Source organism: Streptomyces pilosus (assembly GCF_014649835.1).
GTDB lineage: Bacteria > Actinomycetota > Actinomycetes > Streptomycetales > Streptomycetaceae > Streptomyces > Streptomyces pilosus.
The window spans coordinates 1-342,738 of sequence record NZ_BMTU01000008.1; the positions used below are offsets into that span (position 1 = coordinate 1).

Consider the following 342,738-nt stretch of genomic DNA (forward strand, 5'->3'; position numbering starts at 1 on the left):
TTCCTCCGGGCGCTTCCCTTCGGTCTTGCGTTTCCGACTCTATCAGATCTTTCCGATCCGATTTCCTCGGTGCTTTCCAGGTTCCCGCTTTCGCGTTTCCCTTTCCGGCGGGACCGACTTTATCAGAGATTCTGAGCCGGTTTTCCCATCCCTCCCGGGACTGGTTCCGGCGCGTGAAGCGTCCGGGTGCCCGATCGGGGGAGCTGTAAACGTACTGGAGCGGGGCGCCCCGATGCAAATCGAGGCGCCCCGCTCCCTGTTCGCCCGTCCGTCGCGTCCGACGGACCGTCAGACCTCGACCACCACGGGCAGGATCATCGGCCGGCGCCGGTAGGTGTCGGACACCCACTTCCCCAGCGTGCGGCGGATGAGCTGCTGCATCTGATGGGGTTCGACGACACCGTCCTGGGCGGAACGCTCCAGGACCTCCGTGATCTTCGGGATCACCGCGCCGAACGCGGAGTCCTCGATCCCGGAGCCGCGGGCCTGGACGTGGGGGCCACCCGTGATCTTGCCGGTGGAGGAGTCCATGACGACGAAGACCGAGATGATGCCCTCGTCGCCGAGGATCTTGCGGTCCTTGAGGGCCGGCTCCCCGACGTCGCCGACGGACAGGCCGTCGACATAGACGTACCCCGCCTGGACCTTGCCGGAGATCTTGGCCTTGCCCTCGACGAGGTCGACGGCCACGCCGTCCTCGGCGATGACGATGCGGTCGTGCGGAACACCGGTCAGGGCGCCCAGCTCGGCGTTGGCACGCAGGTGGCGCCACTCGCCGTGCACCGGCATCAGGTTCTTCGGGCGGCAGATGTTGTAGAAGTACAGCAGCTCGCCGGCCGAGGCGTGGCCCGAGACGTGCACCTTGGCGTTGCCCTTGTGCACGACGTTGGCGCCCCAGCGGGTCAGACCGTTGATCACGCGGTAGACCGCGTTCTCGTTGCCCGGGATGAGGGACGACGCCAGGATCACCGTGTCGCCGTGGACGATGCGGATCTGGTGGTCGCGGTTGGCCATCCGGGACAGGGCGGCCATCGGCTCTCCCTGGGAGCCCGTGCAGACCAGCACGACCTCGCTGTCCGGCAGGTCGTCGAGGGTCTTGACGTCCACGACGAGACCGGGCGGCACCTTCAGGTAGCCGAGGTCACGGGCGATGCCCATGTTGCGGACCATGGAACGGCCGACGAAGGCGACCCGGCGGCCGTACTCGTGGGCGGCGTCCAGGATCTGCTGGATGCGGTGGACGTGGCTGGCGAAGCTGGCCACGATGATCCGCTTGCGGGCACCGGCGAAGACCTGGCGCAGCACGTTCGAGATGTCGCGCTCGGGCGGGACGAAGCCCGGGACCTCGGCGTTCGTCGAGTCGGAGAGCAGCAGGTCGATGCCCTCCTCGCTGAGCCGGGCGAACGCGTGCAGGTCCGTGAGGCGGTTGTCCAGCGGGAGCTGGTCCATCTTGAAGTCGCCGGTGTGGACCGCCATGCCGGCGGGAGTGCGGATGGCCACGGCCAGGGCGTCGGGGATCGAGTGGTTGACCGCGACGAACTCGCAGTCGAAGGGCCCGATGCGCTCACGCTGTCCCTCCGCCACCTGAAGGGTGTAAGGGCGGATGCGGTGCTCCTGGAGCTTCGCCTCGATGAGGGCGAGGGTGAGCTTGGAGCCGATCAGCGGGATGTCCGGCTTCTCGCGCAGGAGGAAGGGGACGCCGCCGATGTGGTCCTCGTGGCCGTGCGTCAGGACGATGCCCTCGATGTCGTCGAGGCGGTCCCGGATGGACGAGAAGTCCGGCAGGATCAGGTCGATCCCGGGCTGCTCCTCCTCGGGGAAGAGCACACCGCAGTCGACGATCAGCAGGCGGCCCCCGTACTCGAAGACCGTCATGTTGCGGCCGATCTCGCCGAGACCGCCGAGCGGGGTGACGCGCAGGCCGCCCTCGGGGAGGGGCGGCGGCGCGCCGAGTTCAGGATGCGGATGACTCAAAAGACTCTCCTCAAACACGCGCGCCACGTACCGGTGGGCACGTGGCGCGCGTGACGTTCGTGCAGAAGCAGTTGTCGTTGTGGGGTGCGGGCACCGGTGTCCCGCTTCTTCAGTTGTGAAGTACGTCTGCGCGAGCCGGCGCGCGAAGTCTGATTAGTGGAGTTGTACCCCACCGGCAGCAAGATCGATCTTGAGCTGCTCGACCTCTTCCGGTGTGCACTCGGCCATGGGGGCGCGCAGCGGGCCGGCGGGCAGGCCCTTGAGGGCGAGGGCCGCCTTGGTGGTCATCACGCCCTGGGTGCGGAACACCCCCGTGTAGACCGGCAGCAGCCTCTGGTGGATCTCGGTGGCCTTCTGGACGTCTCCCGAGGTGTACGCCTCGACCAGGGCGCGCAGCTCGGGGGTGACGAGGTGGCCGACGACCGAGACGAAGCCGACCGCTCCGATGGAGAGCAGGGGCAGGTTGAGCATGTCGTCGCCGGAGTACCAGGCGAGGCCGGAGCGGGCGATGGCCCAGCCGGCGCGGCCGAGGTCGCCCTTGGCGTCCTTGTTGGCGACGATGCGCGGGTGCTCGGCGAGGCGGACGATCGTCTCGGTGCTGATCGGAACGCCGCTGCGGCCGGGGATGTCGTAGAGCATGACCGGCAGCCCGGCGGCGTCGGCGACGGCCGTGAAGTGCCGGTAGAGGCCCTCCTGCGGGGGCTTGTTGTAGTACGGGGTGACGACCAGGAGCCCATGGGCGCCGTCACGCTCCGCGGCGCGCGCCAGTTCCGTGCTGTGGTGGGTGTCGTTGGTGCCGACCCCGGCCACGACATGGGCGCGGTCGCCGACGGCCTCCACGACCGCCCGTACGAGGTCCGATTTCTCCGCGTCGCTGGTGGTGGGGGACTCGCCGGTGGTGCCGTTGATGATCAGGCCGTCGTTGCCTGCGTCCACCAGGTGGGCGGCGAGCCGCTGAGCGCCGTCGAGGTCGAGTGCGCCGTCCGCCGTGAAAGGCGTGACCATGGCGGTGAGGACCCGCCCGAAGGGGGTCTGCGGAGTGGAGGTCGGAGCCATGGGTTACACGCTACTCGTTGCTCAGGTCGGGGTCTTCCCTCGGGGGAGGAGACAAGGTGGGACAAAGGGGGAGCCCGGCACTGCCTGCTCGGGGGTTCAGGCAGTGCCGGGCCCGTTTGATCAGGCTAGATGAAGTTCATGAAATGCCGCAATACGGACACTTCGTGCGGCTGATCCGTACATGTGTACTCGCCGGCAGGAGCCGGGCGCGTCACGGGGCGATACGGCCGTTGGCGTTGAAGGCGGCGTACGTGAGCGGCATGAGCCGGGCCCACTCCGCCTCCATCCTCTCGCCGACCATCTCGATCTCCCGCTGCGGGAAGGACGGGACCTTCGCCTGCTCGTGCTGGGTGCGCAGCCCGAGGAAGTGCATCAGCGAGCGGGCGTTGCAGGTGGCGTACATCGAGGAGTACAGGCCCACGGGCAGCGCCGCACGGGCGACCTCGCGGGCGACCCCCTCGGCGAGCAGCTTCTGGTAGGCCTCGTACGCCTGGCGGTAGGAGTCGCCCAGCACGTCCTGGACGGCCGAGTGCTGGGCCGGGGTGCCCTCGACGAAGACGTACTTGCCCGGGCGGCCCTCCTGGACGAGCTTGCGGGAGGCGTCGGGGACGTAGAAGACCGGCTGGAGCTCGCGGTAGCGCCCGGACTCCTCGTTGTAGGACCAGCCGACCCGGTGCCGCATGAACTCGCGGAACACGAAGATCGGCGCGCTGACCAGGAAGGTCATCGAGTTGTGCTCGAAGGGGCTGCCGTGCCGGTCCCGCATCAGGTAGTTGATCAGGCCCTTGGAACGCTCCGGGTCCTTCTGCAGCTCGCCGATGGACTGCTCCCCCAGCGTCGAGACGCGGGCGGCGAACAGGACGTCGGAGTCGGAGGCGCTGGACTTCACCAGCTCGACGGTGACGTCGCTCCGCAAGGTGACGTCGGTGCGCGGTGACGGCTGGGGGTCGTCGGCGGAGGTCAAGGGGGTCCTTCCCGTCGCGGCTGCTGTGCGGCGCCCACTCTACGGGGCCCCCGGAACCGTGCGGGAAGTGCCCTGCCGTGACGGAGTATGCGTGCGTGGGCACCTTTTGGGGCATCCGCTCGTCTGTATCGGTGACAGTGATCCGTTCGATCCCGAAGGGAGACGCATCCCGATGTTCGGTCGGCGCGAACCCGTACCGTTCGCCTTCGTCGCCGAGGCGGACAGGTTCCGCAGCAACGTCGCCCCGCCGCCCCGTGAGCGGGCCTCCGCCGGACAGCTGGCCGGGCGCTGGCTGCTCGGGCTGACCCTGGTCGCCGGCCTGGTGGGGTCGCTGGTCCTGGGCACGCCCGCGATGTCCACCGCCCCGTCGGGGACGGAGACCGGGCAGTCGCAGGCCACCGACGGCCGCTGAGCCGTCCTGTCCCGACGCACCGGCGCCGTCCGGACCCCCGAGGGTGGTGACGGGTGACACAGATCGGTAGCCTCACCGGGCACTGCCCACGCATGGATCGAGTGAGGACCAGCCGTGCCCCTGCCCTTCCTGACGGCCGACCGCGCCTTCGACACGGCGGACGACGTCGCCCTGCCGTACGACGACCGGGACCGCTGGCGGCGCCCGTACCGTCCCGGGCCCTGGCGGGTGGGGGCGGCGGCGCTCCTGCTGCTGCTCGCCTCGTTCGTGCTGTTCGCCGGGGTGATCATCGCGGCGACGGCGTCGGTGTCGTCCGCCGGGACGGTGTTCGCCATCGCGCTGGCCGGGGTCGCCTGCGCGCTGCGCCTGCTGCGCATGGGCGTCTGGGTCAGCGCCCGGGGGCTGCGTCACGTGGCCTTCGTCAGCACCCGCACGACGGCCTGGGACCAGGTCGCCGCCGTGCGTACCGTGCAGCAGCCGGTGCGCTGGCTGGGACTGCCGCGGACGGTGCAGGGGCAGGCGCTGGTGCTCGACCGGCAGGGGCGTCCGGCGGACTCGCCGCCGCTGCTGACCTCGCACAACGCGGACTTCCTGGGGCGCGACCAGCTGGCCTTCGACCGGGCGGCCGACACCCTGGAGGCCTGGGCGGCCGAGTACGGGCGCGCCTGAGCCGCCCGCTGCCCCGCGTGCTCAGGCCGAGGTCTTGTGCAGGGTGATCGCCCGCTGCATGGCCTTGCGGGCGCGCGGGGTGTCCCGGGCGTCGTGGTAGGCGACGGCGAGCCGGAACCAGGTGCGCCAGTCGTCGGGGGCGTCCTCCGTCTCGGCCCTGCGCCGGGCGAAGACCTCGTCCGCCGAGTCCCGGTCGATCCGGCCGCTGGGCAGGCGCTTCAGCTCGTCGACGGGCAGGCCGCCCTCCGCGTCGAGCAGGGCCGCGAGCCGGTTGGCGTCGCGGACGAACTCGGTGTTCTTCCACAGGAACCAGACACCGATGACCGGCAGGATCAGCACTGCCGCGCCGAAGGTGACGGTGAGCGGCGTGCCGGCCTCGATGAGCAGCACACCCCGGCTGCCGACCAGGACGAAGTAGACGACCAGGACGGCGGCCGTGACGGCGTAGGAGATCTTGGCGCGCATGGGTCTGCCGGTGCTCAGTTCAGGTCGAGGAAGTGTTCCAGGCCGAAGGTGAGGCCCGGGGTGGTCACCACGCGGCGGACGCCGAGCAGGATGCCCGGCATGAAGCTGCTGTGGTGCAGGGAGTCGTGGCGGACGGTGAGGGTCTCGCCCTCGCCGCCGAGGAGGACCTCCTGGTGGGCGAGGAGCCCGCGCAGTCGGACCGCGTGCACCGGGACCCCGTCGACGTCGGCGCCGCGGGCGCCGTCGAGGGCGGTGGCCGTGGCGTCGGGGGCGGGCGGGCTGCCGGCCCGGCGGCGGGCCTCGGCGATGAGCTGGGCGGTGCGCGTGGCGGTGCCGGAGGGGGCGTCGACCTTGTTCGGGTGGTGCAGCTCGACGACCTCGACCGATTCGAAGTACGGGGCGGCGATCTGCGCGAACCTCATGGTGAGGACGGCGCCGATGGAGAAGTTCGGCGCGATGAGCACGCCCGTCTCCGGGGACTGGTCCAGCAGGCCCCGGAGCTGCGCGAGGCGGTCGTCGGTCCAGCCGGTCGTGCCGACGACCGCGTGGATGCCGTGACGCACGCAGAAGTCGAGGTTGCCCATGACCGAGGCGGGAGTGGTCAGCTCGACGGCGACCTGGGCGCCCCGCTCGGCGAGGGTCTCCAGCTTGTCGTCCCGGCCGAGGGCGGCCACCAGCTCCATGTCGTCGGCGGCCTCGACGGCCCGGACCGCCTCGGAACCGATCCGGCCCTTGGCGCCGAGGACCGCCACGCGCAGCTTGCTCATCTTCGTTGCTTCCTTACGGGAGGGGTCAGGCGACGGCGTCGTGCAGGCGGGACGCCTGCTTGTCCTTGAGCGGGCCGATGACCGACAGGGACGGCCGCCGCCCCAGGACGTCACGGGCGACCGCGCGGACGTCGTCCGGGGTCACCGAGGCTATCCGGGCCAGCATGTCGTCGACCGACATCTGCTCGCCCCAGCACAGCTCGCTCTTGCCGATACGGTTCATCAGCGCACCGGTGTCCTCGAGGCCGAGGACGGTGGAGCCCCTCAGCTGGCCGATGGCGCGCTCGATCTCCTCGTCGGGCAGTCCGTGCTCGGCGACGTGGTCGAGTTCGTCGCGGCAGATCTTCAGCACGTCGTGCACCTGGGAGGGCCTGCAGCCCGCGTACACGCCGAACAGGCCGCAGTCGGCGAAGCCGGAGGTGTACGAGTACACGCTGTAGGCGAGGCCGCGCTTCTCCCTGACCTCCTGGAACAGCCGGGAGGACATGCCGCCGCCGAGGGCGGTGTTCAGCACGCCGAGGGCCCAGCGCCGTTCGTCGGTGCGGGCGAGGCCCGGCATGCCGAGGACGACGTGCGCCTGCTCGGTCCTGCGGCCGACGTGCTCGACCCGGCCCGCGGTGCGCAGCGTGCGCAGGCCGCCGCGCGGGGCGACCGGCACGGCGCCGGGGTCCTTGAGGGCTCCGGCCTTCTCGAAGGCGGTACGGACCTGGCGGACGACCTTGCTGTGGTCGACGTTGCCGGCGCAGGCGACCACGAGGTGGGTCGGGTCGTAGTGCTTCTTGTAGAAGCGGCGGATGCGGTCGGCGGTGAGGGCGTTGACCGTGTCGACCGTGCCGAGGACCGGGCGGCCGAGGGGGTTGTCGCCGAACATGGTGTGCGCGAACAGGTCGTGCACGCAGTCGCCGGGGTCGTCCTCGGTCATGGCGATCTCTTCGAGGATGGCGCCGCGCTCGACGTCGACGTCCTCCTCCCGGATCACCGAGCCGGTGAGCATGTCGCACACCACGTCGATGGCGAGCGGCAGGTCGGTGTCGAGGACACGCGCGTAGTAGCACGTGTACTCCTTGGCCGTGAACGCGTTCATCTCGCCGCCGACGGCGTCGAGCGCGGCGGAGATGTCCAGGGCGGACCGGCGGGACGTGCCCTTGAAGAGCAGGTGCTCCAGGTAGTGCGTGGCGCCGTTGAGCGCCGGGGTCTCGTCGCGGGAGCCGACGTGCGCCCAGATGCCGAAGGTCGCCGAGCGGACCGAGGGCAGGGTCTCGGTGACGATGCGCAGGCCGCCGGGGAGGGTGGTCCTGCGGACCGTACCGATGCCGTTCTCGCCCTTGATGAGGGTTTGGGTACGGGCGACGGCCCGCGCCTCCGAGGAGGAGCGGGCCGTCGCCTTGGCGCTACGAGACGTCACTTGTCGGTGTCGTCCTTCGTGTCGGTGTCGCCCTCTTCGCCCTCGATCACGGGGATCAGGGAGAGCTTGCCGCGGGAGTCGATCTCGGCGATCTCGACCTGGACCTTCTGGCCCACGCCGAGGACGTCCTCGACGTTCTCCACGCGCTTGCCGCCGGCCAGCTTGCGGATCTGCGAGATGTGCAGCAGGCCGTCCTTGCCGGGCAGCAGGGAGACGAACGCGCCGAACGTGGTCGTCTTGACGACCGTGCCCAGGTAGCGCTCGCCGACCTCGGGCATCGTCGGGTTGGCGATGCCGTTGATCGTGGTGCGGGCGGCCTCGGCGGAGGGGCCGTCGGCGGCACCGATGTAGATGGTGCCGTCGTCCTCGATCGTGATCTCGGCGCCGGTGTCCTCCTGGATCTGGTTGATCATCTTGCCCTTGGGGCCGATGACCTCGCCGATCTTGTCGACCGGGATCTTCACGGTGATGATCCGCGGCGCGTTGGGGGACATCTCGTCCGGCGTGTCGATCGCTTCCATCATCACGTCGAGGATGTGGAGGCGGGCGTCACGGGCCTGCTTGAGGGCGGCGGCCAGGACGGAGGCGGGGATGCCGTCCAGCTTGGTGTCGAGCTGGAGGGCGGTCACGAACTCCTTGGTGCCGGCGACCTTGAAGTCCATGTCGCCGAAGGCGTCCTCCGCACCGAGGATGTCGGTGAGGGTGACGTAGTGCGTCTCGCCCTCGATCTCCTGGGAGATCAGGCCCATGGCGATACCGGCGACGGGGGCCTTGAGCGGCACACCGGCGTTCAGCAGCGACATGGTGGAGGCGCACACGGAGCCCATGGACGTCGAGCCGTTGGAGCTGAGGGCCTCGGACACCTGGCGGATCGCGTAGGGGAACTCCTCGCGCGTCGGCAGGACCGGCACCAGGGCGCGCTCGGCGAGGGCGCCGTGGCCGATCTCGCGGCGCTTCGGGGAGCCGACGCGGCCGGTCTCACCGGTGGAGTACGGCGGGAAGTTGTAGTTGTGCATGTAGCGCTTGCGGGTCACCGGGGAGAGGGTGTCCAGCTGCTGCTCCATGCGGAGCATGTTGAGGGTGGTGACGCCCAGGATCTGGGTCTCGCCACGCTCGAACAGCGCCGAGCCGTGCACGCGCGGGATGGCCTCGACCTCGGCGGCCAGGGTGCGGATGTCGGTGACACCGCGGCCGTCGATGCGCTTCTTCTCCTTGATGACGCGCTCACGGACCAGGGACTTGGTCAGCGAGCGGTACGCGGCGGAGATCTCCTTCTCGCGGCCCTCGAACTCCGGCAGGAGCTTCTCGGCGGCGAGCGCCTTGACGCGGTCCAGCTCGGCCTCGCGCTCCTGCTTGCCGGCGATGGTGAGCGCCTGGGCCAGCTCGGGCTTGACGGCGCCGGTCAGCGCCTCGAGGACGTCGTCCTGGTAGTCCAGGAAGACCGGGAACTCGCCGGTCGGCTTGGCGGCCTTGGCGGCGAGGTCGGCCTGCGCCCGGCAGAGCACCTTGATGAAGGGCTTCGCGGCGTCCAGACCGGCGGCGACGACCTCCTCGGTCGGCGCCTCGGCGCCGCCCTCGACCAGCTTGATGGTCTTCTCGGTGGCCTCGGCCTCGACCATCATGATCGCGACGTCGCCGTCCTCCAGGGTGCGGCCCGCGACGACCATGTCGAAGACGGCGTCCTCGAGCTCGGTGTGCGTCGGGAAGGCCACCCACTGGCCGCGGATCAGCGCGACGCGGACGCCGCCGATCGGGCCGGAGAAGGGCAGGCCGGCCAGCTGCGTGGACGCGGAGGCGGCGTTGATCGCCACGACGTCGTACAGGTGGTCGGGGTTGAGCGCCATGATCGTGGCGACGACCTGGATCTCGTTGCGCAGGCCCTTCTTGAAGGACGGGCGCAGCGGGCGGTCGATGAGGCGGCAGGTGAGGATGGCGTCCTCGGACGGCCGGCCCTCACGGCGGAAGAAGGAGCCGGGGATCCGGCCCGCCGCGTACATCCGCTCCTCGACGTCCACCGTCAGGGGGAAGAAGTCGAGCTGGTCCTTGGGGTTCTTGGAGGCGGTGGTGGCCGACAGCACCATGGTGTCGTCGTCCAGGTAGGCCACGGCGGAACCGGCGGCCTGGCGGGCCAGACGGCCCGTCTCGAAGCGGATGGTGCGGGTGCCGAAGGAGCCGTTGTCGATGACGGCCTCGGCGTAGTGGGTCTCGTTCTCCACTAGCGATTTCTCCGTTACTTGTCGTCTTTCGTCCCTGCCCGCCCGTGTGGCGGGGGGACGGTGGCGGAGAAGCGCTCCACTGGTGCGGGCCGGTCTTCGATCGAAGCACCCGGGGTTCACTCTCCCGGGGGCCACTACCGAGGACCGGCGGCGGCGAGGTGCGCTTCTCCTCGTACGTCGTGACGTCCGGTGACGTCGGTGGTGTGGTGCCCTTATGCCCGCATACCCATGCGGGGCGGGACATCACACCGTGTCGTGTCTCTTGCGTTGTGCTACCACACTACAAAGGGGCGGTGACAGTCCGCACGTACAGCAAAGGGAGCGGCCCCCTTGTCCCGGGAACCGCTCCCTTCACGGCGTCCTACTTGGCGCCCGCCGCACCGCGGCGGATGCCGAGGCGGTCGACCAGCGCACGGAAGCGCTGGATGTCCTTCTTGGCGAGGTACTGCAGCAGCCGGCGGCGCTGACCGACCAGGATCAGCAGACCACGACGGGAGTGGTGGTCGTGCTTGTGGGTCTTGAGGTGCTCCGTCAGGTCGGAGATCCGACGGGACAGCAGAGCGACCTGGACCTCGGGGGAGCCGGTGTCACCCTCCTTGGTACCGAACTCGGAGATGATCTGCTTCTTCACTGCGGCGTCGAGCGACACGCGTACTCCTCATAGTCTGTGAGTGGCCACCGAGTGCCCCCGGTCTGCTTCTCGGGGGGTCTTCCATGACTCGGAAGGCGGGGATCCGCTGGGCGCGGCCTCCAGGGCGACAGCTCGCTCCGGGGGTGCGTACACAAACGGCCGTCAGCCAGGGTACCAGGGCATCGGCTGCCCCCGGTCCGCGCGCTGCCCCCGCCGCGGGCGGGTCTCAGCCGGTCAGGGCCCGTACGGCGGTGAGGACGCCGAGTGCCGCCAGGCACAGCGGTACCAGGGTCAGCAGCACGGCCGACTCGGTGAGGTCGAGGAAGCGGCCCCAGAACGGGGTCAGCCCCGTGCGGGGCACGACCAGGCCGATGGCGGTGATCAGCGCGGCGCCGGCCGCGACGGCGGCCGTCAGCCAGACCGTCCGCAGGTCGAGCGCTCCCCGGTCGCCGTGCAGCACGAACTCGGCCAGGGCCTCGGACGGCGGGTCGAGCACCAGCCCCAGCAGCAGGGCGGCGACGGCGCCGAGGCCGGCGACCAGGGCGCAGACCACCTGTGAGGTGTAGCGGAACAGGCGGGCGCGGATCAGCATCGACAGGCCGGCGGCGAGTGCGAGCAGCTGACCCCAGACGTTGTCCGAGAAGCCGAGGACGGCGGCGGACGCGACGACGACGGCGGAGGTGCCGCCCACCAGACCCAGCAGCAGTTCGTGGCCGCGCCGGGCCTGCGCCGCGATGCGCTCGGCGTCGAGGGCCTCGGCGTCGGCCGCCTGGGAGGGGTCGGGGTCGAATTCGCCGGCGAGGGCGGAGCGGGGGGCGGCGTAACCGATCGGCAGCCGCGCGAAGCGGGCGGACAGGCCCGGCAGGAAGGCGACCAGGCCGATCGCGCAGGGCGCGCACACGGCGGCGGCGTCACTCGCCGAGGCCTCGGCGGCGATCACGGCGAAGGTGGCCAGGGTGCCCACGGCCGCGACGAAGGTGGCGGCCACGAACGGCGCGTCCGAGCCGGGAGCGAGCGCGAGCAGGGTCACCGACGCCACCAGCACGACGGCGCAGCCCAGCATGAACTGCAGCCGTCCCGGACCCTGTCCGTCCTGGGCCGCGACGATGCCCGACCCGGCGACCAGCAGGAGGGGCAGGGCGCCCAGGCCCAGGGCGACGGCGGAGGCCCGGTCGTCGTAGACCCGCGCGCGGACGCCGGCGAAGGCGGTGAGCAGGAGACCGAGTCCTCCGGCGACGACACCGGGCAGGCCGTGCATGTCGTGGCGCACGGGGTCGGCGGACCACAGCACGAACGCGAGCATCAGCAGGAGGACGGCGCCGCCGGTGAGTCCCGCGGCGCGCAGCAGGCCGTCGCTCCACAGGTGCCGGTCGCGGACGACCGCGGAGGCGACCGCGTCCGGCACGTCGTCGTGGACGGCGGGCGGCAGCGACTGGGCGAAGGGGCGCAGGCTGAGGACGTCCCCGTCGAGGATCCGTTCGTCGGCGAGAGTGCGGGCGGCGTCCAGGACCCTGCCGTCGCGCCGCACGAGGTGGTACCCGGTGGGCGTGCCGGCCTCCTGGGTCTGGCCGGTCAGCCTGAGGATCTCCGGGTGGACGTCGGCGACCGGTATGTCGACCGGCAGCGCCACGTCGATACGGCTGTCGGGTGCCACCACCGTCACTCGGCAGAACCCCGTCGCCGTGGTCGTACTCACCTTCACTGCCCCCCTGCTTCGCGGATGCGTACGCTGCGCCGGGCCACCCTACCGACTGGTGGTGCGGGTGGCGGCACGTAGGATCGCCCGCGTGCGGAGGACGACCGTCACCACGGGGGTGCGGTGTGCAACCGATCGCCCGCACAGGGGGATTGAGCTCCGGTGAGCCAGATCGTCATCAAGCGCCCTCCGCGCACCCTGCCGCCCGAAGTGCCCTCGGACGAGCTGCAGCTGGAGCATCCTCCCGAACTGCCGCGCGGGCAGCAGGAGGGCATGCTCATGCAGGTGCTGCCGACGCTCGGCATGGGCTCGTCGGTGGTGTTCTACTTCGCGTCCCCCAACGCCCATCCGTTCATGCGGATCATGGGCGTGGTGATGCTGGTGTCGACGGTCGCGATGGTCGTCGCCCAGATCATCCGTCACCGCCGCGGTACGCAGGGGCAAATGGCCGACGTACGCCGCGACTACCTCCGCTACCTGGCGCAGACCCGCCGCAGGGTCCGCGGGACGGCCCGCCGGCAGCGGGACGCGCAGCTGTACCTGCATCCCGCGCCCGAACAGCTGTGGGCGGTGGTCGCCGAGGGCAGCCGGGTGTGGGAACGGCGCGTGGGCGACGCCGACTTCGGCCAGGTCCGGCTCGGGCTGGGCCCGCAGCGGCTGGCCACGCCACTGTCCGCCCCGCAGACCGCCCCGGTCGACGAGCTGGAGCCGCTGTGCGCGGGCGCCATGCAGCGATTCCTCGCCGTGCACGGCCAGTTGGACGGTCTGCCGGTCGCCGTGTCGCTGCGCGCCTTCTACCACATGACGGTCTCCGGTGATCCGGACCGCGCCCGGGCCGCGGCCCGGGCGCTGGTGGCCCAGGCGGTCACGCTGCACTCCCCCGACGACCTGGTGCTCGCCGTCGTGACCGCGCCGGGCGCGGTGCACCGGTGGGACTGGACGAAGTGGCTGCCGCACTGCCAGGTGCCGGGATCCTTCGACGGGGCCGGCACCCGCCGCCTCTTCGGGGACGATTTGGGTGAGCTGGAGCAGCTGCTGGCGGACCGGCTGGACGGCCGGCCCCGTTTCAGCCGGGAGGGCAGGCCGCTGCTGGACCAGCCGCACATCCTGATCGTCCTCGACGGCGGCATGGTCCCCCCGATGTCCGCCTTCGCGGCCGCCGAGGGCCTTCAGGGGGTGACGATCGTCGAGGTCGTCCCCGGTGAGCTGGACCAGCCGCGCGGTGACCTGTCCGTCGTGGTCCGCCCGGAGCGGCTCTGGCTCGACTCGGGGGCCGGCATCGCCTACGAGGGTGAGCCCGACGGGCTGTCCCTGCCCGCCGCCGAGGCGCTCGCGCGGCAGCTGGCCCCGCTGCGCCTGGGCGGCGGGGACGACGACGAGCCCCTGCTCGCCAACCTGGACTTCACCGAGCTGCTCGGCCTGGGGGACGCCGCGACGGTGGACGTCGCGCGCACCTGGCGGCCGAGGTCCGTCCCGGAGCGGCTGCGGGTGCCGATCGGTGTGGGCGAGGACGGCCGGCCGGTGATGCTGGACCTCAAGGAGGCCGCGCAGGAAGGCATGGGCCCGCACGGGCTGTGCGTGGGCGCGACCGGTTCCGGCAAGTCCGAGCTGCTGCGCACGCTGGTGCTCGGGCTGGCTGTCACCCACTCCTCCGAGACGCTGAACTTCGTCCTGGCGGACTTCAAGGGCGGCGCCACCTTCGCGGGCATGTCGCGGATGCCGCACGTGGCCGCCGTGATCACCAACCTCGCCGACGACCTCACGCTCGTCGACCGCATGGGTGACGCCATCCGCGGAGAACTGCAGCGCCGCCAGGAGCTGCTGCGCGCCGCCGGCAACTACGCCAACATCCACGACTACGAGAAGGCGCGTGCCGCCGGTGCTCCGCTGGAGCCGCTGGCCTCGCTCGTGATCGTGATCGACGAGTTCAGCGAACTCCTCACCGCCAAGCCCGACTTCATCGACATGTTCATCCAAATCGGGCGCATCGGCCGTTCGCTGGGCGTGCATCTGCTGCTCGCCTCGCAGCGGCTGGAGGAGGGGCGGCTGCGCGGGCTGGACACGTACCTGTCGTACCGGATCGGTCTGCGCACCTTCTCGGCCGCCGAGTCCCGGACCGCGATCGGCGTGCCCGACGCCTACCACCTGCCGTCCGTCCCCGGCTCGGGGTACCTGAAGAGCGGTACGGACGAGATGGTGCGGTTCAAGGCGGCGTACGTGTCGGGGACGTACCGCGCGGGCGGCCCGGACACCGGCCGCGGGGACCGGCTGCCCGTGGAGCGCCGGCCCGCGCTGTTCACCGCCGCCCCGGTGCCGGTGACGTACGCGACGCCGGACCCGGACCGGACCCCAGCCCCCGGCCGGCGGCAGGAGGACGACGCGCTGGCCGACTCCGTCCTGGACGTGGTGGTGCGGCGGCTGGAGGGGCAGGGCGTGCCCGCACACCAGGTGTGGCTGCCGCCGCTGGACCGGGCACCGTCGCTGGACGAGCTGCTGCCCGCCCTCACCGTCTCCCCGGAGCGGGGCGTCCACCCGGCGGACCATCCGGTGCCGGGCGGCCTGACGGTCCCGCTCGGACTGATCGACAAGCCGTTCGAGCAGAAGCGGGAGATCCTCTACCAGGACTTCTCCGCCGCGGCCGGCCACATGCTGGTGGTCGGCGGCCCGCAGTCGGGCAAGTCGACGCTGCTGCGCACCCTGATCACCTCCTTCGCCCTCACCCACACACCGCACGACGTGCAGTTCTACGCACTGGACTTCGGTGGCGGCGGCCTGTCCGCGGTGGCCGGCCTGCCGCACGTGGGCGGGGTCGCCTCCCGCCTCGACCCCGAGCGGGTGCGGCGCACGGTCGCCGAGGTGGCCGGCATCCTCAACCGCCGCGAGCAGTTCTTCCGCGCGCACGGCATCGACTCGGTCGCCACCTACCGCCGGCGCCGCGCGGCGAGTGAACTGCCCGGCGAGCAGTGGGGGGACGTCTTCCTCGTCATCGACGGCTGGGGCAACTTCCGCAACGACTACGAGGGCCTCGAAGGCGTCGTCAACGACATCGCCGCCCGGGGTCTGGGCCACGGCGTCCACGTCGTCCTCGCCGCCTCGCGGTACATGGAGGTGCGGGCGGTCCTCAAGGACCAGATCCTGGGCCGGCTGGAGCTGCGCCTCGGTGACGCCATGGACTCCGAGTTCGACCGCAAGGTCGCCATGAACGTGCCGGCCGGGGTGCCCGGCCGCGGCCAGGTCCCCGCCAAGCTGCACTTCATGACGGCGATGCCGCGAATCGACGCCTCGTCCGCCCCGGACAGCCTCGCCGACGCCACGGCCCGGCTGGTCCGGACGGTCAAGGACGGCTGGCAGGGACCGCCGGCCCCGACCGTGCGGCTGCTCCCCCGCAAGCTGCCCGCCGACCAGCTGCCCAAGGGCTTCGAGTTCCCGCAGCACGGCATCGCGATCGGCATCGACGAGGCCGGCCTGGAGCCGGTGTTCGTCGACTTCGACACCGACCCCTTCTTCCTCGTCTTCGGAGAGAGCGAGTCCGGCAAGACCAACCTGCTGCGCCTGATCGCCAAGCAGATCTCCGAGCGCTACACCCCGGCCGAGGCCCGCATCGTGGTCGGCGACTACCGGCGCACCATGCTGGAGGCGGTACCGGAGAGCCACCTGCTGGAGTACGCGCCCATGGCGTCCGCGATGCAGGTGCACATGGACGCCGTACGGCAGTTCATGGAGAAGCGGGCGCCCAAGCCGGACATCACACCGCAGCAGTTGCGCGACCGCAGCTGGTGGAGCGGCCCGCAGCTGTTCGTCCTGGTCGACGACCACGAACTGGTCGCGGCCAACTCCGGCAACCCGCTTGCCCAGTTGGTGGAACACCTGCCGTTCGCGCGGGACGTCGGAGTCAAGTTCGTCATCGCGCGCAGCTCCGCCGGCGCGTCCCGCGCGATGTTCGAGTCGTTCATGCAGCGCCTGAAGGAACTGGGCGCCCAGGGCGTCGTCCTCTCGGGTGACCCCGGTGAGGGTGACATCCTCGGCAACGTGCGGGCCCGCCCCATGCCGCCGGGACGTGGCGTGTTCGTCTCCCGCAAGCGCGGGACGCCGCTGATTCAGGTGGGCTTGCTTCCGCAACGGCATTAGGGTGATCGACTGGGCGCCCGGAACGGGGCGTTCGGGAAGTAACGGGGAGGCAGTAGACGTGAGTTCGAACGGGGGCGGCGCAGGCACGGGGGGTCCGCCGGACACGGGCACGTCGTTCGACACGCTGGCCCATGTGAACCCCGCCATGGCGCTCGACATCCAGCACAGCGCCATGGCGGGCTTCAAGAAGCGCGTCGACGACCTGCTGCGGGAACTAGACGAGTCCGAGGCCGCGCCGGCGAAGGTCGGCCAGGACCGCCTCGAGCGCGCGCAGCTGGGCGCCGCGGAGTTCAAGGAGGCACAGTTCCTCTACGACTCGTACGCCATCGTCCACGACGAGCTGGAGAAGCTCTCCAAGGCCCTGGGCGCGCAGATCGAGGGCATGGGCCTCGCGGTGCAGGCGTCCCGGGTGGGCTACGAGAACCTGGACGCGGACATCCGGGCGCGGATGAGGGCGGTCAACGCGGAGGCGGAGAAGTACTACGTCGTGGAGCGGGATCCGTACGCGAACCGGCCGGCCGCTGAAGCCGACGCGGCGGGTACCACCTCCGCAGAGGGGGACTACTGATGGCCGAGCAGCCTGGCCGCGCGGCACCACAGCAGGGCCGCACGGACTTCGAGTCCATGACCCACGAGCAGCTGGCCGCGCTGCTCGACTCCGCCGGCTCGGAAGGCGCGTCCCACCTCGCCACGAAGCTGTCCAAGGCCTCGTCGACGATCACCAAGATCGGCGACGACCTCATGACGTACGTCAAGGGGCTCGAGTGGCAAGGCGAAGGTGGTGACGCCTTCCGCGACTGGGGAGGGCAGAGCGCCGCCGCGACGCTGCGGCTGGGTCAGTACGCCGAAGTGGCGTCCCGCTGGATGGCGACGGTGGCCCAGGCGGTCGCCGAGGCCAAGGCGGCGATGCCGGCCACGTCCGAGACCACCCGGGCCAAGGCTGACCTCGCCGACGCGCAGCAGACCATCGCAGCGACGCGGGAACCGGGCGCCCGGAACGACCCCGACGCCCGCAGGCTGGCGCAGACGGCCCAGTCCGACGCGACGGCGGCGCAGCAGCGCATGGAGGCGGCGCGTGCGGAGGCGATCCAGCAACTGCGGAAGCTGGCACAGACGTACGAGTACTCGGCTCACCAGGTGAACAGCGTGCCGCCGCCCACGTTCTCGCCGCCGGCTGAGCACTTGGAGGCGAGCGAATGGCGGAGGCCCGAGCAGCAGGCCATAAGCACGTACGGAGGTTCCTCGGCTGCGAGTGCCTACGTTGCCGGCTCCTCCGCTTCCGAGGGACGCACTGGAGCTCCCGCCGCGGGACCATCGAACAACGATGCGGCTTCGACCGGGGACACGCTGGATGCGGGTAAAGGAACGGCACCGTCACGCCCCGTCGCCATGGAGATCGACGGCCTGACTGCGTTGCCGGACAGCCCGACCGCCGCACCAAGCACTGCGGGCGCACCGCAAGCCAGCACTGGTACGCGTCCCGACATCGGGTACAGCCCTCCATCGGTGCCCGTCCCGCCCGCGGTCCCCGGTCGCAGTGGATTGCCCGGTTCGCCCGGTCCCCGGCAGATCACGGCGACTGCTCGGCCTCCTCTCCAGCCGGGTCCGGCGACACCCGTCGGCAGCCGGGTGCGGGGTCCCGGAGAAACCGGGATCGTCGGAGGGCGCCCGGTGCTCCCTGGCGCCGGAAGGCCGTCCACCGGCCTACCGCGGGGGACTGTGATCGGTAGCGACCTCGGTCACGGGCGCACCCAGCAGAGTCACACGCCCATCGGGCGTGCCCTGTCTCCTGGAATGTCACCGGGTGCGGGTGCAATGGCCGGACAGGTCGGTACGGGTGGAGCCCGTCGTCTCTCATCGGAGTCAGGGGGGATGATCGGCAGTCGGCCGGTCCAGACAGGTCGCTCCGGTACACGGGCCTTTACCCCTGGAGGCACCGGCCTGGTACGCCAGCAGAACACCGGCGATTCATCGCACGGCGCAGCGGCTGCGCGCACAGCAACCGGCTCGCGCCCGGCTGCCCAACCCTCCGCAGAGGGTGACAGCCGGCAGGACCAACGGAAGCGTCCCGATTACCTCTCGGAAGAGGCGGAGACCTGGGAGCGCAGAGACCGTCGCGCAGTCCCGCCTGTCGTTGACTGAGCCCGTCAAGAGCACCCGGCATCCAGGAAGGCACATGTCCATCAGCAGCAAACGAACCTGGCAGCCCCTCTCCATGACAGCGGCTGTCCTCGGCCTGCTGCTGGTGGGCGTCGCCGCGACACCGGCCCATGCCCGGTCGGTTCGTTCGATGCAATGGCATCTCGACGCCATGCAGGCCGAGGAGATGTGGAAGCGAAGCACCGGCAAGGGCATCACCGTTGCCGTCATCGACTCCGGCGTCGATGACACCCTTGCCGACCTCAAGGGACAAGTCCTCAAGGGTAAGGACTACTCCGAGCAACGGGGTGACGAGAACACCGACATCGCCGACCACGGAACATCCACAGCGGCACTGATCGCGGCCACGGGAGCACGGGGAGCGGAAGAGGGGTCCTACGGTCTCGCTCCAGGCGCCAAGATCCTTCCGATCCGGATGCGGTACTCCACGGAGAACTACGGCCAAGTCGACAGCAAAGCGCAGTACTCACGTGTCCTCACGCAGGCGATTCGTTATGCAGCCGACTCCCAGGCCCAGATCATCAACGTTTCCATGGGCAGTACCAACGCACCGGGCAGGAAGAACGTCGGCACCGAGGAACTGGAGTCCGCAGTCCGATACGCCATCGGCAAGGGCAAGCTGATCTTCGCAGCGGTCGGGAACAGCGGGGACAAGTCCAACCTCGAGGAGTACCCGGCCGCGACTCCCGGAGTTGTGGGCGTGGGAGGAACGGATCAAGCCGGCAAGGTCCTGAAGGAGTCCCAGCGCGGGCACCAAGTCGACCTCACCGCCCCCGGTGGCGACATCGTCAACGCCTGTGCTGAGCGTACGCAGATCTGCAAGGGCAGCGGCACTAGTGCCTCCGCAGCCTTGGCCTCGGCCTCTGCCGCTCTGATTTGGGCTCAGCACCCCGACTGGACCAACCACCAAGTGCTCCGCGTCATGCTGAACACCGCCGGGAAGGCCAGGAGCGGCGAGAAGCGCACGGATTCCCTCGGTTACGGCATCGTCCGTCCCCGCATCGCGCTCAAGAACCCGGGTGATCCGGGCCCTGCGGACGAATACCCCTTGCCGGATCTGGGTGCAGCCGCCCCGAAGACCCCGTCGGACGAAGCGTCACCGCCCACCGGCTCCGGAGGAGGCGACACCACGGCAACGGACGCGCCGCAGCCCTCGACTGCCGTCTCGTCCGACGATGGCGGCGTGAGTACTGCGTGGGTGGTGACCGGCGTCGCAGCCGCAACGCTCCTGGCGGCAGCCGTAGCCGTACCCGCCGCTCGCACCCGACGCCGTCGCTCGACCCCAGTACCGGAAGCGCCGCCCTTTCCGCCCGCCTACTCCCCGTACGCACAGCCGCAGCAGCCCCCGGAAGGCCCCGAGCGAAGCCCACAGCTCTGAGACACCACCGCTTCCGAGCCCGAAGGCGGTCGCACACCCGCTCCGGGCTCGCTGTGCGGTTCCACCGCTCCGGCGCATACAGGCGAAGGGGGCCGCCCGGATCGGGCAGCCCCCTTTGTGGTCGGTGTGGTGGCGTGGGTCAGCCCATCAGCATGCGGAAGCGGGCCGCGTTGCCGTGGTCGGTGTCCTTGTAGCCGATGACGGACTCGTCGAGGAGCTGGGCGATGCGGGCCAGCTTCTGGCACATCTGGTCCATCTCGACGCTGCTGCTGCGCTGGATCTCGGTGTAGGCGGTCTTCGCCTCGCCCTGCCAGGTCTCGGCGACGGCCCTGACCTGGCGCATGAGGATGTCGAGCTGCTCGCTCATCTCCTTGGCCGTCTTGCGGACGTCCATGGCGGCCTGGGTGACGGTGTCGAAGTTGACCGCCGTGCGGTCGTAGTTGACGCTCACTGTGTGTTGCTCCCGGATGCGGCGGTGTCGGTCAGGCGAGGTCGGTGATGCGGCTGGAGACCTGGTAGGAGTTGTCCACCCGGCGGATCTCCGAGACGCGCTCCTGCTCGTTGGCGCTGAAGCCCTTGACGCTCATCCGCATGACGTCCTCGAGGTCGACGAGGTCGTCCTGGAGCTTCTTCAGGTGCTGGTTGACCCCGCGCTGGACGGAGTCGAACTCCTTGCCCGCGGCGCCCTGCCAGCCCGCCTGGATCATGTCGACGACGGTGTTGAGGGACGTCACCCTCTTGCTCACGTCCGTGTGGAAGTCCTGGATCTTGTTGGCGAGATCCGTAAGGTCGGAGTCGCTGTAGTCGACGCTCATGTGTCTCTTGCCCTCCTTGTGCAGTGCCGGTGGCCGTCGCCACCGTGACGGGTCGCCATGGACGGATGTCCAGGTGTCCTGGCGGGCAAGAACCGCTGCCTCCCAGCGCGACGCGTGGTCGCAGCGTCGCGCCGCCCCCGTGCGGTACCACACGCGTGGCACCGGGAGCCACTTTAGTCACTTGGTGTGGGTGTTCCAACTGCAAAGCGCGCACAGCCCAGTTCACGGCCGGTACTGTCCGCCAGAACCGTGTGATCCGGTCGTGGGACGGACATGCCCCGCGGGGGCCCAGTACCGTGACCGGGGATCGTTCGTACGTGACGAAAGGACACCGTTCCGCCATGGCTGATCTGCCGGACCGGGAGCGCGAGACGCCCGAGGACATCAAGGCGCGCAAGGAACGTGAGCGGGACGAGCTGTACGCGCTGGACATCTCCGGCGTCGAGTGGCACTGCGCTCCGGGCACGGAGGAGCACGAGGAGCGGGTGGAGATCGCCTACCTGCCCGACGGCGCGGTCGCCATGCGGTCCTCGCTCGACCCGGGGACGGTGCTGCGTTACACGGAGGCGGAGTGGCGTGCCTTCGTCCTGGGCGCGCGGGACGGGGAGTTCGACCTGGAGCCGTCGGCGGGGAACGCGGCCGGCGCCGACTGAGCCCTGCCGGACGTCACGCCTCCCGCTCCCCCCGGCGGCGGCGCAGGTCCCGCAGTGCCACCGCGCCACCGGTGATGACGGTGACCAGGACCGCGGTGACGCCCAGGGCGTAGGCGGCGTGCCGTTCGTCGCGTTCCGCCGCGGTCTCGGCCAGGGAGAACGGGGCGACGTCGGGTGACTGGGCCCTGGCCACACCGGGGTCGGGCGTGGGAGACGAAGGGGGATCGGTGAGGCCGGACTCCTGGACGGCGCGGACCGGGTCGACCACGCCCCAGCCGACGAAGTCGTCGTGGCCGTTGACCGAGCGCTCCGCCGTCTGTTCGATCCGCGTGACGATCTGGGCCGGGGTCCAGTCGGGGTGCTTCTCCTTGAGGAGGGCCGCCACCCCGGCGACGAAGGGGGCCGAGAAGCTGGTGCCGCTGTCCGTGCACTGCCCGCCGCCGGGGACCGTGGAGACGATGTCGACCCCCGGTGCTGCCACTCCCACGAAGGCACCGGCCTGGGAGAAGGCGGCGCGTTCGTTGTTCCGGTCGGAGGAGGCCACGGCCAGGACGCCGTCGAAGGCGGCGGGGTAGGTCTTCTTGGCCTTGCCGTCCAGGCCGTCGTTGCCCGCCGACGCGACCACGACGACGTCACGCGCGATGGCCTTGCGGACCGACTCCGCCAGGGCGGAGGTGGCGGAGAGCGGTTTGGCGGTGTCCTGGGAGATGTTGATGACGTCGGCGCCGCGGGCCACCGCGTGGTCGATGGCCCGGGCCATGCTGTCGGAGTCGCCGCTGCTGTCGGCGTCGTTCTGGCGGATCGGGATGATGGTGGCGGCCGGCGCCAGGCCGACGAACCCGGTTCCTTCGCGGGGGCGTGCGGCGATGATGCCGGCGACCTTCGTCCCGTGTCCCACCTCGTCGTTGGTGGGGTCGGCGCCCTTGCCCGGGGCGAGCAGGTCCAGCCCGGCCGCCTTGTCGACGGCGGCGGTCAGCTGGGGGTTGTCGTCGTCGACGCCCGTGTCGATGACGGCGACCCGGACGCCCTTGCCCTGGCCGGTGTCCTGCCAGAGCTCGTCGAGCAGGACGCGCTGGAGGGACCAGGGGCGGGCCTTGAACTGCTGCTTGCTGGGGTAGGTGCACTCTCCACTGCCGTCGAGTCGGAGCGTCCCGGGCGGCGGTTCGGGCACCGCGTGGGCGGGGGTGGGCGGAGCGCCGCCGAGTGCGGTCAGCAGTGCGGCGGTGGCCAGCAGGGCGGCCTTCGTGGGCGGCACCGGTGCGGTCCCTCTCTTCTCCGTCGTCCGTGGTCCGTGCGTGCGGGGCCGGCGGTTGTCCGCCGCCCGGGGTGCCCGGGTCACGAACCCTGTGGCTGACGTGCGCTGTTGGTGTCCAGCCGCGGGCCCTTGGCGAGGAACTCGGACCAGGCCAGCGGGATCCGGGCGGGCCTGACGTTCTGGTAGCCGAGCTTGACCTGGGCCTCGCTGGGCTCGGGTGCGGTGTCCTGCCCCTGGCCCGCGTCGCCCCTCTCCTTGGCGCCCGCGCCGATGTCGGAGGATGCGCTGTCACTGTCCCCGTTCGCCTGGACGGCGTACCGCAGTCCGGTGTCCGTCACCAGGAAGAGGGACCCGGCGTCGGCGGCCGTGCCCTGGATCTGTGTGTAGAGCTGACCGGTTCCGGGGGTCACGTACGTGCTGGTGCCGTCGGCCGTGATCTCGACGGGGTAGCCGCTGCCCGCCCAGGTGCTGAGCACCGTCGAGTTGTCCTTGCCCACCTCGCGCAGCACGCTGCACACCGTGTCCCGGCCGCCGTCGGGGGAGTTGACCTGCCGGGCCCGGAGTGCGGGCCAGTCGGCGGGCTGCCCGGCGAACGTCCTGGAGTCGGCGGTGAAGTCCTGGAGGCCCACGGTGCGGGCCTTGCCGTCCATGTTCAGCACGGCAGTCTGCGGTGAGGAGATCAGCAGCCAGGCGGTGAACTCGCTGACGGGCTGCACCTTTCCTGGCAGGACGACGAAGAAGCGGGTTCCCTCGCCGGTCTCCGTCCTGAGGACCGTGCCGACCCGGTTCTCGTCCGCCGACAGCTGTCCCGGGACGCCCGCCGGGTCGCCGACGCCGGCGGGGAGCCGAGGGAAGCGGATCGGGTCGCCCGTGTGGAGGGTGGCGAGCCATTCCTCGGAGACGAGCTGGGGTGTGCGGGAGCCGACGAGGGCGATGGTCAGCGGGTCGGATTCCGCGCCGGTGACGGCGTACGAGGTCCCGCGGGCGTCGACGAGGTGGCGCTCGCCGCCGCGGGTCTTGACGTACAGGGTGTCGCCGCCGGTGAGCCGGCCGGAGCCCTCGGTCTTCTTCCTGTCTGCGTCGGCGAGCACGAACGTGGCCTCCTGGACGGTGCTGTCGCCGTCCTTGCCGCCGGGCTGCGCGCAGACGGCCCAGCGTTTGGCGCGGCCGGCCTCGTCCGCGGAGGGCAGCCGGTCGGGGGCGTAGGGGATGCCGAGGATGGGTCCGCGCCGCAGTTCGCCGGAGTCGAGGATCTTGTCGTCGACCTGGACCACCTTGTACCCCGCGTCCTTCATCAGCAGGCGCGCGGAGGCGTGGTTGAGCACCGGGTGCAGGCGGGTGTCGCCGTCCGTCTCGAGGACCACGTACCGGGTCGTCGACTGCTTGCCGACGATCACGCGCGTTCCGGGCTTGTCCCAGTCGGGCGGGGCGGTGGGCTTGAACATGCCCCAGGCCCCGAACACTCCGAGCACCAGCGCGCCGACCACCAGGCTCGGCACGACGGCCCGCAGCGGGCGGGGGGCTCCCTCCTCCGATCCCGAGGGTGAGGGCTGGAGGAACGCGGCCAGCATGCGCCGCTTCGCGAACGTGTAGGCGTTGAGTTCGTCCCGCCGTGATGCCATGAGTGACTGCCGCTCCCCGTTACCGCCCCCGGGGTCCGAGTCCCGGGCCGTCCGTTGTCGGACCGGCCCCCTACTATGCCTGGTGATCGTCGGTGTGCGTGGGGCAGGTAGGGTTCGGGCTCCTTCCGGGCCGCGCGGGGCAGTTGGCCGGGGTGTCGTGAGCAGATCGGGGGATGGTGTGAGGGCTTCGGGGACGCGGGTGCGTGGCCCGGCGGGGGCGCGGGGGCCGTCCGTGGGCGGACCCGAGGGGGCGGTGCCGCCGTCGGTGTCCGGGCAGCCTTCGCGGGCCCAGCCGCGTCTCAGGGAGCGTCCGGGACAGGGCGGTTCGTTTCGGTTGCAACGGCTCGTGCTGCTGGAGATCGCCGGAGCCGTGCTGCTCGTCGGCTGGGTGACCGGTCCGTTCGGGCTGGTGCCTGCCGTGGTCGTCGCGGGGGCGCTCGTGGCGCTGGCCGTGGTCCGTCGCCGTGGCCGCTCGCTTCCCGAATGGCTGGCCACCGCGCGGGCGTTGCGTGCGCGGCGGAAGCGGGCCGCCGTGCTCGAGGTGCCGCCGGGGACGGAGCCGGGGCTGGTGCCGGTGCTCGAATGCGCTCCGGCCCTGCGCACGTACGCGCACGGGGCGCGGGACCGGCGGCCGGTGGGGATCATCGGTGACGGCACGTTCGTCACGGCGGTCGTGCACGTGGAGGCCGACTTCACGGCGCTGCGCGCGGAACGCGGCAGGCGGCCGCTGCCGTTGGGGCTGGTCCGGGACGCTTTGGAGGTCGACGGGATCCGGCTGGAGTCGGCGCAGGTCGTGCTGCACACCCAGCCCGCCCCCGCACTGCATCTGCCCCCGCAGTCCGTGGCGGTCGCCAACTACGCGCCGTTGCAGGAGCAGGTCGAGGCGCCGGCGGTGCGCATCACGTGGGTCGCGCTGAAGCTGGATCCCGAACTGTGTCCCGAGGCCGTGGCGGCGCGGGGTGGCGGATTGGTGGGGGCGCAGAAGTGTGTCGCCCGCGCGGCTCATCATCTCGCCAGCCGGTTGACGGGTGCCGGTTTCCGGGCGTCCGTGCTGGACGAGGAGGAGTTGGTCGCGGCCCTCGCGACGTCGGCGTGCGCCAATCCGCTGGTGACGGCGGAGGCGGGGCGGACGGAGACGAGGGAGCGGCGGACCGAGGAGTCCGGCCGCAGTTGGCGCTGCGACAACCGCAGGCACACCTCGTACTGGATACGCCGGTGGCCGGGGGCCGGTGACGACGGGGGGCCGTCGCTCCCCCGGTTCGTCGCCCGGGTGACCGCGGTGCCCGCGCTCGCGACGACCTTCAGTCTCACCCTCTCCGGCGGGGCGGGGCGGGAGGTGTCCCTGTGCGGGCACCTGCGGGTGACGGGACGCAGTGACGACGAACTGGTGGCCGCCCGGCACGCGCTGGAGGATGCCGCCCGCCGGTCCGGGGCGGGCCTGGCCCGCCTGGACCGGGAGCAGTTGCCCGGCATGCTGGCCACGCTGCCGCTGGGAGGTGCGCGGTGACGACGCCCACGACGGGGACGGCCGGTGGGCCGTCGGCGCAGGGTGCCCCGGACGGGGGCGCCCCGCCCGCGGCCCGGCGGGCGGGGGCGGGCCGGCTGCTCAGCGGCTTCGGGCTGCTCGGGCCGCGGCACGGACGGCACACGCTGTCCGCCGACGAGGTGGACGCGCTGACGCTGCCCATCGGCGACGACGGGGTGATCGCCGGAGTGGACGCCGAGGGCCGGCCCGCGGTACTGGGACTCAACCGGCCCACGCCGTACGACGTCGTCCTGATCGGCGGATTGTGGACGGCGCAGGTGCTCGCGCTGCGGGCGGCGGCGACGGGGGCGCGTGTCGCGGTGGAGACGGGCCGCCCGCAGGCGTGGCTGCAGATGCTGCACGCGATGGGCGGCGGGCAGAACGGTCTGGCGGTGTACGACGTGGGCCGTGTGCCGCCGCAGGGCGCGTCCGCGGGGACGCCCGTCCTGGTGGTGCGGGACTGCGGGACGCGGCCGCCCCGGGGGCGGGTCGTCTCGGGGCCCTGGCAGTCGCTGCTGACCCTGTTGCCGTATCTGAGTCCTGTCGCTCCCGGGCTGCTGCGGCGGGCCAGGCTGGCGGGCATCCAGCGGGTCTCTCCGGACGAGGCGGCGGAACTGGGCCGCGCCATGGGCCTGATACCGGCCGAGGTGGAGTCCCTGCCCACCCTCGCGGACGGTGTGACGCTCTGGTGCGCCGACGGCGACCGGCGGTACGTGACGACCCGGCCCACGGATGCCGAGACCGGGCTGCTCGGCATGCCGCGCCGGATGGACTGACCGGAGCGGGGGAACGCGAGACGCCGTTCCCTCACCCGGTGTTCACCCGGCGCCCACACCGCCGCCGGGCTTGCCCGGTTTGCGGGTGGATGTCGGGCGGCCGTCCCTCGGCGGTGTTCCGCCGGGAACCCTGAGGGCCGAGGGTGGTGGGTGGACGGGCCTGCCGATGTGGGGCGTGTGGTGATTAGGCTGGGAGTGGGCGTGACGCCGGAACCCGTGAACCGGGCGGCGGCGTCCCGGGAGAGGGCGGGGAAGACCGGCGGCGCCGGAGGATCCCGCACGACCTCGACCGGCTCAGGACCACCGCGAAGTACGCCGGACGACAGACACGGTCGCCGCAGCGCGGCATGAGGGTGCACGACCAATCAGGAGGAACTGTGAGCAGCGATCGGGACGGGACGCGCGGGGGCTGGGCCACACCCGGCGATGACCAGCCCGACGCGGAGTCAGCCATCGAGACAACGGGCGAGTTCACCATCGACTACGCGCCGCCGGCCTGGTACACGCAGAACGCCGCGGGGAGTTCGGGCCCGGGGGCGTCGTCCTCGTCGTCCGGTCCCTCCGATTCCCCCGGTTCCGCCTCCCCGTCCTCTTCACCCCACCTTCCGGCGTCCCCGCCCGTCGAGCCGCCCGCGGCGCCGGCCGCCGGGGGGCCCGTTCCGCCCCTGCCCGGGCCTGTCCCGCCGCCGCACGCGACGGGGGCGCCCGACCCGGCGTCCGCGCCGGGCGGTCCCTTCGTTCCTCCCGCGCCGCCGTCCGGGCCGCCGGTGGCCGTGCCCAGGCTTCCGGTGGGAAGCGGGTTCGAACCGCAGCGCCCGGAGGCGGACGCCGTGCCGGACGCCGGGGGCCCGGATCCCGGTGCGGTGGCTCCCGCCGGTCCGCCGGAGGGCACGGGAGACGGCGTCCCGTCGCCGTGGTCCGCGCCGCAGGCCTCCCCCGAGCAGCCGGGACAGCCGGAGGTGACCGGCAACGGTGATCTGGAGAGCGGCGCCACGATCCGCTTCTCCGCCGCCGCGTTGAAGCGGGAGATCGCACAGCGCGAGGCGGACGACGAGGTGTCCGCGGACGCGGGCACCACCGCGGACGCGGACCCCACGACGGACGCGGGGGTCACCGCGGACGCGGGGGCCGCCGCCGGTGGCGAGGCCGCGGCCGACGTCGGCGCCCCCGGTGGGAGCGAGGGTCCGGCGGCCGCCGGCGAGGAGGTCCCGGCGGAGCCCGCGGAAGCCGGGGCTGCCCCCGGTGACGGGCCCGGTGACGCCGGGAGCCCGGCGGAGACCGGGGAGGCCGACGAGCCCTCCGGTGCCGCGGCCGGCGTCGGTTCCCCCACCGGGGACGCGGTCGCGCACGCGGACACTAACGACGAGGAACCCGGCGCGCCGGTGACCGACGGGACCGGCGACGCCTCGGCGGCGGAGCCGGAGGCCGAGCCCGAGGACGCGGTGCCCGCGGAGGACGTGCCGGCCCGGGTGCCCGAGCCGGAGGACGCCGAGCCGCTCGTGCCCGGACCTGCGTCCGCCGACGTGGCTCCCGCCGCGTCCGGTGACGAGGACGGCCCCCGGGACGCCGTCCCGGCACCGGCCGACGCCGCGCCCGCCTGGACTCCCCCGGCACCCCAGGTGCCCCCGGCCCCGACGGCGTACCCCGCCGCGCCCGCGCCCGCCACCGAGTGGCCGGTACAGCCGCCGCAGGCACCGGCGCAGCCGCAGCCCGGGGCAGCGCAGGACCAGCCCGCCGTCCCGGCCGGGCAGCCGCCGTTCCAGCCGCAGGCGCCGCAGCCCGCGCCCGCCGCCTGGAACCCGCCGCCGGCCGCTCCGGCCCAGCCCGGGCACCAGCCCGCCGCGCAGCCCGGTTACGGCTTCCCGCAGCCCGGCGCCGTCGCCCAGCAGCCCACCGCGCAGCCGCCCGCCCAGCCGCCGGCCGCCGCCCCGCAGGCCCCGCAGGCCCCGCAGGCCCCGCAGGCCGGGTACGGCTTCCCGCCCGCCGGTGCGGTCCCCCAGCCGCCCGCGCCCGGCCCGCAGGCAGGACACGGCCTCCCGCACCCCGGCGCTCCCGCGGCCCCCACTCCCCCGGCCGCGAACCCGCCGTCCCCCCAGGCCGGTTACGGCTTCCCGCAGCCGGGCGCCTCCGCGCCCCAGCAGCCGCCCGCCCAGCCGCCGGTGAACCCGTCGGCCCCCGAAGCGGGTTACGGTTTCCCGCCCGCCGGTGCCGCACCGACTCCCCCGGCCCAGCCCGGTGGTTACGGCTTCCCCCAGCAGCCTCAGCAGCCCCAGCACCCCGGCGTGCCGCCGCAGGCGCAGCACCCGGAGGCACAGCCCCCGCAGGCCGGGCAGCAGGTGCCGCAGCAGCCCGTCGACCCGCGGGCCGGTGCCGCCTGGCCGCAGCCCATCCGGCACGACCAGCGGCAGCCGACCAACCCCGGTGCCGCACCGCTCGGTTACACCGCCGCCGTGGAGCTGTCGTCGGACCGGCTGCTCAACAGCAAGAAGCAGAAGGCGAAGAGCAGCCGGCCCGCGTCCGGCGGGTCGCGTTTCAAGCTGGGCGGGAAGAAGGAGGAGGCCGAGCGGCAGCGGAAGCTGGAGCTGATCCGCACGCCGGTGCTGTCCTGCTACCGCATCGCCGTCATCAGCCTCAAGGGCGGTGTCGGCAAGACGACCACGACGACCGCGCTCGGCTCCACGCTCGCCACCGAGCGGCAGGACAAGATCCTCGCGATCGACGCCAACCCGGACGCCGGGACGCTCGGCCGCCGGGTGCGGCGCGAGACCGGGGCCACCATCCGTGACCTGGTCCAGGCGATCCCGTACCTCAACTCCTACATGGACATCCGGCGGTTCACCTCGCAGGCGTCCTCCGGTCTGGAGATCATCGCCAACGACGTCGACCCCGCCGTGTCCACGACGTTCAACGACGAGGACTACCGGCGCGCGATCGACGTGCTCGGCAAGCAGTACCCGATCATCCTCACCGACTCCGGTACGGGTCTGCTCTACAGCGCCATGCGGGGTGTGCTGAACCTCGCCGACCAGCTCATCATCATCTCCACGCCGTCGGTGGACGGTGCGAGCAGTGCCAGTACGACGCTGGACTGGCTGTCCGCGCACGGGTACGCGGAGCTCGTCTCCCGGTCCCTCACGGTCATCTCCGGGGTGCGCGAGACCGGCAAGATGATCAAGGTGGACGACATCGTGGCGCACTTCCGGACCCGCTGCCGGGGCGTGGTCGTCGTGCCGTTCGACGAACATCTGGCCGCCGGTGCGGAGGTCGACCTCGACATGATGCGGCCGAGGGTGCGGGAGGCGTACTTCAACCTCGCCGCGCTGGTCGCCGAGGACTTCGTCCGCCACCAGCAGTCGCACGGGCTGTGGACCTCCGACGGCAACCCGCCGCCGGTCGCCGCCCCGCCGCTGCCGGGCGGGCAGGTCCCCGGCCGGCCGCAGGTCCCCGGCCAGCCGTACGTTCCGGGTCAGGCCGTGCCCGGACAGCCGGACGCGTACCCGCAGCAGCCGCCCGGACAGCCGGGCCCGTACCCCCAGCAGCCGCCGCCCGGGCAGCACTACGCCCACCCGGGACAGCCGCCGGTGCCGCCCGGGCAGCAGTACCCGCAGGTCCCCGGGCAGCCCCATCCCCCGCAGCCCGGCCCGCAGTAGGCCCACGCACGGGCGGCGTCACCGTCCCGAGAACGCCGGAAGCGGCCCCTCGCGAGGGGCCGCTTCCGGCACGTACGAGTCCGGCTAGGCCGGTGGTGCGGCCGCGGCCACGAGCTCCCGGCAGCGCTGGACGTCCTCGGCCATCTGCTCCAGCAGACCCTCGATCGTGTCGAACTTCGCCTGCCCGCGGACGAAGGCCAGGAAGTCGACGGCGACGTGCAGGCCGTACAGGTCCAGGCCGACGCGGTCGATGGCGTACGCCTCGACCGTGCGCTCCGTGCCGTCGAACTGCGGGTTGGTGCCGACGGAGATCGCGGCCGGCATGGCCTCGCCCTGGGCGTGCAGCCAGCCGGCGTACACGCCGTCGGCCGGGATCGCGGTGTGCGGGAGCGTCTCCACGTTGGCCGTGGGGTAGCCCAGGTCGCGGCCGCGCTGGGCGCCCCGGACGACGATGCCCTCGACCCGGTGCGGACGGCCGAGGATCTCGGCGGCGCCCCCGACCTCGCCCTCGGCGACGAGGCGGCGGGTGAGCGTGGAGGAGAACGGCTCGCCGCCGCCCGCCTCACCGCTGACGTACAGGTCGACGACCTCGACGTCGAAGTCGTAGATCCCGCCCTGCTCGGCGAGGAAGTCCACGGTGCCCGCGGCCCTGTGGCCGAAGCGGAAGTTGGGGCCCTCGACGACCGCCTTGGCGTGCAGCTTGTCGACGAGGACCTTGACCACGAAGTCGGCCGCGGACAGCTTCGAGAACTCGGTGGTGAAGGGGAGGATCAGGACCGCGTCCACCCCGAGGCCGGCCATCAGCTCGGCGCGCCGGTGGTGCGGTGCGAGCAGCGGGGGGTGGCTGCCGGGGCGGACGACCTCGCTGGGGTGCGGGTCGAAGGTGACGACGACGGCCGGGACGCCCAGCTCGCGGGCCCGCTCCACCGCATGCCGGATGATCAGCTGGTGTCCGCGGTGGACTCCGTCGTAGGAGCCGATGGTGACGACGCTGCGCCCCCAGTCCTGGGGGATGTCCTCCAAGCCACGCCAGCGCTGCACTGTGCCTGCTCCTTGTCGAAACCTTGCCGGACGGACCCGGGTCCGCGGACTTCTCTGCGCAGGTCTAAGGGTGCCATGCCGCATGCTGTCCGCCCGCATCGGCATGGTCACTGTGTGACGGGGTGCACGCCGGGACGCGGATCAGGCGGGGGCGCCCGTGCACTCCGGGACGCCGGTCAGGCGGGGGCTCCCGCGCCCGCCAGGTCCTCGATCGTCCGCCGCGTCGCGGGGCTTACGAGCGGGGCCCAGGCGCGCGGGGCGTCCGCGAGCCAGCCGGCCACGGTGACGGCGAACCCGGGTACGTGGCGGCCCAGGTCGGTCAGGCAGCGCTCGAAGCGGGCGGCGCCCTCGGGGCTGCGGCCGAGGAGCAGCCCGGTGCGGTGGACGAGGACGCGCGGCTCGGGGCCGGGAGTGCGGGCGGCGGCGCGCAGCACCGCTTCGAGGACGGCGGGGTCGGACTCGCGGGCGAGGAGCGCGTCGAGCAGTTCGCGGCGCAGGGGGCGGGAGGCCCGGGTGCCGGGGGCGGTGAGGACCCCGGCGAGGACCAGCCGGAGTGGTTGCGGCCCGTCGTCGAGCAGGCCGGTGAGCAGGGCGCGGAGTACGGCCCGGTCGGCGGGGCCGCCGTGGTCCAGTCTCCGGTCGGCGTAGGCGGCCACGGTCCCGGTGAGCTCGGGCCGCCGTTCGGTGCTGTCCCGCAGCAGGGCGGCGACGTCGCGGGCGAGGGCGGGGGTGGTGGCGTCGGCGAGGGCGTGGAAGGTGCCGGCCGGGTCCGCCGCCCGTGCCAGCCTCGTACGGAAGGCGTCGAGGACGGGCTCCGGGTGGGTGGCGAGGGCGTCGGTCAGCGCGCTCGGCGGGATGCGGGGGTCGCCGTCCGCGAAGTGGGCCAGCGCCCGGGTGAGATGGCGGTCCCTGCTGTCGGGGTCGCGGACGAGGAGGGCGAGCGCCCCGCCGTGCAGTTCCCGGTCGGTGGCGCGGACGAGCACGGCGAGGGCCGCGTACCTGAGCAGGGTGCGGTCGGCCGCGTCGCGCGCGTACGGCGCGGCCCGCAGGCCGTAGGTGATCGCCGCGGCCCGGCGGGCGGGGCGTTCGTCGCGCGCCCAGCGGTCGGCGGCCCGGCACATCGCCGCGGGCTCCTCCTCGGTCAGTACGGTCAGCAGTTGCCCGGCGCGCCGGTGGGCGCTGTCGGCGAGGGCGTCGGTCAGCGCGTCCAGGGCCTCGTGGCGGTGGGTGTGCAGCAGCGCCTGCGCGGCCGTCGCGACGGTCGCGTGCGGGGTGGCCGGCAGCGGCCGCTCGTCCTCGAACCAGCGCACCAGGTACGGCAGTACGGCGACGGGGTCGGTGGTGAGCAGCCGGGCGGCGGCGTCCAGGAAACGGGGTCCGCTCTCGCACGGGGGGCCGTCGGCGTGGACCAGGCGGCGCAGCAGGGCGCAGCGCGCCTCCACGGGCAGCCGGAGCGCGGTCCAGAAGGCGGGGCCGAGCTCCGGCGGGACGGTCCGGCGCTGTTCCCGCCACGCCACGATCCGGTCGGTCAGCAGGCGCAGCACACCGGTGTACGGGGTCGCGTCGGGCACGCGTGCGAGGGTCGTGGTGAGCAGGCGGGCGGCCCACCAGGAGCCGGGGTCGGCGTCGAGGGCGTGGGTGAGGTCCGCCAGGCGTGAGGCGAGGCGGTCGGTGCCGTGCCGGCGGGCGAGGAGCAGCAGGGCCTCGGCGACGGGCCCGACGCGGTGGTGCGGGAGGGGCTCCGTGGGCGGCGGGGTGCGGTGGCCGTGGTGGACCAGGGCGCGCAGGGCGCCGTCCAGGTCGAGGTGGAGGCCCTGGAGCCAGTCGGCGAGCTCCTGGTGGGCGAACCGGTGGCCGGACCCGGCGGGGACCAGGAGTCCCTCGGCGAGTGCGGCGGCGGCCCAGCCGGTGCCGGGCCCGCCGGGCCGCTCGGGGTCGGCACCGGGCGGGAACAGGGCCTCGGACGCCTCCCGGTCGAGTCCGCCGTGCCCCGTGCCGAGGGCGCGGCGGGCCGCTTCGTGGACCCGTCCGGCCACCGTGGCCGCCAGCCGCCGGACGGCGGTGCCGCGCAGTCCGTGCTCGGCGGCGAGGCGGGTGGCGATCCGCAGGCACAGCAGGTCCAGGTGGGCGGAGAGCACGTCCTCACGCCGGACGGGGACGTCGGGGGCGTCGCCGGCGAGGGCGGACCTGATCTCCGCGAGCAGGCGCAGGGTGAGCGGATGGCGGGCGTCGGTGCCGGTGACGGCGCCCTCGGGGATGCGGTGGCGGGCGCGGACGTCGCGGGCCTCCTCGGGGGTGAGGTCGCCGAGGGTCACGCACGGAGGGAGCCCGTCGGCCCGGCATTGCGCGCGGTGCAGCAGTTCCTCGGGCCATCCCGCCTCCTCCCAGTACTCGGCGCGGCAGGCCACCACCAGCCGCACGCCCGCGTCCCGCAGCCACCGTGTGGTGCCGGCGGTCCACTCCGGGAGGCGGTGGAACAGGCCGGGCGGCATGTGCTCGGGGTCGTCGAGGAGCAGCAGCAGGGGGCGTCCGGCGGTGCGGGCGAGCCGGGCGAGACGCTCCGGGCGCAGATCACCGAGGGCGTCCGGCGTGGCCGGGACGGGGACGCGGGTGGCGGCGACGGCCGCGGCGGCGCGGTCCAGCGCGCGGCGGGCGGCGTCCGCGAGGGAGCGGTCGTGCTCGCGGAGGTCGGCGCCGCGCAGCATCAGGGTGGGGTGTCCGTCCCGCCGGCGGCGGGTGGCGAGTGCCGCGAGCTCCGTGCTGCGGCCGCTGCCGGGGTCCCCGACGAGGCCCAGCACGGTGGCGCCGCCCCGCTCGAAGGCGGCGAACTCCGCCAGGACGGCGGTCCGTTCGACGCACTCCACGGGGACACTCGGAGCTGCCTCCCCCCGCACGGACGGGACCGCCGGTTCTGCCGGAGGGACGGCGGCGAAGACCGTGTCCGGGGTGAACCCGGCTGGGAGGTGCGCGAGTCGCGCCGGGGTTGCCTCGTACCCGGCCGCGCCGGCATCCGGGTGCGTGGCGCTCCGGGTGGACCCTGCCGGGAGGGGCGATCCGGTCGTGCGCCACGTCGGAGCGGTCGAACGCCCGGTCGGAGCGGCCGTGCGCTCCGTCGAACCGGCCGTGAACCCTCGGGCGGCGGGCTGGAGTTCGTTCCACGCGGCCGTCAGTTCCACCAGTCCGGCGAGATTGAGGTCGGTCCCGTGGGCGGGCACCGTCGCCGCGTTCTCGGCGAGCAGTCCGGCGAGGGCGGGAGCCGTCGGGGGAAGCGGCACGGCGAAGCCCACGTCACTGCCGGCCGAGCGGAGGGCGGTGCCGAGGACGCCGAGCACGGTGCCGGTGCGGGCGTCGAGCACCGGTCCGCCGGCGGCTCCGCCGCCGAGCCGCAGCGCGTCCCGGCCCGCGGTGCCGACCGCCAGCTCCAGGGCGTGGGCGACGGGATACGGTCGGTCGGTGGCGGTGTAGGTGACGGCGGTCGTGCCCAGCACCCGCGCCTCGCGCCACCCCCCGGCGGCGATCCAGACGTAGGTGCCGCTCCCGACGCCGCTCCGGGTGGAGACGGGCAGTGGCGTCACGCCCAGCCCTTCGGTACGCACGAGGGCCAGATCGAGCGCGGGCAGCGGGGTGACGGCGTCGGCGGTCACCACGCAGTGGCGGTTCCCGGCAGCGGACAGCACGAGCCGGGGCAGGCCGTCCACCGCTTCGTGGCTGGTGATCACCGTGCCGTGGTGGTCGGCGACGAATCCGGTGCCGCGCGGGCGGCCGGCGAGATCGTGCAGGCGGACCAGACCGTCGTCGACGGACCGGTCGGGAGCGGCCGGGCTGCCGTCGGGCGTGCCGTGGAGGCCGGCCGGGCTGCCCAGCGGGTACGGCGGTCCCGGGGCGTCGAAGACCCCCGAGGCGTCCCGGAGACTCATGAGGGCCCCGGCGGACGGCTCCGAGGCGGCCCAGGCGGGTCGGGGGCGCCCGGACGGCTCCGTGCGCCCCGGGTCCCTCCCGCCGTCGGAGGAGTCCGTGCGGTCCCGGGGTCGCGGAAAGTCGCAGGTCCCCGGGGCCCCGCTGGAAACCGCGGGGCTGCCCGGGACGTCCCGCTCCTCACGGGATCCGATTCGTGACGGCATCCTGGTGCCTCCCGCCGTACTTCCGCGCCCTGGTCTGTGACCTTAGGCCCGAAATGATCAGCGGCACAGATCGGCCGGCGAACGCGCCCCCTTCCGCTCCCCCGGTTCACTCCGAGCGCCCGCACCTACGGGTGAACGGGCGGGCGGGAAGGGATAGACCCTAGGGGTGGGGGAACCGAGGGGGACCGTGGAGCGGCGGCATGTCCATCCCCGTGACGCCGCTCCACGGGCGGACCTCCGGCCCGCCCGCCCGTCAGCCGAAGACGGCCAGGCTCCTGGCTTTCCCCCGCTGTTCCTCGACGAGCGCCAGGAAGCGGCCCCGGGGACCGAAGACGCCCACGGCGCCGGATCCGGCGTACTCCTCGGGCATCTCCAGCCGCACCCCGTTGGTGAGCAGCCTGGCCCGCCGCTCGTCGACGTCCCAGCGCGGGAAGGCGGCCGTGGCCGCCTCGGCGACGGGCATCACCGTGAGGTCCTCCTGGAGCTGCTCCAGCGTCCTGGCGGAGTCCAGCTTGTACGGGCCGACGCGGGTGCGGCGCAGCGCGGTGAGGTGGCCGCCGACGCCGAGACCGGCGCCGAGGTCGCGGGCGAGGGCGCGGATGTAGGTGCCCGAGGAGCAGACGACCGACACCACCAGGTCCAGCACCGGCGTGCCGTCCGCGGCGACGCCCTCCCGGACGTCGTACACGGAGAACGACGAGACGGTGACCGGACGGGCGGGGATGTCGAACTCCTCGCCCTCCCGGGCGCGCTTGTACGACCGCACTCCGTCGATCTTGATGGCACTGACCTTGGACGGCACCTGCATGATGTCGCCGGTCAGCCGGGCGACACCGGCGTCGACGGCCTCGCGGGTGACCGCGGAGGCGTCGGTGGAGGAGGTGACCTCCCCCTCGGCGTCGTCCGTGAGCGTGTTCTGCCCGAGCCGGACGGTGCCGACGTACTCCTTCTCGGTCAGCGCGAGGTGACCGAGGAGCTTGGTCGCTTTCTCGATGCCGAGGACGAGGACTCCCGTCGCCATCGGGTCGAGGGTGCCGGCGTGGCCGACGCGCCGGGTGCGGGCGATGCCGCGCATCTTGGCGACCACGTCGTGCGAAGTGAAGCCCGACGGCTTGTCGACGATGACAAGGCCGTCGGGCGCGGTGTGCTTCTGGGTCATTCGGAGGTGTCGTCCGTCTCGTCGTCTTCCGGCTTGCGGTACGGGTCGGCCTCGCCTGCGTACCGGGCGCCCGCGGACGCCTCGCGCACCTTCGCGTCGGACTGGCGCGCCCGGTCGAGGAGGTCCTCGATGTTGCGTGCCGTGTCCGGCAGGGCGTCCATGACGAAGGTCAGGGTCGGCGTGAACTTCACGCCCGCCGCCCGGCCCACCTCGGAGCGCAGGATGCCCTTGGCGCTCTCCAGGCCCGCCGCGGCGGCCTTCCGCTCCTCGTCGTCCCCGTACACGGTGTAGAAGACGGTCGCCTCCCTGAGGTCACCGGTGACCCGGGTGTCCGTGATGGTGACGTGCGAGCCGAGCCGCGGGTCCTTGATCCCGCGCTGCAGCTTCTGGGCCACCACCTCTCGGATGAGGTCCGCCAGCCTTTTCGCCCGCGCGTTGTCGGCCACTGGTCCGTCTCCCGTTCTTTCCTGTCTGCGTGTTTCTGGGCTGTGGTCGTCAGTCGTCGTCTTCGCCGTGGAAGCGCCGCCTGACGGACAGCAGCTCCACCTCGGGGCGCCCGGCGACCAGCCGCTCGCACCGGTCCAGTACGTCTCTCAGGTGCCCCGCGTCACCGGACACCATGGCCAGGCCGACGACGGCCCTGCGATGGAGGTCCATGTGGTCCACCTCGGCCGCGCTCACCGCGTACTTGCGCTGGAGCTCGGCGACGATCGGGCGGACGACGGAGCGCTTCTCCTTCAGCGAATGTACGTCGCCGAGGAGGAGGTCGAAGGACAGCGTCCCCACATACATGTGCAACCGGTTCACCCGCCGGTACGGGATAGGCGGCCCCGCCATCCGTGGTGGGCAGGGACACCAGAACCGTACATCGAAGGGGGTGCGGCGATCGACGGATATTGCGCCCGCCGGATCGCTCCCCCCGCACACACGAGCCGGCCGGCGGGACCGAGGTCCCGCCGGCCGGTGTGCACCGTGGGGTGTTACGCCCGCGGCTTCTCGCGCATCTCGTACGTCGCGATGACGTCGTCGACCTTGATGTCGTTGAAGTTTCCGAGGTTGATACCACCCTCGTAGCCTTCGCGGATCTCGGTGACGTCGTCCTTGAAGCGACGCAGGCCCTCGATGTTGAGGTTCTCCGCGATGACCTTGCCGTCGCGGATGAGCCGGGCCTTGGTGTTCCGCTTGACCTCGCCGGAGCGGATGAGCACACCGGCGATGTTGCCGAGCTTGGACGAGCGGAAGACCTCGCGGATCTCCGCGGTGCCGAGCTCGACCTCCTCGTACTCCGGCTTGAGCATGCCCTTGAGGGCCGCCTCGATCTCCTCGATCGCCTGGTAGATGACCGAGTAGTACCGGACGTCCACACCCTCGCGCTCGGCCATCTGCGCGGCACGCCCCGCGGCGCGCACGTTGAAGCCGATCACGATGGCGTCGGAGCCCATCGCCAGGTCGATGTCGGACTCCGTGACCGCACCGACGCCGCGGTGCAGGACGCGGATGTCGACCTCTTCGCCGACGTCCAGCTGGAGCAGGGAGGACTCGAGGGCCTCCACCGATCCGGAAGCGTCACCCTTGATGATCAGGTTCAGCTGCTGGATCTCGCCGGCCTTGAGCACCTTGTCCAGGTCCTCGAGCGACACGCGGCGCGTGCGCTTGGCGAACGCGGCGTTGCGCTCACGGGCGGCGCGCTTCTCGGCGATCTGACGGGCCGTACGGTCCTCGTCGACGACGATGAAGTTGTCGCCCGCACCCGGGACGTTGGTCAGGCCCAGGACCTGGACCGGCGTCGACGGGCCGGCCTCGGCGACGTTGTTGCCGTTGTCGTCGAGCATGGCGCGCACGCGGCCGTAGGCGTCGCCCACCACCATCGTGTCGCCGACCCGCAGCGTGCCTCGCTGGACGAGGACGGTCGCCACGGCACCGCGGCCGCGGTCGAGCCGGGACTCGATCGAGATGCCCTGCGCGTCCTGCGTGGGGTTGGCCCGCAGGTCGAGCGAGGCGTCCGCGGTGAGGATGACGGCCTCGAGGAGGCTGTCGATGTGCAGACCCTGCTTGGCGGAGATGTCGACGAACATGGTGTCGCCGCCGTACTCCTCGGCCACCAGGCCGTACTCGGTCAGCTGACCGCGCACCTTGGTCGGGTCCGCGCCCTCGACGTCGATCTTGTTGACCGCGACGACGATCGGGACCTCGGCGGCCTTGGCGTGGTTGAGCGCCTCGACCGTCTGCGGCATGACGCCGTCGTTGGCCGCGACGACGAGGATCGCGATGTCCGTCGACCGCGCACCACGGGCACGCATGGCGGTGAACGCCTCGTGACCCGGGGTGTCGATGAAGGTGATCTTGCGCTCTTCGTCGTTGACCTCGGTCGCGACCTGGTAGGCACCGATGTGCTGGGTGATGCCGCCGGCCTCGCCCGCGATGACGTTCGTCTTGCGGATGGCGTCGAGGAGGCGGGTCTTGCCGTGGTCGACGTGACCCATGACGGTGACGACCGGCGGGCGGACCACCAGGTCCTCCTCGTCGCCCTCGTCCTCGCCGAACTCCAGGTCGAAGGACTCGAGCAGCTCGCGGTCCTCCTCCTCCGGGCTGACGATCTGAACGGTGTAGTTCATCTCGTCCGCGAGGAGCTGGAGCGTCTCGTCGGAGACGGACTGGGTCGCGGTGACCATCTCGCCGAGGTTCATCATGACCGCGACGAGCGACGCCGGGTTGGCGTTGATCTTCTCCGCGAAGTCGGTGAGCGAGGCACCGCGCGACAGGCGAATGGCTTCGCCGTTGCCGCGAGGCAGCATCACGCCGCCGACCGACGGGGCCTGCATGGCCTCGTACTCCTGGCGCCTCTGCCGCTTCGACTTGCGGCCGCGACGCGCGGGACCACCGGGACGGCCGAAGGCGCCCTGCGTGCCACCGCGGCCACCGGGACCGCCGGGACGGCCGCCGAATCCGGGACGGCCACCGCCGCCGCCGAAGCCGCCGCCACCACCGGGACGACCGGCGAAACCGCCGCCGCCACCGGGACGACCGGCACCGCCACCGCCGCCGGGACGACCGGCGAAGCCGCCGCCGCCACCGGGACGACCGGCACCGCCGGGACGACCCGCGCCACCGGGACCGCGGCCACCGGGGCCGCCACCGGGACGGGGGCCCGCAGCGGGACGCTGCGGCATCATGCCGGGGTTCGGACGCGGGCCGCCGGGGCCGCCGCCGGGACGGGGACCGCCCTGCGGACGCGGCATGGAGCCCGGCGTCGGGCGCTGCCCGCCCGGAGCCTGCGGACGCGGACCGCCGCCCTGGCCACCGGGGGCCTGGGGACGGGGACCGGCGCCGGGGGCACCGGGACCGCCGGGACGCTGGCCCTGCGGGCGCGGGGCCTGCGGACGGGCCATGCCGGTGGAGCCACCGGACGTGAACGGGTTGTTACCGGGACGGGGACCGGCCGGGCGGGCACCCGGACGCGGAGCGCCGCCACCGGGACGCTGGCCCTGGCCGGCCGGACGACCGCCCTGGCCACCCTGACCCTGGCCCGGACCGGCCGGACGGCCACCGGGCTTGGGGGCACCGGGGCGCGCGCCGCCGGGCTTCGGCCCGGACGGGGCGGGCGCCGCCGCCGCGGGCGGGGCCTGGAACTCCGGGGCCGCCGGAGCCGGACGCGGCGCGGGCCGCGGGCCCGGCGTCGGGCGCGGACCGGAGGCCGCCGGCGAGGGCGCCGACGGGGCCGCGGGCTGCTGCGCCGCGGCGGGCTTGGGCGCCGGCGGCTTCGGAGCAGCCGGACGATCCCCCACCGGCTTGACGCCGTGGGAGGGGCCCCCAGCCTGCGCCGGGGACGGCGCTGCGGGCCTGGGGGCGGCCTTCCTGGGCGCACCGGGCTTGGCGGCGGACTTGCCGTTGCCGCCGCCCTGCTGGAAGGCGTCTGTCAGCTTGCGTACTACGGGCGCTTCGATGGTCGAAGACGCCGAACGGACGAATTCACCGAGTTCCTGGAGCTTGGCCATGACGACCTTGCTCTCCACGCCGAACTCCTTGGCGAGTTCGTAGACCCGGACCTTAGCCACTTCGCTCCTCTGAGGTCCGGGTTGCGTCCGGACCGTCGCTAGTTCATGGGCGTACTCATCGCGTACTCATCGAGTGCTCATCGCAATCTCGACCTGCTTTCGACTCGCGAGGTACCAGACCGCACGGGGGTTTCCGTGCGGCATGTTCATGCCGTGTTGCTTGCCCAGCCGGCGCGGAGCCGCTGCTCAGCAACCTTGTGCCTGCTCGACGTAGTGGCGCAACGCCTTTACGTCGAGCGGTCCCGGGACGCGCAGCGCCCTGGGAAACGCCCTGCGGCGTACCGCCTGGTCGAGACAGACCGGGGCGGGGTGCACGTACGCACCCCGGCCGGGCAGCGTACCGCGAGGATCCGGGACGCACGCGTCCTCGATCGCCACGATCCGCAGCAGCTCGTTCTTGACCGCTCGCTCCCGGCACCCCACGCAGGTGCGCTCGGGGCATACGCCAGCTCGTGTCCGGCCAGACACTCCTCAGTCTACCTCCCCGGACCGACCTCACCCCTTCGGGGCAAGAATCGAACACCGCCGCGGACAAAGCTGTCGTAATCTCAGCCCACCGCGGCCTGGATCTATTCCCCGGTCTGCTCGGTGTCGGGCCGGATGTCGATCCGCCAGCCGGTCAGACGGGCGGCCAGGCGGGCGTTCTGCCCCTCCTTGCCGATCGCCAGGGACAGCTGGTAGTCCGGCACGGTGACGCGGGCGGAGCGGGCCGCCAGGTCGACGACGTCCACCTTGGAGACCCGGGCCGGGGACAGCGCGTTCGCCACCATCTCGGCCGGGTCGTCCGACCAGTCGACGATGTCGATCTTCTCGCCGTTCAGCTCGCCCATGACATTGCGCACACGGCCGCCCATGGGGCCGATGCAGGCGCCCTTGGCGTTCAGACCCGACCGGGTGGACCGGACGGCGATCTTGGTGCGGTGACCGGCCTCGCGGGCGATGGCGGCGATCTCCACGGAGCCGTCGGCGATCTCCGGCACCTCCAGGGCGAACAGCTTCTTCACCAGATTGGGGTGCGTGCGCGACAGGGTGACGGACGGGCCGCGCACACCCTTGGCCACCCGGACGACGTACGACCGCAGCCGCATGCCGTGGGGGTAGGTCTCGCCGGGCACCTGCTCCTGCACCGGCAGGATGGCCTCCAGCTTGCCGATGTCGACCAGCACGTTCTTGGGGTCACGGCCCTGCTGGACCACGCCGGTGACGATGTCGCCCTCGCGGCCGGCGTACTCGCCGAGCGTCGCGTCGTCCTCGGCGTCGCGCAGGCGCTGCAGGATGACCTGCTTGGCCGTGGTGGCGGCGATACGGCCGAATCCGGACGGGGTGTCGTCGAACTCGCGGGCCTCCTGGCCCTCCTCGAGGTCCTCGGGGTCCTCCTTCGCCCACACGGTCACGTGTCCGGTCTCCCGGTCGAGCTGCACGCGAGCGCGCCGGCGGCTTCCCTCGGTGCGGTGGTAGGCGATGAGGAGGGCCGACTCGATCGCCTCGACCAGCAGGTCGAGGGAGATCTCCTTCTCCCGTACCAAGAGCCGAAGAGCACTCATGTCGATGTCCACGATTACGCCTCCTCTTCCTTCTTGTCGTTCTTCTTGTCGGACGCGTCGTCCTTGCGGTTGAACTCGACCTGGACGCGCGCCCTGGCGATGTCGTCGAAGGCGAGTCTGCGCGTGGTGGGCCTGCGGCCCTTCACTCCGGGCACCTCGACGTCGAGTCCCTCGTCGTCGACCCCGGTGATCCTGGCGACGAGTTCGTCGTCACCGGTCAGCTGGAACCGCACCAGGCGGCCGGTGGCGCGCAGGTAGTGGCGGTGCTCGGTGAGGAGGCGCTCGGCGCCCGGGGTCCCGACCTCGAGGGTGTACTCCGCGCTGCCCATCGCGTCCGTCTCGTCGAGCTTCGCCGAGAGCGCGCGGCTCACATCGGCGATCCGGTCGAGGTCCGCACCGGTGTCGGAGTCGACGACGACGCGCAGCACACGCTTGCGGCCGACCGCGTCCACGGCGATCTCCTCGAGATCCAGGCCCTGGGAGCTGACGAGCGGTTCCAGAAGTTCTCGAAGCCTCTCGCTCTGGGTGGTGCTCATCCGGGTGACTCCTCGGCCGCGTGTGCTGTTGTGGGACGGTGCGCGTGTCTGCATCAAAGGGTATCCGGTTGCGGGGGGTGTTGCCGTCCACCCCGGTCGGGGAGGGTGCCGCTGACGGCCGCGGGGCGGACGCCCGGGTACCGTGATCGCGGGCCAGCGGTCCGCTTCCCTTCCGTCGTCACGTTCGTACGAGTCCCCGAGGACGTCTGCCGTGCCGTTCCCCTCGTCTCCGCCCGCCCGTTCGGGGCCGCGCAGAAGGATCCTGCTCGCCGCCGCCCCGGCGGCCCTGCTGGCGGCGGGCTGTTCCGCCGGGTCCGGGAAGCCGGAGGGCGGCGGCCGCCCTTCGGCCGCCGACCGGGTCCGCGCGCGTGCGGCCGTGGACAGCCGGGAACTCGCCGGGCGGTACGACGCGGTCGTCGCCGCGCATCCCGGGCTGGCGGGGCGGCTGCGTCCGCTGCGCGCGGAGGTCGCCGCGCACGCGCGGGCGTTCGGGGACGGGGGCGGGGACGCGGCGAAGGCGTCGCCGTCACCGTCCGGTTCGGGGACGGCCGCTGCCGCGTCGCCGGCTCCCACCCGGGCCGCCGTGCCGGTGAAGGAGAAGGACGCTCTCGCCGAACTGGCGGCGGCGGAGCGGGAGATCGCCGACCGGCGGACGCGGGAGCTGCTGGACGCGCCGGACGAACTGGCCCGGCTGCTGGCCTCGGTGGCCGCGGCCGGCGCGGCGCATGTCTATCTGCTGACGGAGGCCGGACGGTGAACGAGGCGCGCGAGACGGAGGACGGGGAGCTGCGGGCCCTCCAGGCGGCCCTGGCCGCGGAACACGCGGCGGTGTACGGCTACGGAGTCGTCGGTGGGCGCGTCGGCAAGGAGCGGCGCACCGAGGCACGGGCGGCGTACGACGCGCACCGGGCACGCAGGGACGCGTTGGTGCGCGCGGTGAGGGACACGGGTGGAGCGCCCGTCGCCGCCGCGGCCGGGTACGCGCTGCCCTTCCCGGTGCCGGACGCGGCCGCGGCGGTGCGGCTGGCGGCGGAACTGGAGGGCAGGGTGGCCGGGGTGTACGCCGACCTGGTGCGCGCGAGTACCGGTGAGCGGCGGCGGGGGGCCGCCGAGGCGATGCGGGAGGCGGCGGTGCGGGCGGTGCGCTGGAGCGGGGAGAGCGTAGCCTTCCCTGGGCTCGCCGAGCGGGGCGGTACGGCTTCGGGGACACCGGCGCCGTCCGCGTGACGTGACGGGGCGGCAGGCACCGCGTACAGCAGGAAGGGAACGACTCGCGCATGGTTTTCGAACCGCCGCAGCGTCTGGTGAGGGCGCTCGGTGAGACGGCGCCCGAGGGTGACGACTGGCTGGAGAGGCTGCCGGAGTTGGCGCGCGAGGCCGTCGCACGGCGCGAGTTGACCGTGGAGCGGGTGCAGGTGCCGGGCGGGCGCAGCAGCCTGGTGGTGCTGGTGCGCACGGCCGGCGGGCAGCCCGCCGTGCTGAAGCTGGCGCCGCGCAGGGCCCGTCCGGAGAGCGAGCGGGCGGCACTGGTCCGCTGGGGCGGGCTGGGCGCGGTCCAGTTGCTGGAGGATCCCTCCCCGCCGGCCGGGAACGGGGGTGTGCTGCTGCTGGAGCGGCTGCGTCCGGACGTGTCGGTGCGCACGCTGCCGGAGGCGAAGGCGTTGCTGGAGGCGGCGGGAACGCTGCGCCGGCTCTGGGTGGACCCGCCCGGGGAGCACGGCTTCGAGACGGTCGCCGAGCGGACGGGGCGGCAGGCGCGGGCGATGCGGGCGAGCGCGGTGGCCGACCCGGAGGTGGCACCGCTGGTGGACGCGGCGCTGACGGCGCGGGAGGAGTTGCTGGCCGATCCGCCCGAGCACCGGCTGCTGCACGGGACGTTCCGGCAGAGCAAGGTGCTGGCCGGGGAGCGGACGCCGTGGCTGGCGGTGGGCCCCGACCCGGTGGTCGGCGAGCACGCCTTCGACCTGGCCCGGCTGGTCCGCGACCGCGTGGAGGACCTGATCGCCCAGCCGTCGGGCGCGACGACGACGCGCCGTCGGGTGAAGCGGCTCGCGGAGTCCCTGGACGTCGACCGTGAGCGGCTGCGCGGCTGGACACTGTTCCGCGCGGTGGAGTCGGGCGTGCGGGCGCGGCGGGTGCGGCGGGAGCGGGATGCGGAGTTGTTGCTGGAGTTCGCCGCCTGGCTGTGAGAACCGGTACCGCGAGTGGCCCTGCGGTTCGCGGCAGGGCCGGCGGGGCGTCGGTGCGGGCCGGAAGGCGTCGGTGCGGGCCGGGGGGAACGTCGGCGCGGCCCTGCGCCTTCGGGGTGCCTCCCCCTGAGGGGGCACCCCCGGCGCTCACCCGTGCCGCCCCAGCGGCACGACTGCCCGCGGGTGGGGGCGGCTGGGGCGGCTGGGGCGGCTGCCCGCGGCTTTGTGGGCTGCGGGCCGCGGCGTGCGTCGGGGATCAGGCAGTGAGGCGGGCCACTGCTTCTTCGACGGTGAGTTCCTCGCGTTCGCCGGTGCGGCGGTCCTTGAGCTCGACGATGCCCTCGGCGGCGCGGCGACCGGCGACCAGGATCCGCGGGACGCCGATCAGCTCGGAGTCGGTGAACTTCACGCCCGGGGAGACGCCCGCCCGGTCGTCGACCAGGACGCGGACGCCGGCGGCGGACAGCTTCTCGGAGACGGCGAGCGCGAGTTCCGTCTGGAGCGCCTTGCCGGCGGCGACCACGTGCACGTCGGCCGGGGCGACCTCCGCCGGCCAGCACAGGCCCTTGTCGTCGGCGGTCTGCTCGGCGAGCGCCGCCACCGCGCGGGAGACGCCGACGCCGTAGGAGCCCATGGTCACGCGGACCGGCTTGCCGTGCCGGCCGAGGACGTCGAGCTTGAGGGCGTCGGCGTACTTGCGGCCCAGCTGGAAGATGTGGCCGATCTCGATCGCGCGGTCCAGGCGCAGACCCGTGCCGCACTTGGGGCAGGGGTCGCCCTCCTGCACCACCACGACGTCCACGTACGCGTCGACCTCGAAGTCGCGCCCGGCGACCACGTTCTTCGCGTGCGTGTCGGCCTTGTTGGCGCCGGTGATCCAGGCGGTGCCGGGCGCGACCCGCGGGTCGGCGACGTAGGTCACCTTGTCCAGGCCCTGCGGGCCGACGTAGCCGCGCACCAGGTCGGGGCGGGCGGCGAAGTCCGCCTCGGTGACGAGTTCCACCGCGGCCGGGGCGAAGTGCGCCTCGACCTTGCCCAGGTCGACCTCACGGTCACCCGGCACGCCCACGGCGACGATCTCGCCGTCGACCTTGACCAGCAGGTTCTTCAGCGTGGCGGAGGCCGGCACGCCGAGCGACGCGGCGAGGGTCTCGATGGTCGGGGTGTCGGGGGTGGGGATGTCCTCGGCGGCCGGGACCCCGGAGCCGTCGACGGGCTGTAGGTCGTAGGCGATCGCCTCGGTGTTGGCGGCGAAGTCGCAGTTCGGGCAGTCGGCGAAGGTGTCCTCGCCGGCCTCGGCGGGGGCGAGGAACTCCTCGGACTTGGAGCCGCCCATGGCGCCCGCGGTGGCCGCGACGATGCGGTGGTCGAGGCCGAGGCGCTCGAAGATCTTCTGGTAGGCGGCGCGGTGCAGCGCGTACGACCGGGCGAGGCCCTCGTCGTCCAGGTCGAAGGAGTAGGAGTCCTTCATGAGGAACTCGCGGCCGCGCAGGATGCCGGCGCGGGGACGGGCCTCGTCGCGGAACTTGGTCTGGATCTGGTAGAGCATCACCGGCAGGTCCTTGTAGGAGGACGCCTGGTCCTTCACCATCAGGGTGAAGATCTCCTCGTGGGTGGGGCCGAGGAGGTAGTCGCCGCCCTTGCGGTCCTGGAGGCGGAACAGCTCGGCGCCGTACTCGTCCCAGCGGCCGGTGGCCTCGTAGGGCTCGCGCGGCAGCAGGGCGGGGAGCAGGACCTCCTGGGCGCCGATGGCGTCCATCTCCTCGCGGACGATCCGCTCGACGTTGGCGAGGACCTTCTTGCCGAGGGGCAGCCACGTCCAGATGCCGGCGGCGGTGCGGCGCACGTAGCCCGCGCGGACCAGCAGCTTGTGGCTGAGGACCTCGGCGTCCGCCGGGTCGTCGCGCAGCGTCTTCGCCATCAACTGGGACATGCGCTGGACCGGTGCGTTCGCCATGGTTCTCGTACTCCTGCTGCGTCTCGGTGGATGACAGGGAGGTTAGCCGGGCGGGAGGCGGCGGCGGAAATCCATTGTCCGCCGTCCGCTACCCGCGCGGCAGTGGCAGCGGGGCGCCCATGACGGCGTACGGCCTGGCGGCGCTGGGGAAGTGGACCTGCCGGGCCAGGTCCTGGTAGCCGAGGGAGCGGTAGAGGTGGCGGGCCGGGCTCTCGGTGTCGATGGCGGAGAGGATTGAGCGGGGCTGTTCGGCGCCGTCGGTGATCGTGGTGATCAGGGCCCGCCCGATGCCGTGTTTCTGGTAGCGGGGGTGGACGTGGAGCTCGGTGATGACGAAGGAGTCGTCGAGCCAGTCGCCGTGGCCGCGGGCGCGCAGGTAGGGCTCGACGACCGTGGACCACCAGTGGGTGCGGTCGTTGGGCATGCCGTAGACGAAGCCGACGAGGCGGCCCTCGACCGTGGCGCCGAAGGCCCTGGCGCCGGGGAAGGTCATGTGGCGCAGCACGATCTGCCGGCGGACGGCCACCTCGTCGGGGCCGAGTCCGAAGGCCACCGCCTGCACCGCCAGCGCCTCGTCGACGTGACCGGGCAGGTCGAGGGGGCCGATCACGATGTCGTCGGGCTCGGGGCGGTCGTGACCGGGAAAGCGCAGCATGCCGGGGAGACTACAGGGGCGCGCCGGTCAGAACAGCACGCTCATGAAGGCTCCGACCTCCTGGAAGCCGACCTTCTCGTACGTCCGGCGGGCGGGGGTGTTGAAGTCGTTGACGTAGAGGCTGGCCACGGGGGCGACGTCGGCGAGGGCGTAGCGCAGGACGGCCGCCATGCCCGGGGCGGCGACGCCGTTGCCCCGGTGCTCGGGGGCGACCCACACGCCCTGGATCTGGCAGGCGCGGTCGGTCGCGGCGCCGATCTCGGCCTTGAAGACGACCTTGCCGTCGGTGTCGAAGCGGGCGAAGGAGCGGCCGGCGCCGACGAGTTCGGCGACCCGGGCCTGGTAGAGCAGGCCCCCGTCGCCGGCCAGCGGGGAGATGCCGACCTCCTCGGTGAACATCGCCACGCACGCCGGCATGATCGTCTCCAGCTCGTCCTTGCGGACGCGGCGGACGCGGGGGTCCGGGGCGACGGTGCGGGGCATGCGGTCGGTGACCATGAGGGGCTGGTGGGCGCGGACCTCGCGGGCCGGGCCCCACTGGGGTTCGAGCAGCCGCCACAGTTCGGCGGTGGGGCCGGCCGGGCCGACGACGGAGGAGCAGCGGCGTCCGGCGCGGCGGGCCCGGTCGGCGAAGGCGCGCACGGCGCGGGGGGTGGCGCAGATGGGCACCAGGTTCGCGCCGGCGTAGCAGAGGGAGGTCAGGACGCCTCCTTCGTACCAGCCCCACATCTCACCGCCCAGCCGCCAGGGGTCCAGGCCGGCGATCCGGACCCGGGCCGTCACGAAGGCGTTCGCGACCGGCTCACGGTCCAGTACGGCGAGGGCTGCGTCCAGGTCGCTCGGCTCGAGGACCCGTGAAGTGGTGTGCGTCAACAAAAGCGGGGGCCTCACACAAAGGGGTCTGCCTGATTTCCGCACTGTACCCGCGGAAGCCGGGCAGCGCCGCCCCGGTCCGGCCCGGGACCGGGGCGCTCCCGGGCACCGGAGCGGGCGGTCCGCCCCGGCCTGCGCCCGGACGGGGCGTCAGCCGGCGACCGAGACCTCGGGCTCGCCGGAGGCCACGCCGTCCTTCTCCATCTGTTCGGCGATCTTCATCGCCTCCTCGATCAGCGTCTCCACGATCTTCGACTCGGGGACGGTCTTGATGACCTCGCCCTTCACGAAGATCTGTCCCTTGCCGTTGCCGGAGGCGACGCCGAGGTCGGCCTCGCGGGCTTCACCGGGGCCGTTGACGACGCAGCCCATGACGGCGACGCGGAGTGGGACGTCCATGCCGGTGAGGCCGGCGGTGACCTCCTCGGCGAGCTTGTACACGTCGACCTGGGCGCGGCCGCAGGACGGGCAGGAGACGATCTCCAGTCCGCGCTGCCGCAGGTTCAGGGACTCCAGGATCTGGATGCCGACCTTGATCTCCTCGACCGGCGGGGCGGACAGCGAGACGCGGATGGTGTCGCCGATGCCCTGGGAGAGCAGCGCGCCGAAGGCGACGGCCGACTTGATGGTGCCCTGGAAGGCGGGGCCGGCCTCGGTCACGCCGAGGTGCAGCGGGTAGTCGCACTGGGCGGCGAGCTGGCGGTAGGCCTCGACCATGACGACCGGGTCGTTGTGCTTGACGGAGATCTTGATGTCCCGGAAGTCGTGCTCCTCGAACAGGGACGCCTCCCACAGCGCGGACTCGGCCAGTGCCTCGGGGGTCGCCTTGCCGTACTTCTGGAGCAGGCGCCGGTCCAGCGAGCCGGCGTTGACGCCGATGCGGATCGGGGTGCCGTGGTCCCTGGCGGCCTTGGCGATCTCCTTGACCTGGTCGTCGAACTTCTTGATGTTGCCCGGGTTGACGCGCACGGCGGCGCAGCCGGCCTCGATCGCGGCGAAGACGTACTTCGGCTGGAAGTGGATGTCGGCGATGACCGGGATCTGCGACTTCTTCGCGATCACCGGGAGGGCGTCGGCGTCGTCCTGGGTGGGACAGGCGACCCGGACGATCTGGCAGCCGGACGCGGTGAGCTCGGCGATCTGCTGGAGGGTCGCGCCGATGTCGGACGTGCGCGTGGTCGTCATCGACTGCACGGACACGGGGGCGTCCCCGCCGACCGCGACGGACCCGACCTGGATCTGCCGGCTCTTGCGGCGTTCGGCCAGCCTGGTCGGAACGGACGGCATGCCGAGAGAAATCGCGGTCATCTGCTGTGCAACCCCAAGTCGTGGATCAAGCTCCGGCTCCCCGTGAGCAGCGGGCCCCGGGCTCCGAGATTACGGCACCGGCCGACGCACGGACACACCGCGCCGGTAAACCCGCCCAAAGGGCGACGGCCCGGAACGAAAGGGTTCCGGGCCGTCGTGAACGGCGGGTGACGGGGTGGGGGTCAGGAGATGCGTACCGGGTTCACCACGTCCGCGATCAGTACGAGGAGGGTGAAGCAGACGAAGATCCCGGCCACGACGTAGGCGACCGGCATCAGTTTCGCCACGTCGAACGGTCCCGGGTCGGGGCGGCGCAGCAGTCTGGCGAGGTTGCGGCGCAGCGACTCCCACAGCGCGCCCGCGATGTGTCCGCCGTCGAGCGGCAGCAGCGGGAGCATGTTGAACAGGAACAGGGAGAGGTTGAAGCCCGCGAGCAGCATGACGAACATGGCCATCTGCTGGGAGGCGGGGATCTCCAGGGTGGCGATCTCGCCGCCGACGCGGGCTGCGCCGACGACGCCCATCGGGGAGTCGGGTTCGCGCGGCCCGTCGCCGAAGGCGGCGTCCCACAGGGCGGGGATCTTGGACGGCAGCGCGGCGAGGGAGTCCACGGCGTCGCCGACCCGGTCGGTCATCCAGACCACGGAGTCCCCGAGGTCCTGCTTGACGACGCCGGTGGCCGCGCTGAAGCCGAGGAAGCCGGCCTTGACGTACTCGCCCTCCACGTAGGCGCCGTTGCCGTCCTTCTTGGCGACCAGGTTGGTGGCGATCTTCGCCTGGAGGGTGACCTCCCGGCCGTCGCGGTCGACGACGATCGGCACGCTCCTGCCGGCGCTGTCCCGGATGAGGTCGGACAGGGTGGCCCAGTCGTCGGTGCGGACACCGGCGAAGGCGACGATCCTGTCGCCGGCCTTCATGCCGGCCGCCTCGGCCGGGGACTCGGGGTCGGACTTCCTGCACTCGTCGCGGTTCTCGCTCTGCGAGATGACGCAGGGGGAGACGGAGCTGACGGTGGTGGTCTGCTGCTGGATGCCGAAGCCCATCAGCACGGTGAGGAACAGCACGACCGCGAGGATCAGGTTCATGAACGGGCCCGCGAACATCACGACGACCCGTTTCCACGGCTTGCGCGTGTAGAACAGGCGCTTCTCGTCGCCGGGCCGCAGTTCCTCGAAGGCGGCGGAGCGGGCGTCCTCGATCATGCCGCGCCACGGTGAGGTGGAGCGGGCCTCCACCCGGCCGTCGGGGCCGGGCGGGAACATGCCGATCATGCGGATGTATCCGCCGAGGGGGATCGCCTTGACGCCGTACTCGGTCTCGCCCCGGTGCCGGGACCACAGGGTCGGGCCGAAGCCGACCATGTACTGGGGCACGCGGATGCCGAACATCTTGGCCGTGGACAGGTGCCCGAGTTCGTGCCAGGCGATGGAGAACAGCAGGCCGACCGCGAAGACGACTATGCCGAGGATGAACATCACGATCGTCATGCACGCGCCTCCGCGCTCGCCGTCCGGACTGTCAGTTCCCGGGCCCTGGCCCGGGCCCAGGTCTCCGCTTCGAGGACGTCCGACACGGTCAGGGAGGTTCCCCTCGCCGGGGTGCCGTGTTCCTCGACGACCCGGGTGACGGTCTCCATGATCCCGAGATACGGCAGCGCGCCGGAGCGGAACGCCTCGACGCACTCCTCGTTCGCCGCATTGAACACCGCCGGGGCCGTCCCCGCGAGCTCGCCGACGTGCCGGGCGAGGTTCACCGAGGGGAACGCCTCGTTGTCGAGGGGGAAGAACTCCCAGGTGGACGCCTTGCTCCAGTCGAAGACCGGGGCGGCGCCGGGGACCCTTTCGGGCCAGCCGAGGCCGATGGCGATGGGCCCGCGCATGTCGGGGGGCGTCGCCTGGGCCAGTGTCGATCCGTCCGTGAACTCAACCATCGAGTGGACATACGACTGCGGGTGCACGACGACCTCAATGCGGTCGAAGGGAATGTCGTACAGCAGGTGCGCCTCGATGACCTCCAGGCCCTTGTTGACGAGGGTCGCGGAGTTGATCGTGATGACCGGGCCCATGGCCCAGGTGGGGTGGGCGAGGGCGTCCTCGACGGTGACGCCCGCCAGCTGCTCCCTGGTGCGGCCGCGGAAGGGGCCGCCGGAGGCGGTGACGACGAGCTTCTCGACGTCGGCGCGGGTGCCGGCGGCGAGCGCCTGGAAGAGGGCGGCGTGTTCGGAGTCGACCGGGATGATCTGTCCGGGCTCGGCCAGCTCCTTGACCAGCGGGCCGCCGACGATGAGCGACTCCTTGTTGGCGAGCGCGAGGGTGCGGCCCGCCTTCAGGGCGGCGAGGGTCGGGGCGAGGCCGATGGAGCCGGTGATGCCGTTGAGGACGGTGTGGCAGTCGGAGGCGGCGAGCTGGGTGGCCGCGTCCGGACCGGCCAGGATCTCGGGCAGCCGCTCCCCCGTGCCGTACTGCGCGGACAGCGCCTCGCGCAGCGCCGGTACGACGTCCTCGCGGGCGACGGCGACCGTGCGCACCCGCAGCAGGCGGGCCTGCTCGGCGAGGAGGGCGACCCGGCCGCCGTTGGCGGACAGGCCGGTGACCCGGAAGCGGTCGGGGTTGCGCAGCACGAGGTCGATGGCCTGGGTGCCGATCGACCCGGTGGAGCCGAGGATCACCACGTCCTTCGGGCCGTCTCCCACCACGGGGTCGTACACCAGGTGCGGATCGGCGAGGGGGGCTGGAGCGTCGGTCATGGCCCCCATTGTGTCGGGTCCCGCCCGCCGCCGGGGCCCCGCCCCGGCAGCCGGGGCGGGGCTCGTGTGCCGTGCCGGGGACCGGGGGTCCCCCGGCCGGGCAGGGGACCCGGTCGTCCGGATGCCGCCCTGCCCGGAGGACCCGGTCGTCCGGGCAGTCGCCCTGCCCCCGGGGGGCTCCTGCGGCCTGACGGGGTGCCGCCGGGCGCGGTGGGGGCCGTGCGGCTCAGCGGATCGGCCGGTGCACGTTCTCCCGCTCGGACGGGCCCGGGGTGGCGTCGGCGATCCAGGGTCCGTCGTCGGAGGGGTCGATGACCCCCTGTTCGAGCCATGCGTAGGTGCCGGAGAGCACGCCCTTGACGACCTTGCGGTCGAGGTCGTCGGTGTTGGACCACAGCCGGCCGAAGAGTTCCTCGACGCGGATGCGGGCCTGGTGGCAGAAGGCGTCGGCGAGCTGGTAGGCCTCCCGGCCGTTCTCGCCGCGGCCGCGCAGCAGCTCCGCGCGGACGCAGGCGGCGCTCATCGCGAACAGTTCCGCGCCGATGTCGACGATCCGGCCGAGGAAGCCCTGCTTGGTCTCCATCTTCCCCTGCCAGCGGGACATCGCGTAGAAGGTGGAGCGGGCCAGCTTGCGGGAGGTGCGCTCGACGTAGCGCAGGTGCGCGGACAGGTCGACGCCGTGCTTGAACTCGCCGTAGGAGGTGGGGAGCTGCCCCGGCCCGGCGACGAGTTTCGGCAGCCACTTGGCGTAGAAGAGGCCCGCCCCCGCGCCCGCCCTCGCCTTGTCGCCGAGGGACTTCTCCGGGTCGATCAGGTCGCCGGCGACCGACAGGTGGGCGTCGACGGCCTCACGGGCGATCAGCAGGTGCATGATCTCGGTGGAGCCCTCGAAGATGCGGTTGATGCGCAGGTCGCGCAGCATCTGCTCGGCGGGGACGGCGCGTTCTCCGCGGGCGCGCAGCGACTCGGCGGTCTCGAAGCCGCGTCCGCCGCGGATCTGGACCAGTTCGTCGGCCATCAGGCAGGCCATCTCCGAGCCGTACAGCTTGGCGAGGGCGGCCTCGATGCGGATGTCGTTGCGGTCCTCGTCTGCCATCTGCGAGGAGAGGTCGACCACGGCCTCCAGGGCGAAGGTGGTGGCCGCGATGAACGCGATCTTGGAGCCGACGGCCTCGTGCAGCGCCACCGGCTTGCCCCACTGCTCGCGGGCGGCCGACCACTCGCGGGCGATCTTCAGACACCACTTGCCGGAGCCGACGCACATGGCGGGCAGCGACAGCCGTCCGGTGTTGAGGGTGGTGAGCGCGATCTTCAGGCCCTGGCCCTCCTCGCCGATGCGCTGGGAGGCCGGGACCCGCACCCGGTGGAAGCGGGTGACGCCGTTCTCGAGTCCGCGCAGGCCCATGAAGGCGTTGCGGTTCTCGACGGTGACGCCCTCGGAGGCGGCTTCCACGACGAACGCGGTGATGCCGCCCCGGTGGCCGTCGGACCTGGGCACGCGCGCCATGACGACGAGGAGGTCGGCCACCACGCCGTTGGTGGTCCACAGCTTCACGCCGTCGAGGACGTAGTCGTCGCCCTCGGGGACGGCGGTGGTGGCGAGGCGGGCCGGGTCGGAGCCGACGTCCGGCTCGGTGAGCAGGAACGCCGAGATGTCGGTGCGGGCGCAGCGCGGGAGGAACGTCTCCTTCTGCTCGCGCGTGCCGAAGATCTTCAGCGGTTGCGGGACGCCGATCGACTGGTGGGCGGAGAGCAGCGCGCCGATCGCCGGGCTGGCGGAGCCGACCAGGGCGAGGGCCTTGTTGTAGTACACCTGGGTGAGGCCGAGGCCGCCGTACTTGGTGTCGATCTTCATGCCGAGGGCGCCGAGCTCCTTGAGTCCGGTGATCACCTCGTCCGGGATGCGGGCGTCGCGTTCGATCGTGGCGCCGTCGATCTTCGTCTCGCAGAAGTCGCGGAGCTTGGCGAGGAACTCCTCGCCGCGCTGGACGTCGTCGTCGGCGGGCAGGGGGTGGGGGTGGATCAGGTCGAGCCGGAAGCGGCCGAGGAACAGTTCCTTGGCGAAGCTGGGCTTGCGCCAGTCCTGCTCGCGGGCGGCCTCCGCGACCTCGCGGGCCTCCCGTTCGGTGACCGTGGGCCGGGACGGGGACTCGGGTACTGCGGACATGAGGCTCACCTCGCCGCGAAGTGGGTGGAGTCGTTCGTTACTGACTGGTGCTACCCGATCGTATGTACCCGATTCGTAGCGACGCCACCACCCTTCGTGCGGCCGTTCGGCCGATGCGTCCCCTCGGGGCGGGCGCCGTCAGGGGGCGGGCGCCGGCAGGGCGAGCCGGCCGTCGCGGACCTCGGCGATCCGGTCGGCGGCGGTGAGCAGGCCGCGGTCGTGGGTGACCAGGACGGTGGCGGTGGCGCGCCGGTGGGTGAGCCGGACGAGGAGGTCCACGACGGCGGCGCCGCGCTCGTGGTCGAGGGCGCTGGTGGGTTCGTCGGCCAGCAGGAGGGCGGGGTCGTTCATCAGGGCACGGGCGATGTTCACCCGTTGGCGCTGGCCGCCGGAGAGCTGGTGGGGGCGGTGGCCGGCCCGGTCGGCGAGACCGACGGCGTCGAGCAGCTCCATCGCCCGGCCGCGGGCCCCGCGCGGCCGGCGTCCGTCGATCGCGGCCATGACCTGGAGCTGTTCGGCGGCGGTGAGGGAGGGCAGCAGGCTGGGCTGCTGGAAGACGATGCCGACGGCGCGGCGGCGCAGGTCGGTGAGGTCGCCGCGGCCGAGGCCGGCGGTCGGGGTGCCGTCGACGGTGACGGTGCCGGAGTCGGGGGTGACGAGGGTGGCGGCGACGGCGAGCAGGCTGGACTTGCCGGAGCCGGAGGGGCCGACGACGGCGGTGACGGTGCCGCGGGGGACGTGCAGGGTGACCCGGTCGAGGGCGGTCAGCCGGGTGTCGCCGTCGGAGTAGGTGAGGGTGACGTCGGTCAGTTCCAGGCTCATCGGGTGCTCCCCAGGGCGGTCAGCGGGTCGACGGTGGTGATGCGGCGGACGGACAGGGCGGCGCCGAGCGCGCCGAGGACGACCGTCACGGCGGCGGGGACCAGCACGGTCGCGGGGGTGAGGGCGAAGGGCACGTCGGAGCGGGAGAGGGCGGCGCCGGTCGCGGCGGCGAGGGCGGTGCCGGCCAGGGTTCCGCCGGTCAGCAGCACCAGGGCCTGGCCGAGGGCGTCCGCCAGGAGTCGTCGGGTGGGCGCGCCGAGCGCCTTCAGCACGGCGATGTCGGCGCCGCGCTGGATGGTCCAGACGGTGAAGAAGGCGCCGACGACCAGGGCGGAGATGGCGAACAGGAAGCCGCGCATCAGCTGCAGGGAGCCGTTCTCGGAGGCGTAGGAGCCGATCGCGGACAGGGACGCGTCCTTGGTGACGGTCCGGGTGCCGGCGGCGCGGTCGGCGGCCGGGAGGTCGGCGCCCGGGCCGGTGTCCAGGGCGATGACGGTGGCGGTGGGTCCGCCGTCGCGGCCGGCGGCGGGCGGGGCGACGGTGTTCCAGGTGCGCAGGGAGGTCCAGACGACGGGGGTGTGGCTGAAGGAGGCCCGCCCGCGTGCGGCGGCGACGGTGAGGTCCCGGCCTGCGAGGGTGACGGGGTCGCCCGCGCCGACGCCGAGCGCCTCGGCCGCGGTGGTCGACAGGACCACCGTGCCGTCCTCGATCCGGGTGCCGCCGGGGGCCAGCGGGGAGCCCGGCAGGACGCCGAAGACGGAGACGCCGGTGGTGCGCGCACCGGCGGCCGCCCGGGTGGTGGTGATGCCGAGCGGCTCCGCGCGCGTGACCCCGGGGGTGTCCGCCCACCGCCGCCACTGCGGCTCGGTGACGGTGGAGTCGGCGTAGGAGAGGTCCTGGCCGCCGGCGGGGGCGGCGAACGCGATGCGGTCGGCCGCCAGTCCGGTCACGGCGGAGACGTTCTCCCGGGCCAACCCGGCGGTCAGGCCGGAGAGCAGGCCGACCAGCAGGGTGATCAGGACGACGACGGCGCCCATCAGGGCGAACCGCCCCCTGGCGAACGTGAGGTCCCTCCAGCCGACGAACATGTCCTGGCCTGCCCCTTCGATCGGTGGAAACGGTGTACTCCCACCGTCGCGTCCGGCCCGGCCCGGGGGCATCGCGCCCAGGAGGGGAGTTTGCGAATCAAAGGGTCGGTGCCGGTCTCCACCTTTTGATCGATGCCCGGTATGCGCTGTTCTCCGTAGGCTGGGGTCGATGGACAGCCTCACTCCGACGACCCGGGCCCTGGCCCGGTCCCTGCACCTGCTCGTGGCGGGCCTGCTGGCCCTGGCCGCCGTGCGGGCGGTGCCGGGGGACGTGGCGCACCCGGGTGCCGTGATCGGCGCGTGCGCCGCCGTGGCGGGGGTCTACGCGGCCGGGCCGCTCACCCCGGCCGTGTCCGCCTCGCGCCGCGCCGCCCGGTGGTGGCTGGCGGCGCTGGGCGCGGGCTGGCTGGTGCTGCTGGCGCTGACCCCGGACGGGGTGTGGCTGGCGTTCCCGCTGTACTTCCTCCAGCTGCACCTGTTGTCCCGGCGCGGCGGGCTGCTCGCGGTCGTGGCGACCGCCCTCGCCGCGATCACCGCGTTCGCCGCGCACCGGGGGGTGTTCTCCCCCGCCGTGGCCATCGGGCCGGCGCTCGGGGCGGCCGTCGCCGTCGCGGTGGTGTGGGGGTACCAGGCCCTGTACCGGGAGAGCGAGCGGCGCCGCCGGCTGATCGAGGAGCTCACCGCCGCCCGTGCCGACCTGGCGGCCGCGCAGCACACCGCGGGCGTGCTGGCCGAGCGTGAGCGGCTGGCGCGGGAGATCCACGACACCCTGGCCCAGGGGCTGTCCAGCATCCAGTTGCTGCTGCGCGCCGCCGAGCGGGCCCTGCCCGACCGGCCCGCGGCGGCCGCCTCCCACGTCGTACGGGCCAGGGAGACGGCCGTGGGCAACCTCGCCGAGGCCCGGCGGTTCGTCGCCGCCCTCACTCCGCCCGCCCTGGAGGGCACCACCCTGGCGGGCGCCCTGGAGCGGTTGTGCGCCACCACCAGCGCGCAGCACCCCGTCGCCGTGCGCTTCCGTCTCGCGGGCACCCCCCGCGCCCTGTCCACCGCCGTCGAGGTGGCCCTGCTGCGCATCGCCCAGTCGGCCGTGTCCAACACCGTCCGGCACGCCCGGGCCACCACCGGCGAGGTCACCCTGAGCCACCTCGACGACGGGGTGCGGCTCGACGTGGTCGACGACGGCGCCGGGTTCGACCCCGGTGGGCTGCCGGCTCCGGACCCGGCCGCCGGCGGCTTCGGCATCGCGGCGATGCGGGCCCGGACGCGTGCCCTGCACGGCACCCTGGTCCTGGAGTCGTCCCCCGGCGGCGGCACCGCGCTGTCGGCGCGCTTCCCCCTGGACGCCGCGCGGCGGCGCTCCGACGCACCCGACGAGAACGAGGTCTAGGTGGACGATCCGCCCCTCCGCATCCTGATCGCCGACGACCACCCGGTGGTCCGGGCCGGGCTGCGCGCGGTCCTGGAGACCGAGCCGGACTTCGTCATCGTGGCCGAGGCCGCCACCGCCGAGGAGGCGGTGGAGCTCGCCGGGTCCGGCGCGGCCGACGTCGTGCTCATGGACCTGCGGTTCGGCGGCGGCATGAACGGGTCGCAGGCGACCGCCGCCATCACCGCCCGCCCCGGGGCGCCCCGCGTGCTGGTGGTCACCACCTACGACACCGACGCCGACACCCTCCCGGCGATCGAGGCCGGAGCCACCGGTTATCTCCTCAAGGACGCGCCGCCCGAGGAGCTGGCCGCGGCCGTGCGCACCGCGGCGGCCGGACGCACCGCGCTCGCGCCCGCGGTCGCCGACCGGCTGATGAACCGGCTGCGCGCCCCGCACACCGTGCTGACCAGGCGTGAGACGGAGGTGCTCGCCCTGGTCGCCGAAGGGCTGTCCAACCAGGGCATCGGCGAGCGGCTGCACCTCACCCGGGCCACCGTGAAGTCCCACCTGGCGCACGTCTACGCCAAACTCGGGGTCGACTCGCGCACCGCGGCGGTCGCCGCGGCCCTGGGGCTCGGCATCATCCGCCGCTGAGGGACAATTCTCCCGCGGGGTGTCCCGGGGCACCGGCGGTCAGCAGTGCACTGAAAGAACACTGTCGAAGCGCTTCGACAGCCTCTGGACACCCGTTGTGTCGTGCGGCTACTGTCGAGCCACCCTCACCCGCCCCGGTACGTCCGGCCCTTCTGTCGAAGCGCTTCACACACCTTGGAGTACGTGGATGGTCACCCTCGCCGAGGTCGCCCAGCACGCCGGAGTCTCCGCGAGCACGGTGAGCTACGTCCTCAGCGGCAAGCGGTCCATCTCCGCCACCACGCGCCAGCGGGTCGAGCGGAGCATCCGCGAGCTCGGCTACCACCCGAACGCCGGGGCCCGCGCCCTGGCCAGCAGCAGGTCCAACATCATCGCCCTGATGGTGCCGCTGCGCACGGACATGTACGTGCCGGTCATGATGGAGATCGCCATCGCGGTGGCCACCACCGCCCGCACCCACGGGTACGACGTCCTGCTGCTGACCGGCGAGGAGGGCCCGGACGCGGTGCGCCGGGTCGCGGGCAGCGGGCTCGCCGACGGCATGATCCTCATGGACGTCGAACTGGACGACGAGCGGCTGCCGCTGCTGCGCGGGGCGCGGCAGCCGGCGGTGCTGATCGGTCTGCCCGCCGACACCGAGGGCCTGACCTGCGTCGACCTCGACTTCAAGGCCACCGGCGCGCTGTGCGTGGAGCACCTGGCCGAGCGCGGGCACCGGGACGTGGCCGTCATCGGCGAGGCCCCGGCGGTCTACGAGCGGCACACCGGCTTCGCCGAGCGCACCCTGGACGGGCTGCGCGGCCGGGCGCGGGAACTGGGGCTGCGGCTGCTGCATCGCCCGTGCGAGGGCGGGTACGACGCGATGGCGGTGACGCTCGCCCGGATCCTCGACGAGCGTCCCGGCACCACGGGCTTCGTCGTGCAGAACGAGTCGGCGGTCGAACCGCTGCTCGCCCTGCTGCGCCAGCAGGGCCGGGCCGTGCCCGAGGACGTCTCCGTGGTGGCGGTCTGCCCGGAGCAGGTCGCCGTGCAGGCGTCGGTGCGGCTGACGTCGGTGGCCATCCCCGCCCAGGAGATGGGCCGGCACGCGGTGGAGCAGCTGGTCGCCAAGCTCGGCGGCCGCGGCGGCGACGAGGTCGTGCTGCTCGCGCCGGAGCTGACGGTGCGCGCCAGCTCCGGCCCGGCACCCCTGCCGTAGGAGCCGCCCGCGCGGAGGGCCGGCGCGGGCGGCTCGGGGCCCTCGCGGTCAGCCGCCCGAGACGGTCAGGTTGTTGGTGCGGAAGTCCAGGCCGCCGGACGACGAGGTGATCTCGAAGCCGAACTGCACGTCGCCGATGGTCTCGTTGCCCATCCAGCCCTTGGTGTCCTTGATCCACTTCAGGATCGGGAGGATGTCGACGGTGCCCGAGTTCGAGTCCGAGGTGCGCAGGAACGAGAAGACCTCGTTGTGCCCGTTGCTGCCCTTGTGGACGTTCCAGGTGTGTCCGCCGAGGCTCACCGTGCCCTGGGGGGAACCGAGCGGGCCCACGGCTCCGTGGTGGTTGACCCACAGCATGATCTCGTAGTCGTAGTCCGTGTCCCAGATGTCGTACGAGGTGTTGTACGCGCCCGAGGACGGGACGGTGACGTCGTAGCTGCTGGTGAGCGACCCGAGGGAGGTGATCGGCTTGTTGATCACCTTCTTGGAGTTCGGATAGGACTTGATGCCGCCGGTGTCGGGGTGGTCGGCCCACACACCCCAGTTGGTGCCGGAGTTGGCCCAGAAGCACTGGGCCCCGGCGCCGGAGCCCCAGATGTTGTTGTAGAGCGTGTAGCTGTTCAGGCCGGTGTTGCCCCACTGGTCGCAGGTGCTCCAGACGGCGGCGTGCGCGGGGGCGGAGGCGAGGCCGGCCGTCGCGCCGAGCGCGAGGGCGGGAGCCAGCAGGACCCTGGTGATCCTGCGCAGGGTGCTCGTTGCCATGGTGTTCCTTCCATGGGTGGGGGGAGGTGCGGGGGGTCACCGCGTCCTCGGCGTGAGGACGCGGTCTTCTCCGGCGACCAGGTCGAGCGGTTCGGCGCCGGCGGAAGTCCACAGGGTGACGCGGTGGGTGCGGGACGGCCGGACGACGGCGGTGGCGCCGTCCGGGGACCAGGTGAGGTCGAGTACGGCGCCGAAGCGGGTGCGGATCCCGCTCAGCCGGCCGTTCGGGTACGCGGGGAGGGGGGCGGGGAGCAGGACCAGCCGGTCGGGGGTGGACTGGACGAGCGCCTCGATCAGCACGGCGGGCAGGGTGTGGGCGGCGTCGGCGTTGTAGACGTGGCGGTGCGGGTAGTGCGCGCTCATCAGGGAGTCGTGGAAGAAGTCACCGTCGAGGACCCGGCCGAGCGCGTGGGCGACCCGCCCCCCGTCCCGGAGGCGGGCCGCGATCAGCGCGTGGTGCAGGTGCCCGTGCGCCGAGTCGTTCTCGGCGCCGCGCAGTTCGAGGGCGCGGTGGGCGGCGGCGGCCAGGTCCGGGGTGTCGTAGGGGGTGATCTCGTCCAGGGGCCAGACGCCGTAGAGGTGGCTGAGGTGGCGGTGGTCGTAGGAGTCCTCCAGGCCGGGCCACGCCCATTCGGCGAGCGCGCCGTCGGCGTTGACGCGGTGCGGGGGGAGCCGGTCGGCGAGGGCCCGCCGGCGGTCGGCGTGTTCGGGGTCGTAGGCGGCGGCGGTCCGCAGGGCGTGGCGGGCGGCGGAGAGGTCCATGGCCGCGTTGACGGTGCCCCAGCTCGCGTTGGCGGGCCGGTTCTCCGGCGAGTAGGAGGGGACGACGACCGGCCGGCCGTCGTCATCGGTGCGGGTGAGGAAGTCCTCGTAGAAGAGCGCGACGTCGGCGAGCGCGGCGGCGGTGCGCGGGTCGCGTTCGCCCCGGGTCTCGTCGTGGTCGACGAGGGGCTTGAGCAGCCAGTCGGCGCCCGCCGTCCACAGGTGGAGCGGGTACTCGCGGCTGAAGTGGTACGCGTGCCCGGACTCTCCGTCGCTGTGGGCGGGCGCGACGACGCCCCGGGCGCCGAACACCGTGCGGGCGTTGTCCCGCCAGTCGGGCAGCTGGCGCCGGATCAGGGCGGCCAGCGCCTCGGTGACCTCGGGAAGGGCGGCCGCGGCGGCGGAGGCGGTCTGGAGGTTGAGGTTGGCGTCGTGGGTGAAGGCGCCGGACCAGGCGGTGTCCCAGTCGCCGGTCCACAGGCCGGTGAGCCGGGGCGGCAGCAGGCCGCTGGAGGACAGCAGGTGGTAGCGGCCGGCGGCGAAGAGCCGTTCGAGCAGGGCGGCGCTGCGGGGCCGGGTGAGCAGTTCGGAGCCCGCCAGCGCGCGTTCGTCCGGGTCCGCGGCGAGGTCGAGGGTGACGCGTGCGTAGGCGGTGCGGTGCGGCGGCAGATGGCGGGCGAGGAGGCTGTCGTACGCGGTGCCGGGCGCGTCGTCGAGCAGGTCGCGCAGGGCGCGGCCCTCGGCGAGCACGTCCGCCTCGCCGGTGTGCCGGCGCACCCGGGTGAGCAGCAGCACCGAGCGTGCGCCCGTGACGCGCACGCCGGGCGGGGCCAGGGCGGTCGTGCCGCCGGTGACGGCGACGAGGGTGACGCCCGTGTAGGCGAGGTCGCTGCCGGGGTAGCGGGCGCGCAGGCTCAGCAGGGCGCCCTCCGGGGTGAGGACGGCTCCGTGGCCGACGGCCAGGCCGGCAGGGGCACCGGGGAGCCGGTGGTCGAGGGAGATGTCCAGGGAGAGTCCGGCGCCGGTGACGTACTGGACGATCACGTCGTCGGCGCGGGAGACGAAGACGCGGCTGGTCCGGTCGCCACGGGTGGCCTCCGCGACGCCGGTGGAGAAGTCGACGCCGCGGCGGTACCCGGAGGGGTCCCGGTCGCCCTCCGGGCGGCGCGCCCGGATCCGGAAGGCCGGGTGGAAGGGGCGCACCCAGGTCAGGGGGCGGCCGTCGGTGAACTCCTCGGCGGCGGCCGTGTCGCCCGCCAGCAGCCGGTCCCGGAGGCCTTCGAGCCGTCCGGCCAGCGGGGGCGGCAGCCGGTACCGGTCGTCGCCCTCGCCCGGGCGGACGAGGGTGTGGTGGGTGACGACGGTGCGCTCGTCGTCCGGGTCGCCGAACACGAGGGCGCCGTGGTGGCCGTTGCCGCTCAGGAAGGCGTCCTCCCAGCGGGCGGCCGGACGGGGCTCCCAGGTTCCGTGGACGGGCGTGGCGCTCATGGCCGCAGCACCGCCACGCCGTAGCGGTCCAGGGTGATCCGGTCGGTCACGGTCGTCTCCGTCAGGAGGTCGCGGTGGGTGCCGGGGACGTCCACGGTGACCGGCTCGCGGCCGTGGTGGAGCAGGAACAGCAGCTCGCCCCGGCGCACCGCCTCGACCCCGTCCGGGAGGCCGTCGAGCACCGGGCGCACCCCGGCGCCGGCGGCGACGCGGGCCAGCAGGGCGCGCAGGGCCCCGGGTTCGGGGAGCGTGGAGACGTACCAGGCGCGTCCCTTGCGCAGTACGGCGGGCAGTCCGTCGAGTTCGCCGCCCCGGTAGGCGACGGTCTCGTCCGCGGTGCCGTCGGGCTCCAGTTCCTCGGACCACAGGGTGCCGCGCAGGCCGCCCTCGCACGCGGCGGTCTCCCCCGGCTCCAGCGGCCACCACTCGTGCAGCGTGCGGATGCCGAACAGCTCGCGCAGCCGGGCGTCCATGCCACCGGGCCGCACCCGGTCGTCCTGGTCCGCGACCCCGGTCAGGAACCCGCAGACGAGGGTGCCGCCGCCGCGGACGTACGCCAGGAGGTTGTCGAGGGCCGCGTCCGTGAGGAGGTAGAGCTGGGGGACGACGACCAGCCGGTAGCCGGACAGGTCGTGGACGGGGTGGGCGAAGTCGGTGGTGAGGCCGGCCTGCCACAGGGCCCGGTGCCAGGCGCCCAGGACCCCCGGGTAGTCGACCTCGCGGGACGGGCGGCCCTCCTGGTCGCCCGCCCACCAGGAGTGCCAGTCGTGCAGCACGGCGACGTCGGCGGTGACGCCGCTCCCGCTGACGTGCGGGGCGATCCGGGCGAGGTCCGCGCCGAGCCGCTCGACCTCCTGGAACGTACGGCCCCGCTCGCCGGCGTGGCCGACCATGCCGGAGTGGAACTTCTCGGCGCCCTGCCGGGACTGGCGCCACTGGAAGTAGCAGACGGCGTCCGCGCCCCGCGCCACGGCCTGGAGCGACCACAGCCGGTTGAGCCCGCGCGGCTTGGGGTGGTTCACCCGGCGCCAGTTGACCGGTCCGGCCGCCTGCTCCATGAGCATCCACGGGCCGCGGGCCTGGGAGCGGGTCATGTCCTGGACCAGGGCGCCGCTCTGGGCGCCGGACGGGTCGCGGGGGTCGGGGTAGAGGTCGACGGAGACGACGTCCTCCTCCTCGGCCCAGCGCCAGGCGTCCTGACCGGCCCACAGCGGCATGAAGTTGGTGGTGACCGGGAGGTGCGGGGTGTGCCGGCGGACGATGTCGCGTTCGGCGGTGTAACACTCCAGGAGCATGTCGGACGTGAAGCGCTTGAAGTCCAGCACCTGGGCGGGGTTCTTCATGTAGTGGGCGTGCCGGGGCGGCAGCACCTCGGCCCAGTCGCCGTAGCCCTGGCTCCAGAAGGCGGTGCCCCAGGCGGTGTTGAGGGCGTCGAGCGTGCCGTGGCGGTGGCGCAGCCAGTCGCGGAAGCGGGCGGCGGCCTCGTCGCCGAAGTCGTAGGTGCAGTACTCGTTGTTGATGTGCCACAGGGTGAGGGCCGGGTGGCCGGCGTAGCGGACGGCCAGGTCCTCGGTGACGGCGGCGGCGTAGCGGCGGTAGGTGGCGCTGGAGTGCGAGAAGTGCTGGCGTCCGCCCCACCACTCGGTCCGGCCGTCGGCGTCGCGGGGCAGGGTGTCGGGGTGGAGGTGGCCCATCCAGGGCGGCGGCGATGCGGTGGGGGTGGCGAGGACGACCCCGACGCCGTGTTCGTGCATCAGGTCCATCAGCCGGTCCAGCCAGCCGAAGTCCCGCTGTCCGGGGGCCGGTTCGATCCTGGACCAGGAGAAGACGCCGAGGGTGACGGTGTTGACGCCGGCCCGCTCCATCAGGCGGACGTCCTCGTGCCAGGTCTCCTCGGGCCACTGCTCGGGGTTGTAGTCGCCGCCGTAGAGGAGGCGGCCGCGGGTGACGTCGTTCAGGTGTGGCATCAGGCGGGCTCTCCGTACTGGATGCCGCGCCCGTTGGTGGCGAGGTAGACCCGGCCGTGGACGCGCGGGTCGCCGGTGACGGTCTCGCCGGTCCAGCCCCACTGGTGGTCGTCGTCGTTGATGCGCACCCAGGTTCTCGCCTCGTCGTCGGAGCGGTACACGGCGGTGATCGCCTCGGTGGAGCCGACCTGGTAGACCGCCGGGTATCCGGCGCCGTCGGCGGCCTTGCCGAAGCCGAGGGTGTAGGAGGCCCAGCAGCTTTCCGCCTTCGTGAAGCTCCCGCCCCCGTCGGTGGAGCGGTACAGCCCGTTCCACTTGGCGCTCAGCCACAGGTCGCCGGTGCGGCCGGGTGCCGCGGCCACCTTGAACTGGGTGTCGCCGGCGGGCAGGCCGCCCGCGCGGGCGGCGAAGGACCGGCCGCCGTCCGTACTGGCGAGCAGCGTTCCCGTGCCGGTGTCGTACGCGTAGAACAGGGCCGGGTCGACCGGGTCGGCGACCGGCACGGCGCCCTCGGGGAAGGAGGGGACCTCGGACCAGGTGGCGCCGCCGTCCGCGGAGCGGTGGGCGGGGTACGCGGTGCCGTCCCAGTGCACGAAGGACCACAGCAGCACGCTGCCGTCGGCGTTGACGGCGATCGGGCCCGGTGCGTCCTCGGCGATGCCGGGCTGGCTCGCGAACGGCGCCCAGGTCCGCCCGCCGTCGTGGGAGACGGCGCCGTTGCCGTTCTCGCCCCAGCCCGTCCGGACGACGCAGGACGGTCTGCGGGCCGCCTGGGCCAGGCCCGTCGCCGATCCGAAGACGGGGTTCGTCGCCATGCCCGCGGCGGGGGACGAGGTGAGCCGCTCGTGGTACATCACGCCGATGTCCCGCGAGCCGCTGATCAGGTGCGCCCGCCCGGCCGGGGGCGAGACCAGCTGGGTCACGGACGCCTCCTCCAGGCCGCGGACGCGCGGCGCCCAGTGGCGCAGGTCGCGGGTGGCGTAGAGGGTGGCGCCGGTGCCGTACACGAGGTGCTGCGAGTCGTACGGGTCGAGGGCGAGGGCCTGGATCCACCAGCCGAACTTGGGCTCGTCCCCGCCCCACTTCAGGTAGGGCGTCTCGGAGACGTCGAGCACGGCGGTGTCCTTCAGCGAGCGCCAGCTGCGGCCCCCGTCGGTGGAGCGGTACAGCGTGTCGACCGCCGCCCAGCGGTTGTTGGTGGAGACGACGACGGTGCCGGGGCGGCGGGCGTCCACGGCGACGCCGCCGTAGCCGAAGGTGTCGGCGCCTCCTCCCTCACCGGTCGTGCCGCCCGGCGTGACCGGCGTGACCTCGGTCCAGGTGCCGCCGGCCGTGCTCAGCCGGTGCACGCTGCCGTCGGACTGGCCGTTGGGGCCGGGCGCGTCGGCGTAGGTCACGTACAGCTCGCGGGTGTGCCGGTCGTAGGCGGCCCGGATCGGCACGCGCGCCGCGGTGCCGGACGGCCGGCCCGGGACGGCCTCCCACGTCGTGCCGTCGGACGTGCGGAACAGGTTGGCGGCGCCGCCGTCGCCCCAGCCGGCGTAGACGGTGCGCCCGGCGGCGACGAGGAGCGTGACGCCCTGGCCGGTGGCCAGGGGGGTGGCCGGGAAGCCGTTCGCCGGCGCCCAGGTGGCACTCCGGTCGGCCGACCTGAGCAGCCCGTCGTGCCGGGTGCCCAGCCACAGCGTGTCGCTGTCCCGGGGGTCGACGAGCAGCCGCTCACCGGTGCCCCGGCCGTCCTCGTTGGCGCCGAGCTTCACGGTGAGGTCGGTGCGCCGCCAGGTGGCCCCGCGGTCCTCCGAGCGCAGCACGGCGCCGTTGCTCCCCCACGACTGGGCGTAGGTGCCGCAGGCCAGGTAGAGCCGGTCCGGGTGCGCCGGATCGACCGCCATCGCCTCGACACCGAGGAGGTTCCAGTCGTCCCACCCGATGTGGTCGAGCAGCGGGACCCAGCGCTCGCGCCGGTCGTCCCAGCGGTAGGTGCCCCCGATGTCGGTCCGGGCGTAGGCGAGCCCGCGCACCCGCGGGTGGAACAGCACACCGGTGATGAAGCCGGTCCCGCCGATGACGACGTTGCGCCAGCGGTAGCCGGCGGTCTCGGCGGCCCGCGCGTGACCGGCGGCAAGGGGGACAGCGGCGGCAGCCGCCGCTCCGGCAAGAACGGCACGCCGGCTCAGGGAGGGCGTAAGCATGGCAGAACCTCGCCTGTGAGGGGATGAGTGGGGAAACCGGAAGGGGCGCGGGGAGCGGCGCGATCGGCCACACGGGACCCGCGGCCGGGAGGCGGCGCGACCCGCCCGGAGGGACCAGGGCGTCAGCCCTTCACCGCGCCGGTGAGCATGCCCTTCCTGAAGTGCTTCTGGACGAACGGCGACAACACGGCCACCGGCAGCAGCGCCATCACCATCACGGCCATCTGCACCGCGAGGCCGGAGAGTTCACCCGTCTTGATCGCCTGGCCGAGGCCGACCGGGGCCTCCTGTTTCTGCACCAGCTGGATCATGACGTTCTGCAGCGGCAGCATGTCCTGGTCGTTGAGGTACAGGGAGGCGTTGAACCAGGCGCTCCAGTACCCGACGGCGTAGAACAGCGTGATCACGGCGACGACCGCGCGGGACAGCGGCAGCACGATCTGCCACAGGATGCGCAGGTCGCCCGCACCGTCGATGCGGGCGCTGTCGATCAGCTCCTGCGAGATGCCCATGAAGAAGCCGCGCAGCACCAGGATGTTGAAGACGCTGATCGCGCTGGGCAGGATCAGGGCGAGGTAGGTGTCCGTCAGGCCCAGGGACTGCACCAGCAGGTAGGTGGGGATGAGGCCGGCGCTGAAGAACATCGTGGCCAGCAGCAGCATGAGGATCCAGCGGTGGCCGAGCGACCCGGTGCGGGACAGTCCGTAGGCGCACAGCACCGACACCGTCATCGAGAACGCGGTGCCGACCAGGGTGATCCCGACGCTGACGAGCGCGGCCCGGGTGACCTGTCCGCCGCTGAGCAGTTCCTGGTAGGCGACGAAGGTGATGTCCGTCGGGATCATCACCAGCCCGCCGGCCTCGTCGATGGCCTTGCGCGTGGACAGGCTGGTGACCACGACGATCCACAGCGGGAACAGGATGGCCAGGCAGGCGAGGAGCAGCACCAGTCCCTTGCCGGCCAGTCCGGCCCGGCTGGGCGGCTCCTCCCACACCGGCCGGGGCGGGGCCGCCCAGCGGCCGGGCGTGCGTGCGGACCTGTCGATGACGGCGGTCACTTCTTGTACACCCCCTGCTCGCCCATGAGATGGGCCACCTTGTTCGCTATCAGGACCAGGCCGAGACTGATGACGCCCTTGACGAGCCCCGCCGCGGCCGCGTAGCCGAAGTCCTGGTTGCGCACGCCGTTCCACCACACGAAGGTGTCGAGGACCTCCGCGGCTCCCGGTCCGACGGCGTCGCGCTGCAGCAGGATCTGCTCGAATCCGACCGTCAGGGCGTCGCCGACGCGCAGCACGAGGAGCAGGGCGATGACCGGGCGCAGCGCCGGAAGCGTGACGTGCCACATGCGGCGCCAGCGGTCGGCGCCGTCCATCGCGGCGGCCTCGTACAGGTCGGGGCTGACCGAGGCCAGCGCGGCGAGGAAGACGATGATCCCCCAGCCGGCGTCCTTCCACACGCTCTGCGCGGTGACCAGGAACGCGAAGGTGTCCGGGTCGGTCATGAGGCTGAGCCCGTCGTAGCCGTGGTCGCGCAGCAGTTGGGACAGCAGCCCGGCACCGCCGAACAGCTGCTGGAACACGGCGACGACCAGCACCCACGAGAAGAAGTGCGGCAGGTAGAGGATGGCCTGCGAGACCGCCCGCACCCGGGGCCTGACCACGCTGTTGATGAGCAGCGCGAGCAGGATGGGGATCGGGAAGTACAGCACCAGCTGGAGGAAGAACAGCACCAGCGTGTTGCGCACCGCGTTCCAGAAGGCGGAGTCCTCGAAGATCCGCTGGAAGTTCTCCAGGCCCACCCAGGGGCTGTGCAGCATGGAGACGACGCCGTTGTCACTGATGTAGGGGTCGTACTCCTGGAACGCGACGACGTTGCCGAGGATCGGCACGTAGTTGAAGAGCAGTACCAGCAGCACGGCCGGCAGGGTCATCAGGAGCAGGACGCGATCGCGTCGGAACCTCACCCGGAGACCGAGCTTCCCGGCGGGTGGTTTCCCGGTGGCCCCGGCGGTGCCGCCGTGCGCCGCCGGGGTGTTCTCCTTCGCTTCGGCCTCGGTGTCCGTCCGAGGCACCGTGCTGTGGGACACGGCGGATCTCCTTGCCTCGCCTCGTACCCGGTCAGCCGGCCGCCGTGCCGTTCTCGTCGAGGATCTTCCTGTACCAGTCGCGGAGCTCGTCCCCGCCCTTGCTCTTCCAGTCGGAGACGGCCTGCTGCACGTCGCTGATCTTCTTGCGGCCGCGGACGACGTCGTCCTCCAGCTGCTCGAAGTCGTTGGAGAGGTTGGTGTAGCGGGCGGGTTCGGTGATCTGCATGCCGTAGAAGGACGACTTCCTCGTGAAGGCGCCCATCCGCTGCTGCCACTCCACCTGGCCCTTGGCGACCTCGGGGAAGTCGGGGTGGGCGATGGTCGCGGCGGGGCTCGCGATCATCACGAAGGCGTTCATCACGTCGATGTTGCCCTGGTCGGTCTTGGTGGGCACGCCGTCCTTGACGGTGTAGTGGGTGCCCTCCACGCCGTAGTTGGTGGCCATGTACTCCTTGGTGCCGTACGGCGCGGCGGTGACGTTGGCGACGGCCAGCACGTCACGGATCACGGCCTCGGAGGCCTTCTTGTTGACGAAGGCGAAGATGCCGGCCGGGTTCTTGGCCCACAGCGTGGGGTCACCGCCGTCGTGGCCGAAGACGTCCATCCCCCAGATCTTGAACTCCGGGTTCTGCACCGCCTGTTCCGCGGTGCGGCTCCACCACTGCGAGGAGTCCTGGTTGTAGATGATGAACTCGCCGGCGGCGAACTTGGGGCCGGGGTCGTTGGCGTTGCTCTTGCCCAGCGCGGCGTCGGGGTGCACCACGCCGGCGGCGAACAGCTTGCGCGTCCACTCCAGCGCCTCGAGGTACTCCTCGGTCTCGATGCGGTAGATCAGCTTGCCGTCGACCTCGTTCCAGCCGAGCGACTTCTCCTCGCCGGAGAGCACGCCGAAGGCGTTGAAGGCGGTCCACTTCATGTCCAGGCAGGCCCAGCGCTTGGCCTTGGCGCTGGTGGCCTCCTTGGCCAGGGCCAGGAACTCGTCGCACGAGCGGGGGACTTCGTAGCCCTCCTTCTCGAAGATGTCCTGGCGGTAGAGCGGGACGATGCCGGTGACGTACGAGGACGGCATGGGCAGGCCGCGCAGCTTGCCGCCGAAGATGGACCGCTGCCAGGCGTCGGTGGGGATCGCCGCGAGGTTCGGGTAGTCCTTGACGGCGTCGCCGGACAGGTACGGGCCGAGGTCGGCGAACTTGCTGATGACGGCGCTGGGGATCTTGCCCGTCATGTTCCAGCCGGGCACCACCACCACGTCGGGCACCTCGCTGGAGGCGAGCACCGCGCCCAGCTTCTGGTCGTAGGTGTTGCCGTCCTGGTTCTGCCAGACCACGTCGACGCCGATGAGCTCGTTCATCGACGTGTAGTAGGCGTTGCCGTCCTTGGGCGGGGAGCCCCAGAACGGGGACATGACGGTGACCTTGCCGCCCTTGCCCAGCTTCTCGGGCACCGACGTCTTGAGGCCCGCAAGGTCGAGCTTGCTGGTGAAACCGACCGCGGAGCCGTTCTTGCTGGGGATGTCGGGGGTGACCACGTTGCTCGCCACGTACGCCGGGAGGATCTTCTTGGCGTCCTTGCCGGACGTGGTGCCGTCCCGCGAACCCCCGTCGGATCCGCCGCATGCCGCGAGCAACGGCATTCCTCCCGCCACCGCTGCGGTGGCGACCGCCGTGGAGGCGAGGAAGCTTCTCCGGCTGGGTCCGGAGGAGTGGGAGGCGTTCGGCGTCATTGCGTCAACCCTTCATGGCGCACCAGGACACCCGGCAGGGGGCCGTCGGCTGCGGTGTCTTCAGTGGAACTGGCTGAGCCGAAGCGGTCGTTCGGCGGGAGTCGCACCGCACGCGGCGGGCCTCACAGTCGAAGCGCTTCGATGTTGCTGCGAGGTTAAGTGAACACCCAGGGGCACACAAGGGTCACATCCAAGATTCCTCGGATGTATACGTGATCGCGACGCGGGTGTGAGAGGGGAGAACCGCCTGAGGAGCGCCCGATCCGGTACCCCTGGATCCCTTGACACCCACCCCTGCCTCGAATGAGCATCGAAGCGCTTCGAAAGCGCCTCGCCGCTCCATCCCGAGGGGACCTCCACGTGACCGCACCCACGCCGACCACGCCGCCTTTCCGCGATACGGCACTGCCGTTCGCGAAGCGCATCGACGACCTTCTGTCGCGGCTGACCCTCGACGAGAAGACCCGACTTCTGCACCAGTTCGCGCCGGCCGTCGAGCGTCTGGGCATCGCCGCCTTCCGCACCGGCCAGGAAGCCCTGCACGGGGTCGCCTGGATGGGCCCGGCGACGGTGTTCCCGCAGGCCGTGGGCCTGGGCGCGACGTGGAACGAGGAGCTGGTGCGCCGGGTGGGCGAGGCCGTCTCCCGCGAGGCGCGCGCCATGCGCGCCCGGGACGAGCGCGTCGGCCTCAACGTCTGGGCCCCGACCGTCAACCTGCTGCGGCACCCCCTGTGGGGCCGCAACGAGGAGGGCTACTCGGAGGACCCGAAGCTGACCTCCGCGATCGCCACCGCCTACACCCACGGCCTGCGCGGCGACCACCCCGTGTACTGGCGCACGGCGCCGGTGCTCAAGCACTGGCTGGCGCACAACAACGAGACGGACCGCGACACCTCGTCCTCCTCCGTGCGCCCGCGCGTCCTGCACGAGTACGACCTGCGGGCCTTCCGGGAGGCGGTCGAGGCGGGCGCCGTGGCCGGGGTCATGCCGGCGTACAACCTGGTCAACGGCCGTCCCAACCACGTCTCGCCGTACCTGCGGGAGCAGTTGCGCTCCTGGACCGGGGAGGAGCTGCTGGTCTGCTCGGACGCGGGCGCGCCGTCCAACCTGGTCGACTCCGAGCACTACTTCGACACCCATGAGGAGGCCACCGCGGCGGCCCTGCGGGCCGGGGTCGACAGCTTCACCGACCACGGCACCGACAGCTCGAAGATCATCGGACGGGTGAAGGGCGCGCTGGAGCAGGGCCTGCTGACGGAGGCCGACATCGACGCGGCCGTCCGCAGGCAGCTCTCGGTGCGGTTCCGGCTGGGCGAGTTCGACCCGGGCGCGGACCCCTACGCCGGGGAGCAGCCCTTCGACACCCCGGAGCACCGGGCGCTCGCCCTGGAGGCCGCCGAGCAGGCGGTCGTGCTGCTGAAGAACGACGGCCTCCTGCCGCTCGCCCCGGACACCCGCGTCGCCGTCGTCGGACTGCTCGCCGACGAGTGCAAGCTCGACTGGTACAGCGGCAGCCTCATCCACCGCTCCACCCCGCTGGAGGGCCTGTACGAGCGGTTCGGCGCGGACCGCGTGGAGTTCGCCGAGGGGGTGGACCGGGTCCTGCTGAGGACCTCCACCGGCGCCTTCCTGCATGTGCCGCCCGCCTCCGCCGCCCCCGGGGAGGCGCGCGGCGCCGAGGGCGCCCTCGACCCGGCGCTGCTCGCCGGCCGTACCGACCTGCCGCCGCTGACCTCGGGCGAGGAGGGCACCGAACTGGCCCTGGCCGACTGGGGCGGGGGCGTGCTCACCCTGCGGGCGCCCGACGGCCGCTACCTCTCGGTCGCCGAGGACGGGTACGTCCGCGCCTCCGCCGACCAGCCGGGCGGCTGGGTCGTGCAGGAGACGTTCCGGCTGGAACCGCACGGGGACGGACACCTCCTCAGGCACGTGGGAACGGGACGCCATGTGCAGGTCGCCGCCGACGGCGTGAAGGTTGCCGGGGAGGAACCCGAGGTCTTCGAACTCGTCGTCGTCGAGCGCGGGGAGGACGCGGTGGCACGTGCCGCGGCCGGCGCCGACGTGGTCGTGGTGGTCGCGGGCAACGACCCGCACATCAACGGGCGCGAGACGCAGGACCGTACGACGCTGCGCCTGCCCGCCCAGCAGGAGGCGCTGCTGGGCGCGGCCCGGGCCGCCAACCCGCACACGGTGCTGGCGCTGGTCTCCGCCTACCCGTACGCGGTGGACCCGGCGGACCTCCCGGCGGTCCTGTGGACCGCGCACGGCGGTCAGGCGGCGGGCACCGCCCTGGCCCGGGTGCTCGCCGGTGACGTCTCCCCCGCCGGCCGGCTGCCGCAGACCTGGTACGCCGACGACGCCGACCTGCCGGACCTCCTCGACTACGACGTGATCGGATCCCGGCAGACCTACCTGTACTTCGAGGGCACACCGTTGTTCCCGTTCGGCCACGGCCTGTCCTACGCGTCCTTCTCCTACGGCGGGCTGACCGCACGGGTCGAGGACGGGACGGTACGGGCCGGGCTGGCCGTCACCAACACCGGTGCCGTCACCGCCGACGAGGTGGCCCAGCTGTACGTCCGGGCCGCCGACCCGTCGGTGCCCCGTCCGCGGCGCGAATTGCTGGCCCACCGGAGGGTGACGCTGGCGCCCGGGGAGACGGCCGAACTGTCCTTCGTGCTGCCGTTGTCCGCCTTCGCGTTCCGGGACGTGGCGGCCGGCCGGTGGCGGGTGGAGCCGGGGGCGTACGAGCTGCTGGCCGGGGCCTCCAGCGAGGACGTCCGGGTGCGCGCCACCCTCACGCTGGAGGGCGAGCCGGCCGTCCCGCGCCCCGTCGTCGAACGCGGCCTGGACGCCGCCGACTTCGACGAGGAGAGCGGTACCGTGATCGTCGACCGGACGAGGACGGCCGGCGACTCGGTCACCGCCGTGGCCGGCAAGGAGGGCGAACTGCTCTTCCGCGGCTGTGACTTCGGCTCGGGCGTGACGCGGGTGACGGCGGACGTGTCCGGCGAGGGAACGGTCGAGTTCTCGCTCGCCGACGGCCCGGTGCTCGCCTCGCTGTCGACCCGGGTCCCCACGGCGGGACCGTACGACTACACCACGCTCCGCGCGTCGTGCGCCGCCGTCGACGGCGTGCACGACGTGCGCGTGAGGCTGCGCGGCCCGCTGCGGCTCGCGCGGGCCGGCTTCTCCGGCTGAGGGTCCGGAGGCGGCCGGCACGAAGGAAGGGGCCCGGCACCGACAGCTTCGACGCTGCCGGGCCGGGCCCCTTCCCCTACCGGCGGGACGTCCCGCCTAGAGGTCCAGACCGGTGAGGACCATCACCCGCTCGTAGGTGTAGTCCTCCATCGCGAACCGGACGCCCTCACGGCCCACCCCGGACTGCTTGGCACCGCCGTACGGCATCTGGTCGGCGCGGTAGGAGGGCACGTCGCCGACGACCACACCGCCGACCTCCAGGGCGCGGTGCGCCCGGAACGCGGTCTGCAGGTCGTGGGTGAACACGCCCGCCTGGAGGCCGTACTTGGAGTCGTTGACGGCGGCGAAGGCGGCGGCCTCGCCGTCCACCTTCTGCACGGTCAGCACCGGCCCGAAGACCTCCTCGCAGGCGATCGTCGCGTCGGCCGGCACGTCGGTGAGCACGGTCGGGGCGTACGAGGCGCCGTCGCGCTTGCCGCCGGTGTGGAGGGTGGCACCCGCCTCCACGGCCTCCTGCACCCACGCCTCGACGCGCCGCGCGGCCTCCTCGCTGACCAGCGGGCCGACGTCGGTGGCGTCGTCGTCCGGGTCACCGGTGACCTGCGCCTCGACGGCGGCGACGATGCGCGGCAGCAGCCGGTCGTACACGGAGGCGTCGGCGATCACCCGCTGCACGGAGATGCAGGACTGGCCGCCCTGGTAGTTGGAGAAGGTCGCGATGCGCTGCGCGGCCCGGTCCAGGTCCTCGTCGCCTGCGAAGTCGGCGAGGACGACCGCCGCGCCGTTGCCGCCCAGCTCCAGGGTGCAGTGCTTGCGCGGCACCGAGTCCATGATGGCGTAGCCGACCTTCTCGGAGCCGGTGAAGGAGATCACCGGCAGCCGCTCGTCCTGGACGAGGGCGGGCATGCGGTTGTTGGGCACCGGGAGGATGCTCCAGGCGCCGGCCGGCAGCTCGGTCTCGGCAAGCAGCTCACCGAGGATCAGCCCGGACAGGGGCGTGGCGGGCGCCGGCTTCAGCACGATCGGGGCGCCGGCGGCGATCGCGGGGGCGATCTTGTGGGCGCACAGGTTCAGCGGGAAGTTGAAGGGCGCGATGCCGAGGACGACGCCCTTGGGGAAGCGGCGGGTGAGCGCCAGCCGGCCCTGGCCGCCGGCGTCGGTGTCCAGGCGCTGCGCCTCACCGCCGTTGAAGCGGCGGGCCTCCTCGGAGGCGAAGCGGAACACCGAGACGGCGCGGCCGACCTCACCGCGGGCCCACTTCATCGGCTTGCCGTTCTCGGCGGAGATCAGCCGGGCGATCTCCTCGGTGCGCTCGGCGAGGCGCCGGCTGACGTGGTCGAGGGCGGCGGCGCGGACGTGGGCGGGGGTGGCGGCGAACTCGTCCCGTACCGCGTACGCGGCGGCCACGGCCTCCTCGACCTGGGCGTCGGTCGGCACGCTCACGCTCCCGACGACCCGGCCGTCCCAGGGGGAGGTGACGTCGAAGGCGGCCTCACCGGTGGCCCGGCGGCCGGCGAGCCAGAAGGCGTGGGTGGAAGTCATGTGGAGTCCCGGCCCTTCCGCGTAGGGGGTGTACTGGATTTCTGGGGACCACGGTAGGGGCGCCCCGGCGGACGGACGCTTGTCCGGTGCGTACGGATGCGGCGGGCCAGTGCGCCGCATCGGCACAAAGCGGGGGGGGCGGCCCCACAAGGGCCCTCACGGCCCCGCGGCCCGGACACACCGCCCCACGGCTGCCCGCCCGGTCACACGGCGCACCACCGTGCAGCGCCCCCCGGTGCGCAGGCACATCACCCGGACCACCGCCACCACCCGTAGCCCGGCCCGCCCCACCGCCGCCCACCACCCGCGGCCCGGCCCTCCCCACCGCCGCCCACCACCCGCCACCCGCGGCCCGCCCCGCACCGCCGCCTACCGCGGCCCGGCCCGGGTCACCGCCACCCGCGCGGCCCGACCCGCACCACCCGTTACCCGGCCCGCCCACCGCCACCAGCGGCCCGACCCGCGCCGCACGGCCGCCGCACGGCAGCCCGCTGGGCCGGGCGGCTGCGGCCGTCGCGCCGCCCCCGGGGAATCACCACTTCACGCCGGCCGGCCCCCGCACTCGGGGCTGCCATCGGCCGGGCCGGACGGCTGCCGCTCGGCCGGCTCCGGGCAACACCGCCCGCAGGCCCGGCCGCGGCCCCGTGCGGACGTCCGTCCCACGTCACCCGCGTCACGCGCGGGCCGCCCGCCGCTCAGCCGGTCTCGGGCGAGGTCGCCTTCAGGGCCAGCCAGAGCTCCATGCGGACGTCCGGGTCGTCGAGGGAGCGGCCGAGGATCTCCTCGACCCGGCGCATCCGGTAGCGCAGGGTGTGGCGGTGGACGCCGAGGTCGGCGGCCGCGGCGTCCCACTGGCCGTGCCGGGACAGCCAGGCCCGCAGGGAGGCGACCAGGTCGCCGCGGCCGGTCGCGTCGTGCTCGCGCAGGGCGCGCAACAGCCCGTCGGCGAACGCCCTGACCGCGTCGTCGGCCAGCAGCGGCAGGACGGACCCGGCCGCCATGTGCTCGTGCTCGACCAGCACCCTGCCGCGCCGTCTGGCCACCGAGAGCGCCTGTTCCGCCTGCTTGTAGGCGGCGGACGCGGCGATCGGGCCGGCCGGGGCGGACAGTCCGATCACCAGGACGTCCTCGTCGGTCTTGCGGGCGGTCTCCCGCGCGGCGGCGTGTTCGCAGACGGCGGCCACCGCGGCGCCCCCGTCCGCGGCCAGCACGACCAGCCTCTCCCGCTCCGGCACCACCAGGACCGCCTCGCCGGAGCGGGCGGCGGCGGACTCCGCGGTCTCGGCGAGGGCCCCGAGGCCGTCACCGCCGACGTCACCGCCGACGGCCACCACGATCCGGAACGGGGCGTCCAGCAGGCTGCCGAACAGGTCCCCGGCCACCGCGCGGGCGTGGTCCGGCTCCCCGGCGAGCAGCATGCGCAGCACCGCCGCGCCGATGCGCTGCTCGGCAGCGTGCAGCGAGCGGGAGCGCTCCGTGGTGAGGGTGAGCAGCGCGACGGCGGAGTGGACGGCGTACCGCTCGGCGGTGCCGAGGGCCGCCGCCGTGCCGACGGCGAGCGCCGCGCGGGGGCGGCGTCCGGTGCCGAGGGAGTGCAGTTCGACCCGGTCGTCGTGGTCGGGGCCGGCCACCACGGAGGAGGCGGGCGCGGGACGCTCCCGCAGCCGGGTGACGTCCGCGGTGAGCCGGGCGGCCCGCCGGGCCGCCCATTCCGGTGCCGTGGCGACGAGGGCGCCCGAGGCGTCGTAGAGCGCGGCCCAGCCGTCGACCTGGCCGGCGAGCGCGGCGAGCAGTCCCTCCGGCCCGTCGGTCAGGGTCTGCCGGGTCAGTTCCCGCTGGGCGGCGAAGCCGGCGGTCACCGCGCGGTACTGGTCGGCGGCTATGGCCGCGGACACCGCCTTGCTGATCGCCAGGAAGGGGGTGCGGCGGGGCACCTCCAGCAGCGGCAGTCCCTCCGCGCGGGCCGCCTCGACGAGGGCGTCCGGGATGTCCTCGTAGTGGACGCCGACGGCGAAGCCGAGCCCGACGACACCCGCGCCCACCAGCCGCTTCACATAGCGGCGCATCGCCTCGCGGTCCTCCGCGTCCAGCTTGAGCGCGGTGATGAGCAGCAGTTCCCCGCCCTCCATGTACGGCACGGGGTCGGCGAGTTCGCTGGCGTGTGCCCAGCGGACGGGCGCGTCGAGGCGGTCCTCGCCCGCGCGCACGGTCAGCTTGAGCGCGGTGTGATGGACGAGCGAGGCGAGCGTCGGGGGCATCGGAGCCTTGGGCCTTCGGGTCGGCGTCGGGGGTGAGGACTCGGCGATTTTTTGGCCGCCGCGTATGAACGGCCTGTGTCGATTCTGCCTCACCGTACGGTCACCGGCCGCCCGGGCCGCTCACCCCCGCAGGTCCACCAGGAGCGGCGGCGCGTGCTCGCCCGAGACGGTCGTCAGCGAGAGCACCGCGTGCCCCGCGGGCACCGCGTGCGCGAGTTCGGAGGCGGACCACCGTTCCCGCTCGACCTGGCGCACCGTCACCGCGTCCGTGGTGACCGCCTTGCCCGTCACCAGCTTGCGCAGCGCGTGCAGGGCACGCGTCATCGGCTGGTCGGCGAAGACGGTGTGCTTGGCCACCTCCGTGGTCTCCACCCATTCGGTGCCCCAGGTCTGCGCGAACCTGTTGCCGTCCCAGGTGGTGACCCCGGCGAACGCCATGCGGCAGCCCACGGCTCCGTAGAGGGGGCCGTGCAGTGCCTCGGGGACGTCGGCGACGGTGCGCAGGGCGAGCAGCACGCCCGCGTTCTGCGACCGCAGCCGCTGGATGCGGCGCACCGACTCCGCGGTGACGGTGCCGGTCGCGTCGTCCAGGACCAGGCCGGCGAAGTGGGCGCGTCGGCCCTCCCCCACGACGGCGTGGAACTGCGCGAGCACCAGCCGGGTGATCAGCCGGCCGGCCTCCTCGTGGCCGCGCTCGGGCAGGTCGATCCGCACCCGCAGGGGGTGGTGGGCGATCGCGCGCAGGGAGAACGGCCTGCCGGGGCCGCCCCCGCCGAAGAAGCCGGCGAAGACCGGCCGGTCCAGCAGGGCCAGCCGGTCGGCGAGGGTGCGTCCCGTGTCGCCCGGGGTTCCCGTCTGCCGGGCGCGCGCGTCGAGTTCGCGCCGCATGACGTCGTCGCCGCTCGCGGCGAGCGCCTCCCGCAGCCGGGTCAGCGCGGTCTCGTCCCCCTCCAGCAGTTCACGCAGCTCCGGCAGGGTGGGGAAGCGCCCGTGCACCGCCCGGAACGGGCCGAGCAACTGGGCCAGACCGGTGGCGGCGCTCCGGGTGCCGGCCGTGTCGAGGTCGCCCGCCAGTGCCTCGGCGAGCAGGGCGGCCGCCTCGTCCGGGTCGTCGGACTCGGCGTACGGGTCGAGGTCGTGCACGGAGGACGGATCACCGATCCGCACGATCACGTCGAAGGCGTCGTCCGCGCCGAGCGGGCTCCCGGCGGCGGAGACGGCGACCACGGCGCAGCGCCCGGTGAGCGCCTGGAGCGCGAGCGCCTCGGTCACCGGTTCGACGAGGGTGCGGGTCTTGCCGGAGCCGGAGGGTCCGACGGCGAGCAGCGAGGTGCCGAGGGCGTCCGGGCCGAGGGCCGCGCCGGCGCCGCGGTAGGCCTCGGGAGCGCGGTCGGCCGCCACCCAGCTGCCGATGCGCACCTGTGCGGTCAGCAGGTCGTGGCGGGCGGTCCGGCGCGGCAGGTCACGGGCACCGGAGGGGTGGGTCCAGGCCGCGCCGGCCTGGCGCAGGACGGTGTCGCGGAAGGCGGCCGGTGTGCCGCCGCGCCGGGCGGCGGCGAAGGCGTGCGCGACGCGGGCGCAGTCGACGTCGTTCATCCGGCCGGCGGCCACTTCGGCGGTGAGCCGGTCCGCGGCCTCCCCGAGGCCCGCGTCGCGCAGGTCCGGCCACTGGGAGCGGGGGCGCTCGGCCTCACCGGCGCCGGGGACGGTGCCGCCCCGGCGGGGGGCGAGCAGTTCCCTCGCGTACGGCAGCCAGGCGCCCAGGCGGGCGAACGGCCAGAGCACGAGCAGCGTGACGACCGTGTACAGCGTGTTGGTGAAGAAGGAGGACGCCATCAGGTCGTAGCCGTCGGTGATCAGCACGGTGAGGGAGAGCAGCGGATCGACGACCGGCACCGGGGACCATCCGACGAGCGGGAACGCGTCGGGGAAGACGAGACTGAGGACGAACAGGGCGAGCAGCGCCGCGACCAGGGCCCGTGCGGGCTGCGGCCGGCGGGCCACGTAGTGGCGGACGATGGCGCGCCAGCTGCCGAGCACGGCCACCGCGACGGCCAGCACGGCGAAGGAGAGGCCCTCGTAGACGACGAGGGCCTCCGCCCCCGGGGACGGCACGGGCTCCCCCGGGAACACCTTGGGCGAGACGACGGTGCCGGCCCACCACCAGTCGTCCGGCGTGAAGGCCCGCAGGGGAGCCATCTGGTACGAGGTGACGCCCCGCTGCCAGAGCGACCAGACGAGTGCCGCGAGGGCGAGCGGGACCAGCATGCCCGCGAGCGTCACCGGTGCGAGCCGCTCCGGGGACCGCTCGGGCGGGCGGTAGCCGTGGCGCCAGATCCCGGGCCGGGTGTCCGGCCTCGCCGCGTCGAGCCAGGCGGCGACGGTGGACGCCGGGCGGGGCGCCTGCGCGGGCAGGGGTGGCACGCCCGGGGTGCCGCTCGGCCGCGGCGGTGCCGCCGGTACGTCCGGTGGTCCGGCCGGGCGCGGTACGGGATCGGCATGCGTGCCCCGCGCGTCCTGGGTACCGTCGCTGTCCATCGCCCTTGCCCCCTGAGCAGCCGCGCCATCCGCCATCAGCGAGTCAATCTAACGCCCCGGCAGGTCGAGTCCAGCGATGGCACGGCCCGGCCGCGGGCGGTCGGGCCCGGCGGACGCCGTGCGGGCGGTCCGCCCCCGCTATGTCCACCACGGACAACGACGGGCCCCGCACAGCGCCCACATGGAGCATGCCCAGCCCCCGCCGGCGGCCCTAACCTGCGAGAAAAGAACGAAAAAGCGTCCGTTACACCCCCCAGGAGCCCCGCATGACCGCACTTCCGCAGGAGCGCCGCGTCGTCACCGCCATCCCCGGCCCGAAGTCGCAGGAGCTGCAGGCCCGCCGCACCGCCGTGGTCGCGCAGGGCGTGGGCTCCGTACTGCCCGTGTTCACCGCACGGGCCGGCGGGGGGATCATCGAGGACGTCGACGGCAACCGGCTGATCGACTTCGGCTCCGGCATCGCCGTGACCTCCGTCGGCGCCTCCGCCGAGGCCGTCGTGCGGCGCGCCTCCGCCCAGCTCGCCGACTTCACGCACACCTGCTTCATGGTCACGCCGTACGAGGGTTACGTCGCGGTCGCCGAGGCGCTCGCCGAGCTGACCCCGGGCGACCACGCCAAGAAGTCCGCGCTGTTCAACAGCGGCGCCGAGGCGGTCGAGAACGCGGTCAAGATCGCGCGCGCCCACACCGGGCGTCAGGCGGTCGTCGTGTTCGACCACGGCTACCACGGCCGCACCAACCTCACCATGGCGCTGACCGCGAAGAACATGCCGTACAAGCACGGCTTCGGCCCGTTCGCGCCCGAGGTGTACCGCGTGCCGGTGGCCTACGGCTACCGCTGGCCGACCGGCCCGGAGAACGCCGGCCCGGAGGCCGCCGCGCAGGCCATCGACCAGATCTCGAAGCAGGTCGGCGCCGATAACGTGGCCGCGATCATCATCGAGCCGGTGCTGGGCGAGGGCGGCTTCATCGAGCCGGCGAAGGGCTTCCTCCCCGCGATCAGCGAGTTCGCCGCGGACAACGGCATCGTCTTCGTCGCCGACGAGATCCAGTCGGGCTTCTGCCGCACCGGCCAGTGGTTCGCCTGCGAGGACGAGGGCATCGTCCCGGACCTGATCACGACCGCCAAGGGCATCGCGGGCGGTCTGCCGCTGGCCGCCGTCACCGGCCGCGCGGAGATCATGGACGCCGCGCACGCGGGCGGACTGGGCGGCACCTACGGCGGCAACCCGGTGGCCTGCGCGGGCGCGCTCGGCTCCATCGAGACGATGAAGGAACTGGACCTCAACGCCAGGGCCAAGAACATCGAGTCGGTCATGAAGGGCCGCCTCACCGCCATGGCCGAGAAGTTCGACATCATCGGCGACATCCGCGGCCGCGGCGCGATGATCGCGATCGAGCTGGTCAAGGACCGCGCCACCAAGGAGCCGAACCCGGAGGCGACCGCCGCCCTGGCGAAGGCCTGCCACCAGGAGGGGCTGCTGGTCCTGACCTGCGGCACCTACGGCAACGTGCTGCGTTTCCTGCCGCCGCTGGTCATCGGCGAGGACCTGCTGAACGAGGGCCTCGACATCATCGAGCAGGCGTTCGCGCGCATCTGAGCCGGCATCGGGGCAGGTGAGCCGCCTGCCCCGGCGCGCGGCGGCCGGCCGGCGGCGGAGCGTGTGAAGAACGTGTGCGGGGTGGATGGCAGGAGGCCGTGGGCCCTGTCGCGGGGCGGACCCCTGCCGTAGGTTTTCCCCCGGATGAGAGATACACCCCGTCCACGGGGAACCGTGGACGGCTCAGGCCGGGGCCTCCCCAGCTTCGACCTGGTCGTGCCCTCGCGCACACACAACCGGGGCCCGAGGGCTCCGGGTCTCCTCACGATCGGACGGTCGCCCGCCCCACACCCCCCGGGGCGCGCGGCGTTCCGGTCCGGACGGCGGTCCGTCTCGTACGGCACGCCGTTCCCCGACAGGCCGGCGCTCACTCCCCCCTTGCGCCGGCCTTCGGCGTTCAGGGGCGGGGTTCCTCCCCGGTGGTGCGGTCCAGCAGGGCGCGGGCCTTCCGGATGCGGGGATGCCCGGGATGCAGGCTGCGCCCGCAGTCGGCCAGTGCCCGGCGGGCCTCCGCCTCCGCCTCCTCGCGGCGTCCCAGACCGAGCAGGGCCTCCGCCGTCACCAGGCCGAGGAGTCCGCTGTCCTTGCGGTCCGGTGGCGGCGTGCAGCTCCGCGCCTCGGCCAGCGCCTCCTCGTACCTGTCCTGTCCGTTCAGGCTGCGCGCCAGCACGACGCGCAGGTGCGCGGCGCCGTCGCCCGCGCGGGCGAGGTTGCCGCGGGCGATGGCCTCCGCCTCCTCGGCGCGGCCCTGCCCGCACAGTGCCCCGGCCAGGAGGCCCAGGGCGCTCAGTTCCAGCTTCGCCAGGGTGATGAGGTGGGCGAGACGGGATATCTCACCGAGGATGTCCAGTGCCTCCCGCTCGGCCTCCTCGTACCGCTCCTGGCCGGAGAGGACCACCAGGCGGTTCCTGCGCACCACCAGCCGCAGGACCTGCGTCTCGACATCGACCGGTGCCAGCTCGGCGATCAGCGTCTCCAGCTCGCCCAGCACCTCCGCCCCGCGCCCGTGCGCGACGGCCGCCATCGTGGCCAGCGTCCGGGCCTGCCACTCCGGCAGGGGCCGCCTCCGCCGGCCACTCCGGGCGCCCTCGGCGAGCGCGCGTGCCGTGGCCTCGACCTCCTCGTACTCCCCCTGCCTGAACCGGTCCTCGAGCCGGGTGAAGAGCTCGCGCCGTGTCTTTTCCCGTGTCCTTCGTATGGGCTTCACGGGCGGTGAGCCTACGGGCCCCGCCGACCTGCGAAGCTGGTCGGCATGCTGCTGCTCGGACCGCCCCTGCTCCTCTTCGCGCTGATCACCTGGCAGGTCCTGGCCGACGGACCGCTGGTGGATCTCGACGAGCGGCTGAGCGAGGACCTGATCCGGCCGGACGGGACCTCCGAGGTGCTCGCCGACATTGGCAACGTCCAGGTGGCCGTGCCCGTCCTGGCGGTCGCCCTGGCGGTCGCCGGGTGGCACGGACTCCGGCGGGGCCGTGACCGCTGGTGGCTGCCGCCGCTCGCCGGGGCCGTCGCGATGGCGCTGGTTCCGGTGCTGGTCGCGCCGCTGAAGGAGTGGACCGGCCGGCCCGGCACCCCGGCCGTGCCCCCGGCGGTCGGCTACTACCCCTCCGGCCACACCGCGACCGCCGTCGTGGCCTACGGCGCGGCGACGCTGCTGCTCCTCCCCCTGCTGCGGTCGCCGGCCCTGCGCCGCGGGCTGGTCGTGCTCTGCGGCGTCCTGGTGCTGGGCGCCTCGTACGGACTGGTGCGCCGGGGGTACCACTGGCCGCTGGACGTGGCGGCCAGCTGGTGCCTGGGCGCGGCGCTGCTGATCGGTCTGCGGCTGCTGGTCGGGCGCACCGGCGCGCGCGTCCCCGAGGACGGCACCACGTCCCCGCCCGCGTGCCGCTGAGGTCCGCCGCGCCCACGGGGTCGCGCGGTGCCGCCGCCGCTCAGCTGTCGAAGCCCAGACCGAGCCTGTCCATCGTCCGCAGCCACAGGTTGCGGTGCCCGCCCCGGGCGTCCGCCCTGGCCAGGGACCACTTGGTGAGCGCGATGCCGGTCCAGGCGAACGGCTCCGGCGGGAACGGCAGCGGCTTCCTGCGCACCATCTCCAGCTCCGTGCGCTCGGTCCGCTCCCCCGCCAGCAGGTCCAGCATCACCTCGGCGCCGAAGCGGGTGGCACCGACGCCGAGCCCCGTGTAGCCGGCGGCGTAGGCCACGCGGCCGGCGTGCGCGGTGCCGAAGAACGCCGAGAAGCGGGAGCAGGTGTCGATCGCGCCGCCCCAGGCGTGGGTGAAGCGCACGCCCTCCAGCTGCGGGAAGCAGGTGAAGAAGTGCCCGGCGAGCCGGGCGTAGGTCTCCGGACGGTCGTCGTACTCGGCGCGCACCCGGCCGCCGTAGGGGTAGATCGCGTCGTAGCCGCCCCACAGGATCCGGTTGTCGGCGGAGAGCCGGAAGTAGTGGAACTGGTTGGCGCCGTCGCCGAGGCCCTGGCGGTTCTTCCAGCCGATCGAGGCGAGCTGCGCGCCGGTGAGCGGCTCGGTCATCAGGGCGTAGTCGTACACCGGGACCGTGTAGGGGCGTACCCGCCGTACCAGGCTGGGGAAGACGTTGGTGCCGAGCGCCACCGTACGGGCGCGGACCGCTCCGTACGGGGTGCGTACGGCCATGCCGCCGCCGTGCGGCCGCAGATCGAGGGCGGGGGTGTGCTCGTACACGCGGACGCCCAGCTCGAGGCAGGCCCGCTTCAGGCCCCAGGCGAGCCGGGCGGGGTTCAGCATCGCCACCCCCCGGCGGTCGTACAGGCCGGCCACGAAGGTCGGGGAGTCGACCTGGTCCCGCACGGCGTCGGTGTCCAGGTACTCGATGCCCTCGGCGAGGCCCTCGGAGCGGATCCTCTCGTACCACTCGCCGAGCTCCCGGGCCTGGTACGGGGCGGTGGCGACGTCGATCTCACCGGTGCGTTCGAAGTCGCAGTCGATGGAGTGGCGGGCGACCGTCTCCTCGATGGCGTCGAGGTTGCGGGCGCCCAGCCGCTCCAGGGTGCGGATCTCGTCCGGCCAGCGGGTCAGTCCGTTGGGCAGGCCGTGGGTGAGGGAGGCGGCGCAGAACCCGCCGTTGCGGCCGGAGGCGGCCCAGCCCACCTCGCGGCCCTCCACCAGCACGACGTCCCGGGCGGGGTCGCGCTCCTTGGCGGTCAGCGCGGTCCACAGTCCGCTGTAGCCGCCGCCCACGACCAGCAGGTCGCAGGTCTCGGGGCCGGTCAGGGCCGGCTCCGGGCCGGGCCTGCCGGGGTCGTCCAGCCAGTAGGAGACCGGGCGGGCCTCGGAAAGGGATGGCGTCCAACGGCTCATGGCGACAGGGGCCATGATTTCAACTCCCTACAGGACTGCGGTTCTGTTTCTATGCCTTCTGCCGGTTCCGGCGATTGCCGATGAGCATGGAGACCAGGACCAGCAGCACGGCGACGACGAACATGCCGGTACCGATGACGTTGATCTGCACGGGTGTTCCGCGCTGGGCCGATCCCCAGACGAACATCGGGAAGGTGACGGTCGAACCGGCGTTGAAGTTGGTGATGATGAAGTCGTCGAAGGAGAGCGCGAAGGCGAGCAGCGCGCCCGCCGCGATGCCGGGGGCGGCGATCGGCAGGGTGACCCGGAGGAACGTCTGGAGCGGGCCGGCGTACAGGTCCTGCGCGGCCTGTTCCAGGCGGGGGTCCATCGACATCACCCGCGCCTTCACGGCGACCACGACGAAGCTGAGGCAGAACATGATGTGGGCGATCAGGATCGTCCAGAAGCCCAGCTGGGCCCCCATGTTGAGGAAGAGGGTGAGCAGCGAGGCGGCCATGACGACCTCGGGCATCGCCATCGGCAGGAAGATCAGCGAGTTGACGGCGCCGCGGGCCCGGAAGCGGTAGCGGACCAGGGCGAAGGCGATCATCGTGCCGAGGAGGGTGGCGCCGATCGTCGCCCACAGCGCGATCTGGAGGCTGAGCGACAGCGAGGCGCACAGTCCGGAGACTCCGCAGGGATCCTGCCACGCCTCGGTGGAGAATTCCTGCCACGTGTAATTGAAGCGCCCCTTCGGATTGTTGAAGGAGAACACCGTGACGACGACGTTCGGCAGGAGGAGATAGGCGAGGGTCAGCAGTCCCGCGATGACGACGAGACGGCGCTTGAGCCAGTTGACGAAGGCCATTTAAACCAGATCCTCCGTGCCGGACTTGCGGATGTACAGGGTGACGACGACGAGGATGGCGGCCATGAGGATGAACGAGAGCGCCGCGGCCGTCGGGTAGTCGAGGATCCGCAGGAACTGCGACTGGATGACGTTGCCGACCATGCGGGTGTCGGTGGAACCGAGCAGGTCGGAGTTGATGTAGTCGCCGGACGCCGGGATGAAGGTCAGCAGCGTGCCGGAAACCACGCCCGGCATCGACAGCGGGAAGGTGACGCGGCGGAAGGTGGTGGAGGGCCTGGCGTAGAGGTCGCCCGCCGCCTCGTGCAGCCGGGGGTCGATGCGCTCCAGGGAGGTGTAGAGCGGCAGGATCATGAACGGCAGGAAGTTGTACGTCAGACCGCACACGACCGCGAGCGGGGTGGCGAGCACCCGGTCGCCGGCGGTCCAGCCGAGCCACGCGGTGACGTCCAGGACGTGCAGGGCGTTGAGGGCGTCGACCACCGGGCCGCCGTCGGCGAGGATCGTCTTCCAGGCGAGGGTGCGGATGAGGAAGCTGGTGAAGAACGGCGCGATCACCAGAATCATGATCAGGTTGCGCCAGCGTCCCGCGCGGAAGGCGATCAGATAGGCCAGCGGGTAGCCGAGCAGCAGGCAGAGCACGGTCGCGGAGGCCGCGTAGAGCACCGAGCGGACGAACTGCGGCCAGTACTCGGAGAGCGCCTCCCAGTACGTCGCGAAGTGCCAGGTGACCTCGTAGCCCTGTTCCAGGGAGCCCGTCTGCACGGACGTGGAGGCCTGGTAGATCACCGGCAGCGCGAAGAACACCAGCAGCCACAGCAGGCCGGGCAGCAGGAGCAGGTACGGCGTCCAGCGGCCGCGCCTGCGCGGGGGTTTCCTCTCCGGGGCGGGCGGCGCCACGGGTGGCGCCTCGGTGAGCGTGGCCATCAGGCGACCTCTTCCTCGACCGTCTCGACGCCGGCGTCGATGTCCTGTGCCGCGTCGAGGCCGAAGGTGTGCGCCGGGTTCCAGTGCAGGACGACCTCGGCGCCGGGCACCAGCCGGGCGTCGCGGTCGATGTTCTGCACGTAGACCTCGAAGTCGGTGCAGACGGGGCTGTCGACGACGAACTGCGTGGAGACGCCGATGAAGCTGGAGTCGGCTATCCGGCCGGTGATGCGGTTGCGGCCGCCGGGTATCTCGCCGGCGTCGTCGGCGTGGGTGAGGGAGATCTTCTCCGGGCGCACACCCACCAGCACCTTGCCGCCCGCCGTGGTGGGGGCGCTGTTGCGGGCCTCGGGCAGGATCAGCTTGCCGCCGCCCGCCTCTAGGACGAGTTCTCCGCCGGACGCGGAGTCGACCTCGGCCTCGATGAAGTTGGAGGTGCCGAGGAAGTTGGCGACGAAGGTGGTGCGCGGGTTCTCGTAGAGGTCGGCGGGCGAGCCGAGCTGCTCGACGCGGCCGGCGTTCATCACGGCGACCGTGTCGGCCATGGTCATGGCCTCCTCCTGGTCGTGCGTGACGTGCACGAAGGTGATGCCGACCTCGGTCTGGATCCGCTTGAGCTCCAGTTGCATCTGGCGGCGCAGCTTCAGGTCGAGGGCGCCGAGCGGCTCGTCGAGGAGGAGCACCTTGGGGTGGTTGATCAGCGCGCGGGCCACGGCGACGCGCTGCTGCTGGCCGCCGGAGAGCTGGTGCGGCTTCTTGCGGGCCTGCTCGCCGAGCTGGACCAGTTCCAGCATCTCGTCGACCTGCTTCTTCACGCTCTTGATGCCGCGCCGGCGCAGGCCGAAGGCGACGTTCTCGAAGATGTCGAGGTGCGGGAAGAGGGCGTAGGACTGGAAGACCGTGTTCACCGGCCGCTTGTACGGCGGCAGGGCGGTGACGTCCTGGTCGCCGAGGTGGACGGTGCCGACGGAGGGCTCCTCCAGGCCGGCGATCATGCGCAGGGTGGTGGTCTTGCCGCAGCCGGACGCGCCGAGCAGGGCGAAGAAGGAACCTTCCGGCACGGTCAGGTCGAGGGGATGCACGGCGGTGAAGGAGCCGTAGGTCTTGCCGATGCCGGTGAGGCGGACGTCCCCGCTGTCGCCGGGCGCGTTGGTGTCTTTGGTGGTCTTCATCTCGTCACGCCCCAGTGAGCTTCGCGAACTTCTCTTCGAATTCCGTTTCTTCCTTGGAGCTCAGGGAGCGGAAGGCACGGGACTTGGCCTGCATGGCCTTGTCGGGGATGATCAGCGGGTTGTTCGCCGCGTCCTCGTCGATCTTCGCGAGCTCGTCCTTCACTCCCTCGACCGGGCAGACGAAGTTGATGTAGGCGGCGAGCTGCGCGGCGGCCTGCGGCTCGAAGTAGTAGTCGATGAGCCGCTCGGCGTTGGTCTTGTGACGGGCCTTGTTCGGGATCAGCAGGTTGTCGCTGGACATCATGTAGCCGCTGTCCGGGATCAGGAAGTCGATGTCGGGGTTGTCCGCCTTCAGCTGGACGACGTCCCCGGCCCAGGCCACGCAGGCGGCGAAGTCGCCCTTGCTGATGTCGGCCGTGTAGTCGTTGCCGGTGAAGCGGCGGATCTGGCCCTTGTCGACGGCCCTCTGGAGCCGGGCGAGCGCCGCGTCGTAGTCGTCGGCGGTGAACTTCTCCGGCTCCTTGCCCATGTCGAGCAGGGTCAGGCCCATGGTGTCGCGCATCTCGGTGAGCAGGCCGACCCGGCCCTTGAGCCTGGGGTTGTCCAGCAGGTCGGAGAGCGTCCGCACCTCGACGCCGTCGAGCGCCTTCTTGTTGTAGGCGATGACGGCCGCGATGCCCTGCCAGGGGTAGGAGTAGGCGCGTCCCGGGTCCCAGTCGGGGCTGCGGAACTGGGGCGAGAGGTTGGCGAAGGCGTTCGGGAGGTTGGCGGGGTCGAGCTTCTGCACCCAGCCGAGCCGGATCAGGCGGGCGGCGAGCCAGTCGGTGAGGACGATGATGTCGCGGCCGGTGTCCTGGCCCGCGGCGAGCTGCGGCTTGATCTTGCCGAAGAACTCGGTGTTGTCGTTGATGTCCTCGGTGTACTTGACCGTGATGCCGGTGCGCTCGGCGAAGGCGTCCAGGGTGGGGTGCTCGCGCCCGGCCTCGTCGACGTCCATGTACTCGGTCCAGTTGGAGAAGCTGACCGACTTCTCCTTCTTCGAGTGGTCCTCCGCCGGTACGCCGCCCTGGGTGTTCCCGGCAGGGGGGATGCCGCAGGCGCTCAGCGCGCCGAGTCCGCCCACCGCGAGCGCGCCGCCAGCGGAGGCGCGCAGCAGGGAACGGCGGCTCAGTGCCGCCCTTCCGTTGCGGAAACTGCGCCGGACGGCGGCCTCCTGGGCCGGCGAGAGGCGGTCGGGCTCGTACTGCTCCATGCGCGTGGTGCCCTTTCGGGAGGATGGCCGCGGTCGGACGGCCTGGCTGCTATCGGTCCCCGAAGACGGTGCGGTGCCAGTCCTTGCGGACCACCGCCGTGTTGTCGAACATGACGTGCTTGATCTGGGTGTACTCCTCGAACGAGTACGAGGACATGTCCTTGCCGAAGCCGGACGCCTTGTAGCCGCCGTGCGGCATCTCGCTGATGATCGGGATGTGGTCGTTGATCCACACGCACCCCGCCTTGATCTCGCGGGTGGCCCGGCCCGTGCGGTACACGTCGCGGCTCCAGGCGGAGGCGGCGAGCCCGTACGGGGTGTCGTTGGCCAGCGCGATGCCCTCGTCGTCGGTGTCGAAGGGCAGGACGACCAGCACCGGACCGAAGATCTCCGACTGCACGACCTCGCTGTCCTGCGCCGCGTCGGCGATGAGCGTGGGGCGATAGTACGCGCCGTTCTCCAGTTCGCCCAGGGGTGTCCCGCCGCCGGTCACGACCCGTGCGTAGGCGCGTGCCCGGTCGACGAAGCCGGCCACCCGGTCACGCTGGACGTGCGAGATCAGCGGACCGAGGTCGGTGCCGGGGGCGAAGGGGTCGCCGAGCCGGACCGTCTCCATCAGGGCGGCGGTGCGCTCGACGAACGCCTCGTAGAGCGGACGCTGCACGTACGCGCGGGTGGCGGCCGTGCAGTCCTGGCCGGTGTTGATCAGCGCGCCCGCGACCGCGCCGTTGACGGCGGCGTCGAGGTCGGCGTCGTCGAAGACGACGAAGGGTGCCTTGCCGCCGAGTTCGAGGTGGAGGCGCTTGACCGTGGCGGTGGCGATCTCGGCGACCCGCCTGCCGACGGCGGTGGAACCGGTGAAGGAGGTCATGGCCACGTCGGGGTGGCCCACCAGGTGCTCGCCGGCCTCCCCGCCGGTCCCGGTGACAATGTTGATCACGCCGTCCGGGATGCCCGCGTCGGTGGCGGCCTGCGCGAAGAGCAGCGAGGTCAGCGGGGTGAGTTCCGCGGGCTTGAGGACCACGGTGTTGCCCGCGGCGATCGCCGGGAGGATCTTCCAGGCGGCCATCTGGAGCGGGTAGTTCCAGGGGGCGATGGAGCCGATCACGCCGATGGGCTCGCGGCGGACGTAGGAGGTGTGGTCGCCGGAGTACTCGCCTGCGGACTGGCCGGGGAGGTGGCGGGCGGCGCCGGCGAAGAAGGCGATGTTGTCGATCGTGCCCGGGACGTCGAACTCGCGGCTCAGCTTCAGGGGCTTGCCGCACTGCAGCGACTCCGCACGCGCGAAGTCCTCCGCGCGCTCGGCGACCACGGCGGCGAACCGGTGCAGGGCGTCGGACCGCTCGCCGGGCGTGGCCCCGGCCCACCCCGGGAAGGCCTCCCGGGCGGCGGCGACCGCCGCGTCCACGTCGTCCGGGCCGGCGAGGTCGTAGGTGAACACCTCCGCGCCGGTGGCCGGGTCGACGACCGCGTGGGTGCGGCCCGAGGTGCCCTTGGTCAGGCGGCCCGCGATGAACTGCGCGCCGTCCGCGAACCGGTCCTGGGCGGGGAATCGTTCCGGGGTGGTGGTGCCCGGGTTGTGCATGTCGCGCTCCTCCGTGTCCCCGAGGGGGGCGGCGTGGCTCCAGCTCGATTTGAGTGCCGATCCTGACAGAGCAATGAGTCGTCAACAAGGGATTCCGTTGTTGAATTTTGGTTACGCGACGGAATCTGTCGACCAGGTGTCGAGCGGCCACGGAAAAGGCAGGACGGAGTGTCGGTGGCGCCTGCCAGAATCGCGTGCAGGCACGAGAGCACGGGGGTGGCGGTGAGCGGGACGACGTGGACGACCGGTTCCAGGGAGGCGCTGGTCGAGGCGCTGGGTGCGGGGGCGCGGGTCAAGTACCTGCACTTCTGGGGGCATCGCCCGCCGCCCGGCGGTGGGGTCGGTGCGGGCTGCCTGAGTCAGTGGTGGCCGTCGCCCTTCACGGTGGACGGCGTCGGGTACGCGACCGCCGAGCACTGGATGATGGCCGCCAAGGCCCGGCTGTTCGGGGACGCGGAGGGCGAGCGGCGGGTCCTGGCCGCGGAGCATCCCGCCGAGGCGAAGAAGGCGGGGCGGCTGGTGCGGGGCTTCGACGAGGCGACGTGGCGCCGGGAGCGGTTCGGCGTCGTCGTGGAGGGCAGCGTGCACAAGTTCGCGGCCCACGACGACCTGCGGGCGTTCCTGCTGGGCACCCACGACCGGGTGCTGGTCGAGGCGAGTCCCGTGGACCGGGTGTGGGGCATCGGTCTCGCGGCGGACGACGAGAGGGCGTCGGACCCGGGGCGGTGGCGCGGGCCGAACCTGCTGGGCTTCGCGCTGATGGAGGCCCGCGAGCGGCTGCGGGCCCCACGACCGGCTAGGTGAACAGGACGAGCGCGCCGAAGGCGATGCCCAGCGCGATGCCGACCGATCCGCAGATGATCCCCGCCAGGGCCTGCCCCCCGTTCGTGGCCTCGCCGCGCAGGGCCTTGGCCCGGCCGATCCCGCCGAAGATCACGGCCAGCACGCCCAGCAGGATCGCCACCGGCCAGAGACAGAAGACGACGGCCGAGATGATCCCCAGCACGAGCCCGGTGACGCCCAGTCCGTTGCTCGGCAGGGGTGCCGCGCCCGCCCAGCCCGGATACGCCGGTGCGGGCGCGGCGCCGTACCCGCCGCCCGGGTAGCCGTACGCGACCGGTCCGGGGCCCTCGGGGCCGATGGGCGGCGGCGGGACGGGCTCACTGCCCGCCGGGGGCGCGAACGGGTTGGCCGCCGGGGTGGACGCGGCGGGCGGCACGGGAGCGGCCGGACCCGCCCACGGTGGGGCGGCCGGGGCGGGGCCGTCACCCAACGCCGGGAAGGACGTCACCGTCTGCTGGTCGTGGACCGAAGGGGAAGGCGCGGAGGGCACGGAAGGCGCTGAGGGCACGGAAGGCGCTGAGGGCACGGAAGGCGCTGAGGGCGCTGAGGGCGCGGACCAGGGCGGGGTGCCGCCCGTCACGACCGTCTCACCGGGCCCGCCGGCCGCCGGCGTGCGGTCCGACGGCAGTGCCCAGGGATCGGGGGCGGCCGGCCGGGACGTCCCGGTGGTCCGGGCGTCCACCAGGGAACCGTCCTGGGCCTGCGCGTCCTGCCCGCCGCCGTCGGCCGGTGCCGGCCACACGGCACCCGGGTGCGGACCTCCCGGCGGCGTGCCGCCCGCTGTCTGTTCCCGCGCCTTCGGCGTCTGCGCGTCGTCGGCCATGCGCTGGGCCCCCTCCGTCGGACGTCCCGTCATGCTACGGCCCGCGCCCGCTCCGTGCGCGCCCGGCCTACGATGATCCCCGGACCACCGATCAGCCGATCACCCGCGTCCCGCCGCGACCCGGCCGGGGCGCCGTTCCCGGGGAGGAACCATGACCGACCGCCTCGACGCGGCCACCGCCGGACAGGACCGCGACCTGCACGCCTTCATCGCCGGACTGCCCAAGGCCGAACTGCACGTCCACCACGTCGGCTCCGCCTCCCCGCGCATCGTCTCCGAACTGGCCGCCCGCCACCCCGACTCCAAGGTCCCCACCGATCCCGAGGCGCTCGCCGACTACTTCACCTTCACGGACTTCGCCCACTTCATCGAGGTGTACCTCTCCGTCGTCGACCTGGTCCGCACCCCCGAGGACGTCCGGCTGCTGACCTTCGAGGTGGCCCGCGAGCTGGCCCGGCAGCAGGTGCGGTACGCCGAGCTGACGATCACTCCGTTCTCCTCCACCCGCCGGGGCATCGACGAGCGGGGGTTCATGGACGCCATCGAGGACGCCCGCAAGGCCGCCGAGGCGGAGTTCGGGACCGTGCTGCGCTGGTGCTTCGACATCCCCGGCGAGGCCGGCCTGGAGTCCGCCGAGGAGACCGTGCGGATGGCGACCGACGACCGGCTGCGCCCGGAGGGCCTGGTCTCCTTCGGTCTGGGAGGACCCGAGATCGGGGTGCCGCGTCCCCAGTTCAAGCCGTACTTCGACCGGGCCCGCGCCGCCGGACTGCGCTCCGTGCCGCACGCCGGTGAGACCACCGGTCCGGAGACCGTGTGGGACGCCCTCAACGAGCTCGGGGCCGAGCGCATCGGACACGGCACCAGCAGCGCCCGGGACCCCCGGCTGCTCCGGTACCTGGCCGAGCGGCGCATCCCGCTGGAGGTGTGCCCCACCTCCAACATCGCCACCCGCGCGGTGACCACGCTCGACGAGCACCCCGTCAAGGAGTTCGTCCGCGCCGGTGTCCTGGTGACGATCAACTCCGACGACCCGCCGATGTTCGGCACGGACCTCAACAACGAGTTCGCGGTCGCCGCCCGGCTGCTGGACCTGGACGAGCGGGGCCTGGCCGAGCTGGCGAAGAACGGGGTCGAGGCGTCGTTCCTGGACGCCGCCGGCAAGCAGCGGCTGGCCGCCGAGATCGACACCTACACCGCCGGCCGGCTCGCCTCCTGACCACCTCGCGAAGGGCCGCCATGCGCCACGTGACCGCCGTCGGACACCGCGGCGACCCCTACCGCGAGCGGGAGAACACGCTCGCCTCACTGCGGTCCGCGCTCCACCGGGGCGCGGACGCGGTGGAGATCGACGTACGGCTCACCCGGGACGGCGTCCCGGTGCTGCTGCACGACGCGACGCTGAAGCGGCTGTGGGCACACGACCGTCCGCTGCTGTCGCTGTCGTGGGAGGAGGTGCGCGGGCTGACGGAGGACGGCGTGCCGACGCTCTCGGACGCGCTGGCGGCGACCGGCGGCAGCCGGGTGATGATCGACCTGCCCGGCACGCCGGACGTCCGTGCCGCGCGCCGGGTCGTGGAGACCGTCCGCGAGAGCGGCGCCGGGGACCGGGTCTACTACTGCGCGGGCGCCCCCGCCATGCTGGCCGTCCGCGCGGCGGACCCGTCCGCCGAGATCGCCCTCACCCGGACGACCCGGGCGCCGGCCCGGGCGGGGCTGCTGGCGGCGATCCGCCCGCGCTGGCTGAACTACCGCTTCCCGCTGGTCGACCGGGCCCTCGCCGAGCGCGTGCACCACGACGGGTACCTGCTGTCCGTCTGGACGCCGGACACCCGCCGTTCCCTGCGCAGACTGCTGGCCGCGGGCGTCGACTCGATCACCACCAACCGCGTCGACGTCCTGTGCGCGCTGCGCGACGCGCGGGCCGGGGCCTCCGCGCCACGGCGGCCGTAGCCGGGCCGGCGGCCGGGGTCCCGGCCGCCGGCCCGGGCTCAGATGCCCATCGACGCCATCTCGATCGCCGATCGGTAGTTGGCCGCGGTCGTCACGACACAGGCCCGGTATGAGCGGTTGTCCTTCACCGCCAGGAAGTAGTCGCGCAGGTTCTTCCAGTAGCTGACGAGGTAGCCGAGACCGGGGACGAAACCCGGCGGGCGCGGTACGAGGGAGAAGGCCGCGCTGCACCGCAGGATCTCCCCGGTGGCGGTGGACAGCACGTCGGCCACCTCGGCGTTCATGTTCCACCCGGCGGCGAGTTGCGGGGTCCAGATCGCCCCGGCCACCTCCCTGAGCCGCTCCTGCTCCTCCGGGGTCGGATCGCTCAGCACCCCCGCCGACACGGGCACCGGCGCCGTGGCCGGCGGGCCGCCCGCCGCGACCGCCGCCGGCCCCGCGGCCACCGCGCCGACCACCGCCGCCGTCAGTACGACACCGGCCTTCAGCCCTCGCCGTCTCGCCGCGGCGAACCCACCTGTCGTCATCGTGTGTCCCCTCCCGTACGTCTCGCCCCGGCCGGTCATGCCGGAGGCAAGCCCGACCGTGTCACGGGGCCGCGGGACGGTCAACGGCGGCAAACACGCCATCGTTCGCCCCGCTCCCGGCCATCGCCGCGGTGGTGCCGGCGGAGGGCAGGAGCGCTTCCAGCCGCTTGATCCTCCGGCGGACGACGTACAGCGGGATGACGCCGAACACCCCGAACGCCATGTCGATGACGCTCCACCAGAAGGGGATGCCGCGGATCGGGCCGCAGACGAGGGCGAGCGGGACGACACCGGCGCAGGCGATCATGCCGAACTCGACGACCCAGATGTTGCGGACCGGGTCGCGGTAGGGGCCGTAGAAGGCGACCGCGATGACGAGGTGGGCGAAGGCGAGCCAGTCGGTGCCGTAGAGGAGGAAGGGGTACTCGGCGTCGGCGGTGTCGAGCCCGTCGCGTACGCGCGTGATCCAGTCCATCAGGCCGGGGAGGTGCTCGGGCGCCGAGAGGAGACGCAACACATCCTCCGCCCAGCGCAGTTCGTGCACCAGGGGGAAGGCCGTGACGCCGCTGAGGACCAGGCAGACCACGAAGAGGGCCAGCCAGGCGCGAATGCCCTTGAGCAGGGCGGCTCTGTCGCTCATGGCGACAGCGTACGCCTATTTGAACGTGTTCAAAACTGTGGGCCCCGGGCCGTCCGCACGAAAAGGCCCCGCACCCCTCGAGGGGTGCGGGGCCTTCGCGCCCGGGCGGGCGGTCACCCGTCCAGCGACGTCATCACGTGCTTGATGCGCGTGTAGTCCTCGAAGCCGTACGCCGAGAGGTCCTTGCCGTAGCCGGACTTCTTGAAGCCGCCGTGCGGCATCTCCGCGACCAGCGGGATGTGCGTGTTGATCCACACGCAGCCGAAGTCGAGCCGCTTGGACATGCGCATCGCGCGGGAGTGGTCCTTGGTCCACACCGAGGAGGCCAGCGCGTACTCCACGCCGTTGGCGTACTCGACGGCCTGGTCCTCGTCGGTGAAGCGCTGGACGGTGATGACCGGACCGAAGACCTCCTTCTGGATGATCTCGTCGTCCTGGTTCAGGCCGGAGACGACCGTCGGCGCGTAGAAGTAGCCCGCGTCCCCGACGCGCTTGCCGCCGGCCTCCACGCGCGCGTGCGCGGGCAGCCGCTCGATGAAGCCCTCGACCTGGGCGAGCTGGTTGGCGTTGTTGAGCGGGCCGTACAGCACGTCCTCGTCGTCCGGCATGCCCGTCCTGGTCCCGGCGGCGGTCTTGGCGAGCGCGGAGACGAAGGCGTCGTGGATCGACTCGTGGACGAGGACCCGCGTGGCGGCCGTGCAGTCCTGGCCGGCGTTGAAGAAGCCCGCCTCCGAGATGCCCGCGACGGCCTTGTCGATGTCGGTGTCCTCGAAGACGACGACCGGGGCCTTGCCGCCCAGCTCCAGGTGGACCCGCTTGAGGTCCTTGGACGCGGACTCGGCGACCGACATGCCGGCGCGCACCGAACCGGTGATGGAGGCCATCGCCGGAGTCGGGTGCTCGACCATCAGCCGGCCCGTGTCGCGGTCGCCGCAGATGACGTTGAAGACGCCCTTGGGCAGGATCGAGCCGAGGATCTCGGCGAGCAGGACCGTGGAGGCCGGGGTGGTGTCCGAGGGCTTCAGCACGACCGTGTTGCCCGCGGCGATCGCCGGGGCGAACTTCCACACGGCCATCATCATCGGGTAGTTCCACGGCGCGACCTGCGCGCAGACGCCGACCGGCTCGCGGCGCACGATCGAGGTCAGGCCCTCCATGTACTCGCCGGCCGAGCGGCCCTCCAGCAGCCGCGCCGCACCCGCGAAGAAGCGGATCTGGTCCACCATCGGCGGGATCTCCTCGGTGCGGGTCAGCCCGACCGGCTTGCCCGTGTTCTCCACCTCGGCCGCGATGAGTTCCTCGGCGCGCTCCTCGAAGGCGTCCGCGATCTTCAGCAGCGCCTTCTGCCGCTCGGCCGGAGTGGTGTCGCGCCAGCCGGGGAACGCCTCGGCGGCGGCCGCCATCGCGGCGTCCACATCCGCCTGCCCGGACAGCGGAGCGGTCGCGTACGCCTCGCCCGTCGCGGGGTTGACCACCTCGGTGGTCCGTCCGTCGGCGGCGTCCCGGAACTCCCCGCCGATGTAGTTGCGCAGACGACGCAGCTCGGTGCTCACTGCAGGCCCTCCTGGTGTTCCTTGTGGGTGTTCCCGAGGTGTTCAGGGATGAGATGTCTGGGTGTCCACCCTCTGAGACACCCACCCTAAACCGACGGCTGCCGATTTCAACACCCCCACCGGCCCCGCTCCTGCGAAATCCGCACACCGAGACCGCGCAGACAACGAATTTCATCGATCGAGCCTTGCAGAACTGTCGATTCGTCGTGCACAGTGGCCCCGTGGCCAGTCGAAGCGCAGACCCGAAGGACTCCCGCGAGTCCAAGAACGGCGGAGGTCCCCAGTTGGACGCCGTCTCCCTCGCCATCATCGAGCAGCTCCAGGAGGACGGCCGCCGGCCGTACGCCGCCATCGGCAAGGCCGTCGGTCTGTCGGAGGCGGCCGTGCGCCAGCGCGTCCAGAAGCTGCTCGACCAGGGCGTGATGCAGATCGTCGCCGTCACGGACCCGCTCACCGTGGGCTTCCGCCGGCAGGCGATGGTCGGGGTCAACGTCGAGGGCGACGTGGAGGCCGTGGCCGACGCGCTGACCGCCATGGACGAGTGCGAGTACGTGGTGATGACCGCGGGGTCCTTCGACCTCATGGTCGAGATCGTCTGCGAGGACGACGACCACCTCCTGGAGGTCATCAACCGGCGCATCCGTGCCGTCCCCGGAGTGCGTTCCACCGAGAGTTTCGTCTACCTCAAGCTCAAGAAGCAGACCTACATGTGGGGAACCCGATAACCGTGAGCACCGACCGCACCGAGGACCTCAGCAAGTCCGCGTACGACCACCTGTGGATGCACTTCACCCGCATGTCCTCGTACGAGAACTCCCCCGTGCCCACCATCGTCCGGGGCGAGGGCACCCACATCTACGACGACCGGGGCAGGCGCTACCTCGACGGCCTCGCGGGCCTGTTCGTGGTGCAGGCGGGCCACGGCCGCCAGGAACTCGCGGAGACCGCCTCCAAGCAGGCGCAGGAGCTGGCCTTCTTCCCCGTGTGGTCCTACGCCCACCCCAAGGCCGTCGAACTGGCCGAGCGGCTCGCGCACGAGGCCCCGGGCGACCTCAACAAGGTCTTCTTCACCACCGGCGGCGGTGAGGCGGTGGAGACCGCCTGGAAGCTCGCCAAGCAGTACTTCAAGCTCGTCGGCAAGCCCACCAAGCACAAGGTCATATCCCGCGCGGTGGCCTACCACGGCACCCCGCAGGGCGCCCTGTCCATCACGGGCCTGCCGGCCCTGAAGGCCCCCTTCGAGCCGCTCGTCCCGGGCGCGCACAAGGTGCCCAACACCAACTTCTACCGGGCTCCGATCCACGGCGACGACCCGGAGGCGTTCGGCCGCTGGGCCGCCGACCAGATCGAGCAGCAGATCCTCTTCGAGGGCCCCGACACGGTCGCCGCGGTCTTCCTGGAGCCGGTGCAGAACGCGGGCGGCTGCTTCCCGCCCCCGCCCGGCTACTTCCAGCGGGTGCGCGAGATCTGCGACCAGTACGACGTGCTGCTCGTCTCCGACGAGGTCATCTGCGCCTTCGGCCGCCTCGGCACCACGTTCGCCTGCGACAAGTTCGGCTACGTCCCGGACATGATCACCTGCGCCAAGGGCATGACCTCGGGCTACTCCCCGATCGGCGCGTGCATCGTCTCCGACCGGCTGGCCGAGCCGTTCTACAAGGGCGACAACACCTTCCTGCACGGCTACACCTTCGGCGGCCACCCGGTCTCCGCTGCGGTCGGCATCGCCAACCTCGACCTGTTCGAGCGCGAGGGCCTGAACCAGCACGTGCTGGACAACGAGGGCGCCTTCCGCGCCACCCTGGAGAAGCTCCACGACCTGCCCATCGTCGGCGACGTCCGCGGCAACGGCTTCTTCTACGGGATCGAACTGGTCAAGGACAAGAACACCAAGGAGTCCTTCGACGCCGACGAGACCGAGCGCGTCCTGTACGGCTTCCTGTCGAAGAAGCTCTTCGAGAACGGCCTGTACTGCCGGGCCGACGACCGGGGCGACCCGGTCGTCCAGCTCGCCCCGCCGCTGATCTCCGACCAGTCGACCTTCGACGAGATCGAGCAGATCCTGCGCGCGACCCTCTCGGAGGCGTGGACCAAGCTGTAGTCCCGTTGCTCCGTCCGGGTTTCCGATCTTCCTTCTGGATGATCAACACCGGCCCCGGTGCCCCCCGTTCGAGTGAGAAACGGCGGCCCGGGGCCGCGTGCTGTCCGGCCTCCCGCCGCGGCCTGCCTAGCGTGCCTGTGACCGATCGGCCACGCCTTCGTTCCCCCGGACGGGGGACATTCCCGCATCGCGCACGGCATTTCCGATCCGAACCGAGGTGTACGCCATGGTGGCCCCACCGGACAACGACGTGCTCTGGGCGCGCGCCCTGCACTTCCGGCACGACGACGGCTCGCCCGGCCTGAGCGGGGTCTCGCTCGGCGTCCGGGAGGGCGAGATCCTCGCGGTCGGCGGTCCGCGCGGCAGCGGCAAGACGACCCTGCTGCGCTGCCTGTCCGGCCTGCTGCCCGCCAGGAGCGGCGAGGTCTGGTTCAACAGCGTGCCCGTGCACACCATGGGCCCGGCCGCCCGGGAGAGGCTGCGCCGGGAGCGCTTCGGCTGGATCGACCCGGTCCCGCTGCTCGTGGCGGAGCTGAACGTGTGGGAGAACGCCGCCCTGCCCCTGATGCTGCGCGGCACCGGCCGGCGCCGCGCCAAGACGGCCGCCCTGGAGTGGCTGGAGCGCCTGGACATCGGGGACAGGGCCCGCAGGCACCCGGTGGAGCTGACGCACGCGGAGCGGCAGCGGGTGTGCATCGCCCGGGCCCTCGCCCCGGCGCCCTCGGTGCTGTTCGCCGACGAGCCCACCGCCCCGCTGCACCGGGTCGACCGCGCGCACGTCCTGCGCACGCTCACCACCGCGGCCCGCTCGCACGGCATCACCGTGGTCCTCGCGACGCACGACGCGCACACCGCCGCCCTGGCCGACCGCACCGTGTCGCTGCTCGACGGGCGGCGCGTGCGCACCCTCCACCTGCCGCCGGTTCCCGGTGCGGCCGAGACGGAAGGCCGGGCGACGTGCTCGCTCTCCGTCTGAGCCTCGGCGCCCACCCCGCCGTCCAGCTGCGCCGGTTCCTCGTCGCGGCCGCGTCGGCCGGCACGGGCTTCCTGCTGCTGAGCGCCCTCGGCCACGCCCTGGCCCACCCGGAGCCGTCCGTCTCGGCCCTCCGGCTGGCCTGGTGCACCGCCCCGCTCGCGGCCACGGTGTACTTCGCGGTCGCCGTCGCCCGCACCGATCCGGCCACCCGTCCCCGCCCCGGCCTGTCGGCGGTCGGCCTCGGCCCCGTCCGGCTGATGGCGGTCTCCGCGGCCACCACGGCGGCGTCCTGTCTGCTCGGCTCGGCGCTGGCCCTGCTGGTCTTCCTCGCGCTGCGGGGCGACCTCACCGCACTGCCCTTCGACGGCGCCGGGACGGACTTCCTCGCGGCCGGCCGGCCGCTCCCGCTGCCGGCCGCGCTGACGCTGCTGGCCCTGGTGCCGGTGAGCGCGTCGGCGGCGGTCGCGGTGGCGCTGCGGCCGCGCGAGCCGGTGACGGGCGCGCCCCGTCCGCCCCGCGCCTACGGCCGGTTCGGCGCGTACCGGCGCACGCCGGCGCTGGAGTCCTTCGGGGCCTACGGGCGCTTCGGCAAGCAGTTCGGGCCGTCGGCACGCGGCCGGCGCGCCACCGGGGCGGCGCGGGAGCAGGAGGGCGCGGCGGGCGCGGCCGAGGGCGCCGCCGCGGCCGACGCCTCGTCACCCGGGGTGGCCGACGCCCCCGCGCCCGGGGCTCCCGCCGACGCCCCGCCCGACGTGCCGCGGACCGTCCCCTCCGGGCTGCCCTGGGGCATCACGGTGCTGGCGGTGGGGCTGGCCGTGGAAGCCTTCGCCAGCCGTCCGGGCCCCGGCTCGCCGGGCGACCGGCCGGCCGCGCTGCTCGGACTGGCCCTGGCCTGCGTCGGGCTCGCCCTCGCCGGTCCCGGCCTCACGCACCTGTGCGGCCGGCTGCTCCAGACGATCCGCCCGGGGGCCCTGCGGCTGCTGGCCGGGCGGGTGCTGATGACGGAGGCCACGCGCATCGGGCGCCCGCTGGGGGTGGTCTGCGCGGTGATGTCGGCCGCGTACGCCATGGCCGCGCTGCACGACCGCGAGGACACGTCGTCCGCTCCGCTGGTCGCGCTCGGGGTGCTGCTGGTGGCCGGCTGCACGGTGGCCACCCTGCTGACGGCCGCCGTGGAGTCCCGGCAGGCCCGCGCCGACACCACCGCCGCGCTCCGGCGCCTCGGGGCACCCGCGGTGACCCTGCGCAGAGCGGCCGCGCTCCGCGCGGGAGCCCTGCTCGCCCTGTTCGGGCCACTGTCACTGCTCGTGGCCGAACTGTCGACGTGGCCGCTGACCGGCTGACCGACGCCCGGCGCACCCCCGGGAACCGGACAGGAGTCCGGCCGGAAATGATCCCCGGCGGCCGATGAGTTCCGCCGGGGACGCCGGTCTACCCCCACGAACGCCACGGAACCGAACGGGAGAGGCCCCCCATGTACCAGCAGATGATCTTCGTGAACCTGCCCGTCGCCGACCTCGACGCCTCGAAGAAGTTCTTCACCGAGCTCGGCTACTCGATCAACCCGCAGTTCAGCGACGAGAACACCGCCTCCGTCGTGATCAGCGACACGATCATCGCGATGCTCCTGACCCGGCAGAAGTACGCGCAGTTCACGAAGAAGGAGATCGTGGACGCCACGAAGAGCAGCGAGGTGCTGCTGGCGCTGAGCGCCGAGAGCCGCGAGAAGGTCGACGAGCTGGTGGAGAAGGCACTGGCCGCGGGCGGGTCGACCGCCGGCGAGACGCAGGACCTCGGCTTCATGTACGGCCGCTCCTTCGACGACCTCGACGGCCACACCTGGGAGGTCGCGTGGATGGACCCGGCCGCCCTGGAGGGCTGACGAACAGCGGGATCCGGCGGGGACGGGCACACGGCGGCCCGTCCCCGCCCGGTGTCGCGGGAGGCGTCCGGCGGCGTTGAAACGTCCGGGTGGTTAATGAGTAGGCAAAGCCCGAGCCTGCGATCGGCATATGCGTTGACACTACTTATGCGTCGCTTATAGATCTGGGAGCCTCACGGGAGTGCTGATTCTCCGTCACCACTCCCTCAACCCCCCGCATTTACGCATCCCGTAAGGACAAACGTGGCAGTTCTGTCCGTATCCCGCCGCACCGTCACGCGCGCCGCGCGCGCCCTCGGTGTCGTCTCCGCGTCCGCCGCGCTCACGCTCGGCATCGCCGGCAGCGCGGCGGCGTGCAACATCAACGAGTTCTCGGCCGAGGCCAAGTGCGTTGGTGACAACGGTGTCATCACCGTCACCGACGTGGACCCGGCCGGCGTCCCGGCGACCGTCAGCGTGTTCCTCCAGAACAACGGCGCCGACCTGCAGAAGATCGGCGAGCAGGTGGTCAGGGGCACCCGCGAGGGCACCACCATCACCTTCGAGGAGGACTGGAAGCCGAACGCCGAGTACCGCATCCACGTCAAGGCGACGCCGTACGTCGACGAGGACATCAAGCCGAACCTGACCACCCCGGCGACGCCCTGCAAGACCGGCGAGGAGCCCCCGGCACCCGAGGAGCCCGAGCCCACCCCGTCGCAGTCCTCCTCCGCCCCGGCGGAGGAGCCCGGCACCCCCTCCCCCTCCCCGTCGGCGTCCGGGAGCGGCGGCACCCCGCCCGCGGACACCTCGGGCAACGTGCCCTCCCCGGCCGGTGAGTCGAACCTCGCCGAGACCGGCGCGAACTCCAACACCGGCCTGATCGTCGGTGCCGCCGCCGCTCTGGTCGCGGTCGGCGGGGGCGCCGTCTTCTACGGCATGCGCCGCCGCGGAACGAACAGCGAGCGCTGACGCCTCACGGACACACGGGCGGCCCGTCCCCTCACGGGGGCGGGCCGTTCGCGTCGCCCGGGCCGGTCAGCCGAACGTCGCCCGCTTCAGCCACGCCTCCAGCAGCTCCCGTTCCCCGAGCACCTCCACCTCCGGCGCGTCCAGCGGCAGGCGCCGGTAGAAGGCGAGGAGCACGGAGGTGAGCGGGCCGCGCAGGGCGACCGTGGCCTTCTCGTGTCCGCGGCGCCAGGAGACACCGTCCTCGGTGAGCTCGATCAGCCACTCGGCGTCCAGTTCCGGCCCGGTGTCCGTGGCGTGCAGGTGAAGGGTGCGCCGCGGGCCGCGCAGTTCGTGCACCTCGTCCTCCGGCTGCGTCCGCTGCGCCCACTCCACGATCTCCAGCCACTCGTCGATCGCGTCGGCGGCGGCGTCGGGCGCGACCTCGAAGGGCAGCCCGGCGGCGAGGGTCGCGTCCGCGCGGTGCACGATCAGCTCGTGCGTCATGCGGCGGGCCCAGAACCCGGCGTTGCCGATCCCCGCCCAGCTCCACACCCCGGCGTCCGGACCGGCGTCCCGCAGCGCGCCGACGATCAGCTCGCCGGACTCCGCCAGCCACGCGTCCAGCGCGCCGGGATCGCCCCACGCCTCCGGCCCGCCGAACCCCGGCACCCGCTCCTCGGGGACCTCGTCCTCGGCCCCGGTGCGCACCATCAGCGCCGCCCAGCGCACCGCGCCGCCGACATGGCGTACGAGGTCCTCCAGGGACCAGTCGGGCGTGGTGGGCACCGTGCGGGACAGATCGGCGCCGGAGGTCACCACCGCGCGCAACTGCTCCGTCTGGTGGGCGATCTCCTGGCAGTAACGGTCGTGCGTGAGTCGGGTCATGGCGCTCACCCTAGGCAGGCGGCGGTCATCCGAGCACGGCGATTTCCGCCTCGTCGAACTCCACCCCGACCTCGTCCCCGACCTCCGGCGCCGACCTGAGCGCGCAGGCCGCCTCCAGGAGCGGGGCGTCCTCGGGCCGGAGGCGCACGGCGACATGGGTGCCCCGGAAGGTGCGCGCGGCCACCGTGCAGCGCAGGCCCTCGTCGGCCGGGACCAGTCGGACACCGGCCGGCCGGACCAGCAGCGTCCGGGTGCCCCGCGGGGCGCCGTCCGGCACGGGCACCTTGCCCCAGGGGGTCACGGCGACCCCGTCCGCCACCGTCGCCCCGACGACGTTCTCGAAGCCGAGGAAGCGGGCCACGAAGGCGTCGGCCGGCCGCTGCCACACCTCGAGTGGCGTACCGGACTGGGCGATCCGCCCGTCCCGCATCACCACGACCCGGTCGGCCAGGGCGAACGCCTCCCCCTGGTCGTGCGTCACCGCGAGCACGGTGGTGCCCAGCCGGCCGAAGAGCTCCCGCAGTTCGACGACGAGCCGCTCCCGCAGCGAGCGGTCGAGCTGGCCGAGCGGCTCGTCCAGCATCAGCAGCCGGGGGCTGGGAGCGAGGGCACGGGCCAGCGCGACGCGCTGCTGCTCGCCGCCGGAGAGCGCGGCGACGGCCCGCCCGGCCGCCCCCGGCAGCCCCACGAGGTCCAGCAACTCCCGCACCCGTCTGCTCTGTTCGTCCCGTGCCGCGCCGTGCATGCGCAGCCCGAAGGCCACGTTGCCGCCCACGTCACGCTGCGGGAACAGCTGGTGGTCCTGGAACATCAGCCCGACGCCGCGCTTGTGCGCGGGCACGCCCGCCTGGTCGCGCCCGTCGAGCAGGATCCGCCCGGAGTCGAGCGGCTGGAGCCCGGCCACCGCCCGCAGCAGGGTCGACTTGCCGCTGCCGCTGGGTCCCAGCACGCACACGATCTCGTGCTCGGCGACGCCCAGGCCCACGCCGTCCAGCACCGCCCGTCCGCCGAAGCGGACGGTCGCCGACTCCAGGTTCAGCAGCATCTAGAACTCCCCGGTCCTGTCGGTGCGCAGCCGCTCCAGCACGAGCAGCGCCACCGCGCACACGATCATCAGAATCGTCGACAGGGCCATCGCCTGACCGTAGTTGAGGTCCCCGGGCCGCCCCAGCAGCCGTGCCACGGCGACCGGCAGCGTCGGGTTCTCCGGCCGGGCGATGAACACCGTCGCCCCGAACTCCCCCAGCGACACCGCGAAGGCGAACCCGGCCGCGATCAGCAGCGCCCGGCGCACCATCGGCAGGTCCACCTCGCGCCACGCCCGCCACGGCGACGCCCCGAGCACCGCCGCCGCCTCCCGCAGCCGTCCGTCCACGGCCCGCAGCACCGGCAGCATCGTCCGCACGACGAAGGGGACGCCGACCAGGGCCTGCGCGAGGGGGACCAGGATCCAGGAGGCCCGCAGGTCCAGCGGCGGCTCGTCGAGGGCGATCAGGAACCCGAAGCCGACGGTGACCGCGGACACCCCGAGCGGCAGCATCAGCAGCGCGTCGAACCCGCGCACCAGCCGTCCCGCGTCCCGCCGGGTCAGCGCCACGGCGGCGAGGCCGCCGATCACCACGGCGATGGCCGTGGCGGCGACGGCGTACTGCAGCGAGTTGCCGACCGCCTCGATGGGCGGCACCAGGAACACGCCCCCCTCGTCCTCGGTCAGCGCCCGGTAGTAGCCGAGGCCGGCGCCGCCGAAGGAGCGTTGCACCAGCACGGCGAGCGGCAGCACGATCAGCACGGCGACGGTGGCGACGACCGCGCCGAGGAACGCCCACTGCCCGGCGCCGCGCGGCCGGCGCGCCGTGACCGAGGCGTCCACCAGCCGCAGCGCGGTCTCCCGGCGCCGTACGGTCCAGGCGTGCAGGGCGAGGATCGAGCCGACGGCGACGAACTGGATCATCGTCAGCACGGCGGCCGTGGAGAGGTCGAAGATCTCCGAGGTCTGCCGGTAGATCTCCACCTCCAGGGTCGAGAAGGCGGGCCCGCCGAGGATCTGCACCACGCCGAAGGAGGTGAAGGTGAAGAGGAAGACCATCAGCGTGGCCGCGGCCACGGCGGGCGCGAGGGCGGGCAGGGTGACCGTCCGCCAGGCCCCGAACCGGGAGGCGCCGAGCATCCGCGCGGCCTCCTCCTGCCGCGGGTCGAGCTGGGACCAGAGTCCGCCGACGGTGCGGACGACGACGGCGTAGTTGAAGAAGACGTGCGCGAGCAGGATCGCCCACACGGTGGTGTCCAGCCGGACGCCCCCCAGGTCGTCGAGGAGTCCGCCGCGTCCCACCAGCGCCAGGAACGCCGACCCGACGACGACCGTCGGCAGCACGAACGGCACGGTGACCACGGCGCGCAGCACCTGCTTGCCGGGGAAGTCGTAGCGCGCGAAGACGTAGGCGCCGGGCAGCGCGACGAGGAGGGTGAGGGCGGTGGAGGCGAGCGCCTGCCAGGTGGTGAACCACAGCACCTGGCGGACGTCCGGCTGCGCCAGCACGTCCGCGATCCGGCCGGGCTGCCAGGCCCCGTCGGTCCTCAGTCCGCGCGCGACGATCGCGGCGACGGGATAGGCGAAGAAGACGGCGAAGAACGCGACCGGCACGGCCATCAGGCCGAGCCGCGCCGCGCTTCCGCGCCGCCGCGCCGAGGCCCGTGTCACCTCAGTACGAGCGAGGTCCACGACTTGACCCACTGGTCACGGTTCTCGGCGATCTTCGCCGGCTCCATGGTCTGCGGGTTCTCCGCCCGCGGCCCGAACTTCACGAACTCCTCGGGCACCTCGGCGTCCTCCCGCACCGGGTGGACGAACATGTTGAGCGGCATGTCGTCCTGGAACGTCCTGCTGATCAGGAAGTCGAGCAGCGCCTTGCCGCCCTCGGGGTTCTTCGCGTTGGCCAGCAGCCCCGCGTACTCGACCTGGCGGAAGCAGGTGTCCTCGGCGACGCCGGTGGGGGCGGTGTCGGGGCGGGGGTCGGCGTAGATGACCTCGGCGGGCGGCGAGGAGGCGTAGGACACCACCAGGGGCCGGTCGGCGCCGGCCTTCCTGCCGCCGGCCGAGCCGGAGAACTCCTCGTTGTAGGCCTGCTCCCAGCCGCCGGCGACCTTGACGCCGTTGGCCTTCAGCTTCTTCCAGTAGTCCTGCCAGCCGTCGTCGCCGTACTTCGCGGCCGTCCCGAGCAGGAAGCCGAGGCCGGGCGAGGAGGTGGAGGCGTTCTCGACGACGAGGAGGTCCTTGTACGCGGGCTCGACCAGGTCGTCGAAGGTCTTCGGCGGGGTCAGGTCGCGCTCGGCGAACCAGGCCTTGTCGTAGTTGACGCAGATGTCGCCGCTGTCGACGGGGGTGACCCGGTGCTCGTCCTCGTCGACCCGGTACTCGGGCAGGATCCGGTCGGACCCCTCGGCCTCGTACGGCTGGAACAGCCCGTTGTCGAGGGCGCGGGAGAGCAGGGTGTTGTCGACGCCGAAGAGGACGTCGCCCTGGGGGTTGTCCTTGGTCAGGACGGCCTTGTTCACGGCCTGCCCGGCGTCCCCGTCCTCGAGGACCTTCAACCGGTAGCCCGACTGCTTCTCGAAGGCGGCGACGACGTCCTCCGACACCGCCCACGAGTTGTGGCTGACGAGGGTCACGGTCCTGGACCCACTGCCGTCGCCGCCGCCCGCGTCGCCGGACGACCCGCACGCGGACAGCGTGACCAGTCCCAGCCCCACGGCCGCGACCGTGACCTTCTTGGTGATGCCCACTTGATTCCTCCTGGAGGGACCAGGAAGAGACGCGGCCCTGCCCGGGACCCCTGGGCGGAGTCCCGGGCAGGGCGCAACAGCTCGAGTGATGACCGATCTCCCTACCCAGAATGACCTGGGCCAGGTTCGGAGGGTCTGCGGCCGGTGCCGCACTCTCAGCGCTGTGGCGCTCCCCTGTCGGAATATGAAGATGTACTTGCTCGCGTCACCCTACCGCTCGGTCGCGGCGAGCTGACCACACGCCCCGTCGATCTCCTGACCACGGGTGTCCCGGATCGTGACCGGCACACCGTGAGCGGCGATCGCCTCCACGAACGCCTTCTCGTCCTCGGGACGGGAGGCGGTCCACTTGGAGCCGGGCGTGGGGTTGAGCGGGATGAGGTTGACGTGCACGGGACGGCCCTTGAGCAGCCGCCCGAGGCGGTCACCGCGCCAGGCCTGGTCGTTGATGTCCCGGATGAGCGCGTACTCGATGGACAGCCGCCGGCCCGACTTCGCCGCGTACTCGAACCCGGCGTCGAGGACCTCGCGCACCTTCCACCGCGTGTTCACGGGGACGAGGGTGTCGCGCAGCTCGTCGTCGGGGGCGTGCAGCGAGATGGCGAGGCGGCACTTGAAGCCCTCGTCGGAGAACCGGTTGATGGCCGGCACCAGCCCGACCGTGGACACAGTGATCCCGCGCTGCGACAGGCCGAGCCCGTCCGGCTCGGGGTCGGTGAGCCGGCGGATGGCGCCCACGACCCGCTTGTAGTTGGCGAGCGGCTCGCCCATGCCCATGAACACGATGTTGCTGAGCCGCGCGGGCCCACCGGGCACCTCACCGTCCCGCAGCGCCCGCATGCCGTCCACGATCTGGTGCACGATCTCGGCGGTGGACAGGTTGCGGTCCAGGCCGGCCTGCCCGGTCGCGCAGAACGGGCAGTTCATGCCGCAGCCGGCCTGCGAGCTGATGCACATGGTCACCCGGTCCGGGTAGCGCATCAGCACGGACTCGACGAGCGTGCCGTCGAACAGCTTCCACAGCGTCTTGCGGGTGGTGCCCTCGTCGGTCGACAGGTGCCGGACGACCGTCATCAGCTCCGGGAGCAGCGCCTCCTGGAGCCGGCCGCGCGAACCGGCCGGGATGTCGGTCCACTGCTCCGGGTCGTGCGCGTACCGCGCGAAGTAGTGCTGCGACAGCTGCTTGGCACGGAACGCCTTCTCACCGGCCCCGACGACCGCCTCCTTCCGCTCGGCGGGCGTGAGATCGGCAAGGTGCCGCGGCGGCTTCTTGGCTCCGCGCGGCGCTACGAAAGTGAGTTCTCCGGGCTTAGGCATGGCTGTACCAGTGTCGCAGATCGACTCGGGTGCCCCTGTGGCTGTCTGTTCCGTGCAGGCGCGGGCGAAGGTGCGGTCCGGTGAGAGGTGGGCTTCGGGACCTGTCAGCGCACGGGGAGCCGTGATCACCAACGGCCTTCCAGGACTGACATCCCGTGACCGGGAGCCCTTCGGGCGTGCCTGAGATCCCTCGTGCGGGACGGGGCCCAAGGGCGCGAGCCGGGGGCATTCCGGCCGTTCCCCGGTCCGTGGGAAAGGCCGCTGGAATACTCGCTGCCATGACCGACTCACAGGACCGGACGCACCTGGCAGCGTACGAGGTGATGCGGCGGGAGCACCCCGAGCTGTTCCGCAACGACCAGAGCGGCGACGGCATCGACATCGTCGACCCACGAACGGTGGAGGTCCCCGGAGAGCTCGGTGTCCTCTACAGCGACGCACACATCCGGCTGCTCCGGGACCCGGTTCGCTTTCCCGACGGGCGGACGGGGGCGTACCTGAGGATTCTCGGCTCCACCCAGGCGCCAGGTGCGGCCGTGCTGCCGCTGCTGGAGGGCCGCGTCGTCCTGCTGGAGAACTACCGGCACGCCACCCGCGCGTGGCACCTGGAGATTCCCCGGGGCTTCGGCACGGAGGGGCTGGCGGCCGAGGAGAACGCGCTCAAGGAGCTGGAGGAGGAGATCGGCGTGCGACCGCTGTCCCTCACTCCGGTCGGAGCCGTCCACCCCGACACCGGGATGCAGTCCCACCTCGTGCGTCTCTTCGTGGCCGATCTGGCGGCGATCGGTGCCATGGAGACGGCCGCCGGCATCCGCCGGGCGGTGCTGCTCACCCCTGATGAGCTCGACAGCAGGATCCTGGACGGGTCCGTGACCGACGGTTTCACCCTGGCCGCCGTGGCCCAGGCCCGTCTCAGGAACCTCCTGCGCTCGGTTCGCCAGTCCCCGTAACGGGACTCGTCTCTACGGCTCGTCGGTCTCCGGTGCGTTGAGGGTGGCGATCTGCTCGTCCTCACCGTCCGCCTCACGCCGGACGAACCCAGCCTCCTGCAGCCGCCTGACGAGAGCCACCCAGTCGTCTCGGGTCCGCTGGAGCTTCACCTGCATCAGGTCCACGCTCGTCTGCAGCTCCCGCTCGGCGCGGCGCTGGTCCCGCCCGACCACAGAGAAGCGGACCACCGCCCGGGACGCCTCGGCCGCCACGGAATCGGCCACCTGACCGACGACCTCGATCTGGGGCTCGTCGTGGAAGATGAGGGAGATCACCGAGCCGAGGGTGTGGAGACTCACCTTGATGACGGGCTGCCACCGGTCCGCCTCGTCCGCGCGCCGTGTGCCGACGAACTCCGCGAGCCGCTCGGCCACGGCCACGTACCGGTCATAGACTGCCTGGCCCTGGACGGTGAACCGCTCCGGCGTCTTGAGCATCTCCTGCGGTTCCCTGAGGAGATCCAGCAGGCTGTTCTTGTACCGCATCCACTCGTCGGTCCCCCTGGCGCGACGCACGTGCTCGAGTTCGAGACCGGTGAGACCGACGTCCAACGGCCTCTGGATTAACGCGAAGGCCTGCTGCCTGAGCATGTGGACGAACTCGTCCACCGATGCTCCCCCGCCCCGCGCGATGGCCCGGTCCACCTCCTGCAGGGCCGTGCGGTCCAGCGAGTCGGTGGGGGTCAGGGGGTAGCGGCTCATGGCGTCCGGCAGGGCGACGCCGTACTTCAGGTCGGCGAGCTGCTTCAGTTCGGCCGCGAAGGGCTTCGTCCGGTCGTAACGACCGTCCGCGGGGTCGGACCCGTCGACGACGACGAACTCACGGTAGAAGTCCTCCCTGCTGACCAGTTCCTGCTCCGCCGCCCACCTGCTGACCTCGATCAGCCGGGCCTTCAGGAGCCGGGCCCCCTCTTCGTCCAGCGCGAAGTCGCGCTGCAGGCTCTCCGGGTCGAAATCCGGTAGCACGAGCAGCTGGCGGCGGAACGGACGCTGGAGTTTGACTCGGGTCAGATCGCCGTTCTCCGTGTTGTCCCACGACAGTCGCAGGCAGCTGCCCCGTGTGTCCCCCACCACGTCCCGCCAGGCGCGTACGCCCTCGGGCTGCACGGTGAAGTCCTCCTCCTGCACCAGGGTGTCTTCCCTGTAGAGGTAGGGGATGATCACCGATTCGGCGAGCAGGGACTTGAACGCCTCCCGCGATTCGCCGCCGTCCCGGAAGTCCTGATACACGGCCTGGTTGTTCAGGAAGAAGGCACGGTTGACGATGACCTGCTGCGCGTTGAGGAGAGCCCTCAGGTACTCGTGCCGCACCGCGAGCTGCCGCTGCCCCGTCACCCCCGGGTCACGCAGCGACTTTCCCTTGTTCAGCATGGAGGCGAGCAGTTCCTGCGGCACCCACTGGTTGTCCAGGCACTGGGCGACCACCGCCACGGGTTCGAGGTCACTGTTGACGATTTTCGTGAAGTCCGTACCCGGCACATATGCCATCTGTCGTCCCCCTTTGTGTCGGCACATCGCTCGGGGTTCTTCACAGCCGGCCCTGCCCCGAAACGCTCGCATCCATGATTCATGTTGTGCGATCGGACCCGGCGACAACAGTGACCTTCTGATGGGAATTGTTGGAATTTCGAACTCGTCGTCACTCGGACGACTTCCGTACGACGGGAGGGCCGGAAAGCGCCGATGGCCCGGCGCCGTGGCGGCGCCGGGCCATCACCCGCGATCAGGAAGGTCGGAGGGTCAGCCGGACCCCACGAACAGCACCAGCAGCAGCCACACCACCGGTGCCGTCGGGAGCAGGCTGTCCAGGCGGTCCATGATGCCGCCGTGGCCCGGGAGGAGGGTGCCCATGTCCTTGATGCCCAGGTCGCGCTTGATCATGGACTCGCCGAGGTCGCCCAGGGTGGCGCTGGCGGCGACCGCGAGGCCGAGCAGCAGGCCCTGCCACCAGCTGCCGCCGTCGATCAGGAACTCCATGCACAGCGCGCCCGCGGCCATCGCGAAGCCGATCGCGCCCAGCAGGCCCTCGCGGGTCTTGCCGGGGCTGATCCGCGGGGCGAGCTTGTGGGTGCCGAAGCGCCAGCCGACGGCGTACGCGCCGGTGTCGCTGACCACGGTCAGCAGGAGGAAGGTCAGGACGCGCCAGGCCCCGTCGTCGGCGGTGAGCATCATCGCGACGAAGGTCGCCAGGAACGGGACGTAGAACGCCGCGAAGACACCCGCCGTGACGTCCTTGAGGTACCCCTCGGGGGGTGCCGTCATCCGCCAGACGAGTACCGCCAGTGTGGTGAGCGCCATGGCGACCCAGGCGCCCTCCGCCCCGCCCGCGTACCCGGCGGCGACCATGGCCGCGCCGCCGAGGGCGAGGGGGACGAGGGGCGCGTTGATGCCCCTGCGTTCCCGCAGGCGCGACGTGAGTTCCCACAGGCCCACCACGACGGCGACGGCGACCACGCCGACGAAGACGGCCTTGACGACGAAGAGCGACGCGATGATCACGGCGCCGAGTCCGACGCCGACGCCTATCGCGGCGCCGAGGTCGCGACCCGCGGTTTTCTTCTGCGGGGCGGGCGCCGGCTGCGGGGCGTCGGGCATGGGCTCCGGATTCTGCGGCACCTCCCCACGGTGGGGCCGTGCCTGCGGCGTCTCGTCTCGGAACAGGGGGCCGCTCAGCCGAGCGGCCCCCCGGTCCACATCCTGGTCTCCGCCGTGGTCGGGTACATCGGGCACGACGGGCATGGGGCGAGTCTGCTGCGCGTAGTGCGCATCGTACGCGGGACCCGCCGGGGCGGTCCCCTGGCCGGGCCCGTGGTCGGGCGGGCCCCAGTACCCGGTCTGCGGCGTCCCCCAGGAAGAGTCGTTCATCAGACCTCGAGCAGTTCCGCTTCCTTGTGCTTCAGGAGCTCGTCCACCTGGGCGACGTACTTCGCGGTGGTGTCGTCGAGCTCCTTCTCCGCACGGCGGCCCTCGTCCTCGCCGACCTCGCCGTCCTTGATCATCTTGTCGATGGCGTCCTTGGCCTTGCGGCGCACGGACCGGATGGAGACCTTGGCGTCCTCACCCTTGCTCTTGGCGACCTTGATGTAGTCGCGGCGGCGCTCCTCGGTCAGCTCGGGGAACACCACACGGATGATGTTGCCGTCGTTGCTCGGGTTGACGCCCAGGTCGGAGTCGCGGATCGCCTGCTCGATGTTGCGCAGCGCGGTCTTGTCGAACGGGGTCACCACGGCCATGCGCGGCTCGGGCACGGAGAACGAGGCCAGCTGGTTGATCGGCGTCGGCGCGCCGTAGTAGTCGGCCACGATCTTGTTGAACATCGCCGGGTGCGCACGGCCGGTGCGGATCGCGGCGAAGTCCTCCTTGGCGACCACGACGGCCTTCTCCATCTTCTCCTCGGCCTCGAGGAGGGTCTCTTCGATCACCACTTGCTCCTGCGTGTCTTGAGTAGGCCCGGCTGTCGTCCTGGTCGGGGCGGCGGCCGGCTGCGTCGCGTCTTCTTCCTGCACGGTTCCCGACCGGCAGGACATTGTCCATCCCCCGGTCAGTCGCGCCCGGCCGGGTCACCCACCAGCGTGCCGATCTTCTCACCCTTGACGGCGCGGGCGATGTTGCCCTCCTTCAGGAGCTCGAAGACGACGATCGGCAGGCTGTTGTCACGGCAGAGCGTGACGGCCGTGGCGTCGGCGACCTTCAGGTCCCGGGTGATGACCTCGCCGTAGCCGAGGGCGTCGAACTTCACGGCGTCGGGGTTGGTCTTGGGGTCGGAGTCGTAGACCCCGTCCACGCCGTTCTTGCCCATGAGCAGCGCCTCGGCGTCGATCTCCAGGGCGCGCTGGGCGGCGGTGGTGTCGGTGGAGAAGTACGGCATGCCCATGCCGGCGCCGAAGATGACCACGCGGCCCTTCTCCAGGTGACGCACGGCGCGCAGCGGGATGTAGGGCTCGGCGACCTGCCCCATGGTGATGGCGGTCTGCACGCGGCAGTCGACGCCTTCCTTCTCCAGGAAGTCCTGGAGGGCGAGGCAGTTCATCACGGTGCCGAGCATGCCCATGTAGTCGGAGCGGGCACGGTCCATGCCGCGCACCTGAAGTTCGGCGCCGCGGAAGAAGTTGCCGCCGCCGATGACGATCGCGATCTCCGCGCCGTCCCGTACGACGGCGGCGATCTCACGCGCGATGGCGTGCACCACGTCGGGGTCGACGCCCAGGCCCCCGCCACCGGAGAAGGCCTCTCCGGACAGCTTCAGCAGGAACCGGCCGCGTACTTTGCCGTCGTCGCTCTTCTCAGCCTTGGTGGTCATCGGGGATCCCGCCTCTTTCGCGTGTTGCACATACGAAGAAGGCCATTGCCGGTGGGGCGTGGTTCGCATCCCATGCGGCAATGGCCTCCTCGTCAGATCTGCTGTCGCCCGGCACGCGCGCGTGCGTGGACGCGTGTCCGAACGACTGCTGTCGACCCTATAGGGGTCGGGCGTCCGTCGCGGTACGGACTCAGATGCCGACCTTGATGCGCGTGAAGCGCTTCAGGGTGACACCGGCCTCGTCCAGGACCTTCTGGACGGACTTCTTGTTGTCCAGAGCGTAGGGCTGGCCGAGCAGGGTGGCGTCCTTGAAGAAGCCGTTCAGACGACCCTCGACGATCTTGGCGATCGCGGCCTCGGGCTTGCCCTCGGCGCGGGTGGTCTCCTCGGCGATGCGACGCTCGGACTCGACGACCTCGGCCGGCACGTCGTCCTTCGCGAGGTACTTCGGCGCGAAGGCGGCGATGTGCTGGGCGATGCCCTTGGCGACCTCGGCGTTCGCCTGGTCGAGCTCGACCAGGACACCGATCTGCGGGGGCAGGTCGGGCATCGTGCGGTGCATGTACGCCGTCACGTAGGCGCCGGCGAACTGCGCGAAGCGGTCCAGGACGATCTTCTCGCCCAGGTTGGCGTTGGCCTCGTCCACGTACGCCTGGACGGTCTTGCCTGCCTCGATCTCGGAGGCGAGCAGGGCCTCGAGGTCGGCCGGGGAGGTCTTGGTGACGTGCTCGGCGATGGCGGTGGCCACGGCCTGGAACTTCTGGCCCTTGGCGACGAAGTCCGTCTCGCACTTCAGCTCGACGAGGACACCGGAGGAGTTGTCGTCGGCGATGATCGAGACCACGGCGCCGTTCTCGGCGGAGCGGCCCTCGCGCTTGGCGACGCCCTTCTGGCCCTTGATGCGGAGCGCCTCGACGGCCTTGTCGACGTTGCCGTCGGCCTCGTCCAGCGCCTTCTTGCAGTCCATCATGCCGGCGCCGGTGAGCTCCCGGAGCTTCTTGACGTCGGCGGCGGTGTAGTTCGCCATGAGTCTGTGAATCTTTCTCGAAGTCTGGCGGGTCGGAGGTTCGCGGGGTCAGCGACCTGCGGGAGGGCAGGTGTCCGACGCACCGCCTGCCTACGGGTGAACGGCGGGAGCGGTCCGGATGTCACCGCTCCCGCCGTCAACGGCTCTGACGGGAGGTCAGGCCTGCTCGGCCTCGGCAGCGGGAGCCTCGGCGGCAGGAGCCTCGGCCTCGGCAGCGGGGGCCTCAGCCTCGGCGGCGGGGGCCTCGGCCTCGGCGGCGGGGGCCTCAGCCGGCTTCTCGGCCTCGGCGGCGGCCGGAGCGGCCTCCTCGCCCTTCTTCTCGCCCTCGAGCAGGTCGCGCTCCCAGGCGGCGAGCGGCTCACCGGCGGCCTTGTCGCCCTTGCCCTCGGTGGCGACACCGGAGCGGGCGATGAGGCCCTCGGCCACGGCGTCGGCGATCACGCGGGTGAGCAGGGTGACGGAGCGGATCGCGTCGTCGTTGCCCGGGATCTTGTAGTCGACCTCGTCGGGGTCGCAGTTGGTGTCGAGGATGGCGACGACCGGGATGTTGAGCTTCCGGGCCTCGCCGACCGCGATGTGCTCCTTCTTGGTGTCCACGATCCAGACGGCGCTGGGCACCTTCTGCATCTCGCGGATACCGCCGAGGGTCTTCTCCAGCTTGGCCTTCTCGCGGGAGAGGACCAGCAGCTCCTTCTTGGTGAGGCCGGAGGCGGCCACGTCCTCGAAGTCGATCTGCTCGAGCTCCTTGAGGCGCTGCAGACGCTTGTAGACGGTCGAGAAGTTGGTGAGCATGCCGCCCAGCCAGCGCTGGTTGACGAAGGGCATGCCGACGCGGGTGGCCTGCTCGGCGATGGCCTCCTGCGCCTGCTTCTTCGTGCCGACGAACATGACCGTGCCGCCGTGGGCGACGGTCTCCTTGACGAACTCGTAGGCGCGGTCGATGTACGACAGCGACTGGAGCAGGTCGATGATGTAGATGCCGTTGCGCTCCGTGAAGATGAAGCGCTTCATCTTCGGGTTCCAACGACGGGTCTGGTGACCGAAGTGGACGCCGCTCTCCAGCAGCTCCCGCATCGTGACGACGGCCATGGCCGTTCTCCTTGAAATTCTCGGTTGTGCCGCGGATGCCGGACGGCTCCCGCGCCTGACGCCCGCGACGCGCCGTTGCCACGAAGGACCGAGGGGCGCTGACACCGGGGTACCGGCCGTGACCGGCCTCGATGTCGGGGCGTGCGAAGTCGACCCGGTGGCCCGGGTCGCCACCAGAAGTGTACGGGACCCGCGGGGTGCCGGGTGACGCCGATGTCCACAACGAGCCGCCGGTCCACAGCTCCCGGCGGTGATCACGGCCCTGCGGCACGCTTCCCGGCATGCGAACGAGTCGATGGACGCGGGCCGCCGCGCGCCTGGTCCTGCTGCTGGTCCTGACCCTGACGGCGCTGCTGGGCCCGCCGCCCTCCGCCTGGACCCGGACGGCGGCACCCGCGGGCGGCGATCAGGTGACGCCGCGTGTGGCACGCGCGTGGCCGGTGGGAGCCCGCCCGCGGGTGCTGCGCGGCTGGGAGCCGCCGGCGACGGTGTACGGGCGGGGTCACCGGGGCGTCGACCTGGCGGCGGTATCGGGGACGCCGGTACGGGCGGTGGCGGCGGGGCGGATCTCCTTCTCCGGCCGGGTGGCGGGCCGGGGCGTCGTCTCGGTCGCCTTGACGGGTACGGGTGATCCCCCGCTGCGCACGACCTACGAACCGGTTCGCGCGTCGGTGACCGGGGGCACCGAGGTGTCGGCGGGCGAGGTGATCGGCACCGTGGAGGCCGCGGGCTCCCACTGCCCGGCCCCCTGCCTGCACTGGGGTCTGCTGCGGGCCGACACCTACCTGGACCCGCTCACCCTGCTCCCCCCGTGGCTGCTGCGCGGGGGCCCGTCGAGACTGCTGCCGGTCCTCGGCGTCCTGGTACCGGAGTAGCGGGACACCCGGTGAAGGTCCGGGCCGCCGCGCGACGGGCGCGGTCCCGGCGCGTTCTCCCCTGTCCGCGCGACCGGCCGGACGGAACCGGACGGGGCGGACGGGACCCGCACCCGGCGCCGTCGTGGGACCGGCGCGGCCGGGCGGGCTCCGCGCCCGCCCGGCGGGGGGCCGTCAGCCGCGTACGCCTCCGAGGATCATGGACACCGCCGCCTCCGTGATCGTGCCGGGGTGTTCCGCCGCGCCCAGCTCGATGCGGCGCACGGCGGCGTCGACCACGCCCTGGAGCAGCATGGCCGCCAGGCGGGGCTCGGCGTGGCCCAGGCCGGCGAGGGCTTCGACGATCATCGCGACGAGGCCGCCGTGTGCGGCGCGGATCTTCTCCCGTGCGCCGCCGTCGAGCTCGCTCGCGGAGATCGCGACGACCGCGCGGTGCCGGCGGTCCCCGACCAGCTCCAGCTGCTTGCGGACGTACGCCTCGATCTTGGCCTCGGCCCCGTCGGCGGCCGCCATCGCCGCCTCGACCTCGGCGGCCCAGACCGGGAAGTCGACCTGGCACAGTTCCTCGACGACGGCGGCCCGCGAGCGGAAGTACTCGTAGACGGACGACCGCGCGAGCCCGGTGCGCTCGGCGAGGGCCGGGAAGGTCAGCGCCTCCGTACCGCCCTCGGACAGCAGGGAGCGTGCCGCGTCCAGCAGGGCGGCTCGCTGCATCGACCGGTGCTCGGCCACGGAGGCCGCTCGAATCCTTGGCACGTCAACCACTTTACGGACGCCCCGCCCGTGGCGGCCAGAGGATCGGCCGGCTCTCCGCCGGAAGGGCTCAGCGGGGGCTCAGCGGCCGAAGCCCGCCAGCTTGGCGCGCAGCTGGAGCACGGACTTGGTGTGGATCTGGCTCACCCGGCTCTCGGTCACACCGAGCACGTTGCCGATCTCGGCGAGGGTGAGTCCCTCGTAGTAGTACAGCGTCACGACCGTCTTCTCCCGCTCCGGCAGCGTGTTGATGGCCCGCGCGAGGAACCTGCGCAGCTCCCGGTCCTCGGCCACCTCCACCGGATTGTCGGCGGCGGTGTCCTCCAGGGTGTCCATCAGGCTGAGCCGGTCGCCGCCCTCACCGCCGACGTGCAGCAGCTCCTCCAGGGCGACGACGTTCGCCAGTGACAACTGGCTGAAAACGGCGTGCAGCTCCTCCACGGCGATGCCCAGCTCGCCGGCGACCTCGCTCTCCGACGGTGTCCGCCGCAGCCGCGCCTCCAGCGTGGCGTAGGCGCGCTCCACGTTGCGCGCCTTCTGCCGCACCGACCGCGGGATCCAGTCCAGCGCCCGCAGCTCGTCGATCATCGCGCCCCGGATGCGGGTGATCGCGTAGGTCTCGAACTTGATCTCCCGGTCGACGTCGAACTTCTCGATCGCGTCGATCAGCCCGAACACCCCGGAGGAGACGAAGTCGCCCTGCTCGACGTTGGGCGGCAGCCCGACGCTGACCCGCCCGGCGACGTACTTCACCAGCGGCGAGTAGTGCAGGATCAGCTGCTCCCGCAGTCGTTCGTCCCCTGTCGCCTTGTACGACCGCCACAACTCGTCGAGTGTCGAGGGGGCGGGCGGCCGCACGCTGCCACCGTCGCGGGCGGCTGGGGGGATCGCCGCCCGGTCGGACCCGGAGGTGTGCTGGGGCATTCGTCGCCTAGTGCCGTTCTGCCGTGGGCTGGTGCTGGCCGGATTCGCTGTCTGTCCGATGTCGAGTTGCCTGTCCGTGTCGGGATCCTCGTGAGCGTAGCGTGACTGCGGCGTCGCGGTGTGCGAAGAGGCGAGGTAGGACCGTACGCAGATTCGTTCCGGGTGCCGTCCCACCGGGGCATGACCGTCGCTCTGCGTGATCACCCGGGTGTCCCGGCCGGCTTGTTCCCCATGGTGTGTCGGGGTTCCCCCGGACGGCCGAACACGCTCCGTCAGCGGGCGTCCGGACGGTCATGGACCGGCATCATCGCCTGGCGCGTCAACTTCCAGCCGTCGCCGTGTCGTTCGACGTAGCCAAGTGCTCGTAGTTCGTACAGTCTCGCGACGGCGTCGTCCGGGGTGGTCTGCGCGGCCCGCGCGATGTCCTCGGGCGGGACCGTGACGTGGGCCGGCAGCGCGGCGAGGACCTGGCGGCCGGCCGGGTCGAGCAGGTCCCGTGGCAGCACCGGTCCCCGGCGCTCGGGTGCGAGCTCGCCCATGTCGCCGACCAGTTCGACGACCTCGGCGGCGTCGGTGACCAGGACCGCGTCCTGGCGCAGCAGTTCGTGCACCCCGGCGGAGAGCCCGCTGGTGGCCGGGCCGGGGATCCCCATGACGTGCCGTCCCAGTCGCCGGGCGGCGCGGGCGGTCACCAGGGAGCCGCTGCGGTGGGCGGCCTCGACGACGACCGTGCCGCGGGTGAGCGCGGCGATCACCCTGTTGCGGAGGACGAACCTGCTCGGGGTCGGGTGCTCGCCGGGTGGCAACTCGCCGACGACGAGTCCCTGTTCGGCGATCCTGCCGATGAGCCCGGCGTGTCCGCGCGGATAGGGGCGGTCGACCCCGCAGGCGAGGACCGCGACGGTGGCGCCGCCGGAGCCCAGCGCTCCGCGGTGGGCGGCACCGTCGATCCCGTAGGCGCCCCCGGAGACCACGACCCAGCCGCGCTCGGCCAGCCCCGCGGCGAGCGAGGCGGCCATGTGCGCCCCGTACTCGGTGCAGGCGCGGGCGCCGACGAGGGCGACCGAGCGCAGGGCCCACATGCGCAGGCCGGCCCCGCCGCGCACCCAGAGGCCGAGCGGTCGCGCGTCCCCCAGGTCGTCGAGCTGCCCGGGCCATTCCGCCGACCCGGGGAGGACGAACCGCACCCCGGCGTCCCGCGCGAGCGCGAGGTCCCGGTGCGGCTCGGCCCGCGCCGCCCGGGCCACCATCCCGGCCCACCGCTTGCCGCTCACGCCGGGAAGCGGCTCGCCCCCGTCCCGCAGCCGGCGCACCACCGCGTCCACGCCGTACTCCCGCATCCAGCGCCCGCCCGTCTCGTCGCCGGGCTCGACGACCCGGGTGAGGAAGACCCGGCCGAGCAGCTCGCCCCCGGAGCCGGCCGTCCCGCTCATACGGCCGCCCCGATCGTCATGGGCACCCCGCGCGGGACCCCGGTCCGCAGTTGCAGGGCGAGGGCGACGTCCGAGGCGTCGGGCCGGTCGTGGCCGGACAGGTCGGCGACCGTCCACGCGACCCGGAGGACCCGGTCCAGTCCCCGGGCGCTGAGCAGGCCACGTTCCAGGCCGCGCTCGGCGTCGTCCATGGCGCCGGGGACGGCGTGCCAGCGGCTGCGCAGCTCCCGGCCGGGGACCTCGCTGTTGGTGCGCCAGGGGGTGCCGGCGAGACGCGCCGCCGCGCGCTCCCGGGCCGCGCGGACCCGGCCGGCGACCGTGCTCGTGGTCTCGCCCCGTGGTGCGCTCGCGGTCAGTTCGGAGCGGGTGACACGGTCGACCTCGACCCGCAGGTCCACCCGGTCGAGCAGCGGCCCGGACAGCCTGGCCTGGTAGCGGCGGACGGCGGCGGGCGGGCAGTCGCAGTGGTCGTTCGTCTGCGAGAAGCGCCCGCAGGGGCACGGGTTGGCGGCGAGCACCATCAGGAACCGCGCCGGGAAGCGGACGACCCCCGCGCTGCGGGCGATGACCACGTGCCCGGCCTCCAGCGGCTGGCGCAGGGCGTCCAGGGCCCTGCCGCTGAATTCGGGCGTCTCGTCCAGGAAGAGCACGCCGCGGTGCGAGAGGGAGACCGCTCCCGGCCGGGCCGTGCCGGGGCCGCCGCCGACGAGGGCCTGCATGGTGGCCGAGTGGTGCGGGGCGCAGTAGGGAGCCGTGTCGATCAGGGGCCTGCCGGGTGGCAGCAGCCCCGCCACCGAGTGCACGGCGGTCACCTCCAGGGACGCCTGCCGGTCCAGGGGCGGCAGGATCGACGGCAGCCGCTCGGCGAGCATCGTCTTGCCCGCGCCGGGCGGTCCTTCCAGGAAGAGGTGGTGGCCGCCCGCCGCGGCCACCTCCACCGCCGTGCGCGCCGAGTGCTGGCCCACCACGTCCGCGAGGTCGTGGCCCTGGTCGTGCGGTGCCGCGCCGATGCCGTGCATGCCGGTGGCCGCTCCGGTGCCCGGGACGCGCAGCCCCGCCAGCATCGGGTCGGGCCGGTCCTGGTCGTCGGTGTCCTCCTCCGGCACCGGTTCGTCGGTGAGCACGGCGATCAGCTGGCGCAGGCTGCGGACGCCCAGTACGGACACGCCGGGCACCAGCACGGCCTCGGCGGCGGCGCACTCGGGCACCACCACCTGCTGGTAGCCCGCGTCGGCCGCGGCCAGCACGGCGGGCAGGATGCCGCGCACCGGCCGCACCCGGCCGTCCAGCCCGAGTTCGCCGATCATCACGAGGTCGGCGAGGACCCGAGGGTCGATCCGCTCGGCGGCTCCGAGCACCGCGCAGGCGACGGCCAGGTCGAAGCCGCTCCCGGCCTTGGGCACCGAGGCCGGGCTGAGCCCCACGGTGAGCTTCTTCTGCGGCCACTCGCCGCCGGAGTTGACCACGGCGGCCCTGACCCGGTCGCGGCTCTCCGTCAGGCTCTTGTCCGGCAGCCCCACCAGGGTGAAGGCGGCGACGCCCGGTTCGAGGTCGGCCTGGACCTCCACGACGACGCCCTCGACGCCCACCAGCGCCACCGAGCACGTACGGGCGAACCCCATGTCAGGCCACCCCCCGGACGTGCTCGACGACGGGGGCGCCGCGCGCCGGGAGCAGTACGCCGACCAGATCGATGCGGACCCCGCCGGGAGGCGCTCCCCCGTGCTCCTGGAGCCAGCGTTCCGCGAGGCTCCGCAGCCGTCCCGCCTTGGCCGGCGTGACCGCCTCCATGGGGTGCTGGAAGGATCCCGCCCTGCGGGTCTTCACCTCGCAGACGACCAGGGCGTCGCCGTCCCTGGCCACGATGTCGATCTCACCGGTCCTGCCGCAGCGCCAGTTGCGCTCCAGGACCGTCATGCCCGCCTGAGTCAGCCGCCGTGCGGCCAGTGTCTCGCCGTACCTGCCGAGTGCGCTGCGTGCCCGTTGTGCGTTCATGTCGGCACCACCTCCGGCGCCCACCGTCACGCGTCCCGCCGCACGGAGTGGATCTTGGTGTGTTACCCGGCGGTTGTGGACAACTCCGTCACCCGCTCGGGAGCTCCAGGTCGCTCTTGTTGAGCTCCTCGATGTTCACGTCCTTGAACGTGAGCACCCGGACCTGCTTCACGAAGCGGGCCGGCCGGTACATGTCCCACACCCACGCGTCCGCCATGGAGACCTCGAAGAACACTTCGCCCTGGACCGAGTGCACTTGCATCTCGTAGTCGTTGGTCAGATAGAAGCGCCGCTCGGTCTCGATCACGTATTTGAACAGGCCGACGACGTCGCGGTACTCCCGGTAGAGCTTCAGCTCCATCTCGGTCTCGTACTTCTCGAGGTCCTCGGCGCTCATGGCAGTTCCCCTTCAGCCGTGCGATCCCCCCATTGTGCGCCAGTCCCGCCGGTCACCGGACGATTTCGGTGTCCAGGGTCACGGGGCGGTCGGGGGGACCCTCGTCGAGCAGTGTCCGCAGCAGCCCGGCGAGTCTGGTCGGATACACCGTCTCATGTGCCCCGGCCAGTTCCGGCCACGTCCACCAGCGTGATCCGGCGACACTGCGCCGCTCCAGTTCGGTCAGCGCCGTGGCCGCGACCGCCGTCCGGGTGGTGCGGGCGAGGAAGTACCACTCGTCCTGGTCCCAGCGGCGTCCGGCGAACGGGAAGGAGCACCGGCGCCGCCACAGCACCGGTCCGAGCTCGACGTCCGTGATGCCGGTCTCCTCGGCGAGCTCGCGCAGCGCGGCCTGCTCACGGGTCTCCTCACCCTCGACACCCCCGCCGGGCGTGAACCACCAGTCGTCGGCGGGGTCGTCCGGCTCGTGGCCGTGCAGCAGGAGGATGCGGTCCCGCGGGTCGAGCAGCACGACCCGGGCGACCCGGCGCAGCCCGCCCTCGGAGGAGCTCTCGACCGCCGGGGCCGGCTCAGCGGACACCGGTGCCCCCCGCGCTCGCCCGGGCCCGGGAGGCCGCCGCCCGCTTGGCGAAGGGGCCGTAGGCCGCCCCGCCGAGAACGAGCACGGCACCGGCGATCACCATCGCGGTGACGGTCCGGAGCGGGCCGGGCGAGGAGAGCGCGCCGAGCCGCTCGAAGCCGGAGGGCTCGGTGAGCATGCCGTCCATCGGCCAGACCACGGCGTCGACCCTGGCCTGTACCGCGCCGCGGGAGACGGTGCCGCCGGCCGCGTCGGTCAGGTGGGCGGTGGAGTCCACCGACCCGGAGCGCTCGTCACCGAGCAGGAACAGGCGCCCCTTCGGCACGGTCACCTCGGGGAAGGCGGTGAACCCGGTGACCGTGTCGTCGGCGAGGTACGGTTCGTCGATCTCCTCGCCGTTGACCTTCAGCCTGCCGTCCTGGCAGCAGGAGACCTTGTCACCGCCGACGGCCACCACCCGCTTCACCATGGGCACGTCGGCCCACGTGGTGTCCGTGAACACGACGACGTCACCGCGGCGGACCTCACCGCCGTCGACGCGCTGGGCCAGCACCCGCTCGCCGGCGTCGATCGTCGGCGCCATCGAGGTGGTCGGCACGGTGTACGGCCGGTACACCACCGCGCCCCAGACGAACCCGCCGAGGAACATCAGCAGGCCGAGGGCGACGGCCGCGTTGGACAGGAGCTGACCGGTGCGGCCGCCCGCCCGGGCGCTGCCCGAGCCACCCGTGCCGGGGACCGTACGTGTCGTGCTCTGACCAGTCATGGCCGCACCCTACCCGGCAGTACCGGACGCGGTCAGCCCTCTTCGCCGCCCTGACCGGCGCCGGACCTCCGGCGCAGCAGGAGCACCAGCGGCACCGCGCCCGCGAGCGCGATCCCGTGCGGCGCGGCCGACAGAGCCGGGCCGGACGGCGACGAGGCGTTCAGACCGGGCTGGTCGAAGGTGTCGGGGACCGGCAGGTTGGTCCAGCGGTCCAGCGGCCAGGCGACGACGACGGCACGGCCGACGACCTTGTCCACGGGGACGAAGCCCTCGTTCTTGTCGGCCTGGTTGTACCGGGAGTCCCGGGAGTTCTGACGGTGGTCGCCCATGACCCAGATGTGGCCCTCGGGGACCTTCACCTTGAACTGGCCGCCCTGGTCGTCCTGGCTGCACGGGGTGTTGCCGGGATACACGTACGACGATTCGTCCAGCGCCATGCCGTTGACCTTCAACGGGCCGGTGCCCTTGCACTCGACCGTGTCACCGCCGACGCCGATGACCCGCTTGATCAGGTCCTTCTCCTCCGCGGACGGCATCAGGCCGATCCAGCTGAGGACCTTCTGCAGCGCGTTCGGCTCGGGGGTGGGCTCGCCCGCCAGCCAGTTGTCGGGGTCGTGGAACACGACGACCTCGCCGCGCTCCGGCTCGGAACCGAACCAGGGGGTGAGCTTGTCGACGAGGACCCGGTCACCCCGCTGGAGGGTGTTCTGCATCGAGTCGGACGGGATGGAGAACGCCTGCACCAGGAACGTCTTGATCAGCAGCGCCAGCACCAGGGCGATGCCGATGAGGATGGGCAGCTCCTTCCAGAAGGAGCGGGGCTGCTTCGCGCGGGGCGAGCCGTGTCCCGAGCCGCCTCCCTGGCCGCCCTGCTCCGTCGGGGGCTGCCCGCCCCCGGCTCCTTCGCCACCCGCCGAGGAGTGATTCCCGGAGGTCACGGAGTCGTCCGCCGCCGGATAGGCCGCTTCCCCGGGACGCCCGCGGCGCTCCTCGCCCTCGCGTCCGGACCGTGCGCCAACCGCCGCATCCCCCACGCCATCTCCTCACTCTCTGCCGCTGCCCGCGCCATGCCCGGCGCAGGCCCACCACTCCCATAACGAGCGGGAGTTCCGCAGGGGTCGGGAGCTGGACCATTCCCTCGGAATCGTCCGGGGCAACCCTATGCGACAGCGGGGCGGCAGCGGTCGATCCCGGCGCGGAGTCCGACACGGACGCGAAGGTCGTGGGCTCCTCCAGAGTGCTCCAGCGGCCGAGGGGCCAGGCGATGACCACGGCCCGGCCCACCACCTCGTCCTCGGAGACGGTGCCGCCGTAGTCGGTGTCCTGGTGGGAGCGGGAGTCGGCGGAGTTCGACCGGTGGTCGCCCATCACCCACAGCCGTCCCTCGGGCACGGTGATGTCGAACGGGATCGAGGACGGGGCGTTGCCGGGGTAGAGGTAGTCGCCCTCCTCCAGCGGGACACCGTTGACCGTGACCCGGCCCTGCTGGTCGCAGCACTGGACCTTGTCGCCGCCGACGCCGACGACCCGCTTGATGAGGTCCTTGTCGTTCTCGGACGGCAGCAGTCCGATGAAGGTGAGCCCTTCCTTGATCTGCTTGATCCCGACGGGGTCGTCCTTGCTCGGCGTGGTCTGCTCGGTCGCCAGCCAGCCGCCGGGGTCCTTGAAGACGACCACGTCGCCGCGCTGCGGCCTGGACCCGAACCAGGGGGTGAGCTTGTCGACCAGGACCCGGTCGCCGATCTGGATCGTCTGCTCCATCGAGCCGGACGGGATGACGAAGGCCTGGACGAGAAACGTCTTGAGCACCAGCGCGATCAGGACGGCGACACCGACCAGGAGGGGGATCTCCTTGACGGCGCTGCGCCTGCGGCGCCGCTTGACCTTGCGCTGGAGTTTGCGCCGCTCGGCGCGGCTGCGTCCGGGGGACGCGCCGGTCGCCCGGCGGGAGCCGGTGGGCAGCAGGTTCTCCGCGGCGCTCTCCGGGACACCGCGGGGTTTTCCGCGGTTACCCATGGCCGCCCTCCGCCCGGACGGGGTCCGCCTCCCGGCCCGGGACGCGCGCGTAGGCGTCGGGCCGGTGCAGCCGGGTGGCACGGTCGAAGGGCCACACGATGGCGTCGGCGCGACCGATCACCTCGTCCACGGGGATCATGCCGCCGCCGGGCGAGCCGAGGTGGTCGCGGGAGTCGCGGGAGTCGGCGCGGTGGTCACCGAGGACGAACAGCCGTCCCTCGGGTACGACGACGTCGAACGGCACACCGGAGGGGCCCTCGCCGGGGAACAGGAAGCCCGACTCGTCGACCGACCGGCCGTTCACCCGGATCCTCCCCTCCCCCTCGCAGCACACGACGTGGTCGCCGCCCACCCCGACGACCCGCTTGATGTAGTCGGCCTCACCGAAATACCCGGTGCCGTCGAACACAATCACGTCGCCGCGGTCCGGCCCGTCGCCGGAGCGGTACGCCAACTTGTTTACGAGCACGCGGTCCCCGGCTCTCAATCCGGGCTCCATCGATCCGCTGGGGATCTCGAACGGCCGCAGCACGAACGTGTTGAGGGCCAGCAGGAACAGCAGGCAGAGCAGCAGGGTCAGGCTGACGCGCCCGCCGGGGAGCCAGGAGGAGACCCGCGCCACCAACGCGGAACGCGACCGCTCCTCCGGCCCCGGTGTCCCCGAGGTGTCCTCGGGTCCTGGCGGGGGGAGGGAACGGTCGCGCTCCGTCGGCTGTGCTTCGGTGTCCATCGACGCCAGATGCTATCCGGCCGCGATGTGACGCCGGTAAAGCGCTCAGTTCTCGCGCTTCTCCTTGATCTTCGCCGCCTTGCCGCGCAGCTCGCGCAGGTAGTACAGCTTGGCGCGGCGGACGTCACCCCTGGTGACGAGCTCGATCTTCTCCACGATCGGGGTGTGCACCGGGAAGGTGCGCTCGACGCCGACGGAGAAGGAGACCTTGCGGACCGTGAAGGTCTCGCGGACGCCGGCACCCTGGCGGCGGATCACCACGCCCTTGAACTGCTGCACACGGGAGCGGTTGCCCTCGATGACGCGCACGTGGACGTTGACGGTGTCGCCGGGGCGGAACGCCGGGACGTCGCTGCGCAGCGACGCGGAGTCGACGGAGTCGAGCAGGTGAGACATTTCGTCTGCTTTCTTCGCTGATGCCGCAGGTCATCAACGGCAAGTAGGGTTTCGGATCACAGAGGCGCGGTACGGGCGGGCGTCATGTCCCCCTGCGGCAGGGGCGCACGCCGGACGACGCACAACAGCGGCCTATTCTTCCACGCCGTCGGTCCTGCGCCAAAATCGGCCGTACGGCTCGCCCTGGGGGTCAGGCGCCCAGCCCAGGATGGACAGCATCTCGCGGTCCTTCTTGTCGAAGGACCCGGGCCCGGAACGCTCGATGAGGTCGGGCCGGTGCGCGGTGGTGCGGCGCAGCGCCTCGTCGCGCCGCCAGCGGGCGATCTTTCCGTGGTGGCCGCTGAGCAGCACGTCCGGCACCTCCCGGCCGCGCCACAGCGGCGGCTTGGTGTGGACGGGGCCCTCCAGGAGGCTCGCCATGGCGCCGGGCGCGAAGGAGTCGTCGCGGTGCGACTCGGCGTTGCCGAGGACGCCGGGGAGCAGCCGCGCCACGGCCTCGGTGACGACGAGGACCGCCGCCTCGCCGCCGGCCAGGACGTAGTCGCCGATGGACACCTCGTAGACGGGCATCCTGGTCGCGTACTCGTCGACGACGCGGCGGTCGATGCCCTCGTAACGGGCCGGGGTGAAGATCAGCCAGGGGCGCTCGGAGAGCCGGACGGCGAGTTCCTGGGTGAAGGGACGGCCGCTGGGAGTGGGGACGATCAGGGCCGGCTCGCCGGAGCCGCGCTCGTAGCCGTCCGCCAGGACGGAGTCGAGGGCGTCCCCCCAGGGCTCGGTCTTCATGACCATGCCCGGGCCGCCGCCGTAGGGGGTGTCGTCGACGGTGTGGTGCCGGTCGTGGGTCCAGTCCCGCAGGTCGTGCACGTGCACGTCGAGCACGCCGCGCGCGCGGGCCTTGCCGACGAGGGAGACGTTCAGCGGTTCCAGGTACTCGGGGAAGATCGTGACGACGTCGAGTCGCATCACGCCTCGTCCCCGGCGTCCCCGGACGAGGCACCGGGCCCGCCGGCGGCCTCGTCGGAGGCGGCCCCGTCGTCGATCAGGCCGGGCGGCGGGTCGATGACCGCGCGCTGCTCCGCCAGGTCGATCGCGGTGACGATCTCCTCGACGAACGGCACGTACACCTCGCTGCCGTCGGGGCGCTCGACCACGAAGAGGTCCTGGCTGGGCAGGTGCGAGATCTCGGTGATCCGGCCGATCTCCTCGCCGTCCACGGTGACGACGTCGAGGTCGATCAGCTGGTGGTCGTAGTACTCGTCCTCGTCCTCGGGCCGCTCGTCGGGGTCCACGTCGGCGATCAGGAGGGTGTTGCGCAGCGCTTCGGCGCCGGTGCGGTCGCGCACGCCCTCGAAACGCAGCAGGAGGCGGCCGCTGTGCACGCGGCCGGTCTCGATGGTGAGCGGTCCCACGGAGGCGGGGTCCGTGGTCAGGACGGCGCCGGGGCCGAGCCTCAGCTCCGGTTCGTCCGTGCGGACCTCGACGGTGACCTCGCCCTTGATGCCGTGGGCGCGGCCGATGCGAGCGACTACCAGCTGCACTGTGCTTGATCTCCTGTCATACGACTGCGGGCCGGGGACGGCCCAGTGGCCTTCCCCGGCCCGAGCCGGTGCTGCTTTGGCGTCAGCGGACGTGGTCCACGTCGACGAGGTCGACGCGGACACCGCGGCCGCCGATGGCGCCCACTACGGTGCGCAGGGCGCGTGCGGTGCGGCCGTTGCGGCCGATCACCTTGCCGAGGTCGTCCGGGTGGACCCGGACCTCGAGCACCCGCCCGCGACGCAGGTTGCGCGAGGCGACCTGCACATCGTCAGGGTTGTCGACGATGCCCTTCACGAGGTGCTCGAGAGCCTCCTCGAGCATGCTCAGGCCTCGGTCGACGCGGACTCGGCGGCGGCCTCGTCCTTCTTCTCAGCCTTCTTCTTCTGGGTGATCGCCTCACCCTTGCCCTCGTCGTCGCCGCCGATCGCCTCGAACGTCGGACGGGCGGGCTTCTCGGCCTGCTGGAGCAGCGGAGCCGGGGCGGGCTCGCCCTTGAACTTCTGCCAGTCGCCGGTCTTCTTCAGGATGGCGAGCACGGGCTCGGTCGGCTGGGCGCCGACACCGAGCCAGTACGCCACGCGCTCGCCGTCGACCTCGATCACCGACGGGTTGTACGTCGGGTGGTACTTGCCGATCTCCTCGATGGCCCGGCCGTCACGGCGGGTACGGGAGTCGGCGACGACGATGCGGTAGTGAGGCGAACGGATCTTGCCCAGACGCTTCAGCTTGATCTTGACTGCCACGGGAGTGGGTTCTCCTGATTTTGACGTGGTTGGGCACGGCGGAATGTGCCGCGTGGGGTTGCGGTACCCGAGTGCCCGATGGACGCGTCAGCCGGAGGAGAGAGGGGTCCTGTGCGACTGTCGAGTACAGCTAGCCATTGTGCCACACCCCGCGGGGCGCGCCCGACCGCGGGGTGGCCGCACGCGGGCAGCCGGAGGCACCCGGCGTCGCGGTGACCGTACGGCGGGTGTGCCGTCGCGCCCGTCCGCGCCGGTGGGGCGGCACGGCGGGCGGGGCGGGAGTGGGCGGAAGTGGCCACGGACGGGCCGGCCCCGGCATCCACGAGATGCCGGGGCCTCAGCTCGCCGCTGCCACTTCCGGGATGCGGAAGGGCTTGCCGCAGCCGCCGCAGACGATGGGGGCCTGGGCCAGGACCGAGGGGACCACGCGGACGTTGCGGCCGCAGTCGCAGACGGCCTTGACGCGCACCCCGCCCCCGGAGGATCCGTGCCGGGCGGCCGGGCCGCGGAAACTGCGGGCGGTGTCGCCCGCGGTCGCCGCGGTGTGCGCCTTCAGGGCGCGGTGCAGGCGCTCCGTCGTCGGGCGGTAGCGGCGCTTCGCCTCGGGGGTGAGCGTGACCAGGGAGAAGCCGCTGCTGGGATGCGGTTCCTCGGGGTGGTCCAGGCCCAGCTCCTCGGCGATCGCGAGGAATCGGCGGTTGTGGTAGCGGCCGGCTCGGGAGGTGTCGCGCACGCCGCGTGCGGCGGCGACGCCATGGACCGCCTCGTGCAGCAGTCGCTCGAAGGAGAGCTCGTGACCGCAGGCGGACGACGACTCCCCGATCAGGGACTCGGGCGCGGCAAGATCGGGCAGCTCGGGGTGGTACCGCTGAATGTCGGCCCACGCCTGCGCCAGTTCTGCGGCGAGAACAGGTGGTGTCTGTGTCGTGCTCACGTAATGACAACGAGCGCGGGTGCCTCAGTGTTCCGATTCCGGGGCATCCCAAATAATTTGCACGTACCCGTCAGTTGCCGCTGATGCGTCCTGACGAGGGCGGGTGCGCTGATCTGCGGAGAAGCCTCACAGCTCACCTCAAGGTGGTGCGTAGGCTGACGTACGCCCCGCGCGTAAGCGCTCTCCCGGGCTCCGGTGCGCGGAGGGTTCCCGCCCGCGCAAGAGGCGTTTCGGCCACTCTCGCGGCGGTCGGCGCCCGGCTCGTCCGAGGCACCGTGCCCGCGACGTTACCCGGTCCCCCGTCGGCACCGCGCACCACCCCCGCCCCGGCGCCCCACCGGCCCTTCCGGCCATGGCCGGAACCGGCGCGCCGGAGCCTCCGCCGTGGCGGACCGCACGGCCCCGGATTACCGGGATGTGAATTCTTGCCACTGGCACGAGCGAGTACCAAGCGGTCGCCGCATTCCACTGGACGACACGTCGAGTGCGGAGTTACCTGGCATACGGGGGGTGTGCGGGCGCACTGCACGGGGGCAGGGACGGGCACTGCGGCAACTCTCGGCTGATTGGGGCGCTTACCTATGACACCTACGCTCGTGCGGCAGCACCTGCCCCGCGCGGGGGCCGTCCCCCGCGTGGACCGGCGCGCACGCGCGCGTGACTGGTCGGAGATCCAGGAGCGGATGCTCGTACCGCTCTACGAGGCGGTCTACGAGCGACTGGACGTGGGGCCGGCGACACGGCTCCTCGGCATCGGCTGCGGCTCCGGGCTGGCCCTGCTCATGGCGGCCTCGCGCGGTGCCGCCGTCGCGGGCGTCGACACCTGCGACGACCGGCTCGCTCTCGCCCGGGAGCGGCTGCTGCCCGACGACGCGCACGCGCGGGCGGGCACGCGCGTGGTGCACGGCTCACCGGCGGACGCCGGCCGCCCGGGCGCGCCCGCGTACACGGTGGTGACCGCCTTCGAGCCGATCGGCTGTCTCACCGGGGACGCGGAAGGGCTCGGCGAGCTCCTCGCCGAGGCGGTGCCGCTGGCCGCGCGCGGAGCGGCCGTGGTGCTCTCCGGCTGGGGTCCGCCCGAGCGGTGCGCCACGGCCTCCGTGCTCCGGGTGGCCGGCGAGCTCGCGGAGCGGCCGCCCGGGGCGGGCGGCTGGCGCCCCACCGACCGCGACGACCTGGAGCGGGTCGCCGAGCGGGCGGGACTGCGCCCCGACGGCTCCGGGCGGGTGGCGTGCCCGTTCGGTTACGCGGACGCGGACAGCGCGGTACGGGGCCTGAAGTCGACCGGCCTGTTCGATCCGGCGATCGCCGCCACGGACCGGCAGCAGGTCGACAAGGAACTGGCCGAGGCCCTGCACCCGTACCAGCGGCCGGACGGGACGGTGTGGATGCCGAACGTGTTCCGCTACCTCGTCGCACGCGTCCCCTGAGACGAGACGTGCCACTGGGGGCGTCCCCGTGATGCGGGACGCCCCCAGTGGCCTCGGCGGCGGGCCTCAGCCCATGAACTTCTTGAACTCGTCGGGCAGCTCGAAGTCCTTGCCGGCCTGCTGCGGCAGACCGAAGGCGCCCGCGCCCTCGGCGGCGGCGGCGCGGCGGGCGGCCTCCTCCTGCTCCTGCTGCTTGCGCTTCATCGGGTTGCCGGAGCGCTGCTTGCCCTTGGCCTGCTTCTGCTTCTTCTTCGTCCGGCCCGCACCGCCGCCCGTGCCCGGCAGCCCGGGCATCCCCGGCATGCCGCCGCCCTGCGCCATGCGGGACATCATCTTGCGGGCCTCGAAGAACCGCTCGACGAGGTTCTTCACCGCGCTGACCTCGACACCCGAACCCTTGGCGATACGGGCGCGACGCGAGCCGTTGATGATCGTCGGCTCCTGGCGCTCGGCCGGGGTCATCGACTTGATGATCGCGGCGGTGCGGTCGACGTCCCGCTCGTCCAGGTTGTTGATCTGGTCCTTGATCTGACCCATGCCGGGCAGCATGCCGAGCAGCTTGGAGATGCTGCCCATCTTGCGGACCTGCTCCATCTGGGCCAGGAAGTCGTCCAGGGTGAAGTCCTGGCCCTTCTTGGACGCCAGCTTGGAGGCCATCTTCTCGGCCTCTTCCTGGCTGAACGTCTTCTCCGCCTGCTCGATCAGGGTGAGCAGGTCACCCATGTCGAGGATGCGGGAGGCCATCCGGTCCGGGTGGAAGGCGTCGAAGTCGTCGAGCTTCTCGCCGTTGGAGGCGAACATGATCGGCTTGCCGGTGATCTGGCGGATCGACAGGGCCGCACCACCGCGGGCGTCACCGTCGAGCTTGGAGAGCACCACGCCGTCGAAGCCGACGCCGTCGCGGAAGGCCTCCGCGGTGTTGACCGCGTCCTGGCCGATCATCGCGTCGACGACGAACAGGATCTCGTCCGGGCTGACCGCGTCGCGGATGTCAGCGGCCTGCCGCATCATGTCCTGGTCGATGCCGAGGCGTCCGGCGGTGTCCACGATCACGATGTCGTGGACCTTGGTCCTCGCGAACTCGATGGAGTCCTTGGCGACCTTGACCGGGTCACCCACACCGTTGCCCGGCTCGGGGGCGTAGACCGCCACGCCGGCGCGCTCGGCGACGACGCTCAGCTGGTTGACGGCGTTCGGGCGCTGGAGGTCGGCGGCGACGAGCACGGGCGAGTGGCCCTGCTCCTTGAGCCAGCGGCCGAGCTTGCCCGCGAGGGTGGTCTTACCGGCACCCTGCAGACCGGCCAGCATGATCACGGTCGGGGGCTGCTTGGCGAAGCGCAGGCGGCGGGTCTCGCCGCCCAGGATCGTGACGAGCTCGTCGTTCACGATCTTGAGCACCTGCTGGGCCGGGTTCAGCGCCTTGGAGACCTCGGCACCGAGCGCCCGCTCCTTGACGTTCTTGATGAACGTCCGGACGACCGGCAGGGCCACGTCCGCTTCCAGGAGGGCGATGCGGATCTCACGCGCCGTGGCGTCGATGTCCGCTTCGCTCAGGCGCCCCTTGCCGCGCAAGTTCTTGAAGGTCGCTGAGAGGCGATCGGAAAGAGTGTCGAACACGGCGGCGTCGGTCCTCGGGGTCGGAGACGGGCGGGAGAATCGCCCTCCAGGGTATCCCGGCGCGGGAGGACGCCGGAGTGTCCTCACCCACGTAGCGTCTCCTCCAGTTTCCGGGCCACCGCCAGCGCCTCCTCGGCGGGCAGCGGCGTGCCCCCGGGGTCGGTGACGTAGAAGGCGTCCACCGCGTTCGCGCCCAGCGTGCTCGCGTGGGCGCTGCGCACGCGTACGGCCGCGTCCTCCAGGGCGCGTCCGATGCGGAACAGCAGCCCGGGCGCGTCCTGCGCGCGGACCTCGATCACCGTCGCGTGGCGGGAGGCGGCCGGGGCGACCGTCACGCGCGGCGGGGGCGCGACCACGCCGCGGCGGCGGGGGTAGGCGGCGTCCCGTTCGGCGAGGCGGGCGGCGATGTCGAGGCTGCCGTCCAGGGCGCGGACGAGGTCGGCGCGGAGCCGGGCGGCCTGCGGCAGGGAGCCGTACTCGGCCGCGACCCGCCAGTCCAGCAGCAGGACGGATCCGTCGACCCCGTCGGGCAGTTCCAGGGCCCGCAGTTCCGCGGTCCGTACCGTGAGCCGGTGCACGGCGAGCACGCCGGCCACCGCGGGGAGCACGCCCGCCCGGTCGGGTACGGCGATGAGCAGTTCCACGCCCAGCGGCTCGGGGTCGCCGGTGGGCTCGGCGGAGGTCTCGGTCTGCGCCCGCAGGGCGAGCACGGGCGCGCCGGTGGCGACGGCCTCGAGGGCGAGGCGTTCGTGTTCCGCGGTGGGCGCGGCCTGCGCGGGGCCGGCCGGGGCGTCCCCGGAGAGGACGGCGGAGACCCGCCGGACCAGGTCGGCGACGAGCGCGGCCCGCCAGGAGGACCAGGCCGCGGGTCCGGTGGCGAGGGCGTCCGCCTCGGTGAGGGCGTGCAGCAGTTCGAGGGTGCCCGGGGTGCCGACGGCCCCGGCGACCGCCCGCACGGTGGCCGGATCGTCCAGGTCGCGCCGGGTGGCCGTCTCGACGAGCAGGAGATGGTGGCGTACGAGGGTGGCGATCACGGTGACGTCGTGCCGGTCGAAGCCGATGCGGGCGGCCACGTCCTTGGCGATGACCTCGCCGGCCACCGAGTGGTCGCCGGGCCAGCCCTTGCCGATGTCGTGCAGCAGGGCGGCGACCAGCAGCAGGTCGGGCCGGTGCACGCGCCGGGTGAACTCGGAGGCGCGGACGGCGGTCTCGATGAGGTGCCGGTCCACGGTCCACAGGTGGACGGCGTTGCGCTGGGGGCGGCAGCGGACCCGCTCCCAGTCCGGGAGCAGGCTGTTGACCAGGCCTTCCGCCTCCAGTGCCTCCCAGACCTGCACGGTGGGCCGGCCGGAGCCGAGCAGGGTCACCAGTTGTTCGCGCGCCTCCGCCGGCCAGGGTGTGGGCAGGGGGCGCGCGCCGGTCGCCATGCGCCGCACGGCGTGCAGGGACAGCGGGAGTCCGGCCTGCGCGGCGGCGGCCGCCGCGCGCAGGGGAAGCACGGGGTCCCGCTCGGGACGCGCGGTGCGGGCGAGGACCACCTCGCCGTCCTGTTCCACCACGCCCTCGGCGAGCGGGGAGCGGTCGGGTCCCGCCTTCCCGTCGCCCGCCACCGCCCTTCTGAGGAAGTCGCCGCGCTCCCTGGCCAGTCTGCGCAGCCGCGGCCGTACCGACCGCGCGCGCAGGACGCGTCCCACCTCGCGCCAGGTGACGTCCGTGGCGTAGGCGATGACCCGGGCGGCCTCGTAGACCTGCCGCAGCAGCGCGTCCGCGTCGAGCACGCCGAGTCCGGCCGCGACCTGGTCCTGCTCCTGGAGGGCGAGCCGGTCGGTGGCGCGGCCGGTGGTCAGGTGCAGGGCGTCCCGTACGTCGAGGAGCCGGCGGCGGGCCTCGGCGAGTCCCTCGCGCGGGGCGTCGGCGAGCCAGGAGGCGGCCACCGCGCGCAGGGCGGTGGCGTCGCGGAGTCCGCCGCGGGCCTCCTTGAGGTCGGGTTCGAGGAGGTACTGCAGTTCGCCCGTGCGCTCCGCGCGTTCCTCGCACAGCTCCCGCAGGGCGGGGAGGCGTCTGGGTGCCTGGTTGCGCCAGTCGGCGAGCACGGAGGTGCGCAGGGCGGTGGTGAGGCCGAGGTCACCGGCGATGTGCCGGGCGTCGAGCAGTCCGAGCTGCACCTTGAGGTCCTCGGCCGCGGTCCTGCGGGCCTCGGCGGGGGTGCGGACGGAGTGGTCGAGGTCGAGGCCCAGGTCCCAGACGGGGTACCAGAGGCGGTCGGCGAGCGCGGCGACCGCGTCGGGGGCGCTGCCGTCGTGCAGCAGGAGCAGGTCGAGGTCGCTGCGCGGGGAGAGTTCGGCGCGTCCGTAGCCGCCCACGGCGATCAGGGAGACCCCGCGCGGTGCGCCGGCGCCCGCCGCGAACAGTCCGCCGAGCCAGGTGTCCGTGAGGTCCGCGAGGGCGGCACGGCGCGGCGGCCCGGACCGCGCCTCCTCGGTGAGGAGGTGCAGCCGGGCCGCCGCGTAGCCGCCGGGTCCCGAGTCGTCTGCCTCGTTTAGCATGTCCTTACCCGTCACCCGGTGACTCCTGTTCCGCTCGTGCGCTGTCAGAGCGCGTCCGGGCCGCGTTCACCGGTGCGTACCCGTACGGCTGTCTCGACCGGGACCGACCAGACCTTGCCGTCACCGATCTTGCCGGTGCGGGCGGCCTTGACCACCACGTCGATCAGCTGTTCGGCGTCCTCGTCCTCGACCAGCACCTCGATGCGGATCTTCGGCACCAGGTCGACGGTGTACTCGGCACCGCGGTAGACCTCGGTGTGTCCGCGCTGGCGGCCGTAGCCGCTGGCCTCGGTGACGGTCAGACCGTGCACGCCGAAGGCCTGCAGGGCCTCCTTGATCTCGTCGAGCCGGTGCGGCTTGACGACGGCGGTGATGAGCTTCATGCGTCCACCTTCTTGCTCTCGGCCGGGGCGGGGGCGGGGGCGGCGGTGCGGGCCGCGCCGCCTCCGGCGCCGCTGAAGTCGTATGCGGTCTCGGCGTGCTCGGCCTGGTCGATGCCGGCCACCTCGTCGTCCTCGGAGACTCGCATGCCGATGGTCTTGTCGAGGAGGAGGGCGAGGACGGCGGAGACGACCAGGGAGTAGGCGAGGACACCGGCGACACCGGCGCACTGCTTCCAGAACTGGTCCAGGCCGCCGCCGTAGAAGAGGCCCGCGACGTCGGACTGGCCCTTGCCGGTGGCGAAGAAGCCGACGAGGAGGGAGCCGATGACGCCGCCGACGAGGTGGACGCCGACCACGTCGAGGGAGTCGTCGTAGCCGAACCGGTACTTCAGTCCGACGGCCATGGCGCACAGCACACCGGCGATGACGCCGATCGCGATGGCTCCGAGCGGGGAGACCGCGCCGCCCGCCGGGGTGATCGCGACCAGGCCGGAGACCGCGCCGGAGGCGGCGCCCAGCGTGGTGAACGCGCCGTGCCGGATCTTCTCGTAGGCGAGCCAGCCGAGGACCGCGGCGCCGGTGGCGACCTGGGTGTTGACGAACATCAGCGCGCCGACGCCGTCGTCGTTGCCGAGCCAGGAGCCGGCGTTGAAGCCGAACCAGCCGAACCACAGCAGGGCCGCGCCGAGCATGACCAGCGGGAGGCTGTGCGGGCGCATCGGGTCCTTCTTGAAGCCGATGCGCTTGCCGATGACGAGGATGACGCCGAGCGCCGCGGCACCGGCGTTGATGTGCACGGCCGTGCCGCCGGCGAAGTCGATCACTCCGAGCTCGAAGGCCCAGCCGCCGGAGCCCCAGACCCAGTGGGCGACCGGGAAGTACACGACGGTGACCCACAGGGCGACGAACAGGGCCCAGGCGGTGAACTTCACGCGGTCCGCCAGGGCGCCGCTGATCAGCGCGGGCGTGAGGACGGCGAACATCAGCTGGAAGACCAGGAAGACGAAGACCGGGATGGTGTAGCCGTCCCAGAGTTCGGTCAGGCCGATGTCGCTCAGACCGACCCAGTCAGAGTTCCATCCGATGAGGTGCCCGGAGTCGGTGCCGAACGCCATGGAGAAGCCGTACAGCACCCACAGGACGCTGACGATGCCGAGGCTGATGAAGCTCATCATCAGCATGTTGAGGGTGCTCTTGACGCGGACCATGCCTCCGTAGAAGAAGGCCAGGCCGGGAGTCATGAGCATCACCAGGGCGGAACAGATGAGCATGAACCCTGTGTTGGCGGCTGACAGCGTGGGCGCGTCTGCGGCCAGGGTGATGGCTGGTGCCATCGGCGTCTCCTCGTCGTTGGTACGGCCCCGTGCGGGCGAAGCCTTGAGCGGATTGAGGGGTGGGCCGGTTATGCGCCATGAGATTCGCGCAGCACCGTTTCGGTGGAGGCCCCTCGCTGTTTCGCCGCCGTGACGAAGGCACCCGACGTGTTACGGGTCGATGAACTGCCGGATCCGGGCAGCGCTGATCGTTATCGTGGCGCAACCTTCGGTGTCCGGCGGTGAGCCGGGGCCGGGGACACGGAAAAGCCGGCCGCGGCGGGCCTCCGAATGACTGGCATGGGGGAGCCGAGTCGGGCAGTTCGGGAGGGCCGGCCGCGGCCGGGGTCCGGTGTTCCGCCGGGGGTCAGACCGCTTCGGCGGTCTCGGGCAGCTCGATCGCGAGCCGCTCGGTGAGTGCGACGACGTCGGCGAGGTCCCCGAAGTCGCGCACGGCGGTGTCGACGGTCTTTCGGATACGAGTGTTGACGCGCTCGGAGCGGACCTTCTTGGCCGCCGTGATGGCCTCGGTGGCGAGAATCGCGCTCTGCTCCGGTTCCCGCTGGAGCAGGTGGACCGTGGCCATGCCGATCAGGTTGAGGGCGTAGGAGCGCTGGTGCTCGCCGCCCTCCCGGCCGAAGAGCTCCACGGCGCGCCGCATGAGCGGTTCGGCGAGGGAGGCGTAGGTGGGGCTGCGGCCTGCGACGTAGGCGAGGTCGCGGTAGGAGTGGGAGTTCTCCGCGTGGAGCTCGGCCTCGGAGAAGAAGCGGATCCAGTCGGGGTCGGGCTCGTCCCACTCGTCGGCCTCGGCGAAGGTGTCCTCGGCCATCCGCACGGCCCGCTTGCAGCGGCCGGGCTGCCCCATGTTGGCGTAGGCGCGGGCCTCCATCGCATACAGCATCGACTGGGTGCGGGGACTGGCGCAGTCGCGGCTGCCGTACTGGGCGAGGTGGATCAGTTCCAGGGCGTCCTCGGGGCGGCCGAGGTGGATCATCTGGCGGCTCATACTGGACAGCACGTAGGAGCCGAGCGGGCGGTCGCCGGCCTCCTTGGCCGCGTGCAGGGCGAGGACGAAGTACTTCTGCGCGGTGGGCTGGAGCCCGACGTCGTACGACATCCAGCCGGCCAGTTCGGCGAGTTCGGCGGCGACCTTGAACAGGCGCCGGGTGGCGGCCTCGGGCTGGGGCTCCTGGAGCAGGTCGGTGACCTCGTGCAGCTGTCCCACGACCGCCTTGCGGCGCAGGCCGCCACCGCACTGGGCGTCCCACTGCCGGAACATCACGGTGGTGGTCTCCAGCAGGTCCAGCTCCGGCTTGGACAGCCGGCCGCGGGCGCGGGCGGCGGAGGGGGCCGGTTCGGACTCGGTGCGGGGCAGCGGCGCGGGCTGGTTGGGGACGAGCCAGCGCTGCATGGGCTCGATGAGGGACGGGCCCGCGGAGAGGGCGAGCGAGCTCCCGAGGAAGCCGCGCCGCGCCAGCATCAGGTCGCTGCGCGAGAACTCGCTGAGCAGGGCCACGGTCTGCGGGCCCGTCCAGGGCAGGTCGACGCCGGTCGCGGAGGGCGCGGGACGGGTGGTGCGCAGGCCCAGGTCCTCGACGGAGACGACGACGCCGAAGCGTTCGGAGAACAGTTCGGACAGGATCCTGGGGATCGGCTCCCGCGGGTTCTCCCCGTCGAGCCAGCGGCGCACCCGCGAGGTGTCGGTGGAGATGTGGTTGGCGCCCAACTGGCGTGCTCGGCGGTTGACTTGGCGGGCCAGCTCGCCCTTCGACCAGCCGCTGCGGACGAACCACGAGGCGAGAAGCCCATTCGGGCGTTTCTCCGGACTCGCCGCGCTCGTCCCGCCACCGCCATTGCCGCTCACTGGAACGCCCCCATCCCTGAAGACCACTTGTCGCTGAATGCGCCAAGCCCTATCAGAATGCCGGTTGTCGGGTCCGCCCGTCCGGCGGTTGCCACCCTTCGAACGGAAAGCCGAGTTGCCTCCGGCATACCCACGAGTGCATGTGCCCCAAGAAGCCGTGCACACAACGTAACCCTACGATCACCCGTCTCACCACGACGGAAGCGCAATCGCCACCATTCGCCACCCCTTCGAATGAACTCACCGTCGCCGACCCACGATTCACTTGACATGGGACGGCCACGAGTGGGTGCAGCGAAGCATCAGAGGGCGCACACCGCCCGGCACACCACCTTCGCCACCCCGAGGCGCCGCATGGGCGGGGCGGCGCGGGGAAGTCCGAAACAGAGAGTCACACTCTGCGTCCGCTGCGTAACCGTCAGTTCGTCGGACCCGTTGGAGGGGGCATGGGCTTCACGATCGGGATCAGCCGGGGCATCCGCGACATCCGGTCCGGCTCCCGCCGCCGCAGCCGCTCGTCGGACGGCACCGTCGTGGCGGAGTACACCGGGCTGTGGGGCTGGGACGTGGTGCCGGGCGTCCGGGCCGCCGCCCCGGGCGTCTGTTCCTGCGGGCGCGCCGGCTGCCGGGCACCGGGCGCGCATCCGCTCGGTCACGCTCCCGTGATCCGCGCCGGGGCGCCGCTGGACGAGGTGACGGCGGTCTGGTCGGAGTTCCCCGGCGCCTCGCTGATGCTGCCCGTGGGGCGGGCCTTCGACGTGATCGAGGTGGCCCGGCCCGCCGGGTGCCACGCCCTGGCCCGGCTGGAGCGCATGGGCCTGCCGGTCGGTCCGGTCGCCGCCACCCCGGACGGCCGCGCCCAGTTCTTCGTCTCCCCCGGGGCCGCCGCCGCCCTGCCCGAGCTGCTCTACCGCATGGGCTGGGACGACCCGGCCGCCCTCGACCTGCGCGGCCTCGGCGCCGGTGCGCACATCACGGCCCCGCCCTCCGACCGGGGTGGTCTCGGCCCGGTCCGCTGGCTGCGCTCCCCCGCCCTGGACTCGGCCTCCCGGCCGCCGGAGGCGCGGCTGCTGCTGGGCACGCTGGCATACGTGGCGCACCGGTCGGGTACGTAGGTCCCACCTGGCACGGCGAAGCGCCCGTCCCCCGATCTCTTCGGGGGCGGGCGCTTCTTCGCGTCTGCCGGGTCCGCCGGCTGCCGGTACTCCCGGGGTGTCACTCCCCGATGAGGGCGTCCACGAAGGCCTCCGGCTCGAACGGCGCGAGGTCGTCCGCGCCCTCGCCGAGCCCGATCAGCTTGACCGGCACGCCCAGCTCGCGCTGGACGGCGATCACGATGCCGCCCTTGGCCGTGCCGTCGAGCTTGGTGAGCACGATGCCCGTGATGTCGACGACCTCGGCGAAGACCCGCGCCTGGACCAGACCGTTCTGCCCGGTGGTGGCGTCGAGCACGAGCAGCACCTCGTCCAGCGGGGCCTGCTTCTCCACGACCCGCTTGACCTTGCCGAGCTCGTCCATGAGACCGGTCTTGGTGTGCAGCCGGCCCGCGGTGTCGATGAGCACGGCGTCGGCGGCCATCTCCTTGCCCTCCTTGACCGCGTCGAACGCGACGGAGGCCGGGTCACCGCCCTCCGGGCCGCGCACGGTGTGGGCGCCGACCCGCTCGCCCCAGGTCTGGAGCTGGTCGGCGGCGGCGGCACGGAAGGTGTCGGCGGCGCCGAGCACGACGGTGTTGCCGTCGGCGACCAGGACGCGGGCGAGCTTGCCGGTGGTGGTGGTCTTGCCGGTGCCGTTGACCCCGACGACCATGACGACGCCGGGGCCGCCGGCCGCGTTCTCGGTGTGCACGGTGCGGTCCATCGCGGGACCGACCAGCGTGATCAGCTCCTCGCGGAGCAGTCCCCGCAGTTCCTCGGGGGTGCGGGTGCCGAGCACCTTCACGCGCTCGCGGAGCCGGTCGACCAGCTCCTGGGTGGGCTGCACACCGACGTCGGCGGTGAGCAGCGTGTCCTCGATCTCCTCCCAGGTGTCCTCGTCCAGGTGCTCGCGGGACAGCAGGGTGAGCAGGCCCTGGCCGAGGGCGTTCTGCGAACGGGAGAGACGGGCCCGCAGCCGGACCAGACGGCCGGCGGTGGGCTCCGGGATCTCGATCTCGGGAGCCTCGGCGGCGGGCGGTTCCTCGATGACGACGGGGCCGGCGCCCGCCGGAAGATCAACCTCCTCGATGGTGCGCCGCGGTCCCTCCCGCGGCGTCTCGGCCTCTTCGCCGACGTGCGGCTCGGCCGGAGGGGCGGTGATGTCGGGCGCGGCGGGCGGCGGCGGGGGCAGCGGCTTCTTGCGCCGGCTGCCGACGATGAGCCCGCCGAGCGCGCCGAGCACGACCACGGCGATGACTACAGCAAGGATGACGATGTCCATAACGCGTCCAGTATCGGCCATGGGTCCTCCCGTGGTGCCGATGGTGACGCGCGCCGGACCGTACGTGCCGCGCGGTGCGGGTGCGGCGCCGCCGGCGCCGGGTCGGCGGTGCGCCGGCAGGCCGCCGCCCCGGTCCGGACGGTGCCGGGCCGGGGCGGCGGGTGGGGGGTGCGGGAAGAGGGGCAGCGGGGAGGTGACCCCTTCTTCCCGGTCCTGGTGGGGCCGTCAGCCCATCTCCTCCAGCGCCTTGCCCTTGGTCTCCTTCACGAACTTCAGCACGAAGGGGATGGAGAGCGCGGCGAAGACCGTGTAGATCACGTAGGTGACGGACAGGTTCCAGTCGGCCAGCGAGGGGAAGCTCGCGGTGATGGCCCAGTTGGCGATCCACTGCGCGGCGGCGGCGACACCGAGCGCGGCGGCGCGGATCCGGTTGGGGAACATCTCGCCGAGCATGACCCAGACGACCACGCCCCACGACAGGGCGAAGAAGAGGACGAAGACGTGCGCCGCGATCAGGGCGACCCAGCCCTGGGTGGCGGGCAGCTGGCCGTCGACGAGGTCGAAGGAGAAGGCCCACGCCTCGAGGGCGAGGCCGATCACCATGCCGACGGAGCCGATGATGGCGAGGGGCCTGCGGCCGATGCGGTCGACGAAGATCATCGCGATGACGGTACCGACGATGTTGATGATCGACGTGGTGAAGGAGTAGAAGAACGAGGCCGTCGGGTCGACGCCGACCGACTGCCACAGCGTGGCCGAGTAGTAGAAGGCGACGTTGATGCCGACGAACTGCTGGAAGACGGACAGGCCGATGCCGATCCAGACGATCGGCTTGAAGAAGAAGCTGCCGCCGAGCAGGTCCTTGAAGCTGGACTTCTCGTCGCGGTGCATCGCCGACTCGATCTCGGTGACGCGGGCGTCCAGGTCGATGTCCTTGCCCTCGACCTCTTCGAGGATCCGCCGGGCGCGCTCGTGCTTGCCGACGGAGATCAGGTAGCGCGGGGACTCGGGGATGGCGAAGGAGAGCAGGCCGTAGAGGACGGCGGGGATCACCATGACGCCGAGCATGACCTGCCAGGCCTCCAGGCCCATCAGCTCACCGCGCTGGTCGCCGTCGGCGGCGTTCAGGATGCCCCAGTTGACCAGCTGGGACACGGCGATGCCGATGACGATCGCGGCCTGCTGGAAGGAACCGAGCCGGCCGCGGTAGGCGGGCGGGGCGACCTCGGCGATGTAGGCCGGGCCGATGACGGAGGCCATGCCGATGGCGAAGCCGCCGACGACGCGCCAGAGGGCGAGGTCGTACAGGGAGAAGGGCAGGGCGGAGCCGATGGCGCTGACGGTGAAGAGCACCGCGGCGATCTGCATGCACCGGATGCGGCCGATGCGGTCGGCTATGCGGCCGGCGGTCGCGGCGCCGATGGCGCAGCCGATCAGGGCGACGGCGATGACCTGGGCGAGCGCGGCGGAGCCGATGTCGTAGCGGTCGCGGATGGCCTCGACGGCGCCGTTGATCACGGAGCTGTCGTAGCCGAAGAGGAAACCGCCCATGGCGGCCGCCGCCGCGATGAAGATGACGTGCCCGAGATGTTCGGGGTGAGCCGTCCTGGCTCCTGACTTCTGTGCCTGCGGTGTGCTGGTCACGTGTACTCCTCGGGCCACCGGCAACGTCGCCGGATGGGGGTCAGCCCTTCGAGGTCCAGCGGAAGGTACCTGAAGGTAAAAACGACATGGCAGAGACTATGTCTTCAACTCTTGAAGTCAATAGCCGGTCTGCTGTGAGTTTCGAGACGTGGCGAAGTGATGGATGTTCAGAAATTGAAGACTTCGTGGTGCTTCAGCGCAGGCGCTGGCTGATGACCTTCGACACGCCGTCGCCCTGCATGGAGACGCCGTAGAGCGCGTCGGCGACCTCCATGGTGCGCTTCTGGTGCGTGATCACGATCAGCTGCGAGGCCTCCTGCAGCTCCTGCATGATCCGGATCAGCCGCTGGAGGTTGGTGTCGTCGAGGGCGGCCTCGACCTCGTCCATGACGTAGAACGGGCTGGGCCGCGCCTTGAAGATCGACACGAGCATCGCCACGGCGGTCAGCGACCGCTCACCGCCCGAGAGCAGCGACAGCCGCTTGACCTTCTTGCCCGGCGGGCGCGCCTCGACATCCACGCCCGTGGTGAGCATGTTGTCGGGGTCGGTCAGCACCAGACGGCCCTCGCCGCCCGGGAACAGCCGGGAGAAGACGCCTTCGAACTCGCGTGCGGTGTCCCGGTAGGCCTCGGTGAAGACCTGCTCGACCCGCTCGTCGACCTCCTTGACGACCTGGAGCAGGTCCGCGCGGGTCTTCTTCAGGTCCTCGAGCTGCTCGCTGAGGAACTGGTGGCGTTCCTCCAGCGCCGCGAACTCCTCCAGGGCGAGCGGATTGACCTTGCCGAGCTGCTGGTACGCGCGCTCGGCGGCTCTCAGGCGCTTCTCCTGCTCGGCCCGCACGAAGGGGCGGGGCCTGTTGCGCGGGTGCTCCGGGTCCTCCGGCAGCTCCTCGCCCTCGGCGGGGGGCGAGGGCGGCACCAGCTGGTGCGGACCGTACTCCGCCACCAGCCCGGCCGGCTCGACACCCAGTTCCTCCAGCGCCTTGGTCTCCAGCTGCTCCACGCGCAGCCGCTTCTCCGCTCCTAGTACCTCGCCCCGGTGAACTGAATCCGTCAACTTGTCGAGTTCCGCCTTGAGATCGCGCCCCTGGGTGCGGGCACGGGCCAGTTCCTCCTCGCGGCGGGCCCTGGCGGCCTCGGCGGCGGTGCGCTCACGGTCGGCGCGGGCGAGGGAGACCTCGACGTGGGCGAGGAGCTGGCGGGCGCCCGAGGCGACGGCGCCGGCGACGGCCGCCTCGTGGCGCAGCCGGGCGCGGCGCTGTTCCGCCCGCGCGCGGGCGTCCCGCTCCGCGCGGGCGGCACGGTCCAGGGAGTCGGCCCGTCCTGCCAGCCCCTTGACCCGCTCCTCGTGCGTGCGGGCCTGGAGGCGGGCCTCCATCTCGGTCTGGCGGGCGTTGGCGCCGTCGGCGGCGAGCCGGTCCCGCATGGAGGTGTCGGGCTCCTCCTCGAAGGGCAGTTCCTCGGCGACCTCCAGCCGCTCGGCCAGTTCCTCCGCGTCGGCGAGGGCCTTGTCGAGGGCCTCCTGCGCGCGGGCGGCGGCGGCGCCGGCCCGTTCGGCCTCCCCGGCGGCGCCGCGTGCCTGTCCGGCGAGCCGGCCGAGCTGCTGGGCGACGGAGGACTTCTCCCGGTCGGCGGCCCGGCGCCGCTCGCCGAGCTCCTCGACGAGGGCCGCGTGTTCGCGGCGCCGCCCGGCCGCCGCCTCCTGTGCCCCGGCCAGCTCCTCGCACCGCACGGCCAGCTCCTCCAGCTCGGCGGCGGCCTCGTCCACGGAGGCCTGTACCTCCAGCAGGCTGGGGGCGCCCGCGGAACCGCCGTGCGCGAAGTGGGCGCCGAGGAGGTCGCCCTCGGCGGTGACGGCGGTGAGGTCGGGGCGGGCGTGGACGAGTTCCTCGGCGTCCTCGAGGGTGGGGACCACGACGACGCCCCTCAGGAGCCGTCGTACGGCCGGCATGAGGTCGGGGGGTCCGCCGACGAACCGCTCGGCGGGTGCGGCGGCGGGTTCGTCGACGCCTTCGCTCCCCGCGGGCGGCGTCGGCTCGCCGGTGCCGGGTGCCGAGACCAGCAGGGCCGCCCGGCCGGCGTCCTGTTTGCGCAGAAGGCGGATGGCGTCGGCCGCGGCGGACGGGGAGGTCACCGCGAGGGCGTCCGCCGCCGCGCCGAAGGCGGCCGCGAGGGGGACCTCGTAGCCGGGTGCCACCGTGAGCCGCTCCGCGGCGGGGCCGAGCAGTCCCGTGAGGCGGTCACGGGCGTCCAGCAGGACCCCGGTGCCGTCCTTGCGGCGCAGACCGAGGGCGAGAGCCTCGTGGCGGGCCTGGGTCGCGGCACGTTTGCGTTCCGCCGCCGTGAGCGCCTCGCGGGCGGCGGTGAGGGCGCTCTCCGCCTCGGCGAGGCCGCGCTTGGCGTCCTCGTGGCGTTCGGCGAGTTCCGCGTCGCCCGCGTCGAGGCCGTCGACCTCCGCCCGGAGTGCCTCGTACTCCTCCTGCGCGGCGACGGCCCGCTCCTGGGCCTCGTCCCGCGCGGCGGCCAGCCGCTCGATCTCGGCCTGGGCCGCGCCGGCACGCGAACGGGCGGCGCCCACCTGCCCCCTGAGCCGGGCCAGGCCTTCGCGCCGGTCGGCGATGGCCCGCGCGGCGTCCTTCAGGCGCCGTTCCTCCTGGGCGAGTTCGCGCTCCAGTTCGGCGCGGTGGGCGACCGTGTCCTCGAGCGCGCGTTCGGCCGCCTCCAGGGCGGCCTCCAGTTCGGCCTCCTGCTCGCGGATGCGGGCGGCCTCGCGCTCCATGTCCTCGGGGTCGCGTCCGCGCCGCTCCTCGACCGGCGCGGAGGTCGCGCTCTTCACCCGGGCGTCGGCCAGCGAGATCGTGCCGCGCACCCGCTCGGCGAGCCGGGAGAGCTCGTACCAGGTCTGCTGGGCGTCCTGCAGGCGCGGGCTGAGCCGGCGCACCTCGTCCTCCAGGAGCGCCTCGCGCTGGAGGGCCTTGCGCAGTTCGGTCTCGGCGGCCTCCTTGCGCTCCTTCAGGGCGGCCTCGTCGGCGATCTCCACCCGCAGTGCCTCGCGCAGCGTGACGAGGTCGTCGGCGAGCAGACGCAGCCGCGCGTCGCGCAGGTCCGCCTGGATGACGGCGGCCCGCCGGGCGACGGCGGCCTGGCGGCCGAGGGGTTTGAGCTGGCGGCGGAGCTCGTCGGTCAGGTCCTGCACACGCGCGAGGTTGGCCCGCATCGCGTCCAGCTTCCGCAGCGCCTTCTCCTTGCGCTTGCGGTGCTTGAGGACGCCGGCCGCCTCCTCGATGAAGGCGCGGCGGCCCATCGGGTCGGCGTGCAGGACGGAGTCGAGCTGCCCCTGGCCGACGATGACGTGCATCTCGCGGCCGATGCCGGAGTCGGAGAGCAGTTCCTGGATGTCGAGGAGCCGGCAAGTGTCCCCGTTGATCTGGTACTCGCTGCCGCCGTTGCGGAACATGATCCGCGTGATGGTGACCTCGGCGTACTCGATGGGGAGGGCACCGTCGGAGTTGTCGATGGTCAGCGACACCTCGGCGCGGCCCAGCGGCGGGCGGCCGGTGGTGCCGGCGAAGATGACGTCCTCCATCTTGCCGCCGCGCAGCGACTTGGCGCCCTGTTCGCCCATGACCCAGCTGAGCGCGTCCACGACGTTGGACTTGCCCGAGCCGTTCGGTCCGACGACGCAGGTGATGCCCGGCTCGAACCGGAGCGTGGTCGCGGAGGCGAACGACTTGAACCCGCGGAGGGTCAGGGCCTTCAGGTGCACGCCGCCGGACTTTACCCGCCGGGCAGGTCTCACTCCATGAACGCGCGGTTTCGCGGATGAACGCGGAGGGCAGACCAGACGTTGAAGAGGGTGAAAGGATGCGCGGGACAGGGAGCGCCGTGCGCGGGGGTGCGGGCGCCGGGGTGAGGGGCGCGGGGACGGGAAAGAAAGAAGGGACGCCGAGGCGTCCCTTGCCATTCTGACTGCTTGACGGTGGTGACGGGCAGGCCCGACCACTGCCGGTGCTGTTCGTCGAGCGATGCAGTGATCAGGTGAGCGCAGGCTCCGCCTGGTGTGCGTCAACGCTCTCCATGATCCTGTCGTGAGAAGCGGCAGCCGTCAGCGCCTCGTTCTCCGCCTGGATCCGTCCGAGCTCGGATTCCAGGTCCTGGACGCGCTGCTGGAGCCGTCGCATCTCGGCGAGGAGTCGCGGGTCGGAGCCGCCGACGTAACCGAGAAGCGCCTTTGCCATGATGGATGGTCCTCCACAATGAGTGACCGACCGATGCGGTGTGGGTCGTCAGGGATTCGCACCCGCGATGCCTGGCATGCCTGGAGTCCTGCTAGTCGTGCTGCCGTTCAGCCATGCCAAACAGCTGAGGTGCGCGGGGACTTTCAGAGTCTCACCAAAAAGTTTGAGGGTCAACACGATCACGCCCCGTATTGGCGGACAACGGGGCGCTTACGGCCGGCACGCGGCGGCGTCGCGACTCTCACGGGTCCTCGGGACGTGGCGATCATCTTGGCGGCCGTCGCCTCCCGTGGCAAGCCGTTCTCCGCGGTCACCAGGAGGTTTCCCTCCGCGACCGTCCGTCGCGGGGCCCGGCCGGGCCCCGCGGGCGTGGCTCCGGCGGGCCGGATCAGCGGATGGCGAAGCCGTCGTAGCCACCGCGGGGTGTGTCCCAGATCTCGGTGACTCCGTCCACGTGTCCGGGCGTGTCGCCGGTCTGGAGCCAGTCGAGCAGTCCCTCGCAGCGTTCCCGGGAGCCCTCGGCCACGACCTGGACCCTGCCGTCGCCCAGATTGAGAGCAAAGCCACTCAGGCCGCCGATCTCCAGGGCCTTGGCACGGGTGAACCAGCGGAAACCCACACCTTGGACACGTCCCCGCACCCAGGCGACCAGTCGCACATCCTTACTCATGGCTGCAACCTAACCGGACAAAGTCACACCGGGCACTCCGCCCCCTGGCGTCATGCGGTACCGTCCCCACCCATAAATCTCATATGAAACTCACTCGTTGGTGTGAGTTTTGTGATCATCGAGTTTCGGGCTGGTCGCGAAGACGAGTCGACCGCAAGGACGAGGAAGGCCAGGACATGGGACGCCACCGACGCTCCGCCGCCGGCCGCGCCGCCACGGGCCGCGCCACCGGGGTCGCTCACCACGACGACCTCCACGACGCGGGTCCGGACACCCTGGGCGACCGGGCCGGCGGACCGCCCACGATGGGCACGGCGCCGTACCTGAACCCGGAGGCCTACGCCGAGACGTACGCGAGGAGCGAGGCGTACCTCTACGCCACGGACGCCGGCGGCGCGTACTCCGCCGGCGCCGACTTCACCAGGGGCGGCTTCCCGGACAGCAGCTTCTCCACGGGCCAGGACCGGCCCGGTCACGCCGTCGCCGGTGACGGACTCCCGCACGACGGCCTCCCGCACGACAGCTTCACCGCGGACGGTTTCGCGGCGCACGACCGCTTCGCCGCACACGAGAGCTTCTCGGTGGGCGACGCCTACACCACCCGTGGTGACCTCGGCGATCTCGGCTCCTTCCCCTCCCCCCGGGGCGTCGCGGCCGACGAGCCGGGCCGACCGGGCGGCGGGAGCCGGCGGCGCAAGAAGAAGGCCGCCACACCGGTCCGCACCGGCCTGCTCGGTGTGTCCGCCGCCATGGCCATCGGCACGATCGCGGTGGCCACCGGCGCGGTCCCGGGCCTGGAGAACTACAAGCTCGGCGGCGAGACCTCCCCCGGCGAGGAAGTGCAGGCCGGGGACGCGGCGACGAGTCTGCCCACCGAGCAGGGCGGCACCTCCGGCAGCGTGGAGTCCCCCGGCCGGGACGCGGGCACCCCCGCCAGCCGGGACGCCGACCGCTCCGTCTCGCCCGCACCGTCCGCGACCCCCTCCGCACCGGCCTCGCCGACCCAGCCCGCGGAGAAGGAGGAGGCGGAGGCGGAGAAGCCGCGGGAGGAGGAGAAGCCCGCGGCCACCCCGGAGAGGACCGCGGAGAAGGCGCCCGCCCGCAAGGCGACACCGGAGCCCGAGAAGAAGCCCGACACCCCGGCACCCTCGTCCGCGGAGGCCGCCGCGGGAGCCGAGGTCCTCCGCCTGGTCAACGCCGAGCGGGCCAAGGTCGGCTGCAGCCCCGTCACCGCGAGCGGTGCGCTGACCGATCTGGCCACGGCGTTCAGCGACGACATGGCGCGGCGCGCCTTCTTCGACCACACCGACCCCGACGGCGACACCCCCTGGGACAGGGCCAAGGCCGCCGGCGTCAGCGGCCTCGGCGGCGAGAACATCGCCCGCGGCCAGGCCGACGCGGAGGCCGTGATGCAGGCCTGGATGGACAGCCCCGGCCACAAGGCGAACATACTGAACTGCGACTTCAAGACCCTGGGCGTGGGCGTCCACATGGGCCCCGGCGGCCCGTGGTGGACGCAGAACTTCGGCTACTGAGCGGGACCGGCGGAGTGCGCTCACCCTGGGTTAGCGCACTCTGTCGGTGTGCGCTGTTGTGACGTAGCCTGGGGGTATGACGACCACGGAGCCGCGGGCGGAGGAGCGGGATCTGGACTTCGACGTGTTCGCCCGGGCGTGTCCCTCGCGCGGCACGCTGGAGCATGTGACCGGGCGGTGGGGCGGGCTGACGCTGGGCGCGCTGTACGAGGGTTCGCTGCGGTTCAACGAGCTGCGCCGGCGGGTCGACGGCGTGAGCGAGAAGATGCTGTCCCAGACCCTGCACGCGCTGGAGCGCGACGGGCTGGTGCACCGTGAGGCCCAGCCCACGAACCCGCCCCGGGTGGACTACGAACTGACCCCGCTGGGCCGCGAGGTGGCGGAGCGTCTGCTGTCCCTCATCCGGTACGTCGAGGGCAGCATGGACACCGTGCTGCGGGCCCGCGAGCGCTACGACGAGACGCGCGGCGGCCGCTGACACCTCGGGCAGAAGTAGCTGGACCGGTTCATCCAGGCCCGCCGGCGCATCGGTGTGCCGCAGCGGCGGCAGGGCAGCCCCTCACGGCCGTAGGCGTCCAGGGAACGGTCGAAGTAGCCGGACTCGCCGTTGACGTTGACGTAGAGGCTGTCGAAGCTGGTGCCGCCCGCGGTGAGGGCCGCGTTCATGACGTCCCGGACGTGCCCCAGCAGGAGCAGGGTGCGCGGGCGGGTGAAGCCGGCCGTCGGGCGTTCGTAGTGGATGCGGGAGCGCCACAGCGCCTCGTCGGCGTAGATGTTGCCGACGCCGCTGATCAGTGACTGGTCGAGCAGGGCCCGCTTGATGGTGGTCCGCTTGCGGCGCAGCGCGTGGTGGAAGGCCTCGTCGTCGAACAGCGGGTCGAGGGGGTCCCGGGCGATGTGGGCGATGACGTCGGGCAGGCCGTCGGGGGTATTGTCGTGCAGCGACAGGCCGCCGAAGGTGCGCTGGTCGACGAACCGCAGCTCGGTGTCCAGGGCGTCGTCGAAGCGGACGCGGATGCGCAGGTGCTTCTCGTCCCGCGCCCCGTGCGGCTGGACCAGGAGCTGGCCGCTCATCCCGAGGTGGGCCAGCACCGACTGTCCGGTGTCCTCCAGCGGCAGCCACAGGTACTTGCCGCGCCGGCTGGGGACGCCGACGCGGTGACCCTTGAGCCGGTCGGCGAAGTCGCCGGCGCCGGCGAGGTGGCGGCGTACCGCCCGCGGGTGCAGCACCTCGGCGTCGGCGACGGTCCGGTGGGCGACCCACCGCTCGAGTCCGCGCCGTACGACCTCGACCTCGGGCAGCTCGGGCATCGTCATCCTCCAGGAACCGGTGTGCCGGGGCGGGCCCAGCGCCGAGCGCCCGCCCCGGGTCGGGGCGGGCGCTCGGGACGAACTGATCTCAGGCGGAGGCCGACGGGGCGTCGGCGCTCTTGCCGGAGGCTTCGGCCTCGGCGGTCCGGACGGCCTCCTCGGCCTCCGCCGCCGCCTTGGCGCGCTCGTCCGCCGCGGCCCTGATGGACCGCCACGCGGACTCGGCGGCCTGCTGCTCCGCCTCCTTCTTGCTGCGGCCGGTGCCGGTGCCGTACGAGACGCCTCCGACGCGGGCGGCAGCAGTGAAGGTCTTCTCGTGGTCCGGGCCGGTCTCCGTGACCAGGTACTCGGGGACTCCGAGTCCTTCGGTCGCGGTGAGCTCCTGGAGACTGGTCTTCCAGTCCAGGCCGGCACCGAGGTTCGAGGATTTCTCGATCAGGGGGTCGAACAGGCGGTGCACCAGCTCCGCCGCCGAGTCGAGGCCCCGGTCGAGGTAGACGGCGCCGATCACCGCTTCGAGGGTGTCGGCGAGGATGGATGCCTTGTCCCGGCCTCCCGTGCCCTCTTCACCACGGCCGAGCCGGATGAAGGAGCCCAGTTCCAGCCCGCGGCCCACTTCCGCCAGCGCACGCGAGTTGACCACCGCGGCCCGCAGTTTGGCCAGCTGGCCTTCGGGCAGGTCGGGGTGGGTGCGGTACAGCGTGTCCGTGACGACGAGGCCGAGCACGGAGTCCCCGAGGAACTCCAGCCGCTCGTTCGTCGGCAGACCGCCGTTCTCGTACGCGTAGGAACGGTGGGTCAGCGCACGCACCAGAAGGGCGGACTCGAGCTGATAGCCGAGCCGCCCTTCCAGAAGCGTGTGGGACGAGGCCTGGTTGTCCGCAGAGTTTTTCTTCGGCGTGGACACAGTGCCTCTCACCAGCCGCTCAGACCTCGAGGACCTGGCGCTTGTTGTAAGTGCCGCAAGACGGGCACGCGATGTGCTGCTGCTTGGGCTCGTGGCAGCGCTCGCACGCAACCAGGGTGGGGACCGCAGCCTTCCACTGCGACCGGCGGTGGCGCGTGTTGCTGCGCGACATCTTCCGCTTCGGAACAGCCACGGCTACTTCTCCTGCTTCTCGTCGACGCCCGGTTCGGCGCCGCTCATCTCGTCCTTCTCGCCGTCCGACATGGTGTCGGCGAGTCCCTGCAAAGCCGCCCAACGGATGTCGACGGCATCATGGTGGTGGTCCGGGTCGTCAGCGAGCCGTGCTCCGCACGCGGAACACAGGCCCGGGCAGTCTTCCTGGCACACCGGCTGCATCGGCAGTGCGAGCACCACCGCATCGCGCAGCACCGGCTCGAGGTCGAACATGCCGTCCTCGAGGAAGAGCCTGTCCTCGTCGTCCTCGGCGTCGTCGCCCGGTTCCGCGATCACGCGGCCCCGGTCGTCGGCGTCAGGGTACGAGAACAGCTCCTGGAAGTCCGCTTGGAGTTCCAGCTCCAGCGGCTCCAGACACCTTACGCACTCCCCCTCGGCCTTCGCACGGGCGGTGCCTGTGACGAGCACACCTTCCATGACCGACTCGAGCCGGAGTTCGAGCTCCACCGGGGCGCCTTCCGGCACCCCGACGACCCCGGCGATCCCGAGGTCCTGCGGGGCGTCGACCGTACGGTTCAGGCGCTGCAGCGCACCGGGCCGCCGTCCCAGCTCGTGCGTGTCGAACACGAGGGGGTTGCGGTGGTCGAGGCGGGCGTTCAGAGCCATTCCTGTCTTTCGGTCTTTCGAGCTCAGGGGATCGCTGCCGTACGGACTTCCCGGGCAGCACGGTTCGCGGACGTATACGCAGGCAGCGCAAGCGCACACGCGACCGAAGAGCCAGGATACTGGACCTTTCGCTCTCGGCCCAATCCGCCCCTACAGGCCCCGCTCGCGTTCGTAGGCACGCAGCTGTTCCGGCGTGATCATGCTGGTGTCGAAGAGGCTCGTCTCGTCCAGCGCGTACCCCTGCTGGGCCTGCTGGGCCTGCTGGGCCTGCTGGGCCTGCTGCGGGTCGTACGCCTGGGTCCCGGCGTCGTAGCCCTGGTAGGCCGCGTACGGGTCGGCCTGCTGGTAGCCGTACGCCGCCTGCTGGTCGCCGTACTGCTGCTGGTCGCCGTACTGCTGCTGGTCGCCGTACTGCTGCTGGTAGCCGGCGTAGGGGTCCGCCTGCTGGTAGCCGTAGGCGGGCTCGGGCTGGGCGTACGGGGGCTGCGCCGGCTGCTGCGGTTCGGGCTGCCGGGGCGGCCTGGGCGGAGCGCCCTGATCGGCGACCGACGCGAGGTCGGCGAGGTAGTCGGCGTCGCTGGAGTGCTGGACGGAGGTGAGGTCGTCGGCGAGGGCGCCGAGGTCGTCTGAGGCGATCCGGCCGTGCAGTTTCTGCCGGCCCTTGCCGACCGCTTCCAGGGTCTTGGCGAGGACCGCCTCGAAGGCGCCGAGCTTGACGTCGACGTACTCGTCGGCGGTCCGGCGCAGGGTCTCGGGGTCGTGGCTGCGCTCGGGGGCGTCCTCGTCCTCGTGTCCCTGTTCGTCCACGCCCGGTCCGGTGCCGAGCAGCTTCTCGCGGCCGCGGCCGACGGAGCCGAGGGTCTTGGTGAGGACGACCTCGAAGTTGGCGAGCTTGGAGTCGACGTAGTCGTCGGCCTCCGCGCGGATCTCCTCGGCCTCCTTGCGGGCCTCGGTGAGGATCCGGTCGGCCTCGGACTGGGAGCGGCGGGCGACCTCGGTGTCGGAGACCAGGGAGCCCCGCTGGGCGTGGGCGCTCTCGATGATGCGCTCGGCCTCCTGGCGGGCCTGCTCCACCATCTGCTCCCGGCCGCCGATCAACTCCTGCGCCTGGGCGAGGGAGTCGGGCAGCGCCGCGCGCACCTCGTCGAGCATCGCGAGCAGTTCGGCGCGGTTGACCACGCACGAGGCCGACATGGGCATCGACCGGGCACCGGAGACCGCGGCGACGATCTCGTCCAGCTTCTTCTGCACGTCCACCTGTGCTCGCCACTCTCTACAGCTGTGTTGGAGACGGACGGGACGACTGTACGGCTCCGGGACGCCCGGTGGACACCGGCCGTCCGAAGGCCCGCGGCCCGCGCGCCGGGTCAGTCCTTGCGCAGGCGTTCGGTGAGGGCGCCCAGGACCTCCGGCGGCACCAGGTGGGACACGTCGCCGCCCCAGGCCGCGACCTCCTTGACGAGCGAGGAGGACAGGAAGCTGTAGGTGGGGTTGGTGGGGACGAAGAGGGTCTCCACGCCCGAGAGGCCGTTGTTCATCTGGGCCATCTGCAGTTCGTAGTCGAAGTCGCTGACCGCGCGCAGGCCCTTGACGATGGCGGGGATGTCGCGCTGCTTGCAGAAGTCGACCAGGAGGCCGTGGAAGGCCTCGACCCGGACGTTGCCGTACTCGGCGGTGACCCGGCGGATCAGGTCGATCCGCTCCTCGATCTCGAACAGCCCCTTCTTGGACTGGTTGATCATCACCGCGACGTAGACCTCGTCGTACAGCCGGGAGGCCCGGGCGATGATGTCGAGGTGTCCGTTGGTGATCGGGTCGAACGACCCGGGGCATACGGCGCGGCGCACAGTTGATCCCTCGCTCTCCGGTCCGGTCATCGTGCGTCTTCGCACGTAGAGGCGGCGCGACCGTACCAAAACGTTCCCTCGCCGTAGCGACGGGCCCGGACCGCCTCGAAACCGGGCGGCCAGGCGAATTCGCCGCCTCTGGTGCTGCGCTCCACGGTGACGAGGGCGTCCTCGGTGAGCCAGCCCCCCGAGCGGAGTGTGAGCAGGATCTCCCGGAGATCGCCGTCGGAGACGGCGTAGGGCGGGTCGAGGAAGACGAGGTCGTACGGCTCCTGCGGGGGCGCCGTGCGGATGATCTGTTCCGCTTTGCCGGATCTCACCTCGGCGCCGGGCAGCCGGAGCGTCGTCACGTTCTCCCGGACCGTGCGGACGGCGCGGGCGTCGGCCTCGACCAGCAGGACGTGTCCGGCGCCGCGGGACAGCGCTTCCAGGCCGACGGCGCCGGAACCGGCGTACAGGTCGAGGACGCGTTCGCCGTCCAGCGGTCCGCCGAGCAGCGACTGCCAGGTGGAGAAGAGGCCTTCGCGCGCCCGGTCGGAGGTCGGGCGGGTCCCCTGTCCCGGCGGGACGGCCAGGCGGCGTCCGCCGGCCGTGCCGGCGATCACGCGAGTCATGTCCTCGGTCCTTGTCGGTGTGTGCTGGTGGGTGGCCGTTCCCCAGTCTGTCAGCCCTTCTCCAGGTACTGCTCGCGCTCCTCGTCCAGCAGCGCGTCCAGGGCGGTGCGCAGGGCGGGCAGGCCGGTCAGCTCCGGGTCGGCGGCGACGACCCGTGCGGCCTCCTCGCGCGCCTCGGCGATGACGTCCTCGTCCTCGATGACGGCGAGCATGCGCAGGCTGGAGCGGGTGCCGGACTGGGCCTGGCCCAGCACGTCGCCCTCGCGGCGCTGTTCCAGGTCGATGCGGGAGAGCTCGAAGCCGTCGAGGGTGGAGGCGACGGCGTTCAGCCGCTGCCGGGCCGCGCTCGCCTCGGGCATCTCGGTGACCAGCAGGCACAGGCCGGGCGCGGAGCCGCGGCCGACGCGGCCGCGCAGCTGGTGCAGCTGGGAGACGCCGAAGCGGTCGGCGTCCATGATCACCATCGCGGTGGCGTTCGGCACGTTGACCCCGACCTCGATGACGGTCGTGGCGACCAGGACGTCGGTCTCGCCGGCGGCGAAGCGGCGCATCACGGCGTCCTTGTCGTCGGGCGGCATGCGCCCGTGCAGGACCTCGACGCGGAGTCCTCGCAGGGGCCCCCGGGCGAGCTGTTCCGCGACGTCCAGGACCGCGAGCGGGGGCCGCTTCTCGGCCTCGTCCTCGGCGGACTTCTTCCTGCCGGACTTCTTCGGGTCGTCCTCCTCGTCGCCGATGCGCGGGCAGACCACGTACGCCTGGTGGCCCTTGTCCACCTCCTCGCGCACCCGTTCCCAGGCGCGGGTGAGGAAGTGCGGCTTGTCGGCGGCGGGGACGACGTGACTGGCGATCGGCGAGCGCCCGGCGGGGAGCTGGTCGAGGACGGAGGTCTCCAGGTCGCCGAAGACGGTCATGGCGACGGTGCGCGGAATGGGCGTGGCGGTCATGACGAGCAGGTGCGGGGGCTGCTTCCCCTTGCCGCGCAGGGCGTCGCGCTGTTCCACCCCGAAGCGGTGCTGCTCGTCCACCACGACCAGGCCCAGATCGTGGAACTGCACCTTGTCCTCGATCAGCGCGTGGGTGCCGATGACGACGCCGGCCTCGCCGGTGGCCAGGTCGAGCAGGGCGTGGCGCCGGGCCGCGGCTCCCATGGATCCGGTGAGCAGCACCACCTTGGTGGCGTCCTCCGCTCCTCCGAGCACCCCCCCTTCGGCCAGCTCGCCCATCATCTCGGTGACCGACCGGTGGTGCTGCTGGGCGAGCACCTCGGTGGGCGCGAGCATCGCCGCCTGCCCGCCCGCGTCGACGACGGCGAGCATGGCGCGCAGGGCGACCATGGTCTTCCCGGAGCCCACCTCGCCCTGAAGCAGGCGGTGCATGGGATGTTCGGTGGCGAGGTCGGTGAAGATCTCCGCGGAGACCTTCCGCTGGCCCTCGGTGAGGGTGAAGGGGAGGCGGTCGTCGAAGGCGGCGAGGAGTCCGTCGGGCTTGGGGCGACGGGCCACGGCGGGAAGTTGCGCGTCGGCGTGGCGACGGCGGGCGAGGGCGACCTGGAGGACGAAGGCCTCGTCCCACTTGAGGCGGGCGCGGGCGTCCTCGACGTCCGCCTTGGTGTGCGGGCGGTGGATCTTCAGCAGGGCCTCGGGGAGCGGGAGGAGTCCGCGGCCCTCGCGGAGGGACTCCGGGAGCGGCTCGACGGCCTCCTGGGCGCTGGGCAGCACCGTCTGGAGCGCCTTGCCGATCTTCCAGGACTCCAGCTTGGCGGTGGCGGGGTAGATAGGGATGAGGGAACCGGCCCAGGTCTCGACCGCCTCCTCGCCCTCACCGCGCAGCAACTCGTAGGCGGGGTGCGCGAGTTGCAGGCGCCGGTTGAAGACCGACACCTTTCCGGCGAACATCGCGCGTGTGCCCGGCAGGAGTTCCTTGTGCGGTTTGTGGACCCCGGCGCCGAAGAACACCAGTTGCAGCCGGCCGCTGCCGTCCGTGATCGTCACCTCCAGGCGCTGGCCCTTGCCGCGCGGAGCCCTGGACGAGGCGAACGTGTGCAGCCGGGCGTCGGCGACCTGGGCGACCACGGTGACGTGCTCGTCCATGGGGAGGTCGGCGAGGTGGGTGAGCCGGCCGCGCTCCTCGTACCGGCGGGGGTAGTGGTGCAGCAGGTCGCCGACGGTGTGCAGGCCGAGATGCTCGGCCATCACCTTCGCGGTGGCGGGGCCGAGCACCTTCTTCAGTGGTTCTTCCAGTGCGGGCACGAGATCCATTGGACACCACGGGACTGACATCGTGTGGACCGCGGACGCCGTTCCGGACGGACGTCAAGGGCGGTCCGTGACCCCGCCCGGCCGGCCGGGCCGCCGGCGCTCCCGCGGGCCGGGGGTCATTCGACGCCGATGAGCAGGACGGCGCCCTGTCTTCCGCCGTGGTACACCACCGTGTCGACGGCGAGGTAGCCCTCGCGGACCCGGGACCGCAGGCGGGCGGCGACGGAGTCGGGGGCGTCGTCGCCGAGCACCAGGGTGACCAGTTCCCCGCCCGCCGCGAGCATGCGGTCGAGGACGGCACCGGCGACCGCCGTGACGTCCTGTCCGATGACGGCGACGTCACCGTCGATCAGTCCGAGGACGTCCCCCGCCTGGCAGATGCCCGCCATGGTCCAGGACTGCCGTTCGGCGACGGTGACCTCGGCGTAGCGGGTCGCGCCGGCCGCCGACGTCATCGACACCACGTCCTCGTCGAAGCGGCGCTCCGGTTCGTGCACCGCGAGCGCCGCGATGCCCTGGACCGCGGAACGGGTCGGGATGAGGGCCACCCTGATGTTCTCGGCCCTGGCCTGCTCGGCCGCCGCGGCGGCGGTGTGGCGCAGTTCCGCGTCGTTGGGCAGCAGCACCACCTCGCGCGCGTGCGCCCGCCGCACCGCCTGGACGAGTTCGCCGCTCGCGGGCGGCTCTCCCGGGCGGGCGAGCACGGTCGTGGCGCCCGCCTCGGCGTACAGCCCCGCCAGGCCCTCCCCGGGCACGACGGCGACGACCGCCCGCTGGGCGCGTTCCCCCCGGGTCCGCTCGGCGCCCGTCGTACGGACGTCCCCGGCGCCGAAGTGGGTGATCCGGATCCGGTAGGGCCGTCCGGCCTCGACGCCGGCCTCCACGGCGGCGCCCGCGTCGTCCACGTGGACGTGGACGTTCCACAGTCCGTCCCCGCCGACGACCACGAGCGAGTCGCCCAGCGCGTCCAGTCGCTCCCGCAGCCGCGCGACGGCCGCGTCGTCGGCCTCGAGCAGGTAGATCACCTCGAAGGCGGGCCCCCCGGACTCCGGCACCACGGCGCCGTCCGCACACGCGACGGCGTCCTCGCGGGCCGCGGCGCGGGCGCGCGGGTCCCGCGGGGTCTCGCCGGTGAACGTCCCCACGAGCGCCGCGAGTACCGCCACCAGTCCCCTGCCGCCGGCGTCGACCACTCCCGCGCGGCGCAGCACGGGCAGCCGGTCGGGTGTCTCGGCGAGGGCCGCGCGGGCGGCGTCGAGGGCCGCGCGGGCCACCGCCCCGCAGTCGCCCTCCGTCGTCGCGGCGGCGTCGGCGGCTGCGGCGGCCACGGTGAGAACGGTGCCCTCGACGGGGTGCGCCACCGCCAGGCGCGCGGAGTCGGCCGCCCGGCACAGGGCACGGCGCAGCCCCTGGCCGTCGGCGTGCGCGAGGGCTTCGTCGCCGGCCAGCACCTGGGCCATGCCGCGCAGCAGCTGCGCCAGGATCGTGCCGGAGTTCCCGCGGGCGCCGATCAGCGCCCCGTGCGCCATCGCGCGCACCGCGTCGGCCAGGGTGGGCCCCGGTCCCCCGGCCCCGCCCGCCGCGTGGCCGTCGAACACCGCCTCCACCGCGGCGGCCGCGGATTCGACGGTCAGGTAGAGGTTGGTTCCGGTGTCGCCGTCCGCCACGGGATAGACGTTGATCGCGTCGATCTCCTCCCGGGCCCGCCCCAGCGCGTCGAGCGCGAGACCGCACCAGGTGCGCACCGCGAGAGCATCGAAGAATGTCTGCGGCACCTGCGCCACCTGCGCCTCCCTGAGCTGCCGGCCGTGGCAGGCAGCGTAGTCCGTGGGGCCCTGCCCGCCGGAAGAGGGCCGTGGGCAGGGCCCTGAGCTGCCGTGGTAGTTTCGTTCTACGGGTGCAGCCGTTGTATGCTGCTCCGGTTGCCCGATCCGATCGGGCCTCTCCCCCTGGCACCGCCACTCAGATCCACAGGGCTCCTGGAGTCCTCGATCTCGATCCCGGCATGCCGGGATCAACCGTAAGTGCATCTGAAGTCTTTGGAGTGACCCGTGGCTGCCAACTGCGACGTCTGCGGCAAGGGGCCGGGCTTCGGCAACAACATCTCGCACTCGCACCGCCGTACGCCCCGCCGCTGGAACCCGAACATCCAGCGTGTGCGTACCGTGGTCGGCGGGACGCCGAAGCGCGTGAACGCCTGCACCTCGTGCATCAAGGCCGGCAAGGTCTCGCGCTGACGCTTTCGCTGAGCGCGCGGCCATAGCCGGTTTCGCCGCAACAGCCGGTCCACCCCTGGGTGGGCCGGCTTCTTGCTGTGCCCGCGCGGGGACGGCCCGCCGGTAGGGTCCGTCCGGGAAGCCGACCGATCCGGGGGGACTCATGACGGCAGCGGGCACGCCGCCCATCGTCTTCGTGCACGGGACGCGGTTCAGCGCGGGGCAGTGGAGCCCGCAGCTGGCCGCACTGCGGGAGGAGTTCCCGGTGGCCGCCGTCGACCTGCCCGGTCACGGCGCCCGCTCCGCCGAGCCGTGGGGCCTGGCCGCGGCGACGGAGGTCATCGCTTCCGCGGTGGACTCCCTGCACGGCGGACCGGCCCTGGTCGTCGGGCACTCGCTCGGCGGCTACGCCTCGCTGGAGTTCGCGCGGCGCCGCCCCGAACGGCTGCGGGGCCTGGTCCTCGCGGGAGCCAGCGCCTCGACCCGGGGACCGTGGGCGGCGCCCTACCGGTGGGTCGCCGGGCTCGTCCCCCGGCTGCCGGCGGACCGGCTGGCCCGGTGGAACGACCGGTTGCTGCACCGGCTCTACCCGTCCGAGGTGGTGGAGGCGACCATCCGCTCCGGCTACGCCTTCCACACCCTGCCGGCCGCCTGGGGCGAGGTGCTGGGCCGCTTCGGCGCGGAGGCGATGCGCGACGTGGCGGCTCCCGTGCTCCTCCTGAACGGCGAGAAGGACACCGTCTTCCGGTCCGGCGAGAGGGACTTCGCGCGGGCGCACCCGCGGGCCCGCGTCGAACTGATCCCGCGGGCGGGGCACCTGGCGAACTTCGACGACCCGGATGCCTTCACCGACGCGGTGCGCCGCTTCGCCCGGGAGCTTCCCGTGCGCGGCTGACCGCGTCGGAGCGGGTGCCACCGCACCCGCCCGCGCGCCGGAGGGCCGGGTGTCACCTCACGCGTCGTCCCCGTGGTGCGGCGGACGCAGGTTCCAGGCGTGGTGCACCGGGCCTATCCCCGCACCCAGGGGGAAGCCGGCGGCTATCGCACCCGTCACGTACCGCTTGGCCGTCGCCACCGCCTCCGGGACGGGGGAGCCCTTCGCCAGCTCCGAGGCGATCGCCGACGCCAGGGTGCAGCCGGTGCCGTGGGTGTGGCGGTTGTCGTGGCGGGGCGCGCGCAGCCAGTGCTCCCGGGTGCCGTCGGTCAGGAGGTCGACGGCCTCGGCCGAGTCGGGCGCGAGATGACCGCCCTTGATCACCACCCAGCGCGGCCCGAACTCCAGTACCGCCCGCGCCGCCTTCCGCAGATCCCACTCGGCGGCCACCCGTACGCCCGTGAGCTGTGCCACCTCGTCCAGGTTCGGTGTGGCCACCGTGGCCACCGGGAGCAGCCGGGTGCGCACGGAGTCCAGTGCGGAGGAGGCGAGCAGCGGGTCCCCGTGCTTGGAGACGCCCACCGGGTCGATCACCGCGGGCGCGTCCGTGGCGGAGATCAGGTCGGCGACCGCCTCGACTAGGTCCGCGGAGGACAGCATGCCGGTCTTGACGGCCTGTACGCCGATGTCGTCGACGACGCTGCGGTACTGGGCCCGTACCGCCTCCACCGGCAGTTCCCAGGCGCCCTGCACGCCGAGGGAGTTCTGCGCGGTCACCGCGGTGAGCACGCTCATGCCGTGCACCCCGAGCGCGAGCATGGTCTTCAGGTCGGCCTGGACGCCGGCGCCGCCGCCGGAGTCGGAGCCGGCGACGGTGAGGACCCTGGGCGGCGCGCTCACGACTCGATGTCCCCGAAGTGGTCCCAGCCGCCCTGGCTGGTCCAGGGTGCCCCGTCGACCGTCACCTGGGGCAGCGCCGAGGGGTGCAGCACCTCGCCGATCACCTTCCAGCGGGCCGGCAGTTTCACGTCCGGCGGGAAGGTCGCCACGATCGCGTGGTCCTCTCCCCCGGTCAGCACCCACTGCATCGGGTCGACGCCGACGGCCTGGCCGATGTCGTTCATCTGCGAGGGGATGTCGACGGCGCCGGAGCGGACGTCGATGCGGACCTTGCTGGCCTCGGCGATGTGCCCGAGGTCGGCGATCAGTCCGTCGCTGACGTCGCACATGGCGGTGGCGCCGAGACCGGCGGCGGCCGGTCCCGCGTGGTAGGGCGGCTCGGGGCGCCGGTGCGCCTCGACGAAGGCGCGCGGCGAGCGGAACCCGCGCGAGAGCACCGCGTGTCCGGCCGCGGACCAGCCCAGCCAGCCGGTCACCGCGACGAGGTCGCCGGGCTGGGCTCCGCCGCGGGTGACGGGCTCCTGGTTGCGCAGGTCGCCGAGCGCGGTGATCGACACCATGATCGTGTCCCCGCGCACCACATCGCCGCCGACGACCGCGGCACCGGCCACCTGGCACTCGTCACGCAGGCCGTCCATCAGCTCGCTGGGCCAGGTCACCGGCAGTTCGGCCGGGACGACGAGGCCGAGGAGCAGCGCGGTCGGCACGGCGCCCATGGCGGCGATGTCGGCCAGGTTCTGCGCGGCGGCCTTGCGGCCGACGTCGTAGGCCGTGGACCAGTCGCGCCGGAAGTGCCGTCCCTCCAGCAGGATGTCGGTGCTGGCGACGACCCTGCGGTCCGGTGCGGAGACCACCGCGGCGTCGTCGCCGGGTCCGACCCGGACCGCCGGGGTGGTGGTGAGACGGGAGGTGAGCTCCCTGATGAGCCCGAACTCGCCGAGCTCACCAACAGTGCCCTTCATGACCCTTGCGCCCCTTCTGTCCCTGTGCGTGCCCGGTCGCGAGTCCCCAGGGGCCCCGCTACGGTCGGTGTGACCGTCAACTTCCGTCGCGCCCGCACCCCGGCGCGCGAGGCCCGGTTCCCGCAGGTCTCCCCGCGACGAGCGGCGACGCGATACCGTGGCGTTCCTTTTCCCCACATGATCCTCGTGGCCGCCCTGGAGGTTCCGTGGTACAGGCGTACATCCTGATCCAGACGGAGGTCGGCAAAGCGTCGACCGTCGCCGATCTGATCGGCAAGATCCCTGGAGTCATCCAGGCCGAGGACGTGACCGGACCGTACGACGTCATCGTGCGCGCCCAGGCCGACACCGTCGACGACCTGGGCCGCATGGTGGTTGCCAAAGTCCAGCAAGTGGACGGCATCACCCGCACCCTGACCTGCCCGGTCGTCCATCTGTAGCCCCCGTCTACCCTGGGCCGGTGAACTCCTTCCGTCACCGGCGCACCGCCCTGTCCGCCCTGTCCGCGCTCGCGGTGCTGATCACCGCCGCGGGCTGCTCCTCAGCAGACGACGGCGCGTCCGCGGCGGTTCCCAGCCCGGACGCGAAGGTCACCGAGCTGTGTCAGGACCTGGACGAGGTCCTGCCGGCGACGGTGGACGGTGAGAGTCGCGACGATCCCGAACCCGCGTCCGAACTGACCGCGGGCTGGGGCGGCGTGGCGATCATACTGCGGTGCGGGGTGGAACGGCCCCCGAAGATGGCCGACCCCGAGGTGGCCAACGGCGGCGACGCCGACGCGGTGCCGGGCGGGGTCGACGGGGTGGACTGGCTGATGGAGAAGCGGGACGACGGTGCGTACCGCTTCACCACCGCCAACCGCGAGGCGTACGTCGAGGTCCGGGTGACCGACGGGCGGGACAGCACGGGCGTACTCATCGATCTCGCCCCGGGCATCAAGGAGGCGATCCCCGAGGGGATCGCCTCCTGAGGCGTGCCGGGGGGCCGCTCAGCGCAGCCCGGTCGACCGGCGCAGTGCCGCCTGCACCAGCCGGTCCACCAGCTCGGGGTAACTCACGCCGGTGGCCTGCCACATCTGCGGGTACATCGAGATCGGGGTGAAACCGGGCATGGTGTTGATCTCGTTGATCACGAACTCGCCGTCCTCGGTGAGGAAGAAGTCCGCGCGGACCAGCCCCTCGCAGGACGCCGCGTCGAACGCCTCGACGGCGAGCCGGCGCACCTCGGCCGTCTCCTCCTCGGTGAGCGGCGCGGGCACGATGCCGGGCGTGGAGTCGATGTACTTGGCCTCGAAGTCGTAGTACGCGTGCGCATCGGGCGGCGGGATCTCGGCGGGCACCGAGGCGCGCGGACCGTCCTCGAACTCCAGCACCCCGCACTCGATCTCACGGCCGCGCAGCGCCGCCTCCACCAGGATCTTCGGATCGTGGCGCTGGGCCTCGGCGATCGCGTCGTCCAGGCCGGAGAGGTCGTCGACCTTGGTGATGCCGATGGACGAACCCGCGCGGGCGGGCTTCACGAACAGCGGCCAGCCGTGCTCACCGGCGAAGCCGATGATCTTCTTGCGGGCGGCGGACTCGTCCTGCTCCCACTCCCGCGGCCGGATCACCAGGTACGGGCCGACCTTGAGCCCGAAGGAGGTGAACACCCGCTTCATGTACTCCTTGTCCTGGCCGACGGCCGAGGCGAGCACGCCCGAGCCGACGTAGGGGACACCGGAGAGCTCCAGCAGACCCTGCAGGGTGCCGTCCTCGCCGTAGGGGCCGTGCAGCACCGGGAAGACCACGTCGACCTGACCGAGGGCCTTGGGCACCGAGCCCGGCTCGCTGTAGACGACCTCGCGGTCCGCGGGGTCGACGGGGAGCACCACGGCACCGTCCGCCGAGTCGGCGAGCTGGTCCACGCTGGGCGTACGCCGGTCGGTGATCGCCATGCGGTCCGGCTCGTCCGCGGTGAGCGCCCAGCGCCCGTCCTGGGTGATGCCGATCGGCAGGACGTCGTACCTGGTCCGGTCGATGGCCTTGAGGACGGCGCCGGCGGTGACCACGGAGATCCCGTGTTCGGAGCTGCGCCCGCCGAACACGACGGCCACACGCGGCTTGCGGGACGGCTGCGGCTCGGGGCTCTGGGGGAGGTTCTCGGTGCTCATATCGCGTTGAGAGTACCCGCTGGCAGAGCCGGGAGTCAGTGCCCGCAACGCCGCGCGTGAGCCGAACGGAGGGGGCTGTCGCTCAGCGTCGTTCGGGCTTCGCGCTGCGCGACATGAGCTCCTTCAGGGCGACCACGGGGGGCTTGCCCTCGTGCACGATGGAGACGACCGTCTCGGTGAGCGGCATGTCGACGTCGTGCCGGCGGGCCAGATCCAGCACCGACTCGCAGGACTTGACGCCCTCGGCGGTCTGCTTGGTGACCGCGATGGTCTCCTGCAGCGTCAGCCCCTTGCCGAGGTTGGTGCCGAAGGTGTGGTTGCGGGACAGCGGCGAGGAGCAGGTGGCGACCAGGTCGCCCAGGCCCGCGAGGCCCGAGAAGGTCAGCGGGTCGGCGCCGAGGGCGACACCGAGCCGGGTGGTCTCGGCGAGGCCGCGCGTGATCAGCGAGCCCTTGGTGTTGTCGCCGAGTCCCATGCCGTCCGCGATGCCGACGGCCAGCCCGATCACGTTCTTCACCGCGCCGCCCAGCTCGCAGCCGATGACGTCGGTGTTGGTGTACGGCCGGAAGTACGGGGTGTGGCAGGCGGTCTGGAGCCGCCGGGCGACGTCCCCGTCGGTGCAGGCGACCACGGACGCGGCCGGCATGCGGGCGGCGATCTCACGGGCCAGGTTGGGGCCGGTGACCACGGCGATGCGCTCGCGGCCGACCTTGGCGACGTCGTCGATCACCTCGCTCATCCGCATCGCGGAGCCGAGTTCGATGCCCTTCATCAGGGACACCAGGACCGTGCGGGGCGCGAGCAGCTCGCTCCACTCGGCCAGGTTGCCGCGCAGCGTCTGCGAGGGGATCGCGAGGACGGTGAAGTCGGCGCCGCGCGCCGCCTCGGCGGCGTCCGCGGTGGCCCGCAGGTTCTCCGGGAGCTCGACGCCCGGCAGGTAGTCCGGGTTGGTGCGGGTGGAGTTGACCGCTTCGGCGAGTTCGGGGCGCCGCCCCCACAGCACGACGTCGCATCCGGCGTCGGCGAGGACCATGCCGAAGGCCGTCCCCCATGATCCGGTACCGAAGACGGCCGCCTTGACCGGCTTGCTCACGTGCCCAGCCCTTCCTCCCGCGCGGTGGCCCTGCCGCCGCGCGTCCGTTCGTGCCGCGTCTGCCTGTGCGTCCTGCGGCGCTGCTCGATCCGCTCGCTGCGCGGGTCGTAGGGCGTCCCGGGTGCCTTCTCGCCGCGGATCCGCTCGAGCTGGACGGTGACCGCGGCCATGATGACCTCGGTCGCCTCCTTGAGCAGCTCCGGTGTCATCTCGCGGTCGTAGAAGCGGTCGAGGTCCACCGGCGGCCCGGCCAGCACCCTGCTGGTCTTGCGCGGCAGCAGGCTGGGCCTCTTGGCGTACGGCGGCAGCAGTTCGTTGGCGCCCCACTGGGCGACCGGGATCACCGGGCACTTGGTCTGCAGCGCGACGCGCGCGGCACCGGTCTTGCCCGTCATGGGCCAGCCGTCCGGGTCGCGGGTGAGGGTGCCCTCGGGATAGAAGGCGACGCATTCGCCGCGCTCCACGGCGTCGATCGCGGCCCGGAAGGCGCTGAGCGCGTCCGAGCTCTCGCGGTAGACCGGAATCTGTCCGGTGCCGCGCATCGCGGCGCCGATGAATCCCTTGTTGAAAAGGCCGCTCTTCGCCAGGAATCGCGGAACACGTCCGGTGTTGTACTGAAAGTGTGCGTAGGCGAAGGGATCGATGTGCGAATTGTGGTTCACCGCGGTGATAAATCCGCCCTCGGCCGGAATGTTCTCCATTCCGCGCCAGTCCCGCTTGAGCAGAACCACCAGCGGCGGTTTGCAGAGAACCGCTGCGAAGCGGTACCAGAAGCCGATTCTGCGGCGCGGCACGAGTACACCTTCCTCTTTCGAACGACATGCCCCGGGCCCGGCCCCCGGGCCGGGCGGGCCGCACAAGTGTCGCCCCGGCCCGTCGGTCTGTCGAGGACACCGTACGCCCCGACCCTCTTACCTCCCGGGGTGCCGGGTGAGAATGACCGCGACAAGAGAGGGACGTAACACTCGTGCAGTGGACCCTGGTGGTACCCCTGAAGCCGCTGGACCGGGCCAAGAGCAGGCTCTCGGACACCGCGGACGACGGCCTGCGCCCCGGTCTCGCCCTGGCCTTCGCCCAGGACACCGTGGCGGCCGCGCTGGAATGCCCGGCGGTGCGGGATGTGGTGGTCGTCACCGACGACGCCCTGGCCTCCCGCGAGCTGGCCGCGCTCGGGGCGGGCATCGTCCCCGACGAGCCGCGCGACGGCCTGAACGCGGCCCTTGCACACGCCGCGGCGGTGGTGGTCTCCTCCCGGCGCGCGGCCCGCGTCGCGGCCCTCAACGCCGACCTGCCGGCGCTGCGCCCGTCGGAACTGGCCCGCGTTCTCGACGCCGCGGCCGAATTCCCGCGCGCTTTTCTCCCCGATGCCGCCGAGATCGGCACCACTTTGCTGGCCGCGGGCCGGGGGCGGGAATTGCGTCCGCACTTCGGCACCGCCTCGCGGGCCCGGCACCGGGAGTCCGGAGCCGTGGAACTCCTCCCCGACGCGGTGGATTCGGTACGGCAGGACGTGGACACCGGGGACGATCTGCGGGCGGCGCTGGCGCTCGGGGTGGGCCCCCGCACGGCCGCGGTCGCCGCGCGGCTGCTGACGGCGGAGCAGTAGGCTGCCGCCATGCAGGCCACCGCGTACACCTACGACCCCGACAGCCGCAGCGGTCAGGTGCTGCTGGACGACGGCACCCCGGTGCCCTTCGACGCCCCGGCGTTCGACGCGGGGGGCCTGCGGCTGCTGCGTCCCGGGCAGCGGGTGCGCGTCGAGACCGAGGGCGAGGGCGAGGCCCGGCGGATCACGCTGGTGACGCTCCAGACGTTCTGACGGCGGCCGCGGCCGCCCGGACACACCGCGGGCCGGACTCCTCGCAGGAGTCCGGCCCGGCGCGTGAGAGCCGCTCGCCCGACGTGTCCGAAGGGGCGGGAGAGACCGCTACTTCTTGCGTGCGGTGGTCTTCTTCGCCGTGGTCTTGCGCGCGGTCGACTTCTTGGCGGGGGCCTTGGTGGCCGTCGCCTTCTTCGCCGGCGCCTTCTTGGCGGTCGTCTTCTTCGCGGCGGCCGTCTTCGCGGTCGCCGCGGTCTTGGCGGGCGCCTTCTTCGCCGCGGTCTTGGCGGCCGTCTTCGCGGGCGCCTTCTTCGCGGTGGTGGTCTTCTTGGCGGCCGTCTTCTTCGCCCCGGCGGCCTTCTTGGCGGTGGTCTTCTTCGCCGCCGCCTTCTTCACCGTCGCGGAAGCGCCGCCGGTCAGGCTGCCCTTGGGGGCCTTCTTGACCGAGACCTCGCCGCCGCGCGGCAGCTTCTTCGAACCGCTCACCAGGTCCTTGAAACCCTGACCTGCGCGGAACCGCGGGACGGAGGTCTTCTTGACCCGAACCCGCTCGCCCGTCTGGGGGTTGCGGGCGTAGCGGGCCGGGCGGTCGACCTTCTCGAACGAACCGAAGCCGGTGACCGAGACCCGCTCCCCCGCGACGACCGCGCGGACGATGGCGTCCAGTACGTGGTCGACGGCGTCGGCGGCCTGCTGGCGGCCGCCCACCTTGTCGGCAATCGCTTCTACGAGCTGCGCCTTGTTCACGTCTTCCCCTTCGGAGACATCGCCAGAACGAAAGTGTTCAAGCTTTTTCGCACGTTAGGCAGATATATACCGCAAATCAAACACGAAACGGGCTAATCACCCTTGTGCCGCAACGGACTCGGTTGTCACGAACGGTTCAGCGTTCCTCTTCGGGGAATCGACCCGCGTCGAGGTCCGCGGTGAACCGGTCCAGACGCCTTTCCGCACCGGCGAGATCGTGCTTGGCCGCGGCCGTAATGACCAGCAGCTTCCGGGCCAGCGCCATCCGTACGCCCTCCGGGACTTGCAGTGCGCGCACTCTTGCGTGCGCTTCTTTGAGCCGGACCGCGACCGCCGCATAGAGCTGGAGTTGGCCGTCGTGTTCCATGCACAGATTGTGCCATCTGGGGCGAGTTGTCGCCTGCCCAGGGGGCAACTGCCGCCTCCGACGGCCTTCCGCGCACACCCGGGGATCACGCACACGTGACACGTGTACCCCGGCAATCACCTTCATAACGTGGCAAGTTGGGGGCGCTCAAGAGGGCGCGCAGGGCCGAACGGGTGCAGACACGGCCGTACCCCCGATCGGACCGATCGGGGGTACGGGTGGGGTGTGCGGTGGCCGAAAGTCGACCTCCGGTGAGGACTTCGGCCGCGGCGGCGGCTCAGGCGGTGAGCGTCCTCGGCTTGAACGACGGGCGCTTCGCCTCGTACGTGGCGATGTCCGCCTCGTTCTGCAGCGTGATGGAGATGTCGTCGAGCCCGTTCAGCAGCCGCCAGCGGGAGTTCTCGTCGAGTTCGAAGGAGGCCGTGACGCCCTCGGCGCGCACCTCGCGGGCCTGGAGGTCGACGGTGATCCCGGCGGTGGGGTCCGCCTCCGTGAGCTCCCACAGCGCGTCGACGATCTTCTGGTCCAGGACCACCGTGAGCAGTCCGTTCTTCAGCGAGTTGCCGCGGAAGATGTCGGCGAAGCGGGAGGAGATCACGGCCTTGAAGCCGTAGTTCTGCAGTGCCCAGACGGCGTGCTCGCGGGAGGAGCCGGTGCCGAAGTCGGGGCCGGCCACCAGCACGGTCGCGCCCTCGCGCTCGGGGCGGTTGAGCACGAACTCCGGGTCCTTGCGCCAGGCCTCGAACAGTCCGTCCTCGAACCCGTCGCGGGTCACCTTCTTGAGCCAGTGGGCGGGGATGATCTGGTCGGTGTCGACGTTGCTGCGGCGCAGCGGGACGGCCCGGCCGGTGTGGGTGGTGAATGCTTCCATGACTGATCAGACTCCAGCGGGCGTACGGGCGTCGGCGTCGGCGAGGTCGGCCGGGGAGGCCAGGTGGCCGAGGACCGCCGTGGCGGCGGCGACCTGCGGGGACACCAGGTGGGTGCGGCCGCCCTTGCCCTGCCGGCCCTCGAAGTTGCGGTTGGAGGTGGAGGCGGAGCGCTCACCAGGGGCGAGCTGGTCGGGGTTCATGCCCAGGCACATCGAGCAGCCCGCGTGCCGCCACTCGGCGCCCGCCTCCTTGAAGACCACGTCCAGGCCCTCGGAGACGGCCTGCAGACCCACCCGCGCGGAGCCCGGGACGACCAGCATGCGTACGCCGTCGGCGACTTTGCGGCCCTTGATGATGTCCGCGACGGCGCGCAGGTCCTCGATGCGGCCGTTGGTGCAGGAGCCCACGAAGACGGTGTCCACGTTGATCGAGCGCAGCTCCTGGCCGGCTTCCAACCCCATGTACTCCAGGGCCTTTTCGGCGGCGAGCCGCTCCGAGGCGTCTTCGTACGAAGCCGGGTCGGGGACGGCGGCCGACAGCGGGGCGCCCTGGCCCGGGTTGGTGCCCCAGGTGACGAACGGCGACAGTTCGGCGGCCTCGATCACGACCTCGGCGTCGAACTCGGCGTCGTCGTCGGACCTGAGCGTCTTCCAGTAGGCGACGGCCGCGTCCCAGTCCTCGCCCTTCGGGGCGTGCGGGCGGCCCTCCAGGTAGGCGAACGTCGTCTCGTCGGGGGCGATCATGCCGGCGCGGGCGCCGGCCTCGATCGACATGTTGCAGATGGTCATCCGGGCTTCCATCGAGAGCTTCTCGATGGCCTCGCCGCGATACTCCAGGACGTAGCCCTGGCCGCCGCCGGTGCCGATCCTCGCGATGATCGCCAGGATCAGGTCCTTGGCGGTGACACCGTCGGGCAGTGCGCCGTTGACCGTGATCGCCATGGTCTTGGGGCGGGCCATGGGCAGCGTCTGGGTGGCCAGGACGTGCTCGACCTGGGAGGTGCCGATGCCGAAGGCGAGTCCGCCGAAGGCGCCGTGCGTGGAGGTGTGCGAGTCACCGCAGACGACGGTCATGCCGGGCTGGGTCAGACCCAGCTGCGGGCCGACGACGTGGACGACGCCCTGCTCGACGTCGCCGAGCTGGTGCAGCCGGACGCCGAACTCGGCGCAGTTCTTCCGCAGCGTCTCCAGCTGGACCCGGGAGACCGGGTCGGCGATCGGCTTGTCGATGTCGAGGGTCGGGGTGTTGTGGTCCTCGGTGGCGATGGTGAGGTCGAGACGGCGCACCGGGCGGCCGTTTTTGCGGAGGCCGTCGAAGGCCTGCGGGCTGGTCACCTCGTGCAGCAGGTGCAGATCGATGAAGAGGAGGTCGGGCTCGCCCTCGGCGCGCCGGACGACGTGGTCGTCCCAGACCTTCTCCGCGAGTGTCCTACCCATCGCTTTCCCTCCGGCCGGCGCGTGGTGCGCCGGCCCAACTAGATCGAGAGGAGACGGCGCCCGCACCCCTCGTACCGGGCGTCCGCCGCCAGGCCCGGTGGTCCGGGGCCGCGTTGCTTCCGTGCTTCCAGAGTGACGGGTTCCATGGAAAATTGAACTTGCGTTTCACAGAGTGAGACGCAAGTATCGTTGCATGGACAACAGTAGCGGCGTCGGCGTTCTGGACAAGGCGGCCCTCGTCCTGAGCGCTCTGGAGTCCGGTCCGGCCACCCTCGCGGGGTTGGTCGGGGCGACCGGACTGGCACGACCCACGGCCCACCGCCTGGCCGTGGCGCTGGAACACCACCGTCTGGTGGCGCGCGACATGCAGGGCCGCTTCATTCTCGGCCCGCGCCTGGCCGAACTGGCCGCGGCGGCGGGCGAGGACCGGCTGCTCGCGACGGCGGGCCCGGTGCTCACCCACCTCCGTGACGTGACCGGGGAGAGCGCGCAGCTCTATCGCCGTCAGGGCGACATGCGCATCTGCGTCGCCGCCGCGGAGCGCCTGTCGGGTCTGCGGGACACGGTGCCGGTGGGTTCCACGCTCACGATGAAGGCGGGTTCCTCGGCGCAGATCCTGATGGCCTGGGAGGAGCCCGAGCGCCTCCACCGCGGGCTGCAGGGCGCCCGTTTCACGGCGACCGCCCTGTCGGGCGTGCGACGCCGGGGCTGGGCCCAGTCGATCGGTGAGCGCGAGCCGGGTGTGGCGTCGGTCTCGGCGCCGGTGCGCGGCCCGTCGAACCGGGTGGTGGCCGCCGTTTCGGTCTCCGGCCCCATCGAGCGGCTGACCCGCCACCCGGGCCGTATGCACGCCCAGGCCGTCATCGACGCCGCCGGCCGTCTCTCCGAGGCGCTGCGCCGCTCCTGAACACCCACCCCGCCCGTCGGGAGAGGGCCCGCCCCAACGCCGCGGCGGGCCCTCTCCCGTTCCCGTCCGCCGTCGCCGCACCGGCCCGGTCATGGGGGACACCGAACTGATGGCTCCCTGCGCGGAGCTGATGCGCCGGGCGGCGCGTCGGGACGGCGTCGAGGGGGCGCGGACGAGCGAAAGCCCCCCACCGGGAGGTGGAGGGCTTTCTTCGGGTGTACCCCCGACCGGATTCGAACCGGCGCTACCGCCTTGAGAGGGCGGCGTGCTAGGCCGCTACACAACGGGGGCGTGGATCATGCGTTTCCGCAGATCCTGCTGGTCTACCTGGACTCGAACCAAGACTAACTGAACCAGAATCAGTCGTGCTGCCAATTACACCATAGACCAATGATGGTTTAGACCAGTCAGTACCCCCGACCGGATTCGAACCGGCGCTACCGCCTTGAGAGGGCGGCGTGCTAGGCCGCTACACAACGGGGGCCCTAGCGATCCTGCATCGTGGACAGCGGGAGCTACCCTGACTGTCCTCGTGGGAAGGATCTGTACCCCCGACCGGATTCGAACCGGCGCTACCGCCTTGAGAGGGCGGCGTGCTAGGCCGCTACACAACGGGGGCTTGCGGATGTGATCCGCGGGTGCAGATGAGCTCTGCGAGCTGGCCTACCTGGACTCGAACCAAGACTAACTGAACCAGAATCAGTCGTGCTGCCAATTACACCATAGGCCACTGGAACGCAAGCCCCTGGAGGCTTTTTGTTCTAGATCTGCGCCTGAGGGTTTCGACCTTCCGGCCCGCTCCCCGCGGCGCAGGAAGAACATTACCCGAAGGTGGACGGGGCTCCAAAACGAGTATCGGCGCGCAGCAGCGAGGGCAGTTCGGCGAGCGAGGCGATACGGCGCGGCCCTTCGGGCGGATCGAGGGTCGCGTACGCCCCGCCGCGGTCGATCCACACCGACAGCAGCCCGGCGTCGGCGGCTCCCCGGCCGTCGATCTCCGGGTGGTCCCCGACGTACGCCACCTGGGCCGGGGACAGCTCCAGGGCGTCGCAGGCGGCGAGGAACGCGCCGGCCTCGGGCTTGGACACGCCCAGCTCGGCGGCGCACAGGATGGTCTCGAAACGGTCGTGCACGCCGAGCAGGCGCAGTTTGCGGTCCTGGACGTGGAGGCTGGAGTTGGAGAGCACGGCGTGGCGGTGGCTGGCGGCGAGCGCGTCGAGCACGGGCAGCACGTCGGGGAAGAGGCTCCAGGCGGACTCGTAGTGCGTCACGTACCGCCGGAACCAGGCGTCCGCCTCGGTGTCGGACATCTCACGTCCCAGGAAGACCCGGGTCCGGTCGCGGCGCTGCGTCTCGAAGTCCACCTCGCCGGCGGCGAACCGCGCCCACTGGTGCTCGGTGACCTCCCGCCAGCGCAGCAGCGCCTCCTCGGCGGAGGAGTACCCGGCGAGCAGCCCCTCGGCCGCGAGATGGGCCCGCATGCCCTCGCGGTCGGCGGTGGTGTAGTCGAAGAGTGTGTCGTCGACGTCCCAGACGACGGCTCGGATCACCATGCCTCCGACGGTACCCGGACGCCGAAGAGGGCGCCCGGATCTCTCCGGGCGCCCTCCGTGCGGGACGTGGTTACGCGGCGAGCTTCGTCAGGGCCGCGTCGATCCTGGCCAGGGTCCTCTCCTTGCCCAGGACCTCCAGGGACTCGAAGAGGGGCAGGCCGACCGTGCGGCCGGTGACGGCGACGCGGACCGGGGCCTGCGCCTTGCCGAGCTTGAGCCCGTGCGCCTCGCCGGCGGCCAGGACGGCCTCCTTGAGGGACTCGGGGGACGTCCAGTCGGCGGCGTCCAGCTTCTCCCGGGCCGTGCGGAGCAGCGCGTCGCTGCCCTCCTTCATGGCCTTGTTCCAGGACGCCTCGTCGAAGACCGGCTCCGGCAGGAACAGGAAGTCGACGTTGTCCGTGATCTCGGAGAGGACCTTCAGGCGGGTCTGCGCGTGCGGGGCGATCGCCTCCCACTTGGCCTCGTCGAAGGCCTCCGGCGCCCAGGGCGCGAAGGGCGCCCTGAGCCAGGGGGCGCAGCGCTCGGTGAAGTCCTTCACGTCGAGCATGCGGATGTGGTCGCCGTTGATCGCCTCGCACTTCTTCAGGTCGAAGCGGGCCGGGTTCGGCTGCACGTCCGTGACGTCGAAGGCGGCGACCATCTCGTCGACGGAGAAGACGTCCTGGTCGGCGGAGAGCGACCAGCCGAGCAGGGAGAGGTAGTTGAGCAGGCCCTCGGGGAGGAAGCCGCGCTCGCGGTAGAGGTTGAGCGAGGACTGCGGGTCGCGCTTGGAGAGCTTCTTGTTGCCCTCGCCCATGACGTACGGCAGGTGGCCGAAGGCGGGGGTCTGCCGGGCGATGCCCAGCTCGGTGAGCGCCTTGTAGAGGGCGATCTGGCGCGGGGTGGAGGAGAGCAGGTCCTCGCCGCGCAGGACGTGGGTGATCTCCATCAGGGCGTCGTCGACCGGGTTGACCAGCGTGTAGAGCGGGGCGCCGTTGGCGCGCACGATGCCGTAGTCCGGGACGTTCTCCGGGAGATAGGTGATCTCGCCGCGGACCAGGTCCGTGAAGGTGATGGCCTCGTCGGGCATCCGGAAGCGGACGATCGGCTCGCGGCCCTGGGCCTTGTACTCCTCCACCCGGGCGTCGCTCAGCTCGCGGCAGTGGCCGTCGTAGCCGGAGGGCTTCCCGGCGGCGCGGGCGGCCTCGCGGCGGCTGTCGAGCTCCTCCTGGGAGCAGTAGCAGTGGTAGGCGTGGCCGGCGTCGAGGAGCTTGCCCGCGACGTCCTTGTAGAGGTCCATGCGCTGCGACTGGCGGTACGGCGCGTGGGGGCCGCCGACCTCGGGGCCCTCGTCCCAGTCGAAGCCGAGCCAGCGCATCGAGTCGAGCAGCTGCTGGTAGGACTCCTCGGAGTCGCGGGCCGCGTCGGTGTCCTCGATGCGGAAGACCAGGGTGCCGCCGTGGTGCTTGGCGAACGCCCAGTTGAACAGGGCGGTGCGGACCAGGCCCACGTGGGGGTTACCGGTGGGCGACGGACAGAAACGTACGCGGACGGGTGCGCTAGCCACGCTTGACAACCTTGTTGGTGAGAGTGCCGATGCCTTCGATGGTGACGGCGACCTCGTCGCCGTCGTGGAGGGGGCCGACCCCAGCCGGGGTGCCCGTGAGGACGACGTCGCCCGGGAGCAGTGTCATGGCCTCGGTGATGTTGACGATCAGGTCCTCGATGGAGTGGATCATCTCGCTGGTGCGGCCGAGCTGGCGCTGGGCGCCGTTGACCGTCAGCTGGACGGTCAGGTCGTTCGCGGCGGTGACGTCCAGGCCGGTCTCCACCCAGGGGCCGAGCGGGCAGGAGGTGTCGAAGCCCTTGGCGCGGGCCCACTGCTTCTCGCGCTTCTGGACGTCGCGCGCGGTGATGTCGTTGGCGCAGGTGTAGCCGAAGATCACGTCCTTGACGCGCTCGCGCGGGACCTCGCGGCACATCCGCCCGATGACCACGGCCAGCTCGGCCTCGTGGTGCACCTCCTGGGAGAAGGAGGGGTAGCGGATCTCGTCGCCGGGTCCGATCACCGACGTGGAGGGCTTGAAGAAGGCGAAGGGGGCCTCGGGCACCTCGTTGCCCATCTCCTTGGCGTGATCGGCGTAGTTGCGGCCGAAGGCGACCACCTTGTTGGGGAGCACCGGGGGCAGCAGCCTGACCTTGCTCAGCGGGACCTTGGTGCCGGAGAGCTCGAAGTCCGCGAACGGGATGCCCTTGATGATGTCCAGGACGAGTTCGTCCTGCTTCTCGCCCTCGACAGCGCCGAAGGCGACGTTCCCGTCGATGGAGAATCTGGCGATGCGCACGGGATGCTTGTCCCCTTGACCGATCGGCTGGAGTCTGACGCTCCAGGCTAACGCGGTGGGGCCCGGGCCTCACGCAATAACAGAGGGGCGCCCCACCTGCGGCGGGGCGCCCCTCGTCGTCGCGTCGGAGGCCTTGAGCGTTTCCCGGCCGGCGCGCGTATGGATCGGTGTCAGTTCGCGGCGGCCGCCGCGACCGGGATCTCCATGAGGACGGTGCGCTTGGGATTGGCGGTCTGGGCCGGGAGTTCGACGGGGTGCTCCAGCTGGAGGGGCGTCTGCAGATCGTCGGCACCGTCGAGGTGCGCCAGCGTGGTGCGCCGCGGGTTGGCGATCTTGTGGAACATCGTCGTCGTCTTCACTGTTTACTTGACCCTGTCCTCTTCGCGGGCGTCCGCGGGGGCCGGCTGACACCGGAGCGGACGCGGGTTGTCGGTTGTGCCATCCCTGTAAAGCGTCAGGCTAAACATGCAATTCCCTGGCGACCGGGCCCGAATGTCACGATCAGGGTGTGAGTTTGCTCACCCAGTGTGCGGCAAACCTCACAATACGGACTCGTCCCCCGCGCCATGGAATCGGACATTCGCCCCCTGAAGGCATCATTCCGCTCCTGATCATGGCGACTGGGACACTCGGCCGGACCGCGCGGTTCGTCCGCCCGTGCCCGTTTTCAGCGAGATCACTTTCTACCCCCGGTGACTCGCCCCTCACGGCCTGTCACGTAACCCACCCGTAAGGCCGCGGCCCTTGTTGGAGATCCTGCACTGTGCTGGAATTCCACGGACCGCCGCAGGGATCGAGCCGGCGCACAGGGGGCGCACAGACGCGCCGAGTGGCGGCCGAGAAGGGGGAACCAGCGCCGGTCATTCACGACCACCACGGGGGCGTATTCAGGGCGCCCCTATGACGCCGACACCGTGCCTCGCCGTTCACGCGGAGGGGTGCCTGGTTCAGAGGTTGCGACGCTAGTGCAGGGACGTTTCAAGAGGGATGGCAGCGCTTCGGCGGAGCCGGAGCCGCAGGGCGGGACTGGCCCCAAGGCCGTCAGCTCCTCGCCCCAGCACGCCCAGAACCAGGGCCCGACCATGCCCGGGAGCAACGGCGATCGTCCCGGTGCCTCCGGGCCGACGACGCCGGCCCCGGCACCGGCCGCCCCCAAGACCCCGACCGGCCCGGGATCGCGAATAGCGCTGCGCAACTGGCGCATCTCGACCCGTCTGGTGTCGCTGCTCGCCCTGCCGGTGGTCGCGGCCACCTCGCTGGGCGCCCTGCGTATCCAGCAGTCGATGGACGACATCCAGCAGCTCGACAACATGAAGCTGCTGACGGACATGACTCAGCAGGCCACCGAGCTGGCCGCCGCGCTCCAGGAGGAGCGCGACCAGTCGGCCGGCCCGCTCGCGCACGGCGGCAAGGGCACCGACTTCTCGGTCAAGGGCCACCGCGAGAAGACCGACCGCGCGATGGCTAACTTCCTCGACAGCTCCGAGGAGATCGACGCGGCGAGCAAGGACGGCAACCTCAAGGGCGTCCGCGACAACCTGGTGCAGCTCGCCGGTGAGCTCGGCCAGCTGGCGAAGATCCGCAACACCGCCTTCCAGACGGAGAAGAACTCCACCCAGACCGTCGAGGGCTACCACCGCCTGATCGAGAACCTGATCGACCTCTCGCAGGACATGGCGGAGGCGACCAGCAACCCCGACATGATCCAGCGCACGCGCGCCCTGGCATCGTTCTCCTCCGCCAAGGAGTACGCGTCGATCCAGCGCGCGGTGCTCGCCGCGGCCCTGCCCGCGAGCAACACCAGCAAGGGCGAGCTCTCCGAGAACGACCGGCTCTACGCCGACTCCGCGCTCCAGAGCCAGAAGTCCGAGCTCCAGAGCTTCAAGAGCATCTACGGCGAGGCCGCCGCGGCCGACCTGCTGCAGCCCATCGAAGAGGGCAACACCACGATCAAGGCCACCGACGAGTACGCCGGCCGCGCGCTGGCCTCGGAGTTCGGTCTCGCCTCGGTCGGCGCGCGGTCCTACCGGGACTGGCTGGACGACAGCTCCACCAAGATCCAGCAGATGAAGAACATCGAGCACTCGCTGCTCGAGGAGATGGAACAGAAGGCTCGCGAGCTGCGCAGCGCCACCGAGCGCGACGCGATCATCTCCGGTGTCCTGATCCTCCTCGTGCTGGGTGTGTCGCTGGTCGGCGCCTTCGTCGTGGCCCGGTCCATGATCCGCTCGCTGCGCCGCCTGGAGGAGACCGCGACCAAGGTCGCCCAGGAGCGTCTGCCCGACCTGGTCAAGCAGCTCTCCGAGACCGACCCGCAGGACGTCGACACGTCCGTGGAGTCCGTCGGTGTGCACTCCCGGGACGAGATCGGCCGAGTGGCCGCGGCCTTCGACGACGTGCACCGCGAGGCGGTCCGCCTCGCCGCCGAGCAGGCCCTGCTGCGGGGCAACGTCAACGCGATGTTCACCAACCTCTCGCGCCGCTCCCAGGGTCTGATCCAGCGCCAGCTGTCGCTGATCTCCGAACTGGAGTCCCGCGAGGCGGACCCGGACCAGCTGTCCTCGCTGTTCAAGCTCGACCACCTCGCCACCCGCATGCGCCGTAACGGTGAGAACCTCCTCGTCCTCGCGGGTGAGGAGCCCGGCCGCCGGTGGACCCGTCCGGTCCCGCTGGTCGACGTGCTCCGTGCCGCGGCGTCCGAGGTGGAGCAGTACGAGCGGATCGAGCTGGCCTCCGTGCCGACCACCGAAGTGGCCGGCCGGGTCGTCAACGACCTCGTGCACCTGCTCGCCGAGCTGCTGGAGAACGCGACCTCGTTCTCCTCCCCGCAGACCAAGGTCAAGGTCACCGGTCACGCGCTGCCGGACGGCCGGGTGCTGATCGAGATCCACGACACGGGTATCGGTCTGTCGCCGGAGGACCTGGCGGCGATCAACGAGCGGCTCGCCTCGCCGCCCACCGTGGACGTCTCCGTCTCCCGCCGCATGGGTCTGTTCGTGGTCGGCCGGCTGTCCCAGCGCCACGGCATCCGCATCCAGCTCCGCCCGTCCGACTCCGGTGGTACGACCGCGCTGGTCATGCTGCCCGTCGACGTGGCGCAGGGCGGCAAGAAGCCCCAGGGCAAGCCCGGTCAGCCGGGCCCGGGCGGCGGTGGCCCCGCCGCCGCGCAGGCCGCCGCCGGTGCCGCGGCCGCACGGCGTGCCGCCGGTGCGGGTCAGTCGCCCTCCGGTGCTCTCGGTGCCGGTGCGCCCGGTGGCCGGCTCGGTGCCGGCCAGGGCCCGCGCGCCGCGCTTCCCGGACGGGACGGCGGTGGCCGTCCCGGCGGCCGCGGACCGCAGGGTTCCCCGGGCGGCCAGACGCCCTCGCTGTTCGACCAGGGTGCTCCCTCCGGCCCGCCGCAGAACCGTCCCGCGCCCGCGGGTGCCGGTTTCGGCGGCGGCGCTTCCCAGGGAACGCAGGCCCCGGGTCCGAACGCGCAGCAGGACAACCAGGACGCCTTCGGCGGCGGCCGGGGTCAGGTGCCGCCGCAGCGCGGCAACGGCGAGCGCGGCCGTCGCCCGCAGCTTCCGCCGCGCGGTGGCGCGCGTGCCGAGCTGCCCGGCGGCGACCAGCAGCAGGCGCGGCCCAGCTGGAGCGACGAGAACGCCCAGCCGCCGGTGCCGCGCGCCTCGCTGGACGCCCCGCGCGGTCACGAGGAGCCGGACGCGGCCCGCACCTCGGCCATGCCGCGGTTCGACGACCGGCAGGGCCCCGGGGCCACCTCGGAGATCCCCCGGTTCGACGAGCGGCAGAACCCCGGTTCGCCGTCCTACGGAGCCGACCCGCAGCACACCGGCCAGTACCCCCGGCCCGGCGTGAACGGCCACAACAACGGTCAGTACGCCCAGCCCGGTGCCAACGGCGGCCAGCACACCGGTCAGTACCCGCAGGCCGGTGACAACGGCGGCCAGAACACCGGCCAGTACCCGCAGCCCGGCGTGAACGGCGGCCAGGACACGGGCCAGTTCGTCCGCGGTGACATCTTCGGTGCTCCGCAGGGCGGGCAGGACCCCTCCTCGACGGGCCAGTTCCCGGCCCCGCAGGGCTACGACAACGGCTCCACCGGCCAGTACTCCCTTCCGGAGCGTCCGGCCGCGGACCCGGCGGCCACCGGACAGTTCGAGCGTCCGCAGACCAACGGCACGCACGCCGGCGGTCTCGGTGCCCCGCGTCCCCCGGCCCCGCAGCAGCGGCCGCCGGCCCGCCAGGAGCCCGCGCAGCGGCCCGACGACGGGCGCGGAGCGTCCGACGCCTGGGCGCTGCCGCCGGCGTCCGGCCCGGGCGACGGCCGTACGCCGCTGTACGACACGCTCGAGACGAACTGGTTCCGCCAGAACGGCGGAGTGCCGGAGCCCGGCAACGGCCAGCCTCCGGCGGCTCCGCAGCCGCAGCAGCAGTCCCAGCCCCAGCAGCCGCAGGGGCCCACCGGTCCGCAGCGGTCCACCTCCGCTGCCTGGCGCAGCTCGCCCAACGACGAGCTGGTCCGGCAGGCCGAACGCGTCCGCCAGCCGGCCGCGGGCGGCGTCACCACCTCCGGCCTGCCGCGCCGGGTGCCCAAGGCGAACCTCGTCCCGGGCACGGCTCAGCAGCAATCGCACCAGAGCGGTCCTCAGGTCTCGCGCGCCCCCGATGACGTGCGCGGCCGGCTGACCAATCTCCGTCGGGGTATCGCACAGGGTCGTCAGGCCGGCACCACCCAGACCGGCAGCTTCCCGAACCCCACTCACCAGCAGGAGCGTTAGTTGAGCCCGATGAGCCAGGCGGCACAGAACCTCAACTGGTTGATCACCAACTTCGTGGACAACACCCCCGGGGTGTCCCACACCGTCGTCGTGTCCGCCGACGGACTCCTCCTGGCGCTCTCCGAGGGCTTCCCGCGCGACCGCGCGGACCAGCTCGCGGCCGTCGCCTCGGGACTGACCTCCCTGACGGCCGGCGCCTCCCGGATCTTCGAGGGCGGCAGCGTCGCCCAGACGGTCGTCGAGATGGAGCGGGGATTCCTCTTCCTCATGTCCGTCTCCGACGGCTCGTCCCTGGCCGTTCTCGCGCACCCCGAGTGCGACATCGGCCTCGTCGGCTACGAGATGGCGCTCCTGGTCGACCGCGCGGGGGCGGTCCTCACCCCGGACCTGCGCGCCGAACTACAGGGAAGTCTGCTCCACTGATCGGCCCCGGCACCACCCGTCTCACCAAATCACCGTCCGGCCGCCACATTCCCCCCACCGGCCCCGTCAGACGGCTTGACCGACCGACTTGCTGTCCCGCCCGGAGGATTCATGACCCCGCCCACCGCCTCTCATGATCCGTACGCGGAGCCGTACGAGGACGAGGGCGACCAGCCACTGGTGCGTCCCTATGCGATGACCGGTGGCCGGACCAGGCCGCGCTATCAGCTGGCCATCGAGGCACTGATCAGTACGACGGCCGACCCGGCAGCGCTCATGGGGCTCCTTCCGGAGCACCAGCGCATCTGCCACCTGTGCCGTGAGGTGAAGTCGGTCGCCGAGGTCTCGGCACTGCTCAACATGCCCCTGGGAGTTGCCCGGATCCTGGTGGCCGACCTGGCGGAGGCGGGACTCGTCGCCGTCCACCAGCCGGGCGGCGACGAGACGACCGGCGCCCCGGACGTGACACTGCTCGAAAGGGTGCTCAGTGGACTTCGCAAGCTCTAGCGGCGGGACGGTCTCCGAAAGCCGGGCCACCACCTCGGCGAAGATCGTGGTGGCGGGCGGCTTCGGCGTGGGCAAGACCACGTTCGTCGGCGCCGTGTCGGAGATCAACCCGCTGCGCACCGAGGCCGTGATGACCTCCGCCAGCGCGGGCATCGACGACCTCACCCACACCGGGGGCAAGACCACCACCACGGTGGCCATGGACTTCGGCCGCATCACCCTGGACCAGGACCTGATCCTGTACCTCTTCGGTACGCCCGGTCAGGACCGCTTCTGGTTCATGTGGGACGACCTGGTACGCGGCGCCATCGGCGCGATCGTGCTGTGCGACACCCGACGGCTCGCGGACTGCTTCCCCGCCGTGGACTACTTCGAGAACAGCGGACTGCCGTTCGTCGTCGCCCTCAACGGCTTCGACGGCCAGCAGCCGTACACGCCCGAGGAGGTGCGGGAGGCGCTGCAGATCGGGCCCGACGCCCCGATCATCACGACGGACGCCCGCCACCGCGCGGACGCGAAGAGTGCGCTGATCACCCTGGTCGAGCACGCGCTCATGGCACGTCTGAGGTAGGCCCGGGACAGAAGGGGCATACTGCGGTCGACGTAGACGTACCGGTGCCGGCTGTGTCGTTCGACACGGCCGGCCTCGGTGTTCATAACGTTTCGGCAGAGGAATCGGGGGAGGCCGAGCACGCGACGCGGTCGCGCGGTGCCGCTGCGCGCACGAACGGCTCGTCTTTTGCCGGAGCTCGCTCTGTATGACCGTTTTATCTGGGACTTACATCACTCGAATTCCTGCCCTTCCCATGTTTGGAAGAGGGCTGGTCGTCATGCTGGAATGCCTGAACTGCCCATTAGTCAAAGACGTACTCAGTAGTCGATGGCACAGGGCTCTGAGACACCGCGGCACGACGAAGGTGCCGACCGCCGGAAGGTTGTTGGTCGAGTGAGGCGAAGCAAGAACAGTCCCGAGCCGTCGGCCCGGGGCAACTTCACGCCGCCGTCGCGCACAGCGGCGCCCGCCCCCGCGCCAGGTCCCGAACCCACGGCCGCGCCCGCTCCGGGCGGAGGCCGCCTGTCCCCGCGCAACTGGCGGGTGGCCACCAGGCTGAACGCGATCCTGCTCATACCCGTGCTGGTCGGCCTGGTCATGGGCGGCTTCCAGGTGAAGAGCTCGATCGACACCTGGAACGAGGCCGAGGACGCCGAGAACACCGCGCGCCTGGTGCAGGCCTCCCTCGTCTACGCCAACGCCCTCTACAACGAGCGTGACGTCACCGCGGTACCGCTGCTCCAGGGCAAGGGCCAGGACGACCCGGACGTCACCAAGGCGCGCGCCGCCACCGACAAGGCCGCCGACGCCTTCACCGAGGCCGCCGAGAGCATGCCGTCCAAGCCCGGGCTGGAGCGCCGGCTGCGGCTGTTCAAGGAGGGCGAGCCGAAGCTCACCGACCTGCGCGCCGCCGCGTACACCTCCAAGCTCAAGGGCGTGCAGACGGAGGAGGGCTACGTCGAGATCGCCCACCCGCTGATGGAGTTCGCCAACGAACTCGGCCTCGGCACCGGAAACATCACCAGCTACGGACGTACCGTCTACGCGATCTCGCTGACCAAGGCGGCGCTGTCGCTGGAGCGTTCCATCGGCATGCACCTGCTGGTGAAGCCGGGCCCCACGGAGAGCCAGCTCGCCAGCCAGCGCGTCGCCCTGACGTCGTACGCCTACCTCGAGGGCATCGCCATCGAGGAGTACAAGGGCGGCGGCACCGAGGCCGACGCGGCCAAGCTGGAGCAGACCTCGCAGCGGATCCAGGCCGAGGGTGTCGCGATGGCCCGGGAGGCCGCGCAGCAGGACCCGGACTACGTGCCGCCGCCCGCCAAGCCGGAGACGATGATCTCCGAGCTCGGCCGTCTGTCCTCCACTGACCCGTCCGCGCGCGCCGAGCTCGCCGCGAAGGGCATCACCCCCACCAACTGGTGGGCCGTGAACACCCTCAAGTTCGACGGTTACCGCGAGATCGAGTCCGACCTGGCCGACGCCGCGGTGAGCGAGGCCTCGCAGATCGCCGACGACGCCCAGCGCGACGCCTTCATCACCGGTGCGGCCGTCGTCGTCGCCCTGCTCGCCGCGTTCATCCTGGCCGGCATGGTGGCCCGCCAGATGAGCCGCTCGATGCGCCAGCTGCGCAACGCCGCGTTCGGCATCGCCGAGCAGCGTCTGCCGATGCTCGTCGACCAGCTCTCCCGGACCGACCCCGGCCGGGTCGACACCAAGGTCGCGCCGATCCCGATCTCCTCCACGGACGAGATCGGCGAGGTCGCCCGCGCCTTCGACCAGGTCCACCGCGAGGCCGTCCGGCTCGCCTCCGAGCAGGCGCTGCTGCGGGGCAACATCAACGCGATCTTCACCAACCTGTCGCGCCGCAACCAGTCGCTGATCGAGGGCCAGCTGACCCTGATCACCGACCTGGAGAACAACGAGGCCGACCCGGACCAGCTGGAAAACCTCTTCCGCCTGGACCACCTCGCCACCCGTATGCGCCGCAACGGCGAGAACCTCCTGGTCCTCGCCGGCGAGGAGCCCGGCCGCCGCTGGGACCAGCCGGTGCCGCTGGTCGACGTGCTGCGCGCCGCCTCCTCCGAGGTGGAGCAGTACGAGCGCATCGAGCTGTCCGGCGTCCCCGAGGCCGAGATCCACGGCCGCGCGGTGACCGACCTCGTGCACCTGCTCGCCGAGCTGCTGGAGAACGCCACCACGTTCTCCTCCCCGCAGACCAAGGTGCGTGTCACCGCGACCCGTCTCCCCGACGGCCGCGTGATGATCGAGATCCACGACAAGGGCATCGGCCTCACCGCCGAGGACTTCGCGGACATCAACCACAAGCTGGCCAACCCGCCGACCGTGGACGCCGCGATCTCGCAGCGCATGGGTCTGTTCGTGGTCGGCCGGCTGTCCGACCGGCACGGCATCCGGGTCCAGCTGCGCCCCTCGGGCGAGCAGGCGGGCACCACCTCGCTGGTCATGCTGCCGGACGCCATCACCCACGGTGGCGGCGGCGAGCAGCAGCCGGCCCACGACGAGTTCACGGTCTCGCAGATCATCCCGGAGCAGCAGTTCCAGGGCGAGAACTTCAACCAGCAGCCGATGCGCACCGCCGCGGAGCTGGGCTTCGACGACAGCCGCTACACCGAGGTCCCTGACGACATCCGGGACCTGGACCCGGTCGGCCGGTCGCTGATGCGCGAGGAACGCCGGGCGGCCCTGGAGGCCCAGGCGCAGCCCGAGCTGACCGCCCCGAACGCCCAGGAGGCCCCCGACGGCGCCGGCTACCGGGACGAGTTCGCCGGTCCGCAGGGCTACGACGAGGGTCAGGGCTACGAGGGCGACGGCCAGGGCGGCTACACCGGCAACCAGGGCTTCGACGGGTTCCAGGAGCAGCAGCGCGGCGCCGGCTACGGCCAGGCGTACGACAACGGGCAGCAGACGGCGTACGACGATCAGCAGCAGCAGGCGTACGGCGACGGCTACTACGCGCAGAACGGCCACCTGCCGCAGAACGACGGCTTCTCGTCCAACGGCGGTTACCCGGACCCCTCCTACGCGGAGCCGGCCCGGGGCGACCACTCGGCCGCGGGCGCCACCGCCTCCGACGGCTTCCCGTCCTTCACGGACCGGCGCCAGGAGGACGACTGGCCGCAGCAGGACGGCTACCACAACGGCCGTCCGGCCCAGTACCCTGCTCAGACCCCGGATGCGCAACCCGCGCAGGCCGCTGACGTACGTGAGCAGGACAGCGTAGGCTTCGACCGTCCGGGAACGGCTGCCCCCGGGAGCCAGAACCTGACCGACGCCGGGCTCCCCCGCCGCGGATCCACCGCAAGCGGTGCGAACGGCACGGGCGGCGCCCAGCGTGCGAGCCAGGAGCCGTCGGCCTCCGCTGCGCGCAGCAACGGCGACGACAGCTGGCGTTCGGCGAACGACGAGCGCTGGCAGCAGGCGTCGGCGCTCCGGAAGCCCAAGGCGGGCGGAGTCACATCCTCCGGTCTGCCGCGGCGGGTTCCCAAGGCCAACCTGGTCGAGGGAGCCGCCGAAACCACCCCCCAGGGAGGCCCCCAGGTCTCCCGCGCCCCGGAGGACGTCCGGGGCAGGCTGAGCAACCTGCGTCGCGGTGTCCAAAAGGGCCGCAGCGCGGGCAGTGAAACGAACGGCCAGGGCCTCGGTCCTGACAGCACCTACAACCAGGAGCGTTAGTGTGAGCCCGATGAGCCAGGCGGCACAGAACCTGAACTGGTTGATCACCAACTTCGTGGACAACACCCCGGGGGTGTCCCACACGGTGGTGGTCTCCGCCGACGGACTCCTTCTGGCGATGTCCGAAGGCTTTCCCCGCGACCGCGCCGACCAGCTCGCGGCCGTCGCCTCCGGTCTGACGTCTCTGACGGCAGGCGCCTCCCGGATCTTCGAGGGCGGCAGCGTGAACCAGACGGTTGTGGAGATGGAGCGGGGATTCCTGTTCATCATGTCCATTTCCGACGGTTCGTCACTCGCCGTTCTCGCACATCCGGAGGCGGACATCGGCCTCATTGGGTACGAGATGGCCCTTCTGGTCGACCGTGCCGGTACGGTCCTGACGCCGGATCTTCGTGCGGAACTCCAAGGGAGCCTGCTCAACTAACGGACGAACGGTGCGGTTTGGCGTCCCGGGGCCGTAAGGTTTCGGGACGCGGCTCCACAGTGATGGGTGCCAGGCACAGTCGGAGGAGGAGAAAGTGGCAACACCCCCAGGCGGTTCGTCGTCGGGCAACTGGTCGTACGGTCCCGCACAGGGCCAGAACGACGGTGCCCAGAGCGGGTACGGCTACCCTTCCGCCCCGAACCACCGGCAGCCGTACGCGCCGCAGGGTCCCGGCCCTTCGCCGTACGACCAGCCGCAGGCGCCGCACATCCAGCCCGTGCAGCCGCAGCGTCGCACCCCGGAGCCGTCGCCCGCCGGGGCGACGAACAATCCCCTGGTGCGCCCGTACGCGATGACGGGCGGCCGCACCAGGCCGCGGTACCAGCTCGCCATCGAGGCGCTGGTGCACACCACCGCGCAGCCGCACCAGATGCAGGGCCAGCTGCCCGAGCATCAGCGGATCTGCAACCTCTGCCGGGAGATCAAGTCGGTGGCCGAGATCTCGGCCCTGCTGACCATCCCTCTCGGCGTGGCCAGGATCCTCGTCGCCGACTTGGCGGAGGCGGGACTGGTCGCCATCCATCAGCCCGGCGGCGACGAGAGCGCCGGCGGCCAGCCAGACGTGACACTGCTCGAAAGGGTGCTCAGTGGACTTCGCAAGCTCTAGCGGCGGTCCTTCCCGCTCCACCACCTCGGCGAAGATCGTGGTGGCGGGTGGCTTCGGCGTGGGCAAGACCACGTTCGTCGGGGCCGTTTCGGAGATCAACCCGCTGCGCACGGAGGCCGTCATGACGTCTGCTTCGGCGGGCATCGACGACCTCACCCACACCGGGGACAAGACCACCACCACGGTGGCCATGGACTTCGGCCGCATCACCCTGGACCAGGACCTGATCCTGTACCTCTTCGGTACGCCCGGTCAGGACCGCTTCTGGTTCATGTGGGACGACCTGGTGCGCGGTGCCATCGGCGCGATCGTGCTGGTGGACACGCGTCGTCTCGCGGACTGCTTCCCGGCGGTCGACTACTTCGAGAACTCCGGGCTGCCGTTCGTGATCGCCCTCAACGGCTTCGACGGGCAGCAGCCGTACAACCCGGACGAGGTCCGGGAGGCGCTGCAGATCGGGCCGGACACGCCGATCATCACCACGGACGCGCGGCATCGTGCCGACGCGAAGTCCGCGCTGATCACTCTCGTGGAGCACGCGCTGATGGCGCGCCTGCGCTAGCGGCTGCCGCCGGGTCTCCGGAGCCTGCGAGTACGCGCAGCGCCGAGTCACGCGACGCCCCCCGCGGCCACCGGGCTGCCGGGGGCTCTTGCGTGCCGGGTACGGGCGGGCGGGGGCCGGGCGCGCGGCTCCCCGCGTCCCTTGAGGGCGCTGTCCGGCGGGAGTCCCGGGTACGGCAAGAGGCCCCTCCTTCACGTGGAGGGGCCTCTTCGTGTGCGTGGCGGGGGTCAGCGCCAGCTGTGGGGGGCCCGGAAGCCGTTCTCGCGCTCCAGGCGGCGCCAGCCGGCCCGTGCGCGGCCCCGGTGCGCCGGAGCCGCCGCCGGCGTGGCGGCCCGCGCCAGCAGGATCGCCGTGATCGCGGCGACCTCCTCCGGCTCCGCGTGGCCCTTCTCGACCCGGATGTCAGATGTGCTCATGGGCGTGCGTCTCCCTTACTGGGGCGGGTTGCCGTGCTTGCGGGACGGCAGGTCGGCGTGCTTGGACTGCAGCATCGCCAGCGAACGGATCAGCACCTCGCGCGTCTCGGCGGGGTCGATGACGTCGTCGACGAGCCCGCGCTCGGCCGCGTAGTACGGGTGCATCAGCTCGGACTTGTACTCCTTGACCATGCGGGCCCGCATCGCGTCCGGGTCCTCGGCCTCGGCGATCTGCCGGCGGAAGATGACGTTGGCCGCGCCCTCCGCGCCCATCACGGCGATCTCGTTCGTCGGCCAGGCGTAGGTGAGGTCCGCGCCGATGGACTGGGAGTCCATGACGATGTACGCGCCGCCGTACGCCTTGCGCAGGATGAGCGAGATGCGCGGGACGGTGGCGTTGCAGTAGGCGTACAGGAGCTTGGCGCCGTGGCGGATGATGCCGCCGTGCTCCTGGTCGACGCCCGGGAGGAAGCCGGGGACGTCCAGGAAGGTGAGGATCGGGATGTTGAAGGCGTCGCACATCTGGACGAAACGGGCGGCCTTCTCGGACGCCTCGATGTCCAGCACGCCCGCCAGCGACTGCGGCTGGTTGGCGACGATGCCGACGACCTGGCCGTCCATGCGGGCCATCGCGCAGATGATGTTCCGCGCCCAGCGCTCGTGGACCTCCAGGTACTCGCCGTCGTCGACGATCTCCTCGATGACCTTGGCCATGTCGTACGGCCGGTTGCCGTCGGCCGGGACCAGGTCCAGGAGGGTCTCGCTGCGGCGGTCGGCGGCGTCGCCGCTCTCCGCCCGCGGCGGGTTCTCCCGGTTGTTCTGCGGGAGCAGCGACAGGAGGTAGCGCACCTCGTGGATGCACGTCTCCTCGTCGTCGTAGGCGAAATGGCAGACGCCGGAGGTCTCGGCGTGCACGTCCGCGCCGCCGAGGCCGTTCTGGGTGATCTCCTCGCCGGTGACCGCCTTGACCACGTCCGGGCCGGTGATGAACATCTGCGAGGTGTCGCGGACCATGAACACGAAGTCGGTGAGGGCGGGGCTGTAAGCCGCGCCGCCCGCGCACGGGCCGAGCATCACGCTGATCTGCGGGATGACGCCGGAGGCCTTGGTGTTGCGCTGGAAGATGCCGCCGTACCCGGCGAGGGCGGAGACGCCCTCCTGGATACGGGCGCCGGCGCCGTCGTTCAGCGAGACCAGGGGCGCGCCCGCCGCGATGGCCATGTCCATGATCTTGTGGATCTTGGTGGCGTGGGCCTCGCCCAGCGCACCGCCGAAGATCCGGAAGTCGTGCGCGTAGACGAAGACCGTCCGGCCCTCGACCGTGCCCCAGCCGGTGATGACACCGTCCGAGTACGGCTTCTTCTCCTCCAGACCGAAGCCCGTGGCCCGGTGCCGGCGCAGCTGCTCGACCTCGCGGAAGGAGCCGGGGTCCAGCAGGAGTTCGATGCGCTCCCGCGCGGTCAGCTTGCCCTTGGCGTGCTGCGCCTGGGTCGCCTTCTCGCTCGGGCCCGCCAGGGCCCGGGCACGGATCTCGTGCAGTTCGGCCACGCGTCCGCGCGCGTCGGTCGGCTCACCCGGCGCCTCATCCAAAACGGTCATGTAGTGACCTTACGAAGCACAGCGGCGAATGCGAGCCGTCGACTCCTCACAGTCTCCGACGCGTTTTCCTGGTACCACTGAACAGAACCGCGGCGACACGCAGGCGTTCCGACTGCTCAGAGGGCTTCCGGCTTGTAGGGGTCACACAAAGACGTCATCTGAGAGCCACCTCACATTCATGGGTGGCGCATGCCTCCCCCGGGGTGACGCGCAGCCGCAGCCGGGGGCCGGTGGCCAGGACTGCCACGGAGTCCGGGGCCCTCAGCACCGTCCGCACCGGGTGATCCCAGACGATCTCCAGCGGTTCGCCCGTTCGGGTCGGCTCGCTCACGCAGAGCGTAGCGGTGCCGCCGTGACGGCGGAGCAGCACACTGGCCGGGGAGCCGGCGGTGAGCGGTCCGGCGGTGCCCGGCTGCCAGAAGTTGGCGGCGGTGAGGCCGAGGGAGGGGACGGTGACCGCCTGGCGGGCGGGGTCGTTGGCGAGGATCCGCAGCCAGTGCGGGTCGGCGGCGCGCCGGGCGACCTCCCGGCGGGAGGCGCCGGGCAGCAGGACGTAGACGTAGGCGGCGTCGGTGGGGTCGGTGCCGTGGTCCAGCCAGAGGGTCTGCCAGCGGCGGGTGCGGCGCTCCGTGGTGCTGGTGGTGTTGATGTCGGACCAGGCGCCGGTGCGGTCCTCGCGCAGGGTCCGCAGCCCGCCGTCGGGGACGATCCAGCCGCCGTGGCCCCGCAGGTGGGCCCAGCGGTGGCCGCGGGTGAGGGCCGCGGTGCCCGACTCCCCCAGGTTGCGGTTGTCGACCACCGTCTCGACCGGGACGCCGTCGGAGCAGGTGATGCCGGCGCCCAGGCAGAGCACCGCGTCCGCGAGGCAGAACCACGACTTGCGGGCGTCGAGGGTGGAGCCGAGGCCCTTGAGGTGCTGGCCGATCGCCGCGTACGTGCCGTCGGTGGTGCCGCCGACCCAGCGCACGCCGGGTTTCGGCGCCCCCCATTCGCCGCCGGCCCGGTCGGGCAGGCGCCGGGTGGAGACGGTGGTGCCGGGCAGGCGGTAGGGGTCGACGGTGGGCCAGAACCAGTCGGTGTACTGGTCGCCGAGGCCGGGCGCCCACCAGGAGACCATCCCGGCGCCGGTGTGCCAGCCGCGCGGGTTCTCGCCGTTGCCGCACTCGTAGTGGGCGATCCGGTCACTGGCCATGGCGATGCCCAGGGTGAAGCCGGGACGGCGGTGCACGGCACGGTCCATCGCGGCGAAGAGACGGTGCCCGAGGGGTTCGGGGGCTGCGGGCACCGGTGCGGCGGCGATCGCGTGCAGCCGGGCCAGGTCGGCGACGCCGTACTGACGGGCGGCCAGGAGGGGGTTGACGGTGTCCCGTTCGATCCAGCCCTTGATGCGCGCGTGCCACCGGTCGCGCTCGGCGCGGCTCGCACCCCGGGCGAGGAGGGCGACGGCCGCGATGAGCTGCCCGCCGTGGAAGTGGTCGGAGCGCATGACGTGCCGGTCGTCGGACGCGAGGTACCCCCGGCTGATCGCGCGGCCGTTGACGGAGTCCATCACCAGACCGTCGTGGACGAGCGGGGCGTAGGCGTGCTCGACGCTGTCGAGGACGGTGCGGCGCAGGGGGTCGGTGACCTCCCAGCCGGAGCCGGCGAGCAGGGCGAGGAGCCGGCCGAGCCCGTCGAGCAGCACCTGTCCGTACGTGCCCGAGTAGGCGACGTGGCCGTGCTGGACGAACGAGCCGTCGGCGTAGAGGCCGTCGCCCTCGGTGACGTGCGGGAACACCGGGGAGAGCGCGTCCCGCGCGAGGGCGATCCGGGCGGGGGCGCGGCCGAGGACGCCGCGCAGGGCGACGACCCGGCACAGGTCGACGCGGTTGGCGCCGGTGGAGGTGCCGGAGTAGTCGGCGAGCGCGGAGTCGGGGACGAAGTGGTCGACGGCCGCGCAAGCCGCGTCGGTCCTGGCGGGTCCCGCGTGCTCGTACAGGGCGGCGAGGATGTCGGTGAGGAGGCGTGGGGTGCCGATCTGCCACTCCCACCAGTTGCCGTACGGCGCGACGGAGGGGTGGTAGGCGGTGGCCAGGAGGTGGTCGAGGCCGCGCAGGACGTCCGCGAGCAGCCCGGGGTCCCCGGTGAGGCCGGTGCCCTGCTGGACGTGGGCCTGCGTCATGGTCCACAGCCGGCCGGCGCTGAGGGTGATGCCCGCGGGCGGGTCGAAGGGGTGCCCGGGCCAGAGGGAGCCGGGCACGGGCCGCATCGTGTCCCGGAAGCGCCGGGCCCGCTCCCCCGTCTCGGCCAGCCGGGAGGCGTAGGGCTCGGCGGCCGGGTCGTACCCGGTGCCGAGGGCGAGGTCGAGCCAGCGGTGGCGGAGCGTCTCGTAGGCGTCCGCCGCGGATACCGGGCGGCCGCCGCCGCGCCGGGGCGGCGCCGCGCCGCCGGCCGCGAGCAGGGTGCCCGCCGCCAGCAGGGCGCGCCGGGTGGGACCCGGCGGGAACCGGTTGCGCCCATGTGTCACGTGCGTGCCCTCCGGGGTGCGGACGGCAGGACCCTACCCGGAAGGGGACACGGCGACGCGCGGGGCGGGGTGCCGCGCGGACGCCGTGCGGCGCCCGCCGGTGTGGTCGCGCCCGCCCCGCGGGTCAGCCGAAGCGGTCGAGGAGTCTGCGGTAGAGGTGCGGCGAGAGGGCGCGGACGCGTCCCGGGAGGGTGAGCCAGGTGGGCACGTAGGTGTCGTCGCGGGCGCGGGAGACGGCGTCCCACACGGCGGACGCGACCCGGCCGGGTGAGGTGGGGCGGGGCCGGGTGCGGTGGTACGGCCGGCCGCGGCGGGCGAAGAAGCCCGTCTCGACGGGGCCGGGCACGACGAGGCTCACCCCCACGCCCGTACCGCGCAGTTCCTGCCGCAGTGCCTCGGCGAACGCGGCGAGTCCCGCCTTGGCGGCCGAGTACACCGCTTCCTCCCGGACACCGACGGCGCCGGCCACGGAGCCGACGAGCACCACCCGGCCCCGGCCGGCCGCCACCATCGCGGGCAGTACCTCCCGTACGAGGTGCAGCGTGGCGTTGAGGTCGAGGAAGAGCACCCGGTCGATGTCGGTGTGCGGCATGGTCAGGAACGGGCCCGCCCAGCCGATGCCCGCCCCGGCGACCAGCACGTCGATCCGGCCGGTGGCCCGCAGCGCGGCCTCCGCGAGGAGCCGCGCCCCGTCGGGGGCGGCGAGGTCGGCGGGCAGCAGCACCGCGGAGGTGCCGGAGGCCGTCTCCTCCAGCCGTCGCCGGTCGCGCCCGCTGAGCAGCAGCTGCCAGCCGCCGGCGGCGAAGCGCCGCGCGGTGGCCGCGCCGATGCCGGAGGAGGCGCCGGTGACGAGGACGACGCGCCGGTCCGTGCGCGGCGGCCCGTGGCCGTGGGCCGCCGCGCGGGCGGAGGCGGCGGCCGGGGCGGCACCGCGATCCGGGTCCGCCGGCGGGTCGTAGGTGGAACCGGATCCGGTGGTGGTCACGAGTCGGTCTCCCAGGGGCAGTCGCTGCGGTCCGCATCCAGGACACCCCCGGTACGGCGGACCGCGCCAGCGCTGCGGCCGGTCCGCCGGCCCGCCGGACGCCCGGGCGACGCGGGCCGCCGCCCGGCCGACGGGCGTGGCGCCGGGCCCGCCGGGCCCGTGGGCGCCGCGCCGCGGGACCACCCCTGCGGGCCGCTGGATGCGTCCATCCGGGCGTACGCGGCCCCCGGCGCGCGCTCCGCCGGGTTACGAAGGGAACGCCCCTGCCGTGTCCGCTTCCCTCCGGCCCCCGTGACGAGGTCCGCCATGCGTCTGCTGCTCGTCCATCCCAGCGCCCTGATGTACTCCGAGATCTTCCTCCGGCTGGAGCCCCTGGGGCTGGAGCGGGTGGCGGGTGCCGCCCGGGAGGCGGGTCACGAGGTCCGGGTCGTCGACCTCCAGGTGCTCGGCGTGCGGCGGCTGCGCGAGGAGGTGCGGTCCTTCCGGCCGGAGGCGCTCGGCATCTCGCTGAACTACCTGGCGAACATCCCCGAGGCGATCGCGCTGGCCAAGCGGGTGAAGCAGGAGCTGCCGGGCTGCTTCGTCTTCCTCGGCGGGCACAGCGTCTCCTTCGTCGCCGAGGAGGTCGTCGAGCAGGCGGCGGGCGCGGTCGACGCGGTGGTCCGCGGGGAGGGCGAGCCGGCCGTGGCTCCCCTGCTGGAGGCGGTGCGTGACGGCGGGGTGGAGGGCGTGCCGGGTGTGGTCACGGCCTCCGGACGCGGTCCGGCGCCGTTGATGCTGCACAGCATCGACGGACCGCTCCCGGCGCGGGACCTGATGCGCAACCGGCGCCGGTACTTCATCGGCGAGCTCGACCCGTGCGCCTCGATCGAGTTCACCCGCGGCTGTCCCTGGGACTGTTCGTTCTGCTCGGCGTGGACGTTCTACGGCCGCAGCTACCGCAAGGCCTCGCCCGAGGCGGCGGCGGAGGACCTGGCGAGGATCCGCGAGCCGAACGTGTTCATCGTGGACGACGTGGCGTTCATCCGGCCCGAGCACGGGAACGCCATCGCGGCCGAGGTGGAGCGGCGCGGCATCCGCAAGCAGTACTACCTGGAGACCCGCTCCGACGTCCTGCTGCGCCACCCCGAGGTGTTCGAGCGGTGGGCGCGGCTGGGTCTGCGCTACATGTTCCTCGGCATGGAGGCGATCGACGCGGAGGGGCTCGACCTGTACCGCAAGCGGGTCAGCCCCGACGAGAACATGAAGGCGCTGGAGACCGCGCGCCGGCTGGGCATCCAGGTCGCCATCAACCTGATCGTGGACCCGGCGTGGGACGAGGAGCGTTTCCGGGTGGTGCGGGAGTTCGCGCGGGCCGTTCCGGAGATCGTGCACTTCACGGTGATGACGCCGTACCCGGGCACCGAGATCTGGCACACCGAGTCGCGCCGGCTCACCACCCGGGACTACCGCCTCTTCGACATCCAGCACGCGGTGGTGCCCACGAAGCTGCCGCTGGCGCGGTTCTACGAGGAGCTGGTGCGCACCCAGGCGGTCATCAACCGCAAGCACCTGGGGGTGCGCACGGCGTTCGGCGCGGCGCGGGTGCTCGCCCGCAACCTGGCGCACGGACAGACGAACTTCGCCCGGATGCTGTGGAAGTTCAACCAGGTGTACAACCCGCGCAGGCAGCTCGCCGACCACGCGCGGCCGGTGCGCTACGAGCTGCCGCTCCCTCAGCGACTCGACGTGGGTGACCGGCGGAAGCTGTACGTGCACACGCGGGACCCCGGGCAGGGCGCGCCGGCCCGCTCACCCCGCCGGTAGCCGGGGCGGGCGTGTGCCGGAGGTGCGGTCGGGAACCCGGCCGCCGAGCGCGGACGGCGCCGCCTCCCCCGCGGTTCGGGGCCCTTCCCGGCCAGGTCCGCGCTGTTCGGGGGCTCATTCACGACACCGTTCCCGAAAGATGTTGAACTTTGAAGGGAATGGGTCTACGGTGGGCCTTGTTCAGTTAGTTGAACATTCAACGTGATCTCCCCAGGAGGAACACCATGGGCATCTTCAGCCGCAAGAACGACGACACCGCCACCGCCGCCCCCGCCGAGGTGAACCCGGACCTGGCCGCGGTGACCGGTGAGTACGAGATCGACCCGGCGCACACCACGATCGGTTTCGTCGCCCGCCACGCGATGGTCACCAACGTCAAGGGCAGCTTCCAGGACTTCACCGGCACGCTGCACCTCGACGGCACCGACCCGTCCCGGTCCACGGCCACCATCGACGTGGTGATGGACAGCATCGACACGGGCAACGCCGACCGTGACGGCCACCTGAAGAGCTCGGACTTCTTCAAGACCGACGAGTTCCCGACGATGACCTTCCGCACCACCAAGGCGGAGGCCCTCGGCGGCGACGACTACCGCATCACCGGTGACCTGACCGTCCTGGGCACCACCAAGCCGCTCACCATCGACCTGGAGTTCAACGGCGCCGCGACCGACCCGTTCGGCAACCAGCGCGTCGGTTTCGAGGGCAAGGCCGAGATCCTGCGCTCCGAGTGGGGCCTGACCTGGAACGCGGCGCTGGAGACGGGTGGCGTCCTGGTCTCCGACAAGATCAAGCTGAACTTCGACATCTCGGCGATCCGCAAGGCCTGACGCCGGCCCCGGCGCCCCGTGGGGCGCCACCCCCTGAGCGCGCCCGCCCAGCCCCGTACGGGGAGGGCGGGCGCTCGGCGTTCTGGTGCCGTTCCGGCCCGTCGACGGCGTCCCCGGGCGGGCGCCCGTGGGGCACGATGACGGCCATGGCCGTCACCGGCTCCGCACCTCCGCGGCACGACCGGATCGCCGGCATGGAGGACGAGAACCTGCCGGGCGGCCCAGGGCCGCGCTGCACCCGAGGGCACCGCCCGGGACCGGCTGCCGTTCAGAAGCCGCCGCCGAAGTCCCCGCCGCCCCCGAAGTCACCGCCGCCGAAGCCGCCCCCTCCGAAGTCACCGCCGAAGTCGGCACCGGAGACGTCACCGCCTCCGTAGCCGCCGAAGTCGCCGTAACCGGCGCCGTAGTCGGCGGCGTAGCCGGGGCCCGCCATCATGCCGCCGAGCAGGGTGCCGACGAGCAGGCCGGGCAGCAGCCCGGCGCCGAAGTACCCGCCGGCCCAGGGACCGTAGGCGGGTCCCGCCTCCCAGTAGGGACGGCGGCCGTGCTCGGTGTCGACCTCGCGGACGGCGGGATCGACGCCGTCGGCGAGCCGGGCCCGGTCGGCCGCGCACACCGGTACCTCGCGCTCGGCACCGCCGGGGGGCGTCCAGGCGGCGTCGGCGACCGAGGGGCCGTGCCGCGGGTCGAAGAAGCAGGGCGGCCGGCGCTCGGGCAGCGGACGCCCGTCGCGCCGGGCGTCGAGCCGGGCCAGGGCGAAGCGGCCGTCCTCCACGGCCTGGGTGACGGCCCGCACGTCCTCCGGTTTCCGGGCCGCGGCCATGGACGACTTGGACTGCTCGTAGGCGTCCAGCGCGTGGGAGTAGTCCGTGCGCATGGCGTCGTCCGCGCCGGGCTCGCCCGGGTGGAAGTCGAGCCGGTCGAGTTCCTCGCCGAAGGCGGTGATGTCCTCGTCGACCACCACCCGCAGCTTCTCCAGCGCGGCCCGCTGCTCCTCCTCGTGACGGCGCCGGTTGCGGCGGGTCACGGCGTACACGCCCGCGCCGCCCGCCGCCAGCAGCGCGCCGACGGTGACCAGCCCGCCGACGGGAACCTCGCCGGACCCGTCGGTCCAGGAGCCCGGCGCGCCACCGCCGGTGTTGCGCAGCGCGCTGTCGACGAAGTCGTTCAGCTGGGCCTTGGCGTCCCCGGCACCCTGCACGGACGTGACGAGGTTCCGCACGCCCTGCCGGCTCAGCACGCTGCTGTCGGCGCGGGCGTCGAACTCGCCGCCGAGCCGGACGCCGTACAGACCGGTCACGCCGGTCTCGGTGCGCAGGTTCCCGAACAGGTTGCCGGTCGGGTAGTCCGCGGGGAGGACCGCGATGAAGACGGGTTTGCCGGCGTCCTCGATCTTGTCGGCGAGCGCCTCGGCGTCGGACGGCGCGAGGATGTCCCGGGCCTCGGGATCGACGTAGACGGGACTCTCGCGGAGCTTCTCGGCGACCACCGAGATGTCCGTGGCCGCCTGGGCCCCCGGCACACCGGCCATGAGGACCGCCAGCGCGGCGGCCACCGGCACGATCAGCAGGCGGAGGAGAGTACGCGTCAGCGCGGCCTTCATACCTACGAAGGTACCCGAACGGCCCAAAATAGACATACGGACCGGCAGGGATTCCGGGCGGGGGGTCCCCGCCGGTCCGGACCGGCGGTCGCTACGCGGCCGGTTCCACGCCCGCCCGCAGCAGGCCGTACGTGTACGCGTCCTCCAGGGCCTGCCAGGACGCCGCGATGACGTTCTCCGCGACGCCCACGGTCGACCACTCGCCCGCCCCGTCGGAGGTGGAGATCAGCACCCGGGTCGTGGACTGCGTGCCGTGCTTGCCCTCCAGGATGCGGACCTTGTAGTCGACCAGCTCCAGCTTGGCCAGCTGCGGGTAGATCCGCTCCAGGGCGACCCGCAGGGCGCGGTCCAGCGCGTTGACCGGGCCGTTGCCCTCCGCGGTGGCGACGATGCGCTCGCTCTTGGCCCACAGCTTGACGGTGGCCTCGTTGGCGTGGCTGCCGTCGGGGCGGTCCTCGACGATCGCGCGCCAGGACTCGACCTCGAAGTACTTCAGCGGCCCGCCCTCGGCCTCGGCGCGCAGCAGCAGTTCGAAGGAGGCGTCGGCGGCCTCGTAGGTGTAGCCCTTGAGCTCGCGCTCCTTGACCCGCTCCACGACCCGGCCGACCAGTTCACGGTCGTCGCCGAGGTCGATGCCGAGTTCCTTGCCCTTGAGCTCGATGGAGGCGCGCCCGGCCATGTCGGAGACCAGCATGCGCATGGTGTTGCCGACCTGCTCGGGGTCGATGTGCTGGTACAGGTCCGGGTCGACCTTGATCGCGGAGGCGTGCAGGCCCGCCTTGTGCGCGAAGGCGGAGACGCCGACGTAGGGCTGGTGGGTGGAGGGGGTGAGGTTGACGACCTCGGCGATGGCGTGCGAGATGCGGGTCATCTCGCGCAGGCGCCCGTCCGGCAGGACCTTCTTGCCGTACTTCAGCTCCAGGGCCGCGACCACGGGGAACAGGTTGGCGTTGCCGACCCGCTCGCCGTAGCCGTTGGCGGTGCACTGGACGTGGGTGGCGCCCGCGTCGACGGCCGCGAGGCTGTTGGCGACCGCGCAGCCGGTGTCGTCCTGGGCGTGGATGCCGAGCCGGGCCCCGGTGTCGGCCAGCACGGTGGCGACCACGGCCTGGATCTGGGCGGGGAGCATGCCGCCGTTGGTGTCGCACAGGACGACGACGTCGGCTCCGGCCTCGGAGGCGGCGCGGACGACCGACTTGGCGTACTCGGGGTTGGCGCGGTAGCCGTCGAAGAAGTGCTCGCAGTCGACGAAGACGCGGCGGCCCTGTGCCGTGAGGTGGGCCACCGTGTCGCGGACCATGGCCAGGTTCTCGTCGAGGGTGGTGCGCAGGGCGAGCTCGACGTGGCGGTCGTGGGACTTGGCGACCAGCGTGATCACCTCGGCGCCGGAGTCGAGCAGCGCCTTGACCTGCGGGTCCCGGTCCGCGGTGGTGCCGGCGCGGCGGGTGGCGCCGAAGGCCACCAGCGTCGCGTGCCGGAACTCGATCTCCTGCCGGGCGCGGGCGAAGAACTCGGTGTCCCGGGGGTTCGCGCCGGGCCAGCCGCCCTCGATGAAGCCCACGCCGAACTCGTCCAGGTGCCGTGCGATGGCCAGCTTGTCGGCGACGGTGAGGTTGATGCCCTCACGCTGGGCGCCGTCACGCAGGGTGGTGTCGAAGACGTGGAACGAGTCGTCGGGCTCGCTGGTTGCGGTCATGGTCTGAAGGCTCCTGATATTGATCTCGGTCTACCGGAATGACCGGTTCCACCGTTCTCCCATGGTCCCTCACGCCCGTCCCCCGGCTGAGGTTGGGCCAGGAAACAGAAAAACCCCTCGCGGGTGCGAGAGGTCTGCGCGCGGGTCGAGGACGACGGTGTCCGCCCGTACGGTGTCGTACGTGGCGGTCACTGCGGACCGGCGCGCCTGCTGCCAATAATCATGGCGAACGAGAGCACGGGGGCAGTCTGGCACAATCCGTCCCCGTGCTCACGATGCGTCTCAGGATGCGGGCGGTGGGTGGTCAGCGCGGACGGCGGACGAAGCCGTCGTGGTGGCCGTCGGTGTCGTCCGCCGTTCGCCCGGAGGCTGGGCCCCCCGGGCGCGTCCGGACCGACGTGTCAGGCCAGCTGGTGCATCCAGCCGTGCTTGTCCTCGGCCTTGCCCCGCTGGATGTCGAGCAGCGCCTGCCGCAGGCGGACGGTGACCTCTCCCGGCTCGCCCCCGCTCTGCCGCCACTCCGTGCCGACCCGCTTCACCGTGCCGACCGGGGTGATGACGGCGGCCGTACCGCAGGCGAACACCTCGGTGAGGCTGCCGTTCTCCGAGTCGCGCTGCCACTGCTCGACGGAGACCCGCTCCTCCACGGCCTCGTAACCGAGGTCGCGGGCGACGGCGAGGAGGGAGTCACGGGTGACGCCCTCCAGGATCGAGCCGGTGAGGGTGGGGGTGACGATCCTGTCGCCGTACACGAAGTACAGGTTCATGCCGCCGAGTTCCTCGACCCACTTGTGCTCCACGGCGTCGAGGTAGCAGACCTGGTCGCAGCCCTTGGCGGCCGCCTCGGCCTGGGCGAGCAGGGAGGCCGCGTAGTTGCCGCCGGTCTTGGCGTCGCCCATGCCGCCGGGCACGGCACGGACGCGGTCCTCGGAGACCCAGATGGAGACCGGCTTCACGCCGCCCGGGAAGTAGGCGCCGGCCGGCGAGGCGATGACCAGGAAGAGGTACTCGTTGGCGGGCTTCACACCGAGCCCCACCTCGGTCGCGATCATGAAGGGACGCAGGTAGAGGGACTCCTCGCCGCCGTGCGCCGGCACCCATGCCTTGTCCTGGGCGACCAGGGCGTCGCACGCCTCGATGAAGGTCTCGACCGGCAGTTCGGGCATGGCCAGGCGCCGCGCCGAGCGCTGGAAGCGTTCGGCGTTCTTCTCGGGGCGGAAGGTGGCGACGGAGCCGTCGGGCCGGCGGTAGGCCTTGAGGCCCTCGAAGATCTCCTGCGCGTAGTGCAGGACGGTGGTGGCCGGGTCGAGGGAGATCGGCGCGTACGGGACGAGTTGGCCGTCGTGCCAGCCGCGGCCCTCGGTCCACTTGATCGTCACCATGTGGTCGGTGAAGTGGCGGCCGAAACCGGGGGCCGCCAGGATCGCCTCGCGCTCCGCGTCGGAGAGCGGGTGCGCCGAGGGCTTGAGCTCGATCGTGGGCGTCGTCATGAGTGGGTGTCCTTCACCGGTTGTAGTGACGGGCCGCGCACACGCCCTGACGGCCGGTGGCCAGTACTGGGACGTCCGAGCATTCCCTCATTCCGCGGCTCCGCGTTCGATTATCGCCCGGAGGCGACGGCGGACGAAACAGGGTGGAGGCGGCCCGGTGGTCGATGGTGGCACCCGGCGGGGGACGGAAGGAAGCCGCCGGGCGCGGATGCGACCCGGCGGCTTCGAATGGTGTCGAGGTGGCGCGCCGGGTCAGCCGGCTACTCGCGCGGCGAGGGCGTCGCCGATCTCCGAGGTGGTCCGGGCGGGCAGTTCGCCGCGCTCCGCGAGGTCGGCGGAGACGGCGTCCTCGATCCGGGCGGCCTCGGCGTCGTGGCCGAGGTGGCGCAGCAGGAGGGCGACGGACAGGACCGTGGCGCTGGGGTCGGCCTTGCCCTGGCCGGCGATGTCCGGGGCCGAGCCGTGCACGGGCTCGAACATGGACGGGTAGGTGCCGGAGGGGTTGATGTTCCCGCTGGCGGCGACGCCGATGCCGCCGGAGACGGCGGCGGCGAGGTCGGTGATGATGTCACCGAAGAGGTTGTCCGTGACGATGACGTCGAACCGGCCCGGGTCGGTGACCAGGTAGATCGTCGCGGCGTCGACGTGGATGTAGTCGGTGGTGACCTCGGGGTACTCCTCGGCCACCTTGTTGAAGACGTTCGTCCACAGGTGGCCGGCGAAGGTCAGCACGTTGTTCTTGTGGACCAGGGTGAGCTTCTTGCGCGGGCGGGCCTGGGCGCGGGCGAAGGCGTCGCGGACCACGCGCTCGACACCGAAGGCCGTGTTGACCGAGACCTCGGTGGCGACCTCGTGCTCGGTGCCCTTGCGGATGGTGCCGCCGTTGCCCGTGTAGGGGCCCTCGGTGCCCTCGCGGACCACGACGAAGTCGATCTCGGGCTGGCCGGCGAGCGGGGTGGCCACACCGGGCAGGAGCTTGCTCGGCCGCAGGTTGACGTGGTGGTCGAAGGCGAAGCGGAGCTTGAGCAGGAAGCCGCGCTCGAGGACGCCGGAGGGGACCGACGGGTCGCCGATGGCGCCGAGCAGGATGGCGTCGTGCCGCTTCAGCTGGTCGAGGTCGGCGTCGGTGAGGGTCTCACCGGTGGCGTGGTAGCGCCGGGCGCCGAAGTCGTAGTCCTTGGTCTCCAGCTTCACATCCTGCGGAAGGACGGCGGAGAGGACCTTCAGGCCTTCGGCCACGACTTCCTGGCCGATGCCGTCACCGGGGATCACTGCGAGATTGATGCTGCGAGACATGCGGGCACCCTACTCCTCGTCCCACGGGATGACATGGGGCGTCCGGCATACGGACGCCCGATCGGGTCAGTGGCCGGTCGAGCCGCCGTTGTCCCTGCGGTCGAGGGCGCGCTGGAGGGCGGCGGCGGCGTTCTTGCGGTCGGACTCGCTCGTGCGGGACGTGTGACGGACGCGGCGGCGCAGGGTCGTCTCGGCCATGGGTGATCGACTCCTTCGGTACGTGCGGGCGGGAGCGCGCGGAGGGGTGCGAGACGCCGGAAGGGGCGGGGAGCCGTGGACCGCAGGGGGTGACCTGCACGAGGGTCCGGCTCACCTCCGCCGTTCGCTGGATCGAGCGAGTCGTTCGGCTCCTACAAAAGTAAGGGCGGGCCGGGCGTCTGTCTGCACAATTACTTGGGCTTCCTACTATCTGAGACGGTGGACTGCGTCACACCCCTCTGATCTGGGATTTCCCGCGGACGGGCTCAGAGGACGTCGCCGTCGCGCCAGTCGAAGACCAGTTCGCCGGTGAGGTCGGCGGGCACCGGCCACACATAGGTGGACCCCTCCTCGTCCGGCAGCCGGACGACCCCGCCGGGGCCGAGCGCGCCGATCCGTCCCTCCCAGGCCCGCCAGCCGCGGGCCGCGTACAGCGCCGCGCCCTCGTCGCTCGCGGACAGCGCGCCGAGGTCGTAGGCGCGGGTGACGACGCCTTCCAGGGCGGCCATGACCGCGCCGCCGAGGCCCTGCCGCCGTACGTCGGCACGGACGGCGACCCCCTCGACGTACCCGGTGCGCAGCCAGCGCCTGCCGTACCGCACCCGTCGCATCACCACCGCGCCGTGGGCGGCGAGCCCCCGCCCGTCCCGGACCAGGGCGTGGACGCCGCCCAGCGTGTGGTCCCAGTCCTCGGCGCCGAAGTCACCGTCGAAGGCGTCGTACAACAGGGAGCGGACGGCGGTCAGTTCGAGGGGCGCGAGTTGCGAGGTGTGGGCGGTGCGGACGTCCGCAGCGGTGGTCATCCGCCCAGTATCGGAGGCGGCCGGGCCGCGGGCGCACGAACGGGCCAGGTCGGGGGGTGACCTGGCCCGTTCGCGATCGGGGTGGGCGTCAGCCCATGTGCGGGTAGGTGTAGTCGGTCGGCGGGACCAGGGTCTCCTTGATGGCGCGGGTCAGCGTCCAGCGCATCAGGTTCTGCGGCGCGCCGGCCTTGTCGTTGGTGCCGGAGGCACGCCCGCCGCCGAAGGGCTGCTGGCCGACGACGGCACCCGTCGACTTGTCGTTGATGTAGAAGTTGCCGGCCGCGTAGCGCAGCTTGTCCATCGTGTACGCCGCGGCGGCACGGTCGCCCGCGATGACGGAGCCGGTCAGGGCGTAGTCCGACACCGACTCCATCTGGGTCAGCATCTCGTCGTACTTCTCGTCGTCGTAGACGTGCACGGCGAGGATCGGGCCGAAGTACTCGGTGCGGAACACCTCGTTCTCCGGGTCGGTGCACGCGATGACGGTCGGGCGGACGAACCAGCCGACCGAGTCGTCGTAGGAGCCGCCCGCGACGATCGTGCAGGACGGGTCCTCCTTCGCGCGGTCGATCGCGGCCTTGTTCCTGGCGAAGGACCGCTCGTCGATGACGGCGCCGATGAAGTTCGACAGGTCGGTGACGTCACCCATGGTCAGGTAGTCGACCTCGGCGGCGAACTCCTCCTTGAACCCGTCGTTCCAGATCGACGCCGGGATGTACGCGCGGGAGGTGGCGCTGCACTTCTGGCCCTGGTACTCGAAGGCACCGCGGGTCAGCGCGGTCTTGAGGATCGCGCGGTCGGCGCTCGGGTGGGCGACGAGGAAGTCCTTGCCGCCGGTCTCGCCGACCAGACGCGGGTAGGTGCGGTACTTCTCGATGTTGTTGCCGACCGTCTTCCACAGGTACTGGAAGGTCTTGGTCGAGCCGGTGAAGTGGATGCCGGCCAGGTCCCGGTGCTCCAGGGCGACCTCGGAGACGGCGATGCCGTCGCCGGTGACCAGGTTGATGACGCCCTTGGGCAGACCGGCCTCCTCCAGGAGCTGCATCAGCAGCACGGCGGCGTGGGTCTGGGTGGGGGACGGCTTCCAGACCACCACGTTGCCCATCAGCGCGGGCGCGGTGGGCAGGTTGGCGGCGATGGCGCTGAAGTTGAACGGGGTGATCGCGTAGACGAAGCCCTCCAGCGGGCGGTGGTCCATGCGGTTCCACACGCCCGGGGAGTTGGCCGGGGGCTGCTCGGCGAGGATGCCGCGCGCGTAGTGGACGTTGAAGCGCCAGAAGTCGACCAGCTCGCAGGGGCTGTCGATCTCGGCCTGCTGGGCGGTCTTGGACTGGCCGAGCATGGTGGAGGCGGCGATGGTCTCGCGCCAGGGTCCGGCCAGCAGTTCGGCGGCGCGCAGGATGATCGCCGCGCGGTCGTCGAAGGACATCGCGCGCCAGGCGGGCGCGGCGGCGAGGGCCGCGTCGATGGCGTCCTGGGCGTCCTGCTGGGTGGCGTTGGCGTAGGTACCCAGGCGGGCCTTGTGGTTGTGCGGCTGCACGACGTCGAAGCGCTCACCGCCGCCCATGCGCTTCACACCGCCGATGGTGCAGGGCAGGTCGACCGGGTTGTCGGCGAGCTCCTTGAGCTTGGTCTCCAGCCGGGCGCGCTCGGGCGAACCGGGGGCGTAGCCGTGCACCGGCTCGTTGACGGGGGTGGGGACCTGGGTCACAGCGTCCATGGGTTCCGGGACTCCTTGTCTGAGCGGTGTGGTGTCAGCCCTTGCGGGTGATCGGGTTGCGGGCGGAGAACCGGAGGTCTTCCGGCTGCTCCGCGGGAGGGCGCGGGCCCGCCTCAGTCATGACTGATCATGCTCCGCAGGAAGAAGCCCAGGTTGGCGGGCTTCTCGGCGAGACGGCGCATGAAGTAGCCGTACCAGTCGGTGCCGTAGGCCGTGTAGACGCGCATGCGGTGGCCCTCGGCGGCCAGCCGCAGGTGCTCGTCGCCGCGGATGCCGTAGAGCATCTGGAACTCGTACTCGTCGAGCTTGCGTCCGGCGGTGCGGGCCAGTTCCTGGGCGATGGAGATCAGACGCGGGTCGTGCGACCCGATCATCGGGTACCCGTCGCCCTCCATCAGGGTCCGCAGGATCCGCACGTACGCCTTGTCGATCTCGTGCTTCTGCTGATGAGCGACTTCCGCGGGCTCCTTGTAGGCGCCCTTCACCAACCGTACGCGACTGCCCGCGGCGGCGAGGCGGCGCGCGTCCTCCCCGGTGCGGAAGAGGTAGGCCTGGATGACGCAGCCCGTCTGCGGGAAGTCCTTCCGCAGCTCCTCGTGGATGGCGAACATCGAGTCGAGGGTGGTGTGGTCCTCGGCGTCGAGGGTGACCGTGGTGCCGATCGCGGCGGCGGCCTCGACGACCGGGCGGACGTTGGCGAGCGCCAGCTCGTGGCCGCCGGGGAGCGCCTGGCCGAACATCGACAGCTTCACCGACATCTCGGCGCGGGTGCCGAGCTCCAGCGGTCCCAGCCGGCCGATCAGCTCCAGGTACGCGTCGCGCGCGGCGGCGGCCTGCTCGCGGGTGGTGATGTCCTCGCCGACGACGTCCATGGTGAGTTCCAGGCCGTTGCCGGTCAGCTCCCGGACGATGGGCAGGATCTCGTCGACCGTCTCGCCGGGGATGAACCGGTCCACGACCTGTTTGGTCACCGGGGCCGCCGAGATCAGGCGTCGCATCCGGTCGCTGCGCGACGCGGCGAGAATCACGGGACCCAGCACGGGGCACCTCCACAAGCTGCACGAGGCCGTCACCCGACTTTTCGGGTACGGCACGGAGAACCACCGTGAAACCTACGGATGCCCCCGATCGTCGGCCATCGACAGCTGTCACGCATCCGTGCCGCGGATCTCAGACAGATGTATGAAGGTCCCGGAGGTTTGCGGCAGAATGCCCGGGTGACCTCGGAACACAGGGACGACTACCAGGAGCTGGTGGACGAGATCTCGGAGCTGCTGGGCGCTCCGGCGACCCTGGAGAACCGCGACTTCGAACTGATCGCCTTCGGGGCGTACGACAGCGAGGGCGACCTCGACCCCTCCGTGCTGGACCCGGTGCGCACCCGCTCGATCCTGACCCGCCGTTCGACGGCCGCCGTCCGCGCCTGGTTCGAGGGCTTCGGCATCACGCGCGCGACCGGTCCGGTACGCATCCCGCGCACCCCGGAGGCGGGCGTGCACCGCGGACGCGTCTGCCTCCCGGTGCGCCACCGGGGTGTCGTCCTCGGTTACGTCTGGCTGCTCGACTACGACCCGGGGCCCTCCGCTCAGCAGCTGGAGGCGGCCATGCGGGTGACGGCACGGATCGGCGCGCTGCTCGCGGACGAGGCGCAGCACGGCGCCGATCTCACCCGCGAGCTGCGGGCGGTGCTGACGGCGGAGCGGGACTGGCAGCGGGAGATGGCGGTGGCCGAGCTGCGCGCCGCCCTCGGCCACCGTGCCGACGGCCCGCACACGGTGGTCTGTGTCGCCCCCTGGCCCTCCGCCGGACCCGAGGACGCCCCGTCGGTGCGCACGGTGCCGGGGGCGACGGCGCTGTGCACCCTGCCGTGGGCGCGTGGGGGCGGCTCACCCGGGGAGGGCCGGTCGCTGGCCCTGCTGCTGCGGCTGCGCTCGACGGACGTACTGACTCCGGCGACGACGGCGGCCTCGCGGCTGCTGGAGCGGGCCGGGAGCCGGGGCGGGTCCCCGGTGGCCGCGGGCATCGCCGCGCCCCGCGCGGGCCTCGCCGACCTCGGCACGGCGTGGGAGGAGGCGTCGGCGGCGGCGCGTGCGGCGCTGGCCGAACCACGGCTGGGGCCCGTCGCCCCGTGGTCCTCGATCGGCCCGTTCCGCCTGCTGACCGCGCTGCCCCCGGTGACCGCCCGCGATCCCGCCGTCAGCCCGCTGCTCGCCCCCGCGCAGCGGGAACTGGCCCGCACCGCGGAGGTCTATCTGGACCGCGCGGGCCAGGCCGGCCGGGCGGCGGCCGAGCTGGGCATCCACCGGCAGACGCTGTACTACCGCCTGTCCCGGATCGAGCAGCTCACCGGCCTGGACCTCGACGACGGCGAGGACCGCCTGCTGCTCCACATGGCGCTCAAGGCCGCCCGTCTGTAGCGCTGCCGGTCGGCTCACGCGGGCCGTACGACGGAAAACGCCGGACGGGCTGGTCGATGCAGCCGTCCGGCGTCTCCGGGCACGAATCCGTTCGGGGCCGGGGGCCGGGCCCCGGAACCGTCAGACCAGGTTGACCGACCGGGCGGAGGTCGCCCCGATCTCCGCCGACAGTTCGCCCAGCACCCCGGTGGTCACCGTGTCGTCGACCGTCAGCACGGCCAGCGCCTCGCCGCCGACCGTCGCCCGGGCGACCTGCATGCCGGCGATGTTGATGCCCGCCTCACCGAGGATGCGGCCGACGGTGCCGACGACACCCGGACGGTCCTCGTAGCGCAGCACGACCATGTGGTCGGCGAGCGCGAGGTCGACGTCGTACTCGCCGACCGCGACGATCTTCTGGACGTGCTTGGGACCGGCCAGCGTGCCGGAGACCGAGATCTCCTCACCGTCGGAGAGGGTGCCGCGCACGGTGACGACGTTGCGGTGGTCGGCCGACTCGGAACTGGTGGTCAGCCGTACCTCGACGCCGCGCTCCTGCGCGAACAGCGGGGCGTTGACGTACGAGACCGTCTCGTCGACGACGTCCTCGAAGACACCCTTGAGCGCGGACAGCTCCAGCACCTTCACGTCGTGCTGGGTGATCTCGCCGTACACCTCGACGTCGAGGCGGACCGCGACCTCACCGGCGAGCGCGGTGAAGATCCGGCCGAGGCGCTCGGCGAGCGGCAGACCCGGCTTGACGTCCTCGGCGATGACCCCGCCCTGCACGTTCACCGCGTCGGGGACCAGCTCACCGGCGAGCGCCAGACGCACCGAGCGGGCGACGGCGATACCGGCCTTCTCCTGCGCCTCGTCGGTGGAGGCGCCGAGGTGCGGGGTGCAGACGACCTGGTCGAACTCGAACAGCGGGGAGTCGGTGCACGGCTCCTTCGCGTACACGTCGAGGCCGGCGCCGGCGACGCGGCCCTCCTTGAGCGCCGAGTACAGCGCCTCCTCGTCGACGATGCCGCCGCGCGCGGCGTTGATGACGCGCACGCTCGGCTTGACCTTGCGCAGCGCCTCGTCGCCGATCAGACCGAGGGTCTCTGGGGTCTTCGGCAGGTGGACGGTGATGAAGTCGGAGACCTCGAGCAGCTCGTCCAGCGACAGCACCTTGACGCCCATCTGCGCGGCCCGCGCGGGCTGTACGTAGGGGTCGTAGGCGACGACCTTCATGCCGAAGGCGGACATGCGCTGCGCCACGAGGGCGCCGATGCGGCCCAGGCCCACGACACCGAGGGTCTTCTCGGCGAGCTCGACACCCGTGTACTTGCTGCGCTTCCACTCGCCGTTCTTCAACGCGGCGTTGGCCTGCGGGATGTTGCGCGCGGTGGCGACGATCAGACCGCAGGCCAGTTCGGCGGCGGTCACGATGTTCGAGGTGGGGGCGTTGACGACCATGACGCCGGCCTTGGTGGCGGCGGAGACGTCGACGTTGTCCAGACCGACACCGGCGCGGGCGACGACCTTGAGCCTGTTCGCGGCGGCGATCGCCTCGGCGTCGACCTTGGTGGCCGAGCGGACCAGGATCGCGTCCACATCGGCGATGGCCGGGAGCAGCTCCGCGCGGTCCGCGCCGTTGCAGTGGCGGATCTCGAAGTCCGGGCCGAGTGCGTCGACGGTGGCGGGCGACAGCTCTTCAGCGATGAGTACGACGGGTTTCGAGCTCACGTGAGTCCTCACAAGTCCAATGCGGACGGCCGTCCCGACGGCCGCAGGCGGTGAAGAAGTGCTAGCCGCGTGGAAGACGCACGACGCTGTGGGCCTGACGCGTTTGTTGTACAGCAGTCTAGTGGCGTACGGCGGATCGTCCTGCGCCTCAGCGGAATGATCACCCGGAAGTGGCCGTGCGGACCGGCCGACCTGGACCGGCCCCCGTCGGCGAGGTCCCGGGCGGGGCCCCGCGACGGCGCCCGGCAGACGCCGGCGCCGTCGCGGGGCGCGGGGCTCACGCCTCTTCGTCGACCCAGCTCATGAGCTTGCGCAGCTCCTTGCCGGTGGTCTCCAGCAGGTGCTCGGAGTCCTGCTTCTTGTACTCGTTGTACTTCTTCAGACCGCCGTGGTACTCGTCCATCCACTGCTGCGCGAAGGTGCCGTCCTGGATCTCGGCGAGAACCTTCTTCATCTCGGCCTTGGTGGCGTCGGTGATGATCCGCGGGCCGGTGACGTAGTCACCCCACTCGGCGGTCTCGGAGATCGACCAGCGCATCTTCTCCAGGCCGCCCTCGTACATGAGGTCCACGATCAGCTTCAGCTCGTGCAGGCACTCGAAGTAGGCGATCTCCGGCTGGTAGCCGGCCTCGGTCAGGGTCTCGAAGCCCGCCTTGACCAGCGCCGCGGTGCCACCGCAGAGGACGGCCTGCTCACCGAACAGGTCGGTCTCGGTCTCCTCGGTGAAGGTGGTCTTGATGACGCCGGCGCGGGTGCCGCCGATGCCCTTGGCGTACGACAGGGCCAGCGCGAAGGCGTTGCCGGAGGCGTCCTGCTCGACGGCCGCGATGCAGGGGACGCCGCGGCCCTCCTCGTACTGACGGCGCACCAGGTGGCCCGGGCCCTTGGGGGCGACCATGCAGACGTCCACGCCCGCCGGGGGCTTGATGAAGCCGTAGCGGATGTTCAGGCCGTGGCCGAAGAACAGGGCGTCGCCGTCCTTCAGGTTGTCCTTGATGTGCTCCTCGTAGACCTGGGCCTGGATCGGGTCCGGGACAAGGATCATGATGACGTCGGCCTCGGCGGCGGCCTCGGACGGGGTCACCACGCGCAGGCCCTGTTCCTCGGCCTTCGCCTTGGAGGTGGAGCCCTCGTGCAGACCGACGCGCACGTCGACGCCGGAGTCGCGCAGCGACAGCGCGTGGGCGTGGCCCTGGCTGCCGTAACCGATGACCGCGACCTTGCGGCCCTGGATGATGGACAGGTCGGCGTCGGCGTCGTAGAACAGCTCGGCCACTTTGGGTTCTCTCCTTGAGTGCGGGTGTTGCGTCCCACCGTATGACGGCGGGGGGAGGGGAAGTTCGGGAGTCTCGGAATACGGGCGGCCGGTGTCGCGGCCGGCCACCCGTTCCGCCGTCCTACGCCGACCGGTCCAGGGCGCGCAGCGACCGGTCCGTGATCGACCGGGCACCGCGTCCGATGGCGATCGTGCCGGACTGGACGAGCTCCTTGATGCCGAACGGCTCCAGCATCTTGAGCATGGCGGACAGCTTGTCGCTGCTGCCGGTGGCCTCGATGGTGACGGCCTCCGGGGAGACGTCCACGGTCTTGGCGCGGAACAGCTGGACGATCTCGACGATCTGGGAGCGCGTCTCGTTGTCGGCGCGCACCTTCACCAGGACGAGTTCGCGCTGGACGGCCTGCCCGGGCTCCAGCTCGACGATCTTCAGCACGTTGACGAGCTTGTTGAGCTGCTTGGTGACCTGCTCCAGCGGGAACTCCTCCACGCTCACCACGATGGTGATGCGGGAGATGTCCGGGTGCTCGGTGACACCGACGGCGAGGGAGTCGATGTTGAAGCCGCGGCGGGAGAACAGGGCGGCGATCCGGGCCAGGATGCCGGGGGTGTTCTCCACCAGGACGGAGAGCGTGTGCTTGGACATGATGTGCTTCCTTTACGGCTCTCAGTCGTCTTCGTTGTCGCCGAAGTCGGGGCGGACGTCACGGGCGGCCATGATCTCGTCGTTGGAGGTGCCGGCGGCGACCATCGGCCACACCATCGCGTCCTCGTGGACGATGAAGTCCACGACGACCGGACGGTCGTTGACGGAGTTGGCCTCCTCGATGACCTTGTCGAGGTCGGCGGGGTCCTCGCAGCGGATCGCGTAGCAGCCCATGGCCTCGGACAGCTTCACGAAGTCGGGCACGCGGGTGCCCGCGCTCTTCTCGGCGGCGTCCGCGCCGGGGCCGGAGTGCAGCACCGTGTTGGAGTACCGCTGGTTGTAGAAGAGGGTCTGCCACTGGCGGACCATCCCGAGGGCGCCGTTGTTGATGATGGCGACCTTGATCGGGATGTTGTTCAGGGCGCAGGTGGTGAGTTCCTGGTTGGTCATCTGGAAGCAGCCGTCGCCGTCGATCGCCCAGACGGCGCGGTCGGGCGCGCCGGCCTTGGCGCCCATGGCGGCCGGGACCGCGTAGCCCATCGTTCCGGCGCCGCCGGAGTTCAGCCAGGTGGCGGGCTTCTCGTACTGGATGAAGTGCGCGGCCCACATCTGGTGCTGGCCGACGCCGGCCGCGAAGACCGTGCCCTCGGGCGCCAGCTGTCCGATGCGCTCGATGACCTGCTGCGGGGAGAGCGAGCCGTCGCCGGGCTGGTCGTAGCCGAGCGGGTAGGTCTCGCGCCAGCGGTTCAGGTCCTTCCACCAGGCGGTGTAGTCGCCGCGGTGGCCCTCTGCGTGCTCCCGCTGGACGGCCTGGATGAGGTCGGCGAGGACCTCGCGGGCGTCACCGACGATCGGCACGTCGGCGGCGCGGTTCTTGCCGATCTCCGCCGGGTCGATGTCGGCGTGGACGACCTTGGCGTAGGGGGCGAAGCTGTCCAGCTTGCCGGTGACGCGGTCGTCGAAGCGGGCTCCGAGGGCGACGATCAGGTCGGCCTTCTGCAGCGCGGTGACGGCGGTGACCGAACCGTGCATGCCCGGCATTCCCACGTGCAGCTCGTGGCTGTCGGGGAACGCGCCGAGTCCCATCAGGGTGGTGGTGACGGGAGCTCCGGTGAGTTCCGCGAGGACCTTCAGTTCGGCGGTGGCGCGGGCCTTGATGACTCCGCCGCCGACGTAGAGCACCGGCCGCCTGGCGCTGGTGATGAGCTTGGCGGCCTCGCGGATCTGCTTGGCGTGCGGCTTGGTGACGGGCCGGTAGCCGGGCAGGTCCATGGTGGGCGGCCAGGAGAAGGTGGTCTTCGCCTGGAGGGCGTCCTTGGCGATGTCGACCAGCACCGGGCCGGGGCGGCCGGTGGAGGCGATGTGGAACGCCTGCGCGATCGTCCGCGGGATGTCCTCGGCCTTGGTGACCAGGAAGTTGTGCTTGGTGATCGGCATGGTGATGCCGACGATGTCCGCCTCCTGGAAGGCGTCCGTGCCGATCGCCTTGGAGGCGACCTGGCCGGTGATCGCGACCATCGGCACGGAGTCCATGTGCGCGTCGGCGATCGGGGTGACCAGGTTGGTGGCGCCGGGGCCGGAGGTCGCCATGCAGACGCCGACCTTGCCGGTGGCCTGCGCGTAGCCGGTGGCCGCGTGGCCGGCGCCCTGCTCGTGCCGGACGAGGACGTGACGCACCCGGGTGGAGTCCATCAGCGGGTCGTACGCGGGGAGGATCGCACCGCCGGGAATGCCGAATACCGTGTCGGCGCCGACCTCCTCGAGAGAGCGAATGAGGGACTGCGCACCCGTGACGTGCTCGACGGGGGCGGACTGTCCTCCGGATCGGGGCCGGGGCTGCGGGTGATGGGCCCCGGTGGCCTGCTCGGTCATCGGCATTCTCTTCTCGATGCTGAGGGTTTGTGCGAAGTTCGTGCGGGTTACGCCTGTTGCTCGGCGGGTGCCTGTGCAACAAAAAACCCCTCGTGCCATAAGGCAAGCGAGGGGAAGCGCGCCGGGTGGTGGTCGCTGAGCGATCGGTGCTCAGCGTCGGCCGACGCGCTGTCCAAGTACGAGAATTCGGGTGCGCATGGCACTGACCCTCCCCCCGGCGCACACCCACTGTCAAGTGGGTGGGACGGGAGTCTCATTATGTGAGCGCAGTACCGTGCCGCTCTTGAGGACGGCGGTCACCCCGGTGGAGTACACCCCGGGCCCGCCGCCGGCGAGGACCGGTTCGGCCGGTCCGCGCGGTACCGGGACGTGCCCGGCGGCCAGGGCTCTGCGCAGCCGGTACTCGTCGAGCGGTCCGGAGAAGGCCGGGCCCTGCCCGTGCGTACAGCCCATGGCGCGCAGGGCGACGGCCTGCTGGGGCTGGTCCACCCCCACGGCCACGGAGTGCATCCCGAGGTCGGCGGCGATCCTCAGAAGCCCGCCGGTGATCTTGTGCAGCCGCGCGGACTCGACCACGCCGTCGATCAGACCGCGGTCGAGCTTGAGCACGTCGACGGGGAGTCTTCTGAGGGCGGTGATCGTCGCGGGCCCGCCGCCGAAACCGTCGAGCGCGATGCGGACGCCGAGCCGCTTGAGCACGGTCAGCCGCCGCTCCAGTTCGTCGAGCGGTACCCGCGGGTCGGTGTCGGCCAGCTCGACGATCAGGGAGCCGGACGGCAGCCCGTGACGGGTGAGCAGGGCCTCGATGGAGCCGAGCGGCAGGGACCGGTCCAGCAGCCGGCGGGCGCTCAGCCGGACGGCCACGGGGACGGCCAGACCCGTCGCGTGCCGTTCGGCGGCCTGCTCGACGGCCTCCTCCAGGACCCACCGGCCCAGCTCGGCGGTCTTCTCGCTGTCCTCGGCGACCCGCAGGAACTCCGCGGGGGTGAAGAGCACCCCCTGGGAGGAGCGCCAGCGCGCCTGCGCGCAGACCGAGGTGATCCGGCCGTCCGCCAGGCACACCACCGGCTGGTGCAGCAGGGCGAACTCGCCGTGGTGCAGCGCCGCGCGCAGCCGGGTGGCCAGCTCGGCCCGGCGCACGACGTCCTGCTGCATGTGCGGCCGGTACAGCTCCACCCGGCCCTTGCCGGCCGCCTTCGCCCGGTACATGGCGAGGTCGGCGTTGCGCAGCAACTCACCGGCTCCGATGCCCGGTTCGGCGAAGGCCACGCCGATGGAGGCGTTGCCCCGGACATCGTTGCCGTCGATGAGGTAGGGCTGGGACAGGGTCGCTCTGAGCCGGTCGGCGAGCTCCAGCATGTGCCGCTCCCGGGCGTCCCGCTCGCGCACGCCGTCCCCGGCGATCAGGGCGGCGAACTCGTCGCCGCCCAGCCGGGAGGCGGTGTCGCCCTTGCGGACCGCGTCCTGGAGGCGGCGGGCGGCCTGGACGAGCAGTTCGTCCCCGGCCTGGTGCCCGATGGTGTCGTTGACGCCCTTGAAGCCGTCGAGGTCGATGAAGAGCACGGCCGTGCCCCGCACGGCGGCCCCGCGGTCGGAGGCGCGGCGCCCGGACAGCGCCTGCTGCACGCGCCGGGTGAACAGCGCGCGGTTGGGCAGGTCGGTGAGCGGGTCGTGCTCCGCGTTGTGCTGGAGCTGGGCCTGGAGGCGCACCCGCTCGGTCACGTCGCGGCTGTTGAAGATGAGGCCGCCGTGGTGCCGGTTGACGGTCGACTCGACGTTGAGCCAGTCTCCCCCGGCACCGGAGCGGAAGCGGCATTCGATGCGGGTCGTGGGTTCCTCGACCGGGTCCGCGGCGAGGAAGCGGCGGACCTCGTGCACGACGCGGCCGAGGTCCTCCGGGTGGATGAGACCGGCCAGTTCCGTCCCCACCAGGTCCTCCGCGGGGCGGCCGTACACCCCGGCGGCCGCCGGGGAGACGTAGCGGAGGATGCCGCTGGGGGCGGCGATCATGATGACGTCGCTGGAACCCTGCACCAGGGAGCGGAAGTGGTTCTCCTTCTGCGCCAGTTCCTGGGTGAGGGTGATGTTGTCGATCAGCATGATGCCCTGGCGCACGACCAGCGCCAGCACCACGGTGCCCCCGGTGATCAGCACGACGCGGTCGACGCTGCGGCCGTTGAGGACGTTGTAGAGGATCCCCAGGGTGCACACGGCCGCGGCGAGGTAGGGCGTGAGCGCGGCGAGGGAACCGGCGATGGGCCGGGAGAGCGGGTGCCGGCCGGGCTCGCCGCCGGGCGCGGGGGCGTGCTGGTGGTCCGGCCCGCCGCGCCGCCCCGGCAGGTGCTCGCGGACCACCCGGCTGTGCCCCCCGCGTTCCGGCCGGCCGCCGCGCGGCGCGGTCCAGGGGGCGTACGCCAGGAGGAGCGAGCCGGCGAACCAGCCGGCGTCGAGCAGCTGTCCGGAACGGTAACCGGCGTGCAGCAGCGGGGAGGTGAACAGGGCGTCGCACATGACGGTCAGCGCGAGGGCGCCGATCGCGGTGTTGACGGCGGACCGGTTCACCGCCGAACGCCGGAAGTGCAGGGCGAGCACCATGCTGACCAGGGCGATGTCGAGCAGCGGGTATGCCAGGGACAGCGCGGTGTGCGCGACGCCCGGTCCCTCGGCCTGGGCGGCCTGGGCGAGGGCGAGGCTCCAGGCGAGGGTGAGCAGGGAGCCGCCGATCAGCCAGGCGTCCAGGGCGAGACACACCCAGCCGGCCTTGGTCACGGGCCGTTTGGCGAGGACCAGCAGGCCCACGATGGCGGGCGGCGCGAAGCACAGGAAGAACAGGTCGGCGTAGCTGGGGTTGGGCACGGGGACGCCCAGCACGACCTCGTACCACCCCCAGACCAGGTTGCCCAGGGAGGCCATCGCCGAGGAGAGGCCGAACAGCAGCCAGGCGGGCCGGAACCGGGTGCGAGGGCTGCGGGCGTAGACGAAGCAGGAGACGGCCGCGGCGCCGGCGGCGGCGCTCAGCCCGAAGTCGCCCATGATCAGCGCGAGTCGCTCCGAGCCCCAGCCGAACGCGGCGCCGACGGCGTAGGCCGCGCAGACCAGGGCCAGCACCAGTTGCGCGACGGGTCCGGGCCGGCGGGCGGCGGACGGAGCACCCGTCCGTGCCGTCCGCGCCGCGGGCGGCGGGCGCAGCGCCCCGTCGAGGGTCGGGGTGGGGGTGGGCGCGCTCACCGGGTGCTCCCGGTCCGCGTCGCTCCCATGCCCCTCGGCCCCCGGCGCGCCCGCGGGGCGTGCCCCCCGCGGGAGGTGTGCCGGGGGTGTGGTGGACCGGGGCTGTGGGTCCGGTGGTCGTGCCGGGTGTGATGGCCGCCGTGCCGACCGCGTCCGCGCGCGTCCGCGCGCCCGTGTCGCAGTCGACGGCTCCGCCGCGTCGGATCGCTCGTCCACAGGCCGTGCATCGTCCGTCGCCCCCCTCGCAGTCTCCGTGTCCGTCCCCCGCGCCGTAGGTCAGCGGCGCAGCCCCTGTCGGGACGATACACCAGTCTCGTCACTCAGGGACATAGGTTCTCTACGCTCCGTAACGATCAACAGATGTATGAGTACCCACCGCGCCGGGGAAAACGCGGACGGTACCCGAAGCGGACTACAGGGCCTCCGCTCCCGTCACCAGGACCACGTTGCCGGGCTCCTCCTGGTTCACGTAGCGGCGCAACTGGTCCCGCAGCAGCCGCTCGGCGCGCGGCAGGAAGGCGGACGTGGGTCCGCCGACGTGCGGGGTGACGAGCACGCCCGGAGCCCGCCACAAGGGATGATCCGAGGGAAGCGGTTCCGGATCCGTGACGTCGAGGGCCGCGGTGATGCGTCCGCTCTCCAGCTCGGTCAGCAGCGCCTTGGTGTCGACGACGCCGCCGCGGGCCACGTTCACGAGCAGGGCGCCGTCCTTCATCCGGGCCAGGAAACCGGCGTCCACGAGGTGCCGGGTGGTCTCCGTCAGCGGGGTGGAGAGGACGACGACGTCCGCCTCCGGGAGCAGCGCGGGCAGTTCGGTGAGCGGGTGCACCGGCCCGCGCTCCGTGGCGCGGGCGGAGCGCGCGACGCGCGCCACCCGCGCGAGCTCGAACGGAACGAGCCGGTCCTCGATCGCCGCCCCGATCGATCCGTACCCGACGATGAGGACGGTCCTGTCGGCGAGCGCGGGCCGGAACCCGCCGCGCCACTCCCCTCTGTCCTGCGCCCGCACGAAGCCGGGGATGCCCCGCAGGGAGGCCAAAATCAGCGCGAGGGCGAGCTCGGCGGTGCTGGCCTCGTGCACTCCGCGCGCGTTGCACAGCCGCACGCCCGGGGGCAGGTCCCGCAGCCCCGGTTCGACGTGGTCGGTGCCGGCCGACAGGGTCTGCACGACCCGCACGGAACGCATCAGCGGCAGCGGCCGCACACCCACCCCGGCGGGCTTCATGTACGGCACGACGTAGAAGCCGCAGTCGGCCGGATCGGCGGGGAACTCCTCGGCGCCGTCCCAGAAGCGGTAGCGCGGGCCCTCGGGGAGCCCGTCGATCTCGTCGGGCGGGATGGGGAGCCAAACGTCAGCAGCAGTCATGGTCGGGAGGCTAGTTCAGGAGCCAAGTGCGGCAGAGGTTAGGTTGGGGTCCCGGAGAGGGAGGGTCACGAGCAGGTGGAGCGCAGGACTATCGGCGCGGCGGCGCTCGCGGTGGGGGCGGTAGGACTCGGGTGCATGCCGATGAGCTGGGGCTACAGCTCGTCCCGGCAGCGCGGCGAGGAGTCGCTCAGGGCGGTGCACCGGGCGCTGGACGCGGGCTCGACCCTCCTCGACACGGCCGACATGTACGGCCCGTTCACCAACGAGCTGCTGCTGGGGCGGGTGTTGAGGGAGCGGCGCGGTGACGCGTTCGTGTCGACGAAGGTCGGCCTGCTGGTGGGCGACCAGCACGTCGTGGCCAACGGCCGTCCCGGATATGTCAGGAGGGCCTGCGACGCGTCACTGCGCCGGCTGCAGACCGACGTCATCGACCTCTACCAGTTGCACCGCGCCGATCCGGAGGTCCCGGTCGAGGAGACCTGGGGTGCGATGGCCGAACTCGTCCAGGCGGGAAAGGTCCGGGCGCTGGGGCTGTGCGCGGTCGGGGCGCGCTCGTCCCGGCGGGCGGGGGCGCAGCTGCACGACGCGACGGTGCGGCAGTTGGAGCGGGTGCAGCAGGTCTTCCCGGTGAGCGCGGTGGAGGCGGAACTGTCCGTGTGGTCGCCCGAGGCCCTGGAGACGCTGCTGCCGTGGTGCCGGTCGCGCGGGATCGGCTTCCTCGCCGCGATGCCGCTCGGCAACGGCTTCCTGACCGGGACGCTGACGCCGGGCGTGGGCTTCGAGGCGGACGACCTGCGTGCCCGGCACCCCCGCTTCACGGCCGAGATGATGGCCGCGAACCAGCCGATCGTGGCCGGGCTGCGCCGCGTCGCCCGCCGCCACGGCGAGCGGGTCACCCCGGCGCAGGTGGCCCTGGCCTGGGTGCTGGGCCGGGGTGAGCAGGTCGTCCCGGTGCCGGGCGCCAAGCGGGAACGGTGGGTCACCGAGAACGCGGCGGCGGCGGGCCTGCGCCTCACGGAGGAGGACCTCGCCGAGATCGCGGGACTGCCCCCGGCCCAGGGGTCGTGGGACTGAGTCCCGGGGTTCGGGACCGGGCGATCGGGAACCTGGGAGGCGCGAGCGGTGTATGACAGGGAGAACCCGCCGCGTCGAAGGGACACCATCGTGCGACACCGAGCCGTGCCGGCCGTACTGGCCGCCGCCGCCCTCCTGCTGACCGCCGGCTGCTCCTCCGACGACGGAGCGGCAGCGGGCAAGGACGGCACCGCCTCCCCGAGTGACACCTCGGCACGTGCGTCGGCCCCGGAGCGGACCGGGGAGGAGACCCCGCCCGCGAAGGGCTCGGTGAAGGTGCTCCGCACGGTCGCGACGGGCCTGAAGAGCCCCTGGGGGCTGGCACCCCTCCCGGGCGGCGACCTCCTGGTGTCCTCCCGGGACGAGGCGACGATCACCCGGATCGACGGCAGGACCGGCCGGAAGACCGAACTGGGCGAGGTGCAGGGGGTGTCGCCATCCGGGGAGGGCGGCCTGCTGGGTATCGCCCTCTCCCCCGAGTACGCCTCGGACCGCATGATCTACGCCTACTTCACCTCCGCCTCCGACAACCGCGTCGTCCGTCTGGTCCACGACGAGAAGAAGCCGGCCGGGGAGCAGCTGGGGGCGCCGGACACGGTGTTCCGCGGCATCCCCAAGGGCGGGGTGCACAACGGCGGCCGGATCGCCTTCGGCCCGGACAGGATGCTGTACGTGGGCACGGGCGAGAGCGGGGACACCGGCCTGTCGCAGGACAAGGAGTCCCTCGGCGGCAAGATCCTGCGGCTGACCACGGAGGGTGAGCCGGCCCCGGGCAACCCGTTCCCCGGCTCCGCCGTGTACACCTACGGGCACCGCAATGTGCAGGGTCTGGCCTGGGACGGCGAACAGCGGCTGTTCGCCTCGGAGTTCGGCCAGAACACCTGGGACGAGCTGAACGCGATCAAGCCGGGTGACAACTACGGGTGGCCGGAGGCGGAGGGCGACTCCGACGGCGAGTTCCACGATCCGGTCGATCAGTTCGCGCCGGAGGACGCCTCGCCCAGCGGCATCGCCCACGCCGAGGGCTCGGTGTGGATGGCGGGCCTGCGCGGCGAGCGCCTGTGGCGGATCCCGCTGAACGGCACCGAGGCCTCGGCGGACCCGCAGGCCTTCCTGGAGGGCGAGTACGGCCGGCTGCGCACGGTGGTCGCGGCGGGCGACGACAGGCTGTGGCTGGTCACCAGCAACACCGACGGCAGGCGCGACCCGGGGGAGGGCGACGACCGCGTCCTGGAGCTCCGGGTGAGCTAGCGGGCCGGCCGGCGGTCACCCGCCCTCCGGTTCCTCCCGCGGTGGCGTCGCCGACCGGACCGTGACCTTGCCGGACGCGAGGTCTGTCGGCCCGCGGCCGGGGTCGGTGTCGCCGACGTCCTCCCGGGTCGGTTCCAAGCGGTTCCGTTCGTCACGGGTGTGTTCGCGGCCCGGGGCGAACAGGTCCTCGAAGGCGTTGAACATCGCTCCCCTTCCCGGGGCCGCTCGCGTCGTCCGGCCGTCATCGCGCCGCCAGCCGTTCCCCGGCCTGCGCGGGGAACAGGCCCAGCCGGTGGGCCACCGCCGCAGCCTCGCCCCTGCCGGACACGCCCATCTTGGCGAGGATGTTGGAGACGTGGACGCTGGCCGTCTTCGGGGAGATGAACAGTTCCTCGGCGATCCGGCGGTTGGTGTGACCGGCGGCCACCAGGCGCAGCACGTCGCGCTCCCGGCTGGTGAGGCCGAGCTCCTCCACCGGGTCGGCGGGTCCCCGGTCCGCCTCCCGGACGGCGGGCGCCAGGGCCAGACGCGCGCGTTGCGCCAGCCGGGTGGCGGAGCGGGCCAGCGGCGCGGCGCCGAGGTGGCCGGCGACGGCGTCGACCAGCCGCAGCAGTTCCGTGGCGCGGGCGCGCTCGTCGTCGCCCGCGCCGGAGGCGAGCAGCGCCTCGGCGAGCCGGTACCGCACGCGGGCGAGGTCGTAGGGGCGCCCCAGCGGCTCCACCGCCTCGACGACCGCGGACCACTCGTCCGGCGCGAACCGTCCTTCGGCGCGCGCCAGCTCGGCTCGCAGCCACTGGTCGAAGGACCGCCACACGGGCACCGAGGTCGCCAGGGACTTGGCGGCCTGGCGGATCCGCCGGAGGACCTCCGGTCTGCCGGGCTCCGTCTCCGCCTCCCCGTGGGCGTCCGCCTCCGCGGTCGTGGCGGCGAGCAGCAGGGGCCAGCCGTAGCGCTGGGTGCCGGGCGGGAGCCCGGTGTCGAGGGCGGCGAGCAGTTCGGCGCGGGCGTCCGGGAGGCGTCCCTCGGCGGCGGCGACACCGATGGCGACCGTCCGCATGGGGAGGGCGTACTGCGGCATCGGGTCGTGGGTGCCGAAGAAGGAGCGGGCGTCGGCGAGACGGCGGGCCGCCTCGGCCGGATCGCCCCGGTCGTACGCGAGGCACGCCAGGCGGATCGAGCCGCCGGTGCGTGGTTTGGCGCTCTGCTCCAGGCGCTGGGCGTTGGCCGCGGCCTGCGCCGCCTCGTCCCAGCGGCCGAGGGAGTGCAGGGACTCGGCGAGGTTGCCCCACACCCAGCCCTCGGAGTCCAGCAGCCCGAGTCTGCGGGTGATGTGAACCCCTTCCCGGAGGAGGTGCGCGGCCTCCTCGGAGCGGCCGATGCCCTCCAGGACGGACGGGAGGTTCACGTGGGCGCGGGCGACCACCAGGTCCACGCCCAGTTCGGTGGCCCGTTCCTTGACCTCGTACATCTCGGCGAGCCCCGTCTCGATGTCACCGGCGTCCACCATGAGGCCGCCGAGGGTGAGCCGGGCGTTGAGCTCGATGTCGTGCGCGCCGACCATGCGCGCGTACTCGACGGCGCTCTCGGCGGCGGCCATGGCATCCGGTCCGGGCCGGTGCAGCATCGACCAGCCGGCCGCGGAGGCGAGGACCTCGGCGTGCACCTCGGAGGGCGGGAGTCCGCGCACCAGGTCCTGCGCGGTGCCGAGTTCGGCCCAGCCGTCGCCGCGGGCGAGGGCCTGGGTGAGCCGTGAGCGCTGCTCCCAGAACCAGGCGGCGCGCAGGGGGTCGTGCTCCTCGTCGAGGAGGCGCAGCGCCCTCTTGGTGATCTTCAGTGAGCGTTCGCGCTCGCCGGAGAGGCGGCCGGCGACGGCGGCTTCGGCCATCAGGTCGAGGTAGCGCAGCGGTGTGGTCGCGGGGTCGCAGCCGCAGGGAGGGTAGGCCTCGGCGTAGTCGAGGGGGCGCAGGGTGGCCCGTACGTCGTCGGGGACGGCGTCCCACAGGTCCATGGCCCGCTCCAGCAGGCGCAGTTGCTCGGAGTAGGCGTGGCGTCTGCGGGCCTCGACGGAGGCGTCGAGGACGGCGGGCAGGGCCTTGGCGGCGTCGTGGGCGTGGTACCAGTAGCTGGCCAGGCGGGTCACCCGCTCGTCGGCGGGGACGAGGGTGGGATCGGCCTCCAGCGCCTCGGCGTAACGGCGGTGGAGACGGGAGCGTTCACCGGGCAGCAGGTCGTCGCTGACGGCCTCGCGGACCAGGGAGTGGCGGAAGCGGTAGCCGTCGCGCTCGGGTGCCGGGGAGAGGATGCCGGCGTTGACGGCGGCCCGCAGGGCCTCGATGAGGTCGTCCTCGGTGAGCCGGGCGACGGCGGCCAGCAGCCGGTCCTCGACGGTGGAGCCGCCCTCGGCGACGATCCGGGCGACCGACTGGGCGCTTTCCGGGAGGCTTTCGACACGGACCAGGAGCAGGTCGCGCAGGGAGTCGGTGAGGCCGGCGCAGCAGCCCTCGTCGGCGGCGACGGCGAGTTCCTCGACGAAGAAGGCGTTGCCGTCGGAGCGGCCGAAGATGTCGTCGACGCGTTGGGGGTCGGGTTCCCGGTCGATGATGCCGGCGATCTGCCGGTGGACCTCGTCGCGGTTGAAGCGGCCGAGTTCGACGCGCCGCACCGTGCGGAGCCGGTCGAGTTCGGCGAGGAGGGGGCGCAGCGGGTGGCGGCGGTGGATGTCGTCGCTGCGGTAGGTGGCGAGGACGAGGAGGCGGCCGGTGCGCAGGGTGCGGAACAGGTAGGTGAGCAGGTGGCGGGTGGAGGCGTCGGCCCAGTGCAGGTCCTCCAGGGCGAGGACGACGGTGTGGTCGGCGGCGACGCGCTCCAGCAGGCGGGCGGTGAGTTCGAAGAGGCGGGCCACGCCCTGTTCGTCGCGGCGGGGCTCGCGGGCGCCGGCGCCGAGTTCGGGCAGCAGCCGGGCGAGTTCCTCCTCCTGACCGGAGGAGGCGGCGGCGAGTTGGTCCGGCAGTTCGCGGCGGAGGTGGCGCAGCGCGGTGGAGAAGGGGGCGAAGGGCAGTCCGTCGGCGCCGATCTCGACGCAGCCGCCGAGCGCGACGGTCGCTCCCCGGCGGCGGGCGGCGGCGGCGAACTCCTCGAGGAGACGGCTCTTGCCGACGCCGGCCTCGCCGCCGACCAGCAGCGCCTGCGGCTCACCGGCGTCGGCGCGGGCGAGCGCGTCGTTCAGCGTGTCGAACTCGCTGACGCGGCCTACGAACACGGGACTGACGGACCTGGTCTCCACGCCCCCGAGCATCGCACGCACCTCCGACCGCCGAGCACTGTTTTTCGCCTCCGGAGGCGGTGCCCCACCTCCGCCCGGTGCGGGGTGGGGGACGGCGGCCGACCCCCGTGCGGCCGCCGTCCGCGGGTCAGGCGGCCCGGGCGAACCGGCGCCGGCGGTGGCTATGGCTCTCGGCCTCGGTGGTGCGTGCGGCGGCTTCACGGCGGGCGGCACGGCGGAGGCGGTTCGCCTCCCGGACCAGGCGCTCGTGCTCGGCCCGGGCGACGAGCTCGTCGTGGCGCAGGCTGTGGAGTGCGTACTCGAACATGGTATGGCCCCCTGGAACGGTGGTGTCGGTGTCGCTCTCTGCGACGCCTCCACCTTCGTCCGTGAGGCGGTACGGCCACATCGGGAAGGTTCCGTATCTTCGGCGGACGCGGGGCCTTAGAAGGCTCCGGGTGGTGCCGCCGGGGGGCCTTAGGCTCCCTCACACCGGGGCTCCTCAGGCCCCCTCGCCCGCCGATCGTCCCCGCTCCGGCCCCGGCGCGCGAAGAGGGGCCCCGGTCACCCGGAGACCCCTCGGGACCCGCTCCGGCTCACCCGGCGTCGGGCAGCCCGAGCAGTACGCCGGTGTACTTGAGGACCGCCAGCAGCAGGCCGATCACACCGAGCGTGACACCCGCCCAGGCGACCGACTTGATCCAGGGCGCCTGCACGGCCCGGGCGGGCGCCCCGAAGGCGGGCCTGGCGAGCACGAGGGCGCCGACGACCAGCGCGGTCAGCGCGAAGACGCCGCCCCACATCGCGCTGGTGTTCCAGGCGTCGCCGTACATCTCCTCGACCTGGGTGGCGACGCCGGCGTCCGCCGTCACTTCCAGCTGGCCCACGAGGGTCTCGCGGGCGGCGGCGACGGTGCCCAGCCAGCTGCCGGTGAGGGAGACGAGGCCCAGCGCCGCCGAGACGACGGCGGCGGCTCCCTGCCCGACCCCCGACGGGCCCTCGCCCGCTCCCGTCGCGACCGGCTCGGCTTCCGGCTCCGCCTCCGGCTCCGTGGCGGGGCCCGTCTCCTTTTCCGTGGCGCCGTCGGTCTCCGTGGCGTCCACCGCCGTCTCGTCCCGCTCGGCCGCGGCTCCGGTTCCGTCCGCTGTCCTGGTTCCCATGCTCCGCACCGTACGGAGGCTCTCTGAGAGTCCGCTTAACGACCGGCGTGCGGGTGAGCGCGGTGCGCGCGCCATTCCGGGGCCAGCACCGACCACACCTCCAGGTCGTGGCGCACCCCGTGGTGGAGGTGGGCCTCACGGCGGACCCCGTCGCGGGTCATACCGAGCCGGCGGGCCACGGCGACGCTCGGCACGTTGCCGGCCGCGGCGACCCATTCGACCCGGTGGATCCCGCGCTGCCCGACCGCCCAGTCGATGAGCACCCGCATCGCCATGGTGACCAGCCCGCGGCCGGTGGCGGCGGGCTCCAGCCAGCAGCCGACCTCGCAGGTGCCGTTCGCGGCGTCGAAGTTCAGGGTGAGCACCCCGCCCACGAGCGTGCCGTCCAGCCACAGCCCGTGCAGGGAGGCCGTGTCGGCGGCCCGCCAGTCGGCGTACCGCTGGAGCACCTCACGGGCGCCGGCCACGTCCGTGGCCCGGGAGCCGAAGGGGACGTACCGGTTGATGAAGTCCCGGCCCCGGTCCAGGTGGGCGAGGAACTCCTCCGCGTGCCACGGTTCCAGCGGACGCAGTTCGGCTCCGTCGTCACCCAGTCGTATCGCGTACATCCCGCTGTCGCTCCTCCTCGGCCAGCACGCACGCCACCTCGGCGTCCGTGGCGGCGGCCAGCCTCTCATGGGCGGCACGGGCCTCGGGCGGCTCGATGCTGATCCGCGGCAGGACGCGGTCCAGCCGGCGCGGCAGCCACCAGTTGGCGCCTCCCAGGAGGTGCATCAGCGCCGGGACGAGCAGCGTGCGCAGGACGAAGGCGTCGAGGGCGACGGCCACGGCCAGCGCGATGCCGAACATGGCGATCACGCGGTCGCCGGTGAGGACGAAGGCGAGGAACACCGAGATCATGATCACCGCGGCGGAGTTGATCACCCGGCTGGTCTCGGCGAGGCCGACGCGGACGGCGCGCCGGTTGTCCCCGGTCTCCAGCCACTCCTCGTGCATCCGGCTCACCAGGAAGACCTGGTAGTCCATGGAAAGCCCGAAGAGCACGGAGACCATGATCACCGGCAGGAAGGGCTCGATCGGTCCTCCCGAGCCGAGGCCGAGCAGCTCGCTGCCCCAGCCCCACTGGAAGATCGCGACGACGACACCGAACGTGGCGGCGACGGCGGCCACGTTCATCGCGGCGGCCTTGAGCGGGATGGCGAGCGAGCGGAAGCCCACCAGGAGCAGCAGACAGCCCAGGCCGATGACGACGCCGACGAAGAGGGGCAGCTTGGAGACGATGACGTCGGCGAAGTCGTCGTAGCCGGCCGTCACACCGCCGACGTGCAGATCGAGCGAGGTGCCCGACTCCGCCCGGGGCAGCACGTCGGAGCGCAGCCGGTCGACGAGGTCACTGGTCTGCTCGGACTGGGGGGAGGAGTCCGGGACGACGGTGAGGTGGGCGATGTCGCCGCCCCGGCCGTAGGCGGCCGGTGACACGGACGCGACCCCGTCGGTGTCGCGCAGGGTGGTGCCGAGGTTGTCCAGCGCGAGCCGGTCCCCGGCGTCGTCGACCTCGGTGACGAGGGTGAGCGGGCCGTTCACCCCGGGTCCGAAGCCGTCGGCGAGGAGGTCGTAGGCCTGCCGGGTGGTGGACGTCTTGGGGTCGTTGCCCTGGTCGGAGGTGCCCAGGTGCAGCGAGAGGGTGGGCAGGGTGAGGACGGCCATGACGACGACGGCCACCGCGCCGAGCAGCTTCGGGTGGCGCTCCACGAACGCCGACCAGCGGGCGGCGAAGCCGGTCGGCAGCTCCGGCTCGGGTCCGTGTTCGGCCAGCCGGCGCCGCTCCCGGCGGCTGAGCGCGCGCATGCCGATGAACGACAGCAGGGCGGGGAGCAGCGTGACGGAGGCGGCGACGGTGAGCACCACGGTGAGCGCGGCGGCTATGGCGACGCCGTTGAGGAAGTTCAGCTGCAGGATCAGCATGCCCAGCAGGGCGATGCAGACGGTCGCACCCGCGAAGACGACCGCCCGTCCGGTGGTGGCCACGGCGTTGCCGGCGGCCTCGGTGACGGTGAGGCCGCGCTTCAGTCCGCGCCGGTGCCGGGTGACGATGAACAGGGCGTAGTCGATGCCCACACCGAGCCCGATCAGCATGCCGAGCATCGGCGCGAAGTCGGCGACGGTCATGACGTGACCGAGCAGCACGATCCCCGCGTAGGCGGTGCCGACACTGACCAGGGCGGTGGCGATGGGCAGCAGTGCGGCGGCGGGCGAGCCGAAGGCGACGAAGAGGACGACGGCGGCGACCAGCACGCCGACGATCTCGGCGGTGTGCCCGCCGGTGGCCTCGCTGAGCTCGACGGTGCCGCCGCTCAGCTCGACCTGGAGCCCGTCGGCCTCGGCGGCCTTGGCGGTCTTCACCACGGCGGCGGCCTCGCCCGCGTCGATGTCCTTGGCCTGGTCGTCGAAGGTGACCGTGGCGTAGGCGGTGCGGCCGTCCTGGCTGACGCGTCCCGCGCCCCCGTCGTCGTAGGGGCCGCTCACGGCGGCCACGCCGGGCAGCTGCTCGATGCGGTCCAGGGTGCGGGTCATGGTCTGCTCGACGCCGCTGTCCCGGACGCTGCCGGACGAGGTGTGCCAGACCACGTTGTCGCTGTCGCCGCCGAGATCGGGGAAGCCCTCGTGCAGCAGTTCGGCGGCCCGGCCCGACTCGGTGCCCGGCACCTTGTAGTCGTTGGAGTAGGCGGAACCGGAGGCGAAGGCCCCTGCCGCGACCCCGCCGAGGGCGAGGAGCCACAGCAGGACGGGTATGAGACGGCGTTGGACACACCAGCGTGCGAGGGCTGCCACGAATGTGCTCCCGGAGTGACTCGGTGTGGATCTTTGACCGGGAACAGTGGTGCGATGACCGAACAACCCGCAAAGAACGCATGAGCAATGCCCTGCCACTGTTGCAGGAGAAAGTGATCGTTTGTCGCTTTCGTGGACTAACTCACATTCGGCGCACCGGTGGGTCGGGCCGGTCCCCCGGCGCCATGACCGGCGCTCCCGCGACCGACGGCGCGTGACCCGTGCCGTGGGTCCCGTCAGGGTGCGGGTCGACCGCTGGGTGGGGGTCCGTGAGGTACGCGTCCGTGAGGCGCGGGGCCGCGGGGAGGGGGCCCTCGGGGGCCCCGCGAGCAGGTCGGAACCGGCTCGTCCGCTCATGGCGCGGGAGCGCGGAGCCTCGGGCCGGTAAACCCGGATGCGGGTGCCCCCCGCCTGCTGTTAGCGTCCACCGGTCCGACGTTCCGCGGCAGACCGCCGCCGGCCGAAGCAGGTGCTTTGATGCTTGTCCGTCCCCTTTCCGACGCGACCTGTTCCCTCTTCACGGCCTCAAGGAGCCCGTTCACCCATGTCGGACATCACCAACGACACCACCCCGCCCGACGACCTCGCTAGCCGCCTCGCCCTCCCCCGGTACCCCCGCAGCGCCACGTACGACGTGCGCTGGACCGTCGACAACGCCATGGGCCCGCACGCGCTGTGGCTGCTGGAGTGGCTCGCCCCGGCCCTGGGCCTCGACACCCTGCGCCCCGGCGCGCGCGTGCTCGACCTGGGCTGCGGACGCGCCATGACGTCGGTCTTCCTCGCCAGGGAGTACGACCTCCAGGTCACCGCGGCCGATCTGTGGATCAGGCCGGAGGAGAACCAGCGCCGGATCACCGGGGCGGGCGTCGCCGACCGGGTACTGCCGGTGCACGCCGAGGCGCACGACCTGCCCTTCGGGGAGGAGAGCTTCGACGCGATCGTCTCGATCGACGCCTACCAGTACTTCGGTACCGACGATCTCTACCTGCCGACGCTGACCCGCCTGCTGAAGCCCGGCGGGCGGATCGGTGTGGTCGTCCCGGCGATCCACGAGGAGATCGCCGGCACCGAACCGCCGGAGCACCTGGCGCCCTTCTGGGAGCCGGCGTTCTGGTGCTTCCACTCCCCCGCCTGGTGGAGCCGCCACTGGACCCGCAGCGGGGCCGTGCAGGTCGAGACGGCCGACTGGCTGCGGGACGGCTGGCAGGAGTGGCTGCTGTGGTGCGACGCCGTCGCCGCGATCAGCACGGAGGAGTTCCCCGTGCGGATGAGCCGGGAGAACGCGGCGCTGCTGCGCGCGGACCGGGGCCGCACCCTCGGCTTCGCCCGCGTGGTCGGCCGCCGCACCTGACCGCGCACCGGCACTGACCGCATGACGGAGGGGACGCACCGGTCCCGGTGCGTCCCCTCTCGCGTACTGCCGGGACCTCAGCCCTCGACGCCCAGCTTCTGGAGGATCAGCTCCTTCACCCGGGCCGCGTCGGCCTGCCCGCGCGTGGCCTTCATGACGGCGCCGACCAGCGCGCCGGCCGCGGCGACCTTGCCGCCGCGGATCTTGTCCGCGATGGCCGGGTTGCCGGCGATGGCCTCCTCCACGGCCGTGGTGAGCGCACCCTCGTCGGACACGACCTTCAGACCGCGCCGGTCGACGACCTCGTCCGGGGTGCCCTCACCCGCGAGGACACCCTCGATGACCTGGCGGGCCAGCTTGTCGTTGAGGTCGCCGGCGTTCACCAGCTCGGTGACCCGGGCGACCTGCGCCGGGGTGATCGCCAGTTCGTCGAGCGCCGTGCCGGACTCGTTGGCGGCGCGGGCCAGCTCACCCATCCACCACTTGCGGGCGGAAGCGGCGTCGGCGCCGGCGTCGATCGTGGCGACGATCGAGTCCAGGGCACCGGCGTTGAGGATGGCCTGCATGTCGGTGCCGGAGATCCCCCACTCCTCGCGGAGCCGGCTGCGGCGCACCAGCGGCAGCTCGGGCAGCTCCGCCCGCAGCTTCTCGACCCACTCGCGCGAGGGCGCCACGGGAACCAGGTCGGGCTCGGGGAAGTACCGGTAGTCCTCGGCCTCCTCCTTCACCCGGCCCGAAGTCGTGGACCCCGTGTCCTCGTGGAAGTGCCGGGTCTCCTGGATGATCGTCCCGCCGTCGTTCAGCACGGCGGCGTGCCGCTGGATCTCGAAGCGGGCGGCGCGCTCCACCGAGCGGAGCGAGTTGACGTTCTTCGTCTCCGAGCGGGTGCCGAACTTCTCCCGGCCGTGCGGGCGCAGCGACAGGTTCACGTCGCAGCGCATCTGGCCCATCTCCATGCGGGCCTCGGACACGCCGAGCGCCCGGATGAGCTCGCGCAGCTCACGGACGTAGGCCCGCGCGACCTCGGGGGCGCGCTCGCCGGCACCGGTGATCGGCTTGGTGACGATCTCGATGAGCGGAATGCCCGCGCGGTTGTAGTCGAGCAGCGAGTGGGAGGCGCCGTGGATGCGCCCGGTGGCACCGCCCACGTGCGTGGACTTCCCGGTGTCCTCCTCCATGTGGGCGCGCTCGATCTCCACGCGGAAGGTCTCGCCGTCCTCCAGCTGCACGTCGAGGTAGCCGTCGAAGGCGATCGGCTCGTCGTACTGGGAGGTCTGGAAGTTCTTCGGCATGTCCGGATAGAAGTAGTTCTTCCGGGCGAAGCGGCACCATTCGGCGATCTCGCAGTTCAGCGCGAGACCGATCTTGATCGCGGACTCGACGCCGATCGCGTTGACGACCGGGAGGGCGCCGGGCAGGCCGAGGCAGACGGGACAGGTCTGCGCGTTGGCGGCGGCGCCCAGCTCGGTCGAGCACCCGCAGAACATCTTGGTCTTGGTGCCGAGTTCGACATGGACCTCGAGGCCCATGACGGGGTCGTACGACGCGAGAGCGTCCTCGTACGACACCAGGTCGGTCGTGGTGGTCACGGTGAAACTTCCCTCTCAGCCCAGCAGGACGTCGTCGTCGCCCAGCCGCTTCAGCTCGCGGTAGAGGATGGCGAGGCCGGTGACGATGGCGGCGGCGGACACGGTGGCGTCGATCAGGACCAGGGTGTCCTTCTCGGCGCGGGCCTGCTTCAGCCGCTTGGCCACGCCGAGCGCGCCGAACGCCGTGGCGGCCATGGACAGGTACGTGCCGGACTTGGACTTCTTGAAGCCCTTGGCCTTGGTCAGTGCACTCACAGCGACGGAGCCTCCTCGAGCAGCGGGTGGCCCCACTTTTCCACGAAGGCGGCCTCGACGGCCGCACCCACCTTGTAGAGGCGGTCGTCCTTCATGACCGGGGCGATGATCTGGAGCCCGACCGGCAGGTTGTCCTCCGGCGCGAGACCGCAGGGCAGCGACATGGCGGCGTTGCCGGCCAGGTTGGTCGGGATGGTGCACAGGTCGGCGAGGTACATCGCCATCGGGTCGTCGGCACGCTCGCCGATCGCGAAGGCGGTGGTGGGTGTCGTCGGGGAGACGATCACGTCGACCTGCTCGAACGCCTTGTCGAAGTCCCGCTTGATCAGCGTGCGGACCTTCTGGGCGCTGCCGTAGTACGCGTCGTAGTAGCCGGAGCTGAGCGCGTAGGTGCCGAGCATGATGCGGCGCTTGACCTCGTCGCCGAAGCCGGCCTCGCGGGTCAGCGAGGTCACCTCCTCGGCGGAGTGCGAGCCGTCGTCGCCGGTCCGCAGGCCGTAGCGCAGGCCGTCGAAGCGGGCGAGGTTGGAGGAGCACTCGGAGGGTGCGATCAGGTAGTAGGCCGACAGCGCGAGGTCGAAGGACGGGCAGTCCAGCTCGACGATCTCGGCGCCGAGGTCCTTCAGCAGGGCGACGGACTCGTCGAAGCGCTGGATGACACCGGCCTGGTAGCCATCGCCGCGGAACTGCTTGACGACGCCGACGCGCATGCCCTCGACGCTGCCGTTGCGGGCGGCCTCGACGACCGCGGGGACCGGCTCGTCGATGGAGGTGGAGTCCAGCGGGTCGTGTCCGGCGATCACCTCGTGCAGCAGGGCCGCGTCCAGGACCGTACGGGCGCAGGGGCCGCCCTGGTCGAGGGAGCTGGAGAAGGCGACCATGCCGTACCGGGAGACGGCGCCGTACGTCGGCTTCACGCCGACGGTGCCGGTGACGGCGGCGGGCTGGCGGATGGAGCCGCCGGTGTCGGTGCCGATGGCGAGCGGCGCCTGGAAGGAGGCCAGCGCGGCGGACGAACCGCCGCCGGAGCCTCCGGGGATCCTGGTGAGGTCCCACGGGTTGCCGGTCGGCCCGTACGCGCTGTTCTCGGTGCTGGACCCCATGGCGAACTCGTCCATGTTGGTCTTGCCGAGGATGACCACGTCGGCGGCCTTGAGCCGCTTGGTGAGCGTCGCGTCGTACGGCGGGATCCAGCCCTCGAGGATCTTGGAACCGACGGTGGTCGGGATGCCCTCGGTGGTGAAGATGTCCTTCAGCGCGAGGGGGACGCCGGCCAGCGGGCCGAGCTTCTCGCCGCGCTCCCGCTTCTCGTCGACGGCGCGTGCCTGCGCCAGGGCGCCGTCACGGTCGACGTGCAGGAAGGCGTGCACCTTCTCGTCGACGGCCTCGATGCGGGCCAGGTGCGCCTCGGTGACCTCGACGGCGGTGAGCTCGCCGGAGGCGATCCTCGCGGCGGTCTCGGCGGCGGTGAGCCTGATGATGTGATCGCTCATGGCGGGTTACTCCTCCCCCAGGATCTGCGGCACCTTGAAACGCTGCTGCTCCTGGGCCGGGGCGCCGGAGAGCGCCTGCTCGGGGGTGAGCGAGGGACGGACCTCGTCCGGCCGCATGACGTTCGTCAGCGGGAGCGGGTGCGAGGTCGGCGGTACGTCTTGGTCGGCGACCTCGCTGACGCGGGCGACCGCGCCGATGATGTCGTCGAGCTGGCCTGCGAAGTGGTCGAGCTCTTCGGGCTTCAGCTCCAGACGCGCCAGCCGGGCGAGGTGGGCGACCTCCTCGCGCGTAATGCCAGGCATGCAGCGATCCTCTGGGGTGAGTGTGTGTGGTTTGGGGCCAATCCTATGGGGCGGGGCGGCGTGGCCGTTAAACGGTTTGCCCGGGACCCGCCCCCGGTGTCGCGCGGCGCGTCACGGCGCCGCCCGCGACGTGACCGCCGTCACCGTCCCGCCTCCGCGGCGGCCGCGGCCCCGCGCGTCGCCTCGCGTGGGTGCGGGCGGGCTCGCACCGTGCGCGGCGGTCCGGCGGCGATCAGGACGACGGCCGCCCGACGGCGCACCGCCCGGCCGCCCCGCGGGCGGACCGGGTCACTCGTCGGTCGCCGCGGCCGGCAGCGCGGCGGCGGTGCGCACCCAGCCGCGGGAGCCGCGGGCCAGCAGCCAGGCCGTCGTCTCCTCGGGCGGCATCGCCGCGGCGACCAGCCAGCCCTGCACCGCGTCGCAGCGCAGGTCCCGCAGCCGCTCCCAGGTCTCGTCGTCCTCGACACCCTCCGCCACCACGAGCAGGCCCAGGGAGTGCGCGAGATCGATGGTGCACCGCACGATCTCGGCGTCTTCGGTGTCGACGGCCAGCCGCGCCACGAACGAGCGGTCGATCTTCAGCTCGCTCACCGGCAGCCGCCGCAGGTGCACCAGCGAGGAGTACCCGGTCCCGAAGTCGTCCAGGGACATCTTCACGCCGTGCCCGGTGAGCGCGTTGAGGGTGTCGGCCGCGCGCTGCGGGTCCTCCAGCAGCACGTGCTCGGTGATCTCCAGTTGGAGCGCTCCCGCCGGCACGCCGTACCGGGCGAGCCGCGCCGCGACGGAGCCGGCGAAGCCGGGCGAGTGGACGTCACGCGGCGAGACGTTGACGGCCACCGGGACGAAGAGGCCCTGGGCGCGCCACTCGGCGACCTGCCCGAGCGCCGTCTCCAGCACGTACTCGGTGAGGTGCGGCATCAGTCCGGACGACTCGGCGATCGCTATGAACTCGTCCGGCGGCACCTTGCCCCGCTCCGGGTGCACCCACCGCACCAGCGCCTCCAGTCCGGCGACCTGTCCGTCGAAGCGCACCTTGGGCTGGTAGTGCAGTTCCACCTCGCGGGCGTCCAGCGCCCGGCGCAGATCGCCCAGCAGCCCGAGCCGGTCGGGGGTGTTGGAGTCGCGCTTGGACTCGTACGCCTCGACGCCCGTGCGGTCCCGCTTGGCCTGGTACATCGCCACGTCCGCGCGCCGCAGCAGCCCCTCCGCGTCGACCGCGTGGTCGGGGAACACCGCGACTCCCGCGCTCGCCTCCAGGACGAGGGTGAGCCCGTCGAGGTCGAGCGGGGAGCTGAGGGCGGCGACGAGGCCGCGGGCGACGCGGGTCGCGGACGTCGTGGAGTCGGCGACGGGCAGTAAGACGGCGAACTCGTCACCGCCCAGCCGCGCGGCCTCCGCCCCGCGCGGCAGCGCCGCTCTCAGCCGGTCGGCGATCTGCAACAGCAGCCGGTCACCGGCGAGATGCCCGAGCGTGTCGTTGACCGACCGGAACCGGTCCAGGTCGATCAGCATGAGTGCCGACCGCACGCCGATCCGCTCCGCGTCGTCCAGCGCGGTCCAGATGCGTTCCAGCAGCCACTGCCGGTTGGGCAGCCCGGTGAGCGGGTCGCGCAACTGCTCCTCGGCCCGGGCGCGGGCGATCCACAGGGTGGAGTCGAGGGCGATCAGCGGGATGGAGAACAGCGGCAGCAGCACGGGCTTGGCGTCGGCGACGACACACACCAGGGGCGCTATGCCGAGCAGGGCGACCGCGACCAGCCCCTGCCGGACCAGGGCGCTGCGGGCCACGGTCGGCAGCCCCTCGCGGGGCGTGTGCAGGTACCACAGCAGTCCGCGGGTGACCGCGAGGTAGACGGCGGCGAGGAGCACCACCCCGGGGGCGGTGTACAGCGTCCAGGTGTCGGGGGTCGACGGCGACTCGACGGACGGCACGCAGCCGAAGGCGGCCAGCACCAGCGCGCCCGCGCCGATGCCGAGCAGGTCCACCGAGCCGTGCAGCACGCCCTGCCGCCAGCGGCCCCGCCGGGCGACGCCGACCAGCACGACGACGGTGAGGCTGACGAGTACGGCCGCGATCCAGCCGTACAGCATGAGCACGGCGAGGGTGAGGGCGGCGCCGGAGCCGGTGCCTCCCCACCAGCGGGAGCGGCCCAGCATCACGAGGTGCCCGACGACGATCCCGGTGAGCACGGCCAGGGACCAGCCGACGGTCCCGGACGGGAAGAGCGCGTGTCCGCCGGTGAAGGCGCGCAGGAAGCCGGCGCCGAGCACGAAGCCGGCCGCCGCGACGACGGCGGTGGGCAACGCGGGCCAGGACGGGTGCCGTTCGGTGTCCGGGCCGGACAGCGAGGCCGACAGGGAGGCGGACGTCCGGGGGGTGTGCCCGGCGGCCGGTCCGGCACGGCGCCCGTCCGGGAGGCCCATGCCGGTGCGCCCCGGCGGGCCCGGGGGCCGCCCGGCCCGGCGGCCGCGCCACCACGCGACCGTCATGCGGCGCAGGCGCAGCCGTGAGCCCGTAGCGGCGCTCTCGGTCGGTTCCATTCCCGTCCCTCTCCCAGCCGGCGGTGCCCACGCCACGCGGCCCGGTGCCCGGCAACCCTCAGCGGCTCCGCGGTGGAAAGCCCTTCCCCCGACCCTGGGCGGGTGCGGGGTCGCCCCGACCGCACCTGGGCACGGCAGGCGCAGATCTCAACAGTAGGCCGCGGACGGCGTCCACGGGCACCGGTCGCCGACGGTTGCCCGAATGCGCCCCAGCCACCCGTATGCATCTGGTATGCGCCGATCGGGTGGCCTTCAACCGCTACTCCTCGGCCGAAAGGGCGACGTCGGCCGCGGCCTCGGGCCCCTGCTCCAGAAGGACGGTGAAACCCTCCTCGTTCAGCACCGGCACCTTGAGCTGCATCGCCTTGTCATACTTTGACCCGGGATTGTCACCGACCACGACGAACGACGTCTTCTTGGACACGGATCCGGTCACCTTCGCGCCCTGGCTCTGCAGTGCCTCTTTCGCGCCATCCCGGGTGAACCGCTCCAGGGTGCCGGTCACGACGACGGTGAGCCCTTGCAGCGGACGCGGCCCTTCGTCCTCGCCGGCCCCCTCCTCCTCCATGCGGACACCGGCCGCCTTCCACTTGCGGATGATCTCCCGGTGCCAGTCCTCGGCGAACCACTGCTTGAGGGAGGCGGCGATGGTCGGGCCGACGCCTTCGGTGCCCGCCAGCTCCTCCTCGGTGGCCTGCTCGATGCGGTCGACGGAGCGGAACTCACGGGCCAGAGCCTCCGCCGCGACCGGCCCGACGTGACGGATCGACAGGCTGGTCAGCACGCGGGCCAGCGGACGCTCCTTGGCCGCCGCGATGTTCGCCAGCATCGCGACCGCGTTCTTCTTCGGCTCGCCCTCCTGGTTGGCGAAGACGGTGGCGATCTTCTCCTCGCCGGTCTTCGGGTCCCGCTTGGGCAGTCCGCTGTCCTGGTCGAGGACGTAGGCCTTGATGGGCAGCAGCTGTTCGACGGTGAGGTCGAAGAGGTCACCCTCGTCCTTCAGCGGCGGGTCCGCCGGCTCCAGCGGCCGGGTGAGCGCCGCCGCGGCGACGTAGCCGAAGTGCTCGATGTCCAGCGCCTTGCGCCCGGCGAGGTAGAACAACCGCTCCCGCAACTGGGCGGGACAGGCGCGGGCGTTGGGGCAGCGCAGGTCGATGTCGCCCTCCTTCATCGGCCTGAGCGGCGTGCCGCACTCCGGGCACTCGGCGGGCATCACGAACTCCCGCTCGCTGCCGTCCCGCAGGTCGGCGACCGGGCCGAGGATCTCAGGGATGACGTCACCGGCCTTGCGGAGCACCACCGTGTCACCGATGAGGACGCCCTTGGCCTTGACCACGTCCTGGTTGTGCAGCGTGGCGAACTCGACCTCGGACCCGGCCACCGTGACCGGCTCGACCTGCGCGTACGGGGTGACCCTGCCCGTACGGCCCACGCCCACGCGGATGTTGACGAGCTTGGTGTTGACCTCCTCGGGCGCGTACTTGTAGGCGATCGCCCAGCGGGGGGCGCGCGAGGTGGTGCCGAGGCGGCCCTGGAGCGGGATCTCGTCGAGCTTGACGACGACGCCGTCGATCTCGTGGGCCACGGAGTGCCGGTTCTCGCCGTAGTGAGCGATGAACTCCCGCACGCCGGCGAGGTCGTCGACGACCCTGTTGTGCCCGGAGGTGGGCAGGCCCCAGGTCTTGAGCAGGTCGTAGCCCTGGGAGAGGCGGGTCATGCCCCGGTACCCCTCCAGGACGCCGATGCCGTGGACCACCATGTGCAGCGGCCGGGTGGCGGTGACCCGCGGGTCCTTCTGCCGCAGGGAACCGGCCGCAGCGTTGCGCGGGTTGGCGAAGGGTTTGTCACCGGCCGCGTTCAGCCGCGCGTTGAGCTCCTGGAACTTCTCCATCGGGAAGTAGACCTCGCCCCGGATCTCCACCAGGTCGGGCACCTCGTCGCCGGTCAGCCGGTCCGGGATCTCCGCGATGGTGCGGACGTTGGGGGTGATGTCCTCGCCGGTGCGGCCGTCGCCGCGGGTCGCCGCGCGGACGAGCCGGCCCCGCTCGTAGGTGAGGTTGACGGCGAGGCCGTCGACCTTCAGCTCGCACAGGAAGTGGAACTTCTGCTCGCCGAGCTCCTTGTGGATGCGCTCCGCCCAGGCGGCGAGGTCGTCGTCGTTGAAGGTGTTGTCGAGGGAGAGCATGCGCGAGACGTGCTGTACGGAGGTGAACTCCGTCTCGTACGCCCCGGCGACCTTCTGTGTCGGCGAGTCCGGGGTGCGCAGCTCCGGGTGCCGCTCCTCCAGCGCCTCCAGCTCGCGCAGCAGCGTGTCGAAGTCGGCGTCGCTGATGACGGGGGCGTCGTTCACGTAGTACCGGAAGCGGTGCTCCTCGATCTGCTCGGCGAGCCTGGCGTGCTGCTCCCGCGCCTCGGCGGGCACGCTCGTCGTCTCCGCTTGCTTGTCGCCGGCCACCGTGTGTCCTCCCGTCACTCTGGGTTGTCCGCGAGGGATCTCGCCGCCCGGACGCAGTGGGCGTAGGCCTTGCGCGCGTCCTCGGGGGAAGCCCCCGCGAGTCCGCACGACGGTGTGATCGTGACCGCCTCCGGGAGGAGTCCCGGCCGCAGCCCCAGCCTGCGCCAGAGCGTCCTGACACCCATGACGCTACCGCCCGGGTCCGACAACGGACCGCCCGTGCCCGGGACGACACCGGCGAACAGCCGGGTCCCGCCCTCCACCGCTTCCCCGATCACCTCGTCGTCACGCTCGGTGAGGAGGGAGAAGTCGAAGGAGACCGCCGCCGCGCCCGCCCGGCGCAGCAGGGCGAACGGGACGTCCGGTGCGCACGAGTGGACCACGACGGGCCCGCCGTCCTGAACCCCGATGACGTCGCGCAGGGTCGCCTCGACGACCTGCCGGTCCACCGCGCGGTGGGTGCGGTAGCCGCTCGCGGTACGCACCTGCCCGCGCAGGACGGCGGTGAGGGAGGGCTCGTCGAGCTGGAGGACGGGGCGGGCTCCGGGGATGCGCCGCCGCAGTTCGGCGAGGTGCAGGCGGAGCCCCTCGGTGAGGGAGGCGGCGAGGTCACGGCAGGCGCCGGGGTCGGAGAGGACGGACTCGCCGTTCCTCAGCTCCAGGGCGGCGGCGAGGGTCCAGGGGCCGACGGCCTGGACTTTGAGCGGGCCCCGGTAGTCCTGGGTGAACTCCTCCAGTGCGTCGAGGTCCTCGCGGAGCCAGGAGCGGGCGCGCCTGGTGTCGCGGCCGGGGTGGTCGCCGATGCGCCAGCCGCTCGGTTCGACCCGGGCGTACAGCTCCACCAGCAGGCCGGCGGTGCGGCCGATCATGTCGGCGCCGGGGCCGCGGGCGGGGAGTTCGGGGAGGTGGGGGAAGTCCTCGAAGCTGCCGGTGACCGTTTTCGCGGCTTCTCGGGCGTCGCCGCCCGGGAGGGAGCCGACGCCGGTGGCGGGGCCGAAGGGGGGCTGGCTGTTTTCGCTCACGCGAGAAGCGTACGGTCGGCCGCGCCCCGGGGGGTTTCCGCCCCCGCCGCCCCTTCCCCGGTCCCGTCCCGGGGGCCGCGCCCCCGCACCGTCCTGTCGGGCCTGGACGGGCCTCGTCCTCGAACGCCGGACGGGCCGCCGGTCACCGTCCCGGTCGGACGGTGAGGTCGTTGATCTCCGCGTCCCTCGGGAGGTCCAGGGCCGTCAGGATCGTCGTGGCGACGGACTCGGGGTCGATCCACCTGCCGGGGTCGTAGTCCTTGCCCTCCTGCTGGTGGACCTTGGCCTGCATGGGGCTCGCCGTGCGGCCGGGGTAGACGGAGGTGACCCGTACCCCGTTGCCGTGCTCCTCGTGACGCAGGGAGTCGGCGAGGGCCTTCAGTCCGTGCTTGGAGGCCGCGTACGCGGACCAGTCGGCGTGGGCGCTCAGGCCGGCGCCGGAGTTGACGAAGAGCACGTGGCCGCGGCTCGCGCGGAGCTGGGGCAGGAGGTGCCGGGTCAGTTCGGCGGGCGCCAGGAGGTTGACGTTGAGCTGGTGGCGCCAGGTCTTCGGCGTCAGTTCGCCGACCGGGCCGAGGTCGACCACGCCGGCGATGTGCAGGAGGGAGTCCACCCGGTCGGGGAGGGACTGGTGGGAGAAGGCCCAGCTGAGCCGGTCCGGGTCGGCGAGGTCGCCGACGAGGGTGCGGGCACCGGGGAACCCGGCCGCCAGCTCCTTCGCCCGGCCCGCGTCCCGCGCGTGCAGTACGAGGTCGTCCCCGCGCGCGTGCAGACGGCGGGCGACGGCCGCGCCGATGCCGGAGCCCGCTCCGGTGATCACATGTGTAGCCATGCCCGCCATGCTCGCATCACCGGGCGCTCACTCCACGCCCAGGCTTTCCTCCAGGTACGCGAGCGCGCCCACCGGCTCCTCGGCGAAGAACACCAGGTCGGTGAGCGGGCGGGGCAGGAAGCCCTCGTCCTCCATGCGGCGGAACTGTTCCCTGAGCCCGTCGTAGAACCCCGCGGTGTTCAGCAGCACCACCGGCTTCTCGGTGTGCCCGTGCTTCTTCAGTTCCAGGATCTCGGTCGCCTCGTCGAGGGTGCCGGTGCCGCCGACCATGACGACGACCGCGTCGGCCTTCTCCAGCAGCAGCCGCTTGCGCTCGGCGAGGTCCTTGGCGATCACCATCTCGTCGACGCCGTCGCGTGCCTTCGCCGCGAGGAACTCCACGGAGACGCCGCACAGCCGGCCGCCCGCTTCGTGCACCCCGTCGGCGACGACCTTCATGAGTCCGGTGTCGGAACCGCCCCAGACCAGGGTGTGCCCGCCCTTGCCGAGCAGCCGCGCGAAGTCCCGCGCGGGTCCGGTGTAGCGGTCGTCGAGGTCGGCGGCGGAGAGGAAGACGCAGATGTTCACGGCCCCACGGTACGGGCCCGGTCGGACATCGTGGTCAGCCGTATTTTCGACTGCCGGTGCGGCAGCTCCTCCCAGTCGTCCATGAACCGCGCCGTGAGGCCGTGTGCGGCGGCGAGCTCCACCAGCGTCTCGGTCCGGTAGTAGAAGTCCTCGTGCAGCACCTGGTGCTCCTCGCCCTCGGTGCGGTCGAAGGTGAAGTCGAAGAAGCCGCCGGGCGCCAGCACCCGGCCGACGTGCGCGAAACACTCCTCGATGACGTGCCGGGGCGAGTGCGAGAAGACGCTGTGCGCGTGCACGACGTCGAAGTGGCCGTCGGGCAGGAAGGCGAGGGTGAGGTCGTTCGCCAGGCTCAGGTGGGGCAGCTTGGCCTGGAGACCTTCCCGGACGAGGGTGTCCTGGGCGGCGAGCAGGATGTGCGGCGAGATGTCGATGCCGTAGTAGTTGCCCGGCTCCAGGTGGTCGATGAACAGGCGGCCCGCGCGGAGGTTGCCGCAGCCGATGTCCAGCATCCGGTGGTGGGGTCGCAGACCGTGCCGGACCAGGTAGTCGAACTGCATCCGGCCGATGCGCGCCCACTGCTCGCGCGAGGGGTTGTGCCCGACGGCGGCCTCGGCGCTGCGGGCGGCGTCGGAGGCCATCACCGCGCGGTAGTACGCGATGTGGTCGCGGTGGAGCAGCCGCAGCCAGGCGTCCCGCAGGGCGCGCCGCGCGTGGGCGGGGACGCGGCGCGGGTGGCCCAGGGCGTACCGGGCCCGGTGGGCGAGAGTTCCCCGGTTGCTGCCGGTGTTCGTGGCTCCCATGGGACCTCCTCGGGAAGAACTCCGCTTCAGCGTGCGCTGTCATCACCGAGTCGGCTACTCGTGAGGAGCGATCGTGACCAGAGGACACCGCATCACCGTCGAGCCCAGTGACCGGCACGTGCGCGTGGTGCGCGACGGGCAGGTGCTGGCGGAGAGCGACCGGGCGCTGGTGCTGCACGAGACGGGCTGCCCCGCGCGGTACTACATCCCGCCCGAGGACGTGCGGCTGGATCTGCTGACGCCGTCCGGGACGCACACGTACTGCCCGTTCAAGGGCACTGCCTCCTACTGGTCGCTGCCGGACGCGCCCGACCTGGTCTGGGCGTATCCGGAGCCGAAGGCGGACGTCGCGGAGATCAGGGACCACCTGTGCTTCTACGAGGTGGAGGCCGGCTGACGGCGCCGGTCGCGTAGACGGGTTGTGCTCGGCGGACGCGCCGCCCGCCTCCCCGACGAACTTCGCGCCGTGCGGCAGTCTGTCGAGACATGGACAAGAACATCTCTTCGCGCGACGGCACCCTGCTGGCCTACGAGAGCGCCGGGCGGGGGACCCCGATCGTCCTCGTCAGCGGTGCGATGTCGACGGGGGCGACGCTGGCGCCGCTGGCGGCTCCCCTGTCGGAGCGGTTCCGGGTGGTCGTCTACGACCGCCGGGGCCGGGGCGCGAGCGGTGACACGGCGCCGTACGCGGTGGAGCGCGAGGTCGAGGACCTGGCGGCGCTGATCGACGCGGTGGGCGGCGAGGCGGCGCTGTACGGCGTGTCCTCGGGGGGCGCACTGGCGCTCCGGGCGGCGGCGAGCGGGCTGCCGTTGCGCCATGTCGCCGTGTACGAGACGCCGTTCGCGATGTCGGCGGAGGACCTGGCGGAACGCGCCCGGTACACGGAGGAGTTGACGGCGGCGCTCGCGGAGGGACGGCGCGGGGAAGCGGTGGAGCTCTTCCTGCGGCTGACCGGGCTCGGTGAGGCGGTCATCGAGGGTGCCCGGCAGTCCCCGATGTGGGCCGCGATGGAGTCGATGGCCCCGAGCCTGGCCTACGACGACGCCGTGATGGGCGACGGGGATGTGCCGCGGGAGCTGCTGTCGGAAATCGGGGTGCCGGTGCTGTCGATCGCGGGCGAGGCGAGCCCGGCGTGGATGCGCGAGGCCGCGCGGGCGATCGCGGAGTCGGTCCCCCGGGGCACGTACCGTGCCCTGGGGGGACAGACCCACATGGTGGAACCGGATGTCCTGGCTCCGGTGCTGGCGGACTTCTTCAAGGGGTGAGGCGGGCCGGGGAACCGCGATGACCACGGGGGCGGGCCGCCGACGTGGGCGGCGTGCCCGGTGAAGTCGCCGTACCGGGCGACGGCCGCGCCGGCGGACCCGTGCTCGCACCGGCCGGAGCCGTCCTCGGTCACCCGGGCCACCCGGAGCCGGGGCTGCGGCTCTCCGGGCGGGTGGGCGCCGGCTCGTCGTCCACGGCGCCGCCGGTGCGGGCGCCGAGGAACAGATGCGCCGAACGGCCCGGGAAGCGGCGCCGGGCCCGGTCCTCGGGCAGCGCCCTGGCCGTGGCCCAGCCGGTGCCGCCGGCCACGACCAGCACGTCGCGGGCGTGGGATCGTCGTCCGGGGCCGAGGTGCCCCGCGCCGGGCCCGGCGGCAGGGTGTCGCCGTCTCCGCCGGGGGCCGCCCGGGCCTCCCGGCCGTGCCTCAGACCGCCGGGGTCGCTTCCCTGGCCCGCACCGTGGACGCGATGGTCGCCGAGCCGACCACGCGGGTGCCGTCGTACAGCACGATCGCCTGGCCGGGGGCCACCCCGCGGACCGGCTCGGTGAAGGTCACCTCCAGGGTGCCGTCGACGAGCTCCGCCGACACCTCGGTCTCGCCGCCGTGGGCGCGCAGCTGGGCGGTGTAGGTGCCGGGTCCGGTGGGGGCGGCTCCGCACCAGCGGGGCTTGACGGCGGAGAGGGCGGTGACGTCGAGGGCCGCCGCGGGGCCGACCGTGACGGTGTTGTCGACCGGGGAGATGTCCAGGACGTAGCGGGGCTTGCCGTCGGGGGCGGGGGTGCCGATGCGCAGGCCCTTGCGCTGGCCGATGGTGAAGCCGTACGCGCCCTCGTGGGTGCCGACCTTGGCGCCGGACTCGTCGACGATGTCGCCCTCGGCCCTGCCGAGGCGGTTCGCGAGGAAGCCCTGGGTGTCGCCGTCGGCGATGAAGCAGATGTCGTGCGAGTCGGGCTTCTTGGCGACGGCGAGTCCGCGCCGCTCGGCCTCCGCGCGGATCTCCTCCTTGGTGGTGACCGTGTCACCGAGGGGGAACATGGCGTGGGCGAGCTGGCGGTCGTCGAGCACGCCGAGCACGTAGCTCTGGTCCTTGGCCATGTCGGAGGCGCGGTGCAGCTCGCGCGTGCCGTCCTCGCGCAGGATCACCTGGGCGTAGTGGCCGGTGCACACGGCGTCGAAGCCGAGCGCGAGCGCCTTGTCGAGCAGCGCGGCGAACTTGATCTTCTCGTTGCAGCGCAGGCACGGGTTGGGGGTGCGGCCGGCCTCGTACTCGGCGACGAAGTCCTCGACGACGTCCTCGCGGAAGCGGTCGGCGAGGTCCCACACGTAGAACGGGATACCGATGACGTCGGCGGCGCGGCGGGCGTCACGCGAGTCCTCGATGGTGCAACAGCCCCGCGCGCCGGTACGGAACGACTGCGGGTTCGCGGAGAGCGCGAGGTGGACTCCGGTCACGTCGTGGCCCGCTTCGGCCGCGCGGGCGGCGGCGACGGCGGAGTCGACTCCGCCGGACATGGCGGCCAGGACGCGGAGGGGGCGGGTGCGCTGCGGGATGTCAGTCATAGCCCTTCAAGGGTACGGGGGTGCGGGAACCAGGGCGGCCGGGTATCCGTTCACGATCACATGGGGGAGAACAAGGCTTCCGAGGACACGGACCGGCGCATCGGACGGCGGGCCCTGATCGTGGGCGGAGCGGCGGCCGCGGCGGGCACGGCGGTGCTGGCCCGTGACGAGCTGGCGCGGCTGTGGTGGCGGGTGCCCGGCGTCGAGAAGCCGCGCGAGCCGGGTGCCGTGGACTTCGCGGGCGCCCGCTGGGTGGCGGCCTCGGAGGCGAACTGGCGGCGGGCGGACCGGCCGGACGACTACGGCGTCGACATGGTGATCGTCCATGTCACCCAGGGCAGCTTCGACAGCGCGGTGCGGGCGTTCCAGGACCCGGGTCACAAGGCGTCGACGCACTACATCGTGGGCCAGGACGGCCGCATCACGCAGATGATCCGCGAGCTGGACGTGGCGTACCACGCGGGCAACCGCGACTACAACGAGCGCAGCATCGGCATCGAGCACGAGGGTTTCGTGGACCGTCCCGGGGACCTCACGGACGAGATGTACGAGGCGTCGGCGCGGCTCACGGCCCGCATATGCGCCCGCTACGACATCCCCGTGGACCGGGAGCACATCCTCGGCCACGTCGAGGTGCCCGGCACCGACCACACCGACCCGGGGCCGCACTGGGACTGGAACCGCTACCTCAAGCTCGTCCGCGCGGCCCGCACGGCGGCACCGGACACCAAAGCACTCCCGTAGGGACGAGGGGCGCGGGGGCGAGGCCCCAGGGGACGGGAAGGGACGGGGACGGTAACGCCCTTCACGTCAGTCCGGCCGCCCGGGCCCTCTCCACCGCCGGCCCGATCGCCTTCGCCAGCGCCTCCACGTCGGCCTCCGTCGAGGTGTGCCCCAGGGAGAAGCGCAGCGTCCCGCGGGCCAGGTCGGGGTCCACCCCGGTGGCCAGCAGGACGTGGCTGGGCTGGGCCACCCCGGCGGTGCACGCCGAACCGGTCGAGCACTCGATGCCCTGGGCGTCGAGCAGGAGCAGCAGCGAGTCCCCCTCGCACCCGGGGAAGGTGAAGTGGGCGTTGGCCGGCAGGCGGCCCGCCGGGTCGGGGTCGCCGCCGAGGACGGCGTCGGGGACGGCCTCGCGGACCGCGGCGACCAGGTCGTCCCGCAGCCGCCCGATCTCGCGGGCGAACCACTCCCGCTGCTCGGCGGCGAGGCGTCCGGCGACCGCGAAGGAGGCGACGGCGGGCACGTCGAGGGTGCCGGAGCGCACATGGCGCTCCTGGCCGCCGCCGTGCAGGACGGGCACGGGGGTGTGCTCACGGCCCAGGACCAGCGCGCCGATGCCGTAAGGGCCGCCGATCTTGTGGCCGGAGACGGTCATCGCGGCGAGCCCGGAGGCGGCGAAGTCGACCGGGACCTGCCCGAGGGCCTGGACCGCGTCGGAGTGCAGGGGCACCCCGAACTCGGAGGCGACCTCGGCGAGTTCGCGGACCGGCAGGACGGTCCCGATCTCGTTGTTGGCCCACATGACGGTGGCGAGGGCGACGTCGTCGGGGTTGCGGGCGATGGCCCGGCGCAGGGTGTCCGGGTGGACCCGGCCGTGGGGGTCGACCGGCAGGTACTCGACGGTGGCGCCCTCGTGCTCGCCGAGCCAGTGGACGGCGTCGAGTACGGCGTGGTGCTCGACGGGGCTGGCCAGGACCCGGGTGCGGGCGGGGTCGGCGTCGCGGCGGGACCAGTACAGGCCCTTCACGGCGAGGTTGTCGGCCTCCGTACCGCCGGAGGTGAGCACGATCTCGCTGGGGCGTGCGCCGAGCGCTTCGGCGAGGGTCTCGCGGGCCTCCTCGACGGTGCGCCGGGCCCGGCGTCCGGCCGCGTGGAGGGAGGAGGCGTTGCCGGTGACGCCCAGGTGCGCGGCGAGTGCCTCGACTGCCTCGGGAAGCATCGGGGTGGTCGCGGCGTGGTCGAGGTAAGCCATGGTGGGGCCGATTCTACGGGGCCGCGCGCACCGGGCCCGGGGCGCCGTCGGCCGGATCGCGGCGCCGGCTCAGAAGCTCCAGGACATCGTGCCGTCCGCCTGCATGAACGCCACGAGGACGAGGAGGTCGGCGACGCCGAGCCCGAGGCCGAGGAGGGCGCGGCCACGCCGGGCCGTGCCCCTCCGCAGGGCGAGGGCCGCCAGCACGATGGCGGTCGGGCCGAGGAAGACGTTGAGGACGAGCAGGCCGAGCAGGCCCAGGACGAAGGACGCGACGGCCATCCCGTCGGTGTCGTGGATTCCGGTGCGGCGGCGGGCCGGTGCGGTCAGGTGCATGGTGATCGGCTCCCAAACGGTCGGGGTGGTCGGACGGTCGGGGTCGGTCGGTCCTCGGGGAGGGTCAGCGCGCCGGGGTGCCGCGCCGGCGGCCGTGGCGCTCGCGCAGGGCGAAGACGCCCAGCCAGACGGCGATGACGGCACCGGCGGCGACGGAGAAGGTGAGCGGTGCGTGGGCCACGGTGCCCAGGGCGACGCCCAGCAGCAGGAGCGCGGCGACGAGGAACAGCATGAGTGGATCCCCCAGGTCGGTGAACGTTTGTAGGTACAGTTGTTCACTGAGTTCCCAGCCTAGCCCGGCTCCTCACTTCCCCATTCCAGAGAACAGTTGTTAACTGCATGGTATGAGTCACATCTCCGGCGTCCGGCAGGCCCAGAAACAGAAAACCCGGCAGGCACTGCTCGACGCGGCGCTGGAACTGCTGGAGGGGCAGAGCCTGAGCAGCCTCGGCCTGCGCGAGGTCACCCGGGCCGTGGGCATCGCCCCGACCGCCTTCTACCGGCACTTCCGCTCGGTGGAGGACCTGGGGGTGGCCCTGGTCGAGGAGGCACTGGGCAGCCTCCACCCGATGATCCGGACCATCGTGTCCACGACCGGTGACGGGGAGGAGCGCATCGCGCGGGCCGTCGAGCTGATCGCCGGTCACGTGGACGCGCATCCGGCGCACGTCCGGTTCGTCGCCCGGGAGCGGCACGGCGGGGTGCGGGTGGTCCGGGAGGCGATACGCGGTCAGCTGGAACTGTTCACCGCGGAGGTCGGGGAGGCGCTCGGCTCGGACCCGGAGTCCGCGGGGTGGGGGGAGGAGGACCTGCTGATGCTGGCGCAGCTGTACGTGGACCAGATGCTGATGACCGCGTCGCTGCTGCTGGACGCGACGGGGGGCGGAGCGGGGGAACGGGAGCGGGTGGCCGGCTCGGCGGCGCGGCAGTTGCGGCTGATCAGTGTCGGGCGGGCGCACTGGCTGGACCGGGCGGGCGGGGACGGGTGAGCCGGTCGTTCGCCCACGCCGCCCCTTCCCGCCCCCGGGACGGGGCGCGGCCGCTCAGGTCAGGCGGACCCTGGCCAGCTGGCGGGACTGGGCGACCAGACGGTCGTCGGTGTCCCAGACCTCGGCGTCCTCCTCCAGGAAGCCGCCGGCGAGGTTGCGGGTGGTGACGGCGACGCGCAGGGGGCCCGGGGCGGGGCGGCAGCGGACGTGGACGGTGAGCTCGACCGTGGGGACCCAGCCGGTCAGGCCCATCTCGAAGGCGGTCGGCGGCAGGGCGTCCACCGCGAGCAGCAGGGCGAGCGGGTCGGGGTCCCGGCCGTCGGCGAGGCCGAACCAGGCGCGCATCTCCCCCTTGCCGGAGGGCTGTCCGAGCGCCCAGCCCAGGGTCGACGGGTCGAGCTTGAGCATCAGACGGTCGGTGATGGCGGAGCTGCCGTCGACGGGGGCGGGGCCGTCCTCGGGGCCGAAGCACTGCTCCATCGGCGGTATCGCGGGCGGCTCGGCCGTCGTGCGGACGTCGTCGGGGAGGGTATCCAGGTCGCCGTAGGAGGCGAGGACGCGGATGCGCTCCACCTCGTGGCCCTGCTCGTCGAACTGGAACAGGGACGCCTGCCCGGTCGACAGGGTCCGCCCGGTGCGCACGGTCTCGGTGCGGACGACCGCCGGGCCCGGCTGGGAGGCGGTCAGGTAGTGCGCGGAGACGGTGAAGGGGTCGGAGTGCGGCAGGGCGTCCGCGAGGGCGCGGCCCAGCACGGCCAGCAGATAACCGCCGTTGACGGCGCTGATGATCGTCCAGCCGGCGGAGAGGTCGATGTCGTAGACGCCGGGGGCACGCCGGGTGAGCGCGGTGTCGCGGTCGAACTCACTGGAACCGATCGTGGCCCGGGTGGCCTCGGTGGCCTGGGCGAGGGCTGCTTCTGGCATGGATGAACAGTACAAGAAGAAGATACTAAGCGGTAGCTTTGTGGCGTGGACCGGTCGGCGGTGTGAACCCGGTGCCGGATTTCTCCCTCTATCCGGACATGAGCCTCACCGGGACCCCGTTCCTCTGCACCCTGGCCGTCCTGGCCGTCGTCGCCCTCGGACTGCCGCTCCTGCTGTGGACCCGGGTGCGCGGGCCCCGCGCCGTGCGGGCCGTCACCCGGGTGACCATGCTGCTGTTCGCCCAGCTCACGGCGGTCACCCTGGTGTTCACCCTGGTCAACAACTCCAACCAGCTCTACGACAGCTGGTCCGACCTGCTCGGCACCGGCGACCACGTGGTGCACGCCGCGGACCTCGGTGCCGACGGCACCGGCGGGGTCGTACTGGAGCGGCTGCCCAAGGTCCGCCAGACGTTCCGGCCCGCGGCCGGACCGGGCATGCGGGCGGCGGGCGGGGTCCGCGTCACCAGGATGACGGGCCGGGTCTCGGGGGTGAAGGCCGAGGTGTACGTCTGGCTGCCGCCGCAGTACGACGATCCCGCCTGGGCCGACCACGAGTTCCCGGTGGTGGAGCTGCTGCAGGGCTATCCGGGTTCGGCGAAGGCCTGGTTCGGCACGCTGGACGTGCACGAGCAGCTGATGCCGCTGATGCGGGACGGCACGATCGCCCCCTTCGTGCTGGTGGCACCGCGCACCGCCCTGGTCCCCGGTGCGGACACGGGCTGCGCCAACCTGCCCGGCCGGGTGAACGCGGAGAGCTGGCTCGGCATCGACGTACCGCGCATGGTGATCGACAACTTCCGGGTGCGGAGCACCCCGCGGGGGTGGTCGGTCGCCGGCTACTCGGCCGGGGGGCACTGCGCGACCCGGCTCGCCGTCGCGCACCCCGACCGCTTCGGCGCGGCGGTCAGCCTGTCGGGCTACAACGACCCGGCCGTCGAACGGGCCTCCCTCACCGGACGCGACCCCGCCCTGCGCGCGGCGAACGACCCGCTGCGCATGCTGCGCGAGGCGGCGGCACCGCCCCGGATCTCGCTCTACCTCTCCGGTCAGGAGAAGGACGGCTACGAGGACGCGATGGCCCTCGGCCGGGCCGCGAGGACGCCCACGAGCGTGCAGGTGGTGAAGCTGCCGCGGAGCGCCGGCGGACACACCATGGCGCTGTGGCGGCCGCAGGTGGTCCCCGCATTCCGCTGGCTGACCGGGGAACTGGGCGGGCACCGCACGGCGGACGGGACCCCTACTCCTCCCTGACCGTCGAACGGCGGTGCCACGCACGGGGAGCCCGCCAGTGGTAGCGCATCGCCAGCAGCCGCAGCACGAAGGCCGTGACGACGGCGACGGAGCTGGTCATCGCGTTCAGCACGTCGTAGCGGATGCACAGCGCGACCATGGTCGCGCCGACGATGGCCGGCACCGCGTACAGGTCACGGTCCCAGCGCAGCAGCGAGGGCACCTCGTTGGCGAGCACGTCGCGCAGCACACCGCCGCCGACCGCCGTGGCCAGGCCCAGGCAGGCGGAGGCCGTCAGGCCGAGCCCGTAGTCGTACGCCTTGGTCGTCCCAACGACGCAGAAGAGACCGAGCCCGGCCGCGTCGAAGACGTTGACGGCGACCTGGATGCGCTCCACGTGCGGGTGCAGGAAGATCACCAGGGCCGCGGCGAACAGCGGGGTGACGAAGTAGCCCAGGTCCGTGAACGCGGCGGGCGGTACCGCGCCGATGACCAGATCACGGAAGAGACCTCCGCCCAGCGCGGTGACCTCGGCGAGTACGGCGATGCCGAAGACGTCGAAGTTCTTGCGCACGGCCAGCAGGGCACCGGAGATCGCGAAGACGAAGATGCCCATCAGGTCGAGCATATGCAGGACGGAGGGACTGAACAGTAGCTGCAGCACCCGTACATTCTTACTCAGCAAGCACCCCCCGCCTTGCAATACAAGGTCAAGGCCGCCGCAAACCAGCCGTGTCTAGCGAGCTCCGGGCCCTGCCACCTTCCGACCTCGCCCGTCCACGCAGCCGTTCGGCCTGCTCGACCCAGCGGCGGTGGTGTTCTCGCGAGAGGGGTGGCCTCCGCCGCAACCGTACAGCGGCGGGCCCCCGGGAGACCCTGTGGCGCGGCGAAGCGCATAAACGGTTGACTCGACGCATGTAGGCACAGGAATTTCGGGAGGAGCCTGCCATTCCATTTCCATCTGAACCTCAGATGTTCCTCAGATAGAGAAAAACCCCTGTACAGCGTTGACCCCCGGGTACATGATCGTGTCATCCCCGAGGGGGAAGAGAGACTTCCGGCAGGGCACCCGCGAGTTCGTCACCGCAAATCCGATCCGGGGTATTTCGGAGTGACACTCACGGATGGACCCAGAGCTTCGAACCATGACCAAGGAGAAGCTGTGACCACATCACTGACCCGCATAGCAGCCTGCGCGACTGCCGCTCTTACCGGCGTACTGCTTCTGGCAGGATCCGCCCAGGCCGCCCCTGTTCCCAAGTGGAAGTGCGAGGGCGGGTCCAGCGCCAGCCCGAACGACCCGGGCGGCAGGGACGTCCGCCTCCGTCTCGCCTCCACCAACGGATACGGGTACGCGGAGGCCCGCTTCATCGCGCACGGCGAGCACATCTACTTCGACAACTACGCGGGGGAGAACGGCCGCCCGTTCTGGGTTGAGATGGAGATGGCCGGCTCCACGTGGAAGTACAAGTGGAACCTCGGCCCCGGATACGGGCTCCACCACTCCTACAACGGCTCCTTCCCGGAGGGCGAGAAGGTCAGCTCGCTGCTGTCGACGTACATCGGAACCGGCAAGACCTGCACCAACGGCAGCGGCCGTACGTGACAGCGCGGGGGCGGGGTGCCGAGCGGGGCTTCCGCGGACGGCACCCCGCCCCCGGCGATGCGACGAGGCCTGCGGTCATCACCCGAGTGGCTCGCAGGGTCCGCGCCGGCGATTCCGATCCCTCCGTGACGGAGAGTCCCACCGGAGCCTCAGCGGAACGAATCCGGCATCGGAACGAACTCACGAGACACCTGGATTCGGTATGCTAATGATCAGAAAGACATTCGCGGCGATTCTGCTGCTCGCTGCCGGAGCTTCCGGGTGTGCCGAATCGGAGAGTACTGCGACTGACGATCCGAAGGCGTGCAAGGGTGCGACCTACATATGGGAACATGAATCCAGTTGGATTCCGATTGTCCTGGACGAGGCACGCACCGTCTCTCGTGGTGATGAATTGAAGATAGCCGGGGATCCGTACCGGCCGTGGTCCTCGTCCCTCAAGACCGACCAGAACGTGAACGCACCGGACGAGATCCTCAAGGCACTGGGCCGCGAACTCGACAAGCCACTCGCGAATGTGGGTCGGAGTACTAAATCCGAGGCAATGCCGATGACCACAGAATTCGCGGGAGACAAAGCGCAGGCAGTGTACTTCCAGGGCGTCGAGCGGATAGACGCCACCTTTACGCTGACCTGTACGGGCCAGGACCGGCCGATCAACGGGCACATAGTGACCTGGAACACCCGCTCCAACTCTTTCGGTACTGTCGACTGCCTCAAACCGCTGAGCGCCAATCCGATCGAACCCCTGGCCAAGGTCGCGGCAGCCACACGGTGTCCGAAGGACAGCGTGTTGGCCAGAGAAACAGTCGCACGGTGATCGCGCAGACCACCCGGGAACCCTGATGGCCGCGCTGAGCGCGGGGCCGCGTCCCGTTCGATCGACCGGAACGACTCCGAAGACGCCGACAGGCAGGCGTGAGCATCGGAACACTGTGGCTCGGAAAAGAAGTGGAGCGCCGGGCTCTCTGCCCGGCGCTCCAGCGTGTCCCGCAGTCCGTCAGTCGGTCTTGTCCGAAGACGTGCCGGAGGCCCCTGGCTGCACGGTGTCGGCATCCTTCACCACGGCGTCGGCCGTGGGGGCGCTCGGGGCCTCGGTCGCCGAAGGCACCTTTTCCTTCACCGTCTCGGGGTCCGGCTTGGTCGTCGAATCGGCCGGCAGCAGGGTGACGGAAGTCTCTGCGGTGCTCGCAGGCTGCTCGGTCACCGCTTCTTCGGTCTCCGTGACGGCCCCGATGTCCGTCGGCCGGGTCTGCTGCAACGCGCCGGACGCTATCTCAGCGGCGTAGTGGCAGGCCACCTTGTGGCCGTCACCCGCGTCGACGAGAGCCGGACGTTCGATGCCGCACTTCGGCTGGGCCCACGGGCAACGCGTGTGGAACCTGCATCCCGTCGGTGGATTGGCGGGCGACGGCAGGTCGCCCTGGAGCAGGATGCGCTCGCGCCGGTCCTCGGCCTCAGGGTCGGGCAGGGGCACCGCCGACATGAGGGCCTTGGTGTACGGGTGCTTGGGGTCGGCGTACAGAGCGTCGCTGGACGCCTCCTCCACCAGGGAGCCGAGGTACATGACCCCGATGACGTCGGAGATGTGCCGCACCACCGCCAGGTCGTGGGCGATGACGAGGTAGGTCAGCCCCAGTGACTTCTGCAGTTCCTCCAGCAGATTGATCACCTGCGCCTGCACGGACACGTCGAGTGCCGACACCGGCTCGTCGCAGATGATCACGTCGGGCTCCAGGACCAGTGCCCGCGCGATACCGATGCGCTGACGCTGCCCACCGGAGAATTCGTGCGGATAGCGGGAGAGCGCGTTCACGGGAAGGCCGACCTTGGCGAGGACCTCCTTGATCTTCTCCCGTCGTTCCTCCTGGTTCGCCCCGATCCCGTGCGCGGCCATGCCCTCGCTGAGAATCGACTCGATGTTCTGCCGCGGGTTCAGACTGCCCAGCGGATCCTGGAAGACCATCTGGAGACGCCGGCGGAACCGGCGCATCTCCTCCGCCGGCAGCTTCGCGAGGTCGGTCCCGTCGAAAACGACCTCACCGTCGGTGATATCGACCAGCCGCAGCACGCCACGGCCCAGCGTGGTCTTGCCGCAGCCGGACTCACCCACGAGCCCGTACGTCTGACCGGCTTCGACCTTGAGCGACACGCCGTCGACAGCGTAGACGTGGCCGACCGTTCGGTCGAACAGCACGCCCTTCTTGACCGGGAAGTGGACCTTCACGTCCTCGAGTTCGAGCAGGCTCATGCCGAGACCTCCGCCTTGGACTTGGGAAGGACCGGATTGACGCACCGGACTTGGTGTCCGGCGGCGCGGGGTTCGGTCAGTTCGGGCGTGCCGGTCAGGCACTCCATCGTGTAACGGTCACAGCGCGGCGCGAAAGCACAACCGTCCGCCCAGGCGATCCGGTCGTTGATGGAGCCGCGAATCGGGCGGAGCGGTTCCCCTCGCGGCGCGTCGAGCCGCGGGATGGAGCCGAGCAACCCGTGGGCGTACGGGTGAGTCGGGTAGGTGAACAGGTCCCGCCGCCCGGCGGATTCCACCGCCCGGCCGGCGTACAGCACATTGACCTCGTCACACAGACCGGCCACCACGCCGAGATCGTGGGTGATCATCAGCAGGGCGGTGCCCTCCTGGTCGACCAGTTCCTTGAGCAGCTCCAGAATCTGGGCCTGAATGGTGACGTCCAGTGCGGTGGTCGGCTCATCCGCGATGAGCATCCGGGGCGCGCAGGCCACAGCCATCGCGATGAGCGCCCGCTGGCGCATACCGCCGGACAGCTGGTGCGGGAACTCCTTGAGCCGCCGGGCGGGGTCCGGGATGCCGACCCGGTCCAGCAGATGCGCGGCCTCCTTGCGGGCGGCCTCGCCCTTCATGCCACGGTGGCGCTCAAGGATCTCGGTGATCTGGACGCCGATCGGCACGACCGGGTTCAGCGACGACAACGGGTCCTGGAAGATCATCGCGAGCTGACTGCCGCGTATGTCCCTGCGGTACTGCGGAGACATGGTCAGCAGGTCCTGGCCATCAAAGACGGCCCGGCCGCCGATCCGGACACCCTTGGCGGGCAGGAGTCCCATCAGGGCGAGCGAGGTCACGGACTTGCCGCAACCGGACTCACCGACGAGACCCACGACTTGACCCTCGGCGACGTCGAAGGAGACACCGTCGACCGCGATCGAATCCTTGCGGCCCTTGGCAGTGAAAGTGACGCTGAGTTCGTCAACTGAGAGTAGTGCCATGAAATTTCAGCCTCGCAGTTTCGGGTCGAGCGCTTCGCGCATGGCCTCGCCGAGCAGGGTAAAGCCGAGAGCGGTGATGATGATCCCGACTGCGGGGTAGACCGCCATCATCGGCTCGTTGTCGAAGAACCGCTGCGCCTGGGCGAGCATGACGCCCCACTCCGGGATGGCGGGATCGGGGTTGCCGAGGCCGAGGTAGGACAGGGCCGCGGCTTCGATGATCGCAGTGGCCAGGGACAGCGTCGCCTGGACGATGACAGGGCTGAGGGAGTTCGGCAGAATCTGGGTGAGGACGATCCGCCTCTTGCGGAGGCCGAGCGCCTTGGCCGCGAGGACGTAGTCAGAACCTCCCTGGACCAGCATCGACCCACGCAGCAGGCGCGCGAAGACCGGGATCTGCACGACACCGACGGCGATCATGACGGTGGTCAGCGACTGTCCCAGTACGGCGGCGACCGATACCGCCAGCAGCAGCGAAGGAAGCGACAGCATGATGTCGGTGAAGCGCATGATCACCGTGTCGACACGCTGACCCGCGCGTCCGCCGAGCGTCGCGGCAGCACCGGAGCAGACGCCGATGAGGGCACCGACGACAAGACCGATGAGCATCGAGACGACGCCGACGAGCAGGGTCTGACGGGCACCGACGAGCCATCGGCTGAAGACGTCGCGTCCCAGGTGGTCCAGGCCGAACCAGTTCCCGCTCCGCATGCCGACGAACTCACCGCGGTTGGGGAACACATCACCGCGCCAGGTCTGAGCCGTGGGTGCATACGGCGCGATCCACGGCCCGATGAGCGCGATGACGACGAACGCGGCGATGACCACCGCGCCGATGGCGGCCATCTTGCTCGCCCGGAGCCGACGCATTGCCTCACGCCACAGGCTGGCGCCGCTGGTGACCTCCGTGGTCTGCATCAGCTCCGCGAGCCGGTCGATCTTGTCGGCCTTCTTGGTCACAGTCGTCACGTCAGTGCACCCGCACTCTCGGGTCGATGATGCTGTACGCGATGTCGACCAGGAGGTTGATGAAGACGTAGACCATCGCGATGAAGAGAATGAACCCGACGAGCACGGGGTAATCACGGCCGTCGATGGCCGTGCGGATGAAGGAGCCGATACCACCGAAGTCGAACACGGACTCGGTGAGGACCGCGCCAGACAGAAGGCTGCCGGTCAGCAGACCGATGGCTGTGATCACCGGCAACAGTGCGTTGCGCAGCACGTGACGGCCGCGCACCACGCGCTTCTCGAGTCCCTTGGACTCGGCGGTCCGCACATAGTCCTCACCCAGGACTTCCAGCACACTGGCCCTGGTCATGCGGACGATCACGGCCAGGGGGATGGAGGCCAGCGCGACAGCGGGCAGGATCAAATGCCAGATGGCGTCCCAGCTCGCGTCCAGCTCGCCGGTCAACAGACCGTCGAGGACCGCGAACCCGGTGACCTCGGTCGCGTTGATACCGGTGGTGAGCCGGCCGGACGCCGGGAACAGGCCCAGCTGAACGGAGAAGACCGACCTGAGCAGAATGGCCAGGAAGAACACCGGGATGCAGATCCCGACCAGCGACGTGGACACCGAGGCGACGTCGATCCACCCACCGCGACGCTTGGCCGCCAGGTAGCCGAGCGGTATGCCGATGACCACGGCGATGAGGATCGCGGCGATGCTGAGTTCCACGGTCGCCGGGAATTTCAGAGCGAACTCGTCCCACACCGGCTGTCCGGTCTGGGTGGAGGTGCCCAGGTCGAGTTCGAAGATGCGCTTGAGGAAGCGCCAGTACTGAACGTAGACGGGCTGGTCCAGCCCGAGCGCACGGTTGATGCGCGCCACTTCGGCCTCGGTGGCCTTCTCCCCCAGGATCGCTGAGGCGGGTCCACCGGGCAGCCGGTCGAGCCACAGGAAGAGCAGTACCGACAGGCCGAGCAGCGTGGGTATGAGCTGAAGCAGTCTTCGTACGACGAGACGCAGCACCCCGCATGCCCCTTTCTAGCGTGATGTCTTACTGAACGAAACCGCCCGGCCGCCGAGTTGCGACGGCCGGGCGGACACCCCCCGTTGGTGTTTCACATCGCTTGCGCCTACTTGAAGGAGGCCTCGGCGAACACTTCCTGCGTCAGCGGGGAGACGTTCGGCGGGTTCACGTTCTTCCCGAAGGCGATGGCCGGCGGGGAAGACGAGATCGGCACACCCGGGAGGTAGGCCATGATGGCTTCGTTGGCCTTCTCGTAGGCCGCGACGCGCTCTTCGGCCTTGCCCAGCTTCGAACCGGCGTTCACGGCGTCGAAGACCTTCTGGTCCTTGAAGCCCCACTGCTTGTCGAACCCGGCGAACCAGGTGCCGATGAAGTTGTAGCCGTCGTTGAAGTCACCGGTCCAGCCGAGCATGTGCAGGGCGCAGGAGCCCGCCTCGGTGGCGTCCAGGTAGTCCGGGGCCCACTTCATGGCCTTCGGGGTGACGGTGATGCCGGCCTTCTCCAGGTCGGCCTTCATCAGCTCGAACAGGTCCTGCGGAGCAGGCATGTACGGGCGGGTGACCTCGGTCGGGTAGCAGAACTCGATCTTGAGCTTCTCCTCACCGGCCTTCTTGAGGAGACCCTTGGCGGCGGCCGTGTCGAAGGGGTACTTCGTCACGTTCTTGGAGTAGCCCGCGATCGTGTCCGGCATGAACTGGTCGGCGACCTTGCCGCCCTCGGGCAGCTGGGTCTTGACCAGGTTCTCCTTGTCGATCGCCTGCGCGATGGCCTGGCGGACTTCCTTCTTCTTCAGAGCCGGGTTGGCCGACTGGCTCATGCCCAGGTAGAAGAGGTTGAAGACGCCACGGGTCGGGACGCCGAAGCCCTTGTCCTCAAGGGTCTTGACGTCGGCCGGGGCGACCAGGTCGTAGCCGTCGATGTCACCGGCCTCCAGGGCCTGGCGACGCGTCTGCTCGTCGGAGATGGTGCGGAAGACCAGGTTCTTGATCTTCGCCTTCTCGCCCCAGTAGTCGTCGAAGCGCTCAAGGGTGACTTCCTTGTTGCCCTTGTTCCACTTCTTGATCTTGTACGGGCCGGTGCCGGCGACCGTGCCGGCCTCCTGGCTGTACTTGGGGTACGTGATGGCGTCGCCCTTGGCGGAGGCGTCCTGCTTCTTGTACGCCTCGATGGCCTTCGGCGAGTGGATCGCGAGGGCGTTGAGGGAGAAGCCGCCGGGGAGGTTCGCGGAGGGCTTCTTGACCTCGATGACGGCGGTGTTCTCGTCCTTCGCGGTGCAGGACTTGTAGTTCGCCTCGGGGGCTTCCTTGTCCTCGTTCTTCGCGAAGCCGCCCATGATGGTCTGCCAGTAGTAGGAGACCGCGCTGGACTGGTAGGTGCCCGTCCAGTTGAACCAGTGATCGTAGTTGGCGCACACGGCGGCGGCGTTGAACGCCTCGCCGTCGTGGAACTTCACGCCCTTGCGGAGGTTGAAGGTCCAGACGGTGCCCTGGTCGTTGCTCGACCAGGTCTCGGCGAGGCCGCCGACCAGCTTGGTGCCGCCCGACTCGTGCTCGAGCAGGGCCTCGAAGGCCTGGCGCGTCACACGGAAGGTTTCACCGTCGCTCGCGAGGGCAGGGTCCAGGGAACCCGGGTCACCGGCACCGGCGAACACGAAGGTGTCCTTGTCGCCGCCGCTTTCGTTGTCAGCGTCCCGTTCGCTGGAGCAGCCCGTGGCGATCAGACCGACCGCCACCGCGGCCGTGATCGCCCGAGCGACTCGGGACTTGGTTATGCGCATATTGGGGCCACTCCGGGTCCGCTATGTGGATGCATCTTGACCGGCCGAACACTACCTACGTTCGCACTCAGTCAGGAACAGTCCGGATAGCGGTGATACCTACCTGAGATCTGAACACTTGACATATCGGACTGTTCAGGCGCTCCCCCGCCGAGATTTAACCCGGGGGACACAGAACGCGGTTGCCCAAGAGCCCTTCTCTGGCGCCCAGGTGGCGTGGAGAACGCGTGAAACCGCAGGTGACAGGGGGTCAAGGGTTGGTCGCTGAGTGCGCATGGCCGAAAAGCTGACGCAAAATCACCTATGGCCGTCCGTCGGCCCGTGGCATGTCGGGTCATCTGTCCACATGGTGGACACGGTGACGCAGAGTCAGCACGGCAGGGGTGCGACTCGGGGGTGCGGCGCGCTCCGCGGAGCGCGTCGGGAGACGCGGATACGGCCCGGTCAGCGGTGCTGCGCGGGCGGGTAGCCGTAGCCCGTGGCGGGGGGCCGGCCGGCGCCGTGCGCCTCGCGGTCGTAGAAGGGCCGGGCGTTGGCGCGCAGCCACATCGCGACGGGGTCGTGCTCGTCGGACATCGCCACGGTCGACACGGGCAGTCCGTCCGGGACCGCGCCGAGGGACTGCTGCATCATCGCCCGCACCGCGTCCACGGCGGGCGGGGAGGTGTCGTACACGTCCAGGCCGATGGCGAGGTACGGGGCGCCCAGCGCGGGCTGCACCCAGGCCCGGCGCAGGGCGCGCACGGCCGGGGTGCGGTGGGCGTTCTGCGCGAGCAGGGCGTAGAACTGGGGGATCTCGATGGCCGGTTCGGAGAGTCTCAGCGGCCCGGCGGGCTGGCGGTCCAGGCCGCCGGCGATCCGGCGCAGATCCAGCCACGGGATGCCGACGCCGCCGCCCGGGGCGTGCGGGTTGAGCCAGAGTCCGTAGCGGTCGGGGTAGAGCGCGCGGGCCGCTTCGAGACCGTCGACCACCTCGTACGACCGGTTCCAGCCGCTGGCGGACAGCTCCTGCGCGGAGGTGACGCAGGGCGCGTAGGCGAGGCCCTCGACCTCCATGTTGCCGTACTGGGCATCGGGGGAACCGGCCTGGCCGTGCCACAGCAGCATCCAGACCTGTCCGGAGGAGGGGGTCGCCAGGGCGCGCAGCAACGCCTCGTAGGCGTCGTAACGCCCGGGCGTCACCTGGCGCAGCATGTGCTCGACCTGTCCGGCCGCCGCGGTGCCAGCGCTCACTTGTATCGCCCCTCCGTACAACGCCCTCGCCGAGCCAATGAACCTAGCGTAAGCCTCCGGCGGTGGGGGGAGGTGGGGCGTGCGGTGGTCCGCTGCGGGCGGGGCACCGGCGGAGCCGCACATCGGTACCGCCCCCCGCCCCCGGGGGCGTTACGGCAGGCGTTGGTAGAAGGGGCGGACCTGGGTGCGGAGCCAGTCGGCCACCGGGTCCTGGGCGATGTCCATCAGGATGAGGTTGACCGGCCAGGGGGCAGGGGTGCGGCCCAGGGCCCGGCCCAGGGCGTCCAGGGGCAGGGTGCGGACGTCGCCCTCCCAGTGGGCCAGTTCCACGCCGACGAACAGGACCGGGTCGGCCGTCTCGATGGCGGCGAGGCAGCGGCGGGCGGTCGTCACCACGCCGATGGCGTCGAACTCCTCCGAGGCCGCGGCGAGGAAGTCCACCGGGTCGTCCTGCCAGTCGGGCTGGTACAGCCGGACCCGGCCGCCGCCCGCGGTGCCGTCCAGCGGGGTGTGTCCGGCCCGGCACAGTTCGGCCACGGCCGCCGGCGGCAGCGGCACGGCGACCACTCCGCCGGGGTTCACCGCGATCCCGGCCTGCGGCGGCAGACCGCGGGCGAACTCCACGGCGGGCGCGATCGTGTACGACATGTGGGAGCCGACGACCTGCCGGAACTGCTCCTCGGAGGTGAAGACGGGGACGTAGGCCTGGCCGTCGATCTCCAGGGTGGGCAGGTCCAGGGGGCCGCTGTGCGGGCCGCCGCCGTTCGGCAGCGGGACCCAGAGGAAGCTGCGGCCCAGCACCTCGACGATCCTGCTCCCCGCCGAGGGGACGCCGAGCGAGGCGGAGAGCACCTCCTCCAGCTCGTTGCCGGGCCATCCGCCGTGCGGATGGGGGTGTGTCTGGGCCGGGAACGCCGGGAAGTCCATCTCTCGCCTACCGCCTGCCTGGAACCACTGCTGTGGCCGAAAGGTTATCCGGTCAGCCCGCGAAGCCGATCCGGCGCAGGGTGTCCGCCGCGGCGCGGTCGATCAGCACCGCCGAGCCGCTGTGCGCCGGCAGCCGGCCACGCTCCACCGCGCGCAGCAGCCGCTCGCTCGCCGCGCGGTGACGCCGGAAGGCGTACCGGGAGACGCCCCGTCCGCGCTCGCGCTGGCCGGCCAGGGCCTGCTGCGGGGTGACGTCGAGCAACAGCAGGTGCAGGCTCGCCCCGCGGCGGCGGGCCTCACGGGCCAGCCAGCGCCGCACCCAGGCCTGGGTGCCGCAGTCGTGGACCACCACCGCCCCTCCGGCGCGCAGCGCGCGGCGCAGACCGGCGTAGTGGGCGAGCCGGACCAGGGGGCGGTAGACGGCGTAGGGCAGGAAGCCGGGCACGCGGCCGTCCCAGCGGTCGCGGGTGTCCTGGGAGTCGATGCGGGTGCCGCGCACCGTGCGGCGCATCAGCGTGGACTTGCCGCTGCCGGGCAGTCCGGTGACCACGACGAGGTCGCGGGGGCCGAAGAGCAGTGCGCGCGGGCTGCGGCCGGCCCGGCCGCGCAGGTCGCGGACGACGGGCGCGGGCAGGGTGCCGCGGGCTCCGCGGACCCGGCCGGCCGGCTGCGGGGGCAGCGCGATGCCCGTGGTGGTGGCGCACGCCGTGGTCCTGTTCACCGTGTTGGTCCTCCCCTGGGACCGGTTGCGATTCCGGGTCCCCGCTGAGTGTAAAGAGAAGGTAATGCCCGGGTCTCCCGTTTCCGTGCCTTTCCTGAAACAGGCCTGTCACAGCTCCCTGTGACGGTGCCCGTACAACCTGTGCATCCCAGGAAAGGGTCCCCCTGCCACGGCCTCGCGATGCGTGCAATGATGTGCCCGCCAACTGCATACCGGCCGTTTGAATCCGCGCGGGAGAGTCCCCGGCACCGTTGCCGCCGGGGCGCCGAAGGAGCAAGTCCCTCCCTTGAATCTCTCAGGCCCCGTTACCGCGCGGGCGAGGCACATCTGAAAAGCGGGCCGCTGAAGCCGTGCTCCAGTGGCTCCACCCAAGGTGCAAACCGTGGTCTCCCCTGTGCGGGCGGTCATGGCGAACCTCTCAGGTTCCGATGACAGATGGGGAGGAATCGCCCTCGCCCGTCGTCATGCCTCTGGGAGACCGACCGATGAGCAGTACCGAACCCCGCCGAACCGCGCTCGATGCCCTGCATCGGTCGCTCGGCGCGACGATGACCGACTTCGCCGGCTGGGACATGCCGCTGCGCTACGGCTCCGAGCGCGACGAGCACAACGCCGTGCGCACCCGGGCCGGCCTCTTCGACCTCTCGCACATGGGCGAGATCGCGGTCACCGGTCCGGCGGCCGCGGCCCTCCTCGACCACGCCCTGGTCGGCAACATCGGCGGCGTCAAGCCCGGCCGGGCCCGCTACACGATGATCTGCCGCGAGGACGGCGGCATCCTGGACGACCTGATCGTCTACCGGCTCGGCGACACCGAGTACCTGGTGGTCGCCAACGCCTCCAACGCCCAGGTGGTCCTGGACGCGCTGCGGGAGCGTGCGGCCGGTTTCGACGCCGAGGTCCGCGACGACCGCGACGCCTACGCGCTGCTCGCCGTGCAGGGGCCCGAGTCGCAGGGCATCCTCGCCTCGCTCACCGACGCCGACCTGGACGGGCTGAAGTACTACGCCGGTCTGCCCGGCACGGTCGCCGGTGTGCCCGCGCTGATCGCCCGCACCGGCTACACCGGCGAGGACGGCTTCGAGCTGTTCGTGAAGCCGGAACACGCGGTGGAGCTGTGGCAGGCGCTGACCAAGGCCGGCGAGGGCGCGGGCCTGGTCCCGTGCGGGCTGTCCTGCCGGGACACGCTGCGCCTGGAGGCGGGCATGCCGCTGTACGGGAACGAGCTGAGCACCTCCCTCACGCCCTTCGACGCCGGTTTCGGCCGGGTGGTGAAGTTCGAGAAGGAGGGTGACTTCGTGGGCCGCGCGGCGCTGGCCGAGGCCGCCGAGCGGGCCTCCGCGCAGCCGCCCCGCGTGCTGGTGGGCCTGGTCGCCGAGGGCCGCCGTGTCCCGCGCGCCGGGTACGCGGTGGTGGCGGGTGGCGAGGTGGTCGGCGAGGTCACCTCCGGCGCCCCCTCCCCCACCCTGGGCAAGCCGATCGCCATGGCGTACGTCGACCCCGCGTTCGCGGCGCCCGGCACCGAGGGCGTCGGTGTGGACATCCGCGGCAGCCACGAACCGTACGAGGTCGTGGCGCTGCCGTTCTACAAGCGGCAGAAGTGACACCGTCGCAGGACGGCTTCCCGCACCTGGGCTGAGCACGTCGTGCCCGCCCACGCGCGCCGCACGCGGTCCCCTCAGTCATCCGCCATCCCCCCGTACAGGAGAATTCAGGCCATGAGCAACCCCACGCAGCTGCGTTACAGCAAGGAGCACGAGTGGCTGACGGCCGCCGAGGACGGCGTGTCGACGGTCGGCATCACGGAGCACGCGGCCAACGCGCTCGGTGACGTGGTGTTCGTCCAGCTCCCCGAGGTCGGTGACAGCGTGACCGCGGGCGAGACCTGCGGCGAGCTGGAGTCGACCAAGTCGGTCAGCGACCTGTACTCCCCGGTCAGCGGTGAGATCACCGAGGTCAACGAGGACGTCGTGAACGACCCGTCGCTGGTGAACTCGGCCCCCTTCGAGGGCGGCTGGCTGTTCAAGGTGCGCGTCACCGACGAGCCGTCCGACCTGCTGACCGCCGCCGAGTACGACGCCGAAATCGCCGGCTGAGGAGTCTGTAGCCGCATGTCCGTTCTGAACACGCCCCTGCACGAGCTCGACCCGGCGGTGGCCGCCGCGGTCGACGCCGAACTGCACCGTCAGCAGTCCACCCTCGAGATGATCGCCTCGGAGAACTTCGCCCCGGTCGCGGTCATGGAGGCCCAGGGTTCGGTCCTCACCAACAAGTACGCCGAGGGCTACCCCGGCCGCCGCTACTACGGCGGCTGCGAGCACGTCGACGTGATCGAGCAGATCGCGATCGACCGGGTCAAGGAGCTCTTCGGCGCCGAGCACGCCAACGTGCAGCCGCACTCGGGTGCGCAGGCCAACGCGGCCGCGATGTTCGCGCTGCTCAAGCCCGGTGACACGATCATGGGCCTGAACCTCGCGCACGGCGGGCACCTGACCCACGGCATGAAGATCAACTTCTCCGGCAAGCTCTACGACGTGGTCGCCTACCACGTCGGCGACGACGGCCAGGTCGACATGGCCGAGGTCGAGCGCCTCGCCAAGGAGAGCAAGCCGAAGCTGATCGTGGCCGGCTGGTCGGCGTACCCGCGGCAGCTGGACTTCGCCGCGTTCCGCCGGATCGCGGACGAGGTCGGCGCCTACCTCATGGTCGACATGGCCCACTTCGCCGGACTGGTGGCCGCGGGCCTGCACCCGAACCCGGTCCCGCACGCCCACGTCGTGACGACCACCACGCACAAGACCCTCGGCGGTCCGCGCGGCGGTGTGATCCTCTCCACGGCCGAGCTGGCCAAGAAGATCAACTCCGCGGTCTTCCCCGGTCAGCAGGGTGGTCCGCTGGAGCACGTGGTCGCCGCCAAGGCGGTCGCGTTCAAGGTGTGCGCCACCGAGGAGTTCAAGGAGCGCCAGCGCCGCACCCTGGCCGGCGCCCGCATCCTGGCCGAGCGCCTGGTCCAGGACGACGTCAAGGCCGTGGGCGTGGACGTGCTGTCCGGCGGCACGGACGTGCACCTGGTCCTGGTCGACCTGCGGAACTCCGAGCTGGACGGGCAGCAGGCCGAGGACCGGCTGCACGAGGTCGGCATCACCGTCAACCGCAACGCGATCCCGAACGACCCGCGCCCGCCGATGGTCACCTCCGGCCTGCGGATCGGCACGCCGGCCCTGGCCACCCGCGGTTTCACGGTCGAGGACTTCACCGAGGTCGCGGACGTGATCGCCGAGACGCTGAAGCCGGACCACGACGTCGCGGCGCTCCGGGCCCGGGTGACGGCTCTCGCCGCGAAGCACCCGCTGTACCCCGGTCTGTAGTCATTTCGTACGCTTTACCACGTACGGACGTCAGGGGCATCGCGCACACTGGAGTGGGCGCGGTGCCCCGCACCATGCACCCCGCAGCAACGTTTCCTCTTCCGTTTCCGTTCCGCGAACCACCCCTTCCCGGCGGACAGCGTCGTCCGCCGAACCCTTAGGAGTCCTCCCGTGGCCATCTCGGTCTTCGATCTGTTCTCGATCGGCATCGGCCCGTCCAGCTCGCACACGGTCGGCCCGATGCGGGCGGCCCGGATGTTCGCCCTGCGGCTGCGCAACGAGGACCTGCTGGACTCCGTCGCCTCGGTGCGGGCGGAGCTGTACGGCTCCCTGGGCGCCACCGGGCACGGCCACGGCACGCCCAAGGCGGTGCTGCTGGGCCTGGAGGGCGACTCGCCGCGCACGGTGGACGTCGAGTCGGCCGACGAGCGGGTGGAGAAGATCAAGGAGGGCGGCCGGATCCGGCTGCTCGGCGAGCACGAGATCGCGTTCTCCTTCGACGACGACATGGTGCTGCACCGCCGCAAGGCGCTCCCGTACCACGCCAACGGCATGACCCTGTGGGCCCACGACGCCTCCGGTGCGGAGCTGCTGTCGAAGACGTACTACTCGGTGGGCGGCGGGTTCGTCGTGGACGAGGAGGCGGTGGGCGCGGACCGCATCAAGCTCGACGACACCGTCCTGAAGTACCCCTTCCGCACGGGCGACGAGCTGCTGCGCCTGACCCGGGAGACCGGCCTGTCCATCTCCGCCCTGATGCTGGAGAACGAGCGGGCCTGGCGGACCGAGGAGGAGATCCGCGAGGGCCTGCTGGAGATCTGGCGCGTGATGCGGGCCTGCGTGGACCGGGGCATGTCCCGCGAGGGCATCCTGCCGGGCGGCCTGAAGGTGCGCCGCCGCGCCGCGAACACCGCGCGCAAGCTGCGCTCCGAGGGCGATCCGCAGGCGCTCGCCATGGAGTGGATCACCCTCTACGCGATGGCCGTGAACGAGGAGAACGCGGCCGGCGGCCGGGTCGTCACGGCGCCGACGAACGGCGCGGCCGGCATCATCCCGGCCGTCCTGCACTACTACATGAACTTCGTCCCCGGCGCCGACGAGGAGGGCGTGGTCCGCTTCCTGCTGGCGGCCGGCGCGATCGGCATGCTCTTCAAGGAGAACGCCTCCATCTCCGGCGCCGAGGTCGGCTGTCAGGGCGAGGTCGGCTCGGCCTGCTCGATGGCGGCGGGCGCCCTCGCGGAGGTGCTGGGCGGCTCCCCGGAGCAGGTGGAGAACGCCGCCGAGATCGGCATGGAGCACAACCTCGGCCTGACCTGCGACCCGGTCGGCGGCCTCGTCCAGATCCCGTGCATCGAGCGCAACGGCATGGCCGCGGTGAAGGCGGTCACGGCGGCACGGATGGCGATGCGCGGCGACGGCTCGCACAAGGTGTCCCTCGACAAGGTCATCAAGACGATGAAGGAGACCGGCGCGGACATGTCGGTCAAGTACAAGGAGACGGCCCGGGGCGGGCTGGCGGTCAACATCATCGAGTGCTGAGGGGCCGGGCCCGACCGGCGCGTGCGCACGCGGTCGTCGGCGGGGGCGGGGTCGTCCTCCCGCCGCGGACGAGTGAGGGGTCGCACGCTCGCGCCGGCGCTCCGTCGCAGGGTGCGTCCGCTCCGGACAGCGCGGCGGCTTTGATCCGCGCCGGATCACGGAAGTGGACGTACGGGTGGTACAGGCCGGTGCGCTGCACGGACACGCTCCTCCGGTCGTGTTCCGTCGTCGATCGTCTCCGCGAGCTGATCGGCCTCCAGCACGCTGCCTGCGGGGCCGGCCGGATTGAGGTAGAGCGCGTGGCCGGGGGGCAGGCGGTCCAGGAGGGCCGGGACGGTGACGCGTTCGAAGGCGAAGCCGCCGACGCCGGCGAGGTGGGGCGAGGCGGTGAAGACCGGGACCACGAGCCCGCCGTCCTCCACCGCGGCGGTCACCAGGGACCCGTCCGGCAGGGTCAGCACCGCCACCTCGGCGGTGGCCAGGGCTCGCAGGACGTCCTCGGGTGGTCCGTAACCGGTGACGGCGAGCTGGAGGGCCTTGTCGACGTCGTCGGTGGGCTCGGGCCAGCCGAGCGACTCCGGGGAGGGACGGTACGCCTCGTTGTCCTCCCACTCCTCGATCTCGCCGGTCGCCCCCGTGCGCCAGCGGCCGACCACGACCCGGTCGGGCGGCACGCCCTCGCCGTCCCAGCCGGGGTCGATCATGCTGATCCAGTGGTCCGGGGCGAGCCGTGCGGCCTCGACGATGTCGTCGGGAGGCGTGGGCATCGCCGTGCCACTCCGCTCACTCATCTCATTCACCCCTGTTCGCTTTCATCCGTACGTACTGTCCCGAGGGGCGGCAGTCCGAGGATCTCCCGGAACCGGGCGGCGAGGCGCGCGACCGTCCGGGGGTCCGTCCCCTCCGCCGCCAGCAGGTCGGCGAGCCGGCGCACCGCGTCGCGGTACGCCTCCGCCGCGTACCGCCAGTCCGTGAGCACGGAGTCCGCGTCGCCCGGCAGGAGCAGCCCGAGGGCCGTGTCCCACGCCCGGACGGCGTCCGGGGCCGGGGTCGCGGTCTCGAAGGCCGTGAACGCCGAGCGCCAGATCCGGCGCGACACCGCGGCCGCGACGGCGTCGAGGGCGTCCGGCCACGGGCCGGGGCGGTCCAGTAGCAGCCGTACCTGGTCGAGCGGTGGCAGTCCGCTGCCCCGGACGCCTCCGCCGAGTTGCGCCTCGACGTCCATTCCGGGAGTGATCCCGATGCCCGCGTCCCTCAGTTCGGCCAGGGTGACGAGCTCGGCGCCGGTGAACCCCGGCGGGTTGCCGGGCAGGTCGTCCACGCTCACCCGGCCGGCGATCCACCGGCGCCGGGCCTCCTCGGACGGCGGCGTCTGGAGCGGGGTGTCGTCACCGGCCGTGATGACGTCGGGGGCGGCGGGGCCGGGGGGCCGGGCCGCGGGTCCGGGCGTGGACGCGGGCTCGGGTGGGGACGCGGGCTCGGGCGCGGGCGTGGGCTCGGGCGGGCGGGTTTGTGACCAGTGGGTGCCCGGGTCGTCCTGGGGTGAGGTCAGGACGAGGAGGCTCTCGTCCACCGCCGGCCGCCGGTCGAGGAGCCGGAGGGGCCGCGTCGGCAGCCACACCGTCCGGGCGGCGCCCGTCCGGGCGGCGATCGCCTCGGCCAGGCCGGTGTCGCCCGCCCTCATCCCGACGGGGACGACCGTGACGTCCCGGTCCAGCCGCGCCAGGACGGGGTCGTGGGAGAGCAGTTCGGCGATCTCCTCGTAGGGCACGGGGCGGGTGGTGCCGTCCGGCCAGGGCATGTCGACCTGTCCCGGGGCGGTGCCGCTCATGTCCAGTACGTATCCACCGGGGTGGTCGCTCCTTCCGGCACCCTTCCGGTGCCAGGGCGCCAGGGCCCCGCGGCTGTCGCCCAGGCCGCCGTCGGGTGAGATCACGTAACGGTCCGCCCACACGCGGCTGGGGGCGGGCCTCCCCGTCCAGCTGCGGCCGGCCTTCGTCCCGTTCACGGAGGTGATGAGGGTGCGGTCGTCCAGCGCGCCGTTGCGTTCGAGGTCGTACGCGGCGAGCGCGGTGGGGTCGTGGGCGTCGCGGCCGAGGGCCGCCGCCGTGGCCGCCGTCCGGAGGAGGTCCGTCCGCAGGGTCTCGTCCCGCGGGTCCTCGCCGGTGGGCAGGTGGAGCACCTTCGTCGTCAGGGCGTCGGGGTCGGGGTGGCTCTCCACGCTCTCCACGGCCTGGATCGTGGCCCACAGCGCGTTCTGCCGGTCGGCCGCGGTGACGTGCGCCGACGGGCTCAGTCCCAGCACCTGGCGGGTCCACCGCTCCGGATCGTGGCGGCCGATCAGTTCGCGGGCCCGGTCCACGGCGGGCAGGGGGACGAAGTCGGGCAGCGTGGACCGGGGGTGGGCGGACAGGCGCGCCGACGCGGCCTCCAGCATCGTCCGTACGGCGTCGGGGTCCGGCGGCGCGGGCCGGGTGCCGCGGGCGGTCGTCAGGCCGTGGTGCGCGCGGGTGACCCGGCCGAGCAGGTCGAGCGTCAGCTCCCCGTACTCCCGCAGGTTCCCGTCCCCGCGGCGCATGACCTCCAGGGCGCCGATGCCGCGCAGCAGTCGGCGGTACGTGCCGGCCGGATCGTCCCTGTCCTCCTCCACGTCGACGCCGAACGTCGACCGGAGGGCGCGGACCAGTCGCAGTGCCGTGTCCCGGGCCATGGCCGGGGTGAGGTCCGGGGAGGTGCCCAGACCGGCCTGGGCGGCCAGGGTGTCGAGTTCGTCCGGGGTCGGTTCGGGGCGCAGCCTCACCATGTCCACCGGGTCGAGCGCCGGGGTGGTGCCGATGCCGTGGTCGTACAGCTTTCCCTTCGCGTAACGGCTCAGGTGCTCCCTGTCCGGGGCGTAGACGTCGCGCCGTGTCGCGTTGGAGACGTCCTGGGCCGCCGACGAGACGGCGAGCGGGTCGGGGACGAACGGGCGGCTCCGCTTCAGGGCGGCGGCGGTGTGCCCCTCCGGTCCGCTCCCCCAGCAGGACAGGAACACGATGGGGGTGTCCCGGTCCTGCCGGGACACGCTGGGGCGCCGCCGGAGGTAGCCGCCGGTTTCCCTGCCCCGGACCGGAACGTTGTTCTGGAACATGTTCTCGACCATGAGGGTCTGCCCCGGCAGGCCGTGGACCAGGAAGAAGTAGGGCTTGCGGCCCTTCCACGGCACCGGCCGGGGGTTCCCGACCGGCTCACCGGTGACCGGGTCGTAGACGGACCACTCCGTCGACCGGGTCAGCTGCTGGAGCCACGGCTCGCGCCGGAGCAGGTCCGAGCCGTTGACCACCGCGCGGCCGACGGGCCGGCCCTCGTCGGTGAGGGTGACCGACTTGACGTCCGCGTCCCGCAGGGTCTTCCCGTCGATCGTGCGCAGGACGGCTTCCCCGGGCTCCGGCCGTCCCTCCTCCGGCAGCCCCAGGTCGCCGGGGTCACTGGCGATCCACGCGCCCACCGGCTCACCCATCGGCTCACCCGCCGACTCGCCCATCGACTCGTCGCCGAGGAACCGGTCGTCGGTCACCTCGACGCGGTGCCGGCCGGTGTCGGGGTGCGGCTTCAGGGCGACCTCGCCGCTGTGCGACCACAGCGTCCGGTCCGTCCGGGCCGCGGCCCTGCGCGGCAGGTCCAGTCCCATGGCGCCGGCGTTCGGCGAGACGAGGACCACCTCGGCGGTGTCCTCACGGCCCGCCAGTTCCGTGTCCTGCGCCAGCAGTTCGGTGAACTCCTCCGGCGACAGCCGCCACCGCTTGCTGCCGTCCGGCAGGACCAGCCGGACCTTGGTGTGGTCGCCGTCCTTCGTCCCGATCACGTACGGCAGGGGAGCACCGGGCCGGCGTGCCCACGGTGCCGGCCGGGGGTTGCGGTGGTCGCCGTCCACCACGTCGTACGAGGAGACGTCCACGTCCCGGGCGGGCCGGCCCGTCCAGTTCCGGCCCAGCGGGGTGCCGTCGGGTGCGGTCAGGCGGGTGGCGTCGGACAGCAGACCCTGCCGGCCGAGGTGGTACGCGGTCAGTGACGCCGTGCTGGTCGCCCGGCCGGCGGCCATCGCCTCGGCCGTCAGCTCGTACAGCCGGCGTACGCGGTGCGACAGGTCGTCGGCGTCGAAGCGCACCGGGGCGGGAGGGGACTCCGTGGACTCGCCGTCCGTATCGCTGTCCGAGTCGCTGTCCGAGTGGGGGTCGTCCCCGGGGTTGTCGTCGAGGTGCAGGACTTTCCCGGCGAGCCGGTCCGGGCCGGTGAAGTAGTCCGGCCGGGCGAAGTCCTCCGGGCTGAGTTCCGCCAGCCGGGCGACGGCCTCCGACAGGGGGGAACGGTCCACCGTGACGACCGCCTGCCGCCGTGCTGCCCGCCCGGTGGCGCCGTCGATCGGGCCGACGGCGCCGATGTCCCGGCCGCCGCTCTCCGTGACGATCGTGAAGTCCTCGGCCCGGACCGTGCCGCCGCGTACCTCCGCGACGTCGCGCACGGCCTGTTCGTCGAGCTCCAGCCGGCGCCGGATCTCCTCGAGGAGGAGGTCGCGCACGGCGTCCGCCCGTTGCCGGCCGACCGTCCCGGCATGCTCGACGGCGTCACCGGACAGCGCGAAGCGCGGGCCGTTGCTGTAACCGGTGACCGTGATCGTGGGGAGCCGGAGGCCCGCCCTGAGGTCCCGCAGGCCGGACAGCACGACCCGCTCGGCCAGCTCGGCGAGTCGGCGGCGCTGGTCCGGATCGGTGATGTCCCGGTGGCGGTACGCGAAGGCGACCCGGGACCGGGACGAGGGCGGCGCCGGGGCGGGCCCGGCGGGTCCGGCGTCGTCCGGCACCGCCACGTTGTCGGCCTCGTCGTTGTCGGGGTCGAGGTCGTTGTCGGGGTCGGGGTCGGCGTCGGGGCCCGACAGCGACACCGTGTCCGTCGGGGCCGGGGTGACGGTGGAGGCCGGCGGTGCGGCGGGGGCGGTGGGGTCCGCGGCGTCGGAGGGCCGCAGCCGGCCGGTGCGTGCGGCGTGCAGCAGGTGTGCCAGGGAGCCGGCGGTCGGCGACCGGTCCCAGCCCTGCCCGGTGGCGTACCGGCCGACGACGTGCCGGAGCCCGCCCCAGGTGAGCAGGCCGGGATCGGTGTTGCCGGCCGCCTGGAACCGCAGCCTTTCGAGGGCGCCGAAGCCCTCGATCAGCTCGTGGAACTCCGCCTCGCGGGCCGGATCGGAGTCGATGCGCACGCCGTGGGTCTGCCGCAGGGCCCGTACCCAGTGCAGGGCGCGGTCGGTGCGCCCCGGCAGCCCGTCGGGCAGCCCGCCCAGGTCGGCGAGCGCGTCGAGGGCGGCGGTCCCTGGCTCGGGACGGAACTCCTCGACGTGGCCCACGGGGTTGTCGGGGTCGTCGTACACGACCAGGTGCGGCGGCAGACCGCCCTCGGCCTCGCTCGGCGAGATCTGCCGGTCCACGGTGAAGACGGTGCGGCGGGTCTCGTTGGCGACGTACTGGGCGGAGGAGGGATGGGCGAGCAGGTCCTGGTCGGCGCGCGTCATGGACAGCTCGCAGATCAGCAGCCACACCGGCTTGTCGGGGGACAGCGTCTGCATGCTCTTGCGCCGCGCCAGCATCCGGCCCAGCTGCCGGGGGTGGACCGCCTGGTTGGCGCCGGTGCTGCGGCGGGGCACGGTGGTGCGTCCGCTGTCGCCGTGGCCGACGAAGACGTAGGAGCCGGCCAGGCCCCGCGGCAGGGGCAGCGCGCCGCTCTGCTTACCGGCGTACACCCCGGGCAGCCCCTCCATGACATTGCTGTAGTGCTGGATGGCGGACACCACCCGCAGGGCCTCCTCCCGCATCGCCATGTCGTGCGCGTCGAGGAACGCCCGCCCGGTCAGTGTCTGCCCGTCGACCGTGACCAGCGGATACGAGTGGATGTCGGCGTCCGGGAAGACGGTGCCGTTCACGGCCCTGACCGTGGCCGCCGGGTCGTCCGGGACCAGTCCCGGGTCGGCGGGGATCCAGGTCCCCGCCGGATCGCTCCCGGAGGCGGGCGCGGCCAGGACCGGCACCCGGCGGCCGGACGGAGCCGCTTCCAGCCGCAGGTCGCCGTAGGTGAACCAGGCACGGGTGCCGGTGCGGTCGGCGATCACCCGTGCGAGGGCCTCGTTGCGGCCGTCCTCGTCCGCGATCAGGACCACCACGGGCACGTCGGGACGCCGCCCCGGGTCGTGCAGCACCAGTTCGGCGAACTCCTCGTCCGACACCGGTCTGCCGTCCGCCAGGAGCATTCCGTCCGCGTTCCGCTGGGCCACCACCGCGTAGGCGGTGGGTCCCCAGGGCGAGGGGTGGACGCCCTGGGGATCGGCGACCACGTCCATGTGCAGGCTGATGCCGGGACGTCCGGTCCAGTTCCTGCCGTACGGCGCGTTGTCGTCCCCGCTGAGCGCGGACTGCCGCGGGTAGCCCTGCCGGGTCAGCCCGTAGGCGGCGATGGCGTCCAGGCTGCCGCCACGGCCCCGGCGGTGGGCGCTGCTCGCGAGGGTGAGGGCGTCGTAGTGCCGGGCCGCGTCCACCGGTTCGCCCGGGGTCAGGTGCAACAGCGTCCGGGTGACGCCGTCCAGGTCCAGGGCGGTACCGAAGCGGGGGTGCCCGGCGCGCGCCGATTCGATCACGCGCAGCGCGTTGAACAGCCCGGTGCGCAGCTCCTGCGTGAGCGGCTGGAAGCCGAAGGTGGCGTCGACGAGCGCCCGCAGTTCCTGGAGCCGCTGCCGGACCGCGCTTTCGGTCGGCGGCGGTGCGGCGGCGGACCCCACCGCCGGCACCGGGGTGGAGTGCGGCGGCGGCAACGGCGCGGGCGGGTGCGGCTGCGGCGTGTGGGCGCCGGTGGTGCCGTCCCACAGGGCGCGGACGGCCACGTAGGAGTCACCGCCGTCACCCGGGTCGCCCTCGGCGACGTCCCACAGCGCACGGGCGCGGGCCAGCGCCTCGTTCTCGGTGTCGGTGGCCTCGACGGGGTTGACGTCCGCGGGACGCGCCCCGCGGGGGCGGGCCGGTTCGACGCTGCGCGGGTGACGGGGCTCCGGCCGGGGGCCCTCGCCGTACAGCCGGCGCAGCAGGGGGTACAGGGCGGGCTGGCGGGTGCGCACCCACTCCGGTCCCGCGTTGTTGCGGGGCAGCCCGGTGTAGGGGTCGTCGCCGCCGTTGGCCATGAGGTAGACGTTGCTGAGCTGGGCGAAGAACTCGAGCTCGTTGCGGCTGCTGTAGTTGGGGGCGCTGCGGCGGCCGTCGGCGTCGTAGCCGTAGAGGGGGCCGTCGGGCCAGTTGCCCGCCTCGCCGGCCCGGGTGGTGGTGCGGAAGGTGTTGGTGATGCGCTGCCGGTCGACCGGGTCCAGACCGTGCAGGTGGATGGTGTGGGCGAATTCGTGCAGGGTGGTCGAGTAGCCGTCGGGATAGGCGGACATGCCGGTGCCGACGGTGGTGCGCTCGCCGAGCAGGTTCTCCTCGGTGACGGCCGCGGTGCGCGTGCCGACACCGCGGACGTCGTCCCAGGGGCGGCCGTCGCCGGTGACGGCGCCCCGCAGGAAGCGGAAGGCGTCCAGGGAGGTCAGGGCCTCGCGCCTGGGCACCACCAGGACCCGTGAGCCGCCCTTGAGCAGCCGGGCCGCGACGTCGGGGTCCTGCAGCATCCGGGCGACCTGGGCACGGGCCCGGTCGCCGGCGGAGACGGGCTGCTCGGCCCCGTCGGGCACCTGGGTCATGAGACGCGCCGCGACCGAGGCGAACTCGGCCGGGGTGAGTCCGGCGCTCAGGGCGTCCACCAGCGCGGGATCGGCGGCCAGCCGTTCGCGGTCCGCGGGCGACAGCGACGCCAGCGCCGCGTCACGGTCGGCGGCGGACAGGCCGGGCAGCCGTGCGGCGAGGGCCCGGACCGGGTCCGCGGTCACCTCCGGACGGGCCCTCAGCCCGTCGGCGAGCGCGGTCAGTTCGGCGCGCAGCGCGGGCAGGTCGGCGTCGGTGACGCCGAGGGTGCTCCAGGTCTCCTCGTGGCGGACGAGGGCGTCGCGGTCCAGGGCGGCGGAGTCGAGCAGTTCGCTGAGCCGTACGGCGAGGGAGGGGGCCGCGCCGGCGGGCCGCGCGGAACGGTAGGCGTCCTCGCGCGCGAGGACCTGCGTGACCGTACGGGGGTTGCCGGAGGGGGTGCGGTGCAGCGCCCACAGCAGGTCGAGGAGGTCGCGTCCGCGCAGCTCCGGGTCGGTCCCGGTGGCCAGGGCGAGGGCGGCGTCGGCCAGGGAGTCCGCGGGTGCCGGCACGGTGAAACCGTCGGCCGTGACCGTGCCGGAGGCCGGCCGGTCCACCGCCGTGACCGTGAGGTCGACGCCGTTCACCGACAGGTCGAGCACCCGGCCGCCGCCCGTGCGGGATTGGACCCGCACCGACGCTCCGGGCAGCTCCCGCTCCAGCGCCGCGCGGATCCCGTCGACGGCGGGCAGGGCGGCCGCGGGCAGCTGGAACTCCACGGTGCCCAGGGGCCGGGGCAGGCCGGACTGCACCCGGCCGCGGGCGGCTCCGGACAGCACCACCGGGTGGCCGAGGTCGTGCAGCACGGCGCCGACCCGGCGGGCGACGTCCAGCTTGCCGGTGTCGTCGCCGGACGGCGTGACCGGCGTGACCGGCGTGGCCGAGGGGGCCGGCGCGGCCGAGGGCGCCGGAACACCGCGGTCGGCCGCGGGGGCGGTGGGCGCCGACGGCGGAGGCGGGGGTGCGGGCGCCGGTGGAGGCGGGGGGACGGTCGCGGCGGTCTTCACCTGGTCGGTGCGGACCGCGACGCCCAGCCGGGCGCTGAACAGGGCCGCCACGTTGGTCAGCCAGCCGGCGGCCTCCGCCGCGTCCAGACCCGGGCGGACCGTCTCGCTCATGTAGCGGCCCGACTTGTCGTTCACCACCCAGGAACGCAGTTCCTCGCTCCAGCGGAACTCGCCGGACACCCGGCTGCGGCCCGGCAGCGTCCGGCCGGCGTTCTCCTCGCCGGGGGCGACGTGACCTGCGGCGATGCCGGTGTGGCCCAGCCCGTCCAGCGCCTCGCGCAGCGCATCCGCCGTCAGGCCGGGGTCCTTCTCCCGCATGCCCGCCAGCAGCGCGTCGAACTGCTCCGGCGTGACGATCCCGCTCAGGTCCTCCGTGCCCAGGATCACCCGCCCGTCATCGGTGACCGTGTACAGCCATACGGCGTCGCGGTTGCCGGTGATCAGCAGGTCCGGGTCGGCCTCGTCCAACGGCACCCACAGCGGGTTGAGCCGTATGTCGCCGTCCTGGTCGCGTTCCTCGTCCTTGACGCGCTTCGGGAGGACCGAGCCGCCGAACCGGTCGCGGGCCGCGGCGTCGCTGCCGTCGTAGTGGTCGACGCCGTTGTAGTAGACCTCCGTCTGCCGCGTGGCGTTGTCGGGCCCAGCGCCGCCGACCCGCCGGGCGCCCGACGGGAAGGACCGCACCACGTCGACCCACAGGTCGAACGCGTGCGCGAGAAGGGGCAGGAAGATCTCTCCCTCGGGTGTCCCCCAGCGGTGTTCCCAGTTGACGACGGCGTCCATGAGCCTGGGCAGTTCCGTGTCGTCCAGCGGCGCGGTGCTCTGCGTGTAGGCGGTGGCGAGCAGGCGGGCCAGTGCGCGGTCGTCGAGGTCGCCGGGCGCCGGCAGCAGGCCGTGCCGCTCGAGGTGCTCGAACATCTGGCGCGGGCTCAGGTCCCCGGCCTCCGCCTCCAGTACGGCCCTGGCGTCCTCCGGGGAGACCTCCGGGCCGGTGGGACGCGACGCCATGCGGGCATCGACGTACCGGGTCAGCAGGTCGGCGGGGTCGAGGGCCTCGGGTACGGGGACGTGCCGGACGCCGTGGTGGGCGAGGAGGGCCAGCATCCCGGCCCGGTTCATTCCCCGGACGCGCGTCTCGAACTCGTCGGCGACCGTCTGCCGGAACTGGCCGACGATCTGCGGGTGCAGCCGCCCCCCGCTGCGGCCCACGTAGTCCTCCACGTGGGACCGCACGGCGCGGAGCGCGGCCCGGGAAGGGCCGGCCCCAGTGCCGGCCCCGGCCTGCCGGCGCAGTTCGCCGCGTACCGCGCCGGGGTCGCCGAGCCAGTCGTACGCGGCGCGGTCGGTGGCGGCGAGGCCGCCCAGACGGCTGCGGATGTGCACGGGGTCGCCGGCCAGGAAGGAGTACAGGAGGCACTCGCCCGTGCCGGGCACCGGCACCCGGCGGCCCCTCGCCCGGCCGCTGTCGCTCTCCGGCTCGGGTCCCTTCTTGCCGTCCCCCTGAGGCGGAACGTTCGGCGGCCGGGACGCCGGTTCCCCGGCCTTCGCCTTCGGCGCCGGGGGCTGCGTGACCTCCGGCTGGGACTTCGTGCCCTTCGGCGGCAGCGGGTCCGTGCCCTTCGGCGCCGGGAGCTGCGTGTCCTTCGGCAGGCTCTGCGTGCCCTTCGGCGACTGCGACTCCGCACCCTTCGGCAACGGGTCCCCACCCTCCGGCAGCGGCGGGACGGTCGGCAGCGCCAGTTGGTAGTGGTGGTCGTCGAGGCTCAGGACCACGTGTGCGCCGGAGTGGGGGGAGGTGCCGACGAGTGCCTGGAGGTCGCCGGTGCCCGCCGGGTCCCCGGGAGCGAAGTCCTGGAAGGTGCCGTCGCTCCCGACCACCGTGACGCGCACGCCGAAGGTGCGTGCGGCGAGCAGCGGGAGCAGGTCGGACGCGGCGTGGTTCCAGCCCGCCTCGGAGGGTGCGTCGCCCCGGCGGAGGAGCTGGGTGATCGCCAGTTCGGCCCGTACCTCGGGCGTCAGGTCGGCGGAGTGCGGCATCAGCCCGCCGAGGCCGTCGAACTCCCGGCGTGCGGGGGTGTCCGTTCCGAGGTCCAGGCCCGCCGCGGCGATCTCCTCCGCGCTGAAGGTGTCGGTGTGGTCGGGGGTGACGGCGGCCAGCAGCTCCTTGTCGGCGTGGTCGGTGAGCCAGGAGGCCATCCTCCTGCGCAGGTCGGACATCGCCCGTGGATCGGCGGGGTCGATGCCCCGCGCGGCCGGCAGTCCCGGGGCGGCGCGTTCGAGGCCGAGGGCGAGTGCGCGGAAAAAGGCGTCGCCGTCCCTGGGCACGTCCTGGAGCGTGTACGTCTCGCCGGTGGGTGACGTCAGGACGGTGTGCGGTGCCGTACCGGTCCTGGTGTAGCGGGGCGGGGCCGGGGGCCTGGCCATGGGCGTCTTGGGCGGGGCCTGGTAGGTCACCCCGGGCGGCTCGGCGAGACCGTCCAGCTCCTCCCGGCCCTCCTCGGTGGCCGCGAGCCGGTGCCAGCGGGTGAGCTGGTCCGCCCCGGCCCGTACCCGGTGGTATTCCGCCGCGGCCTCCTCCGCCGTGTCCTTGAGCGCGTCCAGCTCGGCGCGCCGGGTGTCGAATGCGTCGCGTGCCCTGTCCCGGCGGGCGGTGGCCTCGTCGAGGGCCCGGTCGGGCGCTCGCGCGGACAGCAGGGCCGCGTCGAGCCGCCCGTCGGCCAACGCCTTCTCGGTGCGCGCGGTCTCCAGCCGCAGGTCGGCCGCCTTCCGCAGTTTCCCGGCGGCCTCTTCCGCGTCCGCCAGGCGGGCCAGGGCGGCGTCCTGCTCGTCCCGCAGGAGCTCCGCCCAGCCGTCGTGCTCGGGTGCGGTGCCGTACTCGTCGTCGGTGAAGGCGTCGGCCTCGGCCCGCGCGGCGGCCACGCTCGCGTCCGCGATCCCGTGGTCCCGGCGGGCGTCGGCCTCGGCCTGTGCCAGGGCCCTGTCCGCGTCCTCGACGCCCGTCCGGGCGAGGTCGACCGGGCGTGCCGCCGCGCGGGCGACGCCGGCGGCCTCGTCGAGGGCGGTCTGCGCGGCGTCGAGGTCCGCGCGCAGCCCGCCGGAGGCGCGCCGCTTCTTCCAGTAGGCCTTGTCCGCGTCGACCCACGCCTTGCTCGCGCTCTCGACCGCGTCCCACGCCTTCGAGACGCGCTCGGGGAAGTTCGTGTCGGTGATGATCCGCAGGTCGCGGGCGACGTCCTCCCGGATCCAGGTGACGACGTACGCCTCGGACTCCATCGCCTGGGGACCGGACCGGGCCTTGGCGAAGGTCCCGCCCCGGATCCGGTTGGCGAGCCTGGAGTCCACGATGCCGCGGTGCACGTCGCCGACGCCGATCCAGGTGGCCGGGACGGCGAACAGGAAGGACCGGCCCGTCTTGGGCTTGAGGTTGCGGGAGGTCAGGTGGTCGTCCCCGACCGGCATGACGTCACCGTCGAGGTCGTTGGGGCCGGGGCCGAAGGCGCCGATCTGGTTGAGGCCCGCGTTGTGGGGAGAGTCGTACAGGAAACCGCCGCCGAGGCCCGAGGACTGGCTGTGCTCGACGGACGACGACGTGCCGGCGTTGTCCCCGTACCGTCTGAGCACCTCCAGCTTCTTGCCGTCGGCGACCGTCAGCAGCAGCGCGCGGCTGAAGTCGGGCGCCGAGCGCAGTGACAGTCGTCCGGTGTCGGTGCCCACGAGGGACTTCTCGGTCAGCCCCGCCACCTGGTAGCCGTCCGGTTCGGTGGTGCGCGGGAAGAACGCCGTGACCGCCGTGGAACTGGTGCCGTCCTCCAGTGCCTGCGCCGAGCCGGTGCCCAGGCGGGTCAGCCCGGTCTCCCTGGTTCTGCGCAGGAGGTCGGTGAGGGCGTCGTCGTCGGGACCGTCCTCGGCCTCCAGGGCCCGGAGGGAGAAGCCGGCGTCGTACGCCTTCGTGAGGAGGAGGTCGCCGGCCATGCGGATGTTCTCGATACCGATGATCCCGCGGGGGTGCATGCCGTTCTCGGGGAAGGCGAACCGGCGCGTGACGCCGTCCCCGTCCCGGACCGTCAGTTTCTCCTCCACCCCGGAGAGCGGCACCGGTCGGGGCGGACCGGCGAGGGCGGGGTCGGCCGCCGGGTCGGGCGCGGGCAGCAGCCGGCCGGTCCCGGAGGTGCCGGTCGCGTCCGCCCCCGCCGGTGACGGCGTCGGCTCCATCAGGCTGAGCGGCACGTGCTCGCGCAGCTCGCCGGCGTCGTCCTCCTCGACAATGCTCAGCCGGCCCCGGAAGCGGTCGAAGGCCGTGGACTCCGCCTCCTCCAGGTCCGGGTCGGCCGGCCCGCCGGTGTGGGGGGTGTCGTCGGCCTCCAGGGTGATGCGCATCCGGTACGGGGTGACGACCTCCGCGTGCGGTTCGGTGGACGCCGCCCGGTAGATGGTGACGGTGGTGACCGTGTGACTCGACGCGACCGTCTTCCGGTTCGAGCCGCTCTCGGTGTACGTGGGTCCGGCGGCCGGGACCTGGGGGTTGCCGGTGTACACCGCCTGGCTGGTCAGGAAGCCCAGGTCCGCGCCGGCCGAGAACTCGGAGTTCTGCTGGGCGGTCTCGATCGCCCGCCGGTTCTCCTCCAGTTCGGCGCTGTGGTCGAGCCCGTCGAACACGGGCGTTCCGGGGATCAGTTCGACGCGTGCCCGCACCCGCCGGCTGCCGATCCGGACGCTGTCCCAGCCCCAGCCGCCTGCCTTGACCAGCGTCGACGGGCCGGTGGTCGTCATCTCCCCCTTGAGCGCCCGGGTGGCACGGCCCGTCACCAGCTGCCGGATCCGCTCCCGGCTCGCGTCGTCGAGTCCCAGTTTCCCGATCCGCTGGTCGAACGCGAGCAGCACGTCCGTGGGGTCCAGCGCGTTCACCGCGTACGTGCCGAAGGAGGCGCCGCGCATCCAGGGCTGCGGTGTCCAGATCCGGCCGGTGTAGCGGGGGACGTCGCCCAGCCCGTCGTCGATCAGCCCCATCCGGTGGGCACTCTTCTCCGGCAGGTGCCCGAGCAGACCGCCCGGGCTGGTCAGTGCGGTCCCCGCGGCCCCGGCGAGGGAACGCGGCACGAGGGCGCTGCCCGCCGCGGCCGTTCCGACGCGGCCGGTGCCCAGCCGGCTGGAGAGCAGCGCGAACCAGTGCTGCACATCGCCGGCCACGAGCACCTGGTGGGTGAATCCCTTGCGGTTCATGTCCGCGACGACGGTGCGGACGACGCTGAGACTGTAAGTGCCGGTCCTCGAAATGGGGTTGGCGACGATTCCGTACGCGCCCATGAGTCCGTGCCCCGGATTCTGTGCGACGGAGTAGATCAGCTGGCCGCCGAAGACGAAGCCGGTGCTGTTGCTGGTCTTGCCGGCCGCCTGGCGGGTGCCGCCGAGCGTCATCTCGGTGTCCATGGACATCGGCGGGGTGAGGGCGCGCAGGTTCCCGGCCGTCGTGGTGTACCGGAAGGTTCCCCACAGCTCGCCGTACGGTCCCTTGCCCAGCAGGCCGCTGCCCACCAGGCCCAGCGGGCCCGAACTCTGGTCGAAGCTCGACGTCAGATGCTGGGGGGTGAAGGTGCGGACGATGGCGTCCCGGGTGGGGGCGCCCTCCTTCACCAGCTGCCAGGCGCTGCCCGACGCCGTCCGCAGGACCCGGTCCACCTCCGCGGTCAGCGTGGGCGACACCACCACGTTCACGATGACGAACGGGTGCTGCCGGAACTCCTTGAACTGCGGTGTCCCGCGGTCGGCGAGCCGTCCGGCGGGCTGCTGCGCGCCGAATCCCGCGGGCAGGACGAGGTCGCCCTTCGCCAGGGCGAGGGCCCGCTCGGTGGTCAGGGACGTGGGTGCGGGTTCGTCGGACAGGTACGGGTTGAGCGCCCCGTCCGCGTGCGGGTCCGCGTCGGGCGTGTGCTGTACGGGGACACCGATGAGCACCTGTCCGGTCATCGGGCCGCCGCCCCGCAGGTGGCCCCGCGGTGTCCGGCCGAAGAGCACGTTGACCGGTTCGTCCAGCACCAGCAGTCCCGGCAGTCCGAGGCCGAGACCGCGGATCAGGCCGCGGGGCCGCCAGTAGCCGCTCAGGCTCGCGGTGAGGGCGAGGTCGTAGCGGTACAGGTGGGTGGGCTGGTTGGTCACCGACATCGGCTCGTTGGTGACCGTCGAGCCGAAGGAGGTCTCCGACTCCCACTGCCGGCCCTGGCGGGCGCCGACGGTCAGCCCGAGCGTGTTCCGGGGCAGGCCCGCCATCTCGTCGACGTTGTTGTCACGGCCCGAGAACGTGCCCTCGAAGCCCAGGTCCACGCCTCGTTTCACGCTCGTCTGGCCGTCGATCCGGTCGACGCCCTGGGCGCTGAAGCGCATGCCCTCGTCGACGTCCTTGCCCTCGTAGCGGCGCCCGGTCAGCGTCCCGTGCACGCGGAGGGTGTAGTAGACCGTCCCGACGGAGTCGGGGTCCGTGAGCCTGACCGGCAGGCCGACCGTGGTGAGCGCCTCCAGGTTCGCGGTGACGTTCTGCTGGGACAGCACGCCGAGGATCTGCAGGGTGTTCTGGAGCGCGATCCGGTAGGTGACGGGATCGGTCCACCGGGGCGGCACGGGCAGGGCCTGCGCCGCCCGGAGCACCTCGTCGGGCTCGCGCCTGAGCAGGTCGTTGAAGCGGGTGCGCCAGCCCTTCGGCAGGTTCGGCGGCAGCAGCTGGTCGAGGGGCACCACCAGGTCCTGGTTCAGGTTCGAGACGGCGTCGACCACGCCGTCGGCGAACGCGTCCAGCAGGGTGCGGCCGACGCCGTCCGCCGCGTCCGGGGTGACCCGGGTGCGCAGGCCGTCGTCGAAGGTGAACTCCTTCACCCGGTGCATGCCCAGGGTGCGCGGACGGTCCACGGTCAGATAGGCCGGTACGAACGGCGGTGCGGCGCCGTTGCGCAGGGCGAGTGTGGTCCCGTCGTCCCACCCGGCCAGCCGCCGCGCCTCGGAGCTGGTCATCCGGTCCAGGCTCCAGGTGAGGAAGCGCGTCGGCGGCGCGTTGTCACCGGCCCGCCTCACCCGCACCGACTTCACGACCAGGTAGAGCGCGGTCCTGGGGCCCTTCACCTGCCCGGCCGACTTGAGGGTGCCGGCCGCGCCGAGTCCGACCGACCAGGTCTTCGCGTACGAGTACTGGGCGGTCGGCCCGAACTGGAGCCGCAGGTCGAAGGGGGCCGTGCCGGGATCGAAGAAGTTGAAGGCGGGTCCGGCGACGGCCTGCAGCAGCAGGCTCCTGCCGTCGGCCCGGCTCCGTTCGCTGCGAACCGTCGAGGTGTTGATGTCCCGCATCTCGGCCTGGTCGGTCTCGCCGACGAGGATCGCCGTCCGCGGGATCAGCTCCTCCACGACGAAGACGCCCAGCGGTGACTTCTTCCTGTCGTCGGCGAACAGCGGCGGGGTGGTGATGCGGCCGCGCGCCATCGTGCCGCCGTGCCGCTGGAAGCTGTCGCCGGAGAAGAAGACGTCCAGCTCGGTGTAGGCGGAGCTGCCGGGGAGGGCTCCGATCTGCCGGGCCGCCCAGTCGCGGATCGCCGCGACGGGGCCGAACCCCTCGATACGGACGAAGCGGTACTGGGAGTCGCGGTCCAGGGTGATCGACCGGGGGATCCGGCCCGGCTTCGGGATCTTCGTCACGCTGTCGGGCAGGCGGACCAGAAGGCCCTTGCGGACGCCGAAGGAGAACCGGGCGGGCACGGCCGGGTCGGTCCCGGGCTCGGGGGCGGCGCCGGGATCGGGGGCGGTGCCCGGCTCCGGGTCGATGCCCGTGACGACCCGTCCGGCGGGGTCGGTGACGCGGATCTCGTAGTGGATGTCGTCCAGGAACGCCCGCGACTTGTCCAGCGTCCGGGTCTCCATCTGGTTCATGCGCTGGTCGGTCAGGGTGTAGCCGACCTTGTTGATGAAGCCGAACCGCAGGGCGAGCCGGCCGAAGCCGCCGAACGCCGCGGCGCCCGCCGGGCCGATCGGCCCGCCGAGGCCGTACTGCGAGTTGGCCTGCATGTTCTTGGTCAGCCCGAAGGTCGCGGCCGCCCGGTGCATGCTGTCGATCTTCGTCGAGTCACCGATGCCGTCGTCGAACGGGGCCCAGTTGCCGTGGTGCCGCGCCCTGACCCACAGGACGCGCGCCTTCCCGTCCGCGTTGACGTACGGAAAGGGGCGCCCCTCGCCGTCCGCCAGCGTCTTCGGCTTGTCCCGGAGCGTCCGCCGGACGTCGTCCAGCAGCTGTGTGCGGTCCGCGGGCCGGGCGTCCGGCCTGCGCTCCAGTTCGCGGTCGATGGCGTCCAGGGCCTGTTCGGTGCCGCGCAGGAGGACCGTGCTCTGACCGAACGTGCTCGGGTTGGCGAGGAGTTGTTCGATCTCCGCGGCGGTCAGGTCGGACGGCAGCAGCGACCGGAGGTCGTCGACGTACGCGGGCATCCGCCGGCCGTCCTGGAACCGGGCCGGGGCGCGGCGGCCCGGCGGGGGCGCCATGGCGGGGTCGAGGCGCGGGGCGTCCGGGGACGTCGGGGCCGGCCCGGTGGTCGAGGTGACGAGGGCCGTCGTCGGGTCCGGGGGCGGGGGCGGGCCGGGAGGAGTGACGGTTTCGTTCCCGGTCGTGGCCGTGGCCGTGGTGGGTGACAGGTGGGCGTCCGCCGGGGACGCGGAGGCCGGCCGGGCGGCCGACCAGTCGTCGGCCTGCTGACGACGGCCGTCGGCCATGGGCAGCAGGGAGAGGACGTGCGGCAGCGACGGGTCGCTCTGGGCGAGCAGGCCCACGGGCCCCGGTGAGGTCCACACACCACGGCCGGTCCCGGCGCCGACGAGGGCTCGCCGGTCGGTGACCTGCGGATCCGTCGGGGTCGGGTTCGGGGTAGGGGTCATGGAGGCGAGGACGATGTCGGCCGTGCGCGGGAACCCGTTCAGCGCCGGGTCCACCGCGAGCAGTTCGGCGATCTCCTCGTAGGGGACCTCGGCGCGGAATCCGCCGGGCAGCTCCATGGTGAGGTGGTCAGGACCGGCCTCGCCCCGTAGCAGGAACGGGGCGGGCTCGGTGGTGTCGGTGGTCCACGGCATCTTCGCCCGGCGCAGCGGACGGTGGCCGCCGTCCGGTGTCGCCGCCATGACGAGGGCGGTGCCGACGTCCACCGCCGCACTCGGCGGACCCTGCGCCCAGCTCCGGCCGGCCGGGGCGCCCGAGTCGTCGAGCAGCAGGGTGTCCGGGGCGAGGGCGCCCAGGGTCTCCAGGTGGAAGGCGCCCAGGGCGACCGGGTCGTCCACGTCGACGCCGACGGCCGCCGCGCGCGCGACCAGGTCCAGGAGGTCGGGCAGCCGGGACGGGTCCGGCCGGTCCAGGTGCAGCACCCTGCCGGTGAGGGCGCCCGGGTCGGGGGTCCGGCTCTCCCACTCCAGGGTCCTCACGGTCGCCCAGAAGAACCGGGCCCGCTCGGGCGCCCCGATGACCACCCGGTCCGGGTCCAGCCCCAGGACGTGGGCGGCCTCGGTGTTCACGTCCTCGTCCGTGAGACCGTCCAGCCCCTCGGCCACGGTGGTCACGTGCGGCAGGGTCACGAAGCCGGTGAGCACGGCGCCGGGGTTCAGGCGCACGGCGTCGGCGGCCCTGGCCAGCAGGTCCCGGTAGGCGTCGGGTCCCGGCTCGCCGTCCACCTCGCCGTGTTCCGTCGCGCGGATCTCGCGGGCCGCGCGCTCGAACAGGTCCATGGAGAACGGCACGGTGTCGCGCAGCACCGGGTCGGCGGCACGCAGGGACTCCAGCGCGCCGATCCCCGCGAGGAGTTCGCCGTAGTGGCCGTCGTCCTCGATCGCCGCCCCGAACGTCAGCCGCAGCGCGCGCACCAGCCGCAGCGTCCGCTCGCGGACCTCCTCCGGAGCCGGCCCCACCGGGTCGGTGTGCAGGCCCGCCGCGCGGGCGCGGTCGTCGAGCGCGGCGTCGGCGGGTTCCGGCCGGTGCTCCACCCACTGGCCGCGCCGGCCCCGCGAATACGTGAGGATGTAGTGGGCGACCCGGCCGTCCTTCCCGTATCTGAAGCCGACCTCCTGGGTCGCGCCGTAGACGGTCCGGCCGGTTGCGTTGGCCGCGTGCTGGCTCTGGCTGACGTCGGACAGCGGGTCGGGGACGAACGTGTCCGTGACCAGCTTGCGCCTGCGGGTGAGGCCCGGCGGTGTCGCGGAGAAGCACTCCTGCAGCACGACGGCGTGGTCCCTGGGGAGCCGTGCGAGGCTCGGGCGGCGCCTGAGCATGCCGCCCGTCGCTCCCTCCCGCTTCCGGTGGCGGGGGTTGGACCGGGTCGGCAGCGCCGTCTCGCCGGGAGAGCCGTGCGCGGCGAAGACGTACACCGGCTTGCCGGCGAACGGGACGGGCCGGTCGTCCTTGGCCCACGTCCCGTCCTGCCGGTTGACGTGGTAGAGCTCGGTCGCCGTGGCGGAGTGCCGGATCCCCGGCAGCAGTCGCACGCGTTCGCCGTCCTCGAACACGGCTCTGCCGATCGGCCCCTGGTCGGTGACGATGGTGTGGGACCGCAGGTCCTGTTCCCAGAAGGGCGCGTGGGCGGACTCCGCGGGGTCGGGCAGCAGGCCGGGAGAGCTGCGGATCCAGTCGGTGCGGTCACTGCCCCGGCCGCTCCGCAGCGGCACGACGTACGGGTGGGAGGCGTTCCGGTCCGGGCCTTCGGCGATGTCCACGTCCCCGTCGGCCGACCAGACGTCCCTGCCGGTGCGGTCCGCCGCCCGCCGCGGCAGTTCCAGGCCTCCTCCGCCGGCGTCGGAGACGAGCAGCAGCACCGGCACGTCCGCCGGGAGTCCGCTCAGCTCGGTGTCGAGGGCGAGCAGTTCGGCGAACACGTCGAGGGGCACCTCGCGCGGGGCGCCGTCGTGGCCGCGCACGACGACGTGGTCACGGTCGCCGTCCGCCCGCACGACGTAGGGTTCCGGTCCGCCGGGCCGGTGCCAGGGCGCGGGCTCCACCTCGTCGCGTGGCAGGGTGCCGTCGGTCCGGGGTCCGGTCCTTCCCGTACGGGTGAGGTCCAGGCCGTCGGTTCCGCCCTTGCCCCGGGTCCAGTCGCGGCCGCGGGGGCGCCCGTCGAGGCCGGTGGTCATGGCGTGGGTGGGTGACAGCACGCCCTGGCGGTGGAGGTGGAGCGCGGCGAGGGCGGCCAGACCGCCCGCCGGCTCCGCCGGCTGTGCCGTGGCCAGCCCCAGCAGCCGGCCGCGCTGCACGTCGGTCACCGGATCGGCGTGGTCCAGGAGCAGGACCCGGCGGGCCACGGCGTCCAGGTCGAGCGGGCCGGACTCCAGCAGGGGGTCGTTCCGGCGGAGCCGGTCGAGGCGTGCGAGCCCTTCGCGGAAGTCCGGGTACAGGGGGTTCGACGTGACGGCGGGACCGTAGAGGTCCGCCAGCAGTTCCCGGTACCGGGCTTCCTCGGGGGTGAGCTCCTCCGCCCGGTCCCCGTCCACGCCGTCGTCCTGGCGGTCCGACAACGGGGTGTCGGGGCCGTCCAGCACGCCGTCCAGGTTCGGCAGCGGCGTGTCGAGGCCCCCGACCGGTCCGGGGTCGAGGAGGTCGGCGAGGGCGGCGGGCGGCCCGGGCGGGGCCTCGGTCACGTGGCGGTCCGCGAAGGTGACGTCGTCCACCCCGGTGTCGCCGGTGCCGGACGCGGTGAGGTCGCCGGGCCGGACGGCTGCCCAGTCGGCCGCCGCGGGACGCCCCGGCGCGCTGGGCAGCAGGGAGGGGACGTACGGCCGGAACGGCCCGGTCGGGGCCAGGCTCACGCTGCCCTGCGAGGCCCATACGGTACGGCCGGTCCCGGCGCCGACGACGGCCCGCGGATCGGTGTCCGCAGTGCCGCCGGCCGGTCCGGTGGGGGCCGGTCCGGTGGGGGCCGGTCCGGTGGGGGCCGGTCCGGTGGCGGCCGGTCCGGTGGCGGCCGGTCCGGTGGCGGCCGGTCCGGTGGCGGCCGGTCCGGTGGCGGCCGGGGCCGCCTTCGGGACGGCCAGGACGACGTCCGTGGTCTCCTGCGGGCGGGTGTTGAGCACCGGGTCGCGGGCCAGCAGCTCGGCGACCTCGTCGTAGGGGACCCGGGCGCGGAAGCCGCCGGGCAGGGTCATGAGGAGGTGGTCCCGGCCGCCGCCCGCCCACACCAGGTAGGCCGGTGATCCGCCGGGGGCGCTCCACGGGGGGCGTTCCTGGCCCACGGCCCGGTAGCCGCCGCCCTGCTGCGGGGCGGCGACGACGACACGGTCGGTGAGCGTGGTCGTGGCCGCGTCCGGCGGGGACGGGGACCAGCGCCGCCCGGTCGGCACGCCGCCCGGGTCGAGCAGCAGGGTCTGCGGCGCGAGGGCGCCCAGGGTCTCCAGGTGGAACGCGCCCAGTTCGGTCGGGTTGTCCACGTCGACGCCGACGGCCGCCGCCTGGGCGACCAGGTCGAGCAGCTCGGGCCGCCGGGCCGGGTCGGGCCGGTCCAGGTGCAGGATCCTGCCGGTGAGGGCGTCCGGGTCGGGGACCCGGCTCTCCCACTCCAGGGCTTTCACCGTCGCCCAGAACAGCCGGGCCCGCTCGGCGTCCCCGACGGCCGCCGGACCCCCGGGGAGCCGCAGGACGCGGGCGGCCTCGGTGTCCAGGTCCTGGTCCGGGAGACCGCCGAGACGCCGCGCGGCGGCGGTGACATGGGGCAGGGCGACGAAGTCGGAGAGTACGGTGCCCGGCCGCCCGCGCACGGTGTCGGTGGCCCGGACGAGCAGGTCGCGGTAGGCGTCGGCGCCCCGGTCGCCCGGCCGGACCGCGTGGGCCGCGCGTTCGAACAGGTCCATGGAGAAGGGGCCGAGGTCGCGCAGGGCCGGATCGGCCGCCCGCATGGCCTCCAGCGCGCCGACTCCGGCGAGGAGTTCGCCGTACCGGCTGTCGTCCTCGATCGCCGCGCCGAAGGCCAGCCGCAGCGCGCGGACCAGCCGCAGGGTCCGTTCGCGGGTGGCGTCCGTGACCGGCCGCCCGGGGTCCGTGTGCAGGCCCGCGGCGCGGGCGCGGTCGTCGAGCAGGGCGCCGGCGGGTTCCGGCCGGTGCTCCACCCACTGGCCGCGCCGCCCCCGCGAGTCCGTGTAGAGGCGGTGGACGAACGTGCCGTCCGGCAGCGTCGCGAAGCTGACCATGTGGGTGCCGCCGTACGCCGTGCGGCCGGTCTCGTTGGCGACGTGCTGGCTCTCGCTGACGACCGCCAGCGGGTCGGGGACGAAGGTGTCGTCGATGCCCCTGCGGGTGCGGACCACGCCCGGCGGCCCGGCACTCGAGCACGCCTCCATCAGCACGGCGTGGTCCTCGGGGAGCTGCGCCAGGCTCGGACGCCGCCTGAGCATCCGGCCGGTCTCCCGCTGGTGGGTGTGGTGCCTCGGGTCCGTCGTGGTCGGCACCCGGGTCGCGCCGGGCCGGGCGTGGGCGCTGAAGACGTACACCGGCTTGCCGGCGAACGGGACCGGTTCGTCGTCCTTGACCGCGTCCTTGGTGACCGGGTTGTAGTGCCACAGCTCCGACGACTCCGTCGCGAGCTTCAGCGCCGCGATCCGGCGCGGGGCCTCGGAGCCCTCGAACACGCCTCTGCCGATGGTCACGCCCCCGTCGCCGACGACGCTGTGCGACAGCACGTCGCGCTCCCACTCCGGGGCGTTCTCGCGCTCCGCCGGGTCGAGCACCTGGCCGGGGGTGCTGCGGATCCAGTCGGCGCGCGGCAGCCCCTCCCCGAACAGCAGGGAGACGACGTGCGGCTGCGACGGGTCGCGCTGCGGGGACACCTTCACGGTGCCGTTGGCCGACCAGACCTCCCGGCCGACCCGGTCCGCCGCCCGGCGCGGCAGGTCCAGGCCGCGGGCACCGGCGTCGGGGACGAGCAGCACCACGGGGGTGTCCGGGGGCAGCCCGGCCAGCCGGGGGTCGCGGGCCAGCAGTTCGGCGAACACGTCGATCGGCACCTGACGCGGGGCGCCGTCGTAGCCGCGTACGACGATCCGCCGGTGGTCGCCCTCCGCCATGACGACGTACGGCTTCGGCTCGCCGGGCCGGTGCCAGGGCGCGGGCTCGACGCCGCCGCGGCCCAGGGTGCCGTCGGGCTGCCGGACCACCTTGCCCACCTCGGTGAGGTCGAGGTCGGGGATCGCGGCGTTCGTCCAGTTGCGGCCCAGGACGCCGCCGTCGTCCGCGGTCAGCGCCTGGGTGGGGGACAGGACGCCGCGGAGCTCCAGGTGGAAGGCGGCCAGGGCGGCCAGGCTGCCCGCCGACTCCACCGCCGGGTCCATCGCCACCCGGAACAGCTCGCCGCGCTGTGCGTGGGTCACCGGATGGGCGGTGTCCAGGAGCAGCACCTGGCGGGTCAGGGCGTCCAGGTCGAGCGGGCCGTCGCGGAGCGCGGGAACGGACTGCCGGAGCTGGTCGAGGTGCGCGAGGGTGTCGCGGAGGGCGGGGTGGACGGGGTTCGCCCCGATGCCGGGGCCGAACACGTCCGTCAGCAGCCGGTCGTACAGCGACTCGGTGGCCGGGTCCGGCTCGGGCTCGATCCCGAACTCGCTCCCGGAGCCGTCCTGGTCGTCCTCCCAGTCCAGGATCATGTCGACCGAGTCCGGGGAACCCGGATCGGAGGATTCCCCGGCCGGGGCCTCGGCCGGCGCCCGGGAGCTGAGCGGTGTCCCGTCGACGGTGACGGGTTGGGCGGGCGGCATCTCGCGGGAGACGACCGGGGCGGGCTCCGCCGTGGAGCCGGCGGTGACCGGCAGCTCCTCCGACTCCGTCCGCACGGGCCGGTGGGGCTGCGGGACGTCGGGCGTGGCCCGGGTCTCGGCTGCCTTCGGCACCGTGGAGGACGGCTGGGACCGCTCGGACTCCTCGGGCGCGGGGGTTCGGACGTCGTCCGGGGCGTCCGTGTCCGCGTCCGTGTCCGCGTTCGCGGCCGACGGCTCGGCGGTGACCGTCGGGTCGCCGGACGGTTCGGTCTGGGACCGTGGCTGCGGGATGGCGTTCGGCGAGGCCTGACCCGGGGGCGTGGTGGCCGACGGGGTGGGTGGGGTGGGGGTCGCGAGGGGCGCCTGGGGGTCCTGCTGCTGTTGCCGCTCCTCGGGGGTGAACCGGGTCGTGCCGTCGTCCGTCGACCGCTGCCGCTCGGTCCCGTCCGGCGTGAAGTCGCTGCTGCCGCCACCCGGCCGGGCCGGGAGCGGTTCCGGGGCGGCGGAGCCGACGGTGGCGGGCCTGTTGACCGGCAGGGTGTCGTCCGTGCCGGCGGTCCAGTCGGTCCCCGGGTTCCTCGTCACCGACAGGGTGAGCGTGGAGAAGACGGTGTCGGTGTCGGTGTCCGGGTCGTCCACGAGGGAGTCCCGGTAGGCGTCGTCGTACGCGTTGGTGTGGGACGAGAGGGAGGAGACGGACGAGACGTCACTGGTGTCGCTGGTGTCGCTGAGGACCGACGCGCTGTCGCTGATGTCGCTGACGTAGGAGTCGGAGTCGTCGCCGTACGTGTCGTCGTAGGTGTTCCGGTACGTGCTTCCGTCGTCGTACGTGGTGTCGTACCGGTTCTCGTACTCGTACCGGCCGGTGCTTCCGTTCCCGTACCGGTCGCCGCCGCCGCCCGGCAGGTCGTTGATGTCGCCGGGGCCGAAGCCGAGGTCCTGGAAGAACTTGTTGTTCAGCCATTTCCCGCCGTACTCCGCGCCCGTGGAGGCCGCTTCGAAGAGGAGGCCGCTCAGGCCGGCGCTGAGGAACGTGCCGGGGTTGAGCGTGAACGTGCCCAGGAAGATCAAGCCGGTGAAGGCCTCGGCGAAGGTCTCCGCCTGCCCCTCGTTGAGGAAGCTGAACGGGAGCTCGGAGGCCTCCTTCCAGAAGGTGTCGTTCTTGAAGTACTTGTTGATGAACCTTCCGCCGACCTCACCGAAGATGCTCCCGAAGAGTCCCGCGAACGCGCCGGCGACCGCCGACTGGCCGATGTCCGTCCAGTCGAACTGGTGGCGCCGGCGCTCCGGGTCGTCCGGCGCGGTCATGGAGATCAGCTGCGAGGCGAAGGAGACGAACGCCTCCTGGATCGCCTCCAGCAGCACCGACAGCGGGGTGGGGATGGCGTGCCCCAGCCGCTGGAGGAGCAGCAGGATGGTGAGCGCGGTGCGCGCCTTCTGGATGGCGATCTCGGTGAGCGACGTACCGCCGGTGAAGACGGCCAGCGCGGCGATCAGGGCCAGCTCGATGTTCATCAGGATGAACTCGAGGAGGATCTGGTACTTCGCCTCGGACAGCTTGATGGAGCGGTCGATCTGCCGGGAGCCGAGCTCCCGGAGTTCGTCGGAGAACTTCTGCAGGTGGTTCTGGCCGTCATCGTCGACGAAGAGCTTCATCGCGGCGACGAACTCGCCGGCGATCCGCGGCGGGAGCGAGTTCCCGGCGGTGGAGATCGCTCCCTTCATCGCGTCGGACAGGTCCCTGACGTCGTCGGCCAGCCGTTTGTAGGGGTTACGGCTGTCGAAGCCCAGGTCCTCGTTGCCGGTGGCGACGTTCGCGCCCACCCAGACCTCGATGAACTCCCGCAGGGCCGGCGGGAACATGATGGCCATTCAGCGCCTGATCTCGCTCTCCGAGCCGTGCGCCTCGATGTCCTCCACGGCCTGGGTCTGCGGCCGCTGCACGTGGTCGGCCTCCGCGGCGACCGCGTCGACCAGCGCCATGAACCCGCTGGTGATGGCGAGAACCGTGTCCGTCACCTGCTGCTGTTCGCGCCGGACCTGCTCGCCGACCGCGTTGGCGAACTCGTCGTCGCCGCCCTCCTCGCCCCACCAGCCCGCGTACCGGGCGTTGCCGGTCTCGAACCGGGGCAGCATCTCGTCGCCGTGGCGCACGGCGTCGGCGAGGTGCCTGGAGCCCTGCAGAATCGCCTGGATGTCGGCGGAGTAGTTGCCGGCCATGGTTACGCGCCCTCCTGCCGTTCCCGTCGTCCGTCGTCCGTGCCGCGGGCCGCCCCGGGTGGGGCGGCGGGTTCCTCGTCGTCCTCGACGATCTCGTCGCGGAGCCTGCTCATCGCCGTGGGTCCCTCCGCCACGGAGGTCTCGCGGAGCAGCGATCCGAAGACGGACTCCCAGTCGACGCCCATCCGTTCCGGGGCGGCGCCGCGCGCGGTCATCCTGGTCAGCGGGTCGAGCGTGGCGACGACCCGGCGGGCCATCTCGGCCCGTGCCTTGTTCGCGGCCTCCAGCACCGCCGCGGAGAGCTGGGGGGCGGCCATGGTCCGGTACTTGCCGTCGAGGAACTCCAGGCTGGTCAGTTCGCCCTTCGCGCCGACGGAGACCCGGACCGACCGGTCCGTCGAACGCGCGGTGACCGACGCCGCGTCCAGTTCGGCGCGTGCCGAGGCCGCGGCCTGCTCCGCCGCCTTGAGGTGGGCCATCGCCCGCTCCACCCGGTCCTGCATCGGCTGACTCATCCCGCTCCCCTTTCCCTCAGCGCCCCAGGGCCTGCGGCGCGCCGCCCTCGTCGGTGCCCCAGACGTCCTCGTCCTCGGCCAGCCAGGTGGTCCGTTCCCTGTCCCCGCTCTCCGTCTGCGGTCTGTCGCCCGCTCCTGCCCCGCCCATGGGTCCCATCGGCGGCATGAAGGGCGTGCTGCCGCTGGTCTGCGTGGACCGGGGGACGACGCGGTGTTCCTCGTCGTCGACGGTCGGTGTGGTGGCGGCCGTCCGGCCGGAGCGGCCGACCACGGGCTCGATGACGGTCCTGGCGCGCTCGCCGGAGCCGCCACCGGCCTCGCCGCCCGCGCCGCGCATCATCGGCGGGTACATGCCCGGCGAGCCCGCTCCCGTGCCGGTGCCGCCGGCGGAGGCGCCCGCCGGGGCGTCGCCGCTCTGCGGGCGCCCCAGCGCCGAGGCGAGGTCGTCCTGGTTGTAGAGGTTGTCGTCGAACACGGAGGAGTAGGCGGAGCCCGTCGAGCCCGGGGAGCCGCCCGGGTCGTAGGCGGAGAGGTCGGGGGGCTCGGGGAGGTCGGCGATGCGCTGCCGGATCAGCTCGTCGATGTCCTTCTGCTCGGCGCTGATCCGGTCGTACTCGGCCTGGATGTCGCCCATCCGCTGGTCGTACTCGGCCTTGGCGTCCTTGCGCGCCTGCTCGGCCCCGGTGCGCGCCTCCTCGCGATCCGCCTGGGCGTCGGCCTTCGCCCGGTCGTACTCGCTCCTGGCCTCGGCCTCGGCGGCGTTCGCCCGTTCGACGGCCTCCCGTTCGGCGGCGTCGACCTCCTCGATCCGCCGGTCGTACTCCTCGCGGGCCACGTCCTCGCCGGTGCCGGCGGCGATCTCCCGCTCGTACTCCCGGCGTGCCTCGGCGCGTTCCTGCTCGGCGTCCTGCCGCGCCTGGTCCCGCTGTTCCCGGGCTTCGGCCTTCTCCTGCTCGTACTCCTGCCGCGCCGCCGCCTCCTGACGGTCGGCGTCCCGGAGGGCGGCGTCGCGCTCGGCGCGGGCCTCGGCCTTCTGCTGCTCGTAGTCGGCCTGTGCCTCGGTCTTGGCGTTCTGGGCGTCCAGCCGGGCCTGCTGCTTCTCCTGCAGGGCCTCGCGGCGGGCCTCCTCCTGCTGGGCCTCCGCCCTGGACCGCGCGTCGGCCTGGTCCTGCTCGGCGGCTTCCCGCTCGGCGGCGGCCTCCGCCCTGGCGGCCTCCTGCTCCGTCCTGGCCTCGGCCTTCTCCTTCTCCGCCTCCGCCTTCGCGGCCTCCTGCTCGCGCTCCGCCTCGGCCTTCGCCTGGGCCTGCTCCTGCTTGGCGGCTTCCTTCTCGGCGTCGGCCTCCGCCTTCGCGGCTTCCTGCTCGGCCTTCGCCTCGGCCTTCTCGGCCTCCTGCTCGGCCTTGGCCTCGGCCTTCTCCTTCTCCGCCTCCGCCTTGGCCGCTTCCTGCTCGCGCTTCGCCTCGGCCTTCTCGGCCTCCTGCTCGGCCTTCGCCTCCGCCTTCTCCCTATCGGCCTCTTCCTGGGCGGCGGCCTGTTCGGCCTTGGCCTCGGCTCGGTCGGCTTCGGCCTGGGCCGCGGCGCGTTCCCGTTCCTTCTTCGCCTCGTCCTGCGCCTTCTGGTTCTGCGCGAGGACGAACGCCTGCTGCTCGGCCGCGGCCTGCTTGGCCTCGGCCTTCTCCTTCGCGGCCTCTTCCTTGGCGGCGGCCTGTTCGGCCTTGGCGTCGGCCTTCTCCTTCGCGGCTTCGGCCTTGGCGGCATCCTGCTCGGCCTTGGCTTCGGCCTTCTCCTTGTCCTGCTCGGCCTTGGTCTCCGCCTTCTCCCTATCGGCCTCCGCCTTGGCGGCATCCTGTTCCGCCTTGGCCTCCGCCTTCTCCTTCTCCGCCGCCGCCTTGGCGGCATCCTGCTCGGCCTTGGCCTCGGCCTTCTCCTTCTCCGCCGCCGCCTTGGCCTCCGCCTTCTCCTTCTCGGCTTCGGCCTTCTCCTTGTCCCGCTCCGCCTTGGCCTCGGCCTTCTCCTTCTCCGCCGCCGCCTTGGCCTCGGCCTTCTCCTTCTCGGCTTCGGCCTTCTCCTTGTCCCGCTCCGCCTTGGCCTCCGCCTTCTCCTTCTCGGCCTGGGCCTTGGCGGCCGCCGCTTCGGCTTCCGCCTTCTTCTTCTCGGCGTCGGCCTCCGCCTTCGCGGAGATCTCGGAGAGGGGACGATCGTCCTTGTCGGTGATGCTGGTGTCGAACGCCTTCTCGGCCGCCTTGAACGCCTTGTGGATCTCGACGATGGCCTCGGCGCCCGCCGTGCTGAGCCAGTCCTGCACGGACTGCTCCCACCGGCGCACCGCCTCGTCGGCGATCGCCTTCCACGTGGTCATCTCGCTCGGCCTGCCGTACGACTTGCCCTCGATGACGATGTTGTTCTGGAAGCCGTCCGTCGACACCACGTAGTTGTGCCAGGAGGTGTACGGACCTGAGCCGCTGGACACCGTCTCGATGTCCGTCTTGTCGTACTGGGTGTCGAAGAGGGTGAGCCGGGCGTTCTGCAGCATGTCGTAGAGCCAGCGCTGCGGATTGCTCTCGGCCTTCCACGCGTTCCAGGCGTTGGAGAGCTTCTGCGCCTGGGCGAGGAGGACCCCCTGGGCCTCGGCCAGTGCCCGGGCCGGCTCGGAGGTCACCGTCACGCCGTCGATGGTGACGGCGCTGCTGTCGCCGCCCTTGCCGTTGAGCTGGTCGGCGTAGCCCTCGTAGTTCCGGGCCAGTTTGTGGATGAGCTCCTTGAAGATGGCGGCCGACGTGCCGTCCCAGGCGTCGCTGCCCTCTCCGATGTTCTCGGTGTCCCACGTACCGACGGTGACCGCGCTGTCCTCGAAGAACTTGACGACCCGGTCGAAGGCCTTGGCCGTTTCCGTGAAGGTGCGCAGGTCGACGTAGTCGGCGTCGTTCACCGAGTAGCTGCGGTTGCTGTACCCATGGGTCGAGTAGGGCCACATGGTGAGCTGGGAGAGGGCGTCCCTGGAGCCGTAGACGTACCGGACCAGCGCGTTGGTGTTCCAGTCGAGCTTCTCGCCCTCTTTGTTCCAGCCGCCCTTGTCCTTCAGGCGCTCGCTCGTCTTCGTGTAGTCCGGGATCACGTCGTCCCCGCCCGGCGGCCAGGACTGGCCGGACGCGAGGAAGGTGATGTAGGCGCGGTACCGGTAGAGGTACTTCCCCGGGGACACGTCCTGGGAGTCGTCGCTGGGGCGGTAGAACGGAATGGTGTAGTCGGTGTTGTGCGTCTTCCATCCGCTGGAGGACAGGAAACCCGAGGAGTAGTCCGGGCCGCCGTGATCGTCCAGCCGGACGTGGATCAGCGGGATGCCGTCGTTACCCTTCAGATCGTCGAACAACGTTTTCCGCTCCGGCAGTACATAGCCGGTGAGCATGTCAACCGCTTTTTTCCAGTTGTCGTTGTTGTTGTCCTCGGGGTTGGCCATCGCCGAACTCCGCTACTCTTCCTCTTGGGTGCCACCGGGATTGTCGAGATCACTGTCGACATCTTCGAAGATGTCCATGAAATCGTCCGGGGTGATGTTTTCCAGATTCTTGCCCTGAGCCTTGGCCAGCTCGTCGATCGTGTCCCACAACGCCTGTTCGAGGTCCTCGAAGAGGATCGTCTGGTCCTCCAGGATGCGCACGACCTCACCCGCGCCCTGCTGGATGACCTTGTTCAGGGCGCCCCCGCCGGCCGCGCTGTTCTCACCGGCCATGAGACCGATGACCAGCGGCTTCGCGGAGTCGATCGTCGTGGTCGAGATGCTGTCCGCGATGAAAGTGATCGCCGGACCGGCGGTCGGACTGTCCTTGAGGATGTTCTCCAGGGTCGTCCGGAAGCCGTCGATCTGGTTGTTGATGAAATTCTTCAGGAACGTGCTGTCGAGGACCGTGACGGCCACGTGATCACCCTTCCGTCACAGGCCGGCGTCAGCGGCTGCCGATCCTGATGTCGCCCCAGCGCTGCGACAGGTTCTGCTCCGTGTACCGGTAGTTGCCGGAGATCTCGGTGAGCAGACCGGAGTGGTTGGCGAGCAGGGTCTTGATGTTCTCGACAGCGTTGTCCCACTTCGCCTGGACCTCGCTGTAGACGTCCCGGTCGTCACCGATCCAGCTGTTGCGGAGTTCGGCGAGCTCCATTTCCAGGTTGGCCAGAATGCTCATGATCGCCTGGGACTGGCCGACCATGTCGTCCGCCGCGCCTTCGGCATGGTTGTAGTCGACGTAGATGTAGCCGTCGGAGAAGTCCATCGGATTCCTCTATTCACCGGGAGAACGACGTGAGTGGAAGGGCTGGAGGGTCTGCTGGGTGCGTCGGCGTCAGTTCGACGACGTGTTGGTGCCGTTGAGCTCGTCGAACACCTGCGTGGAACGCGAGTACTCGGTGTCGATCGCGTCACTGGTCGACCCCTGCACCAGCCCGTGCTCCGTCAGGGTGGTGTTGAGCTCGTCGACCATCCGGTCCAGATTGATCAGGATGGTGTCGACGTGCTCGTCCCACTGCTCCAGCAGTTTCTTGTACTTTCCGCCGTCCACGCCCCCGTAATTCGCGGCGAGCGTGTGCGACGTGGACTGGACGTCCTGCTGACAGCGCTGGACACCGGTGAAGGCCTGTTCCAGCGCCATGATCCCGTTGCGGGTCGCGCGTTCTTCGGACTGCTGCATGGCCATGAGAGAACTCCCCTTTTCGGCACGACTCACCGGGATGCGACCCTCACTTTCACCCTGCGGGCAGACAGGGCTTCCCCGCGCTCACGAAGGACACGCCGGGGTCATGGGGTGGCCAGATGCTATGCACGGCGCAACTTGTTTGGCAATTGGCCGAGAAACCGCGAAGGCCCCCATCAAACAGCTCAATTGAGCACTGCCCTGGAATTCACGCCACTCAGGTGAGCGGCGTGGTGCATGCGGCCGGACAGATCGGGCATCGGCGCCGTCCACCGGCCACCGCAGGATGCCCGGCTGAACGCGGGGTGACCGGCCGGACGCCAAGAATTTGCCTTCCGGACGGCCGCCGGCGGGGCACGGTCCTCCCCTCCTGCCCGCTACCGCCCGGGACACCGCAGCGTCACCCGGGCCTCGCCCGCGGACGCCGCCTCGGGGGTCAGGTCCGGGCCGCTGGGCAGCATGGCCAGCATCGGGGACGGCATCGTCCGCGCCTCGACACCCTCGTAGCCCAGCGCCTTCACCGCCTCCTGGGACAGCAGCCGGTACTTCACACCCTCGTCCGTCACCAGGTACGTGGTGTCGCCCAGCCCGCTGCCGCTCGCGCTCAACGCCCTGACCAGCGCGCCCTTTCCGGCCCGTACGGCGATGGAGTCGACCTTCAGGCAGCCCGGTTCGACCTCGGGCGCCGGTGCCTGCACGGCCCCGGGCAGGGCGCTCCCGGGCAGCACGGAAGCGCCCACCCGCACCCCGGAGGCCGTGGAGTCGACCTCCGCGCAGGACACGGAGCCGGTGGCGACGGTGACCGCCTTCGGCGGCCGCGCGGGCAGCTTCGCCGGCTCCGGGCTCCGCGCACCGGGGGCGAGGTGCCCGGCCAGGGTGTCCGCGCCGAGCGTCGCCACGGTCGCGGCGCCCCCGCCGTACGCCTTCTCCCGCGTCTGCGGATCGCCCAGCAGGAGGGCCGCCTCCGTATCCGTCAGGGGCACGAGTCCGTCCTTCGTGAGCAGGTGGTGGCGGGCGGCGGAGCCGGGCACGTCGACCTTGAAGAGCTGCCCGATCCTGGTGCTCCGCCCGGCCAGTCCGGGCCCCTTCCCGCCCCGGCCCGGTACGTCGGCGGGCGCCAGGTCGGGGCCCAGCGGGAAGGCGTCGAGGAACGCCGCGGAGACGGGACGCGGGGTGACGTCGCCGTACCCGAGGGCCTCGGCCGCCTTCGCCCGCCCGTCCAGCCGCAGCCGGCTGCCCTGCCACAGCAGGTACGTGGCGTCGTCCGGGCCGGCGACCAGCAGGCCCTCGTCCTCGCCCAGCCGCCGGCCGCCGGGCACGTCCTGCGGGGCGTCGGCGCCGAGGGCGAGCGTCGTGGTCGCCGTGACGACGCCCGTCGTCCGGGGCAGGACGCCGGAACACACCAGCCACGGGGTGCGGTCGAGGTCTCCGGTGCCCGGCAGCGCCTCGGGGCCGTCGGGGATGCCGACGGGGGTTCCGTGCGGGGTGCCGGCCAGCGAGGACGTGCCCACGGTCGTGACGCCGATGCCGCCGCCGGTGATCAGCCGGGCCGACGCGTAGTTGCGCACCGGGCGCAGCCGCCCGTCCAGGTAGAGGTAGCGCGCGCCGGTCTGCTTGTCGACGATCAGGTTCTCCCCCGAGCGCCACGAGTCGTTGCCGCCGGGCCTCAGGAGTCCGAAGACGAAGGCGCCCGCGCACACCAGCAAGGCGATGATCACGCCGATCGCGGCGCCGCGGTTGGTCCTGCCCAGCGGGCTCTCCGGGGCGTCGGGCTCCGAGCGCAGCATGGCCGAGGCCAGCCGGCCCATGATGAAGAGGTGCGCCTGTACTTGGTCGCGCTTGCTGTGCATGTCGCCGTTCTCCCGGGTCAGCCGTTGATGCCGCGGAGCCGGCCGTAGACGCCCATCGACCAGAGCGTCAGCGGCAAGATGCTGAGGGCGGCGAGTGAGTGCAGCAGCTCGGCCGCGCGCCCCCAGTACGGGACGAGCCGCCGTCCGGGCACGGTCCACGAGGCGATGGTGATCGCGGCGGCCAGCCCCATCAGGCCGGCCGTCAGGGTCAGCCGGTCCGCCGGGGCGAGGGAGCGCGCCGAGACGAACAGCAGCAGGACCACGCCCCAGGCCCCGGCGGCGGTCAGCGCCAGCCGCTGCCAGACATTGCCCAGCCCCCGGCTGTGCAGCAGCAGCAGGAGGGAGAGGGCCACGACGGTGAGGATCTCGGCGAGGCCCGGCGACGCCATGAGGGCCACCAGGCAGGGCAGGCAGACCAGGCCGATGGCGCCGTAGAGGGCGGTCATCCAGCCGTCCGCCAGCGCCGAGCGCGCGTCGACGTCCGAGGAGGAGTACGGGTCGATGCCCTGCTGCAGCTGCTGGACGTTGGTCGGCAGGGGCGGCATCCGCATGCCGGCCAGCCGGAACGACAGCGACGGGACGAACCCGCCGAAGAGCACCACCACGACGGCCACCACGCCGGCCGCCTGCTGCGGGGCCAGGCCCAGGGTGATCAGGGCGGCGCCGAGCGCGCCCGCGGCGGCGACGCAGGCCGCGCCGATGAACAGCGCCGGGTACACGCCGACCGCCGCCAGGGCGAGCACCGCGCCCGCGCCGCCGGCCGCGGACGCCGCCAGCAGCCGGGCGCCGAGGACGGCTTCGCCGTCGGCGCCGCCCAGGTCGCCGCCGGGCAGCAGCCAGCCCGCCAGGGCGAAGTAGGGGGCCGCCATCAGGCCGAGCACCGAGCCGGCTCCGGCGTCCCCGACGGCACGGGAGGCGGAGCCCGCCCCGGCGATCAGCAGCAGTCCCGCGGCCGAGGCGGCGACGGCCCGCACCCAGCCCGCCGTGCCCGGCATGGCCAGCAGCACGATGCCCAGTACGAGGGTGGCCGCGGCCAGTCCGCGCAGCAGCCGCCGGCCGGCCTCCGGGCTCCAGCCGTGCGGCCTGCGGCCCATGCCGTCGGCGATGCCGTCGACCAGGTCGTCGATGTGCACCTCGGGCAACTCCGCGGTGCGCGGGCGGAGATGCAGCTCCTCTCCGTCCCGCAGACCGAGGGAGTCCAAGGTACTCTCGGGGTCGAGCGGTGGACCGCCCAGGCGTTGCAGCACCCAGCCGCCGTGTTCCAGGCCGGATTCCTCCAGGCCGTCCCCTCCGTACGCGATCACTGTGGGCAGCAGATCGGCGACGGGGACGTCGGAGGGCACCGCCAGGTCGACGGTCCTGGCCGGAGCACGTACGGTGACGCGGCACAGGCTTGCCGTCTGAATCTCTGTCATGGGTTCGGGGTTCACACTTTCTGGCAGGCCACGGAATGCGCGGTGGCTGGAACGTGACAGCGGCACACCGGTCGGTCGCCGAACGCGACGGAAAAGTCGGACGGGGCATGCGCCGACGAGTTTGACCGGACGCCGGTCTTTTCGCAACACCACTCCGGGAGTTCAGCGTCCCGGAACTCCACCGTCATTGTCCCGCCGCCGTCGCGCGGGAATCTGACCCTTTACGGAGAACCCGTGACGTTCCCGCGGGGTTTCCCCGAAATTCCTTTTGCCATCACTGAGGAGGACGTTCGTTGAGCGTGATCCTGTTCCGCCGGCCGGCCCGCCGCAAAGGGCCGGAAATGCCGTCGGGGGAACTGAGCCTTCAGGAGCCGCCGACACTTCCCGAGGTCGTGCCGGACAGTTCCGCGGTGTGGACGTACCTCCCGATGGCGCTGATGTCGGTCTCCATGATGCTGATGTTCATGCGGCCGGGGATGAGCCGGGACAGCGGCGGGTTCATCTACATCGCGCTCGGGGTGATGGTGATCGCGTCGGCGGGCATGATGCTCGGCCAGGTCATGCGCCGCAACGGCGAACGCAAGCAGCGGATGAAGGGCGAGCGCCGCGACTACCTGCGGTACCTGCGGCAGACCCGGCGCCTGGTGCGGGCGTCCATCGTCGAGCAGCAGCGCGCCCTGGCCTGGCGCCACCCGGAACCCGAGGCGCTGTCGTCACTGGCGCGCAGCACCCGGCTGTGGGAGCGGCGGTCGTCGGACGAGGACTTCGCCGAGGTGCGGATGGGCGTGGGCGACCAGCGGCTGGCGATGCGGCTGACGCCGCTGTCGACCAAACCCGTCGAGGACCTGGAGCCGCTGTCGGCGCACGCGCTGCGCAGCTTCACCCGGGCCTACTCCACCGTCCGGGACCAGCCCGTCGCGATCTACCTGCGGGCCTGGTCGAAGGTGCTGTTCCGCGGGGACGAGGAGCGGATACGCGCCCAGGTACGGGCCCTGCTCGCACAGTTGGCGGTGTTCCACTCCCCCGACGACCTGTGGATCGCGCTGTGCGTCTCGGACGAGCGGCGCGCGGAGTGGGAGTGGGCGAAGTGGCTGCCGCACAGCCTGCACCGGCACGAGGAGGACGGCGCCGGACCGGCCCGCCTGATCGCCTCGGCCTTCACCGAGCTGGAGAACCTGCTCGGCGCCGAGTTCCTGGAACGTCCGGGCGCCGACCCCGACGCGGTCCCGGGACGTGAGGAGCCGTACACGGTCGTCGTGATCGACGGCTGCACGGTGCCGGCCGGCCACCGTTTCGACGGCCACGGGTTCCGCAACGCGGTGGTGCTCGACCTCACCGGGGCGCTCGCCTGGAAGCCCGGCCGGACCACGCTGCGCCTGCAGGTGGACGAGAGCGGCGTCGCGCTGGTGCGCACCGACCGCGACCGCAAGGAGCAGTCGACGGTGCTCGGCCGGCCCGACCGGCTGGGCACGGTGGGCGCGCTCGCGCTCGCCCGGCTGCTGGCGCCGTACCGGATGAGCGTGGGCGGCGACGACTCCAGGCCGCTCGCCGACGACGTCGAACTGACCTCGCTGCTGAACATCCCCGACCTGCACCGGCACGACCCGGCCACGCTGTGGGAGCGGGCGACCGGGAGTGCCCGGCTGCGCGTGCCGATCGCGGTGAGCGGCGAGGGCAGGCCGGTGGAACTGGACATCAAGGAGTCCGCGCAGGGCGGTACGGGACCGCACGGCATGCTGATCGGCGCCACCGGCTCCGGCAAGAGCGAACTGCTGCGCACACTGGTGCTGGGTCTTGCGCTGACCAACTCCTCCGAGACGCTGAACTTCGTCCTCGTCGACTTCAAGGGCGGCGCGACCTTCCTCGGCCTCGACGAACTGCCGCACACCTCGGCGGTCATCACCAACCTCGCGGACGAGGTGGCGCTGGTCGCGCGGATGCAGGACGCCCTGCACGGGGAGCTGATCCGGCGGCAGGAGCTGCTGCGTGCCGCCGGGAACTACACCTCCGCGCTGGAGTACGAGAAGGCGCGGCAGTCCGGGACGCCGCTGCAACCGCTGCCCAGCCTGTTCGTGGTGGTCGATGAGTTCAGCGAACTGCTGGCCTCGCACCGCGACTTCATGGAGCTGTTCGTGATGATCGGACGGCTCGGGCGCAGCCTCGGGGTCCATCTGCTGCTCGCCTCGCAGCGGCTGGACGAGGGCCGCATGCACCAGCTGGAGAGCCACCTGTCGTACCGGATCGGTCTGCGGACGTTCTCCGCGATGGAGAGCCGGGGCGTGCTCGGGGTGCCGGACGCCTACGAGCTGCCCGCACAGCCGGGCGCCGGATTCCTCAAGAGCGGCGTCGACGCGCTGACCCGGTTCCGGGCCGCGTACGTCTCGGGGCCGTACCGGCGGCGCCGGGCCGTGGTGCAGGCGCAGGTGGCGCGTCAGGTGGTGCCGTGGACGGCGGAGTGGGTGGTGCCGCGCGCACCCTCGGACCCGGACCTGACGGGCGAGCCCGACGAGCCGGAGCCCGCGCCGGAGGGCGAGGGGGACGACGGCGGGGAGACGCTGCTGTCGGTGGCGCTCGACCGGCTGCGCGGGGCGGGGCCGCCCGCGCACCAGGTGTGGCTGCCGCCGCTGGGCCGGCCGGCCACCCTGGACCAGATCCTGCCGCCGCTGGCACCCGATCCGCGGTACGGCCTGACCACGGCCGACTGGCCGCTGCGGGGACGGCTCACGGTGCCGGTGGGGGTCGTGGACCGGCCCTTCGACCAGCTGCGCGACCTGCTGACGGTGGACCTGTCGGCGGCCGGCGGACACGTGGCCATCGCCGGGGGCCCGCAGAGCGGCAAGAGCACCCTGCTGCGGACCCTCATCACCGCGCTGGCCCTCACCCACACCCCGCGCGAAGTGCAGTTCTACTGCCTGGACTTCGGCGGCGGCACGCTGGCCTCACTGGACGGGCTGCCCCATGTGAGCGGGGTCGCGGCGCGGGTGGACACCGAACGGGTGGGCCGGACGGTGGCGGAGGTCACCGGGCTGCTCGCCCGGCGGGAGCGGTTCTTCCTGGAGCACGGCATCGACTCCATGGCGACGTACCGCAAGCGGCGCGCGGCGGGCGAGTTCCCCGACGAGCCGCACGGGGACGTCTTCCTCGCCGTCGACGGCTGGGCCACCGTGCGCCAGGACTTCGACCGGCACATCCCCACGTTCAACGCGCTGGCCGCCCGCGGGCTCAACTACGGCGTCCACCTGATCGTCACCACCGCCCGCTGGGTGGAGCTGTCGTCCTCGGTGCGCGACCAGACCGGGACCCGGCTGGAGCTGCGGATGGGCGATCCGATGGACTCGCAGATCGACTCCCGCAAGGCGGCGACGATCCCGCGCAGCGCGGGGCGGGGGCTGACCTCCGACAAGCTGCACTACCTGTCCGCGCTGCCGCGCGTCGACGGGGTCGAGGACGCCGACGACCTCGCGGACGGAGTCGCGGGGCTGGTCGCCGCGATCGCCGAGAACTGGACGGGGCCCACCGCGCCGCGGGTGCGGATGCTGCCGGCGAGGCTGCCGGTCGAGGAGCTGCCGGAGGCGGAGGGCGAGAACGGCCTGCGGATCGCCATCGGCCTGGACGAGAACGAACTGGCGCCGGTGTGGCACGACTTCACCGAGAACCCGCACCTGATCGTGGTGGGCGACACCGAGAGCGGCAAGACCAACCTGCTGAAGCTGGTCGCGCGCGGCATCACCGAGCGGTACACGCCCGCCGAGGCGCGGATCATGACGGTGGACTACCGGCGCGAGCTGGTGGAGAGCGTTCCCGAGGCGTACCGGCTCGGGCACGCCGTGTCCCTGGACATGCTGCGGGACCTGGTGGACGGCGCCGCCCGGGCGGTCAGGCAGCGGGTTCCGGGCGAGGACATCGCCCCGTCGCGGATGCGGTTGTGCGACTGGTGGCAGGGGCCGCGGCTGTTCATCCTGGTCGACGACTACGACATGGTGGGCGGCGGGCCGATGACACAGCCGTTCGCCCCGCTCCTCGACCATCTGGCGCTCGGGCACGAGGTGGGGCTGCACCTGGTGGTGGCGCGGTCGTCGGCGGGCGCCGGACGGGGGCTCAACGAGGCGCTGCTGCGAAGGCTGCAGGAGGTCAACACGCCGGGACTGCTGATGTCGTGCCCGCCGAGCGAGGGCTACCTCTTCGGGAGCGTGAAGGGGCGGGAGCTGATTCCGGGGCGGGCGGTGCGGATCGCCCGGCGCAAGACCTTGCAGGTGCAGACGGGGCTGGTGGGGGACGGGTCGTGAGGCGTCCGTGCGGGGTGGGGCGTGGTTTGCGGGGCGTCCGGTGCGGGTGCCGGCCGGGGGGTGTCTGCGCGACCCGGCGCCTGCGGGGTGCCGTCGCGCCCACCCGTGCCGCCCCAGCGGCACGACTGCCCGCGGGAGCGACGGAGGCGAGGCTGCCCGCGGGAGCGACGGAGGCGAGGCTGCCCGCGGGAGCGGCGGGAGCGGGGCTGCCCGCGGGAGCGGCGGGAGCGGGGCTGCCCGCGGGAGCGGCGGGAGCGGGGCTGCCCGCGGGAGCGGCGGGAGCGGGGCTGCCCGCGGGAGCGGCGGAGGCGCCGCTAGGGGGTTGTCGGGGGGCGCCAGGTGCGGGTGCGGCCTCGGGGGATCACCGCGGCGAGGGCCGCGAGCAGCAGGACCGTGGCCAGGCCCACGGCCGCGATCGCCAGGGAGCGGTTGTGGGGGGTGGGGTCGGCGGGGGCCGGCATGTGGGCGGGGGCGGGCTCCCGCACGGAGGGCTTCGCGCGGTCCTGGACCAGGGACAGGGCGGCGTACGGGTCCAGACGGGGTGTGTCCGAGGGGTAGGCGGTGTCGAGGAGCCGGCGGGTGACCTCGGCCGCCGTGAGGTCGGGGTGGTAGGCGCGGACGAGCGCGGCGGTGCCCGCGACGCCCGCCGCGGCCAGCGAGGCACCGGAGCCGATGTAGTGGCCGGGACCCGCCGGGCCGACGCTGACCATCTCGTCGCCGGGCGCGGACAGGTCGGGCTCGTGGGCGGGCGGCGCGTTCTGCTGCCGTACGCCGCCGGGGCCGAAGTCCACGACGGCCAGCGCGCCGGGTGCGGCGGCCGGCCAGTACGGGCCCCGGGGCATCTCGCCGTCGGGCCCCTGCTCCCCGCGGGGCACGGCGTCCGGGGCGGCGGGGGCGACGACCAGCGCGTCACGCCGGGTGGCGTGGGCGACGGCCGCGGTGAGTTCGGCCTTGCCGGTGCGCAGGACCTGGCCGACGTAGATGACCCGTGCGCCGCGGTCCGCCGCCGTGCGGATGCCGGCGGCCACGCGTTCCACGGAGGGCACTCCGCGGTCGTCGGTGCCCGGCAGGGCGAGGATCCGCGCCTGCGGGGCGACCCCGGTGATGCCGCTGCCCTTCACCGGTGCGGCGGCGATCAGCCCGGCGGCGAACGTGCCGTGGCCCACGCAGTCCTCGGCCGCCGCGCCGGCGGTCTCCACCCTGCCGGACAGGCTGGGGACCCGGGTGGAGACACCGGTGTCCACCACCGCGACGGTCACGCCGCCACCGCGCGAGATCCGCTGGGCCCGGGAGAGCCCGAGGGCCGTCTGGGACCACGCGGCTCCGGTGGCCGTCCGCCCCGAGGCCCCGGTGCACGGGTTGCCCTCGCCGAGCCGGACGGGCAGCGGGGGCAGCAGCGTGGCCGCCGGTTCACCGGCGCCGGGACTCCCCGACGGCACGGCCGGGGTGGCGGGGAGGGCGGGAAGGGCGAAGGCCGGGCCGCCGACGACCGGCAGGACCACGGCGATCGCCAGCACGCAGCCCATACGCCGTCTTTTCATGACATTCCGCATGAGCCGCATGATAGGCACACAAGATGTACGGCACACAACGCCAACTACCGCAGCAGCACAGGGAGGTTCGAGGCGTGGCACGTCACATACTCACGGTCGGCCCGGAACGGTCGGACGGGTTCCGGACGATCGGTGAGGCACTGGCCCAGGCCCGTACCGGGGCGGTGATCCGGGTCCGTCCCGGCCGCTACGCCGAGAACCTCGTCATCCGGCACCGGGTGACGATCGTCGGCGACGGCGAGCCGGGCACCGTCGAGCTCTGCCCGCGGGACGGCACCGCCGTCACCCTCATGGCCGACGCCGTGATGCTCAGCTCCCTCACCCTCCGGGGCCGCGACAAGGAGGCCGCGGTGGTGGACGTGCCGGCCGGTCAGGCCGCCCTCGACGGGTGCACCGTGACCGGTGCCGGATGGACGGCGCTGCTGGTCCGCGGCAAGGGCTCACTGGCCGCCCGCGGCTGCCGGATCGGCAACCCCGGCGGCGCCGGGCTCGTCGACTCCTCGGAGTCCGAGAGCGTCGTCGAGGACTGCGTGTTCGAGAACTTCGGCACCTCCGCGGTGGTCATCGGCGAGACCGCCGGGCCCCTGGTCCGCGACTGCCGCATCCGCGGCGCGCGGGCCAACGGCGTCCTGGCGAGCGGCGAGGCCCGGGGCACCGTGGAGGGCTGCGACATCTCCGGCACCGACAAGCCGGCCATCGCCCTGGAGGGCCACAGCTCGACCCGGGTGCTGCGGTGCGTCGTGCACCACACCTCGGTGGGGCTGCTGGTGACCAGCATGTCCCGCCCGGAGATCGAGGAGACCTCCTTCGATTCCATCGCGCAGAGCGGCATCGTCATCTCCGGCGGGGCCGACCCGGTGCTGCGCGGCTGCGTCACCCGGCGCACGAAGACCAGCGGGCTGCTCGTCCTGGACCGCTCGCGCGGAACCCTGGAGGGATGCTCGTTCCACGGCTCCGCCGAGGGCGCCGTGCGGGTCGTCGAGGGCAGCGCTCCCCTGCTGCGGGACACCGTGGTGAGCGACTGCGCCGACACCGCCGGCGCGGTGCAGCTCTGGGACGGCTCCACCGCCGAGTTCGAACGCCTGGAGGTCCTGGACGCGGCGGGTGTCGGCGTGTCCGTGCGCTCCGCCGCCGACCCCCTGCTGCGCCACGCCCGGATCACCGGCGCGGGCGGCCACGGCGTCGAGTTCACCGATGACGGCCGCGGCCGGCTCGAACACTGCGCGATCGAGTCCGCCGGCGGCTGCGCGCTGCACATCGACGACGACGCCGACCCCGAGATCAGCGACACCGTGCTGAGCTCCGCCGCCCGCTCGGGCCTGCTCGTCGGCGAACGCGGCCGGGGCACCCTGCGGGACTGCGGGATCGGCGACAGCGCCGACGCCGGGGTCAGCGTGCGGGACGGCGCCGAGGTCACCCTGGAGCGGGTCCGGGTGCACGGTTCGAGGGCCCACGGCGTCCAGGTGGCGCGCGGCGGCCGGGCCGTACTCACCGCCTGTGAGATCACCGGGAACACGGGCGACGGCGTACGGGTCGACAGTGCCGAACCGGTCGACGTGACCCGGTGCGTCGTGCGCGACAACCGGGGCGCGGGACTGCACCAGAGCCGGGCGGGCGAACGGCTCACGGTGGAGCTGCTGGCCAGCGCGGACAACGGCCGGCCGGACAGCTGGGGCGAGTCCGCCGGCACGGCCGGCGAGGACGGCGCCCCGGGCGGGTCCGGCACGGAGGGGGAGCCCGAGGGCCCGCTGGCCCGGCTGGAGGCGCTCGTCGGCCTGGAGAACGTCAAGCACCAGGTGAACACGCTGGTCAACCTGAACCAGCTCGCGGAGCGCCGGCGCCGGCTCGGCATGCCGGTCCCGTCCATGAGCCGGCACCTGATCTTCGCGGGGCCGCCCGGCACCGGCAAGACCACCGTCGCCCGCCTCTACGGCAGCATCCTCGCGGACCTGGGCGTGCTCAGGAGCGGGCACCTGGTCGAGGTCGCCCGCGCCGACCTGGTCGCGCAGGTCATCGGCGGTACGGCCATCAAGACCACCGAGGCGTTCAACAGCGCCCTGGGCGGCGTGCTGTTCATCGACGAGGCCTACACCCTCACCGTCGAGGGGACGTCCAACGACTTCGGCCGTGAGGCCGTCGACACCCTGCTGAAGCTGATGGAGGACCACCGCGACGACGTGGTCGTGGTGGCGGCCGGCTACTCCGAGCAGATGGCGTCGTTCCTCACCGCCAACCCGGGCCTCGCCTCCCGGTTCACCCGCACCATCGAGTTCGGCAACTACACGGTCGACGAACTGGTGACGATCACCGAGAGCCTCTGCCACCGGCACCAGTTCGAGCTCGGGCCGCTGACCCGGGAGGCCCTCGCCGTGCGCTTCGAGCAGATGACGCGGGACGCCACCTTCGGCAACGGCCGTGCGGCCCGCGGTGTGTTCGAGGACATGGTGGACCGGCAGGCGTTCCGGCTCGCGGCCGTGACCGACCCGGCGGAGAACGACCTGACGCTGCTGCTGCCGCAGGACGTCGGCGACGCGGAGGCGGCGGCCGTCGGCGGCGGCGACGGCGCGGCGCGGGACGCCGACGAGGCGTCCGACCCGATGGCCGAACTCACCGCCATGGTGGGGCTCGCCGCCGTGAAGCGGGAGGTCGCCGACCTGGTCGGTCTGCTGGCCAACGCCCGGCAGCGGATCGCCGCGGGACTGCCCGCCCCCCGCATCAGCAACCACCTCGTCTTCAGCGGGCCGCCCGGCACCGGCAAGACCACCGTCGCCCGGCTGTACGCCAGGCTGCTGCACTCGCTGGGGGTACTCCCCCGCGACTCCCTGGTGGAGGTGGCACGGGCGGACCTGGTGGGCCAGTACGTCGGCCACACCGCTCAGCGCACCAAGGACGTCTTCACCAGCGCGCTGGGCGGGGTGCTGTTCATCGACGAGGCCTACACCCTGACCCCCGAGGGGGCGTCCAACGACTTCGGCCGCGAGGCCGTCGACACCCTGCTGAAGCTGATGGAGGACCACCGCGACGAGATCGTGGTCGTCGTCGCCGGGTACACCGGGGAGATGGAGCGCTTCCTCGCCTCCAACCCCGGCCTGACGTCCCGGTTCTCCAAGTTCGTGACGTTCGAGGACTACAGCACGGACGAACTGGTCACCATCGTGTGCCGGCACGCCGCCGTCTCCGGGTACGAGTGCGCCGACGCCACCGTCGAGGCGCTGCGCGCCCACGTGGACGCCATCCCCCGCGACCGGTCCTTCGGCAACGCGCGGCTCGCCCGGCAGCTGCTGGAGACGATGATGACGAGCCAGGCCCGCCGGCTCGGCGGGCTGCGGTCGCCCAGCCTCACCGACCTGACGACCCTGCTGCCGGAGGACCTGCCCGTCCGGCGGGCGCCGGGACAGCGGCCCGCCCCCTGAGGACGGACGCCCGCCGGCCGGTGCCGGCGGGCGTCCGCTCGCCCGTCGCGCTTCTCTGACGTTGAGACGTCGCGCTTCTCAGACGTTGAACTTGACGCTCTCCAGCCACACGTCCGGGTTCAGCGACCCGCCGAACCTCCAGCCCTGGGACGACTCGCACAGATAGGCGCCCCAGTCGTGCCCGCCGAGCTTGTGGTGGTGGCAGACGTTGCCGTCGTCGACACCGATGGCGTAGCCGCTGAGGTTCGGCGCGTTCGGGGAGTCACTGCCCAGCGTCAGGTCCGTCCCGTCGGCGGCGCCCGACCACGCGGTCGTCCATCCGTCCTTCTGGACGTACTCGTTGGCGGACACCCGCTTGGCGCCGACCACCGCGATGTTGATGGCCGTGATCGGCAGTCCCTTGCCCGACATGGCCCCGTCGCACCGCGGGTTCGTCCAGCCGGCCCCCTTCCTGTGGACCCGGTAGCAGATGTGCCGGCCCGGGTCCGACGCGGCCAGCCGCTGGACGGCGTAGGCGGCGGTGTTCGGCGGGAGCACGGGAGCCTCGCGCTTCTCGACGCGGGTCTCCGCCTTCTCCGCCTTCTCCGTCTTCTTCTCCTTCGCCTGGGGCGACTCGCCGACCGGGGCCGCCGCCGGACCCACCACCGGGGGTGCCTTCCCGACGACGGGCTTCGGCTCGGCGGACGGCTTCGCCGTCGAGGGTTCCGGCGTGGGCTCCGCCGGGGCGTAGTCGCCCTTCGGCACCTCCAGGGACTCCTCCTCCAGCAGCGTGTCGGACCCGGCGGCCACCGCCACGTCGTCCTTCTTCTGCCGCGAGTCGTCCGTGGCCCAGATCAGCAGCGGCACGGCGAGGAGGACGACCCCCGCGATACCGGCGGCGGCGAGCAGGGGCTTCTTCGGCTTACCGGGCGGCGTCCCGTCCGCGCCGGCGGCGGCGGTGGTTCCGCCGACCACGCCGACCACGCCGGTCTCCCCGGCCGCGGTGTCCGGGGCGGCTTGGGCGGCTTGGGCGGCCCGGGCGGCGGTGGCCGGCTCGGCGGCGCTCGCACCTTCCGCCTCCGGCCTCTGGGGGGCGGCGGACGCGTCGGGTGCGGCCGCGGCCGTCGCGGCGGGTTCCGCGGCCGTACCACCGGTGGTGGCGGGCCGCTCGGGGACGGGCCCGCTCCCGGCGGTGTCCGGGGCCGGTCGTGCCGTCTCCGCTGCCTCGGCCCCGCCCTCGTCCGGCGTCGGTGCCGCCGTGCGCCGCGCGGCCGGCGCCAGCATCGGGCCGGGGTCGGCCGCCGCCGACCCGAGGGAGACGGCCCTGCGGACGGACGAACCGCCCGTGCCGTCGGGCCCTTCAGGGGGCGATTGATTACGACGTGCCATCGTTCTCCTCGGAATGTGGGGGTGATGGGTGAGGGGGGTGGTGCCTTCCCCGTCGCTCGCTATCCGTCCGCGCCCACGGGCCCGGAACAGCGTTCCGGCCACTGCGGACCGTCACCGACGCGGAAGCCCTTGGCCAGCGCTTCCTCGAGGTGCGCGAGGGCCTTGAGGTCCAGGCCGCTCAGCTCCTCCGACCCGTCCATGTAGGCGGTCGCGTTGCCGGGGAGTTCCCGCAGCAGGACGACGGGGCGGCCCGCGGACGCGATCCGCACGCCCAGCACCCGGAAGCCGGTCCCCGGCACGAAGACGATCTCCTCGTGCTCCTCCGTGGCGCCGTCCGGCCGGTCGAGCAGTTGCCGTACCTTGCGTCCGGTGACGGACCAGATCGCGTAGCGCACGGGGGAACCTGCGGGCAGCGCCGAGGCCCCGGCCAGGGCGCTGACCGGGGCGGGGTCGTGCAGCAGCGCGCCGGCCGCCGGTTCGGGACCGTCGGCGTCCCCGCCGCGCAGGGCCACGCCCCGGTAGGACGGCAGCCGGCGCAGGGCGGACGCCAGACAGCCGGCGTAGGGCAGCAGGCGTCCCTCGCCGGTGTGCAGGTCCCGGATCAGCTCGCGGTGGTGCAGCGGCCCTTCCGCGGCGGTGAGGAAGGCGTGGGCGGCGACGAGATCGGTCCGCGCCGCCTCCAGTTCGTGGCCGCGCAGGGCGGGCATCCGGGTGAGCACCCGGGACACGGCGGCGGCGTGCCCCTTCCAGGCGCCGGCCGCGGCGTCCCGGAACGCGGCGCGTTCGGCGGCCCCGCTGACGTGCCCGGGCAGGAACGGAAGGGCCGCACGGCCGGGGGCGGGTGCCGGGCCACCGGGCCCGCGCGGCCCCGTCCCCGCCCCGGCACGGCCGGCCCGCCCGCCGTCCGGCTCCGGGCCGCTCCGCTCACCGGTGGTCCCGGGGCGCGGCCCGGCCGGGGAGACGGTGCGGGGCCCCGCGGCTCCCGCATCCGCACGCCCGTCCGGCGCCGTGCCGGCTGCGGAAACCCTCCGCCCGCTCCCGACGCCGTCCCCGGGCTCCGGCGACGTGGTGGCCGCGTCCCCCTCCGCGGGCCGCCCCGGGGGACCGGGCTCCGCGGAGGCGGCGGGCACGGACGCCCCGGCTTCCGCTCCCCCGGGACCGGCCGCAGGGGAATCCGGCGTCGGTACGGCCCCTCCGGTACCCGCGGCCGGACCGCCGGGAGCCTCCGCGCCCGCCCGGACGTCCGGGGACACGACGGCCCCGGCGGCCGAAGGACCGTGCGACTGGGGGGTGTCCGGGGACGCGGCGGGCGGGAGGACCGGCGCCGCGGATCCGGCCGCCTGAGGATCGGCGGCGGTCACACCGTCGGGACGGTCCGTTCCGCCCTCGCGTCCGGTGACCGACGCTCCCGTCCCGGCCGCACCCGGCCGCCGGCGGACCGCTCCGGCGCCGGGTCCGGCGGCCGAGAGGGCGGTGCTCGCGTCGGACCCCTGAACCGCCCCACCCGGCCCGGCGGCCCGCGCCCCGACGGCGGCTTCAGCGACGCCTCGGCCCACCCCGGCGCCCGGCGAAGCCCCAGCGGTCCCACCGGGCCCATCCGGTGCGCCGGCCCCCGGCCCACCCTCACCCGCGCCGGGCCCCCCGCCCGCCCGGGCGCCGGAACCGGCGGCCGGTGGAACAGCGGCCGCACCCGGCCCACCGGCAGGCGACGCCTCACCGGTCCCACCGGCAGACGGGCCGCCGGAAGTTCCGTCGGCCCCCCGGCCCACCCCGGCGCCCGCCCCGGCGGACGACGAAGCCACGACCGCACCCCGTCCGCGGCCCACCCCACCGGGCTCGACGGCCTCCGGGCCACCGGCACCCTCACCGGGCCCCCGGGCCGACGCACCCGGCGGCACGGACCGGCCCGCCCCGGCGGCAGGCTCGGCGGCGGGCGTGGCGGGGCCGTGGGCCACGGTCGGCGGTGTCCGGCCGCCGGGCCCGTCCGCCGCCCGGCCGGACGGTGGGACGCGGCCGGGTGCCGTGGCCGTGCCCGGCCGGCCGGTGGCCGGGCGGGGGCGTGCCGCCCGGCCGGCGGTGACGTAGCGGATGCCCGGTATGCCGTGTTCGGCGGCCAGGCGGCGCAGGCCGCCGTCGCCCGCCAGGAGCCGGCCCCGGACCAGCAGGGTGGTGCGCGAGCGGACGTCGGAGCCGAGGCCGCGCACGAGGAGGGACAGCGCGGGCAGCAGGGAGTCGTCCAACGGCTGCCCCGGCATGCCCAGTTCGACGGCGCACACCTCCGGGTCGACGGCCGGTCCCAGCGGCCCCGGACGGGGGCCGTCCGGCGTCCACAGGGCGAGGCCGGCCCGGGTCACCGTCGCCTGCCAGCGGTCCGTCAGCCGTACCGTTCCCGGCTCGCCGCCGCCGAGGATCCAGTCGGGCGGATGGAGCTCCGCCGGCCTCGGTACGGGAGCCCGCCCCTCGGAGTCGACCGGCCCGCAGACCACGGATGACACGAACGGCCGCCAGCTCGGCCGCCCGTCCAGCCCGACCAGCGTCGGCCGGGGAGGCGTCCCGGGCGGCGCGTGGTCGTCGAGCAGCGGCAGTCCGGTGAGCACCTCCACCTCGGTGCCCAGCAGATCGGCGACCGACTGCCCGAGCCGCAGCAGGTCGCGCCGGCCGCCGGGCGCGAGCCGGGTGCGGGCCCGCTCCGCCTCCGGCAGTCCCGCGAGGACGGCGGCGACCTCGTCGGCGGCGACGTCCTCCGCCCGCGGGGCGCCGACCAGCACCGTCAGCCGCTCGTGGTCGACGGGCACGGAGAAGCACAGATCGTCGGGGGCCGGTCCGGGCGCCTCGGCCGGGCGGATCACCACGCCCGCCGGGACACGGTCCACGACGCAGCCGCCTGCCGTGCGTTCGGGCACCCCGTCCAGCGCCTCCTCCCAGACGGGCGCCGGGGCGCGCCGGCCCGCCTTCCGGGGTTCCGCGCCGGGCGCGAACCGCCACCACGCGCGTCCGGGGCGGGAGTCGCCGTGGACGAAGAGCGTGCCCCCGGGTGTGATCAGCACGGCCCCGTCCGGAGCCGTCACCTCCAGTTCCCAGGCGTCCGCGATCCTGCGCGCGACACCGGGCCGGTCCGGCCGGTCGTCCCCGGCGCCGGACATCACGAGCCGGATCCGTTCGGTGCCCCGCGCGCGGAGGGAGTCGAGCAGCGCTCCCAGCCGTGCCCAGTGGTCGGCGCCGGGTCCCCCGCCCCCGGCGGCCGAGCCCACGATCACCGTGACGACGTCCTCCTCCCGGCCGACGGCGCCCGCCACCTCGGCCACCACGTCCAGCGGGAACGAGTCGTCCTCGACCGAGCGCACCAGCAGCACGCCGTCGACGTCCTCGACGGGCGGGCCGCCGACGCCCCGGTTTCCGGTGCCGTTCGCGCCGCCGGCCGGGCCCGCCGGACCGCGGCGGCCCGTACCGGGACCGGACCTGCGTCCCCGGCCCGGTATCACGGACGACCAGCGGCTCACGCGTCCGTCCCCCGCACCGGGTGGACGGCCTCGGTCAGCACCCGCGCGGTACGGCCCGCGGGGGCGGAGGGCCGGGCCCCCGCGTCCGTACCGCCTCCGGCCGCGTCGCGCACGGCGCCGGGGTCCAGCAGCATGCTCACCGCGGCCGACGGATTCAGGTACAGCGCGTGTCCCTCGGGGACGCGCGTCAGGAGGTCGTCCGCGCCGACGAGTTCGAACGCGAAACGCCCCGCGGTGTGCAGGAACACCGACGAGGTGAACACCGGGACGACCGGCGTACCGTCCGGCGCCGCCGCGCTCAACGGGCCGCCGCCGGGTGCCGTGAGCACGGCCACCTCGCGTCCCGCCAGCGCCGCCGGCACCGCCTCGCCGGGCCCGTACCCGGTGGACGCGAGCTGGACGGCGCGGTCCACCTCGTCCTCCGGCTCGGGCCAGCCGAGCGCACGCGGGGACGGCCGGTACCCGGGGTTCTCCTCCCACGCGACGATCTCCCCGTCGGGGCCGGACCGCCACCGGCCGGTCGTCGCCCACTCCGGGGGCCTCCCCTCCCCGGACCACGTCGGGTCGACCACTCCCAGCCAGTGGTCGGGGGCGAGGCGTCCTGCCTCACGGATGTCGTCCGGAACGGGCGGCAGCGCCTCGTCCTGCCGGTTCATCGGTGTCCTCGTGCGGTGGTGCGGGGCGGTGACGCCGTGGTCCGCCCCGTGTCGTCCGGATCGTCGTGCCACAGGAGGCGGCGCGCGGTCGTGGCGTCCGTGACGACCGCCGTGAGCAGTCCGGAGCGCAGGGCGGCACGCACCGCGCCGGTGCCGCCCTGTGCGGCGTCCGTGACGCCGATCCGCTCCGGGACGTCCCGCAGCCGGCCGGCGCCGACGGCGATGGTGCGGGCGTCGAGCGTGGTGGGCAGGACCCGGCCGGCGGCGTCCAGGACCAGGCCGGCCACGCCGGCTCGGGCACCCGCCGCGCGGAGCGCCTCCCGCTCCTCCTCGGGCAGGGCCCCGTGCACCGGGGAGTGCGGCGCGTCCCAGGCGGAGATGCCGACGACGGCCTTGGTGACCAGGGCGAAGCGGTCCAGCGTCTCGGCGGTGGCGGGCTGGCTGCGCAGGACGGCGGCCGTCGCCGCGTCGGGCAGCAGGAAGGGGGTGTGGAGCGGGAAGGCCCGGCCCCCGCCCGCCTCGGCCGTGCGGCGGACCGCCGCGATCGCGGTGTCGTGGGCGAGGTCCCGGCCGTGGACCCCCGTCAGCTGGACCACGTCGCACAGCGGCAGCCGGGTGACCGCCTCGCTCAGCGCGTCCGCCGCGTCACTGCCGTCCAGGCCGATGACGTCGCCCTCGCCGGCGATGTCCGAGAGCAGCCGGGCCGCCGCCGTGCCGAGCCAGCGGCCGTTCCGGCCGCGGTCCGCCGGGGACGACGCGGTGCCCTCGCTGCGGGCCAGGTCGACGACGACGCCGTGCCGGAGTCCGTACCGCTCGGCGAGCGCCCTCCCGAGCGGTACGTCGATCTCGGCCGGGACGGTGATGTCGATCCGCACGATGTCGTGGGCCACGGCCGCGTCGAGGAGGCGGGCCACCTTGAAGCGGCTGATGCCGAACTCCTCGGCGATCTCCACCTTCGAGCGGTTCTCCAGGTAGAAGCGCCGGGCGACGGCGGCGGTGAGGAGGGTGTCGATCGGCGCGGGTAACGCCACCGCTTCAGCCGGTTCGGCCATGTTTCTCTCCGCGCCCTCTCACGTTCGTCAACCACCGCACTCCTGCCGCTAGTTCATCTGTGCGAAGTGAGCGGAACATGACGGGCGGGCGACGCGGGAGTGACACGTGGGCCCTCAGTGGCGACCGAAAAGGGCTTCCCGGCTCCCGGACGGGTCTCCGGTGCCGGTCCGGGGAATGATCCGTCCGACTCCCCGCCCCCACCAGCACACCTTCAGGGAGCTCCATGCTGCACGGCATCGACGTGAGTGCGTACCAGACGTCCTCGTACGACACGGACGGCCTGTCCTTCGTCTTCGTGAAGGCGACGGAGGGCAGCTCGTACACCAACCCCCGGCTCGCGGCCCAGACCGAGCGGGCCCGGGACGCCGGGCTGGTCGTCGGCTTCTACCACTTCCTGTGGCCGGGCCGGCTCACCGCCCAGGCCGAGTACTTCGTGAGCAGCATCCCGGACCGGCAGGGTGACGTCCTCGCGGTCGACTGGGAGACGACGGGCGACGGCACGCGGGCCGGCGACGCCGAGAAGGACCGCTTCCTGCGTGAGGTGAAGGAGCTGCGGCCGGACCACCGCGTCGTCCTGTACTGCAACCGGGACTTCTGGCTCGACGTCGACACGACGTCCTACGCCGGCGACGGCCTCTGGATCGCCGACCACGTCACCGCCGGCAGGCCCCGCATCGAGGCCGAGTGGCGCTTCCATCAGTACACCGACGACCCGCTGGACCAGAACGTCGCGGACTTCCCCAGCAGGTCGTCGCTGGACGAGTGGGCCCGGAGCGGCTAGTCAGCCCCGGAACTCGGGCTTGCGCTCGGGGGACGCCCCGGCCAGGGCCTCGGTGACCGCCTCGGTGCCCCCGCGCAGGCCGTAGACGGGGGTGTCGGGCTGCTGGCGCCAGGAGTCGTCGATGCCGCCCGCGTCGACCGTGTCGAAGCCGAGCTCGTCGATCAGCGCCCGGACCTTCCGCTTGGCCGCCTCGTCGTCACCGGCGACGGGGAGGGCCATCCGGCCGGGGTCACCGGCGGGACGGTGGCGGTCCAGGATGTCCTGGGCGTAGGTGCCGTTGAAGGCCTTGATGACGGCGTGGCCGATCTGGCGTTCGGTCCAGCGGCTCTCGGTGAGACCGTCGTCCTCGATGCCGGCGATCCTGCCGTCGCGCTGCCGCGGGTAGTAGTTGCCGGTGTCGATGACGGCCACGTCCTGCGCGGCCCCGTCCAGCAGGCCGGACGGCAGGTCCGGGACGGCCTTGAGGGGGACCGTGACGACGACGACCTCCGCGCCGCGCGCCGCCTCCTCGGCCCGTACCGGGGTGGCGCCCGTCTCCTCGGCCAGTTCCTTCAGCGTCTCGGGTCCGCGGGAGTTGGCGACGGAGACGTCGTGGCCGAGGGCCGTGAGCCGCCGTGTGAGGTTTCCGCCGATGTTGCCCGCGCCGATGATGCCGATCTTCATGTCCGCTCGCCTCGCCCTTCCGGGGATCGGTGTCCGTTTCGGTTCCCTTCGGGAACCCGCGTGGTCGGCACCAACCACCCGGACGGGCGGGCTATTCCGGACCTACTTGTCCACGTGCGCCCAGAACTCGTCGAAGGACAGGAGCTTGTCGCCGTTCAGGTCGCGGGACTTGATCAGGGCCTCCGCGACCGTCTCGGTGACGTTCCAGTCACCGCCCTGGGCCAGGGCGGTCTTGAACTCGGCAGCGGTGATGAATCCGTCCCCGTCCGTGTCGATCCGCTCGAACTGCTTGCGCGCTTCCTCGATGTCCGCCACCGGTCCGCCCCTCGTCTCGTGCTGTGTCTCGTACGGTGTCGTCTTGCTGACGCGGGTCAGGTTATCCGGCGGTCCGGAACGGCGGTGCGGCGACCACCGGGGTCAGGCCCTTCCGGTGGGTGGAGAGGCGAGGAGCGCGAGGGTGGGCGACGGGCTGAGGGAGATCCTCGACGGGGTGGCGCGGGGCGTCTTCCCGCCGGCGGACGGGGGGACGACGGTGGTGGCGCAGCCGTCCGCCCGGGACGCGGGGGTGCTGGCGTTCACCGGACACTCCGTCGTGTTCACCGACGAGGACCCCGCGTGGGTGCGGCGGACGCTCGCCGAGGCCGACTGCGACGCCCTGGCCGCCACCATGAACGTGCGCTTCCTGTCGGCCTTCCTGCAGCGCACGGGGCGGCGGACGGACACCGTGGACGTGATGACGGTGGCGCGGCCGCTGCCCGGTGGCGCGCCGCCGGGTCTGGCGGAGACCGGCGACCCGGGCCATCCCCGCGTCGCCGCCGCCCTGGTCCGGCGCGACGACGTCCGGGTGTGGGCGGCGGACGGGGGCGTGTTGGTCCTGGGCCGGGGTGTCGCGGGGCGGCTGGAGGTCGCGGTGGAGGTGGCGGAGGACGCGCGGCACCGGGGGCTGGGCCGGCGGCTGGCGCTCGCGGCGCGCCGGCTGGCCGGGGGCGAACCGGTGTGGGCGCAGATCTCGCCGGGCAACGCGCGCAGTCTGCGGGCCTTCCAGGCGGCGGGGTACCGGCCGGTGGGTTCGGAGGCGCTCTTCCTCCCGAGCCGGTGAAGGGCTGAGCGCGTGGGCTCTCAGCGGTCCACCGGGGCCCTCGTGCTCAGCGGTGCACAGGGCGCGCGGGCTCTCAGCGGTCCACGACGCGCATCTCGAACCAGGTGGTCTTGCCGCGGGGCAGCAGGTCGACGCCCCAGCGGTCGGCGAGCTTGTCGACGAGGAAGAGACCGCGGCCGCTGACGTCCAGTTCCTGGACGGGCATGAGACAGGGCAGGCCGCGGGACGGGTCGCGGACCTCGACGCGGATCCAGCCGCGCCGGTGGCGCATGCGGAGGCCGAAGACGCGGGCTCCGGTGTGGCGTACCGCGTTGCCGACCAGTTCCGAGACGAGCAGGACGGCGTCCTCGGTGGTCTTCGCGGGGAGGCCCCACTGGCGCAGGACGACGACCTGGACGAGCCGGCGTGCGGTGGCGGCCGATTCGGGGCGGGAGGGTAACGGAACTTCCCCCTCCGTGGGGTCGCCGAACAACTCCAGGGCCTTCGCTGCGTGTTCGTCCTCGACCGTCGGCGACCAGCGCGACGCGGTCGCACCTCCGTCTCCCCGCGGCTGTTCCCTGCCCTCCAGCCCCGCCATGCCCCCATCATGGCCGTCCGCCGGCGCCCGCGGGGCCGTCTCCGGGGAATGCGCCCCCGGCGCACCCCCGCGGGACACCGGGCCTCCGGCATGTGCCGCCGGCATTCCGCAGTCCCCGAAGGCCCGCCCCACCTGCGGAAACGGCTCACTCTCAGGCAATCGACGGGCTCCCTCGACACGACGGCTTCAGGGTGCCCCAAGGCTCCCACAATCCGCCCCGTCGAGGGGCCGGGATCAGACATCGCGTCAACTGCAAGCCCCTGGAGGGGTGCTTCAGCGGGACGTCACAGGAACTTCGCCTTGCCGGGGCCCTCCTCGACGAAGCTGCGCATCCCCCGCTCACGGTCCTCCGTGGCGAACAGGCCCGCGAACCAGTTCCGTTCGATGGCGAGGCCGGTCTCGATGTCGGTCTCCAGACCGGCGTCGACGGACTCCTTGGCCGCCCGCAGCGCGATCGCCGGACCCTGGGCCAGCTTGGCCGCCCAGGCGTGCGCCTGCGTGTAGACCTCGCCGGCGGGGACCACACGGTCGACCAGGCCGAGCGTCAGCGCCTCGTCGGCGCGGACCTGGCGGCCGGTGAAGATGAGGTCCTTGGCCCTGGAGGGGCCGATCAGCCGGGACAGCCGCTGGGTGCCGCCGGCGCCCGGGATGAGGCCGAGCAGGATCTCCGGCTGGCCCAGCTTGGCGTTCTCCCCGGCGATGCGGTAGTCGGCGCAGAGGGCGAGTTCGCAGCCGCCGCCGAGCGCGTAGCCGGTGACGGCGGCCACGACCGGCTTGGGGATGCGGGCGACGGCGGTGAAGGAGTCCTGGAGCGCGCGGGCCCGCTGGACCATGGCCGCGTGGTCCATGGCCTGCATCTCCTTGATGTCCGCGCCCGCCGCGAACACCTTCTCGCCGCCGTGGATGACCACGGCGCGCACGTCGTCGCGCCGCGTGGCCTCCTCGGCGAGCTCCTTCAACCGGTCCTGCGTGGCGATGTCCAGCGCGTTCATGGGCGGCCGGTCCAGCCGCAGCGTGCCGACGCCTTCGGAGACTTCGAGATGTACGGTCATGCCCCGCAGGTTAGCGGGCGTTCACACGCCGGGACACCGCAGGTGCGCCGCCCGCCGGGCGGGCCCCCGCACCCCCTGAGGGGCACGGGGGCCGGCCGGGTCACGCCTTCCACTTCTCCCAGGACATGTTCCAGCCGTTGAGGCCGTTGTCCGGGGCGACCACCGCGTCGTCGGAGTTCTTGACGACCACGACGTCGCCGATCATGGAGTTCTCGAAGAACCAGGCGCCCGGTGCCTTCTTGTCCCAGCCGCCGCGCACGTCCCGCAGGCCGATGCAGCCGTGGCTGGCGTTGTAGTTGCCGAAGGCGTCACCGCCCCAGTAGTTGCCGTGCAGGAAGGTGCCGGAGGTGGTCAGGCGCATGGCGTGGGGGACGTCCTTGATGTCGTACTCGCCGCCGTAGCCGACCGTCTCGCCGTTCATGCGGGTGACCTTCAGCCGCTCGCTGATGACCATCTGGCCGTTCCAGGTCTCCATGCCGGCCTTGCCGGTGGTGACGGGGATGGTCTTGATGACCTTGCCGTCCCGCTGGACCTTCATCGTGAGCTTCTTGGCGTCGACGACGGACACCTGCGAGCGGCCGATGGTGAAGGAGACCTTCTTGGACTGCTTCCCGTAGACACCCTCGCGGCCCTCGACGCCGTCGAGGTTGAGGTCGACGGTGACCTTGGTGCCGGCCTTCCAGTACGTCTCCGGGCGGAAGTCGAGGCGGTCGTTGCCGAACCAGTGGCCCTCGACCTCGACGGGCGGCTCGGTGGTGATGCGGACGGCCTTCTCGACGTCGTCGGGGTGGGTGATGCCCCGGGTGAAGCGGAGCGAGAACGGCATGCCGACGCCGACCTCGGAGCCGTCCTCGGGGGTGAAGTGACCGACGAAGGTGTTCTTCGGCGTCAGGGTCGTGAAGGTGGAGTCCTCCGCGGCGGTGCGGCCCTCGGAATCCTTGGCGACGGCGTGCACCGTGTACTTGGTCGAGGCGGCGAGGTGGGTGGCCGGCGTCCAGGTGGCGCCGTCACCGGATATCGCGCCCTCGACCGGGTCGCCGTCCGGGTTCTTGACGACGACCTCGGTCAGCTTGCCCTTGCTCGCGGTGACCTTCAGCGCGCCGCTGGTCTTCACGGACTCCGCGCCGTCCTCGGGCGCGATCGCGACCACGGCCTCGGACTGCTGGCTCTGCGCCGCGGCGGAGTCCTTGCCCTTGCCCTTGCCGTCGTCCTGGCCGGCTCCCGCGTCCGCTCCCCCGCCGCCGCAGGCGGTGACCGCCAGCGCCAGACCGAGCGCCAGCGCCGCCAGCTTCCTGCCGCCCCGTCGCCGCGCGCCCACCGACGCCCCCGATATCGGCCCCACGTTCACTTGTTTCTCCCCTCGGCGGCCCCCGGCGACTGTCGGCCGGGCCCGCGCCCCCGCGCGCACCACGCGCGCTCGGCCGCATAGTAACCACAGGCCAGGGGCGATCTCGGCGGCGGTTTTGTCACCGTTGCGTTCCAACTTCCGCCGGCCGCCGCAGGGGTGTCGCGGTCAGCGCCGCGTCACCGCGCCGCCCGCCGTCCATTCCCTCCAGTTCATGTTCCAGCCGCCGAGGCCGTTGTCGGGCGCCACCTGCTTGTCCTTGCTGTTGACGACCTCCACGACGTCACCGACGAGGCTGCGGTCGAAGAACCAGCCGGCCGGGGTGTCCGCGCCCCCGCCCTTGTCGTCGCGCAGGCCGACGCAGCCGTGGCTGACGTTACTGCTGCCGAACACTCCGGGCGGGGCCCAGTAGTTGCCGTGCAGGAAGGTGCCGGAGCTGGTCAGGCGGATGGCGTGCGGCACGTCGGGGATGTCGTACTCGCCGCCGAAGCCGACCGTGCGGCTGTTCATGCGGGTGACCTCGAGCATCTCGGTGATGACCATCTTGCCGTTGTAGGTGGGCGTCTTCGCCGCCCCCGCCGTGATCGGCACGGTGGTGAGCAGTTGCCCGTCCCGCCGCACCCGCATGGTGTGCCGGGAGGCGTCCACCACCGACACCTGGCTGCGGCCGACGGTGAAGGTGAAGGTACGGCGCTGGAGGCCGTACACGCCGGGTGCGCCCTCGACGTCGCGGAGGTTCAGGTCGACGGTGACCCGGGTGCCGGGCTTCCAGTAGTGCTCGGGCCGGAAGTCCAGGCGGGAGTCGCCGAACCAGTGCGGGCGGATCTCCACGGCCGGGCGGGCGGTGACGCGGACGGCGCGTTCGACGGCCGCGCGGTGGGTGATCTTCCGGTTGAACTCCAGGGAGACGATCATGCCGGTGCCGACGGTGGCGCGGTCCTCCGGGGCGACGTAGCCGATGAAGCGTTCCTCCGGGACGAAGGTGGTGAACTCGGTGTGCCGGGCGGAACGGCGGCCCTCGCCGTCCACGGCCACCGCGTCGACGGTGTACTTCGCGGCGAGCGCCAGCCGGTCGTCGTCGGGCTTCCAGGTCAGCCCGTCGGCGGAGACCCGTCCCGGCACGGCCGACTCCCGCGCGTCCTGGGACACGACTACCTTCACCGACTCCAGCCGCCCGTCGGGCACCCGCACCCGCAGCGGGGAGCCGGGCCGTACGTCCTCACTACCGTCGTCGGGGACCACCCGGATGGCGTCGCCCCGGCCCGGGGGACCGAACGCCCCCCGCACGGGGCCGTCCGCGGTACATCCGGCGGTTCCGGTCAGCAGTCCTGCCCATGTCACTACGACGGCCAGTGCGGCCCTCGCGCGCCGTGCGCGCCCAGTTACGTGCCTCACGGGGTACCCAACGACGGGCCCCGCCTCCGGAAACGACCATGTCCGCCCCCCGGGGAAACGTGAGTGCGAGGCACGCTCTGGGCAGAACAGTGGGAGGACGACGCGCCGGGGAGCCGCGGACGGAGCCGATGGGACGGGCCGCCGCGCACCCCTGCCCGCCCGTCGTCCCCCACGAGCCGCGGGAGGCTGACAGGTGTCCAGCGCAGCCGAGCAGGAGGCGGTGGCCGGAGAACGGGCCACCGGGGACGGGCGCCCGGCCGTCGTCGTGAACGGCGCGCGGCCGGCGCCGCCCGTGCCGACGGTGCCGGTCCGGCCGGGGCGGCCGACGCCGCTGGGCGCCCGGTTCCGGACCGGCCCGGACGGGGTGGCGGGGACCAACTTCGCGCTCTGGGCGGGCGGTGCGGAGGGGGTGGAGCTGTGCCTGTTCGACGAACGCGGGCGGGAGAGCCGCGCCCGGCTCACCGAGCTGACGCACGGGATCTGGCACGGCTTCGTGCCGGGTGTGCGGCCGGGGCAGCGGTACGGCTACCGGGTGCACGGCCGCTGGGACCCGTGGACCGGCGCCCGCTGGAACCCGGCGAAGCTGCTGCTCGATCCGTACGCCCGCGCGGTGGACGGGGACTTCCTGCTGCCGCCCGAGGTGTACGGCCACGTCCGCGACTGGCCCGAGCAGCACGTGGCGGACACCGTGCGCGACGACCGGGACTCGGCGCCGTACGTCCCCAAGGGGGTGGTCGTCCACGACGACGACGACTGGGCGGACGACCGCAGGCCGAAGACGCCGTGGGCGGACTCGGTCATCTACGAGCTGCACGTCAAGGGCTTCACCCAGCGGCACCCGGGCGTCCCCGAGGAGCTGCGCGGCACGTACGCCGGTCTCGCGCACCCGGCGGCGGTCGAGCACCTGGTGAAGCTGGGCGTGACGGCCGTCGAGCTGCTGCCGGTGCACCAGTTCGCGCACGAGGACCACCTGCTGCGGCGGGGCCTGCGCAACTACTGGGGCTACAACTCCATCGGCTACTTCGCCCCGCACGCCGGCTACGCGGCCTCGGGGTCGACGGGGCAGCAGGTGGGCGAGTTCAAGCGGATGGTGCGCGCCCTGCACGCGGCGGGGATCGAGGTGATCCTCGACGTGGTCTACAACCACACCGCCGAGGCGGGCGAGCTGGGCCCCACGCTCTCCCTGAAGGGCGTCGACAACCGGGGCTACTACCGGCTCCAGCACGACGCGCGCCGGTACGCCGACTACACGGGCTGCGGCAACACCCTGCACGTCGTCCAGCCGCACGTGCTGCGTCTGATCACCGACTCGCTGCGCTACTGGGTGACGGAGATGGGCGTCGACGGCTTCCGGTTCGACCTGGCGGCGGCGCTGGCCCGTTCCATGCACGACGTCGACATGCTGTCCCCGTTCCTCGCGGTGATCGCTCAGGACCCGGTGCTGCGCCGGGTGAAGCTGATAGCGGAACCCTGGGACGTCGGCTCCGGCGGCTACCAGGTGGGCGCGTTCCCTCCGCTGTGGACGGAGTGGAACGACCGGTACCGGGACGCCGTGCGGGACTTCTGGCGGCACGCGCCGGCCGGCGTGCGGGAGATGGGCTACCGGCTGTCCGGGTCGAGCGACCTGTACGCGTGGGGCGGCCGGCGGCCGTACGCCTCGGTCAACTTCGTCACCGCGCACGACGGTTTCACCCTGCGGGACCTGGTGTCCTACGACCGCAAGCACAACGAGGCGAACGGCGAGGGCAACCGGGACGGCACGGACGACAACCGCTCCTGGAACTGCGGCGCGGAGGGGGAGACGGACGACGAGGACGTACGGGCGCTGCGGCGGCGGCAGCTGCGGAACCTGCTGACCACGCTGCTGCTGTCGACGGGCGTGCCGATGCTGGTCGCCGGTGACGAGATGGGCCGCACCCAGCGCGGCAACAACAACGCCTACTGCCAGGACAACGAGATCGGCTGGGTGGACTGGTCCCTGCTGGACGACCCGGACTGGCGGCCCCTGTTCGAGCTGACGTCCCGGCTGATCGCCCTGCGCCACCGGCACCCGGTGCTGCGCCGGCGGGCGTTCTTCTCCGGGCGCCCGCACTCCGCGGACGGGCTGCGCGACCTGGCCTGGTTCACCCCGCACGGCGCGGAGATGACGGAGGACGACTGGTGGGCGCCGGCCGCCACGCTCGGCATGTACCTCTCCGGGCGGGACATCCCGGGGCGGGACGAGCGGGGGGCGCCGGTCCTCGACGACAGCTTCCTGGCGGTGCTGCACGCGGGGCACGCTCCGGTGGCCTTCGAGCTGCCGGGGCCGCCGTGGGCCGGGGGGTACGAGGTGGTGGTGGACACCGCGCGGGAGGAACAGGACCGGCCGCCGGACACGGTGCACCGCGCGGGGGCGCGGATCACGGTGCCGGGGCGGTCGGTCCTGCTGTTGCGGGTGCGGCCCTGACGTGCCGGGGGCGGCGTGACGTGCCGGTACGGCCCGATGTGCGGGGGCGGCGTGCTCAGCCGAGGATGCCCCGGTCGTAGCCCACGGCCACCGCCGCGGCGCGGTCCTTGGCCCCGAGCTTGCCGAAGATGTGGGTGAGGTGGGTCTTCACGGTCGCCTCGCTGATGAACAGTTCCCGGGCGATCTCCCGGTTGGACGTCCCCTTGGCGACCAGGGCCAGTACCTCGCGCTCGCGGGCGGAGAGCGACTCGTGGCCGGGGGCCGCGGGGGCGCGGACGGCGGAGACCAGGCGGGAGGCGACGGCCGGGGAGAGCACCGTACGGCCCCGCGCCGCGGCGCGGACGGCGGTGAACAGTTCCTCGCGGGGCGCGTCCTTGAGCAGGTAGCCGGTGGCGCCCGCCTCGATCGCGGGGAGGGTGTCGGAGTCGGTGTCGTACGTGGTCAGCACCAGGACCCGCGCGCGGGCACCCCGGCGGGACAGTTCGCGGATGGCGTCGACCCCGCCCCCGCCCGGCATCCGCAGGTCCATGAGGACCACGTCGGGGTCCAGGGCGGCGGCGCGTTCCAGCGCCTCGACGCCGTTCGCGGCCTCACCGAGGACATGGAAGCCGGGCGCGGAGTCGAACATGCCGCGCAGACCGTCCCGTACGACGGGGTGGTCGTCGACGACGAGGAGGGAGATCACGGCCTCGCCGGTCACGGCGTCACCGGTCACGGCCTCGCCGGTCGGGGCGTCACCGGTCACGCCGTCGGTCAAAGCGTCGTCGGTCGGGGCGTCATCGGTCATGGCGGACCAACGGTACGCGAGCCGAGACCGCCGTGCCGCCGCCGATTTCGGACTCGATCGTGAGCGCCCCGGCGACGCGCTCGGCACGGGCCCGCATCCCGTCGAGGCCGAAGCCGCCGGTGCCGCTGCGCGCGGGGACGGCGCGCGGGTCGAAACCCCGGCCGTCGTCGCGGACGTCGAGGGTGACCTCGTCGCCCATGAAGGACAGGGTGACACCGACGCGTCCCGCGGCGGCGTGGCGGGCGGCGTTGGACAGGGCCTCCTGGGCGATGCGCAGCAGGGTGGCCGCCACCTCGTCGTGCAGCGGTTCGGCGGTGCCGGTGACCGTGAACCCGGCCCGCGCACCGGTGCGTTCGCCCCATTCGGTGACGGTCTTCTTCAGCGCCTCGGGCAGCCCGCCGTCGGCGAGCGCGACCGGGGAGAGGTTGTGCACGGAGCGGCGCGCCTCGCCGAGGCTCTCGCGGGCCAGGGCGAGGGCCCGTTCCCTGTGGGTGCGGGAGGCGGCCGGGTCGGGGACGGTCGCCGCGACCTGGAGCTGGGTGATGATGCCGGTCAGTCCCTGGGCGATGGTGTCGTGGATCTCGGCGGCCAGCCGCCGCCGCTCGTCGGCGACCCCGGCCTCCCGTGCCTGGAGGAGGAGCTGGGTGTGCAGGGCGGCGTTCTCGTCGAGGGCCTGCTGCAACGCCGTGTTGGTGCGTCCGAGTTCGGCGATGGTCTCCACCCGGGCCCGGCCGCGGGCCTCCTCCAGTTCGGCGAAGTGGCCGAAGAGGAGGGCCAGCACGCTGTTGGCCGCGAGGAGCGAGCCGAAGAGCACCCAGCCGAGCCCGTCCCCCGGCGGCAGTCCTCCCGACTGGGAGCCCGCCATGGTCACGGCGGTGGCGAACAGGCCGGCCTTGCGCAGCCGGGGCGGCAGCAGCCGCTCGGTGCTGAAGTAGCCGAGGGCGGCGTAGAAGGCGAACAGCGGGTGCAGCACCGTGAGGACGAAGGCGATCGCCCAGCGCAGGGCGTACTGGCGGGCGCCCGCCATCGACGGTCCCGGGTGGCCGCGGGCCGCCCTGTTCCACCACAGTTCCAGGACGACGCCCGCGACGATCAGCACGGCGCACGCCAGCCGTTCACCGGTGCGCATGCCGAGGGCGTCGGCGGTCGCCCAGCCGATCACGGTGCTCAGGAAGAGCAGTCCGTACGGACCCCAGCGGTCGAACACCGCCCGCCGCTGGTCGAGTCGCGTCGCTTCCGCCATGGCGTCATTCTGGGTCACGTCCGCGCGCCCGCTCCCGGTCGTCATGTCCCGGTCGTCATTCCCAGCGGAACCAGCGCGAGGCCGCCGCCGTGAGCAGGACCGTCCAGCCCGCCAGCACCGCGAGGTGCAGCGCTCCGGGCCAGTCGCCCGCCGCGGCCTCGTTCAGGGCCCGGGCGGCGGCGCCGAACGGGGTCCAGCCGACGATGTCGGCCAGCAGGTCCGGCATGGCCTCGACCGGGAGCCAGACGCCCGCGGTGAACATGGCGGGGAAGAGCGTGGTCGACCCGACCGCGGTGGCGATCTTCGTGGTGCGTGAGACGGCGGAGAGCACGGCCCCCAGGGCGAGGGAGGCGAGCAGGGCGAGGAGCAGGGCGAGGAGGTAGCCGAGGGGCTGCTCGGGCAGGGCCACCCGGAAGGCGAGCCGGCCGACGGCGAGGGCGACCAGGGCGGAGAGCAGCGCGGCGGCGCCGAACACCACCATCTGTGCGGTGAGCAGGGCCGAGGGGCGCACCGGGGTGGTGGACATCCGGCGCAGGATGCCGGACTCCCGGTAGCCGGTGAGGGTGGGCGGCATGCCCTGGAGCCCTCCGACGATCAGCCCGAGGAGGACGGCGACGGGCACGTAGGCGTCGACCGGGCGCAGACCGCCGAGGCCCGGGTCGGCCTCGCGGAAGGAGGGGATGGAGCCGAGGATCGCCAGCAGCACCGTCGGGAAGAGCATGACCCAGAAGATGCCGCCGGGTTCGCGCCGGAAGAGGCGGAACTCGGATCTGAGGACCGCGGTGTCGAGGACGTCGGTGCTCATGCCGTGGCCTCCGTGAGGTCCAGGAAGGCGTCGTCCAGCGTGGCGTCGGTGACGCGCAGCTGGTGGGCGGTGACGCGGGAGCGGGCGAGGAGGGTGATGACGGCGTTGACCGTCTCGTCGGTGCCGGACAGGGTGATCCGGCCGTCCTTGTGCTGGACCGAGGCGAGCTGGGGCAGCGTGTTCAGGTCGGCGTCGTCCAGGGGCGCGGACGGGGTGAAGCTGATGACGGTGGCGCCCGCCGAGCGGCGGATCAGCCCGGAGGGGGTGTCCAGCGCGGCGACCCGGCCCTTGTCGATCACCGCGATGCGGTCGCAGAGGCGCTGGGCCTCCTCCATGAAGTGGGTGACGAGGAGGACGGTGACGCCACCCGCGCGGACGTCCTCGATGAGCTCCCACGTGTCGCGCCGGGCGCGCGGGTCGAGGCCGGTGGTGAGTTCGTCCAGCACGACGATCCGCGGGTTGCCGATCAGGGCGAGCGCGATGAACAGCCGCTGCTTCTGGCCGCCGGACAGCTTGCCGAACCGGGTGGTCAGCTTGCCGGTGAGGCCAAGCCGTTCGGCGAGCGGGCGCCAGTCGGCGGGGCGCGGATAGAAGGAGGTGTAGAGCTCCAGGGCCTCGCGGACGGTGAGTTTGGGCTGGAGTTCGCTCTGCTGGAGCTGGGCCCCGAGGACGCGGGTGACCTCCTCGTGGTCGGCGACGGGGTCGAGGCCGGTGACCCGGACGCGGCCGGCGTCGGGGACGCGCAGGCCCTCGACACACTCCACGGTGGTGGTCTTGCCGGCGCCGTTGGGACCGAGGATCCCGAAGATCTCGCCCTCCTCGACGGTGAAGGAGACACCGTCGACGGCCGCGCGGCCTCCGTAGGACTTGCGCAGATCGGTGACGTCGATGACGGACATGGCTCCAGCGTCGCGGTGCGGGCACCGCCGGCACATCGGACGAGGCGCTCGGACCGGCATCGGCCGATCGGTTGATACGGGGGTACGACCCTCCGTACGGCCCGGGCCGCGTGCGCGGGGTGGGCACGGGGTGGCGCGGGTCGTGGACGCGGGTGGTGGCCGGGGGCGGGTGGTGGCCGGGCGCGGGTCGTAGGCGCAGGTCGTAGGACCGGCGGCGGAGGGCGGTCCGGCCAAAACTCGGTGGGCAGTGTCAGCTGCGAACCGTAGGCTCGCTGCTGATGCCCACTACACCTTCTCCCCCGGAACCCCGTTCCGCCGTGCGCTCGCTGCTGCGGCTGTGGCCGTACGTGCGGCCGGTGCGGGCGCGGTTGTTCACCGCCGCGTTCATCGCCATCCTCGCCTCCTGCATCGGGCTGGTCATCCCGCTCGTCCTGAAGTGGATGGTGGACGGCCCGATCGCCGACCGGGACCCGGCGGGGGTGTGGCTCGGCGCGCTGTACCTGCTGCTGCTCGGGCTCGCCGAGGCGCTGCTGTTCGGGCTGCGGCGGTGGCTGGTGGCGCGCCCGCTCTCGCACGTGGAGGCGGAGATGCGGGCCGACCTGTACCGGCACCTCCAGCGGCTGCCGATCGCCTTCCACGACCGCTGGCCCTCGGGGCAGTTGCTGTCGCGGGCCACCACGGACCTGATGCTGCTGCGGATGTTCCTCGCCTTCCCGTTGACGTTCCTGCTGGTCAACGGCGTGACCATCCTGGTCGGCGTGATCATCATGCTGGTGCAGGAGTGGACGCTCGGGCTGGTCATCCTGGTGCCGGCCGTGCCGGTGCTGATCACGTGCGTGATCTTCGAGAAGCGGTACTCGGGGGCGGCGCGGCGGGCACAGGACCAGGTGGGCGACCTGACGACGGTCGTCGAGGAGAGCGTGCTCGGCATCCGGATCATCAAGGGGTTCGGGCGGCACCGCAGCCAGGCCATGGCGTTCCGGAAGCTGTCGGGTGACCTGCGCGGGACGGAACTGCACAAGGCGCGGCTGCTGGCCACGATCCTGGGCGTCATCGTGACGCTGCCGGAGCTGGCGATCGGCGCGGCGCTGGTGCTGGGCGCCGTGCAGGTGGCGGACGGCTCGCTGTCGGCGGGGACGCTGGTGGCGTTCCTGTCGACCGCGCTGGCGCTGCGGTGGCCGGTGGACTCCATCGGCTTCCTGCTGGCCATGAGCCAGGAGGCGGCGACGGCCACGGAACGCTACTTCGAGGTGATGGACGCGGAACCCGAGTCGGGCACCGCCGGGCCGCGGACCGCCGAGGCCGCGGGCAGCCGCACCCGCCCACGGGTCGACGACGGCGACGGCGACGGCGACGGCGACGGCGACGGCGACGGCGACGGCGGACTGGTCTTCCACTCCGTCGGCTTCCGCTACCCCGACGCGCCCGAGGGATCGCCACCCGTCCTGCACGGCATCGACCTGCACATCCGCCCCGGCGAGTCCCTCGCCCTGGTCGGCGCCACCGGCAGCGGCAAGACCACGCTCACCGCCCTCGTCCCCCGCCTCCACGAGGTCACCGAGGGCCGCATCACCCTCGACGGGCGGGACATCACGGCGATGTCCCGTGCGGAACTGCGCGCCCGCGTCGCGGTGGCCTTCGAGGAACCCACCCTCTTCTCCGCGACGGTGGGCGAGAACGTGCTGATGGGCGGCGGCACCGGCGAGGAGGACCTGACCCGTGCCCTGGCCGTCGCGCAGGCCGACTTCGCGCACGCGCTGCCCCGGGGCACGGACACCCAGGTCGGCGAACAGGGCCTCAGCCTCTCCGGCGGCCAGCGCCAGCGCCTGGCCCTGGCCCGCGCCGTCGTCGGCCGCCCGGACTTCCTCGTCCTGGACGACCCCCTCTCGGCACTGGACGTGCACACCGAGGCCGCCGTCGAGGCCGCCCTGCGCCGTGTGCTGGCGGACACCACCGCCCTCATCGTCGCGCACCGCCCCTCCACGGTCCTGCTGGCCGACCGCGTCGCCCTGCTCTCCGGCGGCCGGATCACCGCCGTCGGCACGCACCACGAACTGCTGCGCGGCAATCCCGAGTACGCCCACCTCATGTCCGGTGCCCCGGCGGGGGAACAGGAGGACCAGCGATGACGGCGGCCACCACCGCACCCGTCGAGCACGAGGACGACGACCGGACCCCGAAGGCCGGCGACCCCTTCGACCGGGACCAGCTGCCCGCGCCCCCGGGTGCCACCGGCGTCCTGCTGCGTTCCCTGCTCTCGCCCCTGCGGGGCAGGGTCGCCGTCACCGCCGTACTGCTGCTGCTGCAGCAGGCCGCGGTGCAGGCCGGCCCGCTGCTGGTGGCGTACGCGATCGACCGGGCGGTGCCGGCCTTCCGCGGCGACGACCACGGGCCGCTGATCGCGGTGGCGGTGGCCTACCTGCTGTGCGCGACGGCGTCCGGCACGCTCCAGTACGCGTTCGTCAAGGCCTCCGCCCGGGTCAGCCAGGACGTGCTGCTCGACCTGCGCGGCCGGATCTTCCGCCACGCCCAGGAGCTGAGCGTCGACTTCCACGAGCGGTACACCTCGGGCCGTCTCATCTCCCGCTCCACCACCGACGTGGAGTCGCTGCGGGAGCTGCTGGAGGAGGGCCTGCAGGAACTGGTCATGGTCATCCTCTCGGCCGTCTACATCTCGGTGCTGCTGCTCTGGCTGGACCTGGGCCTCGGTGCGGTGGCGGTGGCGTCGTTCGTGCCGCTGTACCTGCTCGTGCGGTCGTACCAGCGGCGGGCCGGGCGGGTGTACCGGAAGCGGTCGACGGCCATCGCCGCGGTGATCGTGAAGTTCGTCGAGACGATGAACGGCATCCGCCCGGTGCGCGCCTTCCGCCGGGAGGCCGCCAATGACGCGGAGTTCGCGGTGCTGAACCGCCGGCACGAGCGGACCAACGGCGACGCGCTGCTGGAGATGGCGCGCTACGTGGTCGGTTCCCGGGTCACCGCCAACACCACCGTCGCGCTGATCGTGCTGTGGGGCGCCTACCGGGTGGCGGACGGGTCGCTGGAGCTCGGCGTCCTGGCGGCGGCGGTCCTGTACCTGCGCCGGCTCTACGACCCGATCGACCGGCTCGGCATGTTCCTCAACTCCTACCAGTCGGCGGCGGCCTCGCTGGAGAAGATCGCCGGCCTGCTGGCGCAGACCCCGTCCGTGCCCGAGCCGGTGTCCCCCCGGGAACTGCCCGCGCGGCGCCCGGGCCTCCCCGGCCGCGAGGTCGTCTTCGACGACGTCCGTTTCGCGTACCGCACCGGCGGCGAGGTGCTCCCCCGCTTCGGCCTCACCCTGCCGGCCGGGCAGACCGTCGCGGTCGTCGGCTCGACCGGCGCGGGCAAGTCGACGCTGGCCAAGCTGCTCGCCCGGTTCTACGACCCCACCGACGGCCGGGTGCTGCTCGACGGCGTGCCCCTGGGCGACCTCACGGGACGCGACCTGCGGCGCGAGGTGGTGATGGTGACGCAGGAGGCGTTCCTGTTCTCCGGGACGGTCGCGGAGAACATCGCGATCGGCCGGCCGGAGGCCACGCGTGAGGAGATCGAGCAGGCCGCGAAGGAGATCGGCGCGCACGACTTCATCGCCGCCCTGCCCGACGGCTACGACACCGACGTACGCAAACGGGGTGGCCGCATCTCGGCCGGCCAGCGGCAACTCGTGGCGTTCGCCCGCGCGTTGCTGGCCGACCCGGCGGTCCTCATCCTGGACGAGGCGACCAGTTCCCTGGACATCCCCGGGGAACGGGCGGTGCAGCGGGCGATGGCGACGGTGCTGCGGGGACGTACGGCGGTGGTGATCGCCCACCGCCTGTCGACGGTGGAGATCGCGGACCGGGTCCTGGTGATGGAGCACGGGCGGATCGTCGAGGACGGCAGCCCGGCCGGACTCATCGGCGGCACCGGCAGGTTCGCGGACCTGCACCGGGCGTGGCGGGACAGTCTGGCGTAGGCGCGCGGGCCGCTACGGGGGAGGGTGACCACATGATCGACGCGTACGAGGATCCCGGCACGCCGGACTGTCGCGGCGGTGCCCGCTACCTGTGGTGGCTGGTGCTGCGGCAGCCGGGGCGGTGCGCGGCGGGCGCCGTGTTCGGCAGTGTGTGGATGGTGCTGCTGGCGGCGACGCCGTACGCGATGTCGCGGGCCGTGGACGACGGGCTGACGCCGGGGGACATGGGGGCGCTGGCGCTGTGGACCGGCGCCCTGCTCGTGGTGAACGCCTTCAACGCGTGGCTGAGCATCATGCGGCACCGGATCATGACGCGGGTGCGGATGGACGCCAACTTCCGCACGGTGAAGGTGGTCGTGGGGCACACGGTGCGGCTCGGCGCCTCGCTGGAGCGGCGTGCCGGTGCCGGGGAGGTCGTCACCATCGGGGTGGGCGACGTGCAGATGATCGCGCAGTCGCTCACGGCCGTCGGGCCGGGGGTCGGCGCGGTCGTGGCGTACGCGGTGGTGGCGGGGCTGCTGCTGTCGGTATCGCCGTTGCTCGCGGTGGTGGTGCTGCTGGGGGTGCCGGTCATCGGACTGACCGTGGGGCCGCTGACGGGTCGGCTGCGGGGCGCGGAGGCGGAGTACCGGGAGCGGCAGGGAGTGCTGACCGCGCGGATCGGGGACCTCGCGGGCGGACTGCGGGTGCTCAGCGGGCTCGGCGGGAAGCACCTGGTGTCCGACGCGTTCCACCGGGACTCGGGGCGGCTGCGGGAGCAGGGCTACCGGGTCGGGGCGGTGACCAGCTGGATCCAGGCGCTCTCCGCGGGGCTGCCGGCGCTGTTCCTCGCGGGGGTGACCTGGATCGCGGCGCGGCTGGCCGCGCGGGGCGAGATCACGGTGGGCGAGCTGGTGTCGGTGTACGGCTACGTGGCCGTGCTGGTGTGGCCGGTGATGTTCCTCATCGAGTGCGGCTACCAGCTCAGCCGGGGCGTCGTGGCGGGCCGGCGGGTGGCGGAGCTGCTGCGGCTGGAGCCGCCCGCCGACGCGGCCACCGCCGACCCGCCGGCCGAGCCGTCCGTGCTGCACGACCCGGAGTCGGGGGTGCGGGTGCTGCCGGGCCGGCTGACCGCGCTCGTCTCCGCGCGTCCCGCCGACGCGCTCGCGGTGGTGGACCGTCTCGGCCGGTACGCGCCGTCGGGCGTCACCTGGGGCGGGGTCCGGCTGGACGGGATCGCGCTCGCCCGGGTGCGGGAGCGGATCCTGGTCGCCGACCCGGAGGCCGACCTGTTCGCCGGTCCGCTGCGGGAGGTGGTGGCCGGGCCCCGGGACGCGTCCGACGAGGAGGTGCTGCGGGCGCTGCACGCGGCCGCCGCCGACGACATCGTGCGGGGGCTGCCCGACGGGCTCGCCTCGGAGGTGTCCGCGCAGGGGCGGAGTCTCTCCGGCGGGCAGCGGCAACGGCTGCGGCTGGCGCGGGCGTTGCTGGTCGATCCGGAGGTGCTGCTGGCGGTGGAGCCGACCTCGGCGCTGGACGCGCACACCGAGGCCACGGCCGCCGGCCGGCTGCGCGCGGCGCGCGAGGGCCGCACGACGGTGCTGGCGACCAGCTCGCCGCTGGTCCTCGACCGGGTCGACCGGGTGCTCTACCTGGCCGACGGCAAGGTGGTGGCGGAGGGCGGCCACCGCGCGCTGCTGGACGGCGAGCCGGGCTACCGGGCCCTGGTGGCCCGGGACGCCGAGCAGAACACCCCCGAGGAGGTACGCGGATGAGCGGGGAGCGGCTTCCCCTCGCCGGGCCCGCCGACGTGCGCCGGGCCGCGGTGGGACTGGTCCGGGCGGACCGGCGGGCCTTCGCGGGCGTCCTGGCGCTGAACGGGCTGGCGGCCCTGGCGGGGCTGGCCGGGCCCTGGCTGCTGGGGCGCATCGTCGACGAGGTCCGCTCCGGGGGCGGGACGGCGGTGGTGGACCGGCTGGTGCCGGTGATCCTGCTGTGCGCCGTCGCGCAACTGCTGCTGTCCCGCTGGGCCCGCTACGTCGGGCACCGTTTCGGGGAGCGCACGCTGGCGCGGGTGCGGGAGCGGTTCGTGGACCGGGCGCTGGCGCTGCCCTCGTCGGTGGTGGAGCGGGCCGGTACGGGGGACCTCACGGCGCGGGGCACGGCGGACGTGACCACGGTGGGCACGACCCTGCGCGACGCGGGTCCCGCGCTGCTGGTCAACGCCGTCCAGGCCCTGTTCCTGATGGGCGCGGTGCTCGTGGTGGATCCGCTGCTGGGCGCTCTCGGACTGCTCGGGCTGACCCCGATCTGGCTGGTGCTGCGGTGGTACCTGCGCCGGGCCCGTGACGCCTACCTCGCGGAGGGGGCGGCCAACTCGGACGTGGCGGAGATCGTCGCGGCGACGGCGGCGGGCGCCCGCACGGTGGAGGCGTTCCGGCTGGGGGAACGGCGGGTGCGGGCCAGTCGCGAGGCGCTGGAGGTCTCCCGGCGCACCCGGTTCCACACGCTGTTCCTGCGCACGGTGTTCTTCCCGGTGGTCGAGCTGTCGTACACCGTGCCGGTGGCCGGGGTGCTGTTGTGCGGCGGATGGCTGCACCAGCGGGGCACGGTGAGCCTGGGCGCCGTGGTGAGCGTGTCGCTGTACCTGCTCCAGCTGACCGGGCCGCTCGACGAGGTGCTCATGCGGCTGGAGCAACTGCAGGCCGGCGGCGCCTCCTTCGCCCGGGTGGAGGGGCTGGCCCGGGCTCCGCGCGCGACCGGGCGGGGCGAGGGCCCCGACCCGGCGGACGACCGCATCGAGGTGACCGGCGTGCGCTACGCGTACGACGGGGGCGGCGAGGTGCTGCGCGGCGTCGACCTGACGGTGACACCGGGCGAGCGGCTCGCGGTGGTGGGTCCTTCGGGCGCGGGCAAGACCACGCTGAGCCGGCTGCTGGCGGGCGTGGACGCGCCGACCTCGGGCTCGGTGACCGTGGGCGGGGTGCCGGTGTCCGCCCTCGACCCGGAGCGGCTGCGCCGGCAGGTGGTGCTGGTCACCCAGGAACACCACGTCTTCCTCGGGTCGGTGCGCGACAACCTGCGGATCGCCGCACCGGAGGCGGACGAGGCGCGGGTGTGGGCGGCGTTGAGCGCGGTGGGCGCCGAGGCGTGGGTGCGGGAGCTGCCCGAGGGGCTGGACACCGGGCTGGGCGAGGGCGGTCACGCCACCGACGGCCCGCAGGCGCAGCAACTGGCCCTGGCGCGGGTGGTGCTGGCGGATCCGCACACGCTGATCCTCGACGAGGCGACCGCCCTGCTCGACCCGACGACCGCGCGGCACACCGAGCGGGCGCTGGCGGCCGTCCTGGAGGGCCGTACGGTCATCGCGGTCGCGCACCGGCTGCACACCGCGCACGACGCGGACCGGGTGGCGGTCATGCAGGACGGCCGTCTCACCGAACTGGGCACACACGACGCCCTCGTGGCGTCCGGCGGGGCGTACGCCTCCCTCTGGCACTCCTGGCACGGGGACCGCACGACCGGCACGCCGACGACTTGACCGTTCGTATACCGAACCCTGACCTCCGGACAACGAACGATTTCCGGCCAATGTTTTGACGCGCTCCTGACAGCAACCGCGATCCCCTGCGACTCTTCCCACGGCCGTCGCACAGCAACCCCACAGCTCCACCCCACAGCTCCAGCCCACCGCTGCCCGGCGGCCGCGTTCAGAGCACCTCGCACTTCCGTTCTGCCCGGACGGCTCACCAGCCGGCCGGTCTCCCCAGGCCGCGCGACCCGCGGCCACGCAGAAGGAGTCAGCGTTGAGAACCAGGTCGTCCCACAGACGCACCCCCCACACCGCGCACCGCCGCGCCGCCGCCGTCGCCCTCGCCGGGGTGGCCGCGCTGATCGCCACGGCCGTGCAGTCCGGCTCCGCCACCGCCGCCCCGGAGCGGACGCCGACGGCCGCGAGCGACGCGAAGCCGGGGTCCGAGTCGGTCAGGCTCACCCCCGCGCAACGCGCCGCGCTGATCCGCGAGGCCGACGCCGCCAAGGCGCAGACCGCGAAGGACCTCGGCCTGGGCGCCAAGGAGAAGCTCGTCGTCCGTGACGTCCTCAAGGACCGCGACGGCACCGTGCACGTCCGCTACGAGCGCACCTACGACGGTCTGCCCGTCCTCGGCGGCGACCTGGTCGTCCAGGGCGACACGGCCGGCGAGGCCGCCTCCGTCGTCAAGGCCACCCGGGCCGCGGTGAAGCCCGCGACCACCACCGCCACGGTGCCGGCCGCCAAGGCCGAGCAGCAGGCCCTGTCCGCCGCGAAGGCCGAGAAGGCCGAGAGCCCCGACGTCGACCGCGCCCCCCGCAAGGTGATCTGGGCGGCCGACGGCACGCCGGTCGTGGCGTACGAGACGGTCGTCGGCGGGCTCCAGCACGACGGCACCCCGCAGGAGCTGCACGTCGTCACCGACGCCACCACGGGCGAGAAGCTGTACGAGTGGCAGGCCGTCCACAACGGCACCGGCCACACCGTCTACAGCGGCACCGTCGACCTGACCACCACGCAGTCCGGGTCGACGTACAACCTCACCGACGGCGCGCGCGGCGGGCACAAGACGTACAACCTCAACCGCGGCACCTCCGGAACCGGCACCCTCTTCTCCGGCTCCGACGACGTGTGGGGCAACGGCACCCCGTCCAACCTGGAGTCGGCCGCCGCCGACGCGCACTACGGGGCCGCGCTGACCTGGGACTACTACAAGAACGTGCACGGCCGCAGCGGCATCCGCGGCGACGGTGTGGGCGCCTACTCCCGGGTCCACTACGGCAACAACTACGTCAACGCGTTCTGGTCCGACAGCTGCTTCTGCATGACGTACGGCGACGGCTCGGGCAACGCAAACCCGCTGACCTCGATCGACGTGGCCGCACACGAGATGACCCACGGTCTCACCTCGAACACCGCGGGTCTCGTCTACAGCGGTGAGTCCGGCGGCCTCAACGAGGCGACCAGCGACATCTTCGGCGCGACCGTCGAGTTCTACGCCAACAACTCCTCCGACGTCGGTGACTACCTCATCGGCGAGGAGATCGACATCAACGGCGACGGCACGCCGCTGCGCTACATGGACAAGCCCAGCAAGGACGGCGCGTCCAAGGACTACTGGTACTCGGGCATCGGCAGCGTCGACGTCCACTACTCGTCCGGTCCGGCGAACCACTTCTTCTACCTGCTGAGCGAGGGCAGCGGCACCAAGACCATCAACGGTGTCACCTACAACTCGGCCACCTCGGACGGCCTGCCGGTCACCGGCATCGGCCGCGCCAAGGCGGAGAAGATCTGGTTCCGCGCGCTCACCACGAAGTTCACCTCCACCACCAACTACGCGGGCGCCCGCACCGGCACCCTGGCGGCGGCCGGTGAGCTGTACGGCACGACCAGCGCCGAGTACAAGGCCGTGCAGGACGCCTGGGCGGGCGTCAGCGTCGGCTCCCGCCCCGGTGACGGCGGTGGCGGCGGCACCTCCTTCGAGAACACCGCCGACGTGTCGATCCCGGACTACGGTTCCGCGGTGACGTCCCCGGTCACCGTCACCGGACGGTCGGGCAACGCGCCGTCCAACCTCCAGGTCGCGGTCGACATCGTGCACACCTACAGCGGTGACCTGATCGTCGACCTGGTCGCCCCGGACGGCACGGTGTACAACCTGCGCAACCGCACCGGCGGCTCCGCGGACAACATCAACCAGACCTTCACGGTCAACGCCTCCGCCGAGACCGCCAACGGCACCTGGCAGCTGCGCGTGCAGGACCGGGCACGCTACGACACCGGCTACATCAACAGCTGGAAGCTCACCTTCCCGTAGACCGGGGACACGTCCCCCGAGCGGCGCCCCGCCTTTCTCCACGGCGTGGGCGCCGCCCTACTCTTGGGTCCCATGTCTTCGGCGGACTTCACCTACGACCACGTCGGCGCGACCCGGGACCCCGGTTTCTGCCCTCCCGGCTTCCACCCCCTGCGGGTGCGCACCCGCCTCGGCGAGGGCGAGGCGGTCTTCCGGCAGGCCGCGGAGGCGCTGCTCACCTGGGAGCTGCACCGGGAACTCGGTGTCGGCATCGAGACCGGCGCCGACCGGGCGGCCCCCGGCGTCGACGTCACCATCACCCTCGCGGGGGTGGTCAGGGCGCCGTGCCGGGTGGTGTGGACGGTGGAGGAGTACCGCAGGGCGGGCTGGGCGTACGGCACGCTGACCGGGCACCCGGAGAGCGGCGAGGAGGCCTTCGTGGTGGACCGCACCGGCGACGGGACGGTGTGGCTGACCGTCTCGGCGTTCAGCCGGCCGGCCCGCTGGTACTCCCGCGCGGGCGGTCCGGCCACCCGTGGCCTCCAGCACGCCTACGCCCGCCGCTGCGGCAAGACCCTCCGCCGCCTCGCCACTCAGGGCCTCAAGGAGTTCTGACACCCCCGGCTTCCCCAGGTGCCGGCCTGCGGGCAGTCGTGCCGCAGGGCGGGACGGGTGGGCGCCGGGGGTCCCCCCTCCGGGGGTCCCCCCTCCGGGGGGAGACCCCGGCGGGACGCGGCGCGCCCACCCGCGCGACCCGCCACGCACCCCGGGTCACGGCACGGCCCTCACCGCATCAGCACCCCGGCCCCCTCCACCACGTCCTCCGACGGCACCGCCAGCAACCCCGGCTCCGCCCCGGAAGCCAGCAGCCGGTGACTCGGCAGGATCCGGACCGTGTACCCGAACGGCCCCGTCCGGTCCAGCGTCAGCGGCCCCTCGTACACCCAGCGCCCCTCCTCGTCCGCCGCCCCGACCGGCTTGAGCGGCACGGCGGCCGCCCCGGCGATCCGGTCCTCCTCGTCCACCCGCCCGGACACCGCCTGCACCTCGACGTCCTCCGGCTTCAGCCCGCCGAGCGTCACCCGCACCCGCAGCCCGAGCGTGCTGCCGAGTTCCGCCGTGGCCGTCGCCACGGACGTCTCGACGTGGTCGACGGCCACCCCGTGCCAGGCGGCCCGCACCCTCGCCTTCCACCCGGCCAGTGCCCGCGCGGACTCCGGGTCCATCGCACGGTGCGCGTGGGCCGCGGGCGCGTACAGCCGCTCGACGTACTCCCGGACCATGCGCCCGGCGAGCACCTTCGGGCCGAGCAGGCTCAGCGTCCGCCGCACCATCTCGATCCAGCGGTCCGGCAGCCCGCTGCGCCCGCGTTCGTAGAAGGAGCGGGTCACCCGCTGCTCCAGCAAGTCGTACAGCGCCGCGGCCTCTATGTCGTCGCGCCGGTCCGGATCGTCCCCCACTGCCGAAAGCGTGGGGGTGCCCCCGACCGCGCCGTCCGCGGTGGGGATGGCCCACCCGAAGTCGGGCTGGAACCACTCGTCCCACCAGCCGTCCAGCACCGACAGGTTGAGGCAGCCGTTCAGCGCGGCCTTCATGCCGCTGGTGCCGCACGCCTCCAGCGGCCTGAGCGGGTTGTTCAGCCAGATGTCGCAGCCGGGGTAGAGCTTCTGCGCCATGGCCATGCCGTAGTCGGGCAGGAACACGATCCGGTGGCGCACACGCGGGTCGTCGGCGAAGCGGACCAGTTCCTGGATGAGCCGCTTGCCGCCGTCGTCCGCCGGGTGCGCCTTGCCCGCGATGACGATCTGCACCGGCCGCTCGGGGTGCAGCAACAGGTCCGTCAGCCGGTCCCGGTCGCGCAGCATCAGCGTCAGCCGCTTGTACGACGGGACGCGCCGGGCGAACCCGATGGTCAGCACGTCCGGGTCGAGCACGCCGTCGATCCAGCCCAGCTCGGCCGTCCCGGCGCCGCGCTGCCGCCAGGAGGCGCGCAGCCGTTCGCGGACCTCCAGCACCAGCAGTTCCCGCAGGGAGCGGCGCAGCTCCCAGATCTCCTCGTCGGGGATGTCCGCGACGGAGTCCCAGCGGTCGGAGTCGCCGATGCTCAGGGCCTCCTCGGCGCGCTGGGTGCCGATCTGGCGGGCGCCGAGCCGGAACACCTCGGGGGCGACCCAGGTGGGCGCGTGCACCCCGTTGGTCACGGAGGTGATGGGCACCTCCTCCGGGTCGAAGCCGGGCCACAGGCCGGAGAACATCTCCCGGCTGACCCGGCCGTGCAGCAGGGACACCCCGTTGGCGCGCTGGGCCAGCCGCAGCCCCATCACCGCCATGTTGAACAGGCCGGGCTCGCCGCCGGGGTAGGTCTCCATGCCGAGCCGGAGGATGCGGTCGACCTCCATGCCGGGCAGTTCGGCGTGCGGGCCGAAATGCCGGGCGACCAGTTCGCGGTCGAAGCGGTCGATGCCGGCCGGGACGGGCGTGTGGGTGGTGAACACGGTCCCCGCCCGGACGGCCTCCAGCGCGGCGTCGAAGTCCAGTCCGTGGGCGCGCAGTTCGGCGATGCGTTCCAGGCCCAGGAAGCCGGCGTGGCCCTCGTTGGTGTGGAACACCTCGGGCTCGGCGTGCCCGGTGAGGCGGCAGTAGGCGCGCACCGCGCGGACACCTCCTATGCCGAGCAGCATCTCCTGGAGCAGCCGGTGCTCGCTGCCGCCGCCGTAGAGCCGGTCGGTGACCCCGCGCTCGCCGAGGTCGTTCTCCTCGACGTCGGAGTCCAGCAGCAGCAGCGGGATCCTGCCCACCTGGGCCAGCCAGATCCGGGCGCGCAGGGAGCGGTCGCCCGGCAGGGCGAGGGTGATCCGGGCAGGTGTGCCGTCGGCCTCCTTGAGCTGGTCCAGGGGCAGCTCGTTGGGGTCGAGGACGGGGTAGTGCTCCTGCTGCCAGCCGTCCCGGGACAGGGACTGGCGGAAGTAGCCGTGCCGGTACAGCAGCCCGACGCCGATGAGGGGGGCGCCGAGGTCGCTGGCGGCCTTCAGATGGTCGCCGGCCAGGATGCCGAGCCCCCCGGAGTACTGCGGCAGCGCGGCCGTGATGCCGAACTCCGGGGAGAAGTAGGCGACGGCGGCGGGCGGCCGGCCGGGCTGCGCCTGGTACCAGCGGTCGCCGGTCATGTAGGCGCGCAGATCGTCCGCGACCGCCTCGAGGCGGCTCAGGAAGTCACGGTCCCCGGCCAGCTCGGCGAGCCGCTCGGGCGCCACGCTGCCGAGCAGCCGTACGGGGTCGCCTCCGGCGGCCGCCCAGCGCTCGGGGTCGACGGAGCGGAACAGGTCCCGGGTCCCGGCGTGCCAGGACCAGCGCAGATTGCGGGCCAGATCGCTCAGCGGCCGGAGGGATTCGGGGAGCACGGGTCGGACGGTGAATCGACGGATCGCCTTCACAAGCCACCTCGGCGCGTTCGTGAGAGACGCGGTGTGCGTCCGGGCATCCCTGCCGACAGTACCGGCGCGGGCACGGTCCGCGCGGGAGGCCGGGGGACACGGGTACCTCCACAGCCCTGTCCAAACGATTCACCTCAGGACGGACATGGCCGATTCCGCCCCCATGGGCGCCCTTGTCGCGCTTCGCCCCCGCGTCGCGCACCGCCCTCCCCCGCCTCCGGCGTCACACCACGGTCGCCGCGGGCGACGTGGAGGGGCCGCCCTCCGGTGCTCGCCGACGGGAGCGGACGGGGCCGTCACGGCCCGCGCGGGCGGCCGGCAGGACAAGAATCCGGCCTTTTCCCACCACGGTCCGGCGCCGGTTTCGTCCGGTCCGGGGGCGCCGGTCACCTCGGTGCCGGTTCGGGGCGCCGTCACGCGCGCCACGTGCGCCGGTACGGCGGCGGCCTCCCCGCACACGGTGGCGCCGCCCCTCGCCGGGCACCGGCGGGCGACGCCGGGGAAGGGGACGAAAGCACTGGTCGACGGGGTGTGGAGCGGGAAGGCGCCGGGGTGCGGGGCCGGCTCGCGGAACCGGTTCCTCAGGGTCCCGGGCCCGGGCGGGGGCCCGGGCGCGGGGCCTCGCGCCGGTGACCCCGGCGTGACCCCCGCCCGAGTGGGCACGAGCCCAGCAGGGACCCTCCGGGGGCCGTCTCCGACGCGTGCGGACGGGGCCGGTCTTGTGTGTCGACATACGCGTGAGTAGTTAACAAAGTGCCGGATTGCCCACCCGAACAGTGTGGGAAGGCTCCTGCGGGTACACCCCACAGAAACCCCGCAGGACCCACCTCCCCACAGTCATCAGCCCACCGACGTTGACGCGGACAGGAGCGGTCATGCCCGCCAAGCACCACTCGTCCTCACCCCCGACGCACGGGGCCCCGGCCCCCGTGGACGCAGGCGCCGGTACGTCTCCCGGCCGCCGCGCCGAGACCGGCCCCCCACCCGTCACCGCCCCCGCACCACCGTCCGGCGCCGCCGCGGCGACCGCCGTGGGACGCATACCCGTGCTGGACGTGCGGCCGGTGGTCCGGCAGGGACGCCGGCCGGCCAAGGCCGTCACCGGCGAGACGTTCGAGATCTCGGCCACGGTGTTCCGTGAGGGGCACGACGCGGTGGCCGCCAACGTGGTGCTGAAGGATCCCGGGGGGCGGCCGGGGCCGTTCACGCCGATGCGGGAGCTGGCGCCCGGCACGGACCGGTGGGGGGCGACCGTCATCGCCGGCGAGCCCGGCCTGTGGACGTACACCGTGGAGGCCTGGGGCGACCCGGTCACCACCTGGCGGCACCACGCGCGGATCAAGATTCCGGCGGGCATGGACACGGAGGCCGTCCTGGAGGAGGGCGCCCGGCTGCACGAGCGTGCGGCGGCCGGGGTTCCGGACTCCGCGTCGAGAGAGGTGCTGCTCGGGGCCGTGGCAGCGCTGCGGGACGAGAGCCGTCCGGCGGCGTCCCGGCTGGCGGCGGCGCTGACGCCGGAGGTGGAGGCGGTGCTGGCCCGGCATCCGCTGCG

At 72.6% G+C, this 342,738-nt stretch carries 264 protein-coding genes, 5 tRNA genes, 1 pseudogene and 3 riboswitches; of the genes and pseudogenes, 78 read left to right on the plus strand and 192 right to left on the minus strand.

What is annotated here, in order from left to right; all coding sequences use genetic code 11:
* Nucleotides 1–288: 288 nt before the first annotated feature.
* The 3 genes from IE118_RS20465 to thyX form a co-directional block, all read right to left on the minus strand.
* The gene (locus IE118_RS20465) at nt 289–1,974 is read right to left on the minus strand and encodes a ribonuclease J (protein WP_189559433.1); all 1,686 of its coding nucleotides are present in this window, start codon (nt 1,972–1,974) and stop codon (nt 289–291) included.
* Nucleotides 1,975–2,127: 153 nt separating this feature from the next.
* Entirely contained in the window at nt 2,128–3,030 is a 903-nt protein-coding gene (gene dapA / locus IE118_RS20470) for a 4-hydroxy-tetrahydrodipicolinate synthase (protein WP_189559434.1), read from the minus strand.
* Between the two features lie 211 nt (nt 3,031–3,241).
* Nucleotides 3,242–3,994, minus strand: a complete 753-nt coding sequence (gene thyX, locus IE118_RS20475; protein ID WP_229846878.1) for an FAD-dependent thymidylate synthase — start codon at nt 3,992–3,994, stop codon at nt 3,242–3,244.
* A gap of 172 nt (nt 3,995–4,166) precedes the next feature.
* Between thyX and IE118_RS20480 the strand changes: the two genes are divergently transcribed.
* A complete protein-coding gene (locus IE118_RS20480) occupies nt 4,167–4,406 on the plus strand; it encodes a hypothetical protein (RefSeq protein WP_189559435.1) in 240 nt (79 codons plus the stop codon).
* 114 nt (nt 4,407–4,520) lie between these two features.
* Nucleotides 4,521–5,075: an SCO5741 family PH domain-containing membrane protein gene (locus IE118_RS20485; protein WP_189559436.1), complete on the plus strand. Its 555-nt coding sequence runs from the start codon at nt 4,521–4,523 to the stop codon at nt 5,073–5,075.
* A 21-nt stretch (nt 5,076–5,096) separates the two neighbouring features.
* Here the strand turns inward: IE118_RS20485 and IE118_RS20490 are convergent, their stop codons facing one another.
* The 6 genes from IE118_RS20490 to eccD (IE118_RS20515) form a co-directional block, all read right to left on the minus strand.
* The gene (locus IE118_RS20490; protein WP_189559437.1) at nt 5,097–5,540 is read right to left on the minus strand and encodes a tetratricopeptide repeat protein; all 444 of its coding nucleotides are present in this window, start codon (nt 5,538–5,540) and stop codon (nt 5,097–5,099) included.
* 14 nt (nt 5,541–5,554) lie between these two features.
* Nucleotides 5,555–6,307, minus strand: coding sequence for a 4-hydroxy-tetrahydrodipicolinate reductase (dapB, locus tag IE118_RS20495; RefSeq protein ID WP_189559438.1), 753 nt, complete (start codon nt 6,305–6,307; stop codon nt 5,555–5,557).
* A 25-nt stretch (nt 6,308–6,332) separates the two neighbouring features.
* The gene (locus tag IE118_RS20500) at nt 6,333–7,712 is read right to left on the minus strand and encodes a M16 family metallopeptidase (protein ID WP_189559439.1); all 1,380 of its coding nucleotides are present in this window, start codon (nt 7,710–7,712) and stop codon (nt 6,333–6,335) included.
* Nucleotides 7,709–9,928 (minus strand): polyribonucleotide nucleotidyltransferase, encoded by a 2,220-nt coding sequence (locus tag IE118_RS20505; protein ID WP_189559440.1) that lies wholly within the window; start codon nt 9,926–9,928, stop codon nt 7,709–7,711. Before IE118_RS20505 ends, IE118_RS20500 begins: the two co-directional genes overlap by 4 nt.
* Before the next feature lie 361 nt (nt 9,929–10,289).
* A complete protein-coding gene (rpsO, locus tag IE118_RS20510; RefSeq protein ID WP_004924725.1) occupies nt 10,290–10,577 on the minus strand; it encodes a 30S ribosomal protein S15 in 288 nt (95 codons plus the stop codon).
* A gap of 208 nt (nt 10,578–10,785) precedes the next feature.
* Nucleotides 10,786–12,255, minus strand: coding sequence for a type VII secretion integral membrane protein EccD (gene eccD / locus IE118_RS20515; RefSeq protein ID WP_189559441.1), 1,470 nt, complete (start codon nt 12,253–12,255; stop codon nt 10,786–10,788).
* Nucleotides 12,256–12,417: 162 nt separating this feature from the next.
* Between eccD (IE118_RS20515) and eccCa (IE118_RS20520) the strand changes: the two genes are divergently transcribed.
* From eccCa (IE118_RS20520) to mycP (IE118_RS20535), 4 genes are read left to right on the plus strand one after another with little or no spacing between them, the layout of a single operon-like run.
* Nucleotides 12,418–16,383 carry a type VII secretion protein EccCa gene (gene eccCa, locus IE118_RS20520; RefSeq protein WP_189559442.1) on the plus strand — a complete coding sequence of 1,322 codons (3,966 nt, stop codon included), beginning with the start codon at nt 12,418–12,420 and terminating at the stop codon, nt 16,381–16,383.
* 58 nt (nt 16,384–16,441) lie between these two features.
* Nucleotides 16,442–16,951, plus strand: coding sequence for a DUF2563 family protein (locus IE118_RS20525; protein ID WP_189559443.1), 510 nt, complete (start codon nt 16,442–16,444; stop codon nt 16,949–16,951).
* Nucleotides 16,951–18,525: a hypothetical protein gene (locus IE118_RS20530; protein ID WP_189559444.1), complete on the plus strand. Its 1,575-nt coding sequence runs from the start codon at nt 16,951–16,953 to the stop codon at nt 18,523–18,525. Before IE118_RS20525 ends, IE118_RS20530 begins: the two co-directional genes overlap by 1 nt.
* 34 nt (nt 18,526–18,559) lie before the next feature.
* Nucleotides 18,560–19,921 (plus strand): type VII secretion-associated serine protease mycosin, encoded by a 1,362-nt coding sequence (mycP, locus tag IE118_RS20535; protein ID WP_189559445.1) that lies wholly within the window; start codon nt 18,560–18,562, stop codon nt 19,919–19,921.
* Nucleotides 19,922–20,060: 139 nt separating this feature from the next.
* Here mycP (IE118_RS20535) and IE118_RS20540 read toward each other — a convergent pair whose 3' ends face one another.
* Nucleotides 20,061–20,372 carry a WXG100 family type VII secretion target gene (locus IE118_RS20540; protein WP_189559446.1) on the minus strand — a complete coding sequence of 104 codons (312 nt, stop codon included), beginning with the start codon at nt 20,370–20,372 and terminating at the stop codon, nt 20,061–20,063.
* Between the two features lie 31 nt (nt 20,373–20,403).
* The gene (locus IE118_RS20545; protein ID WP_189559447.1) at nt 20,404–20,736 is read right to left on the minus strand and encodes a WXG100 family type VII secretion target; all 333 of its coding nucleotides are present in this window, start codon (nt 20,734–20,736) and stop codon (nt 20,404–20,406) included.
* 341 nt (nt 20,737–21,077) lie between these two features.
* On the opposite strand from IE118_RS20545, the gene IE118_RS20550 reads away from it, so the two are divergent.
* Complete coding sequence (locus tag IE118_RS20550; protein WP_189559448.1) at nt 21,078–21,389, plus strand: DUF397 domain-containing protein; 312 nt, start codon at nt 21,078–21,080, stop codon at nt 21,387–21,389.
* A gap of 13 nt (nt 21,390–21,402) precedes the next feature.
* On the opposite strand, the gene mycP (IE118_RS20555) is transcribed toward IE118_RS20550, so the two are convergent.
* Both mycP (IE118_RS20555) and eccB (IE118_RS20560) read right to left on the minus strand, forming a co-directional pair.
* Nucleotides 21,403–22,644, minus strand: a complete 1,242-nt coding sequence (gene mycP / locus IE118_RS20555; RefSeq protein WP_189559449.1) for a type VII secretion-associated serine protease mycosin — start codon at nt 22,642–22,644, stop codon at nt 21,403–21,405.
* Between the two features lie 80 nt (nt 22,645–22,724).
* Nucleotides 22,725–24,266, minus strand: coding sequence for a type VII secretion protein EccB (gene eccB / locus IE118_RS20560; protein ID WP_189559450.1), 1,542 nt, complete (start codon nt 24,264–24,266; stop codon nt 22,725–22,727).
* 178 nt (nt 24,267–24,444) lie between these two features.
* Between eccB (IE118_RS20560) and eccE the strand changes: the two genes are divergently transcribed.
* From eccE to IE118_RS20575, 3 genes are all read left to right on the plus strand, one after another.
* Nucleotides 24,445–25,773 carry a type VII secretion protein EccE gene (gene eccE / locus IE118_RS20565; RefSeq protein WP_373298401.1) on the plus strand — a complete coding sequence of 443 codons (1,329 nt, stop codon included), beginning with the start codon at nt 24,445–24,447 and terminating at the stop codon, nt 25,771–25,773.
* Nucleotides 25,770–26,567 (plus strand): hypothetical protein, encoded by a 798-nt coding sequence (locus tag IE118_RS20570; protein ID WP_189559451.1) that lies wholly within the window; start codon nt 25,770–25,772, stop codon nt 26,565–26,567. Before eccE ends, IE118_RS20570 begins: the two co-directional genes overlap by 4 nt.
* Nucleotides 26,568–26,944: 377 nt before the next feature.
* Complete coding sequence (locus tag IE118_RS20575) at nt 26,945–30,217, plus strand: SCO5717 family growth-regulating ATPase (RefSeq protein ID WP_189559452.1); 3,273 nt, start codon at nt 26,945–26,947, stop codon at nt 30,215–30,217.
* Between the two features lie 84 nt (nt 30,218–30,301).
* Here IE118_RS20575 and IE118_RS20580 read toward each other — a convergent pair whose 3' ends face one another.
* From IE118_RS20580 to rimP, 9 genes are all read right to left on the minus strand, one after another.
* Nucleotides 30,302–31,258 (minus strand): bifunctional riboflavin kinase/FAD synthetase, encoded by a 957-nt coding sequence (locus IE118_RS20580; RefSeq protein WP_189559453.1) that lies wholly within the window; start codon nt 31,256–31,258, stop codon nt 30,302–30,304.
* A 176-nt stretch (nt 31,259–31,434) separates the two neighbouring features.
* Nucleotides 31,435–35,175 carry a trypsin-like peptidase domain-containing protein gene (locus IE118_RS20585; protein ID WP_229846879.1) on the minus strand — a complete coding sequence of 1,247 codons (3,741 nt, stop codon included), beginning with the start codon at nt 35,173–35,175 and terminating at the stop codon, nt 31,435–31,437.
* 457 nt (nt 35,176–35,632) lie between these two features.
* Nucleotides 35,633–36,538 (minus strand): tRNA pseudouridine(55) synthase TruB, encoded by a 906-nt coding sequence (truB, locus tag IE118_RS20590; protein WP_189559454.1) that lies wholly within the window; start codon nt 36,536–36,538, stop codon nt 35,633–35,635.
* The gene (rbfA, locus tag IE118_RS20595; RefSeq protein ID WP_189559455.1) at nt 36,535–36,984 is read right to left on the minus strand and encodes a 30S ribosome-binding factor RbfA; all 450 of its coding nucleotides are present in this window, start codon (nt 36,982–36,984) and stop codon (nt 36,535–36,537) included. The genes truB and rbfA overlap by 4 nt, the downstream gene beginning before the upstream one ends.
* A gap of 49 nt (nt 36,985–37,033) precedes the next feature.
* Nucleotides 37,034–37,330 (minus strand): DUF503 domain-containing protein, encoded by a 297-nt coding sequence (locus tag IE118_RS20600; RefSeq protein ID WP_189559663.1) that lies wholly within the window; start codon nt 37,328–37,330, stop codon nt 37,034–37,036.
* Between the two features lie 188 nt (nt 37,331–37,518).
* Nucleotides 37,519–40,593: a translation initiation factor IF-2 gene (infB, locus tag IE118_RS20605; RefSeq protein WP_189559456.1), complete on the minus strand. Its 3,075-nt coding sequence runs from the start codon at nt 40,591–40,593 to the stop codon at nt 37,519–37,521.
* A 186-nt stretch (nt 40,594–40,779) separates the two neighbouring features.
* The gene (locus IE118_RS20610) at nt 40,780–41,061 is read right to left on the minus strand and encodes a YlxR family protein (RefSeq protein WP_189559457.1); all 282 of its coding nucleotides are present in this window, start codon (nt 41,059–41,061) and stop codon (nt 40,780–40,782) included.
* A 101-nt stretch (nt 41,062–41,162) separates the two neighbouring features.
* Nucleotides 41,163–42,149 (minus strand): transcription termination factor NusA, encoded by a 987-nt coding sequence (gene nusA, locus IE118_RS20615; protein ID WP_189559458.1) that lies wholly within the window; start codon nt 42,147–42,149, stop codon nt 41,163–41,165.
* 2 nt (nt 42,150–42,151) lie between these two features.
* Nucleotides 42,152–42,673: a ribosome maturation factor RimP gene (gene rimP / locus IE118_RS20620; protein WP_189559459.1), complete on the minus strand. Its 522-nt coding sequence runs from the start codon at nt 42,671–42,673 to the stop codon at nt 42,152–42,154.
* A 211-nt stretch (nt 42,674–42,884) separates the two neighbouring features.
* Here rimP and IE118_RS20625 point away from each other — a divergent pair, with 211 nt between their 5' ends.
* From IE118_RS20625 to IE118_RS20635, 3 genes are read left to right on the plus strand one after another with little or no spacing between them, the layout of a single operon-like run.
* A complete protein-coding gene (locus tag IE118_RS20625) occupies nt 42,885–43,430 on the plus strand; it encodes a hypothetical protein (protein WP_189559460.1) in 546 nt (181 codons plus the stop codon).
* Complete coding sequence (locus IE118_RS20630; RefSeq protein WP_189559461.1) at nt 43,427–43,900, plus strand: DUF4439 domain-containing protein; 474 nt, start codon at nt 43,427–43,429, stop codon at nt 43,898–43,900. The genes IE118_RS20625 and IE118_RS20630 overlap by 4 nt, the downstream gene beginning before the upstream one ends.
* A gap of 50 nt (nt 43,901–43,950) precedes the next feature.
* Entirely contained in the window at nt 43,951–44,862 is a 912-nt protein-coding gene (locus IE118_RS20635; RefSeq protein WP_189559462.1) for an aminoglycoside phosphotransferase family protein, read from the plus strand.
* 256 nt (nt 44,863–45,118) lie between these two features.
* Here IE118_RS20635 and IE118_RS20640 read toward each other — a convergent pair whose 3' ends face one another.
* The 9 genes from IE118_RS20640 to IE118_RS20680 form a co-directional block, all read right to left on the minus strand.
* Nucleotides 45,119–46,819, minus strand: a complete 1,701-nt coding sequence (locus tag IE118_RS20640) for a proline--tRNA ligase (protein WP_189559463.1) — start codon at nt 46,817–46,819, stop codon at nt 45,119–45,121.
* Nucleotides 46,820–46,907: 88 nt separating this feature from the next.
* Entirely contained in the window at nt 46,908–47,474 is a 567-nt protein-coding gene (locus IE118_RS20645; RefSeq protein ID WP_189559464.1) for a GNAT family N-acetyltransferase, read from the minus strand.
* 27 nt (nt 47,475–47,501) lie between these two features.
* Nucleotides 47,502–48,350, minus strand: a complete 849-nt coding sequence (locus IE118_RS20650) for a GNAT family N-acetyltransferase (RefSeq protein ID WP_189559465.1) — start codon at nt 48,348–48,350, stop codon at nt 47,502–47,504.
* Nucleotides 48,351–48,497: 147 nt separating this feature from the next.
* A complete protein-coding gene (gene ispG, locus IE118_RS20655) occupies nt 48,498–49,655 on the minus strand; it encodes a flavodoxin-dependent (E)-4-hydroxy-3-methylbut-2-enyl-diphosphate synthase (protein WP_189559466.1) in 1,158 nt (385 codons plus the stop codon).
* Nucleotides 49,656–49,837: 182 nt separating this feature from the next.
* Complete coding sequence (locus IE118_RS20660; RefSeq protein WP_506412130.1) at nt 49,838–51,142, minus strand: M50 family metallopeptidase; 1,305 nt, start codon at nt 51,140–51,142, stop codon at nt 49,838–49,840.
* Nucleotides 51,139–52,401 (minus strand): 1-deoxy-D-xylulose-5-phosphate reductoisomerase, encoded by a 1,263-nt coding sequence (gene dxr / locus IE118_RS20665; protein WP_189559467.1) that lies wholly within the window; start codon nt 52,399–52,401, stop codon nt 51,139–51,141. The genes IE118_RS20660 and dxr overlap by 4 nt, the downstream gene beginning before the upstream one ends.
* Before the next feature lie 226 nt (nt 52,402–52,627).
* Entirely contained in the window at nt 52,628–54,568 is a 1,941-nt protein-coding gene (locus tag IE118_RS20670) for an acyl-CoA dehydrogenase family protein (RefSeq protein WP_189559468.1), read from the minus strand.
* A 138-nt stretch (nt 54,569–54,706) separates the two neighbouring features.
* Nucleotides 54,707–55,390 carry an ABC transporter ATP-binding protein gene (locus IE118_RS20675; protein WP_189559469.1) on the minus strand — a complete coding sequence of 228 codons (684 nt, stop codon included), beginning with the start codon at nt 55,388–55,390 and terminating at the stop codon, nt 54,707–54,709.
* A complete protein-coding gene (locus IE118_RS20680; RefSeq protein ID WP_189559470.1) occupies nt 55,387–56,478 on the minus strand; it encodes an ABC transporter permease in 1,092 nt (363 codons plus the stop codon). Before IE118_RS20680 ends, IE118_RS20675 begins: the two co-directional genes overlap by 4 nt.
* A gap of 169 nt (nt 56,479–56,647) precedes the next feature.
* Here IE118_RS20680 and IE118_RS20685 point away from each other — a divergent pair, with 169 nt between their 5' ends.
* The 3 genes from IE118_RS20685 to IE118_RS20695 all read left to right on the plus strand — a co-directional run bounded on the left by IE118_RS20685 (nt 56,648) and on the right by IE118_RS20695 (nt 59,699).
* Nucleotides 56,648–57,865, plus strand: a complete 1,218-nt coding sequence (locus tag IE118_RS20685) for a sensor histidine kinase (protein ID WP_189559471.1) — start codon at nt 56,648–56,650, stop codon at nt 57,863–57,865.
* Nucleotides 57,866–58,501, plus strand: a complete 636-nt coding sequence (locus tag IE118_RS20690; protein ID WP_189559472.1) for a response regulator — start codon at nt 57,866–57,868, stop codon at nt 58,499–58,501.
* A gap of 187 nt (nt 58,502–58,688) precedes the next feature.
* Nucleotides 58,689–59,699, plus strand: coding sequence for a LacI family DNA-binding transcriptional regulator (locus IE118_RS20695; RefSeq protein ID WP_189559473.1), 1,011 nt, complete (start codon nt 58,689–58,691; stop codon nt 59,697–59,699).
* Between the two features lie 48 nt (nt 59,700–59,747).
* Here the strand turns inward: IE118_RS20695 and IE118_RS20700 are convergent, their stop codons facing one another.
* From IE118_RS20700 to IE118_RS20730, 7 genes are all read right to left on the minus strand, one after another.
* Nucleotides 59,748–60,461 carry a glycoside hydrolase family 12 protein gene (locus IE118_RS20700; RefSeq protein WP_189559474.1) on the minus strand — a complete coding sequence of 238 codons (714 nt, stop codon included), beginning with the start codon at nt 60,459–60,461 and terminating at the stop codon, nt 59,748–59,750.
* Between the two features lie 36 nt (nt 60,462–60,497).
* Nucleotides 60,498–62,711, minus strand: a complete 2,214-nt coding sequence (locus tag IE118_RS20705) for a glycosyl hydrolase family 95 catalytic domain-containing protein (protein WP_189559475.1) — start codon at nt 62,709–62,711, stop codon at nt 60,498–60,500.
* Nucleotides 62,708–64,678 carry a beta-galactosidase gene (locus IE118_RS20710; RefSeq protein WP_189559476.1) on the minus strand — a complete coding sequence of 657 codons (1,971 nt, stop codon included), beginning with the start codon at nt 64,676–64,678 and terminating at the stop codon, nt 62,708–62,710. The genes IE118_RS20705 and IE118_RS20710 overlap by 4 nt, the downstream gene beginning before the upstream one ends.
* Nucleotides 64,678–66,870 carry a sialidase family protein gene (locus tag IE118_RS20715; RefSeq protein WP_189559477.1) on the minus strand — a complete coding sequence of 731 codons (2,193 nt, stop codon included), beginning with the start codon at nt 66,868–66,870 and terminating at the stop codon, nt 64,678–64,680. The genes IE118_RS20710 and IE118_RS20715 overlap by 1 nt, the downstream gene beginning before the upstream one ends.
* Nucleotides 66,871–66,992: 122 nt before the next feature.
* The gene (locus IE118_RS20720) at nt 66,993–67,928 is read right to left on the minus strand and encodes a carbohydrate ABC transporter permease (RefSeq protein ID WP_189559478.1); all 936 of its coding nucleotides are present in this window, start codon (nt 67,926–67,928) and stop codon (nt 66,993–66,995) included.
* Nucleotides 67,925–68,959: an ABC transporter permease gene (locus IE118_RS20725; protein WP_189559479.1), complete on the minus strand. Its 1,035-nt coding sequence runs from the start codon at nt 68,957–68,959 to the stop codon at nt 67,925–67,927. Before IE118_RS20725 ends, IE118_RS20720 begins: the two co-directional genes overlap by 4 nt.
* A gap of 31 nt (nt 68,960–68,990) precedes the next feature.
* Nucleotides 68,991–70,682: an extracellular solute-binding protein gene (locus tag IE118_RS20730; RefSeq protein WP_189559480.1), complete on the minus strand. Its 1,692-nt coding sequence runs from the start codon at nt 70,680–70,682 to the stop codon at nt 68,991–68,993.
* A 360-nt stretch (nt 70,683–71,042) separates the two neighbouring features.
* Between IE118_RS20730 and IE118_RS20735 the strand changes: the two genes are divergently transcribed.
* Entirely contained in the window at nt 71,043–73,883 is a 2,841-nt protein-coding gene (locus tag IE118_RS20735; protein WP_189559481.1) for a glycoside hydrolase family 3 C-terminal domain-containing protein, read from the plus strand.
* Nucleotides 73,884–73,979: 96 nt separating this feature from the next.
* Here the strand turns inward: IE118_RS20735 and IE118_RS20740 are convergent, their stop codons facing one another.
* The 3 genes from IE118_RS20740 to IE118_RS20750 form a co-directional block, all read right to left on the minus strand.
* Nucleotides 73,980–75,425 (minus strand): aldehyde dehydrogenase family protein, encoded by a 1,446-nt coding sequence (locus IE118_RS20740; protein ID WP_189559482.1) that lies wholly within the window; start codon nt 75,423–75,425, stop codon nt 73,980–73,982.
* Nucleotides 75,426–76,120: 695 nt separating this feature from the next.
* Nucleotides 76,121–77,683, minus strand: a complete 1,563-nt coding sequence (locus IE118_RS20745) for a PucR family transcriptional regulator (RefSeq protein ID WP_189559483.1) — start codon at nt 77,681–77,683, stop codon at nt 76,121–76,123.
* 120 nt (nt 77,684–77,803) lie between these two features.
* The gene (locus tag IE118_RS20750) at nt 77,804–80,221 is read right to left on the minus strand and encodes an ATP/GTP-binding protein (RefSeq protein ID WP_189559484.1); all 2,418 of its coding nucleotides are present in this window, start codon (nt 80,219–80,221) and stop codon (nt 77,804–77,806) included.
* Between the two features lie 266 nt (nt 80,222–80,487).
* On the opposite strand from IE118_RS20750, the gene gabT reads away from it, so the two are divergent.
* Nucleotides 80,488–81,822, plus strand: a complete 1,335-nt coding sequence (gabT, locus tag IE118_RS20755; protein ID WP_189559485.1) for a 4-aminobutyrate--2-oxoglutarate transaminase — start codon at nt 80,488–80,490, stop codon at nt 81,820–81,822.
* A gap of 397 nt (nt 81,823–82,219) precedes the next feature.
* Here the strand turns inward: gabT and IE118_RS20760 are convergent, their stop codons facing one another.
* A complete protein-coding gene (locus tag IE118_RS20760) occupies nt 82,220–83,029 on the minus strand; it encodes a hypothetical protein (RefSeq protein ID WP_189559486.1) in 810 nt (269 codons plus the stop codon).
* A gap of 45 nt (nt 83,030–83,074) precedes the next feature.
* On the opposite strand from IE118_RS20760, the gene IE118_RS20765 reads away from it, so the two are divergent.
* A complete protein-coding gene (locus tag IE118_RS20765) occupies nt 83,075–83,713 on the plus strand; it encodes a phosphatase PAP2 family protein (RefSeq protein ID WP_189559487.1) in 639 nt (212 codons plus the stop codon).
* A gap of 40 nt (nt 83,714–83,753) precedes the next feature.
* Here IE118_RS20765 and IE118_RS20770 read toward each other — a convergent pair whose 3' ends face one another.
* From IE118_RS20770 to IE118_RS20795, 6 genes are read right to left on the minus strand one after another with little or no spacing between them, the layout of a single operon-like run.
* Nucleotides 83,754–85,172 (minus strand): NAD(P)/FAD-dependent oxidoreductase, encoded by a 1,419-nt coding sequence (locus tag IE118_RS20770; RefSeq protein WP_189559488.1) that lies wholly within the window; start codon nt 85,170–85,172, stop codon nt 83,754–83,756.
* Between the two features lie 34 nt (nt 85,173–85,206).
* Nucleotides 85,207–86,007, minus strand: coding sequence for an ABC transporter permease (locus IE118_RS20775; protein WP_189559489.1), 801 nt, complete (start codon nt 86,005–86,007; stop codon nt 85,207–85,209).
* Complete coding sequence (locus IE118_RS20780; protein WP_189559490.1) at nt 86,008–86,934, minus strand: ABC transporter permease; 927 nt, start codon at nt 86,932–86,934, stop codon at nt 86,008–86,010.
* Nucleotides 86,934–88,106: an ABC transporter ATP-binding protein gene (locus IE118_RS20785; protein ID WP_189559491.1), complete on the minus strand. Its 1,173-nt coding sequence runs from the start codon at nt 88,104–88,106 to the stop codon at nt 86,934–86,936. The genes IE118_RS20780 and IE118_RS20785 overlap by 1 nt, the downstream gene beginning before the upstream one ends.
* Nucleotides 88,107–88,110: 4 nt before the next feature.
* Nucleotides 88,111–89,358: a polyamine ABC transporter substrate-binding protein gene (locus IE118_RS20790; protein ID WP_189559492.1), complete on the minus strand. Its 1,248-nt coding sequence runs from the start codon at nt 89,356–89,358 to the stop codon at nt 88,111–88,113.
* A gap of 49 nt (nt 89,359–89,407) precedes the next feature.
* A complete protein-coding gene (locus IE118_RS20795; RefSeq protein WP_189559493.1) occupies nt 89,408–90,943 on the minus strand; it encodes a gamma-aminobutyraldehyde dehydrogenase in 1,536 nt (511 codons plus the stop codon).
* Between the two features lie 222 nt (nt 90,944–91,165).
* On the opposite strand from IE118_RS20795, the gene ybiA reads away from it, so the two are divergent.
* Complete coding sequence (gene ybiA / locus IE118_RS20800) at nt 91,166–91,747, plus strand: riboflavin biosynthesis intermediates N-glycosidase (RefSeq protein WP_229846880.1); 582 nt, start codon at nt 91,166–91,168, stop codon at nt 91,745–91,747.
* Here the strand turns inward: ybiA and IE118_RS20805 are convergent.
* Nucleotides 91,740–92,234: a DUF4190 domain-containing protein gene (locus IE118_RS20805; protein ID WP_229846881.1), complete on the minus strand. Its 495-nt coding sequence runs from the start codon at nt 92,232–92,234 to the stop codon at nt 91,740–91,742. The genes ybiA and IE118_RS20805 overlap by 8 nt on opposite strands.
* Nucleotides 92,235–92,760: 526 nt before the next feature.
* On the opposite strand from IE118_RS20805, the gene IE118_RS20810 reads away from it, so the two are divergent.
* The gene (locus IE118_RS20810; protein WP_189559495.1) at nt 92,761–93,828 is read left to right on the plus strand and encodes an adenosine deaminase; all 1,068 of its coding nucleotides are present in this window, start codon (nt 92,761–92,763) and stop codon (nt 93,826–93,828) included.
* Between the two features lie 20 nt (nt 93,829–93,848).
* On the plus strand, nt 93,849–94,562 hold the full coding sequence (locus tag IE118_RS20815; RefSeq protein ID WP_189559496.1) for a glycerophosphodiester phosphodiesterase: 714 nt from the start codon (nt 93,849–93,851) through the stop codon (nt 94,560–94,562).
* A 38-nt stretch (nt 94,563–94,600) separates the two neighbouring features.
* Here IE118_RS20815 and IE118_RS20820 read toward each other — a convergent pair whose 3' ends face one another.
* The 3 genes from IE118_RS20820 to IE118_RS20830 form a co-directional block, all read right to left on the minus strand.
* Nucleotides 94,601–95,089, minus strand: a complete 489-nt coding sequence (locus IE118_RS20820; protein ID WP_189559497.1) for a hypothetical protein — start codon at nt 95,087–95,089, stop codon at nt 94,601–94,603.
* Nucleotides 95,090–95,150: 61 nt separating this feature from the next.
* The gene (locus tag IE118_RS20825; RefSeq protein ID WP_229846882.1) at nt 95,151–95,729 is read right to left on the minus strand and encodes a hypothetical protein; all 579 of its coding nucleotides are present in this window, start codon (nt 95,727–95,729) and stop codon (nt 95,151–95,153) included.
* 113 nt (nt 95,730–95,842) lie between these two features.
* Nucleotides 95,843–97,282 (minus strand): gamma-aminobutyraldehyde dehydrogenase, encoded by a 1,440-nt coding sequence (locus IE118_RS20830; RefSeq protein ID WP_189559498.1) that lies wholly within the window; start codon nt 97,280–97,282, stop codon nt 95,843–95,845.
* Nucleotides 97,283–97,488: 206 nt separating this feature from the next.
* Between IE118_RS20830 and IE118_RS20835 the strand changes: the two genes are divergently transcribed.
* The 6 genes from IE118_RS20835 to IE118_RS20860 all read left to right on the plus strand — a co-directional run bounded on the left by IE118_RS20835 (nt 97,489) and on the right by IE118_RS20860 (nt 103,192).
* Complete coding sequence (locus tag IE118_RS20835) at nt 97,489–98,007, plus strand: Lrp/AsnC family transcriptional regulator (RefSeq protein ID WP_189559499.1); 519 nt, start codon at nt 97,489–97,491, stop codon at nt 98,005–98,007.
* Between the two features lie 2 nt (nt 98,008–98,009).
* Nucleotides 98,010–99,383, plus strand: a complete 1,374-nt coding sequence (locus IE118_RS20840; protein ID WP_189559500.1) for an aspartate aminotransferase family protein — start codon at nt 98,010–98,012, stop codon at nt 99,381–99,383.
* 226 nt (nt 99,384–99,609) lie between these two features.
* Complete coding sequence (locus tag IE118_RS20845; RefSeq protein WP_189559501.1) at nt 99,610–100,359, plus strand: ABC transporter ATP-binding protein; 750 nt, start codon at nt 99,610–99,612, stop codon at nt 100,357–100,359.
* A complete protein-coding gene (locus IE118_RS20850; protein WP_189559502.1) occupies nt 100,341–101,702 on the plus strand; it encodes a hypothetical protein in 1,362 nt (453 codons plus the stop codon). Before IE118_RS20845 ends, IE118_RS20850 begins: the two co-directional genes overlap by 19 nt.
* A 131-nt stretch (nt 101,703–101,833) precedes the next feature.
* On the plus strand, nt 101,834–102,241 hold the full coding sequence (locus IE118_RS20855) for a VOC family protein (RefSeq protein WP_189559503.1): 408 nt from the start codon (nt 101,834–101,836) through the stop codon (nt 102,239–102,241).
* Nucleotides 102,242–102,484: 243 nt separating this feature from the next.
* On the plus strand, nt 102,485–103,192 hold the full coding sequence (locus IE118_RS20860; RefSeq protein WP_189559504.1) for an LAETG motif-containing sortase-dependent surface protein: 708 nt from the start codon (nt 102,485–102,487) through the stop codon (nt 103,190–103,192).
* Nucleotides 103,193–103,258: 66 nt separating this feature from the next.
* Here the strand turns inward: IE118_RS20860 and IE118_RS20865 are convergent, their stop codons facing one another.
* The 5 genes from IE118_RS20865 to rlmN form a co-directional block, all read right to left on the minus strand.
* On the minus strand, nt 103,259–104,056 hold the full coding sequence (locus IE118_RS20865) for a maleylpyruvate isomerase family mycothiol-dependent enzyme (RefSeq protein ID WP_189559505.1): 798 nt from the start codon (nt 104,054–104,056) through the stop codon (nt 103,259–103,261).
* A 25-nt stretch (nt 104,057–104,081) separates the two neighbouring features.
* On the minus strand, nt 104,082–105,101 hold the full coding sequence (locus IE118_RS20870) for an ABC transporter ATP-binding protein (protein WP_189559506.1): 1,020 nt from the start codon (nt 105,099–105,101) through the stop codon (nt 104,082–104,084).
* Nucleotides 105,102–106,703 (minus strand): ABC transporter permease, encoded by a 1,602-nt coding sequence (locus IE118_RS20875; RefSeq protein WP_229846883.1) that lies wholly within the window; start codon nt 106,701–106,703, stop codon nt 105,102–105,104.
* Nucleotides 106,704–106,750: 47 nt separating this feature from the next.
* Nucleotides 106,751–107,836 carry a thiamine ABC transporter substrate-binding protein gene (locus IE118_RS20880; protein WP_189559508.1) on the minus strand — a complete coding sequence of 362 codons (1,086 nt, stop codon included), beginning with the start codon at nt 107,834–107,836 and terminating at the stop codon, nt 106,751–106,753.
* 80 nt (nt 107,837–107,916) lie between these two features.
* Nucleotides 107,917–108,022: riboswitch (TPP riboswitch) on the minus strand.
* Nucleotides 108,023–108,046: 24 nt separating this feature from the next.
* Nucleotides 108,047–109,153, minus strand: a complete 1,107-nt coding sequence (gene rlmN / locus IE118_RS20885; protein WP_189559509.1) for a dual-specificity RNA methyltransferase RlmN — start codon at nt 109,151–109,153, stop codon at nt 108,047–108,049.
* A 278-nt stretch (nt 109,154–109,431) separates the two neighbouring features.
* Between rlmN and IE118_RS20890 the strand changes: the two genes are divergently transcribed.
* Nucleotides 109,432–110,103 (plus strand): NUDIX hydrolase, encoded by a 672-nt coding sequence (locus tag IE118_RS20890; protein ID WP_229846884.1) that lies wholly within the window; start codon nt 109,432–109,434, stop codon nt 110,101–110,103.
* A gap of 12 nt (nt 110,104–110,115) precedes the next feature.
* On the opposite strand, the gene IE118_RS20895 is transcribed toward IE118_RS20890, so the two are convergent.
* The 6 genes from IE118_RS20895 to rpsB all read right to left on the minus strand — a co-directional run bounded on the left by IE118_RS20895 (nt 110,116) and on the right by rpsB (nt 116,558).
* Nucleotides 110,116–111,630, minus strand: coding sequence for a hypothetical protein (locus IE118_RS20895; protein WP_189559510.1), 1,515 nt, complete (start codon nt 111,628–111,630; stop codon nt 110,116–110,118).
* Between the two features lie 252 nt (nt 111,631–111,882).
* Nucleotides 111,883–113,007: a phosphatidate cytidylyltransferase gene (locus tag IE118_RS20900; protein WP_189559511.1), complete on the minus strand. Its 1,125-nt coding sequence runs from the start codon at nt 113,005–113,007 to the stop codon at nt 111,883–111,885.
* Nucleotides 113,007–113,564: a ribosome recycling factor gene (gene frr, locus IE118_RS20905; RefSeq protein ID WP_189559512.1), complete on the minus strand. Its 558-nt coding sequence runs from the start codon at nt 113,562–113,564 to the stop codon at nt 113,007–113,009. The genes IE118_RS20900 and frr overlap by 1 nt, the downstream gene beginning before the upstream one ends.
* Nucleotides 113,565–113,683: 119 nt before the next feature.
* On the minus strand, nt 113,684–114,442 hold the full coding sequence (pyrH, locus tag IE118_RS20910) for a UMP kinase (RefSeq protein ID WP_189559513.1): 759 nt from the start codon (nt 114,440–114,442) through the stop codon (nt 113,684–113,686).
* A 190-nt stretch (nt 114,443–114,632) separates the two neighbouring features.
* A complete protein-coding gene (tsf, locus tag IE118_RS20915) occupies nt 114,633–115,469 on the minus strand; it encodes a translation elongation factor Ts (RefSeq protein WP_189559514.1) in 837 nt (278 codons plus the stop codon).
* A 156-nt stretch (nt 115,470–115,625) separates the two neighbouring features.
* The gene (gene rpsB, locus IE118_RS20920; RefSeq protein ID WP_189559515.1) at nt 115,626–116,558 is read right to left on the minus strand and encodes a 30S ribosomal protein S2; all 933 of its coding nucleotides are present in this window, start codon (nt 116,556–116,558) and stop codon (nt 115,626–115,628) included.
* A 281-nt stretch (nt 116,559–116,839) separates the two neighbouring features.
* On the opposite strand from rpsB, the gene IE118_RS20925 reads away from it, so the two are divergent.
* Nucleotides 116,840–117,433: a M23 family metallopeptidase gene (locus tag IE118_RS20925; protein ID WP_189559516.1), complete on the plus strand. Its 594-nt coding sequence runs from the start codon at nt 116,840–116,842 to the stop codon at nt 117,431–117,433.
* A 174-nt stretch (nt 117,434–117,607) separates the two neighbouring features.
* Here IE118_RS20925 and IE118_RS20930 read toward each other — a convergent pair whose 3' ends face one another.
* From IE118_RS20930 to IE118_RS21010, 17 genes and pseudogenes are all read right to left on the minus strand, one after another.
* On the minus strand, nt 117,608–118,165 hold the full coding sequence (locus tag IE118_RS20930; protein WP_189559667.1) for a TetR/AcrR family transcriptional regulator: 558 nt from the start codon (nt 118,163–118,165) through the stop codon (nt 117,608–117,610).
* A 102-nt stretch (nt 118,166–118,267) separates the two neighbouring features.
* Nucleotides 118,268–119,110 carry an RNA polymerase sigma factor WhiG gene (whiG, locus tag IE118_RS20935; protein WP_189559517.1) on the minus strand — a complete coding sequence of 281 codons (843 nt, stop codon included), beginning with the start codon at nt 119,108–119,110 and terminating at the stop codon, nt 118,268–118,270.
* A 272-nt stretch (nt 119,111–119,382) separates the two neighbouring features.
* Nucleotides 119,383–120,543 (minus strand): DNA-processing protein DprA, encoded by a 1,161-nt coding sequence (gene dprA, locus IE118_RS20940; protein WP_189559518.1) that lies wholly within the window; start codon nt 120,541–120,543, stop codon nt 119,383–119,385.
* Nucleotides 120,540–122,165: a YifB family Mg chelatase-like AAA ATPase gene (locus IE118_RS20945; RefSeq protein WP_189559519.1), complete on the minus strand. Its 1,626-nt coding sequence runs from the start codon at nt 122,163–122,165 to the stop codon at nt 120,540–120,542. The genes dprA and IE118_RS20945 overlap by 4 nt, the downstream gene beginning before the upstream one ends.
* A gap of 1 nt (nt 122,166) precedes the next feature.
* Nucleotides 122,167–122,568 carry a YraN family protein gene (locus tag IE118_RS20950; RefSeq protein ID WP_189559520.1) on the minus strand — a complete coding sequence of 134 codons (402 nt, stop codon included), beginning with the start codon at nt 122,566–122,568 and terminating at the stop codon, nt 122,167–122,169.
* Nucleotides 122,569–122,626: 58 nt separating this feature from the next.
* A complete protein-coding gene (locus IE118_RS20955) occupies nt 122,627–122,935 on the minus strand; it encodes a DUF2469 domain-containing protein (protein WP_003993268.1) in 309 nt (102 codons plus the stop codon).
* A gap of 52 nt (nt 122,936–122,987) precedes the next feature.
* On the minus strand, nt 122,988–123,515 hold the full coding sequence (locus IE118_RS20960; protein ID WP_189559521.1) for an NUDIX hydrolase: 528 nt from the start codon (nt 123,513–123,515) through the stop codon (nt 122,988–122,990).
* Nucleotides 123,505–124,281, minus strand: a complete 777-nt coding sequence (gene lepB, locus IE118_RS20965) for a signal peptidase I (RefSeq protein ID WP_189559522.1) — start codon at nt 124,279–124,281, stop codon at nt 123,505–123,507. Before lepB (IE118_RS20965) ends, IE118_RS20960 begins: the two co-directional genes overlap by 11 nt.
* A 32-nt stretch (nt 124,282–124,313) precedes the next feature.
* Entirely contained in the window at nt 124,314–125,315 is a 1,002-nt protein-coding gene (gene lepB / locus IE118_RS20970; protein WP_229846885.1) for a signal peptidase I, read from the minus strand.
* Nucleotides 125,206–126,297, minus strand: a pseudogene (lepB, locus tag IE118_RS20975) (signal peptidase I); the annotation flags it as partial. The pseudogene lepB (IE118_RS20975) and the gene lepB (IE118_RS20970), both read right to left, overlap by 110 nt.
* Nucleotides 126,290–127,027 carry a signal peptidase I gene (lepB, locus tag IE118_RS20980; protein WP_189559525.1) on the minus strand — a complete coding sequence of 246 codons (738 nt, stop codon included), beginning with the start codon at nt 127,025–127,027 and terminating at the stop codon, nt 126,290–126,292. The gene lepB (IE118_RS20980) and the pseudogene lepB (IE118_RS20975), both read right to left, overlap by 8 nt.
* A 45-nt stretch (nt 127,028–127,072) precedes the next feature.
* A complete protein-coding gene (rplS, locus tag IE118_RS20985) occupies nt 127,073–127,423 on the minus strand; it encodes a 50S ribosomal protein L19 (RefSeq protein WP_004924850.1) in 351 nt (116 codons plus the stop codon).
* 132 nt (nt 127,424–127,555) lie between these two features.
* Nucleotides 127,556–128,389, minus strand: a complete 834-nt coding sequence (gene trmD / locus IE118_RS20990) for a tRNA (guanosine(37)-N1)-methyltransferase TrmD (RefSeq protein WP_189559668.1) — start codon at nt 128,387–128,389, stop codon at nt 127,556–127,558.
* Entirely contained in the window at nt 128,389–128,964 is a 576-nt protein-coding gene (rimM, locus tag IE118_RS20995) for a ribosome maturation factor RimM (protein WP_189559526.1), read from the minus strand. Before rimM ends, trmD begins: the two co-directional genes overlap by 1 nt.
* Nucleotides 128,965–129,046: 82 nt before the next feature.
* Entirely contained in the window at nt 129,047–129,286 is a 240-nt protein-coding gene (locus tag IE118_RS21000; protein WP_003973401.1) for an RNA-binding protein, read from the minus strand.
* A gap of 2 nt (nt 129,287–129,288) precedes the next feature.
* Nucleotides 129,289–129,708 carry a 30S ribosomal protein S16 gene (gene rpsP / locus IE118_RS21005; RefSeq protein WP_189559527.1) on the minus strand — a complete coding sequence of 140 codons (420 nt, stop codon included), beginning with the start codon at nt 129,706–129,708 and terminating at the stop codon, nt 129,289–129,291.
* Between the two features lie 337 nt (nt 129,709–130,045).
* Nucleotides 130,046–130,642, minus strand: coding sequence for a hypothetical protein (locus IE118_RS21010; RefSeq protein ID WP_037933313.1), 597 nt, complete (start codon nt 130,640–130,642; stop codon nt 130,046–130,048).
* Nucleotides 130,643–131,223: 581 nt separating this feature from the next.
* Here IE118_RS21010 and IE118_RS21015 point away from each other — a divergent pair.
* Entirely contained in the window at nt 131,224–132,072 is an 849-nt protein-coding gene (locus IE118_RS21015; protein ID WP_189559528.1) for a class I SAM-dependent methyltransferase, read from the plus strand.
* Nucleotides 132,073–132,138: 66 nt separating this feature from the next.
* Here the strand turns inward: IE118_RS21015 and ffh are convergent, their stop codons facing one another.
* The 5 genes from ffh to nsdA form a co-directional block, all read right to left on the minus strand.
* On the minus strand, nt 132,139–133,689 hold the full coding sequence (gene ffh / locus IE118_RS21020) for a signal recognition particle protein (RefSeq protein WP_189559529.1): 1,551 nt from the start codon (nt 133,687–133,689) through the stop codon (nt 132,139–132,141).
* A gap of 83 nt (nt 133,690–133,772) precedes the next feature.
* On the minus strand, nt 133,773–136,235 hold the full coding sequence (locus tag IE118_RS21025; RefSeq protein ID WP_373303207.1) for a [protein-PII] uridylyltransferase: 2,463 nt from the start codon (nt 136,233–136,235) through the stop codon (nt 133,773–133,775).
* A 44-nt stretch (nt 136,236–136,279) separates the two neighbouring features.
* Nucleotides 136,280–136,618 (minus strand): P-II family nitrogen regulator, encoded by a 339-nt coding sequence (locus IE118_RS21030; protein WP_015036464.1) that lies wholly within the window; start codon nt 136,616–136,618, stop codon nt 136,280–136,282.
* Nucleotides 136,615–137,952: an ammonium transporter gene (locus IE118_RS21035; protein ID WP_189559531.1), complete on the minus strand. Its 1,338-nt coding sequence runs from the start codon at nt 137,950–137,952 to the stop codon at nt 136,615–136,617. The genes IE118_RS21030 and IE118_RS21035 overlap by 4 nt, the downstream gene beginning before the upstream one ends.
* A 346-nt stretch (nt 137,953–138,298) precedes the next feature.
* On the minus strand, nt 138,299–139,795 hold the full coding sequence (nsdA, locus tag IE118_RS21040; protein WP_189559532.1) for a transcriptional repressor NsdA: 1,497 nt from the start codon (nt 139,793–139,795) through the stop codon (nt 138,299–138,301).
* A 446-nt stretch (nt 139,796–140,241) separates the two neighbouring features.
* On the opposite strand from nsdA, the gene IE118_RS21045 reads away from it, so the two are divergent.
* On the plus strand, nt 140,242–140,910 hold the full coding sequence (locus IE118_RS21045) for a bifunctional DNA primase/polymerase (protein WP_189559533.1): 669 nt from the start codon (nt 140,242–140,244) through the stop codon (nt 140,908–140,910).
* Between the two features lie 100 nt (nt 140,911–141,010).
* On the opposite strand, the gene ftsY is transcribed toward IE118_RS21045, so the two are convergent.
* The 5 genes from ftsY to IE118_RS21070 all read right to left on the minus strand — a co-directional run bounded on the left by ftsY (nt 141,011) and on the right by IE118_RS21070 (nt 148,765).
* Complete coding sequence (gene ftsY, locus IE118_RS21050) at nt 141,011–142,213, minus strand: signal recognition particle-docking protein FtsY (protein ID WP_189559669.1); 1,203 nt, start codon at nt 142,211–142,213, stop codon at nt 141,011–141,013.
* Between the two features lie 225 nt (nt 142,214–142,438).
* Entirely contained in the window at nt 142,439–143,857 is a 1,419-nt protein-coding gene (locus IE118_RS21055) for a sugar porter family MFS transporter (protein WP_189559534.1), read from the minus strand.
* Between the two features lie 193 nt (nt 143,858–144,050).
* Entirely contained in the window at nt 144,051–147,623 is a 3,573-nt protein-coding gene (gene smc, locus IE118_RS21060) for a chromosome segregation protein SMC (RefSeq protein WP_189559535.1), read from the minus strand.
* A 268-nt stretch (nt 147,624–147,891) separates the two neighbouring features.
* A complete protein-coding gene (locus tag IE118_RS21065) occupies nt 147,892–148,095 on the minus strand; it encodes a hypothetical protein (protein WP_030852030.1) in 204 nt (67 codons plus the stop codon).
* A 388-nt stretch (nt 148,096–148,483) separates the two neighbouring features.
* Entirely contained in the window at nt 148,484–148,765 is a 282-nt protein-coding gene (locus IE118_RS21070; RefSeq protein ID WP_189559536.1) for an acylphosphatase, read from the minus strand.
* Between the two features lie 176 nt (nt 148,766–148,941).
* Between IE118_RS21070 and IE118_RS21075 the strand changes: the two genes are divergently transcribed.
* Together IE118_RS21075 and IE118_RS21080 are read left to right on the plus strand one after the other, a co-directional pair.
* The gene (locus tag IE118_RS21075) at nt 148,942–150,300 is read left to right on the plus strand and encodes a CAP domain-containing protein (protein WP_189559537.1); all 1,359 of its coding nucleotides are present in this window, start codon (nt 148,942–148,944) and stop codon (nt 150,298–150,300) included.
* Between the two features lie 76 nt (nt 150,301–150,376).
* Nucleotides 150,377–150,778, plus strand: coding sequence for a winged helix-turn-helix transcriptional regulator (locus IE118_RS21080; RefSeq protein ID WP_189559538.1), 402 nt, complete (start codon nt 150,377–150,379; stop codon nt 150,776–150,778).
* On the opposite strand, the gene mutM is transcribed toward IE118_RS21080, so the two are convergent.
* The 9 genes from mutM to fakA form a co-directional block, all read right to left on the minus strand.
* Nucleotides 150,751–151,611: a bifunctional DNA-formamidopyrimidine glycosylase/DNA-(apurinic or apyrimidinic site) lyase gene (mutM, locus tag IE118_RS21085; RefSeq protein ID WP_189559539.1), complete on the minus strand. Its 861-nt coding sequence runs from the start codon at nt 151,609–151,611 to the stop codon at nt 150,751–150,753. The genes IE118_RS21080 and mutM overlap by 28 nt on opposite strands.
* Nucleotides 151,612–151,699: 88 nt before the next feature.
* Entirely contained in the window at nt 151,700–152,518 is an 819-nt protein-coding gene (gene rnc / locus IE118_RS21090; protein ID WP_189559670.1) for a ribonuclease III, read from the minus strand.
* A gap of 19 nt (nt 152,519–152,537) precedes the next feature.
* Nucleotides 152,538–152,711, minus strand: a complete 174-nt coding sequence (rpmF, locus tag IE118_RS21095) for a 50S ribosomal protein L32 (RefSeq protein ID WP_003951102.1) — start codon at nt 152,709–152,711, stop codon at nt 152,538–152,540.
* A gap of 2 nt (nt 152,712–152,713) precedes the next feature.
* Nucleotides 152,714–153,358, minus strand: coding sequence for a YceD family protein (locus tag IE118_RS21100; RefSeq protein WP_189559540.1), 645 nt, complete (start codon nt 153,356–153,358; stop codon nt 152,714–152,716).
* 150 nt (nt 153,359–153,508) lie between these two features.
* The gene (locus tag IE118_RS21105; RefSeq protein ID WP_189559541.1) at nt 153,509–154,615 is read right to left on the minus strand and encodes a F0F1 ATP synthase subunit B; all 1,107 of its coding nucleotides are present in this window, start codon (nt 154,613–154,615) and stop codon (nt 153,509–153,511) included.
* 110 nt (nt 154,616–154,725) lie between these two features.
* Nucleotides 154,726–155,205 (minus strand): pantetheine-phosphate adenylyltransferase, encoded by a 480-nt coding sequence (coaD, locus tag IE118_RS21110; RefSeq protein ID WP_189559671.1) that lies wholly within the window; start codon nt 155,203–155,205, stop codon nt 154,726–154,728.
* Between the two features lie 26 nt (nt 155,206–155,231).
* Nucleotides 155,232–155,819: a 16S rRNA (guanine(966)-N(2))-methyltransferase RsmD gene (gene rsmD / locus IE118_RS21115; RefSeq protein WP_189559542.1), complete on the minus strand. Its 588-nt coding sequence runs from the start codon at nt 155,817–155,819 to the stop codon at nt 155,232–155,234.
* A 50-nt stretch (nt 155,820–155,869) separates the two neighbouring features.
* Entirely contained in the window at nt 155,870–158,077 is a 2,208-nt protein-coding gene (gene recG, locus IE118_RS21120) for an ATP-dependent DNA helicase RecG (RefSeq protein ID WP_189559543.1), read from the minus strand.
* Nucleotides 158,078–158,193: 116 nt separating this feature from the next.
* Complete coding sequence (gene fakA, locus IE118_RS21125) at nt 158,194–159,861, minus strand: DAK2 domain-containing protein (RefSeq protein WP_189559544.1); 1,668 nt, start codon at nt 159,859–159,861, stop codon at nt 158,194–158,196.
* A 267-nt stretch (nt 159,862–160,128) separates the two neighbouring features.
* Here fakA and rpmB point away from each other — a divergent pair, with 267 nt between their 5' ends.
* Both rpmB and IE118_RS21135 read left to right on the plus strand, forming a co-directional pair.
* The gene (rpmB, locus tag IE118_RS21130; protein ID WP_004924906.1) at nt 160,129–160,314 is read left to right on the plus strand and encodes a 50S ribosomal protein L28; all 186 of its coding nucleotides are present in this window, start codon (nt 160,129–160,131) and stop codon (nt 160,312–160,314) included.
* Between the two features lie 142 nt (nt 160,315–160,456).
* On the plus strand, nt 160,457–161,188 hold the full coding sequence (locus tag IE118_RS21135) for an alpha/beta fold hydrolase (protein WP_189559545.1): 732 nt from the start codon (nt 160,457–160,459) through the stop codon (nt 161,186–161,188).
* Nucleotides 161,189–161,245: 57 nt separating this feature from the next.
* Here IE118_RS21135 and thiD read toward each other — a convergent pair whose 3' ends face one another.
* Together thiD and IE118_RS21145 are read right to left on the minus strand one after the other, a co-directional pair.
* The gene (thiD, locus tag IE118_RS21140) at nt 161,246–162,067 is read right to left on the minus strand and encodes a bifunctional hydroxymethylpyrimidine kinase/phosphomethylpyrimidine kinase (protein WP_189559546.1); all 822 of its coding nucleotides are present in this window, start codon (nt 162,065–162,067) and stop codon (nt 161,246–161,248) included.
* On the minus strand, nt 162,064–163,029 hold the full coding sequence (locus IE118_RS21145; RefSeq protein WP_189559547.1) for a thiamine-phosphate kinase: 966 nt from the start codon (nt 163,027–163,029) through the stop codon (nt 162,064–162,066). The genes thiD and IE118_RS21145 overlap by 4 nt, the downstream gene beginning before the upstream one ends.
* Nucleotides 163,030–163,235: 206 nt before the next feature.
* Between IE118_RS21145 and IE118_RS21150 the strand changes: the two genes are divergently transcribed.
* Both IE118_RS21150 and IE118_RS21155 read left to right on the plus strand, forming a co-directional pair.
* Complete coding sequence (locus IE118_RS21150; RefSeq protein WP_052579718.1) at nt 163,236–163,469, plus strand: Lrp/AsnC family transcriptional regulator; 234 nt, start codon at nt 163,236–163,238, stop codon at nt 163,467–163,469.
* 20 nt (nt 163,470–163,489) lie between these two features.
* Nucleotides 163,490–163,999 carry a DUF3515 domain-containing protein gene (locus IE118_RS21155; protein ID WP_189559548.1) on the plus strand — a complete coding sequence of 170 codons (510 nt, stop codon included), beginning with the start codon at nt 163,490–163,492 and terminating at the stop codon, nt 163,997–163,999.
* An 18-nt stretch (nt 164,000–164,017) separates the two neighbouring features.
* Here the strand turns inward: IE118_RS21155 and IE118_RS21160 are convergent, their stop codons facing one another.
* From IE118_RS21160 to IE118_RS21170, 3 genes are all read right to left on the minus strand, one after another.
* Nucleotides 164,018–165,178 (minus strand): D-alanine--D-alanine ligase family protein, encoded by a 1,161-nt coding sequence (locus IE118_RS21160; RefSeq protein ID WP_189559549.1) that lies wholly within the window; start codon nt 165,176–165,178, stop codon nt 164,018–164,020.
* 82 nt (nt 165,179–165,260) lie between these two features.
* Nucleotides 165,261–166,271, minus strand: coding sequence for an NAD(P)H-dependent glycerol-3-phosphate dehydrogenase (locus tag IE118_RS21165; RefSeq protein WP_189559550.1), 1,011 nt, complete (start codon nt 166,269–166,271; stop codon nt 165,261–165,263).
* The gene (locus IE118_RS21170; RefSeq protein WP_189559551.1) at nt 166,268–167,065 is read right to left on the minus strand and encodes a lysophospholipid acyltransferase family protein; all 798 of its coding nucleotides are present in this window, start codon (nt 167,063–167,065) and stop codon (nt 166,268–166,270) included. Before IE118_RS21170 ends, IE118_RS21165 begins: the two co-directional genes overlap by 4 nt.
* 173 nt (nt 167,066–167,238) lie before the next feature.
* Between IE118_RS21170 and cofC the strand changes: the two genes are divergently transcribed.
* Nucleotides 167,239–167,877, plus strand: coding sequence for a 2-phospho-L-lactate guanylyltransferase (gene cofC / locus IE118_RS21175; RefSeq protein WP_189559552.1), 639 nt, complete (start codon nt 167,239–167,241; stop codon nt 167,875–167,877).
* Nucleotides 167,878–167,886: 9 nt separating this feature from the next.
* Nucleotides 167,887–168,090 carry a hypothetical protein gene (locus IE118_RS21180; protein ID WP_037933223.1) on the plus strand — a complete coding sequence of 68 codons (204 nt, stop codon included), beginning with the start codon at nt 167,887–167,889 and terminating at the stop codon, nt 168,088–168,090.
* Nucleotides 168,091–168,198: 108 nt separating this feature from the next.
* Here IE118_RS21180 and IE118_RS21185 read toward each other — a convergent pair whose 3' ends face one another.
* From IE118_RS21185 to leuC, 4 genes are all read right to left on the minus strand, one after another.
* Nucleotides 168,199–168,837 (minus strand): HU family DNA-binding protein, encoded by a 639-nt coding sequence (locus IE118_RS21185; RefSeq protein ID WP_189559553.1) that lies wholly within the window; start codon nt 168,835–168,837, stop codon nt 168,199–168,201.
* 136 nt (nt 168,838–168,973) lie between these two features.
* Nucleotides 168,974–169,204 carry an SCO5555 family protein gene (locus tag IE118_RS21190; protein ID WP_189559554.1) on the minus strand — a complete coding sequence of 77 codons (231 nt, stop codon included), beginning with the start codon at nt 169,202–169,204 and terminating at the stop codon, nt 168,974–168,976.
* A gap of 277 nt (nt 169,205–169,481) precedes the next feature.
* Nucleotides 169,482–170,075, minus strand: coding sequence for a 3-isopropylmalate dehydratase small subunit (gene leuD / locus IE118_RS21195; RefSeq protein WP_189559555.1), 594 nt, complete (start codon nt 170,073–170,075; stop codon nt 169,482–169,484).
* A 6-nt stretch (nt 170,076–170,081) separates the two neighbouring features.
* On the minus strand, nt 170,082–171,512 hold the full coding sequence (gene leuC / locus IE118_RS21200; protein WP_189559556.1) for a 3-isopropylmalate dehydratase large subunit: 1,431 nt from the start codon (nt 171,510–171,512) through the stop codon (nt 170,082–170,084).
* 193 nt (nt 171,513–171,705) lie between these two features.
* On the opposite strand from leuC, the gene ndgR reads away from it, so the two are divergent.
* On the plus strand, nt 171,706–172,419 hold the full coding sequence (gene ndgR, locus IE118_RS21205; RefSeq protein WP_189559557.1) for an IclR family transcriptional regulator NdgR: 714 nt from the start codon (nt 171,706–171,708) through the stop codon (nt 172,417–172,419).
* Nucleotides 172,420–172,637: 218 nt separating this feature from the next.
* Here the strand turns inward: ndgR and IE118_RS21210 are convergent.
* The 9 genes from IE118_RS21210 to IE118_RS21250 all read right to left on the minus strand — a co-directional run bounded on the left by IE118_RS21210 (nt 172,638) and on the right by IE118_RS21250 (nt 176,655).
* A tRNA-Glu gene (locus IE118_RS21210) sits at nt 172,638–172,710 on the minus strand.
* Between the two features lie 27 nt (nt 172,711–172,737).
* Nucleotides 172,738–172,809: transfer RNA gene (locus IE118_RS21215), tRNA-Gln, on the minus strand.
* 21 nt (nt 172,810–172,830) lie between these two features.
* Nucleotides 172,831–172,903, minus strand: a tRNA-Glu gene (locus IE118_RS21220).
* A gap of 62 nt (nt 172,904–172,965) precedes the next feature.
* Nucleotides 172,966–173,038: transfer RNA gene (locus IE118_RS21225), tRNA-Glu, on the minus strand.
* 39 nt (nt 173,039–173,077) lie between these two features.
* Nucleotides 173,078–173,149, minus strand: a tRNA-Gln gene (locus tag IE118_RS21230).
* Nucleotides 173,150–173,240: 91 nt separating this feature from the next.
* Nucleotides 173,241–173,972 carry an HAD family hydrolase gene (locus IE118_RS21235; protein WP_189559558.1) on the minus strand — a complete coding sequence of 244 codons (732 nt, stop codon included), beginning with the start codon at nt 173,970–173,972 and terminating at the stop codon, nt 173,241–173,243.
* Between the two features lie 70 nt (nt 173,973–174,042).
* A complete protein-coding gene (gene gltX / locus IE118_RS21240) occupies nt 174,043–175,527 on the minus strand; it encodes a glutamate--tRNA ligase (RefSeq protein WP_189559559.1) in 1,485 nt (494 codons plus the stop codon).
* Nucleotides 175,511–176,296, minus strand: coding sequence for a fumarylacetoacetate hydrolase family protein (locus tag IE118_RS21245; protein ID WP_189559560.1), 786 nt, complete (start codon nt 176,294–176,296; stop codon nt 175,511–175,513). Before IE118_RS21245 ends, gltX begins: the two co-directional genes overlap by 17 nt.
* 170 nt (nt 176,297–176,466) lie before the next feature.
* The gene (locus IE118_RS21250; RefSeq protein WP_189559678.1) at nt 176,467–176,655 is read right to left on the minus strand and encodes a hypothetical protein; all 189 of its coding nucleotides are present in this window, start codon (nt 176,653–176,655) and stop codon (nt 176,467–176,469) included.
* Nucleotides 176,656–177,261: 606 nt separating this feature from the next.
* Here IE118_RS21250 and IE118_RS21255 point away from each other — a divergent pair.
* The 8 genes from IE118_RS21255 (at nt 177,262) to IE118_RS21290 (ending at nt 187,909) form a co-directional block, all read left to right on the plus strand.
* Nucleotides 177,262–181,077: a sensor histidine kinase gene (locus IE118_RS21255; protein WP_189559561.1), complete on the plus strand. Its 3,816-nt coding sequence runs from the start codon at nt 177,262–177,264 to the stop codon at nt 181,075–181,077.
* Between the two features lie 9 nt (nt 181,078–181,086).
* The gene (locus tag IE118_RS21260; RefSeq protein ID WP_030216565.1) at nt 181,087–181,500 is read left to right on the plus strand and encodes a roadblock/LC7 domain-containing protein; all 414 of its coding nucleotides are present in this window, start codon (nt 181,087–181,089) and stop codon (nt 181,498–181,500) included.
* 111 nt (nt 181,501–181,611) lie between these two features.
* Complete coding sequence (locus IE118_RS21265) at nt 181,612–182,007, plus strand: DUF742 domain-containing protein (RefSeq protein WP_004924977.1); 396 nt, start codon at nt 181,612–181,614, stop codon at nt 182,005–182,007.
* Nucleotides 181,988–182,578, plus strand: a complete 591-nt coding sequence (locus IE118_RS21270; RefSeq protein WP_189559562.1) for a GTP-binding protein — start codon at nt 181,988–181,990, stop codon at nt 182,576–182,578. Before IE118_RS21265 ends, IE118_RS21270 begins: the two co-directional genes overlap by 20 nt.
* A gap of 375 nt (nt 182,579–182,953) precedes the next feature.
* A complete protein-coding gene (locus tag IE118_RS21275; protein WP_189559563.1) occupies nt 182,954–186,256 on the plus strand; it encodes a sensor histidine kinase in 3,303 nt (1,100 codons plus the stop codon).
* Between the two features lie 10 nt (nt 186,257–186,266).
* Nucleotides 186,267–186,680 carry a roadblock/LC7 domain-containing protein gene (locus IE118_RS21280; protein WP_004983065.1) on the plus strand — a complete coding sequence of 138 codons (414 nt, stop codon included), beginning with the start codon at nt 186,267–186,269 and terminating at the stop codon, nt 186,678–186,680.
* Between the two features lie 94 nt (nt 186,681–186,774).
* Nucleotides 186,775–187,347 (plus strand): DUF742 domain-containing protein, encoded by a 573-nt coding sequence (locus IE118_RS21285; protein ID WP_189559564.1) that lies wholly within the window; start codon nt 186,775–186,777, stop codon nt 187,345–187,347.
* Entirely contained in the window at nt 187,328–187,909 is a 582-nt protein-coding gene (locus IE118_RS21290; RefSeq protein WP_009314218.1) for a GTP-binding protein, read from the plus strand. The genes IE118_RS21285 and IE118_RS21290 overlap by 20 nt, the downstream gene beginning before the upstream one ends.
* 227 nt (nt 187,910–188,136) lie before the next feature.
* Here the strand turns inward: IE118_RS21290 and IE118_RS21295 are convergent, their stop codons facing one another.
* From IE118_RS21295 to IE118_RS21310, 4 genes are all read right to left on the minus strand, one after another.
* A complete protein-coding gene (locus tag IE118_RS21295; RefSeq protein WP_189559565.1) occupies nt 188,137–188,325 on the minus strand; it encodes an acyl-CoA carboxylase subunit epsilon in 189 nt (62 codons plus the stop codon).
* Nucleotides 188,326–188,340: 15 nt separating this feature from the next.
* A complete protein-coding gene (locus tag IE118_RS21300) occupies nt 188,341–189,924 on the minus strand; it encodes an acyl-CoA carboxylase subunit beta (RefSeq protein ID WP_189559566.1) in 1,584 nt (527 codons plus the stop codon).
* 154 nt (nt 189,925–190,078) lie between these two features.
* Complete coding sequence (locus IE118_RS21305; protein WP_229846890.1) at nt 190,079–192,364, minus strand: polysaccharide lyase 8 family protein; 2,286 nt, start codon at nt 192,362–192,364, stop codon at nt 190,079–190,081.
* Nucleotides 192,365–192,554: 190 nt separating this feature from the next.
* Nucleotides 192,555–193,415, minus strand: coding sequence for an SDR family NAD(P)-dependent oxidoreductase (locus tag IE118_RS21310; protein WP_189559567.1), 861 nt, complete (start codon nt 193,413–193,415; stop codon nt 192,555–192,557).
* A gap of 306 nt (nt 193,416–193,721) precedes the next feature.
* Between IE118_RS21310 and hpnR the strand changes: the two genes are divergently transcribed.
* Both hpnR and IE118_RS21320 read left to right on the plus strand, forming a co-directional pair.
* Entirely contained in the window at nt 193,722–195,221 is a 1,500-nt protein-coding gene (gene hpnR / locus IE118_RS21315) for a hopanoid C-3 methylase HpnR (protein ID WP_189559568.1), read from the plus strand.
* A gap of 224 nt (nt 195,222–195,445) precedes the next feature.
* Nucleotides 195,446–196,051, plus strand: coding sequence for a YceI family protein (locus IE118_RS21320; RefSeq protein ID WP_189559569.1), 606 nt, complete (start codon nt 195,446–195,448; stop codon nt 196,049–196,051).
* 268 nt (nt 196,052–196,319) lie between these two features.
* Here IE118_RS21320 and IE118_RS21325 read toward each other — a convergent pair whose 3' ends face one another.
* The 8 genes from IE118_RS21325 to IE118_RS21355 form a co-directional block, all read right to left on the minus strand.
* Entirely contained in the window at nt 196,320–197,654 is a 1,335-nt protein-coding gene (locus tag IE118_RS21325) for a hypothetical protein (RefSeq protein ID WP_189559570.1), read from the minus strand.
* Nucleotides 197,655–197,745: 91 nt separating this feature from the next.
* Nucleotides 197,746–199,350 (minus strand): citramalate synthase, encoded by a 1,605-nt coding sequence (cimA, locus tag IE118_RS21330; RefSeq protein WP_189559571.1) that lies wholly within the window; start codon nt 199,348–199,350, stop codon nt 197,746–197,748.
* A 401-nt stretch (nt 199,351–199,751) separates the two neighbouring features.
* Nucleotides 199,752–200,840, minus strand: coding sequence for a branched-chain amino acid aminotransferase (locus IE118_RS21335; protein ID WP_189559572.1), 1,089 nt, complete (start codon nt 200,838–200,840; stop codon nt 199,752–199,754).
* Nucleotides 200,841–201,092: 252 nt separating this feature from the next.
* Nucleotides 201,093–202,136, minus strand: a complete 1,044-nt coding sequence (locus IE118_RS21340) for a 3-isopropylmalate dehydrogenase (protein ID WP_189559573.1) — start codon at nt 202,134–202,136, stop codon at nt 201,093–201,095.
* Between the two features lie 66 nt (nt 202,137–202,202).
* Entirely contained in the window at nt 202,203–202,334 is a 132-nt protein-coding gene (locus IE118_RS34475) for a hypothetical protein (RefSeq protein ID WP_267482424.1), read from the minus strand.
* A 266-nt stretch (nt 202,335–202,600) separates the two neighbouring features.
* Complete coding sequence (locus tag IE118_RS21345; protein WP_189559574.1) at nt 202,601–203,137, minus strand: GNAT family N-acetyltransferase; 537 nt, start codon at nt 203,135–203,137, stop codon at nt 202,601–202,603.
* A gap of 88 nt (nt 203,138–203,225) precedes the next feature.
* Nucleotides 203,226–204,857 (minus strand): L-glutamate gamma-semialdehyde dehydrogenase, encoded by a 1,632-nt coding sequence (pruA, locus tag IE118_RS21350; protein WP_189559575.1) that lies wholly within the window; start codon nt 204,855–204,857, stop codon nt 203,226–203,228.
* A 113-nt stretch (nt 204,858–204,970) separates the two neighbouring features.
* Nucleotides 204,971–205,897, minus strand: a complete 927-nt coding sequence (locus tag IE118_RS21355) for a proline dehydrogenase family protein (RefSeq protein WP_189559576.1) — start codon at nt 205,895–205,897, stop codon at nt 204,971–204,973.
* Between the two features lie 138 nt (nt 205,898–206,035).
* Here IE118_RS21355 and IE118_RS21360 point away from each other — a divergent pair, with 138 nt between their 5' ends.
* Nucleotides 206,036–207,274 carry a PucR family transcriptional regulator gene (locus IE118_RS21360; RefSeq protein WP_189559577.1) on the plus strand — a complete coding sequence of 413 codons (1,239 nt, stop codon included), beginning with the start codon at nt 206,036–206,038 and terminating at the stop codon, nt 207,272–207,274.
* Nucleotides 207,275–207,394: 120 nt separating this feature from the next.
* Here the strand turns inward: IE118_RS21360 and serA are convergent, their stop codons facing one another.
* From serA to IE118_RS21390, 6 genes are all read right to left on the minus strand, one after another.
* Complete coding sequence (serA, locus tag IE118_RS21365; RefSeq protein WP_189559578.1) at nt 207,395–208,984, minus strand: phosphoglycerate dehydrogenase; 1,590 nt, start codon at nt 208,982–208,984, stop codon at nt 207,395–207,397.
* Between the two features lie 277 nt (nt 208,985–209,261).
* Complete coding sequence (ilvC, locus tag IE118_RS21370) at nt 209,262–210,260, minus strand: ketol-acid reductoisomerase (protein ID WP_189559579.1); 999 nt, start codon at nt 210,258–210,260, stop codon at nt 209,262–209,264.
* A gap of 121 nt (nt 210,261–210,381) precedes the next feature.
* Nucleotides 210,382–210,906, minus strand: coding sequence for an acetolactate synthase small subunit (ilvN, locus tag IE118_RS21375; RefSeq protein WP_030216544.1), 525 nt, complete (start codon nt 210,904–210,906; stop codon nt 210,382–210,384).
* Between the two features lie 21 nt (nt 210,907–210,927).
* The gene (locus IE118_RS21380) at nt 210,928–212,784 is read right to left on the minus strand and encodes an acetolactate synthase large subunit (RefSeq protein WP_189559580.1); all 1,857 of its coding nucleotides are present in this window, start codon (nt 212,782–212,784) and stop codon (nt 210,928–210,930) included.
* 225 nt (nt 212,785–213,009) lie between these two features.
* The gene (locus tag IE118_RS21385) at nt 213,010–216,006 is read right to left on the minus strand and encodes an EAL domain-containing protein (protein ID WP_189559581.1); all 2,997 of its coding nucleotides are present in this window, start codon (nt 216,004–216,006) and stop codon (nt 213,010–213,012) included.
* Nucleotides 216,007–216,418: 412 nt separating this feature from the next.
* Complete coding sequence (locus IE118_RS21390; RefSeq protein ID WP_189559582.1) at nt 216,419–217,372, minus strand: 2-hydroxyacid dehydrogenase; 954 nt, start codon at nt 217,370–217,372, stop codon at nt 216,419–216,421.
* 75 nt (nt 217,373–217,447) lie between these two features.
* Between IE118_RS21390 and IE118_RS21395 the strand changes: the two genes are divergently transcribed.
* On the plus strand, nt 217,448–218,446 hold the full coding sequence (locus tag IE118_RS21395) for an aldo/keto reductase (protein WP_189559583.1): 999 nt from the start codon (nt 217,448–217,450) through the stop codon (nt 218,444–218,446).
* Nucleotides 218,447–218,536: 90 nt separating this feature from the next.
* Complete coding sequence (locus IE118_RS21400) at nt 218,537–219,697, plus strand: PQQ-dependent sugar dehydrogenase (protein ID WP_229846886.1); 1,161 nt, start codon at nt 218,537–218,539, stop codon at nt 219,695–219,697.
* A gap of 15 nt (nt 219,698–219,712) precedes the next feature.
* On the opposite strand, the gene IE118_RS21405 is transcribed toward IE118_RS21400, so the two are convergent.
* The 6 genes from IE118_RS21405 to IE118_RS21430 all read right to left on the minus strand — a co-directional run bounded on the left by IE118_RS21405 (nt 219,713) and on the right by IE118_RS21430 (nt 226,951).
* Nucleotides 219,713–219,901, minus strand: coding sequence for a DUF6191 domain-containing protein (locus tag IE118_RS21405; protein ID WP_189559584.1), 189 nt, complete (start codon nt 219,899–219,901; stop codon nt 219,713–219,715).
* Nucleotides 219,902–219,938: 37 nt separating this feature from the next.
* Nucleotides 219,939–222,992 (minus strand): helix-turn-helix transcriptional regulator, encoded by a 3,054-nt coding sequence (locus IE118_RS21410; RefSeq protein WP_189559585.1) that lies wholly within the window; start codon nt 222,990–222,992, stop codon nt 219,939–219,941.
* A 115-nt stretch (nt 222,993–223,107) separates the two neighbouring features.
* The gene (locus IE118_RS21415) at nt 223,108–223,287 is read right to left on the minus strand and encodes a hypothetical protein (RefSeq protein WP_189559586.1); all 180 of its coding nucleotides are present in this window, start codon (nt 223,285–223,287) and stop codon (nt 223,108–223,110) included.
* Nucleotides 223,288–223,555: 268 nt separating this feature from the next.
* A complete protein-coding gene (locus IE118_RS21420) occupies nt 223,556–224,119 on the minus strand; it encodes a hypothetical protein (RefSeq protein ID WP_189559587.1) in 564 nt (187 codons plus the stop codon).
* A gap of 35 nt (nt 224,120–224,154) precedes the next feature.
* Nucleotides 224,155–224,727, minus strand: coding sequence for a GNAT family N-acetyltransferase (locus IE118_RS21425; RefSeq protein WP_189559588.1), 573 nt, complete (start codon nt 224,725–224,727; stop codon nt 224,155–224,157).
* On the minus strand, nt 224,705–226,951 hold the full coding sequence (locus IE118_RS21430) for an MMPL family transporter (RefSeq protein ID WP_189559589.1): 2,247 nt from the start codon (nt 226,949–226,951) through the stop codon (nt 224,705–224,707). Before IE118_RS21430 ends, IE118_RS21425 begins: the two co-directional genes overlap by 23 nt.
* Nucleotides 226,952–227,495: 544 nt before the next feature.
* Here IE118_RS21430 and IE118_RS21435 point away from each other — a divergent pair.
* On the plus strand, nt 227,496–228,302 hold the full coding sequence (locus tag IE118_RS21435) for an SAM-dependent methyltransferase (protein ID WP_189559590.1): 807 nt from the start codon (nt 227,496–227,498) through the stop codon (nt 228,300–228,302).
* 77 nt (nt 228,303–228,379) lie between these two features.
* On the opposite strand, the gene gatB is transcribed toward IE118_RS21435, so the two are convergent.
* The 10 genes from gatB to IE118_RS21485 all read right to left on the minus strand — a co-directional run bounded on the left by gatB (nt 228,380) and on the right by IE118_RS21485 (nt 240,159).
* Nucleotides 228,380–229,891 (minus strand): Asp-tRNA(Asn)/Glu-tRNA(Gln) amidotransferase subunit GatB, encoded by a 1,512-nt coding sequence (gene gatB, locus IE118_RS21440; RefSeq protein WP_189559591.1) that lies wholly within the window; start codon nt 229,889–229,891, stop codon nt 228,380–228,382.
* A 15-nt stretch (nt 229,892–229,906) separates the two neighbouring features.
* Nucleotides 229,907–230,146: a hypothetical protein gene (locus IE118_RS21445; RefSeq protein WP_189559592.1), complete on the minus strand. Its 240-nt coding sequence runs from the start codon at nt 230,144–230,146 to the stop codon at nt 229,907–229,909.
* Nucleotides 230,143–231,639: an Asp-tRNA(Asn)/Glu-tRNA(Gln) amidotransferase subunit GatA gene (gene gatA / locus IE118_RS21450; RefSeq protein WP_189559593.1), complete on the minus strand. Its 1,497-nt coding sequence runs from the start codon at nt 231,637–231,639 to the stop codon at nt 230,143–230,145. Before gatA ends, IE118_RS21445 begins: the two co-directional genes overlap by 4 nt.
* Nucleotides 231,640–231,645: 6 nt before the next feature.
* A complete protein-coding gene (gene gatC / locus IE118_RS21455) occupies nt 231,646–231,942 on the minus strand; it encodes an Asp-tRNA(Asn)/Glu-tRNA(Gln) amidotransferase subunit GatC (RefSeq protein WP_004925108.1) in 297 nt (98 codons plus the stop codon).
* A gap of 288 nt (nt 231,943–232,230) precedes the next feature.
* On the minus strand, nt 232,231–234,483 hold the full coding sequence (locus IE118_RS21460; RefSeq protein WP_189559594.1) for a putative bifunctional diguanylate cyclase/phosphodiesterase: 2,253 nt from the start codon (nt 234,481–234,483) through the stop codon (nt 232,231–232,233).
* A gap of 259 nt (nt 234,484–234,742) precedes the next feature.
* Nucleotides 234,743–236,938, minus strand: coding sequence for an NAD-dependent DNA ligase LigA (ligA, locus tag IE118_RS21465; protein ID WP_189559595.1), 2,196 nt, complete (start codon nt 236,936–236,938; stop codon nt 234,743–234,745).
* 14 nt (nt 236,939–236,952) lie between these two features.
* Nucleotides 236,953–237,960, minus strand: coding sequence for a methionine synthase (locus IE118_RS21470; protein WP_189559596.1), 1,008 nt, complete (start codon nt 237,958–237,960; stop codon nt 236,953–236,955).
* A 142-nt stretch (nt 237,961–238,102) separates the two neighbouring features.
* Entirely contained in the window at nt 238,103–238,801 is a 699-nt protein-coding gene (locus IE118_RS21475; RefSeq protein WP_189559597.1) for an SDR family oxidoreductase, read from the minus strand.
* 18 nt (nt 238,802–238,819) lie between these two features.
* The gene (locus tag IE118_RS21480) at nt 238,820–239,359 is read right to left on the minus strand and encodes an LOG family protein (RefSeq protein ID WP_189559598.1); all 540 of its coding nucleotides are present in this window, start codon (nt 239,357–239,359) and stop codon (nt 238,820–238,822) included.
* Nucleotides 239,356–240,159: a class I SAM-dependent methyltransferase gene (locus tag IE118_RS21485; protein ID WP_189559599.1), complete on the minus strand. Its 804-nt coding sequence runs from the start codon at nt 240,157–240,159 to the stop codon at nt 239,356–239,358. The genes IE118_RS21480 and IE118_RS21485 overlap by 4 nt, the downstream gene beginning before the upstream one ends.
* Before the next feature lie 73 nt (nt 240,160–240,232).
* Between IE118_RS21485 and IE118_RS21490 the strand changes: the two genes are divergently transcribed.
* Nucleotides 240,233–240,556, plus strand: coding sequence for a DUF427 domain-containing protein (locus IE118_RS21490; RefSeq protein WP_189559600.1), 324 nt, complete (start codon nt 240,233–240,235; stop codon nt 240,554–240,556).
* A gap of 89 nt (nt 240,557–240,645) precedes the next feature.
* Nucleotides 240,646–241,425, plus strand: a complete 780-nt coding sequence (locus IE118_RS21495; RefSeq protein ID WP_189559601.1) for an alpha/beta fold hydrolase — start codon at nt 240,646–240,648, stop codon at nt 241,423–241,425.
* 130 nt (nt 241,426–241,555) lie between these two features.
* Here the strand turns inward: IE118_RS21495 and IE118_RS21500 are convergent, their stop codons facing one another.
* Together IE118_RS21500 and mnmA are read right to left on the minus strand one after the other, a co-directional pair.
* A complete protein-coding gene (locus IE118_RS21500) occupies nt 241,556–241,744 on the minus strand; it encodes a hypothetical protein (RefSeq protein WP_189559602.1) in 189 nt (62 codons plus the stop codon).
* Nucleotides 241,745–241,850: 106 nt separating this feature from the next.
* Complete coding sequence (mnmA, locus tag IE118_RS21505; RefSeq protein WP_189559603.1) at nt 241,851–242,987, minus strand: tRNA 2-thiouridine(34) synthase MnmA; 1,137 nt, start codon at nt 242,985–242,987, stop codon at nt 241,851–241,853.
* A 60-nt stretch (nt 242,988–243,047) separates the two neighbouring features.
* On the opposite strand from mnmA, the gene IE118_RS21510 reads away from it, so the two are divergent.
* Nucleotides 243,048–243,731, plus strand: a complete 684-nt coding sequence (locus IE118_RS21510) for an N-acetylmuramoyl-L-alanine amidase (protein WP_189559604.1) — start codon at nt 243,048–243,050, stop codon at nt 243,729–243,731.
* A gap of 61 nt (nt 243,732–243,792) precedes the next feature.
* Here IE118_RS21510 and IE118_RS21515 read toward each other — a convergent pair whose 3' ends face one another.
* From IE118_RS21515 to IE118_RS21525, 3 genes are all read right to left on the minus strand, one after another.
* Nucleotides 243,793–244,962, minus strand: a complete 1,170-nt coding sequence (locus IE118_RS21515) for a cysteine desulfurase family protein (RefSeq protein ID WP_189559605.1) — start codon at nt 244,960–244,962, stop codon at nt 243,793–243,795.
* A gap of 69 nt (nt 244,963–245,031) precedes the next feature.
* On the minus strand, nt 245,032–245,298 hold the full coding sequence (locus IE118_RS21520) for a DUF4190 domain-containing protein (protein ID WP_189559606.1): 267 nt from the start codon (nt 245,296–245,298) through the stop codon (nt 245,032–245,034).
* Nucleotides 245,299–245,362: 64 nt separating this feature from the next.
* Entirely contained in the window at nt 245,363–245,530 is a 168-nt protein-coding gene (locus IE118_RS21525; RefSeq protein WP_189559607.1) for a hypothetical protein, read from the minus strand.
* Nucleotides 245,531–245,642: 112 nt separating this feature from the next.
* Here IE118_RS21525 and IE118_RS21530 point away from each other — a divergent pair, with 112 nt between their 5' ends.
* Nucleotides 245,643–246,287 (plus strand): TetR family transcriptional regulator, encoded by a 645-nt coding sequence (locus IE118_RS21530; RefSeq protein ID WP_189559608.1) that lies wholly within the window; start codon nt 245,643–245,645, stop codon nt 246,285–246,287.
* A 54-nt stretch (nt 246,288–246,341) separates the two neighbouring features.
* Here the strand turns inward: IE118_RS21530 and IE118_RS21535 are convergent, their stop codons facing one another.
* Nucleotides 246,342–247,211, minus strand: a complete 870-nt coding sequence (locus IE118_RS21535; RefSeq protein WP_189559609.1) for a thioesterase family protein — start codon at nt 247,209–247,211, stop codon at nt 246,342–246,344.
* Between the two features lie 98 nt (nt 247,212–247,309).
* Between IE118_RS21535 and IE118_RS21540 the strand changes: the two genes are divergently transcribed.
* Nucleotides 247,310–248,464, plus strand: a complete 1,155-nt coding sequence (locus tag IE118_RS21540; RefSeq protein WP_189559610.1) for an alpha/beta hydrolase — start codon at nt 247,310–247,312, stop codon at nt 248,462–248,464.
* Here IE118_RS21540 and IE118_RS21545 read toward each other — a convergent pair.
* The gene (locus IE118_RS21545) at nt 248,451–249,107 is read right to left on the minus strand and encodes a trimeric intracellular cation channel family protein (RefSeq protein WP_189559611.1); all 657 of its coding nucleotides are present in this window, start codon (nt 249,105–249,107) and stop codon (nt 248,451–248,453) included. The two genes, IE118_RS21540 and IE118_RS21545, sit on opposite strands and share 14 nt — an antisense overlap.
* Before the next feature lie 498 nt (nt 249,108–249,605).
* On the opposite strand from IE118_RS21545, the gene IE118_RS21550 reads away from it, so the two are divergent.
* Together IE118_RS21550 and IE118_RS21555 are read left to right on the plus strand one after the other, a co-directional pair.
* Nucleotides 249,606–250,049: a hypothetical protein gene (locus IE118_RS21550; protein WP_189559612.1), complete on the plus strand. Its 444-nt coding sequence runs from the start codon at nt 249,606–249,608 to the stop codon at nt 250,047–250,049.
* Between the two features lie 208 nt (nt 250,050–250,257).
* Nucleotides 250,258–250,869, plus strand: a complete 612-nt coding sequence (locus IE118_RS21555) for a hypothetical protein (RefSeq protein WP_189559613.1) — start codon at nt 250,258–250,260, stop codon at nt 250,867–250,869.
* 180 nt (nt 250,870–251,049) lie between these two features.
* Here the strand turns inward: IE118_RS21555 and IE118_RS21560 are convergent, their stop codons facing one another.
* From IE118_RS21560 to IE118_RS21595, 8 genes are all read right to left on the minus strand, one after another.
* Nucleotides 251,050–252,300 (minus strand): ABC transporter ATP-binding protein, encoded by a 1,251-nt coding sequence (locus IE118_RS21560; RefSeq protein ID WP_189559614.1) that lies wholly within the window; start codon nt 252,298–252,300, stop codon nt 251,050–251,052.
* Complete coding sequence (locus IE118_RS21565) at nt 252,297–253,295, minus strand: ABC transporter ATP-binding protein (RefSeq protein WP_189559615.1); 999 nt, start codon at nt 253,293–253,295, stop codon at nt 252,297–252,299. Before IE118_RS21565 ends, IE118_RS21560 begins: the two co-directional genes overlap by 4 nt.
* 6 nt (nt 253,296–253,301) lie before the next feature.
* Nucleotides 253,302–254,264 carry an ABC transporter permease gene (locus IE118_RS21570; protein WP_189559616.1) on the minus strand — a complete coding sequence of 321 codons (963 nt, stop codon included), beginning with the start codon at nt 254,262–254,264 and terminating at the stop codon, nt 253,302–253,304.
* 1 nt (nt 254,265) lies between these two features.
* Nucleotides 254,266–255,270, minus strand: a complete 1,005-nt coding sequence (locus IE118_RS21575) for an ABC transporter permease (RefSeq protein ID WP_189559617.1) — start codon at nt 255,268–255,270, stop codon at nt 254,266–254,268.
* A 107-nt stretch (nt 255,271–255,377) separates the two neighbouring features.
* Nucleotides 255,378–257,048: an ABC transporter substrate-binding protein gene (locus IE118_RS21580; RefSeq protein ID WP_189559618.1), complete on the minus strand. Its 1,671-nt coding sequence runs from the start codon at nt 257,046–257,048 to the stop codon at nt 255,378–255,380.
* Nucleotides 257,049–257,492: 444 nt separating this feature from the next.
* Complete coding sequence (locus IE118_RS21585; protein ID WP_229846887.1) at nt 257,493–258,281, minus strand: enhanced serine sensitivity protein SseB C-terminal domain-containing protein; 789 nt, start codon at nt 258,279–258,281, stop codon at nt 257,493–257,495.
* Nucleotides 258,282–258,431: 150 nt separating this feature from the next.
* Nucleotides 258,432–259,208 carry an enhanced serine sensitivity protein SseB gene (locus tag IE118_RS21590; protein WP_189559619.1) on the minus strand — a complete coding sequence of 259 codons (777 nt, stop codon included), beginning with the start codon at nt 259,206–259,208 and terminating at the stop codon, nt 258,432–258,434.
* Nucleotides 259,209–259,260: 52 nt separating this feature from the next.
* On the minus strand, nt 259,261–259,929 hold the full coding sequence (locus IE118_RS21595) for an AAA family ATPase (RefSeq protein ID WP_189559620.1): 669 nt from the start codon (nt 259,927–259,929) through the stop codon (nt 259,261–259,263).
* A 221-nt stretch (nt 259,930–260,150) separates the two neighbouring features.
* Nucleotides 260,151–260,250, plus strand: a riboswitch (glycine riboswitch).
* Nucleotides 260,251–260,374: riboswitch (glycine riboswitch) on the plus strand.
* 40 nt (nt 260,375–260,414) lie between these two features.
* Here IE118_RS21595 and gcvT point away from each other — a divergent pair.
* The 4 genes from gcvT (at nt 260,415) to IE118_RS21615 (ending at nt 264,836) form a co-directional block, all read left to right on the plus strand.
* Nucleotides 260,415–261,533, plus strand: coding sequence for a glycine cleavage system aminomethyltransferase GcvT (gene gcvT / locus IE118_RS21600; protein WP_189559621.1), 1,119 nt, complete (start codon nt 260,415–260,417; stop codon nt 261,531–261,533).
* Nucleotides 261,534–261,647: 114 nt separating this feature from the next.
* On the plus strand, nt 261,648–262,025 hold the full coding sequence (gene gcvH / locus IE118_RS21605; RefSeq protein WP_189559622.1) for a glycine cleavage system protein GcvH: 378 nt from the start codon (nt 261,648–261,650) through the stop codon (nt 262,023–262,025).
* 15 nt (nt 262,026–262,040) lie between these two features.
* Complete coding sequence (gene glyA, locus IE118_RS21610; RefSeq protein WP_189559623.1) at nt 262,041–263,297, plus strand: serine hydroxymethyltransferase; 1,257 nt, start codon at nt 262,041–262,043, stop codon at nt 263,295–263,297.
* Nucleotides 263,298–263,468: 171 nt separating this feature from the next.
* Nucleotides 263,469–264,836 (plus strand): L-serine ammonia-lyase, encoded by a 1,368-nt coding sequence (locus IE118_RS21615; RefSeq protein WP_189559624.1) that lies wholly within the window; start codon nt 263,469–263,471, stop codon nt 264,834–264,836.
* Nucleotides 264,837–264,991: 155 nt separating this feature from the next.
* Here the strand turns inward: IE118_RS21615 and IE118_RS21620 are convergent, their stop codons facing one another.
* The 10 genes from IE118_RS21620 to eccD (IE118_RS21665) all read right to left on the minus strand — a co-directional run bounded on the left by IE118_RS21620 (nt 264,992) and on the right by eccD (IE118_RS21665) (nt 299,045).
* On the minus strand, nt 264,992–265,627 hold the full coding sequence (locus IE118_RS21620; RefSeq protein ID WP_189559625.1) for a type VII secretion system-associated protein: 636 nt from the start codon (nt 265,625–265,627) through the stop codon (nt 264,992–264,994).
* 5 nt (nt 265,628–265,632) lie between these two features.
* Complete coding sequence (locus IE118_RS21625) at nt 265,633–290,235, minus strand: lonely Cys domain-containing protein (protein WP_189559626.1); 24,603 nt, start codon at nt 290,233–290,235, stop codon at nt 265,633–265,635.
* The gene (locus IE118_RS21630; protein ID WP_189559627.1) at nt 290,236–290,583 is read right to left on the minus strand and encodes a hypothetical protein; all 348 of its coding nucleotides are present in this window, start codon (nt 290,581–290,583) and stop codon (nt 290,236–290,238) included. It lies immediately after the preceding gene.
* A 2-nt stretch (nt 290,584–290,585) separates the two neighbouring features.
* Nucleotides 290,586–291,098: a YbaB/EbfC family nucleoid-associated protein gene (locus tag IE118_RS21635; RefSeq protein ID WP_189559628.1), complete on the minus strand. Its 513-nt coding sequence runs from the start codon at nt 291,096–291,098 to the stop codon at nt 290,586–290,588.
* Between the two features lie 16 nt (nt 291,099–291,114).
* Nucleotides 291,115–294,555, minus strand: a complete 3,441-nt coding sequence (locus IE118_RS21640) for an AAWKG family protein (protein ID WP_189559629.1) — start codon at nt 294,553–294,555, stop codon at nt 291,115–291,117.
* Nucleotides 294,556–294,567: 12 nt separating this feature from the next.
* On the minus strand, nt 294,568–295,014 hold the full coding sequence (locus IE118_RS21645) for a type VII secretion system-associated protein (protein ID WP_189559630.1): 447 nt from the start codon (nt 295,012–295,014) through the stop codon (nt 294,568–294,570).
* Nucleotides 295,015–295,042: 28 nt separating this feature from the next.
* Nucleotides 295,043–295,363, minus strand: coding sequence for a WXG100 family type VII secretion target (locus tag IE118_RS21650; RefSeq protein ID WP_189559631.1), 321 nt, complete (start codon nt 295,361–295,363; stop codon nt 295,043–295,045).
* Between the two features lie 69 nt (nt 295,364–295,432).
* Nucleotides 295,433–295,777, minus strand: coding sequence for a hypothetical protein (locus IE118_RS21655; protein WP_308431846.1), 345 nt, complete (start codon nt 295,775–295,777; stop codon nt 295,433–295,435).
* Nucleotides 295,778–296,157: 380 nt separating this feature from the next.
* Nucleotides 296,158–297,630: a type VII secretion protein EccB gene (gene eccB, locus IE118_RS21660; RefSeq protein WP_189559633.1), complete on the minus strand. Its 1,473-nt coding sequence runs from the start codon at nt 297,628–297,630 to the stop codon at nt 296,158–296,160.
* Between the two features lie 17 nt (nt 297,631–297,647).
* Complete coding sequence (eccD, locus tag IE118_RS21665; RefSeq protein WP_189559634.1) at nt 297,648–299,045, minus strand: type VII secretion integral membrane protein EccD; 1,398 nt, start codon at nt 299,043–299,045, stop codon at nt 297,648–297,650.
* A gap of 299 nt (nt 299,046–299,344) precedes the next feature.
* Here eccD (IE118_RS21665) and eccCa (IE118_RS21670) point away from each other — a divergent pair, with 299 nt between their 5' ends.
* Entirely contained in the window at nt 299,345–303,331 is a 3,987-nt protein-coding gene (eccCa, locus tag IE118_RS21670; protein ID WP_195826287.1) for a type VII secretion protein EccCa, read from the plus strand.
* Nucleotides 303,332–303,645: 314 nt separating this feature from the next.
* On the opposite strand, the gene IE118_RS21675 is transcribed toward eccCa (IE118_RS21670), so the two are convergent.
* Nucleotides 303,646–304,884: a S8 family serine peptidase gene (locus tag IE118_RS21675; RefSeq protein WP_229846888.1), complete on the minus strand. Its 1,239-nt coding sequence runs from the start codon at nt 304,882–304,884 to the stop codon at nt 303,646–303,648.
* 74 nt (nt 304,885–304,958) lie between these two features.
* Here IE118_RS21675 and IE118_RS21680 point away from each other — a divergent pair, with 74 nt between their 5' ends.
* A complete protein-coding gene (locus tag IE118_RS21680; RefSeq protein ID WP_189559635.1) occupies nt 304,959–308,297 on the plus strand; it encodes a right-handed parallel beta-helix repeat-containing protein in 3,339 nt (1,112 codons plus the stop codon).
* 78 nt (nt 308,298–308,375) lie between these two features.
* Here IE118_RS21680 and IE118_RS21685 read toward each other — a convergent pair whose 3' ends face one another.
* From IE118_RS21685 to IE118_RS21700, 4 genes are read right to left on the minus strand one after another with little or no spacing between them, the layout of a single operon-like run.
* Nucleotides 308,376–309,665, minus strand: a complete 1,290-nt coding sequence (locus tag IE118_RS21685) for a hypothetical protein (RefSeq protein ID WP_189559636.1) — start codon at nt 309,663–309,665, stop codon at nt 308,376–308,378.
* A 59-nt stretch (nt 309,666–309,724) separates the two neighbouring features.
* Complete coding sequence (locus IE118_RS21690) at nt 309,725–313,165, minus strand: hypothetical protein (RefSeq protein WP_189559637.1); 3,441 nt, start codon at nt 313,163–313,165, stop codon at nt 309,725–309,727.
* A complete protein-coding gene (locus tag IE118_RS21695) occupies nt 313,162–313,821 on the minus strand; it encodes a type VII secretion system-associated protein (protein WP_189559638.1) in 660 nt (219 codons plus the stop codon). The genes IE118_RS21690 and IE118_RS21695 overlap by 4 nt, the downstream gene beginning before the upstream one ends.
* Nucleotides 313,818–314,873 (minus strand): sugar-binding transcriptional regulator, encoded by a 1,056-nt coding sequence (locus IE118_RS21700; protein WP_189559639.1) that lies wholly within the window; start codon nt 314,871–314,873, stop codon nt 313,818–313,820. The genes IE118_RS21695 and IE118_RS21700 overlap by 4 nt, the downstream gene beginning before the upstream one ends.
* 224 nt (nt 314,874–315,097) lie before the next feature.
* On the opposite strand from IE118_RS21700, the gene IE118_RS21705 reads away from it, so the two are divergent.
* On the plus strand, nt 315,098–315,655 hold the full coding sequence (locus IE118_RS21705; protein WP_189559640.1) for a GH25 family lysozyme: 558 nt from the start codon (nt 315,098–315,100) through the stop codon (nt 315,653–315,655).
* On the opposite strand, the gene IE118_RS21710 is transcribed toward IE118_RS21705, so the two are convergent.
* Entirely contained in the window at nt 315,656–316,345 is a 690-nt protein-coding gene (locus IE118_RS21710; protein WP_373298405.1) for an NADPH-dependent F420 reductase, read from the minus strand.
* Nucleotides 316,346–316,420: 75 nt separating this feature from the next.
* The gene (locus tag IE118_RS21715) at nt 316,421–316,633 is read right to left on the minus strand and encodes an EF-hand domain-containing protein (protein WP_189559642.1); all 213 of its coding nucleotides are present in this window, start codon (nt 316,631–316,633) and stop codon (nt 316,421–316,423) included.
* Between the two features lie 142 nt (nt 316,634–316,775).
* On the opposite strand from IE118_RS21715, the gene IE118_RS21720 reads away from it, so the two are divergent.
* Nucleotides 316,776–317,417, plus strand: a complete 642-nt coding sequence (locus IE118_RS21720; RefSeq protein ID WP_189559643.1) for a GNAT family N-acetyltransferase — start codon at nt 316,776–316,778, stop codon at nt 317,415–317,417.
* A gap of 73 nt (nt 317,418–317,490) precedes the next feature.
* On the opposite strand, the gene IE118_RS21725 is transcribed toward IE118_RS21720, so the two are convergent.
* The 4 genes from IE118_RS21725 to IE118_RS21740 form a co-directional block, all read right to left on the minus strand.
* A complete protein-coding gene (locus IE118_RS21725; RefSeq protein WP_189559644.1) occupies nt 317,491–318,099 on the minus strand; it encodes an ATP-binding protein in 609 nt (202 codons plus the stop codon).
* A 179-nt stretch (nt 318,100–318,278) separates the two neighbouring features.
* Nucleotides 318,279–319,046 (minus strand): enoyl-CoA hydratase/isomerase family protein, encoded by a 768-nt coding sequence (locus IE118_RS21730; protein WP_189559645.1) that lies wholly within the window; start codon nt 319,044–319,046, stop codon nt 318,279–318,281.
* A gap of 100 nt (nt 319,047–319,146) precedes the next feature.
* Nucleotides 319,147–320,394 carry a L,D-transpeptidase gene (locus IE118_RS21735; protein ID WP_189559646.1) on the minus strand — a complete coding sequence of 416 codons (1,248 nt, stop codon included), beginning with the start codon at nt 320,392–320,394 and terminating at the stop codon, nt 319,147–319,149.
* 165 nt (nt 320,395–320,559) lie between these two features.
* Complete coding sequence (locus IE118_RS21740; RefSeq protein ID WP_189559647.1) at nt 320,560–321,786, minus strand: L,D-transpeptidase; 1,227 nt, start codon at nt 321,784–321,786, stop codon at nt 320,560–320,562.
* A gap of 193 nt (nt 321,787–321,979) precedes the next feature.
* Between IE118_RS21740 and glgX the strand changes: the two genes are divergently transcribed.
* On the plus strand, nt 321,980–324,232 hold the full coding sequence (glgX, locus tag IE118_RS21745; RefSeq protein ID WP_189559648.1) for a glycogen debranching protein GlgX: 2,253 nt from the start codon (nt 321,980–321,982) through the stop codon (nt 324,230–324,232).
* Nucleotides 324,233–324,287: 55 nt separating this feature from the next.
* On the opposite strand, the gene IE118_RS21750 is transcribed toward glgX, so the two are convergent.
* The 4 genes from IE118_RS21750 to IE118_RS21765 all read right to left on the minus strand — a co-directional run bounded on the left by IE118_RS21750 (nt 324,288) and on the right by IE118_RS21765 (nt 327,966).
* A complete protein-coding gene (locus IE118_RS21750) occupies nt 324,288–324,947 on the minus strand; it encodes a response regulator (RefSeq protein ID WP_373298407.1) in 660 nt (219 codons plus the stop codon).
* A 61-nt stretch (nt 324,948–325,008) separates the two neighbouring features.
* Nucleotides 325,009–326,262, minus strand: coding sequence for a sensor histidine kinase (locus tag IE118_RS21755; RefSeq protein WP_229846889.1), 1,254 nt, complete (start codon nt 326,260–326,262; stop codon nt 325,009–325,011).
* Nucleotides 326,263–326,317: 55 nt separating this feature from the next.
* Nucleotides 326,318–327,067: an ABC transporter permease gene (locus IE118_RS21760; RefSeq protein ID WP_189559650.1), complete on the minus strand. Its 750-nt coding sequence runs from the start codon at nt 327,065–327,067 to the stop codon at nt 326,318–326,320.
* Nucleotides 327,064–327,966 carry an ABC transporter ATP-binding protein gene (locus IE118_RS21765; protein WP_189559651.1) on the minus strand — a complete coding sequence of 301 codons (903 nt, stop codon included), beginning with the start codon at nt 327,964–327,966 and terminating at the stop codon, nt 327,064–327,066. Before IE118_RS21765 ends, IE118_RS21760 begins: the two co-directional genes overlap by 4 nt.
* Nucleotides 327,967–328,244: 278 nt before the next feature.
* On the opposite strand from IE118_RS21765, the gene IE118_RS21770 reads away from it, so the two are divergent.
* From IE118_RS21770 to IE118_RS21795, 6 genes are all read left to right on the plus strand, one after another.
* Entirely contained in the window at nt 328,245–330,095 is a 1,851-nt protein-coding gene (locus IE118_RS21770; RefSeq protein ID WP_189559652.1) for an ABC transporter ATP-binding protein, read from the plus strand.
* Nucleotides 330,092–331,942, plus strand: coding sequence for an ABC transporter ATP-binding protein (locus IE118_RS21775; RefSeq protein WP_189559653.1), 1,851 nt, complete (start codon nt 330,092–330,094; stop codon nt 331,940–331,942). The genes IE118_RS21770 and IE118_RS21775 overlap by 4 nt, the downstream gene beginning before the upstream one ends.
* Before the next feature lie 32 nt (nt 331,943–331,974).
* The gene (locus IE118_RS21780; RefSeq protein ID WP_189559654.1) at nt 331,975–333,696 is read left to right on the plus strand and encodes an ABC transporter transmembrane domain-containing protein; all 1,722 of its coding nucleotides are present in this window, start codon (nt 331,975–331,977) and stop codon (nt 333,694–333,696) included.
* Nucleotides 333,693–335,462 carry an ABC transporter ATP-binding protein gene (locus IE118_RS21785; RefSeq protein ID WP_189559655.1) on the plus strand — a complete coding sequence of 590 codons (1,770 nt, stop codon included), beginning with the start codon at nt 333,693–333,695 and terminating at the stop codon, nt 335,460–335,462. Before IE118_RS21780 ends, IE118_RS21785 begins: the two co-directional genes overlap by 4 nt.
* A gap of 265 nt (nt 335,463–335,727) precedes the next feature.
* Complete coding sequence (locus tag IE118_RS21790) at nt 335,728–337,773, plus strand: M4 family metallopeptidase (RefSeq protein WP_189559656.1); 2,046 nt, start codon at nt 335,728–335,730, stop codon at nt 337,771–337,773.
* Between the two features lie 72 nt (nt 337,774–337,845).
* Nucleotides 337,846–338,367 carry a DUF1990 domain-containing protein gene (locus tag IE118_RS21795; RefSeq protein WP_189559657.1) on the plus strand — a complete coding sequence of 174 codons (522 nt, stop codon included), beginning with the start codon at nt 337,846–337,848 and terminating at the stop codon, nt 338,365–338,367.
* A gap of 170 nt (nt 338,368–338,537) precedes the next feature.
* Here the strand turns inward: IE118_RS21795 and IE118_RS21800 are convergent, their stop codons facing one another.
* A complete protein-coding gene (locus IE118_RS21800; protein WP_189559658.1) occupies nt 338,538–341,186 on the minus strand; it encodes a glycosyltransferase family 1 protein in 2,649 nt (882 codons plus the stop codon).
* An 875-nt stretch (nt 341,187–342,061) separates the two neighbouring features.
* On the opposite strand from IE118_RS21800, the gene IE118_RS21805 reads away from it, so the two are divergent.
* A partial coding sequence (locus IE118_RS21805; RefSeq protein ID WP_189559659.1) for a maltotransferase domain-containing protein occupies nt 342,062–342,738 on the plus strand: 677 nt, incomplete at its 3' end.

Coding starts and splice junctions, on each gene's coding strand:
- dapA (WP_189559434.1), bottom strand. CDS start 3,030: ATGGCTCCGACCTCCACTCCGCAGACCCCCTTCGGGCGGGTCCTCACC.
- IE118_RS20480 (WP_189559435.1), top strand. CDS start 4,167: ATGTTCGGTCGGCGCGAACCCGTACCGTTCGCCTTCGTCGCCGAGGCG.
- IE118_RS20490 (WP_189559437.1), bottom strand. CDS start 5,540: ATGCGCGCCAAGATCTCCTACGCCGTCACGGCCGCCGTCCTGGTCGTC.
- dapB (WP_189559438.1), bottom strand. CDS start 6,307: ATGAGCAAGCTGCGCGTGGCGGTCCTCGGCGCCAAGGGCCGGATCGGT.
- IE118_RS20530 (WP_189559444.1), top strand. CDS start 16,951: ATGGCCGAGCAGCCTGGCCGCGCGGCACCACAGCAGGGCCGCACGGAC.
- mycP (WP_189559445.1), top strand. CDS start 18,560: ATGTCCATCAGCAGCAAACGAACCTGGCAGCCCCTCTCCATGACAGCG.
- IE118_RS20545 (WP_189559447.1), bottom strand. CDS start 20,736: ATGAGCGTCGACTACAGCGACTCCGACCTTACGGATCTCGCCAACAAG.
- IE118_RS20550 (WP_189559448.1), top strand. CDS start 21,078: ATGGCTGATCTGCCGGACCGGGAGCGCGAGACGCCCGAGGACATCAAG.
- eccB (WP_189559450.1), bottom strand. CDS start 24,266: ATGGCATCACGGCGGGACGAACTCAACGCCTACACGTTCGCGAAGCGG.
- IE118_RS20585 (WP_229846879.1), bottom strand. CDS start 35,175: ATGAGTCTCCGGGACGCCTCGGGGGTCTTCGACGCCCCGGGACCGCCG.
- truB (WP_189559454.1), bottom strand. CDS start 36,538: ATGACCCAGAAGCACACCGCGCCCGACGGCCTTGTCATCGTCGACAAG.
- IE118_RS20600 (WP_189559663.1), bottom strand. CDS start 37,330: ATGTATGTGGGGACGCTGTCCTTCGACCTCCTCCTCGGCGACGTACAT.
- rimP (WP_189559459.1), bottom strand. CDS start 42,673: ATGAGCACCACCCAGAGCGAGAGGCTTCGAGAACTTCTGGAACCGCTC.
- IE118_RS20635 (WP_189559462.1), top strand. CDS start 43,951: ATGGTTTTCGAACCGCCGCAGCGTCTGGTGAGGGCGCTCGGTGAGACG.
- IE118_RS20640 (WP_189559463.1), bottom strand. CDS start 46,819: ATGGCGAACGCACCGGTCCAGCGCATGTCCCAGTTGATGGCGAAGACG.
- IE118_RS20645 (WP_189559464.1), bottom strand. CDS start 47,474: ATGCTGCGCTTTCCCGGTCACGACCGCCCCGAGCCCGACGACATCGTG.
- ispG (WP_189559466.1), bottom strand. CDS start 49,655: ATGACCGCGATTTCTCTCGGCATGCCGTCCGTTCCGACCAGGCTGGCC.
- IE118_RS20660 (WP_506412130.1), bottom strand. CDS start 51,142: ATGACGATCGTGATGTTCATCCTCGGCATAGTCGTCTTCGCGGTCGGC.
- dxr (WP_189559467.1), bottom strand. CDS start 52,401: ATGACCGACGCTCCAGCCCCCCTCGCCGATCCGCACCTGGTGTACGAC.
- IE118_RS20670 (WP_189559468.1), bottom strand. CDS start 54,568: ATGTCCGCAGTACCCGAGTCCCCGTCCCGGCCCACGGTCACCGAACGG.
- IE118_RS20675 (WP_189559469.1), bottom strand. CDS start 55,390: ATGAGCCTGGAACTGACCGACGTCACCCTCACCTACTCCGACGGCGAC.
- IE118_RS20680 (WP_189559470.1), bottom strand. CDS start 56,478: ATGTTCGTCGGCTGGAGGGACCTCACGTTCGCCAGGGGGCGGTTCGCC.
- IE118_RS20685 (WP_189559471.1), top strand. CDS start 56,648: ATGGACAGCCTCACTCCGACGACCCGGGCCCTGGCCCGGTCCCTGCAC.
- IE118_RS20695 (WP_189559473.1), top strand. CDS start 58,689: ATGGTCACCCTCGCCGAGGTCGCCCAGCACGCCGGAGTCTCCGCGAGC.
- IE118_RS20700 (WP_189559474.1), bottom strand. CDS start 60,461: ATGGCAACGAGCACCCTGCGCAGGATCACCAGGGTCCTGCTGGCTCCC.
- IE118_RS20705 (WP_189559475.1), bottom strand. CDS start 62,711: ATGAGCGCCACGCCCGTCCACGGAACCTGGGAGCCCCGTCCGGCCGCC.
- IE118_RS20710 (WP_189559476.1), bottom strand. CDS start 64,678: ATGCCACACCTGAACGACGTCACCCGCGGCCGCCTCCTCTACGGCGGC.
- IE118_RS20715 (WP_189559477.1), bottom strand. CDS start 66,870: ATGCTTACGCCCTCCCTGAGCCGGCGTGCCGTTCTTGCCGGAGCGGCG.
- IE118_RS20730 (WP_189559480.1), bottom strand. CDS start 70,682: ATGACGCCGAACGCCTCCCACTCCTCCGGACCCAGCCGGAGAAGCTTC.
- IE118_RS20740 (WP_189559482.1), bottom strand. CDS start 75,425: ATGACTTCCACCCACGCCTTCTGGCTCGCCGGCCGCCGGGCCACCGGT.
- IE118_RS20745 (WP_189559483.1), bottom strand. CDS start 77,683: ATGCCCCCGACGCTCGCCTCGCTCGTCCATCACACCGCGCTCAAGCTG.
- IE118_RS20750 (WP_189559484.1), bottom strand. CDS start 80,221: ATGGACAGCGACGGTACCCAGGACGCGCGGGGCACGCATGCCGATCCC.
- gabT (WP_189559485.1), top strand. CDS start 80,488: ATGACCGCACTTCCGCAGGAGCGCCGCGTCGTCACCGCCATCCCCGGC.
- IE118_RS20765 (WP_189559487.1), top strand. CDS start 83,075: ATGCTGCTGCTCGGACCGCCCCTGCTCCTCTTCGCGCTGATCACCTGG.
- IE118_RS20770 (WP_189559488.1), bottom strand. CDS start 85,172: ATGGCCCCTGTCGCCATGAGCCGTTGGACGCCATCCCTTTCCGAGGCC.
- IE118_RS20775 (WP_189559489.1), bottom strand. CDS start 86,007: ATGGCCTTCGTCAACTGGCTCAAGCGCCGTCTCGTCGTCATCGCGGGA.
- IE118_RS20780 (WP_189559490.1), bottom strand. CDS start 86,934: ATGGCCACGCTCACCGAGGCGCCACCCGTGGCGCCGCCCGCCCCGGAG.
- IE118_RS20785 (WP_189559491.1), bottom strand. CDS start 88,106: ATGAAGACCACCAAAGACACCAACGCGCCCGGCGACAGCGGGGACGTC.
- IE118_RS20790 (WP_189559492.1), bottom strand. CDS start 89,358: ATGGAGCAGTACGAGCCCGACCGCCTCTCGCCGGCCCAGGAGGCCGCC.
- IE118_RS20795 (WP_189559493.1), bottom strand. CDS start 90,943: ATGCACAACCCGGGCACCACCACCCCGGAACGATTCCCCGCCCAGGAC.
- IE118_RS20810 (WP_189559495.1), top strand. CDS start 92,761: ATGACCGACCGCCTCGACGCGGCCACCGCCGGACAGGACCGCGACCTG.
- IE118_RS20815 (WP_189559496.1), top strand. CDS start 93,849: ATGCGCCACGTGACCGCCGTCGGACACCGCGGCGACCCCTACCGCGAG.
- IE118_RS20820 (WP_189559497.1), bottom strand. CDS start 95,089: ATGACGACAGGTGGGTTCGCCGCGGCGAGACGGCGAGGGCTGAAGGCC.
- IE118_RS20825 (WP_229846882.1), bottom strand. CDS start 95,729: ATGAGCGACAGAGCCGCCCTGCTCAAGGGCATTCGCGCCTGGCTGGCC.
- IE118_RS20845 (WP_189559501.1), top strand. CDS start 99,610: ATGGTGGCCCCACCGGACAACGACGTGCTCTGGGCGCGCGCCCTGCAC.
- IE118_RS20855 (WP_189559503.1), top strand. CDS start 101,834: ATGTACCAGCAGATGATCTTCGTGAACCTGCCCGTCGCCGACCTCGAC.
- IE118_RS20865 (WP_189559505.1), bottom strand. CDS start 104,056: ATGACCCGACTCACGCACGACCGTTACTGCCAGGAGATCGCCCACCAG.
- IE118_RS20870 (WP_189559506.1), bottom strand. CDS start 105,101: ATGCTGCTGAACCTGGAGTCGGCGACCGTCCGCTTCGGCGGACGGGCG.
- IE118_RS20875 (WP_229846883.1), bottom strand. CDS start 106,703: ATGGCCGTGCCGGTCGCGTTCTTCGCCGTCTTCTTCGCCTATCCCGTC.
- rlmN (WP_189559509.1), bottom strand. CDS start 109,153: ATGCCTAAGCCCGGAGAACTCACTTTCGTAGCGCCGCGCGGAGCCAAG.
- IE118_RS20890 (WP_229846884.1), top strand. CDS start 109,432: ATGACCGACTCACAGGACCGGACGCACCTGGCAGCGTACGAGGTGATG.
- IE118_RS20895 (WP_189559510.1), bottom strand. CDS start 111,630: ATGGCATATGTGCCGGGTACGGACTTCACGAAAATCGTCAACAGTGAC.
- IE118_RS20900 (WP_189559511.1), bottom strand. CDS start 113,007: ATGAACGACTCTTCCTGGGGGACGCCGCAGACCGGGTACTGGGGCCCG.
- pyrH (WP_189559513.1), bottom strand. CDS start 114,442: ATGACCACCAAGGCTGAGAAGAGCGACGACGGCAAAGTACGCGGCCGG.
- tsf (WP_189559514.1), bottom strand. CDS start 115,469: ATGGCGAACTACACCGCCGCCGACGTCAAGAAGCTCCGGGAGCTCACC.
- rpsB (WP_189559515.1), bottom strand. CDS start 116,558: ATGGCCGTCGTCACGATGCGGGAGCTGCTGGAGAGCGGCGTCCACTTC.
- IE118_RS20925 (WP_189559516.1), top strand. CDS start 116,840: ATGCGAACGAGTCGATGGACGCGGGCCGCCGCGCGCCTGGTCCTGCTG.
- whiG (WP_189559517.1), bottom strand. CDS start 119,110: ATGCCCCAGCACACCTCCGGGTCCGACCGGGCGGCGATCCCCCCAGCC.
- dprA (WP_189559518.1), bottom strand. CDS start 120,543: ATGAGCGGGACGGCCGGCTCCGGGGGCGAGCTGCTCGGCCGGGTCTTC.
- IE118_RS20945 (WP_189559519.1), bottom strand. CDS start 122,165: ATGGGGTTCGCCCGTACGTGCTCGGTGGCGCTGGTGGGCGTCGAGGGC.
- IE118_RS20955 (WP_003993268.1), bottom strand. CDS start 122,935: ATGAGCGCCGAGGACCTCGAGAAGTACGAGACCGAGATGGAGCTGAAG.
- lepB (WP_189559522.1), bottom strand. CDS start 124,281: ATGACTGGTCAGAGCACGACACGTACGGTCCCCGGCACGGGTGGCTCG.
- lepB (WP_189559525.1), bottom strand. CDS start 127,027: ATGGACACCGAAGCACAGCCGACGGAGCGCGACCGTTCCCTCCCCCCG.
- rplS (WP_004924850.1), bottom strand. CDS start 127,423: ATGTCTCACCTGCTCGACTCCGTCGACTCCGCGTCGCTGCGCAGCGAC.
- trmD (WP_189559668.1), bottom strand. CDS start 128,389: ATGCGACTCGACGTCGTCACGATCTTCCCCGAGTACCTGGAACCGCTG.
- IE118_RS21000 (WP_003973401.1), bottom strand. CDS start 129,286: ATGCTCGAGGAGGCTCTCGAGCACCTCGTGAAGGGCATCGTCGACAAC.
- IE118_RS21015 (WP_189559528.1), top strand. CDS start 131,224: ATGACACCTACGCTCGTGCGGCAGCACCTGCCCCGCGCGGGGGCCGTC.
- IE118_RS21025 (WP_373303207.1), bottom strand. CDS start 136,235: ATGCTAAACGAGGCAGACGACTCGGGACCCGGCGGCTACGCGGCGGCC.
- IE118_RS21030 (WP_015036464.1), bottom strand. CDS start 136,618: ATGAAGCTCATCACCGCCGTCGTCAAGCCGCACCGGCTCGACGAGATC.
- IE118_RS21035 (WP_189559531.1), bottom strand. CDS start 137,952: ATGGCACCAGCCATCACCCTGGCCGCAGACGCGCCCACGCTGTCAGCC.
- IE118_RS21045 (WP_189559533.1), top strand. CDS start 140,242: ATGGGCTTCACGATCGGGATCAGCCGGGGCATCCGCGACATCCGGTCC.
- ftsY (WP_189559669.1), bottom strand. CDS start 142,213: ATGGACATCGTCATCCTTGCTGTAGTCATCGCCGTGGTCGTGCTCGGC.
- IE118_RS21065 (WP_030852030.1), bottom strand. CDS start 148,095: ATGGCAAAGGCGCTTCTCGGTTACGTCGGCGGCTCCGACCCGCGACTC.
- IE118_RS21070 (WP_189559536.1), bottom strand. CDS start 148,765: ATGAGTAAGGATGTGCGACTGGTCGCCTGGGTGCGGGGACGTGTCCAA.
- IE118_RS21075 (WP_189559537.1), top strand. CDS start 148,942: ATGGGACGCCACCGACGCTCCGCCGCCGGCCGCGCCGCCACGGGCCGC.
- IE118_RS21080 (WP_189559538.1), top strand. CDS start 150,377: ATGACGACCACGGAGCCGCGGGCGGAGGAGCGGGATCTGGACTTCGAC.
- mutM (WP_189559539.1), bottom strand. CDS start 151,611: ATGCCCGAGCTGCCCGAGGTCGAGGTCGTACGGCGCGGACTCGAGCGG.
- IE118_RS21100 (WP_189559540.1), bottom strand. CDS start 153,358: ATGGCTCTGAACGCCCGCCTCGACCACCGCAACCCCCTCGTGTTCGAC.
- rsmD (WP_189559542.1), bottom strand. CDS start 155,819: ATGACTCGCGTGATCGCCGGCACGGCCGGCGGACGCCGCCTGGCCGTC.
- recG (WP_189559543.1), bottom strand. CDS start 158,077: ATGGATCTCGTGCCCGCACTGGAAGAACCACTGAAGAAGGTGCTCGGC.
- IE118_RS21135 (WP_189559545.1), top strand. CDS start 160,457: ATGACGGCAGCGGGCACGCCGCCCATCGTCTTCGTGCACGGGACGCGG.
- IE118_RS21145 (WP_189559547.1), bottom strand. CDS start 163,029: ATGAAGGGCACTGTTGGTGAGCTCGGCGAGTTCGGGCTCATCAGGGAG.
- IE118_RS21160 (WP_189559549.1), bottom strand. CDS start 165,178: ATGAGCACCGAGAACCTCCCCCAGAGCCCCGAGCCGCAGCCGTCCCGC.
- IE118_RS21180 (WP_037933223.1), top strand. CDS start 167,887: ATGCAGGCCACCGCGTACACCTACGACCCCGACAGCCGCAGCGGTCAG.
- IE118_RS21190 (WP_189559554.1), bottom strand. CDS start 169,204: ATGGAACACGACGGCCAACTCCAGCTCTATGCGGCGGTCGCGGTCCGG.
- leuD (WP_189559555.1), bottom strand. CDS start 170,075: ATGGAAGCATTCACCACCCACACCGGCCGGGCCGTCCCGCTGCGCCGC.
- leuC (WP_189559556.1), bottom strand. CDS start 171,512: ATGGGTAGGACACTCGCGGAGAAGGTCTGGGACGACCACGTCGTCCGG.
- ndgR (WP_189559557.1), top strand. CDS start 171,706: ATGGACAACAGTAGCGGCGTCGGCGTTCTGGACAAGGCGGCCCTCGTC.
- IE118_RS21235 (WP_189559558.1), bottom strand. CDS start 173,972: ATGGTGATCCGAGCCGTCGTCTGGGACGTCGACGACACACTCTTCGAC.
- IE118_RS21260 (WP_030216565.1), top strand. CDS start 181,087: ATGAGCCAGGCGGCACAGAACCTCAACTGGTTGATCACCAACTTCGTG.
- IE118_RS21265 (WP_004924977.1), top strand. CDS start 181,612: ATGACCCCGCCCACCGCCTCTCATGATCCGTACGCGGAGCCGTACGAG.
- IE118_RS21280 (WP_004983065.1), top strand. CDS start 186,267: ATGAGCCAGGCGGCACAGAACCTGAACTGGTTGATCACCAACTTCGTG.
- IE118_RS21295 (WP_189559565.1), bottom strand. CDS start 188,325: ATGAGCACATCTGACATCCGGGTCGAGAAGGGCCACGCGGAGCCGGAG.
- IE118_RS21300 (WP_189559566.1), bottom strand. CDS start 189,924: ATGACCGTTTTGGATGAGGCGCCGGGTGAGCCGACCGACGCGCGCGGA.
- hpnR (WP_189559568.1), top strand. CDS start 193,722: ATGCGTCTGCTGCTCGTCCATCCCAGCGCCCTGATGTACTCCGAGATC.
- IE118_RS21320 (WP_189559569.1), top strand. CDS start 195,446: ATGGGCATCTTCAGCCGCAAGAACGACGACACCGCCACCGCCGCCCCC.
- IE118_RS21325 (WP_189559570.1), bottom strand. CDS start 197,654: ATGAAGGCCGCGCTGACGCGTACTCTCCTCCGCCTGCTGATCGTGCCG.
- cimA (WP_189559571.1), bottom strand. CDS start 199,350: ATGACCGCAACCAGCGAGCCCGACGACTCGTTCCACGTCTTCGACACC.
- IE118_RS21335 (WP_189559572.1), bottom strand. CDS start 200,840: ATGACGACGCCCACGATCGAGCTCAAGCCCTCGGCGCACCCGCTCTCC.
- IE118_RS21340 (WP_189559573.1), bottom strand. CDS start 202,136: ATGTCTCGCAGCATCAATCTCGCAGTGATCCCCGGTGACGGCATCGGC.
- IE118_RS34475 (WP_267482424.1), bottom strand. CDS start 202,334: ATGGCCGAGACGACCCTGCGCCGCCGCGTCCGTCACACGTCCCGCACG.
- IE118_RS21345 (WP_189559574.1), bottom strand. CDS start 203,137: ATGACCACCGCTGCGGACGTCCGCACCGCCCACACCTCGCAACTCGCG.
- pruA (WP_189559575.1), bottom strand. CDS start 204,857: ATGGACGCTGTGACCCAGGTCCCCACCCCCGTCAACGAGCCGGTGCAC.
- IE118_RS21360 (WP_189559577.1), top strand. CDS start 206,036: ATGTATGAAGGTCCCGGAGGTTTGCGGCAGAATGCCCGGGTGACCTCG.
- ilvN (WP_030216544.1), bottom strand. CDS start 210,906: ATGTCCAAGCACACGCTCTCCGTCCTGGTGGAGAACACCCCCGGCATC.
- IE118_RS21380 (WP_189559580.1), bottom strand. CDS start 212,784: ATGCCGATGACCGAGCAGGCCACCGGGGCCCATCACCCGCAGCCCCGG.
- IE118_RS21390 (WP_189559582.1), bottom strand. CDS start 217,372: ATGACTGCTGCTGACGTTTGGCTCCCCATCCCGCCCGACGAGATCGAC.
- IE118_RS21405 (WP_189559584.1), bottom strand. CDS start 219,901: ATGTTCAACGCCTTCGAGGACCTGTTCGCCCCGGGCCGCGAACACACC.
- IE118_RS21410 (WP_189559585.1), bottom strand. CDS start 222,992: ATGCTCGGGGGCGTGGAGACCAGGTCCGTCAGTCCCGTGTTCGTAGGC.
- IE118_RS21415 (WP_189559586.1), bottom strand. CDS start 223,287: ATGTTCGAGTACGCACTCCACAGCCTGCGCCACGACGAGCTCGTCGCC.
- IE118_RS21420 (WP_189559587.1), bottom strand. CDS start 224,119: ATGGGAACCAGGACAGCGGACGGAACCGGAGCCGCGGCCGAGCGGGAC.
- IE118_RS21425 (WP_189559588.1), bottom strand. CDS start 224,727: ATGTACGCGATACGACTGGGTGACGACGGAGCCGAACTGCGTCCGCTG.
- IE118_RS21435 (WP_189559590.1), top strand. CDS start 227,496: ATGTCGGACATCACCAACGACACCACCCCGCCCGACGACCTCGCTAGC.
- gatA (WP_189559593.1), bottom strand. CDS start 231,639: ATGAGCGATCACATCATCAGGCTCACCGCCGCCGAGACCGCCGCGAGG.
- gatC (WP_004925108.1), bottom strand. CDS start 231,942: ATGCCTGGCATTACGCGCGAGGAGGTCGCCCACCTCGCCCGGCTGGCG.
- IE118_RS21460 (WP_189559594.1), bottom strand. CDS start 234,483: ATGGAACCGACCGAGAGCGCCGCTACGGGCTCACGGCTGCGCCTGCGC.
- IE118_RS21475 (WP_189559597.1), bottom strand. CDS start 238,801: ATGGCGGGCATGGCTACACATGTGATCACCGGAGCGGGCTCCGGCATC.
- IE118_RS21485 (WP_189559599.1), bottom strand. CDS start 240,159: ATGGGAGCCACGAACACCGGCAGCAACCGGGGAACTCTCGCCCACCGG.
- IE118_RS21495 (WP_189559601.1), top strand. CDS start 240,646: ATGGACAAGAACATCTCTTCGCGCGACGGCACCCTGCTGGCCTACGAG.
- mnmA (WP_189559603.1), bottom strand. CDS start 242,987: ATGACTGACATCCCGCAGCGCACCCGCCCCCTCCGCGTCCTGGCCGCC.
- IE118_RS21510 (WP_189559604.1), top strand. CDS start 243,048: ATGGGGGAGAACAAGGCTTCCGAGGACACGGACCGGCGCATCGGACGG.
- IE118_RS21515 (WP_189559605.1), bottom strand. CDS start 244,962: ATGGCTTACCTCGACCACGCCGCGACCACCCCGATGCTTCCCGAGGCA.
- IE118_RS21520 (WP_189559606.1), bottom strand. CDS start 245,298: ATGCACCTGACCGCACCGGCCCGCCGCCGCACCGGAATCCACGACACC.
- IE118_RS21525 (WP_189559607.1), bottom strand. CDS start 245,530: ATGCTGTTCCTCGTCGCCGCGCTCCTGCTGCTGGGCGTCGCCCTGGGC.
- IE118_RS21530 (WP_189559608.1), top strand. CDS start 245,643: ATGAGTCACATCTCCGGCGTCCGGCAGGCCCAGAAACAGAAAACCCGG.
- IE118_RS21535 (WP_189559609.1), bottom strand. CDS start 247,211: ATGCCAGAAGCAGCCCTCGCCCAGGCCACCGAGGCCACCCGGGCCACG.
- IE118_RS21540 (WP_189559610.1), top strand. CDS start 247,310: ATGAGCCTCACCGGGACCCCGTTCCTCTGCACCCTGGCCGTCCTGGCC.
- IE118_RS21555 (WP_189559613.1), top strand. CDS start 250,258: ATGATCAGAAAGACATTCGCGGCGATTCTGCTGCTCGCTGCCGGAGCT.
- IE118_RS21560 (WP_189559614.1), bottom strand. CDS start 252,300: ATGAGCCTGCTCGAACTCGAGGACGTGAAGGTCCACTTCCCGGTCAAG.
- IE118_RS21565 (WP_189559615.1), bottom strand. CDS start 253,295: ATGGCACTACTCTCAGTTGACGAACTCAGCGTCACTTTCACTGCCAAG.
- IE118_RS21580 (WP_189559618.1), bottom strand. CDS start 257,048: ATGCGCATAACCAAGTCCCGAGTCGCTCGGGCGATCACGGCCGCGGTG.
- IE118_RS21590 (WP_189559619.1), bottom strand. CDS start 259,208: ATGGACTTCCCGGCGTTCCCGGCCCAGACACACCCCCATCCGCACGGC.
- gcvT (WP_189559621.1), top strand. CDS start 260,415: ATGAGCAGTACCGAACCCCGCCGAACCGCGCTCGATGCCCTGCATCGG.
- gcvH (WP_189559622.1), top strand. CDS start 261,648: ATGAGCAACCCCACGCAGCTGCGTTACAGCAAGGAGCACGAGTGGCTG.
- glyA (WP_189559623.1), top strand. CDS start 262,041: ATGTCCGTTCTGAACACGCCCCTGCACGAGCTCGACCCGGCGGTGGCC.
- IE118_RS21620 (WP_189559625.1), bottom strand. CDS start 265,627: ATGAGTGAGCGGAGTGGCACGGCGATGCCCACGCCTCCCGACGACATC.
- IE118_RS21625 (WP_189559626.1), bottom strand. CDS start 290,235: ATGGCCATCATGTTCCCGCCGGCCCTGCGGGAGTTCATCGAGGTCTGG.
- IE118_RS21630 (WP_189559627.1), bottom strand. CDS start 290,583: ATGGCCGGCAACTACTCCGCCGACATCCAGGCGATTCTGCAGGGCTCC.
- IE118_RS21635 (WP_189559628.1), bottom strand. CDS start 291,098: ATGAGTCAGCCGATGCAGGACCGGGTGGAGCGGGCGATGGCCCACCTC.
- IE118_RS21640 (WP_189559629.1), bottom strand. CDS start 294,555: ATGGCCAACCCCGAGGACAACAACAACGACAACTGGAAAAAAGCGGTT.
- IE118_RS21650 (WP_189559631.1), bottom strand. CDS start 295,363: ATGGACTTCTCCGACGGCTACATCTACGTCGACTACAACCATGCCGAA.
- IE118_RS21655 (WP_308431846.1), bottom strand. CDS start 295,777: ATGCAGCAGTCCGAAGAACGCGCGACCCGCAACGGGATCATGGCGCTG.
- eccB (WP_189559633.1), bottom strand. CDS start 297,630: ATGCACAGCAAGCGCGACCAAGTACAGGCGCACCTCTTCATCATGGGC.
- eccD (WP_189559634.1), bottom strand. CDS start 299,045: ATGACAGAGATTCAGACGGCAAGCCTGTGCCGCGTCACCGTACGTGCT.
- IE118_RS21675 (WP_229846888.1), bottom strand. CDS start 304,884: ATGCGGAATGTCATGAAAAGACGGCGTATGGGCTGCGTGCTGGCGATC.
- IE118_RS21685 (WP_189559636.1), bottom strand. CDS start 309,665: ATGGCACGTCGTAATCAATCGCCCCCTGAAGGGCCCGACGGCACGGGC.
- IE118_RS21695 (WP_189559638.1), bottom strand. CDS start 313,821: ATGAACCGGCAGGACGAGGCGCTGCCGCCCGTTCCGGACGACATCCGT.
- IE118_RS21700 (WP_189559639.1), bottom strand. CDS start 314,873: ATGGCCGAACCGGCTGAAGCGGTGGCGTTACCCGCGCCGATCGACACC.
- IE118_RS21705 (WP_189559640.1), top strand. CDS start 315,098: ATGCTGCACGGCATCGACGTGAGTGCGTACCAGACGTCCTCGTACGAC.
- IE118_RS21725 (WP_189559644.1), bottom strand. CDS start 318,099: ATGCCGGCGGCACATGCCGGAGGCCCGGTGTCCCGCGGGGGTGCGCCG.
- IE118_RS21730 (WP_189559645.1), bottom strand. CDS start 319,046: ATGACCGTACATCTCGAAGTCTCCGAAGGCGTCGGCACGCTGCGGCTG.
- IE118_RS21755 (WP_229846889.1), bottom strand. CDS start 326,262: ATGGCGGAAGCGACGCGACTCGACCAGCGGCGGGCGGTGTTCGACCGC.
- IE118_RS21760 (WP_189559650.1), bottom strand. CDS start 327,067: ATGAGCACCGACGTCCTCGACACCGCGGTCCTCAGATCCGAGTTCCGC.
- IE118_RS21765 (WP_189559651.1), bottom strand. CDS start 327,966: ATGTCCGTCATCGACGTCACCGATCTGCGCAAGTCCTACGGAGGCCGC.
- IE118_RS21770 (WP_189559652.1), top strand. CDS start 328,245: ATGCCCACTACACCTTCTCCCCCGGAACCCCGTTCCGCCGTGCGCTCG.
- IE118_RS21775 (WP_189559653.1), top strand. CDS start 330,092: ATGACGGCGGCCACCACCGCACCCGTCGAGCACGAGGACGACGACCGG.
- IE118_RS21780 (WP_189559654.1), top strand. CDS start 331,975: ATGATCGACGCGTACGAGGATCCCGGCACGCCGGACTGTCGCGGCGGT.
- IE118_RS21785 (WP_189559655.1), top strand. CDS start 333,693: ATGAGCGGGGAGCGGCTTCCCCTCGCCGGGCCCGCCGACGTGCGCCGG.
- IE118_RS21795 (WP_189559657.1), top strand. CDS start 337,846: ATGTCTTCGGCGGACTTCACCTACGACCACGTCGGCGCGACCCGGGAC.